335 protein-coding genes, 4 tRNA genes, 1 other RNA gene, 6 pseudogenes, 2 riboswitches and 1 other annotated feature (1 of these 349 running past the window's edge) are annotated in these 365,775 nt (G+C 41.4%); of the genes and pseudogenes, 56 read left to right on the top strand and 290 right to left on the bottom strand.

Features of this window, described 5'->3' with window-relative positions; genetic code table 11:
• Positions 1 to 365 precede the first annotated feature (365 nt).
• The 8 genes from carB to AC4HAI_RS02315 all read right to left on the bottom strand — a co-directional run bounded on the left by carB (position 366) and on the right by AC4HAI_RS02315 (position 10,039).
• Positions 366 to 3,545 carry a carbamoyl-phosphate synthase large subunit gene (carB, locus tag AC4HAI_RS02350; RefSeq protein ID WP_491110266.1) on the bottom strand — a complete coding sequence of 1,060 codons (3,180 nt, stop codon included), beginning with the start codon at positions 3,543 to 3,545 and terminating at the stop codon, positions 366 to 368.
• 168 nt (positions 3,546 to 3,713) lie between these two features.
• Positions 3,714 to 4,802, bottom strand: a complete 1,089-nt coding sequence (locus AC4HAI_RS02345; RefSeq protein ID WP_491078468.1) for a carbamoyl phosphate synthase small subunit — start codon at positions 4,800 to 4,802, stop codon at positions 3,714 to 3,716.
• 47 nt (positions 4,803 to 4,849) lie between these two features.
• Positions 4,850 to 5,776 (bottom strand): aspartate carbamoyltransferase catalytic subunit, encoded by a 927-nt coding sequence (locus tag AC4HAI_RS02340; RefSeq protein ID WP_491078467.1) that lies wholly within the window; start codon positions 5,774 to 5,776, stop codon positions 4,850 to 4,852.
• 4 nt (positions 5,777 to 5,780) lie between these two features.
• Positions 5,781 to 7,043 (bottom strand): uracil-xanthine permease family protein, encoded by a 1,263-nt coding sequence (locus tag AC4HAI_RS02335; protein ID WP_491110264.1) that lies wholly within the window; start codon positions 7,041 to 7,043, stop codon positions 5,781 to 5,783.
• 13 nt (positions 7,044 to 7,056) lie between these two features.
• Complete coding sequence (gene pyrR / locus AC4HAI_RS02330; RefSeq protein WP_491078465.1) at positions 7,057 to 7,578, bottom strand: bifunctional pyr operon transcriptional regulator/uracil phosphoribosyltransferase PyrR; 522 nt, start codon at positions 7,576 to 7,578, stop codon at positions 7,057 to 7,059.
• A 197-nt stretch (positions 7,579 to 7,775) separates the two neighbouring features.
• The gene (locus AC4HAI_RS02325; RefSeq protein WP_491110263.1) at positions 7,776 to 8,669 is read right to left on the bottom strand and encodes an RluA family pseudouridine synthase; all 894 of its coding nucleotides are present in this window, start codon (positions 8,667 to 8,669) and stop codon (positions 7,776 to 7,778) included.
• A complete protein-coding gene (lspA, locus tag AC4HAI_RS02320) occupies positions 8,653 to 9,123 on the bottom strand; it encodes a signal peptidase II (RefSeq protein ID WP_491078463.1) in 471 nt (156 codons plus the stop codon). Before lspA ends, AC4HAI_RS02325 begins: the two co-directional genes overlap by 17 nt.
• A 10-nt stretch (positions 9,124 to 9,133) precedes the next feature.
• Complete coding sequence (locus AC4HAI_RS02315; RefSeq protein ID WP_491110261.1) at positions 9,134 to 10,039, bottom strand: LysR family transcriptional regulator; 906 nt, start codon at positions 10,037 to 10,039, stop codon at positions 9,134 to 9,136.
• Positions 10,040 to 10,315: 276 nt separating this feature from the next.
• Between AC4HAI_RS02315 and AC4HAI_RS02310 the strand changes: the two genes are divergently transcribed.
• Entirely contained in the window at positions 10,316 to 11,470 is a 1,155-nt protein-coding gene (locus AC4HAI_RS02310; protein WP_491078461.1) for a KxYKxGKxW signal peptide domain-containing protein, read from the top strand.
• A 135-nt stretch (positions 11,471 to 11,605) separates the two neighbouring features.
• Here AC4HAI_RS02310 and AC4HAI_RS02305 read toward each other — a convergent pair whose 3' ends face one another.
• From AC4HAI_RS02305 to AC4HAI_RS02270, 8 genes are all read right to left on the bottom strand, one after another.
• Entirely contained in the window at positions 11,606 to 15,853 is a 4,248-nt protein-coding gene (locus tag AC4HAI_RS02305) for a glycoside hydrolase family 70 protein (protein ID WP_491110260.1), read from the bottom strand.
• Positions 15,854 to 16,170: 317 nt separating this feature from the next.
• Positions 16,171 to 16,464 carry a 50S ribosomal protein L27 gene (gene rpmA, locus AC4HAI_RS02300; protein WP_447452327.1) on the bottom strand — a complete coding sequence of 98 codons (294 nt, stop codon included), beginning with the start codon at positions 16,462 to 16,464 and terminating at the stop codon, positions 16,171 to 16,173.
• A 24-nt stretch (positions 16,465 to 16,488) separates the two neighbouring features.
• Complete coding sequence (locus AC4HAI_RS02295; RefSeq protein ID WP_491110259.1) at positions 16,489 to 16,821, bottom strand: ribosomal-processing cysteine protease Prp; 333 nt, start codon at positions 16,819 to 16,821, stop codon at positions 16,489 to 16,491.
• A 9-nt stretch (positions 16,822 to 16,830) separates the two neighbouring features.
• Positions 16,831 to 17,145 (bottom strand): 50S ribosomal protein L21, encoded by a 315-nt coding sequence (gene rplU, locus AC4HAI_RS02290; protein ID WP_491078486.1) that lies wholly within the window; start codon positions 17,143 to 17,145, stop codon positions 16,831 to 16,833.
• 39 nt (positions 17,146 to 17,184) lie between these two features.
• Positions 17,185 to 17,258, bottom strand: a sequence feature (ribosomal protein L21 leader region).
• 230 nt (positions 17,259 to 17,488) lie between these two features.
• Positions 17,489 to 19,267 carry a GbpC/Spa domain-containing protein gene (locus AC4HAI_RS02285; protein WP_491110257.1) on the bottom strand — a complete coding sequence of 593 codons (1,779 nt, stop codon included), beginning with the start codon at positions 19,265 to 19,267 and terminating at the stop codon, positions 17,489 to 17,491.
• A 102-nt stretch (positions 19,268 to 19,369) separates the two neighbouring features.
• Positions 19,370 to 19,924: a GNAT family N-acetyltransferase gene (locus AC4HAI_RS02280; protein ID WP_491110256.1), complete on the bottom strand. Its 555-nt coding sequence runs from the start codon at positions 19,922 to 19,924 to the stop codon at positions 19,370 to 19,372.
• Positions 19,925 to 20,139: 215 nt separating this feature from the next.
• Positions 20,140 to 21,357 (bottom strand): tRNA uracil 4-sulfurtransferase ThiI, encoded by a 1,218-nt coding sequence (gene thiI / locus AC4HAI_RS02275; RefSeq protein ID WP_491110254.1) that lies wholly within the window; start codon positions 21,355 to 21,357, stop codon positions 20,140 to 20,142.
• 141 nt (positions 21,358 to 21,498) lie between these two features.
• Complete coding sequence (locus tag AC4HAI_RS02270) at positions 21,499 to 22,647, bottom strand: cysteine desulfurase family protein (protein ID WP_491078455.1); 1,149 nt, start codon at positions 22,645 to 22,647, stop codon at positions 21,499 to 21,501.
• 182 nt (positions 22,648 to 22,829) lie between these two features.
• Here AC4HAI_RS02270 and AC4HAI_RS02265 point away from each other — a divergent pair, with 182 nt between their 5' ends.
• Positions 22,830 to 23,291: a DUF6556 family protein gene (locus tag AC4HAI_RS02265; protein ID WP_491078454.1), complete on the top strand. Its 462-nt coding sequence runs from the start codon at positions 22,830 to 22,832 to the stop codon at positions 23,289 to 23,291.
• Between the two features lie 211 nt (positions 23,292 to 23,502).
• On the opposite strand, the gene gorA is transcribed toward AC4HAI_RS02265, so the two are convergent.
• The 7 genes from gorA to AC4HAI_RS02230 all read right to left on the bottom strand — a co-directional run bounded on the left by gorA (position 23,503) and on the right by AC4HAI_RS02230 (position 30,808).
• Positions 23,503 to 24,855 carry a glutathione-disulfide reductase gene (gene gorA, locus AC4HAI_RS02260; protein WP_491078453.1) on the bottom strand — a complete coding sequence of 451 codons (1,353 nt, stop codon included), beginning with the start codon at positions 24,853 to 24,855 and terminating at the stop codon, positions 23,503 to 23,505.
• 178 nt (positions 24,856 to 25,033) lie between these two features.
• Positions 25,034 to 26,827 carry an excinuclease ABC subunit UvrC gene (gene uvrC / locus AC4HAI_RS02255; protein WP_491110253.1) on the bottom strand — a complete coding sequence of 598 codons (1,794 nt, stop codon included), beginning with the start codon at positions 26,825 to 26,827 and terminating at the stop codon, positions 25,034 to 25,036.
• A gap of 431 nt (positions 26,828 to 27,258) precedes the next feature.
• Positions 27,259 to 27,855 (bottom strand): response regulator transcription factor, encoded by a 597-nt coding sequence (locus tag AC4HAI_RS02250; protein WP_491110252.1) that lies wholly within the window; start codon positions 27,853 to 27,855, stop codon positions 27,259 to 27,261.
• A complete protein-coding gene (locus tag AC4HAI_RS02245) occupies positions 27,852 to 28,952 on the bottom strand; it encodes a sensor histidine kinase (RefSeq protein ID WP_491110250.1) in 1,101 nt (366 codons plus the stop codon). The genes AC4HAI_RS02250 and AC4HAI_RS02245 overlap by 4 nt, the downstream gene beginning before the upstream one ends.
• Positions 28,952 to 29,683, bottom strand: coding sequence for an ABC transporter permease (locus tag AC4HAI_RS02240; protein ID WP_491110249.1), 732 nt, complete (start codon positions 29,681 to 29,683; stop codon positions 28,952 to 28,954). Before AC4HAI_RS02240 ends, AC4HAI_RS02245 begins: the two co-directional genes overlap by 1 nt.
• Positions 29,661 to 30,569 carry an ABC transporter ATP-binding protein gene (locus AC4HAI_RS02235; protein ID WP_491110248.1) on the bottom strand — a complete coding sequence of 303 codons (909 nt, stop codon included), beginning with the start codon at positions 30,567 to 30,569 and terminating at the stop codon, positions 29,661 to 29,663. The genes AC4HAI_RS02240 and AC4HAI_RS02235 overlap by 23 nt, the downstream gene beginning before the upstream one ends.
• Before the next feature lie 11 nt (positions 30,570 to 30,580).
• Positions 30,581 to 30,808, bottom strand: coding sequence for a hypothetical protein (locus AC4HAI_RS02230; RefSeq protein WP_491110246.1), 228 nt, complete (start codon positions 30,806 to 30,808; stop codon positions 30,581 to 30,583).
• A 401-nt stretch (positions 30,809 to 31,209) separates the two neighbouring features.
• Here AC4HAI_RS02230 and AC4HAI_RS02225 point away from each other — a divergent pair, with 401 nt between their 5' ends.
• Positions 31,210 to 31,410: a helix-turn-helix transcriptional regulator gene (locus tag AC4HAI_RS02225; RefSeq protein ID WP_491078443.1), complete on the top strand. Its 201-nt coding sequence runs from the start codon at positions 31,210 to 31,212 to the stop codon at positions 31,408 to 31,410.
• 15 nt (positions 31,411 to 31,425) lie between these two features.
• Positions 31,426 to 31,944: a DUF6773 family protein gene (locus AC4HAI_RS02220; protein ID WP_491110245.1), complete on the top strand. Its 519-nt coding sequence runs from the start codon at positions 31,426 to 31,428 to the stop codon at positions 31,942 to 31,944.
• A 39-nt stretch (positions 31,945 to 31,983) separates the two neighbouring features.
• Here the strand turns inward: AC4HAI_RS02220 and pynA are convergent, their stop codons facing one another.
• The 4 genes from pynA to AC4HAI_RS02200 all read right to left on the bottom strand — a co-directional run bounded on the left by pynA (position 31,984) and on the right by AC4HAI_RS02200 (position 36,243).
• A complete protein-coding gene (gene pynA, locus AC4HAI_RS02215; protein WP_491110244.1) occupies positions 31,984 to 32,676 on the bottom strand; it encodes a pyrimidine 5'-nucleotidase PynA in 693 nt (230 codons plus the stop codon).
• A gap of 134 nt (positions 32,677 to 32,810) precedes the next feature.
• Positions 32,811 to 33,635, bottom strand: a complete 825-nt coding sequence (locus AC4HAI_RS02210; RefSeq protein ID WP_491110242.1) for a glycosyltransferase family 8 protein — start codon at positions 33,633 to 33,635, stop codon at positions 32,811 to 32,813.
• Between the two features lie 180 nt (positions 33,636 to 33,815).
• Positions 33,816 to 34,796, bottom strand: a complete 981-nt coding sequence (locus tag AC4HAI_RS02205; RefSeq protein WP_491110241.1) for an NAD(P)H-dependent flavin oxidoreductase — start codon at positions 34,794 to 34,796, stop codon at positions 33,816 to 33,818.
• 127 nt (positions 34,797 to 34,923) lie between these two features.
• Entirely contained in the window at positions 34,924 to 36,243 is a 1,320-nt protein-coding gene (locus AC4HAI_RS02200) for an NtaA/DmoA family FMN-dependent monooxygenase (protein ID WP_491110239.1), read from the bottom strand.
• Between the two features lie 147 nt (positions 36,244 to 36,390).
• Here AC4HAI_RS02200 and AC4HAI_RS02195 point away from each other — a divergent pair, with 147 nt between their 5' ends.
• Positions 36,391 to 36,942 (top strand): TetR/AcrR family transcriptional regulator, encoded by a 552-nt coding sequence (locus tag AC4HAI_RS02195; RefSeq protein ID WP_491110238.1) that lies wholly within the window; start codon positions 36,391 to 36,393, stop codon positions 36,940 to 36,942.
• Positions 36,943 to 37,075: 133 nt separating this feature from the next.
• Here AC4HAI_RS02195 and AC4HAI_RS02190 read toward each other — a convergent pair.
• From AC4HAI_RS02190 to AC4HAI_RS02165, 6 genes and pseudogenes are all read right to left on the bottom strand, one after another.
• Positions 37,076 to 37,369, bottom strand: a pseudogene (locus tag AC4HAI_RS02190) (TMEM175 family protein); the annotation flags it as partial.
• A 181-nt stretch (positions 37,370 to 37,550) separates the two neighbouring features.
• Positions 37,551 to 38,024: an IS200/IS605 family transposase gene (gene tnpA, locus AC4HAI_RS02185; RefSeq protein ID WP_491079695.1), complete on the bottom strand. Its 474-nt coding sequence runs from the start codon at positions 38,022 to 38,024 to the stop codon at positions 37,551 to 37,553.
• A gap of 224 nt (positions 38,025 to 38,248) precedes the next feature.
• On the bottom strand, positions 38,249 to 38,878 hold the full coding sequence (locus AC4HAI_RS02180) for a TetR/AcrR family transcriptional regulator (protein WP_491110237.1): 630 nt from the start codon (positions 38,876 to 38,878) through the stop codon (positions 38,249 to 38,251).
• 7 nt (positions 38,879 to 38,885) lie between these two features.
• Positions 38,886 to 39,992 (bottom strand): ABC transporter permease, encoded by a 1,107-nt coding sequence (locus AC4HAI_RS02175; RefSeq protein ID WP_491110236.1) that lies wholly within the window; start codon positions 39,990 to 39,992, stop codon positions 38,886 to 38,888.
• Complete coding sequence (locus tag AC4HAI_RS02170; protein WP_491110235.1) at positions 39,992 to 40,717, bottom strand: ABC transporter ATP-binding protein; 726 nt, start codon at positions 40,715 to 40,717, stop codon at positions 39,992 to 39,994. The genes AC4HAI_RS02175 and AC4HAI_RS02170 overlap by 1 nt, the downstream gene beginning before the upstream one ends.
• A gap of 369 nt (positions 40,718 to 41,086) precedes the next feature.
• On the bottom strand, positions 41,087 to 41,755 hold the full coding sequence (locus AC4HAI_RS02165) for a Fic family protein (protein WP_491078431.1): 669 nt from the start codon (positions 41,753 to 41,755) through the stop codon (positions 41,087 to 41,089).
• Positions 41,756 to 41,970: 215 nt separating this feature from the next.
• On the opposite strand from AC4HAI_RS02165, the pseudogene AC4HAI_RS02160 reads away from it, so the two are divergent.
• Positions 41,971 to 42,093, top strand: a pseudogene (locus AC4HAI_RS02160) (type II toxin-antitoxin system YoeB family toxin); the annotation flags it as partial.
• A 90-nt stretch (positions 42,094 to 42,183) separates the two neighbouring features.
• Here AC4HAI_RS02160 and AC4HAI_RS02155 read toward each other — a convergent pair.
• The 11 genes from AC4HAI_RS02155 to AC4HAI_RS02105 all read right to left on the bottom strand — a co-directional run bounded on the left by AC4HAI_RS02155 (position 42,184) and on the right by AC4HAI_RS02105 (position 53,249).
• Entirely contained in the window at positions 42,184 to 44,814 is a 2,631-nt protein-coding gene (locus AC4HAI_RS02155) for a DEAD/DEAH box helicase family protein (protein WP_491110234.1), read from the bottom strand.
• A 4-nt stretch (positions 44,815 to 44,818) separates the two neighbouring features.
• Complete coding sequence (locus AC4HAI_RS02150; protein ID WP_491110233.1) at positions 44,819 to 46,750, bottom strand: DNA methyltransferase; 1,932 nt, start codon at positions 46,748 to 46,750, stop codon at positions 44,819 to 44,821.
• 286 nt (positions 46,751 to 47,036) lie between these two features.
• Complete coding sequence (locus tag AC4HAI_RS02145; RefSeq protein ID WP_491110231.1) at positions 47,037 to 47,525, bottom strand: QueT transporter family protein; 489 nt, start codon at positions 47,523 to 47,525, stop codon at positions 47,037 to 47,039.
• A 267-nt stretch (positions 47,526 to 47,792) separates the two neighbouring features.
• Positions 47,793 to 48,638: an alpha/beta fold hydrolase gene (locus AC4HAI_RS02140; RefSeq protein ID WP_491110229.1), complete on the bottom strand. Its 846-nt coding sequence runs from the start codon at positions 48,636 to 48,638 to the stop codon at positions 47,793 to 47,795.
• Positions 48,619 to 49,644: an NADP-dependent oxidoreductase gene (locus AC4HAI_RS02135; protein WP_491110228.1), complete on the bottom strand. Its 1,026-nt coding sequence runs from the start codon at positions 49,642 to 49,644 to the stop codon at positions 48,619 to 48,621. The genes AC4HAI_RS02140 and AC4HAI_RS02135 overlap by 20 nt, the downstream gene beginning before the upstream one ends.
• Before the next feature lie 128 nt (positions 49,645 to 49,772).
• Entirely contained in the window at positions 49,773 to 50,201 is a 429-nt protein-coding gene (locus AC4HAI_RS02130) for an Rrf2 family transcriptional regulator (RefSeq protein ID WP_491110227.1), read from the bottom strand.
• Between the two features lie 243 nt (positions 50,202 to 50,444).
• The gene (locus AC4HAI_RS02125) at positions 50,445 to 51,017 is read right to left on the bottom strand and encodes a DapH/DapD/GlmU-related protein (protein WP_491078426.1); all 573 of its coding nucleotides are present in this window, start codon (positions 51,015 to 51,017) and stop codon (positions 50,445 to 50,447) included.
• The gene (locus AC4HAI_RS02120) at positions 51,010 to 51,363 is read right to left on the bottom strand and encodes a cyclophilin-like fold protein (RefSeq protein ID WP_491078425.1); all 354 of its coding nucleotides are present in this window, start codon (positions 51,361 to 51,363) and stop codon (positions 51,010 to 51,012) included. Before AC4HAI_RS02120 ends, AC4HAI_RS02125 begins: the two co-directional genes overlap by 8 nt.
• Before the next feature lie 227 nt (positions 51,364 to 51,590).
• Positions 51,591 to 51,917: a carboxymuconolactone decarboxylase family protein gene (locus tag AC4HAI_RS02115; RefSeq protein ID WP_491078424.1), complete on the bottom strand. Its 327-nt coding sequence runs from the start codon at positions 51,915 to 51,917 to the stop codon at positions 51,591 to 51,593.
• Between the two features lie 2 nt (positions 51,918 to 51,919).
• Positions 51,920 to 52,339, bottom strand: coding sequence for a cupin domain-containing protein (locus AC4HAI_RS02110; protein WP_491078423.1), 420 nt, complete (start codon positions 52,337 to 52,339; stop codon positions 51,920 to 51,922).
• Between the two features lie 46 nt (positions 52,340 to 52,385).
• On the bottom strand, positions 52,386 to 53,249 hold the full coding sequence (locus AC4HAI_RS02105) for an aldo/keto reductase (RefSeq protein ID WP_491078422.1): 864 nt from the start codon (positions 53,247 to 53,249) through the stop codon (positions 52,386 to 52,388).
• Positions 53,250 to 53,399: 150 nt separating this feature from the next.
• Here AC4HAI_RS02105 and AC4HAI_RS02100 point away from each other — a divergent pair, with 150 nt between their 5' ends.
• On the top strand, positions 53,400 to 54,275 hold the full coding sequence (locus AC4HAI_RS02100; protein WP_491078421.1) for a LysR family transcriptional regulator: 876 nt from the start codon (positions 53,400 to 53,402) through the stop codon (positions 54,273 to 54,275).
• A gap of 189 nt (positions 54,276 to 54,464) precedes the next feature.
• On the opposite strand, the gene AC4HAI_RS02095 is transcribed toward AC4HAI_RS02100, so the two are convergent.
• The 21 genes from AC4HAI_RS02095 to AC4HAI_RS01995 all read right to left on the bottom strand — a co-directional run bounded on the left by AC4HAI_RS02095 (position 54,465) and on the right by AC4HAI_RS01995 (position 71,216).
• On the bottom strand, positions 54,465 to 55,028 hold the full coding sequence (locus AC4HAI_RS02095) for a TMEM175 family protein (protein ID WP_491078420.1): 564 nt from the start codon (positions 55,026 to 55,028) through the stop codon (positions 54,465 to 54,467).
• A gap of 1 nt (position 55,029) precedes the next feature.
• Positions 55,030 to 56,076: an LLM class flavin-dependent oxidoreductase gene (locus AC4HAI_RS02090; protein WP_491110225.1), complete on the bottom strand. Its 1,047-nt coding sequence runs from the start codon at positions 56,074 to 56,076 to the stop codon at positions 55,030 to 55,032.
• Positions 56,076 to 56,231 (bottom strand): hypothetical protein, encoded by a 156-nt coding sequence (locus AC4HAI_RS02085; protein WP_491078418.1) that lies wholly within the window; start codon positions 56,229 to 56,231, stop codon positions 56,076 to 56,078. Before AC4HAI_RS02085 ends, AC4HAI_RS02090 begins: the two co-directional genes overlap by 1 nt.
• A 1-nt stretch (position 56,232) precedes the next feature.
• Complete coding sequence (locus AC4HAI_RS02080) at positions 56,233 to 56,883, bottom strand: DsbA family oxidoreductase (RefSeq protein ID WP_491110224.1); 651 nt, start codon at positions 56,881 to 56,883, stop codon at positions 56,233 to 56,235.
• Between the two features lie 17 nt (positions 56,884 to 56,900).
• Positions 56,901 to 57,080 (bottom strand): type Z 30S ribosomal protein S14, encoded by a 180-nt coding sequence (locus AC4HAI_RS02075; protein WP_491110223.1) that lies wholly within the window; start codon positions 57,078 to 57,080, stop codon positions 56,901 to 56,903.
• Position 57,081: 1 nt separating this feature from the next.
• The gene (locus tag AC4HAI_RS02070) at positions 57,082 to 57,354 is read right to left on the bottom strand and encodes a hypothetical protein (RefSeq protein ID WP_491110222.1); all 273 of its coding nucleotides are present in this window, start codon (positions 57,352 to 57,354) and stop codon (positions 57,082 to 57,084) included.
• The gene (trxB, locus tag AC4HAI_RS02065) at positions 57,351 to 58,268 is read right to left on the bottom strand and encodes a thioredoxin-disulfide reductase (protein ID WP_491110221.1); all 918 of its coding nucleotides are present in this window, start codon (positions 58,266 to 58,268) and stop codon (positions 57,351 to 57,353) included. The genes AC4HAI_RS02070 and trxB overlap by 4 nt, the downstream gene beginning before the upstream one ends.
• Positions 58,269 to 58,277: 9 nt before the next feature.
• Complete coding sequence (gene trxA, locus AC4HAI_RS02060; RefSeq protein ID WP_491078413.1) at positions 58,278 to 58,604, bottom strand: thioredoxin; 327 nt, start codon at positions 58,602 to 58,604, stop codon at positions 58,278 to 58,280.
• Between the two features lie 171 nt (positions 58,605 to 58,775).
• On the bottom strand, positions 58,776 to 59,438 hold the full coding sequence (locus AC4HAI_RS02055; RefSeq protein ID WP_491110220.1) for an ArsR/SmtB family transcription factor: 663 nt from the start codon (positions 59,436 to 59,438) through the stop codon (positions 58,776 to 58,778).
• A gap of 259 nt (positions 59,439 to 59,697) precedes the next feature.
• Complete coding sequence (locus AC4HAI_RS02050; RefSeq protein ID WP_491110219.1) at positions 59,698 to 60,306, bottom strand: DUF1349 domain-containing protein; 609 nt, start codon at positions 60,304 to 60,306, stop codon at positions 59,698 to 59,700.
• A gap of 146 nt (positions 60,307 to 60,452) precedes the next feature.
• The gene (locus AC4HAI_RS02045; RefSeq protein WP_491078410.1) at positions 60,453 to 60,953 is read right to left on the bottom strand and encodes a YkgJ family cysteine cluster protein; all 501 of its coding nucleotides are present in this window, start codon (positions 60,951 to 60,953) and stop codon (positions 60,453 to 60,455) included.
• Between the two features lie 111 nt (positions 60,954 to 61,064).
• On the bottom strand, positions 61,065 to 62,504 hold the full coding sequence (locus AC4HAI_RS02040; RefSeq protein WP_491110218.1) for a hypothetical protein: 1,440 nt from the start codon (positions 62,502 to 62,504) through the stop codon (positions 61,065 to 61,067).
• Positions 62,505 to 62,735: 231 nt separating this feature from the next.
• A complete protein-coding gene (trpA, locus tag AC4HAI_RS02035; RefSeq protein ID WP_491110216.1) occupies positions 62,736 to 63,518 on the bottom strand; it encodes a tryptophan synthase subunit alpha in 783 nt (260 codons plus the stop codon).
• 14 nt (positions 63,519 to 63,532) lie between these two features.
• Entirely contained in the window at positions 63,533 to 64,732 is a 1,200-nt protein-coding gene (gene trpB, locus AC4HAI_RS02030) for a tryptophan synthase subunit beta (RefSeq protein WP_491078407.1), read from the bottom strand.
• Positions 64,729 to 65,313, bottom strand: coding sequence for a phosphoribosylanthranilate isomerase (locus tag AC4HAI_RS02025; protein ID WP_491110215.1), 585 nt, complete (start codon positions 65,311 to 65,313; stop codon positions 64,729 to 64,731). Before AC4HAI_RS02025 ends, trpB begins: the two co-directional genes overlap by 4 nt.
• Positions 65,300 to 66,067: an indole-3-glycerol phosphate synthase TrpC gene (trpC, locus tag AC4HAI_RS02020; RefSeq protein WP_491110214.1), complete on the bottom strand. Its 768-nt coding sequence runs from the start codon at positions 66,065 to 66,067 to the stop codon at positions 65,300 to 65,302. Before trpC ends, AC4HAI_RS02025 begins: the two co-directional genes overlap by 14 nt.
• Positions 66,064 to 67,059, bottom strand: coding sequence for an anthranilate phosphoribosyltransferase (gene trpD / locus AC4HAI_RS02015; protein ID WP_491110277.1), 996 nt, complete (start codon positions 67,057 to 67,059; stop codon positions 66,064 to 66,066). The genes trpC and trpD overlap by 4 nt, the downstream gene beginning before the upstream one ends.
• Positions 67,060 to 67,080: 21 nt before the next feature.
• Positions 67,081 to 67,659: an anthranilate synthase component II gene (locus AC4HAI_RS02010; protein ID WP_491110213.1), complete on the bottom strand. Its 579-nt coding sequence runs from the start codon at positions 67,657 to 67,659 to the stop codon at positions 67,081 to 67,083.
• Complete coding sequence (gene trpE / locus AC4HAI_RS02005; protein WP_491110211.1) at positions 67,659 to 69,011, bottom strand: anthranilate synthase component I; 1,353 nt, start codon at positions 69,009 to 69,011, stop codon at positions 67,659 to 67,661. The genes AC4HAI_RS02010 and trpE overlap by 1 nt, the downstream gene beginning before the upstream one ends.
• Positions 69,012 to 69,603: 592 nt before the next feature.
• The gene (locus tag AC4HAI_RS02000; protein ID WP_491110209.1) at positions 69,604 to 70,002 is read right to left on the bottom strand and encodes a MerR family transcriptional regulator; all 399 of its coding nucleotides are present in this window, start codon (positions 70,000 to 70,002) and stop codon (positions 69,604 to 69,606) included.
• A gap of 71 nt (positions 70,003 to 70,073) precedes the next feature.
• Positions 70,074 to 71,216 carry an Mbeg1-like protein gene (locus tag AC4HAI_RS01995; protein ID WP_491078401.1) on the bottom strand — a complete coding sequence of 381 codons (1,143 nt, stop codon included), beginning with the start codon at positions 71,214 to 71,216 and terminating at the stop codon, positions 70,074 to 70,076.
• A gap of 202 nt (positions 71,217 to 71,418) precedes the next feature.
• On the opposite strand from AC4HAI_RS01995, the gene AC4HAI_RS01990 reads away from it, so the two are divergent.
• Positions 71,419 to 72,060, top strand: coding sequence for a Pr6Pr family membrane protein (locus tag AC4HAI_RS01990; RefSeq protein ID WP_491078400.1), 642 nt, complete (start codon positions 71,419 to 71,421; stop codon positions 72,058 to 72,060).
• 17 nt (positions 72,061 to 72,077) lie between these two features.
• Here AC4HAI_RS01990 and AC4HAI_RS01985 read toward each other — a convergent pair whose 3' ends face one another.
• The 9 genes from AC4HAI_RS01985 to metK all read right to left on the bottom strand — a co-directional run bounded on the left by AC4HAI_RS01985 (position 72,078) and on the right by metK (position 81,292).
• Positions 72,078 to 73,157, bottom strand: coding sequence for a GHKL domain-containing protein (locus AC4HAI_RS01985; RefSeq protein WP_491078399.1), 1,080 nt, complete (start codon positions 73,155 to 73,157; stop codon positions 72,078 to 72,080).
• 254 nt (positions 73,158 to 73,411) lie between these two features.
• On the bottom strand, positions 73,412 to 74,749 hold the full coding sequence (locus AC4HAI_RS01980; protein ID WP_491110208.1) for a hypothetical protein: 1,338 nt from the start codon (positions 74,747 to 74,749) through the stop codon (positions 73,412 to 73,414).
• Between the two features lie 181 nt (positions 74,750 to 74,930).
• Positions 74,931 to 75,452 (bottom strand): DUF2798 domain-containing protein, encoded by a 522-nt coding sequence (locus AC4HAI_RS01975; RefSeq protein ID WP_491110207.1) that lies wholly within the window; start codon positions 75,450 to 75,452, stop codon positions 74,931 to 74,933.
• 122 nt (positions 75,453 to 75,574) lie between these two features.
• Positions 75,575 to 76,039, bottom strand: coding sequence for a GNAT family N-acetyltransferase (locus AC4HAI_RS01970; protein ID WP_491078396.1), 465 nt, complete (start codon positions 76,037 to 76,039; stop codon positions 75,575 to 75,577).
• Between the two features lie 87 nt (positions 76,040 to 76,126).
• Positions 76,127 to 77,167 carry an LLM class flavin-dependent oxidoreductase gene (locus AC4HAI_RS01965; protein WP_491110206.1) on the bottom strand — a complete coding sequence of 347 codons (1,041 nt, stop codon included), beginning with the start codon at positions 77,165 to 77,167 and terminating at the stop codon, positions 76,127 to 76,129.
• Positions 77,168 to 77,186: 19 nt separating this feature from the next.
• A complete protein-coding gene (locus AC4HAI_RS01960) occupies positions 77,187 to 77,813 on the bottom strand; it encodes a nitroreductase family protein (RefSeq protein ID WP_491110205.1) in 627 nt (208 codons plus the stop codon).
• A 70-nt stretch (positions 77,814 to 77,883) separates the two neighbouring features.
• The gene (locus AC4HAI_RS01955) at positions 77,884 to 78,519 is read right to left on the bottom strand and encodes an SDR family oxidoreductase (RefSeq protein ID WP_491110204.1); all 636 of its coding nucleotides are present in this window, start codon (positions 78,517 to 78,519) and stop codon (positions 77,884 to 77,886) included.
• 154 nt (positions 78,520 to 78,673) lie between these two features.
• A complete protein-coding gene (murA, locus tag AC4HAI_RS01950; RefSeq protein WP_491110202.1) occupies positions 78,674 to 79,933 on the bottom strand; it encodes a UDP-N-acetylglucosamine 1-carboxyvinyltransferase in 1,260 nt (419 codons plus the stop codon).
• Between the two features lie 171 nt (positions 79,934 to 80,104).
• Entirely contained in the window at positions 80,105 to 81,292 is a 1,188-nt protein-coding gene (metK, locus tag AC4HAI_RS01945; RefSeq protein WP_491110201.1) for a methionine adenosyltransferase, read from the bottom strand.
• A gap of 245 nt (positions 81,293 to 81,537) precedes the next feature.
• On the opposite strand from metK, the gene birA reads away from it, so the two are divergent.
• Positions 81,538 to 82,470: a bifunctional biotin--[acetyl-CoA-carboxylase] ligase/biotin operon repressor BirA gene (gene birA, locus AC4HAI_RS01940; RefSeq protein WP_491110200.1), complete on the top strand. Its 933-nt coding sequence runs from the start codon at positions 81,538 to 81,540 to the stop codon at positions 82,468 to 82,470.
• Here birA and AC4HAI_RS01935 read toward each other — a convergent pair.
• The 12 genes from AC4HAI_RS01935 to udk form a co-directional block, all read right to left on the bottom strand.
• Complete coding sequence (locus AC4HAI_RS01935; RefSeq protein WP_491078389.1) at positions 82,451 to 82,651, bottom strand: DUF3272 family protein; 201 nt, start codon at positions 82,649 to 82,651, stop codon at positions 82,451 to 82,453. The genes birA and AC4HAI_RS01935 overlap by 20 nt on opposite strands.
• Positions 82,652 to 82,753: 102 nt before the next feature.
• Entirely contained in the window at positions 82,754 to 84,439 is a 1,686-nt protein-coding gene (gene dnaX / locus AC4HAI_RS01930; protein ID WP_491110199.1) for a DNA polymerase III subunit gamma/tau, read from the bottom strand.
• Entirely contained in the window at positions 84,439 to 84,936 is a 498-nt protein-coding gene (locus tag AC4HAI_RS01925) for a GAF domain-containing protein (RefSeq protein ID WP_491078387.1), read from the bottom strand. The genes dnaX and AC4HAI_RS01925 overlap by 1 nt, the downstream gene beginning before the upstream one ends.
• 95 nt (positions 84,937 to 85,031) lie before the next feature.
• Entirely contained in the window at positions 85,032 to 85,706 is a 675-nt protein-coding gene (locus AC4HAI_RS01920; protein WP_491110198.1) for an MIP/aquaporin family protein, read from the bottom strand.
• 139 nt (positions 85,707 to 85,845) lie between these two features.
• The gene (locus tag AC4HAI_RS01915; protein WP_491110197.1) at positions 85,846 to 86,649 is read right to left on the bottom strand and encodes an alpha/beta fold hydrolase; all 804 of its coding nucleotides are present in this window, start codon (positions 86,647 to 86,649) and stop codon (positions 85,846 to 85,848) included.
• A 68-nt stretch (positions 86,650 to 86,717) separates the two neighbouring features.
• Complete coding sequence (locus AC4HAI_RS01910) at positions 86,718 to 87,503, bottom strand: L-threonylcarbamoyladenylate synthase (RefSeq protein WP_491078384.1); 786 nt, start codon at positions 87,501 to 87,503, stop codon at positions 86,718 to 86,720.
• A gap of 105 nt (positions 87,504 to 87,608) precedes the next feature.
• Positions 87,609 to 88,199, bottom strand: coding sequence for a 3-isopropylmalate dehydratase small subunit (leuD, locus tag AC4HAI_RS01905; RefSeq protein WP_491078383.1), 591 nt, complete (start codon positions 88,197 to 88,199; stop codon positions 87,609 to 87,611).
• Between the two features lie 15 nt (positions 88,200 to 88,214).
• On the bottom strand, positions 88,215 to 89,603 hold the full coding sequence (leuC, locus tag AC4HAI_RS01900; RefSeq protein WP_491110196.1) for a 3-isopropylmalate dehydratase large subunit: 1,389 nt from the start codon (positions 89,601 to 89,603) through the stop codon (positions 88,215 to 88,217).
• 1 nt (position 89,604) lies between these two features.
• On the bottom strand, positions 89,605 to 89,862 hold the full coding sequence (locus tag AC4HAI_RS01895) for a DUF1294 domain-containing protein (protein WP_491078381.1): 258 nt from the start codon (positions 89,860 to 89,862) through the stop codon (positions 89,605 to 89,607).
• A 1-nt stretch (position 89,863) separates the two neighbouring features.
• Positions 89,864 to 90,901: a 3-isopropylmalate dehydrogenase gene (gene leuB / locus AC4HAI_RS01890; protein ID WP_491078380.1), complete on the bottom strand. Its 1,038-nt coding sequence runs from the start codon at positions 90,899 to 90,901 to the stop codon at positions 89,864 to 89,866.
• A 15-nt stretch (positions 90,902 to 90,916) separates the two neighbouring features.
• Entirely contained in the window at positions 90,917 to 92,470 is a 1,554-nt protein-coding gene (locus tag AC4HAI_RS01885; RefSeq protein WP_491078379.1) for a 2-isopropylmalate synthase, read from the bottom strand.
• A 592-nt stretch (positions 92,471 to 93,062) separates the two neighbouring features.
• Complete coding sequence (gene udk, locus AC4HAI_RS01880; protein ID WP_491078378.1) at positions 93,063 to 93,689, bottom strand: uridine kinase; 627 nt, start codon at positions 93,687 to 93,689, stop codon at positions 93,063 to 93,065.
• A gap of 138 nt (positions 93,690 to 93,827) precedes the next feature.
• On the opposite strand from udk, the gene AC4HAI_RS01875 reads away from it, so the two are divergent.
• The gene (locus AC4HAI_RS01875; RefSeq protein ID WP_491110195.1) at positions 93,828 to 94,910 is read left to right on the top strand and encodes a DEAD/DEAH box helicase; all 1,083 of its coding nucleotides are present in this window, start codon (positions 93,828 to 93,830) and stop codon (positions 94,908 to 94,910) included.
• A gap of 140 nt (positions 94,911 to 95,050) precedes the next feature.
• Here the strand turns inward: AC4HAI_RS01875 and AC4HAI_RS01870 are convergent, their stop codons facing one another.
• From AC4HAI_RS01870 to AC4HAI_RS01840, 7 genes are read right to left on the bottom strand one after another with little or no spacing between them, the layout of a single operon-like run.
• Positions 95,051 to 95,389 carry a YlbF/YmcA family competence regulator gene (locus AC4HAI_RS01870; RefSeq protein ID WP_491110194.1) on the bottom strand — a complete coding sequence of 113 codons (339 nt, stop codon included), beginning with the start codon at positions 95,387 to 95,389 and terminating at the stop codon, positions 95,051 to 95,053.
• Between the two features lie 36 nt (positions 95,390 to 95,425).
• Positions 95,426 to 96,532 (bottom strand): prephenate dehydrogenase, encoded by a 1,107-nt coding sequence (locus AC4HAI_RS01865; RefSeq protein ID WP_491110193.1) that lies wholly within the window; start codon positions 96,530 to 96,532, stop codon positions 95,426 to 95,428.
• Between the two features lie 56 nt (positions 96,533 to 96,588).
• Positions 96,589 to 97,755 carry a chorismate synthase gene (aroC, locus tag AC4HAI_RS01860; protein WP_491078374.1) on the bottom strand — a complete coding sequence of 389 codons (1,167 nt, stop codon included), beginning with the start codon at positions 97,753 to 97,755 and terminating at the stop codon, positions 96,589 to 96,591.
• Positions 97,755 to 98,822 carry a 3-dehydroquinate synthase gene (gene aroB, locus AC4HAI_RS01855; RefSeq protein ID WP_491078373.1) on the bottom strand — a complete coding sequence of 356 codons (1,068 nt, stop codon included), beginning with the start codon at positions 98,820 to 98,822 and terminating at the stop codon, positions 97,755 to 97,757. Before aroB ends, aroC begins: the two co-directional genes overlap by 1 nt.
• A gap of 12 nt (positions 98,823 to 98,834) precedes the next feature.
• Positions 98,835 to 99,698, bottom strand: coding sequence for a shikimate dehydrogenase (locus AC4HAI_RS01850; protein WP_491110191.1), 864 nt, complete (start codon positions 99,696 to 99,698; stop codon positions 98,835 to 98,837).
• Positions 99,688 to 100,365, bottom strand: a complete 678-nt coding sequence (gene aroD / locus AC4HAI_RS01845; protein WP_491110189.1) for a type I 3-dehydroquinate dehydratase — start codon at positions 100,363 to 100,365, stop codon at positions 99,688 to 99,690. Before aroD ends, AC4HAI_RS01850 begins: the two co-directional genes overlap by 11 nt.
• 1 nt (position 100,366) lies before the next feature.
• Complete coding sequence (locus AC4HAI_RS01840) at positions 100,367 to 101,527, bottom strand: class I SAM-dependent rRNA methyltransferase (RefSeq protein WP_491110188.1); 1,161 nt, start codon at positions 101,525 to 101,527, stop codon at positions 100,367 to 100,369.
• 115 nt (positions 101,528 to 101,642) lie between these two features.
• Between AC4HAI_RS01840 and AC4HAI_RS01835 the strand changes: the two genes are divergently transcribed.
• Complete coding sequence (locus tag AC4HAI_RS01835; RefSeq protein ID WP_491078369.1) at positions 101,643 to 103,829, top strand: LTA synthase family protein; 2,187 nt, start codon at positions 101,643 to 101,645, stop codon at positions 103,827 to 103,829.
• A gap of 184 nt (positions 103,830 to 104,013) precedes the next feature.
• Here the strand turns inward: AC4HAI_RS01835 and pheT are convergent, their stop codons facing one another.
• From pheT to AC4HAI_RS01745, 18 genes are all read right to left on the bottom strand, one after another.
• Positions 104,014 to 106,419, bottom strand: a complete 2,406-nt coding sequence (gene pheT / locus AC4HAI_RS01830) for a phenylalanine--tRNA ligase subunit beta (protein WP_491110187.1) — start codon at positions 106,417 to 106,419, stop codon at positions 104,014 to 104,016.
• 70 nt (positions 106,420 to 106,489) lie between these two features.
• Positions 106,490 to 107,020, bottom strand: a complete 531-nt coding sequence (locus AC4HAI_RS01825) for a GNAT family N-acetyltransferase (protein ID WP_491110186.1) — start codon at positions 107,018 to 107,020, stop codon at positions 106,490 to 106,492.
• A gap of 15 nt (positions 107,021 to 107,035) precedes the next feature.
• Positions 107,036 to 108,079: a phenylalanine--tRNA ligase subunit alpha gene (gene pheS / locus AC4HAI_RS01820; protein WP_491110276.1), complete on the bottom strand. Its 1,044-nt coding sequence runs from the start codon at positions 108,077 to 108,079 to the stop codon at positions 107,036 to 107,038.
• Between the two features lie 528 nt (positions 108,080 to 108,607).
• Positions 108,608 to 109,468, bottom strand: a complete 861-nt coding sequence (locus AC4HAI_RS01815) for a DNA/RNA non-specific endonuclease (protein ID WP_491110185.1) — start codon at positions 109,466 to 109,468, stop codon at positions 108,608 to 108,610.
• 114 nt (positions 109,469 to 109,582) lie between these two features.
• Complete coding sequence (locus AC4HAI_RS01810; protein WP_491078365.1) at positions 109,583 to 109,774, bottom strand: DNA-directed RNA polymerase subunit beta; 192 nt, start codon at positions 109,772 to 109,774, stop codon at positions 109,583 to 109,585.
• Entirely contained in the window at positions 109,774 to 111,042 is a 1,269-nt protein-coding gene (murA, locus tag AC4HAI_RS01805; protein ID WP_491078364.1) for a UDP-N-acetylglucosamine 1-carboxyvinyltransferase, read from the bottom strand. Before murA (AC4HAI_RS01805) ends, AC4HAI_RS01810 begins: the two co-directional genes overlap by 1 nt.
• Before the next feature lie 61 nt (positions 111,043 to 111,103).
• Positions 111,104 to 111,340, bottom strand: a complete 237-nt coding sequence (locus AC4HAI_RS01800; protein ID WP_491110184.1) for a DUF1146 family protein — start codon at positions 111,338 to 111,340, stop codon at positions 111,104 to 111,106.
• A gap of 187 nt (positions 111,341 to 111,527) precedes the next feature.
• On the bottom strand, positions 111,528 to 111,947 hold the full coding sequence (locus AC4HAI_RS01795) for a F0F1 ATP synthase subunit epsilon (protein ID WP_491078362.1): 420 nt from the start codon (positions 111,945 to 111,947) through the stop codon (positions 111,528 to 111,530).
• Between the two features lie 12 nt (positions 111,948 to 111,959).
• Entirely contained in the window at positions 111,960 to 113,366 is a 1,407-nt protein-coding gene (atpD, locus tag AC4HAI_RS01790; RefSeq protein WP_491078361.1) for a F0F1 ATP synthase subunit beta, read from the bottom strand.
• Positions 113,367 to 113,431: 65 nt separating this feature from the next.
• A complete protein-coding gene (locus AC4HAI_RS01785) occupies positions 113,432 to 114,313 on the bottom strand; it encodes a F0F1 ATP synthase subunit gamma (protein ID WP_491078360.1) in 882 nt (293 codons plus the stop codon).
• Between the two features lie 14 nt (positions 114,314 to 114,327).
• A complete protein-coding gene (atpA, locus tag AC4HAI_RS01780) occupies positions 114,328 to 115,833 on the bottom strand; it encodes a F0F1 ATP synthase subunit alpha (RefSeq protein WP_491110182.1) in 1,506 nt (501 codons plus the stop codon).
• Positions 115,834 to 115,848: 15 nt separating this feature from the next.
• The gene (locus AC4HAI_RS01775) at positions 115,849 to 116,385 is read right to left on the bottom strand and encodes a F0F1 ATP synthase subunit delta (protein ID WP_491078358.1); all 537 of its coding nucleotides are present in this window, start codon (positions 116,383 to 116,385) and stop codon (positions 115,849 to 115,851) included.
• Complete coding sequence (atpF, locus tag AC4HAI_RS01770; protein WP_491078357.1) at positions 116,385 to 116,882, bottom strand: F0F1 ATP synthase subunit B; 498 nt, start codon at positions 116,880 to 116,882, stop codon at positions 116,385 to 116,387. The genes AC4HAI_RS01775 and atpF overlap by 1 nt, the downstream gene beginning before the upstream one ends.
• Before the next feature lie 17 nt (positions 116,883 to 116,899).
• Positions 116,900 to 117,613, bottom strand: coding sequence for a F0F1 ATP synthase subunit A (gene atpB / locus AC4HAI_RS01765; RefSeq protein ID WP_491078356.1), 714 nt, complete (start codon positions 117,611 to 117,613; stop codon positions 116,900 to 116,902).
• A gap of 35 nt (positions 117,614 to 117,648) precedes the next feature.
• The gene (locus AC4HAI_RS01760) at positions 117,649 to 117,855 is read right to left on the bottom strand and encodes a F0F1 ATP synthase subunit C (protein WP_002997972.1); all 207 of its coding nucleotides are present in this window, start codon (positions 117,853 to 117,855) and stop codon (positions 117,649 to 117,651) included.
• A gap of 170 nt (positions 117,856 to 118,025) precedes the next feature.
• A complete protein-coding gene (locus tag AC4HAI_RS01755) occupies positions 118,026 to 119,072 on the bottom strand; it encodes a diacylglycerol kinase (RefSeq protein WP_491110181.1) in 1,047 nt (348 codons plus the stop codon).
• A 199-nt stretch (positions 119,073 to 119,271) separates the two neighbouring features.
• Entirely contained in the window at positions 119,272 to 121,230 is a 1,959-nt protein-coding gene (gene ligA, locus AC4HAI_RS01750) for an NAD-dependent DNA ligase LigA (RefSeq protein ID WP_491110179.1), read from the bottom strand.
• Positions 121,231 to 121,385: 155 nt separating this feature from the next.
• Positions 121,386 to 121,886 (bottom strand): QueT transporter family protein, encoded by a 501-nt coding sequence (locus AC4HAI_RS01745; RefSeq protein WP_491110178.1) that lies wholly within the window; start codon positions 121,884 to 121,886, stop codon positions 121,386 to 121,388.
• A 149-nt stretch (positions 121,887 to 122,035) separates the two neighbouring features.
• Here AC4HAI_RS01745 and AC4HAI_RS01740 point away from each other — a divergent pair, with 149 nt between their 5' ends.
• A complete protein-coding gene (locus tag AC4HAI_RS01740; protein ID WP_491078352.1) occupies positions 122,036 to 122,482 on the top strand; it encodes a GtrA family protein in 447 nt (148 codons plus the stop codon).
• Between the two features lie 64 nt (positions 122,483 to 122,546).
• Here AC4HAI_RS01740 and budA read toward each other — a convergent pair whose 3' ends face one another.
• From budA to AC4HAI_RS01720, 4 genes are all read right to left on the bottom strand, one after another.
• Positions 122,547 to 123,266, bottom strand: coding sequence for an acetolactate decarboxylase (gene budA, locus AC4HAI_RS01735; protein WP_491110176.1), 720 nt, complete (start codon positions 123,264 to 123,266; stop codon positions 122,547 to 122,549).
• 135 nt (positions 123,267 to 123,401) lie between these two features.
• Positions 123,402 to 124,625, bottom strand: coding sequence for a tetratricopeptide repeat protein (locus tag AC4HAI_RS01730; RefSeq protein WP_491110174.1), 1,224 nt, complete (start codon positions 124,623 to 124,625; stop codon positions 123,402 to 123,404).
• A complete protein-coding gene (locus tag AC4HAI_RS01725) occupies positions 124,615 to 125,784 on the bottom strand; it encodes an AI-2E family transporter (RefSeq protein WP_491078483.1) in 1,170 nt (389 codons plus the stop codon). The genes AC4HAI_RS01730 and AC4HAI_RS01725 overlap by 11 nt, the downstream gene beginning before the upstream one ends.
• Positions 125,785 to 125,795: 11 nt before the next feature.
• Positions 125,796 to 126,275, bottom strand: a complete 480-nt coding sequence (locus AC4HAI_RS01720; RefSeq protein WP_491078349.1) for an NUDIX hydrolase — start codon at positions 126,273 to 126,275, stop codon at positions 125,796 to 125,798.
• Between the two features lie 297 nt (positions 126,276 to 126,572).
• Between AC4HAI_RS01720 and AC4HAI_RS01715 the strand changes: the two genes are divergently transcribed.
• On the top strand, positions 126,573 to 127,583 hold the full coding sequence (locus AC4HAI_RS01715; protein WP_491110173.1) for a lactonase family protein: 1,011 nt from the start codon (positions 126,573 to 126,575) through the stop codon (positions 127,581 to 127,583).
• Positions 127,584 to 127,667: 84 nt separating this feature from the next.
• Positions 127,668 to 127,862 (top strand): hypothetical protein, encoded by a 195-nt coding sequence (locus AC4HAI_RS01710; RefSeq protein ID WP_491078347.1) that lies wholly within the window; start codon positions 127,668 to 127,670, stop codon positions 127,860 to 127,862.
• A 211-nt stretch (positions 127,863 to 128,073) separates the two neighbouring features.
• On the opposite strand, the gene AC4HAI_RS01705 is transcribed toward AC4HAI_RS01710, so the two are convergent.
• The 10 genes from AC4HAI_RS01705 to AC4HAI_RS01660 form a co-directional block, all read right to left on the bottom strand.
• The gene (locus AC4HAI_RS01705) at positions 128,074 to 129,183 is read right to left on the bottom strand and encodes an NAD(P)/FAD-dependent oxidoreductase (protein WP_491078346.1); all 1,110 of its coding nucleotides are present in this window, start codon (positions 129,181 to 129,183) and stop codon (positions 128,074 to 128,076) included.
• A 9-nt stretch (positions 129,184 to 129,192) separates the two neighbouring features.
• Complete coding sequence (locus tag AC4HAI_RS01700) at positions 129,193 to 130,017, bottom strand: ZIP family metal transporter (RefSeq protein WP_491078345.1); 825 nt, start codon at positions 130,015 to 130,017, stop codon at positions 129,193 to 129,195.
• 13 nt (positions 130,018 to 130,030) lie between these two features.
• Positions 130,031 to 130,819 (bottom strand): Nif3-like dinuclear metal center hexameric protein, encoded by a 789-nt coding sequence (locus AC4HAI_RS01695; protein ID WP_491078344.1) that lies wholly within the window; start codon positions 130,817 to 130,819, stop codon positions 130,031 to 130,033.
• A complete protein-coding gene (locus AC4HAI_RS01690; RefSeq protein WP_491078343.1) occupies positions 130,806 to 131,495 on the bottom strand; it encodes a tRNA (adenine(22)-N(1))-methyltransferase in 690 nt (229 codons plus the stop codon). The genes AC4HAI_RS01695 and AC4HAI_RS01690 overlap by 14 nt, the downstream gene beginning before the upstream one ends.
• A 118-nt stretch (positions 131,496 to 131,613) precedes the next feature.
• The gene (locus tag AC4HAI_RS01685) at positions 131,614 to 132,297 is read right to left on the bottom strand and encodes a DnaD domain-containing protein (RefSeq protein WP_491078342.1); all 684 of its coding nucleotides are present in this window, start codon (positions 132,295 to 132,297) and stop codon (positions 131,614 to 131,616) included.
• A gap of 72 nt (positions 132,298 to 132,369) precedes the next feature.
• The gene (gene metA / locus AC4HAI_RS01680; protein WP_491078341.1) at positions 132,370 to 133,314 is read right to left on the bottom strand and encodes a homoserine O-acetyltransferase MetA; all 945 of its coding nucleotides are present in this window, start codon (positions 133,312 to 133,314) and stop codon (positions 132,370 to 132,372) included.
• A 117-nt stretch (positions 133,315 to 133,431) separates the two neighbouring features.
• Entirely contained in the window at positions 133,432 to 133,950 is a 519-nt protein-coding gene (locus AC4HAI_RS01675; protein WP_491078340.1) for an adenine phosphoribosyltransferase, read from the bottom strand.
• Positions 133,951 to 134,162: 212 nt separating this feature from the next.
• The gene (locus tag AC4HAI_RS01670) at positions 134,163 to 135,443 is read right to left on the bottom strand and encodes an O-acetylhomoserine aminocarboxypropyltransferase/cysteine synthase family protein (RefSeq protein ID WP_491078339.1); all 1,281 of its coding nucleotides are present in this window, start codon (positions 135,441 to 135,443) and stop codon (positions 134,163 to 134,165) included.
• Positions 135,444 to 135,785: 342 nt separating this feature from the next.
• The gene (pcrA, locus tag AC4HAI_RS01665; protein WP_491110171.1) at positions 135,786 to 138,077 is read right to left on the bottom strand and encodes a DNA helicase PcrA; all 2,292 of its coding nucleotides are present in this window, start codon (positions 138,075 to 138,077) and stop codon (positions 135,786 to 135,788) included.
• A 111-nt stretch (positions 138,078 to 138,188) separates the two neighbouring features.
• Positions 138,189 to 138,626, bottom strand: a complete 438-nt coding sequence (locus tag AC4HAI_RS01660; protein WP_491078337.1) for a DUF7679 family protein — start codon at positions 138,624 to 138,626, stop codon at positions 138,189 to 138,191.
• A 220-nt stretch (positions 138,627 to 138,846) separates the two neighbouring features.
• Positions 138,847 to 138,942: riboswitch (glycine riboswitch) on the top strand.
• 117 nt (positions 138,943 to 139,059) lie between these two features.
• Here AC4HAI_RS01660 and AC4HAI_RS01655 point away from each other — a divergent pair.
• The 4 genes and pseudogenes from AC4HAI_RS01655 to AC4HAI_RS01640 all read left to right on the top strand — a co-directional run.
• Complete coding sequence (locus AC4HAI_RS01655) at positions 139,060 to 140,433, top strand: alanine/glycine:cation symporter family protein (protein ID WP_491110169.1); 1,374 nt, start codon at positions 139,060 to 139,062, stop codon at positions 140,431 to 140,433.
• Positions 140,434 to 140,587: 154 nt separating this feature from the next.
• Entirely contained in the window at positions 140,588 to 141,937 is a 1,350-nt protein-coding gene (locus tag AC4HAI_RS01650; RefSeq protein WP_491078335.1) for an alanine/glycine:cation symporter family protein, read from the top strand.
• A 239-nt stretch (positions 141,938 to 142,176) separates the two neighbouring features.
• Positions 142,177 to 143,086: pseudogene (locus AC4HAI_RS01645) on the top strand (cation diffusion facilitator family transporter); the annotation flags it as partial.
• Positions 143,087 to 143,235: 149 nt separating this feature from the next.
• Positions 143,236 to 143,376, top strand: a pseudogene (locus tag AC4HAI_RS01640) (cation-efflux pump); the annotation flags it as partial.
• Between the two features lie 50 nt (positions 143,377 to 143,426).
• On the opposite strand, the gene AC4HAI_RS01635 reads toward AC4HAI_RS01640, so the two are convergent.
• From AC4HAI_RS01635 to AC4HAI_RS01590, 10 genes are all read right to left on the bottom strand, one after another.
• Entirely contained in the window at positions 143,427 to 144,275 is an 849-nt protein-coding gene (locus AC4HAI_RS01635) for an amino acid ABC transporter substrate-binding protein (RefSeq protein WP_491110167.1), read from the bottom strand.
• 12 nt (positions 144,276 to 144,287) lie between these two features.
• Positions 144,288 to 144,917 (bottom strand): amino acid ABC transporter ATP-binding protein, encoded by a 630-nt coding sequence (locus tag AC4HAI_RS01630; RefSeq protein ID WP_491110166.1) that lies wholly within the window; start codon positions 144,915 to 144,917, stop codon positions 144,288 to 144,290.
• A 9-nt stretch (positions 144,918 to 144,926) separates the two neighbouring features.
• Complete coding sequence (locus AC4HAI_RS01625; RefSeq protein ID WP_491078331.1) at positions 144,927 to 145,568, bottom strand: amino acid ABC transporter permease; 642 nt, start codon at positions 145,566 to 145,568, stop codon at positions 144,927 to 144,929.
• Between the two features lie 228 nt (positions 145,569 to 145,796).
• The gene (locus AC4HAI_RS01620; RefSeq protein ID WP_491110165.1) at positions 145,797 to 146,129 is read right to left on the bottom strand and encodes a zinc ribbon domain-containing protein YjdM; all 333 of its coding nucleotides are present in this window, start codon (positions 146,127 to 146,129) and stop codon (positions 145,797 to 145,799) included.
• Between the two features lie 26 nt (positions 146,130 to 146,155).
• Positions 146,156 to 147,487, bottom strand: coding sequence for an McrC family protein (locus tag AC4HAI_RS01615; RefSeq protein WP_491110163.1), 1,332 nt, complete (start codon positions 147,485 to 147,487; stop codon positions 146,156 to 146,158).
• Positions 147,471 to 148,856: an McrB family protein gene (locus AC4HAI_RS01610; protein WP_491078328.1), complete on the bottom strand. Its 1,386-nt coding sequence runs from the start codon at positions 148,854 to 148,856 to the stop codon at positions 147,471 to 147,473. Before AC4HAI_RS01610 ends, AC4HAI_RS01615 begins: the two co-directional genes overlap by 17 nt.
• Before the next feature lie 224 nt (positions 148,857 to 149,080).
• Complete coding sequence (locus AC4HAI_RS01605) at positions 149,081 to 150,226, bottom strand: mannitol-1-phosphate 5-dehydrogenase (protein ID WP_491078327.1); 1,146 nt, start codon at positions 150,224 to 150,226, stop codon at positions 149,081 to 149,083.
• A gap of 15 nt (positions 150,227 to 150,241) precedes the next feature.
• Positions 150,242 to 150,679, bottom strand: a complete 438-nt coding sequence (locus AC4HAI_RS01600; protein ID WP_491078326.1) for a PTS mannitol transporter subunit IIA — start codon at positions 150,677 to 150,679, stop codon at positions 150,242 to 150,244.
• 3 nt (positions 150,680 to 150,682) lie between these two features.
• Positions 150,683 to 152,635 carry a BglG family transcription antiterminator gene (locus AC4HAI_RS01595; protein WP_491110162.1) on the bottom strand — a complete coding sequence of 651 codons (1,953 nt, stop codon included), beginning with the start codon at positions 152,633 to 152,635 and terminating at the stop codon, positions 150,683 to 150,685.
• 42 nt (positions 152,636 to 152,677) lie between these two features.
• Complete coding sequence (locus AC4HAI_RS01590) at positions 152,678 to 154,552, bottom strand: PTS mannitol transporter subunit IIBC (RefSeq protein WP_491110161.1); 1,875 nt, start codon at positions 154,550 to 154,552, stop codon at positions 152,678 to 152,680.
• A gap of 256 nt (positions 154,553 to 154,808) precedes the next feature.
• Between AC4HAI_RS01590 and AC4HAI_RS01585 the strand changes: the two genes are divergently transcribed.
• Positions 154,809 to 155,105 carry a bacteriocin immunity family protein gene (locus AC4HAI_RS01585; protein ID WP_491110159.1) on the top strand — a complete coding sequence of 99 codons (297 nt, stop codon included), beginning with the start codon at positions 154,809 to 154,811 and terminating at the stop codon, positions 155,103 to 155,105.
• A gap of 88 nt (positions 155,106 to 155,193) precedes the next feature.
• Here AC4HAI_RS01585 and glmS read toward each other — a convergent pair whose 3' ends face one another.
• From glmS to parE, 17 genes are all read right to left on the bottom strand, one after another.
• Entirely contained in the window at positions 155,194 to 157,005 is a 1,812-nt protein-coding gene (gene glmS, locus AC4HAI_RS01580) for a glutamine--fructose-6-phosphate transaminase (isomerizing) (RefSeq protein WP_491110157.1), read from the bottom strand.
• A gap of 174 nt (positions 157,006 to 157,179) precedes the next feature.
• Positions 157,180 to 157,740 carry a signal peptidase I gene (gene lepB / locus AC4HAI_RS01575; RefSeq protein WP_491078321.1) on the bottom strand — a complete coding sequence of 187 codons (561 nt, stop codon included), beginning with the start codon at positions 157,738 to 157,740 and terminating at the stop codon, positions 157,180 to 157,182.
• A 145-nt stretch (positions 157,741 to 157,885) separates the two neighbouring features.
• Positions 157,886 to 159,388 carry a pyruvate kinase gene (pyk, locus tag AC4HAI_RS01570; protein WP_491078320.1) on the bottom strand — a complete coding sequence of 501 codons (1,503 nt, stop codon included), beginning with the start codon at positions 159,386 to 159,388 and terminating at the stop codon, positions 157,886 to 157,888.
• A gap of 70 nt (positions 159,389 to 159,458) precedes the next feature.
• Positions 159,459 to 160,472 carry a 6-phosphofructokinase gene (gene pfkA, locus AC4HAI_RS01565; RefSeq protein WP_491110155.1) on the bottom strand — a complete coding sequence of 338 codons (1,014 nt, stop codon included), beginning with the start codon at positions 160,470 to 160,472 and terminating at the stop codon, positions 159,459 to 159,461.
• An 82-nt stretch (positions 160,473 to 160,554) separates the two neighbouring features.
• Complete coding sequence (locus tag AC4HAI_RS01560) at positions 160,555 to 163,659, bottom strand: DNA polymerase III subunit alpha (protein ID WP_491110154.1); 3,105 nt, start codon at positions 163,657 to 163,659, stop codon at positions 160,555 to 160,557.
• A gap of 146 nt (positions 163,660 to 163,805) precedes the next feature.
• Positions 163,806 to 164,438, bottom strand: a complete 633-nt coding sequence (locus tag AC4HAI_RS01555) for a DUF3862 domain-containing protein (RefSeq protein ID WP_491110153.1) — start codon at positions 164,436 to 164,438, stop codon at positions 163,806 to 163,808.
• Between the two features lie 29 nt (positions 164,439 to 164,467).
• Positions 164,468 to 164,818, bottom strand: a transfer-messenger RNA (tmRNA) gene (gene ssrA, locus AC4HAI_RS01550).
• A gap of 231 nt (positions 164,819 to 165,049) precedes the next feature.
• Positions 165,050 to 165,121: transfer RNA gene (locus AC4HAI_RS01545), tRNA-Arg, on the bottom strand.
• A 74-nt stretch (positions 165,122 to 165,195) separates the two neighbouring features.
• On the bottom strand, positions 165,196 to 166,395 hold the full coding sequence (rpsA, locus tag AC4HAI_RS01540) for a 30S ribosomal protein S1 (protein WP_491078316.1): 1,200 nt from the start codon (positions 166,393 to 166,395) through the stop codon (positions 165,196 to 165,198).
• Between the two features lie 111 nt (positions 166,396 to 166,506).
• A tRNA-Gln gene (locus tag AC4HAI_RS01535) sits at positions 166,507 to 166,578 on the bottom strand.
• A gap of 47 nt (positions 166,579 to 166,625) precedes the next feature.
• Positions 166,626 to 166,706: transfer RNA gene (locus AC4HAI_RS01530), tRNA-Tyr, on the bottom strand.
• A gap of 49 nt (positions 166,707 to 166,755) precedes the next feature.
• Complete coding sequence (locus AC4HAI_RS01525) at positions 166,756 to 166,986, bottom strand: DUF2969 domain-containing protein (protein ID WP_491078315.1); 231 nt, start codon at positions 166,984 to 166,986, stop codon at positions 166,756 to 166,758.
• 81 nt (positions 166,987 to 167,067) lie between these two features.
• Positions 167,068 to 168,090 (bottom strand): branched-chain amino acid aminotransferase, encoded by a 1,023-nt coding sequence (locus AC4HAI_RS01520; RefSeq protein WP_491110151.1) that lies wholly within the window; start codon positions 168,088 to 168,090, stop codon positions 167,068 to 167,070.
• Between the two features lie 165 nt (positions 168,091 to 168,255).
• Positions 168,256 to 168,897: an LPXTG cell wall anchor domain-containing protein gene (locus AC4HAI_RS01515; protein WP_491110150.1), complete on the bottom strand. Its 642-nt coding sequence runs from the start codon at positions 168,895 to 168,897 to the stop codon at positions 168,256 to 168,258.
• Positions 168,898 to 169,066: 169 nt separating this feature from the next.
• A complete protein-coding gene (gene parC, locus AC4HAI_RS01510) occupies positions 169,067 to 171,526 on the bottom strand; it encodes a DNA topoisomerase IV subunit A (protein WP_491110149.1) in 2,460 nt (819 codons plus the stop codon).
• Between the two features lie 220 nt (positions 171,527 to 171,746).
• The gene (locus AC4HAI_RS01505; RefSeq protein WP_491110148.1) at positions 171,747 to 172,463 is read right to left on the bottom strand and encodes a hypothetical protein; all 717 of its coding nucleotides are present in this window, start codon (positions 172,461 to 172,463) and stop codon (positions 171,747 to 171,749) included.
• A 35-nt stretch (positions 172,464 to 172,498) separates the two neighbouring features.
• The gene (gene parE, locus AC4HAI_RS01500; RefSeq protein ID WP_491078310.1) at positions 172,499 to 174,439 is read right to left on the bottom strand and encodes a DNA topoisomerase IV subunit B; all 1,941 of its coding nucleotides are present in this window, start codon (positions 174,437 to 174,439) and stop codon (positions 172,499 to 172,501) included.
• 215 nt (positions 174,440 to 174,654) lie between these two features.
• On the opposite strand from parE, the gene plsY reads away from it, so the two are divergent.
• The gene (gene plsY / locus AC4HAI_RS01495) at positions 174,655 to 175,296 is read left to right on the top strand and encodes a glycerol-3-phosphate 1-O-acyltransferase PlsY (protein ID WP_491110147.1); all 642 of its coding nucleotides are present in this window, start codon (positions 174,655 to 174,657) and stop codon (positions 175,294 to 175,296) included.
• A 42-nt stretch (positions 175,297 to 175,338) separates the two neighbouring features.
• On the opposite strand, the gene AC4HAI_RS01490 is transcribed toward plsY, so the two are convergent.
• The 15 genes and pseudogenes from AC4HAI_RS01490 to rfbA form a co-directional block, all read right to left on the bottom strand.
• Positions 175,339 to 177,792, bottom strand: coding sequence for a 5'-nucleotidase C-terminal domain-containing protein (locus AC4HAI_RS01490; RefSeq protein WP_491110146.1), 2,454 nt, complete (start codon positions 177,790 to 177,792; stop codon positions 175,339 to 175,341).
• Between the two features lie 187 nt (positions 177,793 to 177,979).
• Complete coding sequence (locus AC4HAI_RS01485) at positions 177,980 to 179,248, bottom strand: dihydroorotase (RefSeq protein WP_491078307.1); 1,269 nt, start codon at positions 179,246 to 179,248, stop codon at positions 177,980 to 177,982.
• A gap of 9 nt (positions 179,249 to 179,257) precedes the next feature.
• Positions 179,258 to 180,235, bottom strand: a complete 978-nt coding sequence (locus tag AC4HAI_RS01480) for a hypothetical protein (RefSeq protein ID WP_491078306.1) — start codon at positions 180,233 to 180,235, stop codon at positions 179,258 to 179,260.
• A gap of 2 nt (positions 180,236 to 180,237) precedes the next feature.
• Positions 180,238 to 180,891, bottom strand: a complete 654-nt coding sequence (locus tag AC4HAI_RS01475) for a uracil-DNA glycosylase (protein ID WP_491078305.1) — start codon at positions 180,889 to 180,891, stop codon at positions 180,238 to 180,240.
• 27 nt (positions 180,892 to 180,918) lie between these two features.
• Positions 180,919 to 181,419: a YbhB/YbcL family Raf kinase inhibitor-like protein gene (locus tag AC4HAI_RS01470; protein WP_491078482.1), complete on the bottom strand. Its 501-nt coding sequence runs from the start codon at positions 181,417 to 181,419 to the stop codon at positions 180,919 to 180,921.
• A 10-nt stretch (positions 181,420 to 181,429) separates the two neighbouring features.
• Positions 181,430 to 181,775: pseudogene (locus tag AC4HAI_RS01465) on the bottom strand (MmcQ/YjbR family DNA-binding protein).
• Between the two features lie 41 nt (positions 181,776 to 181,816).
• A complete protein-coding gene (gene pyrE, locus AC4HAI_RS01460; protein WP_491078304.1) occupies positions 181,817 to 182,446 on the bottom strand; it encodes an orotate phosphoribosyltransferase in 630 nt (209 codons plus the stop codon).
• A gap of 45 nt (positions 182,447 to 182,491) precedes the next feature.
• On the bottom strand, positions 182,492 to 183,190 hold the full coding sequence (gene pyrF / locus AC4HAI_RS01455; protein WP_491078303.1) for an orotidine-5'-phosphate decarboxylase: 699 nt from the start codon (positions 183,188 to 183,190) through the stop codon (positions 182,492 to 182,494).
• Positions 183,191 to 183,203: 13 nt separating this feature from the next.
• A complete protein-coding gene (locus AC4HAI_RS01450; RefSeq protein WP_491078302.1) occupies positions 183,204 to 184,142 on the bottom strand; it encodes a dihydroorotate dehydrogenase in 939 nt (312 codons plus the stop codon).
• A gap of 9 nt (positions 184,143 to 184,151) precedes the next feature.
• On the bottom strand, positions 184,152 to 184,955 hold the full coding sequence (locus AC4HAI_RS01445) for a dihydroorotate dehydrogenase electron transfer subunit (protein ID WP_491078301.1): 804 nt from the start codon (positions 184,953 to 184,955) through the stop codon (positions 184,152 to 184,154).
• A 245-nt stretch (positions 184,956 to 185,200) separates the two neighbouring features.
• Entirely contained in the window at positions 185,201 to 185,650 is a 450-nt protein-coding gene (locus tag AC4HAI_RS01440) for a hypothetical protein (protein ID WP_491078481.1), read from the bottom strand.
• Between the two features lie 210 nt (positions 185,651 to 185,860).
• The gene (locus AC4HAI_RS01435) at positions 185,861 to 188,914 is read right to left on the bottom strand and encodes an LTA synthase family protein (protein ID WP_491110145.1); all 3,054 of its coding nucleotides are present in this window, start codon (positions 188,912 to 188,914) and stop codon (positions 185,861 to 185,863) included.
• A 67-nt stretch (positions 188,915 to 188,981) separates the two neighbouring features.
• Positions 188,982 to 190,031, bottom strand: coding sequence for a dTDP-glucose 4,6-dehydratase (rfbB, locus tag AC4HAI_RS01430; RefSeq protein WP_491078299.1), 1,050 nt, complete (start codon positions 190,029 to 190,031; stop codon positions 188,982 to 188,984).
• 86 nt (positions 190,032 to 190,117) lie between these two features.
• Positions 190,118 to 190,711, bottom strand: a complete 594-nt coding sequence (locus AC4HAI_RS01425; protein WP_491078298.1) for a dTDP-4-dehydrorhamnose 3,5-epimerase family protein — start codon at positions 190,709 to 190,711, stop codon at positions 190,118 to 190,120.
• Entirely contained in the window at positions 190,711 to 191,580 is an 870-nt protein-coding gene (gene rfbA / locus AC4HAI_RS01420) for a glucose-1-phosphate thymidylyltransferase RfbA (protein ID WP_491078297.1), read from the bottom strand. The genes AC4HAI_RS01425 and rfbA overlap by 1 nt, the downstream gene beginning before the upstream one ends.
• A 144-nt stretch (positions 191,581 to 191,724) precedes the next feature.
• Between rfbA and AC4HAI_RS01415 the strand changes: the two genes are divergently transcribed.
• Entirely contained in the window at positions 191,725 to 192,630 is a 906-nt protein-coding gene (locus AC4HAI_RS01415) for a LysR family transcriptional regulator (RefSeq protein ID WP_491078296.1), read from the top strand.
• Positions 192,631 to 192,670: 40 nt separating this feature from the next.
• Here the strand turns inward: AC4HAI_RS01415 and AC4HAI_RS01410 are convergent, their stop codons facing one another.
• The 9 genes from AC4HAI_RS01410 to AC4HAI_RS01370 all read right to left on the bottom strand — a co-directional run bounded on the left by AC4HAI_RS01410 (position 192,671) and on the right by AC4HAI_RS01370 (position 200,290).
• Positions 192,671 to 192,904 (bottom strand): hypothetical protein, encoded by a 234-nt coding sequence (locus AC4HAI_RS01410; protein ID WP_491078480.1) that lies wholly within the window; start codon positions 192,902 to 192,904, stop codon positions 192,671 to 192,673.
• 130 nt (positions 192,905 to 193,034) lie between these two features.
• A complete protein-coding gene (locus tag AC4HAI_RS01405; RefSeq protein ID WP_491078479.1) occupies positions 193,035 to 193,499 on the bottom strand; it encodes a COG2426 family protein in 465 nt (154 codons plus the stop codon).
• 27 nt (positions 193,500 to 193,526) lie between these two features.
• Positions 193,527 to 194,297: a LytR family transcriptional regulator gene (locus AC4HAI_RS01400; RefSeq protein WP_491078295.1), complete on the bottom strand. Its 771-nt coding sequence runs from the start codon at positions 194,295 to 194,297 to the stop codon at positions 193,527 to 193,529.
• Positions 194,284 to 194,997 (bottom strand): purine-nucleoside phosphorylase, encoded by a 714-nt coding sequence (deoD, locus tag AC4HAI_RS01395; RefSeq protein ID WP_491078294.1) that lies wholly within the window; start codon positions 194,995 to 194,997, stop codon positions 194,284 to 194,286. Before deoD ends, AC4HAI_RS01400 begins: the two co-directional genes overlap by 14 nt.
• 72 nt (positions 194,998 to 195,069) lie before the next feature.
• On the bottom strand, positions 195,070 to 195,879 hold the full coding sequence (locus tag AC4HAI_RS01390) for a purine-nucleoside phosphorylase (RefSeq protein WP_491078293.1): 810 nt from the start codon (positions 195,877 to 195,879) through the stop codon (positions 195,070 to 195,072).
• A 24-nt stretch (positions 195,880 to 195,903) separates the two neighbouring features.
• Positions 195,904 to 196,311 carry an arsenate reductase (glutaredoxin) gene (arsC, locus tag AC4HAI_RS01385; protein WP_491078292.1) on the bottom strand — a complete coding sequence of 136 codons (408 nt, stop codon included), beginning with the start codon at positions 196,309 to 196,311 and terminating at the stop codon, positions 195,904 to 195,906.
• Positions 196,312 to 196,321: 10 nt separating this feature from the next.
• Positions 196,322 to 197,533, bottom strand: a complete 1,212-nt coding sequence (locus tag AC4HAI_RS01380) for a phosphopentomutase (protein WP_491078291.1) — start codon at positions 197,531 to 197,533, stop codon at positions 196,322 to 196,324.
• A 22-nt stretch (positions 197,534 to 197,555) separates the two neighbouring features.
• Entirely contained in the window at positions 197,556 to 198,230 is a 675-nt protein-coding gene (gene rpiA, locus AC4HAI_RS01375; RefSeq protein WP_491078290.1) for a ribose-5-phosphate isomerase RpiA, read from the bottom strand.
• Between the two features lie 206 nt (positions 198,231 to 198,436).
• Positions 198,437 to 200,290, bottom strand: coding sequence for an SH3 domain-containing protein (locus AC4HAI_RS01370; protein WP_491110143.1), 1,854 nt, complete (start codon positions 200,288 to 200,290; stop codon positions 198,437 to 198,439).
• Between the two features lie 241 nt (positions 200,291 to 200,531).
• Here AC4HAI_RS01370 and mnmE point away from each other — a divergent pair, with 241 nt between their 5' ends.
• Positions 200,532 to 201,905, top strand: coding sequence for a tRNA uridine-5-carboxymethylaminomethyl(34) synthesis GTPase MnmE (mnmE, locus tag AC4HAI_RS01365; protein WP_491110141.1), 1,374 nt, complete (start codon positions 200,532 to 200,534; stop codon positions 201,903 to 201,905).
• Between the two features lie 309 nt (positions 201,906 to 202,214).
• On the opposite strand, the gene AC4HAI_RS01360 is transcribed toward mnmE, so the two are convergent.
• The 28 genes from AC4HAI_RS01360 to add all read right to left on the bottom strand — a co-directional run bounded on the left by AC4HAI_RS01360 (position 202,215) and on the right by add (position 229,520).
• Positions 202,215 to 203,168 carry a hypothetical protein gene (locus tag AC4HAI_RS01360; protein ID WP_491110140.1) on the bottom strand — a complete coding sequence of 318 codons (954 nt, stop codon included), beginning with the start codon at positions 203,166 to 203,168 and terminating at the stop codon, positions 202,215 to 202,217.
• A 45-nt stretch (positions 203,169 to 203,213) separates the two neighbouring features.
• Positions 203,214 to 203,693: a hypothetical protein gene (locus tag AC4HAI_RS01355; protein ID WP_491110139.1), complete on the bottom strand. Its 480-nt coding sequence runs from the start codon at positions 203,691 to 203,693 to the stop codon at positions 203,214 to 203,216.
• A gap of 144 nt (positions 203,694 to 203,837) precedes the next feature.
• Complete coding sequence (locus AC4HAI_RS01350; RefSeq protein ID WP_491110137.1) at positions 203,838 to 204,599, bottom strand: DUF4931 domain-containing protein; 762 nt, start codon at positions 204,597 to 204,599, stop codon at positions 203,838 to 203,840.
• The gene (locus tag AC4HAI_RS01345; protein ID WP_491110136.1) at positions 204,596 to 205,180 is read right to left on the bottom strand and encodes a uracil-DNA glycosylase family protein; all 585 of its coding nucleotides are present in this window, start codon (positions 205,178 to 205,180) and stop codon (positions 204,596 to 204,598) included. The genes AC4HAI_RS01350 and AC4HAI_RS01345 overlap by 4 nt, the downstream gene beginning before the upstream one ends.
• A 154-nt stretch (positions 205,181 to 205,334) precedes the next feature.
• A complete protein-coding gene (gene pepV, locus AC4HAI_RS01340) occupies positions 205,335 to 206,744 on the bottom strand; it encodes a dipeptidase PepV (RefSeq protein ID WP_491078283.1) in 1,410 nt (469 codons plus the stop codon).
• A gap of 114 nt (positions 206,745 to 206,858) precedes the next feature.
• Positions 206,859 to 207,806, bottom strand: coding sequence for a YihY/virulence factor BrkB family protein (locus AC4HAI_RS01335; protein WP_491110135.1), 948 nt, complete (start codon positions 207,804 to 207,806; stop codon positions 206,859 to 206,861).
• Positions 207,807 to 207,810: 4 nt separating this feature from the next.
• The gene (locus tag AC4HAI_RS01330; RefSeq protein ID WP_491110133.1) at positions 207,811 to 208,671 is read right to left on the bottom strand and encodes a methionyl aminopeptidase; all 861 of its coding nucleotides are present in this window, start codon (positions 208,669 to 208,671) and stop codon (positions 207,811 to 207,813) included.
• A gap of 109 nt (positions 208,672 to 208,780) precedes the next feature.
• Entirely contained in the window at positions 208,781 to 209,329 is a 549-nt protein-coding gene (locus tag AC4HAI_RS01325) for a GNAT family N-acetyltransferase (protein ID WP_491078280.1), read from the bottom strand.
• Between the two features lie 135 nt (positions 209,330 to 209,464).
• A complete protein-coding gene (gene recJ / locus AC4HAI_RS01320; RefSeq protein WP_491110132.1) occupies positions 209,465 to 211,666 on the bottom strand; it encodes a single-stranded-DNA-specific exonuclease RecJ in 2,202 nt (733 codons plus the stop codon).
• Positions 211,663 to 212,433 carry an SDR family NAD(P)-dependent oxidoreductase gene (locus AC4HAI_RS01315; RefSeq protein WP_491078278.1) on the bottom strand — a complete coding sequence of 257 codons (771 nt, stop codon included), beginning with the start codon at positions 212,431 to 212,433 and terminating at the stop codon, positions 211,663 to 211,665. The genes recJ and AC4HAI_RS01315 overlap by 4 nt, the downstream gene beginning before the upstream one ends.
• Complete coding sequence (gene rnz, locus AC4HAI_RS01310; RefSeq protein ID WP_491110131.1) at positions 212,433 to 213,362, bottom strand: ribonuclease Z; 930 nt, start codon at positions 213,360 to 213,362, stop codon at positions 212,433 to 212,435. The genes AC4HAI_RS01315 and rnz overlap by 1 nt, the downstream gene beginning before the upstream one ends.
• Positions 213,363 to 213,410: 48 nt before the next feature.
• Positions 213,411 to 214,058 (bottom strand): cystathionine beta-lyase, encoded by a 648-nt coding sequence (locus tag AC4HAI_RS01305; protein WP_491110129.1) that lies wholly within the window; start codon positions 214,056 to 214,058, stop codon positions 213,411 to 213,413.
• Positions 214,051 to 215,289 (bottom strand): GTPase HflX, encoded by a 1,239-nt coding sequence (gene hflX / locus AC4HAI_RS01300; protein ID WP_491110127.1) that lies wholly within the window; start codon positions 215,287 to 215,289, stop codon positions 214,051 to 214,053. The genes AC4HAI_RS01305 and hflX overlap by 8 nt, the downstream gene beginning before the upstream one ends.
• 156 nt (positions 215,290 to 215,445) lie before the next feature.
• Positions 215,446 to 217,167, bottom strand: a complete 1,722-nt coding sequence (gene ezrA / locus AC4HAI_RS01295) for a septation ring formation regulator EzrA (RefSeq protein WP_491110126.1) — start codon at positions 217,165 to 217,167, stop codon at positions 215,446 to 215,448.
• Positions 217,168 to 217,293: 126 nt separating this feature from the next.
• Positions 217,294 to 219,246 (bottom strand): DNA topoisomerase (ATP-hydrolyzing) subunit B, encoded by a 1,953-nt coding sequence (gene gyrB / locus AC4HAI_RS01290; RefSeq protein WP_491078273.1) that lies wholly within the window; start codon positions 219,244 to 219,246, stop codon positions 217,294 to 217,296.
• A gap of 2 nt (positions 219,247 to 219,248) precedes the next feature.
• Complete coding sequence (locus AC4HAI_RS01285; protein ID WP_491078272.1) at positions 219,249 to 219,809, bottom strand: HAD-IA family hydrolase; 561 nt, start codon at positions 219,807 to 219,809, stop codon at positions 219,249 to 219,251.
• Positions 219,810 to 219,963: 154 nt separating this feature from the next.
• Positions 219,964 to 221,169 carry an FtsW/RodA/SpoVE family cell cycle protein gene (locus AC4HAI_RS01280; RefSeq protein WP_491078271.1) on the bottom strand — a complete coding sequence of 402 codons (1,206 nt, stop codon included), beginning with the start codon at positions 221,167 to 221,169 and terminating at the stop codon, positions 219,964 to 219,966.
• 62 nt (positions 221,170 to 221,231) lie between these two features.
• Positions 221,232 to 222,209 carry a YeiH family protein gene (locus tag AC4HAI_RS01275; protein WP_491110125.1) on the bottom strand — a complete coding sequence of 326 codons (978 nt, stop codon included), beginning with the start codon at positions 222,207 to 222,209 and terminating at the stop codon, positions 221,232 to 221,234.
• 57 nt (positions 222,210 to 222,266) lie between these two features.
• Complete coding sequence (ilvD, locus tag AC4HAI_RS01270) at positions 222,267 to 223,973, bottom strand: dihydroxy-acid dehydratase (protein ID WP_491110123.1); 1,707 nt, start codon at positions 223,971 to 223,973, stop codon at positions 222,267 to 222,269.
• 28 nt (positions 223,974 to 224,001) lie between these two features.
• Positions 224,002 to 224,343, bottom strand: a complete 342-nt coding sequence (locus AC4HAI_RS01265; protein WP_491078268.1) for a metal-sulfur cluster assembly factor — start codon at positions 224,341 to 224,343, stop codon at positions 224,002 to 224,004.
• A gap of 173 nt (positions 224,344 to 224,516) precedes the next feature.
• Complete coding sequence (gene nrdI / locus AC4HAI_RS01260) at positions 224,517 to 224,969, bottom strand: class Ib ribonucleoside-diphosphate reductase assembly flavoprotein NrdI (RefSeq protein ID WP_491110121.1); 453 nt, start codon at positions 224,967 to 224,969, stop codon at positions 224,517 to 224,519.
• Between the two features lie 153 nt (positions 224,970 to 225,122).
• Positions 225,123 to 225,194: transfer RNA gene (locus AC4HAI_RS01255), tRNA-Arg, on the bottom strand.
• Between the two features lie 76 nt (positions 225,195 to 225,270).
• Positions 225,271 to 225,618, bottom strand: a complete 348-nt coding sequence (rplS, locus tag AC4HAI_RS01250) for a 50S ribosomal protein L19 (protein WP_491078266.1) — start codon at positions 225,616 to 225,618, stop codon at positions 225,271 to 225,273.
• Between the two features lie 105 nt (positions 225,619 to 225,723).
• Positions 225,724 to 226,911, bottom strand: coding sequence for a chloride channel protein (locus AC4HAI_RS01245; protein WP_491110120.1), 1,188 nt, complete (start codon positions 226,909 to 226,911; stop codon positions 225,724 to 225,726).
• 20 nt (positions 226,912 to 226,931) lie between these two features.
• Positions 226,932 to 227,204 carry a chorismate mutase gene (locus tag AC4HAI_RS01240; protein WP_491078264.1) on the bottom strand — a complete coding sequence of 91 codons (273 nt, stop codon included), beginning with the start codon at positions 227,202 to 227,204 and terminating at the stop codon, positions 226,932 to 226,934.
• A 53-nt stretch (positions 227,205 to 227,257) separates the two neighbouring features.
• Positions 227,258 to 227,944 carry a VTT domain-containing protein gene (locus AC4HAI_RS01235; protein ID WP_491078263.1) on the bottom strand — a complete coding sequence of 229 codons (687 nt, stop codon included), beginning with the start codon at positions 227,942 to 227,944 and terminating at the stop codon, positions 227,258 to 227,260.
• Positions 227,945 to 228,013: 69 nt separating this feature from the next.
• Entirely contained in the window at positions 228,014 to 228,457 is a 444-nt protein-coding gene (locus AC4HAI_RS01230) for a flavodoxin (RefSeq protein WP_491078262.1), read from the bottom strand.
• A gap of 55 nt (positions 228,458 to 228,512) precedes the next feature.
• Positions 228,513 to 229,520, bottom strand: a complete 1,008-nt coding sequence (gene add, locus AC4HAI_RS01225; RefSeq protein ID WP_491078261.1) for an adenosine deaminase — start codon at positions 229,518 to 229,520, stop codon at positions 228,513 to 228,515.
• Positions 229,521 to 229,658: 138 nt separating this feature from the next.
• Between add and yghU the strand changes: the two genes are divergently transcribed.
• The 4 genes from yghU to AC4HAI_RS01205 all read left to right on the top strand — a co-directional run bounded on the left by yghU (position 229,659) and on the right by AC4HAI_RS01205 (position 232,897).
• On the top strand, positions 229,659 to 230,450 hold the full coding sequence (gene yghU, locus AC4HAI_RS01220) for a glutathione-dependent disulfide-bond oxidoreductase (RefSeq protein ID WP_491078260.1): 792 nt from the start codon (positions 229,659 to 229,661) through the stop codon (positions 230,448 to 230,450).
• Between the two features lie 217 nt (positions 230,451 to 230,667).
• Positions 230,668 to 231,615, top strand: a complete 948-nt coding sequence (locus tag AC4HAI_RS01215) for a DHH family phosphoesterase (RefSeq protein ID WP_491078259.1) — start codon at positions 230,668 to 230,670, stop codon at positions 231,613 to 231,615.
• Positions 231,616 to 231,628: 13 nt separating this feature from the next.
• On the top strand, positions 231,629 to 232,543 hold the full coding sequence (locus AC4HAI_RS01210; RefSeq protein ID WP_491078478.1) for an FAD:protein FMN transferase: 915 nt from the start codon (positions 231,629 to 231,631) through the stop codon (positions 232,541 to 232,543).
• A 111-nt stretch (positions 232,544 to 232,654) separates the two neighbouring features.
• Positions 232,655 to 232,897, top strand: a complete 243-nt coding sequence (locus tag AC4HAI_RS01205; protein ID WP_491078258.1) for a type B 50S ribosomal protein L31 — start codon at positions 232,655 to 232,657, stop codon at positions 232,895 to 232,897.
• A gap of 180 nt (positions 232,898 to 233,077) precedes the next feature.
• Here the strand turns inward: AC4HAI_RS01205 and AC4HAI_RS01200 are convergent, their stop codons facing one another.
• The 18 genes and pseudogenes from AC4HAI_RS01200 to AC4HAI_RS01115 all read right to left on the bottom strand — a co-directional run bounded on the left by AC4HAI_RS01200 (position 233,078) and on the right by AC4HAI_RS01115 (position 252,955).
• Entirely contained in the window at positions 233,078 to 235,705 is a 2,628-nt protein-coding gene (locus AC4HAI_RS01200) for a calcium-translocating P-type ATPase, PMCA-type (protein WP_491110119.1), read from the bottom strand.
• A gap of 418 nt (positions 235,706 to 236,123) precedes the next feature.
• Positions 236,124 to 237,653, bottom strand: coding sequence for a zinc ABC transporter substrate-binding protein AdcA (locus AC4HAI_RS01195; protein ID WP_491110118.1), 1,530 nt, complete (start codon positions 237,651 to 237,653; stop codon positions 236,124 to 236,126).
• A 133-nt stretch (positions 237,654 to 237,786) separates the two neighbouring features.
• Positions 237,787 to 238,695, bottom strand: a complete 909-nt coding sequence (gene whiA, locus AC4HAI_RS01190) for a DNA-binding protein WhiA (RefSeq protein WP_491110116.1) — start codon at positions 238,693 to 238,695, stop codon at positions 237,787 to 237,789.
• A complete protein-coding gene (locus AC4HAI_RS01185; RefSeq protein ID WP_491110115.1) occupies positions 238,692 to 239,669 on the bottom strand; it encodes a YvcK family protein in 978 nt (325 codons plus the stop codon). Before AC4HAI_RS01185 ends, whiA begins: the two co-directional genes overlap by 4 nt.
• Entirely contained in the window at positions 239,666 to 240,553 is an 888-nt protein-coding gene (gene rapZ / locus AC4HAI_RS01180; protein ID WP_491110114.1) for an RNase adapter RapZ, read from the bottom strand. The genes AC4HAI_RS01185 and rapZ overlap by 4 nt, the downstream gene beginning before the upstream one ends.
• Positions 240,554 to 240,584: 31 nt before the next feature.
• Complete coding sequence (locus AC4HAI_RS01175) at positions 240,585 to 241,328, bottom strand: DUF1003 domain-containing protein (RefSeq protein WP_491110113.1); 744 nt, start codon at positions 241,326 to 241,328, stop codon at positions 240,585 to 240,587.
• Between the two features lie 163 nt (positions 241,329 to 241,491).
• On the bottom strand, positions 241,492 to 242,007 hold the full coding sequence (locus tag AC4HAI_RS01170; RefSeq protein ID WP_491110112.1) for a hypothetical protein: 516 nt from the start codon (positions 242,005 to 242,007) through the stop codon (positions 241,492 to 241,494).
• Complete coding sequence (locus AC4HAI_RS01165) at positions 242,004 to 242,597, bottom strand: ABC transporter ATP-binding protein (RefSeq protein WP_491110111.1); 594 nt, start codon at positions 242,595 to 242,597, stop codon at positions 242,004 to 242,006. The genes AC4HAI_RS01170 and AC4HAI_RS01165 overlap by 4 nt, the downstream gene beginning before the upstream one ends.
• Positions 242,594 to 243,073 (bottom strand): stage II sporulation protein M, encoded by a 480-nt coding sequence (locus AC4HAI_RS01160; RefSeq protein WP_491110109.1) that lies wholly within the window; start codon positions 243,071 to 243,073, stop codon positions 242,594 to 242,596. The genes AC4HAI_RS01165 and AC4HAI_RS01160 overlap by 4 nt, the downstream gene beginning before the upstream one ends.
• 6 nt (positions 243,074 to 243,079) lie before the next feature.
• Positions 243,080 to 244,228, bottom strand: a complete 1,149-nt coding sequence (locus tag AC4HAI_RS01155) for a hypothetical protein (protein WP_491110108.1) — start codon at positions 244,226 to 244,228, stop codon at positions 243,080 to 243,082.
• A 35-nt stretch (positions 244,229 to 244,263) separates the two neighbouring features.
• Entirely contained in the window at positions 244,264 to 244,551 is a 288-nt protein-coding gene (locus tag AC4HAI_RS01150; protein WP_491110107.1) for an uberolysin/carnocyclin family circular bacteriocin, read from the bottom strand.
• A 277-nt stretch (positions 244,552 to 244,828) separates the two neighbouring features.
• A pseudogene (locus AC4HAI_RS01145) lies at positions 244,829 to 245,694 on the bottom strand (Rgg/GadR/MutR family transcriptional regulator).
• Positions 245,695 to 246,035: 341 nt separating this feature from the next.
• Positions 246,036 to 246,416, bottom strand: coding sequence for a RidA family protein (locus tag AC4HAI_RS01140; protein WP_491110106.1), 381 nt, complete (start codon positions 246,414 to 246,416; stop codon positions 246,036 to 246,038).
• Positions 246,417 to 246,558: 142 nt separating this feature from the next.
• The gene (gene asnS, locus AC4HAI_RS01135; RefSeq protein ID WP_491110105.1) at positions 246,559 to 247,905 is read right to left on the bottom strand and encodes an asparagine--tRNA ligase; all 1,347 of its coding nucleotides are present in this window, start codon (positions 247,903 to 247,905) and stop codon (positions 246,559 to 246,561) included.
• Positions 247,906 to 248,007: 102 nt separating this feature from the next.
• Positions 248,008 to 249,189, bottom strand: coding sequence for a pyridoxal phosphate-dependent aminotransferase (locus AC4HAI_RS01130; protein WP_491110104.1), 1,182 nt, complete (start codon positions 249,187 to 249,189; stop codon positions 248,008 to 248,010).
• Between the two features lie 96 nt (positions 249,190 to 249,285).
• Entirely contained in the window at positions 249,286 to 251,757 is a 2,472-nt protein-coding gene (locus AC4HAI_RS01125) for a bifunctional DnaQ family exonuclease/ATP-dependent helicase (protein ID WP_491110103.1), read from the bottom strand.
• A gap of 84 nt (positions 251,758 to 251,841) precedes the next feature.
• A complete protein-coding gene (locus tag AC4HAI_RS01120) occupies positions 251,842 to 252,120 on the bottom strand; it encodes a rhodanese-like domain-containing protein (protein WP_491078248.1) in 279 nt (92 codons plus the stop codon).
• Positions 252,121 to 252,190: 70 nt separating this feature from the next.
• Positions 252,191 to 252,955, bottom strand: coding sequence for a (S)-acetoin forming diacetyl reductase (locus tag AC4HAI_RS01115; RefSeq protein WP_491078247.1), 765 nt, complete (start codon positions 252,953 to 252,955; stop codon positions 252,191 to 252,193).
• Positions 252,956 to 253,133: 178 nt separating this feature from the next.
• Between AC4HAI_RS01115 and AC4HAI_RS01110 the strand changes: the two genes are divergently transcribed.
• Entirely contained in the window at positions 253,134 to 253,790 is a 657-nt protein-coding gene (locus tag AC4HAI_RS01110; RefSeq protein WP_491078246.1) for an MBL fold metallo-hydrolase, read from the top strand.
• Positions 253,791 to 253,837: 47 nt separating this feature from the next.
• Here the strand turns inward: AC4HAI_RS01110 and AC4HAI_RS01105 are convergent, their stop codons facing one another.
• Both AC4HAI_RS01105 and AC4HAI_RS01100 read right to left on the bottom strand, forming a co-directional pair.
• Positions 253,838 to 256,522, bottom strand: coding sequence for a cation-translocating P-type ATPase (locus AC4HAI_RS01105; protein ID WP_491078245.1), 2,685 nt, complete (start codon positions 256,520 to 256,522; stop codon positions 253,838 to 253,840).
• Between the two features lie 225 nt (positions 256,523 to 256,747).
• Positions 256,748 to 257,137, bottom strand: a complete 390-nt coding sequence (locus AC4HAI_RS01100; protein WP_491110102.1) for a YwiB family protein — start codon at positions 257,135 to 257,137, stop codon at positions 256,748 to 256,750.
• A 78-nt stretch (positions 257,138 to 257,215) separates the two neighbouring features.
• Here AC4HAI_RS01100 and AC4HAI_RS01095 point away from each other — a divergent pair, with 78 nt between their 5' ends.
• The 5 genes from AC4HAI_RS01095 (at position 257,216) to AC4HAI_RS01075 (ending at position 263,117) form a co-directional block, all read left to right on the top strand.
• Positions 257,216 to 258,508 carry an HD domain-containing protein gene (locus tag AC4HAI_RS01095; RefSeq protein WP_491110101.1) on the top strand — a complete coding sequence of 431 codons (1,293 nt, stop codon included), beginning with the start codon at positions 257,216 to 257,218 and terminating at the stop codon, positions 258,506 to 258,508.
• Between the two features lie 119 nt (positions 258,509 to 258,627).
• Positions 258,628 to 259,437, top strand: a complete 810-nt coding sequence (gene yidA, locus AC4HAI_RS01090; RefSeq protein WP_491078242.1) for a sugar-phosphatase — start codon at positions 258,628 to 258,630, stop codon at positions 259,435 to 259,437.
• Between the two features lies 1 nt (position 259,438).
• Entirely contained in the window at positions 259,439 to 260,653 is a 1,215-nt protein-coding gene (locus AC4HAI_RS01085) for an aminoacyltransferase (RefSeq protein WP_491110100.1), read from the top strand.
• Complete coding sequence (locus tag AC4HAI_RS01080) at positions 260,654 to 261,886, top strand: aminoacyltransferase (RefSeq protein WP_491110099.1); 1,233 nt, start codon at positions 260,654 to 260,656, stop codon at positions 261,884 to 261,886.
• A gap of 4 nt (positions 261,887 to 261,890) precedes the next feature.
• Positions 261,891 to 263,117 carry an aminoacyltransferase gene (locus AC4HAI_RS01075; RefSeq protein WP_491110098.1) on the top strand — a complete coding sequence of 409 codons (1,227 nt, stop codon included), beginning with the start codon at positions 261,891 to 261,893 and terminating at the stop codon, positions 263,115 to 263,117.
• A 37-nt stretch (positions 263,118 to 263,154) separates the two neighbouring features.
• Here AC4HAI_RS01075 and tpiA read toward each other — a convergent pair whose 3' ends face one another.
• The 4 genes from tpiA to AC4HAI_RS01055 form a co-directional block, all read right to left on the bottom strand.
• The gene (tpiA, locus tag AC4HAI_RS01070) at positions 263,155 to 263,904 is read right to left on the bottom strand and encodes a triose-phosphate isomerase (protein WP_491078238.1); all 750 of its coding nucleotides are present in this window, start codon (positions 263,902 to 263,904) and stop codon (positions 263,155 to 263,157) included.
• Positions 263,905 to 264,059: 155 nt separating this feature from the next.
• Positions 264,060 to 265,490, bottom strand: coding sequence for an NADP-dependent glyceraldehyde-3-phosphate dehydrogenase (locus AC4HAI_RS01065; RefSeq protein ID WP_491078237.1), 1,431 nt, complete (start codon positions 265,488 to 265,490; stop codon positions 264,060 to 264,062).
• 145 nt (positions 265,491 to 265,635) lie between these two features.
• Positions 265,636 to 267,369: a phosphoenolpyruvate--protein phosphotransferase gene (ptsP, locus tag AC4HAI_RS01060; RefSeq protein WP_491078236.1), complete on the bottom strand. Its 1,734-nt coding sequence runs from the start codon at positions 267,367 to 267,369 to the stop codon at positions 265,636 to 265,638.
• A 4-nt stretch (positions 267,370 to 267,373) separates the two neighbouring features.
• On the bottom strand, positions 267,374 to 267,637 hold the full coding sequence (locus AC4HAI_RS01055; protein WP_491078235.1) for a phosphocarrier protein HPr: 264 nt from the start codon (positions 267,635 to 267,637) through the stop codon (positions 267,374 to 267,376).
• A 451-nt stretch (positions 267,638 to 268,088) separates the two neighbouring features.
• Here AC4HAI_RS01055 and nrdH point away from each other — a divergent pair, with 451 nt between their 5' ends.
• From nrdH to AC4HAI_RS01020, 7 genes are all read left to right on the top strand, one after another.
• Positions 268,089 to 268,313 (top strand): glutaredoxin-like protein NrdH, encoded by a 225-nt coding sequence (gene nrdH / locus AC4HAI_RS01050; protein ID WP_491078234.1) that lies wholly within the window; start codon positions 268,089 to 268,091, stop codon positions 268,311 to 268,313.
• Between the two features lie 109 nt (positions 268,314 to 268,422).
• On the top strand, positions 268,423 to 270,582 hold the full coding sequence (gene nrdE, locus AC4HAI_RS01045; RefSeq protein WP_491110097.1) for a class 1b ribonucleoside-diphosphate reductase subunit alpha: 2,160 nt from the start codon (positions 268,423 to 268,425) through the stop codon (positions 270,580 to 270,582).
• A gap of 253 nt (positions 270,583 to 270,835) precedes the next feature.
• A complete protein-coding gene (gene nrdF / locus AC4HAI_RS01040; RefSeq protein ID WP_491078232.1) occupies positions 270,836 to 271,798 on the top strand; it encodes a class 1b ribonucleoside-diphosphate reductase subunit beta in 963 nt (320 codons plus the stop codon).
• Positions 271,799 to 271,947: 149 nt separating this feature from the next.
• A complete protein-coding gene (locus AC4HAI_RS01035; protein ID WP_491078231.1) occupies positions 271,948 to 272,310 on the top strand; it encodes a CidA/LrgA family protein in 363 nt (120 codons plus the stop codon).
• 5 nt (positions 272,311 to 272,315) lie between these two features.
• Positions 272,316 to 273,011: an LrgB family protein gene (locus AC4HAI_RS01030; RefSeq protein ID WP_491110095.1), complete on the top strand. Its 696-nt coding sequence runs from the start codon at positions 272,316 to 272,318 to the stop codon at positions 273,009 to 273,011.
• Positions 273,012 to 273,360: 349 nt separating this feature from the next.
• The gene (locus AC4HAI_RS01025; RefSeq protein ID WP_491078229.1) at positions 273,361 to 274,566 is read left to right on the top strand and encodes a quaternary amine ABC transporter ATP-binding protein; all 1,206 of its coding nucleotides are present in this window, start codon (positions 273,361 to 273,363) and stop codon (positions 274,564 to 274,566) included.
• A gap of 2 nt (positions 274,567 to 274,568) precedes the next feature.
• Complete coding sequence (locus AC4HAI_RS01020) at positions 274,569 to 276,284, top strand: ABC transporter permease/substrate binding protein (protein WP_491078228.1); 1,716 nt, start codon at positions 274,569 to 274,571, stop codon at positions 276,282 to 276,284.
• A 48-nt stretch (positions 276,285 to 276,332) separates the two neighbouring features.
• Here the strand turns inward: AC4HAI_RS01020 and AC4HAI_RS01015 are convergent, their stop codons facing one another.
• From AC4HAI_RS01015 to AC4HAI_RS00945, 15 genes are all read right to left on the bottom strand, one after another.
• Positions 276,333 to 277,463, bottom strand: a complete 1,131-nt coding sequence (locus AC4HAI_RS01015; protein WP_491110094.1) for an acetylornithine transaminase — start codon at positions 277,461 to 277,463, stop codon at positions 276,333 to 276,335.
• Positions 277,464 to 277,479: 16 nt separating this feature from the next.
• The gene (argB, locus tag AC4HAI_RS01010; protein ID WP_491110093.1) at positions 277,480 to 278,214 is read right to left on the bottom strand and encodes an acetylglutamate kinase; all 735 of its coding nucleotides are present in this window, start codon (positions 278,212 to 278,214) and stop codon (positions 277,480 to 277,482) included.
• 35 nt (positions 278,215 to 278,249) lie between these two features.
• Positions 278,250 to 279,443 (bottom strand): bifunctional glutamate N-acetyltransferase/amino-acid acetyltransferase ArgJ, encoded by a 1,194-nt coding sequence (gene argJ / locus AC4HAI_RS01005; protein ID WP_491110092.1) that lies wholly within the window; start codon positions 279,441 to 279,443, stop codon positions 278,250 to 278,252.
• A 28-nt stretch (positions 279,444 to 279,471) separates the two neighbouring features.
• On the bottom strand, positions 279,472 to 280,491 hold the full coding sequence (gene argC, locus AC4HAI_RS01000; protein WP_491110091.1) for an N-acetyl-gamma-glutamyl-phosphate reductase: 1,020 nt from the start codon (positions 280,489 to 280,491) through the stop codon (positions 279,472 to 279,474).
• Between the two features lie 417 nt (positions 280,492 to 280,908).
• Positions 280,909 to 281,439 carry a DUF6287 domain-containing protein gene (locus AC4HAI_RS00995; RefSeq protein WP_491110090.1) on the bottom strand — a complete coding sequence of 177 codons (531 nt, stop codon included), beginning with the start codon at positions 281,437 to 281,439 and terminating at the stop codon, positions 280,909 to 280,911.
• Positions 281,440 to 281,685: 246 nt separating this feature from the next.
• Positions 281,686 to 283,347: a DNA repair protein RecN gene (gene recN / locus AC4HAI_RS00990; RefSeq protein WP_491110089.1), complete on the bottom strand. Its 1,662-nt coding sequence runs from the start codon at positions 283,345 to 283,347 to the stop codon at positions 281,686 to 281,688.
• Positions 283,348 to 283,361: 14 nt separating this feature from the next.
• On the bottom strand, positions 283,362 to 283,832 hold the full coding sequence (locus tag AC4HAI_RS00985) for an arginine repressor (protein WP_491110088.1): 471 nt from the start codon (positions 283,830 to 283,832) through the stop codon (positions 283,362 to 283,364).
• Complete coding sequence (locus AC4HAI_RS00980; RefSeq protein WP_491110087.1) at positions 283,819 to 284,646, bottom strand: TlyA family RNA methyltransferase; 828 nt, start codon at positions 284,644 to 284,646, stop codon at positions 283,819 to 283,821. The genes AC4HAI_RS00985 and AC4HAI_RS00980 overlap by 14 nt, the downstream gene beginning before the upstream one ends.
• Positions 284,639 to 285,505: a polyprenyl synthetase family protein gene (locus tag AC4HAI_RS00975; protein WP_491110274.1), complete on the bottom strand. Its 867-nt coding sequence runs from the start codon at positions 285,503 to 285,505 to the stop codon at positions 284,639 to 284,641. The genes AC4HAI_RS00980 and AC4HAI_RS00975 overlap by 8 nt, the downstream gene beginning before the upstream one ends.
• Positions 285,498 to 285,722, bottom strand: coding sequence for an exodeoxyribonuclease VII small subunit (locus tag AC4HAI_RS00970; RefSeq protein WP_491078219.1), 225 nt, complete (start codon positions 285,720 to 285,722; stop codon positions 285,498 to 285,500). The genes AC4HAI_RS00975 and AC4HAI_RS00970 overlap by 8 nt, the downstream gene beginning before the upstream one ends.
• Entirely contained in the window at positions 285,712 to 287,040 is a 1,329-nt protein-coding gene (gene xseA, locus AC4HAI_RS00965; protein WP_491078218.1) for an exodeoxyribonuclease VII large subunit, read from the bottom strand. Before xseA ends, AC4HAI_RS00970 begins: the two co-directional genes overlap by 11 nt.
• A 248-nt stretch (positions 287,041 to 287,288) precedes the next feature.
• Entirely contained in the window at positions 287,289 to 288,170 is an 882-nt protein-coding gene (locus tag AC4HAI_RS00960) for a hypothetical protein (protein ID WP_491110085.1), read from the bottom strand.
• Between the two features lie 168 nt (positions 288,171 to 288,338).
• Positions 288,339 to 288,551, bottom strand: a complete 213-nt coding sequence (locus tag AC4HAI_RS00955) for a YdbC family protein (protein WP_491078216.1) — start codon at positions 288,549 to 288,551, stop codon at positions 288,339 to 288,341.
• 101 nt (positions 288,552 to 288,652) lie between these two features.
• The gene (locus tag AC4HAI_RS00950) at positions 288,653 to 289,942 is read right to left on the bottom strand and encodes a peptidase U32 family protein (protein ID WP_491110273.1); all 1,290 of its coding nucleotides are present in this window, start codon (positions 289,940 to 289,942) and stop codon (positions 288,653 to 288,655) included.
• Positions 289,943 to 290,110: 168 nt separating this feature from the next.
• Entirely contained in the window at positions 290,111 to 290,716 is a 606-nt protein-coding gene (locus AC4HAI_RS00945; RefSeq protein ID WP_491110084.1) for a hypothetical protein, read from the bottom strand.
• Between the two features lie 403 nt (positions 290,717 to 291,119).
• Between AC4HAI_RS00945 and AC4HAI_RS00940 the strand changes: the two genes are divergently transcribed.
• The 5 genes from AC4HAI_RS00940 (at position 291,120) to AC4HAI_RS00920 (ending at position 294,808) form a co-directional block, all read left to right on the top strand.
• The gene (locus AC4HAI_RS00940) at positions 291,120 to 291,974 is read left to right on the top strand and encodes an ABC transporter ATP-binding protein (RefSeq protein WP_491110083.1); all 855 of its coding nucleotides are present in this window, start codon (positions 291,120 to 291,122) and stop codon (positions 291,972 to 291,974) included.
• Positions 291,974 to 292,834 carry an ABC transporter permease gene (locus tag AC4HAI_RS00935; RefSeq protein WP_491110082.1) on the top strand — a complete coding sequence of 287 codons (861 nt, stop codon included), beginning with the start codon at positions 291,974 to 291,976 and terminating at the stop codon, positions 292,832 to 292,834. The genes AC4HAI_RS00940 and AC4HAI_RS00935 overlap by 1 nt, the downstream gene beginning before the upstream one ends.
• Before the next feature lie 20 nt (positions 292,835 to 292,854).
• The gene (locus tag AC4HAI_RS00930) at positions 292,855 to 293,313 is read left to right on the top strand and encodes a LytTR family DNA-binding domain-containing protein (protein WP_491110081.1); all 459 of its coding nucleotides are present in this window, start codon (positions 292,855 to 292,857) and stop codon (positions 293,311 to 293,313) included.
• 10 nt (positions 293,314 to 293,323) lie between these two features.
• Entirely contained in the window at positions 293,324 to 293,737 is a 414-nt protein-coding gene (locus AC4HAI_RS00925; protein WP_491078211.1) for a DUF3021 domain-containing protein, read from the top strand.
• Between the two features lie 75 nt (positions 293,738 to 293,812).
• Positions 293,813 to 294,808: a GIY-YIG nuclease family protein gene (locus tag AC4HAI_RS00920; RefSeq protein WP_491110080.1), complete on the top strand. Its 996-nt coding sequence runs from the start codon at positions 293,813 to 293,815 to the stop codon at positions 294,806 to 294,808.
• Positions 294,809 to 294,819: 11 nt separating this feature from the next.
• Here the strand turns inward: AC4HAI_RS00920 and AC4HAI_RS00915 are convergent, their stop codons facing one another.
• Both AC4HAI_RS00915 and AC4HAI_RS00910 read right to left on the bottom strand, forming a co-directional pair.
• Positions 294,820 to 296,133 carry a hypothetical protein gene (locus AC4HAI_RS00915; protein ID WP_491110079.1) on the bottom strand — a complete coding sequence of 438 codons (1,314 nt, stop codon included), beginning with the start codon at positions 296,131 to 296,133 and terminating at the stop codon, positions 294,820 to 294,822.
• A 1-nt stretch (position 296,134) separates the two neighbouring features.
• Complete coding sequence (locus AC4HAI_RS00910; RefSeq protein ID WP_491110078.1) at positions 296,135 to 297,025, bottom strand: LysR family transcriptional regulator; 891 nt, start codon at positions 297,023 to 297,025, stop codon at positions 296,135 to 296,137.
• A gap of 150 nt (positions 297,026 to 297,175) precedes the next feature.
• Here AC4HAI_RS00910 and AC4HAI_RS00905 point away from each other — a divergent pair, with 150 nt between their 5' ends.
• The 4 genes from AC4HAI_RS00905 to AC4HAI_RS00890 all read left to right on the top strand — a co-directional run bounded on the left by AC4HAI_RS00905 (position 297,176) and on the right by AC4HAI_RS00890 (position 303,318).
• On the top strand, positions 297,176 to 298,798 hold the full coding sequence (locus AC4HAI_RS00905; RefSeq protein WP_491110077.1) for a malolactic enzyme: 1,623 nt from the start codon (positions 297,176 to 297,178) through the stop codon (positions 298,796 to 298,798).
• Positions 298,799 to 298,821: 23 nt separating this feature from the next.
• On the top strand, positions 298,822 to 300,093 hold the full coding sequence (locus tag AC4HAI_RS00900) for a 2-hydroxycarboxylate transporter family protein (protein WP_491110076.1): 1,272 nt from the start codon (positions 298,822 to 298,824) through the stop codon (positions 300,091 to 300,093).
• A 196-nt stretch (positions 300,094 to 300,289) separates the two neighbouring features.
• The gene (locus AC4HAI_RS00895; RefSeq protein WP_491110075.1) at positions 300,290 to 301,174 is read left to right on the top strand and encodes an alpha/beta hydrolase; all 885 of its coding nucleotides are present in this window, start codon (positions 300,290 to 300,292) and stop codon (positions 301,172 to 301,174) included.
• A 164-nt stretch (positions 301,175 to 301,338) separates the two neighbouring features.
• Positions 301,339 to 303,318, top strand: a complete 1,980-nt coding sequence (locus tag AC4HAI_RS00890) for a hypothetical protein (RefSeq protein WP_491110073.1) — start codon at positions 301,339 to 301,341, stop codon at positions 303,316 to 303,318.
• Positions 303,319 to 303,464: 146 nt separating this feature from the next.
• On the opposite strand, the gene cshA is transcribed toward AC4HAI_RS00890, so the two are convergent.
• Entirely contained in the window at positions 303,465 to 305,024 is a 1,560-nt protein-coding gene (gene cshA, locus AC4HAI_RS00885) for a degradosome RNA helicase CshA (RefSeq protein WP_491110071.1), read from the bottom strand.
• Between the two features lie 271 nt (positions 305,025 to 305,295).
• Positions 305,296 to 309,831 (bottom strand): antigen I/II family LPXTG-anchored adhesin, encoded by a 4,536-nt coding sequence (locus AC4HAI_RS00880; protein ID WP_491110069.1) that lies wholly within the window; start codon positions 309,829 to 309,831, stop codon positions 305,296 to 305,298.
• A 466-nt stretch (positions 309,832 to 310,297) separates the two neighbouring features.
• On the opposite strand from AC4HAI_RS00880, the gene thiT reads away from it, so the two are divergent.
• Entirely contained in the window at positions 310,298 to 310,867 is a 570-nt protein-coding gene (gene thiT, locus AC4HAI_RS00875; RefSeq protein WP_491110068.1) for an energy-coupled thiamine transporter ThiT, read from the top strand.
• A 118-nt stretch (positions 310,868 to 310,985) separates the two neighbouring features.
• Here thiT and AC4HAI_RS00870 read toward each other — a convergent pair whose 3' ends face one another.
• The 6 genes from AC4HAI_RS00870 to AC4HAI_RS00845 form a co-directional block, all read right to left on the bottom strand.
• Positions 310,986 to 312,185 (bottom strand): ABC transporter permease, encoded by a 1,200-nt coding sequence (locus tag AC4HAI_RS00870; protein WP_491110067.1) that lies wholly within the window; start codon positions 312,183 to 312,185, stop codon positions 310,986 to 310,988.
• Complete coding sequence (locus AC4HAI_RS00865; RefSeq protein WP_491110066.1) at positions 312,182 to 313,075, bottom strand: ABC transporter ATP-binding protein; 894 nt, start codon at positions 313,073 to 313,075, stop codon at positions 312,182 to 312,184. The genes AC4HAI_RS00870 and AC4HAI_RS00865 overlap by 4 nt, the downstream gene beginning before the upstream one ends.
• Before the next feature lie 214 nt (positions 313,076 to 313,289).
• Entirely contained in the window at positions 313,290 to 315,908 is a 2,619-nt protein-coding gene (gene alaS, locus AC4HAI_RS00860; RefSeq protein ID WP_491078199.1) for an alanine--tRNA ligase, read from the bottom strand.
• Positions 315,909 to 315,943: 35 nt separating this feature from the next.
• Positions 315,944 to 316,441 carry an LURP-one-related/scramblase family protein gene (locus tag AC4HAI_RS00855; RefSeq protein ID WP_491078198.1) on the bottom strand — a complete coding sequence of 166 codons (498 nt, stop codon included), beginning with the start codon at positions 316,439 to 316,441 and terminating at the stop codon, positions 315,944 to 315,946.
• Positions 316,442 to 316,656: 215 nt separating this feature from the next.
• Entirely contained in the window at positions 316,657 to 317,763 is a 1,107-nt protein-coding gene (locus tag AC4HAI_RS00850) for a peptidylprolyl isomerase PrsA (protein ID WP_491078197.1), read from the bottom strand.
• Positions 317,764 to 317,841: 78 nt separating this feature from the next.
• Positions 317,842 to 318,549 (bottom strand): O-methyltransferase, encoded by a 708-nt coding sequence (locus tag AC4HAI_RS00845; protein ID WP_491110064.1) that lies wholly within the window; start codon positions 318,547 to 318,549, stop codon positions 317,842 to 317,844.
• Between the two features lie 135 nt (positions 318,550 to 318,684).
• On the opposite strand from AC4HAI_RS00845, the gene AC4HAI_RS00840 reads away from it, so the two are divergent.
• A complete protein-coding gene (locus AC4HAI_RS00840) occupies positions 318,685 to 318,885 on the top strand; it encodes a hypothetical protein (protein ID WP_491078195.1) in 201 nt (66 codons plus the stop codon).
• A 177-nt stretch (positions 318,886 to 319,062) separates the two neighbouring features.
• On the opposite strand, the gene AC4HAI_RS00835 is transcribed toward AC4HAI_RS00840, so the two are convergent.
• The 16 genes from AC4HAI_RS00835 to AC4HAI_RS00760 all read right to left on the bottom strand — a co-directional run bounded on the left by AC4HAI_RS00835 (position 319,063) and on the right by AC4HAI_RS00760 (position 334,409).
• On the bottom strand, positions 319,063 to 321,507 hold the full coding sequence (locus AC4HAI_RS00835; RefSeq protein ID WP_491110063.1) for a DNA translocase FtsK: 2,445 nt from the start codon (positions 321,505 to 321,507) through the stop codon (positions 319,063 to 319,065).
• 193 nt (positions 321,508 to 321,700) lie between these two features.
• A complete protein-coding gene (locus AC4HAI_RS00830) occupies positions 321,701 to 322,759 on the bottom strand; it encodes an acyl-CoA dehydrogenase family protein (RefSeq protein WP_491110062.1) in 1,059 nt (352 codons plus the stop codon).
• Between the two features lie 11 nt (positions 322,760 to 322,770).
• Entirely contained in the window at positions 322,771 to 323,322 is a 552-nt protein-coding gene (locus tag AC4HAI_RS00825) for a carboxymuconolactone decarboxylase family protein (protein WP_491110060.1), read from the bottom strand.
• A 114-nt stretch (positions 323,323 to 323,436) separates the two neighbouring features.
• A complete protein-coding gene (gene yidD / locus AC4HAI_RS00820) occupies positions 323,437 to 323,685 on the bottom strand; it encodes a membrane protein insertion efficiency factor YidD (RefSeq protein ID WP_491110059.1) in 249 nt (82 codons plus the stop codon).
• Positions 323,682 to 324,407 carry a pseudouridine synthase gene (locus AC4HAI_RS00815; protein WP_491110057.1) on the bottom strand — a complete coding sequence of 242 codons (726 nt, stop codon included), beginning with the start codon at positions 324,405 to 324,407 and terminating at the stop codon, positions 323,682 to 323,684. Before AC4HAI_RS00815 ends, yidD begins: the two co-directional genes overlap by 4 nt.
• 18 nt (positions 324,408 to 324,425) lie before the next feature.
• Positions 324,426 to 324,983: an SMC-Scp complex subunit ScpB gene (gene scpB, locus AC4HAI_RS00810; protein WP_491078189.1), complete on the bottom strand. Its 558-nt coding sequence runs from the start codon at positions 324,981 to 324,983 to the stop codon at positions 324,426 to 324,428.
• Positions 324,980 to 325,699: a segregation/condensation protein A gene (locus tag AC4HAI_RS00805; RefSeq protein ID WP_491110055.1), complete on the bottom strand. Its 720-nt coding sequence runs from the start codon at positions 325,697 to 325,699 to the stop codon at positions 324,980 to 324,982. Before AC4HAI_RS00805 ends, scpB begins: the two co-directional genes overlap by 4 nt.
• Entirely contained in the window at positions 325,689 to 326,426 is a 738-nt protein-coding gene (xerD, locus tag AC4HAI_RS00800; RefSeq protein ID WP_491110271.1) for a site-specific tyrosine recombinase XerD, read from the bottom strand. The genes AC4HAI_RS00805 and xerD overlap by 11 nt, the downstream gene beginning before the upstream one ends.
• Positions 326,419 to 326,886 carry a cyclic-di-AMP-binding protein CbpB gene (cbpB, locus tag AC4HAI_RS00795; protein WP_491078187.1) on the bottom strand — a complete coding sequence of 156 codons (468 nt, stop codon included), beginning with the start codon at positions 326,884 to 326,886 and terminating at the stop codon, positions 326,419 to 326,421. Before cbpB ends, xerD begins: the two co-directional genes overlap by 8 nt.
• A complete protein-coding gene (locus AC4HAI_RS00790; protein ID WP_491110054.1) occupies positions 326,883 to 327,404 on the bottom strand; it encodes a metallophosphoesterase in 522 nt (173 codons plus the stop codon). Before AC4HAI_RS00790 ends, cbpB begins: the two co-directional genes overlap by 4 nt.
• Positions 327,380 to 328,366 (bottom strand): nucleoside-triphosphate diphosphatase, encoded by a 987-nt coding sequence (locus tag AC4HAI_RS00785; protein WP_491110052.1) that lies wholly within the window; start codon positions 328,364 to 328,366, stop codon positions 327,380 to 327,382. The genes AC4HAI_RS00790 and AC4HAI_RS00785 overlap by 25 nt, the downstream gene beginning before the upstream one ends.
• Complete coding sequence (gene racE, locus AC4HAI_RS00780; RefSeq protein WP_491110050.1) at positions 328,363 to 329,157, bottom strand: glutamate racemase; 795 nt, start codon at positions 329,155 to 329,157, stop codon at positions 328,363 to 328,365. Before racE ends, AC4HAI_RS00785 begins: the two co-directional genes overlap by 4 nt.
• A 117-nt stretch (positions 329,158 to 329,274) precedes the next feature.
• On the bottom strand, positions 329,275 to 329,514 hold the full coding sequence (locus tag AC4HAI_RS00775) for a YneF family protein (RefSeq protein ID WP_491078473.1): 240 nt from the start codon (positions 329,512 to 329,514) through the stop codon (positions 329,275 to 329,277).
• Between the two features lie 188 nt (positions 329,515 to 329,702).
• A complete protein-coding gene (locus AC4HAI_RS00770; RefSeq protein WP_491110048.1) occupies positions 329,703 to 330,941 on the bottom strand; it encodes a diaminopimelate decarboxylase in 1,239 nt (412 codons plus the stop codon).
• Positions 330,942 to 331,062: 121 nt separating this feature from the next.
• A complete protein-coding gene (locus AC4HAI_RS00765; RefSeq protein ID WP_491110046.1) occupies positions 331,063 to 333,696 on the bottom strand; it encodes an FtsX-like permease family protein in 2,634 nt (877 codons plus the stop codon).
• Between the two features lie 11 nt (positions 333,697 to 333,707).
• Complete coding sequence (locus tag AC4HAI_RS00760) at positions 333,708 to 334,409, bottom strand: ABC transporter ATP-binding protein (protein WP_491078181.1); 702 nt, start codon at positions 334,407 to 334,409, stop codon at positions 333,708 to 333,710.
• Positions 334,410 to 334,619: 210 nt separating this feature from the next.
• On the opposite strand from AC4HAI_RS00760, the gene AC4HAI_RS00755 reads away from it, so the two are divergent.
• Positions 334,620 to 335,210 carry a TetR/AcrR family transcriptional regulator gene (locus AC4HAI_RS00755; RefSeq protein WP_491110044.1) on the top strand — a complete coding sequence of 197 codons (591 nt, stop codon included), beginning with the start codon at positions 334,620 to 334,622 and terminating at the stop codon, positions 335,208 to 335,210.
• A 186-nt stretch (positions 335,211 to 335,396) separates the two neighbouring features.
• On the opposite strand, the gene tuf is transcribed toward AC4HAI_RS00755, so the two are convergent.
• The 11 genes from tuf to AC4HAI_RS00700 form a co-directional block, all read right to left on the bottom strand.
• On the bottom strand, positions 335,397 to 336,593 hold the full coding sequence (gene tuf / locus AC4HAI_RS00750) for an elongation factor Tu (protein ID WP_491078179.1): 1,197 nt from the start codon (positions 336,591 to 336,593) through the stop codon (positions 335,397 to 335,399).
• Between the two features lie 122 nt (positions 336,594 to 336,715).
• A complete protein-coding gene (locus tag AC4HAI_RS00745) occupies positions 336,716 to 337,687 on the bottom strand; it encodes an anti sigma factor C-terminal domain-containing protein (RefSeq protein WP_491110042.1) in 972 nt (323 codons plus the stop codon).
• Positions 337,671 to 338,180: an RNA polymerase sigma factor gene (locus AC4HAI_RS00740; protein ID WP_491110041.1), complete on the bottom strand. Its 510-nt coding sequence runs from the start codon at positions 338,178 to 338,180 to the stop codon at positions 337,671 to 337,673. Before AC4HAI_RS00740 ends, AC4HAI_RS00745 begins: the two co-directional genes overlap by 17 nt.
• Before the next feature lie 202 nt (positions 338,181 to 338,382).
• On the bottom strand, positions 338,383 to 339,471 hold the full coding sequence (locus AC4HAI_RS00735; RefSeq protein WP_491110039.1) for an NAD(P)-dependent alcohol dehydrogenase: 1,089 nt from the start codon (positions 339,469 to 339,471) through the stop codon (positions 338,383 to 338,385).
• 138 nt (positions 339,472 to 339,609) lie between these two features.
• Positions 339,610 to 340,866: a cell division peptidoglycan polymerase FtsW gene (gene ftsW / locus AC4HAI_RS00730; protein WP_491078175.1), complete on the bottom strand. Its 1,257-nt coding sequence runs from the start codon at positions 340,864 to 340,866 to the stop codon at positions 339,610 to 339,612.
• A 173-nt stretch (positions 340,867 to 341,039) separates the two neighbouring features.
• Positions 341,040 to 343,745 carry a phosphoenolpyruvate carboxylase gene (gene ppc, locus AC4HAI_RS00725; protein WP_491078472.1) on the bottom strand — a complete coding sequence of 902 codons (2,706 nt, stop codon included), beginning with the start codon at positions 343,743 to 343,745 and terminating at the stop codon, positions 341,040 to 341,042.
• Positions 343,746 to 344,019: 274 nt separating this feature from the next.
• Complete coding sequence (gene smc / locus AC4HAI_RS00720; protein ID WP_491110037.1) at positions 344,020 to 347,559, bottom strand: chromosome segregation protein SMC; 3,540 nt, start codon at positions 347,557 to 347,559, stop codon at positions 344,020 to 344,022.
• A 1-nt stretch (position 347,560) separates the two neighbouring features.
• Entirely contained in the window at positions 347,561 to 348,256 is a 696-nt protein-coding gene (rnc, locus tag AC4HAI_RS00715; RefSeq protein WP_491078471.1) for a ribonuclease III, read from the bottom strand.
• A gap of 139 nt (positions 348,257 to 348,395) precedes the next feature.
• Positions 348,396 to 349,193 (bottom strand): pyruvate formate-lyase-activating protein, encoded by a 798-nt coding sequence (gene pflA, locus AC4HAI_RS00710; protein WP_491078173.1) that lies wholly within the window; start codon positions 349,191 to 349,193, stop codon positions 348,396 to 348,398.
• Between the two features lie 153 nt (positions 349,194 to 349,346).
• Positions 349,347 to 349,991 carry a deoxynucleoside kinase gene (locus tag AC4HAI_RS00705; RefSeq protein WP_491078172.1) on the bottom strand — a complete coding sequence of 215 codons (645 nt, stop codon included), beginning with the start codon at positions 349,989 to 349,991 and terminating at the stop codon, positions 349,347 to 349,349.
• A 230-nt stretch (positions 349,992 to 350,221) separates the two neighbouring features.
• Entirely contained in the window at positions 350,222 to 351,559 is a 1,338-nt protein-coding gene (locus AC4HAI_RS00700; RefSeq protein ID WP_491078171.1) for a hemolysin family protein, read from the bottom strand.
• A gap of 142 nt (positions 351,560 to 351,701) precedes the next feature.
• On the opposite strand from AC4HAI_RS00700, the gene AC4HAI_RS00695 reads away from it, so the two are divergent.
• Positions 351,702 to 352,484 carry an ABC transporter ATP-binding protein gene (locus tag AC4HAI_RS00695; RefSeq protein WP_491078170.1) on the top strand — a complete coding sequence of 261 codons (783 nt, stop codon included), beginning with the start codon at positions 351,702 to 351,704 and terminating at the stop codon, positions 352,482 to 352,484.
• 169 nt (positions 352,485 to 352,653) lie between these two features.
• Here AC4HAI_RS00695 and mnmM read toward each other — a convergent pair whose 3' ends face one another.
• From mnmM to trmL, 7 genes are all read right to left on the bottom strand, one after another.
• Positions 352,654 to 353,202, bottom strand: a complete 549-nt coding sequence (mnmM, locus tag AC4HAI_RS00690; RefSeq protein ID WP_491078169.1) for a tRNA 5-(aminomethyl)-2-thiouridylate-methyltransferase MnmM — start codon at positions 353,200 to 353,202, stop codon at positions 352,654 to 352,656.
• 27 nt (positions 353,203 to 353,229) lie between these two features.
• Positions 353,230 to 353,931, bottom strand: coding sequence for a hydroxyacylglutathione hydrolase (gloB, locus tag AC4HAI_RS00685; RefSeq protein WP_491078168.1), 702 nt, complete (start codon positions 353,929 to 353,931; stop codon positions 353,230 to 353,232).
• Between the two features lie 170 nt (positions 353,932 to 354,101).
• Positions 354,102 to 354,737, bottom strand: coding sequence for an ADP-ribosyltransferase (locus AC4HAI_RS00680; protein WP_491078167.1), 636 nt, complete (start codon positions 354,735 to 354,737; stop codon positions 354,102 to 354,104).
• Position 354,738: 1 nt separating this feature from the next.
• Positions 354,739 to 355,665, bottom strand: coding sequence for a tRNA modification radical SAM protein MnmL/YtqA (gene mnmL / locus AC4HAI_RS00675; protein ID WP_491078166.1), 927 nt, complete (start codon positions 355,663 to 355,665; stop codon positions 354,739 to 354,741).
• 190 nt (positions 355,666 to 355,855) lie between these two features.
• Entirely contained in the window at positions 355,856 to 356,506 is a 651-nt protein-coding gene (locus AC4HAI_RS00670) for a phosphatase PAP2 family protein (RefSeq protein WP_491078165.1), read from the bottom strand.
• Between the two features lie 5 nt (positions 356,507 to 356,511).
• The gene (locus AC4HAI_RS00665; protein WP_491078164.1) at positions 356,512 to 357,093 is read right to left on the bottom strand and encodes an ECF transporter S component; all 582 of its coding nucleotides are present in this window, start codon (positions 357,091 to 357,093) and stop codon (positions 356,512 to 356,514) included.
• A gap of 93 nt (positions 357,094 to 357,186) precedes the next feature.
• Positions 357,187 to 357,321: riboswitch (FMN riboswitch) on the bottom strand.
• Positions 357,322 to 357,588: 267 nt separating this feature from the next.
• Positions 357,589 to 358,137 (bottom strand): tRNA (uridine(34)/cytosine(34)/5-carboxymethylaminomethyluridine(34)-2'-O)-methyltransferase TrmL, encoded by a 549-nt coding sequence (gene trmL, locus AC4HAI_RS00660; protein WP_491078163.1) that lies wholly within the window; start codon positions 358,135 to 358,137, stop codon positions 357,589 to 357,591.
• Positions 358,138 to 358,473: 336 nt separating this feature from the next.
• Between trmL and trkA the strand changes: the two genes are divergently transcribed.
• Positions 358,474 to 359,826: a Trk system potassium transporter TrkA gene (gene trkA, locus AC4HAI_RS00655; RefSeq protein ID WP_491078162.1), complete on the top strand. Its 1,353-nt coding sequence runs from the start codon at positions 358,474 to 358,476 to the stop codon at positions 359,824 to 359,826.
• A gap of 10 nt (positions 359,827 to 359,836) precedes the next feature.
• A complete protein-coding gene (locus AC4HAI_RS00650; RefSeq protein WP_491078161.1) occupies positions 359,837 to 361,276 on the top strand; it encodes a TrkH family potassium uptake protein in 1,440 nt (479 codons plus the stop codon).
• Between the two features lie 49 nt (positions 361,277 to 361,325).
• Here AC4HAI_RS00650 and AC4HAI_RS00645 read toward each other — a convergent pair whose 3' ends face one another.
• From AC4HAI_RS00645 to yycF, 3 genes are read right to left on the bottom strand one after another with little or no spacing between them, the layout of a single operon-like run.
• Complete coding sequence (locus AC4HAI_RS00645; protein WP_491110035.1) at positions 361,326 to 362,135, bottom strand: MBL fold metallo-hydrolase; 810 nt, start codon at positions 362,133 to 362,135, stop codon at positions 361,326 to 361,328.
• Positions 362,132 to 363,487 (bottom strand): cell wall metabolism sensor histidine kinase VicK, encoded by a 1,356-nt coding sequence (gene vicK, locus AC4HAI_RS00640; protein ID WP_491078159.1) that lies wholly within the window; start codon positions 363,485 to 363,487, stop codon positions 362,132 to 362,134. Before vicK ends, AC4HAI_RS00645 begins: the two co-directional genes overlap by 4 nt.
• On the bottom strand, positions 363,480 to 364,187 hold the full coding sequence (gene yycF, locus AC4HAI_RS00635; RefSeq protein ID WP_491110033.1) for a response regulator YycF: 708 nt from the start codon (positions 364,185 to 364,187) through the stop codon (positions 363,480 to 363,482). Before yycF ends, vicK begins: the two co-directional genes overlap by 8 nt.
• Positions 364,188 to 364,394: 207 nt before the next feature.
• On the opposite strand from yycF, the gene AC4HAI_RS00630 reads away from it, so the two are divergent.
• Together AC4HAI_RS00630 and AC4HAI_RS00625 are read left to right on the top strand one after the other, a co-directional pair.
• Entirely contained in the window at positions 364,395 to 365,159 is a 765-nt protein-coding gene (locus AC4HAI_RS00630; RefSeq protein ID WP_491078157.1) for an amino acid ABC transporter ATP-binding protein, read from the top strand.
• A 10-nt stretch (positions 365,160 to 365,169) separates the two neighbouring features.
• Positions 365,170 to 365,775: the 5' portion of a transporter substrate-binding domain-containing protein gene (locus AC4HAI_RS00625; RefSeq protein WP_491078156.1), read on the top strand. 216 nt of this gene lie beyond the right edge of the window; only the first 606 of its 822 coding nucleotides appear in the window; its start codon is at positions 365,170 to 365,172; its stop codon lies beyond the right edge, outside the window.

Genomic DNA, 365,775 nt, shown 5'->3' with positions numbered 1-365,775 from the left:
TATTCCACCACAATCCCATCCGTGGAAACTTGCATCTTTCAAGCAATACCTTCATAAAATCGGAAAATCTTATGAAGAATTCAAACATGAGAGGAATACCTCTCAACCACTATTATAACCAATTTTCACTTATCTGACCGATTTTTTCAAGACATTATCAATTTCGATTGACAGTTTTTTTCTTGACACCATTTTATTTTCTATCAATAGAAAAAACAGTCATTAATCCTATCAATATCGAAAAATTCAATAAAGATAATCATTGGCTTTATCATTAGACTAAGGGACTGAGCAATTTACCTTAACAAAACAATGTCTAATGCTATATATAACAACAGCTGGGCTAAATGACTAGTAAATGAACTTTATATTGCTTGTGTCGTGAAACTACGACTTTCTAGCACACGAACCATAGCATCTGCGGTATCTAATGCTGTAAAGAGAGGGACACCTGCTTCTATAGCGGCACTGCGTATAGTCTGTCCATCTTCATCAGCAGTACGCTTAGTCCCAACAGTATTGACAATCGCCTGTACAAGACCCTTGCGAAGAAGGGCTGGAATATCATTAGCATCATCTTCTCCTAACTTATTAACTAGGATCGGGTTGAGTCCATTAGCCTCAAAATACTCGGCAGTTCCAGAAGTAGCGTAGATACCATAACCAATAGCATCAAAACGCATAGCCAAATCAAGAGCTTCTTCCTTAGTGTCATCATGGATAGTAAAAATGACATTTCCAAAGGTAGGAAGATGTAGATAACTAGCCTCAAATGCCTTATAAAGTGCCTTTTCAAGCGTCCTATCTGATCCCATGACTTCACCAGTAGATTTCATTTCAGGTCCTAAAAGGCTATCAACCTTAGCTAACTTGGTGAAGGAGAAGACAGGAGCTTTAACGTGGACATTTGAACTTGCTGGATAAAGACCATCCTTATAACCCAGATCAGCTAGACTCTGACCTAGAATCAACTGGGTCGCCACCTGCGCCATCGGAATATCCGTAACCTTAGATAGGAATGGTACCGTACGACTAGCGCGTGGGTTGACCTCAATGACATAAACCTTTTCATCATGGATAACAAACTGAATATTCATCATACCAATACAATTAAGCCCAATCGCTAAACGCTTGGTATAGTCCGCAATCGTATCAATAATATCTTGCGAGAAGGTTTGGGGTGGGTAAACCGCCATGGAATCTCCGGAATGCACTCCTGCCCGCTCAATATGCTCCATAATACCTGGAATCAGTACATCTTTACCATCAGAGATAGCATCAACTTCACATTCTCTTCCTACTAAATAAGAATCTACAAGTACAGGATGGTCTGGACTGGCTTTAACAGCTGTGCGCATATAAGAACGTAGATCCTCTTCGTTTTCCACGATTTCCATAGCACGGCCACCAAGAACGTATGATGGACGAACCAAGACAGGAAAACCAATCTCACGGGCGGCTTCTATGGCTTCTGCTTCATTTGTTGCCGTATGTCCAGGAGGTTGTGGAATATCCAAATCCTTAAGAGCTTGTTCAAAAAGATCACGATCTTCAGCACGATCCAAATCTTGAACCTGAGTACCAAGGATCTCAACACCTGCTTGAGAAAGAGGTTCAGCCAAATTGATAGCAGTTTGCCCCCCAAATTGAACGATAACCCCCTTAGGTTGCTCCAAATCTATGACATTCATCACATCCTCAAAGGTTAGAGGCTCAAAATACAACTTATCAGAAACAGAGAAATCTGTAGAGACAGTTTCTGGATTTGAATTCATAATAATAGCTTCATAGCCAGCTCTTTGAAGGGCCTTAACTGAGTGAACGGTTGCATAGTCAAACTCAACCCCTTGACCGATACGGATAGGGCCAGAACCAAGTACAATGACAGACTCCTTTTCGGTCCTGATAGACTCATTTTCAAAAGCATAAGTTGAATAAAAATAGGGTGTAGAGGATTCAAATTCTGCAGCACAGGTATCCACCATCTTATACACCGGAACAATGCCATTATTCAAGCGCAACTCACGAATGTCTGCTTCGGTGATATTCCATAATTCGGCAATCTTACGATCCCCAAAACCAAAACGCTTAGCCTCTTTGAGAGCATCGATATTATTGATGGAAGTCTTTAACAGATCTTCAATCTCAGAGATATGCAGCAACTTATCCAAGAATAAGAGATCAATCTTAGTCAATTCTGCAATTTCCTCAATCGTAAATCCTCTTCGGATTGCCTCAGAAATATAGAATAGACGATCATCTTGAGCTTTAACAATTTTTTCTAAGAGAGCATCATCAGTAACATGAGCCAACTCAGGGATCTCATTATGATGCACACCGATTTCAAGAGAACGACAAGCTTTGAGCAGACTCTCTTCAATATTACGCCCAATAGCCATAACCTCTCCAGTAGCCTTCATCTGAGTGCCTAAAAGTCTCTCACCATTTTCAAATTTATCAAATGGAAAGCGTGGAAGTTTAGCAACAACATAGTCCAAAGCTGGTTCAAACATGGCATAAGTTGATCCTGTAACTGGATTAATCATCTCATCCAATGTCAAACCAACGGCAATCTTCGCTGCTAGCTTAGCAATAGGATAACCCGTAGCTTTGGAAGCTAAAGCCGATGAACGAGACACACGTGGATTAACCTCAATAACATAATATTTGAAGCTATTAGGATCCAAGGCTAACTGAACGTTGCATCCTCCCTCGATATTAAGAGCACGAATAATTTTTAGACTAGCGTCGCGCAACATCTGATTTTCAATATCAGAGAGCGTTTGCGTTGGAGCAAAAACGATAGAATCACCTGTATGAATTCCAACTGGGTCAAAGTTCTCCATGTTACAAACTACTAAGGCATTATCAGCACTATCCCTCATCACTTCATATTCAATTTCCTTGAAACCAGCAATCGAACGCTCAATCAGACATTGGGTAACAGGGGAGAGTTTCAATCCATTCTCAGCTATTTCACGCAGCTCTTCTTCATTGGCACACATCCCTCCACCAGTACCGCCAAGCGTAAAAGCTGGACGAACAATAACAGGATAACCAATTTTATCTGCAAAATCGAGAGCCTCATCCACCGTATTAACAATCTCAGATTCTGGAATTGGTTGGTCTAATTCTTCCATTAATTGCTTAAAGAGGTCACGATCCTCAGCCTGATCAATAGCCGATAGTTTAGTCCCCAATAGCTCGACACCAAGCTCATCCAAAATACCAGAATTAGAAAGCTCCATCGCCATGTTTAACCCAGTTTGGCCACCAAGTGTTGGCAGCAAAGCATCTGGGCGCTCCTTACGCAAGATGCGCGTAACAAACTCTACCGTAATAGGCTCGATATAAACACGATCAGCAATTTCTTTGTCGGTCATAATGGTCGCTGGATTAGAGTTGACCAAAACAACTTCATAACCCTCCTCACGTAGAGCCAGACAGGCTTGAGTTCCAGCATAGTCAAACTCTGCAGCCTGACCGATAACAATAGGACCAGAACCAATAACCATAATTTTCTTAATATCTAAACGTTTTGACATAACTTATGATACAAATTCCCTAGAATCTTTGATAATCACCTAAACATTGATCCATCTGGAATGCTTTAGAGGATAACCTAGCAAAAATCTGGAATGCGCTCGACCTAAGTCGAACACCTTGTATCTTCTCCTTTCTATCATTTGTGTCTCTCAGGACAGCATTAAATATTAGCGACTAGCTTGCTCTAATTTAAAAGCATCTATCAATTCAAGGAATTCATCAAAGAGATAGCTGGCATCATGTGGACCCGGCGCCGCATCTGGATGGTACTGAACTGAAAAAGCTGGATAATCCCTGTGACGCACACCTTCGACCGACTTATCATTGATTTCTTCATGAGTTACCATTAGACAATCCGGCAGTGTCTCACGATCAACAGCATAGCCATGATTTTGACTAGTAAAATCAACACGACCAGTAGCAATCTCACGCACCGCATGGTTGAAACCACGGTGACCAAACTTCATCTTATAAGTTTGCGCACCATTAGCTAAACTAAAGAGTTGATGACCCATACAGATACCAAAAATAGGTATTTTACCCTGAATACCACGAATCATCTCCAATGCTTCTGGTACATCCTCCGGATTTCCAGGACCATTGGAAAGCATAACACCGTCTGGATTTAATTGCAAAATTTCTTGAGCTGTCGTGCTATAAGGAACGACTGTTACGCTACAATGGCGTTTAGAAAATTCTTGTAAAATGGAGTGTTTAAGTCCAAAGTCTACTAAGACAATATTTTTGCCTACCCCAGGGGCTGGATAAGCTGTTTTGGTAGAAACTTGCTCGATATTGTTAGTTGGAAGTACTGTCGCACGTAATTGATCCTGAAGGTGATCGAGGCTATCACCATCATTAGCAATAGTCGCTTTCATCGTACCATGCTGACGAATAATTTTAGTCAATGCACGCGTATCAATACCTGAAATTCCAGGAATATTTTTTGATTTGAAAAACTCATCCAAAGACATTTGGTTGCGCCAATTACTGGCTAAACGAGCATGCTCAGATACCACAACTCCCTTACAAGTCGGTGTAATAGACTCATAGTCGTCACGGTTAATCCCGTAGTTACCTACCAAGGGATAAGTGAAAGTCAAAATTTGTCCATTGTAAGACTGGTCTGTAATAGATTCCTGATAACCAGTCATCCCAGTATTAAAAACAATCTCACCTGTAACATCTATACCAGCACCAAAAGCCTGACCTTCAAAAATAGTGCCGTCTTCTAAAATAAGTAATCTCTTTACCATATAATTTCCTTTCACTCTATCTCAACTACCTACAGGCGTATATGAAGCTAAGTTTTACCATTCAAAATAGCTTCAATGATCGCCATACGAACATATACACCATTTTGCATTTGGGCCACAATCCTTGATTTTGGAGCTTCAACTAATTGATCTGCAATCTCAACATCACGATTGACAGGTGCCGGATGCATAATGATAGCACTGTCTTTCATGCGCTTGTAGCGATCCTCTGTCAGACCAAACTGCTGATGATAAGTCTTCTTCGAAAAACTATTAGCCCCATCATGACGCTCATGCTGAACCCTTAGAAGCATGAGAACATCTACCTTATCAACAATAGCGTCGATAGCCTCAAATTGCCCATAAACATCAAAATCACTAGAATACCACTCTTTGGGACCGCAGAAGTAAAGCTGGGCTCCTAAGCGCTTGAGAATTTGCATGTTGGACTTAGCAACCCTCGAATGCGTTAAATCACCAGCAATAGCAACAGATAAACGATCAAAATGTCCAAATTCCTGATAAATAGTCATCAAATCCAATAGACTCTGACTAGGATGTTGACCCGATCCATCACCACCGTTAATGATAGACGCCTGAATACTCCGACTATCAATCAAATCTTTATAATAATCGTCCTGATTATGTCGAACTACGCAGATATCCACTCCCAGGGCTGACATAGTTAAGATAGTATCATAGAGAGTCTCACCCTTATTGATAGAGCTAGTTTTGGCATCGAAGTCAATGACATCCAATCCTAACTTTTTTTCAGCAACCTCAAAAGACTTATGCGTCCTAGTCGAATTTTCAAAAAAGAGATTGGCTGCCATATACTGTCGATCTAACTGTATTTGAGCTTGACCAGATTTAAAGGCAATTCCTCGTTTAATCAATCCTAGGACTTCTTCGTTCGTCAAAGTTTCCATTGTGACCAGATGCTTTAGAGAGACACCTTCATTTATAACAACCATGCTATCATTCCTTTTCTGGTAAAATTTGGTACAGAATAATTCCTAGTAATGTTGAAAATGCCACACTAGTGATTTCAAGACCTGTAATTTTCAAGGTCAAACCGCCAATACCTGAAACCAAGATAACACTAGCAATAAAAAGATTTTTCTTATTATCCAGATCGATCTTATTCTCGATCAAAATTTTCAGTCCACTGGCGGCAATAACACCAAAGAGAGCGATAGAAACACCACCTAAAACGGCCGATGGGATTGACTGCAAGAGGGCTGAAACCTTACCAACAAAACTCATGATTATAGCCAGAATTGCCGCCCCTGCGATCACATAAACGGAGAAAATTTTATTAAGGGCCATAACACCGATATTTTCACCATAAGAAGTTACAGGCGGTGCCCCAAAAATCCCAGCAACAATCTGCGCCAGACCATCTCCTGTCAGAGTACGCTCCAAACCAGGATCTTTAAAGAAATCTCGTCCCGTCAAGCTATTTAACACCATAATATGTCCAAAATGTTCTGTCATAGTTACAAAGGCAATCGGTGCCATGGTTAAAACAGCACTGGGGTAAAACTTAAAATGACCCTTTGTCAAGAAAATATGGAAATCAGGTAGATCAAGCCAGGATGCCTGAGCTACGCCTGAGAAATCAACTAAGGGGTGGCCACTAACTGCTCCTACCACAATAGCAAAGCCGTAACCAACAATAAGCCCTAGCAATATGGGAACAACAGCCACAATCTTTTTACCATAAAGGTTAAATGCAATAACAGAAAACAGGGTGACCATGGCAACAAGCAAGCTGATACCGCTGTAATTACCATCTTTTGTCATAGCATCATTGACGGCTGATGTTGCTAGGCTAAGCCCAATAACCATGATAATAGGTCCAACAACAATCGGTGGCAAAACTTTATCAATCCAATTCTTACCAGCAAACTTGACAATAATAGCTACGATTAAGTAGACTAAGCCACCAGCTATCGCCCCTTGAGCGACAGCTGGCATGCCATCAGTCTTCATCAATGTCTGCATAGTCGCTATGTAGGCAAAGCTAGAGCCCATATAAGCCGGGATCTTGTACTTAGTAACTGATAAGTGAACAAGAGTACCTAAACCGCTTGAAAATAAAGCTATAGCTGGATCAATCCCGACTAAAATAGGAACCAAGACAGTTGCTCCAAACATAGCAAATAAATGTTGCAGTGATAGTCCAAGAAGCAACCCTGCTTTAGGCCTATCAGATATATCATAAGCAAGCTTATTCATAGTATCCCCTTTTTTATTTCGATTCACTGATAAAGACACAGTCCCTGCCATCGACCTCAGTCATCTCCACCGTAATCTCCTCGGTAGACCTAGTCGGAATGTTTTTTCCAACATAATCCGCTCGGATTGGTAATTCACGATGGCCTCGATCAACCAAGACTGCTAAACTAACCCGGGCTGGACGCCCCAGACTGACTAGATTATCAATGGCTGCTCGGATAGTGCGTCCAGTATAAAGGACATCATCTACTAGAATCACATCACGTCCTGTAATATCCACAGGCATTGTTGTCGTATCCTCCTCAGCCCTAATATCATCACGAAAATGCTTAATATCAAGCTCTCCAGCAGGGACATCAACATTTTCAAGCTGTTTAAGGCGCTCTTGTATGCGACGAGCAATATAGACCCCTCGAGTCTTGATGCCTGCCAGAACGACATTCTCTAGACTTTTATTCCGCTCAATAATCTCATAGGTGATACGTGTAATAGCACGCTTCATTGTCACATCATCTACAATTTCTTTTACTTTCATACGACAGCTTCCTCTTCAATAAATTATGAAAAAATCTCCTTGCTTTCACAAGGAGATTACACAAAATCAAGGTCAGAGTACAACTCACCCTTACCTCATTAATATCGTGACTCCTTGCCTGTCTCTCTGGACCGGATTAAAGGATCATATTCATTTAACACATTGTAACAGATAATGACTATCAAATCAAGCTTAGATCAGACTTTTCTTAATCTTTCTAGAGTTTCTTGAAAAATGCTAGGCGGTTCTGCAGAAAATTCCAACTCCTCACCGGTAGATGGATGGGTAAAACCAAGCGTTTTGGCATGAAGAAATTGCCCTTGCCCCTTCAGAGTCTTTTTGGGACCGTACAAAGGATCTCCTGCAATAGGATGGCCAATATAAGCCATATGAACCCTGATCTGATGCGTACGTCCTGTTTCCAATCGTAACTCAACCAAAGTATAGTCGCCAAATCGCTCTAAGACCTTAAAATGGGTTACAGCAGGTTTTCCCTTGGCATTTACAGCCTGCTTCTTACGATCTTTTTCTGAGCGACCAATAGGAGCTTCAATCACCCCCCTATCATTTGGTAAATTACCGTGAACTATAGCAACATACTTACGCAAGGATTTCTTCTGCTTCAATTCCTCAGCTAATCTCTGATGAGCCTGATCATTTTTAGCAATCATCAACAGCCCCGACGTGTCCTTATCAATACGATGAACAATACCAGGACGGACCACACCATTGATGGATGAAAGATCTTTGATATGAAACATCAGCGCATTAACTAAGGTACCAGAACTATGACCAGCTGACGGGTGAACCACCATTCCCTGAGGCTTATTGATAATAGCAACATCATCATCTTGATAGATAATATCTAGAGGGATATCTTGTGCTGAATATTCCAAAACAACCTCTTGAGGTGCTTCGTAGGTAATAATATCTCCTAGCTTAACAGCATATTTAGCCTTTTTAGCCTGACCATTGACCAAGACAGTCCCTGCCTTGATAGCATCATTAGCCTGAGAACGCGATAGCTCCGTCAAATCTGCCAGTGCTTTATCAAGGCGAACACCTTCAAACTCATTAACTGTTACTTGCATGGTCACCTTCCTTCCATAGGGCAATCAGCATCACCACTACACCAATACTTAAAAAACTATCAGCCAGATTGAAAATAGCAAAGTCTATAAAATCTAATTCAATCATATCGACCACGTAGCCAAGACGTAAACGATCGATAAAATTTCCTAAACCACCCGCTATAATCAAAATCAGACTAGAAACTATCCAAAGAGAACCATCTTTGTGGTACCAGAGGTAGACAACAGCTGCACCGATCACCAAAAGCGTCATTAGTGCAAAAAACCACTGCTGGTTCTGTAAAATAGAAAAAGCTGCGCCATAATTTCGAACATAGGTCAAATGAAATACGAAAGGTAAAAAGGGACGCTCACCCTGCAAGGCTATCCTATCGACAACCCAATACTTGGACCATTGATCTAGTGCGATCAAAAAGAGAACAACTATAGGTATAAGTTGATGTCGTAATTTCACAGTAATCCCCCTATGGTCTATAAGTATCAAAGTAAATACGCATCTCTTTTATAAATTGAAGTGCATACGCTGACAAGGCTGTGTCTACACGTTTGACATAGACCATCTTATTGTCCAGATCATCTTCCATAGGAATGACAGCTATGCCATTCACACTTCTACTATCTAAAAAACCTGATCCAGTCGCATAAGCATCTGTACGTTCTAAAATACCATTTAAAGTGGCACGATCCGTCACATTAAATAACAAGGAACTATCAGACGTATCTATAAAGTTCTCAGAATAGTAGGGATATTCATCTTTTTCTTGAGTAAAACGTACAGTCGGTAAATTGCTTAGATCATCTACAGTTAAAACAGACTTTTTAGTGAGAGGATGGTCCTTACGCAGATAGATATGTGTTTTAAAGGGAATCAACTCAACGAGCTCCAACCCCAACTTATCCAGTTTTTGCTGAATACCTTTGCTATTTCGCCGATTCATATAAATAATCCCAATCTCACTATGTCCCTGACTGACCTCATCTAAAATTTGTACAGTCGTCGACTCAAAAATCCTCAACTCTCTATACTCAGGATATTTTTGCGAGAAGGCAGTCATTAAAGGAGGCAAAAAATCATAGTGCTGACTGGCTATCGAAAATTGAGGGGCCCCCATATCAGGATTGGTGTATTGTTTTTCAAAACTATCAAAACTTTTAACCACATCCAAAGCTTTCTCATAAAAAACCATACCCTGACTGGTCAAAACAGCACCTGTAGTCGTACGTGTAAAAATCTGAAATCCCAACTCTGTTTCCAAATCTTTTACAGCAACAGACAAGCTTGGCTGACTGACAAAAAGTTTGGAAGCAGCCTCACGGAATGTCCCGCTATTGGCAATAGAAACTACATAACGTAATTGTTGGATATTCATTAGTCATCCCTTCATAATATCATTGGCTTTATTATAGCAAAAATTGATCTATTAGAACATCTCAACTCTTCCCTTCTTTGAAGAGGGTCTCAAAATCCCAAAACAGCACTAGTCTTTTAAGCCACTATTTCTATCAACGTTATCTTCATTGCTGTTTATTATTTAATATTTCGTTAAGATTACAATATCTAATCATTTCAGAGACCATAAACATTTCTTAACATATTATGTTACAATGAACAGGTCTTACGACAATTGCATAGGGAGGTAATAAGAATGCAAGGAAAGACAACTTATAAACTACACAAATCCAAAAAGCACTGGGTAACGATAGCTGGAACACTGACAGCGCTGTCAGTATCCCTACTTGCGTCCAGCAATCCAGCTAAAGCTGATGAGCAAAAAGCTCAGAGTACTCCTGCTGATTCTGGTGCTATCATTGCAAAACCAGGAAGTGGTTTAGAATCACAAGCTACTGTACAACAACCAGCATCAGTAGCTCCTGCTGCAACTTCAGAATCTACAGCTGCTACTCAAACACAAGAAGCTAATCAAGCGCAACAAAGCTGGCAGCCTGTTCAAACTGATAAGGAAACTTCTTCTACTGTTGAGACTGCAGCCAAGGCTGTGACACAAACGACACCAGCATCTACTGCGACTGTTGAAGAAAATACTCAATCAACTAGCTCTAGCACAGGTAGCCATTGGTATACTGTTCCTGATACAAGATACAGTTATTACTATGGCAATGATGGCAAGATTGTAACAGGCTACCAAACGATTGATGGTAAGCAATACTACTTCTCAGAACAAAATGGTCAACAGCTGAAAGGTATTGGTACAGACAGTACTGGTAAAGCTATCCGCACTGATTATGATACTGGTGAAATCCTAGACGCTAACCTTAAGCGTAATACTTTCCATAGAGAAAACGGTGTGAACACTTGGTACTACGTTGATGCAGAAGGTCATCTAGCAACTGGTTGGCAAAACATCAATGGTCAAACACTATACTTCAACCAAGATGGTAAGCAAGTCAAAGGACATACTGCTCAAATTGGAGATAGCCTTTACTACTTCGATCCAGATTCTGGAGAAATGATAACCAATCGCTTCGTCTTAGTACCACATCACTATACACGCGGCTATCCTTCAGGTGCTGTCGGTGATAAAGCTTGGATCTACCTCAAAGAAGATGGTAAGGCTGCCTATGGTAACTTCGAGCTAAATGGTAAGCTCTACTACTTTAATTCCGATCACTTCCAAGTCAAGGGAGAAGCCATTGAAGCTGGAAAAGATGCAAACGGTGAGCAACTCTACCGCTTCTATGATTATAACTCTGGAGAAGCTGTAAAAAACAGAACTGTTAAAGCTCGTACAGGTACATTTGAAATCGGAGCTGATGGTTTAGGTAAACGCATTAGCTACTAATCATCAATATATATTTAAAACCAGACGGGCTAAGCCTGTCTGGTTTTACGATCCACGATATGACAAAAGTCGTTTGGGAGTTATTCCCAAACGACTTTTGCAATTATAATAGACACTCTCTATTGATAACACTTATTAACGACCAAAGAAGAAACGATCACGGGCAATCCCATCTTCTCCAATGACGTAGTAACGATCACCAACTTTAACAGTTCTATTAAAGACTTGATCTCCTGAATCAGCATCATAGTAACGTAAACGACGATCTGCTCCACGTACAAGATTACCCTTAACTTGCTGACCATTAGCTGTAAAGTAGAGACGTTGACCATTAATCACACGAGCACCTGTTACAGCAACACCATCTTCACCAAGGTAGAACCAGTGTCCTTCATTATCTTGAACAAAACGATTGGTCCACATTTCACCTGAATCGGCATCGTAATAGCGAACTTGGCCATTATCATGACGGAAACCACCTTTAACTTGCTGACCATTAGAGCCGAAGTAAAGTTTTTGGCCATTAATCGTTTGAGCACCTGTTACAGCTGTTCCATCAGCTCCAAGGTAGAACCAGTGTCCAGCTGCATCAGATACAAAACGGTTGGTCCACATTTCACCTGAATCAGCGTCGAAATAGCGAAGCTTACCATCTTGAGAAGTTGCAAACTCACCTTTGACTTGTTGACCATTAGATTCAAAGTAAAGATTTTGACCGTTAATCTTTTGGAGACCAGTAACAGCCTTACCATCTCGACCTAGGTAATACCAGTGTCCAGCATTGTCTTGCATAAAGGCATTTTGTACAGCATTACCACTATGAAGGTCAAAGTAGTAAACATCACCATTAACTGTAACAAATTCACCCTTAGTTTGGATACCATCTTTATCAAAGTATTGAAGATTGCCATCAACAGCATCTACCCCTACAGACATCACACCATTGCGGAAATAACGCCAATCGTTACCAAATTGGAAGTAGCCATTTTCATAACGTTTACCGTCATTAGCAAAGTAATAAGATTTACCATCTGCATCTTTATAGATACTGTTACGTAGAGCAACACCATTATCAAGGAAATAATAGTTAGCACCATCGATAGACTGCATACCAGTTACCATGTAACCATTTTCTCCGAAGTAATAGAGATTACCACCCTCATTGATAAAGGCCTTCTTCACTTGAGCTCCAGTAGTACTTGACTTGTAGATATATCCAGTACCATCAAACTGAATACCACTTTCAACCACTTCTCCAAGAAGTGCACTTGGTAAGAATACATTTTCTTTATTGACAGTGAAATATTGATTAGATACTTGATCATTTAGAACATAGTCAGAACCACGTCCAAGAATATTAGAACCGTTGAAGTACTTAGCAGACCATACTTTGATTTTCTCTGATGGATCAATCGGTTGACCTGTAGAAATTTGGAGACGCTCGAAAATTTCTGGATACTTGGCTTGCAGCTCATCAAGGAATTCCCCACCATACTTAGCTTGATAGTCATTTCCGCTACCTTTAGTGTCTGTAACATAAAGCGTTCCCTTGATATCACTACCTGCAGTAGGGACACCAAATTTATCTGTACGTGTTACCGTTACGACTTCTTTTTCTGGGAAAGTGTACATTTGGTCTGGAACCCAGTCAGCCATAACTTTCATACCAGCTTTATGAAGAGCTTTAATAGCTGCTACTAACTGATCAGCTGTACCATATTTATTTGGCTTAGAAATACCCAAGTCATAACGGTCTGTAAAGGCATAACCATTCTGAATAACAGAGTCAAGGAACTGACCGTCAGTTGATGACAAGTATTGAGGTGCCATCTCAAAGTCAGTGATTCCCCATGATTTGAAGGTATCCACATTTTTAGCGATGACTACATTCGTATATTCATCTTCAGTTCTTGCAAAGGCTTGGAAGTTTGAGAAGCCTTCATACATCACACGAGAATCTAAAGCTGCATCTTGATGCAATGAACGTCCATCAGTACTTGCTGCATCTGAGGCTGCTACACGGATATCCTGATCATCAGAAGCTCCTACAGGTACCCAGACTTGAAGGAAACCAGAAATTTGTGGGTTAGCTACTCCCTTGAGATCATCATTCAAGAAGTAAAGGTAACCATTTTCATCAGTACGCTTGACTAGTCCAGCTCCTTGCGCCTCAGCATCAGAATTGTAGATAGCTACACCCGTTTCAGTAGAAACCAACATAGCACGATATTCTTGGTTGGCATGAGCAGCACCCATGTTAAGCGCTACAACATTTCCTTGTAAATCAAATCCAGGTTGATTACCCATAACAACACCTACACCTGATGTACGTGTTGTTGCATCACCCTTATCGCTCTCTTTAAGCGCACCCTTACCATAACGAACAGAAGTAAGGATCTCACCATTACCGATATTATAGTTTTGCATGCGCTGTCCACCAGACACATACTTAATACGAGCTTTAAGAAGTGATTCAATCGCATCGTAGTTTACAGTCTTATTAGCCATATAATGACCATCATCTGTAAACATATCCCCGTAATAAACACGTGGAATAGAACCTTTATTAGTCAACAGAAGCGTATAAGATAGTGGCACATTGTAGTGTGTGTACTTCTTATCTGTTTTCTTCAAGTCTTCGTTATAAATTTTAAAGGCTTGATCGATTTCTTCTTGAGTAAAGGAATAACCAAAGGAGTTAGGATTGATTTCTGCCTTGATGATATCACGGATCAGATCCTGAACTTCACTGTCATGAGCACGTGCAAAGCTATAGCTTGGAACCTCTTCTACTTCACGGTCATCAACCTCACGGTCAACCACACTGTTGTGAATCAAAGGATTAAGCCCTGAACGAATAGCAGTTGGTTTAGCCAAAGACCAAAGCATAGACAAGCGGAATTTGTTGTCCATATTCATCAAATTGTCGCCTTCATCGTGCAGATATGGAGTGTCGTTATTGCTCCATGCTTCTACAATAGAGACATGGTCGTTGGCATTTTTATTATTTTCATTAATTTTGTATGCTGCTTTCAAGTAATCACTTGAAATTTGAAGCAAGTCAGCATCGACATTATCCACCGCATCAACACGGATAGAGTCAAAGTTAGCTTCTGGGTCATTAGCATAGATGCTTCCAAAATTCATCAAATAGTGTAGCCAGTTCAAGCTTTCTGCCTGAACGACTGGATTGGAATTATCAACATCGTTAGCTAAGAGATATTCATAACCACCCAATGGATCATCAGGGTTGTAAGTATAACGTGAATCTAAAACACCTGTTTGAGCACTCGGTGTACGATTGAGCAAGCGGTAATCAGACTCAGTATCTGGTGTCAACGGTGCGTCATTATCAAAGCGTAAAGCACCATTTTGAAGGTGACTATCATATGGTTTTTCACTTTCACCATTCCATTGAGACTGGGTCTTGACAAAAGCTGAGATGGCCTCACGCAACCAAGCTACATTTTGCTCTGAAGTAATACGCTGCTCAATACGTGCTTGAATTACCTCAGATGCTGCTTGCAAATCACTAACAGATGCATCGTTTGAAAATTCTTTATCGATACCAAGCACATTATTCATGTAATTAACATAATTGCGCTTAGTTTCTGTGTCTGGCCACCAAGCCATCAACAAAGGACGAAAATCCTCTGATGTTGACTCTGTCCACTTTTGACCATCTTTTAAGATGTATTTTGGACGGTACCAAGAATCAGCTGTCAAATAACCATCGATAGCTTCAAAACTATCAGCTGATGTGTCATAAGCACGATTGTTGGAAACAAAGGTAGTTGTCTCAGCACTAGTAGCTGAAGATGCTTGATTAGCATTAGCACGAGCCGATGTATTCTTCAAAGCACCTGTCGCATCGAAGTAATAGACTTTTCCTTCATGACTGAAAGCGAAGTTTTTCTTAGCTTCACCATCTTGATCGATATAGTAGTATTTACCATCGATTTCTTTAACATTTGGAACAGAAGCTAACGATTGATCAGCTGTCTGTGTTGTAACAGAAGTCTCTTCATCAGCTTGTACATCTGCTGTAGCAACCCTTTGGACATCATTAGATACAGCTGCTTTTTGAGCTACAGGCGCTTGTACTTCATCAGCTTGTACTGCTTCTTGTCCAGCTTCATTACCTTCTGACGTTGCAGTCGCAGCGACATCAGAAGAAGGAGCTACTTGCTCTTGCTCTTGATCCGACTGTGTCTGCTCTCCAGCAACAATAGGTTGGCTAGCATCATCTACAGGCGCTACATTTGTATCAGCGCTCGCTGCAGATGCTCCAATAGCTGAAGCCAACATTGTCGCAGACGCAACCGAGATGGTTACCCATCTTTTCTTGACCTTATGCATTTTAAAACGTTCTTTCCTCTCCATGAATGGAGTCCTCCCAATTTGAAAAAAGTTATTGCTCAAAAATATAATAATCTTTAAGCTCCGTTTAATTTTAACATTATATCTAATATATTACAAATATTTTGTCATATATCTACAGCTAATTCTTCAATATCACACGTATAACCAGAGTTCTAAGCCCTTATCTTCTCTTGTTTTTAATACTTTACTAATTTTTTTGATATTTTCACTTTAAATGTAGTGCCATGTATAATAAGCACCTAGAATTTATAGCTAGAAATAAAAAAACTCAAACGGTCTACGCTATCAGACCGTTTGAGTTTTGGTTATGTATGAGCTTATTTAGCGATTGGGTAAACAGATACTTGTCTCTTATCGCGCCCTTTACGCTCAAAACGAACAACGCCTTCAACCTTAGCAAAAAGCGTATCATCTCCACCACGACCAACATTGGCACCTGGATAGATATGAGTTCCACGTTGACGGTAGAGAATTGATCCACCAGTTACAGTTTGACCATCAGCTGCTTTAGCACCGAGGCGTTTGCTTTCTGAGTCACGTCCGTTTGATGTAGAACCTCCACCTTTTTTGTGGGCGAAGTATTGCAAGTTAGAAAGATTAAGTTTAAGCATAGTATTTTCCTTTCGTTGTAAACATTATTGAATAATAGGCTGGGCAACATACTCACTAGAATTTTCAGCAAGATTCTCAAATCCAATCACTACAGATTGAAATAAGTTTTGCCAAACCTGATTTTGTTTAGAAGTCATCCCAGAAGGTTTAGAAGTTCTGAGATAACCACCACCATCTCTTAATTCCACAATTGGCTCCAATCCAGTCATCACCTCTACAGAATTAATAAAGTTGAGGGTCAGCATAGAAATGGAAGCACAAATCACATCAAAGCCATACTCACCACTGCCAGCGTGGCCAGTCACTAACATTTCTGACCAACCGGAAGCGTCTCGTATAAATGTAGCTTCAATCATTATGCAAAATTAAGCATTGATAGCGTTGATAACAACTTTAGTGTAAGGTTGACGGTGACCTTGTTTACGGTGGCTACCTTTTTTAGGCTTGTATTTGAAGGTAACAACTTTCTTTTGCTTACCTTGCTTCTCAACAGTCCCAACAACAGTAGCACCTTCCACAACTGGAGTACCAACTTTAGTTGTTTCTCCACCAACAAGAACAACGTGATCAAATGTCACTTCTGCTCCTGCTTCAACGTCAAGTTTTTCAACATAGATAGCTTGACCAACTTCAACTTTAACTTGCTTACCACCTGTTTTGATGATTGCGTATGTGCTCATCATGCACCTCCTATAAGATTTGATTGTGAAGGAAATCTCCTTCATGTGAAGACTCGCCTTGTATCGTGAGTACAAAACTGCTTAAAACGATAGTCGTGCGGTTGCACAGGATGTGCATACTAGTCAACAATAGTATTTTAGCATTCTCAATTCATTATGACAAGATAAAAGTTTAAACAGATTCTCAGTAAAGAATTATCCTTCTATTCGTGTGACATCGAAACCTTTATCCCATAAAAAAACGACAAACCAAGACCTAGTCCCAATTTATCGCTTTATAGTTGATGCTACAAATCAGAACAAGGTATAACAACTAAGTCGCTACTTCCTTGTTACTGATAGATTAATCATTGTTTTTAGACTTTGATTTGAATCCAAAGAAGGTCAGGATACCCATAACGATAGACACAAGACCAAAGCTTGAAACAGCTGTAGACATAGCCTGATCACCAGTTTGTGGAAGCTCTTGCTCTGCTACTGGATCGCCCTGCTCAGGGGTCACATTGACAGAAGCAACCGGCTTATTATTCTTTGGAGCTGGTGTTTTTGGTGTGGCCGTGATATCCAACGGTGGTTTTTCTTTAAGCACTGGAGGTGTTGGCATAGCAGTGATAACTACTACACGGTTCTTGTGCCATTGAGCTGTAGGAACCTCAAGATCAGGAACGCCTGGCTCTGTTGGAGGAACTGGTGCTTCTCCTGGTGGTTGAGGAACTGCAACTACCGAGTTAACAGCGAACCAGATCGTTGTCGGCAAGTACTGATCATTTCCACCCACAGTGAAGGTGAAAGGCTCACCCTTATAGGTCATTGCCCCTGCACCATAGTAGGCAGTACCAGAACGTGGGGTACCATCTGCATTGATAGCATCCCAACCAGTATCGCCATCACCATTGAAAGTTGCACCATTAGACTTGTACTGGTTATCCTTATCAGAATAGATAGAATCCCCATGCAATTTGACAGATGAGCCAGGAATTTGGATAAATTCATTATTTCCTAGGCTCACTTTTTCAACGTGGTCACCAAAGTCAGTTGTCCAATGGTTCAACGATGACAAGCTCATGATCGAGCGGTTGTCAGAGAGATCGATTGGATTGCCGTTTTCATCGTAGAAGGTAATCTGCATCGTGATGGAAATTTCATCCTGACGTCCTTCACGTGAAGTTTGTGCTCCGATAAAGATCGTCTTAGTCGGATCATGGTAGAGCTGAACTAAGGCGTTATTATCGTTATTTGTTGTACTATCAAGTTTATAAGTGGAAACAACCTTAGCAATTTTCTTATCGTTATAGGTTGAGTTTTTGATGTTTTCGTAAGTTACGGTAACCGTATCTCCGACATTCATCTTGAACCAAGTATCTTCATTTGGGGCATAGCCATTCTCAGCAGAAAAGTCAGCATCTGTATATTTATCGGTGTTATACTGAGCGAGAATATCATCTGTACTGTGTGCTGCTCTGACATCTTTTTTAAGATAGCTATTGACCCCTTCGATAGTAAAGGTCGCTTCTGGTTCATTAGTAAAGATCAATCCTTGAGCTGTCTCAACACGACCAGCACCAATACCTTGATCCACTAATTTCTTATACTCGTCATAGGCAGCCTTTTTAGCTTCATACTCTTTTAGCTGCTCTTGATAAGCGGCAAGATCTGCCTTGTACTTTTCTTGCTCTTGAGGCAACTTAGCTAGAGCTTCATCGTGAGCTGCTTTAGCCTTATTGTATTCCTCAATCGTTTGTTGAATTTTTTGAGCTTGTTCTTTATTATCCGCATCAGCTGCTTCTACAGATGGTTGTACTTGAAGCTCAGTCTCTTCCAAGGCTACACCAGCACCTTGTGCTGCTTGCTTAGCATCCTCTAACTCTTGTGAAGTCACTTCGGATGTTGTTGTCGTTGTATTACCCTCAACCTTTTTATCAACTTCAGTTACTGTAGGAGCAACTGCTGATGATTCTGGTGTCGCAGTTGCTTGATCAGCAGCAGGTGCCACCTCAGCGCTAGCAGGTGCAGCAGATGACGCCTCATCTGCATAAGCACGATCTGCCAAAGCAGCTCCGGATGCCATAACGAGTACCAAGCTACTTAGCAAGGTAACTCTTGAATACTTCTTATTCGACATATTCTTCTCCCTATATGTTAAAAATATTAAGTTACTTTTCAGTAACCTTCTTGTAATAAGTTATCACAATTAATTTAAAGTATCAAGCTTTTTAACTCAGTCTTAAAATTTTTTCAATCCGACAGTAACGCCTGCTCCCTCTATCACTTCTATCATTTCAGCAAACGCCCCTATTTGGAACGTATCACGATTTACCAAAACTTGATAAATCTCACTATTCTCATAATAGAGATAGTTCGTCATCCGGTAACCATTGGCTTGATAAAATGCGAATCGGCTTGCTCGCTGATCAAGATTTGGTGCTTCTTCTCCCAGAGGCTCAATAACTAGGTAAATAGGACGATTATCAGCTTTCTCTGCCACAATTTCAAGAATAGAGCTGCCATAGCCTTGTGAACGCTTAGGGGGAGAAACAGCTAAAAACAGGAGGTAGTAAACCTCATCAGACTGAAGGCTATAGGTGAAACCAACAAACTCCCCACCATCGTAATAAGCCATAAAATCCGCCTGACCAGATTCGGATTTCTCAAGCAACCACTGCCAGTCTAAACGCTCTTCCGCTGGAAAAGCAGAAAAATAAAGCTCCTGAACCTTATCTCTTATCGAAAGATTCCATTCGCTCTCTGGCAAGATAGTCAATTTGCTTGATAGATTCATTTGTTGCTTTTCTTTCTGTGAATAAAATGTGAACAGGTTTGCCTGATTTGTTGAGTCCAACGATGACCAGTTGATCTTTACCAGTGTTTCTTACTTTGGCAACTTGACTAGAATCGGCGTCCGAAACAAATACTGAATAGGTCTTTCCATTAGAATAAATACGCGAATATCATAACAGCCATTAAAACTCCCAGATATTGCACATTTATAATCTCCTACAATAAGCCCTTAATCATATCATCTACAGCGTCATTTTGACCTTCCGGTGTGATTTCAGAAACCATAATGCCTTGAACAGCACGATCAATAAGGCCTTCAACATCGAGTCGTGCTTCATATTGTTCAACATTTTTGATCTTTGGATTAGTCTTAGGGCGATCAGGAGCGAAGATAGTACAACAGTCTTCAAAGGGTTGGATAGAGATGTCAAAAGTATCTATCTTTTGAGCAATATCAATGATTTCAAGCTTATCCATAGTCACAACTGGACGGATAACAGGGGTATTTGTTACCGCATTGATAGCCGTCATCGACTCCAGAGTTTGACTCGCTACTTGTCCCAGACTTTCCCCATTAATAATCACTAAACCATGACGTTCTTCACGGATACGATCAGTAATACGCATCATAAACCGGCGTGTCAAAGTCATCAAGTATGCTTCAGGCGCTTTAGCCTTGATTTCTTCCTGAATTTCAGTAAAAGGAACTTCGATAAATTGAATATTGCCACCAAATCTCGTCAATTTACGAGTCAAATCATGGGCTTTTTTGAGCGCACCAGGACTAGTATAAGGAGGGCTGGCAAAGTGGACAGTCTCAATATCGACGCCTCGCTTAAGAGCAAGATAACCAGCGACCGGAGAGTCAATCCCACCTGAGAGCATGAGCATACCTTTGCCTGCTGTACCTACAGGCAGCCCACCTGCTCCTTTCACCTCTTCATGTGAGATATAGATAGCTTCCTGTCTGACCTCAACTTTCAAGTTGACATCAGGCTTTTTCATCTGGGCTGTGATAGCTGGCAAAACATCAAAGACAGAGTTACCAAGATATTGATTGAGCTCACGACTATCTAACTCAAAGTCGTGGTCACTACGCTTAGCAGTGATTTTGAAGGTCATACCATCTTGATAAAGATCTGTCATAATCTCTTGAACAGCTTTTTTGAGGATATCCAGATCTTTCTCAACCTTATAAACAGGGGAAAAAGCTTGAATCCCAAAGATGAGCTTGAGACTCTCCGCCACCGTGTGATAATCTGTCCCATTAAGAAAAACATGGCCACGATCCCGATCGGCACTCACCTTAACATCTGGATACACAGATAAAACATCTTGAATCGTCCGCTTGAGCTTGTTGATAAAGCGCATACGGTTTTTTCCCTTAGTTGACAATTCACCATAGCGAATCATAATTTCTGAATACTGTAACATGTTGTATCTTTTTCCTTTTACTCTTGTTCTATTCATCATTACTAAAAACTATTAATCAGAATAAGCCTAAAAAGTCAAAGGATTACCCAAAATGCAATCACACTCTCATTTTTAGCTGCTGACTATCCCGATTAAAAGTATTTATGCTCTTACTTTTTGTGTTCTGTCATACACTTGCTTAAAAATCGTTAGAAACTGCTCTACTTGACTCATATCATTGTCATCATCCAGGCTGATTCGGACAGCTGTCTGAGCGATTTTTGTTGGGACACCCATGGCAATCAGTGTTCCGGCTGGTTTTCCTGCTTTTGAGGAGCAGGCACTGGTAGTTGAAATATAAATCTCATGTTCTTCAAAAGCGTGGACAATGACTTCACCACGAACTCCTTTGATACCAAGCGTTAGGATGTTAGGAGCAAAGTCATCAGTTGGCTCTGAGAAAATATGGATATCCTGATACTGACTCAAAGCCTTGTAAAGAGTTTCCTTCATTTTCGAAATCCTAGGAAGAGCCAGTCCTTCCTTGTCCATAACAAGACGAAGCGCTTTAGCCATACTAGCAATTCCTGCAACATTTTCAGTCGTTGAGCGCATGTCACTCTCTTGACCGCCTCCAGTTAGTAAAGGACTTATACGCTTGCCTGCCTTCTTATAGAGGAAACCAACCCCTCGCACAGCATGAAATTTATGACCTGAAAACGAGGCCAAATCTACACGATCCGTTAAATATCTAGCCGTTGGAATCTTGCCGATAGCCTGAACCGCATCGACATGGAAGGTAATAGTCGGCTTGTCTGCCAAAAGATCTGAAATAGCTTGAATGGGTTGAATAGCACCGATTTCATTATTGACAGCCATAATAGACACTAAGATCGTATCCGAGCGCAAGAGTTGCGCCAAGCTATCTACCTTGACAAATCCTCGTTCGTCAACCGGTGCAAAATCGACATCAAATCCCTGATGAGCTAACCATTGCGCCGTCTCCTTGACAGCCGGATGCTCAACATCTGACACGATGATATGTTTTCCATAAGCCGCTTTTTCAAAAGCAGTTCCTTTTATGGCCCAATTATCACCCTCAGTCCCACCAGAGGTAAAGAAAATCTCTTCTGAAGAGACTCCAAGTAGGGCTGCAATCTGCTGACGAGAGGCCTCTAAGATACGGGTCGACTTATCCCCTAGATTGTGCAAACTAGAGGGATTGCCAAACATCTTTGTCGCTACTTCTTGGTAGGTATGTAAGGCTTCAGAATAGGGCTGGGTCGTTGCTGAGTTATCAAAATAAATCATAATATATCCTCAAAAAATCAATTAGCTTCATTATAGCACAAAAGCCTATCTAGCCCAATTAATTGGAAATTCATAAAAACATAATCACTTCAAGCTAAGTAAAGTGAAGGAGTTTTTTTCAGCCAAAGCGGTTATTTTTTGGTAAACTAGAAGTAAACAATCTATAAGAGATGAGGAAAGACATGTCTGAATATTCACGTTCTCAAAAAAACAATCCAAAGAAGAAAGTTCCAAAAGCCAAGGCGACCAAGAAAATCGTCCACACTACTAAAAAAGGATTTTCAGCTCTGCGTATTACCTTGACGACTATTGGTACCATCTTAGCCATTATTGTATCTTCAATCACACTTTACAACTATACTCACAAATCTGACAACAAAGATACCGATTCTTCTAAAACCTCTACAACCACTATTATCCGTGAAGAAAAGGATACAGACCAATCACAAAGTCAGACAGATGCCTCTACTAATCAAGGTCAAACCAACCAATCAACAGCGAAAGAAACAGATCAAGGAGGAGACACCCAAACATCTGAATCTAATACTGATACTGCTGATAGTCAAAATGGCAACGATGCTGGCACAACTGATGATGGCGGTGCCAATACGCAAACGCCGGAAGCTCCTGCAGCTCAAGAATAATTGCATACAGCAGAGTAATGAATGATTAAAAGACTAGTAACCTCTCAGGGCAAATCCTTGAGAGGCTTTTTCTAGTCATCCCTATCAGTTGATATCATGAAAGAGAGAGGGACAAAAATCAATAAATCGTGGTAAATTTAGAATAATGCAAAAGAGCCTGAACTTTGTCTCAGACTCTTTGTTGCTCTTATCTAGCAATGACCTGCTCTGCTTATCTCATGGTCACGAATTCTTCCGCTCCGGTTGGGTGAATAGCAACAGTGCTGTCGAGATCAGCTTTAGTAGCTCCCATCTTGATCGCAACTGCGAAGCCTTGAATCATTTCATCGACACCATAACCGATACCGTGGAGACCGACAACTTTTTCATCATCTCCCATGACTACTAACTTCATGCGAGATACTTGACGATGATCAGCCATAGCTGTGTACATGGACGTAAAGGAAGAGCTGTAAGTCTTAATACGATCTTCACCATACTGCTTGATGGCTTGCTCTTCAGTAAGACCGACCATTCCCATGGCCGGGTGGCTAAAGACTACGGTTGGGACATTGGTATAATCCATCTTAGCTGTTGTTTGACCGTTGAAGAGGCGCTCTGACAGCTGACGTCCTGCCTTGATGGCAACTGGGGTTAGCTCGATCTTACCATTGACATCACCGATGGCGTAAACACCTGAAACATTGGTGTTTTCGTATTCATCAGCTTGGATAAAGCCACGCTCGTTAAGAGCCACTCCGGTGTTTTCCAGTCCGTAGCCCTTGGTATTAGCGACACGCCCAATAGCCCAGATAAGGACATCAGTGGTATGTTCCTCACCATTTTCAAAGCTGAGCGTTAGGGAACCATCAGCATTCTTGACCACTGCTTTGGGTACACAATGTTTATGCAGGGTTGGACCGTCTTTTTCCATTTCTTCCATGAGGGCATCCGTTAGGTAATTGTCCCAGTTGCGAAGGGGACGATCCTTACGAACAAAGAGGTGAGCGTCACTACCAAGCGTATGCAGAACACCAGCAATCTCAACACCGATATAACCCGCTCCGACAATAGCCACGCGCTTAGGAACCTCATCTAACTCAAAGAAGCCATCGGAAGTGATACCATACTCAGCTCCTGGAATATCAGGAATGAGGGCGTGCCCACCTGTCGCAATGAGAATATGGGGTGCTGTATAGGTTTCACCGTTAGCTTCTAGGGTGTGGTCATCAAGGAAGGTGGCATAAGCATTCAGTACCTCTACACCATTTGCTGCAAATCCTCGTTCATAAGAACCGTGGATACGGTCAATGTAGGCTTCACGGTTATTTTTCAGGGTTGTAAAATCAAAAGTTGTCTCTCCCACGGTAAAACCGTATTCACCAGCATACTTATGAATAGCTTCAGCAACCTGAGCCCCGTACCACATGACCTTTTTAGGGACACAACCACGGTTGACACAGGTCCCGCCAGTCTCCGCTGCCTCAATCAAGAGCACTTTGGCACCATGTATAGCAGCTCGGTTAGCCGAAGCAATCCCCCCAGAACCACCTCCAAGGACAATATAATCGTATTCTTTTACCATAAGAATCCCTTTCTAAGTGTTAAAGTAGATTTAGAGTATCATAAATGAAAAGGTCAAGCAATTTTCCGCTACGACTATAAAAGGCAAACGATCTTATCGCCTGCCTTTTACTAATTTTCACTCCTAATTATCCTTGCTTCAGATAAAAAAGCTGTAACACACTTGAGTTTATCTTTTTCTACGTCTTATCTACAACTTCTTCTTGTGTCAGTGCTTCCTTCACTGCCTCTGCGACCTTTCTCGGTATGCCACAGTTGACGATATCATCCACATCCGCTTCTTGGATCTTAGTCAGGCTTTTATAATGCTTGAGCAGGATCTGCTTGCGTTTAGGTCCAAGGCCAGAAATGCCGTCCAATTTGGAGCTGAAACTGTTCTTGCTACGAACTTGACGGTGGAAGGTAATCGCGAACCTATGGACTTCGTCCTGAATACGCTGTAAGAGAAAGAACTCCTCAGAATTTCTTGGCAGATCAATGACTTCCAAAGGATCACCAAAGAGCAGTTCATGGGTTTGGTGCTTATCATTTTTTTGAAGACCTGCAATAGGAATGTCTAAGCCTAGACGGTCTTGGATGACCTCTTTGGCAATATTGACCTGACCTTGTCCACCATCGATCACGATTAAATCAGGTGGAGTCAAACCATCTCGCATGACCCGACTGTAGCGACGATAAATGACCTCACGCATGCTGGCGTAGTCATCTGGACCAACAACCGTCTTGATTTTAAACTTACGATAGTCTTTCTTACTGGGTTTCCCATCAACAAAGACAACCATGGCAGCTACTGGACTGGTCCCTTGAATATTGGAGTTATCAAAAGACTCAATACGGTGCGGAGTCGGAATATTAAGCAACTCGCCAATATTTTCAATAGCCCCTTTTGTTTTTTTGATATCCTTTTCCAGCAGGTCAAATTTTTGCTGAAGGCTGACCCTGGCATTCTTGGTCGCTAGATTGACCAACTGCTTCTTCTCGCCACGCTGAGGTTTAATGACTTTAGTACCTACAACTGCCTTGACAAGCTCAGCATCAATATCCTGCGGAATAAAAACTTCTTTAGGTAGAAAGTGCTTGCTCTCACGATAGAATTGACCGACATAGGTGAGAAAATCCTCTTCAGGCTCATTGTAGTAGGGAAACATATTGACATCCCGCTGAATGAGCTTGCCTTGACGGACAAAGAAGACCTGCACACACATCCAACCCTTATCAGCATAATAGCCAAAAATATCACGATCCATCATATCTTGATTCATGATACGTTGTTTGGTCCGAAGTTTGCTAATAGCTTCAAGTAGATCACGATACTCAGCTGCCCGCTCAAACTCCATGAGTTCCGAGGCCTTGAGCATTTTCTCCTTAATCTGGTCAATGATCTTATTATCTTTACCATTGAGAAAGTTTTTAACATCTTCTTTGAGGGTATCCCAATACGCTTGATCTGTTTGACAGACGGTATGGGCATTGCACTGTCCTAAATGATAATAAAAGCAAACCTTATTAGCAGGATTGGTACACTTTTTAAAAGGGAAAATACGATCCAGCAGACGCTTAATCTCGGTCGCTGCTCCTGAGTCGGGATAAGGGCCAAAATAAATCCCGTCGTTCTTTCGTACCTGTCTCGTAATCATGAGTCGTGGATAGAGCTCATTGGTAATCTTGATATAAGGATAGGATTTATCATCTTTGAGACGGATATTGTACTTGGGCATATTTTCTTGGATAAGGTTAATTTCTAAGAGCAGCGCCTCAGTATTAGACCCTGTCACTATATACTCAAAATCGGCAATTTCTGAGACCAGCATCTCTGTCTTTGTATCATGGCTCCCGTGGAAATAAGACCGTACCCGATTCTTTAAATTTTTTGCCTTACCGACATAAATAATCTTGCCATTTTTGTCCTTATGAATATAACAACCAGGATTAGCTGGCAGTAACTCTAACTTATGTTTTATCAGCTCGTTCATAAGACTATTATAACAAATATAAAGAGACAAGACCGCCCAGAGAAATTAAAGAAAACTGACTCTCTATATACTGGTACAGCATAAAAACAACTGATCGCTTAAACAGTTGTTCAGACTGTAGACAACCTTATTTTCCCAATAAAATGAGACAAGAAGTTCTGCAAGTTTTCAATACATTTCCTATTTTGCGAGCAAGGTGAGCATAATCCAGCCACCTCCGCCGTGCTAAAAGTGTTAGAAACGCTATGATATAAACGGTTCTGACACTCGGGAATTTTGAGACCTAAGGCTCAAAATTAAGCTATGAAACTCCGAAGGAGGTTGCTAGCGTCCAACAGCACCTAAGGATAGTGGCAAACAATACGTTTTCTTCAAGCTAAACAACCGATCGCTTAAATAGTTATTTTACATAATTATTGTTATGATTAAAATTATAACCAACTCCGCTCTTGAGCTATGCGGACAGCTTCTGTACGATTATTAGCCTCTAATTTCGTAAAAATACTGACCAGATAGTTACGTACTGTCCCATGGGATAGAAATAACTGCTCAGCAATCAATTTATTAGAAAGCCCTTGGGCGACTAGTCGCAAGATATCCTGCTCACGCGGGCTTAAAGGATTTTCCTGATTCACTATATCTTCCATCAACTCTGAAGAATACTCCCTTCCCCCCGATAAGACCTTACGAATCGTTGCCATAAGCTCTGTTGTAGAGCGATCTTTAAGGACATAGGCGTCTACACCTGCCTTAACTGCTCGCTGGAAATAGCCAAGCCTCTTGAAAGTCGTCACAACCACAACCTTCATCTCTCGGTTAGCACGAATCCACTCCAAAACCTCTAGCCCACTTAGTTCAGACATCTCGATATCCAAAATAGCAACATCAATTTCCTGCTCCTCAATCTGTACGATCGCCTCACGGCCATTACCTGCTTGAAAGACTTCGTCTACATCCTCTTCCATGAGAAGGAGCTGACACATAGCATCTCTTAACATGGCTTGATCTTCTGCTACTAGTAAATTCATTGTTCCTTTTTCCACACTTCCTGTAATGTCACACTAACCCTGGTAGGCTGTCTAGGGGAAATGATGGCGACTTGGCCATCTACTAACTGTAAGCGCTCCTGAATAGAGTGCAAGTCCTGATCGTCCAACACTCCAAATCCTTGACCGTCATCTGTTACTTCAATACAGATTCCTTTTTTACGAAAGATACGGATCTGACAATGATGAGCCTGAGCATGTTTAATAACATTGGTGGTCAGCTCCCGTAAAATCATCGTCATACTGGATTGTAAGACAGGGGAGAATTGATCGGTATCCAATTCATTGATCACCTGCAGGGTCACTTCAGAACCCTCAAACATATCTTGAATTGCTGACAATTCTTCTGCAACAGTTCGAAATTTGAGGTTATTAACCAATTCACGAACTTCCTTCATAGATGCCTGACTGATATTGTGCAAGTCTTCTAGTTCCTTGCGCACTGCTAATAAATTAGCCTTATCCAATTGTTTTAGAGCTAACTCTGTTTTCAAAGTTATCATAGCAAAGGTATGGCCTAACGTATCATGGAGGTCACGCCCAATTCGGTTTCGCTCATTTTCGGCCGCTAAAAGATTAATGGTCTTATGCTGCTGATACAATGCTGCTTCTAGCTCAGATTCCTTGCGACTCTTTGCTTCAAGGTAGTAGACACTGCCGATAAAAGTTGGAATAATGGCTAGCATAATGCGATTTCCTGCGACATCAGTCGTTATAGCACCAATAAATCCAGTTCCTACAAGGGCCGCTAAGAAACTAATAAAATAGTAAGACTTAACAGCAGCATTAAAACGCCAAACCAGAAGATTAGCCGTAAAAAAGAAGAACCACATCATTCCGCCTTCGATAAAGCAAGTCATTCCTATGATGTAAGCAAGATGATAAAACCACAGGACAGCTATGCTTTTCTTATACTGATCCTTTAGATGGACAAGCATTAGATAGGCAAAAACGAATAAACTAGACAATAGTAATGTCCAAACAGGATAGCCAAACAAAATAGGCCCTGCAAAAGGAAAAATAGTAAAGATAAGTCCGATATAATATAGAAAATCGGTTCGTTGAAAGGGACGAAACATTAAGCTACCTCTGTTCTTCGTTTAAGAGCAATAGCTGCTCCAGCAGCTATTATAGCATAGGCTGATATAGCAACAAACGCCTGCCAATCGATACTCCCATCTCGAGCAAAGCTCACGACAAACTGATTAACATGATAGATAGGTGTCCACTTCGATAGTATCTGCATCCAATCTGGAAATAGGGTAATAGGCATCCAAGAGCCACCCAGAATAGCCAGACTGAGAAAAGTGATATTACCAACAATAGACCTGATTTGCTCTGATTTTATTTGTGCAATCAAGAGACCAAAGGCTAAAAATAACAGTCCCGCAATTAGTAACATAACAGCTGAACCAATCCAGCGTTCTATTGGCATAGTCACTCCCCTGACCCAGGCTCCTATTAAAAAGGTCACTAAGATAGCACAGAGAAAATTAAGCGCAACCCTAGCTACCTTTGAAACGTAGTACTGCCAAATCGGGAGTCTGGAATGTTCGATATAGGTCAGCCAATGACCCGTTTGATCTTCTGATAGCATTGAAGGAAAGGTAAAAAAGCCAAAACTGGACATGGAAAATCCGGTCATCGTTAACATGTAAGACTGGATAAAAGCATCTTGCTGGACGGGATCTTTGTACATGGTCATTCCAGAATAAAAGAGAAAAAAACCAACCGGCATCCCAATAGCCAAGATAAAGACCGGCCAGGACCTCCACATTTTTATTCCTTCAATTTTTAATAAGGCTCTCATTGGCTTCCTCCTTAGTCTGTTCAAATAAAGTATCTAACAAGGTTTTACGATGAATCTCAATATCCTCTATAGTACAGCCAGCTTCTTGTAAGACCTGCCACACTTGGTCTAGATGTTTTGTTGCAAACCTTAAGCTATCCATTTTTTGTTCCACTCGATAGATATCTTCCAACTGCCATACAAGAGGAGCAAATCGAGCCGGCAAAATCACCTCTTTTTCTTGGTCATCATTACGCATGGTAAAAGGTGTCGTATCACGAAGCAACCTTCCTTGATGCAATACTAAAATCCGATCCGCTGTATGCTCCACTTCCTCAATATAATGACTAGAGTATATAATCGTCCGACCATCAGCTTTTAACTGATCAATAATTTCCCAAAATCTTCTGCGAGTCGATGTATCCATGCCGGCAGTTGGTTCGTCTAAAAATATTAGATCAGGTTGACCAATCAAGCAGAGTATAAACGATAATAATCGCTTCTGCCCACCTGATAATTTTTCTGCCAACTGCTCTTTTTGAGAAACTGAGAAGCCTAAAAGCTGGTCAATAGCAGGATCTGTTAAAGGCTTCTTTGCTATTTTTTGAAAAAAACGGATCAGTTCTATAACTTTCAATTGTTCAGGAACTTGATTCCTTTGTGGAAGCACAGCCATCCTAGCTTTGAGGTCAGCATGACGAGCCTCCAATCCCTCCACCAAAATAGATCCAGATGACAGCCTGAGGTCTCCTAGCAGACAGCGCATCAAGGTCGTCTTCCCAGCACCATTAGGGCCAATTAAGGCAACACAGTCACCTTTAGAAACTGAAAATGTGATATCCTCTAAAATTCTATGACCCTTAATAACTTTTCCAAGATGGTCAACTTGTAGAATACACTCTGTCATCATAACACCTCCTACTTTTTATTTGATCCGAAGATTTCTTTTAAGATATATCGCCATACACTCCAAGCAACAGCTAGACTAATCCCTAGACCCATGACAGTTCCTTGAATTTCAAAGAAACGATCAAACGAATAATGATCAAACCAATTTGTAAACATACTAATAGCCGCACAAATACTTGCTATAACAGGATATAGGAACCACGATAGTTTAACTGTTGTTTTTCCTTTCTTTTTCATTTTTGCTGCCTCTCTTTCTATTGTTAGTATAGGTCAAAAGATCTTTTACAATTAGCACACGATGTCATGACCCTATATGACAAATGTCAGCTATGAACGACTCAAGATTCTGCACAAGCAGCTGTTCATTCCATATGTTGTTTACATAATTTTATTTTTGCAATAAAATAAAAGTCTCAAAACGAGAACTAGATATGACCAAAACAGTTCCGAATGGTAACATATGAGGGTTGTAAACCTAATCCTATCTACTCATTTGTCCAAATGAGTAGATAATTTAAAAAATATGTCATCTATAGTTGACAAGTGTCATATATATGATACACTATATCTGTCAGTTATATGTGACAATCTATCGATAGTTGCCATCGACACTACTATTTTCTTACTTTGGAGCATTTATGATAAATCATGTCAAAACGTTTCGCCTGGATAAAGGCCTGTCTCAGCTAGCACTAGCTAAAACCATTGGGGTCGCTCGACAGACCATTAACCTAATCGAAAATAACAAATATAATCCATCGCTTGATCTCTGTATTAAGATCGCAGAAACTCTGGATACTGATCTTAATACCTTATTTTGGAATAATCGCCACGACTAAAGAAAGGATAAAACTATGAAAAAGAGTAAATTTTGGACAAACGTTTTGAAGCGATTTTACGGCATTAGAGAAATGGATGAATACATTCTTCAAGAAATCAATCGCATCGGCAACAATGCCTTTGTATTTACTTTTTATTATTTGATTACTTCAACATTAATAGCACTGCTCGTATCTTATATAAATGTTACCCTAGCTATCTGGGGCCTAATGTCCTTAAACATTATTGTATTTTTGGGAATATGCTTATACATCATCATTGCGTCAAAGCGTACCAATCTAACCGCTCATTATGTTGAATCAGACGAAATTAAACCAGAAAGAAAGAAAACTATCCGAAATACGATATTCTCCGGGATAATTTTCACAATCCTCTTTTGGCTATTAACAGGGCTGATGGATGCTCTGGACTTTCATGAGCAATTCCTCACAGTACTCTTTAGGCTTCAGACTATTATCAGAGCAGTCCTAGTTGGCATCTTTTGGACAGTCGCCATGGTGCTCATTATGTTACAACGTATCAAAAAAGAATAATAATAATAAAAACCTCCGGTTCATAGTAGAATCGGAGGTTTATTTAGCCAGTATTATCGTCAAAAGTTCATCATAGTTCGCTACAGTGTAGGTCGGCTGAGACTGACTGGTATTCTCCTTACCATCAGGATTGTACCAAACCGTATCAATCCCAGCATTGTTGCCGCCTTGAATATCACTGAGAAGTCCATCACCAATCATCAGTGCTTGCTGCTTATCAAAGCCATCAATCCGATGCGCAATGCTATCATAGTATTCCTTCTTAGGCTTTTGATAACCCAGATCATCCGAGATAAACACCTGCTCGAAATAATCTCTGATTCCAGAGCAATCTAAACGGCTCTTTTGGATAAAGGTCACCCCATTGGTCGCAGCAAAAAGACGATAGCCACGCGCCTCAAGGCTTTCCAAAAGTTCCTTAGCTCCCTCTAAAACCTGCCCCTGCTGACTGAGAAAATGCTGATAACGCTGGGCATAGTACTGACCATCCACATCTTGACCAAAGTGGGCAAACAACCTTGCAAAACGTGTATCGATCAATTCTTGCTTGCTGATCTTGCCCAGACTCAAATCGTCCCAAAGTCCACGATTCATGGGGACATAGTAGTCCATATAAGCTGCAATATCCGACACTTGCGCCTCAAACAAAAGCTGGCGCAAGGCAAGACTTTCCGCCGCATCAAAATCTAACAAAGTATGATCAAGATCGAAAAGAAGGTATTTGTAGGGCATGATGGTCCTTTCTATAGAGGAATAAGGGTATTATAGCATAAGTTTGGTCGCAAAAATCAACTGATTAGCTTAACTCAGCGAATCAGTTTTTGGCTCCTATTTCAACACTCGAGTCGATTTTAAGCGGCTCTACTTTAAACCTCATGCGCTTTTTTAGCCATATATTTATAAAGAGCTGCATAGCGGGTAGTATAATTAGGTTTCCAAGGCTTGTCTCGACCAGCAAAGTGCAAAAAGACTGTATTTTCAATAACCCAGTCAATATCCCAATCGCCGCCGCTGCGTGCTTGGTACAAACGACTGTATCTGGCATCGTAATTGTAAATCTCATCAGGCACAGCTTGTACTCTGTCTGCATAGAGGCCATTTAAGACATCCTGATCAGGCAAAATCAGCTTGGTCCGATTTTTTTCGATATACTCTAAAATATCCTGACGCTCTACAGTTTGATGAATCATAGGAAGATTCATAAGGAGAACACCTGTATTGAAATAAGAGGACTCCATCTCATAATTCTGAAGGCGCAGCTGATTGATCATATCCATAATTTTACTGTCAGCATTATGACTGGCTGCGGCATAGAGATCTTGCCCCAGATCTTGCTGGTAAAACTCTCTAAAATCATTGAGACAGAGGATATCTGCATCCAGATAGAGAATCTTGTTCATATCTTTCGGTAAAAACTCGTGCGCCAGAAGACGATAATAAATAGTATCAGGATAGCGATCTGTCGTCGGGGCATCCTTGAAAGGTTGATCCCCTACAATAATAGGATGGTAATGATAATCTAACGTTTGACAAAAACGAGCTAGCTGGTCGTTCTTCGTTAGGAGTGTTTTTTGCAGAAGATAAACATGCACCTCAGCAGCAGATAGATTTTGCTTAACAGAATAGAGCGTTACTTTAAGCTGCTCGACATAGGCATCATCGACAGTGAACAACAAATTGACTGGCTCCATAACTCAATTCCTTCTTTTTAATACTAGTGTCATTGTAACACGCTCAACCTAAAAATAAAATACGAGTAGAATGATTGCCCAAATGATAGCTACAAAAAATTCTATCCAAACTCGGATAGAACTTTTATACAAATCTTGTGCTATTTGGAAAGCCAATAGACACTAATATTTCTCCATGAGTTATACCAAATCTGCAATCCCGCTCATGAGCTTATCCATAATAACAGAAACAGGTTCGATTTTATCGATCATTGAGATACCAAGTCCAAAGGAGGCAAAACCCTTGGTCAGATCGCCAAAGAGCATGCCATCGCGCATGCCATCGTATCCCCGTTGCACTTGGAAAATTTCTTCTTCTGTCGCACCGGCTTTACTCATTTTCAAGAGTTGATTTGGAATATCCCCCGGCAATGAACGATAATAGGCGGGCATTGTACGGTAGAGTAAGAGGTCTGAGGCATCAGCTTTCAAAGCCATCTCCTTGATGTTTTGCGCTAAGATAGACTCTTCTGACATCATAAAGGCAGTACCGACAAACAGTCCTTCTGCACCAAGGGCAAAAGCGGCCCGTGCAGTTCGGCTATCAGCAATACCACCTGCTGCCATGACTGGCACACGCCCTTTAGCTGCATCAACAATCATAGGGACGATTGAGAAGGTTCCGATGGCCTTGCCTGGAACTGTCCCGCCTTCATCAAAGCCAGTCGCCACAATGATATCAGCACCGCCTTGGATGGCTTCTTCCGTATTTTCAACCGTTGGATTTTCGGCACGAAAGACAATTTTGATGCCTTTGTCTTTAATTTTCTTTGCCCAAGTAGCAGAAAACTCTCCACCCCAGATAGCGACTTCTACGCCTTCTTCAGCCATAAGATCAAGCATCGGTTCTGTAAAAATATCAGTCAGCTCATATCCAGGAGAAATATTGATTCCCAGCGGTTTATCCGTAATGCCACGTGCAATATGGATTTCACGGCGCATATTTTCAATCGTTTCTTCTACTGTTTTTGCCGCAACTTTTTGACCAGCACTGATACCAAGGACACCCAGACCGCCAGCTGCGCTGACTGCACCTGCATATTTCCCATCAGTTAACCAAGCCAAGGGTCCCTGAATGATCGGCTTTTCAATGCCTAAGATTTCTGTTACACGATTTGTCATAAGCATACCTCAATTCATAAATCATTTTTGCTATGGTATCGCTTTCACCCCAACTGGTCAAGAGGCAGTTCAACCATTTTTGTCACTTAAATGACAAAAGAAGACCATCTGTCACCTAATCTTCTTCTCACACACCATATTGATAAGGGAGTCCCAGATTTTCACGGAGAGTATCCCCTTCATATTCTGTATGGAAGAGCCCTCGTTCTTGTAAAATTGGAACAACCTCATCGACAAAGCGCTTAAGATCTGTTTCATAGACATCAGGCATAACCCAGAAGCCATCGGCAGCGCCGCTTTCAAACCACTCGGTCATGTGGTCAGCAATGTCTTCTGCTGTCCCTACTGCTGCAGGGTGGTAGTCGATAACTGAGTGGTAAACCACTTCACGAAGAGTCCAGCCTTCACGCGCCACCCGGATGATATTTTCAGTCCGTGGGTCACTGTAGGGCGTAATAGCCACGCTATCTAGAATTTCAGGATTGATAGGCTTTTCAATATCAGCCATAGTAAAGTTAACGCCCAGGGCATAGCCGATATGAGCGACTCGTTGGTAGAAGGTCTCCTCATCGATCCATCTGGCATGACGCTCCAGAGCATCTTTTTTACTATCACCGATCAGGGGCATAACTCCTGCGATAAAGGCAATGGCATCAGCCTTTCTACCATTAGCAACCGCAGCCTGACTAAGTGCCTGGCGCATAGCTTTCCCCTGATCAACCGTCCAAACCTCTCCAACATAGACATCAGCTTCCTTCCCAGCAAAGGCCACACTATTGCTGGAGCCACCTGAGTGAAAAATCGGTGGTTGCCCCTGTTTTGATGGGGGGATTGGTAAGGTTCCAGAGGTCGACACATAATCCCCCTCAAAAGAAATAGACTTAACCTTATCATAGTCCGCAAACACTTGCTTGTCAGGATCCAATTCCAGCGCATCTTCCCCCCATGTGGCCCATAATCTTTGAACTGCCTCGACAAATTCACTGGCTTTTCCGTAGCGGTCAAAGCTAGACGGCAGGTTTACGCCGTAAGCATTAGCACTGACCCCATTGGCACCGGTTACAGCATTCCAAGCCGCACGACCCTTACTGATAGCATCCAGTGTCTTGAATTGTCTAGCGACTTCATAAGGATTGTTCCAAGAGGTCGCCCTGGTAATCCCTAGGCCAATATGCTTGGTTTGACTGGCAATGACCGTCGCAATCAGCAAAGGATCCATCCCCATAGTCTGCATATCTGCATCTGTCACTGCCTTGGTCCCAGGGAAATCACCAAAGAACATGAATTGAAACTTCCCTTTTTCCGCTAGCTGCGCCGCTTTGACATCTACCGAAATATCTGGATAGTCGGTCATATGAACCTCTGGATCCATCCAAGATTTAAAATTTAAGCCTGCTGCACCAAACATAGACAGTCCTAGTAACATCTGTTTCTTAGTTTCTGTCATCTTAATCTCCTATCTCCTCTTACACAATCATTGAAGAGATCTTTCCCTTTTAGTATAATAAATATATTACACTTGTCATTTAAATGAAGCAATAAACAGTTATTTGCTATCTGTCACTTAAATGACAGTATTGAAAGGACTGTCATCTTGAAAAAAGACCTACGCTTTGAAAAAACTGAAAAAAATTTGCAAGAAGCCTTTTTAGAGCTCCTTAAAACCAAAGAGCTGGCTAAAATTTCTGTCAAAGAACTTTGCCAAAAAGCCCAAGTCTCTCGTAACGCCTTTTACCAACACTATGAAACCAAGGAACATCTCTACGACAGCCTACTTCAAGAAATTTTAATTTCAATGGAAGAAGCCTGCCGTCCAGTAGCCAAGGATCTCAACCATATCACTCCTGCAGAAAGTCGACTTTTTCTGGACAACATTATACTAGCTGTCGAAAAAAATCGCTTCATCATCCATCAGCTGCTAACCAGTCAGCCAGCTAGTTTTTCTGCTGCCTTCCAAGGGATGATTGTCAATGCCAACTTAGATGTGACTAACTCAGCTAGCCTTTTTATTGATCCTGCTGGTATTCACACCTTTGCCGGCGCCCTAGTAGCCTTTATTCGCTACTGGCTCCTTGAGACCGATCTGAGCCTTGAAGAGGCGCAGGATAAACTCTATACCATTGTTGGAGACATCAGACTAGTCTAATCCATTTCCTCTCATGTCTAAAGGCCTCGTTCATCATGAACGGGGCCTTTAGGTTATCTTCATTCATTTAGTTACCTTTTCAATCTCACATAGCTGATGTCGCTTAGCTCAGACTTTTATCAAGCCATAAAGGTCACTTTAATTCTTCGACATTTGACCAAGTCACACAAATTGAAACCCAAATGGTAATCATGCCATACATGACTTGGGCAAAATGATTGGTAAAATTAGCGGCAACAATCTTCGTGGTATAGGGAAAAAACGATACAAAAAACAACAAGAGCCGTTGGGTCCACACTGTTAAGTGACTAATTTTAGTTGCTTTGTGCCACAAATTATGAATACCTATCCACATGGTTCCCAGCCAAAAGAAGGATAAAACATAGCTAAAAATGCTAGGCGCAATCTCCCACAATCCCTGAATCGTTAAGGTCTTAGGGACATCTTTGTTATGCGACTCTTAGCATCCCTTTAGTCAAAACCACCCGTGAAAACGGGTGGCTTGTACACCGCCTATAAGGCGTTGAGTGCCAGCTGCGTCTAAAGACGCTAGCTGAACGTTGTTCAGGCTGCTTGATTACTTGACTTATGCCCGTAAAAACGGGCTTTTATCGTGTTCGAAATCCTCCATCTGAAAATGGATCCTCGTATTCTTTTACACTCAACTTATCAAGAGCTATGTCATCCTTCTCTTGATCTCTAATGTATTTCGCTACTGTTTTTTCATTCAAACCCACTGTGCTGACGTAGTAGCCTCTCGCCCAAAACTTTCGATTTCCGTATTTGTATTTCAAATTAGCATGCTTATCAAAAATCATCAAGGCACTCTTACTTTTTAAATAGCCCATAAATTCAGAAATCGAAAGCTTTGGTGGTATTAGGACCAACATATGAACATGATCCGGCATCATATGTCCTTCAATGATTTCTACCCCTTTATAAAGGCAAAGTTGACGGATAATTGCTATCAAATCCGCCCTAATTTTATAATAGATTTCTTTACGACGATATTTAGGCGTAAAGACTATATGATATTTGCACATCCATTTTGTATGTGATAGACTGTAACTGGTTTTTGCCATTTATTTTTCCTCCTTAGTCTAACCTGAACACTTAGATTATATCAGGAAAAATAAATGAAAGCTCAAAGCCTTATCAGCCACCAGCTTAGCTGGTGGTTTTATTGTTTTTCTCTCCGAGAAAAACTGGCTCGAAGCCATAATCAAGCACAAAAGGCATAGAAAGTTGCGCTTACCAGCGTCTTTCTATGCCTTTTTAGCAAGTCATTTCAAATTTCTATTGATGTTTACAGAGTCTTAATCGAAGCAAGGATCTGTGATTCAATGAGCTGTAGCTCATCTGCTTCTTGATTTGAAGGGCAGTTCAAGAAAAAGCATTGAACGATATAGGTAAAAAGTGGAGCTAGCACCGTTCTTAACAGCGTAATTTGAGGCAATTCTGAATGACCAAATCCATCTTTTCTTAGGGTTCTGGTCACAATTGTTAGCAATTCCGGTAGTAAGGGTTGAATATTCTGGAACAATTGCTCTCTAATGGGACTATCAGTCTGTAACTCCTGAAAAATAATTTTGAGGAGGTCACTATTGGCTGCCACAAAAGCAAAGCGATCCTGAACGAAAAAGTGAACTAAGCTTATCGTATCTGGACAGGCTCTTAAGCCATCTAGAAAGGGCCTACCAACCAGATCGACCAAGGGCTCACAAACGCCCAATAATAACTCATCCTTAGTCTTAAAATACTTAAAAATCGTGGCTTGGCTGACCTGCGCCTCTGATGCAATCTGAGCCGTCGAGGTAGCATGAAAGCCTTGTTTTGAAAACAAGACAATGGCTGCTAACATAACCTTACGTTTGCCAGAAGGCATGGGCAGGTTTTCTAATTGTTCCTGATAAGATTGAAATTTTTGGTCTAACATATCCTTATTATACCTTACGATAACGTTTTAGGCCAACGATATTTGCAAACGTTAAGATCGCTAAGAAAACCAGCAATATCAAGATGTCATAGGCAATGTCTCCAAGACCTTGTCCGTACAAAATAACTCTGGTCAGCGCATCACCAGCATAGGATAGGGGCAAAACTTTTCCAATATACTGAACCCAGTTGGCCATAGAATCTAGAGGGATGATACCTGAGAAGAATAACTGTGGCATAATAACCAAGGGAATGAACTGCATCATTTGGAACTCAGACTTGGCTAGCGTAGACATGAGAATACCAAAGGCCAAAGCCACAAGTGCCATAACAAAATTCACCAAAACGACACTAACAATATTGCCGACGACTTCAACATCCATCAACCAGATGGTAGAAAAAACGATGACCAAGGTTTGAACTGTCGCTAGTAGGCCATAAGACAACATATAGCCAAAGACAATTTCACTACGACGAACTGGCGTTGCCAAGAGGCGGTCAAGCGTACCAGTGGTGCGCTCTTTGAGCAAGGCCATTCCTGAAATCAAGAAGACAAAGAAGAAAACGATAAAGCCCATGAGGATAGGGAGCATTTTAGAAAAGAATCCAGTGTCTTCATTCCCATAGTGATAGCTTTCTTTAATCGATACTTTAGCGCTGTCTTTAGGCAATGATTGGGCCAATTTAGGATTGGCCTTAGCCATTGTGGTCACTGCTGTTTTTAATTGATTTACAGCTGACGAACTAAGCGCAGCTTTAAAGGCTTGTTTGGTAATGGTGGTTTTACTAGCATCAGTGTTGGCATAGGTCACCTCATAGGTATGGGCATCCGTTTGCTCAATGATCCCATCGATCTCTTGGCCACTTAGAGCCTTCTGCGCTGCTTCCTTACTCGTGTAGGCTTCCACGTCAACATGATCTACCTTGTCCAAGGTTTTAACCACTGCATCAGAAACATCAACTGTGCCCAGGCTTACAGAAGTCGTACTATTGGCCGAAAACATGATATTCATCAACCACATGATAAAAATTGGAGCCACAAACATCATGGCTAGGGTGCGTTTGTCCCGCAATAACTCTTTGATAACTTTTTTGGTAATGGCAAGTGTCCGCATCAGTTTTCCTCCTCATCTTCTGCTTTCAAAAAGACATCTTCAATGGTCGCAACCCCATAAATTTCTTTGAGGGCAGCTGGCGTATCAAAGGCAATGATGTCCCCATGTAGGAGAAGAGCCACCTTGTCGGTCAACTCTGCCTCATCCATGACATGGGTCGTGATAAAGATGGAGCGGCCTTCCTGACGAATCCGATCGAGCTCAGCCCAGATCTGACGTCTCAGAGCAGGATCAATCCCAACTGTCGGCTCATCCAAAATCAGCAAATCAGGATGACCAAGTAGGGCAATCGCCAAGGAAAGGCGACGCTTCATCCCTCCAGAATAACCACTCACGTACTTATCAAGGTGCTCTTCCAGATCAACCACTCGTGCTAAATGATTGAGCTGGGACAGCAAGTCATTTTTTTTGATGCCCTTCATCTGACCATAAAATTCAAGATTTTCAAACCCTGTCAAACTCTCATAAAGCGCATCTGATTGCGCCATATAACCAATTTCACTCAAAATGTGGCGATCAGGCATCTCCTTATTAAGAATCAAGGCTTGACCGCTGTCTCCCTTTTCCATCCCTAGCATGGTTTTAATCATGGTTGACTTTCCAGCTCCCGAAGGTCCAATGAGACCAATAATTTCGCCCTTACCTACCGAAAGGGTCACATCATTTAAAACGATTTGGGGACCAAATGATTTTTTCAGTACTTTTAAATCAATTAGTTTTTCCATTTGCCTAACCTTCTTTCAATGAATCGCTCGCCCTAGCCTCAGCGACTTTTAGAATCAGAGTCACTAGTGATCCCAGTTCTTTAAATTAGCTGTCGCCAGCACTCGAGCTTTAAGTGAGTGATTACTCACTTTGACATTTGCTATTATAGTGAGTGATTACTCACTTGTCAAGAGTTTTTTAGAAAAAATAAAAAAAAGCCTTTGAGTATAGGACTCAAAAGCTGAGGAAAATCTTTTAGTGGGGTTAAGTTTAATCAAAGAACACCTGTATTGAGAACAAGTCTTACTCCCAACCACTGTGCCTAGGCTGTGAAATTGGCTAAACAAATAGGACTTATAATTTTGTCTCAGCCTCTTTTTGGTATCCCATTAAAACTGCGTCATGCGCTCACGTTCATAGGCTAGTGAGCTCGCTAAAAGTGCTGTGAGCTCAGCTACATCTTGATTTGCCAAAAGTTGCATATACTCTGCACGATTTTCTTTACTAATGATGACTGGTGCACCGAGGAGTTTCATGGCTAAGTACAAAACAACCATTCGTCCTGTACGTCCATTCCCATCAGAAAATGGATGAATCCGCTCAAATTGGATATGAGTGTCAGCAAGCACCTCTAGGACTTCAGCATCGCCAATCGCCAAATTGAGTCGGTAGGCTAGATTATCGGCCCACTGGCGCATGAGTATCGGCGTCTCCTCAGGACTGGCCGTTTTAAACTCAGCACCGACAATGGCATTTTGCTGCTGCTTAAATAACCCACGGTCATGTTGCAAGCGATCGACAATCAATGAGTGTAAATCCTGTACTTGCCCCAGCACAAAAGGTTCCTTATCCTTTAACAAGCCCAACACATACTGAAAAGCCTGCTTATGATTTTCAATCTCATAAAACTCACGAATGCTCTTGTGACCACTCGGAAGTGTACTTTCTAAAATGATGCTGACTGTTTCAGGAAGGGAAATGGTATTGCCCTCAATAGCGCTGGAATGGTAGGCCATTCTGACTAAGACATCATCTAAATAGTCCTGTTTATAAACCATATGTCATCTCCTTAAATTACTGTTTCATTATACCATGAAATACCTTAGCCAGTACTCTTTGACGACCAAGTTTATCCAATCAACACTCACTAGAAACCATCATTTATTTTCATGATTTTAAAAGTAATAAAACCCTCAGTTATTATGGCAACCGAGTGTGAGAGCTAGTTTACAAGATATCTGACTAAAAAGTAGGGAGAGAATTAGTAAGCTCAGAGTCTTTAAACTATCGGTATTCTAGAGCCTGGTCTCGGCGTATTACAGATGAACACCAACTAGTTTATACGGTGGATCAAGAGAACAGTTATTTTCTATCTATTCGAGATCACTACAAATAACCTCAGTCATGATAACTGCGGTTATTGTTGTATTAGGATAGACCAAGCTACTTTTTTTAAGAGATAAAGACAATCACATATTTTATTTCCTCAATACAAACCTCTTAATTTCTCTTTGAATTCTTTCTTAGTCAGCTGTTCATTATAGAATGGCAATCCAATAATTCGGTAGTTATCATCATTCAATAATGTTTTTGCCTCATCTTTTTCAGTAATCTGAGTCAAAAACCTTTGCTTCCAGCCTTCTTTTCCATTTTCAAATTTGCCATTAGCATCTTGAAACTGGCTTCCCTTAGGTTCAATAAATAACTGCCAAGAGATATTTCCAGTCTCCCTATCATTTGCAAACATTAAGAAATCTGGCTCAAACGCTTGTCCAGCATCGAAACTATAAATTTTAACAGCTTTTTCATTCCTTAACAAATAAATATCAGACCATTTTTTCTCTAACTCCGACATCATCCTACTTAAAGTTTGGACAAGATACTTTTCTTCACTTGTCCCAAAATTGTCATCATAGGCATACCAAGGTAATACATCCAGATCTTCATAAATATTGGTTTCACTTCTATCTTTTTGTGATCTACCAAATTCTGAATCACCATTCAAAGCAATTGTATACTTCCGTAAAATTTTACTTTCAAATAACTCACTGATAGGTTTTGCTTCAAACTGTTCTGTACCTACAAAACGTTCCTCAGTGGTTATTAAATCTTTCTCCATGTACTTCAATAGCTGTTCGACAATATAGAGTTTATTCTCTTGTGATAGGAATTTTACAGAGTTTTCTGCACCTACTATTGTTATTTGCACTTTCTCAAGCTCCGCCATAAAACCAGACATTGAGGTTAAACCAAAAAAGATATCTTTTAAGCGGTTAAAAGTATAATTGGGATTTTGGTTTATGGCAAATCGGATGATATTTTTTTCAATTTTACGACCTAATTTAAAGGTATCGACTGTTGAGAGACCTGCAACTTCTGTATCTTCTGATGCAAACGCACTAACATCCATTGATCGTTGAGAAGCTAGCGTTACTTCAAATTCCTCAGGTATAATTCTGTCACTCAAACTAAGTTGTTCGTGATTTTTCAAGTAAGCAGTATAAGGAATACGTCTATTTACCCACACTTTACCATTCTGATAGGTTCTTGTTTTCATGAACTCAGTTTTAAGACTCAATTCACGCTCAACCAAGGCCTGATCATCATAAATACCAGATTCACGAAGAACTTGTTTAAGTTCTGAAATATATTTAGGATTATTAGCAGAATGGTAGTGAAGTTGTTCGATGACTCGCAATTCATTGAACTCATTATCATCAAATTTGCGAATGTACTTCTCCTCAACTTTTCCATCAATTACAAATGGATAGTAACGAGCTCCACGACCGATAAGCTGTTTTTCTGCATTAGTGGTCTTTCCTGCAACAAAGCCCTTTTTAGTTGTCTTGCCATCACGTGTATCATACAAACGAACAATATCAAATAAGTTTAAAACATCCCAGCCTTCATTGAGCATATCCACTGCGAAAATGGCACGAATTTCATTAGACGGAGACTCTAAAGTATTCAATTCAACAAGATTATCACGACTTTTATTTTTTCCATCAATAAGAAGCAGCCGCTCTTGCCTAAAGTCTTCCTGCAATTCTTCGATAAGGTTATGATCACTAATATCCGAGTGGTCAAAATAGTCAAAAGCTTTCTTCAAAATACCATCAGTAGCTACTGCTCTCTGAGCTTGAATATCTTCTTCTCTAATCCGACTCAACAAATCAAGAAAACTCTCTAAGTTAGCTTTACTGTCCGCAATTTTTTGCGACTTAAACATAACAAGTGGCTTAAGATAAATACCATGTTTAAGAGCCACTTTCTTTCTATATTGACTGATGATAATGGCTTGTAACATGCGTGTAGGAAGGTCATCATCAACCAAATGGAAAAGAACATCTTTTGAGTAACCATCTAAGCGAAACTCTTTTAAATCGTATTTGAAAATTAGATGTTTTTCATAGCGCTTTGCTAAATCTGAATTTGTTAAGTCAATAGTCGCCGTAAATTCAAGCAGACTTGACCGTTTAGCAGTTTCCTGAATTGTAGCAATGGTTGAAGTCCAACTATTGTTATCGTCTTTTTCCGCTTTACTAAGTCCAGCATTTAGATGGTGGGCCTCATCAGCCAGCAAGACAACCGAAATATCTTCGAATTGGTCGTAAGTTAAGCAGTTTTCTCGTGGTGTATGAAGATCCTGATGCAGTTTTTGAATCGTAGTAAAGACAATATTGATGCTATCTTCTTGGCTATCCGAAAAATCGCTCACTTCACGCACAGTTACAATCTGATTATCAATGACAATCTTATCTGCAAAAAGATACTTACCTGTCCCATTTTCAAGGAAATTAGCCCTAGTCTTGGTCAGGATATTATCATTATTAACAAAGAAAATAAAGTTACGTTCACCCTGCTTATACTTTTCAATGATCATCGCAGCCATGAGTAAGGTTTTACCAGACCCTGTCGCCATATTAAACAGCAAATGCTCTGGTAACACTCTATTGGTCTCATCGTTTTTGTAATAGATATACCTTCCCAGCGCTTCCTTTTGGTAAGGACGCAAATCATGGCGGACGTTCCTATCAATATAATCTGGAACCTTCTCACTGAAATTCACAAATCCATTATCACTAGCACTATCATAGATTTCGTATAAAAATGACATTTGGTCACTCCTCACCATAAAACTGACGGTTCAATTTTTTATCGTTATCTGAAACCTTATAATCAGTATCTTCCATATCCTCATAATTGACGTAGAGATTATTGTTATCAATAATTTCTAATAAAACCTGTTTTTGTTCGGCAAGACTAAGTGCTAAAAACTCATCAACTTGAAGTTTTTTAGGATCAACTCGATAAGATAGGAAGGAAGATTGTTTTGCAGTCTCAAAAAGTTCTAAAAGTTCACTAGTTTCAGTTGCATTTAGAACTGCTTGTTTGAAATCTTCGGCATCGTTTTTTAATTCCGCATAAACAAAGGAACCACCACCGGACCAATTGACGTCTTTTGAGATGCCACCTTGCTCACCAGCAATAACTTTTTTCAACCGCTCAACGGAAACTGTCTCAATATAGTCCATCTGTTCAATACCGATATACTGGCGGTTCATCTTATGGGCAACCGCTGCAGTTGTACCAGAACCAAGATGATAATCTAAAATCAAATCACCATGATCAGTAAACATTTCAATAAAATATTTAAGATACTTCTCAGGTTTTTTTCCATTCCTAAATGAAATTTCGCCCTCAGAATTTACTGTATTATACTGTGATACAAAATCAACAAAGTTTGGATAAGGTTTATAAGTATACTCACTACCTTGAGGCTTTCCTGGATAGTAAACCCCATTCTTATTACCAGTTTTAGGAAGTTCAAACACTCTATATGGTAAACCATCATCACCCATTTCAGGCACTGTGAAAATAGTTCCTTCAGGGAACGAACTAATAAGAGGCTCTATATTTGCTACATAAAATCGACCGCTAGAATTTTTTTCTCGTATACTTCCTCGAATGGACATTGACTTTCTTCCACCCTCGTGTCCCTCAGTTCTAACAATTTTAAAAGTATCAGGCAAATATATATTAACTTTCTTACCACCTAAAATCATCGACTTAAATGGCACCTCTGGTAATTCAAAATCATACTGATAATCTGAAATAGATTTTTTTATAGCTTGTTTTGGCATCTTGAAACTTTTACTTTTACTATATACCAAAGCATATTCCATAACATCATTAAATTCTTTATCACCTGTTAAACTTCTTTCCGGATGTCTAACTAAAACATTTAAATCCATTTTATGACATTCTTCGGTGAATAATTCATCCATCAGCACTCTAGTATAGGGAAATTCATGGAAGCTAATTTGAACAACAATGATACCATCTTTACTTAATAATTGTTGGGCGATCTTTAACCTATTTTTCATAAATGTTAGCCATGTACTTCTATTGAAATTATCATTATATCCAAAAGAGTCACTGCCTGTATTATAAGGTGGATCAATATAAATCAGTTTTACATTTCCAGCAAAACGTTTCTTCAAACTATGAAGTGCAATGAGATTATTTCCCTTGATGATGAGATTGTCTGTATCTTTCAACTCTTCAACGTCATGCTCTCCATTTTCATCATAGCGCTTAAAGTTAGTCAATACTTTTTTATCCAATAGACGATTAATCTCAGTTGGCGCTAAGGTTTCATTGAAGAAAATTTCCTGTCGTTTGGCATCTTCTTTATCCTGCCCTCCTTCCAGAACACAGTCCTTATAAGGAAAATTAAGAACGACCTCCTTATTTTCAGTCAAATAGTGATTGTCCGTCGCTAAGCCAATCTTTGTCTTGTAGGCTGTAAAGCTATCAGGAAGAAACTCTTTATTATTCAAAAATTGGAGAAAGACATCTTGCTTGAATACAAGAACGCCGTCTTCAATTTCAGTGAAAAAATGACTGGCAATTGTATCGTTCGATTGTAAAACTCTAAGCAAGGTCACATCATACTTTCGAGCAAGATCAGAGAGCAGATTTTTATTCAGCTTACCATCAATCATAAAATCTGATTGACTGCTCAATAACTGTTCCAGTTCATGTTTCATGTCAAATCCCTTTCATGTTCCTCGGAAAGGGACAGCAATTAGTATTAGTGTATTACTATGTAATACACTAAGGGTACCCTTAGTGTATTACTATGTAATACACTAAGGGTACCCTTACCTCAGATTTTATTTCCATACCATTATAACACGACCTAGCTTCTTGTGATCGCTTGATTGAAAAACTCGAAGCCAATTTTTCTCCCACACATTCAATTCTCTCAATTATTTTCACTTTTTGAAAATAATCAAAAACCCTTGATTGACGACTTTCAACCAAGGGATCTAACTATTTGACAAGGAATCTTGCTAGGGGTGTTTTGAGGTATTTATCAACGATAAAGACACCGATGACGGCAATCAAGAAGTTTGAAACACCTACAGAAAAGACGCTGAGAGCAAAAGCCTTGCTTTCAAATGGAATCTTGGTTACGTAAAAAATGACGCATGAAACAACAAGACCAGCTGTTAAGGCGTATAAAAAGCTCTTAAGATAAGCTGATTTGAAGATTTTATTATAGACGAATAGGGATAGAGTTTGGATGACAAAGCCACCCAAGACATCAATCAGGCCGAAACCTGTAAAAAAGTTACTGACCATGACCCCGATCACGAGACCATAAGATAGCTTTGGAAAGAAAAAGGGAACTGCCATCAAGAGTGTTGATAGGCGAAATTGGAAAATCCCACTTGAGATAGGGTTGATGAGGGTCAGCACTAGATAGATGGCTGCGATCATAGTATTTTGTGCGATGAGTTTGGTAGATAGTTTGCTCATGGTTCACTTCCTAATCTTATTCTATAATTTTGTCATTGCTATTGCTTACAAACTTACAAGAGACAAGACCATTATTGTAACAAGAATAGTAGCTGAGGTAAAGAATTGTTTCTGGAGAACTAGAGCGTCAGCATGTTTATAGCCTCGTCTAAACAGTAGCATTTTAGCCGGTTTAGCTTCATTTTATGCGGTCATATCCCTTCATTTGCTAGCTTGGTGGCTAAGTGTTTGCCGATACCGTCTGTTGATCCAGTGATGAGGATGGTTTTAGTCATGTGACACTCCTAAGAAATCCTCTAAATCCTTAGCAAATTGATCAGCATACTGAAAGAGCGAACCATGACCAGCATTGGGATAGATGATCAGCTGGCTATTGCGAATTTTTTTGTGCATGATATAAGAATTTTCCGTCGGCACCATCATGTCCTTATCCCCATTGGCGATAAGAGTCGGTTGGCTGATAAAGCTCAGGTCGTCCTCTGCTGACTTGCCCCAGCGTTTGATGGCTTTAAGCTGATGCAGGAAAGACGGAACTGCCATGGCCTTGTCCGCATAAGCCTGATTACGGCTGTCTAAACGACTGAGAACCTTATCCGCTTCTATTTTGCCCTTATCATCATGCCTGTAAAAAATATAGCGTTTAGGATCTACGCAGTGAAAACCAGCACGCGCCATGTAACGAAAGGTCGTTGCCGTTACCTTATCAATACCGACGCCGCCTCGGTGCCCTGTCCCAACTAGAACGAGGCGGTTGACTAAAGTTGGCGCAAGCCGCACGACTTCTTGAGCGACCATACCGCCCATGGAAAGCCCCAGTAGATTGACGCTGGCATAACCCATGGCCTTGATAATTTCAATCACCTGATCAGCCATGCCTGGAATAGTTGGGGCAACCTTACCCTCGCTTGCTCCAACACCCGGTAAATCAAGCAGAATGACATGTTGTCTTTGAGTCAAAAGGTCAATCAGCTTAGGATCCCAGTTATCCATGGTTGCTGCTAAGTGAACCAGCATGACCAAAGGCCGTTCTGACTTACCTTTTGCGATTTCACGGTAGGCGATTTTGTTGCCATTAACAGCAATATATTGGTTTTTAGTTGTTAAATAAGCCATGTTTTACTTTCATGCTGAGGACTGTTTTACCACGTGAGCGACCATTAGCGATTTTGTCTAAGGCTTTATTGATATCTGAAAAGGCAAAGACGCTATCTATAGACGGCTTGATCTGGCGCTCAGTAAAGATATCTGCCACTTCCTGCAGCTGCTTACCATTGCTTTCCACGAAGATAAAGTCATAATGGATCTCGTATTTATCAGCCATTTTATCGAATTTACGGCCAGCTTGAGCAAAGAGAAGCTGCTTATATTTGGGAAGCTTCATACGCTTAGCAAAGGCCCCATTGGGCATAGCACGGAGCGAAACCAAGTGCCCAGTAGGTTTTAAGATCGTCATTTGTTTCTCGGTTTCTGCACCGCCTAATGTGTCCAAAACCAAGTCAATATCTGACAAGAGCTCGGTATAATCCTGTGTTTTATAATCAAAAAATTGGTCCGCACCAAGTGCTAGGACACGATCACGACTATCAGCTCCGCCATTGGTGATAACACTCAAGTCCTTAGCCTTAGCAAGAGGGATAGCCATAGCACCGACACCACCGGTTCCACCTGAGATAAAAAGGGTCTGCTCGGCTTTGGCATCCATCAGCTCTAAGGCCTGCATAATGGTTAGAGCAGTCAGTGGCACACCAGCTGCTTCTTCATCAGTCAGATAATCTGGAACGATAGCCAAGGCTTCAGCATCCACTGCCACATATTCGGCAAAAGCACCAATACTATCTAGCGGCAGGCGTCCAAAGACACGTTCCCCCTGCTTGAATTGGTTCACATTGCTGCCGACCTCCTCGACTATACCGACTACTTCGTTACCAGCGATGAGAGGCGTTTTGTAGGGGACAATCATCTTGACTTCACCACGAGTAATCATGTTATCCAGTGGATTAACACCGGCAGTCAATACTTTGATAAGGACTTGGTCTTGCGCTGGTGTTGGCTTTGCGACATCGACTAGGTCAAGGTTGAGGTTGTTTTTGTTGTAGGCGTTTAATTGTGCTGCTTTCATGATTTTCTTCTTTCTAATTTTTGAAACTAGCAGAACTGGGTCTGTTAGTTATTGAGGTAATTGTCAACTCTTTCTTGTTCTTGTTTTTAGTACAGATACAAGTTGGTTTAAATTATTAGCCAAGCTCATTACTTGGCTAAACACGATTGTTTATAAAGGTTGGCAAGGACATCCGTCAAACTTTGACCAGCTAGCTCCTCTGCTAATTGTCTTTCTGCTTGTTGGAAGACTGGGCTGATGGCTCCTTCGATATGCTTGCCGATAGGACAAGCCTTATTGGCATGCTGATGAACCTGAAAAAGCTTGACTTGCGCCACTTCTTGGGTCGCATAATAGATTTCAAGCAGACTAATGTCTGAGGGAGCCTTGGTAAGCTCATAGCCGACCTTGCCCTGATGCGAGGTCAATAAATTGGCGTTTTTTAAAAGGGCAATGACCTTTCGGATATAGCTAGCATTGGTCCCAACGCTTGTCGCCAAGGCTTGTGAGGACAAGCTTTCCTTAGTTTCAGCGATCATAGCTAAAATATGGATGGCCACTGAAAATTTCGTATCCATAGCACTCCTTCTCTAAGCAATTCATTCAAATCATAAACTGATAAAATACAAACTTGTTCTTGTTTGTGATACAAGTATAGGGTAAATGCTTTTGCAAGTCAAGGATTAAGCTCACCCATCGTTCATCAATGCTATCATCGAGATTTTTAGTCGACCATTTAGTTCAAATGTTCAAAAAAAAGCAGGCAGCTAATTTCTCAAATGGAATTTTATCTTTTAGTCAAGACTATTCTGCCTTCCCTGTTAACAATCGTCAATAAACTTAATGACTTCAGCCGGAACCCCAGCAACTACAGTATTGGCTGGAACATCCTTTGAAACAATGGCTCCTGCTGCTATAACAGCATTTTCACCAACAGTTACACCGGGCAAAATGGTAGCATCTGCTCCAATCCAAGCATTTTTCTTGATGGTAACAGACCTGAGTTCTAACTTGTGACGAGCTTTTGGAGGTAAGGGATGATTCACTGAGATTAGCTTGGCCCGAGGTCCAATAAGCACACCGTCCTCAATAACAATACCGCCCAAGTCCACCATCAAAACCTCTTTATTAATATAGATGTTTTTTCCAAAATCAATGTGGCGACCAAAATCAGTTTGAAAGGGAATGTTGATGGTGACGGTATCGTCAATCTTATCTTGAGTCAACTGTTCTATGATTCGTCTGGTACTGGCAATGGTTTGAACTTGGGTATTCAACTCCTGCACCAACGACTGATTTTCAGCCTGAATTGCTGAAATAAGCTGACGTATCCCATCTTTCTCAGGCACTAATTTTCCAGTATTTATATACGAGTCAAAACGTTTATCAATCATTATCTTCCTCCAAGGAAAGGGTAATCCTTACACCGCCTTTCTCTGATAGACTGCTAGCAGTCTCTTCCATGTGACCAAGCTTGGTATAAGACCAGCTATTTGAGCCATAAAAGAGAACGACCTGGCTATCATTATAGAGCATGATGTCTCTCGGTTGAGCAGTTTGCTGCTTATTTTGACTGGGTAGCGTCATACCAAGGTCGCCAACTTGTTCAAAACCACCATAGGCTGACAGGTCTATAGTCAAATCCTGTTGGATGAGTTTTTCTTTTAAGACTGATACCGCCTTATTTTCTTCCCAAGTCACAGGAATTTTCTGTTCGTCTATCGATAAAGCAATTGACATCTGATTATCTCCTTTTTCCTGTTCTTGTTAGCTGGATAGTCTCTGTTCGTTAGACGAAAATGAGCTCATTGATTTAAGAATTAAGCTAAAAGTTTCACTTTAACGTTTGTGCGATGACAATAAAAAACGCATAAGATACTGTGGCTTTCACGTTAATCTGATACCTTGTTCAACTCTCAAACGGTTAACGTCTCTGTTCAAGTTATTACCATCAAAAAACACTAGAGTCACCCATCATTCTCCCAGACGTCCTTAGCAAGGCCAAAGGCTGACCAAGCTTTAGGCCATCCAACATAAAAGGCAATATGGGTGATGATCTCTGAAATTTCTGATTTAGTGATCCCGTTGTTCTTAGCTGTATTGAGATGATACTGGAGTTGTTCCCAGTTACCTGCTGTTATCAAGGCACTGGCGGTGACTATCGAGCGAATCTTAGGTGATAGTTCTTCCTCACGCGCCCAGACTTGTCCAAAGAGTACATCGTCATTAATCTCAGCAAACTTAGGCGCAAACTCGCCTAATTGATCACGTCCTGCTGTTTGTTTTTTTACCATTGTTACTTCTCCTGTTCATTAGCTGCGTCATACGCTTCATCTGTCACGGGCTCATAAAATTCACTGGCTCCAGCAGTGATTGCTACATGACTAAACCAAGAATCTTTTGTGGCACCGTGCCAATGTTTCACTCCTTTATCTGTCACAACAACATCACCAACTTTAAGATGACGTGCTGGCTTGCCAGCTTCTTGATAGAGTCCCTCACCACCAGTGACTAATAAAATTTGGTAGCCATCCAAATGCACATGCCAATTGTTACGACAACCCGGCTCAAAACTAACATTACCAACACTAGTAGAACCATCCGGCGCTTGTGCTAACATTGCCAGATAGGATTGACCCGTAAAACTAGCACTATAGGGATTTATTTCTCCAAACTCAAACAAAGGATTTGTCTTTACTTCTTCGTGTTTGATCATAACCTTTCACTTCCTTTTTGATCGTTTCTTTTTTTACAAACCAGACTTATAATGTTCCACCAAAAACAGGGAAAAAGCTATCCTCTCCATAATTCTCAATCGGATCCAAGTTTTTCAGCATTTCCATGTCTTCATCAGAAATGACAAAATTAAGTTCTGCATTATTTTTAATATGGGAAGGATTGGCGCTTTTTGGCAAGACAACCAAGCCTAACTGCAAATCATAGCGCAAGCACAGTTGAGCGACACTCACACCATATTGCGCCGCAATCGACTGGATATCTTGGCGTTTGAGGACGGCACCGTGACCAATTGGAGAATAGGCTTCTACGACAATGTCATTGGCATGGCAAAAGGCAATCAAGTCTCTAGGAGTATTGGTAATATGGCAAAGAATCTGATTGACCATTGGCTTGATCTCTGCGTGATCTAGTAAATTTTGCAGGTCTTCTTGTAAGAAATTAGACACGCCAATAGCCTTGACTAGACCATCTTTATAAGCATCTTCCAGAGCCTTCCAAACGTCTCGATTTTCTGAAAAGTAGCGGTTGTCTGATTGATTGACCTCCACCCAAGGCTGAGGACTGTGAATCAGCACTAAATCAAAGTAATCTAGATTGGCTTGCGCTAAGGATTGCTTCAAACTTTTAAGTGTAGCCTCATAGGTTTTATGCTCAGCTGCGATTTTTGTTGTAATAAATAGCTCCTCACGCGCAAGACCAGATGCTTTAATAGCCCTTCCGACACCCTTTTCATTTTCGTAAGCCTGAGCTGTATCAATGTGACGATAGCCAGCTTCAATAGCAGATAGCACTGCTTTTTCAGTCTCTTCATTTGACAAAAGCCATGTTCCTAGCCCAAGTGTGGGAATGCTATTCCCGCTAGACAATGTTAAGGAATTAATGACCATGACTATTTCCTCCTCGCTTCTCTGTACAAGCTCAGTATACGCTTTTTTCGCTTCTAGGACAAATACCTATATCATATACATTCTATGCCTTTAAAGCATATTTCAACTATCCATGATATACTAAATAAAAATGGGAGTTAAATGTGAAAAATGATAGAAATTCGTGTCTTACAGTATTTTGTTACGATTGCAGAAGAAAAATCAATCTCAAAAGCGGCTAAAAAATGTCACATCACTCAGCCAACTCTATCACGTCAACTCAAACATTTAGAAGATGACTTAGGGACTAAACTCTTTCACCGTGGCAGTCGAGAAGTTACCCTAACCGAAGATGGTCATTATCTCTACAATCGTGCCCTTGACATATTGTCTCTTGTCAGCAAAACAACCAGCAACCTAGTAGATAAAGGTCCTATTTCTGGCACCATAACAATAGGCTCTGCAGAAAGTCGCTCCATCCAAACCATCTTAAGGACTACCAAGGCTTTCATAGAAACCTATCCTGATGTTCACTTTGATTTCTATAGTGCCAATGCAGATGACATTATCGAGAAAATCAATGCTGGTATCTTAGATTTAGGTATCCTTTCTCAAGATATTGATGGCTCTTTATATGAGAGTTTATCGTTGCCAACGCAGGAATATTGGGGAGTACTACTCCCTAAAACACATCCGCTAGCCAGACAGTCTACGCTAAGGCTAAAAGACTTATCTTCCTATCCCTTGATTGTTTCCAATCAGTCTGGATCACAAGACTTTTTCACCAATCAGATCCCTAAAGCAAAAATCGTTGCCACCTATAATCTCATCTTCAATGCTAGTTTGATGGTTGAAACAGGTATCGGCATTGCCATAGCCTGGTCTGGATTGATTGATACTAATAATCCCAACAGCACTTTAGCATTTATCCCTCTAGTGGGGAAGCTCCCTACCATTCATTTAAATATGATTTGGAAGCGTCATAAGCCACAGTCACATGCCGTGAAAGCATTTATCCAAGAAATCAAGCAAAAACATTCTTTATAAATAATGAAAAGTCTACTACTCCCAACCTAATCTAAAGCCACTGACTAGCCTCAACCATTTTAAAACATAAACAATGAGAGTATGCCCCAAGATAAAGATATCTAACCACTCCGCCTAGCAAATAAATTGACTAAATAAATAAGGCTGAGAACTTGTCTCAACCTCATTTTGATAGATAAATCATTAGGGTTATTGCCGATTACTTAAAAAGCCATAAATCACATTAACGATCATGAGTAAGGGACCAAATGGGATAAAAGTAGGCCAGAGGTAACTAATGACAAGAATAATGAGCAATTGTAGTCCATAAAGTTTAGCCCACCGATAGGGAGCCTGTTGTTCTTTATTCGTTAATTGCTTAGTGGTCGTCTTTAGTAAAACGGTTGTCATAAGGAGCCAAGCCAGATCCCATAACGCTAACACAATCAGATAAAACACTAGAGCTGCAAAACTATCGCTGTATTGTCCTACAGCCCGGGTTGCCAAAGGGACTAGGCTAGCAGCCAGTAACCAGATACTATTAGCACCAAAGACCCGAAAACTCATCTGATCCAGTGATTGGAACAGCTCATGGTAATACAGCCAAACTGTCATAATTTGTAAAAAACTAGCGATATAGACAAAAAGCATTGGGAGAATTTCAAGAAACCCTGAAATCGTCAGTTCTTTTGGTAACTGTAGCTCCAAGGCCATGATGGTCACTATAATGGCTAAAATAGCATCTGAAAAGGCTTCAATTCGTTTTTTATCCATGTTACTTGACACCTTTTTGTACGAGCTCAGCTAGCAGGCGGTAAGATTTTGCTTGGGCATCCTGATCATAAATAAAACTATTCACCATGATTTCATCAAATGCTAGTCTAGTTTGTAGATCTGCCAGCTGGTGAGAGACTGTCTCGGGAGAGCCTAAGAGAGTAACTGCTGACATTTGTCTAACCGTTGCTTTCTCACGGTAAATGAGGTCTTCCCTAGCGAATGCGACTGGGCCAAAGTGAGGAACTTTTTCAGCTTTGACATAGTTACGCCAGACCTCATCATCACTTTCCTTTGGAGGTTGGAGACCCTGATGGCTATTGGTAATAATATTTAGAAAGGTCTGAGTTTGGCTGGTGGCTAATTTCTGGGCTTTTTGATCTGTTTCTGCCACAATGGCATTTAAGGCTAAAATAACGTAGGGAGTTTTTAGCTTGTCCGATGGCTGGAAATTTTGACGGTAAATCCTAATCGCCTCTTCCATCATGGCTGGTGCAAAATGCGCCGCAAAGACATACGGACGTCCCAGCTTAGCAGCTAGGTAAGCAGAGTCTGTACTAGACCCCAAAATATAAAATGGAATATCCAAGCCTGCTGCTGGATAGGCATGAACCGGTGATTCATCTTTAAAATAACTAGCTAAGGCTTGTAAATCTGTCTCAAAATCCGGATTTAAATCATCGGATCGGCGGATAGCTCTTGCTGTTTGCATATCTGTCCCAGGAGCACGGCCCAAGCCTAAATCAACACGATCAGGGTAGAGGGTCTCTAGCGTACCGTATTGTTCTGCAACCAAATAGGGACTATGATTGGGTAGCATGACCCCTCCTGAACCCACACGAATAGCCTTAGTCTGGTCCAGTGTTCTTTGGATGAGTAACTGAGTGGCACTACTTGCAATCATGTTGCTGTTATGGTGTTCAGCTATCCAGTAACGTTTATAACCATAGGATTCCACTTGTTTGGCCAAGGTTACCATATCATCCATTGCTTCCTTGTAAGTTTGGCCTGTTCGTAAGGGAACCAAATTTAACACAGATAGTTCCATTAGTCCATCACCTTATCCTGATTAGAGTCATCGGTAGCGTCAACTGGCTCTAGTAATCCTGGATCAATGGCGCACCCATCGATACCACAGACAAGACCAAGGCCGTTTTCATTGGCGCTAGTTGCGTCAAAAAGATCTAATTTAAATTCTTTCATTCTAAACCTCTCCTTCTTCTGCTTGGATTTGTTTAAGGGCTGCTAACATATAGTCATAGGGCTGAGCACCGGAAATACCATATTTCTGATTAATCACAAAGAAGGGTGCTCCTTGCACACCTGATTGGTGAGCTTCAAGAATATCTTGTTTCACGTCACTTGAAAACTCTGTTCCATCTAAAAAAGTTGAAACCTCATCAGCTGGCAGACCGACTGCTGTCGCAGCGGCGACAAGGACTTCCTTATCAGCGATTGAGACATGATCTACAAAATAGAGCTGGTAGAGCTTCATGATCAAGCCTTGGTGATCTTCCTTAGACAAGCGTTTGCGCGCCCATTTGACTAAACGGTGGGCTGAGAAGGTATTGGTTGGAATAGCACCAGCAACATCTAGGTGCAAGCCTTCCTCCTCACCCATAGCAGCCATGTGCTCAAATTGCAATTTGGCTTGCTCCTGGGTCATCCCGTGGCTGGCCGCAAATTGGGTTTGCATGGTTTCGTCAGTTTCTAAAGGCGCATTGGAATCTAATTGAAAGGCCTTCATTTCCAAATCATAGGCATCTAATCCCACTTCTCTCATCGCCCGTTTCATACGAGCTGCACCGATATAACAAAATGGGCAGGCAATATCGGACCAGTAACTAATTTCCATTGATAATTCCTTTCTTGTTACCAGGATGCTTTTTTCAATCCTGGAATCAATCCTTTATAAGCATTGCTACGTAGGCAAATCCGACAGAGTTGGAACTTGCGGTAGACAGCATGAGGTCTCCCACAGGATTGGCAACGGCTGTACTCTTGTACAGCGAATTTCTTTTTCTTAGCTTGCTTGAGTGCTTTTCTAGCCATACTAGGCAACCTCCTTTGCCACCAACTGCCCCTGCTCAAAGATGAGTAAACTGACTTGGTTTGGATTTAGTCCGTATAAGGAAATCAGTTTAGGGACTTGAAATATATCTGCTTGATAAAGAGGGAGATTACGGTCTCTTGCTTCTTTCATCAAGGCTCTTTGCCCTAAGGGAGAGAGACTGCACTGATTGGCAGAGACTAAGAGCGCAAGACGAGCTGTCGCTGAGACAAGTTCGTTTAATTCCAAAGTTGATGTGACACTATCTTGAGTCATTGGTTGAGATACTCCAAAACATCTAGAGCAGCAATGGCACCACTAGCAGCTGATGTTATCGCCTGTTGATACTTAGGATCTTGGACATCACCTGCTGCATAAATACCTTCTACTGTTGTCTTTGAATTTCCTGGTTCTGTTTTGATATAGCCCTTATCATCCAAGGCGAGCTTACCCTGTAAAAACTCGGTATTCGGATGATGACCGATAGCTACAAACAAACCATCTGCCTTAAGGTGAACCACTTCTCCCGTCTCGTTATCTTTGAGATCAAGTCCAGTCATACCTAGCATGTCTGACTGAACCTCAAGCGGGGTGTAGTTGAGCATCCAATCAATCTTATCATTGGCTTTTGCCCGTTGAACCATAATATCTGATGCTCTCAACTCTTTTCGACGATGCACAAGGGTCACCTTGGAAGCAAACTTGGTTAGAAAGACCGCCTCTTCCATGGCAACATCACCTCCACCGACCACGACAATTTCGCGTTCTTTATAAAAGAAGGCATCACAGGTCGCACAAGCACTGACACCCTTTCCAATCACTTCTTCTTCGCCAGGAATTCCTAGGTACTTAGCACTGGAACCTGTCGCAATAATGACCGCTTTGGTTTGAAGGGCCTCTCCATTATCCAGATGTATGGTAAATGGGGAAACGTCTCCTTCAATATTTTCAACCAAACCAAAGGTCATTTCAGTCCCAAATTGCTCGGCTTGTTGGCGCATGCTTTCAACAAGTTCATTACCATCTACACCTTCTTTAAAACCAGGGTAATTTTCAACTAGAGTTGTCGTTGTCAACTGACCTCCCTGAGAATACCCTGAAATTAATCGATTCTTTAAACCAGAACGGCTCAGATAAATCCCTGCCGTGTATCCGGCAGGTCCTGATCCAATAATAATCGCATCGTACATAGCTTTCTCCTATAATTGACTGGCCAACTTATCGGCCAGAACTTTTTTAGATTGAACACCGATTGTTGCATCGACCGGCTTTCCATCTTTAAAGAAAATAAGGGTAGGGATGGAACGAACATTGAACAATTGGGCTAGCTCAGGTGATTGATCGACGTCAACCTTAGTCACGCTGGCTTTTCCGTCAAATTCCTGCGCCAACTCTTCTACGACTGGCTCAATCATCTTACATGGTGGGCACCAGGTCGCACCAAAATCTACCAATGTGACACCAGCCTGGATTTCTTGTGCAAAAGTTTCAGTTGTTAGTTGTTTTGTCATAATAGCCTCCTCCACTCTATTCAATCATTTTGTTGAATAGAGTTTTTAAAAAATAATATCGTTTTTATATTCAATCATTTAATTGAATAATTGAATTATAGCATATTCCAATAAAAGGTCAACTGTTTTGCTCAACTGTACTAAAAAAAGTAGTTGACCTTTTGGCAAACTACTTTTTACATTGACTTATTTGATGGCTAAACCTGTGCCCCATTTCCAATCTGCAAAACTTCGATTAAGGCTAAAAGTTTGATAGCCCATCTCCTGTAACTCTTGAGCAGCCAGATTAGCGTAACCACACTGACGACCACGACAGTAGAGGATAATTTTTTTATCTTTTGGCAGCTTCGCTTTTCTCTGAGCAAACTCATCAATTGGTAGATTCAGCGCTCGTGGCAGATGCCCAGCTTCAAACTCCTCAGCTGGTCGAAGATCAACCAAGACAACATCTGCCTGCTCAGACATCTCCACTGCCTTATCCAAAGTTAGTTGGCTAACTCCAGCTGCTAGATCATAATCTTTCTCAATAGCACGAACTTCAGCAAGCTGCTCCTCACCTACATCAAACATTAAAAGGATAAGCTGAGCCACTTTTTCTGAAGCCAAACTATAACGAATATAATTTCCATTGCGGTGCGTCACTACTAAATGACTGTCTTTTAGCACTTGAAGATGGCGTGACGTATTGGCAACCGAAAGGCCAGTTGCTTGTGCAATCCCCTCTACCGATTTAGGGCCTTGTGATAATATATTTAAAATTTCAATCCGCTTCTCACTACCCAATCCTTTGGTCAAATGAGATAAAGCCTTGTATAGATTAGTTTTATAATGATTAATTGTTTCCTGCATATTATTGACTCCTATATTATTCAATTAAATAGTAAAATAACATGCTGAAATTGTCAATGATCTACACTTCTCAGGTGCTCACCCAGCACACTCCCACACTTCTTCCATAAAAGCGATCTTACCACTACTACAAAAATGATTACTCGGCTATCAATTAATACAAATGTGTCATAACGTAAAAGCCTATCTATAAAGAAGATAGTAAAAAACACTTCTGCTAGCATCTAGTAACCTAGGATCAGAAGTGTTTTTATAATTTTCAATCAGGCTGTTGACCATCATGTGCTTTCCATTGACATTCTCCTAAATGGAAATGGGTAAATCTAGCAGTAAAACTAGAATTTTCCGGTGAACAAGCATAGACACCAAAACGGACACGACCATCACCTGCATGTAAGTGACAGATGCGCATTTGCTCAAATCTCACACCATCCAAAGAGCTCTCAATACAATAATCGCTACCACGTCGACTCAACCGATACCACATATACTTATTCTCGGTTGAGATTTCCCTCGTTGCCCAGTCAGAATAACCATGATTAGTGACAACAGATCCTAAATGCCCGTAGACCTCATTCTCATACTCAATAGAACCCTTGAGCCAGTTTTCAGAATCTTGATAGAGAACAATCCCACACTGGTCAAAGCGCTGCCGACTATCCCAAAACTCCGTTTTGACCGTAAAGGAAAAGTACAATTCGTCAGTCATCATCTGTAGTACCGGAGCTGTATCATTAACAAAATGGTAATAGGTCTTTTGCCAAAGATCTGTACAAGGTTGAGTTGTAATAGTAATTTCCTCCGGAGAAATCGTGTAGCTCTTGGGCTCTCTAGTCCACTGCAACTTCCTGATATCAAAATTTTCCATATATTTCCTCCAAATGATAAGGCTCCTGACAAACAACCTCAACTGACAATCTACCTCCCCCAATAGCGACCAATAACTATATTCAAAATCAGATTAAGCATAGACGTTCTGCTAAATAAAAGCACGAATGTCTGATAAGCACCGCTCTACTCCAATTCCTGGCGAAGTTTCTCAACAAAAAGATAGGCAGCCGGACAAATCAAAGTATTCTTAAGTGTCAAATGATTAATTTGATAAAATTTCTTTCGATCCGTATGAGGAAAGGCAGCGCAGGCCTTGGGACGAGAATCATAAACACTGCACAGATTATCTCCGCCTAGAAAAGGACAGGGCATCCCTTGAAAGACCTTATCGCCATCTTCATCGATACGTAAGTAAGTAGACTCAAAAGTCTGTAATTTCATACGAAAGAGCTTTGACATACGTATGATATCTTGCTCTGTTAAATCAGGTCCCAAGGCCTTACAACAGTTAGCGCACTTGGTGCAATCAATCTCTTCAAAAACCTCTTCATGTAAACGTTTGGTCAATTTATCCAAATGTTTTGGTGGTTTTTTGCGCAAACGCTCTAAAAATTTGCGATGCTCTTTTTGCTTTTGTAAAGCCAACTGATGATAGTGTTCCACATCAATCATATCTTCTGACATAGTTTTCCTCTTCTTACCAATGCTGTCCTCGTTATTATAACATAGACTTTACAGAAAGCACCTCTAATGCAAAAAAGACTAGGGAATTCCCCAGCCTTTTGAACCCTAAAGCTAGAAGAGATGGAAAAGATCTCGTTTTTTGCTATAGGTCGCTGTAAGTTGATCACCAATTTTAATCTTTAACTTTCCATCAACTTTGCGATAAGTAATTTTCTCCTTACTGGCTGTGTAATAGGCTTCATACCCACTGCCTTTATCTCTCTTTTGTCGAATACGTTTATCAGATATTGAGATATTACCGTCGATATAGTCGTAATTAAAATAAGGTAAGTTATCAGAATCGTAATCGGAATCAGAATCAGAGTCGTAATCAGAATCATAGTCATCACCGTAATCATAATCTGAATCGTAGTCATCATCATAGTCATAATCGGAATCGTAGTCATCATCATAGTCATAATCGGAATCAGAGTCATCGTCACTATCTTCTTTATAGTCATCAGAATCATAATCATCATCGACAATGTAACCATGAATTTTCTTACCCTCAATATGAAGATAAGTATCATCAACCTCAAGATCTTCAAAAAGCTCTGTATTTTTGGGCTGCCATTCACCGCTCAAGGTTACATAATTATAGATATTTACCGTAAGAAGAAAGAGAAAGATCACTGCTCCTGCCATCCCAAGAGACCACCAAATATTGAGACGTTTTAGGAAAGACAATTTAGAAGGAGAAGCAAGCTTTGCTTTGGTTAAGCGAACCTGCTCCCAACGTGGAGAGAGCATGGCCATCATAACGAGGATAAAGACTGACATAACAATGGTTATGAAGGATTGATTATCAAAACCTGCATTAAAGAACTGATAAATCGAATTCTCGTAACCAGAATGAGCTATTGTCACATCAACATAGGCCAAAACAAGGTGCATAAAGAAATAAACCAAGGCAAGAATAAACCCAGTTCTGATTAACCACGTCCGACGTGCTGATTCCAAAAAGCTCTGAGTAGCACTATCATAAACTTGACTCAAGCCATATTGCCTATAAAATTGTAAGGCATTCCAGAAGATGGCAAAAAGGCCTCCTTGAGCAAGCAACCAATATTGATTACGATAAAGGGTTTCAAACTTTGGATCATCCTTATCATAGGACATCCCATGATAAGCTGCAGCAATCGCTAAAACAACCAAAGCTGCAATAGCAAGCAGTTGGTAAAAGAGTTTCGCATTGAAAGTTTTTTTAGGGCTATTTGATTGAAATAAGCCTTGCTGATAGGCTTCTTGAAATTCCTGCTCAGTCGCTTGGCGGCCATTGCGCTCGAAAAATTCTTGCACCCATTGCTCAGCAGTTGGGAGCTGTGCTGAAATCGCAGCAGCACCTGGTTGCGGGCTTTGACCAAAGTCAGCTGATTGGCTCGAAGTTGAAGACGCAGCTGCCATAGAATTATCCGTATAGAAACCTTGTGCCAGTCCAAATTGTAATTCATCAGCTGTTGGATAACGACCATTGAGAGCATTAAACTGCTCTGACCATTCTTCTTGTGTCATACCTTATCTCTTTCTATAAGTTTGCTCGTTAAGATATGAGAGGAAGTCTACAGCTCCCCCTCTCACTTATCTTTATCCATAGGCTAACTAGTCATACTAATCAAATTAGTTAGCCCAATTATCCATTCCTTAAAATAATCATAACTATCTCTGCCCTTTAAAAATTATATAAGAAATATTATTTTTTGCAAGTATTTTTAGTATTTTCAAACTTATATTACTTAAAAAGTTTCATTTCTCCAGCTGACTACCATATTGCACAAACTTAGCAATATCAGCCATTTTTCGCTTGTTCATCTCATCGACAATCTTACTACCAACAATAACACCATCAGATACTGCATTAAAACGGTCAATATCGTCTGTACTAGAAACACCAAACCCCACCAAAACTGGAATATTAGCTAGCTGGCAGAGACGTTTTAGATGACTATCCAGATCATCGCTATAAAGACCTGTCTTACCAGTAACCCCATTGATGGCCACAGCATAAACAAAGCCCTCAGCATCTGTCAGCAGCAACTTTTGACGTTCTTCTCCAGTTGTTAGACTGACAAGAGGGATAAGCGCAACATCTGTCCCCTGTAAATAAGGCTTAACCATGTCTTCATTTTCATGAGGAAGATCAGGAATGATGAGACCCTTGACAGGGGTATCCTCCAAATCTTGGACAAAACGCTCAATCCCATATTGGTAAACAGGATTAAAATAAGTCATCATAACTAGAGGAACTTGAGTCTTCTTCCCTTTGAGCATTTCTAACACTGCTGTCAGTGTCGTTCCCTTAGACAGGCTGCGTTGCCCCGCTGATTCAATGACAGGACCATCCGCAACCGGATCAGACCATGGAATGCCAATCTCGATAGCTGAAGCTCCGTTATCTTCCAAAAAACTGACGGTTTCTAAAAGACCATCTAGTCCTCGCTCATGGTCACCAGCCATGATATAGGGGATAAAAATACCTTTTTTTGCTGCCTTGATCGCTTCTAAACTCTGTGTTAAGGTCTTGATCATCTACCTTACCTCCTTTAATTTTCTTTTTCCAAGCGCTCTTTAACTTGAACAACATCCTTGTCCCCACGCCCTGATAGACAAACAATGATGGATTGATCAGGTGACATTTCTTTAGCGATCTTTTGAACCAAGGCAATAGCATGGCTCGACTCAAGAGCAGGTATAATTCCCTCCAAACGAGAGAGGAGCTGGAAAGCTTCTAAGGCTTCTTGATCTGTGATAGCATGGTAGCTAGCACGGCCTAGTTCTTTAAAGTGAGAGTGTTCTGGCCCAATACCAGGATAGTCAAGACCTGCTGAAATAGAGAAAGCCTCCATAATCTGACCATGCGCATCTTGAAGGACATCTATAAGAGCACCGTGAAGAATGCCTGGACGCCCCTTGGCAAAAGTAGCTGCATGGTGCTCTGTATTCAGACCCAGTCCTGCTGCTTCTGCACCATACATGGCAACTGATTCATCATCAACAAAGGGGTAAAAGAGACCAATGGCATTAGATCCTCCTCCGATACAGGCCATAACAGCATCTGGCAGTTGACCATTAGAAATAGCTGCAAATTGTTGCTTAGCTTCACGGCCGATGACTGACTGAAAATCACGGACGATTTCTGGGAAGGGAGCCGGACCAAGAGCAGATCCCATAACATAGTGAGTATCCTCAATTTGAGCAACCCAAGCACGCAGCGCTGCATTTACTGCATCTTTCAGTACTCGTGAACCATCCTTGACAGCATGGACCTTAGCCCCCAGTAATTCCATACGAAAAACATTCAGAGATTGACGCTTGACATCTTCTTCTCCCATATAAATCGTACATTCCATATTGAAAAGAGCTGCAGCTGTAGCTGTTGCAACACCATGTTGACCAGCTCCCGTCTCTGCAATGATCTTGCTTTTACCCATACGCTTAGCAAGAAGAATTTGGCCAAGAGCATTATTAATTTTATGAGCTCCTGTATGGTTGAGATCTTCACGTTTGAGATAGATTTTAGCACCACCAATATGCTGACTCAAGCGCTCAGCGTAATAAAGCGGAGTCTCCCGACCAACATAATCCTTCAAAAGGGAATCGAGCTCCGCTTGAAAAGAAGGATCTTTTTGAGCCTCCCGATAAGCTGCTTCAAGCTCAATAATAGCAGTCATAAGCGTTTCTGGGACGAATTGTCCTCCATAAGATCCAAAGAATCCCTTAGTATCTGGTCCTTGATAAGTCATTGTTTCACACTTTCTATAAATCGTTTTATCTTATCTAAATCTTTCTGGCCATCCGTTTCTACACCGGTTGATACATCAACAGCATAAGGATGAAAATACCGGATAGCACTTGCAACATTGTCGATATTCAGTCCTCCTGCTATAAAGAATGGCTGTTTTAAATGAGCTATGTCCAAAGACTGCCAATCAAATCTCTGACCCGATCCAGCAACTGGAGCGTCAAAAAGCAGGTAGTCAGCTCCCAACTGATATTGAGGATTTTGTCCCTTCTCGATAGCTATAGCTCTAATAATCGGACAAGTAATAGCCTCAGCAAAACTTGGATCAAAGACGCCGTGAATTTGAACTAGGTCTAGCGGCACTTGATTGATAGCAGATTGCAATTCCTCCAGGCTAGGACTAACAAAAACACCGACTTTCTTGATAGTAAGAGGAATTTCTTTTGCCAGTTGATGGGCCTGAGCCAAAGTAACCTGACGTTTACTCTTGGCAAAAACAAAGCCGATATAATCTGCTCCGGCATGGACAGCGCAGGCAACAGACTCTGGAGTGGACAAGCCACAGATTTTAACCTTTGTCAATTTGCAACTCCCTCAACGTTCTTGCAACATCCCCTGATGTCATCAATGCGGTTCCCACCAAAACAGCATGGACAAAGGGGGCAACCTGAGCCACATCTTGAGGCGTAAAGAAACCCGACTCAGAGATATAAACAGGATCGGTTTTAAAGTCTCTAGTCATATGCTTAGTCGTCTCAATGGTGACATCGAATGTTACTAGATCACGATTATTGACACCGATAAGCTGAGCACCAAGCTCATGCGCAAGGGCTAACTCCGTTTCATTGTGAGTTTCTACTAAAACTTCAAGACCAAGAGACCTGGCATAGTGATAAAGTTGGCTCAAGCGTTCCTTGCTAAGCGCTGCTACAATTAAAAGAATGACCGTCGCTCCTGCATTACGACTGCGGATAATTTGCTTTTCATCAATGATGAAGTCTTTGGCTAGAGTCGGAATAGTTACGCTCCTAGAGATCTCACGTAAATCAGCTATATCTCCTTTAAAGAAAGAAGGATCTGTCAATACTGAGATCATAGCTGCCCCAGCATTTTCATAGATTTTAGCCTGATCAACAATATTAACAGCTAAGTTAATATCCCCTAAACTCGGGCTAGCTTTCTTTACCTCAGAAATAACTTGAACCCGTTTACTATGCTTCTTTAAAAATTCATACAAGGAATAAGTTGAACGAAGCGTGCCCACTTCTTCGACTGTCATCTGAGCCACTTCACGAGCCTTTTGTTCTAGAATTTTTGGAAGAAAGGTTTGACTCATTGTTGAACCTCCTGAAGTTGACTAAGTTTTTCTAGCGCCTTGCCCTCTGCGATCACTTGCCGAGCAAGGGCAATACCAGATGCGATACTATCAGTCTTCCCATTTGCATAAAAGCCAAGACCAGCATTAAGAACAGTGGTTTCTAAATAAGGACTTGGCTCACCCTTAAGCACACTGAGCAGAATTTGAGCATTTTCCTGAGCATCTCCTCCACGAATATCCGATAGTTCAACCTTTGGCATACCTAAGTCCTTATAGGTAAACTGCCCTCTACTGATCGTGCCCTTATCTAAAAGAGTATAAGTATTAGTCCCATAAAGAGCAGCCTCATCCATCTGATCGGGACCTGTAATAGCTAAAGCTCTGCTACGGCCCAACTTCTGCATAACTTCTACAGCGATCTCTTGAAGCTCAACCCGATAAATCCCCATCATCTGAGTCTCTAGATCAAGAGGATTAGCCAAAGGGCCTACGATATTCATAACCGTTGGAATACCAAGCGCTTGCCTAGCCGGACCAATAAAGCGCATGGCTGGATGGACACTCTGAGCAAAAATAAAGGCTATCCCTACCTGATCCAGCGCTCTAGCTAAAGTCTCAGGACTAGCTGCTATATTAATACCGAGAGCTTCAAGGACATCTGCCGACCCAGAGCGTGATGAAATAGAGCGGTTACCTGCCTTAGCAAGTCGGATCCCACCAGCAGCTAGGACAAAAGCCACTGTCGTTGAAATATTAAAGCTATAAGACCGATCTCCGCCAGTACCACAGTTGCACATGGCATCAGTAAAAGATTCAGGCAGGACAAGAGCATGTGCCTTGAGCGCTTGAACAATCCCAGTAATCTCATCACTGGTCTCTCCTTTGACACTGAGCCCCATCAGAAAAGCTGCGATCTGACTTTCAGTGAGTCTTCCCTGAAGAATATCTGTAAATAAGTCCCTGACTACCATTTGTGAGAGATCCTTATGGTGACTGAGGTTGAGGTACATTTCTGTAAGTTTTGACATAGCTTATCCTTTCTTTTGATTATTTACAATAGTGACAAAATTTTCAATCATCTTTAGACCGTCCGGCGTTCCGATGCTTTCTGGATGATATTGCAGGCCATAAATAGGGAGGCTGCGATGCTGCATAGCCATAAGCTCCCCATCATCGCTTGTCCTAGCAAGAGCTAGGAAATCTTCTGGCAGCTGATCGACCACAATCGAATGATAGCGCATAATAGGCATCTCTGCTTCCATTCCCTGAAAGATTGGGCTTTGAGCTTGAAGATTCATTTGACTTTGCTTACCATGCATAACCTCTTGTGCTAACCGAAGTCTCCCGCCAAAAACTTCTGCTATGGCTTGATGACCAAGACAAATGCCTAACATGGGTTTGCAGTTAGCATACTTAGCAATGATTCTCTCCATCTGCCCTGCATCTGCTGGCCATCCTGGACCCGGTGAAAAGACCACACCATCTGCAGCTATTACCCTTGTTTCTATATCAGCTGCATCGTTTCTGACCACCTCCACTTGATCAAATGCTCCTAGGTATTGAGCCAAGTTATAGGTAAACGAGTCATAATTATCCATTAATAAAATCATTAGTAATCTCCAATTCTAGTCATCGCTTTAGCCTTATTAATCGTCTCATAAAATTCATTTTCCGGTATACTATCATAAACAATGCCTGCCCCAGCTTGGACATAGGCCTTATGATTTTTGAGAATCATGGTGCGAATCGCAATCGCAAAATCCATATTCCCCGAAGCAGACAAATAACCGATAGCTCCTGAATAAATCCCTCGTTTTTCACTTTCCATTTCGTAAATGCGGGTCATAGCACGAATTTTCGGGGCTCCTGATACTGTACCAGCTGGTAGGGTTGATTTGAGAGCATCTATAGCTGTCAGTCCTGGCAATAGTTCACCCTTGACGACACTAGTCAGATGCATAACATAGCGAAAATATTCTACTTCCATTAGTTTAGTAATGCAGACACTGCCGACACGTGCAATCTTACCAATATCATTTCGCCCCAAGTCAACTAACATACGGTGCTCTGACATTTCTTTGCTATCTGTAGCCAATTCCTTAGCCAAGGCAATATCTTCTTGTTCCTTGTGACCACGTGGTCGAGTTCCAGCAATAGGATTCGTCGTCACAGTCCCGTCCTTAACCGACACCAGACTTTCAGGACTAGCACCAATGACTTGGTAGGAACCAAAATCAAAATAATAAAGATAATTGGAAGGATTGGTCACGCGCAAGTTGCGGTAATAATCAAAGGGATCACCATTAACGTCTGCCGAGAAACGCTGACTAAGCACACATTGGAACATATCACCTTGACGAATGAGATCACGAGCGGCTTGAGCCATCCTCTCAAATTGCTCCTTTTGAATATGATTAGTAAAATGCAAAGGCTCAATATCAAGTGCAGCGAGCTCATCACTCCTTGGCGTCTGTAAATCCGTCATGACCGCCTGCATGGCCTGACTTTGATCTTCCATGCTTCTATAGCTGTAGCAATTATCCTCCACAATGTGAACCTTCTCCGTCTTATGATCAAAAATCATATAAGATTCATAGACAAAGAAATGCATATCTGGCGTCCCAATGGTATCCTCAGGAATAGATCCAATATTTTCGTAAAGACTGACCATGTCATAACCCACAAACCCAATAGCACCTCCAGCAAAAGGAAGGTCATTAGCATGGCCTTTTACCGTCAGACCATCCAAATAATCCAATGGATCCTGCTCGATAATACGGCCATTATTAAGCAGCTTACCCTTATCATAAGTAATCTCATAGACAGGATTATAAGCAACAATGGAAAAGCGGGCTGTCTCCTTTTCACGTGGGATAGACTCCAAGATCACCTTGTGCTCCCCATGAACCCTCATATAAGCCAAAATTGGTGTAAGGGTATCAGCCGGTAAAATCCTTCTCATATCATTTCTCCTCCTATATCTCTATAACTATCAGACACAGCTCAATCTGCCATTTAGTAAACAAAAAGCCCCCACACTCCCTAAGGAATGTGAGGGCGATATCTAAGATAACGCGGTGCCACCTCATTTAGCAGATCAAAACATTTCTGCCATCTCTAACTCCTCTAACAAGGAGCTGCACGGTAAGGGGTGCACACCCATATCATTTCGATTTTCTGGAAATAAAAAACCTCACATCCCAAAAGGATGTGAGGACGATATCTAAGATAACGCGGTGCCACCTCATTTAGCAGATAAAATACTATCAAAGCATTTCTGCTATCTCTAACTCCTCTAACAAGGAGCTGCACGGTAAGGGGTGCCAACCTGAAAACTATTGCTTATTTCCATACGAACTATCAGCCCAATTTCCCCCATGTCCGCTATCTGTTCACAATCACCACAGACTCCCTGAAAACTTTCAAAAGGTACTTTTCTGATATGCCAATATTCTACGACTTCTTTTATGACCTGTCAATACTTTTTTTAATCTATTGAAAATATTTTTTTACTTCAGCCATAACACCCTGTCTTTATCATTAAGTAAACTAGCCTAATCTTTTATATTTTTTTCTCTCTCAAAAAGCTCATATTCTCTTGGCAGTATTGTATTTTCATAATGATCAATCTTATAGTTAAGATGCTCCATGGCTTCATGAAGGTCATCTATCCGCTTTTGAAGTGCCCTTCTTTGATCAATCAAAAGAGCTAAGCGCTCCTCAACAGTATGATCCCCCGCTTGAAGCAGGCTGACATACTCAATGAGAGCATCAACACTAAATCCTGCTTTTTTAAAATAAAGTACAAAGTGAATAATCTCAATATCATGCTCACTAAACTCTCGAACGCCAGCTCGATTGCGCTTGATATGAGGCAGTATTCCTATTTTTTCATAATAACGAATAGTATCGGCACTCATACCGGTCAATTCGCTAACTTTTTTAATATTCATCCTTACTCCTATTTTTACATCTTTAGTAATGCCAATATTATAACACACAACCTAATGTTGATCTTTAGCCGTTAAAACATGCGCCAACTATCAAAATCAGGCAATTTGGGTAAGTCAAATTGATCAGCACGAGATTTTAGGAAAATATTAATCAATTTGATAGTGGATTGAGTCAAGATACGGCGCTTATCTTCTGAAAGTTCTCCTAAGCTATTAAGAATGGTTGCCACATTTTTAAAAAAATTTGCCTGAAAATCATCGATAGTCTCTAGATCATTTTCTAAAAATAAATCAAAAACAGTATCAAAATAAATCTTGAGCTCTTGCTTACCGAGACTCTGTGTCCACTGGCTGAAAGTGACTTCAAGAGCATGACTCCATTCACTCTGACCACCAGCAGCCAAGACAAAATTACCTTCCTCAACATCCCAAGACATAACATTATGCTGTGAGATACCTAACCCTCTACTCTCCAAAAAAATGCCAGCCACATCATTTCCTAACATACTCCCTACAACAGAATCCTTGGGACGCAGCGCACAAATCTTATGACGGATACGATCATAACCAGGACTCGTCAAAAGACGGTCATGAAGTCCCGGTGCATCCAACAGCAAGAGATAAGGCAAACGTTTCTGAAGAGCAGGATCTAGCTGAGCTGCCGCAAAAAGAGCCAGATTACCACCCTTGGAGTGGCCAGACAGGATAAAGGAATCTTCAGGATACAAATTCAGAATCTCCCTTAAATAAGACTCTGCCTGCCTTTGAGCTGGAATTTCGCTCATATAAGTCATTTTGAAGTCTTCTTTCCAACCAATAAAACTCTCATCTGTTCCCCGAAAGCACACCTGACGATAGTTTAGCTCAGGAAGAGTAAAAAGAACAGCAGCAAATTGTTTCTCATAAACAGTATCGATCACACTGACATATTGAGAAAATCTCAAGCTCCGATAGCGAAAAGACTGGGCAACAGCTTCAAGCAAGCTAACACGACTTTTATTTCTAGTGTAAGTATAGGATAGTTTATCTTGTGCCTGCAAAGACACCAATGCGTCTTTGACTAAATACCCATCTCTTTGCTCTTTTGCTTCTTCTATCTCTCCTAAGGGCAAGTAACTCAGCTCATTGATCACCGCCATATCTACAAGGGATAAGGGATGATCCTCAAAAGATCTCTCACCAAATATGCTAACAAAATCAAGAATCGTTCCCATCTGCTCTTCTCCCCCTATGATGTACTAATATAGCACATCTACTTGAAAAAATCCTGTCTGCTTCTCGTCTCCAGCAAAGAGAAAGCCTTAAGCCAAGGATCAGCAAGCATATGATTTATCATCTTATAATCACAAGGCAAGTCATCTATACAGGCTTTATGATATGATGGAAGTCATAATAATACTCTAGAAAAGGAAAAATATGTCAAAAACACAATTTTACCGCTTACTCATGGGATTAGTCGGTCTAACCGGAGTGAGTCTTCAGCTCTATGAAAGTGGTCCTGGTATGCTCCTCTATTACACTGTCCTTTCCAATATCCTAGTCTTCATGAGTTTTTTCTATTTTGTCTACTATGAATCTCGTAGGGAAAGTATCAACCATCACCCTCTTCTCTTACGCTACAAGGCAGGTATTACTCTTGCTATCGCCTTAACATTTTTAGTCTATCATTTTCTCCTGGCCCCATTGGTAAGCCATCACGACTATTGGAATCTTAAGAATTTCTTGGTCCACTATATCGCACCTCTAGCTATGATTCTAGATACATTGATCCTTGATAAGAGAAGCAGCTACCGCCTAACTGATCCCTTTAAATGGGCAATTCTACCAATTTTTTACGCCTTTTTCTCGATTATCAATGGCCTAATCTTTAAACTCCAAGTACCAGGAGCTGATAGTAGCCCTTTTCCTTATTTCTTTCTAGATGTTCAGCATAAGGGATGGGCATATGTACTTACTTTTGCCCTTATCTTAGCTACCTTTTATATCTTAGCAGGATACCTACTCATGCTCATAAAAACAGTCATAGGAGCAAAATCACTTCAAGCCACTTCAAATTAAAAGAGCCTGAGGCTCTTTTAATTTGATTTCGGCTCAGTAATAGATAGGGTTTGACGAAAGAGATAATCCTCTGAAACAGTAGACAGGCTAACATTATCATACTTAGAAATAATACGTTCAACATTCGATAGACCAATACCTCTATTAGGCCCTTTTGAAGAATAGCCTTCCTCAAATATCATGCTGATAGGAATTTGCTCTTCCTTGGTAGAATTTTCTACCACAAAGAAATGCTGATTTCCAACTGTGAAAAGAGCAACCCCCAATGTTTTTTCCTCAGATTCTACAGCCCCTTCTATAGCATTATCGCATAGAATTCCAATCAAGGTCACAAGATCAATTACATTCATGGAAATGGATTCAATCTCATCTGGTGCCTCAATCGATACTTCTAGACCAGCATCTTGAGCGACTACAATTTTTGACGAAATCATACTCTTAATGGGAGAGATATGGATAGAAGACAGCTTACCAATATCTCCACGACTAGACAGCGTTTTATCATCGATCTCTCCCAGAAAATCATTATAAATCTGCTGTGTCGACTTTATATCCCGATTGGCAATACTTTTGGCTAACTGCTCAAAAATGCTCTGATAGTTACGCTTAAAATCACCCAGCTCATCGTAGAGGGACTCAACACGACGATTATAGGTCTCCAAATTTTTAATATGCATGAGACGGTCATTTTCGATTTCCTTATTCATATTGCGGCGTACCCAGCGGCTGTAACCAAATAGATACATAGCTACACCGAAAACACTTCCTAAAATGACCTTGATCCGATTCTTATCCAACCAGGGAAAAACATGAAGATCTAAAAAGTGAAACAGATAAACCATCACAATAAAATAATAAGCAATAATCAAGAAAACCGTCACATGACGAATAAACTTCTTAACACTTGCATTGCTACTATCTGTCATCGTCCTAAAATTCAGATTGAAGATCGTTTTGATCGCCCAATATTCAAAGATGGCAAACATATTCGCAAATAAAAGCTCATAATAAGGATGGGCACTGATCACAATAGTATTAGCATCCGTATTCAGTCCAAAAACGATCACATACGAGAGGCAAAGTAAGCATTCCACCATAACTGTGGTATAAAAAGCATAGAAGAGCAAATTCCACTTAGATTCATGCCTAAAGAAATAAAAGGCAATTAAGAGTAGATGCAAAGAGTCAGCAATCGTCCCACTCTCAAAAGATAAATAAATGATAGCTGAAGAAAGTATCGATACTGGTAATAACTTTTTCCAAGGCAGAGTAAGCTTACTAATTGAGGTAAAAACATACCATCCTACCCAGAAAATCGTCCATGCGAATAAAAAACAAGGCAAATAATCCATCAATCAGATTTTCTCCTAATTTGTATTTCTTGCACAAAGGTCTGGCCATGCATCCCTTGATAAAATTCTAACTCATGATAGTGATTCAACATTTTCCGTGATTCCAAAGATAATTCAGCCAAATCTAATAAGTCCTGTGACTTAAAAGGAGTAATGCCCAGACTAATCAGCTGACACTCACCATCATCAGAAATCTTTAAGACCAGGACTGCATCAGCATCTCGATCTACCACAGCCTTAAGCCGATCAAACATCTCCGAGAGAACCATCAGGCCTACTGTACTAGTCACCCCATAATCCAAAATCAAATCAGAAATCTCCAGGATAAATTTTCGCTTCTGATTATCATATTCACTCAGCTTAAGATAAAGGAATGACTTTAATTCAGGAACAGTAACATTGATCAACTTGGTTTGATAATCCTTGGTCTCTAAACCAACAATACTATTTCGAAACACTTCATCAAAAATTTGACGCACCTGTCCAATATCCCCACTATTGATACTGGTCCGTAGACTCAATAAGATATTGCTGTAATCATGCCTAAAAGCTCGAACAGAACGATAGAGTTCTTCCAGCTGATGGCTATAATTTTCTAGATTTTCCAGATAGTGCTTCTGCTCTTGCTCCCTTAGCATTTTCAAATATTCACGAGAGTAATAATCCGTCGTGATCAAAATTTGAAACAAAATCCCAAGATAAAGCAAAGTAATCACATTATAAGCAAGATAAAAAGGAAAAAATAGAACGCGATCTACCTGAAAAGCCTCCGCCAAGCTCAAGAGATGCTGAGTGACAAAATAAGCCATGACTGCAGTCAAGCAATAATAAAAATTAAGACGAGTCCTATTATCTAGCCAGATATTTTCCTTGAGGGCCAGGTAATTAACCTGAAAAAATTCCCGTAAAAATCGCTCACTCAAGTTTAATACGATCAACATTGACATGCACCAGACAAAGTTGGTCCTAAAAATTTCAAACTTAATGTCAAACAGATAAGGAAAAAGCATCCGTGCAATAAAGTTAAACAAAATAGCGTACAAGACTGGAGGATAAAAGGCAAAAAATAGCTTCTCCAAAAAAGGACTCTTACGATCGAATACAAACAAGAGCAAAAGATAATAGAGTCCAGCAAGCGTCATTTCTGATCCAACTCCACCAATAAAGGCAAATGGTGTCAGCAACAATGATAATAATAAATGAACACCTACTAAAAGAAATCCTTGGTAGAATTTAGGTCTAATCCCCGTGATATGAGTAAATAAGGACCAAAGTGATGATACTACGATAAACTTTATCATCAGAAACTGAGGAAACTCAGCTACAAAATCAGACACGGCCAACATTACCCTTTCTAGTCTAAAGTTCTATTGATTCCACCATTTTACCATACTTAAACCGCTTGCAGTAGTCAACCAGATTAAATTTAGACTACAAATAGCCCGAATACTAAAAAAACTAGCAAGTAAAGCTGATAATCAACGACAGCTCTGACTCACTAGAGTTTTTTCAAGACACTTAGATAATTGTAGGAATCTCATCATCATTGTCAAAATCTTCAATGACTTCTTCACCTGGTAAAGGTTTTTGGAAATGACTCAGAATGAAGCGAGAGATAGGACCTGCTACCAAAAAATTAAGCGGCAAGGCACAGACAATATTGGTCAACCAGGCTTGGCCATAGTTCACTGCTGTCAGCGGACGCCCATTAACCAACAAGCCGTAGATTGACATCAAACTGACCATAAATAGGCACATAGTCCCTGAAATAGCTAAAATCTTTGCCCAACGCTTATCGTGAGCTTTGAGATGATGAAGAATTTTAGTCGCAAGTCCCTTAGCAATCGGACCAACCAAAGCCATATCTAGGATAAAGGCTACCGCAAATCCTGGTAGTAATCCGAGGAAAAAGTGAGACCACTTAAAGGGCTCTACTCCTGATACATGTAGAACCGTCAAGTTCCACAGACTCATACCACAGACCATGAATCCACACATCAAACAGGTAAAGAACAGTGCTTCTTTAAAATTACGAGGCATAACAACTCCATTTAGTTATATTTCAAGGGCTTACTAAGCCTCACTTAGCTATCCTTGATTTTTTAGCTATATATCAAGGATAGCATAATTAAAAAAGTTATGTAAGGGCTACTCTTTATAATTTACAGAATTTCTTCCATAGTTGTTACCTGTGCTCTAAACCCTTCCTTCTGATAAAATTTTAGAGCCTCCTGGTTATCATTCCAAGCATGCAGTGTGAGATTGTAGCAGCCTTGCGTTTTTGCATAGTCTCTAGCAAATTGTAAGAGGGTGTGACCAATTCCTTGTCCTCTAGCTTCTTTTGCGACACACAAATCATCTATAAAAAGCGTTTTTCTCGGCACCAAAGGTGATTTACTGACCTCTTCAATACTCAAAAAAAGATGGGCTAAGACTTGTCCTGAACTATCTGTATAGACAAAAATAGGTTGACCATCCTCAATCATCTTTCTAAGTGCTTGGGAGCTAAATTTTTGCCCTTGTGCTAAGAAAATATCTGGCCTAACGTCATGATGGACCCTAAGCACTTGCTTTAGCAGTTCTTCAAGATCTGCTATATCCTCAATAATCGCTGGTCTAACTGACATAACATCTCCTTTGTCGTCAAAACTCATCATCAACTCCCCTACTACTTCGGTGTCCATAAGGAAGAAACATATAGCAAGGGATAACTATTACAAACCATCAATAACTGATTTCAAGAGTTCAAAAGAATGAAGCTGGGCTGCTTGATCATAAATATAGCTATTAACGATGATCTCATCTGGATTAACAGCTGACTGAAGAGACTGGATTTGCTGCTTAACGGTATCCGTATGACCTACCAATGAAATTCTTGACATCTGCTTAACAATCATCTTTTCTCGATGAATGACATCTTCACGTTCAAAAGCAACTGGTCCAAAGTGGGGAACCTTATAAGCTCGAACATAGTCTTTCCAAACATCATCCTCATTAGCAAGAGGAGGCATCAAACCACTGGGCTGTCCTGTTACAATAGATAAAAAGGACTGCAACTGTGTCGTTGCTAACTGCCGTGCTTCATCATCACTATCTGCTAAAACAGCATTAGCACCAATGATAACGTAAGGTTCATCCAAAACATCAGATGGCTTAAAATAACGACGATAAATGGTTACTGCCTCTTCCATCATAGCCGGAGCAAAATGAGAGGCAAAGGCATAAGGAAGTCCCTTCTCAGCTGCTAAATAAGCACTATCAGTACTTGAACCAAGAACATAAAAAGGCACTTGAATACCTGCAGCTGGATATGCCGATACAGGATTGGTATCCTTAAAATAGCCCTGTAACTCCTCTAAATCCTCTGAAAAATGCGGATTTAAATCATCAGAACGCCGTAAGGCACGCGCTGTCTGCATATCAGTCCCAGGTGCTCGTCCCAGACCAAGATCAACACGTCCCGGATAAAGGGTCTCCAATGTCCCAAATTGCTCAGCTACAATATAAGGACTGTGATTAGGAAGCATGATCCCCCCAGAGCCGACACGAATACTGGTAGTTTTTGACAAAGCTTCCTGCATAAGTAAGACAGTTGCACTTGATCCCACGCTCTTCATATTGTGATGCTCGGCAATCCAGAGGCGCTCATAGCCCAATGCCTCAATCTTTTTAGCCATGGTTACCATATCAGCCATAGCTTCACGATAATTTTGTCCCTGCCGTAAAGGGACAAGGTTTAAAACAGAAATCTTCATAAAAAAGCCCTCTCACCTACTATTTAAATGCGGTGACCTGTTCAGCAGACAATCTAACAGAATTATGACCTGCTTCTGCTGCTTTACCTACAGCCACAATCATCACGGGAACATAGCGATCTGGATCCCAACCAAAAGCCTGAGCTAAATGAGCCGCATCGAAACCTGCAATCGGATTAGTATCGTAACCATGTGCACGTGCTACTAGCATAAACTGCATGGCTGCTAAGCTAGCATCAATTTTCACGGTACTTTCCATTTCTTGATCTGTCTTGTTTTCATACATAGGAACAATAGTAGCAAGTTGGCGATCACGGACCTCCCTAGGCATCTTACCCTCAGCTACAGCTTGATCATAAATGTCCTCAGCATAGCTATGACATTGCCTATCACCAAACACTAAAACCATAGCTGCCGATGTATCATTTTGCAACTGATTCCCATACAAAAGCTCTGATAAAGTAGCTTTTGCCTCCTGAGAAGCAACGACCATAAAGCGCCAAGGTTGCATGTTGACAGCAGATGGTGCTGTTACAGCCTGATCAATCATTTCAAGCATCTCTTCTTGACTGATCTTAACAGATGGATCAAACTGACGAATAGAACGACGGTTAAAAACAATCTCTTCAAAATTTTGATTAGACATTTTCTGATTCCTTACTAAAATAATACTATGGCTATCAAACTTATGATCAAATAATATAAGGTTTCTTCTCTTATATAGCTTTGATAGCCTCCTCAGCAGCAGTATCACCTTCAACTAGGGGAATTAATTTACCGACAGTATTATCACTCTCCAGAACAAGCGCCAAAACTTTGGCGACATCTTCAATACTAATACTGCCAACACCAGCCGGTGCTAGATCCACTAGCCCTTTACCTGGCTTTTCTACCAAGGCACCTGGCTGGAGAATAGTATAGTCTAGCTGAGTGCTTTGCATCAGATAGTTATCCGCAAAGAATTTAGCAACATAGTAATCAGATAATTGATTGACACCAGCCTGATCCCATTTCTCAGGTTCAGTAGACAAAATAGCACTGAGCATGATAAAACGCTTAACACCAGCTTTTTCAGCGGCTTGCATGGCCTTAACAGCTCCAAAAGCATCGGTTTGTAAAAGATCTTTACCACGCGAACCGGCTAAGAAGTAGACAGCATCAACACCAGACAGCTGATCTGCCATAGCATCAGCTTTTGCATGTAGATCAAAGGCAACCTTAGTCACACCTGGTATATCTTCTAATTTTTCAGGACTTCTCAAGGCAGCTATAACATCATGGCCCTTATCTGCCAAGCGCTTCAACAACTGATTAGCAACACGCCCATTAGCACCAATAACAAATACTTTCATAACATATCTCCTTTTATTTTTGTTCAAGAGCTATTCTAGGCTTTCATCAACCCTTTGTCAAAAATCTGATTTTTACTTACCTTAAATGCATAAGGCTTCTTTTGTGATAATTGATTAATAAAAACTGGTCCAATCTCTGAACCAGTTCTTCTATCTAAGCTTCAACTAGAGTAATATCAGCTCCGAGCCTTCTGAGCTTTTCAACGATATTGGAATAACCACGCAGGATAAATTCAATATTAGTAATTTCCGTTTGCCCTTTAGCCAACAAAGCAGCCGTAACAAGAGCAGCCCCAGCCCTAAGATCAGAGGCCTTAACTTTAGCACCCTTTAGCTCATTTGGCCCTTTGTAGACAATGCGACCACCAATCACTGAAATATTAGCACCCATGCGTTCAAGCTCGGCCACATGTCTCACTCGCTCTGGGTAAATGCTATCTTGAATATGCCCCTGACCACTAGCCATCAACAACAAAGGTGTCAAAGGCTGTTGTAAATCTGTAGCAAATCCTGGATAAGGGCTGGTACGAATGGAAATAGCCTTAAGATTTTCTTGCTTTTCGACAAAGATGGAATCTTCCTCAATAGTCATACGAACACCCATTTCTTCAAGCTTAGAGATAAAGCTCTCTAGATGTTCATAAAGGACATTGCTCACACGAACCCCTTCACCAGCTGCTGCTGCAAGCGCAATGTAGGTACCAGCTTCGATACGATCGGGAATGACTTGATGATGAGTCCCACCCAATCTTTCAACACCATCTATGGTAATAATATTAGTCCCAGCTCCTCTAATATGAGCTCCCATATTATTTAAGAGAGTCGCTACATCAATAATTTCAGGTTCGCGTGCCGCATTCTCAATGACAGTTCGTCCTGTCGCTTTGACAGCTGCCAGCATAGTATTGATAGTCGCCCCCACACTGACAGTATCCATATAAATATGAGCCCCCTTCATGGAGTGGCCATCAGCCTCTAAACGCATGGCATCGGATTCTTCTGTCATCTTAGCTCCCATAGCCTCAAAAGCCTTGAGATGTAGGTCAATAGGACGAGGACCCAAATCACATCCACCGGGAAGACCAACAACTGCTCGTCCAAACAGGCCTAATAAGCTACCATAAAAATAATAAGAAGCTCTAAGACTGTCTGTCTGCTCAAAAGGCATTGGTTGATCCTTGACAGCACGAGGATCAATCACTAAAGTTTCTCCCTTACGATCAACTTTAGCTCCCATAATTTCCATAATCTCAATTAGAGTATCCACATCACTGATAGCAGGAACTCCCTCAAGAGTCACAATATCATCTGCAAGAATAGTGGCTGGAATCAGAGCAACCACACTGTTTTTTGCGCCAGAAACAGCCACTTCACCAGAAAGTGGCTTCCCACCATTAATGACAATTTTTCTCATTCCAAATTTTCTTTCTATAATACTTGATAAATAGCTTTATAAGTATATCAAACTTTACGCCCCTTGACAAACTATACATCCATCTAAGGAGATGAAAAAAGGCTTCAAAAGCTCCAGTTAATGCAGCTAAAAAGGCTTGAGCATAGCTCAAACCTTTACAATCAATAACTCTTAGTTGACAGCAGTCTTAAGCGCCTCAACCTTATCCAATCTTTCCCATGGAAGATCAATATCAGTGCGCCCCATATGACCATAAGCCGCCGTCTGGCGGTAGATAGGACGCTTAAGGTCAAGCATCTTGATGATACCAGCCGGGCGTAAGTCGAAATTGTCGCGAACAGCTTTTTCAAGCACTGCTTCTGAGACAGAAGAGGTTCCAAAGGTATCCACCCGTACTGAAACCGGATGAGCCACCCCAATAGCATAGGCTAACTGTACCTCAGCCTTATCAGCTAAACCAGCAGCAACTATATTTTTAGCAATATAGCGAGCTGCATAGGAGGCTGAACGATCAACCTTAGTTGCATCCTTTCCAGAAAAAGCACCGCCACCATGACGAGCGTAACCACCGTAAGTATCGACGATAATCTTACGCCCAGTCAGTCCAGAATCTCCCTGCGGTCCGCCAATAACAAAGCGACCGGTTGGATTAATATAAAATTTAGTCTGTTCATCTAGATAATCCGCAGGGATCACTTCTTTAATCACATGATTAATGATATCCTCATGGATCTGATCATTAGAAACTTCTGGATCATGCTGAGTGGAGATCACCACTGTATCTACTCGTACTGGCTTGTCCTGCTCATCATATTCCACCGTTACTTGAGATTTAGCATCTGGACGTAAGTAATCAAGTGAGCCAGATTTGCGTAACTCTGCTAGCTTATGGGCTAGCTTATGCGACAGAGAAATAGGCAGAGGCATGAGCTCAGGCGTTTCATTCACCGCAAATCCAAACATGAGCCCCTGATCACCAGCACCTATCAAATCAAGCTCATCAACTGCTCCTTGACGAGCTTCCAAGGCTTGATTAACCCCTTGAGCAATATCAGGAGACTGCTCAATCAAGGAAGGATGAACACCAACTGATTCTGCTGCAAAGCCATACTCCGCATTATTATAACCAATTTCTGCAATCGTATCACGCACGACACGATTGATATCCACATAAGCATCCGTCGAAATCTCACCAAAAACATGGACAGAGCCAGTATAAACAGCGGTTTCAACAGCGACATGAGCATCTGGATCCTTAGATAAGATAGCATCTAAGATAGCATCGGAGATCTGATCAGCAATCTTATCTGGATGTCCCTCAGATACTGACTCAGACGTGAAAAGTTTACGTTCTGACATAGATATGTCCCCCTTTTAATGTCTCGTGATAAACACTATCACTGATATAATGTTAAAAAGTTACAAAGCACTGGCTACCCAGAAAACTAGATAACCACCTTTTCGGGACTAATTAACCTCCTTATTCTATCATAAATCTCTAGATCTTGCGAAGGAGATCTCGTGCAGCCCTCCTACTTTATCAAGTAAGCCTAAAGGATTATGATACAATGATAGATAAGAAAATAAAAAGAGGAGCTTCTAGCATGAAAACTTATCAACAGTTATACACCCTCTTATCCCAGCGACATGAATTTAGCAGCGGCGAAGATCTAGCCAAAACATTGGGAGTTTCAAGAACAAGCATCTGGAAAGCTGTCAAAACCCTAGAAGAAAAGGGAATCACCATAGAGGTTCAAAAAAACAAGGGCTATCGTCTCATCAAAGGCGACCTCCTTCTCCCAGAGGAAATTGCAGCAAAGACTTCTCTAGCCGTCTATTTAAATGAAAACTCAACCTCTACCCAAGATGATGCCAAGGCTGCTTCTGACAATACTCCTTCACTCTACCTTGCGCCTAGTCAGACTGGGGCAAGAGGGCGATTTGAACGCCCTTTCTATGCTCCAAAGACCGGTGGCATCTATATGACCCTACACCTTCAACCTAATATCCACTATCATAAAATGCCCAACTACACCATGATGATAGCAGCCAGCATTTACAAGGCCATTCAAGAGCTCACTCAGCAAACGGTCTCAATCAAGTGGGTCAATGATATTTATCTTGGGAAAAAGAAGCTGGCTGGTATTTTAACAGAGGCGCAGTCTTCTATTGAAACAGGCGTTATCACAGATGTTTATATCGGCATTGGCCTCAATTTTTTTGTAGAAGATTTTCCCGCAAATCTTTCTGATAAAGCAGGTAGCCTATTTACCAGTCAGCCTAACATCACGCGCAATCAACTGATCTCAAAAATCTGGACTACCTTTTTTAATACCCCAGAAAAAGATCTCATCAAGGTATATAAAGAAAGATCACTCGTTATAGACAAACAAGTGACCTTCACACAAGGACCAAAAAGCTATAGCGGCAGAGCCAAAGCTATCACTGACGACGGCAAACTCTTAGTCCAACTGGACGACGGCAAGGAAATGCTCTTACATTCAGGAGAAGTTAGTCTTACTTCTTGGGAAACTTAGGAAAGTTTTTCAAAACTTCCTTTAGGAGACGATCGGCAAGGTAAGCTCGTCTCAATTCTTGTATCAAAAGAATCCCCCAAAACACTGCTAGAAAACTCTGGCCATCTATAAGGGCACTACTGAAAAAATAACTCTCAACAGCACTTCTAAGAGCTGCAAACATAAATTGTATCCGATTCATAATAGTTAGATTATACCAAAAAAACTTGGGACATAGGCGTTCCAAGTTTTATTAATGCTTTAAATATCATATCCTGATAAAATAGCCACTTTAACTCACCTCTTAATCCTCAGCTATAGCCATCTTATCACTTAAAAATTCAAAGCCATCTGGTATCAGATGCGATACTTCCTCTTCTTGACTGACTTGATCAGGCGATGCTGAATCTTTTTGCCGGCGCATATGCTGGGCAAACTCAGTACGAATCTCCTCAAAATCAGCCTTAGGCACTGCCATGATTTGAGGAGAAAAACCAGCGGCTTGACTCATGATATTACCAAACATGGTATTTAAATCACTTCGCTTCATCGCCTGCTCTGCATTAAAGGAGGATTGGAAGGCTAAGATAGCATTTTCACTATTGGCAAGTACTGGCTCAGACCCTAGTAAAAGCGCCCGATCCTGAGGACTAATAGCATCTAAAATCTCATTCCAAGAAGACTTAAGAGCATCAAGGTATTGACGAGATTTTTCACTATCAGCAACCGTTTCTTCCATGATAGTAAGGATCTTAGACTTATCTACCTTGTAAGTAAAAACTGCCTTAGACTTAGGCTTTCTATCGTGATTGGGTAGAACAGCTAAGTCTCCTGACTGAATCTGACTCTTAAGTGAAGAAAGCTCCTGCCTTAATTGAGCTATTTCTTCTTCTAGCTGTTGAGACGCAGAAGATACTGTGGAATCAGAGACTTGATCAGCCAAACTAATGGTCATCATTTCTGCGTAGATTTTTGGCTGAGCCCCATTTTTAATCTCTTGTAGACTCTTGGTCACTTGCTCAATCATCTGGAAAATCCTAGCTTGTGTCAGGTGGAGATTGGATTCAAACCCTTGGCTAAAACGGATAGTTTCACCACCAACTTGCACAACCAAAAGATCTCTAAAATAATCCAGCAAATCTGTCGCAAAACGACTCATACTCTTACCACTGTCAAATATCTGATTGAGAGCATCAAGAGCAGACAGACTATCACCAGAGGAAATACTAGAGACATAGCTGTCTAAGGCTTCTTGTCCAATACTACCGGTGATTTCTTCTGCAATCTCCTGAGTAACTTCAGAAGTAGTTGACAAACTTAAAGCCTGATCAAGAATGGATAGGGCATCGCGCATACCACCCTCTGCTTGACGTGCAATAAGATTGAGAGCATCCTTTTCGTAGGCAACCCCTTCCTGATCCAAAATTTCTGCTAAATGCTGCCTGATGGCAGGCAATTTGATCGTCTTAAACTCAAAGCGCTGAACCCTGGATAGTATAGTCGCAGGAATTTTGTGGAGCTCTGTCGTTGCTAAAATAAAGACAACATTTTCCGTAGGTTCTTCTAAGGTTTTGAGGAGGGCGTTAAAAGCCCCAGTAGAAAGCATGTGAACCTCATCAATAATATAAACTTTATAAGTAGCTCGGCTCGGTGCATAGGTCGACTTATCTCTAATCTCACGGATTTCATCCACACCGTTATTGGATGCCGCATCGATTTCGATAACATCCTCCAGACTGCCTTCAGTAATGTCCCGGCAAATATCGCAGGTATTACAAGGTTCCCCATTCACTTGATTAGGACAGTTCATGGCCTTAGCAAAAATTTTAGCCACACTAGTCTTCCCAGTTCCTCTTGGACCTGAAAAAAGATAAGCATGACTAATTTTACCAGACGCTACTGCTTGCTTTAAGGTGGTAGCCACAACTTCCTGTCCAACTAGCTCAGCAAAATTCTGGCTGCGGTATTTACGATAAAGAGCTTGGTACATTACCCATTTACTCCAAACATCTCAAAATTCCATTGAGTCGCTTCAACTAAAATAGCAACAAATTTTTCTAAAAATTCCTGATCCACTGCATCATAATCGCCGATTTCAGAAGAGTCTAAATCCAAGACACCAAGCAACTGGTCATCTTTGATCATCGGAACGACAATCTCAGACATGGCAGCTGAATCACAAGCAATATAATTATCATGCTTGGTCACATCGTCAACGATCAAGGTCTGTCTTTTTTGAGCCGATTCCCCACAGACCCCCTTACCAAGGGTGATATGGACACAAGAAACATGACCTTGAAAAGGTCCCAACAAAAGTTCACTACCATCATAAAGATAGAAGCCTGTAAATACAGAATTGGGAAGCCCTTGACGCAATAAGGCAGAGGCATTAGCCAAGTTTGGCAATGGATTAGTCTCTCCTTCTAAAAGAGATTCCAACTGCGCTAGCAATAACTCATAATTTGATTGTTTTTCTTTATTATTCATATCCACATTATAGCAAAAAAGACCAACAAGAGCTAACTTTTAAAGATATTAAAAGTCGTAAAAAGAGGCCAGACTTTTGTCCCACCTCCCATAAATTATTCTTCAGTTCCCAGTAGTTTATCTCCAACTACAGCAGCAAGAGCACCACCGATGATAGGCGCTAGGATAAAGATCCATACTTGAGCAAGCGCATCACCACCAACAAAAAGAGCTGGTGCCAAGCTACGAGCAGGATTTACTGATAAGCCAGTGATATTAAGGCCTAGCAAGATCATAAGGGCTAAAGTTAAACCAATAACAATCCCTGCAATCTTACCATTTCCCTTACTGTCGGATGTTACAGTCACAATAACAAGAACAAAAATAAAGGTTGCTAGAACTTCAAAAAGAAAACCAGCTAATGGACTCACACCCTCAGCCAGAGCATTTTGTCCAAGCCCAACTTTAGCAATTTTCAATCCTGACTGACTAGCCAAAAAGAAAAGAGAGGCTGAAGCAAGAATTGCACCAAGAATTTGAGCAACAAGGTAATTGATCAATTCATTAGAAGACAAACGCTTATTGATAAACATAGCAATGGAAACAGCTGGATTGAGATGAGCACCTGAAACAGTACCTACAGAGTAAGCTGCTGCTACGATTGACAGCCCAAAAGCAAGGGCAATCCCAACATGGCCAATCCCTTCCATACCATTACCAAATACAACTGAACCCGTCCCGATAAAGACAAGCATAAAGGTTCCAATTAATTCTGCGAAAAATTTTTTCATTTTTCCCTCCCATAAATAATTAATACAGGAGTTATTATAGTGTAGCCTATTTGAAAACGCAAAGATTTTGACTTAAAAATGCAATAATTTTGTCATTTTACTTTCAAAAAAGTCCATATTATACAAAAGTTAAACTTAATTAGTCTTTTTTCTTTTGCAAAAAATCAAAGACCCTCTGATTAAAATCTTTAGCTTCACTGTAGGCTGAGTGCCCCAAATTTTCATAAAGGTAGACAGAACACCCCAGCTTATCTGCCAGCTCTAGACTGGCTTGGCCAGATACCACCAAATCTTTCGCACCGCCAATGACAAGCGTCGGACAGTTGATGGCCGGGAGATCTTCGTAGACATCAAAGGTCAGACAGGCTTCAGCCAAAATCAGAAAACGCTCAATCTCCTTTGGTTTTAAGCATTTAGCCAAGAGTGCAATCAGCCATCTGTGCTTGCGCACATAAGTGTCCGAATACATTTTGGCAAACATGTCCTTGATTAAACCTTCCCAATCATGCTTTTGGGCTAAGGCTATCCAGCCGCCAATAGTTGACTGAACACAAGCATTTTGCTGCGACAGGGTTACTCCCAGCACTAAGCGGCTAACTAATTCTGGATGCTTAATGGCTAGACTTTGGGCGATCATACCGCCCTGTGATATTCCTACAACATGCGCACTTTTAAGACCTAACGCTGTCATCGCCAAAGCTAAATCATCTGCCATATCTGATACTTGATAACCTGTCGGGATATGATTCCTGCGGTCAAACATATAAATCTTATAATTCTTGGCAAAGAGCCGGTACATGACAGACATCTGCCAAGCCTTCCCACGCAAGCGTGACAGGCTCAATCCTGAAATCAAAATCAGCGGCTGCTTGCCCAAGCCAAAAGTAAGGTAGTCAACCTCTAAATTATCTCTCCTGAATGAAGCGTTTTTAGCTTTATACATTGCCGTTCTCCTAGAATAGTAGCAGCTATAATAGCAAAAAATCACTCTGATGAGTGATTTGCTTCTTCTTAATAATATTCACCTTGGCGGTAGTTCCAAGAGTTGAAGGTATCTGATAAATTCATCATAATTTTATCAATATCTAGACCCTTGCGAATAACGACCGGACAGTTATCAATAGAGCGGCTACCTTTGCCTTGTTCAGGAATGAGTTTACCGTCCTTATCAACCATAGAAACCATCACACCTTGCTCATAGCGGGTTTCCACTGTTTTATCAGGCTGAATAGATGCCACGTAGTCATCTGCTTCAATAACTAAATCAACAGCATTTTCAATCTTATCCCCGATACCATCAACCTTACCACGGTTACCTTTACCAGATGGGTTGGCAGAGGACGCATAGACCATCTTACCTTCTTTTTCCCACATTTCCTTAGCGATCTGTTCACCAGCTACACCAAACTTGATCACAAAGCATGAAGTCTTACGGCTATCGGTCATCAGCTCTTCACGACCATCTCCAAATGCTTGGAGCTTAGCATAAGCATCTTCACGCCACGGGAGGATACAGCCAAGAAGAATGTCATCATCCCAGTGTTTTTGGTAGAAACTGTCGATTTCAGGGGTTAACTGGGCTAGAGCACGCAGCTCATCCATGCTACCACAAAGAACTACACCTGGTTTATTGCGATTACGATCTTTGGCTTGAAACTTACGCTCCAAGCCAGCTTTATCGCTGGTCATAATAATGTAGCCAACCTTGGTTGGGGTCACAATACAACCACCTTCACCCTTAAGAATCTCAAGGCCTTCTTGGTTAAGATTTCCATCCCACTGCACATGTTTCGTCATAAATTATTATCTCCATCTAAATCAAATATCGACTCGCTCATTTTAGCATGAAACGAGCTACTTTTCAAGTAATTTTCTGAATTTTCAAAAACCAACAAAGCATTACTACTGCCAATAGCTTGGACGATTTTTTTCGTACTCAGCGATTAAATCTTCATATTGAAGTGTAATCCCAATATCATCAAGACCATTGAGCAGCTTGTGCTTCCAATCGCCATCAATCTCAAAGCTAAACTCCCCTACCGGAGATAGAATCTTTTGAGATTGCAGGTCTACTGTCACTTGATCGGTAGGATCAAGGGCAGCTAATTTTTGGCGCACATCCAAAGGTTGGACAATCGGCAAAATCCCATTGTTAAGGTCATTATTGTAATGAATATCCCCGAAAGAACCAGCAATAATGACCTTAAATCCGTAGTCAGCCAGAGCCCATGCCGCATGCTCCCGTGAAGACCCAGCACCAAAATTATCTCCTGTGATCAGGATAGTAGCCTTGCGATAAGGACTAGTATTAAAAATGAACTCTGGATTTTCAGTATAATCATCATCCAAATAACGCCATTCATACATGAGGTACTTACCAAAACCTTTTTTATCAATCAGCTTTAAAAACTGCTTGGGAAGGATTTGATCGGTATCGATATTATCATTCATCAAGGGAACCGTGGTCCCAGTATATACTGTAAATTTTTCCATAGTACTGATTACACCTTACTGCGCTTCTGGTAATTGACGAACATCAACAAAGTGACCTGCTATAGCTGCGGCAGCTGCCATAGCTGGACTACAAAGATGAGTTCTAGCACCAACCCCTTGACGATCCTCAAAGTTCCTATTGCTGGTTGCAGCCGCATGGACACCAGAAGGAACCTTATCAGGATTCATTCCTAGGCACATAGAACAGCCCGGATCCCGCCATTCAAATCCTGCATCCAAAAATATTTTATCTAAGCCAATCGCTTCTGCCGCTCGCTTCACTGGACGTGATCCAGGCACTACGATTGCGGTCACATTCGGAGCTGTATGCTTTCCTTTGACAAAGTTTGCTGCTACTTTTAAGTCGCTGAGACGAGCATTGGTACAAGAACCGATAAAGATATAACCAATTTCTATATCTTCGACTTTACCGCCTGGTTTAAGATCCATATAATGATAAGCCCGCTCATCATTCATATCTCTAATCTCTGGAAAGACTTCATCATACGATACCCCCATAGATGGATTGGTTCCCCAAGTCACCATAGGAGCTAAATCAGACACATCCATCTCGATAACCTTATCATAATGGGCATCTGGATCTGATACTAGTGTCTTCCAATCAGCAACTGCCGCTTCAAAATCAGCTCCCTTCGGCGCTGCTTCACGTCCTTGAACATAATCAAAGGTTGTTTGATCAGGATTCATAATTCCTATCTTAGAGCCAAATTCAATGGACATGTTACAAATGGTCATACGCTCTTCCATGCTGAGTGCTTCAATAGCTTCACCAACATACTCAACAACATAACCGACACCGACAGAAACACCATATTTAGCGATCAAAGCTAGGACATAATCTTTTGAATAAACCCCCTTTTGTGGTTTACCTGTAAAGCGAACCAAGAGTTTCTTAGGCTTCACTTGCCAAAGTGTCTGTGTCGCAAAAACATGCTCCACTTCTGTCGTCCCAATACCAAATCCGATAGCGCCAAAGGCCCCATGTGTCGCAGTATGACTATCACCGCACACGATAAATTTCCCAGGTTGAGTTCTACCTGATTCAGGACCAACCATATGAACAATGCCTTGATTTTCGGCACCGTGTGGCGCATAAGGAACATTAAATTCCTTGACATTGCGCTCTAAAGCATCCATCTGCGCCTTTGATATGGCATCACGAATATCAAAAATATTAACTGTCGGTACATTGTGATCAAAAGTTCCAAAGGTCAAATCCGGTCGACGAAGCTGACGCCCAGCTTCATGCAGACCGTCAAAAGCCTGTGGGCTTGTTACTTCATGTATATAATGTTGATCCACATACATGAGCTGGGGTTCTCCTTGGGTTCCTGTAATCACATGACGATCCCAGATTTTATCAAAAATTGATTTTCCACTCATATTAAACACTCCATAGCAGATATATTATTACAGCATCTATCATGATACCTAAATACCAAGACATCTTAAAATACCATTTTAAAGTCTTGTGGTGAAAGAGCCTACCACCTAGAAAGGCACCTATACCACCACCAACTAAACAGACCAATAGCAAGGTCTTCTCAGAAATGCGCCATTCTCCCTTAGCAGCACGCCGCTTATCAAGAGCATAAAGCATGAAGCTCAAAGCATTCCATATTCCTAAGATCAACCACATCATTTTATAAATGACTAATAATAGCAGCGGTCATTTGTGAGGTATCAGCCTGACCGCCTAGATCACGAGTCAAGATTCCTTGCGCCAAGGTACGCTCTACTGCTGTCTCAATCATACTGGCAGCCCGATCATCATCGAAAGACTCACGTAACATCATAGCAACTGATAAAATCATGCTAATCGGATTGGCCAGTCCTTGACCAGCAATATCTGGAGCTGAGCCGTGAATGGGTTCATATAAGCTTGGCCCTTTTTCTGAATGGCTAGCAGAAGGCATAACACCTAGAGTACCAGGCAAAACACTGGCTTCATCTGACAAGATATCACCAAAAAGATTCTCTGTCACGACAACATCAAAGCGGGCTGGATCTGTAATCATCAGCATAGCTGCACTATCCACCAGCTGATGCTCCAAGGTAACATCTGGATACTCTTTTGCGACATCATCTGCTACCCTACGCCATAACTTTGAGGTAGCCAACACGTTTTGTTTATCAATACTTGTCACCTTCTTGTGACGAGTACGTGCTATATCAAAAGCTTTAACCATGATACGTCGAATTTCTTTCTCAGAGTATTCATTGATGTCACGCGCTGTCTCATCTTCAAGAATATGATCCCCGAAGTAAATCCCTCCCGTCAATTCACGAACAACCACAAAATCCACATCAGCAATACGCTCAGGCTTGAGTGGCGACAAGTGCTTAAGAGGCTCAAAGATTTTTAGCGGACGAATATTTGCAAAGAGATTAAGTTCTTTACGCAAGGCTAGGAGACCTTGTTCTGGACGACTAGACGCATGATCGTATTCTGGTGAGCCAATCGCTGCCATCAAAATAGCATCTGCTTGCCGAGCAGCCTTCAAAGTTTCCTCGGGCAGTGGGTGCCCTGCTATATCAATCCCTGCTCCACCAAAAGGATAGGCTTCTACTATGTAATCAAATCCTGTTTTCTTAGCTACGGATTCAAGAACTTCTAGTCCTGCGGCCATGATCTCAGGACCAATTCCATCACCAGCTAGGCTAACAATTTTTTTTGTCATACCAATCTCCCTTGTCTACATGTCTTTCTCAGACAGACGATGACCTATCTCACCGGCATTTTCCCTTTGGACAAAAGCATTAGCATTGATATAAGCTATACTGCTTGCCTTCATCACATCAAACTCAACACCCGTGGCATTAAAAATGGTACCAGTATCAACATTTTCAACAGATACCGACACACGAGCCTGAGCATCGATACCATCTGTTATCGCATCAATACTATAGCTAAGTAATTTGACCGTCTGATTGAAGAACTTATCAATAGCATTGAAAGCAGCTTCTACCGATCCCTTACCATTGGCAACAACATCGACTCTTTCAGCATCCACATTTGCCATAGTTACCACTGCCGTTACAGTTTCGTCATTGTTAGAAGTTAGCTTAAGATCAGCAAAGTGGAAACCTTCTGGATTATTGACTTCCACACCTTCCACCAGGGCTATAATATCAGCATCCGTAATCTCATGTTTTTTATCTGCCAATTTCTTGAACTTGGCAAACAACTCAAGAATTTCATCCTCTGCAAAATTCAAATCAAGCTCTCTAAGCTTCTCAACGAAGGCATGACGCCCTGATAATTTCCCTAATGGTAAAGAGTTCTTTTTCACTCCTACCAATTCTGGAGTGATAATTTCATAGGTCAACGGATTCTTAAGCACACCATCTTGGTGGATACCAGATTCATGAGAAAAGGCATTGCCACCAACCACAGCTTTATTTTTAGGTATTGGAATCCCAGAGAAACGAGATACCATTTCTGAGGTAGTCACCGTCTCATTAAGAACTACATCACTAGATACTTGGTAGTAATCTTCACGAATATTAAGCGCAACAGCAACTTCCTCCAGAGCCACGTTACCAGCACGCTCACCAATACCATTGACAGTTCCTTCAATACGGCCAGCACCATTTTTAATAGCTGCCAGGGTATTAGCAGTTGCCATACCCAAATCATTGTGGCAATGAGGGCTAAAAATAATATTACGATCAGATTTTACATGTTCAATCAAATACTTAAAAATATGGCCGAACTCCTTAGGAGTTGTGAAACCAACTGTATCTGGAATATTGATATAAGTAGCACCAGCATCAACAGCTGTTTGAACAACCTCAAGTAAGTAATCCAATTCTGTACGTGTCGCATCCTCAGGAGAAAACTCAACAACCTCAAAATATTGGCGTGCATAAGAGACATGTTCCCTAATTAATTCAAGGATCTCTTCCTTAGATTTTTGCAGCTTATATTCCCTATGGATAGGACTCGTCGCTATAAAAACATGGACCTGTGGATGTTTAGCATCTTTCAACGCTTCATAGCAAGCATCAATATCCGATTTAACAGAACGAGCCAGCCCTGTTACAGCTGTTGTCGTCATAGTCTCTGCAATGCTCTTAACAGCCTCAAATGAATCTGGACTAGCTGCTGGGAAACCAGCCTCAATAGCTGAAATTCCCCATTTTTCTAATTGCTTAGCAATCGCAATCTTTTCTTTCACTGAGAAGTTAACACCTGGTGTTTGCTCCCCATCTCGCAATGTCGTATCAAGAAATTCAATTTTACGCATGGACCAACCTCTTTCTAATAGTTATCGAAAGTTTCTCATCAATCTAACAAAAAACATCTCGCTCTTCCAAGCGAGATGTTTTGACGCCCGCTTGGTAAGCCAAACAGGACTAATGCTTATGCACTAGCCCTCATCCCTCAACAATAAAACTGTAGTAGAATGTGATGTCATTTGACTGCTTCCCTTCGATAATTCTTGTTTATTATCCTAACGTATTTATAAATTGATGTCAAGGATTTTTTAGAAATTTTCTGAAAAATCGCATAATTCACGCTAAAACAACAACCAAGATCTATCAATACATCTCCAGATCTGCTAGACTAAGAACATTACCCTACACAGACTATTAGGTGATCTAGCACTAATGAACACTACTAATTACCCTTGTGTAACTAAAAGATTTTTACAAGGTCCCGTCTCAGACAGTTCACCGAATTGTTAGGCTAACCGAGTGACAGCTCCGAACAGTCTGGAAAGCTGTTCAGAGATAAATAAAAAATCTGCCACTTAAAAATAGAGAGTGACAGAGATATGAGTTCTAAAATAAGGGATCTCAACCCTGGTAAAACTTCATCTACCAGGGTTGATGTGACTATTTATCATCTAAAATAGAAGCGATCTTAGTATTGATGAGATCAATAGCTACGGTATTAGAAACGCCTTCTGGAATAACGATATCAGCATAGCGCTTAGTTGGCTCGATAAACTGATGATACATAGGTTTAACCACGCTGGTGTATTGCTCAATAATACTATCTAGACTGCGACCCCGCTCCAGCATATCTCTTTTGATCCGTCGAATAATCCGAATATCATCATCGGTATCGACAAAGAGTTTGATATCCATCAAGTCTCTTAGACGTTCATCCTCCAGAACCAAAATTCCCTCAACGATAAAAACATCCTGAGGCTCCTGCCGATACGTTTCACTGCTTCTAGTATGCTGAGTATAATCATAAATAGGAATATCCACCGGGCGACCAGCCTGCAACTCCTTGATATGCTCAATCATAAGCTCTGTATCAAAAGCTAAAGGATGATCATAGTTGGTTGATATTCGCTCCTCAAAGGTTAGGTGGGATTGATCCTTATAGTAGGAATCATGCTCAATCATTGCAATCTTAGAATTGGGAAAATGATTGAGAATTTCCCTTGATACACTGGTTTTACCACCACCAGAACCACCTGTCACACCAATAATAATTGTTTTTTTCTGCATAAAAACCCACTCGTATCTAATCTGAAATCATCCCCTATTATACCCTAAAAGATGATATAATAAAAGTCACCATTAAAGGGACAGAAAGACCTTCAGGCTCTGTTTACAAAGTCCCGAACTAGAATTAAGGAATCCACTATGTCTATTCAATTACCCTCACTTTTAGCAGAACAATTAAAATCAGCTGGCATTCAAGAGCTAACACCAATCCAAGAACAAGCCTTTGCCCCCATCTTGGCCGGCAAAAACCTACTAGGCATTAGTCCAACCGGAACCGGAAAGACACTGGCCTATCTATTGCCACTTTTAAGCAAACTGACCAGCAAAAAAGCTCAGCAAATTTTAATCCTAGCCCCCAATACTGAATTAGCCGGCCAAATTTTCGAAGTCACTAAAACTTGGGGAGAGCTACTTGGCTATACGGCTCAAGTTTTACTATCAGGATCCAGTCAAAAGCGTCAAATTGAACGCTTGAAAAAAGGTCCTCAGATTTTAATCGGAACACCAGGACGTGTCTTTGAGCTGGTTAAGCTTAAAAAGGTTAAGATGATGACTGTCGATACCATCGTCTTGGATGAGTTTGATGAACTATTAAGTGATTCTCAATATCAGTTTGTTCAACGTATCAGTCACTATGTTCCCCGAGATCATCAAATGATCTATATGAGTGCGACTGACAAAGTTGACCACAAAGAACTGGCGACAAACACACAGATCATTGATCTTAGCGATCAGCAACTCAACAATATTCAACATTACTACCTTCAAGTGGATAAACGTAACAGGCTAGATTTATTACGTAAGCTGTCAAATATCCCTGATTTTCGCGGACTCGTTTTCTTTAACAGTCTCTCCGACTTAGGAGCCGCTGAGGAACGCCTTCAATACAGTGGTGCTTCTGCTGTTTCCCTAGCTAGTGACGTTAATGTCAAATTCCGTAAAGTTATTCTAGAAAAATTTAAAAATCACGAGTTAGCCCTGTTACTGGCGACTGATCTTGTTGCTAGGGGGATTGATATTGAAAATTTAGAAATAGTTGTCAATTATGAAGTCCCTCGTGATAAGGAAGCCTATACGCATCGAACCGGCCGAACCGGCCGCATGGGAAAGTCTGGGATGGTTATAACGTTCATTACTCATCCAGAAGAGCTAAAAAAGCTGAAAAAATTTGCACAAGTCCAAGAAGTCAGTTTAAAAAATCAAACCTTTCTCCTACATTAATAAAAAGGCTGAGACTTTTGTCTCAGCCTTTTTATTTAGTCAATTTTATTTGCTAAGTGCAGGTTGGAAGTTCTGATCTTGGGACGCCTAGAAATCAAATGCTTCGCATTACCGATGTTCTGTCCCGCTCCTTTAAGCACTCAATCATTGAGTTCACGTAAAGGACTAAAAACAATCCTCTCGATGTCATTAAGATAAACAGAAATGGCCTGCTGCGCTTCTAAATAAGAACTGAGTAAGGCATTGCCTTCAATCTTTTTCCCCAGCTCAGTCACTTTGGATTGCTGATCTTGATCAGGCATATTACCAGATTGCATAGCTGACAAAACTGTCGCCTGCAGATCTGAAAACTCTTGATAAAGAGCTTTTGCCTGCTCATCCTTATCGATCTCAGCCTTTGTCTGAACTAAGCGCTGATATTCAGGCAAATGACGAATCCCTCGCTCTAAAGCGTTGGCTAAATCATAGACATTTTCCATTGGAATTTCCCTTTCTAAAATTAATATACTGCTACATCAGGCAATCACTAATTTATAATCCGTATTCTCAGAAATAACACGTTTCGCATGCTCAAGATCTTTCTCATTTTTAAAGGAGATCTGTAAGATACCGTAGATGTCTTCACGATTTTCTTCATTGATACGCACATTGACCAGAGAAGTTCCCCGTAAGAGCTCTAAAATATGCAAAATAACATCCTCTTGGTCGGGAACATCTACAAAGAGATCATAGAAGGAATCGACACCACCCTTTTTGTGAATTTCCATCTCCTGACGTTTCAATCGCCCATCATTAAAAAAATTCCAAATCGCATCTTCATCATCATTTCTAATGTAAGCTGCGACTTCATCCAGACGCTCTTTGAAATCATCAATACGCTCCAGAACCGCGTTCTTATTCGACAAAAGAATACTGGACCACATGCCTGGCTCACTCTCAGCGATACGAGTCATATCTCTAAAGCCTCCAGCGGCAAACTGATTCGTCAAAGAATGTCTCTTAGCATAATCAGCTGCCTGCTCCATCAGAGAGGCGGCTAAAATATGCGGAAAATGACTAACCTGCCCTGTGACATAGTCGTGCTCTCCGGCATCTATTTGAATATAGCGGGCATGTAATCCACTTAGCAAATCTTCTAATTCAGGAATCGTACCTGCTTGAGTATTCTTAGCTGGTGTAAAAATATAATAGGCATTCTCAAAAAGATTAACATCAGCAGCCACTGCACCAGATTTATGAGAACCTGCCATAGGGTGAGAACCTACAAATTGAACAGAACAATCAGCAAAATACCGATCAGCCGCTGCTACAATCTCCACCTTGGTAGAACCAGCATCTGTGATAATAACATCATCTTTGAGTTTCATCTGAGATAGTATCTTCATGAACGCAATGGTTTGCTTGATGGGAACAGCCAAAATAATAATGTCTGCAATTGGTGCAAAAGTTGTGAAATCTGCTGTAGCACGATCGACAATCCCTCTTTCGAGAGCCACCTGTCTGGAGGCATCAGAGCGATTGTAACCTAATATCTCATAATCCGGGTGTCCACGCTTAATGCCCAAAGCAATAGAACCCCCAATCAGACCTAGTCCTGCAATATAAATTTTCTTTGCTGCCATCAGTCACTCCCATTCATCTAGCCCAGTTAGCTGCTCATAATGACACTTATACTAGCTTAAAAGTTTTTAACATACTTACGATAATTAGCAACCGCCTCTTTGAGTTCTTCCATATTGTCAGACGAGAACTTATCTAATATTTCTTGAGCAACAACTGTTGCAACTACAGATTCCATCACGACACCAGCCGCAGGAAGAGCCGTTGGATCCGAACGCTCAACGGTCGCCTTGTAAGGCTCATGCGTCTCAATATCAACGGACATAAGCGGCTTGTACAGCGTAGGTATTGGCTTCATAACACCTCGAATAATCAAGGGTTGCCCATTGGTCATTCCTCCTTCAAAACCACCGAGATTGTTGGTTTTGCGGGTATAACCATCTGCCTGATTCCAAAGAATTTCATCCATGACCTCAGAGCCTTTGCGGTAACCAGCCTTAAAACCAACACCAAACTCAGCTCCCTTGAAAGCATTGATGGAAACAACAGCTTGAGCCAATTTAGCATCTAATTTACAATCCCATTGAACAAAGGAACCCAAGCCAGCTGGCACACCACCGACAATCGTTTCAACAACACCGCCGATAGTATCTCCCTCTTTTTTGATCTGATCAATATATTCCTTGATCTCCTGCTCCCGCTCACGATTCACAATAGAGATTTCTGATTGAGCTGCTAAAGCTTTAATCTCAGACACGGTCAAATTTTCTGGGACATCAATTTCCTTGCCGCCAAAAACAACAACATGATTAGCAATCACAATGTCTAGCTCTGAGAGGATCCTTTTAGCGACTGCACCGACTGCCACTCGCATAGTTGTTTCACGAGCACTTGATCGCTCCAAAGAGTTGCGCAAATCATCAAAGCGATATTTCATTCCACCGACCAAGTCTGCATGTCCAGGACGTGGATGCGTAATTTTTCGCTTAGTCTTTAGACGTTCTTCGATAGGCTCAGCAGACATGATATCCAGCCATTTTTGATGGTCTTTATTGATAACATCCATAGTAATAGGAGCACCGGTCGTCTTACCATGACGAACCCCCGAAGTAAAGACCACTTGATCACTCTCAATTTTCATACGGCCACCACGACCATAGCCACCCTGACGACGCTTGAGATCCCGATTAATATCCTCTGCTGTTAATGTTAGACCAGAAGGAACTCCCTCAATAATAGCAGTTAATCGAGGACCATGCGACTCACCAGCTGTTAAATATCTCATTATTTCACCAAATATTCTTTCATTTCCGCTAGAGGAATCTCATTGATAGCAGCTTGTCCAATCTCTGGAACAATAACTGTCTTAATCTTGTTGCCACGTGCCTTTTTATCGTGTACCAAAGCCTTATAAAGCTCTTCACTCTTCCATGGAAGATAATCTACAGGAAGATTAAATTTAGCACACATCTCCTTAATTTTTTGAGTAATCCCGACCGGCATCAGACCTTTTTGCTCTGCAACTTGAGATAACTGCACCATACCGATAGCTACAGCCTCCCCATGCATAACCTTTCCATAGCCGGCCGTCTGCTCAATCGCATGACCAATCGTATGACCAAAGTTGAGATACATACGAACGCCGCCTTCAAATTCATCTTCCACAACAATTTTACGTTTGACGTTACAAGAACGATAGATAATAGAATCCGCATGCTTCAAAATAGACACAGCTGACCCATCCATACCATCAAGCTCTTCCCATAACTCGGTGTCTTGAATTAAGCCATACTTAATCACTTCACCCATACCTTCAACGAGCTCACGCTGTCCAAGCGTTTGCAATGCTTCCGGATCAATTAAAACACCATCAGGTTGCGCAAAACAACCCACAATATTCTTGGCGAACGGGGTATTGACCCCCGTCTTACCACCAATGGAAGAATCTACCTGAGCCGTGAGACTAGTCGGAACCTGTAAAAAATGAATGCCTCGCATATAAGTCGATGCTACAAATCCGGCTAAATCACCGACGACTCCGCCCCCAAGAGCAAGGATACCATCACTGCGTGTCAGACCATTTTTAAGTAAGAATTCATAAGCCTTATTAGCTGTTGTCAAAGTTTTACTAGCTTCTCCTTCTAGAAAATCAAAGACTACAGCTTCAAACCCAGCCCCTTGTAAGCTCAGTTTGACCTTTTCAGCATAGAGACCACCAACACGGTTATCAGTGATAATAGCAATCTTTTGAGGCTGCCAAAGGGCTGCCACCCACTGTCCTACGCGCGAGAGAGCCCCAGGCTCAATGACAATATCATAAGGATTATGGGTTAAATCTACTCGTAATTTCATCTACTTACCTCACTAAGTATCATAGCGCGCTTCTAACTCTTTCCAAATCGCCTGAGTAGGCATCTGCTGACCAGTCCACAACTCAAAAGCCCTAGCAGCTTGATAAAGGAGCATCCCTAAACCATTATTGGTTGCTAGCCCTTTACGTCTAGCTAATCTTAGTAAAGGGGTCTCAAAAGGTTGATAAATAACATCTGAAACAAATAATCCGGCTGGCAACTCAAGGCAATCTGCTAGAGGAAGACTGACTCCATCCATACCCACGCTGGTCGCATTGACTAAGAGGTCTGTAGCTCCAATATGCTTTTGCAAACACTCTTGATCTTCAATAGGATAGACCCTAATAGGTACCCCTGTTTCTTGGCTGATCCCATCTAATTTTTCTTGTGTTTCAGCTAACTTAGACTGACGTCTAAAAACACTGATAGCCTTAGCGCCACTAATAGCTGCTTGGACAACAATCGCTGTAGCAGCACCACCACTACCCAGAATAAGCATCGTTTTATCAGAAATGTCAAATCCCTCATGCAATAAAGCATCGAAGAAACCTAACCCATCAGTATTATAGCCTATTAATTGTCCGTCACGATTAACAACTGTATTGACAGCTCCGATCAGCCTCGCTGCTGGATCACAACCATCTAAAAAAGGGATAACCGCTTGCTTATAAGGCATGGAGAGGTTAATCCCAAACATATCATAGCGGCGAATATTATTAACAGACTCCTCAAGGTCTTCTGCTGCAATATCCCAAGCCAGATAAACGCCATTAATCCCCTTAGCATTAAAGGCATAATTATGAATAAAGGGTGAGATAGAGTGCTTGATAGGATGAGCGACAACAGCTGCCATTCTCGTATGGCCATCAATCAGCATCTAAGATCTCCTTTATCTTAGAAATATCAGCTAAGCTAAGCTGCCCTGGTGCACTGGACTCTTCAACACTAGCAAAGCTCCAGCTCGAACCAGTCAAGTCTCCTGAGATACGAGACAAACGCCCCAGTTTCCCCATCGACATCGTCACAAAGTCTTGCTCAGGATTTAGGGTCTTAAAGCCACGTGTGAAATTCATCAAATCTAGCACATCTTGCTCACTCTTAGGCTGAACGGCTACCTTGACCACACGAGGCGACAGAGCAGTCAGCTCTGACAAGATACTCATTAAATTATCCGGCGTTTCTTCAAAATTATGATAGGACAAAATTAAATTAGGAAACTCCAGCATTTTCTGGAAAACATCCTTATGAGTATAATACTCAAAATCAATATAATCCAAATCATACAAGCTCGAAACTTCCTTAATAATGGCAATATATTCTTCGGAATCCAAGCTTATTTGTCCCCCTTCTGACTTTGTCCTCAGGGTAAAAATAATTTCATGACCAGGAAATTTTTCAAAAATGGCAGGCGCCACTTCAACAATTTTATCCTTAGGGAGATAATCAGCTCGCCACTCGATAATATCGGCTTGATCGTATTTTGCGCTGTCGATCTCATTAGCTTCCTCCAGGGAACGGGGCAATACAGGTACTACTATCTTCATTTTAATCAACCTTTATCGTATAAACTTTTAAATAATTACTTCGCTTATCAGCCTTATTGACCTTAAAATCTTCTGGCAATTGTTTGAAATCTAAATAATGATGAGACTGATCTAAAAAGCCCTTTTCCAACTGCTTTTTAAACTGCTCAATCGTCATATTAGAGGCATTAGTGGAAGCAATGATGAGTCCGCCGGGATTTAAAATCTCAAGAGCCTGACTGATGAGCTTATGATAATCCTTGGCAACTGAAAATGTCTGTTTCTTATTGCGGGCAAAGCTAGGGGGATCAATCACTATAAGATCATAACTGAGCCCCTTGCGCCTAGCATAGCGATAATATTCAAAAACATCCATTACAACCAGCCGATGCTGACTCAAATCAAGACCATTAGCTTCGAAATGAGCTTGCGATAACTCACGCGAACGCTTAGCTAAATCAACCGAAGTTGTCTCTGTAGCACCTCCCATAGCAGCTGCCACAGAAAAAGCAGCCGTATAAGAAAAAACGTTGAGCATTGAACGCCCCAAAGCCAAGCCATCAATCAAACCAGCCCTGACTTCATGCTGATCCAAAAAAATTCCAGTCATCAAGCCATCATTGAGAAAAACATCATAGGTCACGCCATTTTCGAGTACTCTTATTCTCGCTGGTGCCTCTGAGCCGTAAAGATGAGCAGATTCATAAGCTTGCCCTTTAAATCTGATTTTCTCATAAGCTCCAATAATTTCTGGATAGACTTTCTGAAATGCTTGAATGATAAGCGACTTGATACTAAAGACAAAAGCATTATACCAAGAAAAAACTGCATAATCTCCATAACGATCTATCGTCAAACCACCAAAATCATCCCCATCTTGGTTAAACAAGCGATAAGCCGTCGTCGATGTATCTTCATGATAAACTTGACGTGCTTGTCTTGAGATTTGAAATAACTTTGCAAAGTACTCCTGATCAAGCTGGATCCTGTCTCGGGAAACCAGCCAACCAACACCCTTATTTTGAGGGGACAGGTAAGCTGTTCCAAGAAAGCTCTGACTCCTAGAATAGACTGAAACTACTTGATTATCCAGCCCATGAGAAGGCAGATCATCAGCCACAATCAGCTTGATGCCTCGATTCCATTTGTCTGCTACTTTTGGATCCACAATAAGCTTTTTCATGGCTAATATTATACCAAAAAAACAAGAAAGTTTCTACCTTGTTTCAACGCTATGAATAAATAAATGATATAATGGAAGGTGAATTTTTTTAAATTATATTATTCGAGGAATTATTATGAAAAAGTATCTCTTCCCCTTAAAAAAATTGGGGAAAATCATTAATACACGACTAGGATTTGTCCTTGTCCTCCTATTCTTTTATTGGATAAAGTCCATCTGGGCTTATACCTTTCATTTTAATCTTGAATTAGAAGATATTTACCAACTCGTCGTTGCTATCTTTAATCCTATTCCACTCGGTCTTTTACTGCTAGGACTCCCCCTTTACATCAAGAATAGTAAAATCTTTTATACCTTAGAGATAGCTATCTATCTGCTGTTGAATATCTTGGTCATTGCTAATGCCATCTATTTCAGAGAGTTCACAGATTTCATCACTGTTAATACCCTTTTGGCCAGCTCCAAAGCTGCTGCTGGACTAGGAGACTCTGCTACCAACCTCTTTGAGTTTACCGATCTCTTTTATTTGATTGACGTGCTTGTCTTCGCTTATTTGCTGATTTCTAGAAAACTGAAGTCAGACAGTAGAGCTTTCAATAAGCGAGCGAGTTTTGCCGTCACTGCCTTTGCAACCTTATTATTTTCAATTAATCTGTTTGTAGCTGAAATCATCCGTCCTCAGCTCTTGACACGTGGTTTTTCAAACTACTATGTGGTTCGTGCTATTGGACTGCCTGCCTTTACTACCTATAGTGCCAATCAGACTTACCAAGCTCAAAAGGAGCGCAACTCTGCTTCTAAAGAAGACTTTACCAAGGTCCAAAAATATATCGATCAGAACTATGCTGCTCCAAATGATAAATATTTCGGGATTGCTAAAAATCGTAATGTTATCATGGTTCACTTGGAAAGTTTCCAGCAATTTTTGATTGACTATAAACTAGACTCAGACGGAAAAAAATATGAGGTTACTCCTTTTATCAATTCCCTCTATCACTCTAAGTCTTCCATTAGTTTTTCAAACTTTTTCCACCAAGTCAAAAATGGTAAAACTTCTGATGCTGAAACATTGATGGAGACATCACTGTACGGCCTCAATAATGGCTCTTATATGGTCAACTATGGTGGTGATAACACTGCTTATGCAGCGCCATCTATCCTGTCTCAAAAAGAAGGATATACCACAGCTGCTTTCCACGGTAACACAGGAAGTTTCTGGAATCGAAACAATGCTTATAAAAGATGGGGCTACAACTACTTCTTCGATGCCTCTTACTTCCAAGATCAAGACAGCAGTAACTCTTTCCAATATGGGCTGAATGATAAATACTTCTTCAGCGATTCCATCAAGTATATGGAGATGCTACAGCAACCCTTCTATACTAAGTTCTTAACCGTTTCCAACCACTACCCTTACACCAGTCTCAACAGTGAGAAATCAGAACTTGGCTTCCCACTTGCTGATACAAGCGACAATACTGTCAATGGCTATTTCCAAACAGCCAACTACCTAGATACTTCTCTCAAATATTTCTTTGACTACTTAAAACAAACGGGTGTCTATGATAACTCTATCATTGTTCTATACGGAGACCACTATGGCATTTCTAATACACGCAATAGAGCTCTGGCTCCTTTGCTAGGCAAGGATCCTGAAACCTGGTCAGATTATGACAATGCTATGATGCAACGTGTTCCCTATATTGTTCATATTCCTGGATATAACCAAGGATTCATCAGCGATACCTACGGTGGACAGGTGGACCACTTGCCAACCCTACTTCATCTACTAGGAATTGATACTAAGGGCTATTCACAACTGGGACAGGACCTATTGTCTAAGGATAATGATAATGTCGTTGCTCTTAGAACACAAGGCAACTATATCGCTCCTGACTATACTAATTATGCTGGTAAAAATTACGATACCAGAACCGGTCAAGAAATTTTCAAGCCTTCCGCAGATACTCAAAAACGTTTCGATGAACTCAAAGTCATCGCCGATGACCAATTAAAAAATAGTGATGCCATTCAAACTGGTGACCTGCTAAGATTTGCTAAGATTCCAGGCCTTAAGCCAATAGATACTAGCCAAGTTTCTTACAGCAATTCTTACGAGATCCTCAAAACTCAAAATAAAAAACTCGGGAAGAAATCTACCAGCATTTATCATAAAAATGGCAATAAAACAACGGTAAACCTTTATCAGCCACTCAGCTACAGTGATCTCAACAGCAGTTCATCAAGCTCTGGTAAATCTGGATCATCAACAACTTCCAGTTCATCACGAAAAAAAGAATAGCAAATAACAAAGAGTCTGGAATAAAATCCAGGCTTTTTAGCATTTGCCCAAAATTTAGCAGATTATGTGAAAATCAACAGTTAGAATTATTAGCAACCCCAACTTATAGTTATGAGCGAGAGGACGCTTTAAAAAGTATAAAAAATAACCAAAAACTAAGATCGTTTTTGGTTATTTTCAGTTACTATCGAATTTCAGCTGCTATCTTTTCAGATAAAGCCTTAGTAATTTTTCCTATATAAGTATTAACTTCCTCATCCGTCAAATTATCTATTGGATTTTGGAAGGTCAAGCTATAAGCCATTGATTTTTTACCGCTTCCTATGTTATGGCCATCATAGATATCAAAGAGCTTAATGTCTGTAAGCCGCTTGACTCCAGCACCACGGATCACATCTACAATGGTTTGGTGGGACACATCAGCATCCACTAACAAGGAAATATCTCGAGAGACCTCTGGATACTTAGTAATTTCTTCAAAACTTGCTGACGACTCTAACGCTGCTTCCACTTTAGAAAGATCAAGCTGAGCAATATAAGTTTCTGGAATAGCATACAACTTAGCAGTTTCAGGGTGCAGCTGACCGATAAATCCAATAGCCTCTCCATCAAGCAAAATAAGCGCCGTACGACCAGGGTGCATACTAGCTAGACTAGCATCCGCATCAAAGATAACCTCAAGATTCAGTCGATCAAAAAGAGTTTCCAAAATCCCTTTCACATAGAAAAAGTCTACAGGGAAAGCTTGTGTTTGAAAATCTTTTTCACTAACCATTCCTGTCATGGCAACAGCAAATGTTTCCACTTCATCCGGAAGGTCCTTCTTTGGATCACCTGGCTGTTTAAAAATCTTACCAATCTCATAAACAGCAACATTGCGATTTTTACGTGCAACATTGTAGCTCAGGGTATCCAGCATTCCAGATACCAGATTTTGCCGCAGGGCTGAACGTTCGATACTCATTGGCCATAAGAGCTCAGTGATCGGCGTTGGCTGCAAGCTAAATTCTACTGACTTTTCTGGTGTTGTTAAAGCATAACTGATTATTTCAGATAGGCCAGATGCCTCAGCAATCTTCCTAACCTTTCGGCGCAAAGATTGTGCCAAGGTCAGCTCCCCAGCAGTAGCTCCCATTGCAGGCAGGCTAGTAGGCAGCTTATCATAGCCATAAATACGTGCAATTTCTTCCACCAAGTCAGCAGGAATGCTAATATCCCAACGACGACGTGGTACTGAGACAGTAAAGTATTCAGCCGTACCAGCTAATCCAAAGCCAAGCTGAGCAAATACCTGCTCAATATCTGCATAAGTCAATTCAGTTCCTAGACGGACATTGACATAGTCCAATGATGTAGAGACAGAGACAGGCTCAGTTGTCAGTTCACCTTGGCTGACTTGTCCCGCTAAAATATGACCACCAGCAAGCTCTGCTACCATAGCTGCAGCATAATCAAGAGACTCAGATACCGTATCATAGTTAATGCCTTTTTCAAAGCGTGATGAACTTTCAGAGCGAAGATTAAGCCGACTGCTAGTCTTGCGAACAGACTGACCATCAAAAACAGCTGCTTCAAGGACAACTCTCTTAGACTGATCTGAAATCTCTGTCGCCAAACCTCCCATGATACCTGCCAGCGCAACCGGTTTATCTGCAACCGCAATGATAATATCATCAGCGCTCAACTCACGCTCTTCACCATCTAGAGTCACTATTGTTTCATTACTACGAGCATTCCGAGCCACGATAGTATCAGACTCAAATGTATCAAAGTCAAAGGCATGCATAGGCTGACCAAAGTAAAGTAAAATGTAGTTAGTAATATCCACAATATTATTAATGGGACGAATACCAGCATTCATCAAAAGGTTTTGCAGCCATTGAGGACTTGGCGCCACTGTGACATCTTCGATAACACGTGAACGATAGGCCATAACTTTATCAGTTTCGATAGCAACTTTTAGCTGGTCAGAAGCTTTTTGATCAGCCTCTGAAACAGACTTTTCAGGAAAATGAACAGACTTATCATAGATGGCTGCCACTTCATAGGCCACCCCACGCATAGAGAGAGCATCCGCACGATTTGGGGTAATTGCTAATTCGATAATTTCATCATCCAAATCCAAATAAGGAAGGGCATTATTTCCAGGCACTGCATCTTCGGGAAGGACTTGAATCCCATCAGAAAATTCTTTCGGAATGATGCTATCTGGTAGGCCCAGCTCTTGAAGAGAGCAAATCATTCCCAGTGATTCCATGCCACGAATTTTACCCTTTTTAATCTTATAATTGTCTGCAATGCGTGCTCCAGGCAAGGCTACAATCACTTTTTGACCAGCCATAATATTAGGGGCACCACAGACGATTTGACGAGGCTCAGCCTCTCCTGTATCCACTTGACACAAATGCAAATGGGTCTCTGGAACGACTTCACATGACAAAACATGACCAACGACAATTTTTGATAAACCAGCCGCAGGCGTTTCAACTCCTTCTACTTCAATTCCTGTTGTCGACATTTTTTCAGCTAATTCAGCTGTGGTCACATCAACATCAACCAACTCTTTTAACCATTTATACGATACAAGCATAGTGATATTGGATAAGAGAATAGCTAAAATTCTCCATCTCTTCCTTTCTTAATATTACTTAAAGGCTGTCTTAGCCCACAGTGGATAACTTTCTCCTCAAGAGCCAATCCGTATCTACCTTATCTTCTGACACTGAAAATGTATGTTCATCAAATTTCTCAAAACCATACTTGGCATAGAAGGCTTGTGCCTTATGATTATGTTCCCAAACACCAAGCCAGATCCAGCTCTTGCCTAATTTCTCAGCATGTGCCAAGGCATGCTCAAAAAGACACTTCCCTAGTCCGAGGCCTTGAAATGCCTTTAAGACATAAATCCGCTGAACCTCATAAGCATCTTCTAGCAGATGTTCTGTCTGAGCCTGGCCAACATTCGTCATCATAAATCCAGCTTTTTGACCATCTACCTCAATAAAATAATAGAAAGTCTCTGGATTAGTCAGCTCCTCTCTTAGAACCTCTAAAGAGTAGTTTGTCTGGTAATAGTCATTTAACTGTTCTGGAGTATTATCAAAAGCAAAGGTCTCTGTAAAAGTCACCATGGCTAGATCTCTTAGCTCTTCTAGATCTCCAAGTTTAATCGGAATTATTGAAATTGACATCTCTAACCTTCTAAATTATTTGAATTGACTTGAAAAACGAACATCACCTTGGTAAAAGGCACGAATATCATTGATACCATAGCGAAGCATAGCAATACGTTCCTGCCCTAGACCAAAAGCAAAACCGGAGTATTTTTCAGCATCAACTCCTGCTTTTTCTAGTACACCCGGATGAACCATACCAGCACCTAAAATCTCAATCCAACCGGTTCTCTTACAAACATTGCAGCCTTCACCACCACACTTAAAGCAAGACACATCAACTTCGACAGAAGGTTCAGTAAAAGGAAAGTAGGATGGGCGCAGACGAATCTTGCGATCAGCACCAAACATCTTTTGACTAATCAACTGTAAGGTACCTTTGAGATCCCCCATGGAGATATTTTCGCCAACGACCAAGCCTTCAATTTGGTGAAATTGATGAGAGTGAGTCGCATCATCGGTATCCCGACGGAAAACACGTCCAGGTGAAATCATCTTCAAAGGTCCCTTTGAAAAATCATGCTCGTCCAAAGTACGTGCCTGCACAGGACTTGTGTGGGTACGTAGCAAGATTTCTTCCGTAATATAGAAAGTATCCTGCATATCACGAGCTGGATGATTCTTAGGAAGATTCATGCGTTCAAAATTATAGTAGTCTGTTTCTACTTCATACCCTTCAACAATTTTAAAGCCCATTCCTAAAAAGATATCTTCGATTTCTTCAGTTGTTTGCGTTAGAATATGACGATTGCCTAGCTTAATCTGGCGACCGGGTAGGGTAACATCGATTGTTTCAGACTCTAATTGTGCTTGAATCTTAGCTGCCTCAACAATTTTTGCTTGCTCTTCAAAAGCCTTTGTCAAAGTATCACGAACCTCATTAACCTGCTTACCCACAACAGGGCGCATCTCACTAGATAAATCTTTTAATCCTTTGAGCAACTCTGTCAGAGAACCTTTTTTACCGAGAACAGAGACCCGCAAGTCTTGAAGTTCCTTAGCGTGATCACCATGCATTTCTTTTAACTTAGCTTGAGTTGTCATTTTCAATTCTTCTAACTGTTTTTGTAAATCCATGGGGTTTCCTTTCTTAGCCATCATAATAATCTTTCTTCGGTAAACAAAAATCGCATGCCAACACAACCACCACAAGCGGAGCGTTGACACGCGGTACCATCCGTTTTCATTCAGAAAGACTGAATCTTAATTTCATAAGTCCTTGATATGAGTGAATTCACAAGGCTTTCCTTTAGTGAACTCCCAGTCTACGATTCACATTCCCTTCAAAGTGCCACCAAGCTACTAGTCTCACGGACAACTATTCAATTAAACTCATTCTAACAGATTTTAGATCCGGTTGCAAGTTAATAAAAAACTCTAAGTATCCGGACTAAAGTAAAAATATAAACAATCATCTAAAACATCAGGCTCAGCCTGCTCACCATAGATATGATCAAGATAAGCACGCCCTTCTTTTGTTAGATAAAGTGCAGGATCATAAAAAAACCTTATCGTCTTCCTTTTCATAACTAGTGATATCAGATACAGGAAGGGCAAGGCCAGATTCACGAAGCTGATAAGTATCACGACCGTATTCTTCTACACTCATCCTCGGCTCACCTTTCCACTATAATAATTTATTGTCAAACCTTCTTGGACATTAGGAATAAAAACATTAAATTCAAGACTGCCATCGCTGGATTTTGCCTCCATGTGACTGCCGCTAGCGATAAGATTATCACCTTCATAAATGAGCGTTACTCGATAACGAACCCGTCTATTCTTATCTAAAGCTTTGCGTATTAAGCCTTCATAGTAGTTTTGACCCGTTGAGTCTTTACTGCTAGCTTGATTAGCCCAAGCTGTCTGAACAGCAATATTAGCAGGATTACTCGTCGAAGCATCAAAACCTTTTAGACCACCAGCTAGGGCATAACCAATCAGGTGCCCACGATCCACAGCATGGTCATAACTGCCAGCTAAATGATGAAGCTGATGCCATCCTGCAGGTGTCCAACTAGTTGACCCATTACCCGTTTCTAGACGATTACGGTACTGTCTGGTAGCTTTGGAGAGAAGCGCATTAGCACGCTTTGGTACCAGCTTCCCTTGGACACGCTTAGTCTGATTGTTGACATAAGGAAGGCTGGAAACCTTGGCATCTAAATCAGTTTGATTATGATTAACAATAAAAGCCCCACTGCCATTCCAATCAATAGCTGAAGAAAGCTCTCGTCTTACCGAAGGTGTCATAACGGATTCTGCCAACCTTTTTGTTGGATGATCAAGAGATGCCGAATCTGACTTCTCACCATCTGATATAACCAACTGGGCCAACTGCTTAATAGGATTGTCTTCTGACAAACGATCCGATGTCGCAACATAGCCCAAAGACAAAATAATAACCAGACCAACAAGAGACAACAACAGTTTCTGCTCAGATTTCCTTAATCGTCTGTTTTTCATACTTTTCTAACTCCATCAAAACAACCAATAGCTACTATACTTAGTCCCGAAAAGACCAGCTTAGCAAGCTAGCTTAAGCACAAAAAGTCTCGTTGGACAAACCAGCGAGACTTCTCAGTTTCCAGTAAATTTATCAACCAGTGATTTCCATTTATCAAATGACAAAATGTCAAAAGCATTCTTGCCTTCTCCCAGCATAGCATAGCCCAGCATGAGACCAATCATAAACACAACTAGACTCAAGATCAAGAGAATCAAAACAACCATGAGCTGTCTTCTGACATACTTCCATCCTATATTTGTCATTACTGACTCACCCTCTCAATATCAGCACCAAGACTAGCTAATTTTTCGTGGAACTTGTAATAGCCACGATCCAAATGATTAAGCTTGCTGACGACAGTAGTCCCTTGGGCAACCATACCAGTCAATATCAAAGCAGCACTGGCACGTAAATCTGTTGACATAACCTTAGCGCCCTGCAAACCTTGACCACCATGAATGATAGCAGTATCACGAAGAATTTCTGAATTGAGACCCATCCGCCTCATCTCTTCCAGATGTTGGAAACGATTTTCAAAAACAGTTTCAATCATGGTAGACTCACCTGGAATAACAGCCATCAAGGCTGTAAATTGAGCCTGCATGTCTGTCGGAAAGCCCGGATGCGGTAAGGTCTTAACAACTACTGGCTTTAACTGAGTCACATCAGACCGGATACGAATACCGTTTGCCTCTTCTCTTGCCTCCACGCCCATTTCAATCAATTTTGATAGTAAGGGACGATTATGCTCCCATACAGCATCCTTAACCAAGACATCACCGCCTGTCATAGCAGCAGCCACCATAAAGGTACCAGCCTCAATACGATCCTGAACGACATCGTGCTCAGTCCCATGAAGCTCTTTCACACCTTGAATCGTCAAGGTTTCTGTACCGGCTCCCTTGATAACAGCACCCATCTTGTTTAACAGCTGAGCGAGATCCACTATCTCAGGCTCTCGAGCTGCATTCTCGATAATAGTTGTCCCTTCTGCCAAAGTTGCAGCCATCATCAGATTTTGTGTTGCACCAACAGATGGAAAATCCATATAAAAATTGGTTCCCTTGAGCTTATCTGCTGTTGCAGTAATATCACCACCAACTTGACGGATCTCAGCTCCCATAGCTTCGAGCCCTTTTAAATGGAGATCAATAGGACGACTACCTATCGTACATCCTCCTGGCATAGACACCTTAGCATGACCATTACGTGCTAAGATCGGTCCAAGAACAACAATAGAGGCCCTCATTTGGCTGACATACTCATAGGGAGCTTCATCTAAGATCTTCCCCGTAGCATCCACTGTGACTTGATTAGCCGATTCGTCAAAATCTACCTTGATATTAAGACCACGAACAACATTATTCATGGTAAACACATCAGATAATATGGGAACATTATGCAAAATCGTCTGTCCCTGAGTCGGTAGGATGGTGGCTGCTAGTAAAGGTAAGACGGCATTTTTAGCACCTTCTATAGATACTTCTCCTTCTAGACGTGTATTGCCTCCCTTGATAATAATTTTATCCATCGTATTTCTCCATTTTCAACTGTTTTAACTAATTATATCACAAGTTGATGAAAAAACTTCCTCAAGGTGCTGACAAATAGAGACTCATCCCTAGACTAATAATATCAATAAAGAAAAGACTGACCATATAGCTCAGTGCGATAGCTATAAAAAGAATGAACAGGCGAACCTGCATGAGATTATCAGTATGAATTTTTAGATACTTTTCCCACGGAACTAAATTAATCAGAAGCTGATGAATCCAAATGATAAAAATCATATGGATCACAATATTACTAAGTGTTTGTAAAAATTCCATGCCCTTATTCTACCATGTCAAAAAGATCTCTCGCAAGTTTTCGCCGTAAACAAAAAGAGCCTTGGACAAAAGTCCAGACCCCTTTAGTATTATTCTGGATTTACCATATCGATATAGAAGCCATGAGTTGATAATTAAAATCTTGAGGCTTAATTAAGCAAACCTACTACTATCTAATGGCTAGTGATTACTTGTTACCGACATTGATACGGTTGAGGGCACGTCTCAAAGCAACTTCAGCTCGCTTAAATTGGTCAGCTTCATGACTTTGCTGAGCTTCTGCCATGTCTTTTTCAGCCCGTAACTTAGCCCGTTCAGCCCGAGAGACATCAATATCACGATCACGCTCTGCAGAATCAGCAACAATCGTCACCTCATTATCTTTGATCTCAAGAATACCACCATTGACCGCTACCCAATCGACATGATTATCATCATCAATACGTCTGATCTTTACCTCATGGACAGCAAGTGGAGCTATAGTATTGATATGATTAGGCAAAATCCCCATCTCACCATCTGTCGTAGTCACAGAGATAAAAGCTGCATGATGATCATAACGAATACCATCAGGTGTGACAATTTGGACTGTCATATGTTCTGCCATACAGTCACCTCATTAATAGCCCATCTTTTTAGCTTTTTCGACAACATCCTCAATTGGACCGACCGCACGAAAGGCATCTTCAGGGAGATTATCATACTTCCCTTCCAAAATTTCCTTAAAGCCACGCACTGTCTCTTCAACTGGAACATAAGAGCCCGGCTGACCCGTAAACTGCTCAGCTACATTGAAGTTTTGTGAGAGGAAAAATTGAATACGACGGGCACGTCCCACCAGGACTTTTTCCTCATCTGACAGTTCATCCATCCCAAGAATGGCAATAATATCCTGCAATTCATTGTAACGTTGAAGGACACGCTGAACTTCTGTTGCCACTTGGTAATGCTCCTCACCGACAATTTCTGGCGAAAGAGCTCGAGAGCTAGAAGCCAATGGATCGACGGCAGGATAGATCCCCATTTGAGTCAATTTCCGCTCCAAGTTCGTAGTTGAATCCAAGTGTGCAAAAGCTGTTGCAGGAGCTGGGTCGGTATAGTCATCCGCTGGCACATAGATCGCCTGAATAGACGTTACAGATCCTTTTTTAGTTGAGGTGATACGCTCTTGTAACTGTCCCATCTCAGTAGCCAATGTTGGTTGGTAACCCACAGCCGATGGCATACGTCCAAGAAGGGCCGATACCTCAGAACCTGCTTGAGTGAAACGGAAAATGTTATCAATAAAGAGCAAAACATCTTGCCCCTCAACATCACGGAAATACTCCGCAAGTGTCAGTCCAGTCAGTGCGACACGCATACGTGCACCAGGTGGTTCATTCATCTGACCAAAGACCATGGCAGTCTTTTCGATAACACCAGATTCCTTCATTTCCCAGTAAAGGTCATTCCCTTCACGAGTACGCTCACCGACACCAGTAAATACTGAAATTCCTCCATGCTCTTGAGCGATATTGTGGATCAATTCTTGGATAAGGACCGTTTTACCAACACCGGCACCACCAAAGAGTCCGACTTTACCACCCTTCAAATAAGGTGCCAAGAGGTCAATCACCTTGATTCCTGTTTCCAAAATTTCTGACGCAGTTGACAATTCATCAAAACTTGGAGCCTTTTTATGGATTGGTTCACGTGGGGCATCTTCATCGAATGGCTGTTCCAGATCAATCGTATCTCCCAAAACATTAAAGACACGTCCAAGAGTCTCTTTACCAACCGGTACACTAATCGCACGGCCAGTATCGAGAACTTCTAAACCACGAGTAAGACCATCTGTTGACTCCATGGCAATTGTACGTACCATTCCGTCCCCTAGTTCAAGGGCAACTTCTAGCACGATTTTTTCTTTTTTTGCGCTGTCCTTGTATACAACTAACGCATTATTAATCTCAGGAAGTTTATCATCACTGGCAAACTTAACGTCTACAACAGGACCAACCACCTGAGCAATCTTGCCTGAGCTCATTTTTATTTCCTTCCTACTGAAAATCATCTTATCTCTTATACTAGAGAGCTTACAATCCTTACCTTTTATTCCAAGGCATTAGCACCGGCAACGATTTCAGTAATTTCCTGAGTAATAGCAGCCTGCCGGGCACGGTTGTACTGAATAGTCAAATCATTAATGACATTCCTTGAGTTATCTGTCGCTGTTTGCATCGCTGTCATTCCTGCAGCATGTTCAGCTGTCTTAGCATCAACAATTGCCCCGTAAATCAAACTTTCCGTATACTGTGGCAATAATTGTTCCAAAATAGCTTCACGATCCGGTTCCAACTCAAATACTGTTGATGCTTCTTGTTCATGTGCTTCATTAGCATCTAAATCAACAATGGGAAGCATTTGCTCAACACGTACTTGACTCGTCAAACTATTGATATGGTGATTATAGCAAACATAGAGTTCATCAAAAATCTCTTGATGGTACATCTCAACGGATTGTGAAATAATCTGAGACACCTGATCAAAACTAGGTTGATCCTCAAGACCACGCAGTTCAAAAGCCAGGTCAATTCCTCTAGCTTTAAAGAAATCAGATCCCACACTTCCGATTGAAATGATAGCGTAATCATCTCTACCAGCGTGGTAATCTTCGATCAAATCCATAACAGCCTTGAGAATTTTAGCATTGTAACCACCGACTAATCCCTTGTCAGATGTAATCACAATATAGCCGGTCCGCTTAACAGGACGAGCGGCTAGCATGGGATTATCACTACCATTGGTCAACTCTGTCTTCAAGAGATCAGTCGTCACTTGTCGAATCTTTGAAGCATAGACTTGGAAATCTTTTGCTGCTTGCTCAGATTTTGTCAGCTTAGCGGCAGATACCATCTGCATGGCACTCGTAATTTTACTTGTTTTTTCCGTCGACGTAATGCGACTTTTAATATCACTTAGAGACCCTGCCATATCATCAACCTCCCTTATTCAAACGATGATTGATCTTTGAAAGATTGAATAGCAGCATCCAGAACAGCTTCGTCTGGAAGATCCTTAGTCGTCCGTATAATTTCAAAGAGATCTTCATGATGACTGTCAAAATAATCATACAAGGCCTGTTCAAACGCAAGAATATCATCAACAGGCACATTGTCCAAGAAGCCATGTGTCAAAGCATAGAGAATTAAAACTTGTTTTTCAACAGGCAAGGGCTGATGAACAGGCTGTTTCAAAACTTCTACTGTCCGACGACCACGGTTCAACTTAGCTTGAGTCGCTTCATCTAGATCAGATCCGAACTGCGTAAAGGCCTCCAACTCACGGTAAGATGCCAAATCCAAACGTAAGGTTCCAGCTACCTTTTTCATAGCCTTGATTTGGGCAGCACCACCAACACGTGATACAGAGGAACCAGCATCAATAGCAGGACGTATACCAGAATTGAAAAGATTCTCTTGCAAGAAGATTTGACCATCTGTAATAGAAATAACGTTAGTTGCGATATAAGCAGAAATATCCCCTGCTTGTGTCTCAATAAACGGCAGAGCCGTAATAGAGCCGCCACCTAGGTCATCAGAAACCTTGGCAGAACGCTCTAACAGACGACTATGAAGATAGAAGACATCCCCTGGGTAAGCTTCACGACCCGGTGGACGACGCAAAAGTAAGGATAACTCACGGTAAGCTACGGCTTGTTTTGATAAATCATCGTAAACGATCAGCACATGCTTACCTTGATACATAAATTCTTCTGCCATCGCTACACCTGCATAAGGGGCAATGTAAACTAAGGGAGAGGGCTGTGATGCCGATGCAGTCACAACGATTGTATAATCCAGAGCACCATATTTGCGGAGGGTTTCAACCTGTGTACGAACGGTTGATTCTTTTTGTCCAATCGCAACATAGATACAGATCATATCTTGATCTTTTTGATTCAAAATCGCATCAATAGCAACAGATGTTTTACCAGTCTGACGGTCACCGATGACCAATTCACGTTGACCGCGTCCTATTGGAACAAGTGCATCAATAGCTTTGAGTCCTATTTGCAGAGGTTCTGAGACACTCTTACGCTGCATGACACCTGGTGCAGGCGTTTCAACAGGACGTGTCGCCTTCGTATTGATATCACCGAGTCCATCAACTGGTTGACCCAGTGGATTCACCACACGACCAATCATTTCGGGACCGACTGGGACTTCCATAATTTTTCCAGTGCGCTTGACGGTATCTCCCTCAGTGATTGCAGAAAAATCACCAAGAATAATAATACCAACATCATTAGACTCAAGGTTTTGAGCCATACCATAAGCACCGTTTTGGAATTCCAGCAACTCACCAGCCATAGCATTGTCGAGCCCTCTTGCACGAGCAATCCCATCACCAATGTAAGTTACCACACCAGTTTCAGTGACGTCAAAATTTGGCTGGAAGTTTTCAATTTGCTTTTTGATTAAAGCACTAATTTCTTGAGCATTAATGGCCAAAAGTCACACCACTTTCTATTTAAGATTATTTTTTAATTGTTGTAATTGACTTCGAATACTAGTATCGATCGTCTGATGATTAGCTTCAAGTATAAAACCACCAATAATTCTAGCATCAAGCTTTTCCACCAGTGACTTCGCTTGGATACCAAACTTGCGATTGCCAAGAGCAAGCAAGCCCTGTCGCTGGTTATCTGTAAGAGTCACCGCTGTTGTCACGGTCAAATCAAAATTACATGTTAGGTGAGTGAGCTTGTCCAAAACTGCTTGGAACATATACTCTAGCAAACCTTCACGTTCATTCTGTAAAATGACTGCAAGAAAATTCTTCACATACCGAGAAGCCTGCTCTTGCAGCACTTCAATGAGTTTTTCTTTATCGCTGTGGCTGATTGCAAGGCTGGACAGATACTCAACAAGTCCAGTCTCCTGACTGACAGCAAGAAGGCTGGAAACTTCCTCTTGAATCTCTGCTATCTGATCATTGTCAATAGCAACCTGAACCAGGCCATCAGCATACTGTTCAATGACAGCTTGCGTATTACGATCCATTAGGCATCTCCTAGTTGATCAAGATAGTTGTCAATCAGATCGGACTGAGCTGATTGATCAAGGTTTTTAGCAATAACCTTTTCAGCTAGCAAGATCGTTAAGTCAGCTACATCACCCTTCACACTTGAAAGAGCTTCTGCCTGTGATTGCGCGATATCTTGCTCAGCTTTTTCTTTCATACGGCTCACATCAACGTGAGCATCTGCAATGATCTTTTGACTTTGCACATGACCAGTTTCTTTAGCATCGTCAATAATTTTTGCGGCATCATCCTTAGCAGCATTCAGTTCAACCTGACGCTTTTGGGCCAACTCTTCTGCCTGCTTACGAGCATTTTCAGCTTCATCAATGTCATTGTTAATCTTTTGAGCCCGCTCCTCGAAGATTCCAGTAAGCTGCTTCCAGGCAAATTTGCGAATCAACCAGTAGAGGACTAAAACTGAACCTGTCGTAATGATAATATTACCGAGCGTCGTACTATTAAACAGTATAGACATATTTTACCTCTCTTTCCTTATTCTTCTTCGGCATTGACTTTATCACCGATGTAATTAGAACTCAAAATAATAAAGACATAAGCCTGGATAGCACCAATAAAAGCTGAAAAGGCAACCCAGAGAATATTGATGGCAAATGCTATAGGCCATGCAAAGATTGACAGTGTAGCTAGTTTTAAAATAAGACCTGTAAGCACCTCACCAGAATAGATATTCCCGAAAAGTCGCAAGGCTAAGGAAGCAACATTGGTAAGTTGTTCAAGAATGTTCATTGGTAACATGGCAGGATAGGGACTGAGGAAACCTTTTAGGTAACCGCCTACTCCCTTCTTGCGAATCCCTTCAACATGGCAAACCAAAGCTATCAATAAAGAGAGTGTAAGGGTGACACCAAAATTAGAAGTTGGCGAGGTCCACAAATTATATTTCTCCGTCTTAATAGCGGTCAAAAGGCCGATATTATTAGCCGTAAAGACAAACGTAAAAACAACAAAGAGTAAAAGACCATAATTTTTTGTATAGCCCCCTAAATTATCTGAAATGGTACCATTTACAAATTCATAGAGGTATTCCAAAACATTTTGCTTCCCCTTAGGTCTGATTGACATTTTACGACTAGACCAAAAAACGAATAAAAACACAATAAGGACTGTCAAAAGAGAGATGGCTAAAATGGTCAAATCAAATTTGATACCGAAAATAGATACACTTGGATTAGTTTGTGTTTCCAAACCTTATCCCTCCTTCTTCTACTATGTTCATTATCCTACAGGTTAGCTACTACGAAGCTTAAACCAAAGAGAACGAAGAAGGTACCTTCAATAAAGGCAACCCCGATAAACATCAATGAACGAAGTTTGCTGAACATTTCTGGTTGGCGAGCGGCTGCCTTAGCAATATTGGCAACCAAGATACCTTCACCGATTGATACACCCATAACGGCAAGGCCGAGTGCTAAAACAGTTAAATGCATAGTAAAAATACTCCTTTAAAATTTTTTACCCACTAATTCTAGACCTATTCAATAAGAAAGTCAACGGTTTCAAAAGTAATAGCTCATTTTTCTGAAAACAGTTTGACCATTCCTACTCTTTTACCGTTTAAAGGGATAGCGAGTTATCTCACTATCCCTTTAATGCTCTATCACATACGGTCAGTTTCACTTGTTTTTTCCTCATCTGGAAAGTCCTCTAACTCATCAACTTCATGAGAAAATTTTTGGGCGATCGCCTCCATAGCTAAATCCTCTGTATCTAGAACCATTGCATCATCTGAGATTTCATCCGTGTCTGCAAAAAATTCAATATGATTCTTGAGATTTTCAAGAGTGATTGGCGCATCGCCTCCATACTCACCGTCCAGATTGATCATCATACGCTTATCCGTCAGGGGCTCGATATGTATCTTGCTCGTCTTGATATATTCAATACGAGGATCATCAATATGTTTGCCGCCCTGGATCAATTTGCTAGCCAGATGCGTAATGGCAAATAGATTAGCTGTTTTTACAATGATCAGAGTAAACATGCCGTCATCCAACTTAGCATCCGGCGCAATCGTCTCAAAGCCACCTACTGAATTGGTAATGGCCGCAAAGATCATAGAAGCATCCCCTTCGAAGACACCTTGGTCATGCGTAATCCTCACGGGAGCTGTACTCACACGCGGCAGTAACTCAACCCCCTTGACCAAGTAAGCAAGATAGCCAATCATGGTCTTAAGCTGGCTAGGGACACTGTAGGTCAGCTCTGTTAAGGTTCCAGCTGCAGCAATATTAATAAAATAAACATCATCCTGAGCACGGCCAATATCCATCTGGATCGTTTGATTCTTTCCAATCAACTTAGCGGCCTCAACAGGCTTCCCACGAGGAATTTTTAGGGCACGTGCAAGATCATTAGTTGTTCCTGTCGGAATGATAGCCATCTGTGGTCGCTTATCCAAAGGAGCAATACCGTTGACAACTTCATTAATGGTGCCATCACCACCTGCTGCGATGACCAAATCAAAATCTGCTTGAGCCGCACGTTTAGCTTCATTTTTGGCCGAATCTGGCTCAGGTGTTGTCTGGAAAGCAGACGTCTCATACCCAAATCCCTTCAGAATATCCAAGACCTGAGCAACATTTTTCTTCATAATTTCCTGGCCTGATGTCGGATTATAAATCAGACGTGCACGTTTTTGCGCCATAGTTTTCTCCTAACCTAAGGTAAACAAAAGACAATCTACCTATCAAAATCCTAATAGAAAGATAAAAGACTGTCGAAAATTTATAATGACTAAGAGATTTTCTCCTCATCATTAGCAATAGCCCCAGATATCATTGAAATAAGATACCAGCCACTCAACAAGCAAACTCGGTGGGGCTATGAAGTATATTTTTATACGATTACAGTTCTAGTAGCCAGGCTTCATCATGAATGGTAATTCCTAATTCTTGAGCCTTAGCCAACTTGGAGCCAGCATCCTCACCAGCAACGACCAGATCTGTTTTTTTAGAGACTGATGAAGTAACTTTTGCTCCCAGTCTTTCTAATTTTTCCTTCGCTTCTTTTCTGGACAAACTACTCAATTTACCAGTCAAAACAACCGTCTGATTGGATAAGACAGCATCTGCTGCCACCCGAAAACCTTGGTAGTTAAAGTTCAATCCCGCCTGACGCAGCTCCTCAACCAACTCAATCCCACCTTGGGTAGCAAAATAGTCCTTGAGCGACTTTGCGATAGACTGACCCAGATTATCAATAGCAGCAACTTCTTCAGGATCTGCTGCTATCAAGGCATCCAAACTGCCAAAATGCTCCATAAGTAACTGGCTGGCCTTGGCTCCAACATGACGGATCCCCAATCCAAACAGTAACTTATCAGCAGAATTTGCCTTAGAAGCTGCAATCGCTTGATAGAGTTTTTGAGCTGATTTTTTTTGGAAGCCTTCCAAACTTAAGAATTGCTCCTGACTGACCTGATAGAGATCAGCTACGTCCTCTACCAATCCAGCTTTATAAACCTTATCAATATTAGACGGACCAAGTCCTGTGATATTCATAGCATCTCGACTAGCAAAGTGAATTAATTTTTCTCTGATCTGGGCAGGACAGCGAGGATTCACACAGCGTAGAGCCACCTCATCTTCATAGTGGACTAACTCGCTATGGCAAGACGGGCAATGCTCTGGAATACACATGGGCTCTTGGTCCCTACGCTTTTCCATAAGGACATTTAAAACCGCTGGAATAATATCCCCAGCCTTATAGACAATCACTGTGTCTCCGATACGGATATCCTTATCAGCGATATAATCAACATTGTGCAGAGTCGCACGACTGACCATTGTTCCAGCTAATTGCACTGGTGTCAGATTAGCCGTCGGAGTGACCACACCAGTCCGTCCTACTGTCCAATCAACAGATAGTATTTGTGCTTCTTTTTCCTCTGCTGGAAACTTATAGGCAATAGCCCAGCGTGGAGCTTTAGCTGTCATACCAAGCTCTTCCTGCATAGCTAAGCTATTAACCTTGATTACAATCCCATCGATATCATAGCCCAGCTGGTCACGCTCTGCCTGAACATCCTGAATAAAGTCCCAGATAACATCCATAGAGCTGGTTACTATCCGACGGGGATTGACCACAAATCCCAGTTTTTCAAAGCCTTCTAAAACATCAGCTTGAGTACTAAACTGAGTTTCTCCTGCCTCTTGATAAATAAAGGTAGCCAGCTGCCGCTCAGCAACAACCCTAGTATCTAGCTGCCTCAATGTGCCCGCTGCAGCATTTCGAGGATTAGCAAACTCCTCTAACCCCTCTTCTTGACGTTTAGCATTAATAGCTTGAAAAGAAACTCGTGGTAAATAGGCCTCTCCTCTAACCGTCAAACTCTCTTGATTAGGCAGTACCAAAGGGATATCCTTGATCCGCTTGAGGTTTTCTGTAATGTTTTCACCAACGGTCCCATCTCCACGTGTCGCACCAATCTCCAAGCGCCCCTCACGATAAGTCAGAGAAATAGAGAGCCCATCAATTTTCAATTCAGCCAGATAAGAGGCACTGGGAAATTCTGCCTTAATCCGGCGATCAAACTCGTCCAGCTCCTCACGTGAAAAAGCATCCTGCAAAGAAAACAGAGGGTATTCATGAGTATATTTTTCAAAGCCTTCCAGCACCACACCACCGACACGATGCGTAGGACTATCAGGCTGTATTAGTTCTGGATAATCCTTTTCTAAGTCAACAAGCTCTCTATAGAGCTTATCATACTGGGCATCAGAAATACTGGGATTATCATACGTATAATAGTCATTAGCATAGCGATTAAGCTGAGCTACCAATTCTTTGATACGGTTTTCCATAAGTGTATTATAGCATGTCACCATAGGCTTGTTAAGCAAAAAAAGAAAGGAAGACACTATAAACCGTTATAGACTTAACGATCTGTGACCTTTCCTTTCTTAATTCGGATACAACTATTTCCTATTCCTATCCATCATCTCTTTTTTTGCAGATTTTATTTGGTCAAATCAATGCGTTTAGCCAAAAGACTAATAATAGCACCACCAACCAAAAGAGACACTAATTCACCAATACCTGTTGTCAGCCAAGTTATGAAAAATGGTCCTTTGCCAACAATTGCCAATTCAGCGGCAATGACAAACATACTGAATGAAAACCCGAGACTAAACCAGAAAAAAGCCTTGTTGTAACCAAGAATAGTCTGATCCATATACTTTTTAAACAAGACAACACCCAGACTAACAAAAATAAAGGTTTGAGCACTTCCCACAAGAACATCTATCGGGGTAAAACTATATAAATTTGCCAAAGCACAACCGAGTGTCACAGCGATAATGTATTTTGGCTTATAAAAAGCCAAGAAATTCAGCATTTCCGAAAGGCGGAACTGATAAACACCATAGCTGATGGCATTAAAAGGCGGAAAAGCCGTCAATATAAAGTAAAGAGCCGTCACAATAGAAATTTGAACAATATCACGCACTGTAAATGTCATAAATCCTTTGCCTCCTTTAATCCACTTGATAGCAATAATAACATCAAGTTCTAATCATACAGCTCCACTAGTATAGCACAAGCTACTCTAAAAATAATGGAACTTGTTTTTACCTAGTTTGTACCAGCATTTTGTGTTAGACTAGAGCTATGAAACAGATTAAATCACTCATTCTTTTTTGCTGGAACAACGAAATTCTGAAATACCTCTTTTTCGGAGGACTAACAACCTTAGTTTACCTGATCAGTCGTGCTACTACCCTATTCCTCACAGGGCATCCCCTAGTCGCAACACCTGTTGCTAATGTCATTGCCATTATCTTCGCTTTCGTGACCAATGACATTTGGGTCTTCAACCAAAAACGACAAGGTTGGCATAAACGCTTTATGAAGTTTATCCCTGCTAGGTTAGTGACCATGGTCTTGGACTTTGGTATGACTTACATTTTTGTCACTCGTTTTCCTCATATCATCGGACAATTTGTCAATGACAATCTGCGTATCGTAGACCTTATCGTCGGACTGATCAGCCAGGTCCTCATTATCGTGCTCAACTATATCTTTAGCAAACTATTTGTTTTTCACGATAACAAATAAAATGTGGCACTTAAATATCATAAAAGGGGAGGATTAAAATCCTCCCCCTTTTATGATCAATAATTTACTCCGCTTTGTTAATATCATCTTTTAGTTGATCCACATTGAGCTTAGCAAAGAGATATTGACGATCTTGAACAGGAAAGCGCTGATCCAGCTGATCAACAGGTCCAACCTCGACACTGCCATCTAAAATGATAAAATCCATGACATGCCCACCAAAAGTATGGTCATCCGATAAAAAATGTAAATGATAGCCTGCCACACTCACACCATGAAACATTTCAGGAGTCCACAGGCCTACAATAGTCCCCTTAACATTTTCCCTGCGGTACTCTGGTTGCATGGTGGCAACTTCAGCAAAACGCTCCCCTCTCTTAGCTTTGGGGATCATGCGAACATGCATCTGCTTAAAGGTACCAGTTATTTTAATGGAACGAAAAAGATTAACCCCATCATAATAAGACTCGATACGCTCCTCTAGCTCACGGTCTGTCATCTCAAAACGTTGTCGAAAGATAACTTCCGCTTGATGAGGGACAACAGCAGCATAAGGAACCTTAGCCTCCAGAGGGACCTCAACAATTTCTGGGACCTCTCCTGATCCTTTAGCTTGATAAGCTTTCCCATCTAATACAATCAACTCCCCATCGATAGAATCTAGGGTACCAATTCCTAAATCACCATGTTCAAGCAGCTCCCCAATAGTCATAGAGCCATCGTATAAGCCTGCCATCAAGGCACCCAACGTATTATACTGAAACAATTTGATCACATCTGCCACAGCTCAACCTCCTCCTTCTTGTCACAGCAAAGCACATAACTTTATGCTATTTCTCATCATTAGCCTTAAGCTAGGCAAATGATAAAGTCATATGCCTAGAACTAGTGATGCTCACCCCACTCTTGTCCTAAATTTTCACTGATCTAAAAGATCCAATATGGTCATGTCATCAGGAACTATAGTCATATAGCGCTCAGCAATCAAGCGTGAACGCTCCCCGTAACCGTACTCCCTAAGAAGAAAGGCATAATCATATAAGAATTCTGGGTTATCCTTAAGATCTTCTGACAGACTATTGTAGGCCTCGATAGCCCTTTCATCTTCCAATGCTTGATAAGCCTTAGCGATGTTCCACTTGGTTAAAACGTTATCGATGTCTTCTTGGTCCAAAACTACTACGTCTTCATAGCGTTCATCATCCAAATAAAGCGTACTCAAGCGTAAAAGGACCTCTTCAGCATCCTCTGCCAGATCCTTAGCACTGAGCAGGTAAGACTCAGCCATTTTAGCATCATGATTTTCATAAGATAATTGTGATGCTAAAAGCAAGAGCTGACTGTCATATTGATTTTTGGACAACCCTTGTTGAACCAACTTCAAGGCATCATCAATCTGATGCTCTTCATGTAAGGATAGGGCGTAAATGTATTCATAGCCTTCAAAATCAGGATTCATAGTATCTAGCTGTTTAAAGTGAAGATTAGCCTTTTGGTACTCTCCTTGATCGTACAAAATAGTCGCTAGCTCAAAGACAGTAGCATCATCGTATTCAATTTCAACCGCCTTTTCTAGAAACTCTACGGCCGCTTCAAATTTACCCATACTAGCATAGCACAATCCAATCCGCTGATAAGTGGACACACCAGTAGCGATGAGAATTTCCCGATTATCAAGGCTGGCATAAGCCTGGATAGCCTCCTCAAAATTACCTAATTGGCTATCTAACTCAGCTAAACCAAAAATAATTAAGGGATCTTGGCTAATCTGACTCGCTACTAAAAGCTTTTCACGTGCCACATCCGTCAAACCTTCCATATCATAGAGGTCAGCCATGACTAATAGAGATGATACATAGGACTCATCCTCTGGCTTAATAGTATCCAGATAAGAAAAAGCCTCCTCAACATCACCATCTTCAGCAGCAATTTGAGCCAGATTGATATTAACTTCCGGAAAATCAAAACGCTCTTTGAGATAGATTTCTTTAGCCTGAGGAAAAAAACCGATGCTTTCTAAGTACTGTGCTAATGATAAGAGCGTATCTGAATCATCTTCTAAAAGCGCACGTTTAAAATACTTATTGGCTCTCCCTAGATCTTGTTGATCCAGAGAAGCAATCATCTTTTCACTATTCAGCATGAGATTCCCCCTCACTTTCTTCCTGATAAAGCCCACTAAATTCACGGTACCAGTCAAAGATTTCCTTGATAACAACTCGAACGGAAGCATAGACAGGGATACCTAGCAGGACACCCCAAACACCAAAGACAGATCCAGAAGCTAGGAGGATAAATAAAATCATAATCGGATGGATACTCAACTTACTGCCAAGAACCAAAGGCGATACAAACCGTCCCTCAATAGTCTGTTCAATGGTAAAGACAATGGCTACCTTGGCAAGCATCCACGGACCATTTACCAAAGCTAAAATAACGACCGGGATCATAGCCAAGAAACTTCCTAAATAGGGAATCATATTGAGCACACCTGCTACTATCCCCAAGGTCACTGCATAAGGTAAACCGATAATGGAAAAAAGAATGGCAAACATAATACCAACAATTATAGCAACCACTACCTGTCCCTGGACAAACCCCTGCCACTGACTATTAATATCACTGAGCACACGAGACACTGGAGTGCGCCAGGCAACTGGAACAATCTTCAAAATATTTCCCTTTAACTTATCACTATCTCTCAAGAGGTAAAAAACAATAAAAGGGGTCATGATGATAGCAACTGCTACCCTAGTCACCGCACTAGCAAAATCACCAGCCCAAGAAATAAAGTTTTTTGAGAAATTTTCAGCATAGTCAACAGCCTTGCTGCTGGAGTTATTGATCCACTCTTCTAGTTGAGGACGCATAGGCTCGAGACGCTCATTTTCTAGAATCTTAGTCATCTGCTTCTCCATGCTTTGAATATAGTCAGGAAGATTTTTCACAAAAGACATCATCTGCTCTTGCAACATGGGAAAAAGATTAGCACCTCCCCATACCAAGAGGGCTGCAAATATCAAATAAATCAAGCTGATAGCTATGGTACGATTGACATGGCAATATTTTTCTACTAAAAGGACCAAAGGTTTCAGCAAGTAATAAAAAAGAATCGAAATCACCATTGGCAGCAGTAAAACCGCAATAAAGCCAGCAATGGCAAAAAAGATAAACCCAATACGAGTCAAAAGATAAAGGGTTAAAAAAGTTAAAAAGCTGATAACCATAGCACTGACAAAACGATTATCTAGTACCCATTTGTAAAACCAGCTATCTGTAAAATTTGTATTTTTTTTATGCATCATGGCTCCCATCATTCATAAAATGTGACTTGCTTATCGACCAACTTCCCAGTCTTATCATAGCTAAACTTAGCCGAGAAGAAAGGACTATCTTCAAGAATCCACTTAAAGAGTTCATAATCCCCCTGCCAGGTTGGTTTAGATAAGACTTGATCATAGGGGACCCATGCCAAGGTTCCTTCTCGGGAGTCCTGGTCTGAAATCAACTCGCCTTCAAACGCAGTCACCTTAAAGACATAGGTATACCAATCATGCCCAGGTGTAAACTCAGGAAAGGTTACCATCCCCCTAAAATCCATTTGTCTGACCCGTAGATGCGTTTCCTCATAGATCTCCCGAATAGCGCATTCTTCTGGTGTTTCTCCAGCTTCCAGCTTCCCTCCAACAGAGATCCACTTACCCATATGGACATCATTTGGCTTTTTGTTACGCAACATGAGCAAGAGCTCTTTTCCATTATCAATATAGCAGATTGTAGCTTGTTTGGTCATTTAACTTTCCTTCTATAGCTTTGCCATCTATTCTAGCAAAAATTTACCGGTTTCGGTTAAGTTAAATAACTTTATTTAAATAACCAAAACAATCTATTTAAAAACGTATCTTTCTTGTCTTTTTTGACTAGATTGACAGATCTCAACTATGATTTTTCACCAGTCATAGTCTGGCGAATCTCACAAAACATGCTATAATTTTTATCATGAAGAACCCTCCTCATCAGAAGTATTTTATCCCCTAATCAGGCTAGAAATCTACTCTCTGACAAGCAACTGGATATAAAAGGAGTAACTATGGTACATCTCTATTTTGGTAGTTATACTAAACGCCTCTCTCAAGGAATTTACCGGGCGGATTTTGATCCTGCTACTGGAGAATTATCCAATCTCGAGCTTCTATCTAAACAGACCAACCCTACCTACCTAGCCTTTACTAAAAATCACCAGTTAGTTACAGTCGCTAATGAACAGGGGCAAGGAGGTATTCGTGTGCTTAATGATAACTTGGACCTCTCAACCCAAGCCCTCGAAACTGGACCTGCTCCTTGTCATATTAGTGTCGATAACAAGCAAAATCTCATTATGACAGCTAATTACCATACCGGCGAGGGACTGATTTACCAACTGTTAGATGATGGACACTTGCATCTTCTTCATCGCATCAAAGAAAAAGGGCAAGGCCCTCATCCTGATCAAGAACACTCCAGAATCCACTTCATTGGATTGACGCCGGATCGCTATATCATCACTTGCAATCTAGGAACTGATCACCTAACAACTTACAAACTGAGTAAGAACCTTAAAGAGCTGACCAAGATTCAGTCCTTGGCGCTTCCGTCTGGTTCAGGACCACGTCATCTAGCCTATCACGCTATTTTTAAACACATCTTTGTTGTCAATGAACTAGATTCAACCATTCATAATATTTTGTACCAAGGTTGTGGTGACATTGAAATTTTCCAAACAATTTCTTGCCTACCAGAAGACTATCTAGGAGATAATGCTGCAGCCGCTATAGAAACAACAAAAGATGGCCGCTACATTTACGTCTCAAATCGCGGCCATAACTCCATTGCTATTTTCAAGTTTGCTCTAGACGGCTATATCCACCTACTAGAAGTCGTTCCGACCCATGGTCAGATTCCCAGAGATTTCTGCCTAACTGACGATGAGAAATATCTCATTGTCACCCACCAAGACAGTGATAATGTCACGGTCTTCAAGCGTCATGCTGATACAGGGCGCCTCGAGGAAATCAGCCATGACTTCACAGTCCCAGAAGGAGTCTGTATTATACAGGGCTAGACTCAAAGCATTGCAAGCATTTTAATATCTCATTTGGCATAAGTATGATTTAATAGCATTATCACAATAGGAAGAGAGAAAACAATGAATCCATTAGAATTATTTGATCAAGTAAAAGAGATGATCGCTAAGAAAGATTTCTCAGCTGCACAAGATTTTATCAATGATAACAAAGATAATCTGGGAAATTACTTTGAACAAGCACAGGACCTATTGACCAATGCTCAGGGAGCAAGTGGTATCCTAGATAGTATCAAAGGACTATTCTCAAAAAAATAGGTACAAATAAGGCTGGGATATAAGTTCCCAGCCTATTTATTTAGTCCATTTTATCGGCTAGGCAAAGCCAGCCTCATTTTCAGGCGCCCCCTTAAACAATCCACTGGACTGTTTAAGGACTGTGCACGTGGTAGCTCTGGTGTGGGAGCTCTACCTGATCCTAAAAATTAAGAGAGGGGGGACAATCCATAAACCGTGCTAAAATCACAATCTATGGATTTCTATCCCCCTCTCTTTTAATATAGTCACCAATAGGGTAATCCCTTAAATTCAGTAGACCTGGTCTATTTATCAGGACTTCTACCAATTCCTTAGCCATAAGAGGACCGACAGTCAAGCCAGAGGAACCTAATCCACTGGCAGCAAACACACCTTCAAGACCAGGAACCGGGCCGTAAACGGGTAAAAAATCAGGAGTATAAGCCCTAATTCCGACACGAGAACTGACCTTATCTGCTTGATCTAAAGCTGGAAAGAATCCCTTGGCTTGATTTTCCAAAGATTCTAAAACCTCTAAATCCAAACTAAGATCATAGCCACGATCATTTTCATGACTCGCCCCAACAGAGATCTTACCACCTCTAAAAGGAATAATATCAATTTCGCCATCTGGCATCACCACTGGTAATTGATCACTCTCTAACTCATTAAAATAATAATCACTGAGTTGACCCTTTTGCGGCTGAATATCCACCTGATATCCCAAAGGAACTAGCATATCGGGCAACCAAGCACCAACCGCTAGAATAATACGATCATAGCACTGACCATCAATCTGATAGCCGTCTGATAAAACTGTAAGATCTACCTTTTTATGAACTACTGGACTCTTACTAGCTTGTAGAAGAGTCTGGGTCAGTTCAGCGCCCTCAACACGTGCCCCACCAGAAGCGTATAGTAATTTTTCAAATCCGGTTAATCCTGGAAACTCTTGCTCAACTTCTGAGCGCATTTTTAGCGACAGCTCACCAATGAGAGGAGATTCCCGGCGCCGCTCCCTAGCTAGATCATACAACTCCTCAAGCCTATCCTCACGTTTTTTGATCAGATAAACACCTGTTTGTTGATAAAAGTCTGTAGCATAACCATCATTCTCTAAATCACTGATCAGTGTCTGGTAAAAGTCCGCTCCCATCCTAGCTAGACGGTACCAAGTCTGATTACGACGCTTAGAAAACCAAGGACTAATAATTCCAGCAGCAGCCTTGGTTGCCTGTCCATAGCCATGATCATAGACGGTGATGTCCAGATCCTTTTCCTTTGACAAATAATAGGCAGCAGTAGCTCCAACTATACCTGCTCCCACAACAGCTACTCGCATTTTTCGCTCCTATCCTAGCGCAACGTCCATTACCATCATGATAACAAATCCCAGCATAAGTCCCAGTGTTGCAATATCTGTATTACCATTGCCCTGAGATTCAGGAATCAGCTCCTCAACAACCACAAAGATCATGGCACCTGCCGCAAAAGACAAGGCATAAGGCAAAATGGGCATCATCAATACCACAAGACCAGCACCCAAGACAGCACCAATAGGCTCCACAATAGCAGACATAGAGCCTAGATAGAAGGCCCGCATACGAGACTGCCCATCCGCCCTAATAGGAATAGACAAGGCAGCACCTTCTGGGATATTCTGAAGTCCAATACCGATGGCTAAACCAATAGCTCCCATCAGAGCAGCTTGCCCTAGATGACCACCTGCTAAGGCACCAAAGGTTACACCTACTGCTAATCCTTCAGGAAAGTTATGAATAGTGATAGCTAGAAATAACAGCGTCGTCTTAGACAGCTTCTTCTGCGGTTTGAGACCTTCTGCTTGACTGATATCATCCTTATCTAAATGCAAATGAGGAACCAGGGCATCGATCAAACGAAGCATCAAGCCTCCTGCTAAAAAACCAACAGCTGCTGGAATCCAAGACCAAATACCATAATCCTTCTGGGAATAGCTAATAGAAGGCTCTAATAAGGACCAAAATGAGGCAGCTATCATGACACCTGCTGCAAATCCCATCATTGTATCAAGCAAACGACGGCTAATATGCTTAAAGAAAAAGACAATTGCTGCTCCCAATATCGTACAGCCCCAAGTAAATAAACCAGCTAACAGAGCTAGTAAAACAACATTTTGTGATAAAATCCACGTCATTATAATCCTCTTTCTAGAGATAACTGAATGGATTAGTCGAAGACTGACTAGCTATCAGGTCAACCTGCCAGTTATAAGATAACTTCCACTCAGTCATTTTTTCAATCAATTTTTCAATAAAAAGTGCTTCAATATGATGACCTGGATCAATGGCATATAAACCCTGAGTCAGCATATCCTGAGCAGTATGATAATAAATATCCCCTGTAATCAAAACATCAGCTTCCTTAGCTAGAGCATCTGGATAGAAACTTTGACCGCTACCGCCACAAATAGCAACTCGCTCAATTTGAGGATTTGCCCCGTCATAGCGCACCAAACGCACACTATCAAGACCAAAAACAGACTTAACCCTGGTCGAGAGATCCTCTAAACTCATGGGAGATATGGATCCAATACGCCCAATACCATAACCCTCTTGAGTAGCATGTAAAGGCTTAGTATCCTTAATATCTAACAAGTCACAGAACCAATCATTTAGCCCATCAGGAACAATATCAATATTGGTATGGCTGACATAGACCGCAATATCATGTTTAACCAGATCTAAAAGTCCATCGCTTTGAGGCGTGCTGACTAAATTTTTTAAAGGTTTAAAAATCGGAGCATGCTTGGTAATAATTAAGTCTACTCCCTTGTCGATGGCCTCAGCTACAGTAGCTTCACGAACATCTAAGGTCACCATAACCCTATCAATATCCTTATCTAAACTGCCAATTTGAAGACCCGAAATATCTCCTTCCATGGACAATTCCTGGGGACAATAAGCCTCATAAGCAGCAATAAAATCACGCGCTTTCACCTGAAAGAACCTCCTTAATCATAGCTATCTTGGTCTTAATAACTTGCCTTGCCTCTGGATTAGTTTCAGGAACCTTCCCTAGAGCTAGCTCCAACTTGTTTAGCTCTCTTTGCCAACGCCTCGTAAAAACGAAGGACTGCTCCTGCCATAAAAAAGGCCCAAAGCGTAATTCTTTTTCCGAGAGCTCCATTCTCCCATGCTCAGCAACCAAGATCTCATAAAATTTATCATTTTCAGTCATGATTTTCTCCGCTACTAGAGAAAAACCATGTTGGCTCAGCCACCGCCTCAAATCATCTTCGCAATTGTTAGGTTGAAGAATCAAGCGCTGAATGCAGTCTAGCTTATCCTGTCCCTGTTCTAAAATATCAGCGATCAGGCGCCCCCCCATTCCACAGATGCTAATCACATCAACACTATCACTAGGATCAAAGGCTCTCAAGCCATCCGCTAACCGAACTTCTATAGATTCTCTAAAGCCATACTGAGTAATATTAGCTAAAGCAGCCTGATAGGGCCCTTTAGCTACTTCACTAGCAATCGCCCAGTCAATCAAACCCTTTTGCAGAGCAAAAAGAGGCAGATAAGCATGGTCACTGCCAACATCTAGTAATATACTCCCTTTAGGAATAAAAGCTGCAACATCGCGCAGACGTTGTGATAATATCGTTTCCATAATAATTTCATTATACCAAAAAAGCCCCCTAATTGGGACCAAGCAAGTTAAGCTAGCACTAACCAGCAGAAACGAACTGTTTGACTGCCCAAAAAGATGAGCTAAAGGCTCTGTCAGCCTATTCGCTCCAAAGATTCATAGCATTTAAGAAATCATCCGATACCTGAACCTTGTTTGGATTAGACTGATTTCTCTCCTGGCGCCGCTCTTCGATTTGACGCACCGTAGTAATACCATCTTGGCGCCAGCGCCTCAAAATAGCCGTAAGATATTTCCAATTACGTTTACTATTAAATACACTTTCTTTTAGAGCTTCTCGGATAAGATCTGGACTGATCTCATCTTCCCGTACATATTTTTGCAGGTCTTCAAGCTCAAACGGTGTCAGCATCCAGCCAGATTTTTCAAAGTCATCTAATAAAAGCTGAAATTCATTGGCATCTAGAGCTGGCTTAGTCTGAACTAGTGATCCTTTATCATCTGCCAACAAGTCATCCAAGCGTTTTAAAGCAGGGCTTGCATCAAAAATAATATCCGTTTCACCATCCAACTCAATGGTTTTCATCACCAATAATTCTTGACCAGTTAGATTGGTAATAGCAGAATTGACCTCTGCCACAGTTTTTCCCAGTGCCTCTGCTATACGACTGGATGGCATATCTTCAATATTAGTAGTATTTTGAAGATAGAAAAACAGCCAAACCAGATAATCATCGCTGCTAGAAAAAATATCTTTATAGTGAAACAATAGGGCACTGGGTAAGACTAGATTACCTGATTGAAAATTCTCTAAATAGCTCATATATCCTCTCTGCTAGAAACTAGCTAGACAGACTCAAAAAGGTCTGAGTCAAGCTCTCTAACTAGTCCATCATTATAAACATCCAAAATTTGCGGTTGATAAGGCCAAATCTTCTAAATGATAAGGGGTTTCCTGATACACACCGTAATTCAACCAGTTTGAAAAGAATGTCGTCGCCACCAAACTCCAGCGTAACATAGGCGTTTGTTGAGGATTATCCTCAGGAAAGTAATTTTCAGGAAGACTGGGATGCTTCCCAGCAGCTAAATCACGATCGTATTCCTTTTTTAAGGTATCACGATCATACTCCAGATGGCCAAAGCTATAGATCTCCCGCAAATCCCGACTAGCTAAAATTGATAGACCAACCTGCTCACCCTTAGCCAAGATCTGCAAATTCGTTTTATTTCGTACATCCGATTCTAAAATATCCGTATGACGAGAATGAGGCGCTAAAAATTGATCATCAAAACCTCTCATCAGGGGGGATAAAGGCTCTGTAACCTCTTGCTGATAGATCCCAGATAACTTATGGGACATCTTCACCTTATCAACACCGTAATGGTAATACAAACCAGCTTGAGCTCCCCAACAAAGATGTAGGGTCGAATAAACATGCGTCTTTTTCCATTCAAAAATCTGAGTCAACTCTGACCAATAGTCTACCTGCTCAAAAGGCAAAGTTTCGACTGGAGCCCCAGTAATGATCAATCCGTCATAATAATTATCCTGAATATCCTCAAAAGTCTTGTAAAATGTCTCAAGATGCTCCAGTTTAGTATTTTTAGACGCATGCGTCGCCATATGGATGAAGTCTAACTTTAATTGCAAGGGAGTGTTGGATAGATACCTCAAGAGCTGTGCTTCCGTCACTTCCTTAGTCGGCATAAGATTCACGATCAAAACCTTGATAGGACGAATTTCTTGAGTGTCTGCTCGCTTATCATCCATAACGAAGATATTTTCTTTTTTTAACGCATCAACCGCTGGTAATTTTTTATCTAAAGTAATCGGCATCAAAATATCCCCCGTTCTATGATAGTCTAACCTATTATAGGACATGGGGATAAGCTTTTCAAATACCTGTTTTCTTGATAGAGTTATAGGACAAAACTATAAGCCTATCAAACGCAATCAACCCGGAAAGTTCATCAAAATCTTACTATCGTAGCCTTCAATAGCCTTACGCCCGTTGAGACCATCTAGCTCAATTAAGAAGGCACAACCTGCGACAATCCCACCCAGGCGCTCAATCATCTCTATCGTTGCCTTAACCGTACCGCCTGTCGCCAAAAGATCATCAACAATCAGGACACGCTGACCAGGCTTAATGGCATCTGCATGCATGGTCAAAGTATCGATGCCATACTCCTTTTCATAGTCTGCAGAAATAACCTCACGTGGTAATTTACCCGGCTTACGAACAGGCGCAAAGCCAATACCTAATTCAAAAGCAACAGGACAGCCAACGATGAAACCACGCGCTTCAGGGCCGACAATCATATCAATTTTCTTATCAGTAGCATACTGAACGATCTCTCGAATGGCATAACTGTAAGCATTACCATCAGCCATCAAGGGTGAAATATCACGAAAGGTAATTCCTTCTTTAGGGTAGTTCTCAATAGAGGCAATATACTTTGTTAAATCCATAACATCACTTTCTATAGCACTTGGCCAAAAATGTTTTACATTTCATTATAGCACAAATTGCCATAAAAGATTTAAAATTATCTTGAATCATAAAACGCTAGCAGTTATCCGAAATGAGTCATCAATCGGACCGACCCAAGTGAGCCGGCCTAAAATATCTTCAAAGAAAAAATCATGACTATCCCCTAGCTTCTATCATTAAATAGCTCTAATCAGATTTGCTCCAATGCTTGATCCAAATCACCAATCAAATCATTGACGTTTTCCAATCCGATAGACACACGAATTTGGTTAGGTTCAATACCGCAGACACGAAGGTCTTCTGGACTCATCTGACCGTGAGTTGTAGTCGCCGGATGCACTACAAGAGACTTAGCATCAGCGACATTGGCAAGATCTGAAAAAATGGCTAAGCTGTCAATCACCTTACGAGCAGCTTCTGCTCCTCCTGCAACATTGAAGGTAAAGATGGAGCTGGCGCCCTTAGGCAGATATTTTTGCGCCAATTCGTAGTAAGGACTAGATGGGAGACTAGCGTAGTTAACCTTAGTCACTTTAGGATGATTTTCCAGATATGCTGCAATTTTCTTGGCATTTTCAACATGGCGTTCCACTCGCAGAGACAAAGTCTCCAGCCCTTGTGTCAAAAGAAAGGCATTGAAAGGGGAGAGACAGGCACCGGTATCACGCAGCAATTGTGTACGAACTGCTGTAATAAAGGCTGCTGCCCCAATATCACGGGTATAGCTGAGATTATGGTAAGATGGATCTTCCTCGACAAATTGCGGGAATTTGCCGGATTTTTCCCAGTCAAATTTTCCTGAGTCCACAATCACACCGCCGATAGAGGTGCCGTGACCGCCAATAAACTTAGTGGCCGAATGCACAGCGATATCAACACCGTAAGAGAAAACATCGATGAGATAAGGGGTGGCAAAGGTATTGTCAACAACCAAAGGAATATTATGGCGATGGGCAATCTCTGAAAGTTTTTCAAGATCTGCAACATTCCCTAAGGGATTTCCCAGCGTCTCAGCTAAAATAAACTTGGTGTTGTCCTTAACAGCGGCTTCGATAGCGGCAAAATCAGCTACATCGACAAAGCTGGTCGTAATTCCATAGCGCGGCAGGGTTTCTTTGAGTAAGTTAAAGGTACCGCCGTACACAGTCGTTGCTGATACAATGTGGTCCCCAGCATGCGCTAAAGCAAGAGCCGTATAAGTAATGGCTGCCATGCCAGAAGCCGTCGCCAAAGCACCGACACCGCCTTCTAAAGCTGCCATGCGCTCTTCAAGAACGGCAGTCGTTGGATTGGTAATCCGCGTATAGATATTGCCTTCTGTCCGCAGAGCAAAAGAATCCTCAGCATCCTGCGAATCGTTAAAAACATAGGATGTGGTTTGGTAAATCGGCAGGGCACGTGATTTAGTCGTTGGATCGACTGTTTGACCGGCGTGTAGCTGCAGGGTTTCAAATGAATAGTCTCTTGTCATAATCATTCCTCCATAAATATCATTAGGTTTATTTTACACCTAAAACTTTTTATTGGCTAATAGCTAACTAAATAAAGGATGTATAGCTTTCAGCTATACATCCTTTATCAATTACAGACCAGATATGAGAGTGGGAGAAAAATCAATAAACCGTGAGAAAATCACGGTTTTGATTGACCTCGCTTTCCTATTTTTGGGCTGCAGTAATTCATTGGTGCTAAAGCACCTAATGAGCTGTGCAGGGGTAAGACTAAGCCGGCAAGTCTTGCTCCCAACCACTGCGTCGTTCTAGTTAAATCTGGAATAATATTAACGAGTCTGGACTCTTGTCTCAGGCTCCAGCTACTTCTTCTCAATCGGTGCCACACTGGCTAAAACTTTTTTAAGGCCGACCTCTGGAAAATTGATTTTGAGCTCCTGAGCCTTACCAAAGCCAGACACTTCTAATACCGTACCGTCTCCCCACTTACGATGGTGGGCAATATCACCAATTTGCCAATCAACAGACGGTTGATCAGGACCTGCTGACTGCACTGGAAGGCCTCCCGAACGAGCTTTAACAACAGATCTAGGAGCTGCCTGCGCTTTTCTGGCTTGCAGGGCCTGAGCCAAACTCATCCCTTGACCAAACTTCGTTTCGCTGCTGTCACTATAACTAGCCACAAAAGAGGTATTGACGGGCCGAGCCAAGCCCTTGTATGCTAAAAGCTCCTCTGAAATTTCCTTGATAAAGCGAGTTGGCTGATTATAACTAGATTTCCCAAAGAGAGTACGACTATTAGCATTGGTCAGATAGAGAATTTCTTCTGCCCTCGTAATCCCAACATAGGCCAGACGCCGCTCTTCCTCCAACTCATCTGGATCTTCGGCTGCTCGACTCAAAGGAAAGACATTCTCCTCCATACCAATTAGAAAAACAACAGGGAACTCCAATCCCTTGGCGGCATGCAGGGTCATGAGAGTCACCTCAGCTGATTCAGCATCTCCATCATCAGTATCTGCAATCAAAGCTAGATCATTAAGAAAACGACTGAGTTTATCGAGTCCCGATTCACCCTCAGGTGCCTCATCGTTATCATCATCAAAATTCTTGGTCACAGATAAGAATTCCTCGATATTCTCAATACGTGCCTGGCTCTCAAGAGTATTTTGCAGATTAAGGGCCTCCATATAGCCTGTCTTATCCAATACAGCTTCCACAAGCTCTGTGATAGTATAAGCATCGAGATCTGAACGCAGAGCCAACAGCGTATTAGCGAGGTCCCAGACGGCTTGAGCAGCCTTTCCTTTAATGCTGGACAGCATGACTTGCTCACAAGCTTCTAGCAGACTCATCCCCTGTAAATTAGCAAAATCTCTAATTTTCTCAACAGTTCCTGGACCAACACCACGCTTGGGCTCGTTGATAATACGCTCATAACTGATATTATCTTGGGGATTCGCAATCACATTGAGATAAGCTATGGCATCTCGGATTTCTTTACGACTATAGAATTTAGTCCCCCCTACCATGGTATAGGGAATATTAGATTTAAGCAGTGCTTCCTCGATGGTACGTGATTGAGCATTAGTACGGTACAAGACGGCAAAATCCTTAAAATCTCGAGATTGCTCACGAACCAATTCATCAATGGTCGATGCAACGAAAACAGCCTCATCACGTTCATCATTGGCTCTATAATAAACGATTTCCTCCCCATCAGCATTTTGAGTCCAAAGCTCTTTGGGACGGCGATTGCGGTTATGATTGATGACATCATTAGCGGCTTGCAGGATTTTTTTAGTCGATCGATAATTTTCCTCAAGTAAGACAACTTTGGCCTCAGGATAGTCCTTTTCAAAATCCAAGATATTCTGCATATCAGCCCCACGCCAACCATAAATAGATTGGTCAGCGTCACCAACTACACAGATATTTTTAAAGCGTGATGCCAAGAGCTTGACCAGCTGATATTGAGCATGATTGGTATCTTGATACTCATCGACATGAATATATTGATAACGCTGCTGATAATAGGCTAAAACATCTGGATTTTGATCGAAAAGCCGAAGGGTTAGCATAATCAAATCATCAAAATCCATCGCCTCACTGCGACGCAGTTCTTCTTGATAGAGCTTATAGCATTTGGCGACAATCTGCGTATACATATCACCTGCCTGCTGTTCATAAGCAACCTCATCGATCAAATCATTTTTAGCATTAGAGATAGTGGCTAAAATCGCACGCTCATTCCATTTTTTGCTATCAATATTGAGATCTTTGAGAACACGCTTCATCAAGGTACGCTGCTCCCCAGGGTCAACAATCGTAAAATTTCGATTGTATCCGATATGATCAGCGTCCCGCCGTAAAATGCGTACACACATGGAGTGAAAGGTGGCAATCAAGGTCTCTTGAGTTGCTTCATTGAGTTGCATAGCCCGCTCACGCATCTCACGTGCCGCCTTGTTAGTAAATGTGATAGCTAGAATATTCCAAGGGTTGACCATTTTTTCGTCGATGAGATAAGCAATGCGATGGGTAAGCACACGTGTCTTACCCGATCCAGCACCCGCCATGATCAATAGAGGGCCTTGGGTTGTTTTGACCGCTTCTTTTTGGCGGTCATTCATGCCTGTCAATAGTGGATTCATTCGCTTCTCCTTATCAATTTTGCCTTAAAATTATACCACAAATCTCAATCAAAATCCCAACCCAGTCAATAGACCTAAAAAGCAGCTGACTCCATCAGCTGCATAAATAGATTAATAAAATTGATCTGGGCCGTTTTTACGAAGGAGCCAGCGCCACTTAGCATAATCAACTGTAATCTGCCATTTACTACAAGATTTGAAGTCATGCCGTAAAAAACGGACGCTCTGCCAAAAGTGAGACACACCTGATTTTTGCCAATTTTCTCGAGTTAAAAACTGGCCTCGAGTACGCCAGTACTGCTCTTCATAGCGATAATAGACCTGTCTAACACGAGCCAAACGAATCAAGGGCTGATAGTGGTTGCTGCTAGAGTATTTCTCAACAGGAACATTGATAAGAGCACCTCTCAGCAAAAGTTTCCAGCTATCTGGATGCTCATGAAAATAAAGCCTCATCGGCTTTTGCAGATCTGATGGCAGCTGGTAGTTCCATCGCTCACCATCCAAGAACTCCACCTTAACATAAAAAATTTTCTTACGCCTCGACATATTCTCTCCCCTTAAAACACTTGCGATTATATCACAGGACAGTTATAAAAGTCTAGTAACATTACTGAAATCTAGGTTGACGCACAATCTCACTTGTGATATGATTTTTAACAGACTTATTATAAATAAACCGAATGAAATCGTCAGGAGAGCAAAGACTATGTCTTTCACCGAAGGAGTAATACTCTCAGGTTCTAGTAGACTAGATATGACTGATGATGGACGGACTTCTGGAGAGCTTCCCACTAGGGGAACGCCGAAGGGGCAAGGTGGCTTGGCTGCTCAATCTCTCAGGCAAAAGGACAGAAAAATAATCATAGTCTTCTAACTTTAAATTTAGAAGCTATGTTTTTCTACCATCCAGAAGTCCAGATGCTATATCTGGACTTTTTTTGCTCTCCAGACGATCGTTCGGATTAAAGAAAGGATTTTTATGTCTGTCTTACTAACGATCGACTGGCTTAAACTGCTGACTGACATTAACGATAACTATGTCTGGGGTCCCCCTCTTCTCATCCTCTTGGTGGGAACAGGGATCTACTTGACCCTGCGTCTGGGCTTGCTACAGATGATCCACCTCCCCAGGGCCTTTAAGCTCATTTTTGCCGAGGACAAAGGGGAAGGTGACATCTCCAGTTTTGGAGCCCTAGCTACTGCCCTAGCTGCAACCGTCGGAACCGGTAATATCGTAGGGGTCGCAACCGCTATTGGAACCGGGGGACCAGGGGCACTCTTCTGGATGTGGATGGCCGCCTTCTTTGGAATGGCTACCAAATATGCCGAAGGTGTCTTAGCTATCAAGTATCGTACCAAGGATGCTAATGGTCAGGTATCTGGTGGACCCATGTATTACATCAGCAATGGTATTACTGGACGATTAAAACCCCTTGCCAAACCTCTAGCCTATTTCTTTGCCTTAGCAGGTATCCTCGTCGCCCTCCTTGGGATTGGTACCTTTTCACAGGTTAACTCTATTACCAGCTCATTGGAGAGCAGTTTCCAATGGTCACCAAAAATCATTAGTCCTCTCATTGCCGTGCTAGTAGCCGCTATCGTATTTGGGGGGATTCAATCCATCTCCAAGGTAGCAGAGAAGATCGTTCCTTTTATGGCTGCTTTATATATTCTGGCCGCTATCAGCATCCTAGCTGTCAACTACCAAAACATTCTCCCAACTATCTGGCTGGTCTTAAAATCAGCCTTCACCCCTGCTGCTGCCACAGGAGGTTTTGCTGGAGCTACTGTCATGGGAGCTATCAGGCTTGGGGTGGCACGCGGTGTCTTCTCCAATGAATCTGGTCTGGGTTCTGCCCCTATTGCAGCTGCTGCCGCTAAAACTAATGAACCTGTAGAGCAGGGGCTTATCTCCATGACAGGTACCTTCATCGATACCCTAATCATCTGTACCTTGACCGGGCTCTCTATCCTTGTCACCGGTAAATGGGCAGTCAAGGGACTTGAAGGTGCTACTGTAACTCAGACTGCCTTTGGTTCTGTCTTTGGTGAGCTTGGAGTCATTGTCTTGACCTTGTCACTAGCCCTATTTGCCTTTACCACTATCCTAGGCTGGTCTTACTATGGTGAGCGCTGTATAGAATTTGTCTTTGGCACCAAGGCTATCGCCAGCTATCGCATCATTTTTGTTATCATGGTGGCACTAGGAGGCTATCTCAAACTTGCAATCATCTGGAAGATTGCTGATATTGTCAATGGACTCATGGCCTTTCCTAATCTGATTGCCCTTCTAATTTTATCGCCCATTATCATTAAAGAAACCAAGCGATACTTTAGCCATAAGCAAAACTAAGCGCTACTTGACTACTTTCAAAGCAATTTGACAGGTCAAATAACTTTTTATACAATAATGACATCTCTAATTTATACATAGTGTCAAGCGAAAGGAGCTAGGTCCTAGCTCCTTTTCTTTTCGCAAATAAAAGAAGATAGGAATGTATATTCTCATGTTAGATTTAGGACTATTAACAGATATTAAAGATAACTATGTCTGGGGACCAATACTACTCATTCTCTTAGTAGGTACTGGAATTTATTTGACTCTAAGACTTGGCTTTCTCCAGATTATCCGACTCCCCAAGGCCTTCAAGCTCATTTTTGCAGAAGACACTGGCGAAGGGGATATCTCTAGTTTTGGAGCCCTAGCTACTGCCTTAGCTGCAACTGTCGGCACCGGTAACATCGTGGGGGTCGCAACCGCTATTGGAACTGGCGGGCCTGGAGCTCTCTTCTGGATGTGGATGGCGGCCTTCTTTGGAATGGCCACCAAATACGCCGAGGGGCTCCTTGCTATCAAGTATCGTACTAAGGATGCTAATGGTCAGGTATCTGGTGGACCCATGTACTATATTGTCCATGGGCTAGGAGAAAACTGGAAATGGTTAGCAGTCCTCTTTGCTATCTTTGGTACTATGACCGCCTTACTTGGTTCCGGTACCTTTACTCAGGTCAATTCTATTACCAGTTCACTGGAGAGCAGTTTCCACTGGTCGCCAAAAATCATCAGCTGCATTGTTGCTGTTCTGGTAGCCATTATTATTTTCGGCGGTATCCAGTCGATCTCCAAAGTAGCTGAGAAGATTGTTCCTTTTATGGCTGCTTTATATATCCTAGCCGCTATCAGCATCCTAGCTGTCAACTACCAAAACATCCTCCCAACTATCTGGATGGTCTTAAAATCAGCCTTCACTCCTGCTGCTGCCACAGGAGGGTTTGCTGGAGTAGGCGTTATGGAAGCCATTAGGCTAGGGGTAGCACGCGGTGTCTTCTCCAATGAATCTGGTCTAGGTTCTGCCCCTATTGCAGCCGCTGCTGCTAAAACTCAAGAACCTGTGGAGCAAGGTCTCATCTCCATGACAGGTACCTTTATCGATACCCTTATCATCTGTACTCTGACCGGGCTCTCTATTCTTGTCACTGGTAAATGGGCAGTTAAGGGACTTGAAGGTGTGACTGTCACACAAGGTGCTTTTGGATCTGTTTTTGGCAACCTTGGTATCATCGTCTTGACCTTGTCACTAGCCCTATTTGCCTTTACCACTATCCTAGGCTGGTCTTACTATGGTGAGCGCTGTGTGGAGTTCCTCCTCGGAACAAAAGCTATCAAATTCTATCGTGCTGTCTTTGTGCTCATGGTTGCCCTAGGAGGCTTTATCAAATTACAAGTCGTCTGGACAATCGCTGACATTGTCAATGGACTTATGGCCTTTCCCAACCTTGTAGCCTTGCTAGGCTTATCACCGATCATCATCGCAGAAACGAAAAAATACTTTGACCAACGAGACAAAAAAGGCTGAGACAAAAGTTCTCAGCCTTATGTATTGAACCAAAGTGAAGAGTAAACTTCAACGATTGAAAAATGACAGCTTACAATCCAAGCGCCAAATCCCTTAGCTACCTAAAGTTTAAATCCAACAAGAAATAAGAATCCATGCCTAGAACGATTGATTTTGCCCCCACTTCCTTATCTCCTCCCCTATCACGACGGGGGCAATTCTGGTATAATAACTAAACCAATACTAAAGGAGAGCAAGCTGTGACTGAAAAAATAGACAATATCAAACAAGCTAGACGGGGGCCTATTCTTAGTATCTGCGCCTATATCCTTTTGGCCAGCGGAAAGTTGCTTGTAGGACACTATTTAGCGTCCTCATCCTTAATTGCTGATGGTTTTAATAACTTCTCCGACATCCTCAGCAATGTCATCTTGCTAATCGGCCTATATCTCGCTAGCCGACCTGCCGATGAAAACCACCGCTTTGGGCATTGGAAAATTGAGGATCTCTCCAGCCTCATCACTTCCTTTATTATGTTTCTAGTTGGTTTTCAAGTCTTGCTTCAAACCATCAAAAAATTGCTAGCCGACCAAAGCACCCCCATTGATGCCCAAGGAGCCATAGTCGGCTTAATATCAGCCAGCCTGATGCTTTTAGTCTATTTTTACAATAAACAGCTAGCCAAAAAGGTCAATTCCAGCGCCCTCCTAGCTTCTGCCAAGGATAATTTATCTGACGCTTTAGTCTCTTTAGGAACATCTATCGCCATTATTGCCAGCTCACTTAAGCTCCCTATTATTGACCGTCTGGCTGCCATCATTATCTGCTATTTCATCTTAAAAACAGCCTATGACATTTTTATTCAAGCAACCTTTAGTCTGTCAGATGGCTTTGATGACCAAGAATTGCTCAAATATGAGAAAGCCATTCTTGAAATCCCTAAAATTACAGCGGTCAAATCACAACGTGGACGTACCTACGGTAGCAATATCTTTTTGGACTTGGTGCTTGAAATGAACCCTGATCTGTCAGTCTACGAAAGTCATGCCATTACCGAACAAGTGGAAGACCTCCTCCATCATCAGTTCCAAATCTATGATGTTGATATTCACGTCGAGCCAGCCAGTATTCCCGAAGATGAAAAAGAAGAAAATGTTTACAATAAACTCCTTAGCTACGAAACAGAGATCCTGTCAAAACTATCTGACCATCTGGACCTCCTAACAGAGTCAACACAACTCATCGACCAGGAGGGCTCTACTAGTAAAGGAAAGGCTATTGCAGACCACTGGCAGCCTTCTTCCAATCATTTAAAAAACTTCCAAATGACTTCCATCAGTCAAAAAACAAAACTAGTAACCTACCAAGTCAGCCAAGAAAGCCATACCAGTATCTGGCGTCGCCATGAGCGTTGGCAACTGATCTTTCACCAAATCACATCCAAACAAAAAGCAAAATGAGGCTGGGAAATTTCCCGGCCTCATTTATTATGATCACTTGAATAAGCCTTTTACGGTTCTTTGACCTCTTTAGTTGCAATGTCTTCTCCAAACCAGCGGTCTGAAATTTTCTGGAATTTCCCTTCCTGATACAGGTCACTAAAAGCTCTATTAATATTTTTAACCAGAGTCTTGTCAGCCTTACGGGCACCAACAGCAAAATTTTCAGACTCATAACCAGCTGGTGTCAGATTATACCGATCCAACTTCCCTTCTTGTTCCAGGTAGTAGTTGGCATAAACCCGGTCAATCAACAGTCCATCGAGACGATTGGCATCCAGGTCAATCATAGCTGTCGTGAAGGTGGCGTATTGAGTCGCCGTTTTATCCTTGACCTTATCCTTTAAGAGCTTGGGCTCAGCATTAAAAGCATCAAATCCTGATGATCCAGCCTGAGCACCTATGCTCTTACCAGACATACCAGCTATTGTATCAATACCAGATGATTTTTTGGTAATCACGACTTGTTCATTAACCATATAAGGATCTGTAAAAGCAAGGACTTGTTTGCGATCATCTGTTACAGAATAACCATTCCAAATCAGGTCAATCGTTCCATTATTAAGCTCAGTTTCTTTCATGTCCCAATCTATAGGCTGCCATTCAACAGTAATCCCATATTTTTTAAAGACAGCATTAGCTAAGTCAATATCAAATCCATGGTAACTACCATCTTTTTCCTCAAACCCCATAGGGACAAAGGTAGCATCAAAACCAATTGTAATCCGCTTTTCTTGGACATAGGTCTTCCACTGATCACGCTGAGTTGCAAAATTAGAACGGGAACTACAAGCCACTAATACCGTCGAGCAAAGCAGGAGCAAGAAGGATAGACCCAATAATTTTTTTATCATTTTCATAGATCACCTATTTCATTTAGGATTAATCGTCAAAATTTCATCTGCAATATTTTTCGCAAACTGCATATCGTGAGTAATAACAATCTGGGTAATACCTGTGTCACGATTTTGCAGAATGAGTTTTTCTACTTCTTGTCTCAGCTCTGGATCCAAGGCCGATGTCGGTTCATCATAACCAATGATCTTAGGATCAATCATCATAGCACGCGCAAAAGCAACCCGCTGTTTCTGACCACCAGATAAAGAATAAGGATAGACATTAGCATGCTCCTCAAGTCCAAGTGTCTCCAGCAGTTTCTGAGCCTTTTTAACAGCTTCGTCCTTAGAGATTCCCATCGTCTTAACCGGAGATAGGGTGAGGTTTTCCAAGACCGTCAAGTGAGGAAAGAGTTGAAAATCTTGAAAAACAAAGCCTAAAATATTCTCTGTTTCCAAATGACTCAAAGGAACCTCTTTCCCTTGATAGAGAACTTGACCAGCATCGATTGTTTCCAGACCAGCTAACATACGTAAGAGAGTGGTCTTACCACCACCAGAAGGACCAACAATCGCCAAGATCTCTCCTTCCTTGACTGTTAAATTGAAGTCGGTAAAAATCTTATTTTGGCCGAATTGTTTTGAAATATTTTTTAAAGTTAACATACGACCTCCCTATTTATAAAAATTAAATTTTTTCTCGATACGCTTAGATGCTAGGGTCACTACACCAACAAGAACTAAGTAAATAGCTCCGGCTACGAACATTGGCGCCAGAGTGGCATCACGATTAGCAGCGGTACGGCTTTCTAGAAGCAGATCACCCACACCCAGAACGTAAACCAAGGATGAATCCTTCACCAAGTTAATGACTTCGTTGAAGACGCTGGGAAGCACAATCTTGATAACCTGTGGCAAAATGATATAACGAATAGTCTGAAGCTGGCTAAATTTTAAAACACGTGCAGCCTCATACTGCCCCCTAGGAATGGCATCAATCCCCCCTCTAAATATCTCCGCAAAATAAGCAGCATAATTAAGCGTAAATGCTAAAATTGCAGCTGGCAAGCGATCGAAGACGATACCCACACTTGGCAGAACATAGTAAAAGAAAATCAGCTGAAGCAAGAGCGGAGTCCCACGCATGACCCATACATAGATCGTCAACAACCAATTCAAAGGTTTAAACTTGAGCTGCATCAAGAATGCCAAAATAATTCCCAAGGGAATGGATAAAATAATAACAATGCAGAAAACCTGCAAAGTGACTAGAGCCCCATTTAAAAGAGCGGGGAGAATTTCCATTACATACGCCATAATAACTCCTCGATAGATGATATGACTTATTATACCAAATTTTCTGACAATCAGATAGAGTATTTATTTTTATTCAATTTATAGCAAAAATATACAAAAAAGCCAGACAGAATGCCTGAGCCTTTTGCATCATTTCCCCTAAGGATAGACAAATCAACAGAAAAACACCAACTGACTTCTTAGCCACGATCACTGTAGCAGCTGATTTTTATCCAGCTTCTTGTAAACTTAGGATTTCTTTACGAATTCTGCCTTGAGCTTCATAGCTCCAAAGCCATCAATCTTACAGTCAATATTGTGATCACCATCAACCAAGCGGATATTCTTAACACGAGTCCCTTGCTTTATATCCTTAGAAGCCCCCTTAACCTTAAGATCTTTAATGACAGTAACACTGTCACCATCTGCCAAGCGGGTACCATTGCTATCAAGCACAATTAAGCCCTCTTCCTCAACGACTTCATTTGGATCCCACTCGTAGGCACACTCAGGACAAACCAGCAGAATTCCGTCCTCATAGACATACTCCGAGTTACACTGGGGACAATTTGGTAAAGACATGTATTTCTCCTTAATCATTAATACCACTATTTTACTGTAGGATTGGAGTTTTGGCAAATGGAGTCAGATAATTGCCTTTGAAAGATCTCTTCTGCCTCCTTCATGACACTACTGAAATCCTGATAGCTAGTCTGTTCTTGAGGAATAAAGAGGCCGAGCTTTTTCAATGTTCCGCCGTAACCTGCAAGTCTTCCGATATAGTGATCAGCTTCTCTTTCAGTACTTGGAAATAGCAAACCGGCTGCCTTAGCTTCTAAAATATAAGTATAGCTAATCAGCTGAAACAAATCTTCCCGAGCAATGCCTTTCTCAGTCTTTTCCAATCGCTTATATTTAGCATCTAAAACAATACCTGACTGACGGCTGTAAAAGTCTGGATAAACTGTTCTTGTCCTGTCAGAAAAAGCAGAAATACCACCTGTACTAGCCTTATTCTGCGGGTGCTCGAAATCCTTCCCAAGCAAAGTCGCCAGATACTCCTCCCAGAGCCAGGCGACATCAAAAAGAAGACCGTGGATTTTTTGATGGGATTGATCCAGCCCATGCCTTTCTCGACATAAAATCATCAGGCAAAGCCGCTGCAAAGTCCGATACTCATGATAGTAAGCATGTCGGATAGGTTTATTTTGATTTTCTCTGATGATCTTAGTCCTATCTGAAAATCGATAACCGGGCGTTACCCGTACAATTTCAGCTATATTTTCCTTAACTGAAGATGAGCTGGATAAAAGTGCTCTGCCATTGGGAACCGTATGCTGAATAAAGGCAATGGTGTGGCGAATCAGCTGCATGAGAGCGTTATCAAAGGAAAATTCCCTAGTTGAATAAGCTATTTTTCCTGTAAAAGGCGTGTTCTGCTTAATATGCTGGGCAACTTCTATTGTCCCTTTGACATGACTGTCATTGTAGAAAAAGCGTTGATATTCCTTATACAGCCCCTTGCGCAAGGCTGCTTCAAGATATTTGGGAAAGAGATAGACCAATAGCTGGTACCAGCTATCTTTCTGAGACAGGCCGACATCGAGACTAGTCAGATTGAGCTGCAGCACCTTTTGCAGCATGTAATGCAAGAAATAGTCATCTTCCCCAGTGGCAAAACGTGAATGAATGCTCAAGCGCTCCTCCCCACAGCCCAGAAAGCCGATGATATTGTGCGTTTTAATCTGACCGTCAACTGTCTCTAGCACCTTGCCGTCTTTTTCCAAATCGAAAGAATCCTGTAGATCATGCGGAAAAATAAAGAGATTACCCTCTGTGGAAAGACCTTCCAACTTTCTATCCAGCAATTTTTCTGACAGCTGAGGGTAAGAAGTTTCAAATTCAGACCTAGCTACTGAATCATTATCCGTCAGTCTCATCTGACTCTTCCTTTGTTACTAAGTTGTAGGCTTCTTCTAACTTTTTCAGCTTTTCTACCTCATCATAGGAACCACGCAAGTAATCTTCCAAAAGCGGCTCTAAATAGTCAGACCAAAGTACACCATAATCGTAATCAAGATCTTTCAGTTTCAAGAAATACGATGGACCAATATGATAGTGACTGCTGAGACCATCAGTCCGAGAAATGGCATTGTTGAGGTTAGTCAGTCGTGCCTTTGCTTCCTCAGCATAGTCTCCCAATGTGTCATCCAATATTTCCAATCTATCCTCAGCTTTCACCTCAACAAACCTAAAACGCCGGCGCATAGCAAAGTCAAAAGTATCAACGGAGCGATCTATATCGTTCATGGTGCCAATGATATAGACATTCTCAGGAATATAAAATCTCTCATCCCTTTCATGTAAATTAGCATATTGGGTTGATACTGCACCCTTCTCCCCGCGGTAACTCGGATCAATAGCGAAAAACAACTCTCCAAAAATCTTTGAAATCTCTCCGCGATTGATTTCGTCGATGATAAAGACGAAGTTTTTGTTTAGATCTTCTCTTGCTTTCTTACAGAATTCCTTAAAAATCCCATCCTGCAATTCAAAACCAATTTGACCATCAGTACTTGAGACAGGGCGCAACCCTTCCACAAAATCTGTGTAATCATAGGATGGGTGAAATTGCACAAAACCGATTTGGTCATCATTCCCTCCAGTCAGCTCCTCAGTAATATGCCTAGCAAGATAGGTTTTCCCAGTACCCGGCGCACCACGGAGGATGAGGTTGTGGGAATTTAATAAAATATTAGCATTTTTACTATAAAATGTAGATGGATTTTCTTTTACTAGATTTTCTCTAGAACTGACTAAGCCTCTATATGCTTCTGTTTCTTTAATATGCATATATTCGTCAAAAAAATTTCTTAAATTCAAATTTGGATCCCTATCATTAAATAAATCTAAATCTTCTATGTTAGCTGCTATTCCTGTTGGTAAATCTTTTTCCCCGTTTTTCCAAATAACAGCTTTTACCGAAATAATTTTGCCATTTTTAAATTCAAATCTTAAATTTGCCCATAGCCCCTCCACCATATGATCTACAGAAATATCATAATTTATATAAGGTACTTTTGTCTCTCCATCTCCACTTTTAGGACCATAGGAACCTGTATTAAATAGATGACAATGAAATTCAATATCGGCAATCGTTACAAAAAACATTCGATTTCCATCTCTATATTCGCTATTTGGTAAATCCACTGATAATAATTTAGTTTTCTTATTCTCTGTTTGATTTTCATTCGCCTGTTCTACAAATCTCCTAAGTAAGTTCTTAAATTCCTTATAACTATTGGACATATCAAATATTCTCTCTGGCTTTCTTTTGGTAAATTTTGCTGCTATATTGAAAATTTCTACTTTACTGATGAGACAACATAACTTATTCTAGCATTTCTTCTTTAACTTTATATTAATTTCTGAAAATTTAATATTTTGCTTAAAAATTACTTTTCAGAGCATAAAAGGCTCATAAAAAAAGCAAGCTAACATTTTAGCTTGCTTTTGACATGGCTGCTAATTTTTTAAATTGCAGTAACTGCATCTTCAATCTCTTTAATGAGCTCCTGATCCTTAAGGCCTGTGACTTGAGCGATGACTTCTGGTAGAGACTTGTCAGTCAAGAGTTCTTGCAGCTCAAGAGATTGCGGGTCTTCAGCATCATGATATTTGAAGACAAAGGCGACGGTTTTTAAAAGATTGTCATAGGAAAGCCCCCGCTCTTTTAATTCACGGATAGGGCGGATAAAGCGCTCATCAAAACCCAGTTTACGAATTGGCGTCCGGGCAACACGGGTCACGTCGTCGACAATATAAGGATTTTCAAAGCGAGAGATGATGACCTTATGATAATCAACTAAGGCTGTTTCATCAAAGCGCCATTTAGCCATCAAGAGACTGCGGATCTCTGCTAGAACTGCTTCAACATTGGCTTTAACCCTTTCGTTTTTAAGCGCTTCAAGGATGGTCTGAGCGCTATAGAAAGCACCAGTATAGGCAGATGTTGCATGACCGGAGTTGACTGAGAAGAGCTTGCGTTCAATGAAAGGTGTTAATTCTTCTTCATAATGCACGCCCTCCAGTTTTAACGCCTTATTTTTCATACGACCTGTTTCAACAACCCATTCTTTGAAGGGTTCAACCACCACAAAAAGAGGATCTTCATGGCTTTGTGCCGGAACAATACGATCAACAGCCGCATTTGGAAAACCGACATATTCCTTAGCATAGGTCAGACCAGCTTCAGATAAGTACTTCTGCACTTCGGACCAGAGGAATTCTGACCCACCAATCATATTTTCACAGGCCAAAACATCAATAGCCTGCTGATTACCAGCAGCTTGGCGGGCTTCGATCCCCTTGGCGACCAATTCAGCGATAAGCGGCAGGATATTAGGACCAATAGCTGTCGTGATCATATCTGCTTGCGCAATAGCTGCCACGACAGCCTCTGGATCTTGAGCATTATTGATACCACTGACACCTGACACAGCGATATGACGCTGGCCATCTTCCGCAATTTCAATCTCGTAACTGTGGCGCTCATTGAGTGCATTGATAATAGCTTCGTTAACGTCAACAAATGTAATGTCAAAACCATTTTCAAATAAAATCTCACCAATAAAGCCCCGACCGATATTTCCGGCACCAAAGTGTACTGCTTTTTTCATCATAAACCTCTTTTCTTACTCAACGCCATTTAACAAACGAATAATAGTTTCTTCTGACTGAGCATCTGCCAGTTTGACAACATTATCGACATCTGCACAGAAAATCGAAATTTTCTGAATCAACTCTAAGTGTTCATCACCGATACCAGCGATTCCAAAGAGAACTGTTGCAATTTGGGGGTCTTCTTCTGTTCCAAAATTAACGCCCTTAGGGACTTGGACAACACTGATGCCTGTCTTTACTACTGACTTTTTAGCATCGTCGGTACCGTGGGGAATAGCGATGAAATTTCCCATGTAGACAGATAGCTCTTGATTACGTTGGATCATAGCTTCGATATAATCTTCATCAACATAACCACCATCTGCCAGCAGACGGCCGCAATAACGAATGGCCTCTTCCTTAGTGTCGAACGCTTGACTCAATTTGATTAACTGTTTTTCAAATTCCATAGATTAACTCTCCAACTCTTTAATGGTTTCTGTGAAAATTTTATTTAATAATTGATAGATGATTTCCTGATTACCCGTTTTGTAAATTTCCGTATAGAGGTGATTCTCAATAATAGACTGACCTATAGCTGACATTAGAGCTTTAATTTCCTTAGAACTATCTAACTTGGTCAACATGACTAAAATCCGACTCACCTTCTCCCGGCTATTATCCATGGAGACTACTTCTATTGGAGTAGCCAATTCATAGACCACAAACTGACTGACATCAACAGTATGAGATTGCGTATGAAGTAGGGCTAATCCTGTCTCTGGAATAGCAAATGGGCTAATCTCAAAGCGCTTCAATAGCTTATTTATCAGATAAGAAGAATCATTGATCCCTTTAAGCAGTGGCACAATTTCTGAAACAGTCTTTTCAAATGTCTCGCTGTTATCGATCTGCTCTAGATAAAATTGTTCTAAAATCTGACGACTCGCCCCCAAATAATCCTTGAGCACTGTCTGACCAGCCAGCTCAAAACTCTGCTCACGGCGCTCATCACGCTCCAGTTGGACCCTCTGCAGTCTTTCCTGAAGACGTAAGAGTTCAGCATTATTAGGAAAGCTAGCAATCACATCAATCCCCTTTTGATCAGTTGGACTAGTTGATAGGACATAATCATACTGATCTAAATCTTCGACAAGAAAATCTTGTGTACGCTTAACTTGGATGGATTGGATAAAGGGAGCAATAGATTTAATTCTGGTAAGAAGTAGCTCCGTTGCTAAGGGACGTTGATCCGTCAGCATAAGCACCTGGATAGGATAAATATCAGGACTTCGCCTTAAGCTGGATGCAAAGTGCAAGGTGATCAGCTCAAATTCTGCTTCCGTTTGAATGTAAGCTGGAAACAAATCTTTAACAACCTGCCTAATAAGGCGATGCAAAAAGTCATTTTGAAAGGCAACGACATGAGCTATTGAGGACACCGATTGATCAGGAAAAAGATTAGGCACCGCCAAGCTTAAACGAAGATGATGGAACAAAAATTTAAACAAGGTCTTATCTTTGACAAAATTAATCTTTGTAAAAGATGATAATTTATCAATAAGATTCGTCACACTGTAAAAATAAGGACTGTCAAAATTTTCTACATACAAAGGATTGTCTTGCCGCTTGATATAAAGACTGTCTAATTGACTGGCCCAGTACAGAATCTCATCGCTTTTGTAAACATCACCTGAAAGTCTAGCCAAACTGTAAAAGAGATGTTGTGACAACTCCACAGCCCGCTTACTGATATGGTGCACTGTAGAAACCTGACCAAATTGATTAGAAAGGCCTAAGAGAATCACAAAAAATTGAAGCAATTTTGGATCCATATCCGGAATAAGTCCCTGATTTTCCTTAAAAGCCTTCTGAGCAAGCTTAATCGGCTCAGTAAGAGAATCAGGTAGACTTTCTAGCCTGCCTTGATAAAAATCATCAGTAGTTAGGTCATGAGTCAATAAAACAGCTAGTAAATAACGCCTTTTCTCAGAATCTAGGATCAACAGATAACCCTGTTTTCGCTCAAGGCTAACATCAAAGGACTGCAAACGCTCCTCAATAGCATTAATATCTTGAATAATCGTGACATTGCTAACACCAAAACGCTCTTGGAAATACGCATTGGTTAAGGCAGAATCACTCAATAATAAGTCACGTGTAATCAGACTCAGACGTTCACTGCGGCTGTAATTCTCCAGAGTATAAAGTCCACTTAATTTTGATAGATCACCAGCTAGAACATACTTCTTATGATCTTTTATCAGATCTATATTCAACTGTTTTAAGCTATTCGTTAGCTCAGACAACACTCGATAGGCTGTTCTTTGTGAGACACCTAAAATCTTTTGACTGTCATCAACCGAAAGCTTTCCAACCTCCAGGAAAGCTTTAATCAATTTTTCTTCACGTTTATTAAATATCATGGCCTCATTATACACTACTTTAGCTAACAAGATGCTATAGCCTTATTTATGCATCCGATCAACCATCTTGTCATACTCTGGTGTAGTCACCAAACTATCAACAACTAAGAACTGAGCATCTGGCGCAAATTTTTGAGCATCTGATTGATTGGCAATAGAGGTAATAATCAGGATATTTTTAGCATTGAAGTTACCCAACTGAGCATTAGCTACCTTGGAAATTGGAATACCGATTCCATTTGCCTTAAAGATCACCTCTAAAGTCGCTTGTCCCATAGTCGCTGACCCTTCTGCAAGTCCATAAGCAAACACAGCTTCGTCAATATAGTTTAAATCAACGCCATCACGATCGGCTTCATTAGTTTGAGTAACAGTTGTTGCACCTCCTTGAGCCTCACCAGCCAAGAGACTGACAATTTCATCATATCTAGGTGTTGCTAAGAAATTATCAACCATTACATGGGCTGCACTTGGTGTTCGCTCTGCTGCACGAGCAGCCAACTCTTCTTGAGTGACAATCAAGGTATGATCTTTATCAGTCAAGTTAGATATAGCCATATTAGTCACTGGAATATCCAGACCTGATTTCTTCACCTTATCACGCAAGATAGAGGCACCCATAGCTGAGCTACCCATACCCGCATCACAGGCAAAGATAATTTGCTTAATATTATCACTCGTAATAGCATTTGAATCAGGCAGTGCAACTTCTTCAGACTGCCCTTTTGATTCTGCCTTAGCCGCCTGAGTCGCTGCTTGAGCTTCTTCCAATGAAACGTCAGACTTATCAGCCTTCAAAATAATTGCTCCGATAAGGAAAGAAACGACTGTCGCAACCAAAATACCACCTAAAACTGCCAAATGCGCACCGATCCCCTTAGGAGACATTAGCATAATAGCAATGACAGAGCCAGGAGATGCAGGCGACTTAAGCCCGGCATCCAGAAGCTGGAAGGTAAATGTCCCTGACACACCACCGGCAATGACAGCTAAGAACATAGCTGGTTTCATCATGACATAAGGGAAGTAAATTTCATGAATACCACCAAAGAAGTGGATAATCATTGCTCCCCATGATGAAGATTTAGCAGAACCCTTACCAAATAAAGCATAAGCAATAAGAATTCCCAAACCAGGACCAGGATTGGCTTCAAGCAAGAAGAAGACCGATTTACCCGCTTCTGCCACTTGCTCAGTACCAAGTGGCGTAAAAATACCATGATTAAGAGCATTATTAAGGAAGAGAATTTTGGCAGGTTCAATGATCACATTAGCCAATGGCAACAAATGAACTTTTACAATAGCCTCAACTCCTTGACCAACCCATTCTGTCAAAGTCGCAACAATGGGACCGACACCAAAATAGGCAACCAACATCAGACCAAAGCCGATAAGACCAGCAGAGAAATTATTCACCAACATTTCAAAGCCAGTTTTGACCTTAGGCTGAACAACTTCATCAAACTTCTTGATACACCAAGCCCCTAGAGGTCCCATGATCATAGCACCGACAATCATAGTAACATTGGGTTTACCATTAGCCACAATATCTGAATATTTAGTGACAAATTCACTGGCAGACATAGTCGCCGGATCCAGTCCACTGATCAGACTATTGACCATCAAGCTACCTTGGGTACCAGTGATAGCACCAAAAGTGGCAATAGCACCAACAACACCTCCGCGGTGCTCATAAATATTCTTACCACCTGTAAATCCAATCAAAGTTGGAATCAAATACACCAACATAGGATTAACGATTAGGTTGAGTTGTGGATTTGGCAAATAACCATCCGGAATAAACAAGGCCGTCAAAACACCCCAAGCAATTAAGGCTGGAATGTTTGGCATAACCATATTAGAAAGCGCAGTCCCCAACTTTTGGATTCTGAGCTTCAAAGAATTACCTTCATTCATAGATAAATCCTCCTTTTTCTATGAGTCTATTATAGGAGAAAATTTTTTGCCATAACACTCAAATTTTGGCAAAAAAAATTTGTCATAGCCTCTCTTCTTCAATATCCTAACCATTCATGACAAAATCACTACCGTTCATGACATGACGCCCACAAATAGATCAAAATAGATTATACTAAATCAGAGATTAAACCTATCCATATCCTATAAGAGTTAAAATCCTAGTAATGCAGTTGCTTAGAAAGAAGGAAATCATATGGCTCCACTAAAATGGTTTGCAGGCAGCGAGGAAAGACAAGATCTTGCTCTATCCACCCTCAAAAACCTGATTAAGGAAGTAAGAAAAATAGAGGACAGTCAGGCCTTACAAGAAGTACTAAAAACTTATCAAAGAAAACTAGAAGAAAGACAAATGCCAATTCCTGCTATTTTAACTGGCTTCAATATCGCAGTCTCTAAAGTTCTAAGAGAAAATCACATCCTATTGACTAATCAAGCAGAAGAATATCTAACCACAATTAGAAAACTCTCTTATATTAGATATGGGTACTAATAGTTAAGAAAAACGAGATCCTAGCGCAGCTGGATCTCATTTTTTATTAGAAAACGATCTCAACATCAGATTGAGATCGTTGATACTATTATTCAACTGTAACCGCCTTAGCAAGATTACGTGGCTTATCAACATCCAAACCACGCTGTAAAGAAGCATAATAAGCAATTAATTGTGTAGGAATAACCATGGAAATACTTGCTAGATAAGGATGAACCTTATTGACAACAATATCATCACCATCTTGAGCTAGTCCTTCCTCTACAATCGTAAGGACATTAGCCCCACGTGCTGCAACCTCTTGAATATTACCACGAGTATGAGCCGCAACCTTCTCACTCGAAGAAATCAAGGCTAATACAGGTACGCCTTCTTCAATCAATGAAATGGTTCCATGCTTTAATTCACCTGCCGCAAAACCTTCACATTGAATATAGGAAATTTCCTTTAACTTCAGCGAAGCTTCCATCGCCACATAATAATCGTTACCACGTCCAATATAGAAAGCATTACGACTATCTGGAAGAAGGGCAGAGACCTTATCGGCAATAAGATCTTTTTCAGAAAGTGTTGACTCAATAGACTGTGCCACAATAGATAATTCATGCACAAGATCAAAATCAATAGCTTCTTGCTTACCATTAGCCTCACCAACAGCCTTAGCCAAAAAGGCAAGTGCTGCTATCTGAGCTGTGTAAGCCTTAGTAGAAGCAACCGCAATTTCAGGTCCAGCATGCAGAAGCATAGTATAGCTAGCTTCACGTGATAGAGTGGATCCCGGAACATTGGTCACTGTTAAGCTTGGAATTCCCATCTCATTAGCCTTAACCAATACTTGACGACTATCTGCTGTTTCACCAGACTGGCTGAGCAAAATAAACATAGGCTTTTTGCTCAAAAGTGGCATATTGTAACCCCATTCTGAAGCAACTCCGAGCTCAACAGGTGTATCAGTCAATTGCTCCAGCATAGACTTAGCTGCAAAACCAGCATTGTAAGAAGTACCAGCCGCCAAGATATAAAGACGATCAGCTTCTTGAACTGAGGTAATAATATCCTTATCGACTGTCATCTTACCAGCCGCGTCAGCATAAGTGTTGATTAACTTGCGCATAACAGTAGGCTGTTCGTCAATCTCCTTGAGCATATAAAATGGATAAGTTCCTTTACCAATATCGGAAAGATCCAACTCTGCTGTATAGCTAGAGCGTTCCTGAACCTTACCATTATAATCCTGAACCTCTACACCGGATGCTTTTACAATAACCAATTCTTTATCATGAATTTCCATAAATTGGTTTGTTTCACGGATCATAGCCATAGCATCGGAACAGACCATATTATAACCATCTCCCAGACCAATCAAAAGAGGAGATTTGTTTTTAGCAACATAAATAGTCTCTGAATCCTCTGAATCCATAAGCGCAAATGCATAAGATCCTTCAATAATAGACAAGGCTTTCTTAAAAGCTTCAAGAACAGGTAGCTCATCTTCTTCAACAAACTTACCAATCAAATGAACAGCAATTTCAGTATCAGTTTGCCCTTTAAAATCATGACCAGTCAAATAAGTTTCCTTGATAGTCAAATAGTTTTCAATCACACCATTATGCACCAGGGTAAAACGTGATGTTTGGGATTGATGTGGATGGGCATTAACTTCGCTAGCTGGTCCATGAGTTGCCCAGCGTGTATGACCAATTCCTGCTGTTCCCTTGGTATCTCCTACCTTTTCTTCCAATTGAGCAATTCGCCCAACTGCTTTAATCAGATGATTAGACTGCCCATCGGTAACATAAATACCAGCAGAATCATAACCACGGTATTCTAATTTTTCCAATCCTTGAATCAAAATATCTGTCGCATTAGCATTACCTACGACACCAACAATTCCACACATACAATTAATCGGCAGAATTAAACTGCCTCTCCTTTTTAATTTTATCCTTAATTGGTATAGTCTTTTTTTATTTATAAACTATGAATACATTATAAATAAAGCCTATTTATTTGTCAACTTCAAAAATTGGTATAGTTCAATTACCAAAAAGAAAAACAGCCGTGCCAGGCTGCTTTACTCTACTGAGATAAATCCAAATTTATCCAAAGGCCAAATACGAGTAGAGGCTACTCCCTTAATCTGACTCTTCTTAATCAGACCAAATGAACGGCTGTCCTGCTTATTTTGCCGATTATCATTTAAAATCAGATAACTATCTTTAGAAATCGTATTAGTCTTATCATTTCCATTTAAGCTATTAATTGAAAAATCTTCTGTATAAAAATGATCAGCTTGGGCTGTTTTTAAAAAACGATTCTTATCTTTTTTTAGATAGGGTTCTTTGTTGACCTTGTGATCAACATAAAGAACATCATCCATTGATGTGACTTCTTGCCCTTCCTTAGCAATGATCCGGCCCATATACTCCTTACCATCTACCTCATAGACGACAAAATCTCTTACCAAGGGGGAACGTTGCTTAGCAATAGTGACAATATCACCGGATGCTAGATAATGATTGCTACTATCATCCGTTACCTTGAAGGTTGAAAAGAAGAAAATACGAAACAATATGACTATTAAAATAACAATCAAAGCGAGCAAAATATTTCTTATGAGATCACGTCTTACCATTAGTGCTCCTTTCAATCCTCACCATTATAACATGATGACAACAATTTTAAAAGGTGGCTAATCCTCAGTCAACATTCTCTAGCGATGTTCTAATTAAATGATTCAATAGCAAATAATAAAAAAGCCCTTTCGGACTCTTTCTATCTTATTTGATTGTGCGAACACGCATAGTGTTTGTACCGCCTGAACCTACAGGTACACCAGCAACAATCACAATATCGTCACCTGATTGTACAAGACCAGACTTAACAGCTTCACGTTCAGCAACTTCAAACATGTCATCAGTTGATGCAGGTTTATCAGCAATAATTGGAATAACACCCCAGTTAAGCATCAATGATTTTTGGATTTTTTCATCGAAAGTAACAGCTAAGATATCAGCTTCCGGACGATATTTAGAAATCAAACGAGCAGTGTTTCCAGATTCTGTAATGGTCACAACCAACTTGATATTCATAGAGTTAGTGGCATCTTTAACAGCAGAAGCCACTACATCTGTCTTAGTAGAACGTTCAAATTTTGAAGAATCCAAACGACCGTACTCTTTCAAAAGAGTTTGAGCATTTTTATCAATCGTAGCCATTGTACGAACGGATTCACGAGGATATTTACCATTGGCAGACTCACCAGAAAGCATAGTAGCATCTGTACCATCGATAACAGCGTTGAAGACATCAGAAACTTCAGAACGAGTTGCACGTGGCTTATCAGTCATTGTTTCCAACATATTTGTCGCTGTAACAACAATTTTACCAGCAGCATTAACCTTGGTGATGATCATTTTTTGGTAGACTGGAACCATTTCAAATGGTACCTCAATACCCATGTCACCACGCGCAATCATGATACCATCAGCAGCTTCGATAATTTCATCGATGTTTTCAATCCCTTGTTGGTTTTCAATCTTAGCCAACAATTTAACATGACCATTACCTGTTTCTTCACAGATAGCACGCACTTCGTTCACATCTTTAGCTGTACGTACGAATGAAATTGCGATGAAGTTAAGTCCTTGTTCCAAACCAAAGCGGATATCTGCATTATCACGTTCTGCCAAAGCTGGGAATGGAATTTTAGTATTAGGGATATTAACACCCTTTTGTTTAGCAATGATACCATCGTTTTCAACTTCAACTTCGAATTCACGAGTAGCATCGTCTTTCCCAACAACACGAAGACCAAGCTTACCATCATCTACAAGAATTTGTTTACCAATTTCAACATCATCGTAAATATCAAGGGCACCAGCAACATTCAATGCAATAACATCTTTAGTAGATTGGATTCCTTGTTTTGTAGCAACACGAAGTTTGTCACCAGTTTTGTAAGAGTATTCCTTCGCATCATCTGCAAACAACTCAGTACGAATTTCAGGTCCTTTTGTATCAAGCAAGAAACCAACTTTTTGACCAGCAATTTCCTCAGCTTTACGCACAACTTCCATACGTTCACCTTGCTCTGCATGATCACCATGTGAGAAGTTAAAACGAAAGACATTAGCACCTTCACTGATTAGGTTAGCAATATTTTGTGCTGATGCTTCATGATCGAGGCTTTCACCCCAATAGCCATCATCACCAAATTTCTTACCGCCACGGATTTCTACCGCAGGACCGAGTGTTGCAACAATTTTTACGCGTTTATTCATGATAATATGAACTCCCTCTATTTTAAATCCCTATTGGGACAGATTTAACTAGTTTTTTTTAAAATAATAATTAGTAAGTTAAGCTACGTGCCAAATCAGCAAAGTCAAGGCGAGCTTTATGCGGAGTGTTAACGATAATGCTACCATCTTCAGCTAGACTAAATAGGGCACCTTCCTCAGCTGTTCCTAGGATTGGACTCTCTACCAACGCTTCATTATGGATACCAATAGCAAGACCACCTCGGCCTTCTTTAAGTAAGTCAACAGCGTGGGCACCCATCCATGAAGCAAGTACACGATCACGTGCTGTCGGAGCTCCTCCACGCACAATATGACCAAGATTTGTCGCACGAAGATCGCTAGTATCACCAGCTTCCTTCATCTTCGCAGCAAATTCATCGGCACCCATAACACCTTCAGCCAAGACAATGATATGGCGCTTCTTGCCCTTGTTTTCATAACCGTCTTTTACCTTGGCAACAACGTCATTGATATCATAATCTTCCTCTGGAACAATAATTTGATCAGCACCAGCTGCAATACCAGCCCAAAGAGCAATATCACCAGCATTACGTCCCATCACCTCAACAACAAAGGTACGGTTATGACTATAGGATGTGTCACGAAGTTTATCCAGGGCATCTACGGCTGTTGTTACAGCAGTATCAAATCCAATAGTGTAATCAGTACCAACGATATCATTATCTATCGTACCTGGAAGACCAACAGCAGGGAAGCCATGCTCAGTCAAGCGCATAGCACCGTGATAAGAACCATCACCACCAACAACGACAACACCTTCAATGCCGTGTTTTTTTAGCTGCTCAATCCCTTTAAGTTGGCCCTCAAGAGTGGCAAACTCAGGGTAACGAGCAGACTGAAGAAAGGTTCCACCACGATTAATAATGTCAGTTACACTTTTAGCATCAAAAGGAATGATATCCCCATCAACCATACCAGCATAACCACGATTAATACCGAAGACTTCCATGCCTTCAGCAATTGCTTTACGAACAACTGCACGAACAGCAGCGTTCATCCCAGGGGCATCTCCACCACTGGTCAAAACAGCAATACGTTTCATTCTACCTGATACTCCTTTTTTCTTTTTAACCCTTTAATTATAGCACACTCAGTATTAAAATGCTTCTATTTCTAACAAGTTTTTAGTGATAAATCGTTTTCAACGTCACTGCCTGAAGCTCATTTTGAAGTTCTTGAGATTTTGAAACATGGATCTTATGACTCTGCAGTGTTTGATTGCTATCTTGATAGTGCAATACTACTGGTATATTTCCTGGATAGCGCTTCAATATCGCTGCGATTTCCTGATCCTTATCATGATTATCTACTTGTATCCAAAATCTTTCACGACTAACCGTCTCTAAAGATTGCATTATTAGCTGCAAGGCCCCATTTCTCTCTTGCGTGCGACCACTAACATAAACAATATCTCCTTCTTTTAAGGATGCTTGCCAGACTTTATACGTTTCCGGAAAGAGAGTAACATCGAGTCTACGCTTAGTATCACTAAGGCTCAAAAAGGCCATCTGCTCTCCTTTTGACTTGGTTCTAATAACACGTACACTCTCGATTTGACCAAGTACTGTAACTTGTTCTTGCTCTATTAGATCATCAAAAGGTGTATAGGAGCCACGCAACTCCTTAGAGAGGATAGCTAAAGGATGCGGGCTAATCCCTACACCAAGCAATTCTACTTCCATGTCATATTTTTGACTGGCTGTATAGTCCTGGGCTTCTACCCAATGATAGGAGGATTCTGCAAAGAGACTGCCTAATTCATTGACAAAGGTGAAAAGTGCTTCAATATTGTCTTCTATTTTTTTACGATTGGAATCAAAAGAATCAAAAAGACCAATCTTGACCAAAGGAATCACGAGCTCCAACTTTTGATACTGTCGAGGTAACTGGGTGAAAAAATCTTCCACCGACGCAAAGGGACGCTGCTCAATAATCCAGTAAGCCAAGTCTCTAGGGAAGCCCTTCAAGTTTTTCAGCCCCATATAAATCTGCCCATGAGAAATCTTATCGGTATAAGGAATATTATTGATAGTCAAACGTCCTATCTGAAAGCCAGAATCCAAGGCATCCGTAATATAATCACTGCTTGAATAATTAAGCATGACATCGTAAAAAATTGAGGGATAATGGGCCTTAAAATAGGCTAACTGGAAGGCTAAAGCAGAATAAGCAAAAGCGTGACTGCGATTAAAGCCATAACCGGCAAATTTGGCCATTCTTTGAAATAGATCCTCAGCAATCACCATATCACGCTTCAATGCCTTAGCCCCCGACATGAAATCAGCTTTCATTTCCTGCATCTCTGTCGCATTTTTTTTGGACATTGCTCGGCGCAAGAGATCAGCTTTACCTAAGGTAAAACCAGCGTAAATCTGCGCAATCTGCATAACCTGCTCCTGATAGAGCATAATACCATAGGTACCTTCCAAAATAGGAGCAATCAGAGGATCAATGAGGTCTATTGGTTCTTTACCAAAGCGACGTTTGATAAAATTTTCCGTATAGTCACTAGCACCCGGGCGATTGAGACTAGTGGTCGCTACAACATCCTCAAACGTCTTAGGTTTAATGCGCTTAAGGAGATTAATTGCCCCTGCTTGCTCAAACTGAAAAATCCCTTTTGTGCGACCTTGTGCAAATAAGTTTAAAGTTTGGGGATCATTGAGATCAATAGATTTAATATCTAGATCAATATCCTCTTCCTCCTTGAGCTTTTCAGCCATTCGCTGCACAAAGGTCAGATTTCTGAGTCCCAAAAAATCCATTTTAAGCATCCCGTTTGCCTCAACACTAGGAGCATCATATTGGGTAATCATCATATCTTCACCAGGTTTCAGAGGAATATGATTAGTCAGATCATCATCGCTCATCACAACACCTGCCGCATGAATAGAGGTCTGCCTAGGTTGCCCCTCTATTTTTAAGGCAATAGCAAAAGCCTTTTGATACTCAGCCTTGGCATTAATAATCTGCCTAAAAGACATATTATTATCATAAACCAAACGCAGATTATCCTTAAAGCCAATCTTTCGCGTAATAGTAGTCAGCTCATATTCAGCCGCCCCAAATCTTTTAAAAACATCACGAATCGCTTGCTTAGCCCCAAAAGTTGAAAAGGTTACAATCTGAGCCGAATGGCGACTTCCGTAACGTTCCCTGACATAGTGCAGAAATTCAGCACGGTAAACATCTGGCAAATCAATGTCAATATCAGGCATGCTATAGCGTTCAACATTTAAAAAACGTTCAAAAAGAAGATTATTTGCCACAGGATCAATTCCTGTAATGTCTAAAGCATAGGCCACCAAACTACCAGCTGCTGATCCACGTCCCATCCCCATATAATAGTCACGACTACGACCAAAGCGCAACAAGTCCCAAACGATTAAAAAATAGTCATCAAACCCCATTTGATGAATGATATTTAATTCATGTTCTAGTCGCTCCCGATAAATAGATGAGGTTAACTCTTTTTCAAGCAAGCCCTGTTCTGCTCTTTCTCTCAATTCCAAGCGTGCTTCTTTCTCCCGATTAAAACGAGGGAGTTTTAAACTATGATCAAACTGATAGTTTACTTGACTGAGTAACTTTTCTAAATTAGCTAGACTATCTGGATACTTCTCTCTAAAGACAGCTTCTATATCAGATCTAGCATATAAGCGCTGATGGGCAGCAGGCGAGGGAACATCTTTTAGGGAGAGGTTATCTCTAATCGCATGTAAAACCTGCAATGCTTCCCTATCACTATCCTCAAAGTATCTAACCGTTTGGATAGGAAGGACAGGATGATCAAACTCCTTCTGGGTCGATCGAGCAGTTACACCGATATAAAAATCAAATCCCAAGTCCTGATCTATCAGCTTGGTAGACTCTGGCAAAATATAGGCAAGACCTTGGTGATCACGGTTCAAATCTTCAAGTTTCAACTCTCCAGACATTTGTAAAGTTGATAACACAAGCAAACGTTTATAGCCAACCGTGTCCAGGGCGATTGCCTGAACTAGCAAAGGCTCATCGCCCACCAAGACCTCCAACTCAAGTCCAAGAACAGGCTTGATCCCCGCTTTTTGAGCTTGAGTGATAAAGGAATAGGCTGCATACAGATTATGACGATCCATAATACCCAGATGGCTGTAGCCAAGTTCCTTCCCTTTTTTGATGTAGGTAGAAATATCGACCAAACTATCCATAAAACTATATACAGTTTTTGTATCTAGGGGTACAAACATCACTTATCCTTTCTATCATACAGTCATCTACCTATCATTATACTACGAATCTCACAATTTTACGCCTTATAATAACTATTCAAAAAGACTGAGATGAAACATCTCAGCCTTCTAGCATTACTCATAATTACAATGGAATACTTCAATTATTTTGAAGCAATATTGCTTTCTTGCTTATCTGTTAATTTACCATTCTTGAAAATCAGAACCATTTGAGCCTGATTATCGCTACTAGCTGACTTAACATTACTATACCAAACAGCCTGCAACTCTGTCTTACCAGATGATACAGCCTCTGATAGACTGTCCGGAGAGCCTAGGCGAGCCACCATATCAGAATAGCTATCTCCCTTTTTAATCTTGTCAAAAGTGCCCTTGTTGATCGTCATGCTACGACTGTAAGAAAATCCCTGAATAGAACGAACCAAGGCACTATCTTTATAAAGTTTGACCTCAACTGACACACCTTCCACTGTCCAATGATAGACATCAAGAGTGATGTTCCCTGACTCAGGCTTTTCGGTCTTGTGACTGCTAGGTACCCCAAAGTACTCTTTCAACTTAGCTAATTTTGTCCCATCAGTAAAATTTTTCTTAGCAGTAGCTAATTTAATCTCATCAAAATTTTGACGCACAGCTAGTGCCTTAGAATCTGTTGAACTAGTTGATGAGGTTAACAAATTACCAGCCTCTGAAGACTTGGTTTCTGCCTTTTTCTGACAAGCACCCAACAGCACTAGGGCACACACCAGAGCTAGTCCAGTCATAAACTTCTTCATTTCTCAATCTCCTTATCAGATGCAAGAATATATGGAGCCGGTGGGAGTCGAACCCACGTCCAAACACCTGCCAATATATTTATCTACAACCATAGGTTATGTATTGATTTAACCAAACGACGGCACATAACTCAAGCCCTCATCTAGCGATCCTATAAGTCTCTTTTTAATCAGCTAGGAAATGATCAAACGTAGCTTGCTGCTAAATAAAACCTTCTAGTGGGACACAAGCAATCCCATAGAAGATTACACTAGCTGTTGTTTAGGCAGCGATAGCGTAAGAATTAGTATTTTTTGCAGTTATATTTAACTGAGCGTTAACGGCGCCACCCGAGTTGCAAAATATATCACATAGTGCCTGTCGAATCCGTAACGACCCCGCAAAACTATTCTTAAATTATAACAAAAGGCCCTAAAAATAGCAAAAGTTGACCCCCTCTATCTCTTTCTCATTAGAATCTCAAGTTCATAAAGAAAAGTAAAAAGAACTAAAAAGTCTGAAACAAAAGCTCAGACTCCTTGATACTATTTAAAATCAACCAGATTAATACTGTAATACCAGATAACCTAAATGGCTATGATAAAAATTTGTAATAAACTACTTAAACATATCCATCCTAAGGGAATCGAACCCCTATCTCAAGAACCGGAATCTTACGTGATATCCATTACACTAAGGATGGAAACGCCTATTATTATACCATGCCATCACAAAAGAATCTAGAGAAAAATAAAAAGAGGCCTAAGCCTCCTATTATTATAGCTCGATATCACCAAAAAGGTCAGCCATTGAGAAACCAGTTTGAGTTTCTGGTAACTCGAAATCACGTTTTTCACGTTTTTGACGACGAGGACGTGATTGACGTCTTTCAGAAGATTCACCTTCTTCTTGAGCCGGACGTTCTTGAAGAGCCTTGATTGATAGAGATACTCGCTCTGCATCAGAATTCACTTCAAGCACTTTGACTTGAACTTCTTGACCTACTGAAAGCACATCTTTTGGATTTTCAACACGCTTATGTGAAATTTGTGAAATATGTACCAAACCATCAATACCTGGTAATACTTCTACAAAAGCTCCGAAGTCTGTCAAACGTTTAACAGTTCCGTCGATAACATCACCGGCAGCCAACTTCTGATCAACACCATCCCATGGACCAGGCGTTGTAGCTTTCAATGACAGAGATACACGTCCAGCTTCTTCATCAATCGCCAAAACTTTAACATCAATTTCATCTCCAACAGATACTACAGATTTTGGAGATACATTGCGCTCATGAGATAGCTCAGTCACATGAACAAGACCATCAACACCACCGAGATCAACGAAAGCTCCAAAACTTGTCAAACGTGCTACTTTACCAGTAACAATAGAACCAACTTCAAGTTTAGAGAACACTTCTTGGCGAGCAGCAGCAGTTTGTTCTTCTACTACTTCACGACGAGAAAGGATGAAACGATTCTCAGCTGGATCAACTTCCTTAATTTTAGCTTCAATATCTTGCCCTACAAATTGTTCTGTATTACGTACAAAACGAGTATCGAGCATTGAAGCAGGGATAAAGCCACGAAGACCTTCAAATTCGACAGAAAGTCCACCCTTAACAGCACGAGTGCCTTTAACAGTAACAACTTCTTCTTCACGACCAACAAGTTTATCCCAAGCTTTGCGTGCTTCCAAGCGTTTTTTAGAGACAAGATAAGTCACCGTATCAGTATCTTTACCAACGACTTGACGAAGCACAAGAACTTCAATCTTATCACCAGATTTAACAAAGTCATTGATGTCTGCTTCACGATCATTAGTCAACTCACGAAGCGTCAAAACACCCTCGATACCAGTACCTTCTATGATTACGTTTGCTTGACCATTATCAACTGTCAAAACTTCAGCAGTGACAACATCACCAGGGTTAACTTCGCTAACACTGTTTAGCAAATCTTCAAATTCATTCATTCTAAAAAATCCTCCAGCAGGAGTGGGATTCCCCACTCCTGGCAACACTATATTTCTTAAGGCAAACCCGTAATAAGTAAACGGTCCTAGGCAATGACCTAATACCTCAGACTGGGGTAGCTGGATTCGAACCAACGCATGAGGGAGTCAAAGTCCCTTGCCTTACCGCTTGGCTATACCCCAAAAAGGACGCTGAAGTAAAACTCAATTATCTGCATATGCACGCCCAATGGAGAGGGAGGGATTCGAACCCCCGAACCCGAAGGAGCGGATTTACAGTCCGCCGCGTTTAGCCACTTCGCTACCTCTCCAGCAACTAGTTTTTAGTCTAACATAAATAAAGCTAAACTGTCAACCGTTTTAATGATTTAAATTGTAATTTTCGATGATGCTCTCTACCGCTTGATCCATACTCTGATAAACCGTTCCCAAAGCACCTTGCTCCACTGTTGCAAACTGATCTTCCAGTTCAACAATTTGGCCTACTGAGCGCTTACCAATAACCATAGCATAGCCATCAATTTCCTTACCAGATACTTCTACTTTTGCATCTATCAGCTGAATTTCTATTTTTTTATCTTTTTTTGCCATTTCTTTCTCCGATTTCATGAATATTTCCTTCATTTTACACAAAAACAAAAAGGCTTGCAAGAGCAAGCCCTTTCTCGTGCTTTAATCCACTTTATAAATCCAACCTTCTGGTGCTTCTTTATCACCAAACTGAATGCCTGTCAGCTCTTCATAGAGCTGGCGAGTCACAGGACCAACTTCTGTCTCACTGTAGAAGACATGGAAATCATCACCATGCTGAACACCACCAATGGGAGAAATGACTGCCGCTGTACCGCAGGCACCTGCCTCAACAAATTTATCCAACTCATCGATGTGAACATCTCCTTCTATAGCAGTCATGCCGAAACGTTCTTTTGCGAGATAGAGCAAGGAATACTTCGTAATAGAAGGCAAAATAGAAGGGCTAAATGGGGTGATAAACTCATTATCCTTGGTAATGCCAAAAAAGTTAGCCGATCCCACTTCTTCAATCTTAGTATGAGTTGCAGGATCCAGATAGATAACATCTGAAAACTTACGATCATGAGCTAACTTTCCTGGTAAAAGACTGGCTGCATAATTACCTCCAACCTTAGCAGCACCAGTACCATGCGGTGCTGCTCGGTCATAGTCATCTTGAATCAAGAAATTTGTAGGCGCCAAACCACCCTTAAAATAGTTACCAACCGGCATAGCAAAAACTGTGAAAATATACTCTTCAGCTGGATGAACCCCGATAACATCACCAACACCAATTAGAAGGGGACGAAGATAAAGAGTAGCACCTGTCCCATATGGTGGAACATAGTCTTGATTGGCCTTAACCACTTGCTTAACAGCATCAACAAATTTGTCAGTTGAAACCTGAGGCATCAAGAGCCGATCTGCTGTGCGTTGAAGGCGTTTGGCATTTTCATCAGGACGAAAAAGCTGAATCGAACCATCTTTTGTCCGATAAGCCTTTAGTCCTTCAAAAGCTTGTTGCCCATAGTGCAGAGCCGGAGAACTCTCTGAAACATGTAGAGTCGCATCTTCAGTCAATCTACCATCATCCCATTTACCATCTTTATAATAAGAAATGTAGCGAAATGGCAATTTATGGTAAGCAAATCCTAGGTTTTCCCAATCTAAGTCTACAGTCATACTAAAAACCTCTTTCTTTCATGTGCTTAACATTGTAGACCTTTTCCAATAAATTTTCAAGCGTTTTTTCAAAATTCTGACAATTCTGTTGATTTCTCTTCCTGTAAAGACTTTAAAAACTATATGGTTCTATCCTGAGTAAAATAAAACATCATTGACATACCATCAATGATGTTTTGATCTTTTCTCTTTAACAACAATTGTCGTTAGGGCTAATAAAGTGGACAACACTAATAGTCCTAACGCACGTGAGTTGTCGTCACCTGTCTCTGGAAGTCCCGCAGGTTGTTCTTGTAAGGAACTATCCACTTCTTCTTTTGACTGACTTCTAACCGACTCTACCTGAGAAGTCGATTGATTTACTTGTGCTTTTGGTTGTGATTGGGCTTCTGCACTAATCGCATTTCGTCCTGCAGAAGTCTCTGAGTGAGCAACAAGATCTGTTTCCTCTGTACTCACTGCAGAATTATGATCGTCCATCCTCTTAGGAACTGGCTGAATTTTTGGCTCGATAGCTGGAGCAGGTTTCACATCTTGAGCTAGCGAATCAGCTGTTTCCACCTTTTCATCAGTAAGGGACTCCGATTCTTGCATAGGTACGGTATCCAGATCAGATGGTGTCTGCTCTGTAATAATCTGACTAGAAAGACCATCATCTGATACAGGCTGACTCACTTCCTGACTAATATCAGGTAGGGATGAAACACTTTCAGCCACTACTATCCCACTAGCACTGAAGAAAGCAAAAACAACCATTAAAGATACCAAAACCAAGTATCGGCCATTAATTGATAAACCTTTCATCATAAGCCTCCTAAACTTATAATTCCCTTAAGAGTATAGCAAACCTTAAATAAAACTTCAATACTTGTTTTTAAATTGGGCTATTCTTTCCTCACACTATCTGTCTCAATCAAAAAAAGCATCCTCGCTAGACTCTCAATCCAGCACAGAGAATGCTTTTTAATGCCTATCGCTAAATTTCATAAGCTTCTAATACTTCTTCATCTGAAATGGTATCTGATATAAAGCTACCATTGCTAGTGCGTCCAGACAAGGATAAATGAGTCAGATCGACTTGGCTAACAGTACCAGTTTTAGAGATAATTTTAAGGACCTGCTCATCTCCAGTACTCTCTGAAACTGTTGAGAATAGATCCAATTCTCCCACTTGAGCGTCTGAGCGCACTGGAGCAGCCATAAAGATACGATGGGGCTTAGACTTCAATTCATGAAGCACCTGTAATCCTCGACCAGCACGCTTGGTCAGAGGAATATCTCCAACTGCCATACGCTTAAGACTGCCACGCTGAGTCAATATGTAAAATGTATCAGTCGTGATCGCAAAGGCTGAAGTGACTATATCGTCATCTTTTAGATTAATGGCTTTGACGCCGGCAGCTTTTCCACTAACGACCGGTACTTCTTGGCTATTAAAGTGAAGAGCATACCCCTTTTCAGTCACTACCATAATCGAATCGGCAGTCATCGGAGCAATTGCAACTACGGCATCCTTCTCAGACTTGAGCTTAGCATATTTAACCGACTTTGTTTTGTAACTACGTCCTGGTTGGAACTCTGTCTGGTTAACCCGCTTAATCTGTCCATAACGGGTTACAGCATAGTAAACACTTTCGGTAAAATCGTCAAATACTTGAGCATAAAGAATCTCTTCCTGGGAATCAAAATTGGTAATACTTTGCGACAGATGTTCACCAATTTCTTTCCAACGAATATCCGTCAACTCATGAACTGGACGATAAATGACATTACCTAAATTCGTAAACATCAACAAATGTTGAGGGGTCTTGGCCTGTTGTATGAGTACAACTTGATCATCATCACGTTTACCAAGCTCTTCTAGCGTTGAAGCATTGTAAGAACGTGGACTAGTACGCTTGACATAGCCCCCTCGGGTAACACTAACATAGGTCTCTTCCTCAATAATGAGACTAGCTGTATCGATCTCAATAGCTTGAGTCTTAGCCTGAAGCTCAGAACGACGTGGAGTAGCAAAAGCCTTCTTGACTTCACGCAATTCCCTCTTCATCACATTGTACATGGTACGCTCATCTCCAATGATGGCTGTTAATAACGCAATTTGCTCCCGCAATGCCGCCTCTTCCTCCTGAAGCGTCACAATATCTGTGTTCGTCAAACGATAGAGCTGCAAAGTGACAATCGCTTCTGCCTGCTCTTCTGAAAAGCTATAGCTGACCTTGAGGTTTTCCTTGGCATCAGCCTTGTTTTCAGAGGCACGGATCAGGGCTATCACTTCATCTAGAATAGAGATTACACGAATGAGCCCTTCCACAATATGCAGGCGCTTTTCCGCTTTTTTCTTATCGAATTTGGAACGTGCTAAAATAATATCTCGGCGGTGAGCAATGTAGCTAGACAACATTGACGCTAATCCAACCTGACGAGGTGTAAAATCGTCAATCGCTACCATATTGAAATTATAGTTGATTTGGAGATCGGTATACTTGAAGAGATAGTTAAGTATGACTTCGCTGTCAGCTTCTTTTTTTAGTTCGATAGCAATGCGCAAACCATCACGATCGGATTCATCACGCACTTCAGCAATGCCGGGGACTTTATTGTTAATACGAATGTCATCAATTTTTTTAACTAAAACTGCTTTATTGACATCGTAAGGAATCTCCGTCACAATAATCTGCTCTTTACCACCTTTAAGAGACTCAATTTCTGTCCGAGAGCGAACAACCACACGGCCTTTCCCCGTCTCATAGGCTTTACGAATTTCGTCAGCCCCTTGGATAATAGCACCTGTCGGAAAGTCAGGTCCCGGTAAGAATTCCATGAGCTTTTCTAATTTAGCCTTGGGATGGTCAATCATGTAAACAACCGCATCAATAACCTCAGAAAGATTATGAGGTGGGATGTCTGTAGCGTAACCAGCTGAGATGCCAGTCGCACCATTGACCAAAAGGTTTGGGAAAGCTGCCGGAAGAACAGTTGGCTCTTTCTCTGTATCGTCAAAATTCCAAGCCCAAGGGACAGTGTCTTTATCAATATCTTGAAGCAGATAACCCGCAATCTCTGACAGACGAGCCTCAGTATAACGCATAGCAGCTGGCGGATCACCATCCATGGAACCATTATTCCCGTGCATTTCTACGAGAATCTCACGGTTCTTCCAGTCTTGAGACATGCGCACCATGGCATCATAGATGGATGAATCCCCGTGCGGGTGGAAGTTCCCCATGATATTACCGACCGACTTGGCAGACTTACGGTAACCCTTGTCATGGGTATTGCCATCCTTGTTCATAGAATAAAGGATACGGCGCTGTACCGGTTTTAACCCGTCACGGATATCAGGCAACGCCCGCTCTTGAATGATGTATTTGGAGTAGCGCCCAAAGCGCTCTCCCATAATGTCCTCAAGGGACATGTTTTGAATGTTTGACATAATTAAGATACAAAGCCCGTAAAAAAGACAAAGTCAAAATAGGAAATCGGCAGAAAATCTTGATTTTCTAGACGATTTACACTAAAGTAGCCACAGATGTAACAATTTAAATTTAAACACCTGTGTCTCTTTTTGGCACAGCCTTTAGGGCGTGTTCAATTCCTTTCAATAGGATAGTAATAGATACAATTTTTTACTAAAGAAGACAACTAAAAAATAATTAATTCCCATTCAAAATAGGAAATTTTTTATGAACATTATACAAGTATTCATTTAAGCGCTGTGGCTGTGGATCGTATGATGATGCTGAATAATGCCAAATATCATAAAATTGCGTATCTACTCCTAATTCTCTCCTAATTTCAAATTGATATTTTCTGACATATTTTTGCACCACACTACCCATCAATACAATTTTAGGACTATCAACACCTAGATCTTTTAGCTCTGAAATCAAGCCCCACACTTGTTGCTCCATGAAATCTGGATTTGACTTCAAATAATTCTCAACTTCATTGCCTTTACTATTTCTCAAAGGCTCTAGTTTTCCATTATTGAATTTCACCAAATCTGTGATATATGCTCCCCAAAGTTCAGTGTTTTCAACTGCTTTTAATAAATTTTGATCGTTTGTAGGATCTGCTTTTTTCTCCTCATGAAAATTATAAAAATAGAGTTCTTCCAAAATATGACCTGGATCTTTTTTCTCTGCTTCAAGACGATCAGCAGGATTCAGAGACACTAATATAGTGTTACTCTTCAAATTTAATTCATCAAGTTCAGATTGAGTGCTGATTTGACTAAGTTGTTTAACAATCCCATTATATCCAAGTTTATCATTTGGAAAAATATGATTTTCTAAATTATTATCCCAGACTGCCCAACTTGAAGCCTTACCATATTTTCTTTTTATTATTTGAAAAGTTTCAATATCCATTTTTTAGCTCCAAAATTCAAAAATAAGATTTATTCTTAAAACACCGTACTTTCTTCCAAGGTAAACTTAACATTGTCTTCAATCCATTGGCGGCGTGGGGCGGGCTTATCGCCCATGAGAACAGAGACACGGCGCTCAGCACGCGCCAGATCTTCAATAGTGACACGGATCAGAGTTCGTGTCTCAGGATCCATAGTTGTCTCCCAAAGCTGATCAGCATTCATCTCTCCCAGCCCTTTGTAGCGCTGGAGACTAGCTCCCTTACCAAATTTTTGGCGGAGCTCTTCTAACTCACCGTCCGTCCAGGCATACTCTACAACTTCTTTCTTACCCTTGCCTTTAGACATCTTATAAAGAGGCGGAAGAGCAATATAGACATGCCCCGCTTCGACAAGAGGCCTCATATAGCGATAGAAGAAGGTCAATAAAAGCGTCTGAATATGGGCACCGTCGGTATCCGCATCGGTCATGATGATGATCTTATCGTAATTGATGTCATCAAGGCTAAAATCTGGTCCAACACCAGCACCAATCGTGTAAATCATGGTATTGATTTCTTCATTTTTCAGAATCTCAGGCATCTTGGCTTTTTCAGTATTGAGAACCTTCCCCCGAAGCGGTAAGATGGCCTGAAATTTTCGGTCACGTCCCTGTTTAGCCGATCCTCCGGCAGAATCACCCTCAACGAGATAGAGTTCATTTTTCTTAGGGTTTTTAGATTGAGCAGGTGTCAACTTACCTGATAAGAGCCCTTTATCCTTTTTCTTCTTGCCAGTGCGGCTAGCATCACGAGCCTTACGAGCTGCCTCACGAGCATCACGAGCCTTGATCGCCTTACGAATAAGATTCGACGCTATCTCTCCATTTTCCATGAGAAAGAAGGTCAATTTTTCAGAAACAATGCTATCCACTACCGGCCTAGCTAAAGGTGAACCAAGCTTATCCTTGGTCTGACCTTCGAACTGAAGGTGCTCTTCCGGAACTAAAACAGACAGAACAGCCGATAGCCCCTCACGATAATCCGAGCCTTCTAAATTTTTATCTTTTTCCTTGAGAAGGCCGGTCTTTCTGGCATAGTCATTCATAGCCTTGGTAATAGCTGACTTAAGCCCTGTTTCATGCGTTCCTCCGTCCTTGGTACGAACATTATTGACAAAAGAAAGGATATTATCAGAAAAGCCATCATTATATTGAAGAGCAACTTGAATGTCAAATCCTTGGTCTTGACCCTCAATAGCAATAACAGGGGTCAGGGTTTCCTTATCTTCATTCAGGTAAGCAACAAAGTCATTAACCCCATTTTCGTAATGAAATTCCTCACGCTGGTCGCTGCGCTCATCTACTAAGACAAGAGTCACTTGCTTGAGTAAAAAAGCCGACTCCTTAAGACGCTCTGCGATGGTATTAAACTTAAACTCCGTCGTTGAAAAAATAGTATCATCCGGTTTAAAGGTCACCTTAGTACCTGTCTTAGACTTTGGAGCTGTCCCGATCTGGTCCAAACCTGTCACCGGCTTACCACCGTTTTCAAAGCGCTGGCGATAGACAGCTCCATCTCTCGTGATCTCGACCTCCAGCCACGCAGACATGGCATTAACAACAGAAGAACCTACCCCATGAAGACCTCCAGATGTTTTATAGCCACCCTGACCAAACTTACCACCAGCATGGAGAACGGTAAAAATCACCTCTACAGTCGGTTTGCCTGTCGCATGTATACCGGTTGGCATTCCACGTCCTCTATCAGAAACACTGACAGAACCGTCCTTATGGATAATCACTTCAATACGGTCACCGAAACCAGACAAGGCTTCATCAACAGCATTATCAACGATCTCCCAAACAAGATGATGCAATCCTGTACCATCGGTTGATCCGATATACATCCCTGGTCGTTTTCGAACAGCATCCAGTCCTTCAAGAACCTGGATGGCATCATCATTATAATTTTCTATTGTTATCTCTTTGTTAGTCACAATTGACCTCCCAGTTAATCGTCCCATTTATATTACAAGTTTTTCCTCTATTTTGCAAAAAAAATTGTCACAGAATTGTTACGTTTACCCTCAAGACTCCCGACTTTATCCCACGACGAAAGATGCTATCTTAGCTGTCTATACTAGACCTAGCAAGCGCTTTAGAAGGCTAGAGGGCATAGGCAGAAAGCCCTTATTTGTGATATAATGGCAACATGACAAATTTGATTTTTATGACTATAGCTTATTTACTCGGTTCCATCCCGTCTGGACTATGGATTGGTAAATATTTTTTCAACAAAAATCTACGTGAACTCGGTAGTAAAAACACTGGCACAACCAATGCCTTCCGTGTCTTAGGCAAAAAGGCTGGCACTGCAACCTTTCTCATCGATATGCTCAAAGGAACACTGGCAGTGCTTCTACCTATCTGGTTTGGGCAGGGTCACACCTGGTCTCCCTTACTCATCGGCTTCTTTGCTGTATTAGGTCACACCTTCCCTGTCTTTGCCAGATTTAAAGGAGGTAAGGCAGTAGCTACCAGTGCTGGTGTCCTCCTAGGATTTACACCTATCTACTGCCTCTTCTTACTAGGTTTGTTTGCCCTCCTTCTTTACCTCAGCAGCATGATCTCCTTTGCCAGCGTCATGACAGCTCTTTTAGGATTAATCACACTCTATACCTTTCCTTACTTTCACTTTATATTGGAAGGATATGATTGGTTATTCACCCTTATTGTGACAGGGCTTGCCCTAATCATCATTCTTCGCCATAAAGAAAATATCAGCCGCATTCGTCACCACGAAGAAAATTTAGTCCCATTTGGGCTAAACCTCACTCAGCAAAAAGTCAAATAAGTAGGTTTCAATCCATTAAAAAAAGCTCTTTCAGAGCTTTTTTTAATTGGAACGACGCGATCTAATATGATCAAAAATTGAACCGCCAGCTACGGTAACAACACCGAGTACACTGACAATAACTTCTCTAATGACAGTCTCAGATCCAGCAGGTTTCGTCACTGCTGCAGGTGAAGCTTCCAAATCCGGACGCAATGCACTGGAAGCAGATTGGGAGCTCCCCTCTTTGGCACTACCAGCAGTATCAGTCGCTGAAGTACCAGCAGCCAGATTTCCTAATTCTGTGGCCTCTTCATCAGAACTGTCAACAGAAGCCTTAAGGTCTGCAGAATGATTTTCAGAAGCATCTAAAACAGAATCACTAGTTGAAAGAATCGTCGATTTAGCAATTTCCTCAAATGACGAAGTAGAATTGGAGTGAGGAGCTGGAGAATCAGGCAGTAGATCTTGCGGTTTATCAGGCAGCCCTCCTTGCCCCCCATCCTTAGGTGGAAATTCTCCATCTTTCAAATCGAGTGAAAGACTGACCGTCGGATCGAATGCAAACTGAGCAGAGATTGAATTTTCTGGCAGCATGACGTATTCTGAAAACCCTATAAAGTCAATAAAACTAGCTGTAGCAGGTAGTATTACAGGCAACAAGCGAGTGTGAGGATGGATCTCACTATAATTGGTTAAATCAATCCCTGATTTAAGATAAGCTGCCAGCACTTCATCCATTGATGGACCTTCTTCTCTAGCACCTCCCAACATAGTATAGTTATCACCACCAGAAGCAAGGAAATCATTTGTCGCCAGATAATAGGTCTGATCAAGATCTATTGGCTGATAACTATTTTGTTCTGGATCAAAGATATCTACTGCCGCCACATGGAGATGAGGATCAGGAAGATCCAGTGAGTCTGCTGAAAAGTAAACATTTGCACCTGAAAAATGAAGGAAGCCACCATTGGGCTCTAGCAAGGGATTGCCATGCTCGTCCACAATGTACTCTCCCTCTTCATCCCTTTGTAGAGGGGCACTGAGAGAGGTCTCAAACATATCAAAGATTTGCTGACCAGTCACTTTAATCTGAGAGACTGTGTTCCCAAATGGAAGAACCGAAATGATATCTCCCTTTGTGATAGGCTGGTCTTTTTTGATAGAGGCACGTAAACCACCACCATTGGTCACAGAAAGATTGCTCTTATGACTGAAACCAGACTGCCCATATAATAACAAGGCATCTGCGACTAGATTGCCCAGATTAGTCTCACGAACACGTACATCCTGACGATCACCACTAAGCTCAACAGGATTATTAGCAAGAATAACTCTTGCCATATCCTTTTCGTAATTAGCCTTGATAGTCTCTACCATCTCAGCGACTTCAGGACTAGGAAGGAGCTGACTAGCTTCCTCAGCCGTAATAACCCCTGCAGATAGGACACGATCTGAATTTAGAACAATCTTACCAATATTATTGAGGTAACTACCAGTTTGATTGTAAGTAACATTCCCATCAGTAACTTGTAGCACCGTGTGTGAGTGACCATCAATTACAATGACATTTTTATCCTGCAAGAGTTTATTTTGCGCCAAAGCATGTGCTAAACTGATGCCTTGCCATGCAGACTTAGTTGTATTGTCGACTCCCAAATGCGCTAAGATAACATAATTATTATAGGTTTTCCCTTGCGCTCTAGCATTGGCTTCAGTCTGATCGATCACAGTCATCACTTCTGTGATAGGATCTGTAAAGGTCACTCCTTCAACGTTTTTAGGATGAGTTTTAGTAGCTGTCTCTGGTGTGGTAACACCAATAACAACAACCTCATCACCATCTACTGCCTTATTTTTATCAATAATAACAGAAGGATCAAATAAGCGAGCACCATCAACATAAACATTTGAACTAATCATGGGAAAATCCAGATGTTCTCGAAGTCGTTTTAACTGGAGCAGACCAAAATCAAACTCATGATTACCAACCGTCATAGCATCGTAGCCAAGACGGTTCATAATTCTAGCCATATCCTCACCCTGACTATTATTGGAAATAGGTAATCCTTGGAAAGAATCTCCCGCATCTAACAAGATCACCTCACCTTGACGACGTGCTTGATCAACAACCGTCGCTAATTTAGCATCACCAATAACACCGTATTCTTCAGCTAATCGCCCATGAACATCATTCGTATGAAGGATAGTCGTCTCAGATTGACCAACTGAAACAGGCTCAACTTGAATTTGGGCCTGTTCGGAAGCAAAGGGAGCGTCCGTATCAGACTCCTCCCCAGTAGTCTCAGCAGCCGGCGTCACCTCAGAGGTCGACAAAGGATTCCTACTAAAATCAGCATTCCCTGACGCTTTTGATGCTTCCTCCTGCGACATGTTAACGGCATTGTCATTAGCCGATTCATTACCTGGCTCATCGGCCTGTACAACTCGAGACGGAACTGCCGCCGATAATAACATAGCAGAAAGCGCAGGAATTAAATAAGTTTGCTTTCGCATATAACTCTCCACAATAATTTTATTACTATCTATTGTACACTATTCTAAACGTCATTTAAAGATTAAAGACTCAAAAGATTTCTAAATTATGACAACATAAAGAGAACAATCTGATAGATCTAAAACGATATAAAAGAGGTGAGATATCTGCCTCACCCCTATCTACCTAACCTCTATCATAATTTCATCACATTCCATAGATTACCTGACCATTACAAATGGTATATTTAACCACTCCTGTCAAAGTCTCTCCAATAAATGGAGAATTACTAGCCTTGGAGGCAAACTGTTTGGTAATGAAACGCTCTTCCTGATCCGCGAAAAGTACTAAATCAGCTGGTCCTCCCTCAGCTAAATAACCCGCATCAAAATCATACATGCTAGCAGGATTGATTGTCATCTTTTCAAGCAAACTCATCAAACTTAACGCACCTGTCTGTACCAAATGAGTCAAACCAAGAGACAAAGAGGTTTCCAGCCCTGTCATACCTGATGGTGCCTTGGTCATATCTTCAACGGTTTTTTCCTCCTTATGATGAGGAGCGTGATCAGTGGCAATGACAGAAATAACACCGCTCTTAAGACCTTCGATAATAGCACGGCGATCTTTTTCTGTCCGTAAAGGCGGATTCATTTTAGCATTTACCCCTTTTGATAAAAGGAGATCTTCGGTCTTAGAGAAGTGCTGGGGGGCTGCTTCTGCTGTTACAGGAGCCCCCAGTTCTTGGGCAAATTTAACAACTTGAACAGATTCAGCTTTTGATAAGTGCTGGATGTGCAAATGAGCCTGAACAGCATGAGCAATCATGGCATCCCGTGCAATCATGCTATACTCAGCCACACCTGTTGCTCCGCAAAAACCAAATTCCTTACGAGCAATAGTTTCGTTGAATCCAAGAATACCATTGAGTTCCGGATCTTCTTCATGCAGGGCAACGAAAGTATTATTCTCCTTAGCCAATTCTAGGGCTTCTTTGACTAGCTTACTGCTTTGCAGAGGAATCCCATCATCCGAGAAAGAAACAGCTCCTGCCTCTAAGAGAGCTTTAAAATCCGTCAAATTCTGTCCGTCAAAATTTTTGGTAACCGTTGCGTTGGTGTAGATATGAATGTTCTCCTTAGCCGCACTGGCCAAAACCTCCTTAAGGGTAGGGATATCTGAAATGGTTGGATTAGTATTGGCCATCATTACGACACTAGTAAAACCACCTACTGCTGCAGCTAGCGCTCCTGTATGAATATCTTCTTTATGAGTTTGTCCGGGTTCGCGGAAGTGAACGTGAATATCAACTAATCCTGGAGCCACCACTAGGCCAGTCGCATCGATTACTTCTGCGGCCTTTTCATCGATAGCCTCAGCGATCTTAACCACTCGCTCACCATCGATGAGCACATCTGAAACTTTATCAAATCCCGACTTGGGATCCATCACTCGACCATTTTTAATTAATAACATAGTAACTCCTCATAAGTATCTCTTTAACAAATAACTTCCTATATCATTTAAAATAACAACAATAAGCTGCATAAATTGAAACATAGAATAGAGCAAGATAATCATACTCACACCACCTAATAGAACGAATACTACCCTATAAAACCATTTTCTTACAGAGTCTTTTCTCAAGTCTCGTTTTTCCTTTTTAGATAATCTTCGTTTTGAAACGAATGATAAATTTTCATCAAATTTTGATAGACTATAGTAAAAAACGTGCTGTTTGGTAAGAAAGAAAATTTTATCTTCTATTAAGAACAAAATTTTTTTAAGCCATGCAAGATTATAAGGAATTCTGAAGAATAATATATGCTTATCAATATATTTATCCAAATTAAGTATAAAGTCATACGATCTCATTATTTTTTCTGAAGAGTAATGAATATTGTAATTTTGGACAGAGTCTAAGATTCTTAATTTGATTAATTCAACTTCAAAAGACGTCCAAGCACATACTCCTTTAAACTCTCTTTGGCTAAGTACACTGATTTGCACACTTGTTTTGGGTTCCAATTGTTTTTGATTAAAAGTTTTCTCTGCTATTTTATCTCTGAAACCGGCAGATTTGTCCCTAAAAATTTTAACTACCCCTTCAATGTCAAAAATATCCTTACCACTTAAATTATTCATTATTAAAAGAAGATCACCATCTTTTTCTTTACATATAAATGAAATTTCTTTTTCAACATTTGTCAGTAGAGATAATTGCTCTCTTAGAGTTTTTTCTTCAATGACTAAATCAGATTTTCTATCACTGACTATAATCAATAAATAAACAATAATAAATGATAGGAATGCAAAAAGGGAAAGAGGATATCTTGATATTAAAACAAAAAAATATTCCCTCTTGAAAGTAAGAAGCGACAGTAAAATTAATAAAATAAAATATTTATAATATTTTATTGGTAAAAGATCTTTCAAATTTTTTAGTAATTCAACTATATTCATTACTACCTCAGCCAATTAATCGGTTCCAGACCTACTTCTTGTAAATATGCATTAGCTCTCGAAAACGGCTGCGAGCCAAAGAAACCACGATTAGCTGACAGCGGGCTAGGATGAGGAGACTCGATAATATGATGGATGGGATTATTGATCAGAGTCTTCTTTTTGCGGGCAAAACCACCCCAGAGGATAAAGACAACAGGATGGTCCTGTTGGTTGACGACCTTGATAATCGCATCTGTAAAGGGCTCCCAAATCTGACCTTGGTGACCGTTAGCTTGACCAGCTGGTACTGTCAAGCAAGCATTGAGCAAGAGTACACCTTGCTTAGCCCAAGGCGTTAAGTCATGATGGTCACGCTGTCCAATATCTTGTGCTAACTCTTTGAGAATATTCTGCAGAGACGGCGGGGCTGGGATAGCCTCAGGTACCGAAAACGACAGGCCCTGAGCCTGCTTGGGACCATGGTAAGGATCCTGACCAATAATAACCACTTTAACCTTTTCCAGAGGCGTCGTTTGAATGGCATTAAAAACTTTTTCCCGCGGCGGATAGACGACGCCTTGGGCGTAAACCTGATCCATAAAGGCATTGATTTTCCCAAAATAATGCTGGGGTAACTGAGCTTTAATCCGCTCATGCCAACTTGAATGTTCCATAGGGCAGCATCCTTTCTTAGCTCAAAATCAGACTTTACCGACCAAATCAAGCTCAGCTTCGGCCAAGATATGACCTTCAACTGCGTGCATAAGCTCATTAAGGTAAAATCCATGATCAAGTGCAAGCGCAGTATCCAAAGCATAAACTTTTAGCGTATAAAGGTGATCTTTATCTGGCGGGTAAGGTCCGATATAATTATCTTCAATAGCTGAAAAATCTGTTGATAAAAATTTGCTGACAAGGCTGTTTTTACCATGGAGATGCTGGCTGTCCCTTCTGGAAAAATCTGCCTCAATCACAGTTTTAGCAGCAGGGACATTAGCGACTGTCCAATGAATGTAGGCAAAACCGCAGACTGGAATAGAATCATAGTCAATAAGAGACCAAGCAAAAGTCTTAGTGCCCGCAGGTACATCTTCTATGGAAAAAGGGAAGGATACAATGGCATTCCCCAATTCAAGTTCACCAGTATGTTTACTGTAACGATCTGGGATAATTTTATTTTCAAAAGGAACTGTAATTTTCATCATTAACCTCCTAACGTGTTAAACGGCTGCTTTCCAGTACCATAGCCTCAAGTTCAGGTTCGCTCAGCTCAGTTTCATTGACTAAAACGCTGAGCCAGTGCTTTCTAGTCATGTGATAAGCTGGGATAACGCCCTTGATATCCATCATCTCTACCTGTTCGGGTTGGAGGTTGAGGTTGAGCAGGAGTTTTCCGTCTTTTCTGTGTCACCAGCGCCAGCATTTTTTGATTGCGGCCATGCCGAATGACCGATGTATCCTTACTTTTCTCACGTGTAAAGGGATAAGCCACTTCGGCTCCAGTCAGATCGACCAGCCAATCCAGCAATTCCCGCTTGTTGAAATTGCCAAAAGCCATTGGAACCTCCTATTAATTTTCCCTTTCTTACAGCGACAGAATCAATCCTGCCAAGTTTCTTGGTTTTCTTTGAATTTTTTCAGCAGCTGCAGACCGTCAGCGTTGATATAACCTTGAACCTTGGCTACTTTGATGAGTTCAGAATAGTTGGATAGGGTTACCAATTTCACCCCTACATCAGAAAAGTTCTTATCTGCCTTGGGTAGTTCATAGGTGAAAATAGCTGCGACACCAAGGACATCAGCTCCTTCGCGCTCAGCAGCTGCGACAGCTTCCAATACAGAGCCGCCCGTTGAAATCAGATCTTCGATAATGACCATCTTTTCACCCTTAGCAACCCGACCTTCGATTTGGTTTCCCGCACCATGGTCTTTGGGTTTGCTGCGGATATAAGCAAATGGCAGATTCATCTTATCCGCAATGATGGCCCCGTGAGGAATCCCAGCTGTCGCTGTCCCAGCAATCACTTCAACTTCTGGAAACTCTTCCTTGATTTTTTCAACAAAGCCATTTTCAATCAAGCTGCGGGTTTCAGGATAGGAAAGGGTGATGCGGTTGTCTGTATAGATTGGGGATTTGATGCCTGAAGCCCAAGTGAAGGGCTCCTCAGGTTTCAGGTAAACCGCCTTGATATCTAGTAAATCTGATGCAATTTGTGATGCTAATGTCATAAAGTTTCTCCGTTCTAAATTGGGGATTAGGTTAGTTTGCAAGTTTTAGGCTTGAGCATTCCACTCAGCTTTAATAGCTTGATAGGCTGCGACAGGCTCCTCAGCTTGAGTAACAGGGCGTCCAACCACGATGTAGTCAGAACCAATTCTGTAAGCATCAGCTGGAGTCATCACCCGTTTTTGGTCACCGACAGCCGAGCCCGCTGGACGAATACCTGGGGTCAAGCATATAAAGTCTTCAGAGGTTACTGTCTTAATTTTAGCTACTTCATGAGCTGAGCAAACCACGCCGTCTAAACCAGCTTCTTGCGTCTTCTGGGCATAATGCAGAACCGACTCTTCCAGACTGGTCTGAATATTTTGAAAGTCTCTCATTTGCTCCTCAGATGTAGACGTCAGCTGAGTCACAGCAATCAATTTAGGACCCTTTCCTAAACCTTCTCTGGCAGCTCGCATCATTTCGACGCCACCAGCCGCATGGACATTAGTCATATCCACACCCAGCTTGGCTAAAACTGCCATGGCAGATTTGACCGTATTGGGAATATCATGCAATTTCAAATCCAAAAAGACGGAATGTCCTAGTGATTTAGCATAGCTGACAACTTCCGGTCCAGCAGCATAAAATAGTTCCATTCCTATCTTTACATAGAGTTTTTCCTCTTTGGGAAACTGATTTAAGAAAGATTTTATGACCTCTAAGGATGAAAAATCGAGGGCGATAATCGGACGTTCTTCTCTCATAGTTCACCTACCTTTAACCTAAACTATCCTTGACATTGCGACGTAAAGTTTCTAGATCATCAATACCGTATTTATCCATGGCAGCGGGCAAATCATCGATAATAGTTGGACAAGCATAAGGGTCGCTAAAATTAGCTGTCCCGACCCCTATAGCTGATGCTCCTGCAATCATCATTTCCAGTGCTGCTTCTGCTGAATCAACACCTCCCATACCAATGATGGGCAGATCCGTACTACTAGCCACTTGGCGAATTAACTTAAGCGCTATTGGAAATACAGCTGGTCCACTCATTCCCCCTTGACCATTGGCAATGATCGGTTGTCTTGTTTTCAAGTTATAACGTGTTCCAACCAAGGTATTGATCATGGTAAAGCCTGCCGCACCGGCTTCTTCCACTGCCTTGGCTATCTGTGTGATATCAGCAACACTGGGCGTCAACTTAACATAGACAGGTACTGCTGAAGTCTCAACAGCCGCTTTTGTCGCCGCATAAGCCAACTCAGGTACTTGTCCAATTAAAAGACCTGCATTACCATGATCAACATTGGGGCAAGAAATATTAAGTTCAATAGCTGCAACATTGGGAGCCTGGGAAATTTTTCCTGCTACATAAGCATACTCTTCATTTGAAAAGCCAGCAACATTAGCAATTATAGGAAGGTCAGGATAATGCTCCGCCAACCAAGGTAACTTGTCAGAAATAACAGCAGCAACACCAGGATTTTGCAGACCAATGGCATTGAGCATGCCAGATGGTGTCTCTGCTACTCGTGGTGTTGGATTTCCAAAGCGGGCATCCTTGGTAGTTGCTTTAATCATAATAGAACCTAGTCGATCAAGGTCGTAATACTTAGCATACTCTTGACCAAAACCAAAACAGCCCGATGCAGGAATAATAGGATTTTTTAACTTTAAACCAGGAAGATGAACTGCTAAACGATTATCAGACATAGTTTCTCCTTACAATACGACTGTGCCAGTAGCAAAGACTGGACCATCTTCACATACACGCTTATTAGCAGCATCATCTTGATCCTTGAGATGGACAACACAGGCATAACAAGCTCCCATGCCACATGCCATACGTGACTCAAGAGAAAGATACGCATGGGGATGGTTCGCAAATTTTTGATCAACATATTTAAGCATACCAGGCGCCCCACAGGCATAAATGGCAGCAAATTCCTCATCTAAAGTATCAATTACCGTAGAAACATATCCCTTAATACCATAGGAGCCATCATCAGTTGTCACTGCCACATCAGCATATTGACCGATCTCTTCTTCTAAAATGACAGCATCTTTACTAGCAAAGCCCAGCACAGCTGTCACCTCAGCTCCTTTTTCAGAAAGGACTTGAGCAGTCGCATACATAGGAGGGACACCAATACCTCCACCTATAATAAGCACCTTTTGACCTGGCTCTACAAAAGAAATATCAAAACCATTTCCCTGAGGTCCCATGGTATCCACAAAGTCACCAGCATGAAGACGGGACAAAATCTCCGTCCCCATTCCCTCTACTCGATATATGATAGTAACTTGCTGACTGGCCTTATCTATGGCACAGATCGATATTGGGCGTCGTAGAATTTTACTAGGATCTGGAACCTTAAGATGTAAAAACTGACCGATAGCCATCTCTTCTACCATATGACCCGACAAAACCATCTTGAAAATTTTAGGAGCAATTTCTTCCTGCCTTACTACCTTCAAATTCTCTTTGAGAAACGACTGTCTGGAAGAGACGACTTTAGTTAACATAGTTGCTTCCTTTCTTTCGATCAATCCTTCATATACCACTACTCTAAAACCCCATCTGGAGGGAGGTTACCAGGCACACCTAAGCAGGTCCGCCTACAGAAAAACCTTGTCCGAGGACAAGGTTGCACGAAAATAACTGAGTATAGCTATCCTATACCCAACTGATACCCGCCCCTTTGAAGCCTCACTGGACTTAATTAAAGGTTTTTAAATTGTCAATAGTATAGCTTATAACTATCTAATTGTCAAGACATTTTGAGACGGAGATATTCTTCATTGAGGGCACGCCTAGAAACCTGTAAACTTCCAAATAAGTCCACTAGGATACCGTAAGATTTTGAACGGTCTTGATCCAACAAGGTATAGAAAAATGGCTGAGCCAAGGCAACTTTTTCCACATAAGCCAGTTGCTTAATCCACTCCTGAAGGACATCTAAAGACCCCTCCATAGCACGAAAAGATTCAGTCGTATACCATGATAGAGACTGGACTCTCTCTTCAAGCAGATGAAGAGGACGACAGGCCTCAATAATCTTGGAGATTTGATCTTTGAAACGAATAGAATCTAGTGAATACTCCAAAAGTGAGGGTTGACTAACAACCATATCCAATTCCGACTCAAACAAATGTAAATAGTGACGTGTAACAGACAGCTTATGCAGCAACTGTTTAAAATTTTGTTCGGCTTGTTCCATCATCATCTCTTTTCTTTCCTATTGATTTACTCTATTTTATCACAATGTTATAGATTTCTTAAAGAAAAAGCACCCCCAATAAGACAAGTACAGCAGCATATACTAACTGACCAAGCAATAGAGCTTACATACTTATCAAACGATCGATCTCACAAGAACAGACAAAAGACCCTGACCGATAAACGATCAAAGTCTTTGTGAGTCACCAGATTATTTTGACTTTGAGAAAAAGCTATTCGCAAAATCTAAATGTTTTAAGTAGCCCTGTCCAGCATTCAAATCATATTGGACAAATTTATAGTCTTCTAACAATTCTTTTTGTTGCTGAGTGAGATCATCCTCTGTAATAACCTTACCATCATCAGTCGTATACATCGTATTAGGCTGATCGACATTAGAGGTTGTCTCTGTACTTAGCGACATAGCCGGTAATTGTTCTTGAACACGAGTCAAAAGTGCAGTGTAAGCATCCACTTTTGAATTTGTCTGTTTAAGAGCCAAAGCAATAAAATCATTTGGTCCTACATAACGGTCACTTGTATCCTTGATATTTTTTGCACCATGTTCCCTAGCATATTTATTGGAATAGAGGAAATAATCTGTAGAGTGCATAAGCAAGGCTTGAGAATCTTGATCCCCTGGGAATATTCCAGGCAAGTGATCCCCATAAAAAATCAGGGTAATCGGCTGATCAATCTCATCAATTTTTTTAATGAAATCTTTAAGCGCCTCATCGGTATAATGAAGACCTGTCGCATAATTAGTGGTGTTTTTCTCAACTTCAGGTGTAGATACCCAAGGACCAGATGTTGCATAGGTCGAGGTGTCATTATAGGTATCTAAATTATAGGGGAAGTGATTTTGCATGGTCACTAATTGGACAAAATTACCACTGTCCTCCTTAGCCTTAATAGCATCAAGTGTATTGAGATAGGCTGTTTCATCCGATAGGTAACGGCTGTGATCAATACGTTTGAGATGATGCAGCTTATCCTTGCTGCCTTCATACATAAAGGAGTCAAAGCCAAATTTCTCATAGACTGGAATACGACTATAATACACACCCGAATACGTATGAATAGCCTTTGAATTTGGAAAGGCCTGGTTAAAGGATAGGGCAGGCGACAGAGAAGACACTAACTGAGTATAAGGTGTTGCCAAGGTTGGTGAATAATGGCTCAAAGTAAAACCTGTCAAACTCATGTATTCCATATTGGCAGTTCCTCCAACATAACCAGAGCTGACCATAGTCCCCGATGTCGTTTGCTTCATCAGGGAGCGAGTGTAAGGAATAGGATCATTTTTAACCTCAATATGAGGTGCTAAACGCTTAGGATCCATAAAGCTCTCACTCAAATTAAAGACAATCGTCTGATCAGAAATATCATTAGTCCGGGTTTTATTAATGACATTAGCTTCAAGATTATACTTACGTGCAATCTCCTGCATCTTATCTTGTGAATAACCAGATGGCTCAGCCATCACTTCAACATCTAGATTATTCAAAAATTGAATCGTCGGACCGTTGAGCTGCGAAGCCACCGATTGGTTATAAAACATGGGCTTATTACCCAATCCATCCGATACAACCTTAACCATACTGCCTTCGTGGTTAAGATAGAAGACTGACGGTGTCACTACTACAAAAATTCCAAGATAGACTAAGCGTCTCTTCAAAGAAATTTTCTTGAAGGGAAGGCGACGCTCTAAGAGAAAGACAGCTGCAATCAACAGTATTAAGAAGATAGCAGATACTATCAAAATACGCTGATCAACCATGGTTAAAAGACTACCATAAGCCGAAACCATCTTAGCCTCAGAAGGCATAATAGGCTCACCACGTGTCAGCATTTTGAGACGACTAGCTACACTCCAAAAAATCAAAAAGGCTGATGTCGCTACTGCAGATACCCAAAAACGATTAGTGATAGCCCTCAAAACTGCATAGAGTAGAAGATAGATCAAAAACGTGATAAAGAGCAAGTTTTGGCGTGCAAATAAGCTATATAAGAAAGCATTGTGCTTAGTGGCTGTCGAAACCGAGATAATGTAGGAGGTGTTCATAGCCAGCATAGATAGATAAGACAAGACATACAAAAGAACACCAAAACCGATTTCAATCTTATGGTTAGCAACAAAGCGCTTAGCTTGGAGGAGTCCCCTAATAACGACTTCATAGGCATTGAAGATCGTGACCTTACGCCAATAGCTATTAACCCGCTGGCGGTAGCCGATACGGTTGGCTGTAAAGTACAAAATAATATGTAACACCGTTACACCAATACTGATCACAATCGCATTTCTAAAGGAGTAGATCAAGTGATATAGGGTAAAACCACCAAACCGCGGAAGGTACATGCTATTAAAATAAGAAAGGACATTAATATTTCTAGAAACAACTAAAGCCGATAAAGCCACATAGGCAATTTGGTTGGGATACAACCACTTCGGTAACTTGATTTTTGATAAGAATAAAAAGGTGAAAATAATAGCAACGATAGAGAAGAGATTAGTAATATTGTGAAAACGTCCTGCTGTCGATCCATTACTATGAACCAAATAGGACATATAGGGCATGGCTATATTAATAATAGCGACAAGGAGCCAACTGCCAACTGTTCCAAGTAATAAGCGCTTCCAGTCAAGATCTATATGACAATAGTTGATAAAGACTCCTAAAATCCCCAATGAGAGATAAAATACAATTGAAGTCCCTAATGTCATGGAAAAAATATCTTTATTAAAGATCGTTCCCAAGCCATAGAAAACCAAAATAACAGCAATCAAGCGCTGTAGGGTCATCCTCTCAGCAAAAATCTTAACCAAGGGCATAATCATTAGCAAGAGAATGATCGACGTAATCTCCAAACTACTGCTCCTAGTTATTGGAAGCAACACATCATAGAGCGTCGAAATCATGAATACCCTGGGAAAAATGATCAAAAATAAGACAACAAATAATCCTACGACTACCGTGTTTAGCCAGAGCTTGATAGCATCAGGAAAGGTATTTTTCTTGCGCGCAAACAGATACCCTATAGATATTAAAATCAGCGGCAAGCCCGATGAGATAACCAAATCAAAGACATAAGAAAATCCTGTTCGTAAATCTCTTCCTGCGAGATTAGCAATAGCAGGAGAGCTTTGCCAAAACAGGCGATTAAATACAACCAAGAATATACCAACCAACATTGGCATGACGACGCTTTGCTTATTAAAATAATGTTTTTTCATAATTTCTAGATATTCATCCTGTTTTTTCATTCCGTCTAAGTATATCACTTTCACCCTTAAAAAAAAAGGAAGAACCCAGTCTCCCCCTTTAAATCTCTTATTTTTTTAGAATGTCTTGACTCTTGGCATAATTAGCCTCAACAGCCTCTTTCTCAGACTGCCACCAATCTTTATGGGAACTATACCAGTCAATGGTTTCTTGTAGTCCTTCCGAAAAGTCAGTAAACTGAGGTTCCCAACCAAGCTCCTGACGCAACTTGGTTGAGTCGATCGCATAGCGCAGATCGTGACCAGCACGGTCAGTCACATGATCATAAGCATCCTTGGGCTGGCCCATCTTTTCCAGAATCAACTCTAGAACTTCTTTATTATTTTTTTCACCATCAGCACCGATCAGATAAGTTTCCCCAATTTTTCCTTTAGTCAAAATCGCCCAAACACCGGTAGAGTGATCATTAGTATGGATCCAATCACGGACATTTTTCCCATCACCATAAAGTTTTGGCCTAATCCCAGATAAGATATTAGTGATTTGACGTGGAATGAATTTCTCAATATGCTGGTAAGGTCCATAATTATTTGAGCAGTTAGAAATGGTAGCCTGAACACCGAAAGAACGGACCCAAGCCTTAACAATCAAATCAGAAGCTGCCTTAGTTGATGAATAAGGTGATGATGGATTGTACTTGGTGTCAGCAGTGAATTTTTCACCTGGCCCTTCGCCGTGCCCTGGCAGATCCTCACGCAAGGGAAGATCGCCGTAGACCTCATCTGTCGATACATGGTGGAAACGAAGATGATATTTACGAGCAGCTTCTAAAAGGGTATAGGTCCCAATAAAGTTAGTATAAATGAAGGGACTAGGATCTTTTAGGGAATTATCATTGTGACTTTCAGCAGCATAGTGGACGATAGCATCAGCCTTAGCAGCTAACTTATCAACCAATTCAGCATCTGCAATATCACCCACTACAAGCTCTACACGATCACCGAGAATTTCCTCGATATTAGCACGATTACCAGCATAAGTGAGCTTATCCAAGACAGTGACATGCACATCTGGGTGATTATTATAGATATAATGTACAAAGTTTGATCCGATGAAACCAGCGCCACCGGTAACGATAATATGTTTATATTCTGACATGGTAGTTCCTTTTATGATTTGATTTTGGAGACTTATTCTAATAGTTAGACCTCTGTCCAAGAAGCTCACTTATAAAGAAGGATACCTTATAGATCTTCCTGCCTCAATGGCTTTACATCTTGGAGCAGAGGGTGATTTTTATCTGCTTCTGACACTTCAGCCGCTTCCAGATTTTCCCATTTAATGTCTAGGCTTGGATCGGCATAGTTGACAAAAGCATACTTGGGTTTGAGTTCCAACGCCCAATAATCATTGACCAGATAACTATAAGATACCTTATCTGATAACACCTGAAAGCCATTGGCAACACCTCTAGGGACAAAGATTCCTTTGGATGCATCAATAATGGTTTGATAGGTACGACCAAAGCTCTCTCCCTGACGAAGATCCACCCAAGCTCCCAGTACTTTTCCTTCATCAGCAACAGAAATATATTTATCCCAAGGCTCCGCATGAAGACCTCTCAGCACATTTTTCCGAGAGAAAGAAACATTATTTTGTAATTTACCAGCCTCAAAAAAACTTTCTGGAAATCCTAAAGGGAGCATTTTTTCTTTTTGAAAGTTTTCTTTAAACCAGCCACGATTATCCCCATGTACGGGAATATCAAATTCCAGCATTCCCGGTATAGCATCAATCTTACGAACAGCTAGATTTTTACCAAAAAATTGTTCTGACATTAGGCTTCTCCAATCAAACGGAGCAAATATTGTCCGTACTCATTTTTCTTAAGAGGCTGAGCAAGCTCAAAGACTTGCTCCTTAGTAATATAGCCCATGCGATAGGCAATTTCTTCCAAGTTTGCAACTTGCAGGTTTTGCAAGCGTTGAACCGTTTCGATATATTGAGCCGCCTCCAACAGACTCTCATGCGTCCCAGTATCCAGCCAAGCAAAACCACGCCCCATGACTTCGACAGATAAATCACCACGTTCTAGATAAGCCTTGTTCACATCTGTAATTTCCAGTTCACCACGAGGAGAGGGTGCAATCTTTTTGGCAATATCAACGACATCATTATCATAGAAATACAGACCCGTAACTGCAAAATTTGATTTGGGTGCCTCAGGTTTTTCTTCAACTGAGATAGCATTCATCTGACTATCAAACTCAACCACACCGAAGCGTTCAGGATCTTTAACTTGATAGCCAAAAACTGTCGCACCAGATGTCTTGCTAGCTGCACGCTGGAGCATTTTACTTAAGCCATTACCATGGTAAATATTATCTCCTAAAATAAGGGCAACCGAATCATCACCGATAAAGTCTTCACCTATGATAAAAGCCTGAGCCAATCCGTCAGGACTTGGCTGCTCAGCGTAAGAGAGACTAATACCAAATTCAGAACCGTCTTGGAGAAGCTCTCTAAATCTAGGAAGATCTTGTGGCGTGGAGATAATCAGAATATCTTTGATACCAGCCAACATTAGAGTTGATAGGGGATAGTAAATCATAGGCTTATCATAAACAGGCATCAGCTGTTTGGAAGCTGCGCGTGTCAGAGGATAAAGTCGAGTGCCAGAACCACCCGCTAATATAATACCTTTCATAGGAAAAATCCTTTCGCAATTTATCACCTTAAATTATACCATAGAGGTCCTCAAATGTCAGGAAGGCGTTGCCTTCTTGGTGTTTCGCTCATATTTGATATTATATAGCCTGTAACTATAGCTAAAGTGTGATACAATACTACTATGCGAATCCAACAATTACACTATATTATTAAAATCGTTGAAACTGGCAGTATGAATGAAGCTGCCAAGCAACTCTATATCACCCAGCCCAGTCTGTCTAATGCTGTCAGAGATCTTGAACAAGAGATGAATATCACCATTTTCAATCGAAATCCCAAAGGAATCACTTTGACAAAGGATGGCATGGAATTTCTCTCATACGCTCGTCAAGTCGTCGAACAAACCAACCTCCTAGAAGAGCGCTATAAGAGCCCCTCAACTAGCCGAGAGCTCTTTAGTGTTTCTTCACAGCATTATGCCTTTGTTGTCAATGCCTTTGTCTCTTTGCTAAAAGGGGCGGATATGACCCAATATGAACTATTTTTACGCGAAACCAGAACCTATGAAATCATTGATGATGTCAAAAATTTTCGCTCAGAGATCGGCGTCCTCTTTCTCAACAGCTACAACCGTGATGTCCTCACCAAAATGTTTGACGATAATCATTTATCCTACACCAGCCTCTTTAAAGCGAAGCCTCATATTTTTGTCAGCAAGACCAACCCTCTAGCCCAGAAATCATCGATCAAGCTCAGTGACCTAGAAGACTTCCCCTATCTCAGTTATGAACAAGGAGTACACAACTCTTTCTACTTTTCTGAGGAAATCATGTCACAGATTTCCCATAAAAAATCTATCGTCGTTTCCGACCGTGCCACACTCTTCAACCTCCTAATCGGTTTGGACGGCTATACTGTCGCTACAGGGATTCTCAACAGCAATCTAAATGGCGATAATATCATATCAATTCCCCTTGATGTAGAAGATGAAATTGATATCGTTTACCTCAAACATCAAAAAGCTAACCTTTCTAAAATGGGCGAACGCTTTATTGACTACCTACTAGAGGAAGTAAAATTTACATAATAAGAGAGCGAGACAAAATTTGTCCCGCTCTCTTATTATTTTACAGATGATGCTTTGCCATCCGTTCTTCAAAAATATCGTTGACAATCTTTGTCAGCTGCTCTTTTGCTTCTGACGAAATGTCTCCTTCTTTCTCAGCTTCAGCATAAGCTTCTGGAAACTCACGCGCAATCAACTGACAAGTTGACCTAGTCGCATGCCCCCTCACCAAACGGGGAATACGCTCCATATATTCTGGCTTTACGAGTGCTATAATCTTTTCATCAGCAGTCATCATACTAACACACTTTCTATTTTTATTACCTTCTAACTTCATTATAGACCTTATCTCCTATATTTCAAGCCAATAGTTAAGTTGATAACAAAATAAAATGCTCGATCACTCAATCGAATATTCCTTAATATTAGAAGAACAATCCCTTTAGAAAGATGGACGTAATCCCCATAATAAAACCAGCCAGAACAACTCCCAGCATAGTAGCTATAATACTATTTTTAAACTTAAGATCCAAAATGGAGGCAGCCAAGGTTCCCGTCCAAGCTCCTGTTCCTGGCAAGGGGATACCCACAAATAAGAATAAAGCAAGGTAGAGTCCTTTATCTCCAGCACTTTTAGCTAATTTCTGACCACCACTATGTCCCTTCCTCAAACACCAGCTAAAAAATTTTCCAATAATTGGCTTGTCCGATCCCCACTCCAAAACACGACGAGCAAAGAAGAAAATAATGGGCACAGGTAACATATTACCAATGACAGAAATCACAATAGCCTGCCAGGCGGGAATTCCGGCAGCCACACCATAAGGAACTGCACCACGCAGCTCAATTATAGGCACCATTGAAATCAAAAACATTATGAGATACTTTATCATTTTTTAGATATAAAACCTTTCATTTTAGATAAGTGATAAAATCAGCTGATTGATCTGATCAAAGTAAAATGGATTTTCTTGATAGTTGATGCCAGTATGATGAGCTAATTTAATCAGCATCTCAAGAAAGGCCCTAGATGAAAACCCTGTCGTTTGACTCAAAATCCGCTCATCAAAAGGTTTGATGAGATGTGCTAAAGGATTTCTCACAGATTTTTCCATATCCCTCAAAAAAACAACATCTTTTTTCAAGGACTCTGAGACTCCCAACTGCTCAATAAGCACCTGCAAACTCTTGGAGGTCACACGAGAATCATGCCAGACCTGAGAAAAATTCATCAAAGCTGGATAGTTTGACATTGACAAGTGTTCAAAATCCCATGTATCATACTGGGAATCCTTAGCATTCACGATGTAGTCAGTAATATCAGGAATTTCTCTAGCAATCAAACGCATAAAAAGACGATAGATAATCGGACTAACTGCACGGACAAAGTCTATAATGTCCTCTGTTTCAACCTTAGCTTGAAGATCCATAATATAGTTAGCTAAAAGCTCTTCTTCAGCTGCATTGACCACCAAATCCACTCGATAATGTGCTTTGAAATACTCAAGTGTTTTTTTACTGAATAATTCATCAATCGCCAACTGTCGCCGTCTCTTCATAAGGTAAATCAGTGTCTTAGCATCCTGATCAATCGGTTCTGATTTGATAATACCATAAGCTGAATTATAGTCATAATGATTGAGCAAGATTTCAATAATATCTTTGCTAACAGTTCTATTCATCGCCATCAATTAAGGTTTCCAATCCAACTTTCATCATATCGGTGAAGGTGGTTTCACGCTCCTTAGCAGTGGTATCCTCATCAGCAACCAAGCTATCTGAAATAGTCATAATACCAAGGGCTTGAACACCGTGTTTAGCTGCAAGGTAGTAAAGGGCCGCTGCTTCCATTTCTACAGCTTTAAGGCCCATTTTCCCTAATTTAATATTGTTTTCAGCAAAATCAGAATAGAAAGCATCTATAGACAAGACACTGCCGACATGAAGTGGCAACCCCATCTCTTTAGCAATATGATAAGCCTTATCCAGCATGCTAAAATCCGCAATCTGTGGCAAATCATACTGTGGCCACTCATTTTTTATCATACTTGATGTCGTTGCTGCCGCCTGAGCCAAGACCAGATCACGCACATGTACATCTTTATTGAGAGAACCCGCAGTTCCCACACGGATCAACTTCTTAACACCATAAGAAGTGATCAATTCATTGGCATAAATAGAAATAGATGGCATTCCCATACCAGTTCCCATAACAGAGACCCTATGCTCCTTGTAAGTCCCAGTATAGCCAAGCATATTGCGGACTCGATTGAAACAAACCGCATCTTCTAGGAAATTCTCTGCGATAAATTTTGCACGTAAAGGATCACCTGGTAAAAGAATTTTATCGGCAATATCACCTGACTTGGCTTCAATATGAATACTCATTGATTATATCCGAGTGTTAAATATGTTAACACTCTGTCCTTTCTTATTAATCGTTATTAAGCTCTAAATAGTTTAAAGTTCTGCCAAAACAGCTGTAATCAAGGCCTTGAAATCCCCCTTGACCCTTTGAGTCACCTCAACCACTTCCTCATGGTTGAGCTCTTCTTGAAAACCTGCAGCATGATTAGTGATACAAGAAATCCCCAAAACCTTAAGTCCAGAATGGGCTGCAACAATCACTTCTGCTACAGTAGACATACCAACTGCATCGGCCCCCATAGTCTTAAAGGCGCGAATTTCAGCAGGTGTTTCATAAGATGGGCCTGACACGCCGATATAAACCCCTTCATCCAACTGAATACCGATCTTATCAGCGACACGATGAGCAGTAGCACGATAGTCTCTCGTATAGGCGTTTGACATATCATTAAAACGAGGGCCAAAACTATCAAGATTTTCTCCAATCAATGGATTTTGACCGGTAAAGTTGATATGGTCACTGATCGTCATAAGTGTTCCTGGTCCAAAGCCGATACCGCCTGCTGCATTGGTAACGAGAACCCCTTGACAACCAAGAGCCTTCATGATGCGCACCGGAAAAGTAACAAGATCCAAGGGATTCCCTTCATAGAAATGGAAACGACCTTGAAGAGCTAAAACTTTACGACCGGATAAATCACCATAGACTAGCTTACCAGCATGCCCAGTGACAGTCGAGCGACCCCAGTTTGGAATGTCAGCGTAATCCAATACAATAGCATTTTCGATTTCTTCTGCCAGCTCTCCCAGACCTGATCCTAAAATCAGACCAAATTCGGGTGCAGTCATGCCTTTTTCTTTAAGAAAGGCAGCCGTTTCATTGATTTTATCAAGTAGTGTCATGTCTTTTTTCCTTTGTTAATAAAATTAGCGGTAGCCATCAATGACCTGACCATCTTCCTTGATAAACGGGAATGGAAATGGTTCAGGTAACAAGTCCAAAACGGTTTCCGATGGTCGACAAAGTTTAGTACCCTTATCCGTTACGACAATGGGACGATTGATCAGAATTGGTTCTTGCATCATAGCATCTAAGAGCTGGTCATCACTCAGTGAGGTATCATCTAACCCAAACGTTTCATAAGGTAGTACATTTGTCCGAAGGACATCTCTGATCGATAGTCCTGCTGCATTAATCAAGCTCACCAACGTAGAGCGAGTCGGAGGTGTTTTTAAATATTCAATAACCTCTGGTTCAAAGCCAGCTTGCTTAATCATGGCTAGTACATTTCGAGAAGTGCCGCAATTTGGATTATGATAAATGGTAACCTTCATAACTACTCCTTTAGTTTAATTTATCCAAAAAGCTTTGACCAATCATGGCTGTGTCGACACCAAAGTTTTCAGCGATAGTTGCTGAGATGTCTGCAAAGTGTCCCTGTGGAATGCCCCCATTACCTTGGAAGGCAGGACTATAAGCCAAGAGTGGGATGTATTCTCGAGTATGGTCGGTACCGGCGTAAGTTGGGTCATTACCATGGTCAGCCGTAATCATGAGAAGATCATTCTCTCCCATAGCTGCAATAATTTCAGGTAAACGAGCATCAAACTCTTGGAGACAATCGCGATAACCGTGAGCATTGCGACGGTGACCATAGAGAGCATCAAAGTCCACCAAATTGGTAAAAGAGAAACCATGCTCAAAGTCAGGGGACTTCATAGCCTTGATAAGATTGTCAACACCGTGGTTGTTAGACTTATTGTGCCCCATATCGTGATTGATGCCTGAACCATTGAATATATCATTGATTTTACCGACAGCATAAGTGTCAATACCAGCTTCATCTAATTGGTTAAGGACGGTTGGGGCAAACGGAGAAACAGCTAAGTCACGACGATTAGCAGTACGAGTAAAGTTACCCGGTTGGCCTACATAAGGACGGGCAATGATACGACCAAGTAGAGCTGGGCGTTCTAAGGTAATGGAACGAGCATATTCACAGATACGATAGAGTTCTTCCAAAGGAATCACATCTTCATGGGCCGCAATCTGTAAAACTGGGTCAGCTGAAGTATAGATAATCAGTTCACCAGTTTCCATTTGGCGGGGACCAAAGTCTTCGATAACTTGCGTTCCTGAATAAGGTTTGTTGGCTTCACGGATAACCTTGCGTCCTGAGAACTCCTCAATTTTAGTGATGATTTCTTCTGGAAAACCGTCCCAGAAGGTATCAAAAGGTTCTGTGATATTGAGCCCCATGATTTCCCAGTGACCAGTCATGGTATCCTTACCAAGTGATACTTCTTCTAGCTTAGTGGCATAACCGCTTGGAGCATTTTCTACTGAAACAGTTTTTAATGCTTGTGAACGAGGGATGTTCCCCAGACCAATTTTAGCCATATTTGGTACATCAAGACCAACGGTCTTTGAAATATGACCTAAGGTATCAGAGGCACCGTCTGGCACACCAGCATTAGAAAAATTATTGGCATCTGGTGCCGCACCAATCCCAACTGAATCCAAAACAACTAAATGAATACGATCAAATTTTGACATAGGACTCCTCCATTCTAAACTCTTAAGACTTTTCAATAATATCAACACCGGACTTGCGACCGACTAGAACCTTGGAAACTCGATCTAAGAACAGACCGTGTTCTACCACACCGACTGTAAGCTTCAACTCCTCGGCCAAGGCGTACGGATCATCAATTTCTTTGAGATCAAGATCGATAATGTAATTCTGCATATCAGTAACAAAACGCTCACCATCAATCATACGAAAAGATGGCCGATACCCCTTTTCCTCAAATTGCCTAAAAAGATTAGTAGCGCCATACTGAACCACCTCTACCGGCAGTTTAAAAGATCCTAAACGACTAACCAACTTGGACTCATCTACAATCCAGAAGCAATCCTTGCTGTTTGAAGCAACAATCTTTTCCATCAAGAGGGCTCCGCCACCGCCCTTAATACCATTGAGATTAGGATCCACCTCATCAGAACCGTCAACTGTTAAATCAACATAAGGAACCTCATCAATAGCTTTCAAGTTGATTCCTAGGCTCTGAGCCTGATTATAGGTAACACTGGAAGTTGTTACACAAGTGATGTTCAGGGCCTCCTCCCTGACACGCCGACCAAGTTCCTCAACAAAATAATAAGCAGTCGATCCTGTACCAAGACCAACAATCATACCATCACTAACAAATTCAGCCGCCTTGACACCAACAGCCTTCTTAAGATTAGACATAGCAACTCCTTCATTTTCTATCACTCTATTATACCATAAACCAGGTGGCGCAAAGGGGGCTTTACCCATCCAAATAAGAAATAAAAAATCCAAAGTAATTTTATTTTGCCCTATCCCTCGACAAAAAATACCTCAACTGTTAGTCAAGAAAGACTAATAGTTGAGGTACAACTTCACAAATTTTATCTATTTTTCTTTTTAGTTATTTAATCAATAGCGATGTAAAGACGTTTACCAGTATAGGTCTTGTAAGACAACCATTGATGGCCATCTGACTTAATCACACTGTCATAGTAAACCTGATCGCCAGCATTATAGTAAGTCAACACTTTGCTAGAAACCTTTGGCTGACTCTGAATCGCTAAGCGTTTTTTGAAAGTATAGATACCTTGAGCTGGTAAAGTCGCTTTCTTGCTTGAGTTGACCTTGCCTGCATTACCGACAGCCACATAGAAGCGACGACCAGAATTAGACAGGTAGCTAAGCCATTGCAAACCATCCGCCTTCACGACTTTGTCGTAATTAACGGACATGCCTTTATCATAATAATACTTACTAGGCGCATTTTTCTTTGGAGATTCTTTAATCTCAGTACGTTTAGTAAAGGTATAGGTACCTTTAGATGGTAAAGTTGTTTTAGCAGATGGCTTAGTTGTATTTGTTTTACCTGCGTCATCTTTAGAGGCGTTACCAATAGCTACATAGAAACGACGACCAGAATTAGACAGGTAGCTAAGCCATTGCAGACCGTCTGCATTGAGCACTTTGTCATAATTAACAGACATACCCTTATCATAGTAGTAATCACTAGGTGCATCCTTAGTTGGAATTTCCTTGATCTCAACACGCTTAGTAAAGGTATAAGTACCCTTAGCTGGTAAGACTGCTTTCTTAGATGGCTCAGTAGCATTGGTCTTACCTGCATCAGCTTTAGAAGCATTGCCAACAGCTACATAGAGACGACGACCAGAATTAGACAGGTAACTAATCCATTGTAGACCGTCTGCATTGAGTACTTTGTCATAATTAACAGACATGCCCTTTTCATAGTAGTAATCACTAGGCGCATCCTTCTTTGGAGATTCCTTGATTTCAGCACGTTTAGTAAAGGTATAAGTGCCCTTAGCTGGTAAAGCCGCTTTGGTAGCTGATGGCTGAGTTGTATTAACCTTGTTTGCATCAGCTTTAGGAGCATCACCAACTGCTACATAGAAACGACGACCAGAATGAGCGACATAGCTAATCCATTGCAGACCATCACCCTCTATGAGAACATCATAGTTAACTGACTCTCCCTTGTCATAGTAGTAATCGCTAGGTGCATCTCTTCTTGGATATTCTTTGATTTCAGAACGTTTAGTAAAGACATAGGTACCTTTATCAGGGAGCTGATTGCTCTTAGCTACTTTACCAGCTGGTGCTGGTTCTTTTGCCCCCTTATTGGTCTTAGATGTTTTAGACAAGGTAGCAATATCAGCATAATTATAAACAAAATTATAATCCTTGAATTTCAACCACCGATGTCCATCTGCTTCAATCACAGCTTCATACATAACATGGTCACCCTTACTGAACACTTTATCAGCCTTACGAGATGCCACAGGCTCATACTTGATTTCAGTTCTTCTAGTAAAGGTATAAGTGCCTTGAGCTGGTAAATTATTTACCTTAGCAACACTGGCTTTTGCCTTTTGGTTATTTTTGACAACTTTAGAAGTAGCTACCGAATCATCAGAAGTAGCACTACCCACATGACTCTCAGAAATATCTGAGGTAGGAGCTGTTGTCGTCTTGGATTCTGGAGCTGTCTCTGATACAGATGGAGCGGATTCAGAAGTCGCTGGAGTTTCAGGTGCTTGATTGACTTGTACTGAGGAGTTATCATCTGTCTGACTAACGATAGAGGTTTCTGGAACAGTGGTCGTTCCAGATTCCTGAGTCACCTGATCTGCCCTGACAGGACTGCTGGCAAATAGGGCTACAGCAATCAAAACAGACGCCACACCAATACTGTACTTACGAATAGAAAACCGTTGTTTTTTTGAGAATAAATCCATCATAATGACTCACTCCTTTCTTATTTTTGCAAGTTTATTATATCACAATTTTCTGGAAATTGTATCTTTTTATTAATAAAAGTCATTTTTTTGTCATCTTTTTAACAAAAAATGCTTTTAAGCCTTCCATAGCTTTTATCCCTAAACATTGATCATTTTAGACGCCTATACAATCTATACTGATGCATTTCATAGCTAGCATGATATAATAGGAAGAGGCTATTATTGTTGAAAAGGAAAATAAATGATTACTAAAGAATTTGATACTATTACCGCTATTTCTACTCCTCTGGGCGAAGGTGCCATCGGTATCGTCCGCCTATCTGGAAATGATGCGCTTGCTATTGCTAAGCGAGTCTTTAAAGGCCATGACCTTGAGCAGGTAGAAAGTCACACCCTAAATTACGGGCACATTATTGATCCTGAAACTGATAAAGTTATCGATGAAGTCATGGTAGGAGTCATGCGTGCCCCCAAGACCTTCACCCGTGAAGATGTCATTGAGATCAATACCCATGGTGGTATTGCTGTCACTAATGAAGTTCTCCAGCTCCTCATCCGCTTCGGTGCCCGCATGGCTGAGCCTGGTGAATTTACAAAACGTGCCTTTCTGAATGGCCGTATTGACTTGACTCAAGCTGAAGCCGTCATGGATGTCATTAGAGCCAAAACAGACAAGGCTATGAATAATGCCGTCAAACAGTTAGATGGTTCCCTATCTCAGCTAATCAATCAAACTCGACAAGAAATTCTAGAAACCCTTGCCCAAGTAGAGGTCAACATCGACTATCCTGAGTATGATGATGTTGAGGAAGCTACAACAGCTGTTATACGTGAAAAAACAGAAGAATTCCAGCAATTGCTGGAACACCTCCTCCAGACTGCCAAAAGAGGAAAAATCCTTCGAGAAGGTATCTCAACAGCTATCATTGGGCGGCCAAATGTTGGAAAATCTAGCCTTCTCAATACACTCCTACGGGAAGACAAGGCTATTGTCACAGATATAGAGGGAACCACACGTGACATCATTGAAGAATATGTCAATATCAATGGTGTGCCGTTAAAATTGATTGATACTGCAGGAATCCGTGATACAGAAGATGTGGTTGAAAAAATTGGAGTAGAGCGTTCTCGCAAAGCACTCTCTGAAGCAGACCTAGTCTTACTGGTCCTCAATGCCTCAGAACCCTTGACAGAGCAAGATCATCAGCTACTAACTCTATCAGAGGATAGCCGACGAATCATTCTTCTTAATAAAACTGATTTGGACGAACAGATCGAAACCGATCAACTTCCAGAAGATTGTATCCGTATCTCTGTCCTTGAAAATAAAAATATTACAGCTATTGAAGAAAAAATTAATGCCCTCTTTTTTGACAATGCACAAACCATCGATCAAGATGCCACTTACCTATCAAACAGCCGTCACATATCCCTCATTGAACAAGCGATCGCCAGTCTCCAAGCTGTCAATGATGGCTTGGCCATGGAAATGCCAGTCGATCTCCTTCAAGTAGATCTTACCCGCTGTTGGGAAATTCTGGGAGAAATTACAGGGGATGCTGCTCCAGATGAACTCATCACCCAGCTCTTTAGCCAGTTCTGTTTGGGGAAATAAACCAGTCTGGGAAGCAACAGTTTAGAGCAAGCCTGAAAGTAATGGAGGACGAACAATTAAGACAAAAACTATTGTTAACGAGTCCTGCAATTATTATCAAACTAAAAAAAATCTGAGACAAGACTCAGATTTTTTTGACTTATTATTAACCTACTTACCACCAAGATCTAGGATTTTAGATCCAAAAAATTAGAAAAACGTTATTAACCTGATTCTCTGATAGAAAAAATAGACAAACCAGACCAGAGATGGCTAGCAGGCTTTCCCAAAATCTAAGATACCCATTCCTAGGATTTTCAGGCTATTCTCTTACTGATACTTCTGCCAAATATCCTGTTCAACGTCTAACGGTGCTTGGCCAAATTCATAAGGGACTTTTTGATTGGAGGCTAGCAGATTTATGAGTCCTAAATAAGTTTCTTCAGCATCGGCTGAATATCGTCTAGGAAATTGTGTTAAATATGCTCTAGCCTCCTTATCCAAGCCCAGATTATGAGCGATTGAAATTAGAACCTTAAGGTAGCTTTCCTGCATCATCTGAGTTTTTGGTTTTACATCTATACCCTGTAAGGCTTGATAGTACTGACTTTCTGTCATACTAGTAACAAGCTGCTTTGTTTGCTCAAAAGCTTGCACAAATGCTCTGTCTCTTTGCTTATTGATAAAGGTTTCTGCTTGAGTCCAAATCAAACCACCTAAGAAAATAGCTAGAATTAACAAAAGATAAGTCAGAACTCTAGACTTTGTTAAAAATATAAAGAGGATAGCTAGGATCACTAAGACTGCGGTTGTCGCTGCACTCAGGACCTTAGCACCGATTGATGTGGAATGGTCCTTCATATCAATCCGGTCACTGTAGAAAAGATGGAAAACCTCCATCAAGCTATCCAAGTTAGACAATTGACGAGGCAGAGTCTTGTAATTTCTACGAGCTAATCTCAAGTTATAGTAAGCTCCATTGGTCATCCGAATTTTAACGACAGCATTTAGGCCACCGTATTTAATCTTCACTCCTTGAATTTCATCTTTATCAATAACCTTAACTTTTTGAATTTTACTGACATTTAAAGTTGCTAAATAGATTAAAACAAAATAATAATCATTTTCAAACCATAAGAGAGGTGCTTGCTGAGAAGATCGGCCAGAGCCTTCTTTGTCAGTCCCATAAATATAGGTTTTCCAGTCAATTTGAAAGGCAGGATTAATCTGATTGTACTCCGCAACTAAGTTCGAAACAATTTCTTCTGTTAATTTTAATGCCACAATTTTTTCCTTTTTTAATATTTAATAATCAGTCTTCTTATATCCTTAGCTCCTAATCCCCTCTATAACCAAAATTAGGAAAAAGAACCATAGTAGACCATTGATGATTAAAAAAACGATGTTACTTACCAGACTCGCTGAATAGCTTTCGATACCGCAACGATTATATTGACTGGCCTTGACTATTCCTAAAATACTAAGAATAATAGTCGCAGGCATATAGGTAAAGACCAAGACTATTGCCGTTAAGCCCAGAACGACATTATTAATGGCCGAGCTAAATATTATACCTAATAGAATCAACAGCAATAAAATTGCTGTCATAATAGCAACAATAGTCGTAAATAGGCCTGGCACCTTCGAGCGGTTCTGCCTAAAAGACAATGTCCTTAAAGTATCCTGCTTAGAAAGGGCAGACGGGTTTAAGTCAGAATAACGTTCTTGGAAATGATCCCTGCCCGATGTCCAAATAGGGTTAGAAAAGTCTTGTTCCTCTCGCTCTTGGTTAAATTGATTCGGAGTCATAATATTTTCCTTAAAAAAACTTTTAGAAAAAGTCTACCATTTTATAAGAAGGCCGGCAAGCCTTTTTCCAATAATTTTAAGATAGGGTAAATGTACCGGCTGGCTAGAAAAAATCTGAGCCAAGTAACTTGGATCAGACTCCATCTACTTTTCTAAAAAATCCTGTAATTCTGCCACCTCTTCTGCCACCCTGACAGCTGAATTGACCTGAACCAGATGATAGCCAACCATATAGGGAGAGGCTACAAAACGAGGAACTACTTTACAACTGAGACCTTCTTCCTGATGGTAAAAGAAGAGATTATAGGAGCTACAGGCTCCGCCTAAATAGCCTTCTAAAACATAACGGAGGACCCTTTGAACGGTGTCAGCCAGCTTATAGCTATCCTTGATATCTGCTATAGTCACGTTGATTTCAGTAAAACTACTCAAAGGTTGGTCAGAAATAGTGACCTGAGCCAACTGTTCTGTCTCTTGACAAACAAGAGTTCCCTCAAAGGTTTTTGGATCAACGGCCTCATAAGCATCAAGTTCTTCAAAACCAACAATCTGCATATGAGGATGGCGCAGAGAACCACCTGACAAAGGCCCGAAATTCTTAAAGAGAGCAACAGTCTTAAATCGGTCGCTCTCCTCCAACTGATGCCAAGCCTTGATGGCGAAGATAAAGAGCTTGCGATTATATTCCTGACTGTAGGTCGTAATATCGCCTAGATGCTGGTCAGACTCAATAATCAAGGTTTGATAGGTCTTATCAAGAACAGGATACTTATTGTCTAGCCAAATCATATCGCCTTCTTGAGCGATGATTTTTTCCAGACTATCGACCTGACAAAAGGGACAGCTATCCTGATTACTAGGTTTCTTTTGAGCGGTAGAAACATTAAAAATCAATTTTTGTGTCATTTTTCAAGAATATCTTTCACAAGTTGTTTGAGGTCTGGCAATACGTCTTCCTTGAACCAAGGATTTTTCTTTTGCCAAATATTATTGCGAGGCGACGGATGAACTAGCGGGAAAAAATCAGGGAGGAAATCCTTGTAGGCCTTGACATTGTCGGTCAGCTTGACTGAAGGCTTTTGCTGGAGGTAATAGTGTTGCGCATAATTACCAATCAGCAGGGTCAAAGAAATATCAGGTAATTCCTGCAAAATCAAGGGGTGCCATTTTTCAGCAAAACCCTTTCGCGGAGGGAGATCACCAGACTTCCCTTTACCAGGATAATAGAAATCCATAGGGATAACGGCTATTTTATCAGAACTATAGAACGTATCTCGATCAATCCCCAACCAATCTCGTAAATTATCGCCCGATGGATCATTCCAGTAAAGGCGGGATTCCTGAGCCTTAATTCCCGGAGCCTGACCGACGATATTGATACGAGCGCTCTTTGGCGCCGTAAAAAGCGGTTCAATGCCAGCCTTGGTATAATCCTCATTTTCTGGATCGGCCATAATAGCTTTAACAATGTCTTTCATGGTTGACATGGACAACATCTCCCTTTCAAAATCAGGTTGAAGTTCAAAGTATCACTTGTTCTGCCCTTGGGCATTCATCCTTGAGTATCTTGAGTATTTCCAAGCTAAAATCAGTGAAACAATCTAGCCAGAGATTAGTGAGCTTAGATATGTGGTTACTACCTTATTTGATCAATTCGTAGATGGCTTCGGCGTAGATAGCGCAGGCCCGATAGAGATCTTCCACTTCGACAAATTCATTGGCCTGATGCATGGTATTGACATAATCGGGGAACATAGCACCAAAGGCAACACCTCTTTCCAAGAGGCGGCCAAAGGTCCCACCGCCAATGACCTGCTCATAACCTTCTAGACCAGTTTGTTTTTCATAAACAGACAAGAGGGTCTTAACTAGGGGATCATCCATTGGGACATAGTGAGGCAGGTGTTCATGGTCAGCCAGACTAACAGATTCGACCCCAGCCAACTTTTCGAGTCCAGCCTTGATGGTTGCAGTATCGATTCCTTGGGGATAGCGGAAATTGAGGGTAATAGTATTATTATCAGAATCCGCTTCAAAGTCGAAAATACCAGCATTCATAGACAAAGCTCCCATCTTAGAATCCTTATAAGCTAAGCCTAATTTATGCCCATCAAAGTCTCCGTGCAGAACATCAGCAGTCAAATCAATGAAGGCTTTGGCAGGACCAGCAAAAGCTAGATCCTTAAGAAAAAGCGCTAAATAAGTTGCTCCATTGAGACCTTCTTCAGGGGTTGAACCATGGGCTGCCTTCCCGATAATTTGGACTGTTAATTTATCGCCTTCTGCTGTTAGAGAGCCCGACAGATTAGGATTTTGAACTAAGAAAACGGATAATTTTTCTTCCAAATCTGCTTGACTGACTTGACCAGAAAGGACTGCTGTTGCCGATTCTGGAACCATATTATCCCTAAGACCGCCCTTGAAAGAATGGAGAACGACTGGGCCAGCATTTTGACCAGAAAAATGCAGATACTGGGTAATATTGCCCTTTTCCCCATTGATAATGGGAAACTCAGCATCCGGAGCAAAGCCAAAGTCTGGTTTTTTTACATCTGGGTGAGCAAAGTAATAATCCATATCAGCCCATCCAGATTCTTCATCTGTTCCTAGAACAAAGCGAACCTTTTTAGAAGTCGGCAGACCTAATTCCTTGATGATTTTCAAGGCGTAATAAGCTGCCATAGTAGGCCCCTTATCATCCGAGGAGCCACGCGCATAGAGTTTCCCATCCTTGATAACTGGTTTATAGGGATCAGTCTCCCAACCAGAACCAGCAGGCACCACATCCAGGTGGGCAAAGATTCCCAAAGTCTCATTGCCCTCACCAAACTCAAAATCACCGACATAATTGTCGATATTGCGCACCTTATAACCATCCTTTTCAGCCATAGCTAAAAAGTGTTTGAGGCCCTTAACAGGACCAGGCCCAAAGGGATGTTCCTTATCAGCCTTACTATCATCACGTTCCGAATTGATTTCCAAAAGGCTGAACAAGTCAGCCAACAAGTCTTCACGGCGTTTTTCTACTTCTGCTTTAAAATCAACTGGCATAAGCTTCTCCTTTGATAATATCGTGCCTTCATTATAGCACAAAGATTAAGACTCCATCATCAAAAAGCTGAGGTCATACACTCGTATGCCTCAGTCTTTTTGATACAATTATGGTCATTCCTCTTGCTCTTCATTGCCCGACTCAGATGAGGAAACATCACCGTGTCCAAAGAAAGCCAGTAAGTCACCACGGCGTCCTTCCATTTCCCCTTGCTTAAGCTCTTGAACAGTCGCATTAAGGACAGCTCCCGTAATCAAAATCCGTGCTAAAACAACGAACCAAAACATGATAATGAAGATAATGATAGATCCAAACACCTTAATATCGATGAGATTATTAAAAGTTCGTGTTACATAACGACCGACCAATCCTGTCATAAAAATCAGAACTAGCGAGCTGAGCATTGTACCAGGTAAGGTATAGCGCCACTTTTTTATCCTAACATTGGGAAGGATAAAATAGAGGGTCATTAATCCAATGATAATGATCATAATCATCAAAGGCCTATTGACATGCAACAAAAGACTGACAATCCCAGCGGGCAGGTCATAATCTTTACGTAAGGATTGGTAGATACCATCTGACAAGGTTGACAGCAAGAGAGCAAATGTCAATAGAAAAAAGATAAAGAAACTAGCAATAATCCCAATGATATGACCGATCACAAAATCTCGATGCTCACTCACATCATAAGCTTTATTAAAAGCCTTTTGAAGGGAAGTCAAACTTCGAGACATGGTCCAAAAGCCAGCCACTGTCGCCACTCCCAAAATACTGCTAGAGGGAGTCGCAAATAAATTGCGAATAATACCTGCTACAGAACTATAGATCTCAATCGGCAAATTCTGTCTCAAAAAAGAGAGAAAATCCGTCAGATCAATATCAAAATAAGGAAAAATATTCGCAGCAATAACAACCATTGGAAACAAGGTCAAAATCAAGTAATAAGCCACAGCTATACTAGATAAATCAATCTCAGCACTGCGATAGTGCTTGATAAAAACCTGCAAGGGTGGATAGTTCAATTTATCGAGCAACTGATCCACGATTTTTTTCATCATAGGCTTAGTATGTTCTTTCTTCTCCCTGACTAGTCAAAATAACAGGACCATCTTTAGTGATAACAAACTGATGCTCATATTGACAAGACAATCCACCATCCAGTGTCTTATGTGCCCAGCCAGTCTCCATATCTGTATCTATCTCCCAAGTACCTGTATTAATCATTGGCTCAATCGTTAATACCATACCTTCTTTTAAACGAAGACCACGTCCAGCCTTCCCATAGTGAGGGACATTGGGTTCCTCGTGCATAGTCGGACCAACACCATGTCCAACAAGATCACGTACAACTCCGTAACCACGGCTCTCAGCATATTCTTGAATAGCCGCACCAATATCTCCAATACGATTGCCAATGACCGCCTGCTCAATTCCAATATAAAGAGCTTCCTTGGTCACGTCCATAAGGTCCTTAACTTCTTGAGAAACCTCACCAACAGCATAGGCCCAGCAAGAATCTGCGATACCACCTCGGTAAGTCTCTGTGTATTTTTTCATCTCTGCGGTGTTATCAAAATCAAGGTTGGCCACATCAAGCTCAGCCTTATCAATAGGCTCACTCAACACCATATCCACCTTCAAAAGGTCCCCATCCTTAAGAATATAATGACGAGGAAAGGCGTGAGCAACCTCATCATTTAAACCGCAGCAAGTAGCGTAAGGATAGTCCATCAACTGGCCATCAACCCCAATCTGTAAAGGAAGAACATTAGCCTCTTTGCAACGCCGACGAACATATTCTTCTACTTCCCACATATCTAAGCCAGGTTTGATAAGCTTACGCAAACCAATATGAATGCTGGCTAGAAAGTCACCAGCACGATCCATCGCTTCAATTTCACGCTCAGATTTAAGTGTAATCATAAAATATTAAGTCTCCTATTTCCTTAAATAAAACATCAATAACAAATCTACGACCTGTTCTTCACAGTACAAAGTATACCATCATTTGATTAATAATGATACTAGAGCATCAACCGTCAGGAAAAGCAGTCAAATGAAACTCCAAGTAATCCCTCATCCTATGACTATACCGATCGCTACCCTTATAGCGTCTAACAATGTTAAAACCAGCTTTTTTAGCAACTGCTTGGCTGGCAATATTTTCTAAATGAGTAATGAGAACCAAACGCTGGAGCCCAAACTCCTCAAAGGCTAAGAAGCTCAACGTTTTTAAACTCTGTGTCGCAAAGCCTCTCCCCCAATAGTCCTTATGAACAAAATAACCAATCTCGGCTGTCCTCTTCACAAGATTAAGCTTTTCGAAGCGAATAGCACCGACCAGTTTACCACCTATCTTGTCTTCCATAGCCCAGATTCCTAAAGGCTCCTTCATAAAATAGTGAACCAACAAATAATCACTTTCAGCTTGACTAGCTTGACTGGGAAAAATAAAGGCCATATTTTCAGGATCTTGAGTCATCTCAAAAAAATCCTCATGATCACTAAAACAAAAGGGTCTTAAGTAAAGATCCTGTGTTTCTAACTGAGAAAACTGCCCCAGCTTTGTCCAAATATCCATGCCTTTATACTACCCTTTTTGCTAGGTCAAGTCAATTTATAGCACTAGCCTTATACCCCTCCTATGACCATAAAAACATATTAAAACACCACAATCAATCATATGATCGTGGTGACTCTTACAAAACACAGGTAGCTAGGACTTCCTTATCCAATCGTAAATTTCTTGAGGAGTCCCTAAAGCCATAAGTTCTTGGTATTTAACAACCTGTACAAGATCTTGGTAGATCTTACTGTCAGAAATCTCACGCTTTTGAGCGCCTTTATTAACACGCATCACTCCATCATCGATGGTCACAAAGTCTAATTCCTCAAAGATCTGAATCATTTTGACCAAAAGAATATCAGGAATCTTGAGATAATTAGCTAGCTGATTAAGTTTGTGACGAACATCAAATTCTGGAAATTGGTAGATCGTTTTATAAAGTTTAGCAAATTGGTCACGGGTACCATAGCCAGTTAAATAATAAGCTTGTTTGATTTGATTTTTAAAGTAGATCACCTTAAAATCCTGCCCAGTAAAGAGACGCTTCAACTCCTCTGGTTTTTCTGGTAGATCTAGTAGAACAACAGACTCCATTCCCACTTGTGACCCTAAAATGGGAACATGATCTGGTAATGGCGCTGACTTAGCCCTGATATCTATGAGTTGAACACCTTCTACCTGGGCATCTACCAGAATCAACTGCAAGCTAGTATTGCCGTTCCAAACATTGACAGATAAGGTAACAGCTACCTCCAGATGACTAGCATTAGCAAACTCCTGTACCAGATGTCCTTGCGAAAAAGCAATAAGATCAAATTCGGCACCATCCTGAGCAATTTTTAGCTTGAGGTGAGCTCCATTTTGTCCCATGGTACGGCTCTGGAGAACCTTAAAGTCCTTCAATCTAAAGACAGGCTTTTGGTGGTCCATCCCAAATGGTGCTAGCTTTTCTAGACTTTTAACCGTATCAAAATTAAGGTCTTTCAAGTTGAGTTGATCATCAATAGTTAGGCTATTTTTTTGCCTACTATCAATAGATTGGGACATCACATACTCACTAAGAATTTCTGCTAGCCTAGGCAAATTCTCCTCAGATAAGGTCATTCCAGCAGCACCTGCATGACCACCAAAAGCATCAAACATATTACGGTGCTCACTCAAAGCTTCAAAGATATTGATAGCATCTATGGAACGAGCACTCCCCTTAGCTTTCCCATTCTCAATAGTAAGAACAATGACTGGCTGACTGATCGTTTCAAGAATACGTCCAGCTACAATTCCAAGAACGCCCGGATGCCATCCCTCCTTAGCTAGCACTTGGACCGGACGATCAGGATCAACCATAGCTTTAGCCTCATCATAGATAGTCTGAACAAGAGCTTTTCGCTCATCGTTTTTCTCCTTGATCATATAAGCGATCGTCTGAGCCTCTTCCTCGTCAAAACCAGTTAAGAGCTCAATGGCGGGATTAGGATCATCCAAACGTCCCAAAGCATTCAGCATGGGGGCAATCTGAAAACCGATCGTTTCTTCTGTTAGGGTTCCCATGTTCACATCAGCTAACTTCATGAGTTCTTGCAGGCCAATACGCTCGGTATGCGCTAAGACTTGGAGTCCATATTTGACCAAGATACGATTTTCATCTGTCAAACTAACCATATCAGCTACTGTCCCAATCGCTACGAGATCCAATAATTCATTGGGGATTCCTTCTAACAGAGCCGTAGCAAGCTTAAAGGCAACCCCGCATCCTGCTAAATATTTAAAAGGATATTTGGACTCAGGATGTTCCGGATGGATAATCGCATGAGCTTCTGGCAATACATCTGGTATAGAGTGATGGTCAGTAACAATGACATCCACCCCCTTAGACTGTGCATAAGTAATCGCTTCATGACCAGCTACCCCATTATCCACCGTAATGATGAGAGAGACCCCCTGCTGTTCTATAAAGTACTTATAGACACTTTGATTCGGACCATAACCATCCGTAAAGCGATTAGGCAGATAAACGGTATGTTCTGCCCCCATCATATCGAGTGCTTCCTTCATGATAGAAGCAGACGTCATCCCATCAGCATCATAGTCACCATAAATAAGAATCTGCTCATAATTCTCAATAGCCTGACGGATACGCTCCACCGCCCTTTCCATATCATGAAGTAAATAAGGATCATGTAAGTGACCAAGATCTGCATGAAGAAAGTCTCGCAAAGACTCTTCAGAATCAATCCCTCGATCATAAAGAATCTTAGCAACTGTCGGTGTTAACGCTTCTTTTTGTGCTAGTGCTAAAAAGGACTCACTAGGAGCCTTTTCAATCATATTCCAGTCATATTTTGACGAAATCATTTATAGTTAAAGACCTTTCTGGATAGAAAATCAGATACCCTAGGAAATAGGGTATAAAAAACGAAAGCCGCTTGCAGAGCTAAAGGCATGTTAAGCTCACGCTTATTTTTACCCAAAGCTTTAAACATTTTACCAGCCACTTTCTCGGGCCGCAAACTGAATTTTTCAACCGATTTCAAGTAACTCCCCGATGGATCAGCTCGATCAAAAAAAGGCGTTGAAATTGGGCCAGGGTTGACCGTTGTTACAAAGACATTGTGCTCAGCCAATTCTAATCTGAGTGCATTAGAATAGCCGATAACTGCAAATTTAGTAGCGCCATAAACACTAGCCTTAGCCGTCGCCATTTTACCAGCCATACTTGCTACTGTCATAATCTGCCCACTTCCTCGCTCAACCATTTTTTGTCCGACTAGGCGAGAAAAGTGAATAACCGCCAATGTATTGATATCGACCATCTCCTGAATGGTTTCAACATCAAAAGCATCATAAGCCTTAAACTCACCAAAACCGGCATTATTAATAAAAACATCAATGCGTCCAAAAGATTGGTAAATCTCTTCAACTAGATTTTCAATCGCTAAAGGATCACGCAGATCCAGTCCATAAAAATGAATATTATCCTGACCCTGATAAAGCTCAGCTAATCTGGCCTCACTACGACCAATAGCTAAAATCGTATCGTCTGGCTGTAGTAAACCAATAAAGGCCTGAGCCAGCCCACCTGATGCTCCTGTAATAGCAATAATACGACCGCTTGCTTTCATTAAATTTCAACCTCTTCTAAATCCCAAACAACCTTACTATTCTCAAAGATTGTTCTAGCATCGGCTTCAAGTTGTCTGACATCACGTCCTAAAAATCGAGCACTGATATGATTCATCAATAGACGCTTGGCCGAAGCTTCCTTAGCCACTTGCGCCGCTTGTCTATTGGTAGAATGCCCATGATGGCGTGCCAATTTTTCATCGCCCTTGCCATAAGTCGATTCATGAACCAAGATATCTGCACCAAATCCCAGACGGACACTAGCATGGCACTGGCGTGTATCACCCAATATCGTAACAATCTTCCCTTTACGAGGAGCTGATAGATAATTCTCAGCCTTGATTACCCGACCATCTTCCAAGGTAACATCCAATCCCTTTTTAATTTTCCCAAAGAGGGGACCAAAAGGAACACCATCAGCCTTTAATTGTTCGGCATCCAGTCTTCCTTCTAAATCCTTTTGGACGACTCGGTAACCAAGACAGAAGATCGTATGATCAAGTGCTTCTGCATAGACAGTAAACTGATCTGTTTCAAGGATCTTGCCTAACCCATTGGGTTGCAATTCATGAAAGTTAATACGATAGGGCAGACGTGTTTGACTAACCTTCAATGCTGTTAAAACAAAACTACGAATGCCTTCAGGACCATAGATATCAATACTAGTCTGCTCCTCACTGGCTTGAAAAGAACGACTGGACAAAAAGCCCGGCAACCCTAAAATATGATCACCATGTAGGTGAGTGATAAAAATTTTTCGAACCTTACGTGGTTTGATAGTGGTCTCTAAGATTTGACGCTGGGTCCCTTCACCGCAGTCAAACATCCACACTTCATCAATCTCATTGAGCAGCTTTAAAACTAAACTTGAAACATTACGTGACTTAGCTGGTTGACCAGCACCTGTACCTAAAAACTGTAATTCCATGCCTTATCCTGTCCTTAAATTTTTCAACTATTATCCTTACGTTATTTTTTAGTAGGCTCGCAAATAAATAACAAAGTTTCTCTGATAAAAGCTATAATATACCGTCTGTGCCAAGTTAAGATTTAATACTTCTAGCAAATCATCTTGATTGTAACCAGTCACCTTTAGCAAATTTCCCTTAAGCTGATAGGCTTCAGTAAGCAGACTTTGATGAGGTAAGTCAACTTTTTTCGCCCCTTCTTCATCAAACTCAATAGGCATCATATAAATCCGACCTTGCTCTAAAAAAACCTTGTAGTGGGGGAAAATTTTAGCAAGCTCCATCAGTAAATAGGGAGTCACTGTAGACTCGACTTCAGAAAATACTAAAGCTCGTTGCTCTTCATTTTCAAAGACCATACCATAAGCAGTTCCAGAGATATTTAAGCGAATAAAAGGAAATTGCTCAGCCTCAAAACTAGGATCAGACTGAAACCAGCCAAAGACCTTGCTCAATTCCAAATAATAATCTGTCGCCTCTTTAGGCCCTTGCTTTTGATAGATTTCTGCAAAATAAGCATTCACAACACTTGGAGGTGGTGCAATCATTTCTAACTGCTGCTTAGGGCTTAATTTTTGCAAATGAGTCTGCAAGTAAACCCTGTCCAAGCTAGTATAGCCCCCATAACGTATCGCTAGATCTAGCATATCAGTCATAGAAATCTTCTAACCTCCATTTATTGTTTTCAGCAATAAATCCCTTGATTTCTTCGCTAGACTCTTTAAAATCCAAAGGATCCATCAAGGCAAATTTACTCAACTCATACCATTTATGATAATTTTCTAGCCCCAGTCTGATAGTAAAGGGAACAAAAATTTGTTCAATTTCATCAATAATCTGATGTCGTAAAATATTACGACTATTAGGATCTTTAAGAGAGAGTCTGATATTGGGAAAGGCTGTGGGAATCAGATGATCAACCTTGTCCATTTTATTATAAATAGCCAGTCTAGGAATATCCTCCATCCCTAAATCCTCAAGAATATCCATGACAACCCTCTCTTGTTGACTATGGTTAGAGTCACTAGCATCAATAAGGTGAAGGAGGAGATCAACTTCTCTACTCTCTTCAAGAGTCGATTTGAAGGCTGCAACGAGCTCAGTTGGCAGATCTTGTATAAAGCCTACCGTATCAGTCAGTGTAACTTGAAATTGATCCTTGAGATGGATCTTTCTCGTCGTTGTATCCAAAGTTGCAAAGAGTTCGTCTGCCTCATACTGTTGGTCATCTGTTAAAACATTTAACAGTGTAGATTTTCCAGCATTTGTATAGCCGATCAAACCGATTTTAAAGGTGGATTCGTCCATCCTCTTATCCCGTAGCTTCTCTCTATTTTTTTCAACCTGCTGAAGCTGACGCTCAATATCTGCAATTTGATTACGAATCGAACGGCGATTGAGCTCCAACTGGCTTTCACCAGGACCGCGGCTACCGATACCTCCAGCCTGACGACTGAGCATCACTCCCCGACCTGCTAAACGAGGTAACATATATTTAAGCTGGGCCAAATGCACTTGAAGTTTACCTTCATAACTACGTGCTCGCATAGCAAAAATATCTAAGATCAACTGCATCCGGTCAATTACCTTAACTCCCAATGCCTCCTCTAGATTAACATTTTGTCGTGGCGTTAAACGGTTATTGACAATAATAGTATCAATATCTTCAGCATCTACCAAAGCAGATATTTCTTGGAGTTTCCCTGAACCAATTAAGGACTTGCTGTCATAACGCTGCCGCTTTTGTACGCACCTAGTAACAATTTGGGCACCAGCCGTCTTCGCTAAATTTTCCAATTCCTGAAAGGACATGGCAAAATTTTGCGTATCTGGCAGCTCAACGGCCAATAGGACAACACGCTCAGCTTCCTTACTTGTGTCAATCACAGAAGATCCCCCTTTCTACCTACTAATCAGTAAATCATATTATATCATATTTGCTACAGGGTCAGATAGCACAAGCCATCTCTCTTAGAAATTCTACTCACAAAATAATCAGTAGTAAAATCAAAAAACCTAGGCACTTTAGCCCAGGTTTTAGGATTAAAATCTAATAATTTCACGTGTTCTTTGATAAGATGATACAAATCGATCTGTAACGCCTGGCTCAACCAGCTCTAAAGCGTATGAAATTTCTTCAAAAGATGACTTGTAGTCATACTCATTTTCAAACAATCTCAGTGCAATCTCAAAACTTTCTTGCACAGCAGGTTCAAAGCTGCGATAGCGGTTGGAATACTGCAAGAGCTGCTCAGTCAGGATAGCATTTTGAACGACACGATAAGTCGTTTCAACCAATAGATCCATAGAGGAAGCTGCCGACTCTGTCAAGCGAGCCACTAAATTGATTTTAATTCGCTTCTTACCAAGCTCATCCATGAGCGTTTCCAAATGTTCACTAGCAGTAAAGAAAATACTGAGAAAATCTTGAGGAATCCCCGGTAAATTTCGCTTTTCCATAAAACGCTTAATCGTATGCAACTGATTAATAAAATCGTCTGCCTTGATGCGAGAATCATTCTCAATACGCTCAATACTCTTAAGTTCTTTACTGAGCTCAATTTGACCTTCCTCAACAATCGCTAAAGTCTTAAGCGCTTCATCAAATATAACCTTAAGCTCAGAGTAGGGCTTGTCCTGGGTAGCAAAGTTCTCAATAGCTGGAATGGTATCGCCTTCAATCTTTTCCAGCTCCTTAGCAAATTTTTGAACACTGAGGGTTTCATTATCCTCAATGATATAGATCTCATTGAGACGATCCATCTCAGCATTGATTTGGTCATTATTGCCTTTGGCATGCTCAAGATATTTAGGCAGAATCTTACTGTCCTTCATAACTTGCTTGTGGGCATCGATCTCACGCTCAAATATAGCATAAAGGCTATCAATTTTTTCCTGAATATCATCGTTTTCTTCATTGGCACGATCCAAATCTAAATTGACCATACCTTCAGCATTACTCGAGATAGATTCTCTAATATCTTGGAAACGACGTTCAATATTGCGCTCTGGAAAATGATAATGGGCTTCTAAGAGCTTTCTGTATCCAGTTTCCAAATCATCCAACTGATCGGGAAAATCATCTTCAAGCTTAGCAACAATAGCTGGAATTTTCTCTGTTATCTGTCCCAGAGCAATCGTATGTTCTTCAGAACGGTCTAATATCTCTGCCGCTTCCACTGGATCACCAGTTGTATTAAGCGTTACAAACTGAGAAAACTCCAACTCAATATTTTTGAGCTGCTTATCAATTTCAGACTTGGTAGTCCCGAAGTTATCTGCATTATCTTTAATGCTTGCCTTTAAATCTTCAAAGAGATCTAAAGCATGCTTGACACGTGCGCTATTTTTATCCTCTTGTTCTTGAAGGATAGCAAGAGCATCACGTACAGAAGCGATATCTTCTTCAGCTAAATCAAGCTGGCTCTCAATAGTTCCAATAGCATTGCTAACCTTGAGAAAGCGAAAGGAATCATTCAAGTGCTCTGCTTCAACGATCTGATTACTGATATCATTCTGTGAATTTTCAACTAGGTCGGTCCATTTTTGGTTCCATTCACGGAAAGTCGTCTGACTCTGACCAATCAAATTGAGTTTTTTGACTTTTTCCAGATCTTGATCGACCGGAGCATTAAAGAGAGCTTTTTTTCTCTCATCTAATCCTGCCAGTAACGAATCATTTCTCTTTCTAATAATAACGCCGATTAAGTAGCCCGCAACCAATACGATAATGAGGACTATACTCAGCACTAAAATACCCGACATGTTTTCTCCTTTAGTGTCAAAGGTATAGAATACCTTCACAATATCACATATTACGCCCCATTATAACATAGTTATGGAGACATATCAAAAAAACTTGGTTACAAAGCTGTAACAGCCTCTTTATCACTAGATATCCAAGGTACTGTAAACAGCATTTTCCTCAATAAATTCGCGACGTGGCTCTACCCGGTCTCCCATCAGCATATCGAAAATTTTATCTGCTTCCGCAGCGTCATCAACAGAAACACGTGCCATTAAGCGGTTATCTGGATCCATGGTCGTTTCCCACAACTGATGGTCATCCATTTCCCCCAGTCCCTTATAGCGTTGAACCGTTGGCTTAGAGCGCCCAGTTGTATAGCGGTCAAGTGCTTCTTGAAGTTGAGTTTCTTGATCCGTTCCTGGTTGGATATATTCCTTAATCTCACTACCGACCTTGATACCATAAATAGGCGGCTGCGCAATATAGACATAACCAGCCTCAAGTACCGGCCGCATAAAGCGATAAATCAAAGTTAACAATAAAGTCCGAATATGTGCTCCATCGACATCGGCATCCGTCATAATAACAAGTTTGTGATAGCGTGCCTTGCTCACATCAAAATCAGCACCAAATCCTGTCCCCATAGCCGTGAACAAGCTACGGATTTCATCATTGGCCAAAATCTTATCCATGCTAGCTTTTTCAACATTTAAGATCTTACCACGAATAGGTAAGATAGCCTGAAATTCACGATTGCGGCCAGATTTAGCTGATCCACCTGCTGAATCCCCCTCAACGATGAAGAGCTCATTTTGACTAGCATTATTAGACGAGCAATCCGCCAGCTTACCAGGAAGATTAGAAATCTCAAGCCCTGATTTTTTACGAGTGACCTCCCGTGCACGCTTAGCAGCAATACGAGCTTTGGAAGCCAAAATTCCTTTTTCAACAATCTTCTTAGCCACTTGTGGATTTTCAAGAAGGAAACGTGAAAAGGCATCACTGAAAAGGCGATTAGTAATCTTAACGACTTCAGAATTTCCTAACTTAGTCTTGGTTTGACCTTCAAATTGAGGATTAGGATGCTTAACTGAGATAATAGCTGTCAAACCTTCTCGAACATCTTCCCCCGATAAGTTATCATCCTTTTCTTTTAGGAGTTTATTTTGACGTGCATAATCATTGATAACACGTGTCAAAGCTGTACGGAAACCTTGCTCGTGGGTACCACCTTCATGGGTATGAATATTATTAGCAAAACTGAGAACCGTTTCGTGATAAGTTCCGGTGTATTGCATAGCAACTTCGACAGAAATACCATCCAGTTCGCCATCGGTATAGATAGGGGTTTCAAAAAGAACGTCCTTATTCTCATTAAGATAATCGACATAGCTTGAAATCCCACCCTCATAATGGAAGTGTTTTTCTTGCTGACTATCTGGACGCTTGTCAGTAATAGAAATTCTCAAACCCTTATTAAGAAAAGCTAGCTCTTGGACTCGCTTAGCCAATTTATCAAAATCATAAACAATCGTCTCTTTAAAGATCTCTGGATCCGGACAAAAGTGAACCGTTGTCCCTGTACGGTCAGTTTCTCCAATGACTTTCAAGTCCTCTACGACTGCTCCCCGATGATATTCTTGGTAGTGAATCTTACCATTCTTATGAACTTTAACATCAAGGACTGTTGATAAAGCATTGACGACGGAAGAACCGACACCATGAAGACCACCAGATACCTTGTAGCCGCCGCCGCCGAATTTTCCACCAGCGTGAAGAACCGTAAAAACTGTCTCTACGGCAGGACGTCCAGTCTTTTCTTGAATATCGACAGGAATTCCTCGACCATCATCAACAACTGTAATAGAATTATCTTCTTCAATAAAGACCTCAATATGACTAGCAAATCCTGCCAATGCCTCATCAATTGAATTATCCACAATTTCCCAAACGAGATGATGGAGACCTTCCTTTGAGGTCGAACCGATATACATCCCCGGGCGCATTCTCACAGCCTCAAGTCCTTCTAAAACCTGGATTTGACTAGCATCATATTCTTGGGCTAGAGCATCTGTATTGTTTACTTCTTCAGACATACTTATTCTACCGTTTCTTCTAATGTTTTAGTCCCATCAAACAACAGGGCAGTCAGGCCAGCCTCTTGAGCTGCCTGACAATCAATAGCACGATCACCAATAGCGACCGCATTGGTCAAATGATACTTCTCTCTTAGATAGATCATAGATTCAGGATTAGGTTTTCTAGCAAAGCCACTCTCACTAGTTACTACCTCAGTAAAATAGGCTGCAATCCCAGCTCTTTCTAAAATATCTAAAACCAAGTGATTACGGTGCGAAATCAGAAAATTACGACCCCCAGAGGCCACAATAGCCTTCAGGATCTCTTTTGCACCTGGAAACAAAATAGGATGAGCCAATTCCTTAGCTTCCCTATCTTTGTACTTGGCTAGAAAAGTAGGCTGGTCTGGGATAAAGCGAGCTATAGCTGCTTGCGTTGAAATTTTAAGCTGTCTGTAGACAGCATCATGATCTGCCTCAACTCCAAAATCTTGGAGCGTATCGCAAAAAGCTTTAGTTGACAGCTCATAATTATCGAGTAAGGTTCCTCCCAAATCCCAAATATAATCATGAAATTTCATACGTTCTATTGTAACATATTTTCAAGCTGTTTGCATCTATTTAAAGACTAAAAACCTTGCTATTATGCCCTTTTAGACTCATTCTCTAAAAAATTGAGCCATAAAACAAATCAGACTGAAACCCTCTTTTCAGTCTGATTTAATCAATATATTCTCAAGCCTTTTTAGATGTTTTGGAACGCTCTTTAGCTAGCTGATTTTGATAAGACATGGATAAGACTAGCCCCACACCGATAATATTGGACATGAGAGCGGAGCCACCTTTGGAGATAAACGGAAGGGGAATTCCAGTCAGAGGAAGTAATCCTACAGCTGCCCCGATATTTTCAAAAATATGAAATAGAATCATCATGATAAATCCTGTAGAAATGTAAGTGTAGAAAACATTATTGGATTCTATTGTGATTTTCAACATTCTAAAGATCAAAATCAAATACAAGAGTAAAACAATGAGCGACCCTAAAAAGCCGTAATCTTCTGCGATAACTGTGAAGATCATATCAGATTCTCTTACAGGAATCGCCACTTCTGAAACATTAAATCCACGGCCAAACACCCCACCATTACCAATAGCTAATAGACTCTGAACCTGTTGGTAGGCAATACCAGATTCATAGGCAAAAGGATCCAGCCAAGCTGATACCCGATTGATCTGATAGGTCTTCATTCCCATAGAAAACAACCATTCCTTACCCCACTGAGACGTAAACAAGAGTAAAAAGATCAGAAATCCTAGGGCAACTGTCAAAACAACCGGCAGAATAATCTTCCAAGCGACGCCTGACAAGACAATCAATCCTGCTAGAATAGCCATAAAGACCATAGCAGTCCCCATATCTTTTTGAAAGACTAATAAAATTAAAATTGGTAGGGTAACAGCACCATACATCAAGAGCAGACGTCCATCTTTTTTGAGACTGGGCTCCTCATCACGATAAGTGTCCTTAAACCAGACACCGACCCTAGCCAGCATCAAAATATAAGCAATCTTCATAAACTCAGATGGCTGAAATAAGGTAATAGATCCAATACTGACCCAGTTCTTAGCTCCTGTTGATGCTACCAAGGTTGGACTATAAATAAAAATCGGCAAGACCATCAATGCCAGACCCAAACCATAGAGATATGGAGTTATCCGCCAGAGTCTTTCAACATTGAAGTACATCACCACTACTGCAGCCAAACATCCAGCGATGATACCAACGATTTGCTGCAACAAGGTCGGTATAATCGCATGAGGGTAGTCATGGTAAGTAGCTGTATAAATAGCTACAATACCAATAATAATCAGTAAAAACACTGGTATAATAAGCGTATAGTCAATCCCATTATCTAACGGTTTATTTCTTTTTCGTGGCATATAGCACTCTCCTATTTAATCATCCTTGCTATTATATCACGATTCCTTTTGGCGGTCAGCAATCAATATAGGATCTGTTTTAGTATCAAACTACTAATTGCCACTGCTGCCCAGGTCACAGCCCCCGTCATCACAGGAGCAAGACCAACTTGCCTAAAACGAGCAAAAGAAACTTGGCAACCAATACCAGCTAGAGCCATTGCCATTAAAAATTGTGATACTCCCTTGGCATAAGGAACTATTTCTTTGGGAAGAATACCTAACGAGCTAATCAGCGATGCAATAAAAAACCACAGAATAAACCAAGGAAATACCCTGGCAAAGTTAAAAGACTCCGAGTGCCTTTGACTGCTATAGGTTTTTACGCCAGCCATTATTAAACAAGCTGGAACAATCATCAGCGCACGCGCCAGCTTAACTACTGTCGCATAGTCACCTGCTTCTTGACTATAACTATAGCCAGCTGCAACCACCGAAGAAGTATCATTAATCGCTGTCCCTGCCCAAAGCCCAAAATCTTGATGAGTCATAGACATCATATGTCCCAAAAAAGGGAAAAGAAAGACAGCTATGATATTAAAAAGAAAAATGGTTGAAATAGACAAGGCAACATCTTCATCATCTGCCTCTAAAATCGGGGAAGCAGCTGCAATAGCCGAACCACCACAGATAGCAGTTCCAAAACCAACTAAAATATTCAAAGGACGAGACACTTTGAAAAGACGACCAGCTATATACGCAACCACAAAAGCAATGATGATTGTACCGATAGAAATCCTCAGAGATTCTAGTCCTGTCTTAGAGACTGACCCTACAGACATGCTAAATCCCAAAATGATAATAGAATACTGAAGTACTTTCTTACCACTGTAATTAATCCCGGACTTATAACCATCTCCCAGATTCAAAAACTGATTAGCCAAGATCCCTAATATAATCGCAAAGACACTAGAACCTATCAAAGGAACAAAGTGACCAAGTATCAGAGATACAAGAGCTAGCGTAGCTGTCAGACTTAACCCAGGTAATAATTGTCTCATATATTCTCCCTTCTTAATCATAGAAAAGAGCCAGAATAGCTTCTAGCTCTAATCAACCTATTTATTATTTTCGTCACGATTCCAGAAATCAGTCACAGCTCCCCTAGAAGCTGATGATACGATATGAGCATACTTACCGAGAACACCTCGTGAATACAAAGGCGGAATAACTGTCTCAGACTTACGACGCTCGATTTCCTCATCAGAGACTTTCATCGTAATTTCTTTGGTATCCTGGTCAACGACAACAACATCACCTGTACGCAGGTAAGCGATAGGACCACCATCTTGAGCTTCTGGGGCCACATGACCAACAACCAATCCATAAGTCCCACCAGAGAATCGACCATCTGTAATCAAGCAGACCTTGTCTCCTTGACCTTTACCAACAAGCATTGATGAGAGTGATAGCATCTCTGGCATACCAGGACCACCTTTAGGACCAACGTAACGAACCACAACAACATCACCATCAACAATATCATCTGCAAGGACTGCCTCGATTGCCTCTTCCTCGGAATCAAAGACCTTGGCAGGCCCTTCATGGCGACGCACTTTGACACCAGATACCTTGGCTACAGAACCCTCAGGCGCCAAGTTACCTTTAAGAATGATCAATGGACCATCTTCACGCTTAGGACTCTCAAGTGGCATGATAACCTTTTGACCTGGTGTTAAATCTGGGAATTCAGCTAGATTTTCAGCAACCGTTTTACCAGTACAGGTCATACGATCCCCGTGAAGAAAACCATTAGCCAACAAATACTTCATAACAGCCGGTACACCACCAACATTATACAGGTCTTGGAAAACATACTGTCCTGAAGGCTTCAAGTCAGCTAAATGCGGTACCTTTTGTTGAATAGCATCAAAATCTTCAAGGCTCAGATCCACATTGGCAGCATGGGCGATAGCTAAAAGGTGAAGGGTTGAGTTGGTTGAACCACCCAGAGCCATTGTCACAGTAATAGCGTCTTCAAAAGCTTCACGTGTCAAGATGTCCGATGGTTTCAAGCCCATTTTAAGCATATTGACAACAGCACGACCAGCTTCTTCAATATCAGCTTTTTTCTCAGCTGATTCAGCAGGGTGAGACGATGATCCAGGAAGGCTCATACCCATGACTTCAATAGCTGTCGCCATAGTATTAGCCGTATACATACCACCACAACCACCAGGGCCAGGGCAGGCATTACACTCAATCTGGCGCAGCTCTTCCTTAGTCATATCACCATTGTTCCAGTGTCCAACTCCTTCAAACACCGAAACTAAATCAATATCCTTACCGTCGAGATTACCAGGTGCGATAGTTCCACCATAGGCAAAAATAGCAGGGATATCCATATTGGCGATAGCGATCATAGAACCAGGCATATTTTTATCACAACCACCAATCGCTACGAAAGCATCAACATTATGCCCTCCCATAGCAGCCTCGATAGAATCTGCAATAATATCACGAGAAGTCAAAGAATAACGCATCCCTTGTGTTCCCATCGCAATCCCATCAGCAACCGTAATCGTACCGAACTGCACAGGCCAAGCCCCTGCAGATTTAACACCTTTTTTAGTGATTTTTCCAAAATCATGCAGATGAATATTACAAGGTGTATTCTCAGCCCAAGTCGAAATCACACCGACGATAGGACTATCAAAATCTTGGTCTGTCATTCCCGTAGCACGCAACATCGCCCGATTAGGTGACTTAACCATGCTATCATAAACAGCTGAACGGTGACGTAAGGCTTTCATCTCTTCTGTCATAAGACATCCTTCTCTCTATATGAAACAATTATTTAGGAGCAATACCTAGCGTAATACGACCCAAACGGCTGATACGGGTCAAACGCCAAACCGGCTGCCAAACAACCTCTACACTGGCAGTTTTAATCTCATCAATCGTCTTAAGAACTTCTACCAGATCAATAGGAAGCGTGTCTTCGCAGCCACAACCAACATCTGTAAAAGTCATGACAACCTGACAATGGCCATTTTCATCCAGATTAATCTCATAAATTAATCCCAGATTATAAATATCTAACTCAATTTCAGGATCAAAGACCGACTCTAGTTTCTCAACGAGCTTATCACTAATCGCCAAAGCTCGATCGTTAATTTTGATATCATCCCGCATCAGATAGCCCCTCCTAATATATGCTAGAATTTTAGCACAATTCAGATAATTTGTCCACCACCCCAAGAATACAGCACCAAGTCAACTTTACTGACTTCTTCATGCACTTCAAATTTATTAACTCAGTGCAGCAATACGTCAAGAAAATAAAGGCTTTTAGCCCAGCAACCCACCTAGCTCAGATGATAGACGTCCAAAATTTTTTGTGCAATACGCTCTACATCAGCTGTCAAGCCACGCATCTCATACACATCCAAGACAGGAAAACCAAACTGCTCTGCATATTGGTAGGCAGTTAAACAAAATTGATTATTAAAATTGCGATTACCACTTCCGACAACACCTAAGCAATGCTTAGCATTATCGCCTTTAGCAATTAGATGGCGTAAGTCAGTCGTCAAAATCTCTTGATCCCCATTATCAATACCATTGCCACCTTCTAAATAAGTAGGCAAAAAAGCGATATAGTCCTCCGTCAAATCAGGATAACTCGCACCACTTTTGACCAAGTCTTTAACATCCAAAGTATCAACTGGCAATTCAGGATGATTAGAGGCAAAATGATCAACCAACTTCTGTACAAAGGCCTTAGTATTACCACTAAGACTAATATAGACAAATTTCAAAATTAGTCCCTTCTATCACAATATCTTGTGTCTCTCTTTCAATTATCACACAAGATATTGTAGCACTAGCAAGTAAGAGAAGCAAGAGTTTAATAAAAAGCTGAGTTCAACAGAAAACTCAACTTCTTCCATAGTCACTGACTACCAATCTCATATCCCCTGCCGGAATCGAACCAGCAACTGCTCCTTAGGAGGGAGATGTTATATCCATTTAACTAAGGGGACTTATGAAAAAACCTGTCCATCAAGGGACAGATTCTCATGCCATTAATGGTTTAGAAACAGAAATCTCTAAACTAAATTAACGGCGGATTTCTTTGATACGTGCAGCCTTACCTTGAAGAGCACGTAGGTAGTACAATTTAGCACGACGTACCTTACCATAACGAGTGACTTCAATCTTGTCAACACGTGGGGTATGAATTGGGAAAGTACGTTCCACACCGATACCACTAGAAATCTTACGAACAGTATACATTTCTGATATGCCTTGTCCTTTACGAGAAATAACAACACCTTCAAAGACCTGAATACGTTCACGATTTCCTTCGACAACCTTAGCGTGAACACGAACAGTGTCACCAGGACGGAAATCAGGAATATCAGTGCGCAATTGACTTTCAGTCAAACTTTGGATTAATGGATTCATTTAAAATTCTCCTATCTTACTAATCATAGGTGCCTTGTCCCAGCGGATTAGCCGTTTTATTCATGCATGTCCATTACACACGCATAAAATCATTCTACCCTATCATCAACGTTTTTGCAAGCTATAAATGCTAGTTTTATGTCCCAAACTATAAGCAACAGCTGCTACAAGAATAAAATAAGGAAGATTAGCAAATCCAAATACCTCTCCCCCAATAAAAATTGGCGCCAACAGCGTATTGGTGGCTGATCCAAATACAACAGCATAGCCGAGAGCTGCTACCAGCATCACCGGTAAGCCCCAGAATCCTGCTAAGACAACACCCAAAGTAGCTCCTATGGCAAACAATGGTGTCACTTCTCCGCCTTGAAAACCAGCTGACAGAGTCAATACTGTCAATACCAACTTAACCAGCCAGTCCCATAGATAGACCTGCTGAGTCTCAAAACTAAAACCAATCAAATTAGTTCCCAGTCCTGCATATCTCCCCTGCCATAAGGCGTAGAGAAGGATGCTCAAAACTATACTAATCAGTAGGATACGGTGATAAGGATTAGACAAACGCTGACTGACAAATTTTTTTGACCAAGCTAAACTGAAAGCAAAGGCTCTACCAACTAAACCAAAGCAAAGACCAAGAAGGGCCAATTTAAGCCATAGCATAGGGGTCTCTTTTAGATGAAGAGACAAAAATACTGAAAATTTCTCCAAACCAAGACTATGCGAGGTAAAACTAGCACTCAAAGAAGCTATTAAAGCAGGCAGCAAAGCCTCTACTGCTAACTGACCAACTACCAGGACTTCTAAAGCAAAGAAAGTCGCAGCTAGAGGGGTCTGAAAAAGACCTGCAAAACCAGCTGCCATACCTGCAACTAAAAAGATTCTAGAAGCATCCTGATAGGGCAGATGTCTACCTACCCAGTGAGACAGGCTAGCACCGATCTGTACGGCAACACCTTCCCTGCCGGCACTCCCTCCAAATAAATGCGTCAGCCAAGTGCTAATCATTACCAAAGGAATCAGTATAACTGGAATCTTTTCACGCTTACGCTGTCCTGCCTCAAATAACAGTCCCATTCCTTTCTGACTCTCTCCACCAAAGCGCTGATAGAGCCACACACTGACAAGACCAGCCAAGGCTAAAAAAGGCAGCAGAACGGAGATATGCTGATCACGATAATCACCAATAGCCAGCAAAACTCGACCAAAAATCATGTCAATTACCCCAGTCACCACACCAATAATCAGAGATAAAAAAAGGTAGGACGACCATTTTTTCAATTGTAAAACCATCAAACGCCTCTTTCCCTTAGCTATCGATCCTTAAGGACACTCGTTTGATAAGCTCTAGAATGCCTCATCATATCAACAAAAGTATCAACAATATAGGGTCTATAGCTTACATTACATACACGCTCAGAGACTTTTGCTAACACCTCTTCCTCTCTAGCATGGTCAAGTATCGCCTTACCTGTTTCACGCTTATAAGCCGCTACCTGTGACACCAAGTCCATTCGCTTTTCAATGAGCCTAACCAATTCTGAGTCAGTTTGGTCAATCTCTTGTCTAATCGCCACTAAATCCATAAAATCCTCCCTAGAATGATTGAAAAAATTATAGCAAAAAAAACCTAGTAAAACTAGGTCTTTATACGCTTTATCATGATTTTGACCAATAGATAGCTCAATACTACAAACAATAAAATAAAGAATAGTCGTTTGATATTTCCCCTAATAATAGCATCGCCGCCAAAAGCGTAAAGACAACTAGTAGGAAAGACGCCAATCAATACACTCACCAGCCAATACCTTGTTTCTAAATGACCCTTGATGACAAGATAATTAACCAAAAGGGTCGGAAATATAGGAACCATATAGCCAATACAAATAGCCAAATAAGGCTCATTGATCCGCTCCAAGATAGCTAACTTATCTGTAAAGGCTTGTTCGTGCCCAACTAAGCTAATCTTTCTTAATACCAGAATCATCAACCAGTTTCCAAGGATGTTGGCTAAAAGATTCATGACCAAGGCCAACCAAGGCCCAAAAACAATACCATTAAAAATCGCTAGAAGGCCATTGGATAAAAAAGGAACAGCCGAGCCCATAGCGGTTAATAGAATCAGAACGCAAAAATCAATCAGGTTAGCCTTTGAAAGATGGTGAGCCAGATTTTGAAAATCTCTATCCAAATGGCTATAGCTCACAATCACCTCCCAATAACGACTGAGCACAAACCCCACATACAAGAGAACAAAGATCAAGGCCAACCAGGCCAGCAGACGCCTCAAAAAAGGCTCCCCCAACTCTCTATGTCCCTTTTTCATGCCTACCACCCTTCTAGCACAAATACCATCAAAAAAGATTGGAACGTAAACTCCAATCCCACCTCATCATTATCCTACTTGGGCAGATAAGCTCTCTGCAAAGGATTCAAGATTTTCGATATCTTCATCTTCAGCAGAGAGATCTACCTTGACAGAGTCTGCCCCTTTTGTAGCACCAGTCCTAGCAAACTGCTCATCGAACTCATCAACGGATTTACAAAAATAATCATAGAAGGTATCTCCAGAGCCAACGACACCATAAATCTTACCTGACAAATCAAGATCACCCAGATCTTCATAAAAATCAACAATCTCATCTGGTAAGTCTCCATCGCCGTAGGTATAGGTCGCCACAATAACGATGTCCGCATCCTCAAAGTCCACAGCATCAACTGTCGTACACTCATCGACGTCGACCGTATGACCGAGCTCTTGTAGTTTTTCTGCTACAATATCAGCAACCTCTTCGGTATTACCAGTCATACTCGCATAAACAATCTTAGCTAAAGCCATAGTTTCCTCCATATAATCAAGTGATTTGATTATATCACAAAAAAATTGCTTCCGCTCATAGATAAGGCTTGTAGGCCTCTACCAACCTATCTTGAAGCACTTTTTTCTCCCGTTCGGAAACAAAGGCAGCCTCTAAAGCATTTTGATTAAATCTTAGAAAATCGGATATCTCAGTTCCAAAGTGATGGTGAAACAGACTGTATTCCTTTGACAAGTTTGTATCAGACACTGTTCGGTTATCTGTATTAATCGTAATCTTAGCTCCTGCCTCATAGAGCGCCTGATAAGGATAGTCCGACAAGCTGGCAACTGCCCTAGTCTGCAAATTACTAGTCAAACACATCTCAGCAACTGCTCCTTGAGAGACAAAGTCTTGAATGATATCTGGATGATGCGCAATCGCTGCCACATGCCCCATACGTTTGATCCCAAGACTTAAGGTTTGACTGACATGCTCTGGACAACGACATTCTCCAGCATGAAGGGTCATCGGATACCCTAACGCTTGAACGTCCTGGATCAAGGCTTTTATTTTAGCTGGTGGAAAGCCATGTTCATCACCAGCAAAATCAAAGCCAGCAAACCCTTTGGGTGCGTACTCTGCTATCGCTGACAAAATATCCCGTGTGACAGCAGGATCAGATTGACGCATCCCACAGACCAAAGCACGAGACACAATACCAAATTCATCCTGAGCCCGCTTGAGACCAGTCAAAACACCATCCAAGGTTTCAGTCGCCTTCAATCCCCGATCCATAGAAAACTCAGGCGCATAGCGAACCTCCATATAGATAACATTTTCCTTAGCAGCCTGTCTCGCCACATCATAAGCGGCAAGTGCCAAAGCTTCCTTAGTTTGAAGAAGGGGCCTGATAAAATCAAATGTTTTGAGATAGTCCATGAGATCTTGGCAATCGGATGGAGCTGTCACTAGCGCTTTTAAAGCATCATCAGACTCTGGAAGAGAACGATCGGCCATCTGGGCCAACTGTCTAATAGCATCTAAAGATAAGGAACCATCCAAATGGCAGTGCAGTTCGGTCTTAGCTAGTGATTGAAACATGTCTAATCTCCTTTAAAATATTTTTCCTATCTTATCACAACTAAGCAAAAATTCAAGACCTAGATCGATCAATTTTTTGAAATCATGACCGTATTTTGGTAGCATAAGGCCATAACTAAAATAATTGGAGGTAAGACCATGTCTGACTACAAACTGCCTGAAGTTTGGGAAAATCCATCCAGTATTGGGGGCGCTTGGGGATCGATCAATCAACCGACTGCTGGAGCTCGCTTCGATCAAACACTTCCTAAAGGAGAACACCCCTTCCAACTTTATTCCTTAGGGACTCCTAATGGGATCAAGGCGACCATTATGCTTGAAGAGCTAAAAGAATTGGGAATTGCTGAGGCTGCTTACAATCTTTACAAAATTTCCATCAGTGATGGGGATCAGTTTGGTTCTGACTTTGTCGCTATTAACCCTAACTCTAAAATCCCAGCCCTCTTAGACCTATCAGGTGACAAGCCTGTCCGAGTCTTTGAATCTGCTAATATCCTCCTTTATCTAGCAGATAAATTTGATCAGCTCATTCCAAAAGATCCAGCTGAACGCAATGAGGTCCTCAACTGGCTCTTCTGGCAAACAGGAGCTGCCCCATTCCTTGGAGGTGGATTTGGCCACTTCTTCCACTATGCACCCGAAAAAATCGAGTATGCCATCAACCGCTTCGCCATGGAAGCCAAGCGTCAGCTTGATCTTTTAGATAAAGAATTAGCCAACAAGCCTTATATCGCAGGCGACAACTACACCATCGCCGATATAGCCATCTGGTCTTGGTATGGCCGCCTTGCTCAAGATAAAATCTGGGACCGTGCAGGAATCTTCCTCAATGTCGCAGAATACAAAAATCTACAGGCCTGGACAAAGAAAATTGCGGAACGTCCAGCTGTTAAACGTGGACTAGAAGCAGAGTATAAGGATATTCATTAAAACTCTTCTAAAGAGAGTGGGACTCAATCAGTAAACCGTGAAAAAAAATCACGGTTTTAATTTTGTTGTCCCAGGCTCTTTTTTTTCCATACTTTAGCTTATGGTATAATGTGCATAGCAGTCATGCCTATATCAGCAATAGGTCTAGTTTTATCACTGACTTGCACTGCGTTTTTCTGCTACCTCCTGTGTAGAATTAGAAAGGTTAAATCTTGCTATGTCAACATTTAAAAATATTTTAGAGACCATCAAATCCTACAATACCATCATCATCCACCGCCACCAAAGGCCTGATCCGGACGCCCTAGGCAGTCAGCTAGGGCTGCGGGAAATTTTGCGTCATAATTTTCCTGATAAAGCTGTGCTAGCAACGGGCAGTGACGAACCGAGCTTAGGCTGGCTGGGCAAGATGGATACTGTTGACGACAGTACCTATCAAGAAGCTCTAGTCATCGTGACAGACACTGCCAACACACCTCGCATTGATGATGACCGCTACACTAGGGGAAAATTTCTCATAAAAATTGACCATCATCCCAACGAAGATCCTTATGGTGATATACTCTATGTTGATACCCAAGCCTCTTCAGCCAGCGAAATCATCACTGATTTTGCCCAAGAAACTGATCTTAAGCTGACCGATGAGGCGGCTCGCCTCCTTTATGCTGGTATTGTTGGCGATACTGGCCGCTTTCTCTACGACGCTACCAGCCCTAAAACATTGAAAATTGCAGCTAACTTGCGGGCATTTGACTTTGATTTTGCAGCTATTTCTCGTCAAATGGACAGTTTTAGCTTTAAAATCGCTAAACTTCAAGGCTATATATTTGACCACCTTCAAGTCGATCAAAACGGTGCTGCTAGAGTGACCCTGACGCGTGACATACTGGATAAATTTCAGGTCACAGAAGCTGAAAGCTCTGCCATCGTAGGGAGCCCAGGAAAAATTGATAGCGTTCAATCTTGGGCAATTTTTGTCGAGCAGCCTGAGGGGCATTATCGTGTTCGCCTGCGCAGTAAAAAAGCTGTCATCAATGACATTGCCAAACGCCACGATGGCGGGGGACATCCACTGGCTAGCGGAGCCAATTCTTACAGCTTAGAAGAAAACGAACAAATCTATAAGGAAATCAAGGAGACCTTAGCCAGTGCCACTTCGCACTAGGGAAATCAAGCTCATGGGCACCCACATCCAGATGAGCATCTACCATCAAGATCCAGAGCCTATCCTAGATGAAGGAGTGCGTCTACTCCATCTCTATAACCAGCGCTTCTCGGCCAATGATCCTCAGTCTGAGTTATCAGTGATCAACCAAAAAGCCGGTCTAGAAGCTGTATCTGTCCACTCTGAACTGTTTGAGCTGATCTCACTTGGAAAGAAACATAGCCTAGCTCCAGACAGCTGGCTTAACATCTCACTTGGTCCCTTAGTACAGACCTGGCGTATCGGCTTTGCTGATGCCAAAGTGCCCAGCCAAGACGATCTCACCAAAAGTCTCTCTTTGACCGATCCTGCAGATATCCTACTCCACCCCCATAATCAGAGCGTATTTCTTAAAAAAACTGGTATGAAAATAGATCTCGGTGCTATAGCCAAAGGCTACATTGCCGATCAGATCATCAAGCGCTTTAAATCACTAGGTGCCCCTGCTGGATTGATCAATCTCGGTGGCAATGTATTGACCTTTGGACCTGCTTATCACAGTCTAGACCATCTCTGGCGAGTCGGTCTGCAAGATCCTCAGCTTCCTAGAGGAAACCACCTAGTAACCCTGGCTATCAGAGATCAATCAGTGGTCACCTCAGGTACCTATGAACGCTACCTGAAAGATGGCAGCAGAAACTACCATCATATCTTGGATAAAAAAACAGGTTATCCTATCCAATCTCCCATTCGTAGCCTGACCATCATCTCAACAAATTCAATCGATGGAGACATCTGGACCAGCCGACTCTTTGGTGCAAAGATTGAGACCATCCTTAGCCAAGCTCAGCATAGAAAATTTGGCGCCATTGTGGTCACCAAGAAACAGCAAGTCCTCGCAAATTCTTTAGCCAAATCATACATTCTTCCAACCTCTAAAATCAGGTGAACTCAGATTTTCTTTAGCAAAAGCCTTGCCAAAAACTCATAACTTTGTTAAAATGAAGAAGTTATTAACTATGGCTTAGAAAAGCTATGGCAGAAAGGAATTTGTTTTAACATGAAAAAAGATATCCATCCAGAGTATCGTCCAGTTGTTTTCCTTGATACAACTACTGGCTACCAATTTCTTAGCGGCTCAACAAAAGCTTCTAACGAAACTGTAGAATTTGAAGGGGAAACTTATCCATTGATCCGTGTCGAAATCTCATCAGATTCACACCCATTCTACACTGGACGTCAAAAATTTACACAAGCAGACGGACGTGTCGACCGTTTCAACAAAAAATACGGTCTCAAATAAGATTATCATTCATGATGATAATAACCCTGATTTATTCTATAATATCAAGGTTGTTAAAGACGCAAGGCATTATGTCTTGCGTCTTTTTTGTCTTTTCAATTCTACTATTTCTATCAATAAACCAAAAAAACAGGACAGAAAATCAATCATTCGAAGAATTTGATTTCTGTCCCATTCTTTTTATGACTTAGATTGGCGATAAATTTTGATCATCAACTTACGAAGAAAATCAAATGGAATCACAGCCAAACTCAAGATAAAGGCATAGAGATAATGCTTAAGATCCATTGGTGTTGTCGACATAAAGGCACCACCAAACTGGACTAATAGAGATTGACCAATAAAGATACCACCGATAATCCACAGGAAGCGCTGATTCTGCCCAATATCTTCCAAAAGATTAAAGGTTTCACTGCGGGTATTGAAACTATTAACCAAAATAGTATAGACAAAGGTGGAGAACATAAAGGTAGATGTCTCTAAAGGCGTGTGCAGATCTAGCACCTTATGCATGCCTAGAAGATCTGTCAAGGTCAAAATAGCAATAATAGTGATATAGAGAGCTGCAAATCCGATAGCGCTCATCATATATCTTGTCAAGATATTAGCACTGCGCCTGATCGGTTTCTCCTTAAGATAGCGCTTGAGAGCAGGCTCCAAAGCAAAGGCCAGAGCCGCGAGAGTATCCATGATGAGATTGATCTCCAAAACCTGAACAATAGTAAATGGTTCCCTAAAGCCAAACAGAGGTCCTAAGACAGACATGGCTAGGGTGGAAACATTTACCGTCAACTGAAATATTAGGAACTTTTGAACCGTCTTGGTCATGGTACGTCCATAAAGGATAGCTGTCAAAATAGTGTTAAAAGAATTATTAACAAGAACCATGTCACTAGCAGACTGAGCTGTCTGTGTCCCATCACCCAGGGCAAATCCGACATCAGCAGCTCTCAAAGCAGCAGCATCATTGACACCATCCCCCGTCATTCCAACAACCATATCAAGATCTTGAGCCAACTGTACTAGACGCTTCTTATCCATGGGAAGCGCACGCGCCACAACTCTCAATTTCGGCAAGATTTCCTTGACTTTCTGGTCAGATAAATTCTCTAACTCTGTGTGCGTCAGGACAATCTCTTCATCACTAGTCAAGATACCAGCATCTTTAGCAATGGCAACTGCTGTTTCCTTACGATCCCCCGTTACCATCACAACTTGAACACCAGCTTCGTTGGCTTGCCTGATCACCTCTGGCAGACCTGGGCGAACATTATCACGCATACAGATACCAGCAACCAAGATATTCTTGTCCTCTACAATCTTAAGGACTGCTAAGACACGCATAGCTCGATTGGCTTGTGAGTCAGATCCTGCGATAAATGCTTTTTGGATCTCAGCTGTAAAGGGCTGTACTTGTCCAGCAGCATCCAAATAGTGGGTGATCTCAACAGGCAGAAATTCAGGAGCTCCCTTGAGATAAGTCACACCATCTTCAGTTGTCACAGAGGCAAATTTCTTAGCTGAGTCAAAGAGTTCTTTATCAACGATCTGATCTCGATCAAAGTCAGTCAGCTGCTGCTGATATAGAAAGGTCATAAGGGTATTGTCAGTCGGATTAGAGCCAGTTCCTTGCTCATTATAGATGTAAGCATCATTATTGAGCCCAACAGCCTGACTGAGCACCTCAAGATAAGGATCTTCTAATTCTGACAGCTGCTGATGATCACTTCCGTCCTCACGTGTGAAAATATGACCATCCCCCAGCAAAAGATCAACCACTTCCATCTTACCTGTCGTAATCGTCCCTGTTTTATCAGAAAATTGCAGATTCATATAGCCTGCTGTCTCAATGGACTCAGTATTACGCACAAGAATAGATTCTTTGAGCAAGCGCTTAGAGTTCATACCGCCAACCATGGAAGTCATCATGGGTAAGCCCTCTGGCACAGCCATAATAACAATGGTCACAGCATACATACCAATCGATAAAAGGATAGCTAGCCAGGCAGCTAGATCCATAGAAGGAGATCCTACAAGGGCCTGAACAAGGGTAATCACCACATAAAGAATAGCTGTTCCTGTCCCCAATACCCCTATCTGTTTAGCTAATCTAGCTAGTTTAGCATTAGATGGTGAAACCTTGGTATCTTCTTGGAGAGAAGTATTGATAGAACCAATCATAGTCTCATCTCCAATAGTATCAGCCACCATATAGGCTTCACCTTCAAGAACATTAGACCCTCTGAGCAAAAGGTACTCATTAAAAGTATCTTGTGACTCTGGTCTAGGAGCATCTCCAAGAGCCACCTTCTTAGCAGGCTCTGACTCACCATTCAGACTCGCCTGGTCAACCTTGATCCTTCCGTCAAGGATATAGCCATCTGCAGGGATCTGATCCCCAGCACGTAATTTAATAACATCGCCCTTAACGATATCATCAATCATGACCTCAGCCATCTGTCCATTACGAACGACATTAGTCATAATCTTACCAGCCTTCATTTGCAGCTTAGCAAATTCTTTCTGGTTAGAATATTCTGATTGTGTCGCAAATCCTGAAGCTAATGCAATCGCAACAACCAAGGAAACAACTTCATACCAGTTAGCCTCATGGGGCTGGAGAATGTTAATAACAACTTTCAGAGCCAAACCAGCAATCAAAATCAAGAGCCAAATATCCTTGAGACTATCCAAGTAAATCTCAAGGAGGGTTGCCTCCTTTTTTTCTGAGAGGGCATTGGTGCCCCCCGTCTCACGTGAACGTAAGACCTCATCATCTGTCAAACCATTGATATGTTTTTTTGACACAATTTTCTCCTTTACTATACATAGTGCATAATTCACTATAATATCGTTTAACAAGATGGATAGATCATCCATCACCAGCAGTGACTATCAATCACTTCAGCAAGCTCATCTGCACAGCATAAAACAGCCAAATCAACTCACTAACAAAATCAATATGAGATCCCTTCTTAGCAAGTTTTCAAATCGGCAAATACCTGAGCAGCTGATCTCTCCAGTATCAGATAAGTCTTATAACAAATTGTAACAAAAATACCGTCAAATGTAACGCTAAACGCTGGGATCGATCAGTCTGAGTTAGAAAAGCAGCGCAACCAAATCTTGACAAGAGATCAATTAAGTAAGATGGCAAAACTTTCAATTTAATAAGTCCATAACAAGACAAAGAGGCAGGACCTGTATCCTAACCTCTCTTGTTAGATTAACCATGAGCGACCATATCCTGACCTATATCAAAGCTTGACATATCTGATGGATAATAGGTAGGCCAATGCTCTAATTCCTTATAGAGCGCTTCCTGACTATCCCCTCCCCAGTAGAGATGGTAATGACTACTGGCTGTATCTGTAATCGTATGGTCACTAAATTGAACATACTTAAATTCTCCTGCATTTTTTTCCTTAGCTTCAAAAATATAGCGGACACCACGGTTTCCTTTTTCATAAGTTAAAACCTTATGCCCCTTATTTTCGTAAGTATAAGTATAGGTCTTATCCCCTTTTGTAAAGCTGATTTGACTAGTCTTACCGTCAATTTTAATCTTGCTGACATCCGTCTTATAGCCAGTTGTGTAATAGTTTTTATAGTCTTTTGCCGATTGATCCTTATTGAGTTTAGCCTTATAATCCCAAACCTGATCTAGGCTACCATCCTCTAAATAAGGATAGACTGACTGCCATCTGCCACTCCAATTGCTCAAGGGACGATTTTTTATCTGACTATCTTTAAAATAGCCATTAGCCACTGTCTTTTCTTCTTCTTTTTTAGGCTGCGCCTTCTTAGCTTTAAGATCGGTAGACTTTTTCAAGGCTGCAAGATTCTTGCGCATGACGCTGATATAGTCCTCTCCTTTGTCCATTTGCTCTTGAGATAGACTTTCCAAAGGATTAAGCGTCAAAGTTTTCACTCCCGCTTCTTTAGCTAGAGTATTAGAAAGATTGGAGGAAGCATTCTCTTCAAAGTAAACATAGTTTAAACCATATTCTTTAACTTGTTGACTCAACTGAGCGATCCGCTGCGAGGATGGATCCCCTTCACCAGAAATACCATTGATAGCGATTTGTTCCAAGCCATAGTCCAGAGCCAAATAACTAAAAGCAGTATGCTGGGTAATAAATGTTTTTTGCTTAGCTGCTGCAAAAGTCTTTTGATAGTCCTTATCCAGCTGATCCAACTGCGCTAAATAGTGTTCTGTATTTTTCTTAAAGACAGCTGCCTTATCTGGAAAGGCTTTAACCAGCTGATCACTAAGCTCTTGCACTAGCATTTTTGAACGATAAGGTGATAACCATACATGAGGATCATAAGCATGGTGGTGCCCTGACTCACTATGAGAATGATCATGTTCTGCTTCTGAACCTGGCAGCAAGAGCATGTCTCCACTTGCTTGGATAATCTGTGTTTCCTTACTATCGATATTTTTACGAACCTGACCTGCCCACGTTTCCATATTGTCATTTTCATAGATAAAGGCATCAGCATCCTGTATATTAGCAATATCTTTGGTAGATGGAGAGAATTCGTGAGGTTCGGTACCTGCCTGAATAAGAAGGTCTACATCTGCATCATCACCGACTATTTCTTTTGTAAAAGCATAAACGGGATAAAAGCTCGTCACCAATCTCGGCTTATCTGAATGTTTAGCCTGTTGATTGCGAACCCAACTCCCTATAAAAACAGCCAATACAGCGACCAACAAGGTCGAAAAGGTAATCATTTGTTTTTTAGTCATAAAAAACCTCTCTAAAATACTTTACCGGTTAAGTATATCACATTAAAAGATTAGGTCAAGTGATAAAAATTAAGATGAAGATGATAAAAGCACCTAGAGATTTTCTCTAAGTGCCATGCTAGTCGCTGAAAGTTTAGAGATCTTCAGCGATCTTATTAATTTTCCTCAAGCGATGATTGACGCCACTCTTAGTCAAATTGTCAATACTATCAGCAATTTGCTGAATAGAATAATCAGGATTATCAATCCGAATGCGTGCCACTTGCTGAAGCTCTGGAGCAAGGACATCCAAACCAACAGTATCCATGATCTTAACGATATTGTTGATCGTTTTCATACTAGCATTGACCGTTCTTGCAATATTAGCTGTTTCTGCATTGTTCGCACGATTAAGATCATTTCTAGCTTCACGAAGAACCTTAATTTCTTCAAAGGTATCCTTAGCTGCCATAGCTCCAATAACAATCAGAAAATCCATGATATCTTCTGCTTTCTGGAGGTAGGTCACCGCACCATTTTTATGCTCAATGACCTTGGCATCCAGCATAAACTTGTGCATCAGCTGAGCTAGATCCTCTGCATGATCCTGATAAACCGAAAAAATTTCTAGTTGATATTTACCTGATTCAGGGTCTCGGATTGACCCATTGGCCAAAAAAGCACCGCGCAGATAAGTTCGACCTGCTTGGTCGGAGTTCAAAACTCTCTGGTCAATACCGGTTTCAATACCAAAAAAAGAATCAGCTAACTGCAGGTCAGTTAAAATCTTCTCCACATCCGTCTCAAGAACAACTGTATAAACACGATTCTTCTTGAGATTGTTTTTTTGATGGTAACGAATATCGGGATGACTGTGATAGAATCGCTCTAAAAGCGCATAAATGTGTCGGGCAATCTTGGCATTTTCAGTCAAAATAGACAGAGTTAAGCCCTGACTCGTCAGGCCCAAGCTCCCAGACATCTTGATAAAAGCTGACAACTGACTGCGATCGGCATCATCTAGAGAAAGGACTTCTTCTTTCACACTAGTGGTAAAACTCATCTAGCCCTCCTTTGCGCCAAGCGCATAAGCTCTTCGACCACACCTTCACCATAATGAAAGGCCCCTCCATTTTCCAAGCGTAAGAAATTAGAGGAAATCACGCGCTTAACCAAGCGTGACAAGCCTGCAAAATCATGCTCGACCTGGACTAGATATTCATCAAATTTATTGCTATCCATATAGTCTTTAGGAACAGGCTCGACATTGACCAACACCGTATCAATCACATCTGCCCCCAGATGACGATTGAGAACAGCCACATGATCAGCATCACTAAACTGCTCTGTCTCCCCATACTGAGTCATAATATTGCACACATAAGCAACCTCAGCCGGCGTATCAAGCAGAGCCTGCTTGATCTCTGGAATAACCAGATTGGGTAAAATAGAAGTAAATAATGAACCAGGACCAAGGACGATCATATCGCTTTCCATAATAGACTGAACAACCTTACGACTAGCCCTTGGCTGCTCATGATTGTAACTATTAGTCACAAAGACATGATCAATCATGCCCTTATAAGAGGCGATACTAGACTCCCCTACTACTTCATGCCCATCCTTAAAGACGGCATGCAGAGTCAAGGCTTCCTCACTAGCTGGATAAATTTTACCCGTCGTGTGAAAGAATTCGCTCAGAATTTGCATGGCATGGTAAGTAGAACCTTGCATTTCCGAAATCCCGGCAATGATCAGATTTCCCAACGGATGACCAGCCAGAGCCCCATCATCCTCGTTAAAACGATATTGGAAAATCTTTTCATAAAATTTTGGCATATCACTCATTGCAACCAAGACATTGCGCAGATCCCCTGGCGGCGTCATCTGCATAGCTGAGCGTAGCTCACCAGATGATCCCCCATCGTCAGCTACAGTCACAATAGCTGTAATATCAACATCTTTATGCCGTAGACTATTGAGGATAACAGGAATACCTGTCCCTCCCCCAATAACAGTAATCTTTGGTTTTCTCATGAGCGATTCACCGTTTCTTTTCGACGATCCTTATCGCGATGACTCTCATTGACGATCCAGTCTTTACTGAGTTCCTCAGCCAAGCGATGCACAAAGGCAACACTGCGGTGTTGACCACCCGTACAGCCCATGGCAATGGTCAAAACAGACTTCCCTTCTGACTGATAAGCCGGCAATATAGGCTTTAGTAAGCTCACTAGATTTTGATAAAAAGATTCAGCTTCCTCGCTTCCCATAACATAGGACCTAACTGGTTGATCCAGGCCTGTCTGCTCACGTAGGTCTGATCGATAATAAGGATTGGGTAAAAAGCGAACATCAAAAACCAAATCAGCGTCCAAGGGCAGACCATATTTAAAACCAAAACTCATAACTTCGATACGAAAGCTAGCCGTGTCAGAAGTTGAGGAAAATTGATCTGTAATTGCCTTGCGCAACTGTCTTGGAGTCAGCTCGGTCGTATCGATAACATGTTGACTGAGACTTTTAAGAGGGGCTAAAAGCTCACGCTCCAACTCAATACCATCCATAACTCTACCAGCTGCTGCCAAAGGATGACTACGCCTGGTTTCCTTATAACGAGCCACCAACTCACCATCAGTGGCATCTAAGAAGAGCACTTTAAAATCAATCGAGGCATTGCGGTCTAACTCTTCCAAGATATTGGTAATCTCTTTAAAAAACAAGCGACTACGCATATCAACGACTAAGGCAACCTTATTATTAGTATCACTTTGACCGACTAACTCCATAAACTTAGGAACCAGTGTCGGTGGCATATTATCAATCGTAAAATACCCCATATCCTCGAATGATTGGATGGCAACCGTCTTACCAGCGCCACTCATTCCAGTGACAATCACAAGATGAATCGTTTGTGTCATGATTTCCTCCTTCTATCCAATGCTTCACAAATTAATCGTCTCTACTCTTCAGACTATCCGTCGTTCGCTGAAGCAAATCCAACTGTTGGAGAATAGCTGCCAGCATTTCTGTTTGCAGCTGCTGAACCTCTAATAAATCGGACTGATCCTGCTGCACCAAATGGTCAATCTTCGTGTGCAAGAGACGCACCCCCTCTTCAGAGCTCTGATTGACACGATAGTCATTCTTAGCCTGGAGCCGATCGTAGTCTGACGCCCTGTTTTGACTCATCATAATCAAAGGAGCTTGAATAGCGGCTAGAGTCGACAAAGCGAGATTCAGTAAAATAAAGGGGTAGGCATCAAAGTCTATACCGAATGGCTTAACGATATTCACGCCCATCCACAGCCCCATAAAGATGATAAAGCTGATGATAAAGGTCCAAGAGCCTCCAAAACGAGCGACACCATCAGCTACTTTTTGTCCAAATGTCACTTTCTGATCGAGCACTTCCTGAATATTCATGGGCTCATAATGACTATTTTTTGTCACATCATAAACCGTCTCACGAACATACTCATTTTTAAGCTGGGCTCGCTCTATCGTCAAGCGAAGCCAAGCCAAACGATAGGGCAAGAGATTGGCATGGCTGATAAAATCATCCGCAGACAACTGAGGATAATCTTTTCTCAATAACTTCTGCAAACGGCTATCCATCTCAGACACAGTCATTCCTTCAACTAAACGATACGTTTTATGATCAAGTGCATCTTCAACAAGTACTTCTTTAGGCATAACTCCTTCTTTCCAGGCTCTATTATAGCACACTTTCCTTCTCATAAAGACAAGTAAAAGAGCCTGGCTAAGCTAGGCTCTTAATCCTTTAGATAAGCAATAACTTCGATTTTGACTTTGACGTCTATGAAATGATAGATATTGGATTTCTTATAGCTTGTATTTATATACTAAGAATTCCTAAGCCGATTAAAACTAAATTAAGAATATAAAGGAGAAGTTTTATAAAAATAAACATTTTTATCTCAGAAAGCAAAAATTTATCTTTTAGTAAAAAATAAAAAGCTATCAGATTAATAACAGGTATCACAAAAATAATAGTATTTATCGGTATCCAAGCAATTGAAATAGCAAACAAGGCTGTAACATTGGATAGTGTTTCACTCAACAATAAAGAGATAGAAAGCGATACTGTATCCATTTCTTTTTTAAAAAAATAACGATAGGTCATCACTAAAATAAGATAAGTAACCAAATAAATAATTAAACTGACTAAAATAGTTATCAAAATTAGCAATAATACTAGTCCAAAACTACTGATACCAATAATATCTGAAATAGCATCAAGTAAATTTTGAAATAAAATCTTTTTATTGACATACTCAATAGCCAGAAAAATATAGCTGAGTAAATAGGATATCAAAAAAGCGATTCCTGTTAGCTCTCTCTTATTTTTCATTTCACGATCCTACCTTTCTCTAAGGTTAATCTAATAAAATTTTCAGTAGTAACAAGATTATGATCAACAATAAAAATAATAGCCCCCTCGTTTACTCTTTGGTACAATTGGCTATAAATAATCTCATGAGAAGCTTGATCAATATTTGCAAGGCTCTCATCTAAAATGATAACATCCCAAAATCTTTCTATAAAGACTAAAGAGAGACCGACTTTTAATTTCATCCCTAATGAAGCATCCTTAGCTAATGTCTGAAGCTGCTCTTCCGTATACAATTTTTTTAGATCATCAATCTGAGGTATATCTACTTGATACATTTCATGACTAAGATGAATATTTTCTAAAATCGTTAAATACGAGAAGGTGATATCGTGATTTGTTAAATATAAAATATTATGACAATTCTCCTTCACTAACATAGTAGAATCGCTAGGTTTCAAACCTGCTATAAATTCTAGAAGTACGCTCTTACCCGCACCATTACTTCCACTAAACAAATATATATTAGGAGTAAATATATATTCTGGTATATTAAGTGAAAAATGATTATTAATTTTTTGATTAAAACCCACTAATTTAATAAAACTCATCCTAAAGTCCCCTCTATCACAGCAGCAATTACTAAAAGTATGTAGCTCAGTAAATAATAATAGCGGTTATGGTATAAATACTCTACAATACTAACCATTGTTTTTTTCCTAAAAACATATAACAGACATTTAAAGGATAGATAAGAATAAAACAACAAATTAGGAAATTCTAATAAGCTATGAGGAAACAATAATAACATTGTGTCATCAATGCCTAAGATTTGAATTCCTAAAAATACTGTTAATGATAAATAAAAATATTCTATTAATGACAGAATCGGAGATATAGGAAAAAATAGTAAATAAATTAAAAAATTTTTAGTATTATTAACCAAGATTTCTAATATATCTTTTTTCTCTTCTAACATCATATCAGGTGGTGTATCTATTAAACTCGTATTTGAAAATAGAATCATTAAAAAGATCATATAAATAATCCATAAAAGACTCCATGATATAAACTGCTTTAATTTCATTACCCTTTATCCTATTAAATTTCCTAACAAAATCACACTCACAACTAGCATGCTTGAAAGATATTGAAACAAAATTCCATTGTTTTTTTGTCTGGTCAATAACATTTTTTCTTCGCTATAATTATAAAGTAAACCCAAAAATACATTAGCTACTATATCAACCAACATACTTAAAAGTGAAATTTTCGTCATCAATTCTACAATTATAATAGATAGAGTAAGATTGAAAACAATCCACCAACTATCTGACATCATATATCGTTTAATAATATTGATTTTTGAAAACAAAATATGAGCATATCTCGTACTAAAGTTATCAATATGCTTATATTTTTTATCAAGAGATAACTCCAATTCAAATAAAGTTAGAAAGAGAAAGGACTCAACTATTCTTACATGCATAAATCTGTAAAAAAATAATCCTAATAGAACTAAACCAAATGTTGAAAACAATGGTTTAAATTTCTCACTAATAAATCGTTTAATAACTAAATTATAGAAATGAGGAGTCAATTTTAAGTGATACTTTATACGACTTTTGGGATGTCCACGAAAATGATTAATGTCCCTCAGTAAAAAATATAAAACTAATAGATTGATAAATACATATAAAGTTATCACTAACATATCAGGATAAACATATAGAATAGACAGCTGAATAAAACAATATAACAACCCCCAAAACACCTTTTGTTTATCGTTAGAAAGGTAGACAAGTAAATACAATAAAACAATTAAATAAACATTAAAAAAAGCAATTAACAACAAAAATTTATGATTATTGACAATAATAAATATTGGAATATAGAAGTAAGTCAAGCTGAGAAGAGGATTATTTTCCATCAATAAATACAATGCTAAACTTATAGACGCCCTCAATGACACTCTATATGTCTTATAAGCTCTATGATTAAATTCTGATATAATAAGAGGTAAGTTATACCCTAAAACAGTATAAAAAGCTACCAAGTTAACCAATAGGTTAACCCAGTAACTCAATAAACTGGATAAAAATACAATAAGACCAACAACATTTACCGATAAGCACAAAATAGTAACTAGAGTTAGTTTATTGATACCATACTTACGTAACATTCTCCGTTGTGAGTTAAAAGCATGGCTTTGTAAATTTAATAAATGACCAAGTGTTTTCATCTTTTGTATTTTACCCTTTTTATTAAATTTCTAAATCACCATGCAGCAGCGTAGCGTCTTCCATATCTTTTAACAAGTGCTTTAGCACTAGCCAAAACAGCAACGCCAACTCCGCCGCCACCAATGACAGCACTGACAATCCCTACTACAGAACCAACACTACCTGCTGCTGCAACAATATCAATGACCTTCTTAGCTGCATAAGAAGAAATACCCAAAGTTGATGCCAATTGACTAGGAGCAAATAGAGGAGTTACTATAAACACACCGACAACAGTCAATACAGTAATAATTGATAAAAATTGACGATTATTTTTACTCATAAAAAAACCTCCAACTAAAACTAATCATAACTATTTTGTGCTAAGCCCATATTACCATCGAATATTATGATTTCTTATTTTTAACATATATGAAATTATTTTTTTTTTTTTTTGCAGATTTGCAATTCTTTTATACTGAGATTTTTTAGGTATACAATAGCCTTGGGGAGGATAAAGATTATGAAGAAAAAATTCGTATTTATCAGTTTTTGTTTACCAATTGTACTGCTATTACTATAGATAAAAAATGAGCTAGCAAGGGTAGCTCATTTTTTATCTATTTCGATTCCAATAATTCCTTCAAGTTTTTTCTTAAAAATAACGCTACAAGAAGATCTGCCAGCTCCTCCACTTTATTAATAAAAGTTTCTAACTCTTCCACTGTCGTTATACCAGTCTCCATATGGTCGAGAAGTTTTTCATAAAAATCTATATTGATTTTAGTAAAAGTATCTTGAAACCGTAACAATCTTCGTAAATGATTGATAAAAAATTTTGTATAATAAAATTCTCGTCGTTCCAACAGCACTAACACTAAGTTTTGAAGAGCTTGTTGTGATAGTAACTTATGACTCTGTAGTGAACGATATAACTGATCACGTTCCACGAAGGCCTTTCCTAAGAATATGAGGTCTTCATTACTCAAAGCCGTCATAGTATTACCAAATATATAAACTTCATAGGTTGTCCACTCCTCAATGGCATATAAATAGTTAACTAGCAATTTCTTCTCTTCATCGGGATGTTATATTCCTTATCTAGATTGAAAATGGCAACCTTTATGGCTAATTTATTCAATCGATTGTATATATCATAAACTTCATCACCATCAATAACATTTATCAGAGCTTTTAATCCCTCAATATCCTGCTGATTATACAATTGTTCAAACTGCTTAGATCGCTGCATATAAACAGTCTCCTGGTAGTGATTAGTCGCATAGCTAAACTCTGGGAAAGTCATATGTATTCCCTCAATAGCTAGCAAGAGTTTATCTGCTGTTAACATGGTTTGTCCATTCTCAAATCTAGATAGCTGGGACAAGGACAGATTTTCCCTAGCGATATCCTTTAGTTTTAGTCCACGTGCTATTCGAAGATCACGGTATAGCTCACCTAACTGCATTAATTCCTTGTGATTCATGTGCTTACCTCCTATAGCCCATTAGGATAGCCAAATTATAACAAATACTCCTATGTTTTATTGTGCTTTGTCCTGAATGGTATTTATTTTACCCTGAACGGTTAACTCACTTATATAATATTGAAATAGCTCATTAAAGTCCAAAGAATTGAACCTAAAAAAGGAAGCCTAATCAATAGACTTCCTTTCCTTATTGGTAACGTATCTCAAAGTTATAGTCCCTTTCAAGGATGAGCAAAACACAATCTAGAACTAGAGACTATCTTACAATTAAAAACAGGAAATGATGAAAAAAACAAGTGCAGTTCAATAAAGACAATCACTTGTTTTTTGAAACTTTTTCATTTTAGATAAGCAATGACTTCGATTTCGACTTTGACGTCCTTTGGAAGGCGGGCAACTTCCACAGCTGAACGAGCTGGAAACTCTTTTTCAAATGCAGTAGCATAAACTTGATTAAAAGCGACAAAATCATTCATATCACTGAGAAAACAAGTTGTTTTAACGACATGGTCAAAATCTGTACCAGCCGCTGCTAAAATAGCAGTGATATTTTTTAAGACCTGTTTTGTCTGCTCTTCAATGGTTACACCAACAATTTCTCCTGTTTCTGGTGACAGAGGAACTTGCCCAGATGCGAAAATAAAATCTCCTACTTGCTTGGCCTGCACATAGGGTCCGATAGCTTCAGGAGCTTGATCAGTATGAATCGTTTTTGCCATAATTGGTCTCCTTATTGTTTATGCTTCCTAGTATAACAAAATTATCAGAAAATTGAAACATTAGATCAAAAACAAAATCCACCTTACCAGATTAAGGTGGATGAGGGGCTTCAGCTAACCCCAAATGATAACAAGATGAGGGTTATGGCTTGATTCTGTGAAGCATGCGTGGGAATGGAATAGCTTCACGGATATGCTTGGTACCTGCTACAAAGGTAACCATACGCTCTATCCCAATACCAAATCCTCCATGTGGCACTGAACCATACTTACGAAGATCCAGATAAAACTCATACTCTGACTTATCCATGCCTAATTCGTCCATTTTAGCCACAAGAGTATCGTAGTCATCCTCACGCATAGAACCACCGATAATTTCTCCATAGCCTTCTGGTGCCAAGAGATCAGCACAGAGTACACGCTCTGGATTTCCCGGTACCGGCTTCATGTAGAAAGCTTTAAAACTTGCTGGATAGTTGACGACAAAGGTTGGCACACCAAAGTAGTTGGAAATCCATGTTTCATGCGGTGAGCCAAAATCATCACCGTGCTTGATAGGCTCATAATCAGCATCCTCATCATTTTCATGAGCCTGCAAGAGATCAATCGCTTCATCATAGGGTACACGCTTAAACGGCTGATCGATATAACTCTTGAGCAAGGCAACATCACGCTCTAAAATCTCAAGGGCTTGTGGTGCACGGTCTAAAACCCCTTGAATGAGAGCTTTGACATAAGCCTCTTGAAGATCGAGTGACTCATCATGTGACAAGAAGGCATACTCAGCATCCATCATCCAAAATTCCGTCAAATGACGACGTGTTTTAGATTTTTCAGCACGAAAGACCGGCCCAAAGTCAAAGACACGCCCCAGTGCCATAGCACCTGCTTCAAGGTATAACTGACCAGATTGGCTCAGGAAAGCAGGTGTGCCAAAGTAGTCTGTTTCAAAGAGTTCTGTTGAATCTTCAGCTGCATTTCCAGACAAAATCGGACTATCAAACTTGATGAAGCCATTCTTATCAAAGAAGTCATAAGTTGCATAGATAATGGCATTACGGATTTGCATGATGGCCATTTGCTTACGAGAACGAAGCCAAAGATGGCGATTATCCATGAGGAAGTCTGTTCCGTGCTCCTTCGGTGTGATCGGATAGTCTTGTGACTCCCCAATGACTTTGATATCTGTAATATCCAGTTCATAACCAAATTTTGAACGCTCATCTTCCTTGACAATACCCGTCACATAGACAGACGTTTCCTGACTCAGATGACGAATCGTCGTGAACTTTTCAGTTCCTTCTTCTTCACCATACTTATCAATAAAATTAGGCTTGAAAGCGACACCTTGAAAAAAAGCTGTTCCATCACGCAACTGAAGGAAGGCAATTTTCCCTTTACCAGACTTGTTAGCTACCCAAGCACCGATCTTGATTTCCTCACCAAGATGCTTAGGAACATCAATAATACTTACTAATGGTTTAGACATAAATTCTCTCATTTCTGTTTACTTTTTTATGATATTTCATGGCTGTCATCACCTAGATGAACAGGCCATCAACTACGATAATAATCCCTTAGCTCTCGCCCTCTAAGATGTCATATAGATCTTGAGACGATGCACGGCTTCTTTGAGGGTCTCCATATCGGTTGCATAGCTCATGCGAACATTCTCAGGCGCACCAAACCCATCCCCTGTCACCAAGGCAACCCCAGTTTCCTCAAGGATAGCCGAAGTAAAGGCAGTAACATCTGTAAAGCCCTTAATAGCCATAGCTTCCTTGACATTAGGAAAAAGATAAAAAGCTCCCTGCGGCTTCACAACTGTAAAACCTGGCACATCATTTAACAAGGGATAAATCGTGTTGAGACGATCTTCAAAGGCCTGGCGCATCGTTTCAACGCTGGATTGATCACCAGTGAAAGCTTCAATAGCAGCGTACTGAGCAACAGTTGTCAGATTAGAAGTCGTTTGACCAATGATTTTTCCCATAGCAGCAATAATCTCAGGATTGCCAACCGCAAAACCAACACGCCATCCAGTCATAGCATAAGCCTTAGCTACTCCATTAACAACTATCGTTTGCTGGCGTATTTTCTCAGATAAAGTTGATATAGGAGTAAACTCAGCTCCATTGTAGACCAGACGTCCATAAATATCATCGGCTAAGATAAGAATATCATGCGCAACCGCCCAGTCACCAATAGCCTTAAGCTCCTGCGCCGTATAAATCATACCAGTCGGATTGGATGGAGAATTGATCAAAAGCACCTTCGTCCTATCAGTACGGGCTGCTTCAAGATCTGAAACACTTACCTTAAAATGATTAGCTTCTATGGCTTGGACAAAAACAGGTCTCCCCTGAGCCATCTCGACCTGATCACTATAAGACACCCAGTAAGGTCTAGGAATAATGACCTCATCACCTGGATTTAACACTGCCATAAAAAAAGAATAGAGGATAAATTTAGCTCCTGTTGCTGCGACAACCTGATTGGGATCAACAGAGTAGCCATAAAATTTTTCCATATAACTAGCGATAGCGGCCTTGAGTTCAGGTAAACCAGAAGCGACCGTGTAAAAGGAGGCACGTCCTTCTCGAATAGACGTAATAGCCGCATCCTGAATATTTTTAGGCGTTACAAAATCCGGCTCTCCTAGCGTCAGACTGAGGATATCCCGTCCTTGTTCTTTCAGCTGCTTGGCCTTAGCACTGGCTGCCAAGGTCACACTTTCTTTCATATCCAAAACCCGCTGTGATAAATACGTCATCCTTCTCCCTCTCTCACCTGATCCATCTAGCTTTACAACCCCCCCAATTATCCATTCACTAGGCAGCTCTCCTAGAATAGTTGCCATTTCATTATATCAAATATTTTTAAAAAATTGCGCCATTTCTGGCAAGATTTCCTCTAAATGACCTGCTTTAAGCTCATAGGACTGACCTAGAGAGGCTTGTATCAGCGAACCATAATCTTTCGTTAATAGTCGATTATCAAGAATAAGAACAGCAGATCTCTGATGGTTTCTGCGCTTAGTCCGCCCGATAGCCTGCTTAATCCGCAAGATAGCCAGCGGCAGCGTGTAATCATAAAAGGGATTGTAGCCTTGATGACTTAACTGGTGATGGAGCTTTTTACTAAAAGGATCAACAGGATTATCAAAAGGAATACGGGTAATCACCTCAATGAGCTGATCTTGATTAGCAAAATCAACCCCTTCCCAAAAGGAACCTGCTCCTAAAATCATTGAGCTTTCCCCTCTGTCAAAACGACGCTTAATATTGGCCGCTGAGCCATTTTTATCCTGACAAAGATGAGATAAGGAAGCCTGATCCAACCTTTCAGAAACAGCCTGCATCAACTTTTTAGCATTAAACAAGACAATGATAGGACGGCCAAGCTGACTTATGGCACGAAGGCGCTCAACAATAGCCTGCGCATAGGCACTCTGTGATAAGTCCTTGATAGGAGGCATGCTAGAGTCAATCCAAATTTCTTGCTGCCTTTCTTTTTCATGCGGCAAACTCGTCTGGGTATAGCGATCAAAGCCAAGTAATTGGGGTAGAGCAATACGCTCACTAATATCTAAAGTTGCTGATACAAAAAAAGTCTTGGCTGTACTGGGTAAAAAAGTACTGAAGTTCATAAAATCCAAACGGGCACTATTTAAATAAGTCACACGATGATCCTGATACTCTTCCTGACTAACCCAAACATTGGGATAGCTAGGAAGCAAGGCCTCTTTCAAGGGAGCCAGCTCTGGACTATCTAGCTCCTCGAGATCCAGACGTATCTGCTGGATACGCTCCATAGCGACATCGGCCTGATTCTTTTTATGAAAATCAAGACTGATCTGTGACAATTCAAACTGCAAACTCTCTAAGAGACGCATTTCCAACTGGCTGTGGCTGTGACCCAAGCGACTATGCAGATCTTTTACAGTTTTGGTCAGATCAACTTGCCTCCTTGAAAACTGCTCCATAGCCAAGAAGAGTTTCTGAGCCTCATCAATGACCAAATACTGCCCTTTTACAAATTCCTTATCATCTTCTACCCGTGTTAAGAAATAAGCATGATTAGTAATAACGATTTTGGCCTGTTGGGAACGCCTATAGGAACGATTCCAAAAATCTTGCTCCCAAAACAGCGAACTAGCTTCGAGCTTACCATCATGCTTGATCTGATCAAAAAACGCTTGGTAGCGCTGCTTTTGCTGAATCTCATCCAAATCACCAGTCTCAGTCTGCGTCAGCCATACTAAGAGCTGCATCTTATAACGATTGAAAAGACGATTACTATCTTCCCTTTCTAAACAATCATAAAAAGCATCCAGCTTGATATAGTTAGCAGGCCCCTTCAAACTATGGCTCGAAATATGGAAGACCTCTGCTAACCGCTTAGCTTCCTGTGCCATAATTTGATCCTGCAAAATCTTAGTGGGAACGCTGACGATGATGCGCCCTTGCTTAGCTCCAGCTAATAAGGGTAAAAGATAACCATAGGTCTTGCCAATACCTGCTCTAGCCTGAACGAAGTGAGGCAATTCCCCTTCCAGATGATCCCTAATATCCTGAGCAAAAAGAACTTGCTCTGCTCTAGCATCCAAATCAAGCAAGGCCAAATTCGTCTCAAAATCATCAGAAACCTGTCTTTCTGATAAAAGAGCTTCCTCTGCTCTTAAAACAAGATTGCCAACTTCCACATAGCCCCTAGGAAGCTGGGGGGACATCTCTTGATAAACTTCATCAATTAATAAGCGAGATTCATAGAGTAGGTGATCCGCAAAATCCAAGAGTTTTGCGATCGTCAAACGTGGTAAGCTACCAATCCGTTCCCTAATTTTTAAAAGCAACTGAGCTGTAGCATGGGCATCTGCAATAGCAGTGTGAGCCTGCCTCAAGTCCAGACCAAGATAATGGGATAAATCCGTCAACCGATAGCGTTCCAGGGTTGGAAAGAAAACTTGAGATAGTTCTACTGTATCTACCCTTGGATTCCTCAGCTCGAAGCCTTCCAGAAAAAGCTGTTCTGCCAAAAGATTAGCATCAAATTTAACGTTATGGGCAACAAAAATACAGCCATCGAGTAGTTCATAAACCTCCTGAGCAATTTGAGAAAAATCCGGAGCTTGGGCCAATTGCTCATCTGTAATACCAGTCAAATTAATAATATGCTCGCTCAAGGGTTCATGGGGATTAACATCAGACTCATACGTCTGGATAATATCCCCGTCTTCTACGACAACAATACCGATCTGGATAATCTGTGCCCTAGCTGAAGTTCCAGTTGCTTCTAGATCGACAACAGCATATTTGTTTGCTTTTTTCTTGTCTGTCATAATAATCTCATTATACCAAAAATACCCCTAGCTAAAAAGCAGGGGCCCCTTAAAATATCTTAGGGAAATAAGAGCTCATTGCTACTAAATAATGTCAAATCCCATAGCTTCCAGATCATCTAAGGCGCCTAAATTAGTAACCTTTTGATAACCCTTAGCTTCTAAAATTTGCTTGGCTTGCTCAGCACGACCACCAGCAGCACAGTGAATGAAAATGGCCTGATCCTTATCACCTAAATCTGCCTCTGCCAAATCTCCCAGTGAGATAAGTTGGCTCTGCTCTACATGAGCGTCATCATACTCTGCCTTACTTCGCACATCAATGAGCTTTGCTCCTTGAGCTAATTCTTCAAATACTGACATCATGCCCTCCTTTTTATCGCTTATTTTATTATACTAAAAAAGCTGGACTTACCAGCTTTTCTAACCTCGATTAGTGGAATTGCATACCACCATCTACAATGATTGTTTGACCAGTGATGTAGTTTGAATCTGGACCTGCTAGGAAAGAAACAGCATTAGCTACATCTTCTGGCTCAGATAAGCGCTTGAGGGTAATATCTTTAGCAAAGGTTTGCATACCCCATTCGTCGTCCTTACCAGCATTTTTACCGACTTCATGAGCAATATCATACATCATAGGTGTCTTAACAATTCCCGGTGCGTAAGCATTAACTGTAATGCCTTGATCTGCTAAATCACGAGCCAATGTCTGCGTAATACCACGGACAGCAAACTTAGTCCCACCGTAGATGGTCAAGTTAGGATTTCCCACGACACCAGCCTGCGACGTAGCATTAATAATCTTACCACCGTGTCCTAGGCGTTTGAAAATCTTTTGAGCTGCCTGAGCTCCCCAGATCACACCACCAACATTGATAGCAAAGGTGCGTTCAAAAGTTTCTGGGGTAATAGTATCCAGAGGAGTTGTAGGAGCCACACCAGCATTATTAACAACGACATTAAGATCACCAAAATGTGCCACAACTTTTTCAAAAGCTGCCTCAACTTGTTCTTGCTTGGATACATCTGCCACAACAGCCAAAGCATCCTCAGCTGATAGCTGGGCAACAGCCGCCTGGGCTGTTTCTTCATTATAATCTAAAATACCAACCTTGAATCCATCTGCATGCAGACGCTTAGCGATTGCAAAACCAATCCCTTGACCAGCACCAGTAACAATAGCAACTTTTGACATAATAATAACCTCCAATTTTCTTATGGGATCTATTATAGACCTCTCACTTTGATTATGCAAGCGTTTTCTTGATTTTGACAACTGTCCTTTTCCAATCGCACTAGAAAGCATCTTGTGTCTTTCTGCTAGCTTTTTAATAAAGGTAAGCTATAATAGCAGTAAATAAGGAGGTCACAAGATGAAAATTGATGTCATTAGAAATACTGTCGCAGCTGAAAACACCTATATTCTAGAAAATAAACAAGCTCTTTTAGTCATCGACCCAGGCAGCAATACCAGTCAGATCATTGACAAACTGACCAGTTTAAACAAACCAGTTGCTGCCATTTTACTGACACATGCCCATTATGATCATATTATGAGCGTGGATGCTGTACGAGATCATTTTCACTCTCCACTGGTTTATATTTCTGAAAAAGAGGCCAGCTGGCTAACCAGTCCCCTTGATAACTTATCCGGTCTGCCCCGCCATGCTGATATGCCAGATGTTACTGCTAGAGCCGCTGACAAGTACTATCACATTGGACAAACTTACCATCTAGCTAATTTTCACTTCCAAGTGGTCGAAACACCCGGACATTCCTGGGGTAGTGTGTCTCTTATCTTCCCAGAACAAGAACTCGTCTTTTCCGGAGATGCCCTTTTTTGTGAGACTATCGGACGAACAGACCTCCCTACTGGTAACAAAGAGCAGCTCCTCACTAGCATCAAAACACAGTTGTTCACTCTCCCCAATCACTATCAAGTCTATCCAGGACATGGTTTAGATACTACGATCGGTCACGAAAAAAGTTTCAATCCTTTCTTTATTTTAAAAAACCCAACCAGCTCTTAGGAGCTGGTTGGGTTTTTATCATCTAAATTGTATGGCTACAGTATTCCTTAGATAGCATTTTTATCCTTGCCAAGAGCACGTTGAATAACCTTGATAAACTCTACAATAACTAGCATAAGAACACTACCAACAATAACAGCTAACCACTGAGTTGCGCTGAGATGCGCAACATGAAAGAGACTGTTAAAGCCTGGTACTACAATGGTCACCATCAAAAGGATGAAGGCCACTGGAATAGCCCAATTAAAGGTCTTGTTTTTGAAAAAACCTACGGTAAAGATGGATTGATAAACAGACTTAACATTATAGGCATGTACCAGCTGAATCAAGCCAAGGGTCGCAAAGGCCATGGTTAAAGCATCTGCATGAATGGCTTTATCTCCCGCATGCTCAGGGAAATTGATCCCAAAAGCGTAGACACCCAATACCAAAATCGTTTGAAGAACACCTTGGTAGAGCACTGCGCTTAGAACACCGCCATTAAAGAAATTGGACTGGCGACCCCTAGGTTTATGACTCATAATACCAGGCTCTGGCGGCTCAACACCAAGTGCAATAGCTGGAAGACTATCAGTCACTAGATTAATCCATAAAAGATGGACTGGCTGTAAGACATCCCAACCAAGCAAGGTTGCAAAGAAAATCGTTAAGACTTCTGCCATATTGGCCGAAAGAAGGTACTGAATAGATTTTTGGATATTTGAGAAAATCTTACGCCCCTCTTCAACAGCAACAATGATGGTTGCAAAGTTATCGTCTGCAAGAACCATGTCAGATGCGCCTTTAGACACCTCGGTACCTGTGATTCCCATACCGATCCCAATATCAGCTGTTTTAAGGGATGGCGCATCATTAACCCCATCACCAGTCATAGCAACAACCTTACCATCATTTTGCCAAGCCTTGACGATACGGACCTTATGCTCAGGCGAAACACGCGCATAAACAGAATATTGTTTGAAGACCTGCTGGAATTGATCATCGGACATCTCATCAAGTTCAGCCCCAGTCAGGACATGGTCCTCAGCATCCCCTTCGTCGATAATTCCCAAGCGCTTAGCAATGGCTTCAGCTGTATCTTGGTGATCCCCTGTGATCATGATCGGACGAATGCCTGCTTCCTTAGCAACCTCAACAGCTTGAGCTGCTTCTGGACGCTCAGGATCAATCATTCCCACTAAACCAGCAAAGATCAATTCAGATTCGACAGTTTCCGTTTCCATAGTTGGAATCTGAGGAACCCTCTTATAAGCCATCATAAGAACTCGAAGAGCTTGCTTGGCCATATCCTTATTAGTCGCTAAGATAGCTTCTTTATCGGCTTGCGTAATCGGACGAACGCTTCCCTTATCCTCAATCTGTGTAATGCGCTTGAGCAACTGATCAGGAGCCCCTTTGACCGCAACAAAGTAAGTCCCATCGCCTTGCTCATGAACAGTCGTCATAAGCTTGCGTTCAGAATCAAATGGCAGCTCTGCCACACGAGGTTCTGATTTGAGTATTTCTCTAACATCAAAATTATGATCAAGCCCAAATTGCACCAAAGCCGTCTCAGTTGGATCCCCTAGAAGTTTACCATCAGGGTCCACCTTGGTATCATTGGCAAAATTCATAATACGCAAGACATTGTTCCCAGCAGCAAGCTCAGTCGAGGCTCCCTGTAACTCACCATTGAAATAAATTTTTTCAACAGTCATCTGGTTCATGGTCAAGGTTCCGGTCTTGTCAGATGCGATAATCTCAGTTGACCCCAGTGTTTCCACAGCAGGAAGTTTACGAACAATCGAATGACGTTTAGCCAGGGCCGTTGTCCCCATAGATAGGACAATCGTCACAATAGCAGGAAGTCCTTCCGGAATAGCAGCCACCGCCAAAGCAACCGCAATCATCAAGCCATCAAGAGGTGACTCTTTTTGAACAAAAACACCAACTAAAAAGGTGATCAAAGCCACAACAATGACCATATAGGTCAAAACTTTAGACAGCTGCTCCATACTTTGTTTAAGTGGAGTTTGCGTCTCATCAGCATTAGCCAGCATATCTGCAATTTTACCAACCTCAGTAAACATCCCTGTATTGGTAATAACCCCAGATCCACGACCATAGGTGACATTAGAGTTCTGATAGCCCATATTAAGACGATCGCCAATCCCTGCATCAGCAGCAAGCTCTACCGAGATATTTTTATCAACTGGCACCGACTCACCCGTAAGAGCAGCCTCTTCAATTTTCAAAGAAGCAGCCTCCAAAAGGCGCATATCCGCTGGCACAACATCACCAGCTTCTAGCAGAACAATATCCCCAGGAACTAATTCCTTAGAATCAATCTCAATAACATGACCATCACGACGAACACGCGCCATGGGGCTGGACATATCCTTAAGAGCTTCAATAGCTGCTTCTGCCTGTCCCTCTTGATACACACCAAAACCAGCATTAAGCACGACAACCGCCAAAATTATCAAGGCATCCGTCACACCATGTGCTCCCTCTGCCATGACGGATAAGACTGCTGCTACTAGCAAAATAATAATCATCAAATCCTTAAACTGATCGATAAACTTAGCTAGCAGACCACGCTTCTCACCCTCATCTAGCTCATTGCGACCATATGCTTCCAAGCGCTCCTTTGCCTGGGCGCTAGTCAAGCCATCCCTCGACGTTTCTAGAGCTTTTAGGACATCGTCTTCAGCTTGAGTATAGTAAGCTAATTTTTTCTGTTCTTTAGCCAAAATAGTCTCCTTTTCTAGTCTCCCTTATCACAAAATAAAAGAGACCTGTTCATATTAAACAAGTCTCGCCGTTTAAGTCAGTGCCGGAAATTGCTTTCGTATTGACGACACTGACACAGACCCTATCATCACTAAGTAAGTATGATAAGCACTGTCCGCTACTCCCTTGATCGCTATCCATTATACTAAAAAGCCAAGCAGTTGACAACGATTTTGAGGCCTATATCAGCGCCAAGTAATGATCATTTTGTAGGATGCCAAGGGGTCAAGACTGTCAGGAGCACTGAGAAGATCATAAGTCAAACTCAACTTTTGATGAGACAGGTCCAGATTATATTTGAAAGTTTGAGTCACCAAGCGCTGAACACCCAATGGTGTAGGAATACTAGCAACATTTAAATCACCTTGCGTGAAACGCATGCTAGACTTTGGTGTTGAAAAACGATTCATCACCAGCTCCTCGTCACTCATTTTCAAAACGACCTTCTCACCATCTTGATTGATATAAACCAGATAATGGCAATCAGCTTTTACAGTCCACTGACCTTCATGAATTTCATTGATAATCTCCGTCTCACCTGCCATTTGAATGGTATTATGAATATGGATTTTCATAGGAATATCTCCTCTTTTTTTCGCTCTAATATTCTACCAATTTCAACCCAAATAAGCAATTTTTGATATACTAGAGCCATGAAAGAAAAAATTTTTCGAGATCCCGTTCACAACTATATTTCTGTCACAGATCCATTGATCTATGATCTGATTAATACACATGAATTTCAGCGTCTCCGTAGGATCAAACAGTTAGCAACAACTAGCTATACCTTCCATGGAGCTGAACACAATCGTTTTTCTCACTGTCTAGGTGTCTACCATATCACCAAACGCATTATTGAGCGTTTTGAAACCTTCTATCCTGACCGATGGAAAAGTGAAGACAGTCAGCTGGCTATGACTGCAGCCCTGCTCCATGACCTAGGACACGGAGCCTATTCTCACACCTTTGAGCGCCTTTTTGACACCGATCATGAGGCTGTAACACAGGATATTATCACTAATCCTAACACTCAGATCAATGCGGTATTACGCCGAGTATCACCTGATTTTCCAGACAAGGTAGCCAGTGTCATCAACCACACCTATCCCAACAAACAGGTCGAACAGCTCATCTCCAGTCAAATCGACAGTGACCGTATGGATTATCTCCTGCGTGATGCCTATTATACTGGCGCTAGCTACGGTCAATTTGATCTGACTCGTATTTTAAGCGTTATACGCCCCCACGGCAATGGAATTGCTTTTACCATCAATGGTACCCATGCCATCGAAGATTATCTTGTCAGTCGATATCAGATGTACATGCAGGTCTACTTTCACCCTGCTAGCCGCGCCATGGAAGTCCTCTTACAAAATCTTCTCAAGCGTGCCAAAGTGCTCTATCCAAAGAACAGTACCTACTTCCAGAAAACTTCTCCCTGCCTTATTCCTTTTTTCGAGCAGAACTATACTTTGAGCGACTACTTAAGGCTGGACGATGGTGTCATGAATACCTACTTCCAAAGCTGGATGTTGGCAGACGATGCCATTCTTGCAGATTTAGCCAGCCGCTTCATCAACCGTAAACCTTTTAAATCCGTTATCATCACAAAGGATAGCCAAACTTCCCTGAGCCAACTGCGCCAGATGATCTCAGCAATCGGATATGACGCTGATTATTACACAACTGAGCACAAAAACTTTGATCTTCCTTACGATATCTACAGACCTGAGAAGGAAAATCCACGTACTCAAATCGAGCTGCTCCAAAAAGATGGTAGCCTAAAAGAGCTTAGCCAAGAATCAGCCTTGGTCAAATCTCTAACCGGCACCATTCACGGCGATTATCGCTTCTATTTTCCTGCGGAAATGCTAGTAGCTGATGACCTCTTTCAAGCTGAGAAAGAAATTTTCCTCAGTCACATCAAGAATGACTACCTTCTCTAGACAAGTCCTGCCATGACATTTGGCAGGATTTTTAGTATCATAGTAACTGAGATTTTAGGCCTATAAGGGCTATTTTTCATGCGATTTACGTATATACGTAATACCTATAAGGAGATATTATGTCAATTAAACTCGTTGCCGTAGATATAGACGGTACATTGGTCAATAGTGATCGCCAAATTACCAAGGACGTCTTTAATGCTGTACAGGAGGCCAAGGCTGCTGGAGTCAAGATTGTCATCACGACTGGACGGCCTATCGCTGGGGTGAAAAGTCTGCTTGAGCAACTCAAGCTCAATGAACCGGGCAACTATGTCATTACTTTCAACGGTGGTCTAGTGCAAGAAACTGCAACAGGTAAAGAGCTGTTGATCGATGCCCTGTCCTACGAGGATTATCTGGACATCGAAAGTCTAGCCAACAAACTCGGAGTCCATTCACACGCTATTGATAAGAATGGTATCTTCACAAGCAACCGTAATATTGGCAAATACACTGTTCACGAATCCACCCTGGTCGATATGCCCATCTTCTATCGAACACCCGAGGAACTATCGAGCAAGTCCTTTGTTAAAGCCATGTATATCGATGAGCCAGATCTTTTAGATGCTGCTATCGAAAAGATCCCAGCTGAGTTCTACGAACGCTTTACGATTGTAAAGTCCCGCCCCTTCTATCTAGAGCTGCTCAATAAAACCTCTAGTAAGGGAGAAGCTGTTAAACACCTAGCACAGCACCTAGGTCTGAGCATGGAAGAAACCATGGCTATCGGTGACGAGGAAAATGACCGTGCCATGCTGGAGGTTGTAGGGACTCCCATCGTCATGGCAAATGGTAACCCTGAACTCAAAAAAATCGCCAAGCACATCACTAAAACAAACGATGAATCTGGCGTTGCTTACGCCATTAGAAAGTGGGTATTAGACTAATATGTATAGCTATAAGCTAGATATTCCTACTTCTGAATATGATGATTTTATCGCCAGTCAGGAGCAGGTTAACCTTTTTCAAAGCAGCAGCTGGGCCAAGGTCAAGGATGACTGGAAAAGTGTCCGGCTAGGTATATACCAAAATGAAAACTTGACTGGTGCTGCCCTGCTCCTCATCCGTCAGTTACCCCTAGGACGTACGATGGTCTATGTTCCTCGTGGACCCGTTATAGATTACACTAACAAAGAGCTAGTAACTTATACACTTGATACTCTCAAAAAAGTGGCAAAAACTAAAAAAGCTTTATTTCTCAAGTTCGATCCTATGGTGCTAATCGCTGATAAAAAAGGCAAGGCTGAGTTCCAAGATAAGGCTCAGGCCCAAGCACTCATAACCACGCTCCAAGAGTTAGGCTGCGACTGGTCAGGTCGTACAAAGGATCTATCAGAAACCATCCAACCACGTTTCCAAGCTAATATCTATGCTGAAGATTTCTCTTTAGATTCCCTTGCCAAAAACATCCGGCAAGCCATTCGGACGAGCAAAAATAAGGGCGTTACGATTACCTTTGGTGGTTTAGAATTACTAGAAGACTTTTCTAGTCTGATGAAAAAGACTGAGGAACGTAAATCTATCCATCTACGCAATAGTGACTATTACAAAAAGATGCTAACCGCCTATCCAGATCATTCCTTTATTACTATGGCCTACCTGGATCTCAATAACAGACAGGCTGAACTGGAATCTCAGTTGGATAAGACAAAAGAAACTCTGGCAAAATACACTGAAAAAACTAAACCCGGCAAAGTTGAAAACACCAAAAATGATATTAAGCGTCTTGAAGAGGAACTAACCTTTATCGCACCTTATATCCATCAAGGCTTTAAAAAGGTTCCGCTAGCAGGAACTTTGACCTTGGAGTTTGCAAAGACATCTGAGAATCTTTACGCCGGCATGGATGATACCTTCCGTCGCTACCAAGCCCCTTTATATGTCTGGTTTGAAACAGCTGCACATGCTTTTGAACGAGGCAACCGCTGGCTCAATTTAGGAGGGGTAGAAAACCAGCTAGATGGTGGTCTTTTTGCTTTCAAGTCAAAATTTGAACCACGATTTGAAGAATTTATCGGGGAGTTCAACATTCCCGTCAGTCCTTTCTACCGTCTAGCTATGTTCGCCTATACGAAGCGCAAGCAACTAAGGAGTAAGCACTAAATGATATTTGAAATTCTCAGTCAAGATATTTTTGAAACCTTCAGTCGATCTGTAGCCTATAAATCATTTATGCAATCCGTTCCAATGGCACAGCTATTGCGTAAGCGAGGTTATGAAGCGACCTATGTCGGATTGAAAGTTGATGGGCAACTAACTGTTGCAGCTGTCCTTTATACCATGCCTATGACTGGGGGACTTCATATGGAAATCAACTCTGGCCCCTTCTGGACAGACCCTACCTATCTGACTAGCTTTTACCAAGAACTTCAGCACTATGCCAAGTCTCAAGGGGCTCTCGAGCTTGTTATCAAGCCCTACGATACCTATCAAACGTTTGATAGCGAAGGAAATCCCACAGACCATGAGAGACCAGAATTGATTACAAGGCTAACGGATTTAGGCTTTAGTCATGATGGTCTTCAAACTGGTTATCCAGGCGGAGAGCCAGACTGGCACTACATCAAGGATATGACAGGAATCATCCAAGATAACCTGATCCAATCTTTTAGTAAAAAGGGACGGCCTCTGGTTAAAAAAGCCAAATCTTTTGGAACAAAAATTCGCAAACTTCAAAGAGATGAACTACATATCTTTAAAGATATTACCAGCTCAACCTCAGATCGACGGGAATATAGTGATAAATCTCTAGAATACTATCAAGATTTCTATGATAGCTGGGGAGATAAGGCAGAGTTCATGATTGCGACCCTTAATTTTCAGGATTATCACCAATCCTTGTCCCAACAAAAACAAGCTCTACAAAACCAACTAGATCCTATCCTTAAAGCCATTAATGAAGGGGCCGATGGTGCAAAAATTAAAAAACAACGCCAGCAGCTAGAAAAACAATTAGATACACTAGAGACACGCCTAGTTGAGGCCCAAGAGGCAATTGACCAGCATGGATCAGAAGATGTTGTCCTAGCCGGTAGTCTCTTCATTTACACCCCTCAAGAATCCGTCTACCTCTTTAGCGGTTCCTACACAGAGTTCAATCGCTACTATGCACCGGCTCTTTTGCAAGAGCACGTCATGCTAGAAACCATCAAGCGCCAAATCCCAACCTATAACTTCTTAGGGATTCAAGGAATCTTTGACAATAGTGATGGTGTTTTGCGCTTTAAGCAAAACTTCAACGGCTATATTGTTCGTAAGATGGGGACCTTCCGCTACCATCCAAGCCCTCTCAAATATAGGATCATCCAGACCATTAAAAAGATGTTAGGAAGATAATGTCATGCTAAAAACACTAACACCAGAGGAATTTCAAACATTTGCAACGACCGTCAAACAAAAAAGTTTTGAACAGTCTGCTGCTATGGGGCAGGTCTTTACTCAGCGCGGTTATCGTGTTGATTACCTAGGCTATGAGACTGACGGACAGCTAACTGTCGCAGCTCTTATCTACTCCACCCCTATTCTGGGTGGCCTGCACTCCGAAATTTACTATGGACCCATTTATACTAATCTTGATCACATTCCTGCTTTTTTAGAAGAGCTTAAATCCTTTGCCAAGTCTATCAAGGCCCTAGAAATAACTGTCAAGCCCTACGATATCTATCAAACCTTCACTTCCGATGGTCAGAGCGACTCGGCAACGAATGACCAGCTGATAGCTACTTATCAAGCAGCTGGCTTCAAACATCTTGGATTAACTCAAGGCTTTGAAACCAGCGATTGGCATTATGTTAAAGATTTGACTGATCTGACCAAAGACAGCCTGCTCAAAACTTTTACCAAACAAGGGAAATCTTTAGTAAAAAAAGCTGGAACCTTTGGAACCAATATAAGACCGCTCAAAAGAGAGGAACTTCATCTTTTCAAGGAATTAACTGAAGCAACATCTGAGAGACGTTCATATAACGATAAGCCTCTATCCTACTACGAATTTTTGTACGATAGTTTTGGCAAACAGGTGCAGTTCCTGATGGCAACCCTCAACTTTACCGATTATCTCGAGAATTTAACCCTCCAGCAAGATCAGCTAAAAGAACGTATCCATAAGCTTCAAGAAGACTTGCTCACCCATCCAAATTCAAACAAGAAGCACAATCAGCTCCGAGAGCTTCTCAGCCAATCAGAGACTTTTGATAAGCGACGTTCAGAAGCCAAAGAGCTTATTACGACCTACGGATCAGAAGACCAAGTCCTAGCTGGTGCTATCTTTATCTTCACTCCTCAAGAAGCTGTTTATTTTCTCAGCGGCTCCTACCCAGAATTCAACCGCTTCTATGCCCCAGGACTACTTCAAGAATATGTCATGCATGAAGCCATTGATCAAGGGATAACCAGTTATAATCTTAGAGGTATTTCAGGCCTCTTTGATGGCAGTGATAGTATTTTAAAATTTAAACAGAATTTTAATGGACATATTGAGCGTCGCCCAGGCGCTTTCAGCTACTATCCACATCCCCTAAAATATAAAATGATTAGCCTCCTAAAAAAAATCACAGGTCGCCAATAAAAAAAGAACTGCCAAGGCAGTTCTTTTTTTATTAAAATTAAAATTCCAACAAAGCAAGGAAGCTTTCTGGATCCAATGAAGCACCACCAACAAGGGCACCATCAACATCTGGGCAAGCCATGTATGATGCAACGTTTTCAGGCTTAACAGATCCACCGTACTGGATACGCACCTTGTCAGCAACCTCTTGACCAAAGTCTTTTGCGACAACATCACGAACAGTTTTACACATGTTTTGCGCATCGTCTTGAGTGGCTGATTTACCAGTACCGATAGCCCAGATTGGCTCATAGGCGATAACAAGTGATGATACTTGCTCAGCTGTCAATCCTGCCAATGCTGCAGATACTTGTGCCCCTACAAATTCAGCAGCCTTACCTGCTTCATAAGTTTCAAGTGATTCACCACAACAGATGATTGGAAGCATACCGTTGTCAAAGATTGCTTTTGCTTTTTTGTTGATGTCTTCGTCTGTTTCGTGGAAGTAGTCACGACGTTCTGAGTGACCGATAACAACATAGTCAGTTCCGATCTCTTTCAGTACTTGTGGGCTAGTTTCACCAGTGAAAGCACCTGAATTTTCAAAGTAAGTATTTTGAGCAGCAACTTTAAGGTTTGAACCCTTAGCTGCTTCAAGAACAGCTGTCAAGTCAACAGCTGGAGCAGCGATTCCTGCTTCAACACCTGTAGCTGGAATTTTAGCAGCTACAGCTTCCACAAAAGCTTTAGCTTCTTGTGGATTTTTATTCATTTTCCAGTTACCAGCGATAAATGGTGTACGAGACATAAATGTACCTCTTCTATAAATTTATTTACCTTATCATTCTATCACATTTAATAAGCTATTAAAAGAACTTGCCTGATTTTTCTGACAACAATCCCCCCTCTTCTCTCACTTCAACATAAAAAATCACCCACAATTGTGAGTGATCAAATGAACGATTAGTCTGCGATATCAAATACAGTCGATTTAACTGTTGTCATCGCTTCAATAGAGTATTTAACCCCTTGAACACCGGCACCAGACTTCTTAGCTCCTAAGAATGGGAAGTTATCTGTACCACGTTGGGTCTTGTTATTGATATGAACAGTACCAACTTCTAATTGCTCAGCAATCTTGAAAGCAAGTGGGAAGTTCTTAGTAAAGACAGATGCTTGGAGCCCGTATTCAGATTCGTTAGAAATCTTGATAGCTTCTTCAACTGACGATACACGAATAACTGGAAGGACAGGACCAAAAGGCTCTTCCCAAGCCAAACGCATGTCAGTGGTAACCTTATCAAAAAGAACAGGGCAAATAAGATTATCTTCACGCTTAATTTCAGTAAGAGCCTCAGCTCCCTTATCGCTAGCGTCGTTGATAAGTCCTTCAACAAAGTCAGCCGCCTTGGTATCAATCAACGGTGTAATATCAGCATCTTCTTCAGGCATACCGATCGTCAATTTAAGGACTTTCTGGCGAATATTTTCAACCAATTCGTCAGCAATACTATCCATAACCAGAACACGTTTCACTGCGGTACAACGTTGACCTGAATAACCAAAAGCACCTGCGATGATATTTTTAGCAGTCAATTCAAGATCAGCATCTTCAAGGACAATAGCCGAATCCTTACCACCAAGTTCGAGCATAATCGGACGCATACCAGCCAATTTACCAATACGCTCACCAACCGGAGTCGAACCTGTGAAATTGATGAAGTTAACGGCTTCATGTTCAACGATATAATCCCCAATAACAGATCCACGTCCAGTAATAGTACTAAAGACACCGGCAGGAATACCAGCTTCGGCAAAAGCTTCCGCCAAGAGAAGTCCTGAAATAGAACCTTGCGTAGGTGGTTTTAAGGCAACAACATTTCCTGAAATAAGAGCAGGAGCAATCTTCGAACCAGCAAGGTTGATAGGATAGTTAAATGGTGAAATAGCAAGTACAAGACCTACTGGCTCACGACGCACAATGGCAATTTTCTTCTTACTTGCTGGCTCAAAGGAACCACCTTCAAGAACCTCACCCTCCATGCGAAGGCCTTCTTCAGCTGCATAATTAATAATTTCAGCTGTACGAACAACCTCACTCACAGCTGACTTATAACCTTTTGCAATTTCCTTGGAGAGGACAGCACCGATCTTTTCAGCATCACGCATCAAAATGTCAGCTGCTTTGTGAAGATAGTCAGCACGTTCTTTGTAAGAAAGAGCACGCCAAGCAGGCTGAGCAGCCTTTGCTGACGCATAAACAGCATCAACCTCTGCTTGACTCATGGCTGGAACTGAACCAAGTTCTTCTCCACTAGCAGGAGCATAGATTTTAATCTCCTCAGCAGAGAGCTTCCACTCACCATTGACCAAGTTTTTATATTGCTTTGTCATCTAGTTCTCCTTTATTTATTGATAAAATCATTCTAACACTTTTTAAATTATTTTCAAATAGTCGCTACGCTAATCATCATATATTATAAGATTAGCATAAGATCCACTCAAAAAAGCCAGCCTCAGGCTAGCTTTTCTATGTTCATTAATCAAAATTAATGTATTCTTTTTGAAGTTCGAGTACTTCTTCCATAGTAGCACATTCTGTTAATGCACGGTTAGCGTATTCTTCCATCTTAGCTGTATCAAGTTTCTTCATCAAGCTACGTGTACGAAGAACTGATGTCGCTGACATAGAGAACTCATCAAGTCCCATACCAACTAACAATGGTACAGCTGTTTGGTCACCAGCCATCTCACCACACATACCTGCCCACTTACCTTCAGCGTGAGCTGCCTTGATCACATTGTTGATCAAGCGAAGGATTGATGGGTTATATGGTTGGTAGAGGTATGATACTTGTTCGTTCATACGGTCAGCAGCCATTGTGTATTGGATAAGGTCGTTGGTACCAATTGAGAAGAAGTCCACTTCCTTAGCAAATTGGTCAGCAAGCATAGCAGCTGCTGGGATTTCGATCATGATACCCACTTGAATGTTATCAGCGACTGCAACCCCTTCAGCCTTGAGGTTAGCTTTTTCTTCCTCAAAGACAGCCTTAGCAGCACGGAATTCTTTAAGAAGAGCAACCATTGGGAACATGATGCGTAATTGACCATGGACTGATGCACGAAGGAGGGCACGGATTTGCGTACGGAACATAGCGTCACCGGTCTCAGAAATTGAGATACGCAAAGCACGGAAACCTAGAAATGGGTTCATTTCTTTTGGAAGATCGAAGTATGGCAATTCTTTATCACCACCGATATCCATGGTACGAACCACAACTGGCTTACCATTCATTCCTTCAAGCACTGCCTTGTAGGCTTCGTATTGCTCGTCTTCTGTCGGAAAGTCTTGTGAATCCATGTACAAGAACTCTGTACGATATAGACCAACAGCCTCTGCCCCATTATCGTTGACACCATCAACGTCTTTTGGTGTACCAATATTAGCAGCTAACTCAAAGTGCTTACCATCAGCCGTAACAGTTTCAGCATCTTTAAGGAGCGCCCACTCAGCTTTTTGCTTAGCATAGGCCTCACCCGCTGCCTTAAACTCTGCCACCTGCTCATCAGTAGGATCAATAATGACATCACCAGTAATACCATTAACAGCAACGAGATCACCATTTTTCACGGTATCAGTGATATTATTTGTTCCAAGAACAGCAGCAATTTCGAGCGTACGTGCCATAATGGCTGAGTGACTAGTACGTCCACCAATATTAGTCACAAAAGCTTTAACAAACTTTTTATCCAATTGAGCTGTGTCAGATGGTGTCAAGTCATGTGCGATAACAATCGACTCTTCATCAATAGCAGCTGGATTTGGTAATTTCTTACCAAGAAGATTTGCCAATACACGTTTAGTGACATCACGAATATCCGCAGCACGTTCCTGCATATAAGGGTTATCTTCCATACCTTCAAAGATAGTAATGAACATGTCCGTTACTTCCTTGAGAGCAGCTTCTGCATTAATTTCTTTAGACTTGATAGTTTCCTTAATTTGGCCTACCATCTCTGGGTCAGCCAATACCATCAAATGTGCATCAAATACAGCTGCAGCTTCTTCTCCGAGGCTACCTACGGCTTTTTCACGGATAGCAGAAAGCTCGTCTTGAGACGCTGCCAGAGCTGCGTCTAGACGAGCCTCTTCTGCACTCGTATCTGAAACAGATACTGTTTCAAACGAAAGATCCGGTTGAACCAATAGATATGCCTTAGCAACAGCAACACCATCTGATGCTGCGATTCCTTTAAGCATTTCTGTCATAATCTTATGCCAATCCTTCTTTTGTCATTGTTTCTTCAATTGCTGCGATTGCATCATCTGCATCTGCACCCTCAGCAGCGATAGTAACGTCAGCACCTTGACCAACACCAAGGCTCATCACACCCATGATTGATTTAAGGTTAACTGATTTACCTTTATAATCCAGGGTGATGTCTGAAGCAAACTTACTTGCAGTTTGAACAAGCAAAGTAGCTGGACGTGCATGGATACCAGTTTCTGCAACGATGTGGAAATCTTTAGAAGCCATAATGACTCTCCTTTTTCTAATGTAAAAATTTTTGAATTATCTTATGATAACCCTTACAAAACAGAATTATATCATAAGCATTCACGATTTTCAAGATAGAAAGTTTTTTCTCCATTTTTTTGTAACCCTTTTCTTTGCTTTTCTATAAAGGTTTTCAATTCTTCACCCACACAATCTTTCTAAACCTAGAAGTATATCCAATCTCATATCAAAGTTTTTTTAAAAACATATAATAGAAGATTAATTTTATAAAAATTCTAGCTTAATGCCCCCCGGAACATTGTCATAACTGGCTTTTTTACAGTTTGGTGTCAAAAGCAAATTCACCACAATATGTTGGGTTTCCTCGAAAAAACAACCACAAAATATTGTGTTTTTTTGATTTTAATTCCTTGCTTTTTATCCTAGTTTTGGGTATGCTAGTTTCAGTAAATATTTTGGAGGGAAAATAATGGCTACTATCACAGTCTATTCAAAAAATAATTGCATGCAATGCAAAATGACCAAGAAATTCTTGGAACAAAACGGAGCTGACTTCGAAGAAATTAACATCGAAGAGCATCCTGAGAAAGTAGACTATGTTAAAAGTCTTGGTTTTACTGCTGCTCCTGTTATTGAAGCGGGGGACACTGTATTCTCTGGTTTCCAACCATCCAAGCTAAAAGAAATTATCTAAACCTAGTGTAGAACTGCTAAGTGATTTGTCGTCACTTAGCAGTTCTACATTTCAAAGCGATCGATTAATATTTTTTAAAGTTTAATTATTGTATATCAAAGGAATTTTTATGAGTCTTAAAGATCTAGGGGAAGTATCATACTTCCGTCTTAATAATGAAATCAATCGACCAGTAAACGGTCAAATCCCACTTAACAAGGATAAAGAAGCGCTGGAAGCTTTTTTTCTGGAAAATGTCATTCCTAATACCAAGTCATTCGCTACCATTACTGATAAGATCACTTATCTAACTGAGAATGATTACATTGAATCAACCTTTATTAAAAAATATAAGCCAGCCTTCATCGAGGAATTGGCGCAGTTTTTGAAAGAATCAAATTTTCATTTCCAATCTTTCATGGCTGCTTATAAATTTTATCAGCAGTATGCCTTAAAGACTAACGATGGTCTCTATTATTTAGAAAGTCTTGAGGACAGGGTTCTCTTCAACGCCCTCTACTTTGCTGACGGTAATGAAGAATTAGCCAAAGACCTAGCTAATGAAATGATTCATCAGCGCTACCAACCAGCTACACCATCATTTTTAAACGCTGGGCGTAGTCGACGTGGAGAACTAGTCTCCTGCTTTTTGATCCAAGTGACTGATGATATGAATGCTATCGGTCGTTCCATCAATTCTGCTCTGCAGCTCTCTCGTATCGGTGGAGGTGTAGGGATTTCTCTGAGTAATTTGCGTGAAGCTGGGGCACCAATTAAGGGCTACGCGGGCGCAGCATCCGGAGTAGTTCCTGTCATGAAACTCTTCGAAGACAGCTTTTCCTATTCCAACCAATTGGGCCAACGCCAGGGAGCTGGAGCTGTTTATCTAGATGTTTTCCATCCGGATATTTTAGCCTTCCTTTCAACGAAGAAGGAAAATGCTGATGAGAAAATTCGTGTTAAGACCCTATCTCTTGGGATTACTGTGCCAGATAAATTTTATGAATTAGCACGTAACAACGAAGAAATGTATCTCTTTAGTCCCTACTCTGTTGAAAGAGAATATGGTGTTCCTTTTAACTACATTAATATCACTGAGAAATATGACGAGCTGGTAGCCAACCCTAATATCACCAAGACTAAAATTTCCGCTCGTGAGCTAGAAACTGAAATTTCTAAACTGCAGCAAGAATCTGGCTACCCTTATATCATCAATGTGGATGCAGCTAATCGCTCAAATCCTATTGATGGTCGCATCATCATGTCCAATCTATGTTCAGAAGTCCTTCAGGTGCAACGTCCAAGTTTGATCAATGATCGTCAAGAATATGTCGACATGGGGACAGATATTTCTTGTAACCTAGGATCCACCAATATCGTCAACATGATGACTTCTCCAGATTTTGGTCGCTCTATCAAGGCTATGGTACGTGCGCTAACATTTGTATCTGATTCATCTAGTATCGATGCTGTCCCAACCATCAAAAATGGAAATGATGAAGCCCACACCTTTGGCCTAGGAGCTATGGGGCTGCATTCCTTCCTAGCGCAAAATCATATCCACTATGGAAGTCCAGAGTCTGTTGAATTTACTGATATTTACTTTATGCTCATGAATTATTGGACTTTGGTCGAATCCAATGCCATTGCTCGCGAACGTGGTGTCAGCTTTGTAGGATTTGAAAAATCTAAGTATGCTGATGGTAGTTACTTTGACAAGTATGTGACCGGTCAGTACCAACCTCGTTCTAAACGTGTCAAGGAGCTGTTTGCCGGGCACTTTATTCCAAGTGCAGAGGACTGGAAAGCTCTTCGTCAAGCGGTTATGGCTGATGGTCTTTATCACCAAAACCGCTTAGCGGTTGCCCCTAACGGATCCATTTCATATATTAACGATGTATCTGCTTCTATCCACCCTATTATCCAACGGATCGAAGAACGCCAAGAAAAGAAGATTGGTAAAATTTACTACCCAGCTAGTGGGCTATCAACCGACACAATCCCTTACTACACTTCTGCTTATGATATGGATATGCGTAAGGTCATTGATGTTTACGCAGCAGCTACACAGCATGTTGATCAAGGTCTCTCAATGACACTCTTTATGCGCAGCGAACTACCAGATGGTCTCTACGAATGGAAAACCGAACGAAAACAAACGACTCGTGACCTCTCTATTTTGCGCAACTATGCCTTCAACAAGGGAATCAAGTCCATCTATTATATCCGTACTTTTACAGATGATGGATCCGAGGTAGGCGCAAATCAATGTGAAAGCTGTGTGATTTAACTGAACAGCCAAACTTAGAGCTAAAGCTCCTATGTTTGACACGCCAACCGCTATTGGCGGTTTGGCTAGTTCACTTACTAACTTCGTAGAAGGTGTATCATCGACACCTTCTACTACGTGTCGTAACTCTTTAGACATGGCAAACTTGGAGCTAAAGCTCCTATGTTTGACACGCCAACCGCTATCGGCGGTTTGGCTAGTTCACTTACTAAACTTTTGAATAATATTATCCTTCTTTAACTTGGAGAAACTCATGACAACATACTACAAAGCCATTAACTGGAATGAAATAGAAGATTTAATTGACAAGTCAACTTGGGAAAAGCTGACTGAACAATTTTGGCTGGATACCCGCATCCCACTGTCAAACGACTTGGATGACTGGCGTAAGCTCTCTGCTGCGGAAAAAGATCTAGTGGGTAAGGTCTTTGGAGGACTGACACTCCTTGATACTATGCAGTCTGAAACTGGTGTGGAAGCTATCCGTAAAGATGTACGTACCCCTCACGAGGAAGCCGTTCTTAACAATATCCAGTTTATGGAATCTGTCCATGCCAAGTCCTATTCATCCATCTTTTCAACTCTCAACACCAAGTCTGAAATTGAAGAGATTTTTGAATGGACCAACAACAATGAATACCTGCAAAAAAAGGCTGAGATTATCAATGAAATTTATCTCAATGGTGATCCTCTCCAAAAAAAGGTGGCTTCTACTTTCCTTGAGACCTTCCTCTTTTATTCAGGCTTTTTCACCCCACTTTACTACCTGGGAAATAATAAACTCTCTAATGTCGCTGAAATCATTAAGCTCATTATCCGTGATGAATCTGTCCACGGCACCTACATTGGCTATAAGTTCCAACTAGGATTTAACGAACTCTCAGAAGAGGAGCAAAACGACTTTCGTGATTGGATGTATGATCTCCTCTACCAACTTTATGAGAACGAAGAACGTTATACCCAAACCTTATACGATGAACTAGGCTGGACCGAAGAAGTTATGACCTTCTTGCGCTATAACGCCAACAAAGCCCTCATGAACCTGGGACAGGATCCTCTCTTTCCTGATACAGCTGATGATGTCAATCCCATCGTCATGAATGGTATCTCAACAGGAACAAGCAACCACGACTTCTTTAGCCAGGTCGGAAATGGTTATCTCCTTGGTACCGTAGAAGCTATGAAGGATGATGACTATAACTATGGTATTGACTAAAGGCTTCATATAATCAAAGACCTGTACAACTCCTGCTTGACAAGCAGGAGTTTGTTTATTTTTCACATGAAAGCGTTTCATGACCTTGAATATTTTTATCAGAGTAGTAGACTTATACTAGATTTATTCATTTAGAAGAAGGCCTTTTTATGAAGTTATACGTACAATTCATGATCATTTTATTATTCTGTCTTATTGGGCAATTCATTTCCTCCATCTTCCACCTGCCTATTCCCGGCAGCATCATTGGTTTGATTTTGCTCTTTCTGGCCTTACAGTTTAAACTTATCCGACTAAGACACATCTACACCGTCGGAAAATTCCTGCTAGATAATATGACCATCCTCTTTTTGCCTGCTGGTGTCGGGGTTATGCAATATTTTGACCTCATCCTCCCTAATATTCTTCCTATCTTGCTGGTAACCCTAGGTGCCTTGCTCATCAATCTCATCGTCATGGCCTATGTTGTTACCTGGATCAAAAATCGCTTTGAAGGCGACTACAAAGGATAAAGCATATGGCAGACATTATTAATAACCCTATTTTCGGACTTTCCTTATCTATTCTTGCCTATCTTATTGGCCTCATCATCTATCGACATTTCACACACCCTGCTACTACACCTCTGCTAGTAGCTACTATAGCTCTCATTATTCTCCTAAAGTTAACTGGAATTTCCTATGATAGTTATTATAAAGGTGGTGAATATCTAAATACCTTAATTGTCCCTTCAACGGTAGCCTTGGCTATTCCTCTCTACCGAAATTTCCATCTCATGAGACATCACTACCGTAGCATCATCATTGGAAGCTTGATTGCAACTGTCCTAAACACGGGCTATACTGCCCTTATTGCTAAGCTCTTCGGTCTAGACTTTTTCTTTTCCATCTCACTCTTTCCCAAGTCTGTCACTACAGCCATGGCTATTGGCATCAGTGAGAAAATGGGAGGAATTACAACCTTGACCTTGGTCGTTGTAGTCATGACAGGTATCTTGACTAGCGTTATCGGCCCCTCTCTCCTAAAACGTTTAAAAATGACGGATCCCATCGCTTTCGGACTAGCCCTTGGCGGTACTGGACATGCTATTGGAACTGGGGCAGCTCTTAAAGAAGGACAAATTCAAGGAGCTATGGCTGGCTTAGCCATCGGTATTACCGGTATGATGTATGTCTTCATCAGTCCCATTGTTGCCCAACTCATACTCAAGTAAAATATCTGCCCTACAGAAAAGAGTCGAGGACAGTCAGTAACGGTGATAAAATCACGATTTTGATTTCTCTTTCTCCCTTTTATCTCTAGACATTCGTTCTAAAAATAGAATAAATCCAAGGTAGGAACTACCATTCAGCAGTGGTTCAAATAGAACAATACTAAGGAGTCTGGACTTTTATGCCAGCCCCCTTTTTTTGAAATAGATGATTTTTTTGCAAATTACTGCTATAATGAGGATATTTGTGATAAGCTGTGTAACTGTCATCTAGTTTTAATACTAACATTATATTAGAGTTATACTACTATGTTACACTACCTTAGAGTTATCTTAATAAGAAAGGATTACTATGGATACACTATTAAAAGTTAGTCATTTGAGTAAGATTTTTGGTAAAAAACAAAAAGCTGCTCTAAAAATGATTCAAGAAGAAAAATCAAAAACTGAGATTCTTGAAAAGACAGGCTGTACTGTCGGTGTTTACGATGTTAATTTCGAAGTCAATCAAGGCGAAGTCTTCGTTATCATGGGGCTGTCAGGAAGCGGGAAATCAACTCTGATCCGCTTGATTAATCGCTTGATCGAACCGTCATCTGGTACGGTTGAAATCAAGGGGAAAAATATCTCTGAAGCCTCTCCTGAGGAACTGCGGGAAATCCGTCGTCACTCTGTCAACATGGTCTTTCAGAACTTCGGACTTTTCCCTCATAAAACCATCTTGGAAAATACCGAATATGGTTTAGAGCTTCGTGGCGTTCCTAAAGAGGAGCGTACCGCTCTAGCTGAGAGAGCCTTGGAGAATTCAAGCCTTTTAGCCTTCAAAGACCAGTATCCTGATCAGCTATCAGGAGGGATGCAGCAGCGTGTAGGTCTGGCACGTGCACTGGCTAACGATCCTGATATCCTCCTGATGGATGAAGCTTTCTCAGCCTTGGACCCCTTGATTCGTAAGGAAATGCAAGATGAGCTTTTGGACCTGCAAGACAATGTTCAAAAGACTATTATCTTTATCACTCATGATCTTAATGAAGCCCTTCGTATTGGCGATCGAATCGCACTGATGAGAGACGGGCAAATCATGCAGATCGGTACAGGTGAAGAAATCCTCACACAACCAGCTAATGACTTTGTTCGTGAGTTCGTTGAAGATGTCGATCGTTCTAAGGTTTTGACAGCACAAAATATCATGATCAAACCAATTACCGCTAATATCGAAAACGATGGTCCTAACGTAGCCCTCAAACGAATGGATACTGAAGAGGTCAGTATGCTTCTGGCGACCAACCGAAAGCGCAAACTCCTAGGAGTCATTACAGCTGATGCTGCCTATGATGCTCGTAAAAACGGCACCAAGTTAGCTGACTGTGTGGATCCAAATATCCGTACTGTTCCTAAAGATGCTGTCCTAACTGATATCCTTCCTCTGATTTATGATTCTGCAGCTCCTATCGCTGTCCTTGATGATAATGAGCGCTTGATGGGGGTTATCATCAAGGGACGTGTCATTGAAGCCTTAACCAAACAAGGTATCGAAGTAGAAAAGGAAGGTGAGTAATTTTGGATAGATTAGTAACAACAAAATTACCAATTGCAGACTATGTAGATAGTTTTGTCGATTGGTTAACAAATACTTTCTCAGGACTTTTCAATATTCTTAAAATAGCTGGGGATGGTGTTATGGGCTTTATTTCCAACACTCTGACCTTCATTAATCCTTGGATTCTTATCGTTTTGATTGTAGCTTTAGCCTATATCCTCTCTAAAAAATGGAGTTTTAGTATTCTGACAGCAATTGGGCTCCTCTTTATCTACAACCAAGAATTATGGGGAGACCTGATCAACACCTTTACTTTAGTACTCCTATCCAGTCTCATTTCTATCTTGATTGGGATTCCTCTAGGAATATGGATGGCAAAAAGTGAAAATGCTAAAAAAATTATTAATCCTATCTTGGACTTCATGCAGACAATGCCGGCCTTTGTCTACTTGATTCCAGCGGTTGCCTTCTTTGGTATCGGAATGGTACCAGGGGTATTTGCCTCTGTTATCTTTGCACTGCCACCGACCGTACGTATGACCAACTTAGGGATCCGTGAAATTCCAGTAGAATTGATCGAAGCCTCTGATGCCTTTGGTAGCACTAATTCACAAAAATTGTTCGGTGTTGAACTACCGCTAGCAAAGAGTACAATCATGGCTGGGGTCAACCAAACTATCATGTTATCCCTCTCTATGGTCGTTACTGCTTCTATGATCGGTGCTCCTGGTCTAGGAAACGGAGTCCTATCAGCTCTCCAACACGCTGAAATCGGTAATGGATTTGTCAATGGTTTAGCCTTAGTTGTTCTAGCCATTATTATCGACCGCTTCACTCAAAAACTAAATACTCCTATCAGACAAAAGACGATTAAGCCTAAATGGCAAAAATGGTTGGCACCGATTCTCGTCTTGGCCTTCCTTGCTACTGGTATTACACAGACTGTTCTGACAAATATGGGCGTCCAGAAACCAAAGGTAACCCTAGCCTATGTCGAATGGGACTCTGAGGTGGCCTCAACCAATGTATTAGCTGAAGTTCTTAAAGACAAGGGTTATAATGTTGAAATTAAACCTTTAGATAATGCTATTGCTTGGAAATCAGTTGCTGACGGTAGCGTTGATGCTTCTGTTTCGGCTTGGTTACCAGTTACGCATAAGGCACAATACGATAAATACAAAGGACAATTAGATGATCTAGGTGTCAATCTAAAAGGAACTAAACTGGGACTTGTCGTACCAACCTACATGAAAGATGTCAACAGCATTGAAGACCTATCTAATCAAGCTGATACTACGATCACAGGTATCGAGCCTGGTGCTGGTATTATGACAGGTGCTGAGAAAGCACAAAAAGAATATTCTAATCTCTCAAGTTGGAAGGTAAGTTCTTCTTCTACTGGTGCCATGGTTACCAGTCTGCAACAGGCATTAAAAAATAAAGAAGATATTGTTATTACAGGTTGGAAACCTCATTGGATGTTTGCTAAGTATGATTTAAAATTTTTGGATGATCCAAAAGGTGCTTTTGGTAAATCAGAAGATATCCATACGATTTCCAGAAAAGGTCTAAAAGATGATAATGCTGAAGCCTATAAGATTATTGATAACTTCAACTGGACCTCTAAGGATATGGAATCAGTCATGTTGGCTATCAACAATGGAAAAACTCCATCTGAAGCTGCCCAAAAATGGATTAAAGATAATCCTGATAAAGTAGCACAATGGACCAAATAACCTCTAAAAACACTGGAAAATTTTCCAGTGTTTTTTTCATAACTCTTCTTAATCAAATATATCAGCCAAAATCGCAATACCTAAGTCTATTTCTTCTCTAGTCAAGGTTAATGGCGGTAAAAGCCTAATCACATCATAACCAGCTGTTAAGACGATCAAGCCACGATCCCGTGCTGCCTTCACCAATTCCTCTAGATTACGAGTGGTTTCAATCCCAATCATATAACCGAGACCACGTATCTCAGTCACACTATCTTTTTTCCCCAGAGCGGATGAAAGTTCTCTTTTCATATAGTTTGATAAAGCCTGGACCTGATCTAAAAATCCTTCAGCCAGCATAATATCTAGCACAGCCGAGCTAGCTGACATCGCTAATTTGTTACCACCAAAGGTAGACCCATGACTACCGTATGAAAAAGCCCAACCCAAAGAATCTTTCGCCAGCATAGCACCTGCAGGGACACCATTAGAAATTCCCTTAGCCAAAGAGACAATATCAGGTAGGATACCATAATGCTCAAAAGCAAAAAGTTTACCAGTCCGCCCCATACCAGTCTGCACTTCATCCACAATCAAGTAGATCTCCTCTTTTTGGCAGTAAGCAGCCAGTTCCTTTACAAAATCAGGATCTGCCGGATGTACCCCTGACTCTCCTTGGACTAATTCCAGCATAACAGCAGCTGTCTGATCGCTGACCAACTGCTTGACAGAAGACAAATCATTATAGAGAGCATAATGAAAATGTGGGACACCATCACCGAATCCTTCTCTTATCTTATCCTGACCAGTAGCTGACATTGATCCAAAAGTCCGACCATGAAAGGAATTTTTAAAGGTGATAATATCCTGCTTACCGCTAGCTTTACGAGCAATTTTGATAGCAGCCTCGTTAGCTTCAGCTCCACTATTGCAGAAAAAAGCTAGATAATCATAATCTCCGATTAATTTCTGAGCAACTTCTTCTTGCAGCTGGTTCTGATAGAGATTAGGGGTATGCCAAATTTCTCTAGCTTGCTTCTCTAGTGCTTCTACAACTGCTGGATGAAATCCTAAGTTAGTCACACCAATGCCAGATGAAAAATCTAAGTAGGACTTACCTTTGGCATCAAAAAGATAATTTCCCTTAGCCTTGGTAAATTCAATCTCTGCACGCTTGTAATTTGAAAATAATGCGGTCATATATTCTACACCTATTCTACCCCTCTACAATCTTTGTTCCACTAGTAAGGCTATCTCCAATGAGCACCATCTTGACCCCTGACTCTATACTAACCTTAGCACTCTTGATTTTAGGAATCATCCCCCCTGTAACGACGCCTTGACTTATCTTAGCCTCAATATGACTAATTGGTAGTTGCCCTAAAATCTGGTTGCCCTCTTTGACTCCAGCAACATCTGTCATCAAGATCAGCTCTTCTGCTGCTAAACTGATGGCAAGAGCAGTTGCCAGATGATCTGCATTGATATTAAGCAAAGCGCCGTCTCTCCCATAAGCCAAAGATGGTATTAAAGGAATTGATCCAATTTTAATGGAATCTTTTAAGGCCTGAGCATCAATATCATCAACTCTTCCGACATAACCATATCGATTCTTATCTAGATAATCTGCCCTAACAATCTGGTCTAACCCTTCTACAACTTGATTAGCAGATAAACCAGCAGATTCTAGCTGTTGGTGCAGAGATTTGCCAACGCGATTAATCAAGGCTTCCTCAACCAAAGGCATGGCTGCCAAGTCGGTTACACGTAGGCCATCGACTTTCTCTACAGGCAGGTTTGCTTCATCCATGAGCTGACTGATAACATAACCTCCGCCATGGACAATAACTACCTGTTTTTCCTTTTGCCATGTCTTAACCTGACTGATAAAAGCTTGATCTAACTGCTTAGCAGCTACTCCGCCGATCTTTATAACAATCGTATCAGACATCCTATCCCTCCTTTTCATAACGATAACTATCCTACTTAAGTTCTATAAAGAGCATTGATCTTGACATAATCATAGGAAAGATCACATCCCCAGGCTCTGCCACTAGCCTCGCCATCATGCATATCTACGCTAATCACAACCTTATCTTGCTGCATAATATCAGCCATCTCTTCAGGATCAAAAGCGACTGGACTAGAAGCCTTCATCACGGGAATAGCACCTATAGCAATATCCACCTTATCTACTGGAATATCGATACCAGCATAGCCCAGAGCAGCTAGAATACGTCCCCAATTAGGATCCTCACCAAAGATAGCCGTCTTAACGAGACTTGAACCAACCACTGACTTAGCCAGCATCCTAGCATCTTCTGGATCCTTTGCACCAGTAACATCCACTTGGATCAATTTAGTTGCCCCTTCACCATCCTGAGCAATCTTCTTGGCTAGATCTGTCATAACAGACTCCAGCATGGCAACAAAAGCATCAAACTCTGCTGTGTCAGGGAGAATCTCCTTGTTTTTCGCACAGCCATTAGCCATGACCAAGACCATGTCATTTGTCGACGTATCGCCATCTACAGTAATTTGATTAAAAGTCGTTTCTACTTTTTGGGACAGTGCTTTTTGCAAGGTCTCACTAGATATAACCGCATCACAAGTGATAAAGGCCAACATCGTTGCCATATTGGGATGAATCATACCAGATCCCTTAGCAACACCAGCCATGGTCACCAAATCTTTACCAAACGTTTCCGTTACCACAACACTCTTTTGACAAGTATCTGTCGTTAAAATCGCCTTGGAAAAATCATCCGCATTCCCATTGACCACAATACGATCTAAGCCATTCCTCAGTGTCTCCATAGGAAGAGGTTCACCGATAATGCCAGTCGATGCAATCCCCACCAAATCAGGTTCAATACCTAATCTGTCGGCTGTCAGCTCTTGCATTGTCAAAGCATCCGTCATCCCTTGAACACCTGTACAGGAGTTAGCGATACCAGAATTGACCACAATCGCTTGCATTTGCTGCCTTTTTTGAACGGACTGCCTCGTAACAATCAATGGCGCTGCAATGACCTGATTCGTCGTATAGACCCCTGCAACACTTGCCGGCTTTTCCGAGACAATCCATCCAAAGTCAAGCTTTCTCTTTTTAAAACCGGCATGCAAACCATCGGCTGAAAATCCTAGAGGACTGGCAATTGTGCCATCAATATAATTCATAACTGCTCCCTTCTTATCTCTAACATCCTTATAAATACTGAGGTCCTGCCATCAAACCTTCGCTCTCATGAAAACCAAAAGCTAGATTCATATTTTGAATCGCCTGTCCCGCAGCTCCCTTGATCAGATTATCTAGAACTGCTACCACTGTTACTATTTTAGTCACCGGATTATAAACAAGACTAATATCAGTAAAATTTGAACCTAAAACATTATGGAGATTTGGAAGCTCCGGCTGTATACGAACAAAGAACTTATCCTCATAGACTCTTTGGTAAAGAGCCAGAAGATCCTCCTGGGACAGATCCTCAACAACCTTAGCATAAGCCGTCACCACAATCCCACGATTAATAGGAAGCAAGGAAGTTGAAAACTGAATGTGATCCAAATCTGGCTTAAAACGCCTAAGCATTTGGATAATCTCTGGAATATGCTGATGATGATTTAATTTATAAGTTACATAATTATCATGTACATTGACAAAGTGACTCGACTCAGACAAGGACTTACCAGCGCCAGTCAAGCCACTCTTAGCATCAACAATAATACTATCTGCATCGATCCAATCCGTCATCATAAGGGGAATTAAGGCCAATTCTGTTGCTGTCGCATAACAACCAGGATTAGAAATGAAGCGACGGGGTTCTTGGGAAAATTCAGCCAAAGAATAATGGAAGGCTTCCAAAATCGTATCAGCAGCTGGCTGCTTTCCATACCACCTTTTATAAAGATCACCAGATAAGCGATGATCTCCCGATAAATCGATCACTGGAAAATTTTCATCAATAAAAGTCTGCGATAATTCCTTAGCTACGCCACTAGGAGTTGCCATAAAAACCAAATCTGACTTTTGCATAATAATCATTGGATCTACAGCCTCAATAATGAGGTCACAACTCCCTTTAAGGTGCGGATAAATATCTGACAACGAAAGACCAACAGCTTTAGTCGCATGAACTGAAACCAATTCTACCTGGCCATGGCTACTCAAAAGACGTACCAACTCCAACCCACTATAACCTGTTACTCCGATGATCGAAACTTTCATAAATAGTTACTCCAAACTGAATAATTATGTATTACATTCTAGTTTTATTTTGGATAAAAGTCAATATATTTTATAAAATTTTTATATTTATTCAAAAACAGCCTTTTAAAAAACACCTAAAAGAGGGCATGAGAAAAATCAATAATATAAAGAAGTTGATTTCTCTGCGCTCTTTTATTCCTAGGCGTTCGATCTGAAAATAAGAGCGCCCCAAGATAATGCTATCCCACCAGCAATGGTCATTGCTATTAAAGCACCTAATGAATTGTTCAAGAGTAAGACTACTGCATAGAGCCAATAAAATTGAGCAAATAAAAAGAGACTGAGAACTGTTGTCTCAATCTCCTTAACTTCTCGACCAATTTTACTTACAGCACAAGAGCAGAGTTTTCTAAAAAATTGATCTCTATTCTATTTTCATTCTTTTCGATAGTAGGGCTCATCACTATCACTAATCGATTGACTAACTAAGAGGGCATCTGATGCATAAGTTGTTCCTGTATACTTAGTAGTCGAACCTTTAGGAAGCAAAAAGATACTAACAATACTTTTATTACTCAGTTCAAAACGAGCCTCTAAACGTCCGTCCAAAATTCTGGCATTATAGAGCTGCCCCTTAGACTGAGTACCAGATTTAGACACAACAGTAACTTGACCAGCCGTGTCAAAAATGACCTTAGAACCATTCTCAGACTTCCAAGTCCCCACAACACTAGAATAATCACCATTTAAAACACCTGTAATATCTACAGGCAAAATTTTACCAGTAATTTGAGCGACAGGCTGTTTAGAAGAAGAGGTATCAGAGCTAACCCGAGCTTCTACATTACCCAAGATAAAAGCTAATAAAATCCCACTCAAGATAAAAACCATCAGCTGGATATCAAACCGCATATTTGATGAGCGCTTCTTAGCACTAACCTTACTTTTAAACATTTTTACTGTCACCCCCAATCATCTCTCCCATTATAATCAGTATCAAAATACTAATAATGTAAAAATGCTTTCATTCTTAAAACAAAAGATATTATACTACCTGAATTTTTATTTGACAAGCAGTATTTCAATATTTATTATATTTTCAGTCTTCTATAACCCTTTTTTAAACTAGTTTTTAGATTTCTAGCAACATTTTCAAAGACAAAAAACCAGATAGGACTTTGCCCATCTGATTTAAGTATTTATATACTAAAATTATTCTTTTCTAAGTAATTCTTGAGCTTGATTGAGAGCAGCCTGAGTCACTTGATCCCCTGCCAACATCTTAGCCATTTCTTGGATTCTTTCATCCATGCTCAGCAGCCTAACTGTAGAAACCGTAGACTCATCCTTACTCTCTTTTTCAATATAGAATTGATAATCGGCAGCAGCTATAACTTGCGGTAAATGAGAGATAGCTAAAACTTGTCCATGCTGACCAATTTTATAAATTTTTTGTGCAATAGCTTGAGCGACACGGCCAGAAACACCGGTATCCACTTCATCAAAGACAATACTAGTCTTATCTTCCTTACGAGAAAAAGCCGATTTAATCGCCAGCATTAAACGAGAAATCTCACCGCCAGAAGCTACCTTGGTCAAAGGCTTAAAACCTTCCCCAGGATTCGTTGAAATATAAAATTCAACCTGCTCATTACCATCTCTGGTAAATTTACCTGGTGTAAATTTGACTTGAAACTCTGCTTTTTCCATATAAAGCTCTTGCAGTTCTTTTTTAATCTCTGCTTCAACCCTATCCGCCAAGTCATGACGCATCTGATTCAGTCTTTGAGCATTGGCAATAAGGCTTCTCTCCAACTCTTTGAGTTCGGCTTCCAAATTATCTTTAGAAAGGTCATTACCAGTCAGATGGCTATATTCCTTAGTGATCGTCTCAAAATAAGTCAAGACATCATCAACACTGCCACCATATTTACGTGTAATTGTATTGATGACATTCAGTCTATCATCGACCTGATTAAGACGATTACCATCAAAATCTAACTGATCAATCACATCCGATAATTGCTTGCTAGTATCTTCCAAAATATAATAAGATTCTGCAAGACTGGCAGCTAAAGCTTTATAGGTCGCATCATAATCCTCAATGCTCAGCATGTCATTCATGGCTGTTCTAATATTAGATAAACTAGAAAAGTCATCATTGTCTAAGTTAGCATAAGCATTAGTCAAAGTATCCGCAATATTTTTATGATTGATCAGACGTTCACGCTCTCGAAGCAATTTCTGGTCTTCTCCAGCCTGTAACTGAGCTGTTTCAATTTCAGCAATTTGAAATTCTAACATTTCAATTCTAGCCTTGTGCTCAACTTCATTTTTTTGCTTCTCAATGACACGCTTGCGCAAAGCCTTGTAGGTCTCAAAGCTCTCCTGATAAGCCATCTTGACACCCTCAAAAGTTTCATCACCAAACTCATCCAAAAGATGACTATGCTGACTGGCTTTCATCAATTCCTCCTGGTCATGCTGACCATGAATGTCCACCAAATATTGGCCAATAGCTCGCAGGGTGCTTAAATTCACCATTTGCCCATTGACACGACTAACACTCCGACCATTTTGAAAAATCTCCCGTCGAATGATCAGCTCATCTGCTAACTCAATACCTTGATCGGCTAGAATAGCCAGCAAAGATGGATGTTCCTGAACTGTAAAAAAGCCTTCGATTTCAGCTTTTTGAGCACCATGGCGAATCACTTCTGTACTAGCACGTGCCCCCAGCATCATATTCATTGCATCGATAATAATGGATTTCCCAGCACCAGTCTCACCTGTCAAAACCGTCATACCTGTCTCAAAGTTGAGGGAAATTTCCTCAATGATAGCAAAATTCTTAATGGAAATTTCTAGTAGCATATTCCTTCCTCAAATCAATGATAATGGGCCGTCCAGTTAACCAGATCTTCACGCACTTCCTCACCAAGCTCTGGCGACTTAAAGATAATCAGAACCGTATCATCATCAGCAAGCACACTGAAGATGACGTCTGAAAATTCCTCTAAAATCAAACGCTTTAAAAAATTTGTGCTCCCTGGTTCAACCCTGATACTAATCAAATATTCCAGACCTGGTGTCAAGTCTGAAATCTGGATAATATACTCACAGGCACGCTGCAAGGGAGTCATCAGTTCCCGTGCACTCTCTTTGGAAAAGCCATAGATATATTTTCCAGATTTACCAGGAACCTTGATGATACCCAAGCTATTAATATCTCTTGAAATAGTCGCTTGAGTCGCTTTTAGACCGTTTTCTTCTAGCTTAGCAACAAGATCATTCTGAGTTTCAATCTCATTATCTAAAACAATTTGACGCAACAATTCCAAACGTTCATGTTTTTTCATTTTTTTTAAACTCCTCATGAGCTTTTTCTACTGTAGTAGCAATTTTTGAGCCGATCGTATTCTCTGGATGACTAGATCGCTCCAGATCCATCAGAAATTCAATATTGCCGTGACCCCCTTGAATCGGAGAAAAGTCCAAGTCCCTAATAGTATATCCGCATTCTAGAGCAAAAGACGCCACACGCTCTAAAACTTTTTCATGAATCCTAGCATCCTTAACAATACCATGCTTACCGACCTGCTGTCGACCAGCCTCAAATTGGGGTTTGACCAGAGCGACAACCTGATCGCCTTCAGCTAATAGTCTAGCTAGAGGGGGTAAGATCAAACTCAAGGAAATAAAACTCACATCTATACTGGCAAACTGAGGCAATCCTTGATCAAAATCCTGAACCTTGGCATAGCGAAAATTATACTGCTCCATACTAATAACTCTAGGATCTTGCCTGAGTTTCCAGACCAGCTGATTGGTCCCAACATCAATAGCATAGACCTGCTTGGCACCATTTTGAAGCATCACATCTGTAAAGCCACCAGTAGAGGCCCCAATATCCAGCGTTATCTTATCTGCCACAGAAAGATTAAAGACCCGCAAGGCTTTTTCCAATTTAAGACCGCCACGGCTGACATACTGAAGCCTTTCACCTTTAAGGCGAAGCTCTGTATCATCTGATATTTTCTCACCTGGCTTATCATAGCGCTGACCATCCAAGACAGATACCACCAGACCAGCCATTACACCACGCTTAGCCTGCTCTCTTGTCTCAAAAAGGCCTTGCTTATAAGCTAGGACATCAACACGTTCCTTAGCCATGCAACCGCAACCTTTCTATGATATCAAGACTGGACTCTGAATCCAGTCCATGATCTTCCCTAAGACGATCAAAAATAGCCCTTGCTTGATCCAAGGCTTGGTTTAACATCTGGTAAGATTCCTCTAAACCAAAGAGGCTAGGATAGGTAGTTTTTTGCGCCTTAAGATCTTTTTGAGGGGTTTTCCCAAGCTCTTCAAAACTCGCTGTGACATCCAGAATATCATCTCTAATTTGAAAAGCTGTTCCAATCAGGATACCTGCTCGACCAAGCGCTTCGATAGCTATTTTATCTACCTGGGCTAGGATACCAGCTGCAAGAAAAGGAAAAGCTAGTAACTTACCAGTCTTATGACTGTGAATCGCATGGAGCTCCTCAAAGCTCTGCTGCTGGCCCTCGCCTGCTATATCAAGCAGCTGTCCAGCCACCATGCCAAAGGTTCCCGAAGCAAGAGATAACTGACGAATGAGTTCAAGACGAACCAAGTCAGGTAGATCTGTCTGAGCTATCAAGGCAAAGGGATCTAAAAACAAACTATCACCCGCCAAAATAGCTGTCGCCTCATCGAACTGCTTGTGATTGGTTGGACGCCCCCTACGATAATCATCATTATCCATGGCCGGGAGGTCATCATGGATTAGACTCCCAGTGTGAATCATCTCTAGCGCTGCAGCGACTTGATAATGAGCTTCCTGAAGCGAAACCCCGAATCCCTCTAAAAGTTCAAGGAGAATCAGAGGGCGCAGACGTTTCCCGCCCGCATTGACAGAGTAAAGAATAGCTTCAACAAGACGCTCTGATACTTGCTTTTCCCCATAAAACTGCTTGATTGCCTGATCGATACCATCTTGCTTATTCATGGGACTCCAATTCAGTTTGACTGCCATCCTCCTGCATCACTTTCACTAGAGTTTCTTCAGCCTGCGCCAAGGTTTTTTGTAAATTCTTGGATAAAAGCATCCCTTTTTGGAACTCTGAGATTGCCTCTTCTAAAGGGACATCCCCATTTTCAAGCTTGGTCACAATGGTTTCTAAGTCTTGTAAATTCTCTTCAAATGTTTTTTTCTTACTTGGCATTTTTCACCTCTACCTTTATCTGTCCATCCTTCATTTCCAAAGTCAAAGCATCGCCACCTTTTACATCCTTGATACTCGTAATTGGCTTACTATCCTTACGAACAATAGCATAACCCCTCGCAACAATTCTACTCGTATCAAGAGATAGCAGCGACCCTTGAGCCTTATCAAATCGTGCCTGCTTGGCCGAAATCAGCGTTTTCATGCGATAGATCAGGGACTGTCTCTGCTGGTCAAGGCCCTCCTGCAGATAGTGAAGACGCTTATCCAAATCCACTCCTGCTAGACGCTGTCTCAGTAACCGCTCTTCTTGCAAGGCTTGTGCATACTGGTGACGCAACTGATTGGTCAAACGCTCCTTAAGACGGTCTAACTGCTGGAAATGCCCATCATACAGGCGTTCTGGCTGCCTAAAAATAACTGACTGGCTGAGCTGAGTCAGACGTTCATTAGACTGAGCCAAACGCCTCTGGGTAGCCTGAAAAGCCCTTTGACGAGCCTGACTGACCCAAGATAAAAGATCAGCCTTAGTTACAGGCGTCGCTAACTCTGCTGCTGCAGTAGGCGTTGCAGCCCTCTGATCGGCAACATAATCCGCTAGAGTCGTATCAGTCTCATGGCCTACACTAGATATAAGGGGCAATTTAGATTCAAAAATAGCCTGAACCACGATTTCTTCATTGAAGGCCCAGAGATCCTCAATAGAGCCCCCTCCACGTCCAACAATTAAGAGATCCAGATCCTCCTGCTCATTAGCTTTAGCAATATTATCAGCTACTTCCTGGGCGCTACCCTCACCTTGAACCTTGGTTGGAAAAAGTAAAATCTCAACACCAGGAAAGCGACGACTAACCGTGGTGATAATATCCCTAATGACTGCTCCGCTGGGGCTAGTGATGACACCGATCTTTTTGACAAATTGAGGCAGGGGCTGCTTGTGTTCAGAAGCAAAATAGCCTGCCTGAGTCAGTTTAGCCTTAAGTTGCTCAAACTGAACCGCCAAGGCTCCAATACCATCTGGCTGTGCCTGCTCGATCACAATAGAGTAAGAGCCATTAGGCGCATAGAGCTGGACACGCCCGACAACATTGATTTTCATCCCTTCTTCTAGCTCAAAGCCCAATTTCTTATAGACGCCTCCCCACATGGTCGCCTGAATGACCGCCCCCTCATCCTTCAAAGAAAAATATTGATGATTAGGACGCTTTCGGAAGTTTGACACCTGACCACTCAAATAGACCCGCTCTAAATAAGGATCACGATCAAATTTTAGTTTTAAATATTTGGTCAAAGAGCTGACGGACAAATAATCAGGCAAGGTCTGACCTCCTTATAAAGCATAATATGTTAGTTTATATTATAGCAAATTTTAAACAATAGAGCTATGAAAATAAGGGGAGAATAGCCAGAAGCAAACTAGGTTAACTCTTCTCATCAATACCAATCCCCATCGAAAACCCTAGTAAGCAAAAAGAGATAGGACTGTCAGCCTACCTCACTATTGACTTAACTACCATAATTGCTAGGGCTCAGTCTTTTTTCGAAACCAACTCCCCTGCAATTGAGCTAGTCTTCACTCTTGACAAAGACATTTTCTTTATCGACCTCATAGTCAGACGCCCCATCGCTAGTCGATGACTCAGTCTGACTCTCACCATAATCATCCGTATAGCTAGCTTGAGCCACTGGCCAATGAACACCGTATAAGGTCTTACCACCCTTTCCTAGCTGATAGCCAACTTCATCGCTTTGCACTTGCGCATCCAACTGGCTAGGACTCACAAAGCCTTCGTAACCGACAATTTTAAAGGTGTTATCATCCACTGATTCTGAAGTGATGATCGTTCCTTGTGACTCAGTATAGCTGCCATCTGCTGTATCTGTACGAATAGTGACGCTTCCATCCTCAGTAAATATCAGGGTCATCTCGACACCGCCTTGTGTACCAGTCCAGGTCCCAACCAGATTTTTAGGGACCAATTCCCCTTCCTCTAGCTTATTATCCTGTGATGCTTGAGATTCTTTCTGGGAATTAGCATCTTTGTGCTGAAAGGCAGCCTTGGCAGCAGCTTCCTTAGCAGCACCACGACGATTAGCAATGATATGACCAACCACAAAGAAAAGAACGATACCCACAACTGCAACAATAGCTGTGATCTGATACCTCTGACGCTTTATTTGGCGCTCCCGCTCTTCTCGCACTCGCCTATCCTCACGAATCATGGCAACCATCTTCCCTTCCTCTGCTAAATACTTTTGATAATCGCCCCTAGCACGATCCAAGAGAAACTGGATTTCATGCTGTTCCTCTTCGTCCTGTGCCTGCTCCAGATTGTCAGCCAGTCTTTGAATGCGATCTTGCAATTCCTTCTTGACTTGAGGGTTACCTAGGCCTCGGATACTACTCTTAGCGATCGCATGTCTATAGTCTTCTTCAAATCTTTTCATCCTGTATCCTCAGTAATCAGTTTGCTAAACCCTAACTGATAATCTATAATTTTCCCTATTATACTATATTTCTAGCGATTTATCTCCTACAAGACTGTTCCTAACAGCAAAAAACCTGCTCTATCATTAATCAAGAGCAGGTCACTTCATCAAAAAAGAGAAAAATCTTTACTGTTTAAAGGCATCAACCAGAGCCTTAAATTCATCATTGGTTAGGGTAATACCCTTCCCCATCTTTTCATGATCCGGACTCCAACTACGAATATCATACTTGGCTGGTGCCCCATTAAAGCTAACACGATTGAGCTCTTTGGTCCAGCCCTTATCATTTTCAGATAGAACCAGCAGCTTTTCCTCGATCTCAAATGTAAAGTCTGCCATCTAAACACCTCCTTCGTATTAAGACAAGTCCCTCATAATACTATTATTGGTAACTATAGTGATCACTTGGGCTCACTTATTTATCCGTAAAAATATCGCCCTTAGGCACGAATCGTTTGACTGGATCCATCTTCTTTATAAAGATTGACCAAGCCCTCCTGACAGGCACGCACCATATCACCCGGCTCAACAGCTTGCGGTACTGTAATAGTAAGCAATTCCATTGGATTGGGTGCACGATCGATCTTGTTGCCATCAGCATCATGAAGATCTTCGATAGTTGTTTCAAAGTGGCGGAAACCAGGACCATAAAATTCAACCTGGTCTCCTTCGTGAATAACGTTGCGTTGACGAATGGTTGCTGTCATTGATGCTGGATTGAAAGAGACGACCTCAGCAACAAATTTGTATTGTGGAATCTTACGACGAGCCCCGAAAAGCTGCTCATTTTCACTAGGTGTACCATAATAGAAACCTGTCGCTAGCTCACGTTGAGCAACCTTCCAAAGCTCATTGACAAGATCATCCTTAATGGCATAAAAGGCTTCTGGGCTCTCCATATAGGCATCAACTGCAGCCTTATAGCAATTAGTTACCGTTGAGACGTAATGGATTGACTTCATACGTCCTTCAATCTTAAGACTATCCACACCATTTTCAATCATATCTGGAATGTGATCAATCATACACATATCAACAGCTGACATAGAGTACTCTTCTGGAATCTCCCCTTTTAAGCTGCGACGCTCTTGCCCAAATGGCATATCATAGAGATCGTATTTCCAACGACAGGACTGAGAGCAGCCACCCCGATTAGCATCACGGTGACTCATATGATTGGACAAAGTACAGCGACCAGAATAAGAGATACACATAGCTCCGTGTACAAAGGCCTCGATTTCAATATCGGTACGGCGACGAATTTCCGCCAGCTCTTCCATGCTAACCTCACGCGCCAGAACCACACGTGCCAAGCCATAATCCTTCCAAAAATGGAAAGTTTCAACATTGGTAGCCGAGGCTTGCGTCGATAAATGGATCTCAAGACCCGGTGCTTCTATTGCACAAATTTCAATCAAGGCTGGATCAGACACGATAACCGCATCCAATCCCATATCACGCAGCTGGCGGAACCATTCGCCGGCTCCTTGCTCATTGCCCTCGTGCGTTACCATATTAGCAGCTACATAGACCTTGGAACCATGCTCATGGGCAAATTCAATTCCTTCTCGCATCTCTTCCATGCTAAAATTACCTGCACGGCTGCGAAGACCGTACTGCTGACCACCTACAAACACAGCATCAGCACCATAAAGAACTGCAACCTTTAATTTTTCCAATGTCCCTGCAGGGGCTAGAACCTCAGGGCGCTTTTTAACCTCAGACATAATCTTCTCCTATTTGCAAGATAGTTGAAATATATCACTCATTCCAGCACCAAACATAGCGTTCTTCCAGCTAGATTGAGAAAATAATAACAAACTTATTCTACTCCTTTTACCTAGGAAAATCAAAAAAATCTAAAAGACAGGCCGATAACTCAATCTCTAAGAAATACATCATGGCAGTAATAGACTCATGACCAAAAAAATAAAGAAAAGAAAATCTACAAATAATAGACTCAAATAATAATTACCAGAATTTTTCTGCCTACCTTCTGGTCGATTCATCTTAAAAACAAAGTACAACATGATAGGGGATTCAATTCCAATAAATAAAATGATCCCAGGTACAATAATAGGAAAGTGCTCAAACCAGCCCAGCATAATCCCTGAAAACATTAGAACAAGACCAAGGAGCCAAAATAAGATACTGACCACCTTGATACCTGTTGCTACTGGCTTAGCAGCAGGCTCTTCCATAGGCAAACTGCCATTTCCCGCTTGCTGATCGGGAGATGATACCGCCTTGTCTTGCTCCCCTGTATCAACTACATCAGCCTCCTCAGCAACTTGACTCACCTCTAGACTGTTTGCTAGCTGATCATTTAATACCAACTGCTGATCATTTGCTAGAACTGTAGCTGTTTTACCAGAAATGGCTAGGACTTTTAGGGAGGTACCCAGTTCAATCCCTAGACTCATTGGATCTTGACCACCAATTTCATCACTGTAAATAGCCTCCACACGGTAGAGACCACCTACTCTTGCTTCATTTAACTTCATTGACTATCTCCTCTCCTTTCTCAAACCTACAAAACAGATGGCAGAACAGTGCTCAATCTAGCACCAACAATAAGCCCATCTACCTAGATTGAGAAAATCTTAACACATTTATTTTACGCCCTTTATCTAGAAAATTCAAAAAAATCACCAAACAAGCTCTGCTGGAGAGCCTCCCAAATCCACACTAACTAATGGTAGGCTGCTGCTTAAAAATTGCAATAAACAATCCGTTATCTCTTTTTGCTGATGCCCCTCTTATGGACCAATAATATCAACCTTAGTGCAAAAACAGAAAGCCCAATCTACCACTTGGCTTCTGACCGCTACCACTTAGCTCTCAATAGCTTCTTTTGCCTACTCTACTGTGCTATACTAGATTATATTTTAACACGAGGAGAAAGCCATGCTTATTCAAGCAAAAAAACTAAGCAAAACATATGGGAATAAAACCGTCGTCAACCACCTAGATCTCTCTATCCCTAGAGGCAGTTTAGTGGCTTATTTGGGGACAAATGGTGCTGGAAAATCAACAACCATTCGCATGCTAACAGGCCTAGAGCAGCCCAGCTCAGGACATATATCTAAAGAAGCTGGTTTAAAAATTGGCATCGTCTTTCAAAACAGTGTCCTCGACGATGAACTGAGCGTTCGTAACAATCTACAAAATAGAGCCAAACTATATAAAAATAAGGATAAAGCCTGGTTAGAAGAATTAATCATCCTCATTGGTCTTGATGAATTTCTAGACCAAGCCTATGGCACCCTATCTGGAGGACAGCGTAGACGTGTCGATATTGCCCGTGCCCTCCTACACAAGCCAGATATCTTATTTCTAGATGAGCCAACAACAGGACTGGATATTCAAACCAGAAAAATGATCTGGGAGCTGCTCCATCACTTAAAGCAGCAACAAGGACTTACTATTGTTTTAACGACCCATTATTTAGAAGAAGCTCAAAATGCCGATATGACCTATATCATCGATCATGGACGTCTTTTAGCCCAGGGCACTGCTCAAGAACTCATCCACTTATATGCCAAGACACAACTCTATATCAGAGGGATCGACCCAAGGACTATCACCAATCTTGACTTCCCTATTACAAAAGTTGAGGGAGGCTTGATGATTGAGGGAATGACCTCACAGGATGCCCTCGATTTTCTAACTCAGTACCGCTACCAGCTTTCAGATTTTGAATTTAAGGCAGGAACGATCAACGAAGCCTTCATGGCCATCACAGGAAAGGAGATGCCCTAATGTTTGCCCTTGCCAAAAGAAATTGTCAACTTTACTTTAGCAATAAAGCCAGTCTTTTCTTCTCACTTTTAGGAGCCTGGATCGCTTTTGCCCTTTATATTATCTTCCTGCAAAAGAATCTAGTGGATTCTTTCCAAACCATCAAGAACGCTGAAAAAATTCTGGACCAATGGGTTATTGGAGGAACACTGGCCGTGACCAGTATGACAACGACATGGACCGGGACAAGCCGTTTAATCCGAGATCGTGAAAAACACTGTCTCGATGACTTCCTATTGACAGACACCTCCTTTTTCTCCTTGCAGATGGGCTATCTACTAAGCAGCACCTTCATTGGTCTCATCATGCAGATAGTCATGTACCTGATCATGTCGGTTTACTTTTTCTACCAAGACGGCTTAGCTTTTCAATGGGACACCTCCATACCAATGCTAGGTGTCATGCTGATTTCCGCCAGTTTGGGAGCTAGCTTAAGCCTACTTTTAGCACAGCGGTTCCAAACATCAGAATCTGCAGATCGCTTTTCAATCATTATTGGGACTGCTTCTGGGTTTTTAGTAGGTGTCTATATGCCAATCGGCGCCCTACCAGACAGTGCTCAAGCCATTGTTAAAATAACACCCAGTGCCTACAGTGCTGCAGCTTTTAGACAGATCCTAGTAGAAGATATTCCTCATCGGGCCAGCATCAAAGGCATTGAGATCAAAGAATTTCTAGGAATTGGACTGAATTGGAATGGATTGACGAATCTAACACAGAATATTTTAATAGCAGTTGGAATCATCCTTATCTGCTTAGGATTGCTCCTAGCTCACCTGCTCATCACCTATCGTAAAACGAATAAAACGGCTATAACCTAGAAAGTTGAGGGAGACAGGATTTGGTAGACTATAAATTTGAAGACATCATAAATCTGGATGACGATAACATTCAGATTATTGTTCGCAGCAACCAGGATACACCAGCTGTCACAGAGTTACTGGAATACCTAGCAGCTTATCAAGCAAAATCTCCACTATTTCTGCCCATAAAGACCAAGGACAGAATCGACATGATTAAAACGAATCAATTATTATCAGTCGAAGTGGATGGATCCAACCTCGTCTTAGAAACTCTGACAGGTCAATACCTGATCAAAGAGAGACTCTATAAATTTCAGAACCAGCTCAAAAATTCCGACTTCGTGCAAGTATCAAAACAATGCCTCATCAATATTAACTACTTAGAAGCGCTGGAAAACAGTTTTTCTGGAAATATGGTTGCCTTTTTAAGAGGGGGACGAAAGATACATGTCAGTCGCTGGTATTTAAAAAATCTCGAAAAGAAGCTAGGATTGTGAGGGCATAAATATGATTAAAAAAATTGAAACAATCTTTAAATTTGCTATCATCGGAGTTGGTTTTGGAGGAGTCACTTATACGCTTTTGCTATTGATGACACACGCACAGACACAATCTGTCGCACAAATTGCAACGGTGATGTGGATCAGTGCCCTTATCGGTCTAGTGAGCATGATTTTTATATGGGATCGCTTATCACTGCTTGCCGGACTTAGCCTACATTTTTGTCTAGTCTATGCACTGGTTGCCTTGATGACCTTGCTAAATAAGATCACCAATCCATTCACCCTTCCCTTTCTAGCCACTTTTCTACTGGTTTATGTTACTATTTGGTGCCTGTCCTCCTTATCCTTTGCTAATCGTACCAACCGCATCAACCAAGTACTGGAAGAAAAGAAAAAGTCTCATTCCAACAAGCCATAAGCAGTAAGATAAGAGTCCCACTTTCTCTATTTCTTAGCTTGTCCTCTCTCTTTTTCCCGTGCTATAATAAAGACTATGACTAAGCCACATTTACTTCAAGGAGAGCGCATTGATCAGCTCTTTTCAACCGATGTTAAAATTATTCAGAATAAAGACGTCTTCAGCTACTCTGTCGACAGTGTGCTGCTATCACGCTTCCCCAAATTTCCATCCAAGGGTTTAATCGTTGACCTCTGCTCTGGAAATGGAGCCGTTGGACTTTTTGCATCAACCAAGACCAAGGCTAAAATCGTCGAGATCGAGCTCCAAGAGCGCCTGGCTGATATGGGACAGCGCTCCATTACTTTAAACAATCTCCAAGATCAGGTCACCATGGTCCATGACGATCTGGACAATCTCCTCCAGCACGTCCCTCGTTCAAAGGTAGATCTCATCTTATGCAATCCACCCTATTTTAAGGCCACTGAAACCTCTAAAAAAAATGCCAGCCAGCACTACCTCCTAGCCCGCCACGAAATCACAACCAACCTAGAAGCTATCTGTAAAATCAGCCAGCAGGCCTTAAAGACCAAAGGACGCCTAGCCCTTGTGCACCGGCCTGACCGCTTCCTAGAAATTATGGAAACTCTGCAGAATTACAAGCTAGCGCCTAAACGTATCCAATTTGTCTATCCTAAAAAAGATAAGGCAGCCAATATGATCTTAGTCGAGGCCATCAAAGATGGCTCCCTCGATGGGATGAAAGTCCTACCGCCGCTCATCGTCCACAAGGACAATGGCGACTATACCGATGACATCCATGACATCTATTTTGGCAAAGACCACAAAGCCTATATGTATGTCCTAGAATGTGCTGATGGCAGCCTCTACACCGGTTACACAACCGACCTCGACAAGCGCCTCGCCACCCACAATGCTGGAAAAGGGGCTAAGTACACCAAGTCCCGCCTGCCCGTCAAGTTAATCTACTCCGAAACGTTCAATCACAAGAATGCTGCAATGAGTGCTGAAAGTCGCTTCAAACAAAAAACACGGCAGGAAAAACTAGATTACATTAAAGAGCACAGCTAGCTAACTGTGCTCTATTTCGATTGTACTTCTCTATAAGCCTCTGAATCTTCTCTTACGTAATAATAACTTTTTCCATCTATATCATTAATTTTCAGGAAGCCATCAAATCTATAGAAACCTTCGAAACGCTCACCACTAAAAGACATTGCCCCCTCATTCACATCTTGAACCTCTTTCTTATATAAAAACTTTCTGGTGTGAATATCAAATTGATCTGGGCTCTTCTTAAGCTTAGCAAATTTAAATGTTTGATTTTCAGAATCATAGGTTACTGCCACATAATGACCTTGATAATCATCTATGTGTTTATGTGAAAAACAATAAGCCCCTCCAAAAATAATTATGTCGAAAATCGTAATAAAAACTAACACAACTAAGTATCTACCATTAATATTCTTTTGCTTTTTCATATCGGGGCTAAAACGCTTCAGCAATTTTAACCTTATAAAATCTAGACTAACATCAGCAAAGTTTTTATATATCATCCATGCAAGTAAAAATATCAGCACTTTTGCATAAACATTTAATACCCATATCCCTATAGCAGCTAAACTCCCCTGTCCAAAAAGATAATGTGCGGCAAAGAGAAATTCTCCACTGCCCCTTATATATTCCGACATCGATAAGGATAGATACAACATAAGAAGAAGTAGACTCATTTTTATTTTTACTTCAAATAAAAAGTCTTCCACCTCTTCTGTCATTGATTCAGCAATTTTAAACTGATTCCCTCCAAATAGCCTAATGAGTTTACTATCCAAAATTGAGGTGAAAAATGTGGTAAAGATAAGCGCAATGAAGGTCCAATTCAAAAATCCTGACTGTATCCCCAACATACTTACAGCACATGCTAATAGGAATGCTACAGCTATCACAGCAAAACCAGATTTTTCTGATAGATAATTCAGAAACATGGATATATAAATTACTGTGGCTAGGCATAACAAAATCAACACAATACCATTACCATTTTTAGAATATAAAAGCAGCAATACCACCACTGTAAATACATATTTTAACGAGTAGCTAAAAGACAATACAATAGCCGATAATAGTTTAGGAATTTTTTGAGTGTTCTTCAGATTAAACCACTCACCAAAAGATGGCAAATATATACTTACTTTGTCCTTAAACCACCAATTACATAAATAAAATAACAAACTAGCGATAAAAACTATAAGGAAAAAGTGTCTCTGCTTTGGTGTAGTAAAATACTGTGTTCGATCATGATAAATCCAAATCAAAGAAACTAAGTCAATTATTAAGAAAATGGCATAAGGAAATAGTAATTTACTTTGAAGAATAGTTGACTCCAACTTTTTCATTTTAACTTCCTCTTTCAATCTGTTCTAAAAGGGAGATGAATTCTTGAATAACAGGAGACAAGACAGTATTTTTTGAGTAGGCGTAACTGACATGAAAATGGTTGCTATCCCCCTGCACAGGAATCTTAACCAGACCTTCATCATTTGAAAAGAAGAAAAAGTCTGTCATATAGGTGATGCCTAGGTTTTCACGGACCATCTGACCAATCAAAGACACTTCCGATAATTTGTAGGCAACCTTGGCTCGATTATCAAAGCGTTCGTTAAGATGATTAAAGGCCTCTAAGTGAGTGTGCCCTTCATCCAGTAAGATAAAGGGCTCTTCCAACACCTCCTCAAACCTAATCGATTGGCGTTGTGATAAGGGATGCTTCTCTGAGACGATCACATAAAAAGGCCTCTGATAGAGCTCCTTGGTGACTAGCTTAGGATGATCCAGCACATGTAAACTACCAATCAGACTAAAATCCAAATCCCCACTAATCAAATGTTGAAAGAGATCGACAGAACCTTCCTCTCCCGTCATCTGGATATCTGAGATAAAAGAAATGTCTTCACCCTTTTGGATCAATTCAGATAAAATCCTAGCACGAATGATCGGTGGCAAACCAACCTTAATCTCATGGTGATGGACCCGCTCCATCTCTTTTTCTGAAATGGCAAGTTCACTCAAGATAACCCCAATGTGCTTGTCTAAAATCTCACCTTCTTGGGTCAGGACGACCGAGCGATGAGAAGGATTCTTGATAAAGAGGTCACAGTGAAAGTGATCTTCCAAGCGCTTAACAGCATAGGTAATAGTGGGCTGACTGACCTCAAAAGATTTAGCCACTGCAGTAAATGACTTTCGTTTAGATAGCTCTTTGAAATACTCTAAATCCCTTAAATTCATGTCTATCCTCCGCTGTCTATTCTAACAAATTTTTAACGCTCTTATAAATAAAATTTATGATATGGGGTCAAGTTGACTATAAGACTTGCAAATTCCTATAATGATAAAACTCATACGAGTAACTATTCTATTATTTAAGGAGTTTTCCCCATGAAAGCACATGACGTTTTAAATAATCCCTTTTTAAATAAAGGGACCGCATTTACCATGGAAGAGCGTAAAGAACTTGGTCTTATTGGACTCTTACCACCTTATGTTCAAACCATTGAAGAACAAGCCGAACAGGCTTACCAACATTTCCTTCAAAAGCCATCAAATCTGGAAAAACGTCTCTTTTTGATGGAAATTTTCAACACTAACCGTACCCTCTTTTACCACTTGTTTAACCAACACATGGTTGAATTCAATCCTATTGTCTATGATCCAGTCATCGCAGATACGATTGAAAATTACAGTCACCTCTTTGTAGATCCACAATACGCTGCTTATCTGGACATTAACCACCCAGAAAATATCGAAGAAACTCTTAAAAACGCTGCCGGCGACCGTGATATTCGCCTGATTGTTGCTACAGATGCTGAAGGTATCCTTGGTATCGGTGACTGGGGTGTCCAAGGGGTTGATATTTCTGTTGGGAAACTCATGGTTTACACAGCTGCTGCTGGGATTGATCCATCATGCGTCATGCCCCTTGTCATCGATGCAGGTACCAACCGCCAAGAACTCTTGAATGATCCCATGTACCTTGGTAACCGCCATGAGCGTGTGCGTGGTGACAAGTACGATGCCTTTATCGATCAATTCGTTCAAACCGCAGAAAAGCTCTTCCCTAAACTCTACCTCCACTGGGAGGACTTTGGTCGCTCAACTGCGGCTGACATCTTGAACCGCTACAAGAAATCTATCCCTACCTTCAACGATGATATCCAAGGTACTGGTATTGTAGTACTTGGTGGTATCTTCGGTGCTCTTGACATCACTGGCGAAAGACTCACTGACCAAGTCTACCTCTGCTACGGAGCTGGATCTGCTGGGGCTGGAATTGCCTCACGTGTCCATGCTGAAATGGTCAGTGAAGGCCTCTCAGAAGAAGAAGCTTACAAGCATTTCTTTATGATCGATACACAAGGCCTTCTCTTTGATGATATGGAAGACCTCACTCCAGCCCAAAAACCATTTGCCAAGAAACGAGCGGACTTTGAAAACGCTGGAGACATGACTAATCTCCTAGATGTGATCAAGGCAGTTAAACCAACCATCTTGGTTGGTACTTCTACAGATGCTGGTGCTTTCACCCAAGACGTCGTCAAGGCTATGTGTAACAATACTGAGCGCCCAGTCATCTTCCCAATCTCTAACCCTACGAAAAAATTAGAAGCAACTGCTGAACAAGTCATCCAATGGTCAGATGGTAAGGCCTTCGTAGCAACAGGTGTACCTTCTGGTACAGTTACTTACAAGGGAGTTGACTATCAAATCGGCCAAGCCAACAACGCTCTGATCTACCCAGGTCTTGGTCTTGGTATGCTAGCCTCAGAAGCCAAGCTGTTGACAGATGAAATGATCGGGGCTGCTGCGCATTCACTCAGTGGTCTCGTTGATCCTGGCCAACCAGGTGCTCCTGTCCTTCCACCATTTAAATATGTGCCAGATGTCTCTATCAAAGTGGCAGAAGCTGTTGCTAAAAAAGCTCAAGAGCAAGGATTAGCACAAGCAACAGAAACCGACATGGCAAAGGCTGTTCGAGATCTCAAATGGTATCCTGAATACTAAGAATCTGGAGGCTTTTAGCTATTATGAAAAAACTCAATGCTATTGAAATTTCTGGTGTCAAGCTCCCACTCTATGTGGCCTTAGTCATCATCTTAGCCCTTACTATCTGGATGGGGAAACTTCCCCTCAACATGTTGGGGATTACTTTCATGCTAGTCCTTCTAGGACATCTCTTCTACTTCTTTGGCCAAAAACTGCCGATCTTTAACACTTATCTAGGTGGAGGATCTGTCATGACCTTACTGCTGGCTGCCCTGCTTAACAGCTTGGGTATCATGCCCAAGACTGTTATCGATGCGACAGCTGCCTTTATGCAGGATTGGGGCTTTCTGGATTTCTACATTGCAGCCTTGATCTGTGGGGCTATCCTAGGTATGAACCGTAACCTCTTAGTTAAGGCATCAGCTCGCTTTATCCCCATTTCACTGGCCACTATGGTCATTGGTTTCTTTGCAACTGGCGGTATGGGGATGCTGCTGGGGCAAGGCTTTAGCCACTCTGTCCTTTATATTTCAATGGCACAGATGGCTGGGGGGATGGGGGCTGGTATTGTTCCCCTCTCTAAGATCTATGCTAGCCAACTCCATGTCCCAGCAGGTCAAATCCTCAACCAACTAGCACCAGCCACAACCCTTGGTAACCTCTTTGCCATCATTGGTGCTATCTTTATCGCCAAAGCCTTTGCCAAGACAAAATATAACGGTCATGGAGTGCTTATCGAGGTTGATAAAGATGAGCTGGAAAAACCTGCAGTCACACTCGATGCCACCAAAATCGGTGTCGGACTCATGTTTGCTTTTGGATTATTCCTTATCGGTGTCATTCTCAATGCCTTTATTCCTAAGATTCATAGCTATGCCTTTATGATTATCATTGTCTTTATCCTAAAGGCCACCGATACTGTACCAAAAACCCTACAAGATTGTGTCGTGATGTTTAACCAAGTGGTTATGACCAACCTGACCCATGCCGTCTTGGCAGGGATCGGACTAGCCATGATGGATCTCTCCAAATTGGCTGCTGCCATGACCTGGCAATTCCTAGTCCTCAGCTTGACCTCTGTCCTTGCTATGGGACTGGCTAGTTGGTTCCTTGGTAAGATCTTCGGACTCTTCCCAGTGGAAACAGCTATCGGTGCCGGTATGATCAATAATTCCATGGGAGGTACTGGTAACATCGCTGTCCTATCAGCTGCCGATCGTATGGAAATGATCGCTTTTGCCCAAATGGCTAACCGGCTCGGTGGGGCCATTATCCTTATCCTAGGTGGTATCTTGATTCAGCTCTTTAGCTAAAGCAAATAAACCGATTTAATAGACAAGTAACCTGGAACTTCACATTAGAAATCCAGGTTATTTTTTATAGAGAAATTGACAAACAGCTATTCCTCCAATATCTATCCTAGATCAGGTAGTCTACCTTATTCTTGTATTCTTGGCCATAAATCACTACAATAAAAACATAAAATTCTTAGCAAGGTGGTGAATCCTAATGATGAATGCAGACATAAAGGCAGCTAAAGCATTCAGACAACATGCTACAATGGTTGATAGTCAACGTGATGCAGGACTTCCTAGAGAAATTCCTGAAGTTGAGCGTTTTGATGATATTGCCTACGGTCCAAAGGAAAAATGGAATCTGTTAGACATCTACCTACCCAAAAATCGCCAAGGAAACGTTCCAACGATCATCAGCATTCACGGCGGAGGCTGGGTTTATGGCACTAAAGAAACCTATCAGTTCTTCGGCCTCAGTCTAGCTAAGGAAGGCTTTGGCTTTGTCAATTTCAACTATGAACTGGCACCTGATGTTATCTTTCCAAGTGAACTTGAGGATGTCAATCTTGCTATGCACTGGGTAGCGCAACATGGACAAGATTATGACCTTGACCTGGACAATGTCTTTATTATAGGAGATAGCGCTGGCGGTCAAATGGCCGGTCAATATTTGACCATCCTAACCAATGCTACCTTTCGAGCTAAATTTGGCTATGCTAAACCAGAATTCACTGTTCGAGCTGGTGCCATCCATTGTGGAGCTGCCTTTTTGACCTTACCAGGTGTTATTGAGGGCGCACCAGAAGCCTACTTCACACCTGAAGTTTTGGCAGAAAAATACGATATGCTCCAAACTGAAGACTACATGACTAAAGAGCTTCCACCTCTCTTTCTTACCACAGCCAATAATGACTTCCTCCGTGACTGTACTGTCCGTTTAGATGGCTACTTATTAGCCAAAGGAATCACTCACGAATTTCACTCCTACGGCACAGCGGACAATCCCAAAAAGCATGTCTTTAATTACAATAGTAAAGATCCCGAAGCTCTAGCATGTAACCTAGAAATGCTGAACTTCTTCAAGAAGCATCTGGTCTAAGACTTATACTTTGATAGATAGGCTAGCCATTTTTGATTTAAATTAATCTTAAATTTCTCTTACCAAAATCTTAAATTTCTGCTAAAATAAAACCACTAGAGGATAGAGAAGGCCTCTCATTACCATAACAGGAGCTCTATCTGGCTAAATTAGGAGGAATACCCATGAGAAAACGAGATAAGCTATCTTGGAAACCTTCCAAGAAATACCTGTTCACCCTGTCCAGTGCTGTCATCTTGGCTAGCTTTACCGCTTTATCCAAGCCAGTTACAGCTGACGAGCAAACTCAAGTAACGACACCACTCGTCGCTGATACAAACACCAATGACAAAGCACAAACTGCTAATCAGAACACTGCCGTGGTCAACAACCCACTCACCACATCAGAGCCTGCTGCTAATCAAACACCTAACACGCCCCAAGAAGAATTGCCTTCAGAGTCTACAGCAGCAAGCACAGTGCTGACTTCAGAATCACAAGATACAGATACAGCATCATCTCCGCTATCTAAGGAAGAAGAACCTGCTGTCTCTGAACCATCAGCAACAAGCGTCACCACAACCTCTGGTTTTTATAGTGACGACCAAGGCAATTGGTATTATGCTGACCAAAATGGTCAAAAGGTCACAGGCTTTCAGACCATTGATGGCGCCCGCCTCTACTTTGACCAAGACGGCAAACAAGCAAAGGGTAAAGAAGTCAAAATCGGTGATAATGACTATTACTTCGATCAAGATAATGGACAGATGTGGACCAATCGTTTTCGCCTAGCCTATATCGCAACTCGTCCAAGAAGCGACTCCAGATACCTCTCTTGGGTCTACTATGGCCAAGATGGTGCCAAGGTCCGTGGTCACCAAGTCATTGACGGCAAAGAATACTACTTTGATGATAGCGGTATCCAATGGAAAGGGCGCATACTTAAAAATGAAGACGGCACAATAAACTACTATGACCGTTTCAACGGTCAAAAAGTTTATAACGCCTTCCGTAGCTACACTATCGACTATAGCCCAATTGGCCCTACGATAACGGATACCTACTACTTTGACGACAAAGGGAACGCAGTCTCAGGATTCCAAGAAATCGAAGGAAAACTCTATCATTTCGACGATGACGGTAAACTGATCACTCGCCCAAGCTATCTCAATAATCTAGAATACTTGATTGATTACACTGAAATATATCAAGGAAAAGCTTATCAACCTGATGAGACAGGAATCTTGGTAGAAAATACCTTGATCAAACACCAATTCATCACACAAGATGATAACACCTACTACTTAGATGACGAGGGTAAAGTAGTCTCTGGTCTCACTACAATTGACGGGAAAACTTACTATTTTGGAGATACCAAAGAATGGCAATATAATGTACCAGCCAAAGTGACAGGTCTGCCAAATGCTATGTTCCACGGTAGCGTCTGGTTTGAAAAATCTGGTACTCCCCACTATCATATCCCTACAAACAAATACGATAATCATGTAGATTCTTACTACATGTATTTCGGTGAAGACGGCGCAGCTGTGACCAACCAATTCGTTGAAGAAAACAGCAACACCTACTACTATGGAAACGATGGGAAGCGCGTCAAAGGATCACAAACGATCGATGGGAAACACCTCTACTTTGATGAAGAAGATGGGCATCAGATCAAAGGAGCCCTCTACTCAACGGCAACTGGAGCACGCTATTACTTTGATAATAACACTGGTGAAGCCCTAACCAATCAAGATGTTACCGTCGATGGCATCACCTATCACCTCGACCAAACCGGTCTAGCTAAAGTCACTAACTACCCAGCAAAGACTAATCAACTGGTTTACTTCAACCTTTATGCTATAGCTCCAAGCGGTAAGGTTTATAGCCATAAAGCGTCTAATACTTACTTCAAGAACCCTTCAAAAACAGCCTTTACAACCGATTTTTACTACTTCGATGAAAATGGCAAGGCTGTAGCCAATCGCTTTGTTGAAATCTCTGGAAAATGGTATTACTTTGATGCCGATGGTAAAGGGGTAACAGGCGCCCAAACTATCAACGGCCAAAACCTCTACTTCAACGCTGATGGCAGCCAAGTCAAAGGTGCTACAGATCCCGACGGCAACTATTACGACATCAACACTGGCCAACGGCAGCCATAAATAAATGCCTTGACAAAAAAGGTCACTGTTCAATTTCATGTATAAAAAAAACCAGTTTGAAGTTTCAAACTGGTTTTTTGTCCTGTTAAATATGTCTTATGCTTAATGACTATTTTTTAAACCGAACACTAAGCTATATTCGTCACCTAGCGATCTCCTTTATTTCGGATCACAAAGCCACTTTGCTTCTCACTTGAGGTACGGTGTGGATGTTTATTATTCTTATTTTCAAAGTCCTTACGATTTTTATTGGACGTGCGTTTAAAATCACGACGACCATTATTATCACGACGGTTTCGCTCGCCACGTCCGCCTCGGTTACGGTTATTATTCCCACGTCCACCCTTGCTACGATTAAAGCCAGATGGCTTAAACGGTAGAGGCTTCTCACGACTAATCTCAACCTCTGGCATAGTCGCTGGATCTTGAACCGTCAAACTAAGGATATAGAGGGCCAATTCTTCTGGGCTAAACTCAGCTGCCAGCTTAACCGCATCTTCTTTAAACTTATCAAAGTTGGCACGAATTGCCTCATTTGCAAAATCACGCTCAATCTTCGTTAAAGCGACACGCTTCTTAGCTTCAAAGGCTTCTTTTTCTGTCGCTGGCTTAAGACCTTGCATACGCTTCTTGGTCAAATTTTCAATAATAGAGAGATAACCCATTTCATTTGGTGAAACAAAGGTAATAGATTGTCCCTTTTTACCAGCCCGACCAGTACGGCCAATCCGGTGAACATAACTCTCTGGATCTTGAGGAATATCATAGTTGTAGACATGAGTCACACCAGAAATATCAAGACCACGTGCTGCAACGTCTGTCGCCACCAAAATATCTAGATTATCATTCTTAAAATCACGGATAACACGTAAACGCTTATTTTGATCCAAGTCTCCGTGGATCCCTTCAGCACGATAGCCACGAAGTTTAAGCCCACGAGTCAATTCATCTACACGACGTTTGGTACGACCAAAGACGATAGAGAGCTCAGGCTGATCAACGTCAATGAGGCGCGTCATAGTGTCGAACTTTTCTTGTTCTTTGACACGAACATAGAACTGCTCGATATTATCACTGGTTAGTTCTTTTGCTGCAATCCGGACATGCTCAGGATTTTTCATGAACTTAATTCCAATACGCTTGATAGCATCAGGCATCGTCGCTGAGAAAAGTAGAGTTTGACGCTTCTCAGGGACATGACTGATGATAGCTTCGATATCTTCAAGGAAGCCCATGTTAAGCATTTCATCAGCCTCATCCAGAATAAGGGTCTCAATATTATTGAGGCGAAGAGCCTTACGCTTAATCAGATCCAGCAAGCGTCCTGGTGTTCCCACAACGATATGAGCCCCTGAGCGAAGCGCCTTAATTTGCTTTTCAATACTGGAACCACCGTAGACAGAACGGACCTTAACCCCCTTGTCTCGACCAAATCGAAAGAGCTCTTCTTGACTTTGAACGGCCAATTCGCGCGTTGGTGCAATGACCAAGGCTTGAATAGCTTTGTGCTCGACATTAATTTTATTCAGCGTTGGCAGACCAAATGCTGCAGTCTTACCTGTTCCTGTTTGCGCCTGACCAATGACATCCTTACCTTCTAAGGCCAAGGGAATCGTCATCTCCTGTATAGGTGATGGCTCTACAAAGCCAGCTTTTTCAACGGCTGACAAAATATCTGCTGATAGTTGTAATTCTGTAAATTTCACTTAAAAACTCTTTTCTAAAAAGACAGTGCGAGGCTGCCTTATAAAACCTGTTTAGTATCATTATTGCACCATGAGTGCAACTCCCTAAGTATACCACGTTATGGGGTAAAATGATAGTTTATCTATTGAAAATTAAACGTAACGAATAGCCAGGTCCTGAAAAAATCCGCTGATACTTAACTTCTATAGCCAACCCTATAAACAGCATTCATCTTATTTCCAGCCTTATTGGCTTACCTACCCATAACTGGATCAGGCACATCGAACATTATTAGTTCTCTTTACGACGCTGTGAAAGCCCCATCATACCTAAACCAGCTAGCACAACACCTAGACTCAAGATCGGCAGATAAGCATTATCACTGTCACCAGTTTCTGGCAATCTACTATCCTTAGAACTATTATCCTTGAAGCGATAAGTTACTTTTGTTACCACACGTTCTTGAGTCGGAGTAGGCGGTTGATTAGGATCCTTGGGATCCGGTGTCGTCGTCTTAACCGTATTGGAACTGTAGGCAAAGCCATTAACAGTATTGACATAGGTGTTTTCAAAGGTACCAACAGCGATGCGGCTCATTTGAAGGTAAGTTTCTGCTTGGAAAGCGGAAGCAAGAGAAACAGAACGCAGGAAGTCTTCTTCAAACTTAATAGCAATAGCGCCCTTAGCTTCATCAACTTCTGCTCTTGTGTGTGACGTCAGATCAGCGCCCGCCTTGATAACACTTCCGTCTTTGAGCCTTATATCGACTTTGGCAAAGACCTTATATTGTCCTGTATAGAAATCCCCTGTTTGGTCATAATCATCATAAAAACTGTATTCAAAGAGTTCGTCGGAATGATCAGCAGGAATGATACCACCAATCAAGCGGTAGTTGAAGACTTGGCCAAGTGCAATAGTCTGACCATCAACACTTGTCATATCAGCCGGATCCAGAGTCAAGGTGACGTCTTTCTTGGGTTCAATCTTAGGAACATTGTTAGTAACAATATTTGACTCGTAACCATTACCAAAGTCAATTTGATAGGCCTTATTTTCATACTGACCACCACTCTTGCCCATTTCCGCCTTAACCTTCATTGGGCTAACAATGGTCAAATCAATACCTGTCACGACATAAGCATCATAGAAAGCCTGCGGATCATCAGCCGTAAAGAGCTGGAAGGCACCTTTCGGTGTGATTTTTGCCTTTTTCAAGACTTCCTGAACACTTACAGGTGCTACGTCAAGGCTGGTATAATCAGTCACGCTGATACCTGTTACAGCCTCACCACTGGCATCAGTAATTTTAACTAAATCTGAACGCAGTTCCAGTGCTTCTTCAGGATAATCATCCAGATAGAAGAAGCCTTTTTGGATAGTTTCTGAGGCTGACTTATCTCCCTTGTACTGATCCAAATCCCAAGTCAGCTCATAGAAATTCGTTGAACCGGCTAAAACGGTTTTGCCATCAATCGTCACCCCATTTTCATTTTTATTGACCTTATGTGGTTTGATATAGTTGTTGTTAGGATTATTAGGATCATTTGGTTTACCAGGTGTCGTCACACGAACAATATTGGACTTGATACCGTAGGCATCATTCACAGTCAGAGTGAAATTGTTGGTATAGGTCGCTCCATCATTGAGCACTTGTCCTACGACTGTTGGGTAAGCCGGTGCTAGCACCTTAGTCAAGTCGGCGTTGAACTTCTCTAAGGTAGCAGCTGTTGCTGTGAAGATCACTGTATGACTTGCTTGATCATAGACAACGTCAAAGTCTGGACTAGCCACCTTTGTCGCTTCAAGATTGAACTGATAGCCGCTTGGAAGAGGATCGACCAAGACAAAGGAAGTTGTTTCCTCACGTCCTGCAGGCAGTTCAGCCGTCTTCAGTTGAAATTTAACAACAGATTGCTTAGCCACCAAGGTCTTATCAATAGCAACATTATCCTGATTCCTGATCTCCTTATTGACTTGTGGTTGAACAGACAATCTCGCATAGTGGAAACGGACAGTTGGGATTTCAGGTGGCGTTGGTAGATTTTGATAAACAGGATCAGTTGGCGGTATTGGCAGGGTTTCATAGTCTGGCGCAACCGGTTCTGTTGGCTCATCCTTTGGAGTTGTTGGAGTCGGCGGCGTAGGCTCATCCTCATAGCTTGGCTCTACCGGTTCTGGTTCCTGAGGCTGCTCCACTTCATAATTGGGTTCATCCGGTTTATTCGGTTCCGGCTGATCCGGTATCCGAGTCGGTGGTGTTGGTTCCGGCTCATAGTTGGGTTCGACTGGTGCCGGTTCTTGAGGCTTTTCTACTTCATAACCAGGCTCGTTGGGTTTGTTAGGTTCCGGCTGATCCGGTGTACGGGTCGGCGGCGTTGGTTCTGGATCGTAGTTGGGTTCGATTGGTGCTGGTTCCAATTCCTTTTCAAGCTCATAAGAAGGTTCATCTGGCTCAGTTGGCGCAACTGGCTGCCTTGGCTCAATCGGTTTATTAGGAATGTCCTTTGCCTTTATCTTAGAATCAAAAGCAAACCATATTCCAGAAGCATTTTCAGCAGAAAGCGTAAATTGAATATCAGGACCGGTTTGTTTACCAACAATAGCCCCATACCAATTCACTGGAGAATCTGTAGTATCCCACTCACTGCTTTCAAATCTTGATTGATTAGCCTTAGTATAGTTTGGCGTAGCGGCGTATAAGCCATCTCCATTGTCTTTTACAGAAGAGCCGTTTATTTCAATGGCCGTCCCTGTGTGATAATCAACCTTTTCAATGGCATTTACACCATCATACTGTGCCCAACCATGCCCTCTATTAAGTGAAGAGAAATCTAACAATGCACCTGTTGCATCGATCTTATTGCCATCTTCATCATAAAAGCTAATGTCGACATCAATACTCTGTGAGCCAAAGAACTCAAAGTAATAGATTGTTGCTGTAGGATCATCATATAGCATGGCAGGTATCTTATCGGCATTAAGACTGGTATCTTTTAGCGTATATATAAATTCTGCAGATGCAATCTTTTTACCATTCAGCTCTGAGTTCTTTAAGTTACTATACCGTGCAACAACAGGTTTACCTTTTGGCAAAAATACTCGCTTACCCGGCCAATCGGCACTATCTTGAATGCCACCCCAAAAATGGTTATAAGCTACCCGTCTCTTTTCTGTATTAAATGGGGTATCAGCCTTAATATAGTCCATTTTATCTGCTTCGGCATAAAATTCGTCAGCATTATAGACTTTATCTCCCGATGTAATTTCGAGGGTAGCATTTTTTTCTTGCTCAAAAATAAAGGGTTGCGATTCTGGTGATGGTAAATAACCATCGTCATTTTTGTGTTTTTCCAGTTCTGCCAAGGCAGTCTTGTAAGCAACTTGAGCAGCTTCATAAGCTCTTAACTCGGTTTGATAGTCAGCTAAATCTTTTTGGTACTGGGTTAAGTCATTTTGATATTGGGCTAATTTAGCTTCGTAATCAGCCTTGGCTTGGGCATTGCGCTGTTTAATAGCTGCATTTTCGGCTACAATCTCAGCATTCTTAACTTGGTTGTCTTTAACAGCTTGATCGTAGGCTGCCTTGGCATCAGCATTGGCTTTTTGTACCCGAGCTAATTCAGTTTCGTAGGCTGCTTTTTTAGCTTGATAATCAGCTTCATTAGCCGCATTCCCCGCTTGGACTGCTGCCAGATCGTTTTGATATTGGGCCAATTTGGCTTCGTAATCAGCCTTGGCTTGGGCATTGCGCTGTCTGATGGCTTCATTGTCGGCTGCAATCTCAGCATTCTTAACTTGATTGTCCTTAACAGCTTGGTCATAAGCTGCCTTGGCAGCAGCGTTGGCTTTTTGCACTCGAGCTAATTCGGTTTCATAGGCCGTCTTTTTAGCTTGGTAATCAGTTTCATTAGCCGCGTTCTTTTGTTGAACATCTGCCAAGTCAGCTTCATATTGCTTCAGAGCAGCTTCGTAATCAGCCTTGGCTTGGGCGTTGCGCTGTTTAACAGCCTCGTTTGTCGCTGCAATCTCAGCATTTTTGGCCGTATTTTCAGCTACAGCCTTGTCGTAAGCCGCTTTGGCAGCAGCATTAGCTTTTTGCACCCGAACCCGTTCCTTTTCGTAGGCAGCTTTAGCGGCTTCATAGGCTGCTTGGTTGTCTGAATTAGCTTGTTGAACAGCGGCCAAATCTTTCTCGTACTGAGCTAATTTAGCTTCATAATCAAGCTTGGCAGCTGCATTAGCAGTAGTAATGCGCTCGACCTCTGCCTTGTGAGCAGCCATATCTTTTTCATACTGCGCCTTTATTGCTTGATTCTCAGTAGTGATACGATCAGTCTCTGCCTGATGAGTGGCCAAATCTAACTGATATTGCTCAGTTACCTGATTGATTTCCTCAGCCTGCTTAGCATAATCGTCTTTGATTTCTGCTTCTTTTTGAGCTGCTTCTTCGGCAGTTTTTACTGTTCCTCTATCAACCGTTTCATCTTGAACAACAGTGACACCAGCCTCTTTAGCATCTGCAACAGCCTTATCTACCTCTGTCCTTGCTACGTCAACTGGGAGTGTTCCTGTAGTCTGACCCGCTTGATCTTGACTTGCCTCTGCTTTCGCACTCAGATCAGCTTGCTTTTCTGGCAGATTAGTCGCCGGATTACCCGTTTCCGTACCTACTACCTCTGTATCAATACTACTAGTTGTTTTCGTAACTTCCTCTGCTGCAACCCTATAGCCTGTCAATGACAGCAGGGCTGTAGTTCCTAGTACAGCTCCACATAGAGATTTTACAGCTTTACTTTTTCGAAACCCATAAATTTGTTTCATTCTCATTGTTTACTTCCTATCGCTTTTTAGGTAAAAGATGAGTTATTACCAGCCATATTGTAACATATGAGTCTTTTTATTGAAATAATTTTAATTTTCAGTTTTTGTTTAGAAATTATTCAGAAAATTGTTAGCTTACAGTAAAAACTAGGAAACACTGCTCCTCCCCTACGAATTCAGACATCACATACCCTAATAACCACGATCTAACCAGAAAATTTGTTAAATAGAACATTTTCTGTTATGATAAGGGCGTCACAAGAGGAGCTTATGCTGAGAATGGCTGCTGGATAAATCTGACAGACTGCCAGATTTTACATCCAAAAGCCTAAACTCTTTGAACCTGAACAAGGTAATGCTTGCGTAAGGGATGTGCGGATAATATCAAGTTTTCCTTGAATTATCACAGTTTTGATTGTGGCAAATCATCCATTGCCCAGTCTTTGCTGCGGTAATAAGAAAGGATTTTTTTATGACCAAAAACTCACTAGCTACAATGACCGAGACAGCCCTCTTTGCAGGACTAGCCATGATTATCGACCTATTGACACAGCCACTCATGGTAGGACCCTGGATGTCCTTCTCTTTCAAAATGGTACCTATTTTTATCCTAGCCTTTCGCAGAGGTACTCGACCAGCTATGGCTGCCGGACTCCTTTGGGGCCTGCTTCAACTACTGCTAGGACAAGCTGCAGCTGGCTGGCTGACCTTTGTACAAGGTATACTGGACTACCTCCTTGCCTTTAGTATGATAGGCTTGGCGGGTATCACGAAAGCATCCCTTCAAACAGCCCTTAAACAAGAGCATACCATAAAAAGTTTAGCCCTAATCCTATTCGGTATTTGTATAGGCACCCTATTTCGCTATTCTATTCACTTTATTACAGGCATGATCTTTTTTGGAAAGTACGCTGCTCCTGGCCAGAGTGCCTTTATCTATTCCCTAATCGTCAACGGTACAGGATTTCTTGGAGAAGGCCTATCTTGCTGTCTTATCCTAGCACTTCTCCTGCCATTTCTGAAACGATTCCTAACCGTATAAAAGCCTCGCTGAGTCATATCTCAGCAAGGCTTTTATAATTTTCTATATCATACCACTAATTTTTCCTGCTCTAATATAAGACAATAAAATTATCTCTAATAACTAAGAAACTACTATCTTAACGGTGTGACAACCCTCTTTTAAAGGTTTTCCAAATACCATTATCATCTGTCTGGAGGATAAAACCAGCATAATTGCGAGCCATAAACACTAAGACAAACACAATTGTTCCAGCTAGGAGAGCGAGACTGATGGCTCCTTCTACCAGACTAGCATGTTGATTAATCAATCGAACCGGCATGACAAAAGGAGACGTTAAAGGAATATAAGAGGTGACCTTGGTTAATAGATTATTATTTTCTGACATTGACATTGAAAAGCTCAAAACAAAATCAACCATTATCATATACATGAGCGGTTGCACTGCCTTGCTAGCATCTTCAGCCCGACTGACTAAAGAGCCACATAAGGCTGCTAAAATAACATAGAGTAACAGTGCCAGTACAATAAAGCCAACCGTCAGACCATCAAAATTTTTGACAACCTCATGCACAACCCCTCTATAAGAATGGAACTGTTTCATACTCAAGAGAGGATCTAGGGAGACTGCGATACCCACGGCATAAATTCCAATATGCGTCAAAATAAGCGCAAAAATACCTAGAATCTTACCGTAAAAGTAACTGCTAGCTTCAACACTAGAGAAGATAACTTCCATAATTTTGGTACCCTTTTCGCTAGCAAATTCTTGCGAGATAATACTAGCATAGGTTAAGAGCAACATGTACAAGGCAAAAATAAGGATAAACAAGGAAATAGTTTTAGCAGCCTTTTGGTCTGCCTTTTTCTTACCAGCTAGTTCTTCCTTATAGTTGACTTGACGTGCCAGCACCTGAGACTGAGCAGGGCTAAGCTGAGCCTCAGACTGATTACGTCCAGCTTGCAGAACTGATAAATCCTGCATCAGCACTGTCTTATCATGCTCATCCATGGCTTCTACCCCATGATAGGTAGCCGTCAGCTGACCATCTTTTTCATTCAAAACAAGGTAACCCGAAATATCATCTTTATCTAGGGCTTTTTGAGCAGATGAGGCACTCGCCATGCTCTTATAATCCTTTGCATGTGAGAGCTGCTCTGTAACTGCTTTTGGAGCAACCAAGGCAGTTTCAGGTTCATCAGAAGATGAGTCCATAACCCCACCCATCAGTACTATTAATCCAGCTAATAAGAACGGCGACAAGACCAAAAGTAAAAAGCTGATTGATTTGGCCTGTCTCCTATAGGTCTCTTTCATTACTGTCACAATCTGGTTCATGCTTCTACCCCCGCAATCATTTTAAAGATCTCATCCACTGTTGGTGGTTGTTGGTCAAAGGTTTGGACATAATGCCCACCTGTCAAAATTTGAAAGAGCTCAGGTCCTGCCGCTTCATCATTTAAAATCAAGCGCCAAGTTCCCATCTTGGTTTTCGTTGCCACTTCCACATGATCCAGCTTTTCCAATTCTTCTTGACTGAGATCAGAGCTGATAAAGAGACGCGTCCGTCCATAGGACAGACGGACATCATTGACACTGCCCTGGACAGCAATCTCACCATCTGCAATCATCACTAAATCATCGCAGATTTCTTCTACATTAGCCATGGTATGATCCGAAAAGATAATGCAGGCACCACGCTCTTTTTCTTCTCGGATAATCTGCTTAAGAAGGGCTGTATTGACGGGATCCAAGCCAGAAAAAGGCTCATCTAAGATAATCAAATCCGGCTGATGAATCAGAGTCGCAATCAACTGAACCTTTTGCTGATTCCCTTTAGAGAGAGATTTAATCTTATCATCTAGCTTTCCTTTGACCTCTAAGCGTTCCATCCATTGGGGCAGAACAGCTGCTACATCACGTCTCGCCATCCCTTTGAGAGCAGCGAGATAACTGATCTGATCCTTAAGCGTCTGCTTGGGCATAAGACTGCGCTCCTCGGGCAAATAACCAATCCTAGCAAAGGTCTCCTGAGTAATCTTTTGACCCTCAAAGCTAATACTGCCCTCAAACTGGACAAAATTCAAAATAGAATGAAAGAGAGTGGTCTTACCAGCACCATTCTTACCGACAAGGCCAGTAATTCGACCCTTCTTAAATTGAGTATCAAGCCCGTGCAGTACTTCCTTACTGCCAAAGCTCTTTTTTAAACGATGAATTTCTAACATAAACTATCCTTTCTAGTCTAAAGTTCTCCTAGTATTCTACACTAAAAAATAAACGATAAGAACACGATTGCCTGAATGGTTGCTTTTTATGCCTGAACGGTCATTCATAGGTAAAACAAAACCCATTTTACCAGCAATCACAGATGTCCGTCGACAAGCCACTGCACATAAAAAAACCAAGCCCGCTAAGACTTGGTTTCTTGGTGCTATATGATTACAACTTTTCAGCTACAGCTGCTAGTAAAGCAGGGATTTGTGAAGCGTCTGAACCTCCGGCCATGGCCATGTCTGGCTTACCACCACCACGACCGCTGACGATTGGAGCAAGTTCCTTAATCAGATTACCAGCGTGGATGTCTTTAGATTTACTTGCCACAAGGACATTGACCTTATCACCGATACTTGCTGCCAGGACCAGAACATCTGAGTGGTCTGCCTGCTTCCAGTTGTCCGCAAAGGTGCGCAGAGCACCAGCATCTGAAACCTCTACTTGACTGGCGATATAGCGGATACCATTTGCCTCTTTGACATCCTTAAAGATATCGCCTGCTGCGGCAGCAGCTGCCTTTTCTTTGAGTTCTGCGACTTCTTTTTGCAGGTCTTTGACTTGCTCAGTCAAACTTTGCACCTTAGCTGGGACTTCCTTGAGCTGTGGAGCTTTGACAGCAGCAGCCACTGATTTAAGACTGTCTTCTTCCTCACGGAAGGCTTCAAAGGCTTGCTGACCAGTCAGAGCTAGGATACGGCGAGTACCTGATCCGATTCCTTCTTCTTTAACGATCTTAAAGAGACCAATTTCCGAAGTATTACCCAGATGAGTACCACCACAGAGCTCGATAGAGTAATCACCGATAACTACGACACGAACGTCCTTACCGTATTTCTCACCAAAGAGAGCCATAGCTCCCATTTCCTTAGCCGTGTCGATATCAGTCTCAACCGTCTTGACCTCAATAGCCTGCCAGATTTGTTGGTTGACTTCTTCTTCAATACGACGGAGTTCGTCAGCGTTCACAGCCTCAAAGTGAGTGAAGTCAAAACGCAAGAAGTCTTCTTCATTGAGAGATCCAGCCTGGGTCGCATGCTCACCAATAACATTGTGAAGAGCCGCATGGAGCAGGTGAGTGGCCGTATGGTTTTTCTCAACCGCATAGCGCCGCTTGTGGTCGATTTCCAAGTGGTACTCTGTCCCCAGAGTCAATTCACCCTCAACCTCAACGGTATGGAGGGCTTGACCATTTGGTGCCTTTTGCACATCCACCACACGCCCAAGAACCTGACCTGACGCATCTGTGATGACACCATGGTCAGCTACCTGTCCGCCCATTTCAGCGTAGAATGGCGTCTCGTCAAAGACGAGAAGGGCTTGACCTGACGCTACAGCGTCAGCACGTTCATTGTCCACGATAATAACGGATAACTTGCTGTCCAGCGCTTCGTTTTCATAGCTGAACGTAGAGGACTCAACGATACCTGACAGGGTTTCGTTTTGCATTCCCATCGAACCGCCCTTGACGACTGCAGCCCGGGCCCGCTCTTGCTGCTCTTTCATAGCAGCTTGGAAACCAGCATGATCAATCTTATAGCCAGCATCCTCTGCCAACTCTTCTGTCAACTCAACTGGGAATCCATAAGTATCATAGAGTTTGAAGATATCCTTACCTTCCAAAGTATCCTTACCGGCTGCTTTGAGATCGGCTAAGAGTTCTTCCAAATGGCCACTACCAGCGTCAATGGTGCGGGCAAAGGTTTCTTCTTCACGTTTAACGATCTTTTCAATAAAGTCTTGCTTTTCCAGCACTTCAGGGTAGTAAGATTCCATAATCTTACCAACCGTTGGAACGAGTTTGTAGAGGAAGGTATCTGTAATCCCCAAACGACGGCCATGCATAACCGCACGACGAAGGAGACGACGAAGAACATACCCACGACCTTCATTACCAGGAAGAGCACCATCACCGATAGCAAAGCTGAGGGCACGGATGTGGTCAGCAATGACCTTGAAACTCATATTGTCGCCATCTGGATCATAAGTTTTACCTGAGAGCTTTTCAACCTCACGGATGATTGGCATAAAGAGGTCTGTTTCAAAGTTTGTCTTAGCCCCCTGCATGACTGCTGCTAGACGCTCTAAGCCAGCCCCCGTATCAATATTTTTACTTGGAAGCTCTTTATACTCACTGCGTGGAACCTTAGGATCGGCGTTAAATTGTGATAAGACAATATTCCAAATCTCGATATAACGATCATTTTCAATATCTTCTGCCAAGAGGCGCAAGCCAACATGATCTGGGTCAAAATCCTCACCACGATCATAGAAGATTTCTGTATCAGGTCCAGAAGGCCCAGCACCTATTTCCCAGAAGTTATCTTCGATTGGTACCATATGACTTGGCTCCATACCGCAGGCAATCCAGCGATTGTAGGTATCCTTATCATCTGGGTAATAAGTCACATAGAGCTTTTCCTTAGGAAAGGCAAACCAGTCCGGACTAGTTAAGATCTCATAGCCCCACTCAATCGCCTCATCACGGAAGTAATCGCCGATTGAGAAGTTCCCCAGCATTTCAAACATGGTGTGGTGGCGGGCTGTCTTTCCGACATTTTCAATATCATTAGTACGGATCGACTTTTGCGCATTAGTAATGCGGGGATTTTCTGGAATAACGGACCCATCAAAATACTTTTTGAGCGTTGCCACCCCAGAGTTAATCCAGAGAAGGGTAGGGTCATTGACCGGCACCAGATTGGCTGATGGTTCTACGGCATGACCCTTGGATTTCCAGAAGTCAAGCCACATTTGACGAATTTGTGCAGATGTTAATGCTTTCATTGATAAGTATTACCTTTCTATATCTCTGTTCTTAGTTAATGAGAAGCTGAAGCTGCAGCTCCAGCTTCTTGAGCCTTGACATAATCGATCGCTACTGTTAATGCAATGACTAAGTCTGAATAACTTTCCTGATAGACTTCAATATTATAAGTTGAAGTCATCCTCAACCATTCCTGTGAAATACGGGCTAGGACTTGACCATTTTGCAGCAGGTCAAAATTCATATCCCAAAAATTGCCCTGAACTTCCATATTCAGATTTTCAAGGGAATAGTGGGGTTTAAAAAAGCTAAAATCTTTTTTGATGGTAACAACCTGACCATTAGCTAAACTCACATCAAATTTGGGAAGAAAGGACCAGACCCGCTTTTCAACTTTTCCCACCTGATGACCAGACATATCCAAAATAGTAAAGGTCTTTGGAATTTTAAAGAGGCTGCCTTCCACCTGATAAGATGGTATGCCCAGCTCATCATTGATGATAAATTTTCCGCCCAAGGACCACATTTTTTGTTTGATTTGAAATGTTTTCATACAGAAACTCCCTCATGCTATAAGGAATAACTAAAAAACAAGGTCACCAAAGGGAGGGCGATCAAAACCGCGGTACCACCTCCATTTAATGATCTTGTCATTCTTCATTGCATTTTTAATTGTAAACGACCAAGTAGCAAGTCCTCTCCACACCGTCTGGCTCGCAGCAACCGCCAGATTTCTGAACTGGTAAAAAAGACCATTCTCAATCGTGATTATTTCTTAGAAGATGATAATCCAGTGGATGATTTTGAAGTAGACACATTAGTGTCTGCTGCACTCAAACCGTAGTCTGTCAACAATGAGTTGTAGTTATCATCTTCGATAGTGACATTATACTCTTTCAAAAGACCAGCCATAACCTTGTTGACAAAGTCTTGGTCAGACAAGCGTGAGCTGACAAAGATTTCCTTCAAGCGTTTCTCATAGCTCTTCCAGTCTTCTTGTTTTTCAGTCTTTTTAGTGACCTTGGCAACATAGTACATCTTACTATTGTCATTGCCCTTAACTTCGATGACATCTGTCACACCATCTTTTTTGAGCTTGAAGGTTGCATCTTGAACTTCGTTTGGAGGAAGGGTAGATGAACGATCAGAATCATAACGGGTACCAGAATCATAAGAGATACCAGGTTGCCCTTGGTTTTCACTGACGATACTATCCATATTAGCATCCTTGGCACTCAAACTCTTCTTGATAGATTCAGCTTTAGATTTTTCAGCAGTTGAGAAGTAAGTCACTGTCACTTCTGGTGAGTAAGACTTAAAGGATTTTTGCAATTCCTTGTCCGTCATTTCCTTCTTAGCTGCGGCTTCCAATGCTTTTTGTTCCATCAAACGATAGCGGATATAATCTTTGAAGCTGTCTTCTGTGAAGTTATTGCTTTCAATCAAGGAATTGAAGTCTTGACCATTATCTTCAATACCCTTTTTCTCCTCATCAAAGCGCTTTTGAACATCATTGGAAGATACCTTCTTGCCATATTTATCTTCTAAGATATTTGTGAAGATAAGCTGCTGGAGGTTTTCTTTTGAAACGGTTGCACCAGCTCGAAGTTGATAGACATCATTCACGGTGATTGTCTTACCATTCATACTAGCCAGCACTGTTTCTTGAGACGGCTGACTATCCATCCACAGGTAAGTCCCTGCAGCACCAAGTCCAGCCGCAAACACAAAGAGAAACAAGGTACGAAAAACCTTACTAGCAAGAATCACTCCCAAGGAATGAAAGAACCCTCCCTGCTTTTTCTTTCGATTGACTTTTTTTCTGCGACGATTTTTACTTTTGACTTCGTCCTTATAAGCTTTTCTATTAGCCATAGTCTACTCCTCTTTTATTCGGACATCTCTGCCCAGATCATTAACTTTTCCATTATAGCACACTTTAGGCAAGATTGCCTAGTCTGGCAGGGTGACATCTGGAACATTTTTACGAATAACAAGTACCCCATCGCTAATCGGTAAAAGACTCACCGTCAGGTCAGGATTGTCCAGGGTCGCTTCCATCAGTCTATGAAGACCCCGATAGATAGTTCGCTGCCCCCGACGAACTTCCTCAATCGGCTTGACAAGATCCCCCCCTTGAAAAACATCATCAATGACAATCACACCACCAACTTCCAGATGTCTAAGAATTTCTGGCAGGATAACAATATACTTAGACTTAGCCGAATCCATGAAGACAAAGTCATAGGTATCTGTCAACGTGCCCAAAACATCTACAGCATCTCCTTCAACCAAGGTAATTTGCTGACGCTCATCAAATCGATCTAAATTTTCCTTAGCAAGGCGGATCATCTCTTCGTTGCGGTCAATCGTTGTAATCTTAGCGTCTGGTGCATGCCTAGCCATTAGTAAGGCAGAAAAGCCAATAGCAGTGCCTACTTCTAGTATAGACTTAGGATTGAGCGTCTGCAACAAAAAACGAAAATACGCCACAACTTCCGGCTGGATGATAGGTATATTTTCCTGACGGGCAAAATCAGCGATAGCCTCTAGGCTACCTCCCTCTTTTTTCTGATGCGTCCGCATGTAGTGAACGATATCTTCTTTAACTATCGGACGACGCATATTGTGATTTGCATGTTTACTGTATGATTCAACCATGTCCCTATCATATCAAAGACCAAAATGATTTGTAAAGCTCGACCGACTGCTGATTTTTTCGCCATAATCCTTTCCTTCATGATATAATACTGGTAAACAACTTTCTTAAGCCAACTTTGATATAAGGAGACCCCTATGCTAAAAGAATTTGACGCTTTCAAAAAGACCCTCTCTCAGGATAGCTTGAAGGCCATCTATGATGAAACCCGCATCGAAATCGCCAACGACGAAACAGAAGGGACCGAGGCATTTTCCATCGCCCTAGCCAGCCAAATGGCTGTCAACCTTCTAGAATACTACCAAGACTGGCTAAAAGAAGACCAAGATAATAAATAGACCCTAGGTAACAATCCTAGGGTCTATTTATTAGAAAAAGATTGCTCGAGCAAGAAAGCTAAATGGCTTCTAAAAGAAGATCACTACCATATTTCCAGTCAGGACAAGACAAAAGACCGTAATAAGAGTTGAAAAACGCGACCTTAATCTTTCTTACAACTAATTCGGTTTTATTTTCTATTGATTGGTCATCAGCACCTTGCGTGGCTTAGTCCCTTCAGCCGGTCCAATAACCCCAGCTTCCTCTAGTTCTTCCATCAAGCGAGTAGCACGATTAAAACCGACAGACAAGCGCCGCTGAATCATAGAAGCACTAGCTTTCTGCGTCTCAAGCACCAGAGCTTTAGCCTCTTCAAACAGAGGATCTCCTTCACTAGAACCACCAGCACTAGCACCGCCAAAATCACTTTCAGAAACGTCACCAGGATCAAAGCTATCATCATACTCAGCCTGAGCCTGATCCTTAATAAAGCTGACAATACGTTCGACATCATCATCAGAAATAAAGGAGCCCTGCAAACGTACAGGATGATTTTCATCAATGGGTTTAAAGAGCATGTCCCCACGTCCTAAAAGTTTTTCCGCCCCATTTTCATCTAGGATTGTCCGAGAGTCCGTTCCAGATGAAACAGCAAAAGCTACACGAGACGGTACATTAGCCTTAATCAAGCCGCTGATAACATCCACAGAAGGACGCTGAGTCGCTAAGATCATATGGATACCCGCAGCCCGTGCCTTCTGCCCCAAACGAATGATAGCATCTTCGACTTCCTTACTAGCTACCATCATCAGATCAGCCAACTCATCAACAATAACAACAATAAGGGGCATGGGAATGCGTTTTTCATCAGACTGGGCATTAAAATCTGCTACCTTAGCATTGTAGCCAGCAATATTTCTAACACCGACATGGCTGAAGAGCTCATAGCGATTTTCCATCTCGTCAACAACCTTTTGAAGGGCCTTGGCCGCCTTGCGCGGATTGGTCACAACAGGAATGAGCAAGTGAGGAATATCATTGTAAACAGAGAGCTCAACCATCTTAGGGTCAATCATCATAAACTTAACCTGATCAGGCGCCGCCTTCATCAAAATACTAGCAATAATCCCATTGACCGCCACCGATTTACCAGACCCAGTCGATCCTGCTACCAGCAAGTGGGGCATACGTCCCAGATCAAAACTGCGAGCACTCCCATTGACCGCTTTACCCAGCGGAACTTCCAAAAGTTTATTGGGATCTGTCTTAGATTGTTCCCAGAGCTCACGGAAGGTCACGGTAGCAATTTCTGAATTAGGCACTTCGATACCAACTAGAGATTTTCCTGGAATTGGTGCCTCAATACGGACATCCTTAGCTGCCAAAGCGAGAGCCAGATCGTCCGCCAGATTGGAAATCCGATTGACACGGACACCGACTGCTGGCTTGATTTCATACTTGGTAACCGATGGACCAATCTCGGCCCGCTCTACGGTGGCTTTGATACCAAAACTAGCAAAGGTTTCTTCTAAGATTTTAATGTTTTCACGGACAATTTTCTTTTCTTTAGATTGATTCTTTGGCTTATCCGCAGCAAAGAGATCAATCGTCGGTAGCTGATACATCAAGGTCTGCTTAGGCGTGAAGTCCACCTCAACCGACTCATCACTAGCAGCATCATCTTCTAAAGCAGCGTCATTCTGAGGTTCTTGGATATCCTCAGGCTCAGGATAAGGAAAATGATAATCCTTGAAGTCTTGCTGAGAATAGCCAGCAGCAGGAGACTCTTCCTCATAGCCGGCAAATATTTCAGGCTCATGAGCCAACAAAGAGGCATCATCTGCTGAATACCCTCTCTCAAGGATCTCTCCTGTCTCAGGATCAAGGTCATAATCAGCTCCCACCAAGGGCTCAGATTCTGCTAGCACTTCTTCTTGTGCTGATAATTCAGCCTCAGCAGCTCGTCGTGCTTCAAGTTTTTTTTGCCGACGCTCTTCTCGCTTGAGACTGGATTGATCGATCTTATCCGATAGCGTGCGACTGGATTTTTTAAAGAAATCCATGACATCATAGACGTCCCAAGCACTCATCAGATAGAGCCCTAAGACAATGAAGAGTCCACCGATCAAAAAGGTGCCTAAATTAGCAAAAAGAAAGGAGACCGGCCGATACAAAAGAGCTCCCAGCATCCCCCCACCTAAAAAGTGAGTGACTGCTACGTTTTTCAAATCTGCCGTGACTAGACGAAAGGTCCCTTCAAAAATGTCCCGCTCCCTCATAGCTGGCGTTGAAAAAAGATAGGCATGAAAGATCAGCAGCAAGCCAAGCATAATAGATACAAAACCAGACACCATGCCCTCATGTTTTTTAAGCCACTTGCCTGCAAAAAGATAGATCAAAATCCCAATCATAGCTGGATAAGCCAGACTGCCGACCAAAAGACGGATTAAATTATAGACAGTCACGCCAAAGGCTCCCAAGCGAATCATGGCAAAAAACAGCACAAAAGCGCTCAAAAAAGCTAATATCATCTTACGAATAGCCTTTTGACGCTCCAGTTCAGCCTTGGTCAGTCGTTTAGAAGATTTTTTAGGTTTTCTAGTAGATTTTTTCTGATTTTTAGTCGTTTTTGCTTTAGCCATAGTAGCTTCATTATAGCATTTTTCCAAGAGATAAGATAGCTTATTATCTAACACCAACTTCTCCCTCTTAGCTATAAGACTAGATAATTTTCGGCATGACTGATAGAAAACTAAGACTGTTCTTTACCATTCAAGTATAAAAAGGTTGAGCAAACTTGCCCAACCTTCTATTGCTAAAAGAAAGAATCTCATCCTAATCCGCTAAAATCTGTTTGAGCTGAACAGCACTAGGGGAGACAATGGGCAAAAATGCTCCTTCTTTCCATCGTCTCGCAAAAGAGGATGGCTTCAAATAACCCCTTCCTCCAAGAGCTTGAAGTTCCAGCGATAAACTATCCAACACTACCTGAACAACAGCGACACGGAGCTGAAAGAGTTCCCGAACATGTTTGAGAAAATAGCCATCTTGCCGTAGTCCTTGATAGAGCGATTGCTTAATTTCTTCTAAGTTAGCTAAGACCTGCTGGTAGTCACCCTCTAGCACCTCACGATGAAAGCCCAATCGCTTATTCACTTCATCTAGTGAGTGCTGAGCCAGACCAAAGGCTAAACCGAGCTGATACCCTAGAAAAGCTGGACGGGTCTTCGCAACAAAAGACTGAGCATCATATGAGAGAATCCACCGCTCATCTAAGGGCAGGTGATCAAATGTCAGAGCTGCCGTATTGGCACCTTGAAGACTGATAAACTCAAGATCTTCTGATCGCTTAATACCAGCCGATTGAGGAACAGATAAAATAATAGGTGGCTGATCGCCACTCGCATAATCAGCCGCAAAAACAGTGACAAAATTATCCGATCGCACATTGGTAACCCAAGGTAGCTGTCCATCAAGATAGAGCTTTCCCTCATCATCTTGGACAATCGTCACACTCAACTCCTCAATAGCAGAGAGAAACTTCACACAGTTGGACAAGCCTGTACCTGCTGACAGCTTTCCTGTTAATAAATCTGCCAGCCACGCTTCACGCGCATAAGGATTTGCACTAGCCAAAATAATCTCAATAAAGGTTCGCTGCCCCCAGCTAATAAAGCCGGCTGTCAAAGAGTGCCCACTCAGCTCTGACAGAGCCTCGATCACATCTTGGCGGTGACCGCCGCTACCGCCAAAGTCTTTGGCAACCCCTAACCTAAAGACACCTTCTTGAGCAATGCGCTCCAGCAAGCTGTCTGCCAAGGGCCCTGACTGCTGGTCCAGTTCATCCGCATGCTGGTCCAGCCAAGCGATAAAGTCGTTGGAGAAATAACTCATAAGGCCTCCTTTTATTTTGCATAGGCCTGTAATTCTGGATTGATGGGGGTATCAGCCATATTATTGGCATAATTGCACAGTGTAGCCAAGCTGACTCCCAAGACAACATCTAAGGCGTTCTCCTGTGTATAACCAGCCTCAAGAAAGTCTGCCAGAGCCTCATCTCCCACTCTCCCCTTGGTATTGATCACAGCGATGGTAAATTTAGCCAAGGTGTCCAACTTAGGATCCGAATCAATTGGCGTACTATTGCGAAGAGCCTCTAAAAGGTCATCAGACATCTGAATTTGTTTGATAGAAAAAGCCGTATGACCAGCTACACAAAAGGCACACCCATTAGTCACCGCAGCAGTAATTTGAACCACCTCACGTTCAGTCGGTGTCAAGCTGTTACGACGATTAATCCCCCCAACAGTCCGATAAGTCTCAAGAGCGGTCGGGGCATTTGCCAACAGCCCAATCAGATTAGGAATATAACCGCCATTATCCTGTTTCACCGTACGCAGAGTTTCCTTAACAGCCTCAGGGGCTGAATCGATCGTATGAATTGTAAATGTCGCCATATATATCTATCCTCCTTTTTTCGAGTGACTCTATCCTAACACCCTATCTAAGATCTGACTAATCTATATTTCTTATTGTCCCCTATAAAAAATTTTCATACCAAAAAACAAGCCTTACTTCGTAGGCTTGTTAGTGTTTCGTCTTAAGCTAAAATGATCTGGCACTGGATCCTCGCCCCCTTCTACCAAGGGATGGCAGCGTAGGATTCGGGCAATCCCCATAAAGACACCTGCTAGACCATGCTTTTCTATAGCTTCAATCATATAGTTAGAACAGGTAGGACGATAGCGACACGATGACGGAAACAAGGGAGAAATCAAGCGCTGGTAGAGACGGACCGGAAGGATCAATAAGCGTCTCATGATCTCTTGCTCACTGCTGCATTATGCAGCTGACTGATTTCTTTTTTATTGAGGCGGCGAGACTCCCCAGGACGCAGCCCCTTTAGATCCAAGGTCCCAAACTGCGTCCGAGACAGCTTATCGACTAGTAGACCAACCGCTTCAAACATCTTCTTTACTTGATGGTTACGACCCTCGTGGATAGTCAACTCAACAATCGAACGATTCTTATCTGGATCAACTTTGATAATCTGATAGCGAGCAGGCTGGGTCTTCTTGCCATTGATGAGCACCCCTCGTGTCAGCGGACGCAAGTTCTCCTTGGTTGCAATCCCCTTGACACGCGCCAGATAGACCTTATCAATTTCATTGCGAGGATGGATCATCTCATCAGTGAAATCCCCATCATTAGTCAAAATCAGCACACCAGTCGTATCCCAGTCCAATCGTCCAACTGGATAAATCCGCTCCTTAACATCAGGCAATAAATCAACCACTGTCTTACGTCCCTTATCATCAGAGACACTGGAGATGACGCCTTTTGGCTTATGAAGTAGGTAATAGACCTTTTCTTCATTGTAAATCGGACTGCCATTAACCTCAACGACATCCCCGCTTTTAACTCTTGTTCCCAGCTCTCTAACGGTTTGCCCATTGATGCTAACCTGTCCCAGCTTGATCAGTTCCTCAGCCTTACGCCGGCTAGCAACCCCAGCATGGGCAATATATTTATTGATTCTCATAGGTTTTGATACCCCTTCTTAATCTTCTTGATCCTCAGCAAAGAGGCTTAGTTCCTGATCGACTAACTCTATACCAGAAACATCAACCAACTCCTCTAATTGATTAATCCCCATATAGTCTAAAAAATAGTCAGTCGTAGCATAGAGATTGGGACGACCAATCACTTCTTTTTTACCAGCTTCTTTAATCAGATCAAAGGCCAGCAACTTGGCTAAAGCCCCACTGGAATTAACCCCACGAATATCATCGATCTCAACACGAGTGATAGGCTGTTTATAGGCCACAATCGATAAAACTTCAAGGCTGGCACGTGACAAAGACTGATTAATAGGTGCCTTAGCATACTGCTTCAAAAGTTCCGCATGCTTTTCCTTAGTGACCAACTTGTAAGTATTGGAAGACTCCAGCAAACACAAGGCTGACGCTTCATCATCTTCATATCTTTGCTCCAGCTTTTCGAGCTGCTGGCTAAGAGCAGTCGGTGTCAATTCCAACAAAGATGATAATTGCCTAAGGCTGAGACCGTCCTCGCCAGCCACAAAAAGGAGCGCTTCAATCTGTGATAAATAGGTCATGCCTGACTCTCCTCCCCAAGATAGTGCATACGGATATCACCAAAATTTTCCTGCTGTTGGACCTGAACCTTATGTACTTTGATCAGCTCCAAAGTAGCCAAAAATAGGGTGATCACTTCGTTCAAGGAACTTGTATCTGCAAAAATCTCCTGCAAGACAAGACTGCCTTGCTCTTTGAGACGGCTCTCAACCCTCAGCATCATATCCTCGATACGGTAATCATCTCCTGTTATCGTGGTATGGTTGTACTTCATCTCCTCTTGCTTAGACGCCATAACCTTTGAAAAAGCCAAGTACAAATCCAGAGTCGTCTTATCATGCTCAAGAACAGCATCCTCAAAGATAAGCTCTTGCTTAGGCTTTGAGAAATATTTAGCCCTGATCTCATGCTGAGCAGCCAGCTCCTGACTCAAAGCCTTAAAGCGACGGTACTCCTCAATCTGGCTCAGCAAGAGCTGCTCAGGATCTTCCTCAATGGGCGTTTCTTCGACAACTTTTGGAAGTAACTTACGACTCTTGATCAGCATCAGCTGACTGGCCATGACCATATATTCTCCAGCCACTTCTAAACGCATAGCTTTCAATGTTGAGATATAAGCCAGATACTGCTCAATAACCTCTACAATAGGCACATCGTAGATATCCATTTCATATTTAGAAACCAGATGTAAGAGCAAATCCAGCGGCCCTTCAAAGTCTTTTAGCTTAATATCCATCTCTGTAGTAGTGCTCCAATGTCATTGGGGTTTTAAGCCCTAGTTTTTTCATCAAATCCAGCAGATCCGTCCCCGCTGCTATCTCTCTTATAATGTACTGCTCCCGCAGCTTCTGAGCCGTCAAATCAGGAAAACCTACCTCATCTAAAAAAGCATTGAGTTGGTTAAAAAACCACTGCCTTGAGTAAGTCTGCCCCTTATTATCAAAGAGATAAACGCCGTCACCGGCAAAATCAAAAAGAGGTTTCAAGGACTCTGTCAACGATAAGATACGAACCTGCCCTCCTTTTTTTACCTTAATCACACCAAATTCTTTATCCAGATCAGTCAGCTTGAGCAAAGACAGCTCACTAGGAGATAATCCCAACTCCAAAATTAAAAGGGCAATCCACTTCCCAGAACTGTCAGGACTCTCATAAAATGTTGAAAAATCCAGTCTCGTCACCCTTTCAGGCTCTTTTTTACGACTGTCCCTAACCTTTATGCGGTAAAAATCCTCAACCCTACCTTTTTCATAAAGATAGAGTAAAAACTGATTAACCGCTGAAAGTTTGCGCTTTCTAGCAGCCGGCTTGAGAGCCTTCAAGGATTGTTCATAAAGCTTAAGTTTACTCGTGCTAAGCACACCGTCTACCAGCTGACAAAACTGTTGAAGATCGTACTGATAAGATTTTTGAGAATTCTCTGATAAGGACTTTCCTTCAATAAAAGCAGGAATATCATCCATCAAATGAATCACTGGTATCCTCCTGTTTAAAATTGTGCAGCAGACTGTTAACCGATTTTAAAACCTGCTTACGGGTAATAATCCCAAGAAAGACTCCTGCATCATTGACGACTGGTAAAAAAGGAAAGTCTACCAGCTGGTGAAAAATCTCTGTTAGGTCAGCCTGATCACTCAAAACCTCAATATGGTGATTCAGCATGAGGCTAATTTCTAGCTCACTAAGCTGGGCGTCACTAAGCCCATGTTCTCCTTGATACGACAAAATATCTGCCATAGAGATCGTTCCCATATAATGCTTATCGGGCGACATCACAGGGATACGTGAGTAGCCATTACTGGTCAAGAGCAAGACCACATGGCTAACCTTATGATTAGACATAACCAAGGCTAAATCTTCCACAGGTAAGAGATAGTCCTTCTTAAAAGGCAGTAAATAATCCTCAAATTCTTTAGCAATCATCGACTATATTCCTTTGTCAACTCCGGATAAAGCTTATGATCACGTGTATAATACTCTACTAAGATAGTCTTATCAGACAAGCTAACCTTAGCATAGAGTTTCTCCATCACAGGACCTCGTGGCTGAGAGACCGACCCAGGATTGATAAAAATAGTCTTGCCATGACGCCAACTCTCTGCACGGTGCAGGTGACCATAAAGACAAATATCAGCATCCGTCTCCTGAGCCCAAAGATCCAAGCGATCCCAAGTGAAATTGATACCATATAAATGACCGTGTGTCTGAGCAATGGTGACACCACCAATGTTAGTCACTAAACGATCTGGATACCCCGGACCAAAATCACAGTTCCCTCCAACAACCTGGATACCTGACCAAATGGGATCATCTGCTGCTAGCTCAGAATCGCCATTATGAAAGAGAGCATCTACTTCACCTTGATAACGCTCTTTGATCGTTTGAACAATCTCACGATCACCGTGAGAGTCACTCATTACAATGATACTTGCTTCTGCCATTCTGGAAATACCTCCATTAATTTCTTAACAGCCTGACCACGATGAGAGTGCTCGTTTTTTTCTTGAGCGCTGAGCTGGGCGGCTGTACGCCCCGTCTCTCCGACGAGAAAGAGAGGATCGTAGCCAAAGCCATTGTCCCCTTTGGCTTCCATACCAATATAACCAGGCCAATCAGCCTCAACAACCAAGCTGTCCTTACCCGGTGCTGCTACGACTAAAGTAGTATGAAATTGAGCAGAGCGCTTTTCCATATCAAAAACCATAGCTAACTCATGTAAGAGCTTGGCATTATTGGCTTCATCAGTCGCATCAGGTCCAGAAAAACGGGCGGACCAGACACCTGGCAAACCGCCTAAAATGTCAACCTTAAGCCCAGAATCATCTGCCAGTACCATTTTACCGGTTAATTTTGAGATCGTCTCAGCCTTTAGGCGGGCATTCTCTTCAAAGGTACTTCCTGTTTCTTCGACTTCAGGTAAGTTTGGATAATCATTGAGATTCTCCACTGAAAAACCCATTTTCTCAAAAATCTGACGAAACTCCCTCGTCTTGCCCTCATTGCGAGTAGCGATCAAAATAGTCTCTCCTAGACCAAGCTCACCAGAAGACTGGCCTAAAAATTCAAGTATCTTTACACCAGAATCAGGCAGATCTACCAACAACAAGCGGTCATCTTCGCTGACCAAAACTGCTCCACCACGCTGCTGAACCTTTAGATGCCTATCGTAAGCATCATTGAGCAGATCAGCGATAAAGGCAATCAAACGATAGTTAGATGTTCCCTTCTTGATCACAGTCACAGCAAAGCCAGCTTCAAGACTAGGATCTATCAGCCTACCTAGCTGAGCGGTCAAGCCAGAAAAATCCTCACTACCATCCAAGGACTGAATGACTAGACCATCACTGCGCTGACCAATTAACCAATCCTGATCATCTTTGTAGTCATAAATTTTATCTGTCATAGGTCTACATGCTCCACATTTAATTCTTGATTCAGCCAGTTTTCAGCGATTTCTTTAAAACTGTCCACACCAGCTGTTGTATAGAAATGATCTTGTCTTCTCTGCACTTCACGATCATGATTGATCTGAAAGTAATTCAGCAGCACAGAAATATCCCGAACAGTCTCAGCCCCACTGTCAATAAGTTTGACCTCATTTCCCATTACATTTTGTATGATAGGGCGCAATAAAGGGTAATGGGTACAGCCCAAAATCATGGTGTCTACCTTGCCTACCAAAGGAGCCAGAGTCTCATAGACGACCTTCTTGGTCACACTGGAATCGATCTGGTTGGACTCAACTAAGGGAACAAACTTGGGGCAGGCCAAGGTTGTCACCTGCATCTGGGGAGCTAGATCGATAATCTTGTGCCTATAAATATCCGACTTAGCAGTCATAGCTGTCCCAATGACACCGATCCGTTCATTTCTAGTTGATTTAATGGCAGCACTGGCCCCAGGTAAGACCACTCCCAAAACTGGAATATCCAGCTTGGCCTTAACCTCTTCCCAGACAACTGCTGTTGCTGTGTTACAAGCAATGACAATCATCTTAACATCTTTTTCCAGCAAGAAATTGACCAACTGCCATGTAAACTCACGAATCTGTTCAGCAGGTCTTGGACCATAAGGAGCCCTAGCTGAATCACCAATATAAATAATCTCTTCATGGGGGAGCTGTCTCATAAGCTCACGAACCACTGTTAAGCCCCCAACACCAGAGTCCAAAAAACCGATAGGTCTATTATCCATCCCATTTTCCTTGATTATGCTAAAAGATCAAATTCCCATTCATCAGAAACTTAGATCACACACCCTCATCATAAGCAATAGAGGCTGGAAACCAGCGTCCCAACCTCTCCAACTTGCTTATTTTTTGACATTTGCAGCCGCCTTGGACTGTTTGATAATATTGCGGTAAGTCTGCTGAACTTTAGCTTCATTGGGCTTTTGCCCCATAGCGCTCATCATCTCACGGATAGCATCCGGTGTCAAACGAGGGTATTCAGCAATTTCCTTAGTGAACTGACGGCGAGCAATATAAGCGCCCAAAAACATGCCCCCCAAAAGAGCAACTGCAACCAATAAAATAACTAACCAAGCTTGGATCATGATAGGTCTCCTAGAATTTTTTTACATAATTTATTATAACAGATTGAACCCCTATTGACAATGAACAAGAAATCACTGCACTTAGTCAGAGAAATTGGCTAAACAAATAAGGCTGAGCACTTTTGTCTCAACCTCAGATTACTAACTTTCTTCAACACACTTTTCCAGAGAGATACGATTCTTGACTAGAAATCAAACCCCTCAATAGTAGCGAAATAATCTTCCGGAGTTTCAGCACGGCGGACCATCTTGGCGCTACCATTTTCTTGAAGAAGGATTTCCGCCGAACGCAAACGTCCATTGTACTGGTAACCCATAGAAAAACCATGTGCTCCTGAATCATGAATCACTAGAAGGTCTCCAACACGCGCTTGCGGCAACTCACGATTTTTCGCAAATTTGTCATTATTCTCACACAAAGAACCAACGACATCTACAACCTCCAGCAAACCATCAGGGTTACTAATATTGGTGATATGATGATAGGCATCGTACATAGCAGGACGCAAAAGATTGACCGCACTAGCATCCACACCAATATAACGACGATAGGTCTGCTTACGATGTAGCACCTTGGTAATCAAATGACCATGAGGGGCCAGCATGAAACGTCCTAATTCAGTAAAGATACGAATGTTACCTAGCCCATTTGGCACCAAAATTTCTTCAAATTTTTGACGAACACCTTCACCAATAGCAAGAATATCATTTTGTTTATTAGCAGGGCTATAATCCACACCGATACCACCCGACAGATTGATAAAGCTCAGTTCAACGCCCGCTTCTTCTATAATTTCAAGGGCTAACTCAAATAATTGACCAGCCAAGGTTGGGTAGTAGTCATTGGTCACAGTATTTGACGCCAAGAAAGCATGAAGCCCAAAAGTCTTGACACCTTTAGCTTTTAGATCCTTATAGCCTTGCAAGAGCTGAGCCTTGGTCATGCCAAATTTAGACTCCTCAGGATGATCCATAATATCAGTCCCTAGAGAAAAGACCCCTCCTGGATTGTATCGTAAAGAGACTGTCTCAGGCAAACCAGCAGCTTCCTCTAAAAAAGCGATATGCTCATAGGCATCCAGATTGATCATAGCTCCTACCTCACGTGCATAAACAAACTCTCGAGCCTGCGTATCATTCGACGTAAAACTAATATCCTCAATCCCAAGACGCTGGGCCATCATCAGCTCAACTTCCGTTGCACAGTCAACCCCACAGCCTTCTTCCTGAAGGATTTTTAAGATGGTCGGATTCGGTGTTGCTTTGACTGCAAAGTATTCTTTAAAGCCAGGATTCCAAGAAAAAGCCTGATTAACTGCTCGAGCCGTCTCACGGATCCCCTTTTCGTCATAGAGATGAAAGGGTGTTGGAAATTCCGCCGTTATACGTTCCAATTCTTCTTTTGTGACAAATGGTGTTTTCATAGTCGCCCCCTGAAATGATAATGACTTCATTATAGCATAGATAAAAATAGGGAGCTAGAGAATCTTTTGACCTCATAAGCCCCCATTTCATTATTATCTTATCCAAGCATAACCATAGGATCTACTCAACTGACTTAAGCGCTTCTAACATATCCACCGTCTTTAACCTACGGTAGACAATCCATCCTAGGACACTCAAGATAAGACTAATGACAACTAGCGGAATCGCATAAACATGACTAGCCACCGTACTAGGGTAAACTGTATCCTTACTCATCATTGCAATAATCGCATGGTGTAAATAATAACCGCCAATTACCCCTAACACCATACCAACACCAGATAGCAAAATCGTTTCCCGATAGATATACAGCATCACTTCACGGCTGTGAAATCCTAATACCTTGATGGTCGAGAGCTCCCGAATCCGCTCAGCAAGGTTGATATTGGTTAAATTATAGAGAATGACAATCGCTAAAGAAATAGAAACGAGAATTAAAATAATCATAGAGGCATTAAGCCCGTGTACAGCTGTCTTCACCGTTCGAATCGTAGAAGAGTTTTGTCTTAGAGACGTAACCCCCTTTAATGTCAACAGATAGCTAGATTGGTCGGAAATATTTTCTTGCGACCCATTGCGCAATTGGATCAAATCACTATTATGCACCGCCTTTTGCGCAAAAACACTTTGATAATAGGCATCTGTCATCACAATATAGTGGCCAACATTCATATCAATGATCCCTGCAACGGCCACACTACGTCTATTTCCTTCTTCATCTCTGAGCTGAAAGTGATCGCCCTTTTTGACACCGTAAAAATCAGCTAGTTTTTTCGACAGCAAGGCCCCTCTCTGACTTAAATGAAGAGCTTTTCCAGTGCTAGCATCCCTTAATTTAAACAGGTCTCCCAAGTCCTTTTGATCTGTAGATATAATAGAAATAGTCTTCTTCTCATCTAGTCCTTTAATATGCTCATCGATCGTTTGCATATGGATAGCTTGGTGACTCGATACCTTATCAGACCGCAAAAAGGCATCGACCTTCTGCTTCTCTTTTTCACTAGCTAGGTCATTGCGTAAAATCAACATATCATAAGGCGTCAACTGATTAAACTGGCGATCAACAATTTTTCCTAGAGAAGATTGTAAACCTAATCCGGCAAACAAAAGTGCTACAGAACCAGCCACACCAAAAATAGTCATCGCCATTCGCTGCTTATAGCGAAAAATATTTCTCATGGTAACCTTTTGCGTAAAGCTCAGACCACGCCAAATAAATCCAATTCTCTCCAACAATATCTTGGAGCCCTCAACCGGAGGTTTAGGACGTAGAAGCTGGGCTGGCTTTTCTCCCAACTCCCTCCTAGCGACCAGAAAAGCTGGTAAAACAGCACTGATCAAGGCCAACAACACCGCTAAACTCGTATAGGACCAATAGAAATAGAAATACGGCTTGCCCAACGTAGTCAGCTTGCTAGGATTTTGCGTCAAAATACCAGGAAACCAATAATGTCCCCCAAAAATACCAAGAATCGTACCTACCATACTAGCAGCCAATCCATAGATGACAAACTTTTTAAGAACATCACTATCTGAATATCCCAGAGACTTGAGAATACCAGCATTATGCCGTTCTTCATTGACAAATCGAGTCATGGTTGTAAAAGTCACCAGAGCAGCCACGAGATAGAGCACCAGTGGAAAAATATCACCGATACGACTAATATTGCGACTGATATCACCATAAGTACGATAGCCATCCCCACCAGAAATAGTTGATCGACTGTAGGTTTTATAGCTAGGGGTTTTCAAATCCTGGAGAGCCGACTGACCTGACTTAATACTAGCTTGTTTCTGAGCCAGCTTATTCTTGCCCTGAAGGATGGCAGCTTGAGCCTGCTTTCCTTGCTCCCCTCTCAGATAGGAAAGCAGGGTCTCTTGTTCTTTCAGTTGCTGACTAGCTTGATCCACCTGGTCTTGAGCACGATCAAGAACAGACCCTTGATCCTTTTTTATCTCAGCTAATCGCTCCTTTCCATTATCTGAGAGACTATCATCCAACGCTTTTTGCCGTTCTTCCAACTTCTCCTTATAATCAGTAGAGTAAGGATTAAGACTATCCAAGGCCCGATAGCGTAAACGTGCTAAATTATACACAGGACTAGAAAAGCTGGATTGTGATGTCACTGCATAAGCCTCTAGATTACCATTACCAGCCGTTGAACTACCGAGATCTTCTCTTGACCAGATTTCAGAAGAATTCACAAAACCAACAACCTTGTAGCTAGTTTGCTTTAAAACGTTTTGCTTATCTTGACTAAAATGAATCCGATCTCCCAACCGATAGTCCTTCTTCAAGGAAGAGGACAAGGCTATCTCATCGGCCTTACTGGGAAGATTTCCTGATAAGATCTCATAGGAGGAAAGACTCTTTGTCTTAGAAAATAGCCGAACGGCCTTATCTTTCCCCGTGATACTGACATCTGTCATATAACCATAATCTACCTTAGCCCCTCTGAGCTTTGCTAATTCTTTTTGATCAGCTTTACTAAAACCAGCACTAGCCACAACAGAGAGATCCATAGCCTGATGCTCCTGTAAATAGCGACCTGCTGTACGTTCCATATCAGGACTGGTCACCTTGAGCCCAATCAAGGCAAAAGATCCTAGAAACATCAAAATCATAATTGACATAAAACGACCACTAGAACTGGTAAAAGTTTTGCCAATGTCCTTCCAAAATATTTTTTTCATAGGACTGCCTCCTAATATTCCAAGCTAGCGATGTCTTGAGGGTGTTCATTGAGCTCCATACGGCTGACTTTCCCATCGTGCATATGGATAAGACGATCAGCTATCGGTGCTAAAGCCGAGTTATGCGTCACAATGATAACTGTGGCTCCCTGCTTTCGAGACATATCTTGCAAAATTTGCAACACCTGTTTACCAGTCTGATAATCCAAAGCTCCTGTCGGCTCATCACAAAGTAAAATCTTAGGATTTTTAGCAATAGCACGAGCAATAGAAACCCTTTGTTGCTCTCCTCCTGACAGCTGAGCCGGAAAGTTATTAAGCCGCTGTCCTAAGCCTACATCACTGAGCACTTCTACCGCATCTCTAGCATCGCTAACAATTTCAGAAGCCAGTTCAACATTTTCCTTAGCCGTTAAGTTTGGAACAAGATTATAAAACTGAAAGACAAAACCAACAGCTGTCCGACGATAATCGGTCAACTGCTTGGCACTAAAGCCAGAAATATCCGTCCCATCTATAATGACCTGACCTTCATCATTACTATCCATACCTCCTAAAATATTAAGCACAGTTGATTTTCCTGCCCCCGAAGCACCAAGAATAATAACTAATTCTCCCTTTTCAATATCAAAACTAACATCCTCATTAGCCACAATCTCTGTATCACCCATCTGATAACGTTTGAATAAACGCTTCAATTCAATATAAGCCATCACAAGCCTCTCCTTAATCTTATTTTCCCCTACATTATAAGAGAATATAAGAACCATTTAAATGCCTAAATATTGACACCCTGTCAAGCAAAACAAGACTTAAACCTAAGCAAATTAAGCCATTAAAGCATACCAATCTCTCAAATTAAGAGAAGACTTGACGACCTGTCAATTTTTTAATAAGATTGACTGTACTATACAGGAGGTCTTATGGTTCAAGGTAGCAGAGAAAGTATTATCAATGCAGTATTTCGTATCGCCTCAAAAAATCCAGACAAAAGTGACCTGAGTATGACTGAGATTGCTAAAGAAGCCGGTATGTCACGACAAGCCATCTACCAAAAGCATTTTAATAGCGTAGATGATATATTTGAATACATCCATCATACGATGACCAAAGATGTCTTTGCAGCTTTTAAACAAGGCATGGCAGACCCTAGTATCCACTCCATCTACGAAACAGTCACCAAATATGTTATTCCAAAAATCTACGAAAGGCGGATATGGGCGCGTATCCTCTACCATACCTCTATTGATAACAAGATATTTGATTTCCTAGAAGAGGAATACCTCAGACTTCTCCAAGAATCTAAAACCATTGATATTATAAACAATAGTCCCTTGGTAACAGCCAGTACCATCAAAATCGTAATCAATTACATTTTTGCCCTAATTGGTGAATGGGTCGCTGAAGATTTCCCAGTGCCACCAGATGTATTTGCTGAAACCTTCTTAACCTTCATGTCAACTGCACCAAAAGAACTAATCGATGCCAAGCCAAAAGCCAACCAGAAAACTTAAGCAAAAAAAATAAGGCTGAGAATTTTCTCAGCCTTATTTTATATTATTCTCCTAAAGCAAAATGACCTACATTTTCCCGAGTAAAGTCCTATTGCAAAGAAAAACAGACTAAAAAAGCTAGCAACATGAGTTGCTAGCTCATTATTTGTTGTCTGACAAATAATCTTTTTTGGGAACTTAATAAAATTAAGCTTCGATTTCTGAAACGATACCTGAACCAACAGTACGTCCACCTTCACGAATAGAGAAAGTAGTACCTTGTTCAACAGCGATTGGGTGGATCAATTCAACATCGATAGTAACGTTATCACCAGGCATAACCATTTCAGTACCTGCTGGCAATTCGATTGAACCAGTTACGTCAGTTGTACGGAAGTAGAACTGTGGACGGTAGTTGTTGAAGAATGGTGTGTGACGTCCACCTTCATCTTTAGAAAGGATATAAACTTCACCCTTGAATTTAGTGTGTGGATGAATTGAACCAGGTGCAGCCAATACTTGACCACGTTCGATTTCATCACGTTGGATACCACGAAGAAGGACACCAACGTTATCTCCAGCCATACCTTCATCAAGTTGTTTACGGAACATTTCAACACCAGTAACAACTGCTTTTTCGATTTCGTCTTTGATACCAACGATTTCAACTTCATCATTGACATGGATAGTACCACGGTCAATACGTCCTGAAGCAACAGTACCACGACCAGTGATTGAGAATACGTCTTCGACTGGAAGCAACAATGGTTTGTCAGTGTCACGTTCTGGATCTGGGATGTATTCATCAACAGTGTTCATCAAGTCCATGATGATATCTTCGTATTTAGTGTCACCTTCAAGCGCTTTAAGAGCTGAACCTTGGATAACTGGAAGATCGTCACCTGGGAAGTCGTATTCTGACAAGAGGTCACGGATTTCCATTTCAACCAATTCAAGCAATTCTTCATCGTCAACCAAGTCAACCTTGTTCATGAAGACGATAAGGTTCTTAACACCAACTTGGCGTGAAAGCAAGATGTGCTCACGAGTTTGTGGCATTGGTCCGTCAGTAGATGCTACTACAAGGATAGCTCCGTCCATTTGAGCGGCACCAGTGATCATGTTTTTAACGTAGTCCGCGTGTCCTGGGGCGTCAATGTGAGCATAGTGACGCTTTTCAGTTTCATACTCAACGTGTGCAGTGTTGATTGTGATACCGCGTTCGCGTTCTTCTGGAGCAGCATCGATAGACGCATAGTCTTTTGGTTGGTTAACTGCTGTAGGCAAGCGACGTGCCAATACAGTAGTGATAGCTGCTGTCAAAGTAGTTTTACCATGGTCAACGTGTCCGATAGTACCAATGTTAACGTGTGGTTTACTACGATCGTATTTTTCTTTTGCCATTTAGGAAAAGCCTCCAATAAAATATATTTTATAGATAGACAGTAGGCAATACAGTCTAACTTTACCCTATTATTCTATCAAAATGTTTTAGAAAATCAAGTTTTTATACTCTATTTGCTAATTTATTCATGTTCAAGCTCATAATAGGGCTGCATAGGAGTGGAACTTCCAATACTAGAAGCATAAATCCAAGATTTTCCTTCTAACTGTTCAAAATTCTCAGCTCTACCAGTAACAATAACACCAGCAAATCTTAATTGATCAATGCTTTTTTGATCAGTAAAATCCGTCTTCTTAAATTTCTTACGATAGTCTATCACATCTTGGAAAACATTTGTTCCACTCACATAAGAATGCGGTACTACTTTTTCAGCGGCTTTCAAATCATCAATAAAGGTTCTTTGCTCTCCTTTATCTTCAACTTTCTGTATGCTATCTGCGCCCGCACCATAAATCTGGTCAATGCGATAATCTGATGTATCTAGCTGACTCCTTGTACCAATCCAATAAAAATTTGTCTTTAGGTTATCAGGAATCATCTTTCTAATTTCAGACAAACTGTAAGCCTTATCAAAACTTAATGCAACTTCGACTAACTGATGATCCATTTCTTTGACTAGAGGTAGTTCCTGACTAACCTTATCATAAACTGTTAACTCTTTAGTCTTCGTATTAAAGAAAACCGGTAATTTACTACGATTGCTACGACTATAGGTGGCTCCTTGACTGTAACCATTGCCATCCAAGCTATCATCCTTGTAATTCCCTGATAAAGAATATTCCTCCTCATATGGACTAAATGCAACTGGCACACCGTCTAAATCTTTGTAGCGATCCGCATGAACCCTACCTGAAAATTGAGAATCAGCTTTAAAATAGAGACTATCTGAAACAATATTAGGATAGGCAATACTCGATAAGGCCTCATACCTTTTCATAACAGTATTGGCATTGTGGGAGGTTACTGTCTTTAAAAGACTTACAGCCACAAAGTAGCTAACCAAAGTGAGGCATAGGGATATGACCACAGTTTTAACCATATTTTTCCGCTTACTTTTTCGGACAATTCTTTCAAAATCATTTGAAGTCTTCATAAGTATAACCTTCTTTCTCTAAGATCTTTTTCAACTGACGACGCCCCCTCATCAAATCAACCTTAACCTTACTGGTTGAGATCTGTAGCACTTGAGATATTTCTTCAACTGAAAAATCTTGAAAGTAATACAGATCAATGACCCAGCGAAAACTATCTTTCAACTCCAAAAGGGCTTGGTAAAGGGGCTCGTAATCAATTCGTGTGAACTCGATCACCTTTTCTTGTCGGAAGAAATCTTTTTGGAGGATATCAAGATACTTCCTATCGCGACGATAAAGGTCAATATAGCGTCGAACTGCTGTTCGATACATCCAAGCACGCATTTTTTCAGATGGTAACACAATGGTGCTTTCCAGCAATTTGACCAAGGTATCTTGACAAACATCGCTAGCCTGAGCAGAACTAGCTCCCGACTTTTGTAAATAATACGAAATCTCCTCCGCAATCGCTACGAGTTCTTTTTCATAATTATCTAGTTTGATTACTGTCACCTCCTTCTTCACTAATATAACGATTTAGATAAGATTTAGTTACAAAAAATATCATAATTATAATCTTTTTAAATCAGTCTAACAGCATTTCTTGTAGATTTTCTAAAATACAAAAGCACTCCAAAAGTTAGATTTTTTATCTAACTTTTGGAGTGCGACTATTCCTCTAGACTCTTCCTTGTCTGACTATCTAGTCCTACTACTAGGGCATTCTGACAATAGGTTTGATCACAGATCCGTCAGCAGAATCTAAGAATGCTTGATTGATTTCATTAAAATCGTAGAATTTCACCAGCTTATCAAATGGGAAACGTCCCTCCTTGTAGAAAGCAACAAGATCAGGGATAAAAATTTGTGGTACAGCATCACCCTCAACCACACCGATTAAAGATTTACTTTCAGCCATAATCTCATTATGAATATCGATCTCCATCTCAGGTGTAAAACCAACAACGGCCAAGCTTCCCATCGGCATCAAAGCTCGTAAAGCAGCTCTAACCACACTAGGAACTCCTGTCGTATCAACCCCATATTCTGCACCATTTCCTGTAATAGCTTTAACTGTTTCAACAATATCTTCCACTTTACTATTAATGGTGTGAGTGGCCCCCAGCTCCTTAGCTAGCGCCAAACGATTATCGTAAATATCCACAGCAATGATATTTTTACAGCCGATAAGTTTTGCAGCCATTATTGCACTCAAGCCTACTGCCCCAGTCCCATAAACTACGATCGAGGAACCAAATTCAGGTCTCAAGCGATTCAAAACAGTACCGCTCCCAGTTTGAATACCGCATCCCAATGGCCCTAAAAGAGCAATATCCACCTCTTTGTCTACCTTAACAACATTATTCTCTTTGGCAATAGAATAAGTCCCAAATGATGATTGCCCAAAGAAGCTAGAGACTTCCTGCCCCTCTTGGCTCAAGGGCGTCGTACCATCTAAAAAGCGTCCACTAAAATTAATCGGTCCACAGTGGATACAATTAGCTGGATGACCACTGAGGCAGTTGACACAATGACCACAGTAAGCAAAAGACAGCACCACATGATCCCCTGGTTGGACACTGGTAACAAAATCACCAACCTTCTCAACAATGCCGGCCCCTTCATGACCTAGGACAACAGGATAAGGCGTCACGCCAAAATCACGCCCAATAGCATCCGTATGGCAAATACCCGTCGCAACAATTTTGATCAATACCTCATCAGCTTGAGGTTCCCGAAGCTCCAGCTCTTCTGTTTCCAAAGCTTGTCCTTGCTCCTTAGCGAGTGCTGCGGTAATCTTCATCTTCATCTCCTCCTGCTACTTCTTAAACGTTATGAATCCGTTTTCATGGGCAGTATAGCATCTTTTACTAGCAGTTGCAACCAAAATTAAATCAAAAGTTATCAAAAAAGAATCGGTTGTACATAACCGATTCTTTTTTCAACTGATAACTTTGAGCTCACCCGTCTCTTCCTTTTTAATTTCTTGCTGAGCTTCCTTATAAATTTCGTCTCTTTTTTCATTAGCATCAATATTGAGTACAATACCAACAACTACGGATAAGACAAGGAGACTGTTTCCTCCCTGAGATAGGAAGGGGAAGGTCACACCGGTTGATGGAATAACGCCTGAAATTCCGCCGATATTGACAAAGACCTGCATAAGAATCATTCCCCCAATTCCTAAAGCCATCATGGAATTAAAAGGATTTTTAGCCTTGATCCCTACCAGCATAATCCTAAGGATTAAAAAGAAGACTAAAGCTAGAACCAGGCCAGCACCGATCAAACCCATCTCCTCAATTAAGACCGAGAAGATGAAATCCGTAGTAGCCTCTGGAAGATACCCATTCTTTTCAATAGAATTACCTAGACCACGACCTAGCCAACCGCCGTTACTCATGGCGTAATAAGAATGAGCCAGCTGTAAGCCAGAATCCGCTAAATCTTCAAATGGATTAAAGTAAGCCCGAAAACGCTTGGCAACGTAACCAAAGATAGGAACCTTAGACATCGTATCGACACCTACAATTCGAATCAAGCCTAAAAACACGGTAGATACAGCTGTAATACTAGCGATGAGACTGATATACCAGCGATAGCCAATACCGCTGAGCGAAAACATAATAACACCAGTCAGAACAATAATAGTAGCATTCCCCAAATCCGGCTGAATAACTACCAACCCCACCATAATCATCGAATAGACTCGCCAATCCTTGAGGTCATTGAGCGAGCGTGGAAACCATTTTCTCTTGGTCAAAGCCTGATAGTCGTATTTCTCGATATCTTCCTGCCGCCTCGAAAAGGTAAAGGCTAGAAGCCAAACCATGATAACCTTAAGATACTCAGCCGGCTGAAAAGTAATCGGTCCCAAAGAAATCCACCCATTAGCACCATTGATCTGCTCAGAGAAAAATTTCGCAATTATCAAGAGCACAACCTCAACAAACAGGGCTGCCGTCAAGACCTTCTTACTCTTTAAAAAATTCAGCTTGAGGCGGTAAATAAATGTGATGGCTAGCAAGCTGACAACCCAGAAGACACCCTGATTGAGAACAGAGGCAAAGGGGTTTCGTCCAAACTTGATCAATGTCACACTGGTTGATGAGTAAACCATGATCAAACCAATGACAGACAAGACCAAATATGGAATCAAGATGGAATAATTCAGCAGGTGCTTCTTATCAATCTTCATAAGTTCTCCAATACTTAACAATACTTTTACAACCCTAAAATTATATCATGTTTTTCTAGGGAATTAAAGAAAGACCTTATCTGCTATATGTCGCTATTTTGATCAAAACAACAATAGTAAGATAAAAACCCGTAATCACCTAGACTACGGGTACTAAAGCCAGACCATCTTAATCAGCCAGAATTGCGCAAACCAGTTGCAATACCATTGATTGTAATATGGATAAGTTTATTGATATCAGCATCCAAGCCACCTTGACGCTGACGCCTAATAAGTTCAATCTGGATGTAATTAAGCACATTGAAGTAAGGAAGGCGTGAATCCAAGCTAGCCTTTAGAGATGGATTTTCAGCAAGAAGCTCCTCTTCTCCCTCAATAGCTAGAATAACATTTTTAGTCAGCTGCCACTCATCTAGAATGACATTGAAGACATCTCGGACTTCCTGAGACTCCGCTAGCTGAGCGTACTGAAAAGCAATATTCATATTAGATTTAGACAAAACCATGTCAACATTTGACAAAAGGGAATTAAAGAAAGGCCAGGTCTTGTACATGTGCTGCAGCTGCTCTAGATTGCCTTCTGCCGCATCAATATAATGCTGAAAGGCTGACCCAACACCATACCATCCAGGCAGCATAATTCGATTTTGTGACCATGAGAAAACCCAAGGAATCGCACGTAAGCCCGAGATTTCAGTAATCGTCTTACGAGCCGCTGGACGTGACCCCAGATTAAGACTAGAAACCTCCTTGATCGGACTAGCCTCAAAGAAATAATCGTAAAAATGCGGATTGCCAAAGACCAGATCACGGTAGATAGTATTAGAATCTGCGACAATAGCATCCATGATTGCCCGAAAACCATCAATTTCATTTGGATCAGCAATCTGGCGGCTAACCATTCGATTGATCGCAGCTGATACCAGCATCTCCAGATTATAGTAGGCAGCGTCCTTATTACCGTACTTATAGCCAATCATCTCACCTTGTTCAGTCAAGCGAATACGATCCTTAATAGAGCCAAAAGGTTGAGAGGTGATCGCTTCATAAGAAGGACCACCACCACGGCCAACGGTTCCCCCTCGACCATGGAAGAAAGTGATCTTGATCCCACGCTCCTCACCAATCTTGGTCAAAGCATTTTGAGCCTTGTAGAGAGTCCAGCCAGATGCCAAGTAACCACCATCTTTATTACTATCAGAGTAACCCAGCATAATTTCTTGATAATAATGATTGGACGCCACCCATTTCTTGACAATATCATAAGAAAGATAATTCTTCATGATTTCAGTAGCATTGTCCAGGTCTTCTATCGTCTCAAAGAGAGGAACGATTTGGATACGAGCTGAGTCTTTATCCAAAAGCCCGACTTCCTTAAGCATGATCGCCAATTCAAACATATCAGACACACTCTCTGTATGCGAAATGATATGCTGCTTGATGACATCTTCTCCTAAAAGATCCTTCATATCACGTGCTGTCTGATAGATAGCCAATTCTTTTTGCAAAAGCTCAGATTTCTCAACATGGGTCGCAGAAAGATTACGAGGATCCTCAGTCAATTCCTTTAGTAAGACAGCAACTTTTTCAACTTCAGACAAGCTACTGTAATCCTCAACGATATTGGCTGACTTAAGCAGCTCAGCAACACAAGCTTCCTGAACACTTGAATCCTGACGCATATCAATGCTGGCTAAAAAGAAGCCAAACACTTCCACTGCCTGCAAAAGCTCCTCAAAATCACCAGTGACCAAGGCCTCATCGCCATTTTCAACCAGAGAATCACGAATAATTGACAAATCAGTCTTGAAATCTTGCACTGATTCATAGGCAGCTGGTCGACTTTCGTCTACGTCAGTGACCCTTTGATTGACTTGATTTTGGACATAATTCGCGACGATGCTGTGACTCGGACTAGTCAGTTGCCGTGAGGAAACATCGCTGCCACCGCCCACCATTTGAAGATCAAGGAGCGTTTGAATAACCCTAGACTGTACATAGCTAAAAGCTTTACGATAGGGTTCATTTTCCCTATAAATAGAGGTATCTTGAGATTTAGCAGCCAGATCAGCCACTGCCTGTGTGGTCTTAGTCAAGTGCGTAGACAAGGAGAAATTCCGATAAAGAACATTGAGCTTTTCAATGTAATAATTAAGGATAACCTCACTTTGCACAGTAGCCGAAATACGCAAAGTCTCGGCAGTGACATAAGGATTGCCATCACGGTCTCCACCGATCCACATCCCCATAGTGATAGGCTTAGGATTCTCCAGAGCAATCCCACGTTTCTTGGCTAATTTTTGATAGCGCATAGAAAGGTTAGTCACCGCTTTGATTAAGGAGCTATTATAATATTCCATAACGTTTGTGATCTCATTAGTCACCTTGAGCTTCTGCTCTCTAATGATATCCGTCTGCATCATGATTTCAATGTAACGACGCAAGTCATCATGCCACTTATCGGCATTGATCAAGCCGCGCTTGACATCACGGTGCTTACGCAACAATTCATGGATCTTATTATTAAGCTCCAGCATGGTCTTACGCTGAACCTGAGTTGGGTGAGCTGTCAAGACAGGCACAACCGTAACCTGTTGGAGGATCTCCTGAGCATCCGATCTCTCAGCCACCGTATCGATTGTTGTCGAAATTTTCCCCAGATAATCCTGATCAGTATTATTCTGATGATTGACCTCATAAGCCAAGTCCACATCTTCTGATATATTGATCAAGAGAGGTAAAATCGAAAAGTAGCGAGCAATCACAACCATATCATCATTTGAAATACCCTTGATCAGCTGCTCTAGCTCCCCATGCCTTTCTTGCTTGGACAGCCTAACCATCTCCTCGATCTTTGAGAACATCTCATCCCCAATCATTTGACGGGTCGTATCTGCCAAAATATCTCTCAAAATCTGAACTTCCTCAGTGAAGATAGCTTGATCACTAGCGGCCTCGAGTTTTCTAATAGCCATAGCCACAACTCCTTTATTTTTCGAATAATATGCCTTTTATCATATCACTTTTAACCCTAAAACTAAAGATTTTACAGAAAATTTAGGCAATAAGTTCGGTTTCTAAACAAAGCCCTCTAGCTTGATAGTAGGACCTGGATAAAAATTCTCATATTTATTACCAAACATCCATCTTATACTAATCCAACAGATCTTGAGCTTCTTTGAGTTTGACCGAAACTATCTTTGAAACACCGGATTCTTGCATGGTAACCCCATAGATACTATCGGCTGCTGCCATGGTCCCTTTACGGTGGGTTACTACAATAAATTGACTATTTTTATCAAAACGATTGAGATAGTCTCCAAAACGCTTGACGTTCGCTTCGTCAAGAGCCGCTTCAACCTCATCCAGAATAACAAAAGGAATGGTCTTGACCCGAATAATGGCAAAAAGTAGGGCCAAGGCTGATAGGGCTTTTTCTCCACCAGACATCAAATTGAGTGACTGAATTTTCTTACCTGGTGGTTGCACCGAGATTTCTACACCTGAATTGAGTAGGTCACTGTCTGTCAAGACTAAATCGGCTGATCCTCCACCAAACATCTGAACAAAAGTCTCTTTAAAACTAGTCCTGATAGCCTCAAAAGTCATTTTAAAGCGTGTCTTGACCTCATCATCCATGTCATTAATGGTATCCAATAAAAGTGTTTTAGCTTCCACCAAATCCTCTTTTTGGCTATTGAGAAATTCAAGACGATCATTGACCTCGTCATACTGTTCGATCGCATCTAAGTTAATCGGACCCAAGGCCTTGATCTGACGTGTGAGAGTAGTCAACTGCTGACGTGCCAGAGAAACATCATCTAAAGCCTGCGCCTGTGCCTTGGCCTGCTCAAAACTCAGCTGATAATCTTCACTCAACTGACGGGCAAAACCTCGCAGGCGCTCCGAAAGTCCTTCGATCTCAGCTTCTAACTGAGCTTGACGACGGATCAAGGAATCATTGCGCTGACCAGCTGCCTGTACCTGCTCTTCGATATCCTCTAAGCTACCGTCACAGTCCTCAATTTCAAAACGCAGACGAATCTGATCCGTTTCCAGCTCAGCCTTCTTCTCCTTAGCCTGATCTAACTGCTGAGCCAGGTGTGGAAGCTTATCCTCAGTCAGCTGGTTAGCCTCATGACTGATCAAGTCGGTTGTCAGAGTAATTTCCTTGTCAATCTCAGCTAGACTCAGAACCAAACGCTGATGATCACTTTTAGCAAAGCGTTCTTCACTCATCAGTTCACGCTCACTCAAACGAGCTTGCGAGAGATCCTCATTAAGCTGAGTGACCTGACTAGCTATTGTATCTTTATCATGACGAATTTTATCAAGTTGCTCCTGAATATGATTCTTTTGCTGGTCAATCTCACTAAGACTAGCTTCAATAGCAGCAACCTCTTGAGCAAGATCTGCAGACGCTTCCCCAGAGTCTTCCCCTTTCAATCCTAGCAATACTTGATTAAGATCTGCTTGGTGTTCGGCCTGATTTTGATAAAAGAGCTCAGCCTTTTGTTCATCTAAACGAGCCTGCTCTCCTGCCTCTTGCAGGTTGTCAAGCTCCTCTTGAGTCTGATTAAGTGCACTCTTAGCTTCAGAAACCTTCGTTTCCATTTGACTGAGATTTTCTCTTAGCTCCGCTAATTCCCCAGTCAGAGCATCTAGCTCCGGTTTTATAAAGGTTGTATTTTGATGACGATTAGCACCTCCAGAAAAAGAACCGCCCGGTCGCAGCTCAGTGCCATCCAAGGTCACAATACGGACTTGATAATTGACTGCCCAAGCAGCCTGATTGGCCTGATCAATCGTCTCAAAAATAGCAGTCACGCCCAAAAGATTCTGAAAGATATTAGCCAACCGGGCATCAAAAGTGACGAGATCACTGGCCAACCCTAAAAAGCCTGGGCTAGCACTAATTTTAGAAAGATTAGCCTCAGCCATATGACGTGGCCTAATAGTAGTCAGAGGAAGAAAGGTCGCACGTCCTTGTCGGTTACGTCTCAGAAAATCAATCCCACGCTTAGCAGCCGCCTCATCTGCCACAATAATATGCTGGGCACTGCCACCTAGCGCTATTTCAAGTGCTGTCTGATAATCCTGATGGAAGGACAGATGCTCAGATACCGCACCGATAATACCGCCTAGCTGTTCAGCCTGCTGCAACACCGCCTTGACTCCAGCATAGAAGTTGCTGTGATTTTTTTGAATTGCCTCAAGCGACCGACGTCTAGCCTCCTTTTCCTTGATACTGTCCATAAGTGCAAACATCTGATCTTGTTGACTCTGGTAAGCAGTAGACAGATCCTTGACCTGTTTGGATATGGTTTGATAATGATCCAGCAGCTCCTTGACCCGAGTCTGTGATGCCTGATAAGCCTCCAATGCTTTCTGCGTCTCAATCTCAGCTTGTGCAAGATCGACCTCTAGCTGTTGACGCTCAGCTGATTGTTCTGCTTGCGCCTGAACTTCCTGATCAATCTCAGATTTTAGAGTTGTCAAGCGATTAGTTAGATCAGCTTCTTTTTGCATGAGGGTCACAAATTCCTCACGAAGATTATCAATAATCTGATCTGGATCAGTTGAAAAACGAGATAAATCAGCTTCTAGACCTTCAATAGCACTTCTTGAATCTGCCAGCTTCTTAGAAATCTCAGCAGCTTGTGCTTCCTTAGCAGACAACTCCTGCTTTAGCCCTGCCTTTTGCTGCTCCAGACTAGATAAACGATCTTTGGCATCAGCTGTCTTTTCAGCCTTTTGGCTAGATTCCAAGGTAATAATTTCGATTTGTCTCTGAAGATCCGCCAGCAGTTGAGTGACTTCTAAAAGCTCAGCCTGCTTACTCTCCATAGCTTTCGACAAGGATTGGCGACGCTCTTTCAAGCGCTGGTTTTCAGACTCCAGACGATTGCGTTGGTCGTAATAATCCTTGAGATCTGCCTTGGCCTGATCCATATCGCTATTTTGCTGAGAAAGCTCTAACTGGTGACTAGAAATATCCTCGACCAAAAGATTCAGCTGGAGAATCTTTCTTTCTTCATCCAAGCCTAAAAATTGCTTGGCTGTCTTCGCCTGCTTCTCTAAAGGCTTAATTTGGCCCTCTAGCTCATAGATAATATCTTCCAGACGATCCAAGTTATCCTGAGTTTTATCCAGCTTACCCTGTGTCTCTTTTTTCCTAGTCTTATATTTGAGAACGCCAGCTGCTTCCTCAAATATTGCCCGACGCTCTTCAGGTCGACTATTAAAGATTGCCTCAACCCGCCCTTGGGAAATAATGGAGAAAGAATCTCGTCCCAGACCTGTATCCATGAAAAGATCATGAATATCACGCAGACGAACCTTTTTACCATCAATTAAATAATCGCTGTCTCCATTGCGATAGATATGGCGCTCTACACGAATCTCGTCGCCTCGATCCGCAATAAACTGGTCACTATTATCCAGCACGACACTGACCTGAGCAAAGTTAAGTGGGCTGCGATCTTGAGTTCCGGCAAAGATAACATCAGGCATTTTGCCTCCACGCAAGCTCTTAGCCGATGACTCTCCTAAAGCCCAACGCAAACTCTCTGTAATATTAGACTTGCCAGAACCGTTTGGCCCAACCACAGCGGTCACACCACGGTCAAACTCTACCCGAGTTTTATCCGCAAAGGACTTAAACCCCTGCATATCAATTTCTTTTAGAAACATATCATCCTCGTCCTAGCTGCTCTAGGGCAACTTTAGCAGCATCCTGCTCAGCTAATTTTTTAGAGCGACCACGTCCCTGACTGAGATCTTTGCCATCCACAGACAAGACAACCTCAAACGTTTTATCATGAGCTGGTCCACTTTCAGAAACAACACGATACTGAATAGCCACAGCACCATCAACCTGAACAGCCTCTTGAAAGGCAGTTTTATAGTCTTTAACTCTCTCAAAATTCCCTTTTTCAACCTTAGGAATCATGACCTGATCCAAAAAGTCTTGAACCCCAGATACGCCCTTGTCCAAAAGCAGAGCGCCCAAAAAAGCCTCAAAGAGATCTCCTAAAATCGTCTCTCGCTGACGTCCTCCTGATTTTTCCTCACCCTTGCCCAACTTGACAAAAGCATCGAAGCCACAGTCCTTGGAAAAACCAGCCAAACTTTCCTCACGCACAATCATCGAGCGCATTTTTGACAGCTCTCCTTCAGGTCGATCAGGGTACCTGCCAAATAGATACTGCGAAATCAAAAGTTGCAGAACGGCGTCTCCTAAAAACTCCAGACGTTCATTATGTGAAATCTTTAGGAGGCGATGCTCATTGGCATAGGAAGTATGAGTAAAAGCTGTCTCAAGAAGGCTCTTATCACTAAAAACAATCCCAAACTTAGCCTGCAATTTCTCTTCTAAAGCTTGCATAATTATTCCTCTTAATCCATATATTTGTCTGCTCAACCAGACGTTTTCCATTATACCAAAAATTAATCAGAAACTTGCCTTCTTTTACAAGCAAGCAAGAAAAAAGCTACCCACTTAAAGGTAGCTTTTAGATAACCATTTCCTAGGAAACCGAACCCGTTCGATTAAGGTACTCTTGATAAGTCTCAGTATGCATAAGAGCCTTGGCATTTTCAACCCTAGCCTTGGTTGGAGGTTTAACTCCCTCTAGCGTATAAGGAATCCCTAACTCACGCCACTTAAACTCACCCAGAGTATGATAGGGCAACACTTCAAACTTATCGACATTGGACAGGGTCTCAACAAATTTTCCCAATTCCTCAAGGTGATCGTCAAAATCTGTCAGACCAGGTACCAAGACATGACGAATCCAGACAGGGACTTGCTTATCTGAGAGATAGCGAGCAAACTTTAGAATATTATGATTGGGTTGACGTGTCACAACAATATGCTGCTCAGGATTAATCTCCTTTAAATCAAGGAGGATCAGGTCCGTTACAGCTAGCATCTTATCCAAAACCTCATGATATTCAGGGGTCGGACGATAAGCAAAGCCACAAGTATCCAAGGTGCAGTGGATACCCAGCTTCTTAGCCTCCGCAAACAGGGCTGTCACAAACTCAATCTGAAGCATAGCTTCACCACCAGAGATGGTAATACCTCCTTTTTTCCCCCAATACCCTTTATAACGCAGGGCTTCATTGAGAACATCGTCTACGGTACGCTCTTGGGATTGATTCGTCTCCATCTCCCATGTATCAGGATTGTGGCAGTATTGACAGCGCATCTTGCACCCCTGCATAAAAATGACAAAGCGCACACCCGGACCATCTACCGTTCCAAAACTCTCTGTCGAATGAATCATACCAGTCACCTGGCGATTATCTCTTGTCTCTACCATAAACTTGCCTTTCATGCCAAAGCAGCATCATCCACTAATGAAACCGTTTTTATAACTACTGCTATTATAACGCTTTTGACCAAGCTTGGCTAGCTAGAAACACAAGTAGGACAAAACAAAACGACCCTAAGCTAAAACCTAGAACCGTCAATCTTATTTTAATAAATCGAGATCTTTCAAAGCTTCATCCACCATATCAAAGACGGTTTGCAGATCCTTCTCATTTTGAACAAAATCAAGCTGATCCCCATCGATACGGATCTTTGGAGAGACATCATAGTTATCATACCAAGCAGGATACTCGCTATGAACCTGCTGATAGTACTCATACAGCTCCGGATTGTCCCCAATTTGCTCATAACTCCGACCGCGCTTACTGATACGCTCCAGCATCTTATCAAAGGAGACATCAATGTAAACCAAGAGATCAGGACGTTTTTTAGGCATGCTATCAAGCTCTTCAAGCATATTATCCAAAAGTTCCTTATAGATGTCTAGCTCAGTCTTCGTAACATTACCATTCTTATAGTTGAGAGTCAAAAAAAGCTCATCCTCAAAGATCGAACGATCCAGAATATTATTATCCTGAGTGTAGGCATCCTTAATAGAACGGAAGCGCTTATTCAAAAAGAAAATTTGCAATAAAAAAGCGTATTTCTTTTGGTCTTGGTAATAAAGATCCAAGACAGGATTATTATCAACAGCTTCATAGAACACTTCTGTTCCCAAATGCTCACCCAAAGCCTTAGCCAGTGAACTCTTTCCAGCACCAATAGTGCCTGCTAGTACGATCAACATTATTCTCCTCTCGACTAGAGTGGACCTCCCAGAGCCAACGATCCCTAGTATTTCCACTCCCATAATAGCCTTATTATTTTATAGGAATTGCTGAAAGAATTCAAGTCAAATTCCCCCTATCTATTCCTAGTTTTAGGCTGATGAAAGGTTAGCATCAGGCAGTAACAGACATGGGGATAAGCTCAAAAAAAGCAGCCCTTAAGCTGCTTTCTATTGCTAAACTATTATTTCTAGTCATCATCTTCATCCGCACTGAGACGGGGACTGACTAAAACCTTAACCTTGGTCACACGCCCTTCTTTAACCTTATCATTGATAAGCTCCAAGTGATGCTGACCACTATCAACTTGAACACTGACCTTGTCTTCCTGATTAGGGATACTACCAACACCAGTCAAATAATAACCAGCAATCGTATCAACATCATCACTATCCAGCTCAGTTTCAAAATACTCATTAAAATCATTGAGGGTCATAGTCCCCAGGACGATATAGGTATCCGGAGCAATCTCACGCACCTCTACCTCTGCCTTATCCGTTTCGTCATCGATATCACCGACAATCTCTTCTAAAAGATCCTCCAGCGTTACTAAGCCAGAGACACCCCCGTATTCATCCAAGAGAATGGCCATCTGATTTTGTGTTCGACGCAGCTCTTTAAGCAGATCATCGACAAAGATGGTCTCAGGCACAAAGAGAGGTTCCTGCAGAATGCGACGCAAATTAATAGCATCAAAACCATTGTCAAATCCAGCTGCCAAAAGTTTCTTGGTGTGAATCAGACCGATAACCTTATCCTTATCATCATCATAAACAGGAATCCGTGAAAAATTCTTCTTAAGAATCTCACGGATAATGTCTTGAGGATCATCGTTGATATCAACCATGAAGGCATCTGTTCTATGTACCATAACCTCACGCGCCATCAATTCATCCAGCGAGAAAACGCCTTGAAGCATCTCAATTTCCTCAGCATCCAAGGTCTCTTCACTGTTAGTCAGCATGTACTCGATCTCATCACGCGTCATCTTCTCATCTGCATCATCAAAGGTCATAGGCGTTATGCGGCTGAGCAGATTAGTCGAGGCTGATAAGAGCCAGACAAAGGGGCTGACCAAAACGCCTAAGCCCATAATAATTGGTGCCGAAACAACTGCCAGATTGTCCTTGAGGTTTAAGGCGATGCGCTTAGGATAGAGCTCCCCCAAAACAATCGCAATATAAGTCAAGAAAATCAGCGAAATAATACTGCCTGCTGTCTGGGCAGCAGCTGAATTACCAAACCAGCCTGCAATCACCTTACCCAAAGAAGCTGATAAACTAGCCCCCTGCAAGAGTGAGATAAAGGTGATACCCACCTGAATGGTTGATAAAAAGTTGTTAGGCTTGTCCAGCACCTTGACCAGACGAATGTATTTTTTATCCCCTTCTTCTGCCTTTTGTTCCACCCGAGAGCGGTTTAAGGAGACCATAGCCATCTCAGAAGCTGAAAAGAAGGCATTTAAAAAGGTTAAAATAATCAGTAATAATAATTGAAGCAGCAAATGCTGACTGCTCGGGTCTTCCATGAAAATCTCTTCTCCTAATATGATATAGTGCCCCCATTATAGCATAAATTCCTCTGCCTTGTCGAAAACTCACCCAGCCTCCCCCAAACCATCTCTAACCATATGCTATAATAAAGCTAAAGATCACTCAGGAGGTGAAGATATGCCAATCATTTCCATGACAAATGTCAGTTTACGCAAGCAAGGCAAAAATCTGCTGACAGACATCAACTGGACTGTCGAGAAAGGGCAAACGTGGGCTATTTTGGGACTTAACGGTTCGGGAAAGACAACCCTTCTCAAGCTCATCATGGCTGAATACTATCAGACCAAGGGAAAGGTTGAAGTGCTCGGTATTCCCTTTGGCCAAGGCGACATCACTGAAATCCGTAAAAAAATTGGGATCGTCTCGGGCTTTATCAGCGACCGCCTCTCCTTGCAGATGGTCGCCGAACAGGCCGTTTTAACCGGTAAGTATAAGTCCTCCATACTCTACAAGGAATATGGCGAAAAAGAGCTGGAAGAAGCTAGAGACATGCTGAGACGCTTAGACGGTAAGAAGCTCATCGGACGCCGACTCCACACTTTATCCCAAGGCGAGCGCCAGCTCATCATGATCGCTCGCTGTCTCATGGAAGAGCCGGAGATTATCATCCTAGACGAAGCTACTGTAGGGCTGGATCTCTTTGCCAGAGAAAGATTGCTCAAGCAAATCGATCGGATCACCGACCTGCCGCAAGCACCTACGGTTCTCTACGTCACCCACCATGCCGAGGAAATCACCCAAAAGATGGATCATGTCCTGCTCCTTAAACAAGGACACATTGTTGCCCAAGGCAAGAAAGAAGACATCATTACCGTGCCAACCCTGACCCAATTCTTCGATAATCAGGTTTCTATCATTCCCATTGATGACCATCGCTTTTTTATCAAGCCGGAGTTATGATATAAAGGGCGAAATACGAAGCTATAAAGATTAGCAAAAAGAGGTGGGTAGGATAGACAGAGCAAGGGACAAGGATATCTAACCATCCACTGCATCAATCAGATAAATTTAGAAGAGTACTAAGGAGTTTGGACTTTTGTCTCAAACTCCTTTTTCTTTACTTTATGCCTTATGCCAACTTCTCCACCATGACTAAAAAGGGCGGCGTATTGACTTGATTAAGCGGCTGATAGAGCATGGCTGTGAAGCGGTTCTGGTCCAGCTGGCGGACATAGTTTAGGACAGCGTTCTTTTCCTGATCACCGCCCTCGTGACCGTAGTAGATCATGATGGACAGGCGTCCGCCAACTTCTAGGCGGTCTAAAATCTTTCCAATAGCACTCAAAGTTGTATCAGGTTTGGTGATCACTGATTTGTCCGCACTTGGCAGATAGCCGAGGTTGAAGATAGCTGCGCGGATGGGCTCAGAAACATAAGTATCCACATTTTCATGGCCATCTAGGATCAGCTGGACATTGGTCAGATTTTGATGCGCCAAGCGCTCCCGTGTTTTCTCAAGGGCCTGTTCCTGAATATCGAAGGCGTAGACCTTTTTGGCTAAACCTGCCAAAAAGGCGGTGTCATTGCCATTTCCCATGGTCGCATCCACCGCGATACTATCTTGGTCTAACACTTCTTCCAAAAAATCATGCGAGAGTTGGATAGGACGTTTCATCATAAAATGATTCCTTCTTCTAATATTCGCCTAAAAGTTATCCTTCAAGATTCTCAGGCTTGTAAATTCTTGGACATCCTTAGCCATGAGAAAAACATTGATTTGTTTTTCTACTCCTATGGTAGATGGCAGGCTTGGAAGGCCTTGTTCGATAAGGGCTTTCGTCTGATCATAATACTCTTTGACAAAAGCGTCTGTCGTTTGTGTCATGGCAAATTGCAAATTAGTCAGCGTGTATTCATGAGCTGCATAAACATTGACAGTATCCGCTAAACTTCTGAAAAAGACCATGGAATTGTACTGGGCGTCATAGTCTCCTGTAAAGACTCTGCCGCATCCTGCTGAGAAGAGCGCATCACCACACAAGAGGTGCTGCTTATCCACAAGATAAGAAATGTGGCCTTCCGTATGCCCCGCCGTTAAAAAGACCTCTATCTGAGAGCCGTAGAGTTCAATAGTATCACCGTCTTTCAGGACAGTATCCACCAAGTGACTGACTTCCTTAGACCCATAGGTCTTGACATTGGGGTATCTGGCCACAATCTCGCTCATGCCATCGATATGGTCAGCATGGCCATGAGTGACCAAGATAGCGCCCGCTTTGAGATTGTGCTCTTCCAAATAGTCTAAAACTGGTTTGGCTTCTCCTGGGTCAACGATGACCGCTTCGTCCCCTTTAGACCATAGCCAAATATAATTATCAGCTAAAGCTGGTATTGCCTTGAGTTTCATACAATGTCTCCTTATTTGTAACTTATTTAATCAAATGACGCTGAATATCTACATTCTATCTTGCAAATAGAACCATCATCTGTACAGTTACATCGTAACTAAATAATCACGAGAGAGGTAAAGAGGCCTTTGACCACGTATCTTATCTTTCCTCTCTCAAATTTCAACTATTAACTTGTACTTAATAATATGCAATTAGTATAGTCATTATCTTCAGATATAATTTTCAATTTTGCACCTTTTTGGACAATAACCTCATAGTAACGTTTTTCCTCACCATTGATATTACCTGTGTAAAATGCACAAGTCCCTCTTGGTAAAAAAATCCTTAATTTAATATTAGTGTTCTTTTCGTATCCCTTTACAAGACTTGTATTCAGAAAAGCTTTGTCATATAAATCAGTTCCATCAACTTCCTTTGCTGCCTCCTTCATTTGTCCCTTGACTAAATCATCAATACCTCTATATACAACGATATCATCCTTTAAGCAATACTTTCTGATTGCCTTACTGTGCTCATTAATTTCATTTTCTAAATCATCATCTAATTTATTCTCACGTATTTTGTAGTTATATAGATTGCCACAAAAATGAGCGAGACAGTATTCAGAAGATGACTTATTTGGATCACCATTGAGATTTTTAGGCGGTTCTGTATTTAGTTTTTCAAGAGTAAATTCTTTGACATTATTAACTGTCGGAGATAGTTTATCCCATTTTTTTCCAAGTTGAAAACCAGAGGCTAAGTCATATAATCTATTCAGATTGTTCAATCCACAGCTTTTTCTATTATTATTTTCAGACATATTATCCTCCCACCTTACACCCCTGTACACTCCCTCGTCTTTCCATTTCTTTGTCAATAGCATTGAGAACCTCCCACTTATTGAGGCTCCACATGGGACCGATCAGCATATCGCGTGGGGCATCGCCTGTGATGCGGTGAATGATGATATCCTTAGGAATAATCTCCAGCTGGTCGCAGATGATAGAGACATACTCATCCTGACTGAGGAGCTGCAAACGCCCTTCATGGTAGTCTCGCTGCATACGAGTGTTAGTCATGAGGTGGAGGAGGTGGAGCTTGACCCCATTGATATCATTATCACGCACCAAGCGACGGACATTCTCCACCATCATCTCATGGGTCTCACCAGGCAGACCGTTGATGAGGTGAGAAACAATTTCGATCGTGGGAGCTAGCTCACGCACACGCTTGACAATATCGATATAGAGTTGATAGCTGTGAGCTCGATTGATCCGCTCAGAAGTCTCTTCATAGGTCGTCTGAAGTCCTAACTCAAGGGTGACATGCATGCGCTCTGAGAGCTCTGCCAGATAAAGAATGGTCTCATCAGGCAAACAGTCAGGACGTGTACCAATATTGATACCAACCACTCCTGGCTCATTGATCGCCTGCTCATAGCGCTCACGAATAACCTCGACTTTATCATGCGTATTAGTAAAGTTTTGGAAATAGACTAGATATTTATTGACCTCGGGCCACTTGCGGTGCATAAAGTCAATTTCTTTATAAAACTGCTCACGAATGGGCGCTTCTGGTGCTACAATAGCATCACCAGAACCAGATACGGTACAAAAAGTACAGCCACCATGAGCAACTGTCCCATCACGATTGGGACAGTCAAATCCTGCATCAATGGGTAGCTTAAAAATCTTTTCACCAAATATTTTACGGTAATAGTCATTGACAGTGTTGTAACGTTTCTTCATAAAATTATTATAGCACTTTCATCTTCCTAGTCATAGAACTCACCAGTTTAAAGCAAAAAAAGACCCCCCGATTGAAACGAATCAATCGGAAAGGTCAAACCATAATTCTGATACATCAGTTAGCTGTCCTGCCTCAAAACTTAGAAGTGCTTTTCTCAACAAAGCTACCTAGTAATGATAAGGCTATCTTCTAATCTTGTCGGCTATTAAAACGCCACTGAAAACGTTGATTAGCATAATAAGGATACCCTGCCCAAAGAATCGCAAGACCTAGGCTAAACCCTGCCAAGACATCGCTAGGATAGTGGACACCATGATAGACTCGTGAAAGACCAACTAAGAAAATCAGCAAGCCAAATAGACTTACAACACTATATCGGAGCCACTTGCTTTGAATCCGTTGGTAACAAATAATGATCAAGCTACCAAAAATCAACATAGTCCCTAAGGAATGCCCACTCGGAAACGAATAACCATCAGCATGGACGAGATGTTCCAAACGTGGACGAGGACGCTGATAAATAGATTTGAACACCATGATAGCTAACCCTGCCAAGACAGCATTGCCGGCTACTAGCCAGCTCTCAGCCCGCCATTTCTTGATCCTGAGAAAAATAAAGGCCACCAAGGCAATTAACACTTGAGTTATCGTGTCGCCAACATGGGTAATCAGCCTAAAAAAGAGCGTCAATCCCGCTGGTAGATCTCCACGAACAGCATCATGGATAGAGCTGTCAAAATCAACCAGCACATCTGGATAAAATTTAACCAAATAACCCAAGACAATAAATATCAGAGCAAAAAAGCTAGCTATCATTAAAAATTTCTGTTTATTCACCATACATCCTAGTATAACATGTCTCCCTTAATTCGTGATAGAACAGGTTTCACAGCGAGATCCAGGATGAAAAAGCTGATAGAAAAAATAGCACCTTGGATCATATTAAAAGGAACTACAGCCCCAAATAGATAGCGAGCAAGACCCAAGGTTGCTTTAATATCAAAGCCAGCATAGGTCGCATACAGAGGAACAGCATAAAAATAATTAAGAACCACCATAGCAACAGTCATCAGTACCGTGCCAATAACAGCAGCTAATATAAAGCGCACCCTTGTCCTCTCCTTCTTCCAAAAGGCTGACATAGCCCAAACAAATAAAGCTAAGGCAATGATATTCATCGGTAGACCAATCAAACTGCCAATCCCACCATTGGCAAAAATCAATTTAAGGACTGTCCGCAATATTAAAACAGCCAAGGCACTTTTATAATCAAATAAAAGCAAGGCTAGCAGTACAGGCAATATCGAAAATTCAAACTGTAAAAAATCTACCCCTGGTATTAATGGAAACTGCCAGAGCATGAGAATAAATGATAAGGCTCCTAGAATAGCCATATAGACCAGACGACGTGTTGTTTGTGTTGACATAAAAAATTCCTCCAATTTTTTCAAATTGAAGGAGGCATAGTTATTCGTTGATCAAAAGCAGGTGCAAAGAAACACTCTCAGCGATCACAAAAAACCTGTCTCCTCCCATCCAGACTATACTGTCGGTTGCGGAATCTCACCACATCAGCCACTTGGCTCGCGGACTTTTACTTGCCCCTGCAAGCAATCACCGCCGGTCGGGAATCTCACCCTGCCCTGAAGACACCACAAGTATAGTAAAATTCCAAGAAGAATGCAAGAAAAGAAATCGCTCTAAATCATCCAGCTTTCCTATAATTACAAAATAGTCCAACCCTAACAAGAGCACCCTAACAGCCCACATAATGCCAAAGCCACAAAAGAGCAAAACAACCTGCGTCCTTAACTACACCAACATCACTAAGTGAACATGCAAAAAGAGAGTGGGACAAAATCACGATTTTGTCCCACTCTCTTTTGATCTAACCTGTCTGTAGTATAATTTAAGAGCTCTGTTTATTTTAACTTATCTTTTGGGTACTGATGAACTCTTTCTAGACCCACATAGTCCTGCTGACGAAGAGCTTCATAGATAATCATCGTAACCGTATTTGAAAGATTTAGACTGCGAACATGCTGGTCATTCATAGGGATACGAATAGCCTGTTCAGAATACCGACGCATAAAGTCTTCTGGAAGTCCCTTGTCTTCTCGGCCAAACATAAAATAATGAAGCTGACCATCATCATAATCCTCATCAGAATAAGTCTTCTGCGCAAACTTTGTCACAAGATGTACCTGACCTGGACACTGCTGCATAAACTCTTCCAAACTGTCATAAAACCTAATATCAAGCTTGTCCCAATAATCTAAACCAGCACGCTTCATCTTACGATCATCAATCGGAAACCCCATGGGACGAATAATGTGTAAGGGACTATTTGTTGCTGCGCAAGTCCTAGCGATATTGCCTGTATTAGCTGGAATCTGAGGCTCAAATAAAACCACATGATTTCTAGCTGCTTTCTCCTGATAACTTTCCTGTATAAAAGGTTGAACCGTCATACCTACCTCTTTTTTGTAAAAAAATAACCACACTGCCTGGAGTCAAGCTCAGCAGACAGCATGGTTGATGGTGGCTCGTTAACTTAAATCATAACAGGTGTGATTTAAATGAACGAATCATTGTTAATAAGTATAACACGATATTAAAAGATGTCAACTGAATTTGTAAAATTTTTATCAAATCCTGCTTTTTTTCAAGAGTTCTACAGCTTTGTAACATAGATATGTCACCCCTATATTTTTTTAATAATTTTGATGCAATTTCTCCAAAAAAAGAGTATGATAGTATACTAGTTTAAAGCGACTTTTCGCTAGTTAATAAGATGAGGAATAAACATGAAAATTATTGTTGTTGGTGGTGGTAAAGTAGGGACTGCCCTCTGCCGATCCCTAGTACAAGAACAGCATGATATTACCCTGATCGAGGAAAAAGAGGAAGTCCTCAATCACCTGACCAAACGCCTAGATATCATGGGCTTGGTCGGTAATGGGGCCAACTTTAAAATCCTCGAACAAGCAGACGTTAAAAATTGCGACATTTTTGTCGCTATGACCAATCAAGATGAAGTCAATATGATCTCAGCCGTCCTAGCCAAAAAAATGGGGGCTAAAGAGACCATTGTCCGCGTCCGCAATCCTGAGTATTCTAACAGCTATTTTAAAGAACAAAATTTCTTAGGTTTTTCAATGGTTGTCAATCCTGAGCTCCTGACAGCCCGTCAGATTGCTAATGCCGTTGACTTCCCAGGAGCACTCTCTGTTGAGCACTTTGTCAACGGACGCATTATGATGATGGAATTTAAAATCTCTGAAAACAGTCGCCTGTGTAATATGAGTCTGGAGCAATTCCGACAAAAATTCGGTAATATTGTTGTCTGCGCCATCCAACGTGGTGAAGACATCACTATCCCTGATGGCGAAGCGACTATCGAAACTGGTGATAAAATTTTCGTCACAGGTAATCGTGTGGAAATGATTCTCTTTCACAACTTTGTTAAGAGTAAGGTTCTCAAAAATCTCATGATTGTCGGCGCAGGCCGTATCAGCTACTACCTGCTCAATATCCTCCGCCATACCAAAATGAAGCTCAAGGTTATCGAAATCAATGAAAATAGAAGTCGCTTCTTCAGTCAGGAATTCCCAGAAATTCCAATCATCCAAGGGGATGGAACAGCCAAAAACATCTTAGTGGAAGAAGGCGTAGAAAATTACGATGCCGTCGCAACCCTGACGGGTGTCGATGAAGAAAACATCATCTCTTCCATGTTCCTCAACACCCTGGGAATTGAAAAGAATATTACTAAGGTCAATCGAACCAGTCTCTTAGAGATTATCGATACAGATAGCTTTTCTAGTATTGTAACGCCAAAATCTATTGCTGTTGACAACATGATGCACTTCATCAGAGGGCGTGATAATGCCCAAGAATCCTCCTCGCTTGACGCCATCCATCATATTGCTAATGGGCGAATTGAAACCCTACAGTTTGAAATCCGTCCTAAAAATAAGGTGGCTGGTAAGCATATCTCAGAAATCAAACTTAAAAAAGGGGTACTGGTAGCCGCCATTATTCGCAAAGGACAAGTTATTTTTCCTACTGGACAGGATACCTACGAAGTGGGGGATAAAATCATCCTCGTCACCCTTCAATCAAATGTCACAGACATTTATGATTTATTAGAAAAGTGAGGTCGCCTAGATGAATCGTTCTATGGTCCGTTATCTCCTGTCTAAGCTCATGTTAATTGAAGCTGGATTGTTACTTGTCCCGCTCGTCCTTGCTCTTGGTTACAAAGAGGAGCCAACTGTTGTCCTCAGTATTCTAGCAACAATCGGTATTTTACTGATCTTAGGTGGTATCGGCAGCTATTTCAAACCTAAAAAATACCAAATCTATAGTAAAGAAGGGCTCTTAATCGTATCCCTATGCTGGATTCTATGGTCCTTCTTTGGCGCTTTGCCCTTCGTTTTTTCAGGACAGATTCCCAGCCTAATCGATGCCTTCTTTGAAGTCAGCTCGGGATTTACGACGACTGGGGCTACTATCCTTCCTGATGTGGCTGTTCTATCACACTCCCTCTTATTTTGGAGAAGTTTCACCCATCTCATCGGTGGGATGGGGGTACTGGTCTTTGCTCTAGCTATTATGGAAAATTCTAAGAATGCCCACTTAGAAATTATGAGGGCTGAAGTCCCCGGTCCTATCTTTGGCAAGGTGGTTTCTAAACTCAAAAGTACCGCCCAGATCCTCTATATTATTTATCTGGCTATGTTCGTCATCTTCGCCTTGATTCTATGGTTAGTTGGCATGCCTCTCTACGATAGCTTGATCACAGCTATGGGAGGGGCTGGTACCGGCGGGTTTGCAGTCTACAATGACAGTATTGCCCATTACAACAGTAGCCTCATTTCTACAGTTGTGGCAACCGGAACCCTAATCTTTGGAGTGAATTTCAATCTCTATTATTTCCTTTTATTACGTAAATTCAAGAGCTTCTTCGGCGATGAGGAACTCAAGACTTATATCGGTATTGTTATCATAGCAACAGTTCTTATTTTCTTGAATATCTTTAGCCTCTACGGTTCTTGGCACAACAGCCTAGAGTACAGTTTCTTTGAAGTAGCTAATGTCATGACAACAACCGGATTTGGGATTACCGACCTCACGAAATGGCCTCTATTTTCACAAATTATCCTGCTGCTTCTCATGTTTATCGGAGGATCTGCAGGCTCCACAGCAGGTGGTTTCAAGGTCATGCGGGGACTGATTACAGCTAAGATTGCACGCAATCAAGTGCTTAAAAATCTCTACCCCAATCGTGTTTTTTCACTTCATATCAATAAAAGTCCTCTCGATAAAGATACCCAACACAGCGTTTTGAAGTACCTAGCCGTTTATACCATGATTTTCCTCACTCTCGTACTCTTACTCAGTATCGATCAAAATAATTTTATGATTGTCTTCAGTGCTGCTGCTTCGACCTTCAATAATATTGGACCTATGCTGGGAACAGCTAAAACTTTTGATATTTTTAGCCCTTGGGCCAAACTCCTCATGTCTTTTGCCATGATCGCTGGACGTTTAGAAATCTATCCCCTGCTCTTACTCTTTATCCCAAAGACCTGGTCCAAGTATTAAGAAACAGATACAATAAAAAAAATCAATCTCAAGAAAGAGATTGATTTTTTTATATATCTGTCAGTGGACTCGCTTCATCTGGAGATGTATCCAAGACTTGAAAATCATGGCCAACGCCAAAATCAGCTTGCGCAAGATTATTCTCCATTGTCATATGCGCTAATTCCTTGATATTATTTTCCTTACTCAGATGCCCTAGGTAAATCTTCTTAGTCTTACGACCGATAGTCCTGATCATCGTCTCTGAGCCATCTTCATTGGACAAATGACCACGATCAGATAGTATTCTCTGCTTGAGACTCCAAGGATAAGCTCCGGAGCGCAAGATTTCCACATCATGATTAGACTCGATCAGATAGCCATCCGCATTTTCAATAAAGCCAGCCATACGATCACTGACATAACCAGTATCTGTCAGCATAACAAAGCTCTTATTATCCTTCATAAAACGATAGAATTGTGGATCCACAGCATCATGACTGACACCAAAACTCTCAATATCTATGTCTCCAAAGGTTATGAGTTTCCCTCGCCCAAAAATACGCTTCAGCTCAGGATTAATTTTACCCAACATATTATGCTCATCCATAATTTGCCAGGTTTTTTCATTAGCGTAGATCGGCAAGTCATATTTTCGTGCCAGAACACCGACACCGTGGATATGGTCCTTATGCTCATGGGTCACTAAAATAGCATCTAAATCCTCTGGCTTACGATCAATCTCAGATAAAAGACTTGTGATCTTTTTACCGGATAGACCAGCATCAATTAAAATTTTTTTCTGCGGTGTTTCTAAATAAAAGGAATTGCCACTTGATCCTGAGGCCAAGATACTGTATTTAAAGCCATCACTGCTCATTCGATATCATCATCTCCTCCCCAGTCATCCTCTAAGCCAGCATCCTTATCATAAGGTAAAACAATCGTGAAGGTCGAACCTTCTCCATAGTCACTCTTGGCCCAGATAAAGCCGTCATGCAGCTTAACAATCTCCTTAGCAATCGATAAACCAAGACCTGTACCACCTTGAGCACGACTTCTAGCCTTATCCACACGATAAAAACGATCAAAGATCATCGGAAGATCCTTCTTAGGAATCCCTAAACCTTGGTCAGAAATAGAGATAATCAACTGACTTTCAGTGGTGGTCATCACAACTGAAATCTTCCCACCATCTGGAGAATATTTAATAGCATTATTAAGGATATTATCCAGGACCTGATTGATCTTATCTGTATCGATCTCGATCCAAATCGGATTGGAGGTATAATTCCTGATGATTTCATAGTCCTTATCAGAATCTTGCTGCTGTTTGATTTGATCGAAACGATCCAAAATAACATCCATAAAGGCTGTGAAATTAATCATCTCAATCTCCAAATGACTATTATCATTATCAATACGAGACAGCTGCAAAAGATCCGAAATCATCCGCATCATCCGATTGGTCTCATCAAGAGAGACCTGAATAAAACTTGGTGCTACATCCTCCTGTAAGGCGCCTTCATTAAGAGCTTCCAAGTAGGATTTAACTGAAGTCAAAGGGGTACGCAGCTCATGACTCACCGTTGAGACAAAGAGACGGCGTTCCCGCTCCTCTTTTTCCTGCTCCGTTGTATCATGCAAAACTGCTACAAGACCTGAAATAAAGCCACTTTCACGGCGATTGAGAGCAAAGTTAATCCTCAGAGTGATAAATTCGTCATATTCATTTCGCCGATTGATCGTTATCTCAGGCGTATGAGTAATCAAATCTCTAAAACTATAGTCATCTCCATCGATCAGCTCCATAATATTCATATCTAGAGCTTCTTCCCGAGTAAGATTGAGCTGTTTTTGAGCGGTTTCATTGATCATGATGATCTTACCCACACGATTGGTCGCTAAAACTCCGTCACTCATATAAGAGAGGACGGAGGCCAATCGATTACGCTCTTGCGAGAGATGTTCATGGGTTAGACGTAAGACATCTGAAAGATCGTTGACATTTTTCCCCAGATCAATCAACTCGCGATCACCTTTTAACTCCAAATCCTCCGTATAGTCACCACCGATCAAATCCGTAATTTTTTTACTGATCATTCTGATCGTCTTAGTATTACGGTATTCCCTAAAGGCCAAGTAAATAAAATAAACAGATACGAAGGCTAACAGGATGAGTAAGGCAAACTCAAAAGTATTTACATTTTTAATCCAAAAATTATTAGTCATATGATTTCATATAATAACCGACACCACGGCGGGTTAAAATATATTCTGGGCGGCTAGGTGTGTCCTCTATTTTTTCACGCAAACGACGAATTGTAACATCAACCGTACGAACATCTCCAAAATAGTCATATCCCCAGACAGACTCCAGCAAATGTTCACGTGTCATCACTTGGCCAATATGAGTAGCCAAATGGTGCAGCAGCTCAAACTCCCGGTGGGTCAGCTCAATTTCCTTATCACGCTTCTTGGCAACAAAGGCATCTGGAATAATCTGAAGGTCACCGATATTCAACTCATTATCTGAGCTATTATTTTCTTCTGCCACTGCTGTCTCAATCGTTTCCGTACGACGAAGATGAGCCTTGATACGTGCCAATAGTTCACGATTTGAAAACGGCTTGGTCACATAGTCATCCGCACCAATTTCCAATCCAATGACCTTGTCAAATTCGCTGTCTTTAGCAGACAACATAATAATAGGAATATGGCTGCTCTTGCGAATTTCCTTGGCTACCTCAAGCCCCTCAAGCTCTGGCAGCATCCAATCCAGGATAATCAAATCAGGATTGGTCTCCTCAAACTTCTCTAGGGCTTCACGGCCATCAAAAGCTGTAACAACCTCATACCCTTCTTTAATCAAATTAAATTTAATAATATCAGAAATTGGTTTTTCATCATCAACCACTAAAATCTTTTTCATGCTACTCTCTCCTTTTCTAAACCTACGATGGTACTTAAGACTTATTATAACAGATTTTTTTCCACTTAGGCAAACATAAGAAGTCTTAAGATCCCTTTCACGCTATAAATTTTCAGAAAATATTGACAACTATCGACAATTATAGTAGACTGTTTACAATGTCAGAAATTCTGACATCTATCAATAAAAATTCGAGTGGAGGTAATCATGGCCCTAATTGAATACAAAAATGTTGAAAAATACTACGGTGACTATCATGCGCTCCGCAATATCAATGTAAACATTGAAAAAGGTCAGGTCGTCGTACTACTTGGCCCTTCAGGTTCTGGTAAATCAACACTGATTCGCACCATGAACGCACTTGAGAGTATCGACCAAGGGAGTTTAACGGTCAATGGCCACCAAGTTTCCAACGCTTCCAATAAGGAGCTTGTTCAACTGCGTAAAGAAGTCGGAATGGTCTTTCAGCACTTCAACCTCTATCCCCATAAAACCGTTTTAGAAAACGTCATCTTAGCCCCTGTACGTGTTCTTGGTATGAGTGAAAAAGAAGCGACTGAACTCGCCGAAAAATATCTTACCTATGTTAATATGTGGGACCGCAAGGACTCCTATCCAGGCATGCTTTCTGGGGGGCAAAAGCAACGTGTCGCCATTGCCCGTGGCTTAGCTATGAAGCCGGAACTCCTGCTCTTTGATGAACCAACATCAGCCCTGGATCCTGAAACCATCGGTGATGTCTTAACAGTTATGCAAAATTTAGCCAAAGAAGGCATGAATATGGTAGTGGTTACCCATGAGATGGGCTTTGCCCGCAGTGTAGCGGATCGTATCATCTTTATGGCCGATGGCGAGATTTTAGAAGATACGACAGATGTCGATGGCTTCTTTGACAATCCGAGAGAGCCACGCGCTAAGCAGTTCTTATCTAAGATCATCAATCACACCAGCGACCGTATCGAAGCAGAGTAAGGAGGGACCTATGAAGAAACTTTCCTTATTGACAAGTCTTATCTTAATCCTAACCATCGGCATAGGATTAAGACATCTACAACTAGCAAATGCTAAAGAGCAAAGCCAGCTTCCTGATCAAGTTCAAGAGATCAAAAAGCGTGGTGTCCTGCGGGTCGGTGTTAAGCAAGACGTTCCTAACTTTGGCTATTTTGATGCTAAGACCGGCAAGTACACCGGTATGGAAGTCGATATTGCCAAGAAAATTGCTGACAATATTGGCGTCAAGGTGGCCTACACACCCGTAACAGCTCAAACACGTGAGGCTCTGTTGGACAATGGTCAAGTAGATATGACCATAGCGACCTACACTATCAATGACGAAAGAAAAGCTAATTACAGCATATCAAATCCTTATTATTACGATGAAATTGGCTTTTTGGTCAACAAAAAATCTGGAATCAAAGATCCAAAAGAGTTAGATGGTAAGACGATCGGAATTGCACAGGGCTCCTCAACCAAGGCCTCACTAGATGCCTATGCCAAAGACAATCATATTAGCTTTAAGTATATCCAGTTAGGTAGCTATCCAGAGCTGGCTATTGCCCTTCGAGCTTACCGTATTGATGCTTTTTCT

It is taken from the genome of Streptococcus sp. ALY_208, assembly GCF_058314295.1.
The sequence above is the reverse complement of the archived record's forward strand: the minus strand, read 5'-3'. Positions and strand labels throughout refer to the sequence as shown.

Coding starts and splice junctions, on each gene's coding strand:
- carB (WP_491110266.1), bottom strand. CDS start 3,545: ATGTCAAAACGTTTAGATATTAAGAAAATTATGGTTATTGGTTCTGGT.
- AC4HAI_RS02345 (WP_491078468.1), bottom strand. CDS start 4,802: ATGGTAAAGAGATTACTTATTTTAGAAGACGGCACTATTTTTGAAGGT.
- AC4HAI_RS02340 (WP_491078467.1), bottom strand. CDS start 5,776: ATGGTTGTTATAAATGAAGGTGTCTCTCTAAAGCATCTGGTCACAATG.
- AC4HAI_RS02335 (WP_491110264.1), bottom strand. CDS start 7,043: ATGAATAAGCTTGCTTATGATATATCTGATAGGCCTAAAGCAGGGTTG.
- pyrR (WP_491078465.1), bottom strand. CDS start 7,578: ATGAAAGTAAAAGAAATTGTAGATGATGTGACAATGAAGCGTGCTATT.
- AC4HAI_RS02325 (WP_491110263.1), bottom strand. CDS start 8,669: ATGCAAGTAACAGTTAATGAGTTTGAAGGTGTTCGCCTTGATAAAGCA.
- AC4HAI_RS02315 (WP_491110261.1), bottom strand. CDS start 10,039: ATGAATATCCAACAATTACGTTATGTAGTTTCTATTGCCAATAGCGGG.
- AC4HAI_RS02310 (WP_491078461.1), top strand. CDS start 10,316: ATGCAAGGAAAGACAACTTATAAACTACACAAATCCAAAAAGCACTGG.
- AC4HAI_RS02305 (WP_491110260.1), bottom strand. CDS start 15,853: ATGGAGAGGAAAGAACGTTTTAAAATGCATAAGGTCAAGAAAAGATGG.
- rpmA (WP_447452327.1), bottom strand. CDS start 16,464: ATGCTTAAACTTAATCTTTCTAACTTGCAATACTTCGCCCACAAAAAA.
- AC4HAI_RS02295 (WP_491110259.1), bottom strand. CDS start 16,821: ATGATTGAAGCTACATTTATACGAGACGCTTCCGGTTGGTCAGAAATG.
- rplU (WP_491078486.1), bottom strand. CDS start 17,145: ATGAGCACATACGCAATCATCAAAACAGGTGGTAAGCAAGTTAAAGTT.
- AC4HAI_RS02285 (WP_491110257.1), bottom strand. CDS start 19,267: ATGTCGAATAAGAAGTATTCAAGAGTTACCTTGCTAAGTAGCTTGGTA.
- AC4HAI_RS02280 (WP_491110256.1), bottom strand. CDS start 19,924: ATGAATCTATCAAGCAAATTGACTATCTTGCCAGAGAGCGAATGGAAT.
- thiI (WP_491110254.1), bottom strand. CDS start 21,357: ATGTTACAGTATTCAGAAATTATGATTCGCTATGGTGAATTGTCAACT.
- AC4HAI_RS02270 (WP_491078455.1), bottom strand. CDS start 22,647: ATGATTTATTTTGATAACTCAGCAACGACCCAGCCCTATTCTGAAGCC.
- AC4HAI_RS02265 (WP_491078454.1), top strand. CDS start 22,830: ATGTCTGAATATTCACGTTCTCAAAAAAACAATCCAAAGAAGAAAGTT.
- gorA (WP_491078453.1), bottom strand. CDS start 24,855: ATGGTAAAAGAATACGATTATATTGTCCTTGGAGGTGGTTCTGGGGGG.
- uvrC (WP_491110253.1), bottom strand. CDS start 26,827: ATGAACGAGCTGATAAAACATAAGTTAGAGTTACTGCCAGCTAATCCT.
- AC4HAI_RS02250 (WP_491110252.1), bottom strand. CDS start 27,855: ATGAATTTACTAGTAGCAGAAGATCAAGCCATGTTAAGAGATGCTATG.
- AC4HAI_RS02245 (WP_491110250.1), bottom strand. CDS start 28,952: ATGTTTCGTCCCTTTCAACGAACCGATTTTCTATATTATATCGGACTT.
- AC4HAI_RS02240 (WP_491110249.1), bottom strand. CDS start 29,683: ATGAGAGCCTTATTAAAAATTGAAGGAATAAAAATGTGGAGGTCCTGG.
- AC4HAI_RS02235 (WP_491110248.1), bottom strand. CDS start 30,569: ATGACAGAGTGTATTCTACAAGTTGACCATCTTGGAAAAGTTATTAAG.
- AC4HAI_RS02230 (WP_491110246.1), bottom strand. CDS start 30,808: ATGAAAAAGAAAGGAAAAACAACAGTTAAACTATCGTGGTTCCTATAT.
- AC4HAI_RS02225 (WP_491078443.1), top strand. CDS start 31,210: ATGATAAATCATGTCAAAACGTTTCGCCTGGATAAAGGCCTGTCTCAG.
- AC4HAI_RS02220 (WP_491110245.1), top strand. CDS start 31,426: ATGAAAAAGAGTAAATTTTGGACAAACGTTTTGAAGCGATTTTACGGC.
- pynA (WP_491110244.1), bottom strand. CDS start 32,676: ATGCCCTACAAATACCTTCTTTTCGATCTTGATCATACTTTGTTAGAT.
- AC4HAI_RS02210 (WP_491110242.1), bottom strand. CDS start 33,635: ATGGAGCCAGTCAATTTGTTGTTCACTGTCGATGATGCCTATGTCGAG.
- AC4HAI_RS02205 (WP_491110241.1), bottom strand. CDS start 34,796: ATGACAAATCGTGTAACAGAAATCTTAGGCATTGAAAAGCCGATCATT.
- AC4HAI_RS02200 (WP_491110239.1), bottom strand. CDS start 36,243: ATGACAGAAACTAAGAAACAGATGTTACTAGGACTGTCTATGTTTGGT.
- tnpA (WP_491079695.1), bottom strand. CDS start 38,024: ATGGCAAAAACCAGTTACAGTCTATCACATACAAAATGGATGTGCAAA.
- AC4HAI_RS02180 (WP_491110237.1), bottom strand. CDS start 38,878: ATGTTAGACCAAAAATTTCAATCTTATCAGGAACAATTAGAAAACCTG.
- AC4HAI_RS02175 (WP_491110236.1), bottom strand. CDS start 39,992: ATGCGGACACTTGCCATTACCAAAAAAGTTATCAAAGAGTTATTGCGG.
- AC4HAI_RS02170 (WP_491110235.1), bottom strand. CDS start 40,717: ATGGAAAAACTAATTGATTTAAAAGTACTGAAAAAATCATTTGGTCCC.
- AC4HAI_RS02165 (WP_491078431.1), bottom strand. CDS start 41,755: ATGGTTTATAAACAGGACTATTTAGATGATGTCTTAGTCAGAATGGCC.
- AC4HAI_RS02155 (WP_491110234.1), bottom strand. CDS start 44,814: ATGTCATTTTTATACGAAATCTATGATAGTGCTAGTGATAATGGATTT.
- AC4HAI_RS02150 (WP_491110233.1), bottom strand. CDS start 46,750: ATGAAACATGAACTGGAACAGTTATTGAGCAGTCAATCAGATTTTATG.
- AC4HAI_RS02145 (WP_491110231.1), bottom strand. CDS start 47,525: ATGAGCAAACTATCTACCAAACTCATCGCACAAAATACTATGATCGCA.
- AC4HAI_RS02140 (WP_491110229.1), bottom strand. CDS start 48,638: ATGGCTTATTTAACAACTAAAAACCAATATATTGCTGTTAATGGCAAC.
- AC4HAI_RS02135 (WP_491110228.1), bottom strand. CDS start 49,644: ATGAAAGCAGCACAATTAAACGCCTACAACAAAAACAACCTCAACCTT.
- AC4HAI_RS02130 (WP_491110227.1), bottom strand. CDS start 50,201: ATGGATACGAAATTTTCAGTGGCCATCCATATTTTAGCTATGATCGCT.
- AC4HAI_RS02125 (WP_491078426.1), bottom strand. CDS start 51,017: ATGATTGATAAACGTTTTGACTCGTATATAAATACTGGAAAATTAGTG.
- AC4HAI_RS02120 (WP_491078425.1), bottom strand. CDS start 51,363: ATGTCAATTGCTTTATCGATAGACGAACAGAAAATTCCTGTGACTTGG.
- AC4HAI_RS02115 (WP_491078424.1), bottom strand. CDS start 51,917: ATGGTAAAAAAACAAACAGCAGGACGTGATCAATTAGGCGAGTTTGCG.
- AC4HAI_RS02110 (WP_491078423.1), bottom strand. CDS start 52,339: ATGATCAAACACGAAGAAGTAAAGACAAATCCTTTGTTTGAGTTTGGA.
- AC4HAI_RS02105 (WP_491078422.1), bottom strand. CDS start 53,249: ATGGTCATTAATTCCTTAACATTGTCTAGCGGGAATAGCATTCCCACA.
- AC4HAI_RS02100 (WP_491078421.1), top strand. CDS start 53,400: ATGATAGAAATTCGTGTCTTACAGTATTTTGTTACGATTGCAGAAGAA.
- AC4HAI_RS02095 (WP_491078420.1), bottom strand. CDS start 55,028: ATGGATAAAAAACGAATTGAAGCCTTTTCAGATGCTATTTTAGCCATT.
- AC4HAI_RS02090 (WP_491110225.1), bottom strand. CDS start 56,076: ATGGAACTATCTGTGTTAAATTTGGTTCCCTTACGAACAGGCCAAACT.
- AC4HAI_RS02085 (WP_491078418.1), bottom strand. CDS start 56,231: ATGAAAGAATTTAAATTAGATCTTTTTGACGCAACTAGCGCCAATGAA.
- AC4HAI_RS02080 (WP_491110224.1), bottom strand. CDS start 56,883: ATGGAAATTAGTTACTGGTCCGATATTGCCTGCCCATTTTGTTATATC.
- AC4HAI_RS02075 (WP_491110223.1), bottom strand. CDS start 57,080: ATGGCTAGAAAAGCACTCAAGCAAGCTAAGAAAAAGAAATTCGCTGTA.
- AC4HAI_RS02070 (WP_491110222.1), bottom strand. CDS start 57,354: ATGACTCAAGATAGTGTCACATCAACTTTGGAATTAAACGAACTTGTC.
- trxB (WP_491110221.1), bottom strand. CDS start 58,268: ATGTACGATGCGATTATTATTGGATCAGGACCTGCCGGATACACGGCA.
- AC4HAI_RS02055 (WP_491110220.1), bottom strand. CDS start 59,438: ATGCAGGAAACAATTAATCATTATAAAACTAATCTATACAAGGCTTTA.
- AC4HAI_RS02050 (WP_491110219.1), bottom strand. CDS start 60,306: ATGGAAAATTTTGATATCAGGAAGTTGCAGTGGACTAGAGAGCCCAAG.
- AC4HAI_RS02045 (WP_491078410.1), bottom strand. CDS start 60,953: ATGTCAGAAGATATGATTGATGTGGAACACTATCATCAGTTGGCTTTA.
- AC4HAI_RS02040 (WP_491110218.1), bottom strand. CDS start 62,504: ATGACACAAGAAGAATGGTCAGAGCAGTTTAATGCTCTCAATGGTCGT.
- trpA (WP_491110216.1), bottom strand. CDS start 63,518: ATGATCAAGACCTTAACACAGAGTTTAGAAGCGATCAAGGCAGCAAAA.
- trpB (WP_491078407.1), bottom strand. CDS start 64,732: ATGACTTATCAAGGACCAGATACTAAGGGATTCTTTGGATCTTATGGA.
- trpC (WP_491110214.1), bottom strand. CDS start 66,067: ATGAGTCAAACCTTTCTTCCAAAAATTCTAGAACAAAAGGCTCGTGAA.
- trpD (WP_491110277.1), bottom strand. CDS start 67,059: ATGTACCTCAACCTCAGTCACCATAAGGATCTCTCACAAATGGTAGTC.
- AC4HAI_RS02010 (WP_491110213.1), bottom strand. CDS start 67,659: ATGATTTTATTAATGGATAATTATGACTCGTTTACCTATAACTTGGCT.
- trpE (WP_491110211.1), bottom strand. CDS start 69,011: ATGAGAAGGATTTTACCGGCTGATACCCTTACACCAATTTTGGCTTAT.
- AC4HAI_RS02000 (WP_491110209.1), bottom strand. CDS start 70,002: ATGAATATTAAAAAAGTTAGCGAATTGACCGGTATGAGTGCCGATACT.
- AC4HAI_RS01995 (WP_491078401.1), bottom strand. CDS start 71,216: ATGGGAACGATTCTTGATTTTGTTAGCATATTTGGTGAGAGATCTTTT.
- AC4HAI_RS01990 (WP_491078400.1), top strand. CDS start 71,419: ATGTCAAAAACACAATTTTACCGCTTACTCATGGGATTAGTCGGTCTA.
- AC4HAI_RS01985 (WP_491078399.1), bottom strand. CDS start 73,157: ATGGTGGAATGCTTACTTTGCCTCTCGTATGTGATCGTTTTTGGACTG.
- AC4HAI_RS01975 (WP_491110207.1), bottom strand. CDS start 75,452: ATGCCTCGTAATTTTAAAGAAGCACTGTTCTTTACCTGTTTGATGTGT.
- AC4HAI_RS01970 (WP_491078396.1), bottom strand. CDS start 76,039: ATGTCAGTTAGACCAGCGATTATTGAGGATATAGCAGATCTTGAAGAA.
- AC4HAI_RS01965 (WP_491110206.1), bottom strand. CDS start 77,167: ATGAAGATTTCTGTTTTAAACCTTGTCCCTTTACGGCAGGGACAAAAT.
- AC4HAI_RS01960 (WP_491110205.1), bottom strand. CDS start 77,813: ATGTCTAATCAAAATTTTGAAGAGATTGTTTTTAACCGTCGTTCTATT.
- AC4HAI_RS01955 (WP_491110204.1), bottom strand. CDS start 78,519: ATGAAAGTATTTGTTATTGGTGCTAATGGGCGTGTTGCTAATCAGTTG.
- murA (WP_491110202.1), bottom strand. CDS start 79,933: ATGAGAAAAATTGTCATTAATGGTGGGAAGCCACTTTCTGGTGAAGTG.
- metK (WP_491110201.1), bottom strand. CDS start 81,292: ATGTCAGAACGTAAACTTTTCACGTCTGAGTCAGTATCTGAGGGACAT.
- birA (WP_491110200.1), top strand. CDS start 81,538: ATGAAAACTTATCAACAGTTATACACCCTCTTATCCCAGCGACATGAA.
- AC4HAI_RS01935 (WP_491078389.1), bottom strand. CDS start 82,651: ATGAATCGGATACAATTTATGTTTGCAGCTCTTAGAAGTGCTGTTGAG.
- dnaX (WP_491110199.1), bottom strand. CDS start 84,439: ATGTACCAAGCTCTTTATCGTAAATACCGCAGCCAGAATTTTGCTGAG.
- AC4HAI_RS01925 (WP_491078387.1), bottom strand. CDS start 84,936: ATGAATAATAAAGAAAAACAATCAAATTATGAGTTATTGCTAGCGCAG.
- AC4HAI_RS01920 (WP_491110198.1), bottom strand. CDS start 85,706: ATGAAAAAATTTTTCGCAGAATTAATTGGAACCTTTATGCTTGTCTTT.
- AC4HAI_RS01915 (WP_491110197.1), bottom strand. CDS start 86,649: ATGTATAAAGCTAAAAACGCTTCATTCAGGAGAGATAATTTAGAGGTT.
- AC4HAI_RS01910 (WP_491078384.1), bottom strand. CDS start 87,503: ATGACGAAACATGTGCAGTGGGATGGAAATCTTAACCAAGAAGGCCTT.
- leuD (WP_491078383.1), bottom strand. CDS start 88,199: ATGGAAAAATTTACAGTATATACTGGGACCACGGTTCCCTTGATGAAT.
- leuC (WP_491110196.1), bottom strand. CDS start 89,603: ATGAGTGGAAAATCAATTTTTGATAAAATCTGGGATCGTCATGTGATT.
- AC4HAI_RS01895 (WP_491078381.1), bottom strand. CDS start 89,862: ATGATGTGGTTGATCTTAGGAATATGGAATGCTTTGAGCTTCATGCTT.
- leuB (WP_491078380.1), bottom strand. CDS start 90,901: ATGACAAAAAAAATTGTTAGCCTAGCTGGTGATGGAATTGGTCCTGAG.
- AC4HAI_RS01885 (WP_491078379.1), bottom strand. CDS start 92,470: ATGCGTAAAATTGAATTTCTTGATACGACATTGCGAGATGGGGAGCAA.
- udk (WP_491078378.1), bottom strand. CDS start 93,689: ATGCAGAAAAAAACAATTATTATTGGTGTGACAGGTGGTTCTGGTGGT.
- AC4HAI_RS01875 (WP_491110195.1), top strand. CDS start 93,828: ATGTCTATTCAATTACCCTCACTTTTAGCAGAACAATTAAAATCAGCT.
- AC4HAI_RS01870 (WP_491110194.1), bottom strand. CDS start 95,389: ATGGAAAATGTCTATGATTTAGCCAACGCTTTAGAGCGAGGGATTCGT.
- AC4HAI_RS01865 (WP_491110193.1), bottom strand. CDS start 96,532: ATGGCAGCAAAGAAAATTTATATTGCAGGACTAGGTCTGATTGGGGGT.
- aroC (WP_491078374.1), bottom strand. CDS start 97,755: ATGAGATATTTAACAGCTGGTGAGTCGCATGGTCCTCGATTAACTGCT.
- aroB (WP_491078373.1), bottom strand. CDS start 98,822: ATGAAATTACGAGTAGATTTAACCCATAATCCTTATGATATTGTCATT.
- AC4HAI_RS01850 (WP_491110191.1), bottom strand. CDS start 99,698: ATGCTGATTGATGGCCATACGAGAATGGCAGCTGTTGTCGCTCATCCT.
- aroD (WP_491110189.1), bottom strand. CDS start 100,365: ATGAAGATAGTAGTACCTGTATTGCCCCGTTCCCTGGAGGAAGCTAAT.
- AC4HAI_RS01840 (WP_491110188.1), bottom strand. CDS start 101,527: ATGAAAAAGCTTATTGTGGATCCAAAAGTAGCAGACAAATGGAATCGA.
- AC4HAI_RS01835 (WP_491078369.1), top strand. CDS start 101,643: ATGAAAAAGTATCTCTTCCCCTTAAAAAAATTGGGGAAAATCATTAAT.
- pheT (WP_491110187.1), bottom strand. CDS start 106,419: ATGCTTGTATCGTATAAATGGTTAAAAGAGTTGGTTGATGTTGATGTG.
- AC4HAI_RS01825 (WP_491110186.1), bottom strand. CDS start 107,020: ATGTCAATTTCAATAATTCCGATTAAACTTGGAGATCTAGAAGAGCTA.
- pheS (WP_491110276.1), bottom strand. CDS start 108,079: ATGGATTTACAAAAACAGTTAGAAGAATTGAAAATGACAACTCAAGCT.
- AC4HAI_RS01815 (WP_491110185.1), bottom strand. CDS start 109,468: ATGAAAAACAGACGATTAAGGAAATCTGAGCAGAAACTGTTGTTGTCT.
- AC4HAI_RS01810 (WP_491078365.1), bottom strand. CDS start 109,774: ATGACAAATATAGGATGGAAGTATGTCAGAAGACAGCTCATGGTTGTT.
- murA (WP_491078364.1), bottom strand. CDS start 111,042: ATGGATAAAATTATTATCAAGGGAGGCAATACACGTCTAGAAGGAGAA.
- AC4HAI_RS01800 (WP_491110184.1), bottom strand. CDS start 111,340: ATGGAATTTTTACAAACACTTAGTAATATTGTGATCCATATGATTTTT.
- AC4HAI_RS01795 (WP_491078362.1), bottom strand. CDS start 111,947: ATGGCAGAACATATGACAGTCCAAATTGTCACACCTGATGGTATTCGT.
- atpD (WP_491078361.1), bottom strand. CDS start 113,366: ATGAGCTCAGGCAAGATTGCTCAGGTGGTTGGTCCTGTTGTAGACGTT.
- AC4HAI_RS01785 (WP_491078360.1), bottom strand. CDS start 114,313: ATGGCAGGGTCTCTAAGTGATATTAAAAGTCGCATTACGTCGACGGAA.
- AC4HAI_RS01775 (WP_491078358.1), bottom strand. CDS start 116,385: ATGGATCGTAATACGCAAGCTGTCATTGAACAGTATGCTGATGGCCTG.
- atpF (WP_491078357.1), bottom strand. CDS start 116,882: ATGTCTATACTGTTTAATAGTACGACGCTCGGTAATATTATCATTACG.
- AC4HAI_RS01760 (WP_002997972.1), bottom strand. CDS start 117,855: ATGCATTTAACTGTTTTAGCACTCGGCCTTGCCGTTATGGGTGTATCA.
- AC4HAI_RS01755 (WP_491110181.1), bottom strand. CDS start 119,072: ATGGCGCAAAAACGTGCACGTCTGATTTATAATCCGACATCAGGCCAG.
- ligA (WP_491110179.1), bottom strand. CDS start 121,230: ATGGAAAACCGTATCAAAGAATTGGTAGCTCAGCTTAATCGCTATGCT.
- AC4HAI_RS01745 (WP_491110178.1), bottom strand. CDS start 121,886: ATGACATTTACAGTGCGTGATATTGTTCAAATTTCTATTGTGACGGCT.
- AC4HAI_RS01740 (WP_491078352.1), top strand. CDS start 122,036: ATGAAACAGATTAAATCACTCATTCTTTTTTGCTGGAACAACGAAATT.
- AC4HAI_RS01730 (WP_491110174.1), bottom strand. CDS start 124,625: ATGCTGAATAGTGAAAAGATGATTGCTTCTCTGGATCAACAAGATCTA.
- AC4HAI_RS01725 (WP_491078483.1), bottom strand. CDS start 125,784: ATGCATAAAAAAAATACAAATTTTACAGATAGCTGGTTTTACAAATGG.
- AC4HAI_RS01720 (WP_491078349.1), bottom strand. CDS start 126,275: ATGACCAAACAAGCTACAATCTGCTATATTGATAATGGAAAAGAGCTC.
- AC4HAI_RS01715 (WP_491110173.1), top strand. CDS start 126,573: ATGGTACATCTCTATTTTGGTAGTTATACTAAACGCCTCTCTCAAGGA.
- AC4HAI_RS01710 (WP_491078347.1), top strand. CDS start 127,668: ATGAATCCATTAGAATTATTTGATCAAGTAAAAGAGATGATCGCTAAG.
- AC4HAI_RS01705 (WP_491078346.1), bottom strand. CDS start 129,183: ATGCGAGTAGCTGTTGTGGGAGCAGGTATAGTTGGAGCTACTGCTGCC.
- AC4HAI_RS01700 (WP_491078345.1), bottom strand. CDS start 130,017: ATGACGTGGATTTTATCACAAAATGTTGTTTTACTAGCTCTGTTAGCT.
- AC4HAI_RS01690 (WP_491078343.1), bottom strand. CDS start 131,495: ATGGAAACGATATTATCACAACGTCTGCGCGATGTTGCAGCTTTTATT.
- AC4HAI_RS01685 (WP_491078342.1), bottom strand. CDS start 132,297: ATGAGCTATTTAGAGAATTTTCAATCAGGTAATCTAGTCTTACCCAGT.
- metA (WP_491078341.1), bottom strand. CDS start 133,314: ATGCCGATTACTTTAGATAAAAAATTACCAGCGGTTGATGCGTTAAAA.
- AC4HAI_RS01675 (WP_491078340.1), bottom strand. CDS start 133,950: ATGGATTTAACAAAGTATATTGCCTCTATTGAGAACTACCCTAAAGAA.
- AC4HAI_RS01670 (WP_491078339.1), bottom strand. CDS start 135,443: ATGACAAGAGACTATTCATTTGAAACCCTGCAGCTACACGCCGGTCAA.
- pcrA (WP_491110171.1), bottom strand. CDS start 138,077: ATGAATCCACTATTGACAGGCATGAATGACCGCCAAAAAGAAGCGGTC.
- AC4HAI_RS01660 (WP_491078337.1), bottom strand. CDS start 138,626: ATGTCGAGGCGTAAGAAAATTTTTTATGTTAAGGTGGAGTTCTTGGAT.
- AC4HAI_RS01655 (WP_491110169.1), top strand. CDS start 139,060: ATGTCTGTCTTACTAACGATCGACTGGCTTAAACTGCTGACTGACATT.
- AC4HAI_RS01650 (WP_491078335.1), top strand. CDS start 140,588: ATGTTAGATTTAGGACTATTAACAGATATTAAAGATAACTATGTCTGG.
- AC4HAI_RS01635 (WP_491110167.1), bottom strand. CDS start 144,275: ATGAAAATGATAAAAAAATTATTGGGTCTATCCTTCTTGCTCCTGCTT.
- AC4HAI_RS01630 (WP_491110166.1), bottom strand. CDS start 144,917: ATGTTAACTTTAAAAAATATTTCAAAACAATTCGGCCAAAATAAGATT.
- AC4HAI_RS01625 (WP_491078331.1), bottom strand. CDS start 145,568: ATGGCGTATGTAATGGAAATTCTCCCCGCTCTTTTAAATGGGGCTCTA.
- AC4HAI_RS01620 (WP_491110165.1), bottom strand. CDS start 146,129: ATGTCTTTACCAAATTGTCCCCAGTGTAACTCGGAGTATGTCTATGAG.
- AC4HAI_RS01615 (WP_491110163.1), bottom strand. CDS start 147,487: ATGAGACTGACGGATAATGATTCAGTAGCTAGGTCTGAATTTGAAACT.
- AC4HAI_RS01610 (WP_491078328.1), bottom strand. CDS start 148,856: ATGTCCAATAGTTATAAGGAATTTAAGAACTTACTTAGGAGATTTGTA.
- AC4HAI_RS01605 (WP_491078327.1), bottom strand. CDS start 150,226: ATGAAAAAAGCAGTACACTTTGGTGCCGGAAATATCGGTCGGGGCTTT.
- AC4HAI_RS01600 (WP_491078326.1), bottom strand. CDS start 150,679: ATGGAATTTGAAAAACAGTTAATCAAATTGAGTCAAGCGTTCGACACT.
- AC4HAI_RS01595 (WP_491110162.1), bottom strand. CDS start 152,635: ATGATATTTAATAAACGTGAAGAAAAATTGATTAAAGCTTTCCTGGAG.
- AC4HAI_RS01590 (WP_491110161.1), bottom strand. CDS start 154,552: ATGAATGAAGGTAATTCTTTGAAGCTCAGAATCCAAAAGTTGGGGACT.
- AC4HAI_RS01585 (WP_491110159.1), top strand. CDS start 154,809: ATGGCTCCACTAAAATGGTTTGCAGGCAGCGAGGAAAGACAAGATCTT.
- glmS (WP_491110157.1), bottom strand. CDS start 157,005: ATGTGTGGAATTGTTGGTGTCGTAGGTAATGCTAATGCGACAGATATT.
- lepB (WP_491078321.1), bottom strand. CDS start 157,740: ATGGTAAGACGTGATCTCATAAGAAATATTTTGCTCGCTTTGATTGTT.
- pyk (WP_491078320.1), bottom strand. CDS start 159,388: ATGAATAAACGCGTAAAAATTGTTGCAACACTCGGTCCTGCGGTAGAA.
- pfkA (WP_491110155.1), bottom strand. CDS start 160,472: ATGAAACGTATTGCTGTTTTGACCAGTGGTGGAGATGCCCCTGGGATG.
- AC4HAI_RS01560 (WP_491110154.1), bottom strand. CDS start 163,659: ATGTTTGTACCCCTAGATACAAAAACTGTATATAGTTTTATGGATAGT.
- AC4HAI_RS01555 (WP_491110153.1), bottom strand. CDS start 164,438: ATGAAGAAGTTTATGACTGGACTAGCTCTGGTGTGTGCCCTAGTGCTG.
- rpsA (WP_491078316.1), bottom strand. CDS start 166,395: ATGAATGAATTTGAAGATTTGCTAAACAGTGTTAGCGAAGTTAACCCT.
- AC4HAI_RS01525 (WP_491078315.1), bottom strand. CDS start 166,986: ATGGCAAAAAAAGATAAAAAAATAGAAATTCAGCTGATAGATGCAAAA.
- AC4HAI_RS01520 (WP_491110151.1), bottom strand. CDS start 168,090: ATGACTGTAGACTTAGATTGGGAAAACCTAGGATTTGCTTACCATAAA.
- AC4HAI_RS01515 (WP_491110150.1), bottom strand. CDS start 168,897: ATGATGAAAGGTTTATCAATTAATGGCCGATACTTGGTTTTGGTATCT.
- parC (WP_491110149.1), bottom strand. CDS start 171,526: ATGTCAAACATTCAAAACATGTCCCTTGAGGACATTATGGGAGAGCGC.
- AC4HAI_RS01505 (WP_491110148.1), bottom strand. CDS start 172,463: ATGGATATTGAAACTTTTCAAATAATAAAAAGAAAATATGGTAAGGCT.
- plsY (WP_491110147.1), top strand. CDS start 174,655: ATGACAAATTTGATTTTTATGACTATAGCTTATTTACTCGGTTCCATC.
- AC4HAI_RS01490 (WP_491110146.1), bottom strand. CDS start 177,792: ATGCGAAAGCAAACTTATTTAATTCCTGCGCTTTCTGCTATGTTATTA.
- AC4HAI_RS01485 (WP_491078307.1), bottom strand. CDS start 179,248: ATGTTATTAATTAAAAATGGTCGAGTGATGGATCCCAAGTCGGGATTT.
- AC4HAI_RS01480 (WP_491078306.1), bottom strand. CDS start 180,235: ATGAATATAGTTGAATTACTAAAAAATTTGAAAGATCTTTTACCAATA.
- AC4HAI_RS01475 (WP_491078305.1), bottom strand. CDS start 180,891: ATGGAACATTCAAGTTGGCATGAGCGGATTAAAGCTCAGTTACCCCAG.
- AC4HAI_RS01470 (WP_491078482.1), bottom strand. CDS start 181,419: ATGAAAATTACAGTTCCTTTTGAAAATAAAATTATCCCAGATCGTTAC.
- pyrE (WP_491078304.1), bottom strand. CDS start 182,446: ATGACATTAGCATCACAAATTGCATCAGATTTACTAGATATCAAGGCG.
- pyrF (WP_491078303.1), bottom strand. CDS start 183,190: ATGAGAGAAGAACGTCCGATTATCGCCCTCGATTTTTCATCCTTAGAG.
- AC4HAI_RS01450 (WP_491078302.1), bottom strand. CDS start 184,142: ATGTCTGATAATCGTTTAGCAGTTCATCTTCCTGGTTTAAAGTTAAAA.
- AC4HAI_RS01445 (WP_491078301.1), bottom strand. CDS start 184,955: ATGTTAACTAAAGTCGTCTCTTCCAGACAGTCGTTTCTCAAAGAGAAT.
- AC4HAI_RS01440 (WP_491078481.1), bottom strand. CDS start 185,650: ATGGAACAAGCCGAACAAAATTTTAAACAGTTGCTGCATAAGCTGTCT.
- AC4HAI_RS01435 (WP_491110145.1), bottom strand. CDS start 188,914: ATGAAAAAACAGGATGAATATCTAGAAATTATGAAAAAACATTATTTT.
- rfbB (WP_491078299.1), bottom strand. CDS start 190,031: ATGTCAGAATATAAACATATTATCGTTACCGGTGGCGCTGGTTTCATC.
- AC4HAI_RS01425 (WP_491078298.1), bottom strand. CDS start 190,711: ATGTCAGAACAATTTTTTGGTAAAAATCTAGCTGTTCGTAAGATTGAT.
- rfbA (WP_491078297.1), bottom strand. CDS start 191,580: ATGAAAGGTATTATATTAGCGGGTGGTTCTGGCACTCGACTTTATCCT.
- AC4HAI_RS01415 (WP_491078296.1), top strand. CDS start 191,725: ATGCGAATCCAACAATTACACTATATTATTAAAATCGTTGAAACTGGC.
- AC4HAI_RS01410 (WP_491078480.1), bottom strand. CDS start 192,904: ATGACTGCTGATGAAAAGATTATAGCACTCGTAAAGCCAGAATATATG.
- AC4HAI_RS01400 (WP_491078295.1), bottom strand. CDS start 194,297: ATGGCGATGAATAGAACTGTTAGCAAAGATATTATTGAAATCTTGCTC.
- deoD (WP_491078294.1), bottom strand. CDS start 194,997: ATGAGTATTCATATTGAAGCCAAGTCAGGTGATATTGCCGATAAAATT.
- AC4HAI_RS01390 (WP_491078293.1), bottom strand. CDS start 195,879: ATGACACTACTTGATAAAATCAATGAAACGGCTGCCTTTCTTAAAGAA.
- arsC (WP_491078292.1), bottom strand. CDS start 196,311: ATGAAGGTTACCATTTATCATAATCCAAATTGCGGCACTTCTCGAAAT.
- AC4HAI_RS01380 (WP_491078291.1), bottom strand. CDS start 197,533: ATGTCAAAATTTGATCGTATTCATTTAGTTGTTTTGGATTCAGTTGGG.
- rpiA (WP_491078290.1), bottom strand. CDS start 198,230: ATGTCTAATCTTAAGAAGGCTGTTGGTGTCAAGGCGGCTGAATTTGTT.
- AC4HAI_RS01370 (WP_491110143.1), bottom strand. CDS start 200,290: ATGATGGATTTATTCTCAAAAAAACAACGGTTTTCTATTCGTAAGTAC.
- mnmE (WP_491110141.1), top strand. CDS start 200,532: ATGATTACTAAAGAATTTGATACTATTACCGCTATTTCTACTCCTCTG.
- AC4HAI_RS01355 (WP_491110139.1), bottom strand. CDS start 203,693: ATGACTCCGAATCAATTTAACCAAGAGCGAGAGGAACAAGACTTTTCT.
- AC4HAI_RS01350 (WP_491110137.1), bottom strand. CDS start 204,599: ATGACACAAAAATTGATTTTTAATGTTTCTACCGCTCAAAAGAAACCT.
- AC4HAI_RS01345 (WP_491110136.1), bottom strand. CDS start 205,180: ATGTCAACCATGAAAGACATTGTTAAAGCTATTATGGCCGATCCAGAA.
- pepV (WP_491078283.1), bottom strand. CDS start 206,744: ATGCCAGTTGATTTTAAAGCAGAAGTAGAAAAACGCCGTGAAGACTTG.
- AC4HAI_RS01335 (WP_491110135.1), bottom strand. CDS start 207,806: ATGATGAAAAAAATCGTGGATCAGTTGCTCGATAAATTGAACTATCCA.
- AC4HAI_RS01330 (WP_491110133.1), bottom strand. CDS start 208,671: ATGATTACACTTAAATCTGAGCGTGAAATTGAAGCGATGGATCGTGCT.
- AC4HAI_RS01325 (WP_491078280.1), bottom strand. CDS start 209,329: ATGGATATTTGGACAAAGCTGGGGCAGTTTTCTCAGTTAGAAACACAG.
- recJ (WP_491110132.1), bottom strand. CDS start 211,666: ATGATTTCGTCAAAATATGACTGGAATATGATTGAAAAGGCTCCTAGT.
- AC4HAI_RS01315 (WP_491078278.1), bottom strand. CDS start 212,433: ATGAAAGCAAGCGGTCGTATTATTGCTATTACAGGAGCATCAGGTGGG.
- rnz (WP_491110131.1), bottom strand. CDS start 213,362: ATGGAATTACAGTTTTTAGGTACAGGTGCTGGTCAACCAGCTAAGTCA.
- AC4HAI_RS01305 (WP_491110129.1), bottom strand. CDS start 214,058: ATGACTGATATGCTAGATCTAGCGATACGTTATGGGGGCTATACTAGC.
- ezrA (WP_491110126.1), bottom strand. CDS start 217,167: ATGTCGGGTATTTTAGTGCTGAGTATAGTCCTCATTATCGTATTGGTT.
- gyrB (WP_491078273.1), bottom strand. CDS start 219,246: ATGTCTGAAGAAGTAAACAATACAGATGCTCTAGCCCAAGAATATGAT.
- AC4HAI_RS01285 (WP_491078272.1), bottom strand. CDS start 219,809: ATGAAATTTCATGATTATATTTGGGATTTGGGAGGAACCTTACTCGAT.
- AC4HAI_RS01280 (WP_491078271.1), bottom strand. CDS start 221,169: ATGCCACGAAAAAGAAATAAACCGTTAGATAATGGGATTGACTATACG.
- AC4HAI_RS01275 (WP_491110125.1), bottom strand. CDS start 222,209: ATGAGACAATTATTACCTGGGTTAAGTCTGACAGCTACGCTAGCTCTT.
- ilvD (WP_491110123.1), bottom strand. CDS start 223,973: ATGACAGAAGAGATGAAAGCCTTACGTCACCGTTCAGCTGTTTATGAT.
- AC4HAI_RS01265 (WP_491078268.1), bottom strand. CDS start 224,343: ATGCGGGATGATATCAAAATTAACGATCGAGCTTTGGCGATTAGTGAT.
- rplS (WP_491078266.1), bottom strand. CDS start 225,618: ATGAATCCATTAATCCAAAGTTTGACTGAAAGTCAATTGCGCACTGAT.
- AC4HAI_RS01245 (WP_491110120.1), bottom strand. CDS start 226,911: ATGGTTTTACAATTGAAAAAATGGTCGTCCTACCTTTTTTTATCTCTG.
- AC4HAI_RS01240 (WP_491078264.1), bottom strand. CDS start 227,204: ATGGATTTAGTGGCGATTAGACAAGAGATTGACCAAACTGACTCAGAA.
- AC4HAI_RS01235 (WP_491078263.1), bottom strand. CDS start 227,944: ATGAAAAAGGGACATAGAGAGTTGGGGGAGCCTTTTTTGAGGCGTCTG.
- AC4HAI_RS01230 (WP_491078262.1), bottom strand. CDS start 228,457: ATGGCTTTAGCTAAGATTGTTTATGCGAGTATGACTGGTAATACCGAA.
- add (WP_491078261.1), bottom strand. CDS start 229,520: ATGTTTCAATCACTAGCTAAGACCGAACTGCACTGCCATTTGGATGGT.
- yghU (WP_491078260.1), top strand. CDS start 229,659: ATGTCTGACTACAAACTGCCTGAAGTTTGGGAAAATCCATCCAGTATT.
- AC4HAI_RS01215 (WP_491078259.1), top strand. CDS start 230,668: ATGTCAACATTTAAAAATATTTTAGAGACCATCAAATCCTACAATACC.
- AC4HAI_RS01210 (WP_491078478.1), top strand. CDS start 231,629: ATGGGCACCCACATCCAGATGAGCATCTACCATCAAGATCCAGAGCCT.
- AC4HAI_RS01205 (WP_491078258.1), top strand. CDS start 232,655: ATGAAAAAAGATATCCATCCAGAGTATCGTCCAGTTGTTTTCCTTGAT.
- AC4HAI_RS01195 (WP_491110118.1), bottom strand. CDS start 237,653: ATGACTAAAAAACAAATGATTACCTTTTCGACCTTGTTGGTCGCTGTA.
- whiA (WP_491110116.1), bottom strand. CDS start 238,695: ATGAGTTTTACCACTAGTGTGAAAGAAGAAGTCCTTTCTCTAGATGAT.
- AC4HAI_RS01185 (WP_491110115.1), bottom strand. CDS start 239,669: ATGAGAAAACCAAAGATTACTGTTATTGGGGGAGGGACAGGTATTCCT.
- rapZ (WP_491110114.1), bottom strand. CDS start 240,553: ATGACACAAACGATTCATCTTGTGATTGTCACTGGAATGAGTGGCGCT.
- AC4HAI_RS01175 (WP_491110113.1), bottom strand. CDS start 241,328: ATGCCTAAAGAAGTACTTGTTGAAGATGCACTTGATCATAAAACGTAT.
- AC4HAI_RS01170 (WP_491110112.1), bottom strand. CDS start 242,007: ATGAAAAATAAGAGAGAGCTAACAGGAATCGCTTTTTTGATATCCTAT.
- AC4HAI_RS01165 (WP_491110111.1), bottom strand. CDS start 242,597: ATGAGTTTTATTAAATTAGTGGGTTTTAATCAAAAAATTAATAATCAT.
- AC4HAI_RS01160 (WP_491110109.1), bottom strand. CDS start 243,073: ATGAAATTAAAGCAGTTTATATCATGGAGTCTTTTATGGATTATTTAT.
- AC4HAI_RS01155 (WP_491110108.1), bottom strand. CDS start 244,228: ATGAAAACACTTGGTCATTTATTAAATTTACAAAGCCATGCTTTTAAC.
- AC4HAI_RS01150 (WP_491110107.1), bottom strand. CDS start 244,551: ATGAGTAAAAATAATCGTCAATTTTTATCAATTATTACTGTATTGACT.
- AC4HAI_RS01140 (WP_491110106.1), bottom strand. CDS start 246,416: ATGGCAAAAACGATTCATACTGATCAAGCTCCTGAAGCTATCGGACCC.
- asnS (WP_491110105.1), bottom strand. CDS start 247,905: ATGTCTAAACCATTAGTAAGTATTATTGATGTTCCTAAGCATCTTGGT.
- AC4HAI_RS01130 (WP_491110104.1), bottom strand. CDS start 249,189: ATGACGTATTTATCACAGCGGGTTTTGGATATGAAAGAAAGTGTGACC.
- AC4HAI_RS01125 (WP_491110103.1), bottom strand. CDS start 251,757: ATGACAGACAAGAAAAAAGCAAACAAATATGCTGTTGTCGATCTAGAA.
- AC4HAI_RS01120 (WP_491078248.1), bottom strand. CDS start 252,120: ATGTCAGTATTTGAAGAATTAGCTCAAGGAGCAAAGCTCATTGATGTG.
- AC4HAI_RS01115 (WP_491078247.1), bottom strand. CDS start 252,955: ATGTCAAAAGTTGCTATTGTTACTGGTGCTGGTCAAGGGATTGGTTTT.
- AC4HAI_RS01110 (WP_491078246.1), top strand. CDS start 253,134: ATGAAAATTGATGTCATTAGAAATACTGTCGCAGCTGAAAACACCTAT.
- AC4HAI_RS01100 (WP_491110102.1), bottom strand. CDS start 257,137: ATGAAAATCCATATTCATAATACCATTCAAATGGCAGGTGAGACGGAG.
- AC4HAI_RS01095 (WP_491110101.1), top strand. CDS start 257,216: ATGAAAGAAAAAATTTTTCGAGATCCCGTTCACAACTATATTTCTGTC.
- yidA (WP_491078242.1), top strand. CDS start 258,628: ATGTCAATTAAACTCGTTGCCGTAGATATAGACGGTACATTGGTCAAT.
- AC4HAI_RS01085 (WP_491110100.1), top strand. CDS start 259,439: ATGTATAGCTATAAGCTAGATATTCCTACTTCTGAATATGATGATTTT.
- AC4HAI_RS01080 (WP_491110099.1), top strand. CDS start 260,654: ATGATATTTGAAATTCTCAGTCAAGATATTTTTGAAACCTTCAGTCGA.
- AC4HAI_RS01075 (WP_491110098.1), top strand. CDS start 261,891: ATGCTAAAAACACTAACACCAGAGGAATTTCAAACATTTGCAACGACC.
- tpiA (WP_491078238.1), bottom strand. CDS start 263,904: ATGTCTCGTACACCATTTATCGCTGGTAACTGGAAAATGAATAAAAAT.
- AC4HAI_RS01065 (WP_491078237.1), bottom strand. CDS start 265,490: ATGACAAAGCAATATAAAAACTTGGTCAATGGTGAGTGGAAGCTCTCT.
- ptsP (WP_491078236.1), bottom strand. CDS start 267,369: ATGACAGAAATGCTTAAAGGAATCGCAGCATCAGATGGTGTTGCTGTT.
- AC4HAI_RS01055 (WP_491078235.1), bottom strand. CDS start 267,637: ATGGCTTCTAAAGATTTCCACATCGTTGCAGAAACTGGTATCCATGCA.
- nrdH (WP_491078234.1), top strand. CDS start 268,089: ATGGCTACTATCACAGTCTATTCAAAAAATAATTGCATGCAATGCAAA.
- nrdE (WP_491110097.1), top strand. CDS start 268,423: ATGAGTCTTAAAGATCTAGGGGAAGTATCATACTTCCGTCTTAATAAT.
- nrdF (WP_491078232.1), top strand. CDS start 270,836: ATGACAACATACTACAAAGCCATTAACTGGAATGAAATAGAAGATTTA.
- AC4HAI_RS01035 (WP_491078231.1), top strand. CDS start 271,948: ATGAAGTTATACGTACAATTCATGATCATTTTATTATTCTGTCTTATT.
- AC4HAI_RS01030 (WP_491110095.1), top strand. CDS start 272,316: ATGGCAGACATTATTAATAACCCTATTTTCGGACTTTCCTTATCTATT.
- AC4HAI_RS01025 (WP_491078229.1), top strand. CDS start 273,361: ATGGATACACTATTAAAAGTTAGTCATTTGAGTAAGATTTTTGGTAAA.
- AC4HAI_RS01015 (WP_491110094.1), bottom strand. CDS start 277,463: ATGACCGCATTATTTTCAAATTACAAGCGTGCAGAGATTGAATTTACC.
- argB (WP_491110093.1), bottom strand. CDS start 278,214: ATGTCTGATACGATTGTTATAAAGATCGGCGGAGTAGCTGCTAAGCAG.
- argJ (WP_491110092.1), bottom strand. CDS start 279,443: ATGAATTATATTGATGGCACAATTGCCAGTCCTCTAGGATTTTCAGCC.
- argC (WP_491110091.1), bottom strand. CDS start 280,491: ATGAAAGTTTCGATCATCGGAGTAACAGGTTATAGTGGGTTGGAGTTG.
- recN (WP_491110089.1), bottom strand. CDS start 283,347: ATGCTACTAGAAATTTCCATTAAGAATTTTGCTATCATTGAGGAAATT.
- AC4HAI_RS00985 (WP_491110088.1), bottom strand. CDS start 283,832: ATGAAAAAACATGAACGTTTGGAATTGTTGCGTCAAATTGTTTTAGAT.
- AC4HAI_RS00980 (WP_491110087.1), bottom strand. CDS start 284,646: ATGGCTAAGGAACGTGTTGATGTCCTAGCTTATAAGCAAGGCCTTTTT.
- AC4HAI_RS00975 (WP_491110274.1), bottom strand. CDS start 285,505: ATGAATAAGCAAGATGGTATCGATCAGGCAATCAAGCAGTTTTATGGG.
- AC4HAI_RS00970 (WP_491078219.1), bottom strand. CDS start 285,722: ATGCCAAGTAAGAAAAAAACATTTGAAGAGAATTTACAAGACTTAGAA.
- AC4HAI_RS00960 (WP_491110085.1), bottom strand. CDS start 288,170: ATGAAAAGATTTGAAGAAGACTATAGACATGCGATCGCTAAGAGTAGT.
- AC4HAI_RS00955 (WP_491078216.1), bottom strand. CDS start 288,551: ATGGCAGACTTTACATTTGAGATCGAGGAAAAGCTGCTGGTTCTATCT.
- AC4HAI_RS00945 (WP_491110084.1), bottom strand. CDS start 290,716: ATGAAGTTAAATGAAGCAAGAGTAGGTGGTCTCTACCGTGTGGAGGCT.
- AC4HAI_RS00940 (WP_491110083.1), top strand. CDS start 291,120: ATGCTTATTCAAGCAAAAAAACTAAGCAAAACATATGGGAATAAAACC.
- AC4HAI_RS00935 (WP_491110082.1), top strand. CDS start 291,974: ATGTTTGCCCTTGCCAAAAGAAATTGTCAACTTTACTTTAGCAATAAA.
- AC4HAI_RS00925 (WP_491078211.1), top strand. CDS start 293,324: ATGATTAAAAAAATTGAAACAATCTTTAAATTTGCTATCATCGGAGTT.
- AC4HAI_RS00920 (WP_491110080.1), top strand. CDS start 293,813: ATGACTAAGCCACATTTACTTCAAGGAGAGCGCATTGATCAGCTCTTT.
- AC4HAI_RS00915 (WP_491110079.1), bottom strand. CDS start 296,133: ATGAAAAAGTTGGAGTCAACTATTCTTCAAAGTAAATTACTATTTCCT.
- AC4HAI_RS00910 (WP_491110078.1), bottom strand. CDS start 297,025: ATGAATTTAAGGGATTTAGAGTATTTCAAAGAGCTATCTAAACGAAAG.
- AC4HAI_RS00905 (WP_491110077.1), top strand. CDS start 297,176: ATGAAAGCACATGACGTTTTAAATAATCCCTTTTTAAATAAAGGGACC.
- AC4HAI_RS00900 (WP_491110076.1), top strand. CDS start 298,822: ATGAAAAAACTCAATGCTATTGAAATTTCTGGTGTCAAGCTCCCACTC.
- AC4HAI_RS00895 (WP_491110075.1), top strand. CDS start 300,290: ATGATGAATGCAGACATAAAGGCAGCTAAAGCATTCAGACAACATGCT.
- AC4HAI_RS00890 (WP_491110073.1), top strand. CDS start 301,339: ATGAGAAAACGAGATAAGCTATCTTGGAAACCTTCCAAGAAATACCTG.
- AC4HAI_RS00880 (WP_491110069.1), bottom strand. CDS start 309,831: ATGAGAATGAAACAAATTTATGGGTTTCGAAAAAGTAAAGCTGTAAAA.
- thiT (WP_491110068.1), top strand. CDS start 310,298: ATGACCAAAAACTCACTAGCTACAATGACCGAGACAGCCCTCTTTGCA.
- AC4HAI_RS00870 (WP_491110067.1), bottom strand. CDS start 312,185: ATGAACCAGATTGTGACAGTAATGAAAGAGACCTATAGGAGACAGGCC.
- AC4HAI_RS00865 (WP_491110066.1), bottom strand. CDS start 313,075: ATGTTAGAAATTCATCGTTTAAAAAAGAGCTTTGGCAGTAAGGAAGTA.
- alaS (WP_491078199.1), bottom strand. CDS start 315,908: ATGAAAGCATTAACATCTGCACAAATTCGTCAAATGTGGCTTGACTTC.
- AC4HAI_RS00855 (WP_491078198.1), bottom strand. CDS start 316,441: ATGAAAACATTTCAAATCAAACAAAAAATGTGGTCCTTGGGCGGAAAA.
- AC4HAI_RS00850 (WP_491078197.1), bottom strand. CDS start 317,763: ATGGCTAATAGAAAAGCTTATAAGGACGAAGTCAAAAGTAAAAATCGT.
- AC4HAI_RS00845 (WP_491110064.1), bottom strand. CDS start 318,549: ATGGTTGAATCATACAGTAAACATGCAAATCACAATATGCGTCGTCCG.
- AC4HAI_RS00840 (WP_491078195.1), top strand. CDS start 318,685: ATGCTAAAAGAATTTGACGCTTTCAAAAAGACCCTCTCTCAGGATAGC.
- AC4HAI_RS00835 (WP_491110063.1), bottom strand. CDS start 321,507: ATGGCTAAAGCAAAAACGACTAAAAATCAGAAAAAATCTACTAGAAAA.
- AC4HAI_RS00830 (WP_491110062.1), bottom strand. CDS start 322,759: ATGAGTTATTTCTCCAACGACTTTATCGCTTGGCTGGACCAGCATGCG.
- AC4HAI_RS00825 (WP_491110060.1), bottom strand. CDS start 323,322: ATGGCGACATTTACAATTCATACGATCGATTCAGCCCCTGAGGCTGTT.
- yidD (WP_491110059.1), bottom strand. CDS start 323,685: ATGAGACGCTTATTGATCCTTCCGGTCCGTCTCTACCAGCGCTTGATT.
- AC4HAI_RS00815 (WP_491110057.1), bottom strand. CDS start 324,407: ATGAGAATCAATAAATATATTGCCCATGCTGGGGTTGCTAGCCGGCGT.
- scpB (WP_491078189.1), bottom strand. CDS start 324,983: ATGACCTATTTATCACAGATTGAAGCGCTCCTTTTTGTGGCTGGCGAG.
- AC4HAI_RS00805 (WP_491110055.1), bottom strand. CDS start 325,699: ATGGATATTAAGCTAAAAGACTTTGAAGGGCCGCTGGATTTGCTCTTA.
- xerD (WP_491110271.1), bottom strand. CDS start 326,426: ATGGATGATATTCCTGCTTTTATTGAAGGAAAGTCCTTATCAGAGAAT.
- cbpB (WP_491078187.1), bottom strand. CDS start 326,886: ATGATTGCTAAAGAATTTGAGGATTATTTACTGCCTTTTAAGAAGGAC.
- AC4HAI_RS00790 (WP_491110054.1), bottom strand. CDS start 327,404: ATGGCAGAAGCAAGTATCATTGTAATGAGTGACTCTCACGGTGATCGT.
- AC4HAI_RS00785 (WP_491110052.1), bottom strand. CDS start 328,366: ATGACAGATAAAATTTATGACTACAAAGATGATCAGGATTGGTTAATT.
- racE (WP_491110050.1), bottom strand. CDS start 329,157: ATGGATAATAGACCTATCGGTTTTTTGGACTCTGGTGTTGGGGGCTTA.
- AC4HAI_RS00770 (WP_491110048.1), bottom strand. CDS start 330,941: ATGAAAACACCATTTGTCACAAAAGAAGAATTGGAACGTATAACGGCG.
- AC4HAI_RS00765 (WP_491110046.1), bottom strand. CDS start 333,696: ATGAAAAAAATATTTTGGAAGGACATTGGCAAAACTTTTACCAGTTCT.
- AC4HAI_RS00760 (WP_491078181.1), bottom strand. CDS start 334,409: ATGGCTTATATTGAATTGAAGCGTTTATTCAAACGTTATCAGATGGGT.
- AC4HAI_RS00755 (WP_491110044.1), top strand. CDS start 334,620: ATGGTTCAAGGTAGCAGAGAAAGTATTATCAATGCAGTATTTCGTATC.
- tuf (WP_491078179.1), bottom strand. CDS start 336,593: ATGGCAAAAGAAAAATACGATCGTAGTAAACCACACGTTAACATTGGT.
- AC4HAI_RS00745 (WP_491110042.1), bottom strand. CDS start 337,687: ATGAAGACTTCAAATGATTTTGAAAGAATTGTCCGAAAAAGTAAGCGG.
- AC4HAI_RS00735 (WP_491110039.1), bottom strand. CDS start 339,471: ATGAAGATTACCGCAGCACTCGCTAAGGAGCAAGGACAAGCTTTGGAA.
- ftsW (WP_491078175.1), bottom strand. CDS start 340,866: ATGAAGATTGATAAGAAGCACCTGCTGAATTATTCCATCTTGATTCCA.
- ppc (WP_491078472.1), bottom strand. CDS start 343,745: ATGATTGGGGATGAGATGTTCTCAAAGATCGAGGAGATGGTTAGGCTG.
- smc (WP_491110037.1), bottom strand. CDS start 347,559: ATGTTTCTAAAAGAAATTGATATGCAGGGGTTTAAGTCCTTTGCGGAT.
- pflA (WP_491078173.1), bottom strand. CDS start 349,193: ATGGTAGAGACAAGAGATAATCGCCAGGTGACTGGTATGATTCATTCG.
- AC4HAI_RS00705 (WP_491078172.1), bottom strand. CDS start 349,991: ATGTTGATCGTACTAGCAGGCACTATTGGTGCTGGAAAGAGTTCACTG.
- AC4HAI_RS00700 (WP_491078171.1), bottom strand. CDS start 351,559: ATGGAAGACCCGAGCAGTCAGCATTTGCTGCTTCAATTATTATTACTG.
- AC4HAI_RS00695 (WP_491078170.1), top strand. CDS start 351,702: ATGCCAATCATTTCCATGACAAATGTCAGTTTACGCAAGCAAGGCAAA.
- mnmM (WP_491078169.1), bottom strand. CDS start 353,202: ATGATGAAACGTCCTATCCAACTCTCGCATGATTTTTTGGAAGAAGTG.
- gloB (WP_491078168.1), bottom strand. CDS start 353,931: ATGAAACTCAAGGCAATACCAGCTTTAGCTGATAATTATATTTGGCTA.
- AC4HAI_RS00680 (WP_491078167.1), bottom strand. CDS start 354,737: ATGTCTGAAAATAATAATAGAAAAAGCTGTGGATTGAACAATCTGAAT.
- mnmL (WP_491078166.1), bottom strand. CDS start 355,665: ATGAAGAAACGTTACAACACTGTCAATGACTATTACCGTAAAATATTT.
- AC4HAI_RS00670 (WP_491078165.1), bottom strand. CDS start 356,506: ATGGTGAATAAACAGAAATTTTTAATGATAGCTAGCTTTTTTGCTCTG.
- AC4HAI_RS00665 (WP_491078164.1), bottom strand. CDS start 357,093: ATGTCAACACAAACAACACGTCGTCTGGTCTATATGGCTATTCTAGGA.
- trmL (WP_491078163.1), bottom strand. CDS start 358,137: ATGACGGTTCAACCTTTTATACAGGAAAGTTATCAGGAGAAAGCAGCT.
- trkA (WP_491078162.1), top strand. CDS start 358,474: ATGAAAATTATTGTTGTTGGTGGTGGTAAAGTAGGGACTGCCCTCTGC.
- AC4HAI_RS00650 (WP_491078161.1), top strand. CDS start 359,837: ATGAATCGTTCTATGGTCCGTTATCTCCTGTCTAAGCTCATGTTAATT.
- AC4HAI_RS00645 (WP_491110035.1), bottom strand. CDS start 362,135: ATGAGCAGTGATGGCTTTAAATACAGTATCTTGGCCTCAGGATCAAGT.
- vicK (WP_491078159.1), bottom strand. CDS start 363,487: ATGACTAATAATTTTTGGATTAAAAATGTAAATACTTTTGAGTTTGCC.
- yycF (WP_491110033.1), bottom strand. CDS start 364,187: ATGAAAAAGATTTTAGTGGTTGATGATGAAAAACCAATTTCTGATATT.
- AC4HAI_RS00630 (WP_491078157.1), top strand. CDS start 364,395: ATGGCCCTAATTGAATACAAAAATGTTGAAAAATACTACGGTGACTAT.